Below are 461,373 nucleotides of genomic sequence, written 5' to 3'. Positions count from 1 at the left end.
GATGGGTGAAAACATCTTCGTGGTGGAATCCCTTCTCATGGGGTGATGGCTATTACGAGACAACCTACACAACTAAAACTTATGTAGATGTTAATAAAATAGCTGAAGAGGTCATTAATCCAGCAAAACAAGACTTGCTCGATAATGTTAATAAAGCCCAAGAGTATCTTGATAATGAAGTTCAAAAGCTTAAATCATTTTTTAATGCTGAGATAGACCGTTTGGAGAACCTACTATTATTTAAAGTGAATGAATTCGAAAAATTGTCTGGTGATAGCGCAACTTTATCATCAAAATTAAGAGATGACATTGAAAAAAGTAATTGGCTTCAAGACTTTGTTGTACGTTTAGATCGAATATTAGAAATATAAGAAAGGGTGTGAACTGCAAGATGTTTCAACCACAAAATTTCTTGCTAGAGGCAGTGGGTAAGGCTGATATTGAGCAGGTTAGAGTTGCTCTTAGCACATATCTTTCCAAGAATCCAACTAATGAGAAAAACGAAGTCATTCATGCAGCTGAGTATGCTGAGAGTCGATTGTCGGAACCACTTTGGGTGCAGCATGATGATATGTTTATTGAAAAGGATTCGAATAAGTGGACAACGGAATATCTAGGGCAATTGAAAAGTGACTTGAGATATAATTTTTCTAAAGAAAGATTTATGTTTATTATTGAAGTGGGGAAAAAAGTTAGACCATATAAAGGGAGAATAAGCCCAGCTCAGATTATCGAACAACCATTGCGTAGTTCGGCTCCGCATCCAACTCCTAAACATACTGTATTAATGCATGACCAGTTACCAGAGAAGGTAGTTGATACGGGAAAGTCGAACTCAAAATGGCTAGTGATAGCGGGACTCGGAGGATTAGCGATACTAGCAATAGCGATAATATTGATTACTCAAAGCCAAAAGTAGAAATTACCCAACAGAATAATAAATTGAAAGTAGAACAGGAAATAGAAACTCAAAGAGAAGTAGGGCGGGTTAGCGATATCGGTGATAACTACAACGCTGATAATTCAATACCAAAGGTTGATGCGATCCATAATAATGCGTCATATGTACAAAAGAAAGTTTCCGAGCATTCTAGTAATGTCCAATTTGAGAAGACTGAAGGCATAAAGGATAAATTTCAGAAGTTAATCAACAAGAATCCTTTTAGACGCGATTACAATGGTCAACAGAAAAAATCAAGACGTACTCTAAATTAGAAGGTGAATCAATGAACAATATATCCGATATGGTTGAGATAGACGGAAGAAATTTCAAGGATTTAGATGAAGCTTTCGAAGCATCTATTGATTTCGTGCAAAAAAATTATTTGAATGAGCTTTCTCTTCGTAATGTTGTTCCTATTCCAAAGCATATCAATGAACTTTCAACTAGGAACAACATCCGATTATTTCGTATGAATAAATTAGTTTTTGACAAGAATGAAAACAATCTAGACAAATTAATGAGTATATATAATACTCTTGGGAATGTGAACGGTTCTCTGGTCATGATTATGAATAGTGATGGGAATCGTACTGATTTATATTTGGGTACACGTACTCTTTCAAAAGAGCAGGATGTAAACTCTTCGAAGGAAGCGTTGAGGAAGAGTTTCGAAGGGAACTTCCCAGGGAGCGAAATTGAAAATTTAACTAATACAGAAATTGAAAAGGTGATATCCTCTGTATTCTCATCAGAACTGTCGCAAAATGAAAAGAGTATTTCATCCGTTTCAGGAGTGCCATCACTTAAAGATCAAGATAAAGCTAAATTTGTTCAGGGTTTAGAGAAACTTGTAGAGGCTATGAAGGGGGAGGAGTTCTCCGCTATCTTTTTAGCGGACCCAGTGTCTTATAAAAATATTGAAGAGATAAAGCATGGCTATGAAAATTTATATTCACAATTAGTGCCATTTGCTAAATGTGATTTGAGCTTTAATTCCAGTGATAGTATTGCTATTTCGGAAGGGATTAGCAAGGGAGTAACAGAAACAATTAACGAAAGTTTGACGAAAACTCAAAGTTATACACAAGGTTCTTCTGAAACCGAGAGTCACAGTGAAACTCACTCTAAAACAACGAATTTAGGAACAGCACTTGCTGGAGTAGGTGCAGTTGGAGGCTTTTTAATAGGCGGTCCAATTGGAGCTGTGATAGCAGGGGGGGCTGCTGGTGCAGTTGGATCTTTAATAGGTAGTTCTACAGATGGAACATCACAAAGCCACTCTAAGACAACAAATTCATCAAAAACGGATGGGGAGTCAGAGATGCGAGGTAGATCTGACTCGACTTCATCACAAGAAAGCAATTCGGAAACACAAACGATTGGTAATTCTAGAAACTTGCAGATACAATTCGAAAATAAAACCGTAACCAATCTACTTCAAAAAATTGAAGATCAACTGCTACGATTGAGAAGTTCTGAAGACTTTGGTATGTGGAGTTGTGCGTGTTACTTTATTGCTCCTAGCGTACAAACATCTCGTGTAGCTGCTAGTACGTTTAAAGCAATAATGCGAGGAGAAAATTCCGCAGTTGAAAATTCTTTTATCAATACATGGGACAATAATAACAAGGCTAACTTAGTGGAAGTAGGGAGGTATTTAAAGAAATTAAATCATCCCTTAATCGAAATGAAAGTAAATACAGGACTAAACTTACCACATGTTTCACCGGGGTCGTTAATTAACGGTAAGGAACTTGCAATTCAATTAGGATTTCCTCAAAAATCAATTAGTGGGTTGCCGGTTATTGAAACGGCGGAATTCGGAAGAAATATTGTTGCATATGATGAGGCAGTAGAAAATAGGGCTTCTATTAAACTCGGAAATGTTTTCCACATGGGCAAGTCAGAAAACACTGCTGTAGAAATTGATGTTAAAAGTTTGGCGATGCATACATTTATTACAGGTTCAACTGGCTCAGGCAAGTCTAATACGATTTATCAAATGTTGAACGAGCTTATAAGAAAAAATGTTCATTTTCTAGTCGTAGAACCGGCTAAAGGTGAGTATAAGAATATATTTGGCGGTCGAAAAGATGTACATGTATTTGGAACCAATTCGAATTTTACCGATCTGCTTCGCATAAATCCTTTTCGGTTCCCAATTCAAGTACATGTACTGGAACATATTGATCGAATTATTGAGATTTTTAATGCATGTTGGTCGATGTACGCAGCGATGCCCGCGGTTTTGAAGGAAGCAATAGAGCGAACTTACGTTTCGATTGGCTGGGATATTGAAGAATCCTTTTATATTGGTGAAGAAGTTAGATACCCTACATTTCATGATTTATTAAACATACTTCCGATTGTAATAAAAGAATCTGCCTATTCGGAGGAAGTAAAAAGTAATTATATCGGGGCGCTGGTTACAAGAGTGAAATCTTTGACAAATGGATTGTTTGGTAAAATATTCACAGATGATGAGATTGAAAACGAAATCCTGTTTGATAAAAATTGTATAATTGATTTAAGTCGTATTGGTTCAATTGAAACCAAATCACTAATAATGGGGATTTTATTTACTAGGCTTCAAGAGTATCGAATGTCGGGTGATGATATTTTTAATAGTGATTTAAAGCATGTAACTGTACTCGAAGAGGCACATCATCTATTGCGCAGAGTGTCTTCTGAGCAAAGTCAAGAAGGAACTAATTTACAAGGGAAATCGGTGGAAATGATTGCAAATGCAATTGCTGAGATGAGAACCTACGGAGAAGGTTTCGTTATTGCAGACCAATCTCCTAGTTTACTGGACCGATCAGTTATTAGAAATACAAACACGAAAATAATTTTGAGATTACCCGATGAGTTAGACCGAACAGAAGTAGGAAAGACGGCAAATTTAAATGATAATCAAATAAATGAACTACCTAAACTGCGTACAGGTGTTGCAGCAATTTATCAAAATAATTGGCTACAACCTGTACTCTGTGAAGTCAGTAAATTTACAAACTACGAGCCTTACAATTTTGAAAAAAAATCAAAACCAAAAATGATACCTGAGAATAAAATTATGTTGAGTAAGTTGTTGGAATTATTATTAATGGGGAGAGTTCCAGAGGAGAGCCGGTATAACGTTGGCACAATTGAAACGGATCATTTGAAGAAATGGTTATTGGGTGCCTCTATAAGTCACCACATTAAACAAACTATCGTTCAGGACGTATCTCATTTTGAATTGAATAATAAAATGCAATTGTGGGAACAGAAAAACTTTGTTGAATTATCTAGAATAGTTAATTCCTTGATCCCTCAGAGCGTTGGACTAATTCAGTATGCAAAAAATGCTATGAATTTAGAGGAGTGGAACAAACGATACATTGAAGGACTTCGGAAATATGTTACATTTACAAACCCGAAAGCATACGAGCCTGCCGTTATGCAATGTTTGCTTCAGGAGAAAGCACAAGAGGATATCGGGTTCAGAGACTTCTATTATTTATGGATTGAAGAGACGAAAAAGGGAGCGGTAGAGGTATGTTAGAAACCCTTTCAGCTATTGGTGGAAACATAGACTTAATGAGAGAAGGGTTAAACAAAGTCTCTTCTGACGTTCCTAATTTTGCAAAATATTTGAAGCCAGAATCCATTTCCAATTTTGATGAAGCCAACGAACCTTTATACATCAAAACGAGGAATGAAAGTTTGGCTGGAGAGAATCATCCTGAAACTAGTGTACCTTTCCATGAAAAAATCATTCAAACTAATGAAGGTACCTATACAGGAGTTTTTCCAGAATTTCCTGTAGAATATGAAATGAAACTAGATGAATCTTTATACCATGAATCAGACGCGAAACAATTCAAAGCGGCTACATTATCACTACAGGATGATATTAATCATAATCCTGACTTGAAATCAACATTTACTGAAAGGCAACTCGAACAGATTAATAATGGAAAAGTTCCCGAAGGATATGTTTGGCATCATAGTGAAGAGCCAGGAGTTATGCAATTGGTAGACCGTTCTCTTCATGAAAACACTGCCCATACTGGCGGGAAGTCAATTTGGGGTGGCGGCTCAGAGAATCGATAAACTTAGGAGGCTAGTTTGATGAAGCACGATAATGAAGTGAAATGGATACTTACGAAAAAAGAATTATCATCTGAAGAGATATTAACAGTTGAAAAGAAATTAGATATTTCATTTCCATCAGATTTCGTTGAATGTGCTAAATTAAATAATGGTGGACAACCTGTACCGGATACTTTTGATCTTCAAGGTCGTAGAGGCGCAGTATTTAATGCATTATTATCTTTGAATATTGACGAGAGTCGTAATATACTGAGTGTTTATGAAAATATAAAGACTCGTCTTCCTCGAAATATCTATCCATTTGCAGACGATCCTTTTGGTAACTATCTTTGTTTTGACTATAGAGATAGTACATCTCCAGTAGTAGTATTCTGGGACCATGAACATGCAGACAATGGTCAAGCTGCTGCATTAAGTTATGTATGCAATTCCTTTAGTCAGCTTCTGAACAAGTTATACGAATAATTTTATAATGAATATTTCACTACGAAATGGCTCCGAGCAAAACGCGGGGCTTTTTTAATTTGAAGGATATTCTAAGTGATTAGTTGAAATTAAATAAATTATGACGAATGAAAGACGAGGAATAGCGTAAAGATTTACTTATGAACAGAATTACCCTCATTTTACAATCTATCTCAGTATAATAATGGAGGTTTGAATTTGAAAAAAGAAGAATTAATTCAGCATCTTGAGGCTATTTATATAGATTACTACGATGGTTTAATGAATTCTACTCAGCTCAAGATTACGTTGCTAAGACTTCAGAGAATTTTCAATAGTACGAATGCTTCAGAATGGTCAGAAATGATTTTAGACGCACAATGGAAGCATGCTATTGAAGAGGATTATGAGAAAAAGAGACGTCAAATCGCAGAAGACACATTAGATGATGAAATCGCTGAAATTCTAGAGAATCACGAGGAAGTAATTTGGGTATCCAGACTTAAAGTATGTAAGTCAAATGTGGGATATTATATTGGTCGTATGGCACGGGTCACTTATTCAGAATCAGAAGTCCCCTGGAATCGAAAGTCAGGATATTTTGAAAACGAAATAGAAGCATTTAGCGCTCTAAAAAAAATTAAAGAAGTTAATTGATTTCACTGTAGTTATAGTAAACTGAATACTCCGGGGCAAATTGAGCCATCGTTCCGGTGAGTGAGAGCCACGTCTCCGGCGTTTTTGAGCAACCTTTCCGGTAGGGGAAGCCACTGTAAAGTTAACCATCAGATCAAGTACATTTCTTGGGGCTCTGCCCCAAACACCGTCCTCGCCGGAGGGCAGGTGGTCATTGCTATGACCACCCTAAACAGGATCTAGGGGATAGAGAAGGACTCAAGGGTCAAGATGAACTCGCTACGCTCGCCCTTGATTCCTCCATCATATCCGAATCTATCCCTATGGTGGCTCTCACCACCGGAGAGGTGGCTCATTTTCTCCGGAGGACTGGCTCACTTACCACCGGAATGATCGCTCTATTTCATCGAAATATTCATAAACGTGATATTACGTAGGAATAGAAAATTGAACTCAGAATAAATTGTTGATCTGTTGGGACTTGAAACATACCAAGTTTAATTTTAACTTTAGGCATCAATATTATCGAATGAATAGCAAGGGGCGTGTGCGTGGCAAAGTGTACAAAATGTGATAACAACTTTGAAAACAACGAAGAAATTATTTTAACTGACTATTTTGGGGTATTTAAAGAACCCGTTTTGGTCTGTAAGGGATGCTTTATTAAACAGCTGCTTAGTGGAATAGAAGGGTACGAGCCTGGTCATTGTGACCATTGTAATAGAGAGCTAGTTCCTGACACGGACATTGATCTTGATGAAGGAAGTGTTTGGTTCTATTGTCCTGGACCTGGCGATGAACACAGCTCTATAGGAGAGTATTTGGTCCAGCCTGAGGAGGATTATGACTGATTGGTTTCACAATCCTTAAACCTTAAAATGAATAAATGCAAAATGCCCGTTTCACACCTTTAATGAGATGTACGGGCATTTTTTGTGAGCGAGTATTTTGTACTTTTAAAAGAAGAATGGGAGATTTGATCAATTAAATGGAACTATGATATAATTTGTGACGCTATTAAGTTGAGTCACCGGCGTTAACTGAAAGATAAAAGTCACATGAGTCGTTTCGATGGTCCGTCGCGCAGATGAATAATAACGGGTCACCTCAAAAACTAAAACCTTTTTCTTAGCTCGGTTGAATTGAAATTATAAACCTGTTGACCTCATAAGAATGTTTGGGGAATGATTTTCAGAGTTTTTTGTGTCGAAAATAGTTAAACATTGTATCCATGCCTTGAACTCTCCAATTTTTCTAAGCCCTCCAATATAACGATTGCGTATTAGCTCCGAAAGAGTAGAAGAAGGCAACGATAAAGCACCACAACTAGTAAGTATCCCCAGTAAGTATAGATTGTTTATATCAACTCGAACGCAATTCCATGATTTGCTGGAAATACCATTTGATTTAAGGGTGTCGCAATAAATACGATTAGCGTCTTCAGTTCCTTGTGTGAAAGCTTGTTCAAGCTCGGAAGCAAAAATATACTCAATCGCACGCATCGTTGTGGGAGGATAATCCTCCCATGGGTGAATACCGACGCCCAAACCGGTATCACTTTTAAGTTCTTCGGAAATAAACCTATAAAACAATTTTATTCCTGCCTGATTTATCGAGTCAGGCGTATTATCAATACTATATGCACTAAAAGACTCGTAGAGCGTTTGCAATAAATTTTTGCGTTCATTCGAAACGGCATTTGCGATTTTGTATCCATCCTGAGTTTTTACACGTGCATGATTTTTAGTTTTGAATATGTGGAAATATTCTGGTTTCGATGGATCGCTAGTCATGCTTGGTATTTGCGATAAGACGTTTGTTATAAAATTGAGAAACTTGCTACAAATGACTTCTTCAGTAGACTCAGACTTATCTGTAATGGTGAGTGAATCATTAAGCGAGTCTCGTAACTCTTTTAAAATCAACTCCACTCCCTCGCCTGTAAATGAACGGTTAATGATTTCCTTAAGTCTTTTCCTGAACACTTCTTCCGCGAAATTAATCTTTTTGTCCTTCATTCCCGGAATTCCTATTACTGATTTGGATGGATGGAGAATATTCATCGAATTATCAATAATACTTTTTCTAAGTGGTGCGAATTCCGCTTCAAAGCTTTGCATAGCCTTTTCAGCGTTACGCTGCATATCTTCATACTCTTCATCATCATCACATGGTTTTTTAGTGTTATATAGAAAGCATGCATCTCCGGTAGCTACTAACGGAGCTATACCTTCTACGATTTTTTTGAATCCCGCTCGTGCAGTTTCACCACCGCTGTCGGTTAAAACGAGCATGACAAGATGTGCTTCCGCAATATGTACCAGTTCATAAGAATTTGATACGCCAGGCGTATCGGTGATCACCATGTATGATAAGTTGTTTTCATTCATGATTTCCGCCGCTAATTGGCTTGGTTGTACAAAAATTTCTATATATTCTGTAGGCGCAATCGCTTCACCAGATCTACGTTTTTGCTTTAAGTACGAGTTGATTTCGGTCGCAAAGTTTTCTAGGCTATTTTCATCTAAGCGCGAATATTGCCGTTCATCTTCTTTTTCTGTATTAAACTGGGCATAAGGCTCTAGAACTTTTGACGAAACAATGAGTTTAACAGCACACTCCGTAAAGTCTTCGCCTCCCTTGCTAAACACTCGGCGAAGGATAAAGCCTGCATGCTGTGCCACAAAAACGGAAGTAAAGTAACTTTTACCTGTTTTGGGAAGTCCGGCTACTGCGATAGACTTATGACTGCCAACTTCAATTGGAACTGTATTTCTAATTGGAATACGGTTGTGCTTCATTCCCCAATCTTGAATTTCCAATAAATCAAAAAGAGGTCCGGACTCCAGTCTCTTTATCGGTACGGGGAAATCTGAATATCGATTCTGAAGATTTACTACCGCAGAAGAACCTACTCCGAATAAATCTCCTATTTCTTTTGTGCCAACAATGTTTTCCGAATTTATATTAGCCATAACGACCACCATTCTTTTGAAATATTAGTTCACATAAATTAAAAGAATCTTGTGAATGTTGTTCACAAGATTATTGTATAAATTTACCTTCGAGTTGTCAATGTCTAATTGCAGGCTTATTGAATAAATGAAATTTTGCCCTTAAAATGGGTTGGAACTTTGTCATTAGGAGACATTTGCATTGAATATACGGTGCGCTTCTCGGACACTCAATTTTCTTTAGTGGCGTGGTTGTCAAAATTAACATTTTGTCTCTATTTTAGTATTATGGTGTACCTCAATCATTAAGTTTTGAGCAGTAAAATAATACTGTATGTTTGGAGGGCAACTGATTTATATCTCAATCGTTAATATGCTGAAATTGTCTTCTCAGAAAATTCAACAGTTTAAGGATTTTGAACCGAGTGAAAGGAATTAAAATGGTTCCAGTTTTGATTACAGATTTCTAATTTCCCGGCAGTTGAAAAGAGTTTGGTAATAATATCAAGTTCCAAGGAAGCTTAGTTTAGTTTGACGTATATAATGAATTGCATCTGGGAATAGCTTTTTCTGAGGTGATTCTGTTGGGGAAAAGATATTTTTTGCCAGAGTTTAAAACAAATACTCCGGAAGAAAAAGAATATAACGAAAATGTATTAAATGCTCTTGAAGGTTTGCTGAAAAACATTAATAAGAGAAAAAATTATAATGGAGTGAGAGATACTTGTATACATATTGCAAGTCGTATTCTTAAAAATAAATTCAGCGATCAAGATGCCAAAAAATTAGGTGAAAATATATATCAAACTATCAAAAAAAGAGGTAGTATTTCATATTCCAATATTATTGAGTTGGCAAACGCAGGCATAGAACTTATTGAAGATATTCGACCTGCCAGGTCCTCAGCTAATAAATCACTTAACGAGTTATTTAAAAAGCTATCAGAGAAAGAAGTTCCATCAAACAAGCTGTCTCACCTGCTAGCTTTGCTTTCGAAGGCATTGATGACAAAATTAGATGAATCTGAAGCAGAATATGTAGAGCTGCTCGATCAGTTTGAAAAGCTAATAACTTAATGTAACAAGTGAGATTTTCTCACTATAATTCACATAGCCAAATGGGCTAAAAATCGCGTCTAACCAATGATCGCGATTATTATTCCATTTGGTTTTTTTGTTTGTTTTATGCAAAAGTCCAAAAATGAACTTAAAGATGTCATGATTAATGGGTGCCGACCACGGAAATCGCATTATGAATGGACAATGGAACCGTCCTGGGGTTCACACTCCAAATAATGCATGGTTCTACATCAAGCGCATATGAAAGGTGGTAATCAATTTGAAGAAAAAGAGCACTGATGTCTGTCATTCTGATTTGGAAATAAAAACGAACTTCTCATCGCAGAATGGTATTTCTACGAAATCACTTTCGCTTTATGGTATTAAAAATCCATACAATGCCTATAATGTGATTGGCGCACCAAATCAGCGCAAAAAGGAGGATGTTTTCAACATGATAAATGAAGCTGAATTTGTGCCTTTACACAAATCGATGACGCGGAATGTTCCGTTTGACTTAAATCGTAAACTGGCGGATTTGCTTGTATACCCGCGTTATAAAGGGACGTTTGTAATGGCTTTTTTCGAATCCATTGCGAACATCAACTCTGTAACTTTCAAATCAGTTGCTGAGAAAGTAATGGTAGCAGTCGGGCAGCAGGAAAGTCGGTTGAATCTTAAACGTTTGACGGCATCACAAGTCACTCACGACATGTTCGATTCAGTCCAATCAAAGTCGCTCAAACAATATGTACGCAGGTTCGTGGACTATGCGCAAGATTCAGCGAAAGGAGAATCGTAATGACAGATCAACTTTTAAACCACCCATTGGTCAGCTTCTTTGTAGCTGATAAGCGCAGGAATGGAACAAGCGAGCAAAGTATTAAAAATAATTATGTTCTCAAATTGCGCGCTTTTTTTGGCTGGCTTATAAAGGTTTACCCCTGCTTTGAAGGATCCTTACTCAATAATCTTCTTGTTGCGAGCATTACCAAGGAGCATATTCAGGATTACAAGTCTTTTTTGCTGAGACAAGTTCGTTCTGGGGAAATATCTCCTATCGGTGCAAAACGGAGCCTGCAATTTATAAGAACATTCTTTCGGGTCTTGTATCAAAAAAAGAGGATCCGAAATGATGTTGCAGAGTTTGTCACAAATATCCAAGCAGACAATTATAAATATCGCACAATCCCGGATGATGAATTACTTCAAGAATTTTTTGCTGCAGTAGATCAATACGCAGTTAACCCACACCTTGAGCGTCTTGCTTTTTTATTAATGCTTAATGTTGGATTGCGAGCATCGGAAGTAGCAAAACTAGGGTGGAGAGATATAAACCTCTCGACCAAAACAATTGCCATTAACGACACGAAGGGCGGGAATGCGCTCCTCCCTTTACCGGATGTCATAATAAACCACTTTTTAGCTTTTATTGAGAAGGAAGGGAGGCAAACTGGGTCAATTAGAGTGTTCTCTCAAATGAAGCCCAGCTCGTTAAAAACACATTTGTACCAAATGTTCAAGATTTATTGGCTCGTGATTGGGTTTGATGCCGAAGGCGGTACGCATCTTCTCAGACATGCTTATGTTACGCGACTTGCCAAAGCACGTTGCGCGCCGGGATTATTAATGTTTTTATCGCGACATGAATCATCCCATTCGTTACCTCTGTATCTGCACGCGTCACAGGAAGAGCTAAAGTCGGATATCAACAGAGTTGGTATCTATTAATAGAAATATCACATTAAATGGAGGTGATTATTTTGCCAGAACGCGAGAATTTGAATAATATGCAACTTCAACGCGCTTTACAAGAGTTGCTTGAAAAACACAGCAACGAAGATGTAGTGAAAGCTTTGTCGGGACTGGCAGGCGCATTACTTCCGGAGAAGGTTGAAACACAAATAGTCTGGACGTATGAGGCGGTGATTCATAGCTTCAAAACTAATGAAGAATATATGAATTATGCTGAGACATCGCAGAAGACTTATGGCTTCGAGCTTGCTTCACTGACAAAACATTTGCAGGCAGAAGGAATTGACGACGCTACTGTGCCAATAAGTGATCTTGTTCTAACCGATAAGATTACTCATTTGTCAACCTTTATCTCAAAAGTGAAGTCAGAAAGCAGCAAAAACAAACGAAAATCACTTTTGCGGAAACTATTTCGATTTGGATTACGGCTGTCGGGGTTTAATCCAGTCGAAGTAGAAAGAATACTTAATTCGAAAGTATTCGAAATAAAGAAGGTATCGAATCAAGAGATCCGATACCTTGAGCCACATCAGGTTACAGAACTATTGTCATTAAGCATTTTTAGCGCATATGGCTTCAGAAATTTCGTTATGCTTGCTGTATATTTGACAACAGGTCTTCGCAATTCAGAGTTAACTCACTTGACGGTTGATCAAGTGTATGAAACTGAGCAACTTCTTAAAGTTCACCGCAAGCGTCATAAAGGGCAGTTAAAATCTGCATTTATTAGCGACGAGGGGATGGGGCTATTGCTGCCATTCATCAAGATGCAATACCGTCAATACGGGAGTACACTTAGTGAAATAAAAGACAATCTTGGTGATGGTAATCATTTTGTGTTCTTCACTAAGAGCTCTCAAACACCAATTACGGAAAGAACTGTTCAGCATGTTGTAAAAACACTCGCCCAGCAATGCAAAAGCATTCCTGATGATAGGAAGGGGAAAATAACACCTCATAATCTCCGGCACACTTTCGCTGTGAAATGTGTAAAAAACGGTGTGAATTTCAACAGCTTGATGAGATTTATGGATCACTCGAGCTTGGAAATGGTTAACCGTTACTTGAGGTTGTCCAATAAAGATTATCAAGAGGATTTGAATAAAGGGTCGATTATCGACGATCTACTAGGAGGTGAGGATATTGACAAATAATATCTTGTTGGATTCGCATTACTATAGTTTTTGGTATGCCCATGTAGAGCTTAGGGAGTCCACAAAAAAGTCGCAGACGTCGATTCTTAAGCGATTCGGAGAGTATATTCAAAGTAAGGACGGTGAAAGGGAGCTTGATTTTGAGCATTTCTTTTACGACAGGCAAGGGAATACGGAGCCCATTGATGAGGATTTTTTTGATGAGTATTTTACTCATCTTTTAAATTCTGGAAAAAGTGAACAGTCAATGTATTCAACGATTTCCTGCTTGAAGAACTTTATGCAGTTTCTTTCCGATAATAACATGGTTAGAAAAAATTGCGTGAAATATTACAAAAACCCTTACTATAAATTGCGCCGTCAAGACAAATCATTAATATCTGAAGAATGCAATATTTTGTTGGCGTCAGCATTGAAAGAAGGGTTGATGTACTACACTCTTGTATTGCTAATGCTGCGTTGCGGACTTCGAGCGCAAGAAGTATGTCAGTTGAAATTTATAAACGTACAGCTCGATTCATCACTGATATATGTTGTTGAGGGGCAAAAGACAACATCGGATACGGTGTTCATTCACCCAATGCTAGGTGCCGCATTAAAGAAATACCTTGCAAGCGAGGAATGGCATCGTTGGCATGCACAAGGCGGTAAGTACCTGTTTTATCAGAATGGAACTGCAATGTCTCCACGCGTTCTATCTGATATTTTAGCAGAAATTTCGACCAATGCAGGAATAAGATTGGTAAAACCTCATGATCTCAGACACACCATGCCTAATCTGATGTATGAAGAAGGGGCGTCAATTCAAACAATTCAGAGGCAAATGAGACATTCAAGGTTAGAAACTACTCTGCATTATATGTCTCCAAAATATCACGAGCTCTTTTGTGAAGATCGCCTTTTTGGGTGATCTTTTTCACTGTAGATTCATCACCTTCATTCTTACTGATTCTTATGGACGGAAGATATAGATACTGCGCTTATCAATTAGGTTGTTTCACATTTAATAATCGATGGGTACGCTTACATTAACATTGATAACTCGGTACCGCTATTGTTCTATGGCACATATGTAAGTAATCGGACAATCTCGCCTCCGCATAGGTATTAACGAGGTGATGGCTTATCAAGACTGGCACAAAGAAACGCCTTGTAATGTCGTATTGTCCGAACCAAATGGTTTACAGTGATAAGGAACAAGCGGAAGCAACTGAAAGTCTAAACATATTATTGCGCTACATCATGGATAGCCTCATGGCGGCGGAAAGAGTCGATACCTAAACGGGGTCGGCTCTTCTTTGTTTACGTGTCCTGACTTTTTGTCTATAATGATCTATATTGATATGTACAAAGGTGGTAACTTTAATGGTCATTAAATTAGAACAAGAATATGTAGCATTGTATGTGCGTGTTTCTACTGCACAGCAAGTTGATAATACGAGTTTGGATGAGCAGATTGCTTTGTGCCGAAAGCTAGCCATTGAGAAAGGATACACTGATTCAAATATTCGAATCTACCGAGAGGAAGGTGCTACCGGTGAAGACGTTGATGTACGCCCTGTGATGAAGAAGCTGCGAGAAGATGTAAAAGCAGGTATTATTCGTCAAGTGATCTGCACGCACCCCGATCGTTTCAGCCGAGATTTGAATGACAAGTTACAAGTCGTTAGTGAGCTGGAGAAACATGGGACAGACATCTCCTTTACCGATACAGAGTTTGAAAAATCACCAGAAGGCAAGTTGTTCTTCAATATCCTATCCGCGATTGCAAGCTATGAACTCGGAATAATTCGAAAGCGAACGGTTCGTGGGCGGGAGCGGGCAGTTAGGGAACTAAAAAAAGTGATGCCGATGCGGGTAGCGCCATTTGGGTACGATAAGGACTCTGAAGGACAACTTGTCATAAATGAGCACGAAGCACAGTATGTCAAAATGATTTACGAGTGGTATGTATTTGATAATCTGACAACGAGACAAATTGGTGAAAAACTTGTTTCTGCTGGTGTCATGCCCAAACGTGGCGAATCAAATACATGGAGTGCATCAAGTATTGGACGGATATTAAGTTCTGAAATATATATCGGAAAATATTTTTATAACCGACGAAGAACAAAAAAAATAAAAGGTGCAACAACGAAAACCGGAAATCCTAAACGATCGATTTCGTATCGTGATGAAGAAGAGTGGATTGAAGTAGAGGTTCCGTCGATTGTTGATTCATATATATTTGAACTTGCCCAAAATCAAAAAACTAAAAATATAACGAATAAACATACAGGAAACCAGACCTATCAATATTTATTGAAAACAATCTTAAAATGCGGACATTGCGGACGCACATGGGACGCGACAACTTACTCCGGACGCGAAGATAAAGAAACCGGTAAGCGTATGAAGTACCGATGCTATCGTTGCCCGAATTTAGCGCCAAAGCGATACGGAGAAGGTATTGAAAAATGCCAAAGCGAATCCCTTCGAGCTGAACTACTTGAAGATTACATTTGGGCTGAAGTTATAAAGCTAATTGCCGATCCAAAACGATTTATGGAGCATTTGAATGCCGAGGCGAGTGAGGGTTCTGAAGAGCTTGAGCTTCGTTTACGACTCCTTCAGACGCAAGCCCAGCAATACGAAAAGGATAAGGATAAAATCAAGATTATGTTCCGGCGAGATGTCATTACCGAGCAAGAAATGGTGGAGGACCTCTCGAAAATCAACTCTTCACTTTCAAGCTTGGAGGTTGAGATAAATAAGTACCATACACAGTTGCAAAACCGTCTTCAAAACAGCCTAGCGACCGGTACAATCGAAAAGCTGATTAAGCACGTTCGTACGAAGCTCGAGCATCCCGAAACGTTAACCTTTGATTTTAAGCGCCATGTCATCACGACACTCTTTGACGAGATCATCGTACGCTTTGAATCAGATCCGGACGACGGAGGGAAAACTCGTTTGATTGTAACGTCCATTGGTACATTCGATAAGCTCTTCAAGCACAATACCGAGATTGCAGCATCAATCGAGCTTGGTGATGACATAGGAGTTCGACTACAACCTCAAAAAATTCGACAATACTGGGGAGGATCTCGAGGATTTGATCTCGATCGGGACGATCGGCCTGATTAAAGCGATCGAGAGCTTCCAAACCGGGAAAGGGACGAAGCTCGCTACATTTGCTGCTCGTTGTATCGAGAATGAAATACTTATGCACCTTCGGTCTTTGAAGAAGACTAGGAAAGACGTATCACTTCATGATCCAATTGGAACGGATAAGGAAGGCAATGAAATTACGCTGATCGATATCCTCGGTACTGAAGCGGATGATATCGTCGATAAGGTGCAGTTGAAAATTGAAAAGTCGAAGATATATAAGAATTTGGATATACTCGATGACCGTGAGAAGGAAGTTGTCATCGGGCGCTTCGGGCTGGAGCATGGCGGGGATGAGCGGACGCAGCGGGAGATTGCGAAGGAGCTTGGGATCTCGCGGAGTTATGTGTCGCGGATAGAGAAAAGGGCGTTAATGAAGCTTTATCATGAGTTTTATAAGGCGAAGCGGTAAGACTCAAATAAGCTCATATATAATACCTGATTTATCGTATGCAACGATAAAGTTAGGGTTTGATTGCACGATGTTATATCAATAAATGAAACCAAATGGCTGAGATGCCGTTTGGTTTTTTCTGTCTGTATACACATTCCACACATGTTGAGTGTGTGGCTGTGTTGGTTTGGAACGGAACTGAAGATAAGTAACATTAACAGCCCTTCTAGCGAAGGGCTGTTATATCGTTTATACTGATAAAACCAATTTACTTCTTAGGAGTTGTCTAGCGAATCATGATAAAGAAAGAAGTCGCGCATATACGCAAGCAATTTAAGCTGGATCACGATATGATGAATATTAACGACATTCTCAACGTGTATATTATGAAGGATAGCAACGAAGTCTATCATTGGGAGAGCCAGGCGTTTGCTCTGGTGGATAGAGAGAAGCAGGAGTTGTATATGGGGAATTTCAAAAAACTGCTGACCGGAGAATTGGATCAGAAGTTGTTCGAGTTGAAGTTTCAGGAGGAAGCAGAGGATCCGACGCGAGTGATACTTCACCAAGGTTTGGCGACAGGCAATCCTGAAGAATGGAAGGACCTGATGCTGCTGTTGGTGGATAAAATGTTGGTGGATGCCAAGTATGAACAGGATACAGTAGTCACGTTCGTTCGAGGACAGTATTTCCGGCCGACCAAGGGCAGAAATGAAGAAGCCGAAGAGAGCGGGAAGGACGAACTGTTCGCGCATCCGTTCATTCTATGCAGCGTGAATTCCACGGAGAAGCAAAAGAAGACTCTCTTGTTCGATTATGTGGAGAGGGAATTTAAGTACAATGTCATTGTAGATCCGATTATCAAGTTAAGTTCGCCGGAGCACGGGTTCTTTTACCCTAGCGTGACGGATAACTATTCCGATGTGAACCGCATTCTGTATTGTACGGCAAAATCGAATTATCCAGATCCTCACTTCATCGGACAGGTCTTAAATGCCGAAAGATCCATGACGGCAATGGAAGAGAGGGCTATTTTCGAAGACATCGTGAAGGAAGTGGTGGGCGAACAACTCGACGTAGCCACTCTCGCACAGGTGTACGAGGAGATCCACCAGGTAATCGAAACCAACGAAGATAAGGAAGAACCCCCGAAGTTGGATTATAAAGATGTGGAACGTGTGCTGACAGTAAGTGGCATAGAGAACGTGACGACGGATAAAGTGGAACGCGCGTTTCAAACGATCGTCGACGATAGGAACTATGAAATGAAGGCAAGCAGCGTCATGCCGAAATTCACTTCAAAATCGATTAAGATCGATACAAAGGTAGCCTCGATTTCGGTCAGCCCGCAGGATTTAAAGTATGTGAGACAGGTGAATTATCAAGGGAAACGATGCATCCTGATTGAGATTGACGAAGATGCCGTAATCGAAGGATTTACGCTCAGTACAGAGACGTTATAGACTCAGTTGACAGCGTTGGTTGATGCGGTTGCAGCCTTTGAATAGGTCGGCGCATAATGTGTTCTTGAGTGAAAGAAAATATTTTAAGGGGACGAGCTGGAATGTGTTGACGTTTGGTTTACATCAGGTTGTGTCCACAACGTCAAAAAATTCGACAATACTGAGGAGGATCTCGAGGATTTGATCTCGATCGGGACGATCGGCCTGATTAAAGCGATCGAGAGCTTCCAAACCGGGAAAGGGACGAAGCTCGCTACATTTGCTGCTCGTTGTATCGAGAATGAAATACATATGCACCTTCGGTCTTTGAAGAAGACTAGGAAAGACGTATCACTTCATGATCCAATTGGAACGGATAAGGAAGGCAATGAAATTACGCTGATCGATATCCTCGGTAATGAAGCGGATGACATCGTCGATAAGGTGCAGTTGAAAATTGAAAAGTCGAAGATATATAAGAATTTGGATATACTTGATGACCGCGAGAAGGAAGTTGTTATTGGACGGTTTGGTTTGGAGCATGGCGGGGATGAGCGGACGCAGCGGGAAATTGCGAAGGAGTATAGAGAAGAGAGCGCTCATGAAGCTTTATCATGAGTTTTATAAGGCGAAGCGGTGAGACTCAAATAAGCTCATATATAATACCTGATCTATCGTATGCAACGATAAAGTTAGGGTTTGATTGCACGATGTTATATCAATAAATGAAACCAAATGGCAGAGATTCCATTTGGTTTTTTCTTTATATATACACACTCCACACATGTGGAGTGCTGTGTGTTGTTGGTAAGAATTTAGCAGCTAAGAGCCACATTTTCCTGCAAGTTGAAGCCCGGCAGTATACTGTCTGGGCTTTGTTTGTATCTATGGATATACATGTACTGTATAAACTATTATTATGTGATTTATTGCTTTAATGGTACCTTCTTGAGACAATAACTAGTGTAAAAATTTGAATGTTGTCGAAATAGACCGTTATTGAAGGATAGAATTATAAATTATTGAATATAGTCTTCAAGTACAAATTTCCAAGAGTTAGAGAGTGAATACAGGAGAACGAGATGGTTCAAGTGTTAGAAAGGAAGTGATTCTATGTTTTATATTGTTTTAATCGTCATACTGGCTGCTTTAATCATTCAATCCGTTTACCTTGTTTATTACAAAAACCAAATTAAGGATATCGGCAACCAATTATCTTTTATATCCGACCATCATTCATTCAAAATGATACAAACACAAATTAAGCCAAAAGAAATTCATCGGCTAATCGATTTATGTAATGCATTGCTTCGTGATCAACAAAAGTTGAAGCAAGATTTTATCGAACAAAAGGAAGAAATCCACGCGACCATTATGAGCTTGTCCCACGATATACGAACCCCGCTGACTTCACTTGACGGCTATCTGCAATTGGCGGAACGTTCCGAGTATCTTAAAGAAAAAACAGAGTACATTAGTCTGGCACAGACTAGAATGAAACAGATTATTACACTTGTTGACGAGCTGTTCCTATATACGAAACTGAAAAACCCAGATTACATCTTGGAGCTTGAGCCAGTTGATGTGATGAAAGTGTTAAATAAACGTCTGTTTACCTTTATCGACGATTTTTTGCGAAGTGGCTATGAACCAAACCTCTGCATGGTGGAAGCACCGCTATTTATAGAGGGAAATGAAAGTGCGTTGGAAAGAGTATTTGAGAATGTGATCAAAAATTACTTTATGCATAGTGAAGGTGATCTAAGCATTCGTTATGAGGAGAAACAGGACGAGGTTTTGTTTCATTTTTCCAATGTACTGAAGCGAAATCATCTGCTGAGCCTGGACAACATATTTACTCGCTTTTACAAAGCAGATCCGTCGCGTACGAACCAATCTTCAGGTCTGGGACTTTTTATCGTGAAATCACTGATGGAGAACATGAATGGTTATGTGCAAGCTGACCTGAACGATGACCAGTTTTGCATCAGCTTAGCTTTTAAGAAAATCGTAAAGGAGAGTTGACGTGTACAATGACACGAACCACCCCAAAATTCTAATTGTTGAGGACGATGTGCATATCAACAATATTATTTATGATGTGCTTCGAAAAGAGAAGTTTCAATGCATGCAAGCGTATTCTGGCAGTGAGGGAATCATGAACGTCATTCATCACGAGTATCATCTTATTATTTTGGACCTCATGCTGCCTGGCTTGTCTGGGGAAGATTTTATGCATCGGCTAAGGATAGAATTAAGCTCTGACACACCAGTTATAGTCTTATCGGCCAAGGACAAATTGGATAATAAATTAAACCTTTTTAAGTTGGGAGCCGCTGATTATGTCACGAAACCGTTTGAGGTGGAGGAATTGCTTGCTCGAGTCAATGTACATGTCAAACGAACCTCCCGAACGGATTCTGCTACTCGCTATCGTCATAAAAATCTACTTTTAGATAGCGGAACGATGAACGCTAGCGTCAATCAAGCAGATTTGAAACTTACAAGACAGGAATACAAGATCCTTGAACTGCTGCTGAAGAATCCTACCCGAGTGTTTACAAAGCAGGATCTGTATGAGCTTGCATGGGAAGATATATACATAGGTGAGGACAAAACCATTACCGTTCACATTAGCAATATTCGCAATAAAATCAAAAGGGTTGACGAGGAGGCTTATATTGACACCATTTGGGGCATTGGTTTCAGGCTGGCACCATAGGGATGCCTTAAACCGGCCCTAATCTTCTTTGAACTTTCTTAATCATTTATTGACGATATGTTAGCTTCTTTTTGTTATTTTATTGACAAGGAGGTGTGAATATGGCTGAAGCAATTATTGAAGTAAGTCAATTAACCAAACAATTTAAAGGGAAAACAGCAGTGCGTAAGGCAGAGTTTAAAATAGGTAAAGGTGAAATCTTCGGTTTGATAGGCCAAAATGGAGCGGGAAAATCCACCTTGCTAAAGGTGATTGCTGGATTAATATCCCCCACTTCAGGAGAAATTAAATTATTTGATCGTCCTGTGAAGGGTAATCACCCTTATTTTGAACGTATAGGCGTACTTATTGAAAATCCAGGGTTATATCCCCATTATACTGCCTATGAAAATTTGGAATTAATCGCGATCTCCTATGGATTGACCAATCGGAAAGATCATATTAACAAGCTGCTAAAGCTTGTCGGATTGGAAGGTTCGAATAAGACCAAGGTGAAAAATTATTCAATGGGAATGAAGCAAAGGCTTGGAATTGCAGCTGCATTAGTTGGAAGCCCAGATGTCTTGATTTTGGATGAACCGATCAACGGTTTGGACCCGCAAGGAATTTCTGATATTAGAAACATGATTTTGGAATTGAATAATACGGGAATGACCATCATTATTTCAAGTCACATTTTGGAAGAGTTGTCGAAAGTAGCGACTCAATATGCAATCGTACATCAAGGAGAAATCATCGAACACCATTCAAGGGAGCAACTGCTGCTTCAATGCGAAGATCGTATTGAAATAGAAGTGGATAAAGCAAGCTCGGCTGTTCCCATCTTAGAACAAAAATTGCATATTAATCATTACAAAGTCATTAGTGAGCGTATGGTGTATGTATATGATGCTCATGTTGAGAACCAACATATCATCAATACCTTAGTTGAAAGCGGCATAACTGTTCATTCGATTATCAAGCATAAGCAAAGCCTAGAACAATATTTTTTGGCACGGATAGAAAGTGAGGGTGGGAGCCGTGATTAATATTCTCAAAATGGACTTTCACCGTTTTAAATCAAATAAAATGATTTATATATTACTGTTAATTTTTTTTGCTTTTCAAATATTCGGTATATTTATGTTGGGAAAATACGAGCAGCCCGGTGAAAGTAGGGTTATGCTAATCAGCTCGATGAACGAAAGTCAATTCATCCAAGTCATGATGTCTCAAATCCCATTGTGGCCGCTGATTTATATTGCTGTATTCGTTGTTTATTTCTATATGAGTGAACATAACTCTGGGTTTTATAAAAATTACATTTCAATGAAGCGTGCACGGATGTACACTGTTATTTCAAAAATATTAATTGCAGGCCTATTCACTTTGCTTACATTTATTGTCATGATCGTTGCGGATATGATCGGAAGATCAATTTTCTTTAACCATGCAATGATTGGAGATGGGGGTTATTTTGCGAAATTGTTGATCGGCCAATTTTTACTTCATTGGGCATTTTCAATTGTAATCTTATGCATCTCCATCATTAGTAGAAGCTTGATTGCTAGTATTGTAGTTGGATTTGTTCTATCGTTGAATGTTTTTGGAATGATTGTAACTGTCTTGGAATCAATCATTGATGACGTTCATTTGTCCTCTTTCTTAATAGTTAATACGATCTTAAGCGCAAGAGATTTTGATAATATAAATGATCTTGTTCATGTAGCTAGCGTGTCGATTGTTTTCATAGTTATATTTTCATTTATAGCCATCAGATTTAAGATCAAAGAGGATCTGAAATAAAAAAATGAATACTTGAAGTTAGAATAAGCACGGGGCTTAGATTAGTTGGCGCTTCGATTCCGCCTAGCTCCACCATACTTTTAATTCAGATACGGACAGAGGTGCAGTTTTTGATTGGGTTGTGGTACTCCACACATGTGGAGTGCGTAGTGGGGATATGTCGAGTCGATACCTAGAAGTCTATAGTTTTCAGCATTCGGCGAAGTATTTCTCCTTTACGCAGGATGACGGTGACTATAAGAACAAGGTGTTGAGAGATACGATTAAGGTTTCGGTTGTGTTGGATTTGAAATGGGTGGATATGAGAAGTGAATTTTAATCGACAGGAGGGCTATCTAATAAGCCCTTGTTGAGCATACTGTAGAATAATCAATAGCTTCACCAGAACACTGTTTTTACGGAATTGTAATGTTCTGCTGAAAACGTAAGCCCTTTGAATTGGAAAACTGCTTGCAAGGCCACCTTCAAACTTAAAGAAGGTGGCCTTGTATGTCGTAGATGAACATTTAATTTTGCATAAAGCATTCATTGCCGTCGTATAATTTCATGAATGAAATAGTACTCTAATTTGAGGATTTAGTTGTTCTTCCATCGATGACCAACGTAATAAGCTTAATTGTTTAGTCATCTCAGTCATGTAGTCCGTAATGTATTTTGTATCTTTATTTGTCATCAACCCGATGAATACAAAGGAGAGGTTGTAGTGAAAATCAAATGGGATGATCTTGATGAAGCAGAGAAACGTGACTTAATAGAGCAGGAAGTCCTAGGATACAAAGTCGATTCCTTGGATGATTCCTGTATCTATAAAATTCTTGATAGTTTTAATACTTATCAGGTCACAAAGTTATTTCCATTGAAATATAAAACAATAATAGAAGCCAATAAATATGTTGCCACGGCTGACACGCTGATTGATTCGGTCTGTATGGCAGCTTTAAAACGTATTGGTATCATAGATTAATTTGTAATTTTATTCGAATGTCAGCCGTTTGATTTTTTTCTCCGTAAGCTGAGGAGCATCAATCATATAGACTTGGATTTCATCTTTTCGGTGTTCATTTTTTTTGATAAAAAGTTTTACGAACTCATAATCATGTGTTGCAAATAAAAGCTGCTTGGATAACGTTCCAAGAACATCGCATATTGAAAACTGATTCACATCGTCCATATTTTGAATAGGATCATCAATTGCTACAAAATCAAGAACACTCACTTGCTGAGACTGATTCACTGCTAGAAAAATTGAAATGGCGAGGACATTTAATTGTCCCGAACTGAGTGTGTACTGAACATTAGATAGTGATTTGTTCTCACCAGAAGTTTGAAGCATGATTTTTAGTTCATCATCGTTCCCTTCAAATCGAATAGGAGAGGTGATAGGCATTGGATTCAAATAACGAAAGTACTTTTGAATGGAGGAGGACGATTGATTCAATATGTCCTTAGCTGTCGTACCAAGCCGCTTTGCTGCCTCTTCTAAAAATGTTTGAATCTCCGTTAATTTTTCTGTTGCGACGGAAAACTCCTGAATCATATTATTCCTTATTTTTTCCATTTCTTTAATATCTTTTTGTATTTTTTGATTAGTGGAGAGCGATTGGACAAAAGCTGCTGTAGCAGCATATTCTTCTTTTAATCCCTGTAACTCGGTCTTATATTGACTAATCAGTGGACTCAATGATTTTTCATATTCATCTTTAGCAATAGATTCTTGAAGACTCATTAATACTCCATTTAATGAATTAATTTCAGTGATAGTCTTATCTCTTGATAAATTTTTAAGTAAAATATAATTATTAATGCGGCCTAACGCCCGTTTAAATCGCTGAAGTTTCGATTCGGCCTCTTGTTCAGTATACACTTTTGACAAGCCAGTAGTATTTTTTAAATTATTCAGGTCTAGTCGGACTTGTGTTAGTTTATTGTTAGCCTGTTTAGCAGCCTCAATATTATTGATTTCATTTTGAATTAATTCTCTAGCTTGCTGTACTTTTTGAAAAGGCAGATTAAACAATTCTAACTGGAAATCTTCGAATTGTTTAATCTGTGATATACGATAATGGCTATTTTTATGATTAAGCTCATATTCTTTTTCTTTGTCTTGAGCATCTTTTTGATCTTTTTCCGTTTGCTGAAGGTGAGTTTCATATCGCTTTTTTCGACTCGATAAACTCTCAGACACATTTGTGTACTGTTGTAGATTTTCATTGTGTCTTTGGATTGATTCGTGAATTCTATCTTCAAGTTGATTCCCATTCCCATGGTCAACAGAACATACAGGACAAATGCCATCATGGACATGTTCTTTTTTAAGATGTTCAAATATATTTTGAACATTCGCAACAAGATTTATATAAGACCCACTGGCATGATTTGATATTCGATTATTTACTACACTCAATAATGTAAGTAATCGCTCACGTCGCTTACGAAGCTTATTAACTTTTGTGTACTGTTGTTCCTTAAGTGTGGGGATTATTGCAATTATTCGCTCTAGTTCTTGATACTCTTGAATATATAACAGGGCGGTGTCATGTTTGGTTAATAATCTTCTCTTTTGAGATAGTATCTTTGTTAGTTCTAAAGCGTCAGGTGGATCATTTTTCGAAACCTTTTTTACAATTTCTAAGCATTCCCTTTCTTCAATCTCCAATTTATTTAGTGTGTCGAAATGAGCCTTGTCACCGCTAAGTGAATCAATTACCGTACTCACCTGAGTAAGTAATTTCTGGGCATTCTCTGTTTGTTCATTATGCAGTTCTAATTCTTTTGCCAGATCATTTTTGCGATCTACACAATCTTGAATCATATTATACCCTAACCCATTTAGTATCTCTAATTTATCCACTCTCTGACTAATTAACCCTGTACGGGACAACAACTCCTCTTGTATTTTGGGAACTTGAACCTGCAATTGGTCAAAATCGAGTGGAATAGTTTTATCCTCAGACCATTTTTTTATGTAGGATGAATCGAAAGATACTAAGTCCTCTTTTCGTTTGTCAATTACAGAGGTTTGGCTCTGAATCGTATCTTCAATTTTCAAATTATGTGATTGTAATTTACTTCTAATAGATTTCATGTTGTCCACAAGACTCAAAACATTTTTCAGCCCCATAATATCAGAGAGCGCTTCAAATCTTTGTTTTGCATCATCATGAGAAATGAAATCTGTAATTTGATCCTGTGACAATATATGAGTTTGTTTTACTAAGTCACCAACTAAAGTACGACCCGACTTAAGGTAGGAAGTCTTTCTTAAAAATTGATCAACTAGGGTTTTTCCACGAATAGTTGAACCATCAGGCTTAGTAATAGAAACTGTCATATTACTAGGCGTTCCGTCAACAATTTTAAATCCTCTAACTAATTTATGATTTTCAAATATAACTTCAACCGAACATATAGCTTCCCGTTCATCACATTGAAAGCAAATTACATCTTTGTCGCTAAAATCTTTTTGTCTACTGAATCTATGAATAGTCCCAGATATACACCATTCTAAAGCATCAAAGAAAGTACTTTTGCCATAACCGTTGGGTCCATAAAAAATAGTTATATCTTTACTGAGATTAAACTCATGTAGACCAAAATATTTTCGAAAGTTTTGAATACGTACCATTTGAATCTTCATTGAACGAGACCTCCGTCCATCTTTTCAATTTCAATAATGGCTGTTTCTAATTCCTTTTGGTTCAACTTTCGTCTCTCACCATCATGTTGACGGATGTACTCAATTAATTGCGTAATCGTCTTAGTCATTTGAATCGAAGTAAGTAGTTCAATGGAAGCTTCCTTTTTGGTTAATTCTTCCGAATCCAAAAAAGGAATTCTTTGAAGGTCTAGTGCAGATCGAATGACATACTTACGTAAGGCTTTTGGATCTCTTTCTATTGAATAAGCTATCTCTTCACTAATTGGGTGGTCGCCAGCTTCGCAGATCAGGTAGTAAGCATTCCAAGCGTTCATTCTATTTCGTAATAAACTGTCTCTCAAAATAGAAGCCTCTTCATTTACCCTTTGAATAGTAGTCGTGATTTCCCATCTTTGTAGAATAACAAACTTTGAACCGTTGCTGAAACATTTTATTCCAATTCCAGTATCGCCAACATTGGGCACCACTTCGAAGCCTTCTTCAAATAATCTATCAAGAGTATGATTATATGCTTCCATCGCGAACCTCCTGTAATTGCCCCCAGAATTCTTTTAAATGTGTTTTCAACTCTTCCATGGTGCTGAAAGCGTATATTTGATCATACTGTTCAAGCAATTTCCCTCCAGGGAGAAAGTCGAGTATGATCTTAAGATTAACTAGAGAATCGTCTTCAGGTAGTTCAGTTAATTCAGGCTGTTCTTCAAAGATTGCAACTGTTTTTGATGGACCATTATTACCCGCAAAGCGTCCTTGTAAAAGAACTGTTGAAGGTGGATGTAAAAGTATATCAACTGACAACTCAGGATCAGCAAAAATACTACGTACTTTATCAACTGCAATATCTAGTGTTTCACCTCGATTTAGACTTAGAAATGAAAGAAATTGGACTCCCATTTCTTTTACTAACAAAGATTGATGTTTCGACGATATTCGTAACATTTCTTCATTTATCAATATTAGAAGTAACGCAGAATTAAATAATTCGAGCAGCTTTGTAGTTTGGTCATGTTCAGTTATTTCTCGATATTTGTTAGAATATTCTCTTCCATCCAGATAGCGATTTATTAGGTTTCGAATCGTCCCACCTGTACTAACCCACTCAACCAAATGAGCCTTATATGCGTGAACCTCACGTTCTAAATCGTCATATAATTCTACAGATCGAATTTCATGTAACAATTGGTCAAACACGTGATTAACAACTGCTGCGTTGTCATATCTCCTAACAGACTCACCAACTGTGCTCATTGCTCTATCATGAAGTTGTTGTCTGATTCCTTCTACTTCTGTTTTGTCTATATATAGAACCAAGTTATCTCCAATTGCTTGGCATTTCTCCATTAACAGACCAATTAACCACTGTAGATCTTCTACAGATACTCGTATTCCAGGCTCTAGTTTTTCACTTAGTCGGTATAGAAGTAGACTGACAAAATCATAGCTGTTTAATAAATCTATTTTTTTACAAATATTAAATCTGGAAAGAAGCGAACTAATTTCTTCACCACAAACTGCTGGATAATCAAAATAACGTTGGTTCTTTTTATCGTACATTTGACTGGACAAACGACCTAGCAAATGATCATCAGTAGGAATCCCGCTATTGAAATTATAATTTTTACAATGTGCAGAAACATTTACATCTCGTGAAGGGGTTACAACAAAACTAGTGATTAACTCAAATTGAGTAGTAAAACCTTGATTCTGTGGGAAATAGCGAGCTTTTAAGAGCAATTTGTCAACCCAACTGTCTGGTAATCTATATGAATTTCCATCTTTTTCATAAGAGGATCGACTGTAGATGCCAGTTTCACTAACTTTTAAATCTGGCTCCTTACTCGTCTTGACTTGACTAAAGCGAATTACATTATCCTTTCCAACTATAATATCTTCATGTAGCTCTACGGATACAAAGTCCCATTTGCCTTCCATTACTTCAATTATGTATTCAATTGTCACCAAAAATTGATAAAAGAAACCAGCTAAGGCTGTTCTACCACCAATTTCTTCAGGTTCAACTGCCAACAAAATATCCTTTAGAAGCGCTGTACGATCTGTTTTCACACGAGTAACAACACTATTGATCTCGGCGGTCGCTTCGACAGGCTCTGATAAAGCCTGTATTATCAGTGCTTTATTCATACGAATCAATTCCTTTACATAAGACATTTTGTATAATTATATCGCAATAACCTCGAAAAAAATGTCGAATTATGGCGATCCATTACTTTTGATTCATTTCCTTCTTGGGGTTACTGAACTCACCCTTAATAAAAGTGATATATGTGTTAGATCGCATTGAGTCCAGAAAGGACAAGAATATGACGATTGTGCTTATCCGTTCACTTTTTTTCACCGTCATGGATCTTTATATCAAAACGCATTGTCCTCTCACCATTCTATTCTATCCCTAAATCTCCAACACTTTTAGTCTATTGTCGCCTGTTTTGGGTAGCCAGAACGCCGCGAGATGCCCTCAAAAAATTATTTAGATTATTTTTCCTCAAACTACCCGATTTTGCCCGAAAAATGAAACGGCTTATAGAGAGACAAAAATCTCTCAACGGCTCTTTGAAAATAGAATACAAGTTTGTCCGGTACATTCCCCATGCAGCCTCGAAGGAAAGCCTGTATGCCAGCGCGCCATGACCATATTGTTTCTGCCGTCCGTTCAAGACGCAGGGTAAAATGAGAGCGATTCCGTGGTGCATAACGAAATGGTGGTTCCATTTACGGCGATGACCTGTATGGTAGGATCATGATACTTCCGTCCAGCCACAGCTTATCGTAATGGGGGCGGCCTGCAGCGATCCTGGAGGAAGCGCAAGACTGCGCTTATGGAGACAGTCAACCGCTGTCCGCTGGATAAATTTTTTTATGTCTACCATTCATCCGATCAGATGTGTTTTTGAATAAGTTTCAGGTGGATTATTCTTTTTTGAAAATTTCAGATCGCTTGCTGGTATGAAGCCTGCATGTGCATAGACACATGTTGTTACTCTAAGTTTCTGGTGCAACGCAGAAAGCAAGCAGCTTGATGAAAATGTTTTTAGAGGTAGATGAAAGCACCCTTTGAAGTCGAATATCCAAGAGTTCATCCTTTTTGGGTGCTCTCTTTTTATATAGATTACTTAGAAAGGTCGGTGCTCGGATTCCTCGAAGCAACCGGCCTTTTCAATTGAAAGGAGACAGGAATACATGGCCAAGGTCATCGCTCTTGCCAATCAGAAGGGCGGCGTGGGCAAAACAACGACAGCGGTCAACCTCGGCATCGGGTTGGCGGCGGAAGGCAACCGGGTGCTGCTGCTGGATGCTGACGCGCAAGGGAATTTAACGGATTCACTTGGCTTTCAAGAGCCGGACAACCTCCCGGTTTCGCTGGCGACAATGCTGCAAAAATGCATGGCAGAGGAAGCCTTAGACCCACAGGAGGGTATTTTGCAGCATCACGAAGGAATTGACCTGATGCCGGGCAACATCGAACTGTCTGCCGTTGAAGTGGCGCTCGTCAATACGATGAGCCGGGAAACGATACTACGCGGGTATATTGATTCGGTAAAAGAGAATTATGATTATATCCTGATCGACTGTATGCCAAGCATGGGCATGATGACGATCAATGCTTTGGCAGCGGCAGATAGCGTCATCATTCCTGTTCAGGCACATTATTTACCGGCAAAAGGGATGACACAGTTATTGCAGACGGTTGCCCGCGTTCGCCGCCAAATTAACAAAAAGCTGGTGGTGGAGGGCGTGTTGCTCACAATGGTGGACAGCCGCACTAATTTTGCCAAAGACATCTCGTTCATCCTTCGCCGCGATTATGGGGACAAGTTGCGCGTGTTTCAAACGGAAATTCCTCTTTCCATCCGCGCGGCGGAGACCAGCGCTCGCGGCAAAAGTATTTATGCACACGATCCGAACGGACAAGTCGCCAAGGCATATGCTTTATTAACGAAGGAGGTGCAGGATATTGGTAGCGAAAGAAGATCGGCGCGCCAGCATAAAGCTGACCACAGTCGATGACTTGTTCACAACGGAAGAAACACGGAGTGCGACACAGAAGGAACAGATCAAGGATATTCCGCTGGCAGAGATCAGTGATTTTCTTGATCACCCCTTTAAAGTAAAGGCGGACGATGCAATGCTGGAGATGGCGGAAAGCGTAAAGCAATACGGGGTACTGGTTCCTGTGCTGGTACGTCCCAAAACGGATGGCGGCTTTGAAATGGTGGCCGGGCATCGGCGTAAGAAGGCAAGCGAAATGGCGGGAATGGAGTCTATTCCATGTATTATTCGTGAGTTGAACGACGATCAGGCAACCATTATTATGGTGGACAGTAACTTGCAGCGAGAGCATGTTTCCCCGAGTGAAAAGGCATTTGCATATAGGATGAAGCTGAATGCGATGAAACGTCAGGCAGGCAGACCGAGCAAAGAAAATGCTGCCCAAGTTGGGCAGGATATAAATGGTAAATATTCAGTGGAGATTTTGGCGGATCAAGTTGGCGAAAGTCGCAATCAGATTAAACGCTATATCCGACTGACCGAACTCATTCCTCCTATTCTTGAAATGGTTGATGACAAGGAAATGGCATTTGGCCCCGCAGTTGAAATCTCTTACTTGGCCGAGAAAGAGCAGCAAGCCCTGCTGGAAACGATGCAGGCCGAGGACTGTACGCCCTCACTGGCGCAGGCGCAGCGTATGAAAAAGCTTAATCAAGAGGGCAAGCTGAATGTTGATGTTATCTTTGCTATTTTGACAGAGGAAAAGCCCAATCAAAAAGAGAAGCTGACGATCCGTAAGGAGCGTATTGAAAAGTTCTTTCCGCAAGACTTTACCGAGCAGCAAAAGGAAGACCTGCTCGTGCAATTATTGGAAACCTGGTATCGCAGGAAACAGCGGGAACGGGAACACGAGCGTTAATTCGCCCTTTCTTCTCTCTCAAATGGAGAGTTTTTTTTATGCCAATTATTGCAGAAAGGAGCAGTCCGATGGATTTTACCGAAGGAAGAAGGCGTCAGTATGAGCAACTAATGAAGGAGAAGCCGGGTTTCACGCAGAGCTGTCCGTCCGAGGAGAAGGAACGGCCGATTAGGAAGCAGGAAAAAGGAACGGTAACTAAGCCGAAGCAGACTAATCGCAAAAGGTGTCGGGAGGACTGACGATGGAGCAGGAGAAACGAAAGGCTGGCGACTATGAGGTCTATCAGGCGTTGCCCATTGGCAGGGTCGAGGTTATTATGGGCATCGACACGTCGAATAGCGAGAAGCCCTATTTGGTCTGCTACTCTGATCAGAATAATTTGTTTGGCATTGATCAGTATTATGGCGCAGAAGGATTCGCGGACTATCTGGAGGCGATGCAGGAGTTTGGCAAGCTATTGCAGTGGGAAATTGAAAAGCTTCAAACCGAGCGTTCTACCATTCCAGAATCCATGCCCCAGATCCAATCTACCCATTGCTTGCCCATCAAAAGTGAGGATGATCTCCACGGCAGACTAGTCGTAATTCGACCGGAAAGACTGCGACCGGAATTTCGCACAGCAGATCATCAATTGGTTTGGGTGACGGGGGGCTTCGGCGCATCGGGGAATTCACGCGGAAGGGCCGTTTTCGCGATGAGGCTCTATTCAGGTGACGAATGCCGCTATAATCGGGAAGATCTGCTGGGCTTCTTAAAACTGGAGCATACACCAGCATGGGCACAAGAAAAGCTGGCGCTTCATCAGGCGGAGAAGCAACAAAAGCCTAAGTCGCGGGACGCCCGCTAAACAAAACGGGAATTATATTGAAGGAAGGAGTCGTTCGCGATGTCTTGGAACTATCGCAATCGCAAAGCACTGGTTATCGGTGCCATTGCGGTGAGCCTGATGTTGCTTGTGGCGGCAGCCGTCTTTTTGCTCATACAGCATAACGAGCAAAAGCAAAAACAACAACAAATGCAAGAAAGCTACGAGCGGCAGCTCGCGCAATTGAAGCAAGAGAAGGAATTGAACAGCCGCGAGGTATGGGTAGTAAGCCAGAATGTTGGGGCAGGCAATGAATTGACAGCAGATGATCTACAGGCGATTCTGATGCCAGTAACCCTTGTTCCGGCGGGTATCCTTACGAATCGGGAAGCGATTATCGGTAAGCATGCCAAGGTGGAACTGGAGGTGGGCACGCCGCTGCACGCCTCTTTGTTATACGAAGGACAGCCAGTTCCAAAGGATGTACGGCTCAAGGAGTTTCAGGTGATTCAGCTTCCTTCCAATCTCAAGACCGAGCAGTTTATCGATGTGCGGATCGGTTTCCCGACTGGAGAGGATTTTGTTCTGCTGTCCAAAAAGCAGGTGCGGCAGTTGTCGGGCAATGTGATTTGGCTGGAATTGAACGAGATGGATTTGCTGCAAACATCCAGTGCGATCATCGATGCCTATCTGCAAGGGGCACGGCTTTATGCGCTCCCCTATATCGAGCCTGGCTTGCAGGAGGCAGCCGTTGTAAACTATCCGGCCAATCCGGAGGTGCTGGATTTGATGGAAATCGATCCGAATCTGCTTGAAACGGCAAAAACGGAATTGGTTCGAGGCCTGCGCCAAACGTTGGATGCCAATTTAAAGGCGGTCAGCGATTCGAACAAAATGCGGACTTCCAGCGGCAATGTTACAGTACAGCAGCAATTGCAAAATGAGCGTGCAACTACCCGGCAGGGCAATGCCATGTTTGAAGCGCAGCCGCAGTCGGGCAGTGGGACTTCGCAGACGGAAGAATCCAATAACCGACCTTCAGGAGAGGGGCAATCCACGGGTTCTTCGGTGCCTAGGCTGGAATCACCGACTCCTTCTGCCTCTGCAGAATCAACCGTTCCTCCTTCGATTTCCAACGAAACGGAAGCGGTGACCGAAACTGAAGCACCGTCGGGAGAAGAACGGTGGGAGGACATACTCAATCAGTGAGGGAGACGACCATGAAAAAAATGATATTTCTCGGATCAGCGGACAAGAGCCATGTGCTACTGGCGCTGGGGCGCTTGTTCTCGGCAATGGGGAAGAAGGTGCTGCTAGTGGACTCCACAATGGGGCAAGCTGTTCAGGGCTATTTGCCGCCCGTCTTTACCGGCAGCGCCGTGCAGGAGTTTGAGGACATGGATGTAGCCTACGGTTACATTACAGCCGCACAACTGGATCACGCACTGGAACAGGCGGGAACATTAGGTGCGTACGATGTGCTGCTACTCGACACCGATCATACCCAAATGGTAACGGGACGCAATTTGCCCGACTTTGACAAGCGGGTATGGTGTTGGGACGGCAAGCGGCTGTCATTGCAAAAAAATGAAGAACTGCTGCTGCGCTTGTGCTTGCACGAAGCGGAAGCGCCGCTCTCTTTTTATGACTGGCTGTCTCCGGCATTGCCTGGCACACTGCCTGCATGGCGGGCTGAAACGAGGCTGCGCCATGTGGAGTGGCTGGAGCCTTCCTTTCATTTCCCGCTGGATGAACGCGATGCCATAGCGGATGTGCACAATCAGCATCAGCATCGTATTGACCTTCGCCGCGTCAGTGGAGCATTCCGGCAGGTGCTACTCACGATGCTGCAACAGCTTGGAGATTGCGATGCGAAGACCGCGCGGCGCGCTTGGGCGACTGCCCAAAAGCGATGGTGAGCCCGGTAGAAAGGAGTGGCACGATGGGAATGATGGTAGTGTTTTGGAGTCCCTTCCCCGGCCAGACCGGAACGACGACCAGCCTGCTTGCGGCAGCGACATGTATGGGGCTGGAATATTCGTCGCGAATGCTGCTCCTCGGCCTTTTGCGAGAGGAGGATGAGGCGGTGCAGCGTGCCTTTTACACGACGGAAAAAAATCCATCCCCCTTGCCGGATATCGGCATGGATGCGCTTTTGCGGCTGCTGCAAAACCGTAAGCTGGAGGCGAGTATGCTGCGAGATTATGCGCAGTCGCTGCTCCGGGAACGGCTGGATGTGCTTCCCGGCTCGGCGAAGCCAAGCGCAGTGTTTGCCGGCATGGCAGAACGCTGGCTGGAGCCGCTTTTGGACACCGCCAAGCGCGCCTACGATTTAGTGCTGCTGGACGGCGGTAGCGGAACCGCTCCGGGCTGGAGGGAGGAGCTGCGGAATTGGGCGGATCTCCTCGTCGTTTGCCTGCCGCAGAATCGCTTGCTGTTGGAGCGCTTTTTTCAATCGCCGGAAAGTGCGCAACTCAGCGCTCGGAAAGCCATGTTCGTGTTTGGTCAGTTCGATCCGGCCTCGTCCCTGACCATTAATAACCTCCAACGACGATATCGTTGGCAGCTACCGGCCTTTCCGGTCATGCACAATACGGGCTGGTTGGATGCAGTGCAGCAGGGGGAGGCGATTCCGTACTGGTTTCGCAATCGCAAGACTATGCGCCAGCACGAGAACCATCGCTTTGTCCGTCAGGTACGAGTGCTGACGCATGCGCTGATCGAAGGCGTCGGGATGAATCAGCCTGTGTTCGGCGGCAAGGAGGATAAGCCATGATGACGTTGCTGAACACCTTGATTGTCATTTCCTTGCTGTTCCTGGCCGTTTTCTTTCTCTATTTGCGCATGAGCCGCCGTCTGCCGGAGGGAACCACGGAAGAAACGGCCTATTCGCTGGAGGCGATGACGGCGTTCGTTAAAGACACGTTGCACGAAATGACAACGAGCCATCTCAGCGACTTTGGCTTGTCCGAGGAGGAGTATCGCCGCCGCAAGAACAAGCGGGCAGAGCTAAAGAAGGCGCTTCGCGGCTGCACCTCTGGTGATTTGCGGGACAAGGAATACGTGAAGCAGGTGATCGCCGATTTGCTGATGCAGCAATATGAATTGGACGATGCACACCTAAACCAACTGTTACCGTTTCACAAACCGGATACGCTCACCGCCCAGGATCAGTTCGACATCCTGCTGGATCGCTACAAGCAGCAATTCGGGCTGCGGGCATTGGAGCAGATGCTTCAGGCATATGAGCTGGATCGGCAACGCTTCGATGAAGATGGGCAGCTTGAGGCTTACCGGATTTCGAGGGCAGAGATCAGGAAGATCTACGCTAAGGAATCTCCCTCCTTGCAGACCGAAGACAAGCTTCGCATTGTCGTGCAGCGAATCTATCAGCATTACAAGGGCTTTAGCGTCATCGACGAGCTGCGCGATATGCGGATCGACGGTGTGTCCGGGGGCGTATCCGGGCTGCCGCCACTGATGTGGGAGGGCGAATGGGCGCTGGAAGACGAGGTACAGTGGCAGGCGCTTCCTCGTTCGCACGATAGTGTCTGGTTGTTTTACAAGGGCAAGTCCATTCATTTGAGCTTCCTGTCGTTTGGATCGGAGCAGGAGTTGCGCCGCGTCTGCCAAATCATCTACAAGCATAATTTTCCCGGACAACTATCCGAAGCAAATGGCTATAAGGTCAATGAAATGGGCGATGGCTCCCGCGTCGTTGTCTTGCGCCCCCGGTTTGCAGAATCGTGGGCTTTTTTTGTGCGCAAATTTGATGTGCAGAGCGCCACGCTGGAGCAACTTATTCAGGACGAAAACGCGGAATTGCCGATCGGACTCATTCGTTATCTCGTTGCAGGCGCACGGATTACGGCAATCACTGGCGCCCAGGGTAGCGGTAAGACGACCCTACTGATGGCGATGGTGCGTCATATTCCGGCGGTGTTGCCGATTCGGGTACAGGAAATGAGCTTTGAGCTGCAGCTCCGCAAGATTCATCCGAACCGCAACATTGTCAGCCTGCGTGAGACGGAAACGATTACCGGCCAGCAAGGGCTGGATATTCAGAAGAAGACGGACGGCTCGGTGAACATTTTGGGTGAGGTAGCGACCGACCCGGTTGCAGCCTGGATGGTTCAGATGGCGCAAGTTGCTTCCCTTTTTACACTGTTCACCCATCACGCCAAAACGTTCCGCGATTTGGTGCTGTCGCTGCGTAATTCGCTGCTTAAAACCGGCGTGTTCAGCAGTGAGCGTGTTGCGGAGCAGCAGGTCGTCAGCGTGGTCAATTTCGATATTCACCTGCGCCGTGACTTGGATGGTAGACGTTATATCGAACGAATTACGGAATGTGTGCCGGAGCCACAGGAGGCAGATTATCCGGCTGACTTTACCGGCAAAATGACCAAGGATGTGCGGCTGGCTGCTTTTATGGAAACGGTGTTAGAGTTTTTTCGGCGCTCGACGGATCGCCCGCTGTATACCGCGCGGAATCTGATCGAGTACCGGGACGGACGGTATGTTGCCGTTCATCCGTTGTCCGAGCAAAGCCGACAAGACATGGCGACCTACTTGAGCGGTCCGGATCAAGCTGTTTTTGATGCCTTCCTGGCCAGTCATTGGGGGGAAGTACCATGATTCGAGAATGGCTTTCTCCCCTGCTTGGCGTTTCGATGGTTCTCTTCCTGATGGCGGTTGCAGCGTTCCTGTGGCTATCCCGCCATGATTCAGACATTGCTGCCATTCGGCGTTACGAATCGCTGCGTAAGCCGGGACAAGCATCGCGCAGGCAAGCGATGTACAGCTTCCTGCAACAGTTGTACAGCGTGTGCGAGCAGGTGCCGATCCTGCGCACCTATTTGCATCACCTGCGCAAGCGTCTCCTGATCGTTCGGCTTGGCGACGAGTGGAAGCTGCGGCTGGAGACGATGAAATCAGCATTGAGGGTATGGAGTATTCTGCTCTTAATCGTTATTCCGCTTGCTGTCATGGTACGCGATCTGTTCACCTGGGGCATACTGCTACTCGGTCTATGGGTAGGCCATGGCGTGTTGGCGGACATGGGCGTGCAGCGGCTGGAGCTGCGTCTGCTCCGGCAGCTTCGTACCTTCTTCGGCGATATCCGCCATCACTACCACAGGCATGGCATGGTGGAGGAAGCGATTTACGAAGCGGCGGACGGTGCGCCCTATGAAATGGCGCTGCATGGGCAGGAGCTGTACGAGATGCTGACGGATAGCGATGCGGAGGACAAGCTGGCACAATACGTGGAACTGGCTCCAAATCGTTATTTGCAAGGTCTGGCCGGTTTGACTTACCTCATTAAAGAGCATGGTGACCGGCAAACCGAAAGCGGCTCGGTCTACCTGAAAGGGCTGGAAAAGCTGTCCGGCGAGCTGAATCTGGAGCTGCTGCGGCGAGAAAAGCTCAGCTATTTGCTGCAAGGGCTGACCGTAATCGCACTGGTGCCACTGCTCTTTACTCGTCCGATTGAGGCATGGGCAAGCCACTTCTTTCCGTCGATGGACGCCTTTTATGCTGGTGCACTCGGCTGGCTGGCGAAGCTGACCCTTCTCGTGGTCGTATGGCTGTCCTATGTGTTGCTCCGCGCGCTGGCGGAGCTGGATGGTGGAGCCCGGCATACGAGTCGTAATCGTTGGGAAAAGCGTGTATATGGTTGGCCTTGGATGCGCTGGATCGTGCAGCGGCTGGGGCCGGCTCCCGATTCGCGGGAAGCGCAGCGAGTGACCCGGCTGCTCAAGGATACGGCTTCACCGCTGCGGCTGGAATGGTTTTATGTACAGCGTTTGGTCGCGGGCGCGTTGGCTTTTGCTGCCGTGCTGGGGCTGTTCGTGTCCATGCAAGCAGCGGAGAGGCATCAACTGCTCTATGCGCCGGTTAAGCCAGGAATGCTGTTCGGGCAGTTGTCGGTCGAGGAGGAAGCCAAGGCGCAGGAGGCAGCGGCGCTGGATCGCCTGATTCTGGAACAAGTAAAGGAGGTGAGGCCGCGCAACGAACGCATCGTCATGAACCTGCTCCGTCAGCAGGCAGTTGGCGGGGATCAGGAGGAGCAGATTCGTCTAACCGCACAGCGGGTAATGGAGAAGCTTGAGCAACTGGAGCAGCCATGGCTGCTGTGGTGGGAGGTGTTTCTGGCTCTTGCCTTAGGCTGGGGCGGATATTCGCTGCCCGTTGGCATCCGGATGTTTGAGCGGCGCATGCGTCGGATGGAGATGAAGCATGAGGTCGATCAACTGCAAGCAGTGATCGCCATGCTGGCAGGGATGGAGCGCATGTCGGTGGAACAACTGCTGATCTGGATGGAACAGTTTGCCCGTTTGTTCAAGGAACCGCTACAGGTGTGCTTGCTCCACTTTGAGCAGGGCGAGGAGAAGGCGCTGGCGCAGCTCAAGGAGGATGCGCCGTTTCTGCCGTTCGTACGGACGGTGGAGAAGCTGGAGCTTGCTTCGCAGCATTTGACGATTCGTCAGGCGTTTGATGATCTCGAAGCAGAGCAGGCCTTTGCGCGGGAGCAGCGCAAACAGGAGTACGAGCAGTTGATTGAGCAAAAGGCAGGCTGGGGACGCTTGATTGGCTTTACTCCCTTGATGACGCTAATCTTCGGGTATTTGGTTATCCCGCTTATCGTCGTCAGCCTGCAGCAAATGACCGCTTACTATGAGCAGCTTCAACGTATTCAGTAAGCGGTACGATAATCCTTCCTTTTCTTCACGGGGAAGGTTTTTTGTCGATCCCAATCATAAGGAGCGAATTCAATGTCCAATGCACAAAAAGCACTGGTAATGGCTGCCGGGATTTTCCTCGCCATCGCCCTCATTACCTTGGCTGTAGTCTTGTTTGTTTCAGCCCAGGATTCCACCAAAGCGGCGCAAAGCAATTTCAGCAATATTCAAACCGAGCTGTCGCAAACGGCCTTTACGGTATACGACAATACGACATTGTCGGGCAGTCAGGTTGTCAACGCACTGAGAAAGTTCCGTGATGTCGATCAATTTGGTATTCAGATTTACACCGGTAAAAACCCGGCTGGACAATGGTATGGCAAAACGATCAATACGAGCGTTCCGATGGACAACGTGACCTATGGTACGGTCGTCGGTGTGGCTCCGGGCTTGATCGCGCAAACCGTAGACGAGGCAGACATCAACTACGTGAATCCGAGTGGAAAGTTCCGTGCGAGCCTCGTGCTGGACAGCAGTAATGTCATTCGCGGGATTGTGTTCCAACAGCAATAAGACCGAAGGAAGGCTTGGAAGCGTCCGGGGCAACCCGGGCGCTTTCGTCTGAAGGGAGGAACCTTGGATGGATTACGCTCCGAGAACGATGATGGAGATAAGTGTTGCTTTTTTGGCGTTTTTGCTGGCTGCGGGAACGGGGTTGTTGTTGTTACAAAACGGAGCTTCGCTGAACACGTTGGCTTACATCTCGAGTCAAGCCCAGGATCGAAGCCTGCATCAAACTGTAAGTCCACTACTAGCTGGCGATGGCACAATGCGTGGCGCGGAGGTGCTTCATGTTCTGGCACGGCTGGAGAAAGGCGATGCGGAAATGATTGTGGACGGTGTGCGGTACGCAGCGCCATTAGAACGGGAGCAGCTTCGCGCAACGGGCATTCCTTTGCTGGCGAAATATGTGCCCCATGATGAACGTGACGCGGATGGGCATTTGCTGCGACTGCTGTTAAGGCGTGTGCCATGAATACGCTGATCAAGCTGTTCGCGGTGCTGATTTCGCTCCTGCTACTCTACCTGTATCCCCTCTCCGCCGCCTTTAATCAGCAGGACGATATTTCCGAGTTGGTGGCGCTGCGGGCGACGACCTCGTTTGTGGATGCGGTGCGCGACAAGGGCGGCATTACGCCTGTGATGTACAACGATTTTATGACCGCGCTGGCGGCAACCGGCAACAGCTTTGTCGTTGAGATGGAGCATGGCAGCAAGACCTATGTGCCGGTCTACGATGACCCAACCCGGCCGGAATCGTTCCGCGGTACCTACGAAATTCATTATGATGCTTATTACAATGCGCAGATTTTGCCGGTACTGTTTCCCGACAATACGCAGGCCAAGGATACCCCAGACCGTCGATACCGCATGCGGGAGGGCGACAGCTTCTCGGTTACGGTGCGCAATACGAACCGGACGGCAGGTACGCTGATCTTTGACATGCTGAACAACACGATCAGCCCGAATGAAAAGATCGTCATTCCTTATGGAGGGATGGTGCGCCATGCGATGGATTGAGTGGGCCATAGTAGGCGCATTGTTGTTCCTTCCGTTTGCGACGATCAACCGCATCGAGACGGATGCGTTGCGCCGGACGCTGCTAACCGAGCTACGTTACGATGCAGCGCTGGATGCAGCGGTGGACGATGCGGCGAGCCAGTTGATCGGCAATGCCAGCCAGCAACGGGAAGCGCAGTATGGCTCGGACAAGCGGATTGCACTCAATAAGGAAGACGCTGTAGCGGCGTTCTACCAGACGCTTGATGCGGGCTTTGGTGTTGCAGGTGACCCCGTGGCACAAGGCGCTTTGCACCGCTACATTCCGGCGATTGTGATCGTCGGTTATGACGGCTTCTATGTCTACAGCGAACAGGAATGGACGGGTACCGACGGAAAAACGATCATGAAGCCGGTATGGGGAGTGAAGAAGCCGTATGCCTATGCCGATTCGGCGGGTAATAGCCTGTCGTTTACGCTGGATCAGGAGGTGCTGGCCTACGATGCGGCGAGTGGAAGCTGGCACGAGGGCTTGCGGCAGGACATTCGGCAGCAAACGTCGATTCCGCTTCTGCAGGATGCCGAACAATTTGAGCGGACAAGGCGCAGCACGATTGTCGGGGCGATTCAGGACGAGCTGGCCTATCGGATCAACCAATACAACGAAACCGTTTCCCGATCCGAATTTTCTTACGTGTTCACTTTGCCGTTGATTCCGGAAGAGGACTGGAGCAACAGCATCGACGACGTAGGCGTTCTAGCGTTTTTGCAAGGCATTCCGATGGGCGCTAGGCAGTACAACAGCTACGCGTTGGGCGGGAGCCGGGTGTTAAAGCAGGATGCGATTATCGGCGCACGCAAGGGCGAAATGAAGGTGTACTACCGCAGCTCCTGCGGCTATGGCTACCCGCGTGAAGAAGTGTTTGTCAGTGAGCAGGCAGCTGCACAAAAGGGCTATATACCGTTGTCTTGCCCCGGAAACTGAATAAGCAAGAATGGAGAGGAGCCGCATGATATATCGTTTGTTGCTAATGGTAGCGGCATTGATAGGACTAATGGGATTTTCAAAAATTACGGAGGAACAACCACTGGCAGTAGCCGGTGAATCGAGCCGTATCCATCCGCAACTGAATGCCTATGTCGAGGAGATATTCCCCGGCGACGAACGCGAATATCCGATTGATGTAACCAATCCAACCGATGAAGAGGTAACGGCACTTCTTTACGCTGCAGATGCCATACCCGCGATTGGTGGTGGCAATGATTTCACCTTGCCGACCGACCCGGATTTGGGAGCGGCTGCTTGGTACACGACACCGGATCAGACGATCACGCTTCGGGCCGGAGAGACGCAACGTTTCCTAATGAAAATGCGCATACCGGAGCATGTCCAGCCCGGTCAATATGTGTCGGTAATCGGGGTTTTAATTGATCCCAATAGAGCCTTAAAGAATGAAACTTGGGGTGAGGAGCAATCCCATACAACGATGGTTTACAAAGCAGGCGTGCAAGTGGTGCTGAATTATCGGCTGGCGGAAGCCAGGCCGCCTGAGGCCATCCCCCATGCAGCAATTTATGCGATAGACAACGGAAAGGCTGTTTTTTCCGTTCTATTGATTAATGAAGGAGATAGTTTGTCCATGCCGCATCTGGAAGTTGAAATTACACAACAAGAAGGTAACAAACAGGTGCTGACATGGGAGGGTGCCGTCGGCTTCATTTATGCCGGAACTGCGGCACAGTATCAAATGAAACTGGAGCAACCGTTGCTGCAGGGGGCTTTCCTGGCCGAAGTAAAAACCGCCGTGAATGGACATACAGTGCGCAAGGTTCTGCCATTTGAAGTGAATCAAGCGATCACCCTATCCCAACACCAGACGGCGGATAGTGAGTTTATGGATGAAGAACGACGCTTCCTTTTATCTCGTGTTTATTTCTACGGCGTTATCCTGTTGATCGTTATTTTGTTAGCCGTATACCAGAAGAGAAAGAGCAAGAAATGAAGCCAATGAACCTGGCAAGCTACCAAGAAGGGCTTCCAGTCACGCTTGTTTAATTGGAACGCAAATCTCGCAGTTTTCTTGCATCGTCATATCACCGCTGTATTTCTTCAGTATGGGGCGGTTGTCCATCTGGTACTCACTTAGCTGAATAACACCAAAAATCCGTTGCCAAGCGTGCTGAATAGCTTCGGCTGTATGCTGGACACTGAACACAGCATACAGCCCTCCTGGAAGTAAGCCTTCCTGAACGTGGTTATCGAGCTGAAAGTGAGCAGGGAGCACGATACAGGCATCATATCTGCACTGCTCAGTGTATGTTGTTTCTGGGTTATCTTGGGCGATTCCGTACAGAGTGGCCGATTCAGTGAGCAGATGATGGCGACGACCCCAGTCCTTTAAGGCTTCCATGGTTTCTTTGTTGCGCGGACCATAAGAACCTGTTTGCCGGATATAAGCGATTCGTTCGGGCGAAAAAAGTTCAATGTTCATTATGCAATCATCCTTTTCAGTTGGAATTGATCTCATCTCGGATGCTAACATGATATAAATTTTTTTTGCACAAATACTTTTAAAACTTGCATATCAAAAGGACTTTTACAGGTAGGGTGGACAGCTTCGAAGCCAATCTACTATCATAAAAGAAAAGAAATATCTTCCAACTTGTACCGCCGAGTCTTGCTTTTGAAGGATGATAATAATGAAGGAGTGGATGTGTTGAAGAGGTGGTTGCTTATGTTGACGGTTGTGATGATGCTCGGTAGCATGACAACAACAGTAAGTGCAGCGAGTCTGCCGCCAACGTTTGTCACGGTCGTGATGGACGGCAAGAAGCTGTGGTTTCCCGATGCGCAGGCATTCATTGATGAAAACCAGCGGACGTTGGTTCCGGTGCGGTTTGTAGCGGAGGCGCTCGGCGCAAAGGTAGGCTGGGAAGCGGAGAGCAGGTCAGTTCCGATTCAGAAGGAGACTCAAAGCATCCGCTTGACCATTGGCAGCAATATCGCAACGGTCAATGGCGCAGAAGAGTCATTTGACACTCAGGCGGTGATGCAGGGCGGTCGTACTTTTGTTCCGTTGCGGTTTGTCAGCGAGATTCTTGGCATGGCGGTGGAGTGGGACGATAAAACAAATACGGTGTTTTTGTCCACAGCGGAACAATTGAATGGCAAGACTGATCCGTGGGGCAGGCTGATTCGTACGACCGATCTCCCGAAAAATGCAGCGGAATATCCGTATATTCTAGCCGATGTTCCTAACGCGATGTATGAAATGAAATTCCCCTATGCACATCCTAGAGACAGCAGGGTATCTTCTAAACTCTACTCGACTGTACCGGAATTCACAAAAGTTAATGTTGATGTATGGTTGAAAAGATTGAAAACGTTTGGAGCATTGTGGCTTAATGTGGACTATCGGACAATTGATGATTCTTGGGCAAAAGCGGTATTTGCTACAAAGATGCAAAATTTTGATGCGGAGTTGAAGTATATTCGTCAATACGTCGATTGGGTAAAGACGAATAAAATTCAGGTCACGGGGTATCTGGAACCTGAACCTTCTATGATTTTCAGGGACGGATTTGGCTCCAGTCATGTTCGTGTCAAATTCCGGATGATTTTTAGTTCCTTTCAAAAACCGGAACGACTTATTTATGATGAGTGGTTCCCACAGGATGCCAAGTTTGAAAAAAATGTATGGTATGAAGGCTATTCGGATATTAAAATGGGAACCAACGTTGGCGGTGATTGGGGCAGTACGTTAAAGGTATCTCCGTCGGCCAGTCTATTTCAGAACCACGTCATTTCGAAGGTGGAATAGCCAATGAGACCCTTACAATTGTATAGACGAGTACTGTGCATGCTGCTGGCATGCACTTTTTTTATGCCCTTAATCATGAATTCAAAGGTAGGGGCTGCTCCGCCTATCATGTTTGTTGAAGCTGGAATGATTAAATTCGAGATTACAGGCACGGCGGCAAGTACTTCTATTCGCTATCGCACGGTTGGGTGGGTCGTAAGTAAAGAGCAGATGTGTTCGCAGACCGCATCAGGGAAACAGTGCTCTGATCCACGGAACAAGCCCCACGCCATTTTTTCTTCCGATGATATTATCCAGACAGGACAAAACCCAAACACTCCAATCCCAGGACAACCATTGACGGGGTTTTATGAAGTACCGGAATCAGTCGTTACGCAACGACTTTGGGCGGCAGGCATGGACGGTATTCAGGATAATGACAATCTGTACTTCTATGCGGTCATGGTATCGATCAACGGAGATGGCTCTGTCCGTAAAGGTCCTTTCTACACACTGTCGGGCATCAAGCAGGCAGAGGGCTGGCGGGTTCCTGACGATTTGGACGATTATTTCGGCCTTCACATTCCTTATCGCAGTGCGGAGTTTCCAGTAGATGTCGTGGCCAAAACCGTGGATGGCCGAATCATTCAAAAGCCGGATGTAACGTTCTTGAAGGGCAAATACAAAATCGGGGAAACGGTTGACCATGAGTTTCCGGCGACCTTGACCGATGGCGGAAAAACGTATCGGATCGTGCGATCTTACTTGTCGCCCAAGCAGGATACAACACAGAAGAAGTGGTTGCAGGAAAATCCCGAAACCAACGATAAAGTCCGTATTCGAAGCTTCACGGTCGCACTGGGTGGATCGGATGCGATTGCTGAGTATGAGGAAGCAGCAAGTCCTGTGAAGGCTATCTACCAGAAGGAAGACGGCACAGTGCTGCAGGAGGTGGATAAGGGCGAGTTCGCGGCAGGAGCGGAGGCTAATCACACCTTTGAGGCTACCATCTCTAAAAGCGGGCAAACGTATGAAATTATTCGCTCCTATATTACGAGCAACAGCAACCTATCCGAGAAGCTATTCATTCAGGAAAAGGGCGACAGCAAGCTGCGCGAACGATCCATTCTAGTCGGCCCGAGCGGCTCCAACTTTGTCGGTATCTACAAGGTGCCTTCGCCCGTTACGGTGACCTCCCGCATCGACGCGCCTGGGCAGGCGGCTTCGACGGAAACTACAGTTACGGGAGATTTTACGTTTGAAACGAAGTCGCCAAGCCAGCTTGCATCGTACCGGATTACGAGCATCGAAAACGCCCAACTGGTCAACGCCAGCCAGCAGACCGGCACACTGAGCGGCACATCGGCCAGCAAGTCACTGCCGATTCGCATTCCGCTTGGCAGCAGCGATCAAGTCACCGTCAAAATTACAGTCGTGGTGACAGACAAGGACAACCAGAAGGGAGATTCGACCGCCGATCATGCAGTAATGATCAATCGAGGCGGGGAGCCTCCTCAAAACGGCTCAGAGCAGCAGCTCGAAGACATGGATGCATCAGCATCGGCGGTGATTAAGGCAGATGTGCGAGGAGCAGAACGTTTTGATGTGAGCAAGGGTATCCCGACTTCGGAGAGCCTGTACGTGAACGCTAGAGCCAAAGCTTATTTGTACCGGAACCAGTTTACGGAGATCAAAGGAACGAAAACGTATCCGATTACGGTCAGCCGCACCTATTCGCTGTCCTGGACCGAGTATGTCTCCGGCCCTCCGGACAGTGAGGGCAACCCGACCACTGTGCCGATATCGCGTTCGGATTCGCAAACCGTTACCCAAAGCTACACGGTGGAGCGCAAGTACAGCTACTGGCTCATCGACCGGCTGGAGGTATACGGCCTTCAGCGCGCCGAGGTAGCCAACTATGCCTTGCCGGATGGCAAGGTTACGCTGCAACCAAGCGGCTATGCGCCGCCAACCGTTTCGGCCAGCCATGAGGCATCCGTCTCTGCGCATATGACCGACCCGGTGTATCGCAACGTAACCTTGCCCATTCAATCGCTGAACGGCGGCTCCATCCGCCCGTCAGTGCCAACCGAGAACTGGAAATCGGAGGCGGAGCAAGCGGTCGGGAAGATTAAGGTGCGAAACGATTCGCTTGTTTTTAACGGACAGACCATCATGAGCAACGGCACAGTGGAAGAAACAGCCCCGACTCCGGGCGTTATTCCAGTTGCGCCTATGATCGGGCAGAACGTGTTGTACGGTAGCGGGTTTGTCATTGATTCGGGCAAAAGCAACAAGGCTGCGCAACCAAGCAGCGGGACGCTCTCCTACGCGCTGATCAAGGGTATTGGCGGCGGCAGCAATCAAACCTTCCCGATTCCCGGCATCAATCCGGTGACGGTGCATACGCCGGTTGTGAATCGGGCCACCATCTCCGACGATCAGGCGCATAACCAGAAGACGGTGTCGACCTCCGGGCGTTCGGCGCTCATTTTGAATCGACCCTTTACCGTGACCAACCCGACCAGCGGGCAGCACCGGGGTATAACAGGCTATGGCAACCGGGATTATGCGAAGTACATTCAGGACAAGCAAGTGCGATTCCCCTTCGATGTGTACAAGGCCGACCGAACCACGCTGATCCCGAAGGAAACCTGGACGTCGATTCCGGTCGGCCAGCTACAGACAACGTTTTATTTGCCTGTTTGGGTAGACGAGGGAAATTATGATGTGCTGTTCCGCTCCTTTGCCGAAAACAGCCCGGTTTCGTTTACCTCGCAGCCGAATGCCAATCTGGATGTGAGCCATCATGTCGCCACGCAGGTGGTACCGGTCGAGGTGATTGGCCGATTGTTTGATTTCCGCATCACCGATATAGCGGATTACCAGTGGGAGACCGTGTTCCGCACGGCAAAGGGCAGCGCCACGCCAACCGGCAGCAGCTATTGGGTGGGCTTGAAGGGGATTGACGGCGCAGCGCGGGGCAATGCGGCTCCCTTCATGCTGCCGATCCGTGCAGGCAGTCACCCGGAGATCGGTAAGAAGAACGTTACGATCAAGACGGGCTATCATTTTAAATTTGAGGTCAAGACGCTCGGCAATATGTTCGGTTCGGGAGACGGCATCTTAATTACGCCAACCTTCTATTTCGTGGACAAAAAAGGGCAGAACCGCCAGCCGGTGGACTTGTATTATCACTCGGGCAACAAGCGTTTTATTCGCATCGGCTCTGCGGAGGACACGGAGCAGCGGCTGGTGACGCTGGATACCCGGCTGCGCAATGTCCCGCAGCAAGAACTATCGAATACCGCGGGTTCCCTCTGGAGGCTAAGTGGTGCTACTGGTAATCAGACCACGTATGTGCAGCAGTTTTTAAAGGATGCGGCGCAAAAGAAGATTTACGTTGGCGGTTATGACGGTATGCTGCTGCCGCCACAGCTTCGTACCTTCATCGGCAGCATGCAGGTGCCAAGCGGCATCGATGCGGCCCGAGCGAATGGGGCCGTTCAGCTTTGGCGCGGGGAATATAGTTTGCCTGCTGCACCGTATGCGGTGCCTGCGGGTTTTAATGTGGCCGAATACGGACGTAAGCACAAGTTGGATGACCAGTCTCCAATTTTCCTACGCGATGGCTATCTGATCGTTAATTTCAACATCGAGACCATACGCAACCGAAATACCAGTCAGCCGCATTTGCAATACAAACATGCACCGCTGAACAACCAGTGGCAAATGGAGGGCTTTGGCCGCAGCTTTGTTGATCCGTATGGCGCCAGGTTCTCCTTGTTGGATGGGGACGTAGCGTTTTATCATGCCGATTTGTCCAGCTACGACGATTTTGGCACGGGCGGCACCCACTGATTTCACCAAGCGGAGGGATGAACATGATTAAGAAGCTGCAAAGCGCCGCTCCCGAGGAAGCGGCCTATTTTTATTCAGGTTCGGCTGAGCATGAGATGGGGCGTGCCTGCATCGGCCACCTGCGCGGGGATTTCGGGCGCTCGGGCGAGGAGTTTTGGGTGTCCTGGTTCCCGCGGAACTCCCCCTTTGAAACGCCAGCCTTCAAGGACGAATTGGGCAAGGTGTTTCAGTCGATAGGCGATCAGGACGTGCTGAAAAGCCGTCAGCATATGCTTCACTTTTGCAGCAAGCACCCGGAAGCGCGCATTGCCGGGGCAAGGAGCACGGATGTATACGGTTTTCGCATGGAGACGAAGGAGCATCGTTACTATTTGCGCTGCTTCCCCTTTGCCGGAGATTACAACTTTTACCTGTATTGCTACGCCCGGCCGGAGCGCGTGGCCGAGCAGCATCGGCAAGCGCCTTCCGCTCCTGCATCGCAGAAGAAAAAGACGGAGCCGCTACGATAGGAGGACGTCATGAATGATTTGACACGTTATCGGCTACTGGCGGAGGCCGATCTTTCCCCAGCGGCCAAGTTGTTGTACAGCTATTTACTGGATTTTGCGGGTGGACAAAGCAGCACGGTATGGCTGTCCTCCCGCCGCCTCGCGGCAGAGGTTGGTCTTTCGACCTCTGCCATTCGACGTAACCTGCACCGTCTGGAGCAAAACGGATTGATTCAGCTCACCTCGCGCTATTCCGAGGAAGGCATTCGATTGACCAACAAAATTACGATCCGGTAAGGAGGTGTTTCCATGACTGCCAAACTGCAGCGCATGGTCGAGCTGTCGGCCCGTACCTCGCAGGCGTTGGTGAAAGATACCGGACAATGGGCCGATTTTTTGAGCACCGCCGCATGGAACTACAAATATCCGTTTCAGGATCAATTGCTAATCTACGCGCAGCGTCCCGATGCCACCGCCTGTGCTCCGATTGAAGTGTGGAATAAAAAGCTGGACCGCTGGGTTAGACGTGGTGCGAAGGGCATTGCGCTGATTGAGGACCGCGGCAGCAGCCTGGGACTGCGCCATGTGTTTGACGTGTCGGACACGCAAAGCCGACAGTCTCAAGCCGTGTCGCTCTGGCACATGGATGAGGCGGATACGGAGGCTGTCCTTGAAACGCTGGAGAACGCCTTTGGATACGAACAAGAGCAGGGTATGGATCTGCCCGGCTCCCTGCTCACAGCGGCGCGAAACGCCATGGAGGACCACAGCGCCGATTATGTCCAGATGCTGCTCTCCGAGCGCGACAAAAGTCTGCTTGAAGAACTGGATGATGCGCATGTGGAACTGCTGTTCCGGGAAGCCGCGCAATATGCCGTCACCTATATGACAATGGTTCGCTGCGGGCAGGAGCCGTCCCCTTATATTAGTACCGATGATTTGTCTGGTGTCGGTTATTTTAATACCCTGCCCGTACTATCGCATTTGGGCGCTGCGATCAGCGATGTGGCGGAAACGATTCTGCGGGAAATCGAGTCTACCATCTGGGCGCAGCGCCGTGAAAACATACGAAATCTGGCGTCGGACGTAAGCCGCACCGTTGCAAGGCCAGAAACACTGCTGCACAATGAAGCTAAATCACGCGAAGGAGAGATTGAGCATGGAGCTGACCTACACACAGAACGGAGATTATCTGCTGCCGGATCTGGTACAGCCGGAGTCGATGAGCATCGGGAAATACGGCCTGCTGCGCAAGACGTTTCTGAAAACCGAGCGGAAGGGCACCTACGCCCACCTGATGCTCTCGGAACAGCTACACCAGCATTTGGCGGAGATCGACCGGACGGCGAGGGAGCAGATCGAGCAGACCTCGGCACAACTGTTGATGCAGCACCCGGCACCGGACAAAGCAAGCGATCCGCTGGGCTGGACGGGTCACCTGAACAATCTGAAGCAACAAGCGGAGGAGCTAGTCCTGACCGAGCTGGTGTATCGCTAAAATGGCATGACCGGGGAACGGAGGACAATCGTCTTCCGTTTTTTCATGACGGAAATCAGATTAACGATAAGCTGCGAACTGCGCCGCTCCTTGTGAGCAAGACGGAGGTCGCAGTTTTTTTTGAAAGCAGCGATGATGCGCGTGAACGTGCGCTATTTGTGAGAAGTCTGTTTCCGCAAGGAATAACGGAGCTGGAGCTAGAGCCGGATAACTGGCTTGGTGTGGAGCCTTATCAAAATGTACTGCATATCTGGACGGGCAAGTCGGACAGCCGAACGGCGCAAGGGTTCTACGATTGGGGCGTCATTGCCGGTCATATCCATAGCATGCTGCTACTGAAGGAATGGGATCAGACGCAGCAACCGTCTGCCGCGCAGCAAATGATGTGGCTGGAGGAAGCGGCGGAGGCTCATGCGTCTGCATTTGTCTGGCCGCAGGCGGTCATAGATGCCGTGCTGCAAAACGGAAGCGGCATTGAGAATGGCAAGCTGCGAATTGCCCTTCATTTTCAGCAATCGCTGTCGGCGCAGGACAATGCTGAGTTTTTGAAACGGGAATATGGGACAGGCGGTCGCGTTCCAGCCTTGATCGGTACGAATATTCATGAACATCACGACAGCAAAGGCATTGCGTTGGAGCGCGGGTTTCGAGCGGCTGAGGAGGAGAAGCTGGTACTGCCCTGGATGAAGGTGCAGAAGCGGATCGGTGAGCTGCTGGCGGCTGGCCGATATTTGAACCGCAGAGAAGTAGAGCAACTGCCTGTGTATGACGAGCAACAGGCGGAGCAGCGCAGGCGGCGCGAGGCTGAGATGAGGGAGAGGCGCTCCTTATTGCCGGAGCCGCCACTGGCTCCACCGCCAGATGTCCCACCGCGTGACAGGATGAAGCTGCGCTATGCGTATGTCGAAGGCAATTCTGTCTTCATCGGAGCGGATGAATATGAAATCGCTCAGTTGGAGCCTGAAAAGGTATGGTTACAGGATAAGCAGTTCCCGCTGTTTTCAAAGGAACTGAGCCGGAGCGAGTTAGAGCGTCTGCTGCGCGACAATCCGTTTAACGATCATTTGCTGACAGATGAACAGTTGACAGAGGCGGACGTAGTGTTTTGGGAAAACGAGGGAACGGATGAGCGCTCGGAGGAACCGGAGCAAGCGATGTCAGTGCAGGCTGAACCTGCACAGACTGAATCGAACGAAATCCCCATTTCGCCTGCTTCCGAAGCTCCCTCTCACCCACGCCATCGGCCAAGCAATTACCGCATTGTGGACGTTTCCTTGGGGCATGGCGGTGCCAAAACGAAGTTCCGCCGTAACGTGGAAGCCATCCGGCTGCTTCAGCAGTTGGAGGAGGAAAACCGCCAAGCAAGTGCGGAGGAGCAAGCGGTGCTGGCGCATTATGTCGGCTGGGGCGGTATTCCGCAGGCCTTCGATGACGCCAACAGACAATGGACTGCGGAATATACCGAGCTGCAGGCACTGCTAACCCCGGAAGAGTTTGCGTCCGCCCGTGCCTCAACCTTGAACGCCCACTATACCTCCCCTATCGTTATTCAGGCGATGTATGAATGCCTGGAGCAAATGGGCTTTCGGCGCGGAAATATATTGGAGCCTTCCTGCGGGATTGGTCATTTCTTCGGTCTGGTGCCGGAATCGTTTCAGGATTCGCGGTTATTTGGCGTGGAGCTCGATGGCCTGACCGGTCGCATCGCCAAGCAGTTGTATCCGCAAGCGTCGATTGCGATCAGTGGATATGAGCGGACAAATTTGCCGGACAGCTTCTTTGACCTGGCTGTCGGCAATGTGCCGTTTGGTGGCTACGGTGTAGCGGACAAAAAGTATGACAAACACAAGTTTTTGATTCATGATTACTTTTTTGCGAAGACACTTGATAAGGTGCGGCCAGGCGGCATCATGGCCTTCATTACCTCCAAAGGGACGATGGACAAGCAAAATCCGGCGGTGCGTCGCTACATCGCGGAACGGGCGGCCTTACTTGGTGCGGTGCGTCTGCCGAACAATGCGTTTCTGGCGAATGCCGGAACGGAAGTGACCGCAGACATTCTATTTTTGCAAAAACGGGATCGCATGGTGACGGTCAATGAACAGAACGAGCCGTGGCTGGCATTGGCCGAAACGGCGGATGGCGTGCCGATCAACGCCTACTTTGCCGCCCAGCCGGATATGGTGCTGGGCACGATGGCGTTTGATGACAAAATGTATGGCAATCGCGAGGAAACGACATGCCGACCGTACCCGGATGCGCCCCTCGATGAGCTGCTGCGCGAGGCGCTGGCTAACATTCACGCCGAATGGGTGGAGGGAGAACGCGAGGAGCAGCCGGAGGAAGCGGATGCCTCGGTACCTGCCGATCCAAATGTGCGCAATTTCAGCTTTGCATTGGTGGAAGGAAAGGTCTATTTCCGCCAAAACAGCCTAATGCATCCGGTCGAAGCCTCGGCAACAGCGACGGGGCGCATCAAGGGGCTGATTCAACTGCGCGACACGGTGCGCGACCTGATCGAGTTCCAGACCGAGGATTACAGTGAGGAAGCCATTCGTGAGCAGCAGCGCAAGCTTACGGTGCAGTATGATCGGTTTGCGGCGCAGTATGGGCTGATTAACAGCCGCGCTAACAGTCTCGCCTTTTCGGACGACAGCGCTTATTTCCTGCTCTGCTCGCTGGAAATACTTGATGATGAAGGGCGCTTGCAACGAAAGGCCGACATGTTTACGAAGCGCACCATTCGGCAGAGGTCGCAGGTGGAGCGCGTAGATACGGCATCCGAAGCGTTGGCGGTTTCCATTGGCGTCAAGGCGCGGGTGGATTTGGCCTATATGAGCGAATTGTGCGGTATCCCTACGGATAAGCTGATGCAGGAGCTGCGCGGCGTCATCTTCCCCAATCCCGAGCTGATGGACGAGGACGGAGAGCCGAGCTATGAGACGGCGGACGCCTATTTATCCGGTCATGTACGCGACAAGCTGCGTATCGCCAAGTCCTTCGCAGTCCAAGACGCCGAACGGTATGCTGAAAACGTCAAGGCGCTGGAGGCGGTGCAGCCGCTCGACTTGACCGCTTCCGAAATCGATGTCCGGTTGGGAGCGACCTGGCTGCCTTCCGAGGTGATTCGCGATTTTATGTTCGAGCTGCTGGATACGCCGCCGATGTATCGTCCCTCCATTCATGTGCTCTATTCCGATTATACGGCGGCCTGGAACGTACGGGGCAAAGGCGACGATCGGAGCAACAATATCAAGGCCAACGTCACCTACGGCACCGAACGGATCAACGGCTACAAAATTCTCGAGGATACGCTCAACCTGCGGGATGTGCGCATTTTCGATACAGTGACTGAAAATGGCGTGGAAAAACGGGTGCTAAACCGGAAGGACACGGCTATTGCTCAGCAAAAGCAAGAGCTCATGAAAGAGGCGTTCGGCGAATGGCTGTGGCGAGATCCTCAGCGCCGAGAACGGATGACGCGCCTCTACAATGACCGGTTCAATGCGATCCGGCCGCGGGAGTATGACGGCACCCATATTCGCTTTACCGGTATGAATCCAGAAATAAGGCTTCGGCAGCATCAGGTGAACGCGGTCGCCCGCGCACTCTACGGCGGAAATGCGCTCTTTGCCCATTGTGTCGGTGCGGGCAAAACGTTCGCAATGACCGCCGCAGCGATGGAGAGCAAGCATTTAGGACTGTGTAACAAGAGTATGTTCGTTGTCCCCAATCACTTGATAGAGCAGTGGGCGGCGGAGTTTTTGCAGCTGTACCCTTCGGCCAATGTGTTGGTGACGACAAAAAGGGACTTTGAGACGAAAAACCGCAAAACGTTTTGCGCCCGCATTGCCACTGGCGACTACGATGCGATCATTATCGGGCATTCGCAGTTTGAGAAGATTCCGATTTCAATGGAGCGTCAGAGGCAGCAAGTGGAGGAGCAGATCTACGAGATCACCGGCGGCATTCGGGAATTGAAGGAAGCGAAGGGCGAGCGCTATGCGATCAAGCAAATGGAGAAGACGAAGAAGACGTTGCAAGTCAAGCTGGAAAAGTTGAACGACACCAGCCGTAAGGACGATGTGGTGACGTTTGAGGAATTGGGCGTGGATCGGCTGTTCGTAGACGAGGCGGATTCGTACAAGAACCTGTTCCTGTACACGAAAATGCGCAATGTTGCCGGGCTGTCGCAAACTGAAGCGCAGAAGTCGTCAGATATGTTCATGAAGTGTCGGTATTTGGACGAGCTGACCGGAGAACGTGGCATCATCTTTGCAACGGGCACGCCGATCTCGAACTCCATTACGGAAATGTATACGATGCAGCGTTATTTGCAACATAAGAGCCTGCAAAAGCATGGCTTGCAGCATTTCGATTCCTGGGCATCCACGTTTGGTGAAACCGTCACGGCGATTGAGTTGGCTCCGGCGGGAACAGGCTACCAGGCGAAAACGCGCTTTGCCCGCTTTTATAACCTCCCCGAGCTGATGAGTATGTTCAAGGAAGTCGCAGACATCCAGACCGCGGATATGCTCCAGCTCCCGGTGCCGAAGGCACATTTTCATAATGTGGCTGTCCCGCCAAGTGAGTTTCAGCGCGATATGGTAGCCGATCTTGCCCATCGGGCGGAGCAGGTTCGGGCCAAGGCGGTTGAGCCGCACGAGGATAACATGCTGCTCATCACAAATGACGGACGCAAGCTGGCACTCGATCAGCGGCTGGCAAATCCGCTGCTGCCAGATGATGAGGGCAGCAAGATCAGCGCCTGCGTGAATAACATTTTCCGGCATTGGCAGGAGGGGCAGCAGCATCGGCTCACGCAACTGGTCTTTTGCGACTTGTCCACCCCGAAAGCGGATGGCACGTTCAACGTTTATGATGAGGTCAAGCGCAAATTGTTGGAGAAGGGTGTTCCAGCGATGGAGATTGCCTATATCCACGACGCCAATACGGATGCGCAGAAGAAAGAGCTATTCGGTAAGGTACGAGCAGGACAGGTTCGCGTCCTTCTGGGATCGACGTTCAAAATGGGGGCCGGTACCAACGTTCAGTCGAAGCTGATGGCCATTCATGACCTCGATTGTCCTTGGCGCCCGCGCGATTTGGAGCAAAGATTAGGGCGTGTCATTCGCCAAGGTAACCAGAATAGTGAAGCGCACATTTACCGGTATGTCACAGAGAATACGTTTGATGCCTACCTCTACCAGACACTTGAAAACAAACAGCGCTTTATCTCACAGATCATGACGAGCAAGTCGCCGGTTCGCTCTGCGGAAGACATTGATGAAGCGGCGCTCTCTTATGCCGAAGTGAAGGCGCTGGCGACCGGCAATCCGTTTATAAAAGAGAAGATGGACTTAGATATTCAAGTGTCTAAGCTCAAGCTGCTCAAAGCCAACCATCTGAGCCAGCGTTATGCACTGGAGGATCGGTTGCTCAAGCTGCTGCCGCAGCAGATCAAGTCGACGGAAGAGCGGATCGCTGGGTATGAGCAGGATGTGGCCCTGTATATGCTTCAGGATGCCGAAAGGATAGACGGTGAAGAAGTCGCCTTTGCCGGAATGATGATCAAGGATTTCACGTATAAGGAACGGGCATCGGCAGGCGCTGCGTTGCTGGTAGCCTGCAAGGGCATGACTTCTCCTGATCCGCAGGAGATCGGCCATTACCAGGGCTTCTCCCTATGGCTTTCCTTTGACAGCTTCAACCTGGAGTACAAAGCAACCCTGCGCGGCGCACTGGGGCATCATATTTCGCTTGGAGCCGATGCAAGCGGCAATCTGAATCGGCTGAATAATGCGCTTGTTGCGTTGCCGGAGAAGCTTGCTTATTGCCGCGATCAACTGACCACACTCCATAAGCAGATGGAAACGGCGAAGGCGGAGATTGCAGCTCCCTTCAAGCAGGAGTTGGAATTGCAGGAGAAGTCAGCGAGGCTGACGGAGCTGAATGTGCTGCTGAATATGGATAAGCGGGAGAACGAGATGATAGAAGCTGGAGGGGCGGACGAAGAACCGGAGCTGCTGGAGCGAAGGAGAATGAATCGGCAGGAACGCTGAGCGAACGGATCGTGTGAGCTTACGCTGGGCGTGGGTAAAAACGAGGAGGTTGCCTCGCTTGATCATGACAGGTTCGCGTGCTAAGCCCGAATCAGGTATGTTGGTTAAGGGAGGGAGCGCGCATGGTAAGGGAATGCTGGCACCGGTTAGAGCAAAACTTTGACGTATTGGAGGATGAAATCACCAGGCGTTTACGCAGTGAAGAGGTTTATATGATGTGGGTTCAGCGAAGGATTGCGATTCAAGTGCAGCATCCGTTTATCAAGGACGTGATGGATGGAGATTCCAGTGTTTTTCCAAATGATCAGGACTACCAAGCATGGCTGGAGGTTAAAAAGACGCTGGATGAAACGACCCGTATGGAACGAATGGCTCTTTATTGGCAAGGGCATGTGGATTGCTATGCATACCTGAAAAAAATAGGGGTTCTCAAGCCGTAGAGATCACATGTGATGAGCCTGACAAGTCTGTTGCCGACCGGTAACAGGCTTATTCACGTTTTTCTCATCTGTGTGCAAATTGTGAATAACGTTGGGGATAAGTGAGCAGGATGAAGGGCTGGAAAGGAGCGAGTCGATGGCCTATGTAAGTAAAGAACAAATCGAACATGCCAAGCAGTGGGACCTGCTAACGTATTTGCAGCATGTCGAGCCTTACGAATTGGTAAAATGCTCACGAAATGCTTATGCAACCCGCAGTCATGACAGCTTAAAGATTTCAAACTGCAAGTGGTTTTGGTGGTCACGTGGGTTTGGAGGACGTTCGGCGCTGGATTATCTCATTAAGGTGCGGGGAATCTCCTTGCCGGAGGCGGTGCTGCATCTGAACGAGCAGACTGCCATCTCGTCCTCGCCGGCAGCACAAGCTATCCCGGAGGAGGGGGGTGTACCATTCACACTTCCCGAAGCCTATGAAAATGCAAGCCGAGTGGTTGCTTATTTGCGCAGACGGGGAATTGCCCACGAGGTGCTTGAGGCGTGTCTTGAAACTGGGCGTCTGTATGAAAGTCGGAACTATCACAATGCCGTATTTGTCGGCTTTGATGAGCAGGACGAGCCTCGCTACGCGGCGATTCGCGGAACGACAAGCACTCGCTATATGGGAGAAGTACCGGGCAGCGATAAGCGCTATGCCTTCTCCCTTACGCCAACAGAGAACAACGCTGAATTGCATTTGTTTGAGAGTGCCATTGATCTGCTGTCCTATTGCACATTCATGTTGAAGTGGGGAAAGGACTGGCGGCAAGTCCATCTTCTGTCGCTTGCGGGGATACACCGCTCCACAGAGAATAAGGGGGAGTCGGCGCTTCCGGCTGCTCTTCTCTCCTATCTGAATCGCCACTCGGAAGTAAAGCGACTGGTGATGCATTTGGACAATGATGAGCCGGGACGCTTGGCAGCAGAGATGATCGGGCAGCAACTGGCTCAGAGCTATCAGTTGGAGAATGAACCGCCAGTCCAAAAAGATGTAAATGAGGACTTGATGGCTTACAAAAAACAACGTGAATATCCATCACGATAACGTGTGTTGCACAATGGCATGCCGATTCAACATACGCAATTCCAAGGTGATGAAGTCATCCTGAACTGGATGAGAGCTTCTCGAAGACGCTGTCCGCACGGTGTCTTTTTTGTTTGCCCGCAGCCCCTCTCTTTTTCCCGGCAGGTGCCTCGGGGCAACGTGTAACGTTGCAGCAAGCACTGAATTTGGTCTCCCAAATCCGCTTGTTAGGGGCTTAGCCCCTAATACCCCCGCCTGGCGGTTCGTCATGTTTGCTTGTCAAATGGATGCATCAGGAACAGTCTTTTCTAATGATGTCTTTTTTTCAAGACTACCTTCATTCATTTCAGAAAGGAGCTGACACATGCGAAAAAGAAGCATTCGCATTCAAGTTTGGGTCAATCAGGAAGAAGATCGCAGGCTTCAAAAGCAAGCGAAACAGTCGGGACTGTCTCGGGAAGCATACCTTCGCTCGTTGATTAACGGCTATGTCCCCAAAACGTTGCCACCCCTTGATTACTACACCATGCTGCGCGAGCTTCACGCCATTGGCAATAACCTGAACCAGCTTGCGGTGAAGGCGCATACGACCGGTCATTTGGATCACGCTTCCTTCCAGCGTGAAGCGGATGATTTGCGGCGCGCTGTCCAACGGATTCAAGAGGCGGTGACTGCGCCGGAGTCACGCAGCGCACCTTCTTGAACCACATAAGGAACAAGCAATATGGCTACGACCGCGATATGGGACGTGACTGACCGTCTGAAGCGTGTATTGAACTACGCCGTCAATCCAAATAAAACGGACCAGGGGCGCAAGGTAGTGGATGGCTTGCAGCAGACACTTGCCTACACTAGCTCGAATGCGAAAACAGAGCGGCAGCTTTATGTGAGAGGTATCAATTGCGATCCCATCAGCGCACATGAGCAAATGCTGCGAACCAAGAAGCGGTTTCAGAAAATAGGTGGCATCGTCGCATTTCATGGCTACCAGTCCTTTGCGCCGGAGGAAACGACACCGGAACTGGCGCACGCCATTGGCGTGAAGCTGGCGCAAGCGCTTTGGGGGGAACGCTTTGAAGTAGTAGTTGCCACCCATCTCGACAAAGATCATTTGCACAATCACTTTGTTCTCAATTCCGTCTCCTTCATGGATGGCAAACGATATTACGACAATAAGGCTTCCTATGCGCTGATGCGGCAAACCTCCGACCGGCTATGCCGGGAGCATGCCTTATCCGTCATTGAGCAGCCGGAGCGCGGGAAAGCCAAGCAGTACGGAGAATGGCGAGCCGATCAGGAAAGCAAACCGACATGGCGCGGCGTCATTCGCGAGGACATGGACGCCGCTATTGTTGAGGCCAGGACAATGAGTCAATTTTATGCGCACCTTCAAGCAACGGGCTACGAAATCAAGGCACATTTCAAGCATGTGGCTGTTCGTCCACCAGGTAAAGAAAGATTTGTTCGCTTACGAACCTTGGGCGAAGCCTACGGGGAGGAAGCGATCAAGCAACGTATTTTGGGCAGTGCATTGCCCAAGAAAAAGTCGGCTCTTCCGCTTCCAAATCGTAAACGCGTGGTGCAGGTTCGTGGGAAACGCCCAGACAAGCATCGCAAGCTTTCCGGCCTTCAAGCTTTGTATGTCCGTTATCTATATGTATTGGACATTGTGCCTCGCTACCGTTCGTCTTCGAGACGAGCGTCTTTTTTGTTGAGGGAGGATTTGCGTCACTTGTTGCAGATCATTGAACAAACCAAGCTGCTCTGTCGTCATCGGATATCCAGCCGAGGGCAATTGACCAGCTATATTGAAGCCCGACAAGCTGAGATGAAGGGGCTGAGTCTTGATCGCAAAAGCTGCCGAAGACGCTTGCGTAGTTGCCGACAACCCGAGCAGATTGCGGCGTATCGGGAGCAGGTCGCCGCGTATTCCCGGCAATTGGCGCAGCTTCGAAAGGAGGTGAGGCTTTGCGTGGGCATTTTGTCGCGCTCCAATACAATCAAGGACAAGCTGCAACAGCAAGAAGAGCATGAAAGGAAATCAAGGCGCAAGGAGGTAGAAGCCCATGAGCGGAAACGAGGCGGCCGATCAGGTCGTCAGCATGAGTCTGCGCGGTATTGAAGTGATGGCGAAAATATCTGGCGAAGGCGCAAAGCATCTCGCGGCCTATTTGTTCGCCGTGCTGCAAGGGCAAAAACAGACGAGGGGCCGCACCCGACTTGAGAATCTGCTCCGCAGCGGGAAGGAACTGAAGGTATTCGCCGTGCGGAATGAGGACTTGCCCACCTTTTGCAAGGAAGCGAAGCGCTATGGTGTCCTGTATTGCGCGTTGCGGGACAAAAAGAATGTGGATGGTCTGTGCGATGTGATGGTGCGCGCCGAGGACGCCTCAAAGATTAACCGGATTGTAGAACGCTTCCAATTGGCTACCGTGGATACGGCCAGCATCAAGCAAGAAATTGAACAAGCCCGTCAGGTGAAGCAGCCGAGCAACATGGAAGCGGAACGAGCGATGCCAGCTGTGGAGCCTCAAGAGACGATAGCCGAGGATCCAGCGGCTCCCTCAACGTCGATCAGCGAGGAATTTTTGGACGAGCTGCTGGGAAAGCCGGAACCGCCGGAGGGGGTGGAGCCGGGAAACGAGGTGCCGGAAAGCGAGCAACCGGTAGACGTGAAGGAGCCGCTGGCCGAAGTGGAGGAGCCGGAGTTTCTCCCCCTGCCCCGCCAATCCGAGAGCCAGAACCAACCGGAACCCCTCTCTCCGTCCGCGCATACCTCCGCGCACAGCGAGGCATCCGAAACAATCCATGAACAGCCTAAGCAGAAGGTGTCTGTGCGGCAATTGCTGCGGGAGATCCGGGAAGAGAATCGCGCCGCCGATAAGCAACGTCAGCAACAGCTGCAAGAACGGGAACCGGGCTTGCCAAAGCGAAAAGGGAGGGGCAAGGTGCCTGTTGCTGTGAACGCTCCGGTCGAGACACTAAACCGCAGCAATCGGAAGAGGGGGAAAGCCAAGTGAGCGAATGGGATGACTTGCTCCGTCAGGAAGCGCCACCGATGACGGCAGCTTCACAACCCTTCGACAAGGAGGCGTGGGTGCAGAAGAAACAGGAACTGCGCCAATGGACATATGACACCATTGATGCTACTACGGTTGAGGTCGTGCAAACCGGCGAACAGCTTCAACAGTATTTGGATGTGCAAAGCCGCTTTGGCCGGTACAGTGTTTCCAATGCGCTGCTCATCATCGCTCAGCGGCCAGAGGCAACGCGGATTGCCGATTTTGAAGGCTGGAAGGCAATGGGATGCCACATTCGGCGGAAAGAGACGGGCTTTTATATTTTGGAGCCAGGCGAGACGTATAAAAGGGAGGATGGCCGTACAGCGGTAAGCTATAATCCGAAAAAAATGTTTGATGTTGCCCAGGTAATTGGAGAGAAGCCGGCTTTGCCGTCCCTGCCAGACGAACGCACCTGCATCAAGGCGCTGATGCATCGTTCACCGGTTCCGGTTCAGATGGGCGATGCCTTGCCGGCAGACAAGCATGCCCTCTATCAGCCGGATGCCGGGCAGATAGTCATTCGCCGCGGGCTGTCAGCCGGAGATATTTTCCGTTCGCTTGCGCAGGAACTGGCGCATGCGGAAATGGACCAGGGCAAGGCCGACTACAGCCGCTCGGAGCATCAGACCCAAGCGTACAGCGTGGCCTATATGCTGAGCAAGCAGTTCGGCGTGGAGACAGCGGGCTTTCGCTTTAACCGGTCGGTAGAAGGGTTGAAAGGGCTGGAGCCGCAACAGATACGTGCGGAGCTTGCCGTTATTCGGGACACGGCTCATACGATGAATAGCCGGATGTACCATCTGCTAGGCCAATTGCGGCAGCAGCAGCCGAGTCGCAGTGACACGGCTCGTTAACGCTATGCCTGACAAATGAACATTTCGATGACGCGGGAGGAAGGACGATGAAAGAGGACGAGCGTATTCTGAACCTGGATCATTATGAGCATGGCATTGTCATCAACGCCCTGAATACCCTGCGTAATGGCTTGATTGGAGAGCGGCGGCCGACAGATGCCGTCGATGATCTGCTGCTGAAAACGATTGATGCCCCTTACCGGAAATCGAAGCATCGGAGCCCGCATGCGGCGCGCTAATTCCGCAACGAGTCAGCTTATACTCGTTGCGGTTTTTTTATTGCCGGTCATTTGGCTGGCGCTGCAAGCCGCCCCTGCTCTTTCCAGCGGCTTGCCCGCGCTGCTGCTGCAGCTAAGCACGGCAATGGAGCATCCCTTCCGTATCCGCTGGGTGGCGGATACGCCGCGCAGCCTGATACTCTTTACACTGGCGTATGTCATCTGTATCGGCGTGTATGTATCTTCACAGCGTAATTATCGCAGGCGCGAAGAACACGGAAGCGCTCGCTGGGGAAAGGTGAAGCAGCTCAATGCCACATACCGAAGCAAACTGCCGGGACAAAACAAAATCCTGACGCAGCGCGTTCGAATTGGTTTGGACGGCCGCAAGCATCGACGAAACTTGAATGTGCTGGTGGTCGGCGGCTCGGGAGCAGGGAAAACGCGCTTCTATGCTAAACCGAACGTTATGCAGGCCGCAACATCTCTTGTGGTGCTCGATCCCAAGGGTGAGATTTTACGAGATACCGGCAGCTTGCTACGCGCAGAAGGGTACGACATCAAGGTGCTGGATCTCATCAATCCGCATCTGTCGCACGGCTACAATGCTTTTGCCTACCTGCAGGACGACAAGGACGTACTCAAGCTGGTGACGAACCTCATTCGCAATACGACACCAAAGGGCAGCAATACGAACGATCCGTTTTGGGAGCGTTCCGAAACGGCGCTGCTGGAGGCGCTTGTGCTGTACCTGCTCTACGAAGCGCCGCCGGAGGAGCGAAATTTCCCCATGGTGATGGAGATGATCGCCGCAGCGGAAGTTCGCGAAGAAGATGAAACGTATCAAAGCCCGCTGGATGAATTGTTCGAGCGGCTAGCAATGCGCGAGCCGGAGCATTTGGCGGTTAAGCAATACAACATTTTCAAGCTGGCAGCAGGCAAGACAGCCAAGTCGATCCTGATCGGTCTCGGCGTACGACTGGAGAAGTTCAATCTGCCAACCATTGCAGGCATGAGTGTGGTGGATGAACTGGATTTGTCCGACATGGGCACGAAAAAGACGGCGCTCTTCGCTGTCATTCCCGATAACGACAGCAGCTTCAACTTTATCGTCGGCATGTTGTACACGCAGTTGTTCCAGAGCTTAATGTATGAAGCCGATTATCGGCATGGGGGGCGCTTGCCCGTTCATGTCCATTTTGTGATGGACGAATTTGCGAACGTCGCTTTGCCAACAGAGTTCGACAAGCTGCTCTCGACCATGCGCAGCCGAGAAATTTCGGTATCCATCATCCTGCAAAACCTGGCGCAGCTCAAAGCATTGTACAAGGATGAATGGGAATCGATTGTCGGCAACTGCGACTTGTTCCTGTATCTCGGCGGTAATGAGCAATCTACGCATAAGTATGTGTCGGAACTTCTGGGCAAGGAGACGCTCGACACGAATACGTATGGACTCAGCAAAGGACGCAATGGCAGTTATTCGATCAATTATCAGCAAACAGGTCGGGAACTGCTGACGCCGGACGAGGTTCGGCTGCTGGACAACCGTTATGCGATTTTGTTTATCCGCGGCGAACGGCCGGTGTTGGATGAGAAGTATGATGTGCTTCGGCATCCCAACGTGTCATTGACGCTGGATGGCAAAGGAGAAGCCTATCGGCACGGCGAGGCGGAGCATGCTGTGAACTGGACAACGGTGGTCCTACATGAGCAAGGTGATTATGAATTGCTGTCAGAGAGCGAGCTCGAAGAGTTGATTTTACAAGGAGATGATCGGCATTGAAGCGTAAAACGCAAGGATTGCTGACGTTCGGCATGATGCTTGGACTCGGATCGCTATGGGCTTCGACAGCCTATGCCACAGGCGATCCGATGGAGACAGTCAATAACTTCTCCAATTTCATTTTTGGCTTGATTCGAGCGGTAGGGATGATTATTTTGGGCTTCGGCATCGTTCAGATTGGCCTGTCGCTCAAGTCGCATGACCCGTCCCAACGAGCCAACGGATTTTTAACTTTAGCGGGTGGCGTCATTATTACGTTTACGAAGGAAATTCTAGCTTTAATTGCGGGATAACCGATCACGCCGGAGGGGAGCGCTCGCTTCTCCCCTTCAGGACTAAAGGGTGAGAGCATGTCGAAAAACAGTTGGATCGAAGAAAATCTGGAGAACGCGTTGAACACCTGGAACGACAAGATGAACGAGATTTGGCAGCTTGTTACGCAGTCGCCAGCCGAGTTTAAGGGTGGTGCGATCTGGCAGGTCGTCACGGATATTCACGGAGCGCTGCAGGCGACCGGGCTTGCGCTGCTGGTGCTGTTTTTTGTGGTCGGTGTGATGAAGACGGCGGGCAATTTTGCCGAGATCAAGCGGCCCGAACTGGCCGTCAAGCTGTTTATTCGCTTTATTCTTGCCAAGGCGGTTGTGACTTACGGGCTGGAGCTGATGATGGGGCTGTTCACTATCGTGCAGGGTGTCATTACGACGATCATGGGGAGCTCCGGCTTTGGGGCGATGGAAGGGATCAGTCTGCCAGGCACGATTTCACAAGCGATTGAGGATGTCGGGTTTTGGGAGAGCATTCCGTTGTGGATTGTCTCCTTGCTTGGCAGCCTGTTTATTACCGTGCTGTCGTTCATTATGATTTTGTCCGTTTATGGCCGGTTTTTCCGCATCTATTTGTATACCGCGATAGCGCCGGTTCCGTTATCGGCTTACGCGGGGGAGCCGAGCCAAAGCATCGGGACTTCCTTTCTTAAGGGATATGCGGCGGCATGCCTGGAGGGTGCCATCATCGTGCTGGCTTGCGTCATCTATGCGGCCTTTGCCGAAGCGCCGCCTGCTGTTGAGGATGGAACTGGGGCTGTGTCGATGATTTGGACCTACATTGGTGAGTTGATCTTTAACATGCTCGTACTGGTTGGCGTTGTCAAAATGGCAGATCGAGTCGTGCGAGAGATGATGGGCTTGTAGAGAACGGAATCTTACTCCGTTTCCTCGCCGAGCAAATGGCCGACAGTAATCTCCAACGCTTTGGCAATGATCAGTACTTCGTAGTCTTGTACAAGTCGATCTTGGCCTTCTAGACGTGAAAGACTGGTCGGGCTGAGATCAAGTCCCAAAGTTTGCAGTCGAGCCAGAAACTCCTTTTGCTTCATCTTCCTTGCTTTGCGAATGGCAACCACCCGGGAACCGATAATATTTTTATCGCCAGGCGGGTCTTTTCGATGCTTCATGGTGGACACCTCACAATGGTTTACATTGTACGAAATGGCATGGTTGTTTTAATGCGAATATCGAATTAAAATAAAATAAACCGATAATCGCATTAAAATCCGTCGTCGTTGTCTACTATTTACAAAGGAATGGGTATGTAAACCGAACAGAGGAGTGGATGAATGAGCCGTTTTCAAAAAATATTGGAAAAGGAACGGCAAAAGCTGAACCAACTTGGAGCAGAATCGTTAAGACAATATATTCCGTTGGCAGAAAATCCAAAGGTTCAGAAACAAAGCCGTATTGTAGATGAATTGGTTGCACAATATCAACAAAGAACGGTCAAACGACGTCATTCGGTGAGATAAAGAAAGGAAGGGGACGCATGGGCAATGGAGTTCCTGCCCCAATGTCAGTGTTTTTCAGAATAGCAGTAGCATGATGAACAGCGATTAGGGCTCGTGGTCCGATGAAATGTTAGCTTGGGAGTGATGCAGATGGAGATCAAAATTAACCGGGAGATCCGGGCGTATACGGAAAGCTTATTCTTTGGACTGTCCTTGCGGCAGTTCTTTTTTTCTGTTCTGGCCATAGGCGCGGCCATTGGCCTGTACTTCGGCTTGCGCAATCATGTGGGCATCGAAACGGTGAGCTGGATGTGCATCCTAGGGGCTGCTCCCTGCGCAGCGCTGGGCTTCATTCAGTATCACGGCATGACCGCAGAGCAGTTGTTATGGGCGTATATTAAGTCGGAGTTTCTGATGCCTAAACGACTCGTCTTTCATTCGACAAACCATTACGTTGAAGCGCTCCGGGTGAAGCTGCGGCAGCGCGGTCTGGAGGAGACGCGATGATAAAAACGCTCAAGCGCATCCTGAGTCAAGACAAGGAGCGGTTTTTTATTCCCAAGGGTGTTCAGCAAGCAATCCCGATTCGAGCCATGTGGCCGGACGGGATTTTTTTGGTGGGCAACAAGTTTTCCAAGTCGTTTCGCTTCGAGGATATTAATTATACCGTAGCCTCGCGAGAGGACAAGGAAGCGATGTTCCTCGCTTACGGCGAGCTACTTAATTCATTGGACAGCGGAGCGACGACGAAAATTACGATCAACAATCGTCGACTGAACCGGACGGACTTGGCGGACTCAATTTTGATCCCGCTGCGGGAGGACGGGTTAGACCCGTATCGGGAGGAATATAACCGCATGCTGCTCGACAAAGCGACCGGAGCCAATGAGACTTATCAGGAAAAGTATATCACCGTCTCCATTGTAAAAAAGAACATTGAGGAAGCGCGGCAATATTTTGCGCGGATCGGTGCCGAGTTGTCCGGGCATTTTACACGGCTCGGCTCCAAATGTACGGAGCTGAATGCGATGGATCGCTTGCGCAGACTTCATGATTTTTACCGAATAGGGGAAGAGGGCGGCTTTCGTTTCGATTTGTCGGAGACGATGCGCAAGGGGCATGATTTCAAGGACTACATTTGTCCGGATACGCTGGAGTTTGAGCGGGATCATTTTCGGATGGGGCGTTTCTACGGTCGCGTGATCTTTCTGCGGGAATATGCTAGCTACATCAAGGACAGCATGATTGCCGAGCTGTGCGACCTGAATCGAAACCTGCTCCTGTCGCTCGATGTCATCCCGATTCCGACCGACGAGGCGGTGCGCGAGGTGGAAAACCGGCTGCTCGGCGTGGAAACCAACATTACGAACTGGCAGCGGCGACAAAATAAGAACAACAACTTTTCGGCGGTCATCCCTTATAACATGGAGCAGCAGCGCAAGGAGAGCAAGGAGTTTCTGGACGACTTGACCACGCGGGATCAGCGGATGATGTTCGGACTGCTCACGATGGTGCATATCGCAGAGAGCAAGGAGCAGCTTGATCAGGATTCCGAAGCCTTGCTGACGACAGCCCGCAAGCATCTGTGCCAGCTTGCTCCGCTGACCTTCCAACAGATGGACGGCCTGAATACAGTGTTGCCGTATGGGCTTCGCAAGGTACAAGCGTTGCGGACGCTCACGACCGAAAGCACGGCAGTCTTCATCCCGTTTCGCGCCCAAGAGGTGATGCATCCCGGCGGTGTTTACCAGGGGCAAAACGTCATCAGCAAAAACATGATCTTCGCCAGTCGCAAGCAATTGCTGAACGGAAACAGCTTTATTTTGGGCGTTCCCGGCTCCGGCAAAAGCTTTACTGCAAAACGGGAAATCGTGAATCAGGTGCTGGCAAGCGACGATGATGTGATCCTGATCGACCCGGAAAGGGAATATTCCGCCTTGGTGGAGGCGCTTGGCGGCGAGACGATTCATATCTCGGCCACATCGCCGAACCACATTAATGCCATGGATTTGAATCGGCAGTATGGAGACGGGGCCAATCCAATCATTCTGAAATCTGAGTTTGTATTGTCGCTGTGTGAGCAGTTGCTGGGCGGGTATCCGCTCGGGGCGAAGGAAAAATCGCTGATCGACCGTTGCACTGCCAGTGTCTATCGAGGCTTTTTGCAAAGCCAGTATAAGGGGGAGCCGCCGACGTTGCGAGACTTCCATGCGGAGCTGCTTAGGCAAGCGGAGCCAGAGGCGCAGGACATCGCGCTCGCGATTGAATTGTTCACGTCGGGCAGCCTGAACACCTTTGCCCAACCGACCAACGTGAATGTTCATAATCGGCTGATCAGCTACGACATATTGGATTTGGGCAAGCAGTTGCTGCCGATTGGGATGCTGGTGGTGCTGGACAGCATTCTCAACCGTATCACGCAAAACCGGGTAAAGGGCAAGAACACGTATATCTTCATTGATGAAATCTATTTGTTGTTCCAGCACGAATATAGCGCCAACTTTCTGTACGCCTTGTGGAAACGCGTTCGAAAGTATGGCGCTTTTTGTACGGGCATTACACAGAATGTAGACGATTTGCTGCAAAGCCATACCGCGAGGACGATGCTGGCCAACAGCGAGTTTATCGTAATGCTTAACCAGTCCAGCACAGATCGGAAGGAACTCGCGGAGCTGCTAAACATTTCGGACTTGCAGCTATCTTACATCACCAATGTGGACGCCGGAAACGGACTGATGAAGATCGGAAGCTCGCTTGTGCCCTTCGCCGATCAGTTCCCGCGGGACACGATGCTATATCAATTGATGACGACGAAGCCAGGGGAATAGATAACCTGATTTCGAGGTTTTCTACTTGAGAAAGATAGCTGCCCGCCATGTGAAATGCGCTCGCCAATTGACAGTCTATTTGAAGCATGATGAAACCTCAAAGGGGAGGAACTGTGGCACTTGGCCCAAGTTCCTCCCCTTTTATCGTAGAATCAAGTATTCCAGCGCTATCCAAAGAGAGTTTGACGAGCCGTTTGCTTGATCTTTTTTCGTAAGCGATAGATGCGCGTCGTGACAGCCGTTTTCGACAGATTGTATTTTTGGCTGATCTCGTGTATGGAAAGGCGATCCTTGAAGTAATCAACATAAAATTCCGTTTCCACGCGGCTGAGCTCCTGCAAGACATGACGAACCATTTTGTTCATGTCCAAAGTACCGATTAAAACCTCGTACAATTCACAACTACTGACTTTCAATTGATTGGCTATGCTGTCGCTGATCGCAATTTCGTATTTTCGTCGTCGATAGAGCTCCCGGTAATACGCGTTAACTTGATTCCTCGCGGTCTTGTACAACCATCCCGCAAGATTGGGGTGAGCCTGCAATACCGTAATATTCTCTTGCACCTGTACAAAGGTGTTCTGCGCACATTCCTCGGCCAACTCGCTAGCCTGTCCCCTCATTAGCCTCTTGCAGTAGTTCAAAACTCGGGTGAAATACCTGCGAAACACATCCTCGAAAAACGTTTCATTACTCCTGAGCATCATCATATTCGCGTCCTCCTTCTAATTCAGGTACTAAGACAACGACTAATGGAACGGAGCGGCTGGCACCGTTAACGAATTTAACTTTTGTTCATCTCCCCTTTCATAAACAGCTATTTATACAAACAGCAAGCAGACCCAGAAAGTCTTCCCACCGCTGTTTCTTTGACAATCCCCTCCGCAATTTGAATTGTTCCAAAGGCGTTGTTCAACTCTTGACGGAGTATCTCCTTCGATCGAGTACTCCCGAAAAACGGTGTCGAATACCTGATCCCTTCGTCATGGATTAACATTTTTTTGACGATTTATGTGATTTTACGACTATGAAGCGACATTATGTATAAGGGAATTTTAACCTAATTTAGATACTAAGACCAATAGACCTTTAGGACTAAATCTTTTTAATGAAGTATCAGGCTTGAGGTTTCGATCATCCATCATTTGCATCTTGGTTAGCGCCAGGACAACCCGAGACAAGCAATCACAGCGGTGCTGCCTTGCAGGCAGGAGCTGATAGATATGCGATCTCCTCGAACGCACGATCGATTAATTTCTTTACGAAGTCTTGCTGCCGGTAGTGGGCAGTCTGCTTTCTTGAGTCAATCGGTCATTCGTTGGCCGAAATATGTTGTAGTCGGAACCTCTCAAATTTGGGGTTCTTTTTGTTTGCCAGAACGTCGAAGGAAGCGATGGGCAAGCAGCAAGGGCTGCCGTTCTCCGCCTCCGGTTTGGTTTTTCAAAAAAACCAATCTGGAGGCGATCATAATGAAGCTAAAAGTCAACCTGCGCGAAATCTATCCCTTCTATCAAACGGATGTTTGGGTGGAGGTAGAAGAAGAGATGGCTCGTGAACTGAGACAGTTTGAATTAGATGAAAACGCGTATATTTTAAAGCGATATCGAAATCGTGCCTATTTCTCCCTGAATCGGGAGGATGGCATTGAGCAAGAAGCCTTGTACAATACGGCTTCTCCAGAGGAGCTGCTGTTGTATAAGGCATCCCGTGAAGAATTGTACAACGCCCTGTGTCAATTGCCGGACAAGTGGGTGCAACGCATTTATGCGCATTATATGTTGGGTATGAGCAAAGTAGCGATCGCGCGATCGGAGCAAATTGATGAAAGTACCGTTCGTAAATCGATTGAACGGGGACTTAATCGACTAGCACGGTTGTTAAAATCGGAGTAGATGAGCCGTGAGATCGGTAGAAAGATCATCATTTGAAACATAACATATGGAACGTAGAGTGCCCGATTCGAGCTCCAAAATGAAACGGATAGTAGAAGGACTTTTTTGGCCTTCTTGCTTCTATCGATTATTTTGAGAGGAGAATACACATGAAGCCCACTTTATTCCGAGACTCCGAACACGAAGCCTTCTACTATCGGATGCTGGATGAATGTCGGAACGTAGACGGCTATCATCGCGCATTGTTTTACACGTTGGGTATATCCAAGGATACCCGCGGACACATTCACGACGTATTCGACTTTTCTAACGGGGGGATAAAGCCGGAGGGCTTGTCCGCCCCATGGCAAACGGGTAGTTCTGTCCGTACTTGCCGTTTGGCATTTAATCTTTGGAAGGGCTGGAGCCAGGCTGGAGCGGAACGATATTCCACTCCGCACGAGCTTTTCGATTGTGGTTTTGCTCCTTACTTTGTTGAAGCAATCCGTCTTCGGTATCCCGAATACTGCAAGGTTCAACTCCCTCCCGTTAACTTCAAAGCAGAACGTAGCCGGTAGGTAGGGAGGGCATCAGCGGTGAAAAAGCTAAAAACCAAAAGGATCGTTAAGTCGATCAAGCAGATTAACAAGCAGGCTCGCGTACTCCAGAGAGGGGTACTCCGAAGGAACAACACCGCCCGCTACAAAGAGCAGGAGCGGCCTCGTTCTACTTCGGTGGAGATACAGGACCGCAATGATGCGAATATGCAGCGAGCAATAGGAAGCATCATACATGTATCAATGGTAGCTGCAACCACAATCCGAAAGCGATGGCACCATGCCAATCAGGCATATCATTCTCATCCAGATGCCGACCGAGATTCGCGGGCGAGCATGCCTATCCGATTAATGCGGTGGCCAATTAACAGGATGCAACCACGAAACGCAAGGCAAAAATCGCAGCGCTTAACTGGAAAGGCGGTGGGTCAACACCTGCCTGAGAGGCAACCAGCCGGGAAAAAGAGGGTTGGATATGCAACAGCCAGTATCAAAGCGGCCCACAACGTAAAAGTGAAAGGATATGCGCCGCGGCGGAGGATGGCCGCTGCGGCGGCTTCTCCGTTAGCGGAGAAGATGAAACAGAAAGGACCGATTCGCCAGAGGAGAGCGCTGAAGATGGTGGCTCGCACGATTAAGTCTGCTCATCTCTTCGCATCAGAGGCAGGTCATGCTCGTAAGGAAGAAAAGCATGTTGTTCAGCAGAAGCGAATGCTACAGACTGCAATCCAGGCTCGGCATTCGATTCAAGCGGCACGAGCAGTCGCCCAGATGAATCTTCGTTTGATGAAAATACTCGTTCGAGCCATAGCACTATTGGTTAAGGGAATGGCTGCGCTATTGGGAGTCAGCAGCAGTGTTATTATTCTGCTATGCATCATCATGATCATCGCGGCGCTTCTCTCCTCCCCGTTTGCCATATTCGTGGCAGATGAAAATACAGAACTGGCTACACAGAAGATATCTTTGATTGTGGAAGAGTTGGATGAACAATTTAAAACTCGATTGGTGCAGGAACGGCAGGCGGCTGGAGATGTAGATCGCGTAGAAATGCATTACACCGGCAGCGCGGACAACAGCCGTATCGACAACTGGCCGGAGGTACTGGCCGTTTTTGCGGTCAAAACGTCCATGTCCACGGTGGGCATCGACGTGGCAACGATGGATCGTAGGCGGGTAGAACTGCTTCAAACGGTCTATTGGGATATGAATCAACTCGCTTCGTATGTTGAGACGCTTGAGCATACGGAAATGGTCGCCAATGAGCAGGAGGATGGAAGTATAGAGGAGCATTCGGTGACCGAATATGAACGCGTTTTGCATCTGTCGATTACAGCCCGAACGGCAGAGCAGCAAGCGGCTCTCTATGATTTTAATGCTGAACAGACCGATATCATGAACGAATTGTTGTCTGCCGCCTTTCGCCCCATGATGCTTGCGCTACTTGGCAAGGACGCGCATGTAGGCTTGTCAACGGGGGAGCTCGAGGCGATCCGAACGGACTTGCCAGTCGGTGTGCTTGGAAGCCAGGCCGTTGAGCTGGCTTTGACTCGATTGGGTGATCCTTACAGTCAGCTAAAGGCGGGACAGGGCAACTATACAGATTGCAGCTATCTCGTTCAGTGGGTTTATCAACAATTGGAGGTCGGCTTGCCAAGAACGGCGGCAGAGCAGGCGCGTTTCATTGTAGACAACGGACTTTCGCTCACCGCAGATGAACTGACGGCCGGCGACTTGATTTTCTGGAGCTACGAGCAAAATGGACGATTTATGGATATTACGCATGTCGGCATCTATGCCGGTAACGGCAAGGTCGTTGACGCCTCCTCCAGTCGCTTGCAGGTTGTTTACCGGAATGTATTCGACGCAGAGCTTCAAGTGATGTATGGGAGGCCCTATTTTAATTGATGAAAGTTGGTTTTGTTATTTCAGATTTATTTTAATTTGATCACCTGTAAAACCTATCACAGCCCTACAGACCTTTGGGCATATTACCGAAGAGTTGAGGGAATTTGTTTAACATGAAATACAAAAACTCATAAAATCAAGCACTGACGACGGATCATTTAGGGGATAAGAACCAGTTTTGGAGGATGAAAATATTAAATTTGATTTGGTAGCAAAAACAGTTGCAAATTCCCCGTTCCCACATGGAGGGGGAACAGGATTTCAAGACTAATTTTGCGATTATTTTTCATTTCCATAAAATACATTTTCGTTTCATGCTAAGTCATGCCCATCGATTTGGGAAAGATTCAGACATTTTCAACTTGAGCATACGACCACTTCGAACCAGTACGCCAGCACAAGCTTAATTTTATAGATTTTTTTAATTCAGGTTAAGCTATGATATATTGGTTAAATACCGCTTAGCTTCAGAAGAGGCCACTGAAAAAGTCCGTTTAATCTAAAAGAGGTACAGGCCTTTAAGAAATTGAAGAGGCTGTGCCTCTTTTGACGTATAATGGAGACATTACATAAAGCGGGTGAGAGCGGATGATTCGGCAACAACAAACGTTGGTTTTAAGTCCTTATGTGGCACTGTATGACATCGTCGTGCCAAAGGACAATATGCTTCGTCAAATCAATGAACTGGTGGACTTCACTTTCATATACGAAGAACTTGAAAACAAATATTGCTTGGACAATGGACGTAACGCCATTAACCCCATTTTCATGTTTAAATATTTGCTTCTGAAGGCGATCTTTGAATTATCTGACGTTGACATTGTAGGGTGTTCGAAGTATGACCTGTCGTTCAAATATTTTCTCGGCATGGCACCGGAAGGCTCCGTTATCAAATAAAGATGGGGCCGCTAGCAAGACCTACTCGGTGACGATTACTTCAAATGAACACTCGGGACAAAAGGCGCTCCAAGATACCAAGTATTTCAAAACCAAGTCGAAGGAACGCTACAAAAATGAAGGCAAGAATAGTGAACTCAAACATAGACACGGGTACGATGTGGCCACATCCTCGGGTCTGCTTGGCATGGAAATGCAAGGAGGAATGGCCATATTTGCCGTGAATCTCAAGCGGCTCTTAAGCTAACATTCTGAGAATTCCAGAAAAAAAAGTCTGTAAGAGCTAGAGAAAGAGGCATTCGCATCCTAATAAATGGGAGTGAACGCTTTTTTTGCTTTTACTGAGCTTGGCTGCGAAGAAAAACGTAAGTTCTTCAGTGGCCTCGCTTCAGAAGCGAGTCTATTTTTGCTTTGTTTTTGGCCAACTGCGTAGTTCTATTTGTCTAGACATTCAAGCCTTTCCACATCATAAGCGCCGCTCCTGTTGCAACGGCATCCTCTCTAAGTATACCTTTCGAAAAGAGTGGCATATATTCGGGATAATAATAGGTGTTACCGATCGCTACCTTTATGGCAGTTCGATAAAACGATTCATGCGCATTGATTAACGTTCGGCCAAGGATGATGCATTCCGGATGAAAGATATTAATCAAATTCGTCAGCCCGATACCCAAATGCCTTGCGGACTTGAGGAACAGCTCCAGAGCAACAGGTTTTTCCAGTGTCAATTCACTCAATAACAGGTCATATTTGATGTCCTCCGGCTTAACAGGGGAACGGCTAATAAGGCCGGATCTCCCAAGCTTCGCTTCGGATTGCGCCAGTCGTTCAATGGCTTGTACGGATACATAGGCTTCAAGCGCTCCGTAATTTCCATGGTCATGCAGCCGGGGTCCGTCCGTCTGAATAATCATCTGACCGATGGAGCCTTCTCTGTCAACCGATCCGCGAACGATTTGGCCATAGGACATCATGGACGAACGCAAGCTAACGCCCACATGGACGTAGAGCATTTGCTGCAGTTGGGACTTCCGCATGGCCCAATGCTCGCCGAGCAGTGCTGTGTTGGCGCCATTGTCCAGCTTGGCCGTTATTCCGTTTTGCTCCTGAATGAGCTTGCAGATCAGGACGTTCGTCCAGCCCTTGGCCGGAAAGTAGAGCGGATTAAGAATAATGCCTGCATCTCTGTCCAGAGGTCCGACCGCTCCAATGCCGATTCCTTTAATCCGTTCAATCGTTAATTTGTGGTCGAACAGAAGCGTGCGAATCGTTGTCGCTGTTTGCTTGACGAACTTCTCGGGGGTCATGTCTTCATCCATACGCCATCTCGTAATGGACATGGGATTCCGTACAACCCTAAAGTGGAGTAGAAACGAGAAATTTCAAGCCCGAAGAAATAACCCCAGGACGGGTTGATCTGAAACAGGATCGGTTTTCTTCCCCCGTTTGAAGGGCCGAATCCTGATTCTATAATAAGCTTCTCGGACAAAAGTTCGTCCAATAGACAGTTAATGGTGCTTGTTTTGCTATCAAATAAGGGCATGAGTTCTGCTTTCGAGACCGTCCCTTGCTTCGCAATGCGCTCATAAAGCGCTTTTTTTGTTGTGATTCGGTTTGCATCTATGTCCATTATTCGATCCCTGCTTAAGACGAGTTTTCTGTTACCTCCCTAATCATAACCGATTAAATTCAGGCAAGCTATCTTATCACAAGGGAAGTGTTCTTTTTCCGAAAAACGAAAAACATTCTTATTCCCGAGTATTCCGATTATGTTTGAAGTTATAAATGATTCATTTCAATCCCTTATCGCGTTCATCATCATATCTTATAGCCTTATCAATAGATACTTAATTCCAAAATGAAAAAAAGATGATATACTAATGTCAAACAAGGAAATAGATAGGGGATGTCAGGTGTGAAAACCGAAAAAGTTGTGCTGTGGACGATCTTTCTTACGTTTCTGAAGATAGGACCTGTTACGTTTGGCGGAGGGTACGCCATGATACCCGTTATAGAGCGGGAGGTTGTCGAGAAGCGCAAGTGGCTGGAAACGCGGGATATTGCGGACATATTCGCCGTGGCCGAATCGATACCCGGGGCAATCGGCATTAATTCCGCGACATTTATCGGCTATCGGGTCGCAGGCATTAGAGGGGCACTGGCCGTTGGTTTACAGCATCGCAGATCCTTATCTTCTTAGGCTCACTTGCCGCTTTATTGATCTTCCGCAAGCATCCGGTATATGTTATTATGGCATCAGGACTTATAGGTATAGCCCTCTACGGCTAGCAGTTGTATGAGGGCTTTATATGACGAGATCATAAGGAGGCCTTACAATGGACGACCACAACAAACCAGCATGCTGCTCGACATCCCGAAGTGAAGTGACTTCCTTACAGCATATAGAACGACTAACCGCTCAGAATATAACCGTGCGGAACACGGTTTCTTCGGATACGATGGTGACGATCCCCGCTGGCGTATTTATGATGGGGACGAACTCTCCGGAAGGCTTCCCGGCGGATGGGGAAGGACCAGCTCGAATGGTAACAATAGATTCTTTCCAGATAAACCCTTATGCGGTGACGAATGCTGATTTCGGAAGGTTTGTAGAGGAAACGGGATATGTGACAGAAGCCGAACGGTTCGGGTGGTCTTATGTCTTCCATTTGCTGGCTTCCGCCGAGACCAAAGAGCGGGTTGCGAATGTTCCCCAGGCCGTTCCTTGGTGGCTGGTCGTGCACGGTGCGTTCTGGGCGGCTCCGGAAGGCCCCGACTCGAACGTCTCGGAGCGAATCAACCATCCAGTCGTTCATATATCTTGGAATGACGCTAATGCCTATTGCGAGTGGGCAGGCGTCAGGCTGCCGACCGAAGCAGAATGGGAGTATGCCGCCCGAGGGGGGCTGGAGAGAAAAACGTACCCATGGGGAGACTTGTTGAAGCAGGATGGGGAGCATCAATGCAATATTTGGCAAGGGAAATTCCCGATTAAAAACAATGCGAGCGACGGCTATATTGGTACTGCGCCAGTCGATGCGTACAAACCGAACGGCTTCGGTCTTTACAATATGTCCGGCAATGTATGGGAATGGTGCTCGGACTGGTTCACTCCTGCTTATCATCAAGTGACACCGGACAAAAACCCGCATTACAACAAACTAACGGACAAGCGTTCCATGCGCGGGGGCTCGTACTTATGCCATCGTTCTTACTGCAACCGATACCGGGTCGCGGCGCGAAGCTCCAATACACCGGACAGTTCGACGGGAAATTGTGGATTCCGGGTCGTGCGGTCGCTGGAGAGTAAAATGATGCAAACCTACAAATAAGAGGTGGATTCGCATCTTCAGCAGCCATATGGCGCGGGGCGTGGTAGCGCAGTTACGGCTGGGGCACTGGTCTATGCTCAATATTTCCTGAACTGCGCCTATCTTGCAGGCTACAAGACATCCTATATAACGGGCTCTTCTCTGTTGAGCGACGGCGGGGTTTAGCTCCGGCTGCATAAGATTATTAATACTTTAAGGTGCCTAGCAACTGTGCTTGGGCACCTTATTTCATTACCTGTTTTCAATGAGCTGTATTCAATCCTTTTTTCGCCCCAATCTACGATATTCTCCTGGTGTCATTCCTTCCTTCTTCTTGAATCGATCAATAAAGTAAGAAACGTTAATATATCCGGCGCCCGTAATAATATCTTTCACAGACATATCTGTCTGCAAAAGCTCTTTTTTTACATGCTCGGTGCGCAGGTCAAACACATAATCGGTAAAGGTAGTCCCAGTCATATCTTTGATCGAGCGACTGATAAATGATTGGGATAGTGACAGCTCTTCTGCCATTTGGCCCAGGTTAAATTCATATAACAAATAATTGTCATGAATATAGCTCATGATTCGTTGACCCAGCTCTGTTATTTCCTCGTTCTTGCGCTCCTTAGCATGCTGGCATAGCGTGACCACACATAGACTCATATCCCGTTTGAACTGATCCATGGACTGTTGATTGACGAGTTGCTTGAACGTTTCGGTTTGATGAGGCAAGGCTTGCGCATGAACCAGCTTGAATATGGAGTTGACTAAATCCGATGTCATACATTTTGTCATCAGGAGCGACTTTTGTTCGTTAATCTCCAGAATAATTTGTTCAAGAGATTCCAGCGCCAACTGCTCGTCCCCTTGTTTAATAGATTGGAGTAAAGTGAGCTTAATGTCAGCGGAATACCAGCGAGTTGAATCCTGCTCATTCCAGTTGACGACATCAAGATAGTTAATCATGCTGCCAGAAGGGAATTTTAGCTCATATTCCTTTGCAGCTAATGATTCAATATACGATCTGTGAATACACAGAAAGGTGTCGTAGGTTCTGCCTATACTAATAGTAGGGCGAGTTCCGATTCGTTCGGAGATAACCTTCTGCAACTCTTTGACAATATGGTCAACGCTGCTTGACGGCTCATGAAATTGGTTAGATAGGCCTACGATACAAGCGAAGGTTCCGCGGCGATAAAATTCGATTGGATATATGGCTACATTCTCATTGGAGCAATCAGCCAAGCTGTTCGATAACTCTTTCGTTAATGTGGTATTTGCTTCTTCAGCGCTAAAGCTGAATATGAAGTGTGAAACGCCACGCAGGACTAACTGATGTTCCTTCATGAAGGCGTATATATCGGACTCCGCGATAAAGTATCCGCTAATGAGCTTGACCAAAAATTGATCCTGAATTAATTGCTTCTGATTCTCCATCTGATAGAGAAGAGATTGTTGACTTTGTGACATGCTTTCAAAGGAGTGGGCAATATAATCAAATTCTTTATTCATGTTAGGACGTGCTGCTTCAAGCTCTAGCTGAATTCTGGAGATTAATTGCTGAATAGGCTTGTAAAATCGCTTGGATATCAATATAGCAACAGCTACCCCGATAAATACTAACGATATCAACAGGTACACAATTAAGTTTGTTAGCTTGAGCACTCGTTGATAGAACTGATCAGTAGGAATCAGAGTCATATAAGTCCATCCTGTTGCCTCCGATTTGACCCAAGACACGGACATTGAATCGGATTCAATAATCATAGCGGACTGCTTACTCATCGAAGCTTGATCTTGAAGATTATTGATAAAGTCATCTGTAAGTGTCAGCTCATTCGTCTTGGAAGTAAGAAGGCTTCGATTCTGATCGAATACGAATACAGCACCTCTGAAGTCTCCTAAGATCGGAGCCATTAGCTTGTATAATCGTTGGCTATCGAACAAATAAAGCACGATGCCATGCGGGTTGAGTGATCGAACAGGGAAAGGAATGCCGATTGTCATAATCTCTTTGGAAATATTGTTCGTAAGAATAGGCTCTGATGGTCGAACAAAAGGCAACTTGTGTTCCTCCAGTTCATTGATCCAGTGCTCGGTCACCCCCGTCTTGCTCCTATAATAGTCCTTGATTAGTGAGGATGTGTTATATAAGCCATTAGATGAATAAAAATAACCGCTTTCAAATTGATGATAGAAAATTTCCTCGAAGTAGGAGGAGCTTGCTTTGTACTTCTGGATTTCCTTAATAACCTCTATAGAGGCGTAGGTGTCGTTAAGGAGATGATAGCTGGACATATCAGGGTTCAAGGACATCAGTACGGTCGTTTCTGTTAAATCCAAGAACTGCTGGTCCATCAGGTCTACAGCCTGGTGGAGCCTAGCCAGATTGGTCTCTTCAATTTCTGTTCGGAGAGCGCTTACAGCTCCTGCATATATAAAAACACCTAAAATAGCTACCGGAATACTGAACATAATAATAAATGCGAGCAGGTATTTGGTGTATAAGTTCCATCTCATGAGGGCACTTCCTTTCTGCCTTGTTAGCCGTATCTCTCATTATATATACATATGAAGAGACAATAAAGCGTGAAATTCCCGAATTGCGAAATCGGATATGCCGAATGAAGCGGATATTCAATTGGACATATTCGATTATGAAGGAAAATGGAGATATTTACGGTAATATCCTTGGAATGCTACATTCAAATCAAGTTACGTAACGACAATAAACAAAAGGTGGTCCAATGTTATGAACATCTACTTACAGACTTGGAAGAAACAAATTAAGCGAAACTGGCACCTGTATTTGTTTATCTTACCGACATTGTTGTATTTTATTGTTTTCAATTATCTCCCCATGTACGGGTTACAAATCGCATTCAAAAACTTTTATCCTTCCCAAGGCATATTTGGGAGCGAGTGGATCGGCTTCGAACATTTCGAACGATTTTTTAATTCCCCTTCCTTTTGGACAATTATTAAGAACACTATATCGATCAGCTTGTATGAACTTGCTTTGTTTCCCCTTCCCATCCTGTTCGCATTAGCGGTCAATGAGCTGCGTAACGGAATGTTTAAGAAGAGTGTACAGATTATCACCTATGCGCCTCACTTCATATCTGTAGTTGTAGTTGCGGGGATCATTGTTTCTTTGGTTCATCCAACAACGGGAATATTGAATAAGGGTATTGTTCTTCTGGGGGGAGAGCCTATTAGCTTCATGACCGAGCCTGCATGGTTCAAGTCCATCTATGTATGGTCAGGGACTTGGCAGCAATTAGGCTGGAATTCGATCATTTATATAGCGGCGCTTAGCGCAATTAATCCGGAGCTGCACGAGGCAGCTACTATAGACGGCGCGACTCGTGTGCAACGAATATGGAATATTAACTTGCCGGGAATCATGCCTACAGTCATTATTCTGCTCATTCTAAGTATTGGCAGCTTTATGTCTATCGGCTTCGAGAAGGTCTATCTATTACAGAATCAGCTGAACATGGACTCATCCGAGGTCATTCAAACTTATGTTTACAGGAGCGGCTTACTTCAGGCACAGTACAGCTTCTCGGCAGCGGTAGGACTATTTAATTCAGTCATTAATTTACTGCTGCTAGTCACGATTAATTCAATTGCACGCAAAGTAAGTCAAACAAGCTTGTGGTAACACACGGAAAAAAAGGGAGTGAAGTCAAATGAAATCCTCTTTCGGGGACCGGGTTTTTGAAGGGATCAACCGCGTTGTCTTGATCCTGGTGACGCTGGTTGTTCTGTATCCTCTAGTCTATGTAGTCAGTGCTTCGATCAGCGATCCGACTTACGTAAACACAGGCCAAATGTGGCTGTGGCCGATTGACATCACGTTTGATGGTTACCGCAGAGTGCTGGATAATCCAGATATCTGGACAGGTTATCGTAATACCATTATTTATACTGTGCTTGGAACGAGCCTCAATCTTCTATTAACAATTCCATGTGCATACGCTTTGGCTCGAAAGGATTTATACGGGCGCAATTTCATTACTGGAATATTCCTTGTCACGATGTTCTTCAGCGGGGGGCTAATACCGAGCTACCTCATTATTAAAGGCCTGAATCTCCTGGATACACCATGGGTGCTAATTGTGGTGGGGGGAGCCAGTGTCTGGAACCTCATTGTTGCTCGTACATTCTTTCAGAATACAATTCCTCGAGAGCTGGAGGAAGCCGCTGAGGTTGACGGCTGTTCCCATCTATCGCTGTTCCTGCGTATCATTATTCCAATATCAGGACCTATTATCGCTGTAATGGCGTTGTTCTATGGTGTCGCCCACTGGAATCAATACTTTAATGCACTGATGTATCTGCAAGACCGATCGCTGTTCCCGCTGCAATTATTTCTGAGAGAAATTCTAATCGTTAATGAAATGAGCGCCAACATGATGATGGATGGAGATTCAATGGCTGCTATGGCTGAACAAGCAAAAATTGCAGATATTATCAAATATGCTGTGATAATCATATCTGCGCTGCCATTGCTTATACTGTATCCGTTTGTTCAGCGGTTCTTTATTAAAGGTATTCTAATCGGTTCATTAAAAGGCTAATAGGTGCCTAGCTTTCGGAAATCATACTGGATACATGGAGGGATAATAGATGCAACCCTATAAAAACGCCGCATTACCTGTAGATGTACGAGTAGATGATTTATTGAATAGAATGACGCTGGCAGAGAAGGTGGTGCAGACGCTTTCGATCGGAAAGGTTGGTCAAACTTTTGATGTCGAACTAAATGATGACGGGAGTCTTGCCGAGGGCTGTATAGAAGAAATCTATAGGCATGGCGCCGGCGCCATTCAGCTGCCCTTCAAGACCGATACGATTGAAACAAGAATCAAGAAGCTTAATGCTCTTCAAGACTATTATGTGAACAAAACAAGGTTAGGAATACCTGTAATGGCTCAAGAGGAATGTCTTCACGGACATCTCGCAAAGGATGCGACAAGCTTTCCCATCCCTATTGCTATGGCTAGCACATGGGATACGGAGCTGATTGAACGTGTATACTCTGCAATTGGGAAAGAAGCCAGGGTCAGAGGGGGTCATGAAGCGCATACGCCTGTGCTTGATCTTGCAAGAGATCCTCGATGGGGGAGAACAGAGGAGACCTACGGTGAAGATACGTACCTTGTTTCGAGAATGGGAGTTGCTGCAGTCAGAGGTTTACAAGGCACCGATGAAACCATTGGTCCTGAACATGTCATTTCGGCTCCCAAGCATCTGGCTGGTTATGCGCAATCCGATGGAGGGCGCAACTTTGCTCCAAGCAACATTACAATGCGAGTGCTAAGAGATCAGATTCTGCCTCCATTCAAAGCGGTGGTACAAGAAGCTGGAGCGCTTGGTATGATGCCTTCTCATAATGAGATTGATGGAATTCCTTGTCACGGAAACAGACAGTTGCTTACTGAGATCCTTCGAGATGAATGGGGTTTTAACGGAATTGTTGTATCCGATTACTTCGACGCCTCCAGATTAGATATCTTGTTCCATGTTGTTGACAATCAGAAGGAAGCTGCAGTAAAAGCGTTAAAGGCAGGTTTGGACATGGACTTGCCTGGCGGAGGGTGTTATGCCCAATTGTTGGATGCCATAGCCGAGGAACCTGCGTTGGAGGAAGTGCTGAATGTTACAGTAGCACGCATATTACGAGTCAAGTTTTTGCTGGGCCTATTCGAGAATCCATATGCAGATGCAGAGCATGCCAAGCAAGTCATTAACTGTGAGCAGCATAAGAAGCTTGCCAAGGAAGCGGCAGACAAATCCATCACCATGCTGAAAAATGAGGGAGGGCTGCTACCTCTCAACAGGAATGAATTTCGCAAACTTGCTGTAATTGGTCCGAATGCACATCCGATCTGTACCGGCTCATACAGTACAAAACCGAATAAAGGTATTAGTATTCTGGATGGAATTATTGCCAAAACAAATGGAAAGCTGGAAGTTGCTTATGCAGTAGGTTGTGAAATTATAAAAGGTAAGGATGATAGCGGGGAAACGGAATTGGATCGACGTTTAAATAATCCCCAATTAAGTACATTGGATCAGAATATAGCTCGAATTGAAGAAGCTGTTTCTGTAGCCCAGGAAAGTGATGTAGCCATCGTCTGTGTAGGCGGAAACACCTTAACAAGCAGAGAGGCAATATTCTTCAACGATGATAGAGGAGACAGGTATGACCTGGATCTTCCTGGAGTTCAAAATGAACTGGTCAAAAGAATCGTAGAAACCGGGACGCCTACTGTGGTCATTCTCATCAATGGAGGTCCATTGACGATTAACTACATCGCACAGAATGTGCCCGCTATCTTGGAGGGTTGGTACCTTGGGGAAGAGACAGGTCACGCTGTAGCGGATGTATTGTTCGGCGATGTGAATCCAAGCGGCAAGTTGCCCATTACATTCCCTCGAACAGTAGGGCAATTGCCAGTGTATTACTCACAAAAACCAACGGGCCTATTCAAAAAGTATTTGTTTGCCGAGCATGATGAGCCGCTGTTTTCTTTCGGTACAGGATTAAGTTATACAACATTCCAATATCGTCATTTGCAATTAAGCTCTGATTCGATGACGATGAATGGTTGCGTCACTGTATCTGTTGAGGTCAGCAATACGGGTGAGCGTGCAGGGGATGAGATTGTACAATTGTATATTTCAGACCTGGTGAGCTCCGTCACAAGGCCCATTAAAGAATTAAAAGGCTTCATGCGCGTTACACTTCAGCCAGGTGAAGCACAAACGGTTGCTTTCCGCATTGAGCCTTCCATGCTGAGCTTTACAGGGGAGGATTACGAAACGACAGTGGAGCCTGGCGCATTCAAAATTATGGTGGGTTCAAGCTCAAAGCACTATGAATCTATTGTTCTAAATGTGATAGAAGAGGAGAAAACCTACGATGCAAAGTAAGAGCAGCATTCATCCATATGACTTACGCTGCGAATATAAGGTGAATTACCTTGGGTTGGGCGAGCGAAGCCCTCGATTCAGTTGGAAGCTTCATGCAGATGGCAGAGATGTGCGGCAATCCGCCTACAGGCTGCGTGTATCGACTGGAAATCAGGAGCTGTGGGACACCGGGAAGGTCTACTCTGATCAGTCCGTGCATGTAAAGTATGCGGGTCCTGCTCTGAGCTCAAGAACTCGTTATGAAATCCGAGTTAAGGTCTGGAATCAGCATGGGCAAGAATCGGATTGGAGTGAGGCAGCATACGGTGAGACAGGGCTATTGGAGCATGATGAATGGAAAGCTTCATGGATGACTGCCAAATATGAGCAATCGGAGCCCTGTCAGCTGATGCGCAAGTCATTCACATTAGACGAAAGCATTGTATCGGCCCGATTGTATGCAACAAGTCTTGGTGTATACAGGGTGTATGTCAATGGGGAAGCTGCCGACGACACCTTGTTTGCACCTGGATGGACCAGCTATAGCAAGAGGCTGCAGTATCAAACCTATGATGTAACGATGCTGCTTGCAAGCGGAGAGAATACAGTCGGCGTCATACTGGGCAATGGCTGGTATATGGGCAACTTGGGATGGAATGGATTAAGTCAGCTGTATGGCAATGAACGTGCTGTGTTAGTGCAGCTTCACGTACAGTATAACGATGGCAGAGAAGAAGTGATTGTCTCGGATGACTCCTGGAGAGCCAGCAAGAGCGCTCTGCTTATGTCCGAGCTGTATCACGGTGAATATTACGATGCACGGTTCGAATGGAAAGGGTGGAATAACAAAGGATTCGACGACAGTGAATGGACCCGCGTATCGCTGCTGGACTATGGCTACGATACTTTGATAGCGCAAGAAGGCGAGCCGGTTCGAATGGTGGAGGAGTTGCAGCCTGTCCAAGTGCTTTGTACCCCTAAAGGGGAAACAGTTGTAGATTTCGGTCAGAACATGGTTGGTTGGGTGCAGTTTGCGGTAGAGGCGGAAGAGGGACATACCGTTGTGATCCGTCATGCAGAGGTGCTGGATGAGGACGGTAATTTCTATATGAGTAACCTGCGTACAGCCAAACAAACGATCACATACATCTGCAGAGGAGAACAAATAGAGCGTTATGAGCCTTATTTTTCGTTTCAAGGCTTCCGCTATATTCAGGTTGAAGGTATTCAGCCGGAGCTTATTGCATCAAGTGTTGTTGCTAAAGTCATTCATAGCGATATGGATCAAACAGGAACATTCGAATGCTCTGACGAGATGGTGAATCAGCTGCAGCGAAATATTGTTTGGGGACAAAGAGGGAATTTCCTTGATATCCCAACCGACTGTCCGCAGCGTGATGAAAGGATGGGTTGGACGGGTGATGCGCAGGTGTTCATGCGTACAGCTGCATTCAATATGAATGTAGCGTCTTTCTTCACCAAATGGCTAAAGGATCTTGCAACTGATCAGCTTCCAGATGGTGGCGTACCTTTTGTTATCCCCGATGTGCTCAGAGGACGGCATTCATCAGCAGCCTGGGGAGATGCGGCGGTTATATGCCCTTGGGTACTATATGAACGATACGGGGATAAGCGGGTGCTGGAGCAGCAGTATGAGAGCATGGTGAAATGGGTTGAGTATATTCGCTCGCAAGGCGAACAAGAGCATTTATGGAATACTGGCTTTCACTTTGGTGATTGGCTTGCAATGGATGCCCCGAATGGTAGTCGTGTAGGGTCAACACCTAAGGATTTGATTGCGACAGCCTTCTATGCGTATTCTGCCGCACTACTGGCGAGGACGGCGGCAGTACTTGACAAGCTGGAGGACGCAGCTCGTTATACAGAGCTTAGCGAAAGAGTAACCCAAGCATTCCGGAGGGAGTTTGTAACCCCGAATGGCAGAGTGGCATCACCAACTCAAACGGCCTATGTATTGGCTCTTATGTTTGATTTGCTGGAGGAGAAGGATAGGCCGCAGGCAGCCGCTGTTCTGGCTCTTTATGTGGAGGAGCAGAACATTCATTTGACAACAGGCTTTGTAGGCACCCCATATCTGTGCTTAGCCTTGTCCAAGCACGGATATACGGATCTTGCCTATAAGCTGGTTCTCCAGAGAGAGTATCCGTCATGGCTGTACCCGATTTCCAAAGGAGCAACAACGATATGGGAGCATTGGGACGGTATTAAGCCTGACGGCTCGTTATGCGAGGATCCCATGAACTCTTATAATCATTATGCTTATGGCTCTGTCGGAGAGTGGTTATACAGCATTGCGGCGGGACTAGATACCGATGTGCAGAATCCAGGCTACAAGAAGGCTCGAATAGCACCGCACATTTCGGAAGCGATCAGCTATGCCAGAGCTTCCTATAGCTCTATGTATGGTGTGGTCGCATCGGGCTGGGAGCGGCTAGAGGACGGCAGAATTCAGGTTAAGGTGGTCGTACCGCCGAATACGGGGGCGTCTGTGATGCTGCCTGGCGCAGCAATGGATCAAGTATTGGAATCAAAGGTTTCAGTCGCAAATGCCGCAGGCGTACACTCGGTGCAGCAGACAGATGCCGGTGTGCAGCTTGAGGTAGGCTCGGGAGAATATGAGTTTCTATATGTATTGGAATAAAAGGATTAGATGGAGGAGACTATGACACGTAAAAACATTCTGTTCTTATTCACGGATCAGCAACGATATGACACGATTGAAGCGCATGGCAATCCTATTATTAAGACACCTGCTTTGAATCAGTTGGTTGAGACGGGCGTTACATTCACGCGTGCTTATTCGTCTTGTCCGGTTTGTGTTCCCGCCCGGTATGCCATGATGACAGGGCAGCTGCCGCACCGTACTGATTGTACGGCGAATGAGCGAATGCCGGAAGGACGCCATAGCTTTATGGAGATTTTGTCTCAGAACGGTTATCAGACGCATGGCGTTGGCAAAATGCACTTCACCTTCGCCGAGGAAGGAGCAGAGGCGCTCTGGGGCTTCGAGTCGCGGGACATTAGCGAGGAGGGGGGAGGCGACGACGATTTCAAGCGTTATCTGAACCAGAACGGATACGAGCATGTTCATGATCCGCAGGGGGTCCGGAGCGAGATGTATTACATTCCTCAGCCTTCCCAGCTGCCAGCGCATCTGCATAACACAACATGGGTTGTTGATCGAAGCATTGATTTCCTTGAGAGACGAGATCGTGAACGACCGTTTCTGCTGATGAGCAGCTTTATTAAGCCGCATCCGCCCTTTGAGACACCTACTCCATGGAATAAGCTGTATCGGGCGCTTGAGATGTCGCTGCCGAAGCGGCCTATTAACGGAGAAGAGCTACTAACGTATTGGAATCGATTCCAGAATCGGTACAAATATCGGGATCAAGGTGTAGATGACCATTTGATGCGGGCGATGAAGGCTGCTTATTATTGCACCATTTCCTTCATTGATTACCAAATTGGGCGCTTGCTCGCCTACATGGAAGAACATGATCTGCTTAAGAATACGATGATCGTATTCTCTTCTGACCATGCTGAGCTGCTTGGCGATTACAATAGTGTAGGCAAGCGCAGCTTCCTGGATTCAGCAGCGCGTATACCGCTAATCGTTGTGGATCCCGATCGCACGAAAGGCAATGAGCAATGTCATGCCCCTGTAGGCCTGGTCGATATATTGCCAACCTTTCTGCAAGCGGCGAATATTGAGCCGCAAGAGGATTATAGCGGACGGAGCTTGCTAGATATTGCTGAAGGCAAGCAGCAGAGAGAGTTAACGATTGGTCAATACAACCGGAATGAATTCGGCGTATATATGGCTGTTGCGGAACGATACAAATATATCTATTCAGCTCCGGATAACAAGGAATGGTTGTTCGATTTGCAGATTGATCCGGAAGAAACGCATAACTTCTTTAACAACCCTATGTACAAGGATCAAGCGGAGCGTATGAAACGCCAACTGCTGGAGCAACTGAGAGCGGATCAATGCACGTCGATGATTGACGGAGATGATTGGAGACGTTATGAGCCTCAGCAGCTCCCACCAGATCGGGACGCACTCCTGCTGCTTCAGGATCCACCTGCGAGCATTCCATGTATTCCTGGATATGAACGAAATGTTGAGGTCAATCAAAGCGATTTATTTCGGACCAAATTTTAACCACTATTATTAACTTTGCAGAGTGAAATGAGGAGCGTACAATGGGCAAAACGGTATTAACAATAGAAGGCGAGCAGTTTGTTATTAATGGGAAGAAAACGTACACGGAGATTGAAGGCAGTCCGTCTCATGTTCATGGCTTATTAATGAATGCGAGATTTGTTCAAGGTGTATTCGATGACAAGCAAGACCCCAATCGCTTCCATCGTTTTGGGCGCAGGTTCGATCCGGATCAGAATACAAATGATCTTATAGCAGCATTGCCTGAATGGTATCGGGCAGGACTTCGAGCATTTACCGTTTGTTTTCAGGGAGGTGGTCCCTGCTTTACCATAGAGAATCCAACGATCGATAACAATCCTTTTTCGGTGGACGGCACAAGTATTGATCCTGCTTATGCGGATCGAATGGACCGTCTGATTAGAGCTGCGGATGAGTTGGGAATGGTCGTTATTGTGAGCTACTTCTATACAGGGCAGACAGGACGATTGAACGACGGCAAAGTGGTGTTGAATGCGGTTAGGGCAGCATCTCGTTTCCTGAAGGAAGGTGCTTATACAAATGTTATTATTGAGGTTTGCAATGAGCACAATATAGCGCGTGACCATCCATTGATTGCGTCGAGCGAGGGGATGGTCGCATTAATGGAGATCGCCCGTTCGGAATCCGGTGGGATGCCTGTAGGCTGCAGCGGCCTAGGAAGATATATTAATGAAGAGGTTTGCAAGGAGAGTGACGTTATTCTTATTCATGGCAACTTGCTTACCCGTCAACACTATTATAATCACATTCAGCAAGTGAAGGCATGGGCACCCGGCAAGCCAGTTGTATGCAACGAAGATTCGCCAGACGTCAGTAAGTTGGATGTGGCTTTACGCACCCGTACTTCCTGGGGATATTACAACAATAGTACGAAACAGGAAGTACCTGCAGACTGGACAATTACACCCGGTGAGGATCAGTTTTTTGCTCAGCGTATGGCAGAAGGACTGGGTATTGACTGGCCTGCAATTCCAGAGGATGAACAGTTCTATCTTCAAGGATTTGAACCTGATATGTCCTATGAAGGCAAACGCTGGATCCGGTTAGCTAGCTTGTATCCAGAAAAAATCAATTATGTGGACTTCTACCGAAATGGGGAGCTCCATTTTACTTGCTATGATGGAGTTCATGCTGTAAATCATAAAAAAAACTGGGAAATGGGTGCAGTAGAAATAAGCTCTGACGACGAGGAATGGAAAGCAGTTGTTCATCTGCATGATGGAAGAATGATAGAGAAAATTGGTAAGGTATGATGGGAATACGAATACGCTGCATGAAAGGAGTATTCTGCATCTCTCGTGAGGCATTCAGTCCGCTATTCTGTAATGCATAATTGGAATATTAGCGGGAAAACAGATATTTCGGAGTGATATCCTAAGGGTTATAGTTAAAGCGTTACCCGCGGACCTCATGTGGGAAAAAACTAAAGGGGAGTGTTACGACTTGAAGAAAAAGATGCTGGTACTAGTGGTAGCTGTTTCAATGATGATGAGCATGATCGTTGCCTGTTCATCAAAGAAAGAATCAGATGTGAACAAATCCGAGAATTCTGCAGCCCCTCAAAACTTAAATGCGACCGGGTACCCTGTTGTGAATGAGAAGGTCACTCTTAAGTTAATGGGAGCAAAAGGAGCCAGTCAGGGTCCTTGGGATCAGATGATGTTTTTTGAGGAAATGGAAAGAATAACAAACATTCATTTTGAGTTCGATACTCCAGACAGCAAGGTGTTTCAAGAAAAGAAAAATCTGACTTTTGCCAGCGATAACTTGCCAGATGTATTTTTTGCGGGCTCTCTGACAACCTTTGATCAGATCAATTATGGCAAACAGGGACTGCTCATACCTCTTGAAGACTTAATTGACGAGTATGCGCCGAATTTCAAAGCTTTGATGGACGAGAATCCAGACATCCGTCGAGCGATTACGGCACCAGACGGCCATATCTATGCGTTGCCGCAAGTCTCCGATATCATTCGTGATATGATGTTCTTCCGAACCTATCTGAATGCAGAGTGGATGGAAGCGTTGGGTAATCCGCAGGTTCCCCAAACGACTGACGAACTGTTGGAGCTATTAAAGCGTTTCCGCGACGAAGATCCGAACAAAAATGGCAAGAAGGATGAGCTTCCCCTATCCTTTATTAATGTGAAGAATGACTCTCTGAATATACCAAGAACTTATATAATGCCAGCCTTCGGCGTGTTGGAGGATAGACCTAACCAATCCCGCTTACAGGTGTCCGAAGACAAGGTCAGTGCTGTATTCATGTCAGAGGGTTACAAAGAATTCCTGAAGTACATGAAGACCTTGCATGATGAGAAACTTCTTGACCCAGAGATATTCACTCATACGGATCAGCAACTGAAGGCCAAAGGGCAAGAGGGCTTGATTGGGATGACCACGCACGCTGCACCGTTCTCCGTATTCAAGGTTGAAAAGCCTGAGGATAATGAAAAATATCCATTGGTGATGCCGTTAACGAGTTCTATGAACAGCGAGAAGCTGTTTACCCCGCGTCCTAATATTACGATCGGTACCTTTGCCATTACAAAAAATAATCCACATCCAGAAGCAACGATGAGATGGGTAGACTACTTGTATACGCCAGAAGGCTTTATGCTTGGCAATCAAGGAATTGAAGGCGAAGCCTGGAAGTGGAAGGACGATAGTAAAAACGAATGGGTAAGAATTACACCAGAGGGGATGAACAAGGAGGAGTTCCGTGCCCAGAATACACCTGATATTGGCTCTACAATCCCGCTTCTAAAAAGCATGGAGCTCAACTATAAACAGAATGACTTGGTCAACAACATTCTCAACAAGCAGGCGGATGAATTATCGCAATATGCACAAGATGCCATGCCGCTGCTCTTCCTGGCGGAGGAAGAGGAGAGCCGTGCAAATATTTTGAAAAACGATTTGATGAACTACATCGCGCAAATGGAAGCAAAATTTGTACTTGGCAAAGAGAGCTTTGATAATTGGGATGCTTATCTGTCTACTCTTAAGAAAATGAATGTGGATGAGTATGTAGAGATTTACCAGAACGCGTACGACCGTTGGAAGGATATAAATTAAAGATTGCAGTCTGCTGTTGGCTTGTAAGATAGCAGGAAGCTCCACTTTTGTTGCAGTGAATGTCGGCTGCAATGAAAGTGGAGTTTAAACACTAGTTTTGTAAGCGCTTAACTTACTGGGTTTTTCATTTTCAGGACAAGGGGAGTCATCGCATATGAAAAAGATTTTGATCGGATTGTCTATTGCAATTTTGTTTGGTACGTTGTTGTCCGCATGCTATACCGACAGCACTCAAGAACAGAGTGACAACAGCACAGCGATACAAAATTTCAATTCGTCTGCTTATCCAATTGTAAACGAGAAGGTAACCTTGAAGCTCATGGGATCAAAGTCGCCCTTGCAAGGGCCATGGGGTCAGATGATGTTTTTTGAAGAAATGGAACGAATGACGAATATTCATTTTGAGTTTGAAACACCTGATGATAGTTCTTATCAGGAAAAGAAAAATTTAGCTTTTGCAAGCGGGAATTTGCCTGATGTTTTTTTTGGAGGGAAATTATCCTCCTTTGACCAGTTCAACTATGGCAAACAGGGTTTGCTTATTCCTCTTGAAGATTTGATTGATAAGTATGCACCTCATCTAAAAGCTCTACTCGACAAGGAACCTTCTATACGTAAAGCAATTACAGCGCCAGACGGTCATATCTACGCATTGCCTCAAGTTTCGAATATTACCCGGGATATTATGTTTCTTCGAACGTATCTAAACGCCGAGTGGATGGAGGCGTTGGGAAATCCAAAGGTTCCAGAAACTACTGTTGAGCTATTGGAGCTGCTGAAACGTTTTCGAGATGAAGATCCCAACAGGAATGGGAAGCAGGATGAGCTTCCTTTGAGTTTTATTAATGTCAAAGGCGATTCTTTACATGATGCCAGAGCCTACCTGATGCCGGCATTTGGTCTATTGGAGGATCGTTATAACCAATCGCGTTTGCAGGTTGAGGGAGATAAGGTCAGCGCGGTATTTTTGTCGGATTCCTACAGACAATTCCTTACATACATGAATAAATTACATGCCGAAAATCTTCTTGATGCTGAAATATTCACACATACCGATCAGCAGCTGAAGGCAAAAGGACAGGAAGACCGAATCGGAATGACGTTTCAAGCTGCGCCTTTTTTGATTTACAAGGTCGATGTTGAAAATGTGAAAGGAAATTCTAAATATCCCTTGGTGCTGCCGTTAACGAGTCCAATAAATGATAAAAAGCTGTTTAGCCCGAATCCTGATATTGTAACAGGAACCTTTGCTATTACTAAAAATAACAAATATCCAGAGGCGACAATACGTTGGGTGGATTATTTGTACACTCCCGAAGGTTTCATGCTTGGCAATCAAGGAATTGAAGGCGAAGCTTGGAAATGGAGAGATGAGAGTAAGACTGTATGGGATCGTCTTGTTCCAGATGGTATGAAAGCAAATGAATTTCGCGCAAAAAATACACCGGATGTAGGTACGCCAATTCCACTACTAAAAAGCAAAGAGTTGAACGATAAGCAATCAGATGTGCTTGCTGCGATTCTAAATGAACAGGCGGAAAAACTTACAGCGTTCGCTAAATCTCCTATGCCATTGCTTTTTCTTACAGAAGAAGAGGAGAACAGGGTGAATATTCTGAAAAATGATCTGCTGATTTATATCTCTCAGATGGAAGCAAAGTTTGTTTTGGGTAAAGAGAAGTTAGAAAATTGGGATACGTATATAGCGACTTTGAAAAAATTGAACGTAGACGAGTATGTCGAGATTTATCAGAAGGCGTACGATCGCTGGAAAAAAGCCGAATAATCAATTTTTAAAAATATAATTTCTACGAATTCTACGAATGGAGTGAAGTGAAATGAATCAAAAACCATTAAACATCCTGTGGATATCGTTAGAGGATACGAGTCCAAGGTTTGGCTGTTACGGAGATGCTGTTGCTCGAACGCCTCATATTGATCAGCTCTCAAGGGAGGGCTGCCGCTATCCTAATACGTTTGCTACTGCTGGCGTTTGTGCGCCGAGCCGTTGTTCGGTTATTACGGGGATGTATTCCACCTATGTAGGAGGGCAGCATATGCGAACCACTCATACGAACCAGGACACCCCTGAATTACCTACGCCTTATGAAATTGTTCCGCCTTCTTATGTCAAAGTATTCTCGGAATACTTACGGGCACAGGGTTATTATTGCTCCAACAATCTAAAAACCGATTATCAGTTTAAACCGCCTTTAACAGCATGGGATGAATGCGGACCAGACGGACATTGGAGAAATCGAGAGGCCAATCAGCCTTTCTTTGCAGTGTTTAACACGACCGTCACGCATGAGAGCAAGATGTGGCCCAAGGAAGCTGAGGAGATGAAGACGAATCCGGATGAAGTGGTGCTTCCGCCGTATTTGCCGGATACCCCGCTTGTACGTAAAGCCATAGCTCGTCATTATGACAATCTTTCTTTAGCAGACGACTATGTAGGCACTCTCTTGCAGCAGCTTGAAGAGGATGGCTTATCCGAGAATACGGTTGTCATGCTATGGAGTGATCATGGTGAAGGACTTCCCAGAGCTAAGCGGTGGACTTATGATGCCGGCATTCGAGTCCCGCTTATTGTTCGCTGGCCAGGTTACATTCAACCGGGGACTGTAAATGAACGACTTGTGAGCTTGGTCGATCTGGCACCAACTGTATTAGAGCTCGCTAAGCTTCAGATACCTGCTCATCTTCAAGGCAGCAGCTTTCTTCGTGAGGAGGAGGAAAGAGAATTCATCTATGCTACACGCGATCGTTATGATGAATCCTATGATATGGTGAGAGCGGTTCGGGATCAGCAATACAAATATATTCGTAACTATCTCCCCAATCAGTCTTATCAGCTGTGGATTCCATATCTGAATCAACATCCGATTCAGAGGGAGCTGTGGCGATTGCATGAGGAGGGAAAGCTGGAAGGTTTGGCCGCACAATTTTTTGGAAATGGCAGACCTGTTGAAGAGCTGTATGACTGTGAAGCGGATCCTTATGAGCAATATAATCTGGCTGCTATCCCGGAGTATACAAAGGAGCTACATCGAATGAGAGAGGCTCTGGATCAATGGAGAATAAAATATGATCGCCTGGGTGAGGTGCCTGAGACGGAGATGGTCGCACAGATGTGGCCTTCCGGCCGTCAACCGCAAACCGCAAAACCAAGATTTGTGTTAATTAATGGAGGGATTTGCTCTACAGAGCTTCTTGAGACAGGGAAGGTAGGACGACCAGCATTTGTTCAATTGCATTGTAGCACGCAAGGAGCTTCTATTGCATATAGACTCGATGATCATGCTGATGCACCCTGGAGCTTGTATACAGGAGAGATTCGAATAACCGAAGGCGCTACAAAGCTCCGTGCAAGAGCTATTCGCATCGGTTATCTGGAGAGTGCTGAGACAAAACTGGAGTTCGGGTAATTATTCAAATAAAGGGATGGTGATTAATTTGAAGAGAGTCGGAAAAGCGTTTTCATTAATGTTGGTCGTAGTAATTCTGTTAACAGGGGGAACTTTACAGCCAATAGGCGCAGCTTCTGAGCAAGAAATATCAGTTTCCACGGGGGTTAAGAAGGATTTAGGCACACTAACTCCTTTTTGGAGATATCATCCGGCGTTAGGTGAACACTTGGGCGCCCCTCTCAGAACGTTTACGACATTTGCAAGTGATGAAGACATTACATTCCAATACAAAAATCGTCCGTACGAGAAAGAAGCAATCTTCGGAGATCATGTAAATATCGTACGCTTCTTGGGAGGCTGGAGTCCGACTGGCAGAAATTATTATGGCACCAATCTGGGTGTAGAAGGTGTAGCGCAATATGATCTGGCATACCGTGATGAGGAAGGCAACATTCAGTACAGATTTGGAGAAGGAGTGCCTGATGATCAGAATTATGTAAAAATCAGGCTGGATCCCTACATTCAAAATGGTTATGAAAGACCTCGCATTGTAATTGACAATATACCATACGCGTTCCCTGAGGTTCCGGGTGTTAGTGTCTACGGACAGAATGCGCCCCCAAGAGATTTGCAGGAGTGGCAGGACTTCATTGAAGCGTTATGTCGTGAAATGGTACGTTTATACAGCTACGACTTAGTAAATACGTGGTCGTTCAGAGTTGCAACAGAAGGCAATGATCATAAGAGATTTACGGGAAGTATGGATCAATTTCTAGCTTATTATGAAGCCACGGAACAAGGAATTTCTAAAGTGCTTCCAGGTGCAGGTGTAGGCGCATACAACGGCTTTGGAGAGTTTGGAGAACACCTCTCCACGGTTGCTTCGTATGCAAAAGAAAATAATCTCAAATTCGATTGGATTGCAGCTTCCACATATTCGGGCGGCGTTAATAAAGATCCTGATTTAGAAGCGGAAAAATTAAAAAATACGGTTCAAATGGTCAGACAGCATGCTGCCAATGGGGAGGAATTACCTTTCGAAATCCATGAATATGGCTGGTTCTGGAGCAATGAGTTTGGCCTTCCGACCAGGGAGCAAGGAGCAAGAGGCGCAGCGGGGAATTTCCATTTCCTGATGAATCTATTGGATTTGGGACTACAGCAGGTTTATCATTGGAATACGACCGAGGATGTCATTATTGACGATAACAATTATACGTTCCTGTCATCGCTCTTTTGGTTGTTTAGTATTTTTAATTACGCAGAGGGTGCGCATACTTACGAGCTCCACACTCGCATCCCCGAAAATACCGACATAGTCAACCAGAAATATAAGGCAGTTGGTTTCTTCGGAGCCAACAGTGGTATGGATATGCTTATGGTCTCTTCCTTTAATATGAATAGAACGAATAAGGTATCGGGAGATGTAACTGTCCACATTCCTAAATCTATCGTTCCGAAATTGAACGATCAGTCCAATATAACATATACGCTTCTATCGGATGAAACAGATGTGTATGCTCAACTTAAGACGGATTTTGAAGAAGCTGGGACTCTTCAGTTGAAAGCACAGAAGCATGGTGTAATTTCTGATCCTGGCAGGATGGGAGGAAGCACTCCGGAAGCGAATGCTGTAATTGCCAACAATTATGAAGCGTATGTCGAAATGATGAAGGATTCCCTGACTCTTAAGGATTATTCGGGAGCACTTATTGACAAAGGGGATTATTTTGAAATTACAGTGAATACAACATCCGATTCGGTCCTTGTACTTTCATTTGAAGCAGTTGACAAAACAGCGCCTGAGATTCAGTTCTCTGTTTCGCCAAACGAAATTGTTCGAAACTCTGCTTTCTTACAAATAGATATATCAGACGCAGACAGTGGTGTTGCCTCTGCTTCTATGAACTTAGATGAAACAGAAATTCCTTATAATGAAGACATTTCGTTATGGGAATTGCCTCTAGGTGAACACGTACTGAAAGTAACAGCAATCGATGAAGCGGGCAATCAGTCCTCTCATAGCATAACCTTTCAAGTGACAACAGATATTCATACCTTGCTTCATCATGTTGAACGTGCGGTCAATCAAGGTCATATCGCAGTCCAAATGAAGAACAGTTTATTGAACAAGCTTAATTTTGCTCACATTGCATACACACAGGGACAGACTCAGGCGGCTTCACACATTCTACATTCTTTTGCTAATCAAGTTTCTGCTCAATCCGGAAAGAAGATTGAAACAGATATAGCACAACGTTTAACTAGAGATGCAGAGTATATCCGAGTGAATCTGAAGGAGTAGTCAATGTGTCGCACTTGGCCCGCTTCATTTATTGAATGCGGGCTTTTTTTGAATTGTGTACGCCACCAGGGTACCGGCTCCATTCATGAAATTCCCATCTAACCTTGTTAAGGAGAATGCCCTGTGAAAAAAAAAATTATCCAGAGTGTGACACTAACTTGGTTTCTTTCCTATGTCATCGTACTCTTACTGCCGATGGTCATCAGTCTTTTTGTGTATCAAGAATATTCGAGGTCACTAAAGAATGAAACGCGAATGGCTTATTCGTCATTACTCATGCAGCTGCAAGAGGCAGTTGACAATGATTTAGAAAGTATGAAGCGATTAAGTCAACAGATCGCCTGGGATATTACCAATCAGAATATATTAAGATACACGAATGATGATGTTTCACGAAAGGACTTCAGCTATGATTTGTTTGTGCTTGCTCAAAGTCTAGCACAGTACAAGTCATCCTATTTAGAGATTGATCATTTCTATATTTATCTTGCATCTCCCTATCAGACGGTTGTTTTTCCAGGGGTCGTGAATGAACCGTTTATGGCTTATCAATTTGTTCATATGAACGAGTCGTATTCCTATGAAGCATGGATGGACCAAATGCAAAGCAAAACGAATCAAGGCTTAATTTCGTTACCGAGATTAGGTGATAAACCCGCAATTGCTTATTTGCAAAGCTTTGAGAGTGCCCATACTAGAGAGCCTGCCGGCATGAGTGTCGTGATGATCGACCAATCTCGAATCCTGTCAGTCATTAACAAGGTTCAGCTATTTAACGAAGGCAAAGTGTTTATTGTTAATCAAAATAATGAAATTTTGGTATCGAATGATGAGGATGCGTCAGAGGAGCTGCTCGAGGCGCTGAAGCTAGAGCAGCTTTTATCTCATTCAGGCTATGTCAGTTTCGAGACCGAAGGGGACAGGTTTGAGGCGATTTATCTTCAGTCGGCAACGACACAAACCAAATACATTTCCATAGTGCCAAGCCAAGTATTGTGGGAGAAAGCAGAAAAGGTTCGAAGCTTAACTTTTGTAAGCTTTGTGGTAAGTATTTTGGTTGGAATTATATTGTCTCTGCTGCTCTTACGAAAAAATTATGGTCCGATCCGTCGTTTGCTTCACAAGGTGACGGAGAAAGCGGGAAGCTCAATGCTTCAACGCGAAGGGAATGAGTTTGCCTATATTGAGCAGACCCTAAATCAAACGTATCTGAAGATGGAAGAAATGCTGATCGATAGGAAGCAGAATCATTACGTGCTTCGCTCCTACTTCATATCAAGATTGCTTAAGGGCAAGCTGGACTCAAGACTGCAGGTAGAGGATACCGCAGCGGCTTATGATATTAGCTTCATAAGTGAAGAGTTTGCGGTCATGCTCCTGCTAGTGGAAGAAACCGAGGACTTCTACCAAAGAGTAGAATGGTTGGAGCCAACTGAACAGCAGCAGATGCTTCAATTTATTATATCCAATGTCGTGGAGGAACTGGCTAAACAAAAGCATAAGGGATTCGTAGTCGAAATAGACGATGTATTCGCATGCTTGATCAATCTTTCTTCGTCCGAAGTCGAGCAGAATATGGACGATCTGATGCTATTAGCACAGGAGGCGCAAAGCTTCTTGCACCAGTCGTATCAGATTAACTTGACTATATCTATGGGCTCGATTCAGAGCTCTTGGACCGGTATTCATCAAGCGTACCTGCATGCATTAGATGCAATGGAGTACAAGCTTGTGATGGGGAGAAGAGAGATCATTAGGTATGAAAAGATTCAATATGAGCCGCAGGTGGAACAGCATAGGATCTATTATTATCCGCTTGCCGTTGAGCAGAAGCTAATAAACGCAGTAAAAACAGGCAATAAGGAGTTAGCTCTTGGAACGTTAGAAGAAGTTATAGAGCAGAACTTTACCATACGCACTCAATCTCTTCCGTTAGTGAAATGTCTAATGTTTGACCTTGCCAGCACCTTAATGAAGACAATGAATGAGACTGGATTTGTAGAAGAGCTGGAATGGGATACAGCTGGCATCATTGAACAATTCATGCATAGTCAAACCGTTCAGGATATGCAGAAACAGCTTATGATATGGGTTAGCAAGGCTTGTGAATATACATTAGCGAAGCGTGAAAGCCATATTACCGAGAGTCGTCAGCGTGCAGTGCAGGATCTTGTTACCGAAGTCATTGCTTACATTGAAGCTAATGTGAGCGATGTCAATCTGAATGTATCCATGATTGGAGAGCACGTACAGATGAGTCCTACTTATGCGTCAAAGCTGTTCAAGCAGCATACAGGGTACGGAATTCTTGAATACTTGAACAAATATCGTGTGCAGCAAGCCAAAAAGCTGATCGCAGAACAACAGATGGGGATCAAAGAAGTTGCGGAGAAGGTTGGCTATACAGAAGCGACTACCTTTATTCGCATTTTTAAGAAATACCAAGGGATTACTCCTGGAAAGTACAGGGATTCATTAGAGAGGTAAAGCAATCATGTGGATTTCTCTTCCTTGATTGCTCTGTTGGAAAATTGCAAGCAACATTTGAGGAATTGTCGATATACACGCGGGCTCATTATTTGTAGGATAGGGCACAAGAAGGGAGGGAAAATAGCTGTTGAAAGCATTTGGAAGGATAAAACAAGTGAGAGGATGATTGATGCAGTGGTAAAAAAGAGCATCTACAGTGGTATTGTTCTCAGCTTAATCATCAGTACGTTGTATTGGATCAGCAGCTCCGAGGTCATGGCATCTAATTCTAAGCACTATTCCATTTCTAAGCACTACCCCATTGAAGATACCTATATTCGAAATGGCGCAGATTCAAATGAAAATTACAGTCTTGCGAATGAAATTGGAGTCAAAGACAACAGCTCTTCATCAGGCAGAATTGGTTATTTAAAATACAATTTGTCATCGTATAAGAGCGATGTAGCTAACAAAGCGACTCTAAGGCTATTTGTGCGGTCTAAAACTACTGGAAGCATCATAAACAATATATTCGGTATTGCGAATGAAGTCTGGGATGCCAGCTCCATGACGTGGAGCAACGGGTCGCCGTATCATGATGTGGCTTCCAATCTGTATCCCAGTATACAGGATATTACGACCAATATTGAGGGCGGATACCTGTTGGATCGCCAAATTATTACTGCGGCAGGCACGTACTATGAATACGATGTTACGGATTATGTCAATTCAGAGCTTTCCAGTGCAACTGATAAGATTATAGCATTCCTGCTTACGTCGGAAAATGATCTCAATGTAAACTATGACTCTATGGAATCGGGAAGCAATACACCAGAGCTGATCCTAGAGTATCCCGCGACTGCTCATACAAAAGTTAAAAAGCTATCAGACACAACGGTTGCACAAGATGGATTAACCTTTGCTGATGTCAAGTTTGGTTTCTTCCCCAATGTATCAGGAGGCTCAATTGTTACGTATAACGGTTATCAATACACGGTCTATTACAATAGCGATAGGCATGTATGTGTAGCTCGAAGAGCAAGCGGCAGCGAAGCCTGGGAGATCGCTGAATTAACGGATTATTTGTTTATGTCCATTGATACGCATAATTATGCAACTCTCGGCATTTCCTCAGATGGCGTTATTCATCTGACCTTTGATCACCATGCCAATGATTTGCACTATCGCTCTTCCCAGCAAGGTATTGCAAATAACCCGGCTCAGGTTCAGTGGAGCTCCTCTCTCTTCGGCCCGGTTACCAATCAATTATCTGGGAACACGATAACCGATCTGTCCTATCCCACATTCGTTCAAGCACCCAATGGCAACCTGCTCTTTATGTATCGCACAAGAGGCTCCGGCAATGGGTGGAGATTTCTGGGGACTTATGATTCAGCATCGCACGGGTGGACACTTAACGGGAAGATGATTCATAGCTCAGGGACTTATGTAGGCTCTTACACGGGTACAAGCACACAGCGCGGCAATTATCCATTGGGGTTTGTTTTTGACCAGAATGGGCGCTTGCATATGCCTTTTATATGGAGAGAGACGCCAGATGCGATGTCCAATCATGATATTAATTATATGTATAGCGATAATCATGGTCTTACCTGGAAGAACATTAGTGGAACCGTCGTCTCGCAGACAGGCTCAACCTTTGCAACCGTTGACACGCCGGGCATCATAGTATCGCCAATTCCCCAGAGGCGAGGACTTGTCAATTCTAATTTTAATACGGCAGATGCTGATTCCGCTGGAAGAATTCACTTTATGTCACAGCATATGCCGGACGATACCCCCGATGCAACCGCATCCAATGAAGTTGTAAGGAGATACTTCCATTATTGGATAGATGAAAGCGGCAATGTGAATAAGACTAATTTACATGCTCAGGGCTCAAATTCGCCAGTGTTGTTAGCGGATAATGGCGATGCGTATTTTGTATATATTTCGAAAAGCTATACGTATACCAAAATTGGAGGTCGAAAATTCGGGCAAGGCAAACTACGAATAGCAAGAGCGACTGCTGCAAGCAATTACACCGATTGGAATATCATCTACACCGATAACAGTCTGCCGGGATTGGCCGAAGGCTTGCGAATCGATGCCGACAGATTTAAGAAGGATGGTATTATCTCTGTATTCGTGCAAGAAAACCCGAAGACAACGCTCGGGGAAGCCACAAAGGTGCGCGTCATTGAATATGGAATTAAACAACCGTTTGGCCAACAGAACAAGTTGAAAACAAAATGATAATGTAACGGTTCTTCCTTTATTCAGTGCTCATGCTGTGTGTCAGCAGGATCGTTTGCTGCTCGCAGCATGAGCCTTTTTTTTGAAATTGTGAATGAAGCTGCAAAAATGAATAGCTGCATATTGCGTTTTGTAGATGAAATTGCGTAAATGATCGATATACGATGTGGGAAATGGACTCTTATAATCGGGGTGAGGAGTTGTAAAGCTCTCGACAAAAAATGGGAGGTTGATGGTTACGGTGAAAAAGACAAAAGCAAGCTTGTTGGCTGTAGTACTCTCAGTATTTATGATTCTAGTCAGTGTAACAACAGCATGCTCCAGCAATACGGAGGAGAAAGATCAGAGCTCGAATAATCCGACACAAAGCGCAGCTCCACAAGACAATTCGAATGAGGCGACGACCTATCCCATTCAAACAGACAAGAAGCTTACGTATTGGGCGGGCATTAACTCCAATCTTGCAGGAATTAAATCCTCGCTGGATGAGGTTCCATTCTTTCAGGAATGGCAAAAAAAGACGGGAGTTCCGCTGACCTTCATTTCACCAACGGCAGGTCAACAGAAAGAGGCGCTCAATGTGATGCTCGCATCGGGTGAAATGCCCGATGTTATTGAATATTCCTGGATTAATTTCCCTGGAGGACCGGAGAAAGCGATAAAGGATGGCTACATTCTAAAGCTGAATGACTTAATTGATCAACATGCGCCTAACTTGAAAAAATATTTGGAGGAGCATCCAGAGGTTGATCGTCTGGTGAAGACAGATACAGGCAGTTATTATGGATTCCCGTTTATTCGCGGAGATGAATCACTCCTGGTCTTCCAAGGCCCGATTATTCGCCAGGATTGGCTGGATGAGCTTGGGCTTGCGGTTCCAACTACGATCGATGAATGGTATACCGTATTGAAGGCGTTCAAGGAGAAGAAGGGAGCTTCTGCACCATTATCGTTCTTAAGCGATGGAAGGCTGGCAGCCCTAGGCAACGGAGCGATCATTGGAGCATTCGGTATCAATCAAGGCTTCTATCTGAATAACGGTCAAATTAAGTATGGTCCTGCAGAACCTCAGTACAAGGAATTTCTAGCTACAATGAGCAAGTGGTATGCTGAAGGGCTGTTAGATAAGAACATTGCAACAACAGATCAAAAGACATTAGATGCCAATATAATCAGCGGAGCGACAGGCGTATCCCTCGGTAATGCGGGATCGCAGCTAGGGAAGTGGACACCGCTCCTTAGTGAGCAGGACCCGAAAGCGGTATTGGCCCCGGCGCCTTACCCCGTCCTGAATAAAGGGGATGTTCCACGATTCGGGCAGTTGGATAATGCTTTTGCTGTTAATGGCACGGCTGCAATTACCTCGAAAACCAAAGATCCGGAGCTGGCTGTGAAAATGCTTGATTATGCTTACAGCGAGGAGGGGCATATGCTCTTTAACTTCGGGATCGAAGGTGTCAGCTATACAATGGAAAACGATTATCCCACCTATACGGATCTGATGATGAAAAATCCGGATAAGTTAGCGCCTGCTCAGGCCTTGTCCCTGTACATTCGAGGCAATTATTTCGGTCCTTTCGTGCAAGACAAACGCTACAGTGAACAATATAACGTGCTGCAATCGCAGAAGGATTCTATTGAGGTCTGGAAGACGGATGCTAAATCAACTAAGCTGCCTCCGATTACAGCAACGCCTGAGGAAAGTACAGAATTAGCAAAAATCATGACAGATGTGGATACTCTTGTGAATGAAATGACGCTCAAAATTATCCTGGGAAGCGAGCCATTATCCAGCTATGAATCCTATATGAAGAAGCTGGAAACGCTTAGCTTTGACAGAGCGATTGAAATTCAAAAGGCGGCGTTGGAGCGCTTCAATAAGCGTTAATAGGTACAAAGGAGGCTTAGAGCTCCCTAAGTCTGAGCCACCACCGCTTAACTTAAAGGCAATCAAGTAAATAAGGGGCGAGAGTATGAGACCTTCAGCATCCCCTGGCCATGCTGGGAAACCTGTTAAGAGCAAAGAAATTGTTGTTAGTCGCCTGGTAAAAGATTTGGCGCTGAACAAGTACTTATATATGATGATGATACCTGTTCTTGCGTATTATATCCTTTTTCAATACGGTCCGATGTATGGAGCTATCATTGCTTTCAAAGAGTATTCGCCGATTAAAGGGATTGTAGGAAGTGACTGGGTGGGTTTGGCACACTTTCAATCCTTTTTCGAAAGTTATTATTTCTGGCGAATTCTGAAGAATACGTTATTGTTAAGCCTCTACTCCCTTTGCTTTGAGTTTCCAGCTCCCATCATACTTGCTCTGTTAATTAATGAAGTCAGAAATAAACGGTTTAAATCCATTGTACAATCCGTAACCTATATGCCCCATTTTATTTCCCTAATCGTTATTTGTGGAATTATCAAGGATTTTACGAATAGCGGTGGCTTGATCAATACCTTTATTACCTATCTGGGCGGAGACGGGCAGGCCATGCTTCAGAAGCCAGAGCTCTTTCGAAGCATCTATATCATATCTGACATATGGCAAGGCATGGGATGGACATCCATTATTTATTTAGCGGCGCTCATGAATGTGGACCAAGAGCAATTCGAAGCGGCACGAATCGACGGAGCGGGCAGGCTGAGGCAAATATGGAATGTATCCCTTCCAGGCATACTGCCAACTATTATCATCATGCTCATTCTCCGTATTGGCAATTTGCTTAGTGTAGGATTCGAGAAGATCATCCTGTTATACAATCCTGCCATTTATGATACAGCCGATGTGATCTCCTCCTTTGTTTATCGTAAGGGCTTACTCGAATTCGGCTGGAGCTACAGTGCGGCTGTGGGCTTGTTCAATTCCGTAATCAATTTGATATTGTTGGTGCTTGCCAATCGACTGAGCAAAAAATTTAGCGAGAATAGCTTATGGTAAGGGAGGTGAGCAGCGTGAAGACCAAAAAATCCGGACTTGAGCGGACGTTTGATATTTGCTTATACGCAGTCTTGTCGGTTTTAGTTGTCGTTACCTTGTACCCTCTCATCTATGTGGCATTTGCATCCATTAGCGATGCAGCTTATATCGTGGCTCACAAAGGGATTTTATGGAAGCCGGTAGGGGTCAATTTTGAGGCTTATAAAAGCGTTTTTGCGAATGATGCAATTTGGAGTGGATACAAGAATACATTATTTATCATTGTATTCGGGGTTATGCTGAATTTGTTCATGACGTCGCTGGGAGCTTATGTGCTGTCACGCAAAAATGTCATGTTGAATAAGCCGTTTATGATTTTTATCATCATTACGATGTTCTTTCATGGCGGTCTGATCCCTTTCTATTTGGTTGTGAAGGGCGTAGGGCTGCTCGATACGCTTTGGGCGCCTATTATTCCATTTGCTATTAACACGTTTAATTTGATTATATTAAGAACCTCGTTTCAATCCATTCCTGATAGTCTGGAAGAAGCAGCTAAGATGGACGGTGCCAATCACCTTGTGATTCTGTTCCGTATTATTCTTCCTTTATCCCTGCCCATCATGGCGGTCATGACGCTTTATTATGCCGTGGACAAATGGAATGGATGGTTCTATTCCTCCATTTTTATTAGTGACAGAGATTTATTTCCTCTGCAATTGGTAATCAGGGAGATTCTGATAGCGAACTCGACAGAGGGGATGTCATCGGGAGGCTCGGGCAACGACTTGTTCCAAATTGGCGAGACGATTAAGTATGCGACCATAATGGTGTCTACTTTACCTATTCTGATGGTCTATCCATATTTGCAGCGCTATTTTGTTAAGGGAGTTATGGTTGGATCTCTGAAAGGGTAGTCTGAGTTGCTAGGATGAGGAGGAAATTCAATTGAATCATATGAACTGGATCGATCAGGCTTGGTGTCAGGCCGTGGAGAAGGTGAACAGGACGAGCAAGCGGATAGGCGTATCCTATCCGCATCTCTCTATTAACGGAACCTATGATAATAATAAGAGCTTCTGGACCAAGGGCTTCTGGCCCGGTATGTTATGGCAGATATATAAAGAGACGAAGGATGAGCGACTGAAGGGGATTGCAATTGCAATAGAAGATGAGCTTGATGAAGTGTTGAACGGATTCTATGTTCTGCATCATGATGTAGGCTTTGTATGGAGCTTGACTTCAGTGGCGCAGTATAAACTGCTGAATCATGAGCCCTCCAGGCGAAGAGCGCTTACGGCAGCAAGTCATCTGGCAGGACGGTTTAATATAAAGGGTAACTTCATTCGTGCATGGAATGATCAACAAGGCGGAGGCAAGGATAACCGAGGATGGGTCATTATTGATTGTATGATGAATCTTCCTATCCTCTATTGGGCGTCCGAAGAAACAGGTGATCCGAGGTTCAAGCATATTGCGATCGCTCATGCGGATACCGTGCTGAAGGAGCATATGCGAGACGACGGCTCTGTTCATCATATTGTCTGCTTTGATCCAGATACCGGGGAACGAGTAGGAGCGATGGCCGGTCAAGGCTATTCACCCTATTCTGCGTGGTCGAGAGGAGCGTCATGGGCGATACATGGCTTCGCTCTGTCTTATCGTTACACTGGCGAGCCAAGATATCTGCAGGCAGCGAAGAAAGCCGCGCACTATTTCATCGCCAGTCTGCCTGAGGACCATGTCCCTTACTGGGATTTGCGAGCACCGCTTGAAGCGAATATGCCGAGAGATACAACAGCAGCGGCCTGTGCGGCGAGCGGGTTGATCGAGATCGGCAGATCTGTGCCTGAACAGGAACAACGATTTTATCTGGAGTGGGCAGAGTGTATCGTGAAGTCGCTCTATGAGAATTATGGAGCATGGGATACGGAAGAGGAAGCGCTTCTGGTTAAGGGGACATCCCATTACCCTGCAGGAATCGGGATCAATACGCCGATTATATACGGGGATTACTTCTTTATGGAGGCATTGTCAAAGCTGAGGGGAAACACAGAATTGTTTTGGTAAATAAGCATCACTAAGCTCACATCTGTTTCATAAGGGTGTAGGCTTAGCTGTGTTATCAGGTTACCATTTTAAACCGGCCTCTTACGTTGTCTCCGCTGACTTGCCCTTCAATACTTGAAGTGTCGTCTCATCCCTATGCAACACGTCTTGCTTCAGCAAGTAGGCTTTCATGGCAGCGTAGAGTGACGTGAGCCATTTCTCTGCTTCATAGATCATCCAGTTTGCTATCGTCTGTCTGGAGAGAGTGTATACAAGCTGTACGAATTGCTGTTCCTGGCGATACAACGGTAAGGCTTCTACATATTTTTGACACATGACATGCGCCAAAATCGAAGGGGAAAGCAAGGCTCCCAGGGTAGACAGGCTTTGGCATGGGTGCTCTCGAGAATCGCCGCTAAGGGGGCTAGAGACGTCCTGTTTCACTGGAAGACGTGGGGTGGAAATAAAAAGGGCGAAACCATTCTAGGCCTCCGCCACAGCGTCTATTGGATTGACGGAAGGGATCGTCGCGGCTCGCGTGGAGCTGAGCACACTTCTCGCACCGTTCGACACAAGCGAGGGTGATCGCGCCTGCGGGTGCTGCTGTTCCGGGCGATCATGCCGATGGTAGCGAAGAACGCAGAGTTTCAGGCGCAACATCGCTATTTCATGACGCGAAGTCAGAACGCACTAAAGAAGAAACAGTCGCTCATAGAGTTGTATGGAAAACTCTTTCGAGTACTGTATACGCTGGGACAAAGCAAACCGTGTATAACGCCATTGATGTTATTGGCCCTGTACGGTAAGCCCAATTGCTTCAATTAGTTACTTGTTATCAAGGAAGCAATAATCTGTAATCTCAATGATTCACGAGTAGACAACGGAAGCATCGGAGAAGCCGACGAACTACACGCTGTAACAACGACCCTGTAAAGAAGCGAGAATCGGCATTTACCCCTTGAGAAGTAAAACAAGGAATGTAAGGGCATAAACCCAGCGTGACATGTGGGAGGGAAACCCCAGAGTGAGTGTGGAGATCCAATGTGCGATCATACTCATTATCCACAGTTTTGGAATTCAAACGATCCTGAGCTCTGTTCCCGCCTAGACTTCATTCAACACCAGCACCTCTGATACTGTCAAAGTTGAGATTTTGAGAGTGAACGAAAAAACATTACTTTATTGTGGGAGGGAATCAAATGTTTAATGTGAGGAGACCAAGAAGAAAGGGTTTAAGTTTATTGGCAGGATTTATGGTTATGATTATCGCTATTTTACCACTGGTAGCGTCTTCGGGCTTAGTAGAAGCTGCAGCACATACTAAAGAAAAACCAGATAATGCAATACAACTTACTAGGAGTGAACTTTTAGTGGAAAATACAGTATTGTATGCACCGCTTGATAAGGTGCTTAAAGGTTTTGGACATACATCAACTCTAGATGAAACCTCCGAAAAGATTCGTATTACAGCTGGTCGAAAAAGTATTGAAATGAAGCTCGGAGAATCATTTGGATATTTAAATAGCCTGGAAATATCACTCCAGAAACCAGCAACAACAGTTGATGGTGTTGTATATGTACCAATTACATTTTTCTCGGACATTTTGGATCTTGAGGTCAATGTAAAAGATGCAATAATTCAGATTTCTGAAGAAAAAGAAGAAAACATAAGCAGGACAGATAAGCTTATATACTATAACGAAGACTTAATGAATAAATCAAAAGAAAATTTACTTAGTGGTGTAGAATCTTATGTTGCCGCATTTAATAAAGTTCAAACAGATGCTGAAAAGTTTATGAATGCACTTCTCAACCCAGTAACGAATAAAAGCCTACTGCCACCAAGCAAAGACAAGCATGATTATATAAGTACTGCGCCATACTTCTGGCCAGATCCAACTAAGCCTGATGGACTTCCATGGATATCCAAAGATGGTCAGGTAAATCCTGCTTCAAGAGGAGATGATACAGATTATACTCGTACAAGCGAAATGTTTCATGGTATTGGAAATTTAAGCCTTAGTTATTATTTTACGGAGGATCCTAAATACCTTGAAAAAGCTTATGAAATCATTAAGGTGTGGTTTATTGATGAAGAAACAAAAATGAATCCACACATAAAATATGGTCAGAGTGTCCCAGGAGGTGTAGATGGAAGACCTCTGGGTGTTATCGAATGGACCTCAATTGTTAATGTTATTACTGCATTGCAGATGCTTGAAAAACAGGACATGATATCTCAGGATGATATTAATTCAATGGTAGACTGGTTTACAGCGTATGCATCATGGCTTACAAGAAGTGATATGGGGATAAAAGAAAAGCAACAGCATAATAATCATGGCTCTAATTATGATTATCAGTTAGCAGGTATTTTGTTGTATATAAACAACTATAAAGGGGCTGTGCAACTATTCGAAGAGGCTAAGGTCGAAAGAATTGAGGATTATATTGAGCCAGACGGAAGCTTGCCATATGAACTTAGGAGAACCAAGTCAGTAAATTATCATAATACTTGTTTGTGGCCATTAATACAGGTTGCTGAGATCGCAGAAAGATTTACAGATGTAGATCTTTGGAATTATACATCAGCAAAAGGAGTATCCTTAAGTAAGGCTTTCGAAAATCTCGCTCCATATGCAAAGAATGAAAAAGAATGGGAATGGGAGCAAATTCAGGATTCAGCAGAAATTAAAATGGCTACAATGATAAGACCTCTTTTCCTTAAAACAAGTAATATATTTGGGTATGCTATTGATGGCATATCAGAGCAGGCTATTATGGTGTCAGCGGATGATAGCTTGAAATACAACATTCAGGGAAATGACAAAGGTATTCTCTCAGCTACATATATTGTTCAACCTACAGCAGAGGAGTCGACAATAAGACTTAACTGGATGGTTCAGAAAACGGGAGCTGCAAAATATGTACTTTACAGAAAAGATTCTAAAGATGGTACGTATTCAGAATTGACAAAACTAGATTCTTCCAAGGCAATACAATTTGTAGATAAAAAGGATCTTGAATATGGAAGAACATATTATTATAAGATTCAGGCATTAGATGCAAATGGTGAAATTATTGATGAACTTGAGTCAAAAGAAAGTGAGTTTTCAAGTAAATGGATTGATTTAAAAGAAAAGTTGGCTGATGCATCTGATGGAGAAAAATTTACAATAGATCTTTCCAAATGCGAAAAAATACCACCATTTATCTTTAATACAATTAAAGGAAGAGATATTGAATTTTTGATTAATACGGATAGTAAGATTTCAGGAGTTGGCGTTTCATGGGTTGTAAATGGTACTTCAATAGAAAAAGCTATTACTACTGATATTATTTTTGATGTAACTAATAAATTCTCAATTACTTCTAATGATAGCATGACACAACTTCCAGAAGGTGCAAAAACATATATGAAGCTTGGTAGGGTTCATATTTCACCATTGGGTTTTCAAGCGAAACTCAATATAAATCTTGGTAAGGAGTATGCGAATGATGTGGCTAAATTATATTCTTTTGGCCAGGGATTAGTTGAAGTGAATTCTGGTGTAAAGATCAATCAAGATGGCAGCGTAGTATTTGATATCATAGATACACCAGATTATGCTATTGCAATTTATGGTAATGATTCTACCGCGCCGGCAACGACGGATAATGCACCAGCGGGCTGGACCAACTCTGATGTGACGGTAGAGCTGCACGCAACGGATGCGGAAAGCGGTGTTGCAGCAACGTATTATTCTATTAATGGAGGCGAACCGTCAATAGGCTCGACGGTATCGATAGAAAGCGAAGGGTTTTATACGTTGCAATATTGGAGCGTCGATCATGTAGGCAATCAGGAAGAGGTGAAAACCAAGCTCATTCAAATCGATAAGACAGCCCCAACGGTCGAGCTTAATCTATCCGAGAAGGTGCTGTGGCCGCCGAACCATCGTATGGTTCCTATCACGCCTGAAATTTTTGTGAAGGATTTACTCTCGAACGTTAACGTCGTCCTCCAATCCATTACCAGTAATGAGCCAGACGATGGCTTGGGCGACGGGGATACGGCGAACGATATTCAAGAAGCAGAGTGGAATACGTATGATCTTGAGTTCCTGCTTCGCGCGGAACGATCTGGTTTAGGGGCAGGTAGAACGTACACGGTTACTTATCTTGCCACCGATGAGGCAGGAAACCAAGCGTCCACTTCGGTAGATGTGTGGGTACCTCATTCCAGCGAGAAGTAATCAATAAGTAATGTAATAAGGGGATGTCCCGAAGTCCAATGCGACTGAAGGACACCCCTTTCGTTTTGGATTTGGCGCTGATGAACGTTTAGAATTAGAATTACACCATCCATCCATGTATTCTTCGCCGTACCACCATATGCTTCTATCTGCCATTTCCATTCGATACTCTTGGGGCCTTCTGTAGTAAGTCGAAATGGTTTCCGTATTCAAAGAGACATCCGTGCATAAAAAAGCACGTAGTGCTTTCGGCTCTCCAAACGCTTGCTCTGGCCAGCAAAGGAGAACAACGGCGTTTTTGATATCATTTAAGGCGCCTTCATATCGGTATGTCCAGTATGAAGTTTCGTTCACGGTCACAAGGCGAACGTCTTCTTTGCGGATATGAGCGGCAAAATCCTGTATCGAAATGCGAATGCCTTGCGGGTAGATGATCCGGTTGGTTTTAAGACCGCCAATTAGGTGGTATCCCGCAGCAGCATAACTATCGATCACACGGGTGCAAGTAAACCAAGAATCGACCAGCGCATAGCCGCCATAGGGCGGAAGCGGAAGCGCAGCGGCCATGTCACACACGTGATCGATCTTCGTGTAGACCGTGCCATCAGGATTCGTTTTCGTTTTGTCGTACAAGTCAATGGAATGGATCAATGAGGTGTTGCTGCTTTGGACGACCGTCGCTTGAACCTGATGTCCCCAAACGACTTTACCTTCCAGGTGCGAATGATGAAAGCCGGTTTGCTCCATCAGAGACTTAGCCTGTGACGAAGGCTTTGTTTTCTTGGAAATCGTATCATCATGAATGACAAACAGCGGTTCCGCCGTCTGGTTGGCTATCTGAACCACCTGCTGAAGCGATTCATTCTTAACTTTGTTTTGCAGTACAGCTTCATCCCATTTGCCTTCGGCGAGAAAATGTCCGAGTCGTGCGATGGCAAGCGCTGTATTCGGCCAGATCTACAATCTTGCCGCGAAACCCTTTTGCCGTAGAGGCCGCCATGTACGTCTCGATATGCGCTATGACCGGCTTGGAAAAATAAAGCGGCAATCGATGCTGTAATAAGTAGTTGCGAAGCGTAATGTGATCGGGTACGATGGCGGTATGAGACATAATGATTTCTCCTTGTTGTGAAGATGGTTGTGGTGACTACTTTTTACCACAAGGAGATCGCTTTGTCTCTATTCTTTTTGGTTTTACAGTTTACTGGAAGCGAATTTGCTCATTTATAGTTCTATGAAAACTAATTCTGAATTTCATGCAAACCCATGGGGGTTTCCTGAAAAGCTTCAGCTATCAAATTATGTGAATGCATGGGAAAATGGCATTCAAAATTATTTGTTGAATAGTGTGTGGATTACGATTATTACCGTTATTGCAACGCTTTTAGATCCTTCATTAATTGCATTTATTCTAGCACGCAGACCATTTAAGGGCAGTAAGTTTTTTCTCTCTTTATTTTTACTTGGCATGATGATTCCCGTTCATAGTACTTTGATTTCCCTGTTTGTGATGCTAAACAAAATGCATTTGTTGAATACTTACGGGGCATTATTTTTCCCTTATGTGTCATTCTCGCTTCCAGTCGCAGTGTTTTTATTGTATGGATTTTATTTGCAACTGCCCAAAGAATTAGATGAAGCCGCTTATATGGACGGCTGCAACATATACTCCGTGTTTTTCAAAATATATACACCCTTATCCAAGCCCATATTAGCAACGGTTGCGATATTTACTGCTTTACACGTGTGGAATGAATTTGTATATGCATTGGTATTCATATCTGACGATGCGATGAAAACACTTCCCATTGGACTATTATCTTTTAATGAGGAATACAGCATTGATTACGCAAGCCTCACTGCTGCATTAGTCATAGCTACATTGCCTACCATAATTCTCTACATTTTTATGCAAGAACATGTTACAAAAGGTGTCGCTGCAGGTGCGGTGAAAGGCTAGATGGATTCAGGTACAATGTTTGATATCGCATTCCTATAGCTTAGCGATTCAAACATGTCATGCCGCGAAGAACTCACCGAGTGCAGCTCCGATATGCCGATGGAGAGAGACCGGTGAGATGCTTGAACTGCTTGGAGAAATGGGCAAGATCCATGCCCAGATACTCCGCAATACTTGAGATGCTGCTGTCGGTATGCGACAGCAGCTTCTTTGCTTCTTCCAGCCGCTTCTGTTTCACGTAGTGCATCGGGGTTACCCCGAGGTGCTTCTTGAAATAGGGGATGAAGTAGTTCGGATGCAGATGGGCCAGTTCCGCCAGTACCTCCACTTCCATAGACTCCGCTAAATGCTCATCGATATAAGCAAGAACTTTATCGAGTTTCCCATCTTCAGTCACTCTCAAATGTTCGAGAAATCCGGCATGCTCTCCCTCCTCCAAACCGTAGGCCAACAGCTGCAGAAGGGCGGCTTGCGTATGAAGCGTCGATACCGCGCCTGCAAACTGAAAATGATGGATCATGGCTTCAAAAAGCTCTATGACTTTCTCTTTACTTTTTATGACCGTGATGAAAGGCTGGGGAAAAGATTGAAATAAAGGACGCGTTCCGGTGTTGGCACGAAAATGGCAAATATAGCGGGTAAACGGTTGCTGTCTTGTTGTATGTCTCTCCTGCATGGTACCTGCGGGAACAAGAATAAGCTGATCAGCATGAGGGTAGTAGAGCTTCCCGTTTACCTTGATCCAGCCTTCTCCCTTACGAATAAAGTACAACCGGTTAAAAGTAGGGGTATGTTCCTTGCAAATCCAGCCTTTATATTGGTTCGCCCAACGGGCGTGGGTCACATGGACGGACAATGATTCCCATATGCGTTCGGTAAGTGGTAGAGCTGTTGACATGTATCGGATCTGCTCCTTTGCAAGAGGATGGCTATGGGTTTATGATATCATAAATTTATCGAAAATTGATTACTTATTTACAAATCGATCTTAGTTCCATACATTCTCATATCCTTTTACTCGTACTATACTTTAATGGAAGGACACTCCAATAGTAAAGGAGACTCGAGATGGAGAAGGTGCGTTTTGGTATTATCGGAATCGGCAACATGGGGAGCTCTCATGCCAAGTGGCTCCTGAAGGATATCCAAGGAGCAGAACTGACAGCGATATGCGACACCAGCGTGGATCGTCTGAACTGGGCCAAGACTAATCTGTCTGATGATGTAAGGATCTTTCAGGATACGAACACTTTCTTTGCTTCAAGGGTTATGGACGCGGTGCTCATCGCTACACCCCATTATGATCATCCACCGTTGGCCATAAGAGCATTCCAGGAAGGCTATCATGTGCTGGTGGAGAAGCCAGCAGGCGTACATACCAAGGGTGTACGTGAGATGAATGCCGCTGCAGAACGGTCCGGCAAGATGTTCGGCATCATGTATAATCAACGAACCAACCCGCTGTATCAGAAGCTGCGCGAGCTAGTACAGTCCGGAGAGCTAGGGGAGATCCGCCGAACCAACTGGATTATTACGAACTGGTACCGACCCCAGAGCTACTATGATTCCGGTGGCTGGCGCGCCACCTGGGTTGGGGAGGGCGGCGGTGTCCTGCTCAACCAGGATCCGCATCAGCTAGATCTGTGGCAATGGACGATCGGTATGATGCCGAAGCGGGTGCGTGCCTTTTGTCACTTTGGCAAGTATCGCAACATCGAGGTCGAGGATGATGTCACGGCCTATGTGGAGTATGAGAATGGCGCTTCCGGTCTGTTCGTGACCACGGTAGGCGAGGCGCCGGGAACCAACCGGTTCGAGATCACTGGTGATAACGGCAAGGTGCTCATCGAGGATGACGCCTTGACCTTCTGGAAACTACGGGTGCCCGAGCCGCAATTCAACAAGGAGTGGACGCGCGGCTTCGGTTCTCCGGAATGCTGGAAGATCGATATCCCGACCAAAGGCAAGACGACGGCGCATCCGGGCATACTGCAGAACTTTACCAACGCACTGTTGAAGAATGAGGCGCTGCTTGCCCCGGGTGAAGAAGGGATTCACGGACTGACGCTTTCCAATGCGATGCATCTATCTTCGTGGCTGGATGACTGGGTAGAGCTTCCATTGGATGAGGAGCTCTACTATAACATACTGCAGAAGAAGATCAAGAACTCGAACTCTCAAAAAGTAGCAGGTGGCAAGGTGCTGGATGTATCCGAAACCCACTAAGATTATCTATAAGAAATGGAGCGTGTAAGACATGAAAGTTGCAGCACAGCTGTTTACCTTAAGAAAGCATTTACAAACACCTGAGGACATTGCGGCATCACTAAAAAAAGTAAGCGACATCGGGTATCGAGCGATCCAGGTATCTGCGATCGGCGAGATCGGGGATCAAGCACTGAGGGAAATCGCCGACCGCAACGGTCTGACGATCTGCGCCACTCATGTGCCTTTGGACCAGTTAACCGATAATCTGGATGCGGTCATCGCCAAGCATAAGGCTTGGGATTGCAAATACGTGGGACTCGGCAGCATGCCTCCCCAGTATCGCAATAGCGCGGATGGCTACATCGCCTTTGCCAAGGAAGCCTCGGAGATCGGCATGAAGCTGGCCGATGCAGGGCTGAAGTTCATCTACCACAACCATAACTTCGAGTATGTGAAGTTTGGCGGCCGCTCGGGCATGGACATCCTGATGGAGGAATCGGACACGAAGTCGCTGGATTTCGAACTGGATGTGTATTGGGTGCAAGCCGGCGGGGCCGATCCAGTCGAGTGGATCCGCAAGGTGGATGGACGGATGAAGGTAGTTCACTTTAAGGATATGGTCATTTCGCCGGAGAGAGAGCAACGTTTTGCGGAGGTGGGCGAGGGCAACATGAACTTCGCAGCGATCATCGAGGCCTGCCGCGGCATCGGCGTCGAGTGGGCTGTGGTGGAACAGGACAACTGCTATGACCAGGATCCCTTCGAATGCCTGGCCACCAGCTTGAACAACCTTAAAGCCATGGGATTGGAGTAAACAGTATAGCCCGTTGACAGTCAGAAGATTGAAACACATCCTGAACGCCATTTTTGCGGTTTAGGATGTGCTTTTGTGCGCTTGTCAGCGCATCGACTAAGGAGTGAAAGTCTCCAGTACACCGCGAGGTGGCGGAAGTGCAGAGCTGACACATAGTGCGTAGTCCGTGAGGATGCGTGCGGAGGATGTGAAGGTAAACCCCGGAACAGGCGGCACAACCAGGTTTGCCGGCCGGTAAGACCGGATGACCCAGTTAAATCAGGAGATGTCCAATACCACCCTTGGGTCTTGCAAGTTAGGAGGACTGTGGAAGTGCATGCACACTCTTTCTCTTGTACGCTTCATCATACAAGGGTTTCTTCATACCGACACAGTCCTCCGCTTCTGCTTCATTTCATCAGTGTAATCTGTGTCTACCATTTAGTCTTGCATCAGAAAGCTACATCGAGAAATGCGAAGACGGGGATGGGGAAACAAGGAAATGCCGGGACTGCGCAAGACAGCGTGGAGAAGTTCGCAATATACCTATGCCCAATACAATGCCAAATACGTGGTTTGGAGAAATCGGTCTGTGTAGTCTCCTCGCGATATACAAAAAACTTCATCCCAAGAGGGGATAATCATGGAGGAGCCGTATGCGACGACCCGCGCGTATGGATCTGAGAGAGGTCTATGCGCATGCGCATAGGCTAACTCGATTTGTATGTGAGCCTGCAGGTTACGCCTAGCAGTTCTGCCTGACGTTTGATGTTAATGAAAGTGCAATACAAATAAATGTAATAGGTGCCCCTCATCATCCGACAGATGGGGGCTTTTCCTGCATGAATGGACGGTTATTGGAACAGAATGCATCATTCGAATATAGCTGAAAAATCGGATATTTACCCTATGGCGAAGCTGTCGGTATAGTGATGGAATAACGCCAAGTCTGCTGCAGCACAACAATAAGAAGGTGTTAATACGAATTGGTTGACCAATAAACTCTTGTTAAATTGGAGTGGAGTGTAATTGAATGATTTGACTGCCGACAACCGTAAAATATTTGTTCTCGATGATGATCCCACAGGTACACAAACTGTCAGCGGAGTCGAGATTATATTGCAGCCCGCCTTCCAGAAGTATCATGAATTTTGTAGCAGTACTGCATCGGTTGTGTATGTGCTTACGAATACTCGTGCATTGCCTAAGGAAGATGCCATACAACTACTCACACAAATTAGAGCGGAAGCAACAAGGGCTGCTAGAGAAGCAGGCAAGGAAGCGGTATTCTTGCTTCGGGGTGATTCAACCTTAAGGGGACATGTTTTTGCTGAGATTGATACATTCTCACAGGCTGATTCTGTTTCCTTATTTGTCCCTGCCTTTCCAGAAGGGGGAAGAGTTACTGTAGATGGTATTCACTATCTCACAGTAGAAGTGAAACGAATTCCAGTTCATCAAACAGAGTTTGCCAAGGATACGACCTTCGGATACCAGAGTGAGAAGCTGGTAGACTATGTTGCGGAAGCAGGAGATGGCAGGAAGGCTGTCATTGTACCGTTAGAACAATTAAGAAGCACGATGGGACAAGGGTTGAGGGATGCGTTGTTGCAAGCTGCTCCAGGGACATGTGTCATTCCAGAGGCAGAATTCCTATCGGACCTGGAGCTCATTGCAGCAGGGCTGATGGGAGCATTAGGGAAGGGCCGGCATGTGGTTGTACGTTCTGCTTCTTCGTTCATAGCTGTGCTCACGAATCTTCGAAGCCAAACGATCGAGCGAGTAGAAAATCTTGACAGAGTGTTGGTTGTATGCGGTTCTCATACAGAGGCCAGTACGCGTCAGCTGCAAGAGCTTATCCGATACACAAGACCTCCGATTGTTATCCCAACTGATCGTATTCTGCAGGGAGGACTGGATCTGCTGATCGAAGAGGTAAGCAGTCGATTAATTGAGAATTTGCGCCATTACGGGTTCGCGGTGCTGACATCAGAGCGGATTCGAAGGCTCGAGCATGGAGATCTGGCAACAGGAGCAAGGGTGATGAATGTCATTATTGAAATCGTCCGTAAGGTGTCTGCCCATTGCGATGGTGTCATCTCCAAAGGGGGGATTACATCGGCTCAAGTTGCTGCCGACGGCTTATTATCTCAAACAGCCTATGTGAAAGGTCAGCTTGAGGCGGGAGTATCACTCTGGGAGGTTGAGCTTGAAGATGGACGAAGGCTTCCCTATGCGGTGATACCCGGGAATGTGGGGAATCATCAGACCATTAAGAATATAGCTGGAAAATTTGGAGTGAAGCTTGCTTATGAGTAGACCGGCTAAGGACATAAGGAGGAACCGAACATGAAGTTTGCCCGGGGTAGAGTCGGAAATGATGAGAATTGGAAGTCAGGGATTGTTGAAGGGGATAAGCTTCGGTTAATTGAAGGCGATATGCTTGGAACGTGGGCAGCCACGGATACGGTTTATTCACTTGATCTTGTTCAGCTGGGCTCTCCCATCCTACCTAATCAGATAATCGGTATTGGTCTTAATTATATCGCGAATGGAGAGACGAGGCCGGAATCGTCACAGCAGATGCCCCCATTCTTCTTCAAGCCAGTTTCTACAGTTGTGGGCTCTGATGTGGACATTATTGTTCCAAAGGATCTTATAGAAATAAAGTTTGAAGCAGAAATTGCGGTTGTCATTGGCAAGCCAGCCTACCGGATTCCTGCGGATAAGGCACTTGAATATGTTTTTGGATATACCGTTGCTAACGATGTGACAGCTACATCGTATTTTCATCCCAATGGAAACTGGACATTATCCAAGGTGTTCCCAACCTTCACTCCGCTAGGCCCATACATTGAAACGGAGCTGGATCTGACACAAGCAACGATTCGCTCGGAACTTAATGGAGCAGTCAAGCAAAGCGGCGGTACAGATCTTATGATTCAATCGATTCCGGACATCATTGCGTATCTGACGAAGCTGATGCCACTGCACGCGGGGGATGTCATTCTAACAGGGGCTCCTGCGGGAGCAGATCTGTTCAGACGGGGTGATGTGATCGAGTGCAGTGTGGAAGGCATCGGTATACTGAGGAATAGAGCAGCTGCAGATTAATGCGAGTACCTTCCTGATTGAGAGGAGACACATGTAATTATGACCATTTACAACCATATTCAGGGAGCTATTGATACTCATGTGCATTTGGGGGTTTCACGTTTCTCGGGCGTAGCTACTACTCCCGATGCCATCATTCAAGCTATGGATCGCTTCGGCATTCAATCGAGCCTGGTCATGCCTCAGCCAACCCTGGAATCCATACCCGAGGTGCACAAAGCTATTTATGCTATGAGCCAAAACTACCCTGGACGGATTTATGGAATGGCTAGTATTGATCCATGGCTGAGCGAGGAAGAATATCGGTCGGAAGCGGCTGTATGTATAGAGGATTATGGTTTTGTCGCACTAAAGCTCCATCCACTCGGGCACAATATTTCACCATTATCAGCAGGCTGTGAAAAAATCTATGAGGAAGCCTCTACGTATCGGATACCTGTACTGGTCCATACAGGCATTGGCAATCCGTTTTCCTTGCCTTCACTCATGATCGATGCGGCCAAGAGATTCCCTGCCGTCACCTTTGTACTGGCCCATGCCGGATTTGCTGTATATACGGATGAAGCGGTTATAGCAGCAAAATATTGTGAGAACATCATACTGGAGCCCTCTTGGTGTCCTACCTACACGGTGGTTAAGATGATTAACACGATAGGCGTTGAGCGGATCATCATGGGCTCCGACCATCTGAGCAATCTGCCAGTAGAATTGATGAAGTTTCAATCTATTGGGCTATCCGATGCAGACCTGGAGCAAATTCTAATCCATAATCCAAAAAAGATATTCAATTTATAGGAGGCCAAGCTTAATGAAACATTACCATATTGCCGTATTGCCTGGAGACGGGATTGGGCCGGAGGTTACGGCAGAAGCCGTCAAGGTATTGGATGCCGCTCAGAAAAAATATGGCTTCACTTTAAACTATGAATCACTTGATGCTGGTGCCGAGCGATTCCAGCGGACAGGTGTGACCATGCCTGACTCCCAATATGAGATTTGCAAGCAGGCTGATGCCATTCTGATGGGGGCAATTGGGCTTCCGGAAGCAAGACATCCGGACGGTCGAGAAGTGAACGGAGATGTTATCTTCCGCCTCCGATTTGGATTAGATCTCTACGCAGGGGTACGGCCTGTCACTTTGTATGAAGGAGTCACCAGTCCTTTGCGAGATGTATCCAAGGGAATCGATTATGTTATTGTTCGGGAAAATGTTGAGGGGCTCTATGCCTCGCGAACCGGAGGCTGTAATGTCCGCGGAGAGGTTGCTACAGATACCATTATTATGACTCGAACGGGTGTATCCAAGATTACAAGGTTCGCCTTCGAGCTCGCCAAGAAGCGATCAGGCCGGCCTACCGACGGGAAGTCAATCGTTACCTGTGTTGACAAAGCGAATGTTCTTAGCTCTTATGCTTTCTTCCGAAGTGTATATGATGAAATTGCTGAACAATATCCTGGTGTCGCCAAGGATTATGCGTACGTTGATGCCATGACACTGTACCAGGTGCTGAGTCCTCACCATTATGATGTAGTTGTAGCGGAGAACATGTTTGCGGATATCATCTCTGACCTCTCATCCGCGACAATTGGAGGACTCGGCATGGCTCCCTCGGGCGATATAGGTGATGAGCACGCACTGTTCCAACCCTCACATGGTTCGGCCCCGACAATTGCAGGGAGAAATCTGGCCAATCCAATCGCAACGATTCTATCTGGCTCCATGATGCTCGAGTGGCTGTCAGATCGACATCAGGATGATAGATTGAAGGAGGCGGCCCAAGGCATCGATCAAGCGGTTAGGGCTGTATTGCGTCAGCAACACATTCGCACAGCAGATATTGGCGGTACATCCTCGACCTCTCAGGTAGGCGACGCAGTAGCAGCAGCCTTGCAGAGTGAGGTGTAGTGGCATGACGAAGACAGGCCTAATAATTGGAGCAGGGCATTACGCTGATATTCAACTTGAGGCTTGGCAGAAGGTACAGGGTGCACGAATTGCCGCTGTGCTGAGTCTTACGATGGAGAATGCCAAGAAGCTTGCTGATAAATACGGGCTGCGAGCTTACGATGATTGGGAGACGGCCATTCAAGAGATCGAGCCTGACTTTATTGATATTTGTACACCGCCGGATTCTCATTTCTATTACACCCGATTAACAGCAGATTTAGGGCTTCCTGTTCTCTGTCAGAAGCCGCTTGCCCCTACCCTGCAGGAAGCTGAGGAGCTTGTCGCCTATTGTGAACAACGAGGCGTGCCGCTGATGATTAACGAAAATTGGCGTTGGCAGGCTTGGTACAGAGAGATAAAGTCGATGATGGATGCAGGTTTGCTGGGCAAGGTCTATTCTGCCTATATGGCCATGCGTCCGGGAGATGGTTGGGGCGATAACCCTTATCCGGTACAACCCTATTTCAAGGAGATGGAGAAATTCCTCATCTTCGAAACTGGCGTTCATTATATAGATACTTATCGCTACCTGTTAGGGGAGATTGACAGCTTATATTGTCAGGTGCGAACACTTAACCCTGTTATAAAGGGCGAAGACATGGCTGTCATCCATTTCAATTTCTCCGATGGTGCAGTGGGACTGTATGATGCGAATCGGGTCACTTACATGGAGGAGGTTCGTTGTCCGACCTACGGTTATATGACGTTAGAAGGCACAGAAGGCAAGCTTAGATTGACTGAAGACGGAACAATCTATTATACGCCACGCGGCGGTGAGGAAAGAAGGCATGCGTATACTATTCCTTCCGAAGGCTGGAAGGGAGGCTGTACAATCGCAACACAGCAGCATTTTGTTCATATTCTGCGAGAGGGCGGCTCCTTCGAAACGGAAGGAAGGAATTACCTTACGACGGTTAAGGCGGTATATGCTTGCTATGAATCGGCCTCTTCGAATAAGGTGGTTCAGCTCGGGTAAACAGGAAACAAACAAGCTGCCCCTTCAGGGGCAGCTTGGAATTATGGAGGTAGATTTGAAAGACATATCTCCTCCGACATAGCTTATAATTAGAAGTCCGTTCCCACCAAGCTGGTCATGTCCGCGATATAAACCCGGCGGGTGCCATCTACAAAGCCATTGAATACAAGATGCTTATAATCTGGGGTCCAAGCAGGGTGAGGATCTACGCGAAGCGCATTGGTAACCTCTGTTCCCGGATTGGAGACATTAATTCGAACGATAGTTGCTTCACTTCCCGACTGCAGATCAATGAAACGAAGAGGTACCGTTCCATCGCCGAAGGCTACTTTCTCTTGCTCATAGGAATCCGTTACGATATGCAGTCCATTCGGATGGACTGTCGGGTGGCCGGAGCCGGGAATCGAATCAATTATCTTCTTCATATTGGATCCATCCGCATCCACTTGGACCAAAGCTAGCTGCTTGTCGCCATCGAGACACAGATTCATGGAGAGTCTCTGCCCATCAGGGAACCAATTAATATGGTGACCTCCCTTTCTCCATTGCTCAGGACCTACGGCAACAAGAATATCGCTGCCATCCGTATTCATGGTGACTACCCAGAAGCTCAAGCCATCTGCTATCCGATTCCACGGCTGCTCAAGATCGGTATGGAACCATCTCATAGTGAATAGAATGCGGTCGCCCTGTGGGTTGAATTTGCAATGGAAGCCATAACATTCGCCATGCTTGTATAATTCCTTATCGATTGCAGGTTCAGCACGGTCAAATACATCCTTAATTGAAACCAACAGCGTCCTCTCTCCCGTTTCTGCATGTAAGGAATATAGACCATCATCTTCTTGGAATCCGAAGTTTCTTGGTATGTGCTCATCTGGAACAACGATACCGTAACCGTACTGTGTGCGTCGCATCCTCTTGAGACATGCGGATATAATCGTCTTGCCATCCGGAGAAATTCTATAGATACTCCCCTTCATTATTTTCTTATCCCCGGTATGCGGGTTCAGACGTACGCATAGCTCTTGCCAGGTCTCTGTGTCTACATCGTTATAATAGATGAAATTGTCGTCAGGACCCCAGTTAATGTTAGCTCCGAGCTGTGTCTCCCAGCCACATGTTTCGGCGACAATTCGTTCCTCCGCCGTATGTAGGTCAACAAGCACAATATGAGCCGCTTCTCCAGGCTCAGGCAGACGATGCTCTTGCGGCAGCTGTAGTAAAGCAACATAACGCCCTGAAGGACTGACTGGCGAGGTATCAAAAAATCGATGGAAGCAGCCATTTGTTTTTGGTGTGATACACCTCACTGGAACAAGCGGATCAAAATCAGTGTAAGACGGGAAGTTTTTGCTAATGTTCATTAATGCTCACTCCTATCAACAATATACAATCTTATTACGGATACAACCTGTTTATAGTTTATCTGCATGAAGGGGGGGAAGTCTTTGTTTGGAGCATAGCTGCATTTATCTGTATGAAGGAATTTTGTTTGTGGAATGGAGGCTCATGCATTGCACAAGTTCGAGGTAGAGATGATTTGGGCATCGAGGTACGACTACGACAAGGGCAAGCGGCTGGCCATGCACGCACATGAATATTACCAGATTATTTATTTGATAGATGGAGATATTGCTTTTTCTTACGGAAATGAGCAACATCCGTTGACACGAGGGGATTGTGTGTTCATTTCTCCCGCAGTGGCTCATGGCTTTATTTCGCATAATCAATCCGCTACCAAGACGTTGGATGTCAAGTTCCGATTGCGCAGCACCAGGTTAACCGCAATGATGGACTCGATCAAAGTCCTGCATACGAAGGTGCCCAAGGAAATTGTCATTTTGCTGGAACAGATCAAATATGAGGGAACGCATCAACAGCCTTTTTTTCGCGAAATGGCCTGCTTGAGTCTATTGAAGATATTGTATCTGCTTCATAGACAATCTAACGGAGCGAAGTCATTCGTAAAGAGTCATGTACTTGGTACCGATGTATTGCCCTTGCAGGGAGAGAGAATGACAGTGGCTGAACGGACAAGTGATTATATCAAGCGTCATTATTCGAGTGAGCTGCGAGTGGCGGATATGGCGAACCGCATTGGGTTCAACAAAAATTACATGGGGCAAATGTTCAAGCGAGTATACGGCCACTCGATCTCTGAACATATCAAAGAGATTCGAATCGGGAAAGCGAAGGAATTAATGGCCTACACGGAAATAACGCTTAAAGAAATAGCGTCTGAGGTCGGGTTTAAAAATATTCATCATTTTAATCGTGTATTTAAGCAGGTTGAAGGAATCAGCCCTGGGCAATGGAAGCAGAAAGAAATACTGGGTATACGCAAGCATATTAGGTTTTGATTCGAGCACTTATGGATGATGCCAAAGGAGCGGTATGATGGATAAAGTATGGTCAGCAAGCTGGATAATGGATAAGGCTTTTGAAGGGTTGTCCGTTCCTGTCAATCTGTTTCATAAAGAGCGAAGCAAGCCCGCTGCTATGGAGCACAGGGAGGATCTCACCAATCGTCACTTGTTAGTAAGAAAGACGTTCGAGCTGAACAAGAGTATGAAGCGAGCTGTGCTGGATATAACAGCTGATGATTATTATAAGGTGTATATGAATGGTCAACTGGTAGGCCAAGGACCAGCCCAGTCTACATCGGATCATTACTATTATAATAGCTATGATGTGACGGAGCTGCTTCGGTCCGGTGAAAATGTAATCGCTGTTCATGTCTATTATCATGGATTAATATGCAGAGCTTACAACAGTGCTGATTATCGGCAGGGGATGATTGCGGAGCTGCAGATCGATGATAAGGTGATCGTGCATACGGATTCAACTTGGAAGTGCTGGAATACAGAAGAATATGGTCGCGGTGAAGTTTTGGGGTATGATACCCAATTCGGGGAGCCTCTTGATCTGCGCCTCAAGCAACCGAAATGGAAAACCAGTGAATTTGACGACTCTGGGTGGGAACAGGCTACTGTCCATCCCTCCACCGATCATGTGCTGTATCTGCAGCCTACCCCGCCTGTATCCGTATATGAGAAGTTTCCTGAACGAATAACAGAGGTAGTAGCGGGTCATTATCGAATTGACTTTGGTGAAGAAGTGACGGGGCAAGTGAAGTTTACTGCAAAAGGACAGGCTGGAGATCGGATAGAGGTGCGATGCGGGGAGGAGCTTCAGTACGATGGTGCTGTACGTTATGAGATGCGATGTAATTGTACGTATCAAGAGGTATGCACCTTATCGGGTGAAGTTGACGAGTTTGAGTTTTTCGATTACAAGGCTTTCCGCTACGTAGAGCTGATGGTTCATGAACCGGGCATACACCTTGATCTGTCCAGCCTTACAGCAATCGTTAGGCACTATCCCATGAAGGAGGAGGCTTGTGTATTCGAATCCTCCAACCCGTTGCTGAACAGCATTTGGTCAATCTGTCGCAATGGGGTTAAATACGGTTCACAAGAGGGGTACGTGGACTGTCCTTCGCGTGAGAAAGGTCAATACTTGGGAGACAATACGATTATAGCTCCATCCCAAGCCTACTTGAGCGGCGATCTTAGGTTATACCGAAAGGCGCTGCTAGACTATGTGCTTCTCTCCTCTAAGGTTTGCCCTGGTCTAATGGCTGTTGCGCCCGGACATTACATGCAGGAAATTGCTGATTTCTCCTTGCAATGGCCGATGCAGCTGTTAAGGTACTACAAGATGAGCGGCGATATCCAGTTCCTTCGCGAGATGCATCCGCATGTCATGGCTTTATTACATCATTTCGCATCCTATCAAAGGAGTGACGGACTCCTGGAGCTGGTTACGGACAAATGGAATTTGGTGGATTGGCCAGAGAGGCTGCGGGATGGGTATGATTTTGATCTAAGAAAGCCGGTTGGTGACGGCTGTCATAATGTGTTGAACGCCTTTTACTATGGAGCACGAGTGGCGGAGGCGGAAATTAGCGGCATTCTCGGTGAATGTGCAGATAAACAGAAGCTGGCACGCTTGCGTCAAGCCTATATCGAAGTCTTCTATAATCGGAAAACCGGTTTATTCGTGGATGCAGAAGGTTCGAGGCACTCCTCTTTACATTCGAATGCGTTGGCGTTGCTATTCGGACTCGTACCTGAACAAGGGCAGCAACCCATTATTGAGCTTATACGGGAGAAGCGCCTAGCTTGCGGCGTATACATGGCATATTTTGTCTTGAAAGCTCTCGCGGCCGCAGGCGAACACGATCTTGCTTACGATTTGATCACTTCCTCGGATGAGAATTCCTGGGCAACTATGATCAAGGAAGGCGCCACCACCTGCTTCGAGAGCTGGTCTAAGGAGCATAAGTGGAATACGAGCTTGTGTCATCCGTGGGCCAGTGCTCCGATATTGATTCTTATTGAAGATATCATCGGGCTGTCTCCGGCAGAGCCGGGCTGGACGAAGGTGGAATTCGACCCGAAAGTTCCGCATTCGCTTGATGCAATTAAGTTGGAATTTGAAACTGCAGCAGGCCGAATTTCGCTGAATTACAATCATAGAAGATGGCAAGTTAATGTACCTGTCGGGATACAAGTAGTGGAACGATGAGTGGTGAAATGGCGAAAACTAATAAATTTATAGAAAGTCATTAACATATTCGTATATCTACAATGACGGGAGGGGTTACAATGGTACAATCCAGCGAATAAGGGGTGAAGGGTTATGATGAAAGGGACAAAAGGCAATACGACCTATTATCGACTTTATATAGACGGACAATGGACAGATTCGGCCTCCGGGCGACTAACCGAGGTGCTGAATCCCGCAAATGAAGAGGTGATCGCGTTTGTAAGCGACGCCGATCCTGAGGATGTGAAGAGGGCGCTGGTTTCTTCGGAGAAAGCGCAGCTGACCTGGAAGCTGCTTCCTGCGGTGGAGCGGGCTCGATATATGATAAAGCTAGTGGAGAAAATCAAGGAAGAGCGAGAGCTTTTCGCCCGACTGCTTGTGCTTGAGCAAGGCAAGACGTACCGCGAGGCGCTTGGTGAAGTTGATGATACGATGGCCTATTTGCAGTATGCGGCGGAATCTGCGACTCGATTGAAGGGCGATGTGCTGCCTTCGAACCGGCAAGGCGAGATGCTGATGATTCAGAAGGTACCGTATGGCGTCACCATAGGCTTGTGCGCCTGGAATTATCCGCTTGCGCTTATCGGACGCAAGCTTGGACCGGCGCTTGTGACCGGGAACACCATGATTATTAAGCCGCATGAGCTTACACCGGTTGCCTCTGCCGAGCTGTTCCGTCTTATTGACGAGGTCGGCTTCCCGCCCGGGGTAGCCAATTTGGTAACGGGAACAGGTGTTGAGGTTGGTCAGCAGTTGGTGAGCAGTTCCATTACGAAGCTGGTGACGGTGACCGGCAGTGTCAGAGCAGGGCAGGCGATCTATAAGGCAGCGGCGGACAACATAACGGCCTTATCTCTGGAGCTAGGCGGCAAGGCGCCGTTCATTGTGCTGGAGGACGCGGATATTGATCAAGCGGTGGAAGCAGCGGTAGGTGCGCGGTTCGCAAATTGCGGACAGGTGTGCATCTGCAATGAGATGGTGCTTGTGCACGAGAGTATTGCGAATGAATTTACCGAGAAGCTGCTGGAACGCGTCAAGTCGGTTAAGATCGGCGATCCGTTCGACGAGTCAGTGACGATGGGGCCCAAGGCGAACGGTCGAGATTTGGATAAGATTGACGCGATTGTGCAGGAGACGGTTCGCCAAGGCGCTACAATCGCAGCGGGAGGGAAGCGCCCGACGGGCAGCGGGTTTGAGAAGGGCTATTGGTACGAGCCAACGGTATTAACGAATGTCACGCCTAGTATGGCTGCAGCGAAAGAAGAGATTTTTGGTCCGGTATTGCCGATTGTGCGAATCGCAAGCTTCGAGGAAGCGGTTGCCATCATTCATGCAAGCGAGCTTGGTTTGTCTGCATACCTCTATACAAGTGATTACCGCAAGATGATGCATGCGATAAATGTGCTGGAGGTCGGCACAGTATTCTTGAATCAAGGCATGTCGGGCTGCATGCAGGGCTACCACAGCGGTCATAAGCTAAGCGGCATCGGCGGTGAAGATGGAGAATACGGCATTGAGGGTTATCTGCAGAAGCGGACTGTATATATGAATTATGCGTAAAGAAGGACTATTGGGGAGCAGTGGGGCTTGCAGGCAAAGCTCTGCTGCTCCTTGTTTCGTCATAATCGAAATCTTAAGATTTTTATAGTTTTACCCATCATTTGCTTAAGATATTTATGCGATATGATGATCATTCTCAGATAGAATAGAGGGGCGAATGAATCGGAATGCAATCATTTCCTGCATGTGTTGCAACCGCTGTCAAAGTACGATCGTCTCGACAGATCAGGGAGGGGATTATACGATTGCGCAAGGTGAATGGTTCCGAACATTCTGCTACTCAGTACAGGAGGGGAAACAGATTATGAAACGTTACAGTATGTTCATTCTGACAATCGCGGTATTGCTGGGAGCGTTCTCGTCGCAGGCGTATGGCATGACTTCGAAGCATTGGGCGGAACAAACGATCCAGGCCTGGGTGGAAGCTGGTTATGTAGGGGCGGCTTCAGAAGGGGTGAAAAATCCGAATCGCCATCTGTCTCGCGAGGATATGGCGAATCTGATTGAAGCCTCGGTCGGCTGGAATGCCATCGATGTTTCACAGCTAACGAATGCTGAATTAGTGTCATGGGCAAAGCAAGGGGTGGGTGTACAGCCTGAAGGTGTAGTGATCTCTGATCAGCCGAATAAGCAGGTTTCTCGGGAGGAAGCGATCCTTCTGACAGCTGCGCTGCTGGCTGAAGAGCCGACGGGAACCCAAGAGCTGGACCGGAAATTTACAGATTTGGCCGGTATGACAGTTGAAGGCAGGCAGGCTCTTGAGAAAGTATATGGGGCCGGTATATTCGTAGGCAACGGCAGCAAGCTGCGCCCGCAAGGGAAAATGACGTTCGCAGAGCTTATAACTGCACTTGAACGTGTGATGTCGAATCGATCGGGGTTGCCTGCGCTTGATTTTGAGAATGGCTCAATTCCGGGCTTCGTGACGAGTGGTGATTCAACGATAGAGGTCGTACATAACGAAGTGACTGACTCCAAGGCGCTTAAGGTCGTCTACGGAGCAGCGGACTTCCCAACCGTCAAGTTCACAGCGGCAACGGCCTGGAATTTCGGCATGAACAAGGCGCTGGCCTTCGAGGTGACGAATCCGACGGACAAGGATATTACCTTCTATCTGCGAATCGATGATGACAAGAGTGCGGATGGCGTTGCTCATTCCACTGTAAGCGCTGCCGTTGCGAAGGCGAACAGCACACAAAAGTATTTTCTCAGTATGGGCTCAGAAGCACTGGATCTAGGGATGAGGTTCCTGCCGCCTAACTCTGCTGGCAGTCAGCTCGGCTATGGCTGGGGAGAGAAGAGCCTGGATACGAGTCATATTGTTGAATTCCAGATGTGGCAAATGTATAACAAGACGGAGTCGACGCTGCTGTTCGATAATATCCGTGTGATTGGCGATCCTAATACGGATCTGAGCTACATGAATGATCTGGTGGATGGTTACGGACAATATACCGGAATGGACTGGAAGGATAAGGTGCATGCCGATCAAGATCTGATTGCGGATAAGCAGGAGGAGGCGGTTAAGCTTGCCGCTGGCCAGCCGGTGTCAACAAGCAAATACGGCGGTTGGTTAGATGGACCGAAGCTTGAGGCTACGGGACACTTCCGCGTGACGAAGCATGAGGGCAAGTGGACACTCGTTGACCCGGATGGCTATCTATTCTTCTCTAACGGGCTCGATATTGTTCGTCTGGATGATATGAATACCTGGATTTCCGGAAGAGAAAATATGTTCACCGAGTTGCCCTCCAAGGACGGAGAGCTAGGCGACCATTACACGTATACGACGATTGTAGGCACAGCTCCACTGGGACAAACGGAAGGCTGGCTGTTCAATCATTATCAAGCTAATCTGGAGCGCAAATACGGACAAGACTACGTCAATGCGTGGAAGGATATCTCTGTAGATCGCTTCAAGAGCTGGGGCTTCAGCTCGCTCGGCAACTGGTCCGATCCAGCTCTATTCTTCGGCAAAGGCGAAGAGAACCAAATGGCTTATGTAGCCAATGGCTGGTCGCATTGGGGCGAGCACGCCACGATTCCAAGCGGCGGCGGCTGGGCGCCTGTAGCCGATCCATACGATCCGGCATTCATGAACAGCGTGGACGAAATGATTGATGAGCAAATTCTGGCTTATGGTGTCAAGGATGACAAGTGGATGATCGGCGTCTACATTGACAACGAGATCGCTTGGGGCAATCCGTCTAATACGCAAAGTAAATATGCGCTCATTACGAACATTATGGCGATGGACAGCGCTTCTGCGGACAGCTACGCAAAGCGGGCGATGCTGGATTACCTGAAGGAAGAGTATAAGAACAGCATTAAGGATCTGAATGACAAGTGGGGTACGGCGCTTGCTTCGTTCGAAACGCTGGGCAAGCCGTTCCAGCCGGAGCAAATTACGGAGGGGATGCTTCCTGATTATTCGGCGATGCTAAGGCTGCTGGCGGACGAATACTTCCGTATTGTAGACAGCAAGCTGGAGAAGGCGCTTCCTAATGCTCTGTACCTCGGCTCCCGATTCGCAGAATGGGGAACAAGCATAGAGGTGCAGGAAGCGGCAGCCCAATATGTAGATGTTATCAGCTTCAATGTGTACAAGGAGGATGTGGAGGGCGAAGGCTGGATGCATCTGGAGAAGCTTGATCTCCCAACTATTATTGGCGAGTTCGCCTTCGCCTCCGATGATAGAGGGATGTTCGGTACAGGGCCTAATGCGGATACATCGGCAGCCAGTCAGCAGAACCGCGCGGAGAAGTACGTCCACTATATGGAGACTGTGCTTGAAAACCCTTATTTCGTAGGCGCCCACTGGTTCCAATATGTAGACCAGCCGCTGCTGGGACGCGCATGGGACGGCGAGAACTACAATTTAGGCTTTGTAGACGTGGCAGATGTCCCTTATGAAGCAATGGTAAAAGGGGCTAAGGAGGTTCATGCCCATGCATATGACATTAAGTTTCTTGGCAGAGGCGGATCCGGTAGCGCAGGAGATGACGCCAGCACGTGGAAGCTCTCCTTCGAAGCTTCCGAGAATCTGTCGCTGGTCTCAGCATACAAGGATGCCATGCTTCAATATGGCGCTGCAGGTGCGACTGATGGCGAGCGCGCAATGAAGGTAGCGGTAGGTAAACTGGATTCGGATTATTCCGGAGTCGAGCTTAAGCCGGCCTTGGTTTGGAATCTGGGGGGGACGCCGGCCATTACAGCCGATGTGACAAACCCGAATGCGCTTCCGATTCAGATTAGAGTGAATGTCATGGATGCTAAGGGAACCCTACGAACCTTCTACTATGCAGTAGAACCGAAGGAGTCGAAGACAATTTCGATTCAATCCTTCCAGGCTTCCGATCCGTCTTGGGGAGACAAGGAAGGGTTCTGGGGAGCAGAGGCAGCCGGTCTCGATGCCTCAAAGATCGCTTCAGTCAGCTTCTATCTATGGGAGGAGGCGCCGGAAAGCGGAGACTCTTTCATCATAGACAATCTGCAGATTTCGGAGAAGAAATAGAAGCAAGAATGTCAAACGAATCCATGAGCACTTTGTTTCCTATGGAAGCAAGTGCTCTTTTCCTCTTCTGATTTGTAGCCTGCATCTTGCCATATATTCGTAACTTCATGTAAGATCGCATCAGCAGGATGAACAGGTCTAATGGACAGGAAGGAAGGTGAGGCAGGAATGCGGTCGTTCATGAAAAGAATTTCGATTTATCGTTATATCGGGAAGTCCTTATATCGCAAGGTGCTGTTTTCCTTCTCGCTCATTATTGCTTTCATTATTTTTATCCTCGTATTTGATTTCTACACCCGGACGGCTGCTGATCTAAGATCGCAGGCTGTCGATTCTCAAGTGCGAATGACGCAGCAGTCAGCCTCGACGCTCAACGCTTATCTCGCTAATGTGAAGAGCTTCGCATGGAACTACTTCGGCGATACGGACTTTCATCAGTTTGTGCGTGGAATGGGCACGGATCCAGAAGGGCAGAGCTCCTATAGGGGGAAAATCTCTAATTTCGTTTACAATCATCCGATTGTGTCCAATGTTGTGATATCGCAGATGGACGGCTTCTCGATGAGAGTTGGCGGCATGGTCTCCACTTCTATCACGCAAGACGAGATGAAACGCTTGACTGATATTGCAGTGGAGGCGAATGGCAAAGGCACCTGGCTCTCCACCCATATGTACAGCTTCAGTCCAGATCAGCTGGATTATACCCTATCGTATGTTCAGGCTATTCGCAATATTTCATTGATCTCGCCGGGGCCGGTTATTGGAATTATGGCATACACGCTCTCCTCGGAGTCCTTGAAGCAGTGGCTGATGGAAATCGAGGGAGAGGGCACGAATCGTGCTTATATTATCGACCGGCAAGACGGCACGATCGTCTACTCCGCCATGATGAATGAGCGAGGACGTCAAATCTTGTCCGCGGAAGAGCTGAATATTACCCGTTCGGTGAGTAAAGGTCGTTATTACCGGACAAGCTCCACAGAGGATCAATTGATTGTCTTCGAGAGTCTGGGCCATACAAGCTGGCTGCTTGTCTCCGAGGTGCCGGCCCGCTTATTGACGCAATCGGTTAATGACTTGACCAAGCGGACGATGTGGATCGGCGGGTTCACATTATTGGTCTCTATGCTGCTGGCCGGTTGGATATCGTCGCGTACGATAACGCCGCTCAAAGAACTGAGCAAAGGGATGAAAGCGATTGAGAAAGGCAATTATTCCGTTACGCTGCCCATACGGACAGAGGACGAGATCGGATATTTAAGCACTTCATTTAATCGAATGACAAGGGAAATCAAACGGCTGATCAGTAAGGTGTATGAATCGGAAATTGTGAAGAAGAATGCGGAAATCAAGTCATTGCAATCTCAAATTAATCCGCACTTCCTCTATAATACGTTAGGCATAATCGACAGTATCGCCTCTGTGCATGGTGATAATCGGGTGTCGATGATCAGCAGGTCGCTGGCCAAGATGTTCAGATACAATATCAGTGGCGAAGATATATCGAATCTGGAGGCGGAATTTCAGCAGATCAGGCTGTATTTATCTATCCAGAAGATACGCTTCGACAGCCGACTGGACTATTCCATCTACTTGGAGCCAGGGCTAGAGAAGGTACCCATTCCGAAATTGCTGTTCCAGCCGCTTGTTGAGAATAGCATGAATCACGGGATCAGCCGCAGCCTGGAGGGAGGAACGGTTCGAATCGAAGCCATGCGTCTTGATGAACAAAGCCTTCAGGTGAAAATATGGAATAATGGGGCTGTTATTGATGAGGAACGCCAGAAGTGGCTTATTAGCTTATTGCATTCCGAATCTGTAGACGATGAGGGAAAAAGCAATCAGTCTTCAATCGGCTTACGGAATGTTCAGGCACGTATACGCATGTTATACGGGGCGCAGTATGGTATTTCATTCAGCAGCGAGGAGGAATATGGCACATCCTTTTGTATGACGATCAAGACCAGCTTGTCAGAGCAGGAGGGAGAGCGAGATGAATATTATCGTTCTTGATGATGAACCGATTATTCGACAAGGCATTATTCACAAGATACGTCAAACCCGATTGCCAGTAACGGTTGTCGCTGAGGGCGGTGACGGGTTCAAAGGGCTTGAGCTGATGAAGCAATGGCTCCCGGATCTGATTATTACCGATATTCAGATGCCGGGCATGGATGGTTTGACCTTTATTCGTCAAGCGACAGAGGTTGATCCGAAGGCGAAGTTCATCATTATAACCGGATTCGACCAGTTTGATTATGCGCAACAAGCAATTCGTTATGGAGTTAGCAACTACTTGGTCAAGCCGGTTGAAGATGATGAGCTGTACACGACCCTATCCACGCTGCTCGATCGGAAGGAAGCGGAGAAGCAGACCGACCAGATGATTAAAGAGCTGAAGTCGGTAGCCGAGACAAGTCAGGAAGCAGCGAAGCAGCAGGCGTTAACACAGTTTCTCCAGGAAGCGGATTTTTCAGTTGCGGTTGAGGAACTGGATAACTTGGCGGCTCATGCGAATAGCTTCACGGCCGTTGTCATTCAGCTGGAGCCATTCAAGGTTCCCCATCAATCCTTCGGCATAGAGGAGGAGGAGCTGTTATGGTTCGCCATCAAAAATATCGTGACGGAGCGGTTCCTCGCGAGCCGAATTCATGGGATACTTGTTCACCATTCGTTGCGGCGCTATGAGCTGGTATACGTGCTGGGTCTAGGACAAGGGCAGGATGCGGCGGCTGTAGCGTCTACCTTGGAGTCTATATCCTTCGGCATTCGCAAATACCTGAAGCTGAGTGTTACAATCGGCGTTGGCCTCTATCAAGTGCAAATTGCCAAGTTGCAGGAGAGCTACAGGGAAGCGAAGCAAATTGCTCGAAATGCCATCCTGCACGGCAGCAACCGTATCTATCAGTCTAATCAGGCTATGCATTACCCTCAGGAGGCTCAGCGCAAATCGTTTATCGGGAATGAAGATGGGAAGCTTCTCGGCGATTGGATTCACAAGCTCGAGACGGACAAGATTCATCGATGGATCGAACGTCGGTTAGGCGCAATTGTGCAGGATCCAGGCTCTACGTATTTGCTGGTCGAGTGGTTCTGCGTGGATTTGTACCTGTATCTCAACAAATATTTGCTTGCCAACGCTACCGATTCCAAGTGGGCGATCGGAGAATTAGCGGATTTGCAGCGAGAGCTTCAGCAATCGATGGCATGGGATGACATCGTCGAAAGAATGAAGCATCTCGTCACGAATATGATTGGATTATTATCCAAGCACAGCAGTCTAGAGGGCAAAGAAATTATGGAAGCGGTTCGCTTGTATCTGGAACGGCATTATGCCGAGCCGATTCATCTACAGCAGATTGCGGAACGATTCTTCATTCATCCGAATTACTTCTCCAAGCGCTTCAAAGAGAAGTACGGCGAATCCTTTGTTGATTATTTGAACGGGGTTCGCATGAAGGAAGCCGCAGCATTGCTGCTGGAGACAGATTTGAAAGTACGTGAAGTCAGTGAACGTGTCGGCTTCGAAGATGCGGCTTACTTCGGCAGTGTGTTCCGTAAGCGATACGGTGAAACGCCGAAGCAGTACAGAGACAGGCATCTCGTTGAATAAGCACAGCCCGGAAGGAGGTATGGACCATGAGGATGAATAATCTTGGGAGGGCGACTGTTGCGATGGTCATCATCTCTTTATCATTACTAACGGCATGCTCAAGGCAAGATGACTTGCTGCTTAATGGAGATTCGCCCCAGCACGTGGTGGAGATTATTGTTTGGGACAAGCCATATGTCGGCTCGGCAGACAAGCCTTATTATGAGCGCATGTTCAAGGAATTTGAGGAGTTGTATCCTAACATACGCGTCATACATCTGGAGGCCGCTTATCAGAAGGAGCGGGAGCAATTCATGACGGCAGTTGCCGGGGGCGAGCAGCCAGATCTGTACAATACGGCTTTTCCCGATATGGAATCCTATATGGATCAGGGCATACCGGCAGATATTACCGAGATGTGGGAGGCATACGCGGACCGTGTGAGTTTTTCGCCGATCGCTATGAATGTTGCATCGAAGGACGGGCGAATCTATGGCATTCCGAATTTTATGTATGTAACAAGCTTGCTTTATAATAAGCGATTATTCGAAGAGAGTGGCCTGAAGCCGGATGAAGCCTTTGAGAGCTGGAAATCATTCGGATTAGCGGCTCAGCAGATGACTGACAGAGCGAACAATCGTTATGGACACGCCATTCTCGGGACGGAGTGGGCGGATTGGTTCTATGAATATTATGTGTGGCAGGCAGGCGGAGACTTAACGAGCAAAAATGAGGATGGCACGGTCAAGCTGACCTTCACTTCGGAACCAGCCGTTAAGGCGCTTCAATATTTCAAGGAGCTGAGGTTTCAGTATAAGGCTACTCAACTGAATGTCCTGCAAAGTCTGGACGACAACAAAAAGGATTTTTATGCGGGCAAAGCGGCCACCATGATTACCACATCGAATTGGTTCGGCGAAATGATTGCAGCAGGCATTAATATGAAGGATATCGGCACAACGATGCTGCCTCCAGGTCCTGCTGGAGTATCACTGGCCCAAATAGGCGGAGGGATATGGATGTTGAATCCGAATGCCTCCGAGGAGAAGAGGCGGGCGGCGTTCACCTATGCAACCTTCTTCACATCCAAATATGCTGTGGAGGAGCTGCTGAAATTCCAAAAGGAGAATGGCATTATGCCGAATTTACTGTCGGTCCGTATGGATGTCGACCCCTCCTCCTATGTGGAAGGTATGCCAGCAGCACTGATTCACAATATTCAGAAAGCAGTAGATGAAAGCCGTCTCGAATATTTCCTGAAATCGAGGCTGAGCCCCTATGTTTCGAAAGCCGTACAGGAGGTGCTATTAGACGAAGAAACCGATCCCTTCGAGGTGTTGGACAAAGCCCAAGAGCTGGCACAGCGCGAGGTTGTGGACCCCTATAACAGCGAGATTACGATGAAGACGAGCGGAGCGCCCCAGTAAGGGCTCTGCTCGTTTTTTTGTTGTCTGAAGATGAACTTGGCTTTTCAACCGATTCTCTATATGTAAAAAGTACAGTTATTTTTTTGATAGATCCTTTATGATCGTCGCTACATGCAGAACGTACATCTAAATTTATGGTTTTTGGGGAAATGAGCGGTTTGACTAAAATTTAAATGTAGGTTTTACAGGCAAACTCTCTGAAAGGGGGCAGAATATTCTAAAATAACTGTAGGATGTGGAGGCCTCGTAACGACCTGCTATGCAACGACACATTCTCCGATCCATCGATCTGGAATCTGGATTCTTGAATGATCCGTTCGCCCGGCTATTGGTCGAAACTTAAGATTTTCGTATGAACAGCTTAATATATTCTTACGGTACATGAGCGCTGTCCCCTTACAATAAAAAGTGTTAAACAAAGCACATCAATCGAATGGGGGACCTCGCAATGAAAAAGAAATCAAAATGGGCATCGATCCTTACGATGACGCTCGCCGTATCACTGGTTATGTCGGCGTGCTCGGGCAACAATGGCGTCAATAACGGAAGCGGTTCTAACAACCCGATCGGCGGCGATTCGCCTTCAACACCGCCTTCAACAGATGAAGTGGTTGAGATCGTTGCATGGGACATGCCGCAGGACGGAGACCCGGCTAAGCCTTACTGGGAGCAGGTATTCAAGGATTTCGCTGACAAATATCCGAAAATTAAAGTCGAGCATGTAATGCAAACGCTGACCAAAGAAAGAGAGCAGTTCATGACAGCTGTTGTCGGCGGCGAGCAGCCGGATCTGTATGCCAATGCGTTCCCTGATATGGAGTCCTATATCGATCAAGGCATTACAGCTGATATTACAGAGCTGTGGAACAATTACGCTGAGAAGGATCAGTTCTTGCCTTCTGCAACGCAAGCAGCGACAAGAGACGGCATCATTTACGGTATTCCGAACTTCATGTACGTAACGGGTCTTGCTTACAACAAACAAATGTTTGCCGATGCTGGACTGGATGCAGCAGAAGCGCTGAAGAACTGGGAATCATTCGGCGAAGCGGCACAGAAGCTGTCGGATGCCTCAAAAAATCAATATGGCTATGCCTTGCTGGGTATGGACTGGGCTGACTGGTTCTTCGAATATTATGTATGGCAAGCAGGCGGGGATCTGACAGAGCAGCAGGAAGATGGAACGGCTAAGCTGACGTTCACGTCGGAGCCGGCTGTGCAGGCGCTTAAATACTATCAAGATCTCAAATTCAAATACAAAGCAACGCAAAAGAATGTCGTACAAAGCCTGGATGAAAACTCGAATGACTTCCATCAAGGCCGTGCAGCTTCTATGATTTCCGCTTCCAACTGGTTTGGCGCCATGGTCTCCGCGGGGATGGATATCGAGAATATTGGCTTCGCGGCATTGCCTCCTGGACCTGGCGGATCGTCTCCTGCGCAAGTAGGCGGATCAGTGTTGATCTTTAATCCGAAGGCATCGCCTGAGAAACAGCAAGCAGCGTTCACGTATGCGACTTACCTCGTGTCGAAGGAAGTACAGGATGGCTTGCTGCAGTATCAGATGGACAACGGCATCTTCCCGAATCTGCTGAACGTAAGAACCGATGTGGATGCTTCGCAATTCGTGGAGGGTATGCCTCAAGATCTGGTCGAGAATGTGCAGGCTGCAGCTGGCGAGGGTCGTCTGGAATACTTCCTGAAGGCACGTCTCAGCCCGTATGTGGTAAAAGCGGTTCAAGAAGTGCTTCTGGATGAGAAAGCTGATCCACTGGCGGTTATGCAGAAAGCTCAAGATTTGGCACAGCGTGAAGTCGTAGACAAATACAACGAAGAAATCAAAAAATAATAGCCATTGGGATTCCTCCTTCTGGGGGAATCCCGATAGCTGTTCTTGGGGTGAGGGAGACATATGTTACGTAAATTAAACATTCGCTGGGTGCCTGTGCTGTTTCTGTTGCCGTCCGTGATTTGTTATGTGCTGTTTAAGTACTATCCATTACTGAATATGGCTTATATTAGTTTTTTTGATTACAGCATTGTTAATCCGCCTGGCAAATTCATCGGCTTCGCCAATTATACGGAATTTCTGAAATCAACAACATTCTGGCAAGCGATTTCGAATACATTTATATTTTTTGCTCTATATTTAGGCCTGACATTCTGGATTCCAATTGTTCAGGCGTTGTTCCTGATCGATATTCGGAAGGGCAATGCTTTCTTCCGCTTTATGTATCAATTGCCGACCATCATGCCGCTTGTAGGCGGAGTTCTCGTCTGGAAATGGATGTATAACCCGGATTTTGGTTTGTTGAACTACTGGCTTGAATTCTTAGGACTAGGTCCTTACTTATGGTTGAATGATGCCAATATGACCAAGCTTGCAATCGTCCTGCCTGCGGTATTCGCCGGCAATGGGATTTCCCTGCTGCTCTATTATTCCGCACTCAAGTCGATTCCAACTGAAATATTGGAGGCGGCCAAGATGGATGGGGCAGGTCCGTGGAAAAGAATGTGGACGATGCTTCTGCCGAACATCAAATTTATTATCGTTATTCAATTTGTAGCCTTCATGTCAAGCGTGTTACTTGCTTATGACCATATATATATTATGACGCAAGGCGGACCAGCAGGCAGTACTACCGTGGTATCTATGCTTGTGGTTAACTCGGCCTTCCAGCAATCCCGATTCGGCATCTCCGGAGCCGTATCCGTATTCATGTTTATTGTGATTGCGTTGCTGACTATTATTCAGAATAAAATCTCCGCAGAAAAGGATTGATCATATGGAACGTACACGCATAAGGGAAAAAGGGGGAAGATCGCTGAAGATTACGGCCTATATTGTGACGATATCGTTCGTAATCTTTGCGTTGATCCCTATACTGTGGATGTTCGCTTCGTCGCTTAAGACAGAAAAGGATATTAACTCCTATCCGCCCAAGTGGCTGCCGACGATTCCGCAATCGATTCAAGTTACGATCGACTATACAGGTATTGCGGAGACTGATCGGGAGTTTTACGAGAAAGACGCGATGAGAGCGATCTGGTACCCTTGGATGAAAAATATTCGGGAGAGCATCGGTGATGTGACGATTACAGGGGTGAAGGACGGGCGTAAGCTCTATACGGCGGAGACTGTCTCCTCAATGTTCTTCGTAGGACAGCCAAAGGTTGTGCCAACAACGATCTTCAACGACAAGATGATGGATAAGAAGCTCTCTATCATTCGAGAGAACAAGCTGTCTAAGTTCGAGTGGGAGGGAGAGAAGGGGAAGAGCGTCCAGGTGTCTTCGGCTATTGCTGAGTCTGATCTGGCAGGCCGCTTCTCTGCCTTCTATCAATCCAATGAGTTAGTCAAGGGTCAAGTTGTTACCATTAGCGAGGAATCCAATTGGATTCGTATCTTCAGCAGCTATACGGCATTAAATAAGGTGGCACAAGATACGGCCGGAGCATTAGGCTTCGCCCAATATTTCTTGAACAGTGCGATTATTACCGTAGCCAGCGTTCTCGTACAGATGGTGCTGGGCGGGCTTGCGGGTTATACCCTTGCGCATCTGATCGAGAGCAAGAAGTGGAAGTTCTTCTGGATCATGTTCTTCCTGGCTACGATCATGATTCCCGATATCTCCTTGCTGCTGCCGTTATATCTCTTAATGAAGGATCTAGGTCTGGTTAACTCGCTGCTGGCAGTCATCTTGCCTCATACCGCCTGGGGGATTGTCATCTTCCTGTTCAAAGGCTTTTTCGATCAAGTATCGAGGGAGCTTCTGCAGGCTGCGAGAGTGGATGGCGCATCGGAGCTCAGAACGTTTCTGCAGATCGTCACGCCGCTGTCGATTCCGATATTCACAACGGTTGGCGTCATGACTTTCATTCCAGTCTGGAACGAGTTTCTGTGGCCGCTTATCGTGAACAGCTCCCCTAAGTACTGGACGTTCACTGTTGCGCTTAACGACTTGCAGAATCAGCCGAGCGTGCTACAGAATATGTTGATGGCCAGCGCATTCGTATCCATGATCCCTCTTCTGCTAATCTTCTTGTTCGCTCAGAAGTATATCGAGAAAGGCGTAGCGTTCTCAGGCGTCAAGGGCTAATAGCTGACCTCAGGCTGACGCGGTTAAGGGCTATAAGGACAGGGGGCTTGTTCGGTTATGACAGGGAAAGGGAAGGTAGCAATCGTCACAGGAGCGGCGGGCGGAATCGGCAAAGGAGTGGTCGAGATTCTGCTCAGGGAGGGTTGCCGCGTTGCGATGCTGGACTGTAATGAAGAAGCGGGCCATGCTGCGCTGCAGGAGCTCACGGCATCTGGCGCTGAAGTAATATTCATTCGAACGGATGTATCCAAGGAGTCTGAAATTCATGAGGCTGTGCAGCAGACGATCTCCAGGCTGGGGAATGTCGACATTCTGGTCAATAATGTCGGCACACATTACTACAAGCCGGTGGAGCAGATACCATCGGAGGAATTCGACCGTGTATTAAGAACGGACTTGAAGGGACAGTTCTTGCTTATTCAACAAGTGCTGCCGCATATGAAACGGAACCAGTCCGGGTCCATTATTAATATCGCCTCCGTTCATGCTCAAGTTACGCTGCCTGGCTTCAGCTCCTATGCTGCAATCAAGGGGGGAATTGCGGCCATGTCGAGGAGCCTGGCGTTGGAGCTGGCGCCGTTCGGCATCCGGATCAATTGTGTGTTGCCCGGATTGACGCGGAATGTCGGGATGGATCGTTATCTGCGGGCCATTCCTCCGGATGAGCGAAAGACGAAGGAAGCCGAGATGACCCGCAACATACCTTTGGGGAGAATGGCGGAGCCTGCCGAGATTGGAGAGTTGGTAGCCTTTCTTGCAAGCGAGAAATCGTCGTATATGACCGGCTCTTCTATTGTCATTGACGGCGGAGTATCGGTTCGGCTGCACAATGACTACTAATACAGCCAATAAGACGATTCAGCTCTTTAGCTGAAGCGTCTTATTTTTCTGATATTAATTTAAATATAAAATTTAATTTGACATAGAAAATGGATGAAATATAATTGAAGTAATCGAACACAAAGGGGAATGCAGAATGCGGATAACAAACGTTCATGTGCATGTCATGAAGTCGGAGTTGGAGGAACCTTTCTATTTCTCGCAAGGATGGGTGAAGCAGCGCTCATCCGTGTTGGTTGAGGTAGAGACGGATGAAGGTATTACGGGTTGGGGAGAGTGCCTGTGTCACGGACTGCAGCCGCCTGAGATCGCCGCGGCATTCATCCATCATGCATTTGCTCCATTATTAATTGGAAGAGATCCACATGATACGGATGTGCTGTGGGAGCAAATGTACAACATCTCCCGCCCTTACGGTCAAGGGGGCGCGGCGGTGAATGCCATTAGCGGCCTGGATATTGCCTTATGGGATATTAAGGGCAAGGGCTGCGGTCTTCCCGTCAGTAAGCTGCTCGGAGGCACATTCCGCGAGCAGGTCATGCCTTACGCAACGGGTTTCTACCGGACCGGGAAGGGAAGCTACCCGGCAGATGGCGTGACAGAGGCCTTGCAGCATAAGGCGAACGGACTTCGTGCCATGAAGCTTAAGATCGGATTCGGCATTGAGGAGGATCTGGCGCTGATCCGTGCTGTCAGAGAAGTAATTGGTCCGGATACTCGTCTGATGGCGGATGCCAACGGCGCGTATAACACGGGTTTGGCGCGAAGACTGTTATTGGAATCGGAAGCGTCCAGGTTGTATTTTATGGAGGAATTGCTTGCACCGGAAGACATAGAAGGCTACAAAGCTATCCGGCATTTGACGGGTACCCTGATTGCTTCTGGGGAAAACCTGTTCGGCAAGATCGGGTACCGGAACTGGATCGCGCAAGGTGCGCTGGATATCGTGCAGCCTGATCTGTGTTCCTCCGGAGGATTCACCGAATGTAAGAAGATCGCCACACTCGCGCAAGCCTGGAATACGATGATGATTCCGCATGTATGGGGATCGGGAGTCGGACTTGCCGCATCGCTTCAATTTATTGCTTCGCTGGCGCCTGCTCCGCTAGGCCTCTTCCCGGAAGAGCCGATGCTGGAGTACGATCAATCCTCCCATCCGTTTCGGGCGGATTTAATCGGTCATGCGATTACGATGAGGGACGGAATGGTAGCGATACCGGACGGACCTGGCATCGGTGTGGAAATCAATCGCGAGATTGTTGAGAAATATGCGGTGAAGGCTTGAAGCAAGCAGCGAATCTATGCGGCTGGAAAAGGGTGGGATGAGGAATGAAAGTAATTGTTATTGATTGTGGAACAACCAATTGCCGAATGAGGATGCTGGATGGGGATAAGCTGCTCGCCAGCGTTACGAAGCATACAGGGGCGAGCGACGCAGTGCAATCCGGAAGCAACGCCGGATTGATGCGTGCATTGAAGGAAAGCTACGAAGAGCTCGTTGCCGCCGAGCCGGAGGCGATTAGAGAGGTTCAAGATATTGTCGCTTCTGGGATGATAACCTCGAGGGCGGGATTGATTGAGATCGAACATCTCTCGGGCCCGGTAAGGCTGGAGGATTTATCCAGATCGATCAGGCGTTTCGCGTTCCCTGAGTTGTTCCCTCACCCTGTCCTGTTCATACCTGGTGTAAAATTCAAGGGAGAGGAAGGTGTGGATCGGGATATGATTCGAGGCGAGGAGACCGAGCTGTGCGGTTATTTGGAACAAGTAGCGGCAGAGGAGAATGGCGTTAAGGGGCGACTGTTCATGCATTACGGCTCACACCACAAGTGGATCAAAACCTGGGAGCATTCCATCGTAAGCAGCAGCACGTCCATTTCCGGTGAACTGATGATGGCTGTTATGAAGCATACAATTCTTAAGGACAATACGATACCGCTTGATGAAGTGGCACCGGACTTGGATTGGGTTCGGAAAGGATTAGAAGCGGCTAGGCAATTCGGCGCGGGACGAGCTTTCTTTCAAGTGCGAACGCTGAATGTTCTGAACAAACAGGACAAACAGTTGTCGACAAGCTTCCTGATTGGAGTCATCGTTTATCAGGACTTGGCCATGCTGACGGAGGAGTTGCTGCGCGGTGTCGAGGAAATCGTCATATATGGAAGGAGCTTGTTCCCTTCCATCATTGTTCCAATTCTTAGTGAATATTACCCGAATATTGCCGTTCGAGTTGTGCCAGAGGAAGAGTCGGGCATATTAAACGTTCATGGTGCGGCGAATTTATACCGGAAGTATAAAGAGGAGATGAATGGATGTTAACCGTTAAGCAACAAATAGAAATGAGTAAAGTGGTTGCTATTCTTCGCAATGTGCCGCTCGATAGATTGCCGAGAGTCATGGAAGCGCTCTATGACGGCGGTATTCGCGTAGCCGAAATTACGCTTAATTCGGAATACGCCCTTGATGGCATACGTGTGATGAGGAAAACATATGAGGGAAGGATGGCGATCGGGGCGGGGACCGTCGTATCGAAGGAGAACGTGAATCAAGCGATTGACGCAGGCGCTGAATTTCTGATATCGCCCCATGTGGATGAGAGAATCATTGATGCGGCACTATCCCGCTCCAGTACTCCGATCCCCGGAGCGCTTACGCCGACCGAGATACTCCGCGCCACTGCTGCTGGAGCGCCGCTCGTGAAGTTGTTTCCATGCACCACATTTGGTCCTGGCTATATGAAGGAGCTGCTGGCACCCTTGAATAATGTCAAATTTATTGCGGTTGGCGGGGTAACAGCTCCTCTTGCAGCTTCTTATATTCAAGCCGGAGCTATTGCGGTTGGAGCCGGAAGCGGACTGGTCTCACATGCTGATGTAATGACGCATAACTATACTGCGATAACGTCCAATGCGCGTGAACTCGTTCGTCATATTGAATCCTCGGATTAAACAATGGTAGGATATATACATGATCATGATGGAGGAATCGTTGCGGCGATTCCTCTTTTGGTTGGAATGTGACAAGGAGGCGTTGCTGATCATGCAGCATACCGTCAAATTCCGAACGGATCGGGTGCCTGCCGTGGACAATGCAGGTTTGTTCAGGACGAATGCGTTATGGGCTCATATGGACCGCGTGCTGCCTCATGACGTTTTGATTTTTGTCAGGGAAGGGCTTGTCCATATTATTGAAGATGAAATCGAGCATGCCATATCTCCTGGAGAAGTTTTCCTGATGAAGCATGGTATCCGTCATTACGGCTTGCCGCTAACACTGCCGGATTCCGAATGGTATTGGATCACGTTCGGCGCTCCGGAGATGGAGAATAATGAGACGAAGAAGGTAGAGACTGAGACTGCAGCAGCTCGGGGGACGAGCCTGATGACAGGTCAACTGCCGCAAGCCATCGAGCTGAAACGACTCAAGGTCAGCGACTTTCAGGGTATGTGTGTGCGACTGAATAAGCTTCTTCATCACTTTGCGATGGGAACCTCCTACGACAGGCTGAAGCTCAATATTGGTACTCTTGATTTGCTGCTCGAGCTGTACAGGGATGTATCTGATATGAATAAGAAACGGCATAAACTATATGATGATGTCAAAGCCTTCGTACAGCAGCATCTTCATCAGGATATTCGTTCTGAGCAGCTTGCTGAGTCCTTGCAGTTAAACTATTCCTATATGAGCAGAGTGTTTTCCAGAGAAGCGGGTATGTCGATTCGCCGTTTCATTATGGAAGCGAAGGTAAAGGAGGCCATCCGTCTGTTCAGTGAAAGCCGGCTCAATATATCGCAAATCAGCGAGAAGCTAGGCTACAACAATCCGTATTATTTCACCCGAATATTCAAGCAGGTGACGGGGTACAGCCCCTCGGATTATCTCAAGAGGGGATATTATGACAAGGGGACCTTCCAATAAAACTAGCCTCGAACGAGGAAATCGTCCAAGGCTAGTAAACGGATATCTATTATTAGATAAGAGGAAGCCAGACGGACATATCGGACTGCCCGCGGTTATTCCATGCATAATAAGGGACAAGCGTCACTTCGATCTCCTCCATATCAAGCGATTCAAAAGGCTTGTAGAGGGTATCGGAATGATCCTCCTGTGCAATTTTCAAGGCAGTGCCCTGTAATTTAGTAACACCACCGAGTAGCTCATGGTCATAGCGCGCCTCGAATTGCGTGCGAAGCGGTATGCGAATTTGATCAATTGCAATATCTTCAGGCAGATCAATGCTCTCCAGGCAGTAGACAAACGGACCATACATGAAGGCAACCTGTCCGCGAGCTTCCTCGACCATCGGATTGGCGACTATACGTTTCACTTGCATAGGGAGAATAAGCTCAATCTGATCGTTTGCTTGCCACTTGCGCTTCAGCTCGAAGTAGGAGCCGGCTGCTGTTTGGGCTTGCTGAACACCATTCACCTTAACTGTTGCGCCGTCAGCCCACTGAGGAATGCGGAGATAGATGGCGGATTCAATAGTTAACGAGCTGTTAATCGTAATTGACACGATCTCATCCGCAGGGAAGTCGGATTTCATGGTCAGGCTAAGCGTTTCACCGGAGGTCAGAGTCGTGTTCAACTCATTGCCGCTGTACAGATGAATATACAAACCGTCACTGGATTGTCCGTAAGCCCATTGATTCAGTCTCGCCAACGTACGAAGCACCTGCGGCGGGCAGCAGTAGCAGGTATGCGTGAACCATCTTGCGGTTCTGAAATGCTGAGTTTGCGCTGAGTGATGGTTGAAGAGCTTGCCGTTTCTTGTCTCCAGCGGATTCGTATAGCAGAAATGATGGCCGTCCAGCGTCATGGAGCCCAGCAGGCTGTTATAGACAACCTTCTCGAACACATCCATATACTTCGGATCCTGCGTCAGATTGAACATGCGCATCGACCACATGGCATTGCCGATATTGGCGCATGTCTCCGTGTAAGCGGAGCGGTTAGGCAGATGGTAGTCGGTGCCGAACGCTTCCCAGATCTTGTCGCCGTTCGGAGACAGGCCGTTGTAGATGGAGCCGATACCGCCCGTAAGATACATCTTCTTGGTGTACATATTGTCCCAAATTTTCTCAAGCGCATGCATGACAGCCTCTTCGCCCGTATGGGAATAGACGTCGGCAGCGCCAGCGTACAAGTAAACGGCGGTTACGGCATGTCCGGTCGCTTCGGACTCTTCCCGCAGCGGCGTGCGATCCTGGTTCTGATCCTCTCCTCCGTAGCCGGCGCCTCTCATTGTCATAAATATATCGGCTAGCTTTAGGTAGGTCTCATTGCCGGTAATGCGATGAAGATCAACAAGTCCCATAATATTGGAAGGATTCCAGCCGTAATGGATGAGATGCTTCGGACATGGGTTGAAGGTTTCGTTCAGGTAATCAGCCGCTTTTATGGCGATCTCCAGGAAGTTCGTTTTGCCGGTTGCTGTATGATGAACGCATGCGGTAGTAAGCAGATGACCGAAGTTATAGTCTTCATGGTAAATGCGTTGTCCCCAGCGCTTCTTGTGGCTCAGCTGAATGTTGGTGCTGATGTAGCCGTCGGGATCTTGAGCCTTGGCAATAAAGCCAATGTACTTATCCATCTTCTGGTCAAGCGCAGCATCCTTTGTAATGGAATAGACATGTGCGCAAGCCTCCAGGAATTTATAGCAATCTCCGTCAGACCAATCTTCGCCGTAATGCCGGTCTGACTTGAGTCCTGCAGCTACCTCAAAATTTGGCATATAAGTGCCGTTTTCCTTCACATGAATAGCCTTCTCCATGGATTCGATCATCTCTTCATGGCAGAGGTGGAAGCGATCCGCCCAGAAGCCCGTCGTCCATTTGGCATCGGTCATATTTAATGGTTTTACTCTTCTCATATCCTGTTCCACGGTAAACCCTCCAGTTAAGTATCGATTGCCCTGCTGCCTATATTTTAACGAGATTGGGGTATGGACAGCCATGCACTATACCATACAAAAGTAGTACCTTTTTTACCACCTTAGAATTTCTAAATTTACAAAAACAGTTGAAAACGAAATTCTAGTTGGCGGATAAATCCTACTTATAATTTTTTGTCACGGCTCAATTTGCTCTCCCTCAGATTTCTCGGAGTTCTCGGAACTCACAGACACTCATTTCCTGCAAAACCTACAGTTATTTATGCGATTGGCGTCTTGTAGAAAGCTGTTAACTGCAGAAGGTACGGTTACTTTCATCAGTTTGGGGTAATGAGGCGGATTGACGGCGATTTAAGTTTACGTTGAGCAGCTAATCTCTCTGGAATGAAGCGGATGCTCCGAAATAACTGTAGGTTTTGCAGGTAATGATGCACCAGCGTAGACCAGTGTAGACCGACCTGCATTGCTCCCCATTGTGACCTGCAATGACCTGCTTTGCATTACAATGGATACAAATGAATCAGGACTAACCCGAGGGGCTAGTCCTGATTCACTTTGTTAATAGTTAGTTAATAGTTAACCTGGGTCACGCTTACTGCTGCACATTGGCCGGCTGCTGCCTCTTGCACTGGGTAAGCCCCTTCTGTCCTTGAATGGCATGGGCGACCTTCGTCCAATTATTGGTTTGGTCCAAAATAAACTTATACACCGTGTTCATATTCGCCTGCTCCAGTCCCCGATAATCCGCGAGCGGCCCCAGGCCTTCCTTCCAGCTCCGCAGCTTGCTTAGCAGACCTTCCTTGATCTCAAGGTATGCGGGATCGTCGAACAGATTGTTCTGCTCATAGGGGTCCCGCTGCAGATCATACAATTCCCCTTCAACCAGCGGCTGGTCGAAGAAGGCGGAATACTTCAAATAATGATCGCCGTACAGCTTGTCGTGAATATTCTCCTGCTCGGGGTAATGCGTCAGCTTCCACCTCGCATCGCGGATCATAAGGGCAGGCTCGGTATGAATTGAGCCGCAATAATAGAGGCTGTGCGCTTCCGTGCGATGAACCGCCTTCTCGCCCCGGCATACCGGCAGCAGGCTCATGCCTTGCACACCTTCAGGAATAGGGATGTGTGCCGCATCCAGCACCGTCGGCATTATATCGATAATTTCGGCGAAGCTCTGATGGCGCATGCCGCCGTTGTGGCCCCCAGGCAGTTTCACCAGAAGCGGAATCCGGACAACCGGCTCATACATATGTCCCCATTTCTCAATAAAGCCATGCTCTCCCATCATGGCGCCATGATCCGAGGTAAAGATAATAAGCGAGTTGTCGTAGAGGTCCAGCTCCTTCAGCTTGGCAATCACCTTGCCGATCCGATCGTCGACATGAGTGACGAGGCCATAATAGCTGGACAGGCTTTTGCGATAATCCTCCGCATCCAGCTTGTCGAAGCCGCGAACCTTGTGGAAGTAGCGCTGAGTAATCGGCTTATCGGCAAGAGTGCGGCCGGCATTGTCTGGCAGCGTCAGCTCCGCAGGATCGTACATATCCGCGTAAGGCTGAGTTGGCATATATGGCGTATGGGGATCCAGAAGAGATAAATAATGAAAGATAGAGCGATCCGAATGAGGCACTTCCTGAATACGATCGATGTAAGCCTCCGTTAGCCGTGAACAGGAGGTTTGGTCGGGATGAGTAGGGCTTTTCCCATGAATAACCAGAGGGATGTCGCCTTCATTTTTTTTGAAGGTGGACTTGCGGCGCATCTCGGGATCCTTGATTCCCAGGAAGCTGGTATTGGGATCGGGGGAGCCGTTCATAAATTCATCGAAGCCGCATTGCTCCGGTGTTCGGTGCACATGCAGCTTGCCATACATCGTTGTTGTATAGCCGTGCTCGCGAAGCAGCTCGGGCAGCGGCTGCTCGTCTTCAACCATACGCATGGCATTGTCCAGGATGCCATGGCTAAGCGGATTGCGTCCGGTCATGAGACTGGCTCTGGCAGGCACACACATCGGGCAGTTTGTATAGGCTTGCTCGAAGATGACGGAATCCTGCGCAAGCTTATCCAGGTGAGGGGTTCTCACGATTGAATTGCCCATAAATCCCAGGCTGTCAGCTCTAAGCTCGTCGCACATCAGAAAAAATACATGGGGACGATTGGCAGATGCCATTTGATATCACTCCTTGTCAGGTATTACTTGAAATATACTATATAATTTATATTTAATCAATTTGGATAAATATAAAACGAGCTCGTAAATCCGACAATCAAATAACGTTCAAAAAACACATTGACATCTCTAGGCGGCGTCGATATCATTTAAATATATATTATTATTTTATAAATGAAATGGAGCTGGAGATGACATGTACAAACATTATATAGACGGCAGCTTGGTTCAAGGTCTCGGGCTGACATTAGCTGTACACAATCCGGCAACTGAGCAAGAAGCGGGCACGCTGCTGAAAGCAACGGAGGAGCAGGCGCAAACGGCGCTGGAAGCGGCGCAGAAGGCTTTCCCTATATGGTCCGGCTATTCGCTGAAGCAGCGTGGAGAATGGATGGAGCGTCTGGCCCAAGCTATTGAAGCGCGGCGTGAGCAGATTCTGGAGGTGCTCATGAGCGAGACAGGCAAGCCGCTTCCTCAAGCTACTGAGGATATGGAAATGCTGCCCAGATGCTTGAGATATTATTATGAGGAAGCCAAGCGGCTGCATGGCCGTATAATCGAGGATGAGGACCAAGGCATCATGAGCCTGATGAAGAGGCAGCCTGTTGGCGTTGTGGTCGGCTATCTGGCCTGGAATTTCCCGCTGCTGAATCTGGGCTATAAGCTTGGACCGGTGCTGGCCTCGGGCTGTACCTGCGTCATCAAGCCGTCGCCATTGACGCCGCTGACCACGCTGCTGATCGGCGAGATCGCGGAGGAAATCGGATTCCCGGCGGGCGTCATTAACCTGATTACAGGCGATACGATCGAGCTGGCGACGGTTATGAACACGAGCACCATTCCGCGTATGCTGACCTTGATCGGATCCACTTCCGCAGGCAAAGCGATAGTAGGCCAATCTGCGACCTCGATCAAACGCTTCTCCCTGGAGCTTGGCGGCAATGCCCCTGCCATTGTGCTGCCTGACGCCGATGTGGAGGCGGCTTGCGAGCAATTGGTGAATCTGAAGTTCGGCAATGCAGGCCAGATCTGTGTATCACCGAACCGCGTGTTCGTACACGAATCGTTATATGAGACCTTTGTAGCCAAGGCTGTCGAGAAGGCGAACCGGGTTACACTGGGCTGGGGCCGCGAGCCCCAGGCGGGAATGGGCCCCATGATCTCGGCGGGGCATCGCTCCAGAGTGCAGGAGCTCATCGCGAGCGCAGTTGCAGAAGGCGCGACAGTTGCGGCAGGCGGAGGCATTCCGAGCGGCATCGACAAGGGCTACTACCTGGAGCCGACCATTATAACGAATGTGACGCCGTCCATGCGGATTTGCAAGGAAGAAATATTTGGGCCAGTTATGCCTATTATGCCCTATTCGGACAGGGAGCAGGTTATTCAAGAGGCGAATAATACTGAATTTGGTCTTGCCTCTTATGTGTTCGGCACCGATATTAACGATATACTTCATATTGCCGAATCGCTTGAGGTGGGCACCGTATGTGTCAATGGTCCCCATTATTCCGTGGAGCTTCCGCATGGCGGCGTGAAGGAAAGCGGCATTGGCAAGGACTGCTCCGTCTACAGTCTGGAAGAATATTATACGGTGAAGCGGATCACGATACGGAAGGGGAAGTCGTAAAATGGCCCATAAGAGCAAGCCGAACATTTTGTTTCTGATGACGGATCAGCAGAGGAACGATACGTTCTCCTGCATCAATCCGGAGGTGCTGACGCCATACCTGGATGAGCTGATTGGAGACAGCGTCATCTTCAGCAATGCCCGCTGCGCCAATCCATCCTGCGTGCCGTCCCGGGCTGCGATTATGACGGGCAAATTCCCGTCGGAGTGCGAATGCCCAACCTTTATTACGCAGCTTCCCGCTCATGAGACTACCTTTATGACTCGTCTGCAGGAAGCGGGCTACCATACGGCTGTTATTGGCAAGCAGCACTTTGCCGGCTCCTCCATCAAGCGGGGCTATGACGAAGAGATGATTATTGACGGCCATAGCGCCTTCTATCCGGACGATACGATTCAGCCCTACCTGGATTATCTGGCGGAGCATGGCGTCGATAGAAAAGCGGTTATGAGCAAGACGCTAATCAGCGGCGGCACATGGAATGTAGAGTCCCAATATCATCTGGATGATTATTTGGGCGAGCTTGGCAAAGCATGGATGGATAAGAAGGGACGTGCCGCCCAAGCGGACGATAAGCCGTGGTTCCTCACCCTGTCATTCTCCGGACCGCATCATCCCTATGATTGCGAAGGAACGGAATATGCGGAGCTGTATGATCACGAGAAGCTGTCCGCTCCGGAGTCCACTTACTCCGATCTGGACGAGAAGCCTCCACATTTCAAGAAGATGGGCTCCTACGCCGATATTTATCTCAAGCATTTCTCGGAAGAAACGTTCAAGAAGACGAAACGCTCTTATTATGCCAATGTCAGCCTCATTGATCGGAAGATCGGCGAGCTGATCCGAATCATGAAGGAGCACAATCTGTATGATAACACGCTAATCATCTACACCTCCGATCATGGCGACTTTATGGGCGACTTCGGCATGGTGGAGAAGATGCAATGTCTATCGGACAGCCTGATGCGCGTGCCTCTCTTTGTTAAGCCGCCCATTCAAGGCTTCCAAGGCTTCGAGGTGAAGGATGACGTGCTCAATATCGACATAGCGGCAACCTGTCTGGAGGCGGCCGGAGGGGAGGTCCCGAGCTCCCTGTCGAGTTATTCCTACACGGGATATTGGGATGAGACGAGAGAGAAGAAGGTACGCGAAGCCGTCTATATGGAGGCTGGCGCGATCAAAGGCTGTATTCATCAGGGAATGAAGACGGTACATTACATGGACCGAAGCTACGGAGAGCTGTACGATCTGAACAATGACCCGCTGGAGCGGCGCAACCTGTGGAATGATCCCCGTTATATGGCGCAGAAGCTGGAAGGCTATCGTTTCATCGTCGATCATATGTACAGGGCGATTCCGAAGTCCGATGTGCCATGGAATGTGGGAACGCCGGACATTTAAAACCATGAACTTCATGAGAGTATTTACCGTATCCAGTGTGAGGATTCCCCGCACTGGATATCCTTATTTCTGAGGCCTGCTGTACGGAAGCGATTTGTTTGTGTTAAGTTATTAGGACCGCGCTTTTTTTCCATGATTCCATTCTCGAAGTAAAGGAGCAGCATGAGCATGAGAATGAAGCTGGGCAAGATGTCCTTGTTCTACAAATACCTGATTTCCTACGCGCTCTTGCTTATACTTCCGGTGCTTGTTACCGGCTTTTTTGTTTATCAATATTTTGTAGGGATGCTTCAGACGCAAGTGCTTCAGTCCAATCACGGGATGCTGGAGCAGGTTAGAGATACGATGGACACTCAGCTGTCCGAGATGAGGAATATCGCGATTCAGCTGTCGGCCAAACGGGAATTCGATCCGGAGCAGCTTGGCGAAACTTATGCCGTCTACGAGGCGAAGGAGAAGATCAGTCTCTACGCGGAAGCCAATACGTTTTTCTCGGAGGTTGTATACAAAGCCCATGGGGTGCCGCTGCTGATCTCGTCGAAGAGCACGTATCTGCCCTCCGTGTTTCATCAGATGTATCTCAAGGAACAGATGGATTATGAGCAATTTGAAAAGCTGCTGGCGTTAGACGAGGTTCATGTCCAGGCAGCCGCCTCCCTGAAGAGTGAGCAGGACAGCTCCTGGGACCCTTATATCTCCTATTCCGTTCCCGTGCCGGAAATTGGCTCCTCCATTGATACGAAGGGAATGCTAATCTATCTCATCAAGGAAAATGAAATGAAACGCATGCTTCAGTCCTTTCTTCCTTATGAGCAAAGCAATGTCTATATCGTGGATCAGCAGGGAGAGCTGATTACTTCCTTGTCCACTAATCTGGAGCTGCCGAAGGAGCTGCTGCATTCAGAGTCAGAGCTTAGCGGAATCAGACAGCTTGGCGGTGAGCCCTATTATGTATCTAGAATTACCTCTTCATCCAGCGGTTGGACCTACATTACCGTCGTGTCAGAGACACAGCTGATGAAGCCGGTTGATGAGCTGAAATATAAAGCAACCATTGTGCTGGCCCTGATTCTCATTATTGGCTCCAGTATCATCTACATTAATATGCATGTGCATTATAATCCGTTGCGGAGGCTTATTCGCATTGTGGATGAGAAGCTGCAGCAGTCAGACGGCGGCTCACGGCAAGGACTGGACAAGCTTCGATCGGCATTCGATTATATGAGCACTCGGAGCATGACGCTGGAGAACCAGGTCGAGCTCAGCCGTCCGGCGCGCAGACAGCAATTGCTTGCCCAGCTGCTGCAAGGCGGGATGGGTGATGAGGAAGCATTCCGCCAAGCCTGCGAGGAGCTGGGCATCAGGCTTCGCGGCTCCTACAGGGTCGTATGTATGCAAGCGCATCCAAATGACTCCGCGCCGGCCGCTTCATGTCCATGGAGGCTGATGGTTCCCGATGAGATTGACATGTATCAGGTGGAGACGATACAGCCGCATCGCTGGATTTGGATACAGGAGTGGCAGGAAGGGGAAGCGTGGTCCGATTGGCATAAGGAGCTGGATGCTGCTACTGGCATGCCATGGACGATCGGCGTGGGCGACAAATGCCATGAGCTGAGCGAGCTGCCCAAGTCCTATATCGGCGCGTTGACCGCGCTCCAATTCCATCTGATAGCGGGAAGCGATCGCGTCATTCTGCCGGATCAGCTCACTTCCGGGGACGACAAATTTTTGGCTTATCCGGCACGAGAGCTGGACATGCTCAGCTTCCATCTGAAGGAAGGCGATCTGGCGCAGACGAGACGATATATGGAAAATACGTTGGAGCAGATACGGGCGAGGAGCCAGTCCCTGCTGACGGCCAAATACATTTATTTCGACATTGTCCATACGATTCTCAAAGCGGTGTCCAATGAAGCGATGCATCGCGGCATTGCGATCTCTTATCCCGATATTATTGAGCTTACGCAGTGCACCTCCTATTCCCAGATGGATGCCATCGTGTGGAAGACGCTGGACGAAATTGCGCCGCTGCTGGAAAAGCAAGAGCAGCCAGGGGAGGACATGCTGCTTCAGCAAATTATAGAGCTGCTGCACGCCAAATATGCGGATTCGCAATTCAGCATTCAAGGCATGGCGAGTCATTTCTCCCAATCGGCCTCCTATCTCTCCCGATATTTTAAGGAGCAGACGGGTCGAACGGTGTCGGATTATTTGAATGGCATTCGTATTGATGAAGCAAAGCGCCTGCTCATCGAGACGGATCTAACGGTTACGGACATTGTTCAGCGAATTGGCTACAGCGATCCGTCGAGCTTTATTCGGAAGTTCAAATCCGAGCTTCAGCTCACTCCCGGCGAGTATAGAAAACGTATGCAGAAACCGCACGAAAGACCACCGCAATAGGTGAAAAATGCTCAAAACCCTTGATGTATCAACGGTTTTGGGCGTTTTTTATTTTTCGCATATAGATGAAAATCTCGCTGATTGTACTCTTCTGCCCTGCTTGATACGATGAATGGGAACCTTGGTGAAAGCGCTTTACAACATCGGCATTTTTCGAAATTGGAGGGAATCATGTGTTGAACCGCTGGAAACGACATTACGAGTTATACTTGTTATTGCTTCCAACACTGCTTTATTTCGCCGTATTCGAATACGGGCCAATCTACGGCTTGCAAATCGCCTTCAAGAACTTTGCTCCCTTCAAAGGAATTAGTGGAAGCCCATGGGTCGGATTCGACAACTTCCTTCGTTTCTTTGACAGCTATAAGTTCTGGGACGTGCTTGTGAATACGCTGACGATCAGCGTGTACGAGCTGCTGCTGTTCCCGATACCAGTCATACTGGCACTGCTTATTAATCAACTGACAAGCAAGCGCTTCAAAAAGCTGGTTCAGACGGTAACGTATGCGCCTCATTTCATCTCAACCGTCGTTATCGTAGGTATGCTGAACCTGTTCCTGTCTCCGAGAAACGGAATCATTAACCAGCTTTTGGAGACGCTAGGGCTGGAGACGATCTTCTTCATGGCCAAGCCGGACTGGTTCGCTTCGATCTTCGTATGGTCGGGTGTGTGGCAGAATGCGGGCTGGGGAACGATTATTTATTTGGCCGCGCTTACCTCCATCAATCCGGAGCTGCATGAATCGGCTGTTGTGGATGGAGCGAATAAATTAAAGCGCATTCTGTATATCGATCTGCCGAGTATTATGCCTACAGTTATTGTGCTGCTCATTCTAAGTGTCGGCAACTTCATGTCTGTTGGTTTCGAGAAGGTATACCTAATGCAGAATCCGCTTAACGTATCTTCAGCAGAGGTCATTCAGACCTATGTGTACAAGACCGGCCTCATTGGTGCGCAATACAGCTATTCCGCTGCAATCGGCATGTTTAACTCCATTATTAATTGTCTGTTGCTGCTAACGGTTAATTTCATAGCAAGGCGCTTTGGTCAGAACAGCTTATGGTAGAGAGGAGACATCACAATGGAAACATGGAGTCGAAGCAGAACGGATAAATGGTTTGATTGGACGAATATTGTGTTCTTCCTTGTTATTCTCGGAATCGTCATTTACCCGCTGTATTTCATTATTATCGCTTCGTTCAGCGATCCGGATCTGGTGAACGCAGGCAAGGTGCTGCTTATTCCCCAAGACATTTCATGGATCGGGTATGAAAGGATTTTTGGAGACGCAGAAATTTGGAATGGCTATACGAATTCCATTATGTACACGGTGCTCGGCACCATCTTTCGAGTGTCCCTTATTATTACAGGGGGATATGCCTTGTCCAGAAAGGATCTTCCCATGGCAGGCACGCTGATGCTGCTGATCCTGTTCACGATGTTTTTCCATGGCGGTCTCATTCCAACCTACCTCCTGGTGAAGGAGCTTGGAATGGTGGATACCATGTGGGCCATGATTGTACCGGGTGCGGTCAGCGTTTATCAGCTCATTATCGTAAGAAGCTTCTTCCAGTCCAACATTCCCCAGGAAATGCTGGAGGCGGCTATGATGGACGGCTGCGGAAACTTCAAGTTTTTCCTGCGTATGGTGCTGCCGCTGTCACTGCCGATTATCGCGGTTATGGTGTTGTTTAATGCGGTAGCGATGTGGAATTCGTACTTCCAGGCACTCATCTATCTGAATGACGCCAGCCTCCATCCGCTCCAAATCGTGCTTCGCAAAATATTGATCATTAGCGAGGCGCAGCTGGATCTTATCGATGCATCAGGAGATGCAGCCGAGGAGCAGAAGGTATCCGAGCTTATCAAATATGGTATGGTCGTTGTCTCCAGTCTACCCGTTCTTGTGCTGTATCCATTCCTGCAGCGCTACTTCGTCAAAGGTGTCATGATCGGCTCGGTGAAAGGCTAACTGAGCTTCATGAATAGATGCTTTACTACAAAACAGGAGGTCGAAAAAATGAGAAAAAAATGGTTCGTAACAGGTACGGCAATGCTCGTCACGATGACTATGCTTGCTGCAGGGTGCTCCAATGGCGGCAGCAACGTAAATAATGGCGGCAATGAAGGGGCAAAGCCTCAGGAGAGCACTGCGCCAGTAGAGGAGAGCATCAAGTTCCCTCTTGAGAAACCGATTGAGCTGAGCATCTTCGCAGCAACCGATCCGCAGGTGAAGAAGGATTACAACGAAATGCAGATGTTCAAGCAGCTGCAGGAGCAGACGAATGTTAACGTGAAGTGGACCATGGTCAGCACAGAGCAACTTGTGGAGAAAAAGAATATTACAATTGCGAGCGGCCAGCTTCCGGATGCATTCTTCGGCAGAGGTGTGCTGAGGGATGAAGAGGTGATCAAGCTGAGCAGCCAAGGCGCGTTAATTCCGCTGGAGGAGCTGATCGAGGAGCATGCGCCTAATCTGAAGAAGGTGTTCGAGCAGCGTCCGGAATTCAAGAAGCAGATTACTGCGCCGGATGGTCACATCTACTCCTTGCCTACAACGGTAGAGCGTGATTTCAATGGCATTCCTTCCGCCTTGTTCATTAATAAGAAATGGCTGGATGATCTGGGATTGGCAATGCCAACAACAGTTGACGAGTTCTACAATGCGCTCAAAGCGTTCAAGGAAAAGGACCCGAATGGCAACAAGAAGGCCGATGAAATTCCATTCTCCTTCGTATTCGGCAATAACTCGCAGAATGGTCCTAACGCAATGGCAGGCGCCTTCGGCATCCCGAATGACGACAATCGCGATCATCTGTACATCGACAACGGTACGGTGAAATATGCACCAGAGCAGCCGGAATACGAGAACTACGTGCAATTCATGAGCAAGCTGTACAAGGAAGGCTTGATGGATCAAGAGGTGTTCACGCACAACCTGAACGCTTACCAGACGAAGATTCGCAGTGAAGTGCCGCAGGTTGGCGCATTCTTCACCTATTCCCTTGGCTCCGTATTTGGTAATGTTCAAAATGATTATGTAGCGGTACCGCCTCTCAAAGGCGCTAATGGCGAGCAAGGGTGGCTGCGTATGCCTGTAGGCTTCAGCATTGGCTCCTTCGCGATTACAAACAGCAACAAAAACCCTGAAATTACAATGAAATGGATCGACAGCATCTATGAAGAGAAGCAAAGCTTCCAGTTCGAATCCGGTCCGTTCGGTCTGACCTCCAAGGAAAATGCTGACGGCACAATCGAGAAGCTGACACCTCCAGAGGGCGTTGCATTCGGAGCGTTCAAGCATTCCGAAGCACCTGGCAACGGCGCTGTGACGATTGTTCTTCAAGATATGGTAGATCGTTATATCGATGCTCAAGCGGATGAGAAGCGCACTTATTACAATATGTACGATCCTTTTGCTCCAAAAGAAATTTTGCCATCCATGCTGATGACAACTGAGGACATCGAGACGCTGGCTCCGATCCAGCTTGACCTGGGTGGACCAAACGGCTTCTATTCTTCAAACTTCGCACAATTTGTAATGAACGGCTTCACGCATGCGGATTGGGAAAACTACGTGGCGCAGCTGAAGAAGATGAACATTGATACGTATGTGTCCATTTACCAAAAGTATTACGACGCTTACAAAGCGAAGTAAATAACGGTCAGTCAGCCATATGAACCTGGAGCTTGCTCTCCAGGTTCCCTTTATATCCTAAGTAAGCAAGTTTCATTTGAGGTGAAAAAAGCGATGCTGCACTTAACAAAATATTGGGACGATCTCCATGTCCTCCATGTCAATCGAGAGGAGCCGCGCGCGCACTATATCCCCTATGCGGATGAACGGTCGGCGCAGTCAGCCAAGCGAGGCCAGTCGCCACTGTACCAAACGTTAAACGGGCAGTGGAAGTTCCGGTACTATAACAGCGTGCATGAAGTGAAGGATGCCTTCTATGAGGACGGCGTCGATGTCAGCGGCTGGGATGATCTGCTTGTGCCTTCCTGCTGGCAGTCTAACGGCTATGATCAGATGCACTATTCCAACGTCAATTATCCCTTCCCTTGTGATCCTCCATTCGTTCCCGATCGCAATCCGGCGGGCTTGTATATTCGGGACTTCCAGGTTCGGGAGGAATGGCTCGGCAAGCAGAAGCACGTTGTGTTCGAGGGCGTCAATTCCTGCTTCTATCTGTGGGTGAATGGCTCCTTCGTCGGGTATAGCCAAGGAAGCCGCATGCCGGCAGAGTTCGACCTGACGCCTTATCTTCGGGACGGCAGCAACCGAATGGCCGTTATGGTGCTGAAGTGGTCGGATGGCTCGTACCTGGAGGATCAGGATGCCTGGCGGTATTCCGGCATATTCCGGGATGTCTACTTGCTGGCTCGCAGCGAAAGCAGAGCGCGTGATGTCTTCTACCGGGCGGACCTGTCGGATGGGCTGGATCAGTCTGTTGTGCAATGCACAATCGACACGGTTGGCTCCGTAGACGTAACCATACAGCTCGTAGACGCCTCCGGGGTGAAGCAGGGGGAAGCATCGGGAACCATCGATGGCTCCGCCACGTTCAGCCTGACTGTGGAGCAGCCGGAGCTATGGCATGCGGAACGGCCCTATCTCTACAGCCTGTTCGTCACCGGCGGCGGCGAGGTGCTTCATTTCAAAGTGGGGATGAGGAAGGTTGAGGTTCGGGATGGCGTGTTCCTGATTAACGGGCAAGCGGTGAAGCTGAAGGGCGTTAACCGGCATGATTCGCATCCGGAGCTTGGCCAGACGATTCCACTTAAGCATATGATCCAGGATCTGCATCTCATGAAGCGACACAATGTGAACACAGTCAGAACCTCTCATTATCCCAATGACTCTCGCTTCCTGGATTTATGCGATGAGCTGGGCTTCTATGTAATCGACGAGGCGGATCTGGAGTGCCACGGCGTATTGCACGCGGGTGATTATCATATGCTGACGAAGGACCCGGCATGGGAGGCTGCTTTCATAGAGCGCGCCATTCGGATGGTGGAGCGTGACAAAAACCATGCATGTATCGTCATGTGGTCCATGGGCAATGAGTCCGGTTATGGCGTCAATCATATTGCCATGGCGAGATGGACGAAGGAGCGGGACTCGTCCAGAGTCATTCATTACGAAGGGGCTGCGCTTAAATATAACGGCCATCCCGATACCGATTGCCTGGATGTTAACAGCCGTATGTATGCGACGGTCCAGGAGCTGCTGGATTACGCGACGAATGAGAGCCTGAACAAGCCGCTGCTGCAGTGTGAATACAGCCATGCCATGGGCAATAGCTGCGGCGACCTGCAGGATTACTGGGATGTCATCTACAAGTATCCCAAGCTAATGGGCGGCTGCGTGTGGGAATGGTGCGATCACGGCATTAAGGCTGTATCGCCGGAGGGCGAAGTCTACTTCGCTTATGGGGGCGATTTCGGTGAGATGCCTAATGACGGAAACTTCTGTATCGATGGCCTGGTCAGCCCGGACCGGATTCCGCATACCAATCTGCTGGAGCTGAAGAAGGTGATTGCCCCAGTGCTGCTGGAGGCGGAGGATCTGTCGAAGGGTCTGGTCCGTGTCACCAATCGCTACGATTTTATCGATTTATCGGATTGCGTAATGGCTTGGAAGATAGAACGGGATGGCGAGACGATGGAGCAAGGCTTATTGCCTGTTCTCCATACCGCGCCGAAGCAGTCCGAGGTTATCGAGGTGCCATATACAATACCGGCTGAAGGTGGGCGCTGGTTCCTGCAAATAACGGTCATGCAGAGCCGCGATACGCGCTGGGCGGCTGCGGGGCATGAGCTGACCAGTGAGCAGTTCGAGCTGCCAGCCCCTCAATCCTCTATGGATCAAGAAACGACGATTACCTGGAAGCCATCCTTGAAGGTGCGGACAGAAGGAACGGAAGTAACGATCGAGGGCTTTGATTTCCTGCATGTATTCGATCTGCAGGCCGGCTCCTTCACAAGGGTGACCAAGCATGGAGTCCCGCTGCTGCAGGGTATGCCGAAATTCCACATCTGGCGGGCACCGGCAGATAATGACCGCAAGATTAAGGTGTTCTGGAGGCAGGAGGGCTACGATCGAATCGAAACGAAGGTGTACCGCTCCGAGATGACGCTGGCTGCCGCTGACAAAGTCAGGTTCGAGGTCGAATTCTCGCTGGGCGGCTACATTAAGCTGCCGATCCTGAGGGGCACATCGATATGGGAGATTGATGACGAAGGCGTCATTACCGTTACGGCGGAAATGAAGGTTCGTGAGGAGCTGCCGTATTTGCCGCGAATCGGTCTGCAGTGGATGATGCCGGCGGGCAATGAAGAGGTGGAGTACTTCGGATACGGCCCTCATGAAAGCTATGTCGACAAGAGGAGAAGCGTACGGAAAGGAAAATATGCGCTGACCGTCGATGAGATGTATCAATCCTATGTCGTGCCGCAGGAGAACGGCTCTCGTTATGGAACAGAGTGGGCCACGGTAAGCAATGCGCTTGGCATGGGTTTGAAGTTCACAAGCCCGGGAAGTTCATATTCCTTCCAGGCACTGCATTATACACCGGAGGATCTGACCGAGGCGATGCATACGTATGAGCTGAAGCGTCGGAAGGAGACCATTGTTCACCTCGATCATCGGATGAACGGTATTGGCTCCAGCTCCTGTGGAACGGATCTGCTGGAGGCTTATCAGCTGAGCGACAAGCAATTTGCCTTCAAGCTGGGGATTGCCCCTGTTATGAAGGAAGACGAATAAGAGATCGAAGCGATGGCAGCCTGAGAGCGCGCAAGCATCAATATCGGCTGCCCATCGATTCAAGGAGGTCCATCATGAAGAAGACGATTGCTTTATGGTTATGTATCGTGATGATCAGCGCATTGGCAGTACCGCCTCTTGCCGCTGCATCGCCGCAGCTATCTACTGCACTGGAGCTGGCGGATTATTTGAAAACAAAGAGCGGAGACCCAACAAAAATAGTATTAGCAGATTCGAACACAACGGTTCAGGTCAACACTCCCGTCACGCTGGATGAGTCCTTTGCCATTCCGAGCGGCATCAAGCTGCAAGGCTTTGTGCAGATGATTATTCAAAGCGATATTCAGGTTTATGGCAAGCTTCAGGACAGTCGCGGGCTTGATTTCCGCAAAAACGGTATTGTGGGGACGGGTACAGGCTCCTTCGTCATGCATGCGGGAAGCAGTTATTTCCAGCAAGGCGTAGAGGTGATTGGCGCGAATGGACATTTTATGCTGGGTGCAAACGCCAGTGTGACGTTATCCGCCAGCAATCATTTTGAGATTACCTCCGGGACCGTTACGGTTGCAGCAGGCAAGACGGTAACAGCCAATATGGCCAAGACCATTGTCGTCGCGGATGGCGCGACCCTGGTAGTCAACGGTACTATAGAGGATGGGATTTTGCAAACAACGCCACCGCCGGGCCAGACTGACACAACGGCATTAATTCAAGCTATTAATGAAGCCAATACGAACCGGGCATCCGTATCCATCAGCTTGGATGGAACCGATGTAACAGCGCCCGGCATATGGGTAAGCTCCACTGTAATGAGTCAATATGAAAGCGCTATTTTAGCTGCCGCCGCAGTAAGGGATGGAGCCGGCGCGACCCAGCTGGAGGTAGATAACGCCGTCGCCCAGCTGGCAGCAGCTACAAGCAGCTTTAATGCCGCCAAGGCGCAGGGAACAGGCAATGGGGTTATTCGTATTGCTACGGCATCTGAACTAGTGGCATTCCTGCAAACGCTAACAATTGACGATACCAAAGTAAAGCTGAATGGCAATACGGCAGAGCTCTATGAAGCAGTTGTGCTGGATAAGGCGATGTCCATTGCAAGCGGGGTGAAGCTTCAGCTTTTCACACAGCCAACGGTCAACACCAGCCTGGACATCTATGGCATCGTGCAGGACAGCCGAGCTCCGGAATTGCGTACAGGCGGTTTAATTGGAGCCGGCACAGGCAAAGTTAATTTCCACACAGGAAGCAGCTATTATCAGCAAGGAACAGAGGTAATTGGCGCGGGCGGCATCTTCCGCTTGGGAGCCGACACGAGAGTGGCCGTTCGAGCGGATCATCATCTGGATCTTGCAGCAGGCATGGTCACCCTGGCCAAGCCGGTGACAAGCCAGGTATTTAGCAAAATTACGGTATCGGACGAAGCAACCTTCAACTTCTCCATTGCCAATATTGGAGAGGGAGTCGTATATTTCCCGGCGGGGCTTAACAAGGTGCAGCTGACAGAGGCGCTGGCCATCGCAGAGGCCCATCGCGACTTCTCGAGCTCCAGCGTGGACGGGCAGGATGTGGGGTCCGACACCCAGTGGGTAAAACCAGCTGTTAAGGACAGCTTTGCGGCTGCGATTCAGAGTGCAGCTGCCGTTCGTATGGATCCGGATGCTACGGAATCGGATTACGGCCAAGCTCGGGCGGAGCTGGAGGCTGCGACTACATCATTTGTTGCGGCTAAGCAGCCAGGAGAGCTTCCAGTTGCAGAGATTACAACGGCGGGGCAGCTGCTTTCGGCTATTCAAGCCTTCCAGTCCGGTGGGGAAGAGGTTGTCAGAGCGCTTAATGACGAGGTTGTGAACGGCGTCACCCACCAGGTTATCGAAATCTACAAGCCGGTTACCGTTGCGAGGAATTTGACAGTTCCGGCGAATGTTCGCTTAAAGTACACAGCCAAGATGACGGTGCACGGTGTCATAACGGTGAAGGGACAGCTGCAGGATTTCCGTGATGAAGGCTTCATTATTGGCAATGGCGCGGTAGGCGCCGGGGGCATTGGAGCCGTTCAATTCATGCCGGGCAGCGCGTTGTACATTAAAGGAAAAGGCGAAACGGTTGGTCCGACAGGGCTGCTGTCGCTGGATGCCGGATCGGTGCTGTCGCTGTATGCGAAGAACAGAATGGAGCTGTCGAAGGGCTCGGCCAAGGTGCTGAAGCCGCTTATTGTCGCCTTGACCAATGATGCAGTCATTGCCGAGGGAACGACGCTTACCGTTATTGCTTCCATTCCAAAGGAAATAAACGTCGTATCCTATGGCCAATTAATTGACGCCAGCATTCAGAATACGGAAGCCAAGCTGGGAATGACAGCTGCAGAAGCAGCTTCCTCTAATGAAGCTGTCGTGACAGTGGAATTGAAAGATGGACGTGTCTATCTGACGCCAGGAGCCGCAGGCTCAGGACAGGCAAGAGTGACGCTTACCTCAGAGGATGACAAAACGGCACATATTGATGTGATCGTTGCAAGCAGCGTCATTGTCGATAAGGCGGTTATGAAATATGGAGCATTATCCGCAAGCGAGCTTAAGGCCCTTATTCGAGTGAAAACAAACGAGCTTGAAGAGCTGATTACGCTGGCAGAATCCAGAAGCCTGGATGCGGAGAGGGAGAAGGGAGCGCTATGGTTCGCAGGGGAATTTGATAAATATGCGGACTGGGATGAGCAGAACATCGCTGTGAACAAAAAAATGTTCGCCGTGATCCCGACGTACAGCCCTGGAGGACGTTCTCCGGAGGAATTAGCTGTGGAGCTGCCTGAATTCGAAAGAACTGAAATTATTGCCATGCTGGACACTGCTATTGCGGAGTTAAGCGCCGTATCGGACGGCACGGTAACCAGAAGACCGGTCCGTCTTGTAGACTGGGATGGCATAACGCTGAAGGACAGCAACTTCTACAGCAACGGCAAGCCTGTGTTCTTGCATGATTATTTCTCCAAGCCGCTGGATGTTCCGAAGGATAATGCGACGCTCTACAACCATTATCTCGGCAGCATTGATCTGCCGCGGTCTATTAATCCGAGCTTTGTGACCGATCAGACAGGTACGCCGGCTCCGGATAAGTATGGAGATCTGCAAAATCGTCCAACAAGCAACATGGGCTACACCATTCTATGGCATGATCCAGCTCCGGCATGGGCGGTCAGCCAGAATGGGGATACGATGCGTGATGGCATAACAACCTTCACCAAATATGATATTAATCATCCCGCTATTCGTTCGATATGGGAGGATGTGCTGAGCCACACCGGACCTATTACATCCGGCAAGCCCTATACGGAGCTTGGCTATCTCTTGGCGAATGAGCCGCATTGGTTCCTGGAGAAGGGCCACTGGGCTGTCGCGAAGAAGGCGAACGGACAGGAGGGCATATCAGATATTGCGCTTCAGCAGTTCGCCGAGTGGCTGCAGGATCGCCATGGATCGGTTGACGCGATGAACGCGCTGTGGAGCACCAGCTTTGCGAGCTTCGACGCAGCAGCCAGAGGCGTTATTCCCATGGACAAATCGCACAAGGGAACGGCGGCAGGCTATGATGTATCCCTCTTCAATATGGAGAGAGGCACGGAGTGGCTGACCTTCCTGCATGATCAGGTGAAAGCGAATGACCCTGATGCCAATACGCATATGAAGCTGATGCCTGACCTGTTTGCCGAAGGCAATCGCACGCATGGCATTAACTTCGAGGAATTGACGGAGATGGCGGAGATCATCGGCGACGATGCGAAGACGCGCAAGGTGAACTTCAAGGCAACGGGCTCCTCAGAGGATTGGACAGAGCATTATGCGTACTACTGGAAGGAGCTGGGGATGTCCTATGACTTTATGCACTCCGTCAGCCCAGAGAAGGCGCATGTCAATTCCGAGGTGCATTTCCTCTCCACAGTAGCGTACAGAGACCTATACATGAAGCCGGAATATGTCCGCTCCACCTACTGGCTCGCAACGGTACTGGGCATGGATGCAGGCTTCACCTGGTTCTGGGGCAGAAATCCGGACGGCTCCATCGAGAATCGATTGATGAATACAACGGTGCAGGGCTTGCTGGAATCTTATCCGGGTACGGTGGCCCAGCAGCCGCGTGTAGCGAATGAGCTGAGCAAAACGATGATGGATCTCAATGCGTTCTCCGAGGAGATTGTACAATTCCAGACGCAAGAGAAGCCAATTCGTATTTTCTACTCCGAGACTTCCGCCATCAACGACGAGCATTATGTGGATGATCAATTCGAGCTGTATGAGGCATTGAACTTTGACGGCGTTCCGATCGGCTTTGCCACGGAGGGCATTATCGAGAAGCAGCCTCATTCCACTTGGGACGTCATTGTGGTACGTGAAACCCCGAATGTGACAGATGCGGAGTTCGACGCGCTGCAGGACTATCTGAATGCGGGCGGCACGGTCATTATCGATGAAGCAAGCTTGGGCTTTAATGAGTATAAGCAGCCGCGAACTGCCTCGCTCATGTCCGGCAATGGCACATTAATTGCCATGCATGGCGATGTGACGGCTATGGCCGAAGAGGCACTTGACCTTCTTGATGAGGCCAACAAGCTCTCTCCAGTAGAGCTCAAGGAATCCAATAGCCTTGCTCAGAAGGGCGCATTATGGCGCGTTGTCCAGGCAGCCGACGATCGGTATGTCATGACTATTATTAATGTAGGGAAAAATACCGCCAATCTGGAAATTGCGATGGCGGATCAGTCTTCCGTGACCATTACCGATATGATGACTGGGAAGGAGATGGCCACCGCCTTCACTCTTCCATCGGAAGGCGTTCTGTTGTTGGAGATTCAAGGGCATGAGAAGGAGCAGCCAGCTCCGCCTGTTCTTCCTGTAACTACAGCTCCACCCCTCTCGACACAAGACCCAAGGGCTGAAATCATAAGCAATCCTCGCGCAGATCATGGCGTGATCAAATGGAATGTGCCGGCGAACAAAAACAAGGTGCTTCTGCCAGCTCAATCATCCGGCGTACAAGGCCAGAACAAGCTGCAATTGCTCTCCGAGCAGCTTGCGATTGACATTCCTGCTTCCGTATTGAAGGACCTGACCTCAAGCCTGGGGCAAGCTTCGCTGGAAGGAGCTGTTGTATCGGTGGCCTTCGAAGAGATGACCGAGTCTCAGACTCAGTCCTTGATGGCTGCAGCGATGAAGGCAGGCAATGCTAAGCTCAAGGCTGCTACGTCTATGATCTACTTCACGCTGAGCATTGTGGATAAGAGCGGCAAGGAGATCAAGCTCTCCAGCTTCAAGGAGCCTATCACGATATCCTTGAGACTGAACGTAGGGGCGGAGCTCTCCCAGCTTGGCATGTACTTCATCAAGGAGGACGGCACACTGGAGTATGTAGGAGGAGAAGTTCGCGATGGGATGCTGGTTGCTGAGGTTCAGCATTTCAGCACCTATGCCGGTCTGCAATATAAGAAAACCTTCAAGGATGTGCCTGTGTCTTATTGGGCGGCGCCTGCGATCGAGCTGCTGGCTGCAAGAGGGATTGTCACGGGTGTGACAGCTGATGAATTTAAGCCGAAGCAAAGCGTAACGCGCGCCGAGTTTGCCGCATTGCTTGTGCGAGCTCTGGGTCTAAGCGCCAGCGCCTCCGCTCCATTCTCAGACGTAGCGGAATCGGATTGGTATGCAGAGGCTGTTGCGGCCGCTTATGAGGCTGGCCTTGTTCAAGGTGTAGCTGCCAATCGATTCTCGCCGCATGCCTCGATTACACGGCAAGAGATGGCGGTTATGCTCTATCGCACCAAGGCATATATCGACCGGATTCCGGCTGATGGTCAGCTAGTGAAAGCAGCGGATCTTGATCAAGCAGCAGCATGGGCGCAAGAAGCAATTGCCGATATGCTGAAGTTTGGCTGGATGCAAGGACGCGGCGAGGACGTATTCGCACCGCTAGGGATTACGAGACGGGAAGAGGCAGCTCAGGTCATTGCCAGACTTTTAGAAGGAAGGGGGCAGTAGACAGCAAATTCCGACTACAACATGAGATTGATCCGACCTCACATCGGATCATGAACAGGAGGTGTTCCTATTCGATAAAGGGAGTGAATGTAAATTGACAAAAAAAGCGATTTCGTTATGGCTGATCATCTGTATGGTGTGCGGCTCTTTCTCAGGAAGTATTGCGGCGGAGAGCGCGAGCAAGCTGCTGTGGGACTACGAGGATGAGTTTCCGGCAGGCCAGGAAGTTAATCATGGAGGAATAATCAGATTCGTAGATCCCGCCAAAGATACTTTGTACGTGCGGTTTGACAAACTTACTGAGGAACCCGGCGCAGATCAGCCAAATCCTCGGGCGACAAGCGTGAAGCTATTCACGGAAGAGGGAAAGATTGTCCGCAACTTCAAGTTGTCCATGTCCGAGAGAGAAACGGGCAGAACGTTGAACGCGGTTGTCTATGATCAATACGGCAATCCGATCAGCGGAAGCTCGATTAACTATGTTATTCTCAAGACGGATGTAGGTCAAGGGTACGCAGCGTCCAAGACAAACACGGATAACGAAGTCACGATCTTCCCCAAGCGCCCAGGAACTGTTGATATCGAAGCGAGAGTTAATGGGGGTATCAAGGCAGCTGTATCCATCGAGGTCACGAATGATGAAGTGCTTGACAATCCGGAGGAGCCTTCTTCGATCTATACAGCGCTGGTCGACGACAAGGTGTTTGCTGCCGCAGCCGAAGACGCTAACGAAGCGACATTTGCTATCCGGAAGTCCGAACTGCAAGAAGGCAGTGTTATTCAGATCAGGAACGAGCTGGAGGTTGCGGTCTATCAGGTGTCGGTATCCTTCGAGGAGCCGGGTTCGGCGCAGAGGGCTTCTTCTGTGAAGATGCTGGATGCTTCGGGCGAGGAAATAACTCAGCTTCAAATCTCTATGTCGGAAGCTAGCGAAGGCAGAACCATAACCGCTGTTGTTTACGACCAAAGCAACGTTCCGATGGCAGGGGCTGCTGTTAACTGGGTCATTCTTGATACGGATGATGCTCCCGGCTACGCGGCTGAGAAACAAAGTGTCGGGGCAACCAGCACGATCTTGCCGAAACGAATCGGCACAGTTCTGCTGGAGGCAAGGTACAATCAGACGATTAAGGCATCGGTGCCCATTACCATTGTTTCTGAACTGACGGAGCCGGCATCACCGTTGAAAGCTGAAGCGCAAGCCAAGCTGGCCGCTCTTGGAGAGCTGATGAACATTGCAGAGGAGCTGGGCATCGACATCACGCGAGAGGAAGCGGTTATATGGATGTCCGAGCAGTTCATCTTGTTTGCGGACTGGGATGAAGCGAATATTGAATTGAATGCGAAGCTGTATGAACAGATGGCATTGTTCAAAGGACAAGGAAATACGCTCGCGAACGAGCTGCCAGACTTCGAACGCCAGGAAGTCATTGAGATGCTGGATAGCGCAATCGGCCAACTGCAGGATGTTCTGGACGGCAAGCTCACCCGCAAGCCTGTACCGCCGATGGATTGGGTGCAAGTGGAATTGAACGGGAACTTCTTCGAATCGAATGGAAAACCCGTATTTATATACGATTATTTCTCCAAGCCGCTTAATCAATCCACCATGGACCCGGGACTCTACAATGATTATCTGGGCAATGTAGACCATCCCAAGGCGCTCAGTATCAATTTCCAAAATGCCGATGGAACAATAGACATGGAACGGATGAAGGATCTGACAGAGCGACCGAATACGAACATCGGATACTTGAATTTGTGGCATAGTGGCATCCCTTATAATGCCAATGATCCAAGCAGCGGCTGGTGGGGGTATGATGATCAATGGGAATCGGTATGGGGAGAAGGCATTGGGCCGGAGATGAGAATAGGCCGGAATTATCAATATGCCAATTATGATATTGACAATCCGGCTCTGCGCAAAATCTGGGACAGCATATTCAACAATGTTGTGCCGCAGACTGCCGGTAAACCCTACACGACGCTAGGCTATATGTTATTCAACGAGCCGCACTGGTATACGTCTAGCGACAGCTGGGCCAAGATTCCGCAGGGCATCTCCTCGTATACGGTTGGCAAATTCAGAGCATGGCTGACGACAAAGCATGGTTCGATCGAAACCTTAAACACGTTATGGGGAACCGACTTCGCCAGCTTCGATGAGGTCCATATCCAAATTCCGTTGGATGCGTCCGAGCATGGCACGCCGAAGTGGTATGACTGGTCGCGCTTTAATATGGATCGAGTAACGGAGTGGTTAACGTTCCTGAATGACGGCATTATGCGGAACGATCCCGATGCGAAAACGCATATGAAAATTATGCCGAATGTGTTCACAGAGGGGAACAGAGATCACGGCATTGATTTGGAAGCGTTGACGGAAATGGCAGGAATGATCGGAGACGACTCCAAATTCCGCAAAAGGGATTTGAGAGCAGGCAACGAGCCGGAGACATGGGAGGCGGATTATTCCTTCTTCTGGCAAGAGATGTTTATGGCATACGACTTTATGGAATCAGTGTCGCCGGAGAAAGCCCATATCAACACGGAGCTTCATAGTTTATCGACAACGCAATTCCGAATCATCGACATGAAGCCCGAATACGTCAGATCGACCTTCTGGCTGTCGACCTTGCTCGGGATGGATGCCAGCTTGACGTGGTTCTGGGGAAGGAATGCGGACGGTTCCATTGAACAACGTCTGATTGACGCGGCCGATCAGCCTGGCGGGCTTGGCAAATCTTATCCTGCCAGCGTAGCGCAGCAGCCGCGTGTAGCCAATGAGCTGACACAAACCATGATGGATATGAACGCTTTCTCCGAAGAGCTGGTCGGCTTCCAGAATCAAAGAAAACCGATTCGAGTCTTTTATTCCGAATCATCGGCGATCAACAACTCTCATTATATGGACGAATTGTTCGAGTTGTATGAGCCGATGGTATTCGAAGGCGTGCCAATCGGATTCGCTACAGGGAACATGATTGAGAAACGGGATCATCAGGAGTGGGATGTAATTGCCGTTTACAAAACCGAAGAAGTCACCGATAAGGAGTTTGCAGCCCTGCAGAGCTACCTGGATCAAGGCGGAACCGTTATTATCGATAACGTGAGTCTGAAGTTTGACGAATATCGGAAACTGCGCACAGAAACGCTTCACCAAAGTAACGGCAAATTAATGACGATGGAGGATGGCATGGCGGCTTCTATGCTTGCGAAAGCCTTGCAGTCGCTTCCCACGAGCGAGATGCCTGCCATCGAATTGCTGGAGGATAACGGCGGATTGAAGAAAGGCAGCTTCTGGAGGGTGCAGCCAAACGGGCAGGATCGTTATATCATGACTATTGTCAATATGGGGAAGAACTCGTCCAACCTTCGATTGAAAGCAGCAGACGGCAAAAAAATAACGATTAAAGATATGATGACCGGAGGCGCGTTAAGCTCGTCAATTGTGTTGCAGCCTGAGGGAGTATTGCTGTTGGAGGTTCAAGCCGAAGCGGCGCCGCCTGTGGAGCAAGGAAACACCGGAAGCGGAGGAGCCGCACCGGTTCAGAAGGATACTGCTGAGTTCGAAATCATGGAAGAGCTAATGGATAATGCGGGTAATCAATCCAGGAATGGAATCGCAAGTATTGCAGTTCATATCCCAGCTGATGTGAAGGAAGTGATTGTAAGCCTTCCCGCAGAGGGAATAAAAAAATGGGCGGAGAAGAATATCCGGCGCATTGAAGTGGATATGGGGCTCGCAACGGCATCGTTCCCAATAAGCATGCTCATGCGGTCCATAGGGTCTTCCCCGGATCATGTCGAAATGTCAGTCCAGCTAGTTGATCCTGATAAGCTTGACGTTGATGTAGCGAAAGCGTTACAAGGGAATCCGGTATATGATTTTACACTTGCTATTAATGGACAGAGTGTTAATGAATTTGGTTCCGATCAATTCGTCGAGCTGCAATGGCATTATGCAAGTGATCCTCTGGAGCAACCTCATCTGATAGTAGGTTATTACTTAAACGAGGATGGACAGCTGGAAGTCGTACCGATCAGCAGGTATGACGAACAGAGCGGAAAAGTAGTGATTCGCGTCCATCATTTCAGCCCATATTCGGCGGCTGGAGCCTCTTCTGTCTTCGAGGATCTTGCATCTGCTCCATGGGCCAAAGAAGAGATTGAAGCGTTGGCCGTCAGAGGGATCGTGAACGGAGTCGATCATCGTTCGTTCAAACCTGAATCATCGGTTACGAGAGCAGAGTTTATCAAGCTGCTGATGGAAGCGTGGGAGTTGAAGGATGTTAGCCGGTCATCCACATTCACCGATGCGAAGGCGGGGCAATGGTATTCGGACTCTCTCTCAACCGCGCAAAATTTAGGGATCGTATTCGGCAGGGCAGATGGAAGCTTTGGTATCAATGAGCCTATTACGCGACAAGAAATAGCGACAGTAATTGGAAGGCTTGCTCTCATCAACAACGTAGTGCTGCCAAGCAAAGAGAACTTCGGTGCCTATAAGGATCAAGCTGAAATCTCTGATTATGCACAAGACAGCGTAGAATTGTTGCAGCAGTCGGGAATCATGATTGGTTTCAAAGACGGTCGCTTCGGGCCAGGTCAGATGGCTACAAGAGCCGAAGCAGCTGTGCTTATCTATCGATTGTATGAGCTTTATACGACAACAATATAAAGAATGGCAAAGGCCGATGATGCATCGGCCTCTCCATATTAATCGCTTATTTAATAATCCATGATTTGCTCGGCTGTCAAAGGTTTGTTTGTTTTCGTTCTGCCGTCTTCTCTATAAAGTACGCCGCCATCTGTAGCTAAAGAATGGGTGAATCCAATGGACTGAATGTTCGCAGCGCCCAAATCCATGGTGAAATTTCCGCGTTCTATACTAAATATTGTATCTGTGCGGTATTCCTGTGATAGCATAAGCACGGGCACGATGGGAGTCGTAAGACGTTTGGTTCCTTCAATGGATGGAGCATAATCCGAATAATTTCCGGCTCCGTCTCGCTTGCTGTAGTCAATATAGAGAAGATCGCTAATCGCGAACCATGCAAACTTATTTGTTCCTTGCTGTGTCAGGGTGATATCTCCCTTTAACTGGACGTTTTCAAATCGTCCTCGCTGTCTGTGAATATGATAGGTGTCTCCTCCATAAGAAACCGTGACACTGTCATCCGCCTTAAACTCAGCTACATCTGCATGAATGGCGAATGCGCTGTTGACTGATGTAATATCCGCTAGGGTAATATTGTGGTTAAGTTTTGCATGCGGCTTCAAATAGACCGATGCAAAACCGTTATTGTTGCTGATATTTACTAGAGCGATATGGTGTAAAGCTCCAAGATTCGGTCCAGACATGCTTATATAATCAGAATCCTTTCCGCTGCCTGGCTCTAAACGGACAGTTACTCCATGATCTCCGTCAATGTTACGCATAAGAACGTTGTTTCCGCCAAACATTTGTACTGTGGCATATCCGCCGTGAATTTTGGTTGCTCCTACATTTTGTATCACGCCGTAGGTAGGGACAAGTCCGAAAATAGGATTGTAGGTTTGTTGGCTATTTACCAATATGGTTCCTGGGCTGCCGTCTTGATAGGGGGCTAAAACGATAAAAGGCTGTCCCTCGTAATTTCCTGAGATATTGATTCCGGAAACAGCGAAGTTTTTCACATTTGATATTCGAACAGGGCGTTTATCGCCGCCAACATTGCCATTAGTACGAATGGTAAAGCGGCCCGGTCCTATTGAGGCTATCTCGACATTCTCGATCCTTGGCGATGTAACAGTTGCCGGACGGATATCAAACAAGATGTTGCTGTTCATGTTGAAGACGGCATTGCGGTCGACTTCAACTCGAGTGTTGGATTGATGGATTTTTATGACGCCTAAATTGTACGTGCCGGCCGTGAATTGAATGACGCCTCCGGCGTCAAGTTTGGTTTGAATAGAGCTAAGCGAATCGCTTGGAGTTACGAGCACCTTCGTCGTTGTCGTTACTTTATTTTCAAAGTAGGTTTTTCCCGCATATACGGCCTTTCCTAATCCTTGGAAAGTTGCGGCATCAGCGGCTTTGGCGGATTGTGGGACCTGAAAGGCCATAATGGATAAAGAAGCAATAACGGTCAAGCATACATGTTTGAACCACATTTTTTTGTGCATCTTCAATTCCCTCCTGAAAAAATTTAAATACCGGCCGAAAGAAGAATTCGTATTGTGACATGTAAAGGCGGTTGTTTCAGCTCTCCTTTCCTTCTAATTGGAAGCGGTTACATCTAACCTTCTGATTGAACGGCTCAGTAGTAAATAATAACTTATGTTTTAAATATGGTCAATGATTTTAAATGCATATTTATTGAGGTGGCAGGGATATACGATAGCATAAGTTTTTTGTTCATGGAGCTTCATTCTCGATAGCACTCAGAAGGTTGGGTCTCGTCTATATACAATATAAATGTCTATATATAAAAATGCTCTTGACTCCTGTAAGTGCTTTCAATATTATTTAAATATAAATACAGAATTTAAGTATAATATCTGGAATTGTTTATAACGAAGTGCGACCATTGCATGACAACGAGGAGTGGATGAATCTGAAGTGGAATACAAGCATCAGAAGAGATCTGGTAGGTTATTCCTTTATATTGCCTGCCATTATAGGGTTCCTAATGTTTATGGCTTATCCCTTGTTCAATTCATTGTACTTAAGCTTTATGGATTGGAACATGTTCAAAGGAGCGGCAGGTTCAACGTTTATTGGACTAGACAACTATAAAGAGGTATTTCAGAATGAATATTTTCAATCAGGGCTACTGCATAATCTGCTGCTAATGGTTATGGGGGTCCCGCTCTTAATCGTGTCAGCTCTTGTTATAGCCAATCTGCTAAACGCCAAAATTTTCGGACGCGGACTGCTCAGGGCAATGTATTTTGTTCCGTATATAACGACGATTACAGCTTCAGCCTTAGTCTTCTCGGCACTCTTCCATCCAGAGTTTGGTCCTATCAATTCTTTCTTGCAATCGTTAGGAATTGAATCTACACCGGGTTGGGCGACAAGCGTGAAGTGGGCATTGCCTACAATCGCATTATTCTGGGTGTGGAAAAACGTTGGCTATTGCACCGTTATTTACCTAGCAAGCTTGCAAGGAATATCCAAAAGTTATTATGAAGCGGCTTCAATAGATGGGGCCAACAAGCTGCAACAGTTTTTTTATATTACAGTACCAATCAGCTCGCCTACGACTTTCTTTCTCATCATTACGTCGGTTATCTCTTCCTTTCAAGTATTCGCTGAAGTACAGGTGATGACGCAAGGCGGGCCAGGTACGGCGTCCATGACAATTGTCTACCATATTTATGATATGGCTTTCAAGCAATACCAAATGGGGTACGCTTCAGCCGTATCGTGGGTATTTTTTGTATTGGTCGTGCTCGTTACGGTCATTCAATGGATCGGTCAAAAGAAATGGGTCAAATATGTATAGGGGGCAGCTAGTTGATGAATAGGAGTACGATTGGCGGCAGAACGCTGCTTACCGGAATATTAGCTATGGTTGGTATGGTTATGGTGTTTCCGATTGCGTGGATGTTGTCGGCATCATTTAAATATGAGAGTGATGTATTCAAGATGCCGATTGAATGGATTCCGAAAAACTTCAATCCGAGCAATTATGCTACGGCTGTTAATGATTTCCCGTTTGTGAATTGGTATGCGAATACGGCATTGGTGACGATTTACATCGTTATTTTAGTTCTGACTGTAAGCACGATCTCTGGCTACGCCTTTGCGAAGCTAGAGTTTAAAGGAAGAGATGTCATTTTTCTAATCTTCATTGCCACGATGATGATTCCAGTAGAAGTGCGCATCATTCCCCAGTTTATGATTTTCAAGTCGATGGGATTAATCGACAATGTGCTTAGCGTTGCGCTTCCTTGGATGTTCAATGCGTTCTCGATTTTTCTCATGAGACAATTTTTCACTTCGATCCCGAATGATCTCATAGAGGCAGCAAGAATTGATGGATGCAATGAATATATGACATTCTGCCGTATTGTTCTGCCACTTGCCAAATCGCAAATTTCAGCCTTGTTTATTCTTGCATTCACCTGGGGCTGGAATGAGTACTTCAGTGCTTTGATTTACATTAACGATACATACAAGCAGGTACTAAGCGTAGGGATCGCCAGCTTCAAAGGTGAATATTCAGGCAACTTTGCCGTCCAAATGGCTGGAGCAACACTAGCTCTAATTCCGATTATTGTCGTGTATCTGTTTGCTCAGAAACGATTCATTGAAGGTGTCGCCATGTCCGGAGTCAAAGGGTAGGCAATCACAGGGCAAAATCATGCAGCTTTATGCTGCTTGATCAATAAATAATAAAGGGGAAGTCAAGATGAAAAGAACCGTTCTTTTACTCATTGCAGCGATTCTGACATTAACATTCGTAATGCTTAGTGCTTGCAGCGGCTCTTCGGAGAACAAAAAGCCGGCAGGATTGAATCCAGATGTTAAAATGATTATTCATCTTAACGGTATTGACGAGGATATTAAGATGAAAAAAGCGATGGAAGAAATTCAGACCATGGACAAGTACAGCCACGTTGACTTTGAATTTCACGGAAGAGAAGCTGACTTTCTGACAACAGTACCTATTTCAATCGCAGGCGGCAAACAAGTGGATATTATTATTGTTACTAATCCGATCATTCAACAGCAGTGGGCCGACGCAGGTACGATTGTACCTCTTGATGATCTCATTAGAGAGTCAGGCGTTGATTTCAATCAAGAGTTTGGTCCTTATGTGGAGAATGCGAGCAACAATGGCCAAGTCTTCATGGTTCCGCACAACATCACAAGATGGGCGCTTTACTATAATAAATCCATCTTCGATCAAGCAGGTGTGCCATATCCTGATGACGAAATTCCGATGACTTGGGATCAGTATCGCGAAGTAGCTAAGCAGTTGACAAGCGGAACTGGCGCTGACAGGATTTATGGCGCGTTCTATCTGCCATGGGGCACGTTCTGGTATGGAGACGCCATTATGGAATTAGGCGGCGGAGAACATTTCTACAACGACAAAGGTTTATCCAATATCGAAAACCAAGCATTCGCTCGTTCCATGGAACGCTTATTCAACATGATGCATGTAGATGAAAGCACGCCGACGCATGCGAATACGATAACATCAAAAACTGGCGCAACCTCTTTTATGAACGGCCAGTTTGGCATGGATATTCAAGGCGGCTGGGTATTGCCTTGGGCTGCTGATAAAGAAAATTTCCCTAGAGACTGGAAGATCGGTGTTGCGCCAATGCCGGTTGATAGCGGGACTAGGATGAAAACATGGGGGATCGTGAATGGCCTTGGCATATCGCCGACTTCGGCAGACCCCAAGCTTGCACTAGAAATTGGGCTTGATCTTAGCAGACTTTCTGCCAAATATGCCGATTCCTCTGAATCGGCTAACCGAACCGTGGCGCAGGATGAGTTGTTCCAAGTGTTCGGCGATTCTCTAGCGGGTGACAACATTAAGGTGGAACAGCTTGAATATGTTTTTACCAATCCGGATGCGATATTTGTTGGAGAGAAAATCATGGGTGCCCATAACGTCAATTATGAAAAGGTTATTACCGAGGAAGTTGAGAAGTATTTGGTTAAACAGAATGATCTTAACACAACCATCGCCAACATCAAGGCGCGAGGAGACAAGATCATCCAGGCGAAGTAACGCTCTGTTATATGAACATAATAAAAAGCTCCTCCTATCCAAGCATATAATGCCGGGATAGGGGGAGCTTTCCCTGTTTGCCGCTACGGCTTCCTGTAGCCTAGCTGCTCGGAGATGGCTTGGGATTGCTGCAGGGCGAGCTGAATATACCGGTCCATCGTCTTCTTGGACATGCGGAAGATGGGACCGGACACCCCAATGGCTCCTTCGAGCTGTCCGGCCGCATTCATAATCGGCACACCGATGCAGCGAAGTCCCTCACAAGACTCCTCCATGTCGAGAGCGTAGCCTTGTGTGCGGATTTGCTCGATCTCATCTCTAAGCTTCAACGGATCGGCAATAGAACCCGGTGTTGCAGGCTCGAGCTCATGATGGGCCAGATACAACTCCAACTGATCCGGACTGAAGGCCAGCATAGCCTTGCCCATGGCGGAGGTATGGGAGGGATACTCCAGACCGACAGTCGAGAGGAACTTGATCGGCTCCAGGCTCTCCAACTGGTCGACAACCAGCGTTCTGCCAAGCGAGCCGGGCCTTGTGAGCAAGGTTGTCTCTCTTGTGCCGTCTCTGAGGGCGCGCATGGAGGGCTCCGCTACCTCCTTCAGCGTAATCCGGTTGGCGATGGAGCTGCCAAGGTAATACAGCTTGCCGGTCAGCTGATAGGTGCTGTCACTCTCCCTTTTCTGAATATACTTCTTCTCCTCAAGCTCCTTCAAAATCCGAAAAACAGAGTTTGTTGTTATGGATAATGTATTGCTGATCTCCGTAACCGAAAAAGGCTTGTTCTCTCTGGCCATTAGCTCCAGAATATCTAACACCTTCTCGGCTGCGGGAGCTTTATACTTCTTGTTCGTCATGATCGCGGATTGCCTCCATTATTAACCGATTCATAACTCCATAGTATGTCACTTCATTTGAAGGTTCAAGGGAAAGTTACTGAAGCGGCTTGTTAGTCAAAGCGAACAAACAGCAAACACAGCATCCAATCGGAAAGGCGCTCACGCGTAATCCCTCTAAGAAATAAAGTATATAAGGAATGAAGGGTTTATGCATGTTCCTACATCAGGTCGTCGATTACTCTTATGACAAGGGTAAAACCTTCCAAGGAGGATGAGTCGATGACCAGAATTACACAGGATTTAAGTGGGCATTTATGGCAAATGGAGAAGATGAGGGTTGGAGAAGGTGAGAGGGAAGGCTTTCACAAGCTGCCGCCAGAGCTTCAAGGGGCAACTTATAGCTGGAATTATGCAACTGTTCCTGGGGATGTGTATACCGATTTGCAACGGGCTGGGGAAATAGAGGATCCCTATTATGGCCGGAATATGCACAAGGCGAAGTGGGCGCAGGAGTACGAATGGTGGTATATGACAAAATTTAATGTTTCAGAGACTATGATGGGAAAAAAATCGAGCTTAACTTCGAAGGTGTTGATTATAGCTGCAAGGTTAGACCGGGACTGCAGCAGACAGAAGTAAGCTTAACGATTCCCGATCCAGAGCTCTGGTGGCCGTGGGATATGGGAAAGCCGAACCTTTATGACGTTCAGATCAGGTTAATGACGGCTCATCAGGAGTTAGACCAGGTGAAAGGCAGAATCGGGATCCGAGAAGTGCGAATGGAAAGAAATCCCGGCTTCAACGAAGACGAAGTGGAATTTCCATGGACCTTTATAATTAATGGGAAAAGACATTTTCTCCGCTCCGCTTGTTGGGGAGGCCAGCCTTCCTTCCTATACGGTCGAAATGATGACGCCAAGTACGAGCATCTTTTGCGGCTGGCTAAAGAATGTCATATTAATAATTTAAGAATTTTCGGCTGGCATCCTCCGGAAATTCCAAAGTTTTATGAACTCTGTGACGAGCTTGGTATCTCTGTCTGGACCAATTTCCCGCTTGCCACACAGGTCTATCCAGACGATCCTCCATTTGTCGAAGCTACGTGCAGAGAATGCGTTGAAATTGTTAAGCAACGACGGAACCACCCGTCCAATATTTATTGGATGGGTGGGGAAGAGGTGTTTTTCACAGACGGTCACTTCAAGAGTAAAAACAAAGAGCTCATGCAAGCTGTCGGAGAAGCGATACAGGCGCATACTTCAGTGCCATATGGACTTGCGACACCGCTCAGTAACGATATTGCGGTACGAATGGGCTTCAAACGAAAAGAGTCGAAGCATGCGAACGGACATTATTATTCCGGAGGCAAGGTGTTTATGGAAGATTACTTCCCAAACATTGATGCTGCTATTATACCGGAGCTGACAGCAGCATCTTCGCCCTCTGTGGAAAGTCTTAAGAAGTTTATTCCGCCGGACGAGCTATGGCCAATGGGGCCTAGCTGGGGGTATCATTGGGCGGATATTGACTTCTTGAAGGGACTTAATTTGGAAGTATTCGGGGATATGAGAATGGACTCCTTGGAGGAGTTTGTGACTGCCACCCAGATCGCGCAAGGAACGGCTTTTCAATTTGCACTGGAATTGTTCCGAAGAAGGAAGCCGCGTGTAAGCGGCGTATCCTTATGCCATTTTATAACACAATGGCCTGATATGAAGTGGGGTATTGTGGATTATTACGGCAAGGAGAAAATTAGCTATGATTTTGTTAAACGGTCCTATGAGCCGTTGCTGGCCAGTCTTGCTTTTGCCAAGAGACGTTGGAAGCATGGGGAACAATTTGTGGCGGAGCTGTGGCTTGTCAACGATTATCAGCAGCCATTTAAAGATCTTGAATATGAATGGACGATATTGAATAGGAACGGACTGGCATGCCATGGGGGCATTATGAAAGTTGAAGCCGAATCTGACAGCTCTTGTATGGTAGGTGAGCTGGATTGGACTATTGATTTGCAAGCTGAAAAGCAATTCACAGTGCAGCTGCAGCTGCGAGAGGAGAGCGGCCAGCTTATTTCAATGAATGAATATGTTCTTCTGATTGGTGATCAGGCTGAAGCAAAAGCAGTTTGTGAGGCATATGCCCGTGAGAGCGCCCTGCGCAGAGAGAAATGGGGACGCAGCTATTATCGTTACGAGCTGGAGAGCTGGAAGCTGGAGTAGAACCGAAGAAAGCATTCAACTTGGCTGCAATGCCAGAATGAATGCTTTTTTTTTTTTGCGCTAAGCCTCCTTCCTCACTATTTGTTAAGAATAGATAGATAATATCGTTCTATGCTTTAGACAATTCTGTTCATTAAATGCTTTTACGGTTAATGGTAACCTTGTTTCAAGGCAGTACACCCATAAGTTGAAGGTTATATGAACATCACCGAAAGGAGCAGAAGAATGAATGATATTTCAGACAGGCAGTCCCGCAGCTTGATAAAGAAACCGAATGATAAACGCTGGAAGATTTTGTGGAACGATATATGGAGTATGCGTCTGTTGTATCTGATGATGCTGCCAGGGCTTGTCTATTATTTTGTATTTAAGTACGTCCCTATGTATGGGGTCATTATTGCGTTCAAGGACTATGATATTGTTGGCGGTCTTGGAGCCAGCTCTTGGGCAGATCCTTGGTATTCTCACTTTCGTTTCTTTTTTGAATCGCCTTATTTCGAGCAATTAATAACGAATACCTTCTTGATCAGTCTGTACAAGCTGGTGTGGGGCATGCTGCCGTCGATCCTTGTGGCAATCTTGCTTCATGAAGGTCGTATTCTATGGCTGAATCGAATGGTTCAGACACTTAGCTATATGCCTCATTTCTTGTCCTGGGTCATCATCTATGGAATCGCGATTGCTTTCTTATCCGAATCGAGCGGGTTGTTGAACAGATGGTTGACCGAAGGCGGCTTGGACACCATTCCTTTCATGACGTCTACCGAGCTATTCCGAGGTGTATTGGTTAGCACGGATATGTGGAAGGATTTAGGGTGGGGAGCGATTATTTATTTGGCTGCCATGAGTGCCATTGATCCTACTCTATATGAGGCTGCGAGAATGGATGGTGCGGGCAGATTAAGACGGATATGGCATATTACATTGCCGGGAATCCGGAATGTTATCGTGCTTCTGCTGATCCTCCGTATGGGACATATGCTAGACGCAGGCTTTGAACAGATTTATATCATGTACAATGTACAAGTGTATCCGGTCGCCGACATTATTGATACATGGGTTTATCGTGTTGGCTTGGAGCAATTGAATTTCAGCTTGGCTACCGCTGTTGGATTGTTCAAGTCGGCTATTGGCTTGGTGCTTGTTGTGATGGCGAATCAGTTAGCCAGAAGATGGGGGAACAGTTTATGGTGAGCAAGGGCACGGAAAGATGGTTTGATGTCTTCACCTATGCATTGTTGATCCTCATTGCAATCGTATCTGTATTCCCGCTGATGTATGTGTTATCGGTGTCGTTGACCCCGTATAGCGAGGTGTTAAAAAATGGCGGTTTCGTTGTGATTCCGAAATCCATCACATTAGAAGCGTACAAGTATCTATTCAGTATGGATAGCATTCATCGATCGTTTGGCGTTACTTTATTTGTAACCGTTATTGGTACCATTCTTAATCTTGTTATCACCGTGCTGCTTGCTTATCCATTGAGTAAAAAGAAGCTTCGCGGCCGCGGCTTGTTTATCTTCCTGATCGTATTTACGATGATGTTCAATGGGGGACTCATACCGACATATTTGGTTGTCAAGGACGCAGGTCTTCTTAATACCATTTGGGCGATGATCATCCCAAGTATTGTTGCTACATTTAATGTGCTAATTATTAAAACATTTTTTGAAGGACTGCCAGAGGAAATTTATGAGTCGGCTCGTATGGACGGTGCGGGCGAGGTGACGGTATTAACCCGCATTGCGCTTCCGATGTCAGTGCCTGCGTTAATGACAGTTGGATTGTTCTACATGGTCTCCAACTGGAATGTCTTGTTTCCAGCGGTATTCTATATAACGGATATGAAGCTCTATCCGCTCCAGTTAGTCGTTAGAGATATTATTATGGCTGCGGATGCGGCTGATCTCCAGGTAGAGGTCACTCTGCCGACCGATACGATCCGAATGGCAGCTGTCATCGTGGCGAGTGCTCCGATTATTGCCGTATACCCATTTCTACAGAAATATCTGATCAAGGGAATGGTGCTGGGAGCGCTTAAGGGTTAACCTTCTGGCGGTTCACAAGTCAGGAGTTCCATATTAGCAATGTCAACAAATTAAAGTAAAGGGCGGGTTCTAAATGACAAAAGGATGGAAAGCTTCACTAATCGTTCTGGCGATGATCGCAAGTACAAGTCTGGCCGGCTGCAGCGGCTCCAACAAGACAACTGGAGAGGACCAACAGTCAAGCAAGCCAATTCCAATTGAAGCCATGGAGGTCGGATACGGTACTCCAATGCCTGAAGGTGAAGGCGATTTCGTGAAAAATGGTTTAGACGAGGCATTGAACATCGATTTGACGCTTACGCTAACTGGCAGTGGAGATGAGCTTTCTGAGAAGCTCAATGTGCGTGCAGCAAGCAATGATCTTCCTGATATTATTCAATTTTCCAGTAAGGTTCAGTACCAAGAGTATGCGCGCAAAGGATTGCTTCTTGATCTGACTCCGCATATCAATAAGCTGGATAAGCTACAGGAAGGTATAGGCGACGCGACATTTGAACGTGCAAAGGTGGATGGCAAAGTCTACGGCTGGACCAAAAACCCGTCCAGCTCGGTTAATGTGATTTGGGTTCGCAAGGATTGGCTGGATGCTCTCCAGATGCCTGTGCCAACCACTTTAGACGAGGTTGTCGAAACAGCCAAGGCCTTCATTGAGAAGGATCCGGATGGCAATGGCAAGAAGGACACCATTGGGATAACGGGTGATGTAGGCTTCTTCAGTCTCATCCATGCTCTCCACGGGGTTTCGGGCGGTATATCCCAAGGATCACCTGCTGATTTTTACATGAAGGAAGATTCGATTGTAAGCGGCTTGAATGAGCCGGAGACACGTGAAGCCATCGCTTACATTCAACAGATGACCTCTGCAGGCGTGCTGGATCCCGAGCTTGCGAGCAATAAGCTGAATACAGCCTTGGATAAAGCCTTCCAGGGTAAGGCGGGAATTATATACACCGATTGGACTCGTATAATGAAAGATGAAGAGATGGCGAAGTGGAAGGATGCCAATCCAAATGCGGAGTGGACTTATGTCAAGGGCTTGACCGGACCTGGCGGCTTGGATACAGCAGGAGCCAAGGACGCCGCCTCGAATGCCGGTATATTCGGTATAAACAAAGCGATTGGCCAAGATCAAGCGAAGCTTGACAAAGTGTTTGAGCTGCTTAATTACATTGCAGTTGGCGAAGGCTCTCTGCTTGTTCAATTCGGTGAAGAGAATATTCACTTCAAACAAGAGAACGGCAAGGTTGTACTTACGGACAAGGCTGGCGAAGCAGCTTTCTCGTGGGTGTATCAGCTTGCGGGAAGACCGGAGCGCGAATACTTAAGCACGAAATTCCCTAAGCAAGTTGAACATATAGAGAATGCTTTTGAGGTGCCGGTCCTAATCACTTATAATGATTATATTGAGCTTCCGCAAGGCTTTAACTCGGCAGATGCAATCCGCTATCGCAATGAAGAGCTGTTAAAGTTCTACTATGGCAAGGAGGATCTCGGTCAATTCGACACGTTCTTGAACAAGCTGGATACCACATTTAACTTGAAGCTATATAAAGATGAAGCGATGAAGCAATTTAAGGAATTAGCCATTACGATGGAATAGGACACAACGAGAGGCGGTGAAGCCAGATGAAACGATATTTCCGTATTGTGGGCAGAGTATGGCCGCAAAAGTTGAAGTATCGTTTGTTCACCGCCTTTTTGCTGTTCATATTCATCCCCTTCTTCTTGCTTCAATTGTATAATTATCAACAAATTGAACGGTCGATCAGCAATGAATTTGCCAGCAAGGCCTACGAGCAGCTGGAGCTTCTCCAGCAATCTATGACCGATGTTCTAGCCAAAATGTTTCGCAACTATATTACGCTGGAGCAGCTGCCCGTGGCGAAGCAATGGCTTCAAGGAGGCAGCGAGCTGTCGGAGCAGGAGAGAGAGGCGATCTTCCGAGAGCTGATTAAATCCTTGCCCAATACATTTCCGGAGCATGTTGTATACAAAGTAGCCGATCTACATGGAAATCTGTATGCCAGTGCTCCCCAATCGATGGATGAAAGCTACAATGAATTTGCTTCCAATTCCCGCTTTGAGCAGCTCCGATCAACAGGAGCCTTCTATGTGTGGGATGCTGATACACAGTTCTCGCTCTATAGCCTGCTTGTTGATGAACAAGCAGGCACTATTGGCTACTTGCTCATTCAATTTAATTACTCTCAATGGTTGGGGACTATGTCAAGAAGCATGCTGCTTCAACAGGTTTATTATTTGATTGACGATCAGGGTGAAGTGAAAGCTGCGACGGATGCCAGATACCCGATAGAGGCTGCTTTATTGGGTGAGTTGATCGTGAAAGAGGAAGCAGAGCCGATTATAACGACACAGGATTATACGTCGATTGTCCGTTGGACGTCCATTCATGAGTTCGAATGGCGAATGATTAGTCGGTTGCCGCTCAATCACTACATCAGCAACTTCAATGATATTCGTCGTCAATTCATTTCTACCTTTCTCCTGCTGGGCGTCGTCTTTGTTCTCATAACCTTCGTCATGACAACGACGATGACAAGGCAGCTGCTGCTGCTTAAGAAACGAATGTCAGAGATTGCTGCCAAGGAATTGAAGACGAGTATGCCGGAAGGGAATTATCGCGGCGAGGTGCATGATCTGGCGGTCGCCTTCAATCAGATGCTGCGCGACATGAAGGAGCTTCTTCAACGATTAAAGCTGGAAGAGCGTGAACGCGAGTCTGTCAGATACCAGATGCTGATGGCGCAGATGAATCCGCATTTTCTGTTAAATACATTGAACACCATTAAGTGGAGTGCTTTGGACAAGGATGACGAAGAGACGGCAGAAATTTGTATGGCTTTAGGACATCTGCTTGAGGCGACCTTAAATTCTGATTTGGAGCTGGTCTTTCTTAAGGATGAGCTCGACTTGCTGCGAAGCTACATTTACATTCAGAATGTAAGATATGAAGGTCAGATCACCTATCAGGAGCATGTGGAAGAGGGATTGGATTATGCCCTTGTTCCTAAGCTCAGCATGCAGCCTTTGGCGGAAAATGCGATCAAGCATGGCTTTGCTTATTCTCCCCATGATGCTCGAATGAACCTGCATGTGCGTCGAAGTGGCAAGAGCCTGGAGATGGTTTTTGAGGATAATGGCAAAGGAGTTGAGCAGGCTGACAGCCCGCAGCAACCCGGCAAACGTTCTGGAATTGGCCTGGCTAATCTAAGAGAAAGGCTAAGGCTGCTGTTTCGAGAAGAAGGCGAGCTGCAGCTTCTCCGTTCATCAGGAGGGACGACCGTCCGCGCTTCTTTTCCTTTATTGATCTCCAATCCCTATCGCAAAAAGGAGTCGACATATGTGGAAAGTGATCATAGCTGAAGATGAGCCGTTCGTCCGACGAATGTTGATTAAGAAGGTAAAGTGGGAAGCACTGGGGTTTCGAATAATTGGCGAGGCAGCTAATGGGAGAGAAGCACTTGAGCTTATGAGGGTGGAGCGTCCCGACCTTGTCATATCTGATATTATGATGCCGATTATGGACGGCCTGGAATTATTAAAGCAATCACGTGAAGATGGCATGGCGAGCCGCTTCGTGATGCTAACCTGTATGAATGAGTTCGAATATGCGAGGCAAGCACTGGAGCTTGGAGCAATCGGGTATATCTTGAAGGCTTCCATGAGCATACCTAGCCTTACCGAGTCGTTAATTAAGATAAGCAAGGATCTGCAGGAGGAAAAAACAAAGCAACAGGAATGGAATGCATTGAAATTCCAGGCTTATTATGAGCAGCTGTGGACATATGCAACGTTAAGCAAAGAAGCAGCACCGCCTATTCACCCTTTCCTGTTCGAAAAAGAGTACACAAAGGTCAGGATCAAGCTGGTTCTTCATGGCGAAGCACAGCTGCCGGAATATGAATGCTTGGATAAGCGGCATGAGTCCGTCATTCATTATTATGGTAAGGAAGGCTTGATGATCATCTTCGAATGGTTGTCCGAGGGTCGAACTCTACCTGCAGGCCATGACGATGCCGGCTTCGGAAACGCTGGACACTTGGTGCACCGATCTGAATGGGTCCTTGCAGCGGAATTGCCCAATCTTATGATGGAGCAATTAAATGTACTGACAAATGAGTGGTACGGGAATGCTCCATTGCTGCTATCAAAACCATATGATCGAACGTATAGCCTTGCTTGGAGTATGGAAAAAAATATACTTGCTGCGATGGAGCAAGTAAAGCGCGAAGAGCTGTATCGTCTTATTCACTTAATCTGGGAGGAGCTTCAGAGCCGCAAGGTGCTCTTCAGCATCGTGCGCGAGGCGGCAGGCAGGCTTGATGAAAGCTTGGGCCGAATATCAGGAGTGAAGCATGTGTGGCACGGGAGATTGAAGGCGCTAACGCATGAAGCCCTTCGTGAGGAATGGGGCAATAGGATGGAGACTCACTTGGAAAAGCTGTTCCTGAGCAAAGGGGAATGGAGCGAGCATCCTGAGATTAATAAAGTGATGAGACATGTTCAAGAGCATTATGCCGGCAATCTCACGTTGAAATCGGTTGCCAAGCTAGTATCTATTGAAGAGCATTATCTTAGTCGATTATTCACACAGAAGACGGGCAGCAACCTGATTTCTTATATTCAGAGAGTCCGGCTGGAGAAAGCGAAGAGGCTGCTTGAAGAGACGCAATTGCCGATTGGCGAGATCGGTGCAAGTGTGGGTTTACAGAATGACAATTACTTCGTCAAGCTGTTTAAGAAATGGTATGGAGAAACGCCGGGTTCATACCGAAGAAGGCAGCAAGAAGCAAAGACTTACAAGCGATGAGCTCTTCGGTACTCCGAGGGGCTCATCGCCATATGCAGGGAGAACACCCGGCTGAAATAGAAGCCATTCTCATATCCGCACTCCTGCGCAATTTGATCCACGGTAAGCGTGCTCTCCATCAAGAGGCGTTTCCCTTGGTCAAGGCGAAGCTGCCGCACGAACTCGGAGGGAGAGCAGTCGAATGCAGCCTTGAAGCGGCGAGTGAATTGGACAGGACTTAATTCCATTTCGTCGGCAAGCACTCTCATGGACAGGCTTTGTTGGAAGGCCTGTGCTTGAAGCTTGCGGCGGGCGCTCAGCATGAGTGAATCCCCGTGAACTCGATGACCTGATTCGGGCAGAAGCTGCTGCAGAACATAACCGTCCCATAATTCTTGAATGAAACGATTGCGCCACAACATGGCCTGCTCGGGAGGAAGAGCGTAAAGCTGCTGCAAGTAACGATAAGCGGAAGCGAGACGTTCTTGATCCGCGAATATCAGCTTGCCGAGAGGAAGGCTGGATGGAGGCGATGACCATTCAAAGCCCCAATAAAAAAAGCTGAGCGGATGCACAACTTCACGCCGAAACGGCGTCCTCGGCGGGCAAATGATCCAATCGCCGTTAACGGCTTCACCTTCTTCGCCCATGCCTAATTTGTAGCGGAAGCGGCCCTGCTGAACGGCGAAAACAACCCAGTGGGTGTAGATGTCTTCTTCGAACTGAAAGGCTTGTTTCTTATGCCAATAATAATAGTGGAGGAGCTTGATCTTGCCGGTCTGAGGTTCATGCATTACTTCTGTCCTCCCATGAAATAAAGTATATACATATTGTTATTTTACTGCATGTTTTAAGGAATGTGAATACGTTATGATGAATGAAAAGTATATAAGAGGTGAGAGCAGTGAGGTTGGAAACGATAAAAACAGATATTGCGGTTATCGGCGGCGGATTAGCCGGCGTATGTGCCGCCGTAGCAGCTGCAAGACTTGGCCATGCGGTTGCTCTGGTTAACAATCGCCCGGTGCTTGGCGGGAATTCCAGCAGTGAGGTTAGAGTGTGGGTATGCGGTGCGACTGGTCACGGAACTCATCGCTTCGCCAGGGAGACCGGCATCATGGGGGAAATGTTTGTCGAGAATCAATATATGAATCCGGAGGGCAACCCTTATTATTGGGACCTGGTTGTTCATGAAACGGTGAAGAAGGAAAAAAATATTCAGTTGTTTCTGAACACGGATGTTCATGAGGTAGAGGCAGAAGGAGATGCTGATGACCGTGTTATTCGTTCTGTTACCGGCTGGATGATGGGCTCAGAGCGGCGAATCCGGTTTGAGAGCAAGACCTATGTGGATTGTACGGGCGACGGTCTGGTCGGTTTTCTGGCCGGGGCCAAATATCGGCTGGGACGAGAAGCAAGAGCCGAATTCAATGAAGATTGGGCGCCGGAGGTTCCAGATGACATCACGCTCGGAAGCACGCTGCTCTTCTACACGAAGGATGCGGGCAAGCCTGTCAAATACGTGAAGCCGAGCTTCGCGATCGACATCACGGAGACCTCCATCCCACTTCGCCGAGTTATTCGCAGCGGAGATAACGGATGCGCCTATTGGTGGATTGAGTGGGGCGGCGAGATGGATACCGTACATGACAATGAGCGTATTCGCGATGAGCTATGGGCTGTTATCTATGGCATATGGGACTATATCAAAAACTCGGGCAGCTTCGATTCCGAGCAGATGACGCTGGAGTGGGTCGGCACGGTTCCGGGCAAACGGGAATATCGGCGATTTGTCGGCGATTATATTCTGAATCAGAATGACATTATTGCGCAAGAGCCGTTCGAGGATCGGGTGGCCTATGGCGGCTGGTCGATCGACCTGCATCCGCCGCAAGGGGTTTACTCGCAAGAGAGCGGCTCCAAGCATCTGCATGCGGACGGCAATTATCATATTCCGTTCCGTTCTCTCTATTCCATCAATGTAAGGAACATGCTGATGGCGGGCCGGGACATTAGCGCGACGCATGTTGCGTTCGGAACAACAAGAGTGATGGCCACCTGCGCGGTAATCGGCGAAGCCGCTGGCACTGGGGCGGCGCTCACCGTCTTGCACGGGATATCTCCGAGAGAGGTGTATCAGAATCATCTGGAGGAGCTGCAGCAAACGTTGCTTCGTCAAGACGCCTCCGTGCTCGGCATTCGCAATGAAGATAAGAGCGATCTTGCGAGAGGCGCCCGAGTGTCGGCTTCCAGTTCAACTCAGTTCCTGAGCATTGAGCATCCCATGAAGACGGAAGCAGCGGATGAGGATCTGGGGATTCTGTTCCCTGTCGAACCTTCTCTGGATGGGATAGAGCTGTTGCTCGATATCGAGAGCCCTGCGTCGGTTACGGTAGAGCTGTATGCAACCGGCGAGCCGCAAAACTATGTGCCACATGAGCTTGTCAGCTCTTGTACGGTAGAGACTGCCCCAGGGAAAGACCAATGGGTCCGCTTTGATCTGGAATGGCATCCTGATCATGTGCAAAATGCATTTCTTGTCATAAAGGCAGCTGACGGCGTATTCTTGCATCGATCCAGTCTGCCGTTCACCGGCGTGCTTGGATTCCGTAAGGGCAATCAGCCGATTGTTGATCCAAGACTTGAGGATCAGCCGGATCAGCCCGTGCTGCAATGGCGGACTGAGAAGCTGGATCGCCATCCATTCTGCTTCCGCATCAACACGCCAACCACAGCATACTCGGAAATGAAGGTGCTGAATGGGCTGGTGAGGCCTTACGGCGGACCCAATCTCTGGCGGTCTGAGCCGCTTGAGGGAGAGGAAGCATGGATGGAGCTGTGCTGGGAGAGAGACGTGAGTGTGGGCGAAGTTCACCTGACCTGGAATGATGATGTTAACGAGGATTTAATCAACCTGCATCATCATCGCACACTGTTCGACGTGATCCCGGAGTTGGTGAAGGACTACCGTATTGAGCTGATGGGGGCTGACGGAGCTTGGGTGATTGTGCATAGGGAAAGGGATAATCGCAAGCGCAAGAGAGTGCATCGTTTGGAGACCGGTAATGACACGAAACGTATGCGAATTGTCATGGAGTCGACGAATGGCTCGCCTTGTGCGGAATTAATCGAAATTCGCGTGTATGAATAAGGATTAAGTATACAGACAAGGAGTGTTATCGATGAGACAAGAAAGCTTGGCTATGCGCAGAGCAAGAGAACGCGAGTACGGGAAGGATAGTACATGGTACTGCCAGTTCAAGTACACCCCCGTAACAGGTCTGGGATATGAGGAAGGCATTCACCGCCGGGATCCCAGCAGTGTAATCAAGGTTGGTGACATCTATTATGTGTGGTATACCAAATCCTCGGGTCCAAGCGTCGGCTACGATACCGGCGACTTGGATGCAAAGGTGTGGCCATGGGATTGGTCCGAGGTCTGGTATGCGACCTCCAAGGATGGGGTGAACTGGAATGAACGCGGCCTCGCTGTTGGCCGTGGGGAGCGGGGCGCCTATGATGATCGGAGCGTATTCACACCGGAGGTGCTGGCCCATAACGGCAAGTACTACCTTGTTTATCAGGTTGTGCAGCATCCCTACTTGAGACGCTCCAAGGAATATATCGGAATGGCTCAGTCGAGCTCTCCTGACGGTCCATGGGTGAAGGCTAGTGAGCCGATTCTATCGCCTGCGAACAATGGGGAGTGGTATGGAGAGACAGACAACCGCCACCTTGTCAAACATAGGGGCGACTTCGATAGCCATAAGACCAATGATCCATGCCTCTTCTTCTATAACAATCAATTCTGGCTCTATTATAAAGGTTATCCTATGGGTGAGCAGCTAACCTGCGCGGGCAGAGAGACCAAATGGGGAGTCGCTGTGGCGGATCAGCCGGAGGGGCCTTATACCAAATCGATCTATAATCCCGTGACGAACAGCGGTCACGAAACGTTGTTATGGCCTTACAGGGGAGGCATGGCGGCGTTGTTGACGACGGATGGACCGGAACGCAATACGATTCAATATGCCCAGGATGGGCTGCAATTCGACATTCAAGCTTTTATCGAGCATCCGCCGGAAGCGGCAGGCCCATTCCGCACGGATAACCCGGATATTCATCCGCTGGAAGGCTTGCGCTGGGGACTCAGTCACGAGATCAACAGCAAATGGCATTATATCCAGAGGTTCGAGGTGGATGAAACGACAAAGCATCTGTGCAATAACAATATGAATCATTAGAATTATAAAGTCGAAGACAAACTTAGAAAGAACGATAGGTACTAGATTCGAATCAGAAGAAGCATGCCGTTGATCTTGTGCACCAGTCAAGATTGGGCATGCTTTTTTTGAATTGTAGAGGAGAGGCGCGATGCCCATGAGTGAGCAATGGACATGGAGAGACGTGTCTTATCCGTGAACTTTGAGTTCTAACGGACATTTTATTACCGCAAACGGGTTGAATGGCATAATTGAATCTCTAACGGACATATTGTCTTCTTACTAGACAACATGGTGGGGGTTTAGGCTCACTTGAGCGCTCTAGCGGTGGATAATGTCCGTAAGCAATTCAAACATCTTAATATAGAGTTCTAACGTTACATCATGTCCATTAAAGATGGGAGCTGTAACAAGCCGCTCCATGCGGTGCCTGGGGCAACGTTACATCCACAATCTACAGCAACCTGCAGAACTTGCGATATTCACCTGGAGGCATGCCCTCCCACTTGTGAAATATCCGGACAAAGTAATGCACATCGGCATAACCGATCGCATGGCCGATCCATTCGATGGTGTCGTTCGTATCTCGGAGCAGTCGTTTCGCCCGGGTGTGACGGATCCCCTGGACAAATTTGTTGGGACTGATGCCCATACATTTTTTGAACAGGCGTCCCATATAATCCACGTTAATATTCAGCATGTCCGCCATTCTCTCATTAGACCACAACTCCCCCGCATTCTGCTCTATAGCAGAGGCTAATTCAGCTATGGCCTGCTGCATGCCTGCGCTTGCGACTGCCCGTTGACGCTGGTGAATGGCTCTCGACAGATGAGAGAACAGCTGCAGCAGGAGGCCCTGGCAGCACATCATATAGCCTGCCGGCCGGTATGTAAACTCGTGGATGACGGCTTCAAGCAGGCTGTACACCTCGGAGGTCGCGTGCAGGCTGCCGGCGTTCATCCATTCCAGGAATTCCGCTGACTGGGGCATGCTGCAGTAATGATAATCGTCCTCGTGATGTTCGAGAGAGACAATAATGTCTTCGTCCTTCGCGATATGGAGCTCATTGTAAAAGTCAAAGTGAACGCCCAGGAAGAGCGCATCCGGCTCAGACAGCACTTCAACCCGGTGCTGGAGCTCCGCGGGCAACAGGAAAAACTGACCAGGCTGAACTCGGAATGGTGCTTCCGATTCAATCTGGACCTCGACTTCGCCATGCTCCAACAAGAGGATTTCGAAATCTCTGATACGCCGATTGATGATGCGTTCCCTCGATTGCCTATGCTGCTGCGCCCAGTGAACAACCGGATTTAATCGTCTGATCTCAGCTGTTGCTTGCATCTTGAATCCCCCTGTTTCACAAGTCGGTCAAGTCGGTAAAGTGCAACTATTGACCTCAATCGTTCAAATACAAACAAGTAAACCCATGATAACATAAGGGATATCAAGAGTCGAACAACAATATGAGGAGTGATTGATAATGTCGGATTTGAATAAGCTGCCAGAACTAACAAGTGATTATGAGCTGACTACAGAGCAAATTCAACTGTTCCAGGAAAAGGGACATATCAAGCTGAATCAAGTGGCATCGAGCGAGGAGATCGACGTATACCGTCCCATCATTGGCGAGAAAGTGAAAGAGCTGAACTATCACAACAAGCCAATCGAGGAGCGTGACACTTACGGCAAAGCCTTCATTCAAGTGTCTAATATATGGGAGCAATCCGCTGAAATCCAGCGCTTCGTCTATGCACGCCGATTCGCCAAGATTGCTGCTGAGCTGCTGGGTGTAGACGGCGTTCGGATTTATCACGATCAAGCGCTGTTCAAGGAGCCAGGAGGCGGTATCACGCCATGGCATCAGGACCAAATCTATTGGCCTGTAGATACCGATAACTTCGTTACGATGTGGATGCCGCTCGTTCCTGTATCCGAGGAAGTCGGCTCAATGAACTTCGCTAACGGCTCCCATAAGTTTGGTTATATTAGCAAGCTGGCGATTTCCGATGAATCCCAAAAAACGCTTAGTCAATATATCGAGGCTAAGGGACTTGAGGTTGAAAATTACGGCGCGCTGGAAGCAGGCGACGCAACCTGGCATTACGGCTGGACACTGCACAGCGCACCAGGTAATCCTACCAACACGATGCGTGAGGTTATGACGGTTATTTATTACGCGGATGATGCGAAGGTCATCGAGCCGGACACGAACGCTCGCAAGACTGACTTGCAGAAGTGGCTGCCAGGACTTGCACCTGGCGATGTTGCAGCAAGCAAGCTGAACCCGATTATTTATAAGAAGAGCGAATAAGCTTCCATGACCGCACTCACTCGCATTTTGTCGCTATCGGCAGAATGCGGGTGTTTTTTTGGAAGATAGGAATGCAAGATGCAAGAATATGATGTCACCTCACATTCCCTATACTTCTCATTATGAGCTTAGCTTGTCTACTCGCTCTTTAAATGCACTAAGTACAGTTATTTTTTCGATGGGCCTAAAATAGAAGTTACTAAATGCATAACATACAGTTAATTTCGTGGTTTCTGGGGAAATGAGCGGTTTGAGCTAATTTTAACTGTATGTTTTGCAGGTAAATGTTTTGAAATGGTCATGGTATTACAAATTACCTGCATGTTTTGCAGTTAATTGTCGGATCGGCCTACTTTGTCTTTGCAGCTCTTCAAACATGCAGATTGGGATGCAGGAGAAAGTAGCCCAAAACAAGGTGCAATTCGAGAGAGTCAGTATGTCTGATGGACAATTCGTTCGGTAACCAATATCTCCGCCGAGATGACGGCTAAGGTGAAGTCCGAGTTGAAGGGTTGTAGGATTTTTTTTCTTGTTGGCATGGTAATAATGTAAAGGTTATCGAAACCGTTACCTGATACCTGATACCTGATACCCTTTAACCTTTACCGCATGAGAGTTTGGATAAAATTTTGGAACAAATATAATGTAAGCTTGCTTGAATAAGGAAATACGAGCTAAGCTATCTCGTTGTATTTTTTCCCTTGAATTTTCAAATGGATGATTGACCAGAGTAGAAGAGAGAGTTATAATTTAATTGTTAGCATAAAATGAAATCAATTCCGAAAATAGTGGATATTCTTTGAAAAATGGTTTAAGGTTTTACAACATTCACGAGGGAGAAGGTTGCAAGATGAAAAAAGAAAGCGCTGCGACGATTCGAGGCAAACAATATACTAAAAATGCCGACTGGTTCTGTGAGTTTACGTATGAGCCGGTTGAAGGTCTTGGTTATGAAGAGGGCGTTCACCGCCGTGACCCGAGCAGTGTGATCAAGGTAGGGGATCTGTTCTATGTATGGTATACCAAGTCGGTAGGAGAAGCCGTTGGTTTCAATACAGGCGATCCGGAAGCCAAGGTGTTCCCTTGGGATCAATCCGAGGTATGGTATGCAAGCTCTCCAGATAGCAAGACCTGGACGGAACAAGGGCTTGCAGTCGGCCGAGGCCCCAAGGGCTCATACGATGACCGAAGTGTTTTCACGCCTGAGATTCTGCATCATGACGGCAAGTTTTATCTTGTATATCAAGTTATTGAAGGCCAATATCTGCTCAGGAAATACGAAAATATTGCCATGGCAGTTGCTGAGTCGCCAGAGGGACCTTGGCGCAAGGTTGATACCCCGATTCTTCGTCCAGCAATGAACGGCGAATGGTTCGGTGACGACGATAATCGCTTAACCGTGAAGCATAAAGGTGACTTCGACAGCCTGAAGGTGCATGATCCTATTCTCTTCCATTATAATAACCAGTTCTGGCTCTATTATAAGGGAGAGCAGATGGGCGAAGAGATGAACTTCGGCGGGCGGACGACGAAGTGGGGCGTTGCGATCTCCGATCATCCGGAGGGGCCATACGTGAAGTCGGAATACAATCCGGTAACGAATAGCGGACACGAAACATTGCTCTGGCACTACCGGGGCGGCATGGCGGGACTTCTATCGACAGACGGACCGGAGAAAAATACGATTCAATACGCACATGACGGCATTAATTTCGAAATCGAGGCCGTTATCAAGAATCCACCCGAGGCTGCTGGTCCATTCCGTACAGAGGATACAGAGCGTAGTCCGCTGGAAGGCATCCGCTGGGGATTATGCCATAACGTCCATTCCAAGTGGAACCATATTCTGAAATTCAGAACAGTGGAGGAATACAAGCATCATTATGCGAACAAGGTGAATCCAGAGGTGCTCTGGTTAGGTAAAAAAGCGAAACAGAAGAAGGAATAAGTGAGGTAAGCCGAGCTGTCTGCAATGGACACTCGGCTTCTTGTATGCCGGAAAAAAAGGACGCTGCCTGAGAGGCAACGTCCATTCCTGATGTCAGGAGAGGTAGACCGAACGCATAGAGGGAACAAAGCCTAGCCGCTTGGAGATTAGTGAGGACTTCTCCTTGACGTGTGCTTCCAGTTCATCCTGCTTGTCGAATATTCGGGCAGTTGGTCCCGCTACGCTGATAGCCGCAATCACCTTGCCGGTGTAATTAAAAACGGGACCGGCAATGGAGCTCAAGCCATCATCATATTCCTCGCGGTTGATGGCAATGCCCGACTGTCTGATCTTGCTAAGCTCTTGCAGGAACTGCTGATGGTCTGTAATGGTAGTTGTTGTGTATCGCTGCAGTCCTTTCTCACTGACAATCTTATCTACTGCTTCCAGAGAAAAGTAAGCCATAATGGCTTTCCCGAGACCCGTGCAGTGAACGGGATTCCTTGAGCCGAGAATCGCATTCATAATGACAGAGGCACTTCCATCGACCTTATAGATATAGATAACTTCGCCTTCATTATAAACAGCGAGAAACGCGGTTTGGCCCGTCTGCGCAGCGAGATCTTGCAGGTGGGGGATCGCGGCTTCCACGAGATCGATATTATGAAGACCCGCCATACCGATCTCGATAGCCTTGAGGCCTACAAAATATTTCTCCGTTGACGGCTCCTGCATCACAAAGCCTGCCTTCATTAGTGTCTCCAATATACGGTGTGTTGTGCTTTTGGGAAGCTGAGTCGCTTCCGACAATTCGCCAATTCCGGATCCCCCTTTGTTTAAAGCGAGCTGCTCAAGCAGGAATAGCGCGCGTTCTAACGTGGAGCTCGTTTTATTCGTTTCCATGCTCAAAGAAAGCACCTTCTTTCATTTCATCTCTATTCCGTTATTTTAAATAATGTTTTGATATCAGTCAATCTCATTTATAAATTGATATATTGTTCCGATTTTATATTGACTTAACTATTAGACTGTAATAACATTTAATTAATTGGAACGAATAGATTCCGATCATTGATAATAGAGGGTGAACAATATGGCAAATGCAAAACGGATCACGGATATTCAAACGGACTATTTCCTCGTGCCTCTGGCTGAGCAGTTGGGAGATGCGCGGCATGGGATTCATTCGCACTTCGAATTAATAACCGTCACGATTGTATTGGAGAATGGCAGTGAGGGTGTTGGTTATACCTATACCGGAGGCGTCGGAGGAAGAGCGGTATGCCAGATGATCGAGCATGATCTGAAGCCCTTCCTGCTGGGGAAGGACGCCAGCTGCATCGAGAAGCATTGGGAAGAGATGAATTGGAAGATTCATTATGTAGGACGAGGGGGAATCGCCTCATTCGCAATCTCTGCCATCGATATCGCCTTATGGGATCTTCGCGGCAAGAGCTGCAATGAGCCTCTATGGAAGCTGCTTGGCGGCAATGCCTCATCTACGAAGGCTTACGCAGGGGCGATTGATCTCAATTTCACCAAGGAGAAGCTGCTGTCCAATATTCAAGGATATATGGATAAAGGTTTCCAGGCGGTGAAGATTAAGCTTGGTCAAGAGCGTCTTGCGGAGGATATTGAACGGGTAGCTGCAGTCAGAGAGCTGATTGGGCCAGATCGGACCTTCATGGTGGACGCTAATATGAAGTGGTCGGTTGAGACGTCTATCAAAGCGGCTAAGCTGTTAGCGCCGCATGATATCTTCTGGCTGGAGGAGCCGACGATTCCGGATGATTATGATGGGTACCGTCGTATCGGTGCGGAGGGCGGCTTGCCTATTGCGGCTGGAGAGAACTTCCATACCGTCTATGAATTCGTGAATATGATTACTCGCGGCAAGATTGATTTCCCGCAGCCTGATGCCTCCAATATTGGCGGAGTAACCGGCTGGCTGAAGATTGCGAATCTTGCTTACGCTTACAATTTGCCCGTGTGCACACACGGCATGCAGGAGCTGCACGTCAGCTTAATGTCTGCGATGCCGAACGCTTCGTACCTGGAGGTTCATAGCTTCCCGATTGATCAATATACGAAGCGGCCGCTTGTTATTGAGGACGGAAGAGCCGTAGCGCCGGATGTACCCGGCACGGGTGTGGAATTCCGCTGGGAGCTGCTTCAGCCATATAAACAACTATTCTAATCATCTAACAGGGAGTGAAGACGATGCAAGCTGCATTCTATGAGGGAAACAAAAAAATAGTAGTAGGCACAGGCTCACGGAGAGAACCGGGACCTGCCGAGGTTGAGATCAAAGTGGCCTATGCAGGCATATGTGGAACGGATCTGCATATTTATCACGGTCATATGGATCATCGTGTTACGATGCCGCAAGTCATGGGACACGAAATGTCAGGCGTCATCGAGCGAATTGGCGGAGAAGTAACGGCTTATAAGCCAGGCGACAAAGTAACGGTGAAGCCGCTCGGACCATGCGGCGAATGTCCGGCTTGTCAAGACGGCTGCAGCCATATCTGTCATCGTCTTCAGTTCATGGGAATCGAGACAGACGGCGCGTTCCAATCGTATTGGACCGTTCCCGCAAGCACGCTGCATAGGCTGCCAGATGAGCTCAGCCTGCAGCATGGCGCGATGATTGAGCCTCTGGCCGTGGCTTGTCATGATGTTCGATTGGGCAAGGTGGCGCCGGGTGAATATGCCGTTGTGATCGGCGGAGGGCCCATCGGCACGTTGATAGCGCTTGTTGCCCGTGCTGCTGGCGCACGAGTTGTTGTGGCCGAGATTAATCCATACCGGCTGCAGCTGCTGGCTGACCTGGGCTTCGAAACCTGCAACTCCAAGGAACGGGATCTGGCGGAATATGTGCAGGAGGCAACAGGCGGCAAGGGCGCCGATGTGGTGTTCGAGGTGACCTCCTCGCTGGCGGGCGCTGAGGTGATGACCAAGCTGCCTAAGGTAAGAGGGCGAATTGTTATTGTAGGCATCTTCAGCAAGCCTGTTCCGGTAGATTTGCATCGCTTCTTCTGGAGAGAGCTGCAGTTGTTCGGTGCACGCGTGTATGAGCATGAGGACTTCGAGCAAGCGATTCAGCTTGCGGCGAGCGGCAAGCTTAAGCTTGACCGTCTGATTAGCGAGGTTTATCCGATCGAGCAAATTCAAGCGGGCTTCGAGCAGATGGAATCCGGCAGCGGCGTGATGAAGGTTCTTATTCAGTGCAATTAAGCGGGAGGTAGCGGGATGGATATAATGGATATTTTTTCACTGCGGGGCAAAAAAGCATTAGTGACGGGCTGTAAGCGAGGCATCGGCAAATCCATGGCGATTGCGCTAGCGCAGGCTGGCGCGGATATCGTCGGCGTGAGCGCAACTCTGGAGCCAGGGAGTGAGGTGGAGCAGGAGGTTCGCCAGACGGGCCGAAGCTTCGCCGGTTATGCCTGCGACTTCAGCGACCGTAACGCGCTGTATGCATTCATCGCCAAGCTGAAGGAAGAGCATGCTGATATCGATATTATGGTCAACAATGCCGGCACGATCATGCGCAAGCCGGCGGCGGAGCATCCAGATGATTATTGGGATCATGTAATCGAAGTGAACCTGAACTCCCAATTTATATTGGCGCGGGAGGTTGGACAGGGCATGCTGATGCGTGGAGCGGGCAAAATCATATTCACTGCATCTCTGCTTACGTATCAAGGCGGCATCAACGTACCGGGGTATGCAGCCAGCAAGGGCGGCATTGGACAGCTGACGAAGGCGCTGGCGAATGAATGGTCCTCGCGGGGTGTGCAGGTGAATGCGATTGCACCCGGCTATATTGAGACGGATAATACCGAGCAGCTGCGTCAGGACCCTGCCCGCTATGAGGCGATCCTTGGCCGGATTCCAGCAGCTCGCTGGGGAAGACCGGAGGATCTGAACGGAGCGGTCATCTATCTGGCTTCCTCTGCTTCGGATTATGTAACGGGCACCATCATCACGGTGGATGGCGGCTGGATGGGCAGATAATATCCTCATTAGAAAGAGGGGACATTTGGTGAGGGAGACAAGAACAGTTGTCATTACGGGAGCGACGAGCGGAATTGGTCGCAACATGGCGCTTTATTTTGCAGATAGAGGGTATCGGGTAATCGGCACGGGCAGAGATGCGGAACGCATCCATACCCTTCAGGAGGAGCTAGCTGTGTTCCCTGTTCCCGGGCAGGTCTTCCAGGTGGATGTTCGAAGATACCAGGAGATCAGAGAGCTTGTCAGTCATGTGGAGTCAGAGCATGGTGCCGTTCATGTCTGGATTAATAACGCAGGTGTCAATCGTGCGATCGGTCCAACGTGGGAGATTGATCCAGACGCATGGGCCGACGACCTAGCTATTAATCTCGGAGGGACTTTTCACGGCATTCGTGCTATTGTCCCCGTGATGCTCAGACAGGGCTTCGGCCGCATCATTAACTTGATTGGCGGCGGAACAACTCATGCGATGAAGTTTAGCAACGCCTATGGAACGGCGAAGACGGCGGTAGCAAGGCTTACGGAGAATCTTGCAGAGGAGCTTGACGAGCTTGGAGCGCAGATCAAGGTGTTTGCTCTTAATCCCGGACTTAACGATTCGGAGATGACCAGGGCGCTTCGATCCACTCCGGAAGGGCAGAGATACTTTCCCGATATGGAGGAGTGGCTGCGAAACGGTGCGGCGGATCCCCAGGATGCCCCCGCTTGCGCCTACAAGCTGGCGGAGGGTTTAGCCGACAAGTACCATGGTCGTATCCTAACCATCTACGATCCGATTACCGAGGAGGGTTCCCTTGAACCCGATTTGTATAAGCTGCGTTTGAATGGCTGAGAAAAGGAGATATCCATGAAACTACAATTATACAAAGCGCTTTGGGGAATGGAAGGCACGTATCGTGAACAATTCAAGCGGGCGGCAGATGCGGGCTATTATGGCATTGAAGCGCCTATGCCTCTGCCCGAGCAGGAGGAAGCCTTCCGTGAAGCGCTTCAGATGTATTCGCTTGCTTATATTGCCCAGATCTTCACCGGCGGCGAAGACCATATCCAATCCTTCAAGGAGCAAGTGGAGAGAGCTTCCGGCTTCCGGCCTGCGCTCATTGTGTCACATAGTGCTCGTGACCGTATGAGCGACAGTGAGCAAGACCGGTTCTTCGAGGCTGCGCTGCGTGTAGAGTCGGACATCGGCATTGTTGTTGCACATGAGACCCATAGGCATCGGGCGATGTTCTCACCTTGGACAACGGCGAGATTGCTGAGCAAGTTCCCGGAATTACGAATTACGGCGGACTTCAGCCATTGGACGAATGTATGTGAGTCACTCCTTCATGATATGGAGGAGGAAATTGCGCTGGCTATCGCTCACACTCATCATATCCACGGCAGAATCGGCTTCTCCCAAGGCCCTCAGGTTCCGCATCCGGGAGCCCCGGAGTGGACAGCGGAACGGGAGCGCTTCGAAGGCTGGTGGAAGCGTATGTTCAACTGCCGACTGACGCAAGGCGAATCGGTCAGTACGATGACGCCGGAATTTGGACCTGTTCCATATATGCCGACACTGGCTTATACGAAGCAGCCGGTAGCGGATCTTTGGGATGTTAATGAATGGATTGCGGACAGGGTGAGATCGAATTCTCAGGCATGGATATCCTGAACGGGCAAGGGACAGCATGCCAGCATGAATAACATGATAGAGCACTCGGATCCTTAGGAAACGAGTGCTCTTCGTATCAGCTATACATTTCACAATAACTAGAAGTGGGAGTGATAACGTTGCTAGAGATTGACAAATATTGGGAAGACCCCCGTAAGTTGCACATCAACAGAGAGAAGCCCAGGGCGTACTACATTCCGTATGCGGATGCGGAAGAAGCTGCATCGCGGAAGCGGGGACGCTCTCCCTACTATCAGACATTAAACGGTTCATGGAAATTTCAATATCATGGAAGTTTTGAGGAAGTACGCGAAAGCTTCTACGAGGCAGACTATGATGCGGGAAGCTGGTCCTCCTTATTGGTGCCCTCTTGCTGGCAGAACAACGGATATGATCAAATGCACTATTCGAACCTCAATTATACAATCCCATGCGATCCTCCGTTTGTTCCGGATGATAATCCGGCAGGGCTGTACATTCGGGAGTTCAACCTCTCACCGGATTGGACGGACAAGGAGAAGTATGTGGTGTTCGAGGGTGTGAATGCGTGTTTCTATCTATGGGTGAACGGAAGCTTCGTCGGCTATAGCCAAGGAAGCCGGGTGCCTGCCGAGTTCAATATCAGCAAGCACCTTGTCTCTGGCGTTAACCGGATGGCGGTTATGGTGCTGAAATTTTGTGATGGCACTTACCTCGAGGATCAGGATTTGTGGAGATACACGGGCATATTCCGTGATGTGTATATGCTGGCGAGGGACAAGGCGCATATTCGCGACGTGTTCGTGCGTACAACGCTGCTGAACGGCGACCGGGAGGCTCAGCTGAATATCGAGCTGGAGATGGCCGGCGGCGCTGTTGTACAAGCTGTTCTGCGAGATCCAAGCGGTATTGAAATAGCCGCGGCGCAAGGTGAAATAGGGCAAGCGGGACTGCTTCCTATGCAGGTGCTGGACCCGCAGCTCTGGAGTGCGGAGCAGCCGGTGCTATATGAGCTCCTTTTGTCCTCGGGTGAAGAGGTGCTGCGCTTCAGCGTTGGCTTCCGCCGAGTGGAGATTCAAGAGGGCGTGTTCCAGATCAATGGCGTACCCGTTAAGCTGAAGGGCGTCAATCGTCACGATTCCCATCCAAGCCTTGGCCAGACCATTCCTCTGCAGCATATGATTCAGGATCTTCAGGTGATGAAGCGCCACAATATCAATACCATTCGGGCATCTCATTATCCCAATGATCCCAGATTTCTGGAGCTCTGCAATGAATACGGCTTCTATGTGGTGGACGAAGCGGACCTGGAATGTCATGGGTTAGCCATCGCCGACAATTGGGACAACATGGCGAAGGGGCTAGGGATGCAGTCTTACACGGACTTCCATCAGCTGTCGAACAACCCGGATTGGGAGGAAGCCTTCGTCGATCGGGCGGTTCGTATGGTGGAGCGCGACAAAAACAACCCTTGCGTGGTGATCTGGTCGATGGGCAACGAGTCCGGATATGGGCCCAATCATATTGCAATGGCGAAGTGGACGAGGGAGAGGGACAGCGCAAGGCCGGTCCATTATGAGGGAGCAGCTTCCTTATACCTTGGTCATCCGGATACAAGCGCACTCGACATGGAGAGCCGGATGTATGCGTCTGTACCTGAGATTGAGGCTTATGCGAAGGATGAGTCGAAGGGTAAGCCGCTGTTCTTGTGCGAGTACAGCCATGCCATGGGTAATGGCCCTGGCGATCTGCTCGACTATTGGAATGTTATTTATGCCGAGCCGAAGCTAATGGGCGGCTGTGTGTGGGAGTGGTGCGACCACGGCATTGAGAGGAAGACGGAACATGGCGACACGTATTATGCCTACGGCGGAGACTTCGGCGAGAAGCCGCATGACGGCAATTTCTGCATTGATGGACTCGTAGCTCCAGATCGTACGCCGCATACGGGGCTGCTTGAGCTGAAGCAGGTAATTGCGCCTGTTCGAATCGAAGCCATCGAGCTGGAGAAGGGGCGCCTGCTTGTCCGCAATCTGTATGACTTTATCGATCTATCCCACCTGGTCTTCTACTGGAAGCTGGAGCGTGATGGGGTGTTAATCGAGCAAGGCGAGCTGCGCGGTCTGCGTACCGCTCCTCATTCCGGCGAAGAGGTTCAACTGGTGTTCCAATCGGATATTCTGGCACGAGGAACGCTCTGCTTGACGCTGTCTTGCTGCGAGGCGAGACAGAGTCTGTGGGCGGAGCGCGGCCATGAGATTATGTTCCAGCAATTTGAAGTGAAGACGAATCAGGAAAGTCAAGGACAACAGCCGTACGAATGCAAGGCCACTCATACCTCTATTCGAGTGCGAGAGCAAGACCGCAAGCTGCTTGTAGAGGGCTTCGACTTCAGCCATTCCTTCGATCTGAGGAGGGGGATGCCGGATCAACTGACGAGACATGGCGTAGAGCTGCTGGAGCAGCCTCTATCCTTCAATATGTGGCGGGCTCCGCTGGATAACGACAGGCCGCTGGTCTCGAGATGGACGTATGAAGGCTTGGAGCATGCGAGCATGAAGGTCTATCGCTGCGATTGGGAGCAGATAAGTGATAACGAGGTAGTTGTCACAACAGAGTTTTCCTTAGGCATCTATACCCGTAAGCCGATTGTACGCGGTGTTGCGAAGTGGCATATGGATGCAGAGGGCGCGCTGACGGTGAAGACAAGCGTTCAGGTGAAGGAGGAGATTGACTTCCTGCCTCGCTTCGGCCTGCAGCTTAGAATGCCTGCATCGATGAACACCGTGGATTATGTTGGCTACGGTCCGCATGAGAGCTATGCAGACAAGCGGCAGAGTGTTCGCAAGGGCCGGTACCTGCAGCATGTAGACGAGATGGGCGAACGTTATATTATGCCGCAGGAGAACGGCTCCAGATGGGGCACGGAATGGGCCGTCGTATCCAATGAGCTCGGCATGGGGCTGCTGATGGACAGCGCTGAAGCCTTCTCGTTTAATGTCTCGAACTATTTGCCTCAGGATCTGACAGCAGCCAAGCATACGTATGAGCTGCGGAAGAGGCAGGAAACAATCGTTCAGCTTGATTACAAGATGAGCGGCGTGGGCTCGCACTCCTGTGGTCCTAAGCTGTTGGACAAGTATCAGCTGAATGAGAAGCAGTTTGACTTCCAATTCACCTTAAGACCCGTGTTCAAGGAAGATGAATAAAAATGGTATTGACGCCCGCAGCCTCCAACTGTATAATCAACTCAAATCGGAACAATGTTCCGAAAATAATTATATAAAATATATTTTCGAGTCATTGTTCTGTAATTAAAAGCAGTTATCGTACTGGAGGGTTATGGGATGTCGAGAGTAATAAAGGATTTAAGCGGCAAGCTCTGGCAGATGGAGAAGATGAGAGTGGGCGAGGGTGAACGGGAAGGATTCCATATTCTTCCTGCCGAGCGTCAAGGCGTGATCTTCAGCTGGAATTACGCATCTGTACCAGGAGATGTGTACACGGATCTTCAGCGTGCCGGTGAATTGGAGGATCCTTATTACGGACGTAATATGCACAAGGCCAAGTGGGTACAGGAATACGAATGGTGGTACATTCGCAGGTTCAACGTCTCAAAGGAGATGAAGGGCAAGAAGGTGCAGCTGGAATTCGAAGGCGTCGACTACAGCTGTACCGTCTGGCTGAATGGACAGCTGCTGGGCAGTCATGAGGGGATGTTCTCTCCGTTCTCCTTCGAGGTTAGTGACTACCTGAACTTTGATGAATGGGCCGGCGGCTCCAATCAGCTGGCCGTCAAGCTGGATCCGCCACCGAAGAACTTCCGCAATGTCGGCGGCAAGAAAGTGAACTTCTCCGGCGATTATTTCACCGGATTAGTGCCATTCGGTATATGGCGTCCGGTTCGCCTGGTTGCAACGGAGGATGTGCGCATTGTTAATCATCGTACGGAGTCTGAACTGCATCAGGACGGAGCAACCGTACAATTGCAGGTAGAGCTTCATAACATGGCTGCAGAGACGCAGACCGTTCAGCTTCAGATTGCGATGAAGGGTCATAACTTCGACTCGGAGACGCTTACTCGCACAGTGGAGGCTGCTGTTGAATCCGGCACGAGTCTCACTGAGGTCCGTCTTGAGGTTGCCGACGCGAAGCTGTGGTGGCCGTGGGATATGGGGACGCCTAATCTGTATGATATTGAAATTACAGTGCTGAAGAATGGGTCGGAGCTCGATCGTGTAGAGGACAGATTCGGTATCCGGACGATTCAGATGGAGAAAAATCCAGGCTTCACAGAAGAAGAATCGGAATACCCTTGGACATTCGTTATTAATGGCAAACGTCAATTCCTGCGCTCCGCATGCTGGGGCGGACAACCATCCTTCCTATATGGAAGGAACAGCACGAAGAAATACGAGCATCTGCTAACGCTGGTGAAGGATTGTAACATTAATAATCTGCGAATCTTCGGCTGGCATCCGCCGGAAATTCCAACCTTCTATAAGCTGTGCGATGAGCTTGGCATTACGGTGTGGACGAATTTCACGTTCTCTACGCAAGCCTTCTCCAATGATCCCGCATTTGTGGAATCGGTAGCGAAGGAATGTATCGAAATCGTGAAGCTTCGCCGCAATCATCCATCCAATATATATTGGATGGGCGGGGAAGAAGTATTCTTCACAGACGCGCATATAGAGAGCGGCAACAAGGAGCTCATGGAAGCGATCGGTGTTGCGATTGGAGAATATACAGCTGTTCCTTACGGGCTGGCATCGCCGCTTAGCAATGAGTTCGGTCAGAGCATGGGCTTCAAGCCCAAGGAATCCCAGCACGCCAATGAGCATTATTACGGCGGCGGCCGCAACTTCATGGAGGAATATTATCCGGCTCTGGATTGCTCCATCATTCCTGAATTAACGGCGGCGTCGGCACCATCTATCGAAAGTCTGAGGAAGTTTATTCCGGAGAACGAGCTGTGGCCGATCGGACCAAGCTGGGGCTACCACTGGGCGGATATTCACATTCTTCAAGGGCTGAACATTGAAGTGTTCGGCGATAAGAGAATGGATTCCCTGGAGCAATTCGTAGAATCGACTCAGATTGCGCATGGAACAATCCTGCAGTTTGCACTTGAATTGTACCGCAGACGGAAGCCGCGGTTGAGCGGTGTGTCGCTCTGTCACTTCATTACCCATTGGCCGGACATCAAGTGGGGACTCGTCGATTATTACGGTCTCAAGAAAATGAGCTTCGACTACGTCAAGACAAGCTATCAGCCGCTTCTGCCAAGCTTGGCATTCGCGAAGAGAAGATGGAATCCCGGTGAGACGTTCCAAGGCGAGCTGTGGATTGTCAACGACTATCATGAGGCCTACGCGGATACCGAGCTGGAATGGACGCTGAACAATCATAAGGGCGAGGTTGTACAGAGTGGAACGGTAGAGGTGCAAATCGCCTCCAACAGCTCCGCCAAATTCAGCGACATCGCATGGAAGGTGGATGCTGATGCAGCAGGCGAGTTCTCGGTTGCGCTTGCGTTGAAGCAAGGCGGCAGCATTCTGGCCAGCAATGCATACAAGCTGCTTATTGGCGATCAAGCTGAGGCGAAGCGTATATGCATCGAGCATCTGGACGAGAGCAACAAGCTGCGCGATGAATATGGCCACAGCTATTACCGGTACAACCCGGAGCTTTGGGAGCTGGAATAATATCGGCAAGCGGGTGAAGGATTAATCGTTCTAAAGGGAGGAAGGGATGAACATGCGACTGCGTTTGTTCCATCCCTTCCCCTGTTTCTTGGAAGGTTGTTATGGCTGAGGAGGGATCGCTTGCTTCCGTTAGAGGGTTTGCTCGTTGTGGAATACAGCACGAAGCTTGCCGGTCCCTTCGCTGGGTTAAGGCTGGCTGATCTTGGGGCGCGTGTTGTCAGAATTGAGTGGGCGGAGGATGAGCCGCTGCCGCTTGACAGCTTGTACCGCAACAAGGAGAGATTCCTGTTGAGCTCCAGCTCCGCCGATGAAGGAGAGCATGAGAAGTTATATAAGCTGATTGCCGAAGCGGATGTTCTCATCGAAGGGCCCCCTGCAAGCGGGTTACAGACGACGCTGCTTCCCTATGAGAGATCGCAAGCGCTGAATGCCAAGCTGATCCATGCCAGCATAACGGGTTATGGACGAGAAGGGGCTTGGCAAGCGAAGCCTTATGATGACTTGTTCGTCCAGGCACTCACGGGCATGCCTTGGCTGAGCGGCAATGCGAATGATCCCCCTATCCCATTCCCGCTATCCACGGTGGAGATGTTCGCATGTGCTAATCTCGTGCAAGGCATTCTGGCCGCTCTAGTACACCGTTCCAAGTCGGGAGAGGGAATGCTCGTTGAGGTTAGCCTGCTGGAGTCAGCGATTGATTACCAATTCGAGGTGCTTACTACTCATCTTAATGATGGAGGGCTGCTGCCGCAGCGAAGCTCGCTTAATAATGCACATGCTTATCTGGCGGCTCCGTATGGAATTTATGAGACGGCTGATGGGTATTTGGCTCTGGCCATGGGCTCTGTGCTGGAGCTTGGAGAGCTGCTGCAATGCGACGCGTTGGCCCGCTATCAGGACGCTGCCAGCTGGTTCTTGAGGCGGGATGAAATTAAGGGGCTGCTCGCCGATCATCTCAGAAGCAGAGCGGCTGCGGCCTGGGCGGAAGAACTGGAAGCAGGCGGTTACTGGTGCGCCGTGGTCCAGACCGTTGACGAGCTGCTTCAGCATGAAGGCTTCCTTTCCTTGCACAATATACAGCAGGTACAAGTGGAGGGGCGAGGCTTATTCCTAACTCCTTACTGTCCCATTCGCTTCGAAAACAAGCATATGCGAAGTCGCCGTGGGATTGGGAGGGCGGGCATGGACAACGCCAGGCTTGAGGCGGAGTTTCAGCTGCTATAGGCGAAGCAGCTGCACATTAAGTTGAAGCGAGAGTGATACATCATGATGCCGAGACCTCTGGAGGGCTTGCTTGTGCTTGACTTCAGTCAATTCCTGTCTGGTCCGTATGCCGGCTTGCGATTAGCCGATTTGGGAGCGAGAGTCATTAAGATTGAACGGCTGGACGGCGGGGATTTGTGCAGAAGGCTGTATATCTCTAATTTGGAGCTGGATGGGGACAGCACGCTGTTTCACTCTATCAATCGGAACAAGGAAAGCTATGCCGTCGATTTGAAGTCAGAGGCTGATCGATGCAAGGTGCGGAAGCTGCTGAGCCATGCGGATATGATGATTCAGAACTTTCGGCCGGGTGTCATGGAGAAGCTTGGATTCGGCTATGAAGAGGTGAAGGCCATTAATCCAAGACTCATCTACGGCTCTATTAGCGGATATGGAGGGAATAGTCCTCTCCGCGACAGACCCGGACAGGATCTGCTTCTCCAGGCGCTCACGGGGCTGCCCTGGCTGCACCGAGACAAGTCGAGACGCGGGCCTATTCCATTTGGTCTTGCCATCGCAGATATGATAACCGGCGCTCACCTTGTTCAAGGCATGCTGGCGGCTCTTGTACGGCGATCCCTCCAAGGCAACGGCGCACTTGTAGAGGTTAATATGCTGGAATCCACCTTGGATGCCATGCAAGAGATTTGGGAGGAGAAATGGATGCCGGATAGGAGCTCAGGCTTAGCAGCCGAACGACCGGAAGGAGCGGAATCGATCCGCTGGCTGAAGGGGCTGTATCCAACAGCTGCTGGATATATTGCGCTCGGCGATATGCCTCTGCACACAATGGCCCAGGCGCTTGCCCCTCACTTCACCACGAATAGGCTTGGCGAAGTAACTGCTGCCCGTATGGAGGAGCTGCTGGCAACACGTCCTGCGGAATATTGGAGCGTTCACCTGCAGAAGGCCGGCATCCCTTGCGAGGAGCTGCTGGATTGGAAGCAGCTTCTGCGGGAGGAAGCGTTCCGCGAGCTGCGAATGACGCAGGATATCTATCGAAGCAATGGAGCCCGCATGACGGCTATTTCCTGCCCAATCCGACTGAACGGCCATAGGCTGCAGTCCTCTAGAGGAGCACCGCGCATCGGAGAGCATAATGCCGTTGTTGAATCGGAATGGCTTCTCTTAACCTAGCTGAACATGGATCATTATACGTTGAAGAGATGGTGATGAAGTTGAAATTAAAAGGAATGACATGGTCTCATGAGCGAGGCTTGAACCCATTGATGGCCGCATCAGAGGCGTTCCGCAAGCTGGAGCCTAATGTCGAGATGGAGTGGGACGCACGTTCTCTGGCAGATTTCGAGCTGTACCCGCTAGAGCTGCTTGCAGATACCTACGATCTCATTATGATTGATCACCCCCATATAGGAACAGCAGTTGCGAAGGGACTGTTGCTGCCCTTGAATGATCTTGTAGAGGAGGACTTCCTGGAAGATCAGGCGCTTCATTCGACGGGTAAGAGCTACGCCAGTTATACGTATGAAGGGAAGCAATGGGCTCTGCCGGTCGACGCGGCAGCTCAAGTTAGTGCGTACAGACAGGATTTGCTGGAGCAGGTAGGATTGCAGCCTGCTAGGAGCTGGAACGATGTAATCTCCATTGCCAAGAAGCTGCCGAAGGGGCAATCCATAGGCCTCCCATTGGTGCCGGTTCATGCCTATTCGACCTTCTTCACCTTATGTGCGCAGCTGTCGAACCGGGCTTACTGGAGTGAAGGACTGGATCTGCCTATGGAGACAGGCGAGCAGGCGCTTGCAATAATGGAGGGCCTGATGCCTTATCTTCATTCGGAATCGGTGCATCAGGATCCCATTCAGATGCTGAATCTAATGGGTACTAGTAATGAAATTACGTATGTTCCGCTCATTTATGGCTATTCCAATTATGCCAGAGTCGGATTCAGACCATCTGTCTCGAGCTTCGGCAATATTCCGTCTGACAGCGGTGTGCCTAGCGGCAGTATGATCGGCGGCGTCGGGCTTGCCATATCGTCGAAGTGCAAGCATCCGAATCTTGCGGCCAAATTCGCCGTTATGGTGGCCTCTCCACAGTTCCAGCGCACATCATTTTTCCTGAATGACGGTCAACCGGGTCATCGGGAGGCATGGCTGGACCCTGAGGTGAATCGTCTGTCTGGAGGCTTCTTCAAGAATACGCTGGAGACATTGACGCACGGCTCCATGAGACCGCGATTCCATGGCTACATCAGCTTCCAGGAGCAAGCTGGCAATCTGATTCGCTATTACCTGATGAATCAGGCGCCGGCAAGGCAAACCGTTATTCAAACCTTAAACGAGTTGCATATGCAAATAAGACGAGAGCATCAAGAAGCGGGGGTGTGAGCAGGATGAAGCTGCTGGAGGATATCATTGTATTAGACTTCAGCCAATATCTGGCAGGTCCTGTGTCTGCGCTTCGGTTAGCCGATTTGGGGGCGCGAGTCATCAAGATTGAAAGGCCGAACGCAGGTGATGGAAGCCGCCAGCTGACTCTGTCGAATCTACGGGTGGACGGAGAGAGTACCGTATTCCAGTCTATGAATCGAAACAAAGAAAGCTACGCCGCCAATCTGAAGGACTCCTCTGATCTCGCAAGAGTGAAGCGGTTGATCCAGCAGGCGGATGTTGTCATTGAGAATTTCCGTCCAGGAGCGATGAAGAAGCTTGGCCTTGACTATGAATCGGTTAAGGCGCTAAATCCTGGCATCATATACGGCAGTATTACCGGCTATGGCGGGGAAGGGCCTTGGAAGAACAAGCCGGGGCAGGACTTGCTCGTGCAGTCGATGTCGGGACTCGCGTGGCTGAACGGTGATGGCGATCAGCCGCCAGTCCCATTAGGGCTGGCAACGATAGACCTGCATACCAGCTCCATGTTTGTTCAGGCATTGCTTGGCTTGCTGTATAAGCGGGAAAAAACAGGCGTAGGCGGACTAGTGGAGATCAGCTTGATGGAGGCGGCGCTGGACTTCCAGTTTGAAGTACTCAGCGCATATATGAACAAGGAGCCAAGAGAGCTTCCTAAGCGGAGCGGATTCCGGAATGCGCATGCATACCTTGGCGCACCGTATGGCATCTATGAAACAAAGGACGGGTATATCGCTCTTGCTATGGGCTCCATTCTTATATTAGGCCAGCTGCTGCAGTGCGACGAGCTGCTCGGTTATACGGAGCAGACATCCTGGTTCAATGAGCGGGATACGATTAAGGGGCTATTGAATCGTCATCTGAAGACAAGGTCGACCAAGGAGTGGCTCGATATTCTGGAGCCGGCCGATTACTGGTGCGCCGAGGTGTTCAATTGGGAGCAAGCGCTCCAGCATGAAGGTATCGAAGTGCTGGATATGTTCCAGGAGGTCGTGCGACCAAGCGGTGCCTTGTTCAAGACGACACGGTATCCGGCTAGGGTGAACGGCCAGCTGCTCAAGCATGTGAAGGGAGCCCCGCCTGTGGGCGAGCATACGGCACGAATTAATAGGGACTTCGGCCTCGATAGCGCTGCTGAGAACGCTGAAGGGGGACAAACCGATGGAGAATAACGATATTCGCTATGAAGTTGACAACTATATAGGGACAATTACCCTTGCCAGACCTAGCAAGCTGAATACCGTCACGCGAGCGATGGGCGAGCGGCTCAGCGGGCTATGTCAGGAGATTAACAAGGACAAGAGCGTTCGAGTTGTTGTTCTCACCGGCGAAGGCGAGAAGAGCTTCTCGGCAGGCAGCGATATCGAGGTGCTGGATGACTACGGAAGCCCATGGGATCTGCGTAATCGAGATGATTATTGTATGGCGATTCGCAGCATCCGCAAGCCTGTCATCGCTATGGTCAATGGGTACGCTATTGGCGGCGGACTGGAGCTTGCCTTGCATGCTGATATTCGTATGGCATCTTCCAACGCGAAGTTTGGCGCAGGTGAAATTAAGCTGGGCTGGATCGGGGGCAGTGGCAGCACGCAGCTGCTGCCAAGAATTGTAGGAGCAGGAAAGGCTGCCGAGATGGTGTTGACGGGCAGAATGCTGACGGCAGATGAGGCCTTGCGTTGCGGATTAGTAGAGCAGGTCGTGGAGCCGGGCGAGCTGAAGAGACTGGTCTATGAGACGGCGGCCACAATTGCCGACTACAGTCCGATCGCTGTCGAGAATGCGAAGCTTGCGCTTCGTGCGGCTATGAATATGCCGCTTGATGCAGGCTTGCAATATGAGAACAGCTTGTTCTCCTTCTGCTTCACAACCGAGGATGCGCAAGAGGGCAAGGCAGCCTTCAAGGAGAAGAGAAGCCCGAATTTCAAAGGGAAGTAACGGCAGCTACGGGATGCTAAAGGTTAGAAACGGATATACGTCATTAACCTACCAAAGGAGATGGATATAGATGATAAAGGGCAATCGTAATGGACAGGAGTATTATCGGTTATATATAGATGGGGAATGGGTGGAAGCTTCATCGAATCGACTGATTGAGGTGCAAAACCCGTCGAACGAAGAGGTAATCGGACTTGTAAGCGATGCTTCTGCGGAGGATGTGCAGAAGGCGTTGGAATCATCCGAGCGGGCGCAGCAGAGCTGGCAAGCGCTGCCTCCCATTAAGCGTGCAGCATACCTGGTGAAGCTGGTCGAGAAGGTGAAGGAGAAGCGGGAGCTTCTCGCCAAGCTGCTCGTCATGGAGCAGGGCAAAACTTACCGCGAAGCACTTGGCGAAGTGGATGATACGATGGCTTATATGATGTATGCCGTAGAATCCGCTAATAAAATTAAAGGCGATATCCTTCCTTCGAATAAGGAAGGGGAAATGCTGCAGATTCGCAAGGTTCCTTATGGTGTCACCATTGGCTTATGCGCATGGAATTATCCGCTTGCCTTGATCGGCAGGAAGCTTGGCCCCGCGCTGGTAACGGGGAATACGATGATTATTAAGCCGCATGAGCTGACGCCAATCGCCTCGGCTGAATTTTTCAATCTGATTCATGAGGTTGGCTTCCCTCCTGGCGTAGCGAATTTCGTAACAGGCACAGGTGTGGAGGCAGGTCAGCTTCTAGTCAGCAGTCCAATCACGAAGATGGTTACGGTTACCGGCAGCGTGCGAGCAGGTCAACAAATCTACAAGGCTGCATCTGCTAATATTACAGCCTTGTCTCTGGAGCTGGGCGGCAAGGCCCCGTTCATCGTATTGGAGGATGCGGATATTGACCAAGCGGCGGCAGCGGCAGTCACCGCAAGATTCGCGAACTGCGGCCAGGTATGTGTGTGCAATGAGCTGGTGCTGGTTCACGAGAAGGTGGCGGAAGCCTTCACGGCGAAGCTGCTTGAGCATATGAAGTCGATTAAGGTAGGCGATCCATTCGACAGCAGTGTAACCATGGGACCTAAGGCGAATGGCAATGACTTGAAAAAAATAGACGATATCGTTCAAGAAACGGTTGCCCAAGGCGCCAAAATAGCGGCAGGGGGCAAACGCCCAACAGGCGGTATCTTCGATAAGGGCTTCTGGTACGAGCCGACTGTTCTTGTCGATGTGAAGCCGGATATGGCCGCAGCGCAGAAGGAAATTTTCGGTCCGGTGCTGCCGATTGTGACGATCGGAAGCTTCGAGGAAGCCATTAACATCGTCAATTCCAGTGAGCTGGGCTTGTCCGCCTACCTGTTCACAAGCGATATGAAGAAGATGATGCACGGTACGGATGTGCTCCAGGTCGGCACGGTATTCGTCAACCAAGGCATGTCGGGCTGCATGCAAGGCTACCATAGCGGACATAAGCTGAGCGGTCTAGGCGGCGAGGATGGCGAATACGGACTGGAAGGCTACATGCAGAAACGTGTTGTCTACTTGAATTATAAGTAAGAATACAGGCCTGCGGTCAACCGACCGCAGGCTGATTCCTTATTAAGATTGGCTCGCGGCGAACGATTTCTATATGTGTCGAGTACGGCTTTTATAGCTGAGAAATAAGAGAGAATGGACGTAAGGGAGAGGTAAAGAGATGAGAGGTATTCCGTTTATTAAAGATTGGAAGTTTATGCTGGGTGAGCCTGAGGCTCCGCATCTGCTTGCTACGGACGACTCTTCGTGGAGAACATTACATCTGCCCCATGACTGGAGTGTCGAATTTCCGTTCGATCAAGAGAACGGAGAAGCCTGTACCGGTTATTTGCCTGGGGGTATCGGTTGGTATAGAAAATGCTTCACGACAACGTCCGAGATGGTCGGGAGCAAGGTGATCATCCACTTTGACGGCATCTATAATCGTGCAAGCATATATTGCAACGGAGTACTCGTACGTTTCCACCCGTACGGCTATTCGCCATGTCTGGTTGATATAACGGATTACTTGAATGATATCGACCAAGACAATGTTATTGCAGTGAAGGTAGATCATACCAGATACGCGGACAGCAGGTGGTATACGGGCTCCGGTATTTATCGGAAGGCAGCCATGCATATTGTTCCGAAGCTTCATATTCCTGTTTGGGGCACCTATTATACGACTCCTATGGTTAGTCATTCTTCTGCGGTCGTGCAAGGCAGGATCACGTTGCGGAATGAGGAAGCTGATCCTCAGCATGTTGAAATCATCGGAAGCATCTTCGGTCCGGATGATCAGCTAGTAGCCCAGGAGATCAAAGGGTGCTATCTCGATGCAGACAAATCGGAGGAAATCCAATTGGAATGGACGATTCCCAATCCGCAAAGATGGGAGATTCATGCAGCCAAGCTGTACCGGACGAAGGTTGAGGTTGTGACAGGAGGACAGGTCATTCAGACCGTGGAAGACACAATCGGCATACGAGAGTTCAGATTTGATCCGGACAAGGGCTTCTTCTTTAATGGAAAGAACACCTTGATAAAGGGCGTCAATCTCCATCATGATGGCGGTCTCGTCGGCGCCGCAGTTCCTCTGGATGTATGGAGGCGCAGGTTGGAGAAGCTGAAGGCATGCGGCTGCAATGCGATTCGAACGGCTCACAACCCTGCGTCGGAGGATTTCTTGAATTTGTGCGACGAGATGGGCTTCCTAGTACAGGAGGAATTCTTCGATGAATGGGATAATCCGAAGGATAAGCGAAGCAACGGCGGCGAACAGAAGGTCGATTATATTACGCGCGGACATGCCGAATTTTTCCGCGAATACGCCAAGCAGGATCTGCAGGATACCGTGCTTCGGGATCGCAACCATCCATGTATATTCCAATGGAGCATTGGCAATGAGATTGAATGGACGTATCCGAAATATAATGAAGCAACGGGATACTTCGGGATGAATGCATCAGGCAATTATTTCTGGACGCTGCCGCCGAATGGGAAGGATAGAATTCGCGAAATCATTCAACAGCTGCCAAGAGATGCCTATGACATCGATACGACAGCCCGTCAATTGACTCGCTGGACCAAAGAGCTGGATCCAACCAGACCTGTTACGGCGAATTGCATCCTGCCAAGCGCCAGCTATGAATCGGGGTATATCGACGAGCTCGATATTGCAGGGTACAGCTATCGAAGAGTCATCTATGACTATGGTCACTATCATTATCCGAACAAACCGATTCTGGGAACGGAGAATGTGGCGCAATGGCATGAATGGAAGGCGGTTCTGGAGAGAGAGCATATACCCGGCATCTTCCTCTGGACGGGCATTGATCATATGGGAGAAGCCATTCAGAAGCCTTGGCCTCGGAAAGGCTCGAACCTCGGCTTGCTTGACTTCGCCGGCTTCGAGAAGCCTTCTTATCACATGTTCAGAAGCCTGTGGAGTGAAGAGACTCATCTTCATCTGGCAACGCAGGTTCTGGAGGAATCCTTGTATCGGCTGGATGAATCCGGGGAGCTGGCGGAGAAGGAGCCAGGCGGTTGGCAGCAACGGGTATGGTTCTGGCATGATGTGAATTCACATTGGAACTATAAGGAGGGGGAGATTGTAGTTGTCGAGGTATATTCCAACTGTGAAGAGGTATCCCTGTATCTGAATAATTCGCTGCTTGCGACGAAGCGTCTGGAGCAGTTCGAGGATCATATTTATAAGTGGGCGGTACCTTACGGCGCTGGAGAACTGACAGCCATCGGCACATGCGGCGGACAGGCAGTCGAATCGAAGTTGCATACGGTTGGGCCCGTTCATTCTATCCAACTGCTTGCAGATAAGGAAACGATAACAGTCGATGCGGACAGCGTCGCTCATATTACGGTTCAGCTAAGGGATGTGAATGGGCATGCGATTACCAACCAGAATGTTGAGCTTGAATTCGAGGTGGAGGGCGAATGCAGAATTCTCGGGGTGGACAATGGCAGCTCTGATAATGTACAGCCTTATCAGAGCACTCGTCTCATAACGGAGTTAGGCAGAGGGCTCCTCATTGTGCAGGGCTGCACGCCAGGTCATCTTGCAATACGGGCCACATGCTCTCGAATGAATGTCGTTTCGAATACTAGTATCATCAACGTATCAGCTGTTGCGCATTCATGAAGGGATTTGTAGTAATTGTTATATTAATTAGGAATTTTGAGGGAGGTTTGTACGATGAAGATTACAGCTGTGGAATTATTCCAGATTGAACCTAGATGGCTGTTCGTGAAGATGAGCACGGATATGGGCTTTGAAGGCTGGGGAGAGCCGATTCTTGAGGGTAGAGCTTCAACAACCAGAGCTGCAGTCGAGGAATTGAAGGAGTACCTCATCGGCAAGGACCCGCTCAAGATCGAGGACCACTTTCAGGTGATGTACCGCGGAGGCTTCTATCGGGGAGGTCCTATTCTCATGAGCGCGATTTCCGGTCTTGAACAGGCATTGTGGGATATTAAAGGCAAATATTACGGTGCTCCAATTTATGATCTGCTTGGCGGCTCGGTACGCGATAAAATCAAGGTGTATGCCTGGATCGGGGGCGAGCGTCCAAGCGATGTATCCGCCCATGCTCTGACGCAGGTGGCCCTTGGCTTCAAGGCACTGAAGATGAATGCAACGGAGGAGCTTCATTATATAGATGATTACAAAAAAATTGACCAGGCCGTAGAGCGGATGCAGGCGGTGCGGGATGCGGTCGGTCCGGATGTGGGGATCGCGGTTGACTTCCACGGCCGGGTGCACAAGACGATGGCCAAGATTCTAGTGAAAGAGCTGGAGCCGTGCAGGCCTATGTTTATCGAGGAGCCTGTGCTTCCAGAGCACAATGAAGCACTTCGTGAGATTGCGAGAATGACCAATACGCCTATCGCAACTGGCGAGCGTATGTACACGCGCTGGGGCTTCAAGCAGCTGCTGCAGGATGGGTATGTGGATATTATACAACCCGATCTCTCCCATGCCGGCGGTATTCTGGAAACGAAAAAAATCGCAGCTATGGCGGAAGCATACGATGTCAGTCTGGCGCCGCATTGTCCGCTTGGACCGATTGCGCTGGCTTCCTGCTTCCAGGTTGACAATTGCACGCCGAATTTTGTCATCCAGGAACAAGGACTGGGCATTCATTATAATCAGGGCAGCGATGTTGTCGGTTACTTAATGGATCCGGACGTATTCCAGTACGAAGCGGGATATGTCCGCATGTCCGACAAGCCTGGTCTCGGTATCGAAATCAATGAAGCTGCGGTCAGGGAAGCTGCCAAGAAGGGGCATAATTGGCATTCGCCTATCTGGCGCAACGAAGACGGATCGTACGCGGAATGGTAATGGAGTGGATCGGCGAGAACGGCACGGGACTAGAGGCTTGGACCGTGCATGAGCCGCTGGAGAATGGCAAGGCCTGCTTCGACAAGCTGCTGAGCAGTCCGGGCTCTGTAGCGAAAATATTGTTAGTGCTGAGTTAAAACGGATGGGGGATTAATGGATGAAGCCGAATTTTGTCATATTTGTTGTGGATCAGATGCAAGCACGCACGATGTCTCTGCATGGTCATCCAGATATTCAGACACCTAATTTGGATAAGCTGGGACTTGAAGGGGTGTCGTTCTCGAGAGCCTATTGCAACAACCCTGTATGTATGCCGTCGCGTGCAACCCTGCTGACAGGTCTCACTCCCAGGCAGCACGGCTGCTTGACCAATGGCAACGCTGTCCCTGAGCATTTGCCTACACTTCCGGGGGTGCTCGCCCAGGCTGGATATCGGACTCATGCCATTGGCAAGCTGCACCATCAGCCGGCAGGCTCCGTTAGCAATGGCGAGGACGCGGCTTTCTCGTGGGAAAGCAAAGAGAGCTGGGAATCCGGTGAAATCACTGCATTGCCAAGCGGTTATTACGGCTATCAGACGACGGAGCATGTTGGCGGCCATGTGGACTGCTACGGCGATTATTCGGCCTGGCTGGATCAGGAGCTGCCTGGAGGCAGGCAGAGGCTGCTGCGGGCGGGTGCCTACGAGAAAAACAGTCTCTACGATCAGAATTGGAAGATTGATCTGCCCGAGCCGCTGCACTACAACCGGTGGATTGCGCGCCGCTCTGCTTCATTCCTGGAGAGCCTCCAGCCGGAGGAGTCCTTCTATCTCTGGTGCTCCTTCCCGGATCCGCATCATCCCTTCGCTGCATGCCGTCCTTATAGTGAAATGTATGATCCGCAGTCGCTGACATTGCCGGAGGGCTGGGATAATGAAGCGGATTCCATAGATTGGCTGAAAGGTTTGAGGGAAGTTCATCTTGGCCACTCGCAATTCGATGAAGCCACGCTGCGGCAGATATTGGCGCAAACCTACGGAATGATCACGCATGTGGACAGCTGTATTGGAGAGGTGCTGGACAAGCTGAAGGAGCGGGGACTCTCCGACAACACCGTCATCGTCTTTATGGCCGATCACGGGGAATATTTGGGCTCCCATCGGCTGCTGACCAAAGCGGAGTGGCCGTGGGAGGAACTGCTGAATGTTCCGTTTATGTGGAGGGCTCCCAATGGTGCGGCGCAGGGCGTCTATCGAGACCGCGTAGTTAGCCTGCTGGATTTCGTGCCAACAATTCTGGACTTTGCGGGAATCAATCAGACTGTCATGGATACTCGCGGCATCTACAGTGCGCCTCCATTAGGCTTGCCCGGCCGCAGTCTGCGAGCTGCCATTGAAGATGGCACGGAGCTGCCTGCCCGTCCGGCATTGGTGGAATACGATGAGGATTGGTACGCGCCGGAGACGACGCGTATGCGTACGCTTGTTGCCGAGCAATACAAATTAACGGTGTTTATCAATTCCGACGAGGGGCTGCTGTTCGATCTTACGGCAGATCCTCGCGAGCATGATAACCTATGGCATGATCCTGCATACACACACGTACGATACTCGATGACGGAGCAGCTACTGCGAGAGCTGGTTCGTACGGACCGATTCGATACGCTGCGAATAACGGGAGCATAACGGCAGGCGTGAGGCTGTCTGGAGGAGTGGATGTCCAACTCTTCTGGACAGTCTTTTTTTATTTTCCGACTTTCTTTACCCCCGATGAAGACGACGGAATGCGGTTGGTGACATGCCGTAATTTTTCGTAAACTTCAACGTGAAATAGTGAATGGACTCGTAGCCGAGCTGCTCTGCGATGGAGGTAACGGATAGATTGCTTTCCAGCAGCATAGAGACGGCTTTCCTCATTCTGACGCGAAGAGAGTACCCCTGTGGAGTAATTCCAGTATGCTGGCGAAACAATTTGTGCAAATGCGACTTCTCCAATCCGCTGATCTCGGATAATAGTCCATTGTCATAGCGGCGCTCTGGATAACGCTCCATCTCGGCGATCACCCTCCGAATGCGCGGGTCGTCGGTCGGCAAGCTTTGCAGTGCATAATTCCATTGAAGCAACCATACGAGCATCATGCTGTCGAGGAGAATACGTTTGTACGCCGGTTCTATCGGTTGGTCACAGGTGCGGTAGATGTCGATGAACAGTTCCGACAGATGCGGATATCGATTCAAGGAGTGAACCGTTGGAAGCTCATCCAATTGAGAACATGACTCTATTGTCGTGAACATGCGTTCCTCCATCATTGCCGGCGAGAAGGTAAACAGGGGCATAGCGGGAAGATCCATTGCATCGGGCGCTTCCGGCCACAGATCGCAATAAATGTTGTATGACGAGGATTGTTGCTCCGAGCCGAAATGAAAGCTGTGCATTTGACCTGGCCGGATGAACACGAGCATGCCCGGCTTAACCGGATACAAACGATCCTCTACCTGAATGGAGCCATGCTCTTGCAAGAATAGATGAAAGCTATAGAGGTTGCATTGCCTTCTGGCATCCGTAGGCGCTCCATGGTAGTTGTAATAGTCCGCGTATCGTATATGCGGTTGGATCTGTAGCAGCTTCTTCGACAAGTGTCTCACCTCTAACACACCTAATTTTGCGGAGTATATTATAAACTATCGGATCAGGATAGAAAGACAATACATTACGAGAATCATATAATACAACTAATATCATTGCAAGTATTAAGGGGGATAGGGGAGATGGAAAGGGAAATTTACGGCGGAATTTTGACTAAATAATTAGTGGTCTGTCATCATTACTCATCAGCATGTTGATAAATTTATGAATGGGATGGGATATCTATGGAATCCATTAAAGCCTTCAGTTTGGATGTCAATTGGAAATGCAGATCTCACTTTAACAGTCAAGAAGGGAATCAATTTGCACCTCCAGGAGCTTGGGCATCCCTTGACCCCACAGAACTAGTTAAATGGCATAAGGAGCTTGGAGTCAATGTGATTCAGTCCTTTGCGGTATCTTGTAATGGATATGCATGGTACAAAGGAGGCGCCGTTCCGGAACAACCCGGTTTGAAAACGGACTTCCTCACAGATATGGTCCGTTTAGGCAGGCAAGAAAAGATGAAAGTTTTCGGCTATTTCTGTTTTAGTTCCAACACTCGTTGGGCAGAAGAGTATCCCGAATTAAGCTATGGAGCGCCGTCTGCGCCCCACATTCCATATACAAAAAAATATATTGATTTCCTTTGTGCGTCAATTAAAGAAGCCATAGAAATTACGCAAATGGATGGATTTATGATCGATTGGTTTTGGAATCCAACAACAGGATTGGGGGAAGGTGGAGATGGAGGAAAGGAGCAGTTGTGGTTGCTCTGCGAACAAGAAATGTATGAGGAGCTAATGGGTGAGGCATTCCCTGGAAAAGAAAACATTAGCCATCCTGTTCAGCTGGAATTTAATCGTCGTGCCATAGACAGGTGCTGGCAAGCTGTTCGAGAAACGACGAAAACAGTTAAACCTGAGTGTATTATTTGGCTATCATGTTCGATATTGGACCATCCAGAAATGGAAAATCAACCGCTGCTTAGAGAGGTGGACTGGCTTCAGAATGAAGCGGGTGACAAAGAGACTATTGATAAAATCCGCTCTCAGATAGGGGAACATACACGATTGCTTACAACCTTTAGCGATACGTTCTTTAAACGAAATAAGCTGCAAGGTGAAGATGTTGCAGCTTATGCGCAAAAAGAAAATATTGGACTTTATTGTTATGCTGCTCCAGAAACCTATGATCATGGATTCCCCGCAGTTTCGGAATATGTTAAAAAATCCTTAGATTCGTATGAATTTTTGGATGATCGAAATATTGCCTTGCTTGCAAGGGTATTTAATAATCTGCCGTTGAAATAAGCACCACTTGATGAATTGGCAAACTTGATCCGTGGAGGGCTGTTCAGAAGAGCGATTTAACTTTTCTGAACAGCTTTTTTGTTCCATTTTATAGAGGGTATTGACGGGAACTATTGGGAGATTTATAATAAAAACGAAACGAGCTTCAATTAATATTATATTAATAAATATAATGATTGATTGTTTTGAAAACTCGAAAATTTTTATCCCCTTATTGTAACCGTTTGCGAAGAAGGAAGAGGTGAGCTTGCGCATTAAAGGCATAATACAGAAGGAGTGCATGTTGTGGAAAAAGTGAATGAAGTTCAGCAGCTGTCCGTTCCGGCATTCAGACGGGGGACACCGTTAAAACAGAAGACAGCCAGGCTGATGAAGAGCTACCAGCTTTACTTGTTTGTCCTTCCTGCCGTATTGTATTACATTCTGTTTCATTACGTTCCGCTATATGGTATTCAGATTGCGTTTAAAAACTTTCTCGCCTTTAAAGGCATATCAGATAGTCCCTGGGTTGGACTTGAGCATTTCGAACGGTTCTTCCGTTCCTTCGAGTTCAGGAAGATCATACTGAACACCATTAAGCTTAGTGTGATGCAGCTCGTATTGGGTTTTCCAGCGCCGATCCTATTAGCGCTAATGCTAAACCAGCTGATGCATAAGAAATTAAAGAAATTTGTGCAGACCGTTATCTATGCGCCTCACTTCATCTCGACGGTTGTTATTGCGGGCATGCTGTTCTTATTCCTATCGCCAGATACGGGCATGGTCAACAAGCTTATTGGAGTGTTTGGCGGGGAGCCGGTATTTTTTATGGGCGACCCGGATTGGTTCAGACCTGTGTATGTACTGTCGGAGATCTGGCAGAACACGGGCTGGGGCACAATTATTTATTTGGCAGCGCTTACGACAATCAGTCCTGAGCTTCATGAGTCGGCGGTTGTGGACGGCGCCAATAAGTTTCAACGAATCCTGCATATCGATATTCCAGGCATTATGCCGACCGCAGTCATCTTGTTAATTCTGAGCACGGGCAATATTATGAGTCTTGGCTTCGAGAAGGTATATCTTCTGCAGACGCCTCTCAATCTTCCTTCATCGGAGATCATCTCAACCTATGTGTATAAGACAGGGTTGGTCGGAGCTCAGTATAGCTTCTCGACAGCTGTTGGCTTGTTCAACTCCGTGATCAACTTCGTCATTCTTCTGACAGTAAATCAAATCGCCAAAAAAATGACCAACACATCGCTGTGGTAATAATCAGGAGGTGCTTATTATGTTCAAGCGCAGCCAAGTGGATATATGGTTTGACAGGTTTAATATGTTTTTTATCCTTACGGGCCTTGTCATCATTATGTATCCCTTGTATTTCGTACTGCTCGCATCGATCACAGATCCCAGTGCGGTTCAGATGACACTGCTATGGCCGGAGAAGCTAAGCTTCGAAGGCTATAAGAAGATTCTCGACAGTGCCAACCTGTGGATCGGCTACAAAAATTCTTTTGTATACGCTATCTTAGGTACATTTATCAATTTATGCCTTACTCTTCCCGCAGCGTACGCCCTGTCGCGGAAGGATATGAGTGGCCGCAATACGATCATGCTTGTCATCACCTTCACGATGTTCTTTAGCGGAGGTCTCATTCCCACTTACCTGACGGTTAAGGAGCTCGGCATGCTGGATTCGGTATGGGCCATGGTCATTCCGAACGCGGTGGGTGCATGGAATCTTATCATTGCTCGTACGTTCTTCCAATCCACAATACCTGATGAGCTTCTGGAAGCGGCGAAGATTGACGGCTGCTCAGACGCCAAGTTTTTCTGGAAGATGGTATTGCCATTATCTCAAGCGCTTATTGCAATTATGGTATTGTTCTATGGCGTTGCTCATTGGAATTCCTATTTCAACGCGTTGATCTATCTGCGCGAGCAGGATTTGTTCCCGCTGCAGCTCGTGCTTCGTTCCATTCTGATCGAGAATCAGATTCATAACGACATGATGACGGACCTCTCTTCTATGGGCGATCAGCTTCGAGCGGCCGAGCTCATCAAGTACGGCATGATCATTATTGCCGCGTTGCCACTGCTTATTCTGTATCCCTTCCTGCAGAACTACTTCGTCAAAGGCGTCATGATCGGCAGTATCAAAGGCTGATCCGGCAGGGAGATTATCATATTTGAAGGGAGGTGAGTGGCCAGCTATATCGGGAGTACGGGCCTGTTGTAAGCGCATACGTAAACAATATTAGGAGGTCGTCGATTTGAAAAATCGGAGAAAAAAGATGCTTGTATCCTTTCTTTCAGTAATTATGAGCCTATCCGTCTTATCCGCCTGTGCAGGAGAAACCAATAATGACAATGTGACTCCGTCGAAGGAGCCGAATCAATCGGAAGCTTCTCAATCTCCTGAAGCGACGGATGGAGGAGCAGAGAAAGGCGTATTCCCGTTAGATGAGAAGCTCTCTCTCGAGATGGTAACCTGTAAGCATCCCAATAACGGACCATTCGAGGAAATGGATTTCTTCAAGCAATATGAAGAGAAAACAAATGTGCAAATCGAATGGACGGACATCGAATTTGCGCAATGCGAGGAGCAGCGTAATCTGATTCTGGCCAGCGGAGATTTGCCTGATGCCTTCTACGGTACGCTTGCGCTGACGGGCAATGACGTCATCAACTATGGCGGCCAGGGTATGCTGGTCCCTCTGGAGCAATATATTACGAAGGAAACGATGCCGAATCTGACGGCCTTGATCGAGCAGAATCCGAAGTACAAAGCGATGTTGACAGCACCGGATGGTCATATCTACTCGTTGCCTAGTATCCGCGAGCTGATGCTGTGGCTGTCTCCCGATATGATGTATCTGAACAAGGAATGGCTGGACAAGCTGGGACTTGCCGTTCCTACCACATTGGCAGAGCTGGAGGTCGTTCTGGAAGCGTTCAAGACGAAGGATCCGAACGGCAACGGTAAAAAAGATGAAATTCCATTTAGCTTTATGTGGGATTTCGCAAACTACAACGTATCTGGCATTGGTTCATTATTCGGCACCTTCGGCAGAGCAGATTCCGCTAACCATATCTTCGTAGAGGATGGCAAGGTTGTATTCTCAGCGAAGGAACCAGAGTATAAGGAAGCAATAGCGCATTTCCATACCTTCTTCGAAAAAGGATTGTTCGACAAAGAAAGTCTCGCGCAAGACCGCAATCAGCTGCTTGGCAAAGGCAGCGGCACAGAGCAGCGTCTCGGAGGCTTCTTCGCCTGGAATGCCTTCTCGATTGTCGGCGTTGACAACGATCCGAAATATGTGGTTGTTCCGGCTCTGATAGGACCAAACGGCGATCAAGTGTGGAGAAAATCACTGGGCAACAATCAAGGTGTCAATCCTTTTGCCTTCTCAATGACAGCTGTTAACAAGCATCCAGAGCTGACCATGCAATGGATCGACTTGTCGTACGCAACGGACACTTCCATCGAAGCTGGATGGGGCCCGATCGGAACGACATTGGAAGACAAGGGCGGCACCTTGACATTGAAGGAAGCGCCAGCTGGATTAACGACAGACCAATATGTATTCAAGACAGCACCGGTAGAAGCACCATATGCCATTCTGGAGAATACGTACGGTACTCGACTGGCGATGGCGGACAAAGACAAAGTTAAAATTGACGGCATCAAAGAAAATTATTTGCCTTACATGACTTCGGAGACGTTCCCTGGCGTGATGTTTACAACTGAGGAATCCCAGAAGATCAAAACGCTGGATACCGACATTAACAGCTACGTTAACCAAACAAGCGCCAAGTGGCTGCTTCAAGGCGGGGTAGAAGGCGAATGGGACAAATACCTGGCCGATCTGAATAAGATGAAGGTTGACGAGCTTGTCAGCATTTATCAGACGGCGTACGACCGCTTCAAGAGCGCCCAGTAACAATCGCTTCCACAGAATAGGTCCCCCTGGCGATGTAACCAGGGGGAGTTCTTTATGCGGAACATAATTACAATTATAGATAGGATGGTGTATAACCGTTGAGAGCGTATTCGAAGATCAAACCCATGTTGGCCGTGTTATTATGTGCGGCTTTGCTGACCGTATCTTGTCTTGCCAGTGCCGAGGCTGTCAGTTATGCCGCAGAGGTCAACGACGAGCTTCCTGAGAATATTAGAACCGACAAGGCAGATTTCGATACCATTCCTGCCGTTGCCGAGCATTACAAGGGACAATTCGGCGATAATGCGGTAGCTTATTTCAACAGTATTAACGGAGAAAGCCGGATTCAGCGCATTAACTTCCTGCAATTCCCGGATGGGCAATATTTGCAGATTAATGGCGAGGTAACGTTTGATATTCCTGCCATGGATGCGCGAGTGTGGCGTCTGTTCGGTGATGTGCGCTTCGAGGGATCCGTCGCGCAAACGATGGAGCTATATGTCATTGACCCGAATGGGGTCGAGACACATTGGACAGTATTCCAGAATGGCGGCTGGAAGGACGGCATCACCGGATTATATACCAACTATACGAAGATGGGCTTCCAGGAAGACAACCCGACGGAGGGTATTACCCATCCTTGGCTGATTAAGGGTACGAACGGCGACATTATTTATGAAGGCTACAAAATGAAAATCGTCGGCAACGGAACGCTTCGCAGCGTCTACCACTGGGAAGAGGAAGGCGTGCCGCTGGAGTTCGACACCTCCGCATGGACCGTTCTTGGTGGAGACAAGGACATTCTGAATGTGTCCGTCAATGTGGATGCGCTTACAAACTTAAGTATGGACGGTGTCGATAAGCTGCCCGAGGAAGTGTTCAAGCGTTACCATGTGAACAGTGGTCCGATCGGCTTAGAGCAAGCCGGCGGCGAATTTACGGTGTTGGACGAGGCGTACCACAGAACGACTCATGATTACGGCTTTACTCCCGGCCGAGGTGCGTTTCATTATAATCTACTGACGAGCTGGGCGGGTCTTAAGGAAGATCCTGCGCGCCCTGGATATGCTGACTTTACAGCGACGAATGAGGTTTATGCGAAGAGTCAGCCTGCCATCGACAAATTCGAAAGTCTGTATCCATCCATCGGCAAGGATTATGTCCTGACGCTAGACGGCTGGCCGAGGTGGATGTGGGAATCCCCTAATTCCGGACAATCGGAGCATTTCGGCACACCGTCCCGCGCCAACTTCGATGCAGCGGCGGACGCCTCGGCCAAGCTGATCAAAAGCATCGATACTAGATTTGACGGACTGGGTCCCAAGTACGTGGAGGTTAAGAACGAATCGACCATCCCGCAGGAGTGGTGGTTCTTCCAGTCGGAGCCAGAGCAAGCGTGGAGCTATTTGTCCGAGTTCCACAACAAGGTAGCCGCGGAAGTGAAGGCGGAGAATCCGGACGTATTAGTGGGCGGACCATCAAGCGCATTCATGTATTTGGAGAAAAATGATTTCGACGAAGCGCGCGCCCAGCTGAAATTTATGGATGACACGAAAGATTCCTTGGATTGGTATTCGCATCACTTCTATGAAAATGCCAACCTGTTCATTCATGACAGAGAGAACAACTCGGATGGCTTCTTGAGCGGGCGAATGGAAGCGGTGCTTGACCTGCTTAACGCTCACATGGCGAATACGGATAACGTGAAGCCGATCTATATTACAGAAGAAGGCACCTACAATACGGCTGGAAGCGATGCGGATTACTTCCAGAAGCTAGTGGCCTTCAACGGCTACATGCTGCGTTTCATTAATTATTCCGATACAATCGGCATGCTGGTTCCTTATCTGTATCCCATCATTAACTGGCGCCCCAACTCCACGGGTACGTTCTACAAATATAATGAAACACAGAATGGATTATTGGAAGAAATGACGCCAATGGAAGCGTATCTGGACATGTGGAAGGATTATCGCGGTGCATTCCTGCCTTCTGAAGCGGATCAAGAGCGCGTCTTCACGAATGCGGTCCGCTACAATGACAAGGTGTATGTAGCCGTGCACAATCTGAACTCGCAGCGGGTGAACCTTGATCTGAATGTGTTCACGGGAGGCGCTAATATTGCAGGCGTAACTCGGAAGCATTTCTTCCTGGAGAAGGGCGACCTGACCTATGAACAAAAGAATGTAGCAGATCTGAACAATGTGTATATGCGTGTGCAGGAGATGAGCGTATTCGAGATTACACTTGATTCCAATCCTCCATTCACCAAAACATGGGAGAGAGAATTTGCATACGCTCCTCAGGAACTTGTGCCGACGAGCGTAAATGCACCCGCCTCATTTACGGTTCAAGCGCGGCCTGCTGATCTCGCCAAAGCGACTCTTCGTATTGGCTTCGGCAAGACGGGCAGTGGGTTTGCAGAGGATATGCAAGTGGTTGTAAATTCGGGTGATACGGCCAACATGCAAAGCTTCAGCAAGGATCTGGCCTATACGGATAAGCCTGGAAATCTGCTGACCTTTGCGGAATTTGAGTTGGACACCAGCAAGCTGCTGACGAGCAATACGATTGAAATTACGCTTCCAGACGATGACGGCTATATTACAAGCGTACAGATTATCGAGTACCACGAGCAGCCGGCTCCAACAGGCATTGCGACCAGCGCACTTGCTGCGCCTGTTGCGGACGCCAAGTCGAAGCTTGCGTCTACTATCATATCGTCTACAGGCAATGAGGTTGAGCCAGGCCAGAAGTGGGTGAAAAAACATATCCGCGATACGCTCAACATTGAGGTGGCAAAAGCGGAGGTTGTTGCGCAGGATGCTCTAGCAACAAACGATGAAATAACGAAGGCGCTGGAGGATCTAACCAAAGCGGCTGGTATTTTTGATCAATATACCAAAACAAAATCATCTCCAACCGGCAATCGGGGAGCCAAATTCTCCTTCGAGGACGGAGAAGAGTCAGCGTATACACACAATGTGGACACGGTGACGACAACAACAGGCTCGCAAGGCGCAACGGACGGCAGTAAGGCACTTCAAGCGGAATTTACGTCCTTTACTGCCTTTGCGTGGGATACAACAGGTACGTACTCGGGCAGCCTTGATTTTACTGCCCCGGAGGAAGGCTGGAGCCTGGGTACTACACCCATTACGTTCGACGTTACGAATCTGAGAAGCTACGCGACACAGCTGCGGGTAGAGGTGACAGACACATCGGACGTTAAAGGCACTTATTATTTCACGCTGGGAGCAGATGCTTCGCGAAGCATCAGCATTGCTGATTTCGGCATTGCGGGAGGCACTTGGCTTGCGGACGGCAATTTCCCGAGAAACGCAGCTATCGATACCGAGAATCTGAAGTCGATTCGACTGTTTGTGTTTTCTCCAACGGCCGCTCCTGTTACGAACGCAGCGCTTGCCATTGATCATATCATAATTGGCAGTGCATCGGATCCAGGGCCAGGACCTGGCAATCCGAACGGTGTGTTCCTATCCTTCGAGGATCAGGAAGAGGTTGTCTATACGACTAATGGCCAAGACATTACCGTTACCAGATCAGAACAGGGCGCGACACATGGCAGCAAAGCGCTGCATGCGGAGTTCGATTCCTTCACCGCATACGACTGGGATACGAGCGGCAAGTATTCCGGCAATATTGATTTTACAGCGCCGGAGGGGGGCTGGAGCCTGGGCAGCAAGCCGCTTCAGCTGGATGTCACGAATCTCGTGAACACAGGAGCCCAGCTTCGCGTCGAGGTTACCGACGTTGAGAATCATAGAGGTATTTATTACTTTGCAATTGCTCCTAATCAAGCTCGAACGCTTACGATATCGGATTTCGGCATCTCTGCGGCAAGCTGGCTGGCAGACGGCTATTTCGCAAAGGCAGCGGCAATTGACACCACCAAGCTGAAATCCATTCGATTGTATGTATTTGAGCCTACCGCTATCACCGTGGGTCATGCCGCACTCGCCTTCGACAGTCTGATCATTGGCAACGAGCCGATCCAGCCTACTGAGGAGCAGCTGGCAGCCGAAGCGGCGAATGCGCTGACGGCAGCCTCCTTAACCTTTGCAGCGGGGGACATGGCGCAAGCGGTAACGAACCATATCTCATTGCCATCTGCAGGGCTTCATGGAGCAAGCCTTACATGGGCATCCAGCCATCCGTCGACGGTGGCGACTGACGGGACGGTTACGAGACCGCAGCATGGAAGCGGGAATCAGGTTGTCACGCTGACTGCTACCGTCATGATTGGAGCAGCAAGCTCAACCAAGGCTATTGAAGTCACTGTGCTTCAACAAGCTTCGACTTCCAATCCACCTGGTGGCAATGAAAATCCGTCTCATCCAGAGCCAAGCAGTCCTCCGGAAGTTCATGTCGATATTCTGGTGGATGGCAAGAAGCAGGATAAGATTGCTAGCTCCGTTACAACAACGGAGGCAGGACGTACGGTTACAACGATTACTGTCGATCAACAGTTATTGAAGAACAGTCTGAGCAATATGGCTAATAACGGTATCATTACGATTCCTGTTTCTAGCGGATCTGATGTTGTGAATGGCAAGCTTAATGGTCAGATCGTGAAGGATCTTCAGCAGAAGAATGCGTTCTTCGAGCTAAGAACCGGCACCTTTTCCTATAAGCTTCCTATAAAGCAGATCAATATAAATGAAATAGCCAAAGGACTTGGATCGGATGTAAAGCTTGAGGATATAACCCTTGATCTGACAATCAGTCAAGTAGATGCGGGAACCCAGCAGGTATTGGAGAACTCGGCAAAGCAAGGCGGATTCACGGTTGTTGCCCCTCCTGTTGACTTCCACATCACTTACACTTACCAGGGGGCTACGGTAGAATTCCGAACATTCAACACGTTCGTCGAGAGAGCTGTCATTATTCCGGATGGTGTGGATCCGACTCAGATTACTACAGGGGTAGTGATGGAAGCGGATGGCACAGTGAGACAGATTCCGACTCGACTCGTCAGAGTGAATGGCAGCTACCATGCTGTTATGAATAGTATGACCAACAGCACTTACGCAATCATTTGGAACCCTGCAGCTTTCCAGGATGTGTCCGGTCACTGGGTAGAGGAAGCTGTGAATGACTTGGGCTCCAGATTGGTAATCTCGGGCGTTGACGGCAATCGCTTCGAACCTGATCGATCGATTACCCGTGCCGAGTTTACCGCTATTCTGGTCAGAGCTCTTGGATTGAGGGCAGAGTCTGGCGAGCCGGCATACAGCGATGTTGCAAAAGGCGTCTGGTATGAAGGTTACCTGAATACGGCGACGAAGTACGACTTGATTAACGGCTATGCCAATGGTCAATTCGGTGCGAATGATCTGATCACACGTGAACAGGTTATGAGTATCATGGAACGAGCTATGGCGCTCACTGGACTTGATTCTGCGGCAGAGATGGCAGAAGCGGATGAGCTGTTGTCCAGCTTCAAGGATGGCTCCGAGGCGGCAGCCTACGCGAAGAGCGGTATTGCAGCCAGCATCAAGGCAGGTCTCGTACTGGGCAGAAGCGAGCAAGTGCTTGCTCCGAAAGCAGCTATTACAAGAGCGGAAGTCGCGGAGGTTGTTCGAAGATTGCTAGAGAAGTCTGATCTGATCTAGAATGGATATGGAATAGACGTGAGGGGCCTCTCTATTGAGGCCTCTTGCGCATTCTCCCGATGCGGAGAGAACGAGTAGAAGAGAGGAAGCGGTACGATGAAACGCTATGAGGTTAAAATGTTGTCCCAGGATGGTTATTCTATTGTTGAGCTTCGAGATTCGGAGAGAGAGGAGTATGCGCAGCTCGTACCGGAGCTAGGCGGGAATCTGATCCGATTCCATTCGAACGGACGAGAGATATTGTCTGGACCTGGTTCTATTCCGCAATTAAGAGCAGGGGAAACGATGTACGGCACGCCAATTCTATTCCCCCCCAATCGCGTGCAAGACGGAAGCTTCACTTACAACGGCCGTCCTTATCAATTACCGATTAATGAGCAGCCGGATCGCCATCTGCATGGGGAGCTGGCGCGCAGAAGCTGGGAGGTAGTGGAATGGGGAGGGACGGATACGCAGGGAGCGTATGTTGTCCTCCGCTTCCGGTATGCGGATCATAAGGATATGATGGCATACTTCCCGCATCCTCTCGTATTCAGCATGACGATATCGCTGCTGGATGGCCGTCTCCGGCAGGATGGGATTCTCGTTAATGAGGGCGAGGATGAGGCGCCCTTCGCTCTTGGACTTCATCCCTATTTCCATACTCCGCTGCTGGGTAGTGGACAAGTGTTGCTGCAAGCTCCGGCAGCCAGGGAATGGCCGATCTCCAACTTCGCCTTCATCACGGGAGCCCCAGCTGATACACAACGAGCAGCCGAGCTTCGTACAGGGCTTCCGCTGAATGCAATCGCCCCGCTTGGCGCGGCTATGCTTGAGCTACAGGAAGATGAAGATCGAATCTGCCGCCTTCAGCTGAAGGAAGCAGGCTATACGATCGCTTATCAATTCGGAGAAGTGTTCCCGTTCCTGCTGATCTTCCGTCCCAATTGGTCGGAGTCCATTTGCCTGGAGCCCTATTCCTGTCTGACAGACGCCTTCAAGCTGCCCTACCCCCCGGAGATGACAGGTGTACGAGGCATAGGAGCGGGAGAGAGTATTGCGTTTGATACCTGTATGTGGGTGGAGAAGTCCTCTTAAGCTCTTGGCTTGAAGCTCTCGCGTTCCACTAGCCAATGCTGCAGGATGATGTCTTCTTGAAAGACGAATTCAGGATTTGCGATCAGCTGGTGGATATATTCCACCGATTTCCTGCCAAGCTCGTCAACAGGCTGCTGCATGGATGTAATGGCAGGCCGCACAATCTCTGCAACCGCACTCCCGTCGAAGCCGATAATGGAGATGTCGTCGGGAACGCGCAGTCCATGGTCAAGAGCACAATTAAGCTTACCAACCGCCATATCATCAGTAGCTGCGAAGATCACAGTTGGCAGTTCTTCCTGACGCAGGAGCTCTTCCAATAGCCTGCGGCCGGAAGAGATATCCTGCAAGTCCCCACTGAAATAAGCGATAATTAGTATGACCCATCGATTAAGATGCTCCGTTGCGTTATAAACGCCCTGTAATCATCGATTTGCACGGACAGATGTGCATTAGATGCTGCGTTGACGATCGAGAACAGGATGGGCAAGATAGCGTTATTGATGTAATGATTTCATCATCAGTATACATTTATATAGTCACAACAGAGTGTGCTTAACACTTATTTTGTAAGTAGAGGTTCGTAGCTGTACAAGATGGATACCGTTTAAGCAGCATACCCACATACGCCTCACAGATCCAGGACTATTATAAGGTAACGGTCAAAAATAAAAAGTGGAATGAGTTCTATCAAGGGTTATAAAATTCCCAAAGTAAGCAGCTTTTCCTTCAGGTTGATGTGGTGAAATATCCGCCCATCCTAAGGCAAGGCTGCTTTTGTTTTCCAAGAAATAATGGTCGCTGCTCCATGGGGAAATGACGTTTTAGAGTGGGTAGTAAACGATTGCAGGTGACTCGTTGATGTCGGATACCCGCACTTACATGACTCGGGAGGAGAGCGCAGTTCTAATTGAGCGGCTTCTTTCTAAGTAGTTGTTTGTGATGATGAACCTCTGAGCCTCATTATAGTGAGAAAGTAGATATTTGGGTATCGGAAGTCGAGATCGTTTCTTCTCACTTTACCATTCAAGAGCTATGCTGAGTACAGTATTAGGGAGCAAGCAGGCGGCGTGGTTTGGTAGAGTCGCGCTTGTTATAAGTAATGGTGTTATTGCAACAAAGATTAGAATCAGGGGGTGGATTTTTTGTTACTCGGAATTCCCAATATATTGCCGCCGGATTTATTGAAAGTAATGTTTGAGATGGGCCATGGCGATGAGCTTGTGCTGGCGGATGCTAACTTCCCGGCGGCAAGCCATGCGCAGCGAATTGTGCGATGCGATGGCCATGGCATTGTTGAACTGCTAGAAGCGATCGTCAAGGTGCTTCCGCTGGACGATTACGTGGAGAAACCTGCAAGTGTTATGGCTGTCGTATCGGGTGATCCGATCTTGCCGTCGATTTGGGAGTCCTATGAAGCAATTCTGAAAAAAAAGACGAACTTATCCGCCTCTTTGGAATCGCTAGAGAGATTCAGCTTCTATGAACGGAGCCGATCGGCTTATGCCATAGTCGCAACTGGAGAACGAACACAATACGGCAACCTGATTCTGAAGAAGGGGGTCATTCGCGAACATGAATAGACATGAAGACCAGCAAGAAGGCGCAGTCGACAAGCCCAATATTGTATTCCTGTTCGCAGACGACCAACGATTCGATACGCTGCGGGCCTTAGGCAATCACGACATACGAACTCCAAATCTGGATCAGCTGATCGAACGCGGTACCGCCTTCCGGCAAGCCCATATTCCAGGCGGAACAGTAGGCGCGGTATGTATGCCAAGCCGTGCGATGCTGCATACAGGTAGAACGCTCTTTCATATCCATGACGATGGAAGAAGCATACCTGAAGAGCATTTTTTGCTTGGAGAGACGTTCAGAAAAGCTGGATATGCTACCTGCGGCATCGGCAAATGGCATAACGGCTACGCCTCCTTTAACCGAAGCTTCAGTGACGGTGACGACATTTTTTTCGGAGGTATGGAGGATCATTGGAATGTACCTGCCTACCACTATCACGCGGACGGAAACTACTCGGCGACGCTTCCGATGATTAGAGATCGCATGTTGTCGAACGAAGTGGAATATCGCCATGGAGACCAAGTTCAGGCTGGTATTCATTCAACTGACTTGTTCTCGGATGCTGCTGTGAACTGGGTGAATCGATACAAGGAGGACCGGCCTTTCTTCCTGTATGTGTCCTATATGGCTCCCCATGATCCCCGAAGTATGCCGAATAAGTATATGAAGCTTTATGATCCAGCATTATTGACCCTGCCTGTCAATGTTGCGAGCGAGCATGCATTCGATTATGGCGTTCGAGACATAAGAGACGAGCGACTGGCAGTTTATCCGCGCACCGAAGAAGAGATTCGCAGACATCTGGCTGAGTATTATGCGATGATTACTCATCTCGACGATCGGATTGGCGATATCATGTTTGCACTGAAGGAATCGGGCCGCTACGACAATACGATCATCGTGTTCGCTGGAGACAATGGTCTGGCGGTGGGTCAGCACGGGTTAATGGGCAAGCAAAGCTGTTACGAGCATAGCGTCAGGGTTCCGCTGTTGTTCTCGGGACCTGGTGTTTCGAAAGGTCAGCAACGACAAGAATTTGTGCATTTATCCGACATCTTCCCAACCTTGTGTGAATTAACGGATGTTCCGATTCCATCGACGGTCGAAGGAACAAGCTTGGCGCCACTGTTGTCAGGCGCCGGAGCAATGCCGGAGCGGGATAAGCTGTATTTCGCCTACGCGGATCTCGTTCGAGCCGTGAAATGCAGGGAGTACAAGCTGATTGTATACCGCCACGAGTCCCAGTTGTTTCGCTTGAGCGAAGACCCTTCGGAGCGGAATAATCTGATTGGACAATCGGAGACATCGGGAATTGAACAAACATTAAAGAATGAGCTGATTGAGCACAGCTATGATTCAGGAGACCGCGAGCATCCGGCAGGACGTCAGTTTTGGCAACATATAGACAGACAACAGCAAGGAGCAGATGAACGACTATGATGAAAATAGAGAAAGTAAATAAAGTCATTCGAAGCGGGCCATTCCAGGACAACTGGCAATCGTTAAGCAGCTACTCGGTGCCGCAATGGTACAAGAACGCGAAGTTCGGCATCTTCATCCATTGGGGGGTGTATTCGGTCCCGGCTTACGGGAATGAGTGGTATCCTCGCGAGATGTACTTGAAGGACAGTGCCAGACGTGACAGGCAGGATGTCAGCATGTTTGATCACCACATCCAGACCTACGGTCCGCAGCATGAATTCGGGTATAAGGATTTTATTCCTATGTTCAAGGCAGAGAAGTTTGATCCGGTTTCCTGGGCGAACCTGTTCCTGAGAGCGGGTGCGAGGTATGTGATGCCCGTCGCTGAGCATCATGATGGCTTCCAAATGTACGACAGCCAATTGTCACAGTGGAATGCAGCGAAGATGGGACCGCAGCGCGATATCATCGGAGCGCTGAAGGAAGCTGTGCAGGAGAAGGGAATGAAGTTCGCCGTGTCTTCACATCGGGCGGAGAACTGGTGGTTCTACGACGGAGGAATGACCTTTCATTCCGATGTGAGGGATGACCGTTTCCGCGGCTTGTACGGCCCGGCGCAGCCGAGAGACCCGCAATGGACGATTCATGGAGAAGGGCCAGATGAGGCGTTCCTGACCGATTGGCTGCTGAGAACATGCGAGCTTGTTGATCTGCACCAGCCCTCCATTGTCTGGTTCGACTGGTGGATCATGAATGTCCGCTTCAAGCCGTATCTCAAGAAGTTCGCGGCCTATTATTATAATCGGGCAACGGAATGGGGAACGGAAGTCGCGATTAATTACAAGCTGGACGCCTTTATGCATGGCACGGCGGTATTCGATATTGAACGCGGCCAGTTGAACGGCATTCGTCCCGAGCTGTGGCAGACCGACACCTCTGTCGCCCGCAACTCCTGGTCACACAGTGTCAATAACCATTACAAGGACGCCTCGGACATCGTATGCGATCTGATCGATATTGTGAGCAAGAACGGTTGTTTGCTGTTGAACGTGGGACCGAAGGCAGACGGGACAATTCCGCAAGAAGACGAGTCGATCCTGCTCGCGATTGGTGATTGGCTTAACTTAAACGGAGAAGGCATTTACGATACGACCCACTGGAAAGTTTACGGTGAAGGCCCAACCCAATCGGGTGAGGAGATGCATACGGAAGGCAAGCGGAGCCCTTACACTGAAGAAGACATTCGGTTTACCTTCAAGGATGGAACATTGTATGCTTTTGTCTTGAAGTTGCCGCAGAGCGGAGTCGTTACGATCCGATCGTTGTCCGCGCTATCCAGGCTCTACCGCAGCGTCATTACAAGTGTGTATGCACTAGGCGAAGCCACAGCGCTTGGTTGGAATGTTTCAGATGAAGGGCTGCATATCGACGTTTCTTCGCTATCGTCAACTCCGTATCCAGTAGGATTCAGAATCGGGATGGATTAACCGCTGTATATCAAACGCGAATGCTAAGTATGCATTCGCGTTTTGCGACCATAAAATGATAACGCTTTCTTTTGTCCGAATGGTGTATAAATCAAGGGGGGAGAACATGTTCAATCGTCGCGGAAGACCGGTATTCAAATTTCTTGTGCCCTATCTGAGTATGTTGCTGCTTGCCGGCCTGGTGTCTGTCATTATGTATCATCAGACAATTCGGGTGGTGAAGGAAGAAGTGTCCAACCGGAACCAGGCCGTCCTGCAGTTGGCCAAGCAACAATTGGATCGGCAGATCGTCGAGACCAGTCAGCTTGCAATCAGCTTGAGTAAGGATCCGAAAGTGCTGGCCATGCAGCAAATCGTGAATCCATATGACAGAAGCAGCATTACTCGTCTGTTGGAATTGCAGAAGCAGCTGAGAAACTATTCGGTTATCACATCTTCCATTGAAAGTTACTACATCCATTATGCAAAAAGCCGTTTTATTATTTCTTCCGACAGGCATAGCTTATTATCGCAAGCTTCCAGCGCAGAAGCGAATCCGGAATCCGTGCAGACCTTTATCGATGGGCTGGAGGAGCGATACTATTATCAGGAGATGATGCCGGAGACGAAACTCCGAAGCGCCAATGGGGACCGTATGCTTATTCCGTACATTCATACCATCGGTTATCCAAGCTACTATTTGTCTCACATTGTTATGTTTATCGACAGCACATCTATTCAGGCTGCACTACGTTCCATTGACCTCTCCGAAGGCGGCTATGCTTATTTGGCCAATCAGGAGGGCGACATTATTGCCGGTTTCGCCGGCAATGGAGAATTTCTTCCTCGCACCAGCCATATCGGGAATGAGCGGCAGCTTCCCGGTCAATTCGTAACCTCCATTGAGCTCGACAACGGCAATTGGAGGCTCGTTGCCGTACAGCCTGAGCAAGTCGTGCTGCGAAAGGTGTATTACGTCAAAAACATTTCTGCGGTCATTATCTTAGGCATGCTGGCCATTGGCGGCGTCGCTTCCGTTCTGTTCGCCTATCGTAACAGCAGACCGTTAAAAGCGCTCATTCAGACGGTATTCCAATTAGAGTCGCAGAATGAGCGACTGCATCGAAATATCGATGAGCAGAAACCGATGCTGCAGGCGGCATTCCTGCAACGGCTGCTGGATGGCGCTTATTCCGGTCAGAGAGAAATGGAGTCCGTTATGCAATATATGGACATCCCGTTGAATGGCGAGCGTTATTCCGTCATCATTGTTCAATTGCAATACATTCTGGAATCCATCGACGAAGGAGCTTTGGAAAAGCTGGATTTGGAAAAGGCAGGATTACGGGAATGTATCGCAGAGCTGGAGGGGGATCACTCTTGTCTCCTGGATATTGGCGAGAACAAGCTTGCCTTAATTTATACAAGCGATGCTGCAAACGTCAACTTGTGGAAGCAAGAGCTGACCGCGAAGCTGGAAGCCATCCGGGAGCTGTTTCTTGAGCGGTTCCGGCATGCCGTGCAATTCGGAATAGGCAGACCCTATTCTTCGTTAATGGATGTGTCTGCCTCCTTCGAAGAGGCTTCCACTGCCTTGTCCTTTGGAATGCCATCCTCCAGTTCCATGTCATTCTATGATGATTTGCCCAGACATCCGCAATCGTATTATTATCCGTTCGATCTGGAACAGAAGCTGCTCAACTACTTGCGCAGCGGGAATAGCGAGGAGCTGGACAACACCTTTGACAGCCTGTTTGTCGAGAACTTTGTTGAGCGCTCGTTAATCGTCCCCGTACTGCGGCTTTTGTTGTCCGAGCTGGTCAGTACGGCGCTCAAGTTTCTGGATCAAGCCGGATGGCAGATGTTCGAAGATGAAAGTTCTGATATCATGACGCTTCTGCAATTGCCTCATGCGCCATCGGAGGCGGAAGCCTGCTTCAATCGTCTGAGAAAGCTGTACCATCACATCACCGAAAGGGTCAACGATCAGAAGCGTATACGAAATGAAGAGCTGATGCGTGAAATTGTCAGTTATCTGGACCGTCATTATCCAGACCAATCCTTATGCCTGCCTATGCTGTCGGATCAATTTCAAATTTCGGAGACGTATCTATCCTTGCTGGTGAAAGAACATACGGGCTGCTCCTTCTCGGATTATGTGAATCGGAAGCGGATGGATGCCGCCAAGGAGTTGTTATCGGAATCCATGCTCAACATTGAACAAATTGCTGATCATGTCGGTTATTCGTCGCTGAATTCATTCAGCAGAGCATTCAAGCGGATGCATGGCGTAACACCTACCCGCTATCGAGCGTTGTCGGAACAATGATAGGCATTGCCAACTATGAAAATGCACATTGAAAAATCAAATGAATAGCAGCGTTTTCGGCCCATTGCATAATGAAAAGGGAATTGCAGATAGCAGAAATCCCGTCTTTCTGACTATGATCAAACTGTCGACGAGGATATACGAAAGAAGAGGGGGACAACACCAAGATGAGAACGGTTTCGCCCATGCAATCCAAACCAAACGTCAGGCCCCGCCTGGTGGTTACGCATCTGAGAAATATGAAGAGAAGCTGGCAGCTGCTTGCATTGTTTTCGCTGCCGCTTGCGTACTTGATTATTTTTCAATATTGGCCGATGTATGGCGCACAGATCGCATTTAAGGACTTTATTCCTGTGAAAGGCATTATGGAGAGCGAATGGGTCGGCATGAAACACATGACAAGGTTTTTTGGCTCCTATGATTTCTGGAGAGTATTAAAAAATACGATAGGACTGGCTTTCTATCATTTGATCGTCGGATTTCCGGTGCCCATTATTCTCGCCCTTTGTTTGAACTATGTCAAGCAGGCCAGATTCAAAAAGTCGGTGCAAATGATTACGTATGCGCCGCATTTTATATCAACGGTTGTTATGGTGGGGATGTTGCTTCAGTTTCTCGATCCGCGTACAGGCATCGTGAACCAATTTCTATCTCTATTCGGTATGGAGCCTATTCATTTTATGGCGAAACCCGAGCTGTTCCAAACGATTTATGTGCTTTCGGATATTTGGCAGAATGCAGGTTGGGGCTGCATCATTTATTTGGCTGCGCTGGCAGGCGTAAGTCCGACACTGCATGAGGCAGCTGTCGTCGACGGCGCCAGCAAGTGGCGCCGCATCTGGCATATTGACCTTCCAGGCATTATGCCGGTTATGACCATCCTGTTGATCTTGTCGATGGGCAATTTGATGCAAACGGGCTTTGAGAAAATCTATCTCATGCAGAATCCGGTCAATATTACAACCTCTGAAGTTATTGATACTTATGTCTACAAGGTAGGACTGATATCGGATGGATTAAATTTCTCCTATGCTTCGGCAATTGGGTTGTTCAAATCCATTGTAAATTTGATTTTACTGATTACTGTCAATCAGATTGCGCGTGTAGTCAGCAAAGAGAGTCTTTGGTGAGGAGGGTCACAAATGCGTCACATCGAAAGTACACAACGTCGAATTAAAGAATCGAGAGGGGATGCGGCGTTTACCTGGATCAATTATTTCATTCTGTCCACAACAGTCCTCATTACGTTGTATCCGCTAATCTTCATTGTAAGCGCATCCTTCAGCGACAGTCAGGCCGTCGTCTCCGGGAAGGTATGGTTATGGCCGGTTCAACCAACGCTGGAAGGCTACGAAGCGATTTTCAAACACAAGCTGATCATATCATCGGTCATGAATTCCTTCTACTACATGATTGTAGGCACGTTGTTTAATGTTGTGCTTACGCTGATGGCGGCTTATCCGCTTTCTCGAAGGGACTTTTATGGGGCCAGGCTGTTTATGATTCTGCTTGTATTCACGATGATGTTCGACGGAGGACTGATTCCGCGTTATTTGCTTGTCAAAGATCTGGGTATGCTGGATACGCGGTGGGCGCTTATTATTCCTGCAGCGCTTAGCGTATGGAACGTCATTATTACCCGAACCTATTTCCGCGTGACTATTTCCAGTGAACTGCTGGAGGCGGCCCAGATGGACGGCTGCAACGATTTCCGATTCCTATGGAAGATCGTACTTCCGCTGTCTGCCCCGATTATTGCAGTCATTAGTTTGTTTTATGCCGTCGGGCATTGGAATCAATATTTTAACGCGCTTATTTATTTGAAAGATCAGTCGCTGTACCCCTTGCAGATTGTATTGAAGGATATTCTGGTGCAGAACAAGGTGGATATGAGCATGGTGGCGGATGCCGTTGAAATGGCAGAGAAGGACGCCCTGCGTCAGCTTCTCAAATATTCCTTGATTGTGGTTGCCGCAGGACCCGTGCTGGTCTTGTATCCCTTCGTGCAGAAGCATTTCGTAAAAGGGGTTATGATCGGATCATTAAAGGAGTAGCGTTCGTTCATTAGAGATATTCGAGGGTTGTTTATGGAAAGGAGTGATGCTTATTTCATAATTTTCCTGGCACCAGGTGTCAGAGGCGTTTCATAACAGGCATCATGTGATAACGGGCTCATAAAAAAAGGGAGGAAAACAGGGTGAATAAAAAATGGATTGTTGCGATTGTTATACTGTGTCTGATCATGGCCGCTTGCTCCAATGGAGAAAGCTCCAATGGAGGCGCCTCCAGCGCGAAGCCGGACAATAAAGGGGCAGACGCAGCGGATCGTAGCGGCGTTACTGCGCCGGGCACCTTTCCGATCGTAGAAGAGAAAGTAACGTTAAAGGTACTTGCTGCAGTTCGGCCGGATGTAGAAGATTATCGGACCAATGAATTCACGAAATGGCTGGAAGAGCGGACAAATGTGCATTTGGAGTGGGAGACGGTACCAGAATCTAACATGAAAGAGAAGTTGAATCTGACGCTGGCGAGCGGCGATTATCCCGACATCTTCATGAATATGGGCATTACAGATGCGCAACTTGAGATTTATGGAAACCAAGGGGTGTTCCTGCCTCTCGAAGATTTGATTGAGGAGTATGCAGTGAATACGCAAAACATATTCGCTGAACAGGAGCATATTAAGCCGGCTATCACTTCAAACGACGGGCATATCTATACGATGCCGGACATTAATGAATGTTACCATTGCTATTACTCCGGGAAGCTGTGGATATACAAGCCTTGGCTGGATAAGCTGGAACTGGATATACCAACAACAACAGATGAATTCTATGAAGTATTGAAGGCATTCAAGACACAGGATCCCAACGGCAACGGCGTTGCCGATGAGATTCCGCTGTCGGGTTCGCCTAAGGGGTGGAACAGCTCTGTCGAAGGATTTCTCATGAATGCCTTTGGGTATTACGATTTCATTAACGGGGATACGACAAGAAGATTGTATATGAATAACGGCGCCGTGGATGCGGCTTTTATGACAGAAAACTATCGTGAAGGCTTGCGTTATATGAAGAAGCTGTTCGACGAAGGATTAATAAATGCAGAAGCTTTCGTGCAGGACGGCGATCAACTGAAGCAGCTTGGAGCCAATGGGGACGCAGTCATTCTGGGCGCTGCTCCGAACGGAAGTCCGATCCCGATATCCGACAATACCAGGTGGAAGGATTATGTCGTTGTTCCGCCGCTCAAAGGGCCGTCCGGCACGCAATATGCGAACGCGCAGAACCGAAGAGGAAATGTCAACGGTCGTTTCGTTGTCAGTGCGACAAGCAAACATCCCGAAATCGCCGTTCGCCTGGCTGACGCTTTCTTTGATCCGGAGATTCAGATGTTCTCTTTGTTCGGCGTGGAAGGTGAAGACTGGAGAAAAGCCGAAGAAGGCGAGCAGGGGCTGGAAGGCAATCCAGCGACGTTCGTACGCCTGAAGAAAACAAACGAAATTGCGAATCACAACTGGAATCAGGCGAATCCGACAAATCGTACGGTGGCATTCCGTATTGGTGAAGCGATCAATGATCCGGAGAACAACGTAGAGTACATTTTGCACGCTTCGACCAAGAGCTATGAGCCGTTCCGCGACGAATCGGTCATGGTTCCGCCGCTTATCTTCAACGAAGCGCAGTCGTCGGAGCTGTTGGGCATGCAGAAGACGATTAACGATTATGTCGACAACATGCTCGTCCAGTTCATGATGGGCGATGCTAATCTGGAAGCCGGTTGGGACGGCTACCTGAACGAGCTGAACAAGATGAACATTAAACGATACCTGGAAATTATGCAGGAGGCGTACGATATAAGGTACAAGAAATAAGGAATGATTATCAACCCCGAATAACCATCAAGCGTTCTGCAGCCAAGAACTGGGATGAGTGAGTCGGGGTTGTCTGTTCCTTGCAAAGGGATCGATTAACATTTGAGAGGGGAATGAATGATGAAGTTCATGCGATATCTGTTCATGCTGATGATTTGCAGTTTGTTGGTCATGCCGCAATCAGGCGGTGCTGCGATGGCTTACGAGCTGCCGCCGGATGTGCAGTTGCAGAAGGATAACTATGACTCCATTGCGGGACTGGCGGACATATATCCGATTGAATATATTACACAAGTGAATAACGGCGAGAAACGGGTCAAGCTCATTACGATCGCCAGTCAGATCGGTACGATTAATGGTGAAACCGTCATCGAGCTTCCTCCAGAAATTATGCGAGTGGTGGGTTTCTTTCGAGAGCTGAATATAAACGGGGACCAGATCAAAAATCTCGAAGTATACTGGGAAGGTCCGACAGGCAAGGAGAAGCTAAGCGAATATTTCCGCTCGGAGACGATCATTATGGGACGTCCCTTTCATATTAAGGTTCAGCCTGGACAATATGAGGGCTATCAGCTCAGATTGACAGGGACGGGTACATTGACAAGTCTTGTCCTGCATGAGCCGAATGGGCTTTCGTCCTCTTATGATGTCCGAGCGTGGGGGATATTGGGGGAGGATAAACCGATATTGCCTGTACAGGTTAATGTGGACGCAACAACAAGACGCAGCATCGATGGAATAACCCGTATGGAAGAGGATAAGTTTCGCAGAGTATATGCCAATCCGTTGGGAGAACCGGTCACCTATGAGATAGCGCCTTATTTGGCAGAGAGAGGCTTCCTTCCGGGCAGGCAAATGTTCAAGTTTCGGGACGCGCTGGAGATCGGTCATAAGCCTGGCGACCCCTTGCCGACGGAGGACCCGCTCCGGGACGGATATGCCGACGAATCGTTTTTCGATCAATACGCTGAGAGGGATTCACAATTAATCGACCAATATGATGAGCTGTATGCATCGGACATGAATTATGTAATCGCTTACGACAACTGGCCGACATGGACTTGGCCCGGCGACATTCCCAATAACCCAAGGGGGACGCCGGCAATCGATAAATTCGAAGCTGCGGCAGAGCTCGCCTCTCTCTATACGGAAGCCTACAATCGCAAGCTGGATGGCAGAGGCCCTGCCTATATAGAAGTGAAGAACGAATCTACCATTCGCTCGGAATGGATCTATCATAATGATCCCGCTTATGATTCCTGGGGTCTGCTCGCTGACTTTCATAATATAACGGCTGACAAAATCAAGGAACGCAGTCCCGAGGTTCTGGTAGGGGGACCAACTAGCGCGAATATGACGCTGGATACTAGCGCATTTGCGAGCGCCAGGGAGCAAATGAGATTTATGGATTTGACGAAGGGACATCTTGACTTTTATTCTCATCACTTCTACGAAGGAAAGGACTTGATCCTGCATGAAACAGATGCGAACTATGGCGGGTATTTGACAGGGCGCCTTGAGGCGGTTCTCGATTTGCTCCGAAATCATATGACGATAACAGACAACATCAAGCCCATGGTGATCTCGGAAACAGGGACTCTGCATTCGGGTGCGACGGATATTGATTATTGGATCCAGCTCAAAAACTTTAATGCCTATATGGTTCGATACATAAATCGGGCGAATGAGCTCGATATGGTCGTGCCGTTTCTGCTGCCGATCAAATGGTGGGACATGGGATCACCGGATATGCTCTTCCGGTATGAGGAAGACGGCAGTCTGGGGGTTCCGACTCCGCTGAAATATTATTTGGATTTCTGGCAGGATTACAAGGGTGACTTGCTCCCGGTCGAGGCGAATCATGACAAGGTCTATGTGCATGCCACACAAGCCGGGAACGTCATCTACGTCGCTGTCAACAATATGAACCCGCAGCGGCTGAGTCTTGATCTGAATATCGATCTCGGCGGCGCCAAGATTTATGATATTGAGCAGAGAAGGCTCTATCTGGAGCAAGGCAAGCTTCATTACGAAACTAAGAAACAGGCGGACCTGAAGAGCTTGCCTATGGCAGTAGAGGAAACGTCCATCATCAAAATTACTTTGGATAAATCACCTGTTGTACAAGATACATTGTTGGAAAAAACGTATTACGCCGACGAGATGCTGAAGGTCACGGGACAACCGGCAGCATTCGAGGTAGCTGCACCTGTCGAGCAATTACAATCCTCGGTCTTGCGGGTAGCATTCGGCCGAGAAAATGGCTTTAACGTTCCGCTGAGCGTCACCGTGAACGGCAAGCACTATGAGCGTGATGTCAGTTATACGAATAAACCGGGCCGATTCTTTGGATATGTCGATTTCGACATTCCTGCAGCGGACATCAAGGCCATGAATCAGGTCGTCGTTTCGCTTCCTCAACAAGGGGGGACAGTCAGCACGGTGTCGCTGATTAACCAATATGCTCTGGCAGGATCGTCAGATTCGAGTCCTCCGGAAACCGTAGCGAATATTCAAGGAACTCAGCAGAATGAATGGTACCAATCGGACGTGACGGTACAATTGGAAGCTTCCGACCTTTCAGGTGTTGAGGCCACGTATTACCGGATGAATGACGGGGAATGGAGCAGGTATGAACGCGAAATCGAGATTCAGATGGAAGGTACTCATACTTTAGCCTATTACAGTAAGGATAAGGCCGGAGATGCCGAATCTGTGCAAAGCCGAACGATATCGGTGGATAAAACGGCTCCTGCTGTGACCATCCAGCCAAGCCATATCGATCTGGGAGCGCCGAATAAGAAGCTGGTGGATATAACGGTCGAGCTCGATGCCCAGGACGAAATATCCGGATTAAAAGATATTCAATTAACCTCGATTACGAGCAGCGAACCGGACAGCGGATTATCCGGCGGTGACAGACCCGAGGATATTCAGGGCGCGGAGCTCGGCACCCACGATCTGCAATTTAAGCTGCGGGCCGAGCTTTCTCCGAAAGCAAAGCAGCGGGTTTACACGGTTGTTTATACGGCAACGGATCAAGCGGGCAATCAATCGAAGGCAGAAGCGGAGATTACGGTTTCTAAAGGAGAGTAAGTACGTCCCGTACACCGCACACTGATTATCGCCATGCGCTTGTCCGAGGACCGTGCATGGCGATTTATTTGGCTCCAAGAAGAAACCGTTCCCTGTATCCTCCAGGCGTAACGCCTTCCTTGCTGCGGAAGGTGCGGATAAAGTAGCTGCTGTGCTCGTAGCCCAGCTCATAAGCGATTTCTTGAATGCTTGTCATCGTATGGGCCAGCATTTGTTTGGCCCGTTCTATTCGGATATGCTGCAGATACTGCAGCGGGGTCATACCTGTATGTTTCTTCAGGCATCTGCTCAAATAGTCGATGTGGAAGTGGAGCTCGACTTCCAGCCTCTTCGAACTGAAGGGCTCCCGCATATTGGATTCCAGGTATCGTGCGATTCGGGTGCACAGCTCCAGTGACCGGGACATTGGCCTCGTCTGATGGATGACCTGCTGCAGCTCAACCAATAACTGAGCAGTCAGACAGTGCAGTTCCAGCGCATTGCGGATAAAGATATGATCGCGAATTTCCACCATACGATCCAGAATCGGAAGCAAACTCGGCAAGACGACTTCTGCATGCTTGGGTAAGTACATCGTTTGTGTCTGGGGATTGGCGTCGTCATCCGTTGGCTGCTGAAGCGTCTCCGACCATTCGAAGCCGCCGCTGTTCAACACGCGGGGAGGAACCGGATGGCTGAAGTGCATATAATAGGTTTCGGTATTCTGCTCGCAAGGAAGATGGCCAAAGTGGGTGCGTTCCGGCTCCAGCAGCAGCATGCTGCCAGCTGTTATCGTATAAGGCTGGTCGTCTTCCGTCATATACAGCGCGCCATTTGTTACGATTATGAGATCGTAAATGCCCCAGCTGCGCTGGAAATGCACTTGTCCTTGCTTCCACCAGGAATGACCGACAGTAATAAATTGGGGCAAAGGCGGGATGGTAAATTCCAGCATCTTCATAGAAGATCCTCCTGCAATAGCGTTCTATCCAATAACGATAGGTTACGATTCACCATTCTGTCAATCGGCATCTCTTTATTGCGTTAGTCGGAATTGTTCCATCAGAGGTCGAGTATGACGCTTACAGAGATAATGGCAAGACAGTATCATAGTAGGAAACACGGATTTCAGGTCAGGCCGAAGCTGGAATGTATGCGTTTGCTTCGGTCTAATTGCAGAAACGGGGGATAAGAGTGCGAACGGTATGGAGCTTGAATGCGGATTGGAAGTTTTATTACGGAGACATTGCTGAAACGAATTACGATGCTGTGCACAAGGAGAGATATTCGAATCCACATTGGATCAAATCCGGCAATCATGGCGTTGCCAAATGGGGGTATGACGATGCGGACTGGCTCGACGTTCGGATTCCGCATGACTTTGTGCTGGAGCGAGGGGAATATGACCGGCAGGTGCCCGCTTCACATGGGTCGCTGGTGAAAGGAATAGGCTGGTATCGCAGGTCGTTTATACTGCCTGAGGATGCAGTGTCCAAACGTCTGAGCATTGAATTCGACGGCGTCTTCCGGAACAGCTCCGTGTGGGTGAACGGCCATTATGTCGGAGGGCAGTTAAGCGGTTATACGAGCTTTGCCTATGATATTACAGAAGTGGTGCAGGCCGGAGAACCGAATGTGATCGCCGTGCGGGTTGATGCCAGCGAATATGAAGGCTGGTGGTATGAAGGCGGCGGTATCTATCGCGACGTCAGGCTGGTGCTGACGGATTCTCTCCGAATTCCGCATTGGGGAACGTTCGTGAAGGCCGAGCCTGAGCCGGATGGTTCGCAAGCCGTGGTCCTCATTGAGACCGAGGTCGCAAGCTCTTACGAGAAATCGGTAACCTTTGAGCTTCAATCTGTCCTTATAGGGCCTGACGGAGAGCGGGCTGGCGAAGCCAATACCTCTTCGGAAATCAATGCGGACGATATGCTGGCGCTGAAGCAGTCCGTTACACTTCACGCTCCTTATCTGTGGTCCATTGATTCACCGCAGCTTTATACGCTTAAGAGTACGCTTGTCATCGAAGGCGAAGCCGTAGATACGTATGAAACTGTCTTCGGCGTGCGCACGATTGTCTTCGATGCGGAGCGAGGTTTCTTGCTGAATGGCAATCCGTTGAAGCTTAAGGGCGTATGCTGTCACGAGGATCATGCCGGCGTCGGGATGGCGGTTCCCGCAGCCGTCAATGCGTTCCGGATTCAACGATTAAAGGAGATGGGCTGCAATGCGTACCGAACGTCGCATAATCCGCCGTCTCCGTCAATCCTGGAAGCTTGCGACCGGCTTGGCATGCTTGTGATCGACGAAGTGCGGCAGACTGAGGCTTCCGAGGACGCCATGAATCAATTCAAAAGTCTGATACGAAGAGACAGGAATCATCCGTCGGTTATCCTATGGTCGCTGGGCAATGAGGAGATGAATATACAAGGGAAGGCATCGGGTGTTCGCATCCTCCATGCGATGCAGAAGCTTGCGCATAAGCTTGATCCAACAAGGAAGTGCACGTACGGAATGAATGCCGATTGGCTGCCGATCACCGGGTATCATGAGGAGAACGGCTTCCATATCGACGTTCATGGCTTCAATTATATGATGAGAAGGAACTGGGAAGCCTACGAGCAGTTTCACGAAGCCTATCCGGACAAGCCGTTTATCGGTACCGAGAATGCTTCGACGCTCTCGACACGAGGTGTCTACAAGCAGTCATCGACCGCTCCCGCATTAAATTTGTCCGAACATGGCAATGCAACCGTCATCTGGTCCAATCCGAGGCGCTCTGGCCTTGTCAGTGCTTATGGCGAAACTTACCCGGTATGGGGTGCGCAGCCGGAGGAAGCCTGGAAAGCAGCGGCGGAACATGACTTTGTTGCTGGATTGTTCGTTTGGACGGGGTTCGACTACCGCGGAGAAACATTCCCTTATGAATGGCCAAGTGTTATCTCTCGTTACGGCATTATGGACTTGTGCGGCTTCCCGAAGGACATCTACTATTATTATCAAGCAAGATGGACAGATAACCCTGTACTTCACCTATTCCCGCATTGGAATTGGCAGGGAAGCGAAGGAGAGACGCTTGATGTTTGGGCATTCTCGAATATGGACGAAATCGAGCTGTATCTGAACGGCAAGAGCGTTGGCAGACGTGATGTGCCTGCGCACGGACATGCTGAATGGCAGGTTGCCTATGAAGCGGGTGAGTTAATGGCTTACGGATACCGCAACGGGGAGCATAGGTTGACGGAGATCATCACGACAACGGGCGAGCCCGCTTGTATTCATCTTACATCCGATAGGATCAGGCTGTCAGCTGATGGTGAGGATGTGTGTATCGTGCAGGCCGCTGTTGTTGATGCCTCCGGAAGAATAGTGCCAGATGCGAATACACTCATCACGTTCACATTAGAAGGGCCTGGCAAGCTGATCGGCACTGGCAACGGCAATCCGGAATGTCATGAACAGGACAAGCAACCTTGCCGAAGCGCCTATCAAGGTTTGTGTCAGGTGCTTGTGCGGGCGAACGAAGCGAATGGAGACATACGATTGATTGCGACGGCTGACGGACTGGAGTCGGGGGAGCTGTACATTCGAGCCGACTCAGCGGACAAGGCGCCGCTTGCTGGGGCACTGAAGACCGCAATGTCGGAGCGGACCCGCTCAGAACGGAGAGATGCGGCTGACGGCGGTGTCTGATAGGCAACGACCTGTTGCTGCGACCAATAGCGGCAACGAGCTGGCATCGTATCACACGTATTGGAGGAGAAGCGATATGATTCAGTTACACGATCGACCAAATCTATTATTTATAATGTCAGACGACCATGCCGCCAATGCCATTAGCGCATACGGCTCCAGGCTGGCCGATGTATGCGCGACTCCGCACATTGACAGATTGGCCAAAGAAGGGGCATTGTTCCGGAATTTCTTCTGTACGAATGCGATTTGCACGCCGAGTCGAGCAACCATTCTGACCGGCTTGTACTCGCACCATAATGGTGTGAAGACGTTAAGCGACAGACTGAGCACTGAACTGGAGACATATCCGCGAAGGATGCAGGAAACGGGCTACGAGACGGCTGTTATCGGCAAGTGGCATCTGCACAGCGAGCCGCAGGGCTTTGACCATTACGATGTGCTGTCCGGGCAGGGCACGTATTGGAATCCAAGCTTTATAAAGTCAGGCTTCGACTGGACATCCATAGCCAATATTCATGATGTACGGATCGGTAAGAAACACGAGGGCTATGTAACCGATCTGATTACGGACAAGTGTCTGGAATGGCTGGAAGCTCGAGATCCATCCAAGCCATTTATGCTGCATTGTCACCATAAGGCGCCGCATGACGATTTCGAATATCATCCCCGTTATGAGCACCTGTTCGACGGAATCGACATCCCGGAGCCGGATAGCCTGTGGGAGGATCGGCAGCATCGCTCGGCAGGCTCACGAGACTTCGGCACTTCCGTGTCCGAACGTAATCCGAAGAGGAATGCCGTCATGCGGCAGAGCGATCCGTCGTACCCGACAGGTCCCCTAGAGCTAGCGGGCCTGGATGCGGAAGGGAGAACGAAAGCCGCGTATCAGAAATATTTGAAGGATTATCTTCGAGTAGTCAAGGGGATAGATGACAATGTAGGTCGATTGCTCGATTATTTGGAGCAAAGCGGTCAATTGGAGAATACGATTGTCATCTACACATCCGATCAAGGGATGTTTCTCGGCGAGCATGATTATATCGACAAACGCTGGATTTATGAAGAAGCGTTACGGATGCCATTTCTCATTCGGTATCCGAAGGAGATCGAGCCAGGCACCGTGATTGAGTCACTCGTCAGTAACATTGATATCGGGCCGACCTTGCTGGATTACGCCAATACAGCGTATGAGCGTCATGTAGACGGAGGGAGCTTCAGAGGACTGCTTAACGGAGGAATGTTGGAATGGGATGACGAGGTCTATTATCGGTATTGGATGCATCTAGCGCATCATGACAACCCGGCTCATTTCGGCTTGAGGACGAGAGACTATAAGCTTATCTTCTTCTATGGCTTGCCGCTGGATGCCTCGGGCGCGCTGGATAAGGAAACGCCGGCGTCGTGGGAATTTTACGATTTGCGTAAAGATCCTTGTGAAATGAACAATGTGTATGATCATCCTGATTACAAGGGACGCATTGAAGAAGCACGCCAAAAACTGCTTGCGATGAAGTTCAGGGTGGGCGATAACGATTCGGCCTATCCGAAGCTGCTGGATCGAATGCGGAAATCATTTTAACGTGTTGTGTAAAGACGCAGGCGAATAGAGCAGCCCTGCGTCTTTGCTGTGTTTATTGATAATCTTTGATTAACTACAGGATATAGTTAAAATTTTCATATTTGCTTTAAATACCAGTCAATTACAATGAAAGTGCACTCCAATCATTACGAAAATATGGGAAAGGAGGACAGCTCAAAGATAGGCAGCTTACACACATCATTTATTTGGGAGGTAATAAAATTTGAAGCGATTATTCGCAAGCTTGATGATCTTGGCTATAATTGCAGGGCTGACTGGACAGCCCGGCGCTGCAGCTGCAGCCACGCCGTTCCCTACTCTAAACTTCGACAATGGTGTAATTCCCTCCTATGTAACCGGCTCGAACGCGACTCTCCAGGTTATTACGAACACGACGGGCTCCAAGGCACTCAAGGTCAATTATGCGGTAGCAGACTTCCCATCCGTGAAGTTTGCGCCGACTACACCTTGGAGTGTAGGCTCCGGCAATGCGATCGCCTTTGAGTTGACTAATTCAACAAACAAGGATATTACGTTCTATCTGCGTGTGGATGACAGCGCCCAAGCCGACGGCGTGAAGGACTCGATCGTCAGTCAGGCGGTAGCCAAAGCCGGGACGACCAGCCAGTACTTTCTAAGTCTCAGCTCCGCGGTGCTGGACTTAGGTATGCGGTTCCTGCCGCCCAATCCTGCCGGTTTGCAAATGGGTTATGCCTGGGGGGATAAGACGGTAGATCCTGCGAATGTGGTTTCGCTGCAATTTTTTCAGATGTATCCCAGCACAGCTACAACCTTGGTCATCGACAATTTGAGAGTCATCCAGGACCCCAATTCGAATCTAAGCTACTTGAACGGCATCGTCGATAAATACGGTCAGTACACGGTGGCAAACTGGAACGGAAAAGTGAACACGGATCAGGATCTTCTGAACGACAAGACGGAGGAGGCGCTTGCGCTTAATGGCTCTCAGCCCGTCGCAACCAGTCAATACGGCGGCTTTAAGAACGGTCCTAAGCTTCAAGCAACGGGACGCTTCAGAGTCGCGCAATATGGAGGCAAGTGGACCTTGGTTGATCCTGAGGGGTACTTATTCTTCTCGACCGGTGTGGACGTTGTCCGACTGGATGATGTGCATACCTGGATCTCGGGCCGGGACGCGATGTTCAAGGATCTTCCGGCCAAGAACAGCTCACTCGGCGAGCACTTCCGATATACAACGACAGTAGGCAGTCCGCCGCTGGGGCAAACCGAGGGCTGGCTGTTCAATCATTACTCCGCTAACCTGGAACGCAAATATGGAACTGATTATATCAATAAATGGAAGGATGTATCCGTAGCCCGCTTCAAGAACTGGGGCTTCAACTCGCTAGGCAATTGGTCGGAGCCGACGCTCTTCTTCGGCAAGGGCTCCCAGCACAAGATGGCGTATGTAGCCAATGGCTGGACCAGCTGGGGAACTCACGCTACGATACCAAGCGGCGAGTGGGGAGGGGTTGCAGATCCGTACGATCCGCAGTTCACGGTCAGCGTGAGCGATATGGTGCAGAATCAAATACTAGCATATGGTGTTGCCCAGGATCCGTGGCTCATTGGTATTTATGTAGATAATGAAATTCCTTGGGGTAGCCCCGCCACAACGCAGAGCAAATATTTGTTGATCAGCAATATTCTCGCTATGCAAGCAGCCGATAGCAACAGCCATGCCAAACGCGCGATGCTTGCTCATCTGAAAACCAAGTACAGCAATAACATCACATTGCTCAACGCTCAGTGGGGCACTTCATTCGCCTCCTTCAGCGCGATGGATGCCCCGTTCAAGCCGGCTCAAATATCGAATGGCATGCTTCCGGACTATTCCGCCATGCTGAAGCTTCTAGCCCGGAAGTACTTCAGCATTGTAGATGCGGCCTTAACGCAAGCACTCCCGAACACTTTGTATCTGGGCTCCCGATTTGCGGAATGGGGCATTAGCAGAGAAGTGCAGGAGGCCGCCGCCGAATATGTGGATGTGGTGAGCTACAACGTCTACAAAGAATCAGTGAACGGCCATAGCTGGATGGATATCGCCGCTCTTAACAAGCCTGCCATTGTAGGCGAGTTTGCCTTCGGTTCGAATGACAGAGGCATGTTCGGCACGGGGCCGAATTCGGAATCCGCCGCGTCAAGCCAGCAGGATCGAGCAGCCAAATTTACGAACTATATGAATGCCGCCTTACAAAATCCGTATTTCGTAGGCGCGCACTGGTTCCAATATGTGGATGAGCCGCTGCTAGGACGCCATTGGGACGGCGAAAACTACAATCTGGGATTTGTAGATGTGGCCGACGTGCCTTACACGCCTCTTGTCAATGCCGCCAAAACGGTTCACGCTCAAGCCTACGCCACGAGATTCGGCAGCACGGGGAATACGAAGATATCCTTCGAAGCCTCGGAGAATCTATCCCTGATCACCGCCTATAACCAAGCGACTATCCAGTATGTGTCACAAGGGGCAACCGACGGCGTTCGTGCTATGAAGGTCAATGTCGGCGCTCTTGATACGGTATATGCCGGAGTAGAGGTCAAGCCCGCTTCGCCGTGGAATTTAGGAGCTGCGCCCTCCATCACGGCAGATGTGACCAACCCTACCGCATTGCCGATACAGATCCGCTGCAACGTGCTGGATAACAATGGACAGCTGAGAACGTTCTATTTTACCGTAAATGCCAATGCTTCTCGCACCATTACGATGAGCAGCTTCGGCGCTTCGCCTGCTCAAATGGCTGGGGCTGACGGCTATTGGGGAGCAACGAATGGATTGTCGACTGCCCAAATCAAGTCCATCAGCTTCTACTTGTGGGAGGACGCGCCGCAAAGCGGCAATTCGTTTATAATGGATCGTCTGCTAATCTCAAAGTAACAGGGTAGCCGCTTGCTAGATCCGATAGGGGCTATGGCGTTTCCTCATTCCTGCCTAGCAGTCATTCTTGGTAAATCATAAGTATGCTATAATAGATGTCAATTATTTAGGTGACGAAGGTGATTCCAATGGGGGAACTAGTTTTTGTCTATAATGCGAACGGGGGTATAGTCAACGGGATTATGGACTCTATGCATAAGCTGTTATCTCCCCGCACCTATATGTGCAGCCGCTGTGCTATTACTTATGGACTGGTCAGCATGAAGCGAGAATGGAAGGAATATTAAGAAGATCTGCAATCATCATATACTGTAAAGTTCCCGCATCTGGATGAACTGCTGCCCGACCTACCTGTTACCATGTACCCTTGCTTGTTTCTGAGAACAAATACAACGGTCGCGGAACTAGTAACGGCGGAGCAGTGCTACAACTGCTCGACAGTAGGCGAGCTCAAGATAATTGTTAGGAGAGCCTTCAACATCTTTGAAAAAACTAAATAAAGCCCGAAAGAAGGCGCCCCGTCCCCAGTGACCGGATGCCTTCTACTATTATACTTCGTTGATCGTATCGGCCAATACGATTTCACCCCGGAGCATATCCCTCAAAGGTCATCGCCAAGTATCCGCCTGCCATCCCGGTGAAGCTGAGCACGGGAGACGTCTTGTTCTTCCATTCGCATCTGATCCACCGCTCGTACCTGAACCGGACGACGGACAGATACCGCCGTTCGTACGTACGTATGCCATCACTATAACGCGCGGTCCTGGGTACTGTGGGATCATGACGGGTTCGAGGGCGACTCGGGAAACTACCGCCAAATCTTGGCGAGAGGAAGCACGTCGCAGCCGCATGCTGTAATGAATAGACGTTCATAGTTGCGATACCTGTTTCCTTCTTACTTAACAACGATAGCCAGACCGGACACTGACGCAACCCTAAACAAATTCTTGCATGGCATATAGCCTACGGCTATCCATGATAGCCAAATCCAGCTTTCAATGTTCGTGGCTCAGCGAATATCATGGGAATATCATGGTGCCTGGGAGCAATTCAGTTAATGCAGTATCTGTGGGGATCAAAATTATAATGTAATTAGGTGAAGCTGATCAAGGCTAATGAACACTTTCGCATCCTTGACCTGCTCATATTTGGCACGACTCCCTCCACCGGAGGACCGACACACTCACAACCGGAATGGCAGCTCTATTTCATCGAAACATACACTTTGGAGTTCAATTACCCGATTTGAACATCAAAATGAAATGGTTAGTAGAAGCTGAGGTATAGCTGAAATTTACGATGCTCAGGAAACTACTGGCATTATATTCGATCATTGAACATGACTTCAATTAAAAAACGCAGCTTGACTGATGTATCTATTCGAATTTCACTTCCGTGTAATCCATTCATTTCATATGAAGTCCAGAGATTTATTGGTATTACGTATGTCTGCTTATGCCGATCACGGCAAGGTTATTGACGCTAGGAGACCGTATTTTAAGAGTTGAGAAATCTGGTTTTTTTGCGAAATTTTGTGTAGTGACCTGCAAGTAACATATTAATGCCCTACGGATCTTCGGTCATATTGCCGAAGTACTGTGGGGTTGTTTGTTTAACAAACATAATATTGGTGCTCAGGTACCCGATCTGACCCTCAAAATGAAAGGGTAAGTAGAAGGCCTCGTTTCTACTGGCCATATCGCTACCAAATTCGGTTTGAGGGGATGATCGCTTGAAAACGGATTTATTGAGGTACAGTATGCAAATTGCATTGCTCAGGCAATTGCTGTCACTATCCTTGATAAATGAACAAGAATTCGATTTGCTCAAAAAACGAACTATGCGTGATTATGGCATATATTCGGATCTTACTTCTGGATAAGCCAGCACATCCGTTCTTTTTAACTGATTATTCAAAATCTCAAAATTGCACCTTTGTTGAATTCGCCTGAATTTATTACGCTAATAGCGTAGAGATCAACTCAGGGGAGGAAGCGAAATGTCATTTTCAGTAGAGGTTATAAAAGCGAATCGCAAGCTGTCAGATCGTACCGGTGGGCAACAAGAATTTCTGAGAGTAGCTCCATATGCGCGGGTAAGCACAGATACAGAGGAGCAGTTAAACAGCTATAAGTCTCAGGTATCCTATTATAAAGAGTTAGTTGGTCAGCGCAGCGATTGGATACTGGCTGATATTTATGCAGATGAAGCCATCACGGGTACTCAGGTGAAAAAGCGAGATGATTTTCAGAGACTGATTAATGATTGCCTTATCGGGAAGATCGATATGGTCATCACCAAATCTATTTCAAGATTTGCTCGAAACACAGTAGATACCCTTAAATATGTTCGCATGCTCAAGGAGAAAAATGTTGCCGTGTTTTTTGAGAAAGAGAACATTAACACCTTAACGATGGACGGTGAGTTATTATTAACCATTTTAAGCTCGGTAGCACAGCAAGAGGTTGAGAATATATCATCGATTGTAAAAATGGGATTGAAGATGAAAATGCAACGCGGCGAGCTTGTTGGTTTCCAAAGCTGTCTCGGTTATGACTATGATCTAATATCCAAGCAGATTTCAGTAAATGAAGATGAAGCCGAGGTTGTCCGATACATTTTTGATCGTTACATTGCTGGCGTTGGAGCCTCAGTGATTGCCAAAGAGTTAACGAAGCTTCCTTATAAAACGAAGCGTGGGAATTTAGAATGGGGCGATACTGCGGTGCTCGGTATCATTAAAAATGAGAAGTACAAAGGTGATCTTCTTCAAGGCAAAACCTTTACGCTAGATCCTATATCCAAGCGCAGATTGGATAATCATGGCGAAGAGGATCAATATTACATCAAGAATCATCACGAGCCAATCGTAAGTGAAGAGATTTTTGAGAAAGCCCAAGATATTTTGTACAGACGAGGAATGCCCCGTGGGAAACTTGAAAAAGGCGGTAATCGCGAAAAGTTCAGTCGGAAGTTTACGTTCAGTTGCAAGCTTGAATGCGGTTTTTGTGGGAAAAACTACTCTCGAAGAAGCTGGAATAGCAGAACAACCTACGCAAAAGTCATTTGGCAATGTGTCTCTTTCTCGAAAAAAGGAAAGAAATATTGTCCGCATAGCAAAGGGATTGAGGAAACAATAATTGAGGGAGCTTTTGTTGAAACGTACAATCGGGTCTGCGGCAATCATAAGGATGTGTTGGATGAGCTTCTGTTAAGGATGGAGTCTGTGCTTGGTGATCACCAGCATCACAAGCAGTTAAGCAAAGTAAAACACGAAATCAAGGCTCTTGAACAAAAGCGTTCTAATCTGATTGATATTCATCTGGACGAGAAAATTGATCGCTCCACTTATGAACGTAAATATGATGAGTTGGAGTCCACGTTAACAGAATTAATTGAAGTGAGAGAACAACTGGAGGCATCTGCTCAAGAAGAAGTTGACGTTGAAAAAAGATTACAGCAATTTCGTAACGTGCTTCAAAGCAATACCATCCTTTCTGAATTTGATCGCAATGTATTCGAAAGTGTCGTTGAAAAGGTTATAATGGGAGAAGAAAAGGATGACGGCAGCGTAGAGCCGTATCAATTAACCTTTGTATTCAAAACCGGTTTAAAGGGCAGTATTCAAGGCAAGAACGGAATGAAAAGCCAAAAAAAGTTGGCAGTAGCAGAGAGGAATGATGCATGTCCCCATATCCCAGACAACACATGTGGAGTGCGGAAACATGAACAATATTTTATGGGGACGAACTGGGATGTGTTGATGTAAATACGCAAGGACGTTTCGCTGTACGGATAAGGAAGGCAAAGAGATCACGTTGATCGATATCCTAGGTACTGAAGCGGACGATATTGTGGATCGGGTACAGCTGAAGATTGAGAAGAGCAAAATATATATTTGTTGAGGCTTAATGTAATGATGACATAATAAAATTGATCTCGTAAGGAATAATTTCAACATTTTGGCGGCTGAACCAAAAGAGCTGTACATCATTCCATAAGCAGGATGATCTATAGTGGGTTTTTCAGGGTTAGATGCTGATAAAGGATCCCCATCTTATCAATTTATTGATGATATGCATATAAATTACGCTTGAACCTCAGCGATCACTATCGGGTCAATGAGAAACAAGTTATTTTCGTGCCTGAGCTGAAACGGGAGACAAAAAGCTGTTAGGGGCATGTCCTCTGACAGCTTTTTACTCGAACTTTGACGGTGCAACGTTATAGTATTTTTTAAAAGATTTCGAAAACGTAAACGGATCAGGATAACCCAGAAGGTTAGCAATTTGTTGAATCGTATATTTCTTTTCGTTCAAATATTCTCTCGCCCTGTTCATTTTAATCTGGTAAATATATTGTCCCGGAGTAATGCCCAAGGCTTTCTTGAAATAAGTGATAAAGTATTTTTCTGATATGCCTACAACTGCTGCAAGCTCATTTATTTTAATAGATTTGTGCAGATTGTTATTAACGTATTTGAACACTGGCTGCAACACGTCCAAATTGCTCTGTACTTTTCTTGACGTTCTCCCATTCAGAAATGTGCCGGTATATTGGCCTAGTCCGTAGAGTTCAATAATTTTGGCAATAACGGCCGTCAGACAAGCCTTCAAATATAAACGGTTTCCAGGTATGCTTCGTAATAGATTCGATTGCGTAAAGGCTTTGCCGAACAAAATGGCTTCTTCCCGGATCAGCTCTTGCGGTATGACCCCCGAGAGCTGAAAATCGTTTAGAATTCGTTGCTGTTTGCCGATTTCAAAATCGAAATGAATGTAAATAAACCGGCACCCCTTATCACTAGCTGCTGCCATATAGGGAACCCCTGGGTAAAAAAAGACCACATCTCCCGGGTTTGCTGTATGTTCAAAACCATCGATAGTAATGGTAACGATTCCCGATTGAACGAACCAAAGATCATAGTCGGTGTGTGCCTTGTGTTCAATCCATTTCGTGTCGTGGGTAAGCTCAAAGAAGGATTTCATTCGAAGCGAGATCAATTCCGACAATTCATTGAGAATCCCCATATCCGTCATATTCTTATCCATTGGCATCCCTCTATATTCCTCAACCAGAAGACATTGCTCATATTATTTAGTATATCACTGGATGTGTTAATCACAAATATTCGTACTATTTGACATGAAGGTGAAACTATCTCATATTCTACTTTTAAACCATTCTCCTATAATTAGGTTATAACCAGTTAGGAGGACTTGATCATGATGGATTCGAATGTTTCACAACCGAAGGTAGTTATCATTGGGGCTGGGAGTCTTTTCTTTGGGCGGCAGTCAATCTGGCAAATGGTTCACTCTAAACATTTGAATAACGGAACACTTTCTTTAGTAGATACTGACGAAGAAAAACTATCCAAGATGGTAAGGCTCGCCGAAATGGTTGCAAAGGAAAACAATGTATCTCTTAAAGTGGAAGGCTCGACGAATAGGAGACAGGTATTGAAGGGAGCGGATTTCGTCGTTCTCAGCTTTGCTGAGGATACCGTCAAATACCGTGGCATCGATTGCCAGGTATCTTTAAAATATGGAATTCGGATGTGCTCTGGGGATACCATCGGTCCAGGCGGAATCTTCAGGGCAATGAGAGAGCTGCCAGTTATTATGGAATGCGCTAAAGACATTGAGGAACTTTGTCCCGATGCGTGGGTAATCAATTACATCAATCCATCTACCGTCCATGGGATCGCGTTAAGCCGATATGCGCCGAATCTTAAATCCTTTGCGCTTTGCGACTCCCATCACATGCCGCACAAGAAAGCTTACTACGCGATTCGAGCGGGTATCATTCAGGAACAAAGCGAATTCAATGAGGAGATCGACCAGAGATTTGATTTCCGCGTTGCCGGTGTCAATCATTTCACCTGGCTGCTTAAGGCGGAGTATGACGGAAAGAATGTTATGGCTCCGATTGCCGAGGCATTAAGGAGGTCGGCAGGAACGGAAAACAACGGTGGAGATAGTGGAGCAAAGGCGCTTTATAACGATGCAATCACGTATGAACTTTATAACATTTTCGGGTATATTCCAACATGTACGGCCCATACCAAAGAATATGTCCGGTATTGGCAGGGGCTTGGCAAGAGGAAAGACGTCATCCCGCCTTTATCGATTTGGGAAACGGAAGACCGGTATAAACGACATGAGGAAATGTGGCGGCAAGTGGATGACTTCATCTCAGGGAAATATCCTATCGCTGATTATATGAAATCTTTCGGACCCGATCACGCTACGGATATTATCGAAAACATGGTGGGGAATTTGAACAAGCGGTTCTTTATTAATACGCTCAATAACGGTGCTGTGACCAACATGAATAACGACTCGTTCCTTGAGTTGTTAAGCGAAGTAAGCATGGATGGAATCAAACCGCTTCATATGGGTGAAATGCCGAGGGGAATCCGGGGCATGCAGGAGCTGGTGCTGGATACGCACGAACTGACTGCGGAGGCTGTTGTTGAACGGAGCTACACGAAATTGAGAAGAGCGATGATGACCGATCCGCTTGTGAATTCCATACATGATGCGGATTTAATTATTAAAGAGTTGTTGGAAAAGGAAAGGGAGATCATCCCCGAATATTGGTACGAGTAAACTAGTACGGCAAACATAATACCTAAACAATATTTTTAAAACAATAGACTTGAAATAGCTCATGCTGAAATTGCATGAGCTATTTTTGTTAGGTTTAACTCAGTTGGGAGAACACCATTACCAGTTTAACACCCATAAAAGTTAACAACTAAATATGGGGCTATAGTTTAGGGGGGAAATAGGTCGCTGGCAGCGATCAGTCGGCGGTTCGATTCCGTCTAGCTCCACCATACCTTATCATCAGAACGGCAGAGATGCCGTTTTTTTTATTTTATTTTGTGCTTGGATATTTCAAATCCCTAACTGAGAACATTTGAACAGTTTAGGTATGTATGCTGAAATTCAGTAATTATTTTACATAATTACTAAAATGAAATCAAATGCTTGGTTCTTTGTAACGTCACACATGCTGAGTGGACGTGGTACTAGAGGTGTAGCTAACATGCTGACCAGTAACTCAGCCGCAGTTTATCGCTAATACTGAGGCTCTTAGGGAGCTTGGGGTTGGCGAAGGTGAAGAGGATCCATTAGAAGCATACACGGAAATTCAAAGCGCGATCGACAATGACCTAAAAATACATGGGCATACGCTCGTCTGGGAAAGCCAATCGATTCCGTGTCTGAACAACGCTAAGATCTCTGCTGAATTATGTTCATTTATGAGATATATCCTTTTATTTGAATTTAGCTGGTGGTTCATAAGTTCGGATCTAATATCTTCTTTAATTTTTATAGTAGAATCTCTACTTCGTTAGGTGCCGCCCTATTAAAACGCTCATTATAATTGAAGATACGGGAAGGAGAAGTCATTCAACATCAAGATTGAAAGCGCTTTAGGCAACATCAAAATCCATTATAGGGGGAAGGACATCAAATGAGTAGACGCTTCAAACAGCTATTGCTGTCACTGTTAGCCGCTGCACTGTTAGTGCCGCAATTTTGGTATGCTCCAAATGCAAATGCAGCGAGCGCAACGATACCTGTCATCCTGTACCATGTAATCACCGATAATCCATCCGGAGATTATCAATACAGCACAGCCAACTTCAAAAAACAAATGAAGTATCTGAACGATAACGGCTATACCACCGTATCCGCGGAACAGTACGTCGACATTATCGTGAACGGGGCAACCGCTCCTTCGAAACCGATCCTGCTGACGTTCGACGACGCAACACCGGATTTTATTACAAACGCGCTTCCAGTATTGACGCAGTACAATATGAAAGCGGTATCTTTCGTCATCCAGGACAATATCGGTTCTTGGGGAATGACGCTGAGCCAATTGAACACGCTGAAAAACAACCCGAACATCAGTCTTCAAAACCATACAAAGACGCATGATCAAGCCGTATGGACGACTAGCATCACCAAAGCGACCGCGGCAGCGGAAATCCAATCCGCTAATACGTTCTTGAAAGGAATTACTGGCAAAGATCCGATCCTTCTTGCCTATCCTTACGGCAACTATAACGCGGACGTAAAAGCAGCCGCAACGGAGAACGGAATTAATGTCGGTTTCAAAGCCTGGAGCGGCGATGACGACGCCTTGGCGATGGGACGTATTCTCATTAAGAAAGACGATACTTTAAATACCTTCGCAGCCGCGATCGGCGGACCTACGCCTCCCACACCGGAAGCGATCGGGAACATCGTCGTTTCGAACGACTTCGAGAACGGCACGCAAGGATGGTTTAAGCGCGGTACCGAGACGGTAACGGCTTCGACCAATGCCGCTCAGAGCGGAACTGGCAGTCTCTTAGTGCAAGGAAGAACAGACAACTGGAACGGCCCGGGTTTTAACCTCGCCGCCACCGGCAAACTGAACAAGGAATCAGTTTACGAGTTTTCCGCATGGGTTAAACTCAAAGAGGGAACGACCGGCTCCGAGACAATCCAATTCGGCGCTCAACAGACTGGGGCAGCCAACGAGTACCTGAATCCAGGCTCCGCGGCAACGGTAACAGCCGATGCTTGGGTACAAGTCAAAGGCGAGTATACATATGACATGAACGCCAATGCCCTGCAAGTCTACTTACAGAGCAGCAGCAGTAAAACCGCTAGCTTCTACGTCGACGATTTCCAAGTGAAAGTCGTCAAACCGGCCGTTCTTGTCGAGAATTTCGAAAACGGCATAAATGGGTGGACCGGCAACGGCGCTACGGCGACCGTAACGAATGCCGTCTCCCACTCCGGATCGAACGCGCTTCTCGTGACGGGACGCGCCCAAAATTACCACGGGCCTAGCCTAGCGTTGACGAATACGCTTGAAAAAGGTGCAGAATACGAAATTTCCGCCTACGCTAAGCTGGATACCGGAGCGGCTTCTACGCAGCTAAAGGCATCGATTGAGCAATCTGGATTAACCGGCAACGACCAGTTTAAGGAAGTAATTGGGTTGACGACGGTCACCGACGGCGCTTGGGTGAAACTGAGCGGTACTTATACGTATAACACCGCCGCTACGGGAATTAAACTCTACTTCGAATCCGAAGACGCCGGTAAAAATACAAGCTTCGTGATCGACGACATCGTCATTACCCAGACAAGCGCAGCTCCTCCTCCAGGATTCTTCGTCCTGTCCCAAAGCTTTGAGGATGGTCAGCTCGGCGGTTGGACGGATCTGGGATGGAACGGCACCGGTACTGCGGTAGTATCGTCTGACTACGCATCCGAGGGAACGAAATCCCTTCTGTATAAGGACCGTTCGGACAGAAAGAGCGCCGTATCGCTTAATTTGACCAGCAAGTTGGTATCCGGTCATAAATACGATATCTCATTCAAACTCCGGTCCGCTCAAGGAACCGATAACTACCACTTAGGCGCGAAAGTCAAATCCGGCGGTACGGATAGCTTTCCATGGATTATCCAAAACCAGGTCGTTACGGACACCGTCTGGAAGTCATTCGAGGTGAAAGGCTACGAAGTACCAGCCAACACGACCGAATTCCTAGTGTGGATCGAAGCGAACATCTACGGCTCAGACGAAACCGCCACGGCGAAAGCCGACTTCTATATGGACGAATTCGTAATCAAAGACGTTACGCCTGGCGCCGAGCCTGCTAGAACACCTGCAGTGCCATTCAATACCGTAACGTTCGAGGATCAATCGAATGGCGGCTTTATCGGCCGCGCGGGAACGGAAACGTTGACCGTTACGAATGAAGCCAACCATACCGACAACGGTTCTTATGCGATGAAAGTAGCAGACCGTGCGGACTCTTGGCACGGTCCGACGATCCGCGTCGAGAAGAACGTAGACAAAGGCAGCGAGTACAAAGTAACGGCATGGGTCAAGCTGATCTCGCCGACCAGCTCGCAGCTTCAGTTGTCCACGCAAGTCGGCAACGGCAGCACCGCCAGCTACAATACCATACAAGCAAAAACAGTTAGTGCTGCCGACGGATGGGTGAAGCTTGAAGGCACCTATCGTTACTCAAGCGTAGGCGACGAATTTTTGACCATTTACGTCGAGAGCTCCAGCAACAAGACTGCTTCTTTCTACATCGACGATATCAGCTTTGTGAACACGGGCTCGATCCCTATCTCCGTACAAAAAGACTTGACGCCAATCAAGACAAAGTACCAAGACGATTTCTTGATCGGCAACGCAGTATCCGCGGCGGATTTCGATGGCACTCGCCTGGAGCTTCTCAAATTGCATCATAATGTCGTAACGGCGGAAAACGCCATGAAACCGGATGCGACGCAAGCGGTGAAAGGTACTTTCACTTATGCGGATTCGCTTATCGATAAAGCGATCGCCGCAGGGATGAAAGTACACGGCCATGTGCTCGTATGGCATCAGCAGACGCCTGCATGGATGACTACTTCGAACGGTTCGCCTTTGAGTCGCGACGAGGCACTCGTCAATATGAGAACGCACATCCAAACGGTTATGACGCACTACGCTGAAAAATATGGAAACAATTTGATTTCTTGGGACGTCGTCAACGAAGCGATGAACGACAATCCTTCTAATCCGACGGATTGGGTTGCTGCCCTGCGCACCTCTCCTTGGAAAACGGCAATTGGTAACGATTACGTAGAACAAGCGTTCTTGGCAGCAAGAGAAGTGCTTGACGCAAACCCGTCTTGGGATATCAAGCTCTATTACAACGATTACAACGATGATAACCAGAACAAAGCTACGGCCATTTACAATATGGTCAAAGAGCTCAACGACAAGTACGCACTTACGCATCCGGGCAAAAAGCTGATCGACGGCGTCGGCATGCAGGCGCATTACAACGTCAACACGAAGCCGGACAACGTTAAAGCGTCGTTGGAGCGGTTTATCTCCTTGGGCGTTGAAATCAGCATTACCGAGCTGGACATAACGGCCGGCAACGGCGGCACGATCACCGAAAAGGAAGCAATCGCGCAAGGCTACTTGTACGCGCAGCTATTCCAAATTTACAAAGAGCACGCCGCGAATATCGCCAGAGTCACCTTCTGGGGTCTGAACGACGCGACGAGCTGGAGAAAAGAACAACCGCCGTTGCTCTTCGATAACAACCTGCAAGCGAAGCAAGCCTATTACGGCGTTATCGATCCGAGCAAGTTCATAGCGGAGCACCCGCCGGCTTCGGCAACCGCTAGTCAAACTTCCGCTAAATTCGGTACGCCGGTCATAGACGGAACCATTGACGCGATCTGGAGCGATGCGCCTGAAGTCTCGATCAACAAGTTCCAGATGGCATGGCAAGGTGCACGCGGTGTAGCCAGAGCGCTCTGGGATGATCACAACCTGTATTTGCAAATCCAAGTTACTGATAATGCGGAACTGGACAGTACTAGCCCGAACGCGCATGAACAAGATTCCGTCGAAGTGTTCGTAGACGAGAATAATGGTAAGACAGCTTCCTATCAATCGGATGATGGACAATACAGAGTAAACTATATGAACCAGGCAACTTTCAATCCGTCAAGCAAAGCAGCCGGTTTCGAGTCAGCCACCTCTCTTTCCGGAACGAACTACACGGTAGAAATGAAAATACCGTTAACATCGATCACGCCGGAAAACAACATGAAGCTAGGCTTTGACGTGCAAATCAACGACGGTAAAAACGGTGCTCGTCAGAGCGTTGCCGCATGGAACGATTTGACCGGCCAAGGTTATCAAGACACGTCCGTTTTTGGAGTGCTTACGCTTTTCGGTAAGAATCCTCCTGCAACGACACCGGCGGCGCCTGCGAACGTAACGGCTTCTGCCGTGAACGCTAGCTCGATCAAGTTGAATTGGAACACCACTTCAGACACGAGCGTAACGTTCTCTGTCTATCGCGGAACGTTCGAATCCGGTCCTTTCACGTCAATCGCTTCCGGCGTACCGGTTTCCGAATTCACGGATACGGGTCTGGTGGCTTCAACGAAGTACTACTACTACGTGAAGGCAGTTAAAGGGGATCTGGTGTCGGATGCATCCACAGTCGTAAATGCAACGACGATTCCTCTGGTTGTAACGCCGCCTGAGGAGGTTTTGGAGGCACCTACGGGATTGAAGGTTGATGCTCAAAGCCAATCCTCAATCAAGCTGAATTGGAACACCACTTCAGACACGAGCGTAATATTCTCGGTATATCGCGGAACGTCCGAATCCGGTTCTTTCACGGTAATCGCTTCCGGCGTACCGGTTTCCGAATTCACAAATACGGGTCTGGAGGCTTCAACGAAGTACTACTACTACGTGAAGGCAGTTAAAGGGGAATTGGTGTCGGATGCATCATCAGTTGTGACTGCAACAACGAGAGCCGCTTCGCCTCAGACCGGTACAGACACGCCTCCTCCGGTGACTGAACAACCGGTTGAAAACGGCCAGATCACACCAAAAGTTACAGTGAATAACGGTAAGGCATCGTCCAACATCTCTGCTGGCAATCTGCAGAAAGCGTTCGATCAAGCTGTAACTAACGCTGCAGGCAAGAAAAAAGTTACGATCGACATTCCTGCAACAGCAGGCGCAAATTCATACGACGTGCAATTGCCGCTTCAAAGCCTGAAAGATTCCGGATCGACAGTACTTGTGATCAAGACGGTGAACGGCACGGTCGAGCTTCCTGGCAACATGCTGGCAGGCACGAGAGTCGGCAGCTCCGAGTCCGTATCGGTTCGCTTGGGCAAGGTCTCGACAGAAGGACTTAGCAATGACGTCCGCCAGCAAATCGGTAACCATCCGGTCATTAGTCTCGAAGTTTTGGCAGGCGACTCCGTTGTCGCTTGGAACAACCCGAACGCGCCTGTAACGGTATCCGTACCTTACACGCCGACGGCTGAAGAGCTAAGCAACCCGGATCACATCATCATCTGGTACATCGACGGCAGCGGCAAAGCGACACCTGTGCCGAATGCCCGCTACGATGCAGCAAGCGGTACTGTCAAATTCTCGACGACTCACTTCAGTATCTATGCAGTTGTGTTCGTCGTGAAATCGTTCGGAGATCTTCAGTCCGTACCATGGGCGAAGAAAGCAATCGAAGCGATGGCATCTCGCGGCATCATTAACGGCACGAGTGAGAACGCGTACGATCCGAATGCTTCCATCAAGAGAGCGGACTTCCTGTCGCTGCTCGTTCGCGCATTGGAGCTTAAAGGTAACAATGCTTCCGTAACGATGTTCTCCGACGTGGATTCCTCCGCATACTACTACGATGCGGTCAAGATCGCTGCGCAGCTCGGCATCATTCAAGGCACGGGTAGCAATCTGTTCGATCCAAACAGCAAGATCTCGCGTCAAGACATGATGGTCATCGCGGCGCGCGCGGCGAAAGCCGCAGGCAAAGCGTTGCCGACAGGTGGCATTTTGGATGCGTTCAGCGACGAGGCATCGGTAGCTTATTACGCGAAAGACAGCGTTGCAGCACTGGTCAATGCCGGTATCGTGCAAGGATCGAGCGGCAAACTGGCGCCGAACAGCTCTCTCACTCGCGCCGAAGCGGCAGTTATCCTGCAGCGAATTTGGAGTAAATAAGAGTTTCAGATAGCCTAAAGAGGCTACTCTGCAGATTGAATCTTGATATGCTCCCCATACGGTAGACAGGTGAAATAATATATAACCTGTTTGCTGTGAGGGGAGCATTTTTCATGCCCGAAAATAAACTTAGTGCCTCAGAGAAATTAGCCATCGTGCAAGAGATTGAGAGCGGTCGAATTGGATTGAAGTCCGCTGTTAGTAAATTTAAACTGAGTAAAAACACGCTCGTAAAATGGCGACATCTTTATCGGTTATATGGTATTGACGGATAGATATCCGCCCAATCAATCGTTGCTACTCCGCAGATCTTTAGCTGCAGGCTGTCAATGATTATTTGTCTGGAGAACTGTCTCAGTTTCAGGTTTCTTACCGGCAGGTGTATGGGTGGGTGAAGAAGTACGAAGCAGACGGCCAGGATGCGTTAAAAGACGGGCGCGGGCGGACAAAACAACCAGAGGAACTGACCGAAGTAGATCAGCAGAGGCTTGCCACAAAGAAGCTTGAGTACGAAATGGAACGGCTTCGAGCGGAGAATGCTTTCTTAAAAAAGTTATACCCATTTCAAAGGAGGCGTCGCTGAGCCAACATCATCAGGAGAACGATTATCTCGCGATACAAGCCGTTCAGCAAACGGAATCGCTGAACATACAGCTTCTTTGCAAGGTTACGGGGGCTCCAAGATCAAGTTATTACAAATGGCTAAACCACAAGCCTAGCCAGCGACAATTAGAGATTCAAATTTTAACAGAAGTCATGTTGGCTTTGTACAGGAAAGTCGAGGGTATCTTCGCTTACCGTCAACTCACACTGCATATGAGTAAAGAAATGAAAAGGAAAATTAACCACAAACACGCAAAGCGTCAAATGAGGATACAAGGGATTCCAACAATAATCCGCAGAAAGAAGAAGAAATATACACGTTCTACAATTGTGTGAAATGGGATGTGCTCCAAATCTGAAAACCTGCATCACAGTAGGATTTCGGTCCCATTGGTACCTTTAAGGACACCATGCATACCAAGCTGGCAGCAAAGAAGTCAGCAAGTTTACTCAGAATATCGTTATCCCGTTTGAGTCCGCCATAATCAGAAAATAAGAGGACTCCGGATTTCATCATTCATCCGGGGTCAACTTTTAATGACGGTTTTCTTATCGTTTATGGACTTTTATTTTTACCAATTAGAGCTTCATATTTGAATGCAACCTTAGAAACATCCGCAAACAAGAATACGGATTTGTTGCGGTGGACATCTACTGTACATCTAATAGAGTTACAAGGACTCACTTTCAAAGGAACAGGAGAACCATTTGACCAATCAAACACTTGTGCAGTGACCTTCGGGGTATGTTTACCAAGATTTACACAGTCTACAAGAGCGAATTTGGTAGTCTCTCGGTACATGTGGAGTGCTTTGTGTTGGATGAAAAAGTAGAGTTTAAGGCTGAGTAATGATCGGAAAAATTAACTAAAACCCATTAATGAAAATTAATAATAGGTCTACTCCAAATAGACAAGTTAGGGGGCCTTTAGAAACGAAGTTTATAAATCCAACATGTGAACTTATCGTTGGATTTTTTTGCTTTTCATAATTGTAAAGATTGTCGGTAGAAAGATTATCATCCAGGTATCTAATCCTGTATTTCACTTGGCTCTTTCTTTATTTAATCAGACAGCCCCTTAATTTAGAAGTTTAAGAAAAACTTTATCTTTAACCACATTTCTTTTTTAATAGTATTCCTTATCCTAAAGCTAATGAAGGATTAGGAGGAACCTATGATTGGTCGCTATTATTGTGACCGTGTAATTGTGGTTAGGGCTTAAGAGTCTCAATAAGGAGAGGATGGGTATGAAACCAGTCATGGACTAATTAAACTGGTTGGGAATTGTAGCAGCTACGTCAAGTATTATCCAAGCAGGAGGCATTTCCGTCTGATACAATAAAAGCAATATTAAGGTGATAAAGGGGTAGAACGAATGAAGTCGATCACAATTCTGATAGCTGATGATGAGGCAGAGATTGCCGATCTAATTGAGTTGCATTTAGTAAAAGAGGGTTACCGCTGCATTAAAGTATTGGATGGGCAGGAAGCTGTTTCTGTTATTCAGACGCATTACATTGATTTGGCAATTTTAGATATTATGATGCCTAAACTGGATGGTTATGAAGTAACAAGACAAATTCGAGAGAAGCATCACTTACCTATCATTTTTTTAAGCGCCAAAACGACCGACCTCGATAAGATTACAGGACTAATAAGAGGTGCAGATGATTATGTGACCAAACCCTTCAACCCAATGGAATTGGTTGCCCGTGTGAATGCTCAGTTGAGGCGGTCCATGCAGTTTAATCAATCAGCGCAAGCGAACAAACTTGCTTTGGAGGCAGGCGGACTGATCATCTATCCCGAAGAGCGCACCGTATTCCTTTACGGCAAGCCTATTGAACTAACTCAAAAAGAGTTTGATATTTTGTATCTACTAGTCAGTTATCCAAAGAAAGTCTATAGTGCGGAAAACATCTTTAAACAGGTGTGGGGAGATGAATACTATGAAGGCAGCAATACGGTCATGGTACATATTAGTATTTTGCGGAAGAAGCTTGGAGAAGACATTCATAAAAACAAACTGATTAAAACAGTTTGGGGGGTGGGATATTCATTCAATGGCTAAAATGATCCGAAGCTTTCGATTTAAAATGATTCAATTCTTTGGATTAAGCATGTTATTTTCCGCTGCCATTACCTATATGCTCTATAAAGCTCTCCAAATCTATTATTATACGACCAAATTCGAAAGTCCATCGACAAAAATCCGTTATTTTATAAGAGATATTGGGGATGTTAACTTCTTTTTGCTTATTTTCATTCCTCTCTCTTTTTTGTTCTTCTTTCTTCTCACCAAACGATATGCGGCTTATTTTAATGAAATATTTAGCGGAATTAATCAGCTTGCGAATGGTGAGTTCAACAATCGTATACATATTCCATCCAATGATGAATTTGGGGATGTTGCAAGAGATATTAATCTGGCAAGTGAAAAATTACAGCAAGCTTTGGAGAGAGGAGATTTTGCAGAAAACAGCAAGGAACAATTGGTCTTGAATTTGGCTCATGATTTGCGTACGCCGTTAACTTCAGTTCTAGGTTATTTGGATTTCATTCTTCAGGACGATCAACTGACTGCAGAGCAAAACAAGCACTATACAAGCATTGCTTATACAAAAGCTCAACGTTTAGAAAAACTTATTGACGAACTATTCGAAATTACTCGAATGAACTATGGCAAGCTTACCATTGAAAAAAAACCGATCGATCTCAGTGAGCTTCTCATTCAATTAAATGAGGAGCTATACCCTGTTTTTGAGAAAAACAACCTAGAAACCCGATTGAATGTGACTCCGCATATGACTATTAGGGGGGACGGCGAGCTATTGGCACGCGTATTTGAAAATCTTCTGACTAATGCGATTCGCTATGGAAATGATGGCCAGTATATAGACATAAATTGCAACTTTGATGCAGAAAATGTGTTAATTCAAGTGGTCAATTATGGAGATCATATTCCCCCGGAAGAACTGCCGTATATCTTCGATATGTTTTTTACGGGCGATCAAGCGCGAACTCATCATGAGGGGAGCACCGGCCTTGGCTTGTCTATTGCAAAAAATATTGTGGAGCAGCATCAAGGCACAATTTCGGCTCAAAGCAGTTTAATTCGTACGCTTTTTGAAGTCCGTTTCCCGCATAAAAACGGCTCTGAAACACTCAGTTAATGTTTAAGTCGAGTATTTAAGGGAAATTTTATATTTACCCCACTTCTTTATTTAACAGTCTGCCCTATTCTAAATGTATGAATGGGAGGAGAGAGCTGTGAATGAAGAAGTGGGGTTTTTGGCATGTCAACATTATGAAGAAAAAAATAAAAGAATCGATTCGCAAGGATGCTTCAGCGGCTTTGATGTTTCTGGCACCGAGCGTTATAGGGTTTGCACTGTTCTACCTTATTCCGTTTGCGATTGGGGTGTTCTATTCGTTTATGGATAGTACGGTAGACAGCCAATTTGTGGGATTGGCTAATTACCGCGAGTTACTTGCAAGCCATTCCTTCCGGAAGGCGTCATCCAATACGTTTTATTTTAGCGTGATTAGTGTTCCTCTTATACTTTTGCTGTCGTTAGGTTTGGCAATGCTGTTGAATAAAAATATCTATCTTCGCAAATGGCTGCGGACTGCATATGTGATGCCGCTTGTCGTTCCAGTTGCTTCAATTATCCTGATCTGGACTATTCTATTTGACTGGAATGGCTCCTTGAATACATGGCTGAGTGGCTTTGGAATCGAACGTGTGGATTGGATGAAGACCGATGCGGCCAGAAATGTAATCATTGTCGTTTATTTATGGAAGAACATCGGCTATAACGTGATTTTATTCTTGGCGGGACTTCAGCAAATCCCGAAGGATTATTACGAAACCGCCCAAATTGAAGGGGCCGGGCGTTTACGGCAGTTTGGCAGTATTACAATTGTCTATCTAACATCCACCATGTTCTTAGTAGTTATTATGTCGATCATTAATTCGTTTAAAGTATTTCGGGAAACGTATTTGATCGCAGGCGACTATCCACATGACAGTATTTACATGATGCAGCACTATATGAACAATATGTTCACGTCGTTGGATATACAGAAGATGACTGCTGCTGCGACCTTAATGGTCGGCTGTATTCTTCTGATCGTCATGGGACTGTTTGCACTTGAACGCCGGCATCGGAAGTACATGGAATAGGGGGAGGAAGGTCGTGCTAGTTGCTAAAGTATTGCAAAAAAGTGCATTAACGGTCGTCATGGTCATTATAGCAGTTCTATTACTATTCCCGATTGTGATCACTTTCACAAATTCACTTATGACAGAACAAGAAATTGGCATTAATTATGGACCCATAGGGCAGATGAACAAAGCCGCTGCAGGGAGAGAAGACCCTTTTGCGAATCTAAAACTGCTGCCGGATCAAGTGACTTTGGAGCAGTATGGCAAGGTGTTGGTGGGCAGCTCGAGATATCTAATGATGTTCTGGAATTCGGTATTTATGGTAGTGCCGATCATCGCAGGACAAACTCTCGTAGCAGCGCTGGCTGCTTACGCATTCTCCAAGCTGCGATTTCGCGGCCGGGAACACTTGTTTCTGGTCTATGTCTTGACGATGCTCATGCCATTCCAAGTGACGCTAGTGCCGAATTATATTATGGCGGATAAGCTTGGTCTGCTCAATAGTTCGAATGCCATTATATTACCTGGCATTTTCGCAGCTTTCGGTGTGTTTATGCTAAGGCAGTTTATGCTGGATATTCCATATGCCTACATCGAAGCAGCCAAGATGGATGGAGCTGGACATTTGCGAATTTTTTACAAGATTATTATCCCAATGATCAAACCGGGTCTGTCAGCGCTTATTATCCTCTTGTTCGTCGATTACTGGAACATGGTAGAGCAGCCGCTTATTTTTCTAGACGATCCTCTCAAGCAGCCGCTATCGGTTTATTTATCCAGTATTAAAGGTGAACTGGGAATTGCTTTCGCTGCATCTATGCTCTACATGGCTCCAATGGTGCTGCTGTTTCTGTATGCGGAAACGTATTTTATTGAAGGTATACAATTGTCTGGCATCAAGGGCTAGTTTTTGCGAGGTTAAAGCTTGAAAGGCAAGCTTAGCATAAGTAAAACACAAACAATGCTTACAAATTAAACTTTCCTACGGAATGTTCTTAGGAGGAAGATGGGATATGGAGTTGGAAAAAGAACCGGCTGATCGTAGGCGCAAACGAAGCATTCAAGTCGTGTTCATTGTTTTTATGGGATTGTTGCTATTTTTTACGTTGTTCAGCAACACACTGCAGTCGCTCACTTTGCCGAAAGTGAGAACGGAAAAGGCGGCCAATGGAAGTCTTTTTTTTAGAATCGAAGGTAGCGGTATGCTGCAGCCGTTCGCCGAAGCAAGATTATTGAACCCTGCTGGCTGGAAGGTACAGAAGATTCTCGTAAAAGAAGGGGATCATGTGAAGAAGGGGCAAAAGCTAATCATTTATGACAGCAAAACTGCCGAACGAGAATTGGAAGATGAAATAACCAACAGGGACAAGCAGAAAATCGAGTTGCGGAATATTCAGGATCAGTACATAGAGTCAGTCAAGGAAGAGGACGAGCTCAGAATTCGAAAAGTAAAACGAGATATTGAAACGCGAAATCTTGATCTAGGCATGCAGGAACGTAAAATCAACGAGTTGAGAGACCGTCTAGCAAGCCAACAGGAAATAACCGCTCCGTTCGATGGTGTTATTACAAAATTGAATGCCCTTGAAGGTTTAACATCAACGGGAGAACCGGATGTTCTTATTTCAAACAGCAGCCTAGGTTATCGAATGGATATTTCTGCCGATTCAACTTTGCTTTCTAGCTTGGAGATTTCGATCGGAGATAAGATAGAGGTCATGGTAGATTCAGTCCAAGATCAACAAACCCGTATGATCGACGGCACGATTCATGAAGTGGTGAATGCACAACCTCGTACCGTAAGCTCATCTGGTGAACAAGTGGGGCTGACCCTATCGATCCCGCAGAAGGCTCTTCAAATAAAGGTATTTGATACTGAGCTGAAGGGGGGTGAGCAGGCAAAGATCAAACTTGAAAAACGCTCACAACAAGAGGGGATGGTCATTCCCAATGAGGCAATTCATCAGGACCGTGACGGCATGTTTGTTTATAAAATTGACGAGCAGAGAGGTGCATTAGGTAATGTCTTTGTTGCCACTAAAGTCCGAATTCATTCCAGTGAAACGAATGACAAAGAAACGATGATTCAATCGGATAGCCTCTATGAAGAGGATCTGATTATTCTGGAAAGCAGTGAGCCTTTACAAGATGGAAACCGCGTTCGTCTGCAATAGTTAAATAGGTATGCGATAAAATTATAGGAGGAATTCATTCGATGAATAAGTGGCTGTGTATGATATGTATTGGCATTTTAATGACATCAATGACCGCGTGCAGCTCTGGAGGCAGCGGGGAATTGGCAAGTACGGAGAAACCGGTAAGCAAAGAGGGTCAAACAGTCGTTACTTTGTCTATGCAACAATCGAGCGCATTTTATCAGGCGGCAGAGAAAAAGTTTGAAGAAAAGTATCCGGATATCGATCTGCAAATTCAGATCACAGATGATTATCAGAAATACCAAAAAACGACGAATACAGCGCTACTATCAGGGAAAGGCCCGGATATCTTCGAAATAAGCAGCTTGCCTATCGACGATTATGTGAGCAATAAGCTTCTCCTGAACATGGATGAGCTTATGAAGCAAGATAAAACAATGAGTATAAGTGATTTGCAAATGAATATTTTGGATGAATTGAAGTTGAATGGCGGTATGTATGCCATGCCTTTCGGGTTCAGTCTGCGAGCATTCGTAGGCGATGGGGACATTCTTGAGAACAAGAACATTGACGATAAGAACTGGACCTGGAAGGAGTTTGAAAAGACTTCGAAGGAACTGGGGGAGAGTGGCACAGAACGCCGCTATGCTATAGCGAATGACCCGCCGGAGATGCTCCTTCAAGAAATGGTTGTGGATAAATACACAGAGTTCGTTGATCATACAACGAAAAAGGCAAAGTTCGATTCTCCCCTATTTGTGGAAGCAATGCAACAAATTAAAAAAATGTACGATAATAAAGTCATGACTTCGGAACCGGCGGATATAGGCAAGCAAATGTTCTATTCTACCGTTTTGCAATCGCCGGGAGACTTTATCAATGGTCTACATATATTCTTCTCAAATCCAAAGCTGCTGCAAAAGCCAGAACAAACAGGTGGAACGAGGATTATTACCGATTCCCGGTTCGCCATTCAAGCCAAATCTCCTGTTAAAGAGGAAGCTTGGAAGTTTATTGCCTTCTTGTTATCCGAAGAAGGGCAATCCCTGCAAGAGAGACAAGGGTTTTCACTGCTTAAATCTGTGAATGAAAAGCAGATGAACGACATTCAGGAACAAGTTAAGAGCGGAACCTACAAGCTTTCAGACGGGAAAATTCCGAAGGTGTCGGACGAAGACTTTACTCAGTTCAAACAACTCATTAGTACAGCGGATAACCATTCTGATGCGGACGGTAGTGTGATGTCTATTATAGGAGATGAGTCCAGATCATTCTTTGGCGAGCAAAAGTCTGCAGAGGAAGTAGCCAAGCTGATTCAGAACAAGGTGACAACCTTATTAAACGAGTAGAAAAAATTGAAACTGATGCAGCGCATACCATATGCGCTGCTTTTTTTAAAGCTATCAACGTAGAAAATAGTATTTGCTATATTTTCTTTACATAGTATTCTCTCTTTTTTGAAAGCAATAGAATTTGCAGAGCGAAATGTTCTTAGTGTCCCCGGCAAATGCCCAAACAACACTGATCTCGATTGGGACAATCTAAGGGAAAAGGTATATCTCGGGTTGGTATTTGAATTTGACAGATACTGCATATATGCAGTAAATTAAGTTAAGTGCTTAACTACTTTTTGGTGGTGACTTTATGAAAGATTTGCAAGAATACGTACATGATTTACCTCTACATTCGCTCGCTTTTTTTTCCTTAGTTGAAGTAACAGCAAATTTAGTCGATGTATCGGAAAGATATTGGCAATCCAAAGGTTTGAATGGAGCTAGAATTCGAATTTTGGTTGAAATTATGAAGGAAGGAGGTACGATACTACCCTCGATGCTCGCTAAGAAAATTGGTGTTACCAAACCCAATATTAGTCTTTTGCTTATCCCATTAGAAAATGACGGATTAATTCATCGAGCAAGCCATCCTATGGATGGTAGAAAAACGGTGATTTCAATAACAAGTGAAGGCCAGAGCCTCCTGTTGAAAAACTTACCTGAAAATCGTCAAAGGATTGCCGAAAAAATGAAAGTGCTGGAAGAGCATGAATTGAGGCAACTTCTTATTTTGTTAAGTAAACTACAAAGAACTTGACATTTTTTTTGGATATTTGGTTAAGGGCTTAACTAAATTTGTAGTAGGGAGGATGAAATTTGATGACTATCGTCATTACAGGTGCCAATGGTAAATTAGGAAGTTTAATTATCAAGCAACTCCTTCAGAAAGTTTCGGCAGATCAAATTGTTGCCTGTGTTCGAAACCTTAAGAACGCTAAAGAATTTCTTGAGCAAGGAATTGAAGTGCGTCTGTGTGACTACGATAAACGTGAAACTCTTGATCAAGCATTTACCGGAGCTTCTAAGCTATTATTAATTTCAAGCTCTAATAAGGATGATACCATTAGGTTGCGTCAACATGCGCATGTCATAGAAGCTGCGAAAAAATCGCAAGTGGAACAACTCCTATTTACAAGCTTTGCTTTTCTAGGAAATGGCTCAATTCCACCCTCTAATTTGTACTTGGCTACTGAGCATGCTATTCTCACATCAGGAATTCCACATACTTTTCTCAGAAATTCCTTATATACTGATTTTGTTGGAGTACTTGGTCTGGATGCTGCCATAGCTACTGGTGAGCTAAGCATTTACCCCGGAGATTGGAATTTTAATACTGTGACACGTAATGATCTTGCTTTAGGAATAGCAGCAGTTCTTTCCGAACCAGGTCATCAGAATAAGACATATGAGCTTACTGCACCTCGTCCATGGACGTTCACTGATCTTGCGATGGTTCTGTCTGAACTTTCAGGCAAGCCCGTTTCAATCCGTCAAGATCCTCAGATCCAAAACTGGATATTTGGTTTTTTAGGCAAGATTAATACTTCCTCAACCTCAGCAGATTTGGAAAGATTAATTGGCGGTCCAGTCACTACTTTGAAAGAAAGTATTAAGCCATTTATTACAATTTGAAAATATCCCAATATAAGCTAACTGGCAATTTCAGATGAGGGCTCATTCCGAAGGTATGTATTTGGAGCGGGAGTCTTTTCTTTGGGTGGCAGTCAATCTGGCAGATTGTTGACTCAGAATATTTGAATAACGTAAGATTTTCTTAAGTAGATACTGACGAAGAAAAACTATCTAAGATGTTAAAGCTCACTGAAATGGTTTTAAAGGAAAACAATGAATCTCTTAAAGTGAAAGGCTCGACGAATTGGAGAGAGGTATTGATTCAAATACTGCGGTATTGATTGCAAGGTTTCTTTAAAATATGGAACTTGGATGTGCTCTGGGAAAGCCATCCCATCTTTAACTATTTGGGAAAAGGAAGACCGGTATAAATGGCATGAGGAAATGTGGATTAATAGGAGCTATCTTTCGCGGATAGAGAAAAGGGCTTTGATGAAGCTTTATCATGAGTTTATAAGGCGAATCGGTGATAATGAACTGAGCTCTTATATTACATCTGAATTTATCCAATATAGTGATAAAGTCATTGTTGATTGCACGATGTTATATTAGTAAATGAAACCAAATGGGAGAGATTCCATTTGGTTTTTTCTGTATAAACACTCCACACATGTGAAGTGCTTAATATTGAAGGTGCTAACGATGGTTGAGATGTAACAGTATCGCTCGTGCACGTTATGACATGCTGGATTGGCACTTGGCTAATTTAGTCTTGGATGTTTTGATTTCACGCGGAGGAAAGTGTGTGTAGTTTATGGAGCGGTGACCTCCCTTATTATTAACTTTTATATTGGCTTAAGAAATTCGTAAGGTATGAGTAAGAGAAAAGAGAGACTTGATTCATACAATATAAATCAGAGAGAGAACAGCAAATGTGGTTTGTCATAGGGAGAGTGCTGAATGACTATTTTGAATATTGTTAGTACAGCTTCAAGAACAGGAATGCAGTCGGCATGGATGGCATGGGAAGGTTTATTTGATCAAATCACAAAGATACGTAGCGTATCTGTGACACAGTATGGCATATGTAAGCTAGTTGTTAGAAAGCATCAGGGGAAGAGCATAGCTTGTCATGATGGATACTATATAAATGCAGGAGATTATGTGGGAGAACTGCATCTGGATAATCAGAAGGTGTTGGAGCTGTCGCGTACAAAAGGTGCGGATCGTACAGCATTAATGACAGCACGGATGCTGCGTAAATCGCTTGAACAAATCAGTTATGCGATGGAACATAATCTTGAATTTAGGAAAGTGAAAGCTTTAACTGGCATCACGCTCCTTCACAGAGGGATCATTCACGGATTAGGTTTTAACCAACATCCGATTCAATCAAAGTGTCTTAGAATATGGCTAACAATATACCTGAGATTTCTACTACGAGTGCTACATCCCGTAGGTAAGCAACGTGTGAAGCAGAGCTCTTCAAAGCTGGTTCCAATGATGTTGATGATGTCTAGACAAACGTTGTTACATCGTTATCAAAAAGAAGTGCAATCATGACTCAATGGCTACCTGTCCTGTTTTTAATCGTTTCCTTTGTGTACATGATGATTCCCGTAATATTGTCACGAGTCTTTGGTCTAGGTGTATATAAGAAAGGTATACAAGCACAACAGGCTGAGGTCGCCTTTACTTTCGATGACGGCCCTGATCCACGCTATACACCTGAACTACTAGATTTGCTGAAGGAATATGATGTGTTGGCAACGTTCTTTGTACTTGGTAGTAAAGCTGAACAGTATCCACATTTGATACGAAGAATTCATGATGAGGGGCATCAAGTTGGAATTCACAACTACATTCATAAATGTAACTTACTTATATTTCCATGGAAAATAAAGCGTCAGCATATCAATCGTACGGCAGATATTATTGAGGGAATTATCGGGGAGCGACCTTCTAGTTATCGCCCGCCGTGGGGCGTATTGAGTATGGGCGAATTATTTTGGCTTCGCAAATCATACGACATTGTGCTTTGGTCCGTGATGGGTTGGGATTGGAAGCGTCAAGAGAATTCCGAGAAATTAATTGACCGACTATTAAGTAAGATACAACCCGGATCTATCGTACTACTACATGATAGTGGCGATACGGCAGGTGCTGATGAAGACGCGCCAAAGCAGATGTTGGAGGGGTTACGAATAGTTCTGCAAGAGCTTAAGCACAAGCAGTATGCTTATGTACGGACAGATAAACTATTAAAGAAAAGAGTGGTTAAAGGATATAAAATCGATCAGAATATTCATGCTACACAACACAGCAATAGGCCGGACAGCTTGACGGGGAGTATCAGGTTTCGCGTCGTCGCGGATAGCGACAATGGATAGTTTTCTTCTTTATAACCGGGCCCGCAGATACCTGCGGGCTGTTTTGCTATGGTACTGAGCTCAGGTGAACAACTGGGCCGCGTCCTGCTGGTTCCCGTAGGTCATGAAGTCTGTAGGTGACATCGAGGTGTATTTTTTGAATACCCGGAAAAAGTAAGAGGTGTCATAGTAGCCTAAATAGTTTGAGATATTGGAGATGGACATGTTGGAGTTCAACAACAGGTTACATGCTTCTATCACGCGCAATTGATGGATGTATTTGATCGGCGATTGTCCGATAACCTCTCGGAATACGGCGATCGTATAGTTCGGTGAACGCTGAATTAATCGTGCGAGATCCTTGATCTCAATCTGTTCGCGGTAGTGGTCTAGCAAATAGTGTTTTATCATATCGGCATATTTCGTTTTGATCGGTGTAACCTCGGGCTTCTCTAGTTCTCTTGCGATGATGCCAATCAGCTCTTGCAGGATGCCGTGGCAAATGAAGGTTCTAAAGTTCTCCCCCTGCCGCGTTTCCTCATATAAACGTTCAAATCTTCTATGCAAGTACTGTAGCCTCCACAGCTTGAAATGTACAAATTTCTTATCGTGAAGAAAAGGAATGAATGGCATAGCATCAACTTCATAGTTGAAGATGATCGTAAACTTTTGATGTGGGCCGGAAGGGTGATTTTCACCGGCGCGACGCGAGCCATGTGGAATAAACATAAAGTCTCCCCGTTCACCGGTATAATCTTCGTTTTCAATCCTGTAAGTAACTTTGCCCTCCATGACAAGAACAAGGACATTGTAATTGATAATCTCGGAATGCGTACGCCAATTCGGGATGAAATCGTCAAAATGTACAGCTCTAATTGTCAGCATAAGCATCACCCGTTTAATGAAAATGGTTGCCTTTATTATAGCATTGATAATTATCACAATGTAACCGAAAACGTGTTGAAATCTTCAAGTTAGTGTTGAAATGTACATCTTCCGGAGATTATGTACATCGACAAAGAAAAGGGCTGACTCTTATACTGAAGATAATGCTTAAAGAAGGCGTTATCATTCTAGGGAAAGGGATAACGACATGAAAGCAAGGTAGTCACCGGGCGAACGAGAGCACGGCAAGCGGTGCCGTTGCGGGAGATTCGGGCGAATTCTCAAAGCAGGTGATGCTTCGTAAGAGCGACAGCATCAAGACTGTCCGCGAACAATTTCTCAAGAAATTATGGAGAAATACCCGAATATAAAAATCGAATACGCAGCTCAATTCTCAAGGACGAGGTGTTTGCGTTATTCGAAGGGATGAAGGATGACGGTAGCTTCCATCCGAACACGATGGGAATCTTGGAGCAGTCAAGGGCTAATTACTAGCAAGGAGCTGCAGCAGTTGCAGGGACGAACGACTAATAATCGAAGTAAAGGAGATTGAACGATGCGAGTATTGCTGCTTGATCTTGATTCCACCAGACCTGACCATCTTGGCTGTTACGGGTACCATAGGAATACCTCCCCCCATATTGACCGGATCGCCGCCGAAGGAGTCCGTTTCGATAATTATTACACGTCCGATGCGCCGTGCTTCCCCTCTAGAACGGCGCTTATGACAGGGAGATTCGGCATTCATAACGGGGTTGTCGGTCACGGAGGGACAGCTGCAGATGTGCGCCATGAAGGCGAATCCCGCGATTTCCGCAGCAGGCTGGCCAGTGAAAGCTTCCCTTCGCTGTTCCGCAGCGCGGGGATGAAAACCTCACTTGTCAGCCCGTTCGGAGAAAGGCACACCGCCTGGACGTTCTATGCCGGCTTCAATGAAATTTACAATACGGGCAAGGGCGGCATGGAGTCGGCTGAGGAGGTGACGCCGGTCGTGCTCGAGTGGCTTGAGCGCAATGCCGAGCAGGATGATTGGATGCTTTACGTAAATTATTGGGACCCGCATACGCCATATCGTGCGCCGGAGGAATTTGGGAACCCGTTCAAGGACGAACCGCTCCCGGAATGGATTACCGATGATATATTTGCAGCGCACCGGGAAAAGGTGGGACCGCACAGCGCGCTCGAGATCAACATGTATAACAACCGTGTCTCGCCCCAATATCCCCGTCATCCCGGGGAACTTGTGGATCGCAATGATCTCCGCCGTATGATTGACGGGTACGATTGCGGTGTGCGCCATATGGACGATAACATCGGTATGATTCTGAACGCGATGGAGAAGAAAGGCATTCTGGACGATACCGTAATTATTATAACGGCTGATCACGGAGAGAATATGGGCGAGCTTGGCATCTACGGCGAACATGGTACGGCAGACCAAGCGACATGCCGGATCCCGATGATCATCCGCTGGCCGGGCTGCATAGCCGGTCATGTGGATAAAGGCCTTCACTATCATCTGGATTTGCCGCCGACGATGGCGGAGCTGTTGGGACTTCAGCAGGCGCCGAGCTGGGACGGATGCAGTTATGCCGACTCGATACTGACGGGCGAAGATACGGGACGCGACAGCCTCATTATTTCGCAATGTGCACATGTGTGCCAGCGCAGCGTAAGGTTCGACGAATGGCTCTACATCCGCACCTACCACGATGGCTATCATTTGTTCGACAAAGAGATGTTGTTTCATATCAAGGATGACATTCATGAGCTGCACAACTTGGCTCCCGCCCGCCCTGACATATGCAGAGAGGCTGCATACCGCCTGCTCGACTGGCATGATCAGATGATGATGTCGATGGAGCACGATGTTGACCCGCTCTGGACCGTCATACGAGAAGGCGGGCCCTATCATGCCAAGGGCAACCTCAGCGAATATGCCGAAAGACTGATCGAGTCGGGCAGAGGACGTTACGTGGAGGAATTGAGAAAGAGGCATCCACAAGAGAATTAGCAGTGAAAATGTTGAAATAATTAATGTTTGAAGAAACGCCAGCAGTCCTTTTAAATCAATTTTCATGAGAGAGTTGTTCAATTCAGTGAAAAAATGATTTAAAGGGCTTCTGGTGGCTTACATGTATGTGGAGGGAGGCGAAGGAGTGGAACAAATGAAATCCTGCTGTGCTGCAAGCAGGCTGCATGCGAACATTGAGCCCAGTGTTATAGCGGTCCCAGCACCGTCACAAACTGCCGTTCCGGAGCTGGATCACATCGACTTGGATTGGGCTATCATACCGGGCGGTTCCTTCGAAATGGGAACAATGACTAGCGAAGGGTTTCCAAGCGATGGGGAAGGTCCGGTTCGGAGGGTGGAACTCGAAGCCTTCAAAATCTCGGCTTGCGCCGTGACGAACGCGCAGTTTCGGGCATTCGTGGATGCAACCGGATATCGAACTGAAGCAGAAAGCTATGGATGGTCATATGTCTTCCATTTGCTGGTATCAGACGAAACGAACATCAGGGTTAAAAATGTACCTAGGCAAGTCCCTTGGTGGCTTGTCATTGATGGAGCAAATTGGAACAACCCGGAAGGGCCGGATTCGAGCATTGAGGGTCGAATGGATCATCCGGTCGTTCATGTCTCTTGGAATGATGCAGTGGCGTTCTGCTCCTGGTTTGGGACAAGACTGCCGACGGAAGCGGAATGGGAATATGCGGCACGAGGCGGTTTACAGGGCAGGACCTATCCTTGGGGGGACCTGCTCAAGCCGGACGGTAGGCATATGTGCAATATATGGCAGGGAAAATTCCCAATTAAAAATAATGCAAGCGATGGTTATATCGGTACTGCTCCTGCTCAGTCGTTTGATCCGAACGGTTACGGACTGTATAATATGGCAGGAAATGTATGGGAATGGTGTGCGGATTGGTTCAGTCCTGCTTATCACCGTCAAACGTCTTCAGTGAATCCACGATACACACATGATACAGGCAAAAGGTCGATGAGAGGCGGCTCGTATTTGTGCCACCGCTCCTACTGCAACCGCTACAGGGTTGCGGCGAGAAGCGGCAATACACAAGACAGCTCAACGGGCAACATCGGCTTCCGCGTGGCCGCGGACCTAGTCCCTAAAGTAACTTAACGGCTATCGAAACGGAATAAATGGAGTATCTTAATACTTTCACAGTAACGGTGAATATTACGCCATGTGATCATGGCGTTCAAAATCATGGTTAACCGGAGGATTTTTTGTCGTTGCTCTTGTGCTGAAGCGTTCGGCGCGCTGGCGGACCTGCTGCGAATTTTCTCCAATAAATGAAATGATCAACTGGAAAATATCATACCTGATTACCAGAGGTTGGCGCTGGAGAATGAGAAGGATATCGATCTAATTCAGGGTTATTTTTTCAACTGTTGGAGCAATGGTCAAGGCATCATAATCGAGATGAAAGAAAGAGCCGCTTGCTACTGAAAAAAGTTAATAGATATATACAGCAAAACCTTTGAACCCTATCACAACAGTGGTAGGTGAGCCTATAACGTTGATCTGATGCATAGCGATTTGATTATTTGCAGTTTTCAATATTAGAGGGAAGTAAAGAGTGTCTGCTGTTGTTCTTAGCTAGTTATTTGCATTAGGTTTATTCCATTTAAATTGCAGAAATTCGCTTATTTAAGCGTTTTATTTCTTTATGAAATAAATGGAATTACCCTGTATTAGTTAAGAACATGGGACATCGACTACTTCTAGTTGGCTGCGGAACCGTGCTCTCAAACACGGTTTTTTTACATTATGCTCTAATTGTCAAGACTCTTTTGTTTTGACAATTGTTTGAATGGAGAAATCATGTTATCCGTTAGTCAATTCCCTATGGAGGCAGAAGATGAACGATATGTTCATTTCTGTCCTTTTTTGTTTTTAAAAAAATGAGAAAGTGAGGAGTTAGAAAAAATGTAATCGACGAAGTTTAGGCACCTATTATAAATAGATTGGTAGGTAGATTAATTAATTTGAAACTTCCTCCTATGTATTTTTTAATTTTAGCTCTGGCAAGCGGTGTCGTTCATTGATATACAGGAATAGCAAATGTTATCCATTACTAAACTCCAATTTATATCTTGCGCTGATATAAGTGATGAGTTGAACTTATCCACATTCACTTCAAATACATAATGCTGCAATCCCTAAAGCCTTTAAACACAGCATATCGGGTGTTTAAAGGCTTTTGTATGGAAAGTAGGTTTACAATCTTAGTTCGAGGTCGCATTTGCTCTTCTTGTATGATGTGGTTGAGTCAGGGGTTGTATAGGGTGGACGCGCCACTATAGGAATGTAATAATTGACTTTAGGCGAATAGATATTTAGAATTTTAAAGGGAAAAATGTTTACATTTAGTGAAGTTAAAGAAACGAGAATAGGAAATGAGGTTTAAAATGAAGAAAGAGAATAAACAGACAGCAGTATTGGTCGCGGTGCTGCGAGGACTCATCGTTGTCATCGGTGCTTTTATTACGGCCTATGGCCTTGAGGCAGTATTAATTCCGAACAACGTATCGGACGGCGGCGTGACGGGTCTTAGCATCGTAGGGTCGAATCTATTCGGGTTGCCTTTGGGACTTCTCATTGCGATTCTGAATATACCGTTCGTATATTTAGGGTATAAACAGATTGGAAAAAGCTTCGCGATATATTCCGTGATCGGTATTGCTTCACTGGCCGTGGGTACCGTCGTTATGCACCATATTACTCCGATTGTAGAAGGCGATACGCTCCTCGTCACCGTTGTCGGAGGCATCATTATCGGTTTGGGAATGGGTCTTGCTCTTCGGAACGGCGGCGCGCTGGATGGCATTGATATGCTGGCGGTATTGCTTTCCCGGAAGCTTCCTTTCGGTACAAGCGATCTTATCTTATTCCTGAACGTATTCGTATTTATCGTCGTCTCGACCGTATTTGGCTTGCAGGGTGCTATACTATCGGGAATTGCTTATTTTATAGCTTCCAAGGTGATACATATCGTCGAAGAAGGCCTCAGCGGAGCTAAAACGTTTAAGATCATTACCAAGCATCCTGAAAGCATGATTGACACTATTCGCGATCGCTTGGGTCGCGGCGCTACGTATAGTGTGGTGCAAGGCGGCTATTCAAATGAGCATTTTAAAGAAATCACATGCGTCATTAACCGTCTGGAAGAGCGGAAAATGAAAGAAATTATTCGTGAGATTGACGAAAATGCTTTCATCATGGTGTATGAGGTTGCTGAAGTAAAAGGTGGCAGCTTTAAGAAAAAGGACATCCACTAAAATATTTCAATTTCTAATCCCCTTTTGAAGTGACCCTTAAAAGTTAGACGGGTTATTTGATTAGGCGACATTCTGGGAATGAGTTCGGTACTATACCGGGCTCATTCCTTTTCATTTTGCCTTCACTAGCTCATCTCGAGTGCGGTGATAACCTTAGCGCCCTTTTTTAATCTATCGGCCATAAAAAAATTTTTTAGTGTGAAAAATAATAGGCTCTTCGATTGTATTACTAATGTAAGGGCGAGATCAGAAACAACGAATAAAATATTTGAATTTCAACTAAAAACTCTACGAGGTGAAAGAAATGAAAACAAAATTCAAAATGATTACGATGTCCACGATTACCGCATTATCATTAACCTTTGTAGGTCATAGCTATGCAGCTGCTAACCCTTTTTCGGATATAACGAATATCGCGGTAAAGGATAAAATTGTTGCCTTACAAGAGCAAGGCTTAGTCCATGGTATTTCGGACGACTTATTTGCCCCTAATGATACCATCACAGCGGCACAAGGCATTCAGCTTATTGTTAATGCTGCGAATCTGAATCTAGATCTAGTAAGATTTCTTGTAGAACCTAAAGCTACGGATTATTTCAAAAACGCAGACAACAATGCTTGGTATGCGAATGCTTTAATTACGGCAAGCGTTAATGGAGTCGTACTGCCAGCCGATCTGAATCTGAACAAGAAATGGACGCGTGAAGAGTTCACTCACCAGCTTATTAGCACGATTGAAACGCATAGCAATCTTCCAAAGATTAAGCTTGTTCCTGCCCAGATTAACGATAGCACAGATATAACCGTTGATTATGATGGATCCATCCAGCGCGCGCTAGCTTATAACGTAGTGAAACTAGATGAACAAGGGAACTTCCATCCTAAAGCTGAAATCTCTCGCGCTGAGGCAGCGGAACAAATCTACAATGTACTCGAATACATTAAGGCACATCCTGCACCATCGCCACAAACAGATCAAGAATCAGAAACAAACTCAAAAAGATCACCTTCGTCAACAAGTCCACAAATACCAGGAACAAAATAAGATCTACAAAATCGGTTTTCTCAAAATAATATGCGATCTCCCTAATCATGGGGGGATCGCTTATTTTTGACTATAATGAGTATTAACTTTATTTTAAGTGAGTGTTCCTCTTTGGAGCTCGCTTCATGGAACGATTCTCCTTCGATAACGATTTTAGGCAGACTCTGACCATTTCTTGTATGAGCAGTTATATGGATTCCGACCCAAGAGATTGGTTTGCAGGAGGGGACAAAGCGGGGGCGAATTTCGTCCCCAAACGTCGGATATTTATAAGGCGAAGAGATAATTGATGAAAAAGGCTGATGAAAATCATCGTTCTCTTATTATCTAAATGACGGAGTGCAGGGAAATGTCATTAATTGTTGAATTTGGGATAAAGAATATACGACTAACATAATGCCCAATACAGTAAGGTATGAAGTATTGTTAAATCTGATTTTGGTACAGTGAACGAATTAGCACTACAATTTCTTGAAGCAGATAGGCTTGAGTTGTATAACAAAATAAGTGAAAAGATGACTGGCCTTGAGGGATGAAACCTTCAAGGTTTTCTTTTTATCCAGACTAGTTTCGAGTAAAGCAGGTGGGGAACGACCCAATGGCTTGTGCTTGTCGGACTCACGCTGATGGCTTTCGCCCAATTAAGGTTTGCATTCAATGAATACAATATAAAACTTAAAATAATAAACATTCCAGACGTAGCAGCTTGGTTGCTGCTACCTGGAATGTTTATTTATCAAAATTATAAGGTTGAAATTGCTCGTGAAAGTACTTTGTATTTCTCATAGCGATCCTGATAGATGGACGTATTAGATTCACTTGGGTAAAATATCCGCAGCGGTTTGACAAGTATGTTTACGGCTTCCTCATAAGTTTGGTAAACCCCGGAAGCTTTTCCAGCGAGAATGATGTTACCCATCGTTCCAGCTTCACTAACGTTTAATCTCTCTACAGGACAATTCATAATGTCAGCTTTAATCTGTAGCCACAGGTCGGATTTAGCCCCACCGCCTACCGCGCGCAGCGACTCAATAGGAATGCCCGCTTCCGCAAGGCATTCGAGGTTGTAGCGCATTTCATACGTAACACCTTCCATTAAGGCTCGGTACAGATGGGTCGAATCTGTATCAAATGATAATCCATAAATCGTACCCTTGGCTTCGGGATTCATGTATGGCGTACCTGATCCGGCAAAATGAGGAATCACGAGCAAATCGGTAGGTGATGCTGCAGATGTTGAATTCAAATAGTCGTAAACGTTAATGCCTAATTTGCGGGCTTCTGCTTCGGCGATTTGACCGAACTTGTCTCGGTACCACCGAATAAGGGAACCGCCAGTAAAATTGAAGGCATATGTCAAATATAAACCTTCAATGACATGCGGTGCGCAATTGAATTGATACTGGAGCATCTTCGTATTCAGAATTGGTGAAGAATAGGCAGGCGTAATACATTCCACGGTTCCGATACCGTCCACCGCATGATTGTTATGTAAAATACCTGCACCGAGAGCTGCACAGGCTTGATCATGGCCGCCGGCTACAACTAACGTTTCTGAACGGAAGCCTAGCGATTGTCTTATTTCATTGCGAATGGGGCCAATGATTTGACCAGACTGAATGAGGTCAGGAAATTTGTGTACTTCAATTCCGGCGGCATTAAACATATCAGAGTCCCATTCTTTTTTGGACACATTAAAGGCCATTGTGCGAGAGGCCAAGGTGTAGTCTGTAACCGAAATGCCCGTGAGTACAAAAGCGATGAAATCGCCAAACGGCATGAACTTCCATACTTTTTGGTAAATCTCAGGCTGGTATTGTTTGATCCACATGACCTTCGGAAGGGAGAACATCGGATGCAGAGGGACTCCGGTAAGCTCCATCGTCCGTTCCTTACCGATTTTTTGTTCAATGATTGCAGCTTGCTCTATACCTCTTGAATCCGTATACAAAATGGCATTGCTTAATACATTTCCATCATGGTCGACGGGAACAACCGTCTCACCCAAGGAAGAAATGCTGAGGGCGTGAACATTGACGCCGGGAACAGCTAAGAGCACATCCGCGATAACCCGTCTGACGGATTCCCAGACTCGTTCTGGATTTAGCTCAAAAGCTCCTGGTTTAGGCTGTTCCAAAGGGTATTCCATATACGCGGCTGATAGAAGAGTTCCGCCCTCATCAAAGAGCGAAGCCTTACATCCAGTCGTTCCGATGTCGAGTCCCATTAGTGACAATTTATAATCCCTCCAATAATAAGTATATGTTCATTATAAACAATTTTTGTTTGTTTGTATAATATAAATTTCGAAAATAATCTTTTAAACAAAATAGCTGAAAACTTTGATATATAGCGATATTAATGGGGTTTTGCTATTCGAAATGCTATATTCGAAAAAAACGGTTTTTAATATTTAAATTTTGTGGTTGCTTATTACATAGGGATTAACTATAATATGTTTGAAACGAACATTAAGGAATATAGACTGATAGAAAGGTGGAAGGTAATTTGTCTAAAGTCTCCATGGGTGAAATGCTGCGGGATGCTTCTCGTAGGGGCTATGCGGTCCCATGCTTTAACGCAATAAATTTAGATATGGTTCGCGGAATCATTGAGGCCGCTGAGGATGAACAGTCGCCAGTCATCCTATGCCATGCTGAAATTCATTTTAAGTATACACCGCTCGAGCAGATTGCACCCATTATGGTAGAAGCGATGAACCGTGCCAAGGTACCGGTCAGCATCCTTCTCGATCACGGAAAGAGCTTCTCCGCGGTAACGAATGCGATGCATTTAGGCTTTAACGCAATCATGTTTGATGGTTCGGAGTATGAGTATGAAGAAAATGTTCGCAGAACCGCAGAGGTCGTGAAGATTGCTAAAACGCTTGGCGTTTCGGTGGAAGGAGAGCTTGGCTACGTAACTCGGCCAAAAAGCGGCGGCGCGGAAGGTGAAGATGATGATTCCATCATCGACGATACTTCGCTTTATACCGATCCCGAGCAAGCAAGGGAGTTTGTAGAGCGAACCGGTATTGATGCGCTTGCCGCTGCATTCGGTACTGTGCACGGCGTTTATTTGAAAAAACCAGTTTTGGATTTAATGCGCTTGGAGCGAATTCGGAATACGGCCGGTGTTCCGATTGTGATGCACGGTGGGTCTGGATTGTCGGAGGAAGACTTCCATAAGTCGATCGATCACGGTGCGTCTAAAATTAATTATTACACAGGGATGGCGCTTAAGGTTGTTGATCGGGCTAAAGAACGTTTTATCCAGTCCGAAGAGAAGACTTTCTATCACGAATTCATGATGAATGTCATTCAGGACTTTAAAGAAGATGCGCAGCATATTATGCGCACGTTTCGCAGCAGCAACAAAGCGTAATCACCAATAAAACAAGTATATGGGGTGTGTCAAATATGTCCGTTACCGCTCGTTTAAATCGTTTATTTAGTGAACAAGGCAAGTGCTTTGATGTCGCGATCGATCATGGCTTTTTCAATGAATATTCATTCTTGGCTGGCATTGAGAATATGAAAGCAGCAATCGAGACCATTGTACGTGCCAATCCCGATGCGATACAGCTTAGCGTTGGTCAAGCAGAGCATCTTCAAGCTATTCCAGGCAAAGAAAAGCCTTCACTCGTGCTGCGTACAGATGTTGCTAACGTATACGGCACGAAGCTTCCTTCACACTTATTCAGTGAACTCATTCATAATCCGGTTGAACAAGCAGTTCGCCTGGACGCAGCATGTGTCGTTGTAAATCTGCTGCTTCTGCCGGGACAACCAGAGCTTCATCGTCAATGCGTGCAAAATATATCAAAGCTGAAAACGGAATGTGAGCGTTATGGCATGCCACTTATGGTTGAACCGCTCGTTATGCTTCCGAATGAGCAAAAAGGCGGCTATATGGTCGACGGTGACATTACGAAGATCGTTCCGCTTGTTCGTCAAGGTACGGAGCTTGGCGCGGATATTATCAAAGCCGATCCATGCGATAACGTAGAGGATTATCATAAGGTTGTGGAAGCGGCATCAGGCAAGCCGGTATTGCCGCGTGGCGGCGGACGGGCTTCTGACGAAGAAATATTGTCGAGAACTTACGCACTTATGCAGCAGGGAGCTTCTGGAATTGTATATGGACGCAATGTCATCCAACATAATAATCCAGAGGCGATGACTCGCGCATTTATGGCTGTAGTTCACCAAGGCGCGACGCCTGAGCAAGCATTAGCTATTTTGAAAGGAGCGTAATCGGCATGGCGAAAAAAGTCATTCGCTTCGGCGTTATCGGCTGTGGATTAATGGGAAAAGAATTTGCAAGCGCCTCAGCGCGTTGGTGCCACTTGAGCAATGTGGATTATATTCCTGAGATTACACATGTATGCGATGCGCATCTGCCTGCGACAGAATGGTTCGAGAATAACGTGCCTAGCGTGAAGAAAACCACTTCCGATTACCGCGAGCTCATTGCGGATCCGGAAGTGGATGCTGTCTACTGCGCAGTGCCGCATAACCTGCATGAGCAATTATATATAGATATCATTAAAGCTGGAAAACATTTGCTTGGTGAGAAGCCATTTGGCATCGATGCAGAAGCCAATCAGTCAATTATGAAAGCAATCGCGGAGAATCCGGACGTGATCGTTCGCTGCTCCTCTGAATTTCCATTCTTCCCGGGAGCCCAACGGATTGTCGAATGGGTTAATCAAGAAAAATTCGGACAAATTATCGAGGTTGAAGCCGGCTTCTGGCATAGCAGTGACCTCGATCCGAACAAAACGATCAATTGGAAGCGTCGTATCGGAACTAATGGTGAATACGGCTGCATGGGTGATTTGGGCATGCACGTCGCACATCTGCCGTTCCGCTTCGGTTGGAAGCCAGCTAACGTAAGGTCACTGCTTAGTAAAATCGTGCAGGAACGTCCGGATGGTAAAGGCGGCATGGCCTCTTGTGAAACATGGGATAATGCGATATTGGCATGTGAGGTCAAAACAGATAAGTATAATTTCCCGATGGTGCTTTCCATGAAACGGATTGCTCCAGGTCATGCCAATACTTGGTTTATCCGCATTAACGGCACAAAAGGCTCTGCAGAGTTCACGACCAAGAACCCGAAGCAAGTCGCATTCCTTCCATACGAGCCAGGGGGCGAGCAGGCATGGCATATTTCAGATGTTCCATATAAATCAACCTATGGAACGATTACTGGAGGTATTTTCGAATTCGGCTTCTCGGACTCGATTTTACAGATGTGGGCAGCTTTCTGCGATGAGATCGCAAATGGAAAAGACAACCAATCCTCCTTCCAATGTGCGAAACCGGAAGAAGCGGCCATGAGCCATCGACTATTCACAGCGGCTTTGGAGTCAGAGAAAACAGATAATACGGTTTTGCTGAACTGGGAATAGGACTGCTTAAGGGGGAGGAAAACGTGGAGCTTTACGGAAGGAAATGGAAACGTCGCGAGCTGGAAGCGAGAGTTGGCCGCATTGAGCAAATTGGCGGTGTTGAACGTTATACAAGAAGTGAAGGGCCTGAAGCGGGAGTAGACACGTTCCGAGTGCGAACCGGAGGGGGGTTATGTTACTGGGTAACGCCAAGCAAGGGAATGGACATCTCACTTGCTGAAATGCATGGCATACCAGTTAGTTGGTCCTCGAGCAATGGAGAGCCCCACCCTTCTTATTACGATCAGCGAGAAGCGGAATGGCTGCGAACAGCATCCGGTGGATTGCTTATGACCTGCGGATTATCACAGGTTGGATCGCCGGGTAAAGACAGCGACGGTGCTTACGGTCTTCATGGCCGAATTCATCATACGCCAGCACGTCAAATTTCATCTTGGTCAGAATGGGCGGGCGATGATTATGTGCTGCGAGTCCGTGGAGTCATAGAGGAGACCTCGATTTTTGGAGAGCATCTACGCCTGACTAGAACAATAACTAGCCATTTAGGTGAAAATCGCATAACGATCCTAGATTCCGTTCAGAACGTTGGATTCCGTCCTGCGCCTCATATGATGCTATATCATTTCAACTTCGGATTCCCGCTGCTTGCCGAGGACACGACAGTGGAACTTCCGAAAGGAAGAACGTCAACTCGCGACAGCGATATGGATATGAGAAGGATGGGATTATGGCAATCGCCTGATCCTACCTTTAGAGAACAAGTGTATTATCATAAACCTGATCAAAGCAAGGATGCGGTCTTTGCACGTATTCATAGTCCCTCATTCCCGATTCGTCCTGCAAACAATAATTCACATGGTTTATCGGTAGAATTGGAATGGGATCCTGTCACGCTTCCGAAATTCGTTCAGTGGAGAATGCCAGGGTCAGGTGAGCATGTACTCGGACTGGAGCCTTCTAATTGCTGGACGAGAGGAAGGACGGACGAAAGGGAGAGAGGATCGCTCCGTATATTAGAGCCGAGTGAAACCATCGATTATCGATTGGAATTGCGATTTATTTAAACACATTCTAAGGAGGATAAAGGTATGCTGCAGACTAAGCCTTATGTATTTTGGTTCGTAACTGGAAGTCAGGGACTGTATGGTGAAGATGTTTTGTCAAAAGTGGAGGATAACGCGAAGGAAATGGTCGCTGGGCTGGATCAAGACGATGCTCTTTCTTATAAAATCATATTTAAAGCAGTCGTAACAACGCCGGAAGCTATCCGTCGTGTCTGTCTGGAAGCGAATTCAGACGATCATTGTGCGGGAATCATTACTTGGATGCATACGTTCTCGCCAGCAAAAATGTGGATCTCAGGCCTTACCCAACTGCGTAAGCCGTTGCTTCACTTTCATACGCAGTTTAATGTAGATATTCCATGGGACAGCATTGACATGGATTTCATGAATTTGAATCAAGCGGCACATGGCGACCGAGAATTCGGATTTATTGGAGCCCGTCTTGGCATAGCCCGTAAAATCATTGCAGGTCACTGGAAAGACGTGCAAGTACGCAGCAGAATCGGTTCTTGGATGAGAACGGCTGCCGGCTTTACGGAAAGCCAAACGATGAAGATCGCTCGTTTCGGTGATAACATGCGTTATGTCGCCGTCACGGAAGGCGATAAAGTAGAAGGACAAATAAGGTTCGGTTGGTCGGTGAACGGTTATCCTGCAGGTGATCTGGCCGAACGTGTGCAGGATGTCACGGATGGACAAGTCAAGGAATTGATGGATGAGTACTCAGAGCTTTATGACTTCACAGAGAACGGCCAACGTGAAGGCACCGAGCGTGATGCGATTCGGGAACAAGCACGCATCGAGATAGCATTAAAAGCGTTTCTTCAAGAAAGCGGTTACAGTGCATTTGTAACAAGCTTTCAGGATTTACACGGATTGAAACAGCTGCCCGGGCTAGCTGCGCAGCGGCTTATGGCTGCCGGATACGGCTTCGGAGCAGAGGGTGATTGGAAAACGGCCGCTCTTGTTCGCATTATGAAAATAATGGCTGAAAACAAAGGCACGTCCTTTATGGAAGATTATACATATCACATGCAGGAAGGCAATCAGCTTGTGCTCGGCGCTCATATGCTAGAGATATGTCCGACAGTTTCCGTCAGCAAGCCAAAGATTGAGGTTCATCCGCTGTTCGTCGGTGGTAAAGCCGATCCGGCTCGTCTCACTTTTAATGGGAATAGTGGTAAAGCAATCAATGCTACCGTAGTTGATCTTGGAGACAGATTTCGTCTGATAGTGAACGAAGTAACTGCTGTGAAGAATGAGAAGGAAATGCCGAACCTGCCGGTAGCGCGTGTTCTGTGGAAACCTGAGCCGTCGTTATCTGATGCTGCGGAAGCGTGGATTTTGGCTGGCGGCGCGCACCACTTTGGTTTCTCTTTTCATGTTACAAGCGAGCAGATGGCTGACTGGGCTAAGATGGCCGGTATCGAATGCATCATTATCAATCAGACCTCTACGATGACGAGCTTGGAGAACGAGATTCGTTGGAATGATCTATATTACCGTTTGAACCATAAATACTAGATGTTTTTATGACGAGAAACCAACGCTCCTGTCTGTTGTGCGCTATTAAGAGCCGTTTGTGTTTCTCGTCCATTTTCATTCCGGGGGGACTTGCGATGTTGAGTATTGAAGTTAAAAGTGAGTTAAAAATGATTGTAGGCGATTCCTATTTTAAAGACGATCCCCAGTCGCTGATTACCCATTCCTATGATGGTACGCCGATGCAGCAAGCACTGCCTGATGGCGTCATTTATCCGGAAACGACCGATCAGATTTCAGCAATTATGAAGGTTCTCCATCGTCATCGTATTCCCTTGATCACCCGCGGCTCGGGAACCAACTTATGCGGAGGAACTGTTCCTGTTACTGGTGGCGTTGTAATGGTTATGCACAGAATGAATCGGATATTGGAGATTGATCTTGAAAATTTGACGGCGGTTGTACAACCCGGCGTGAACACGAAGCAGTTTATCACTGAGGTTGAAAATCTAGGGCTTTTTTACCCGCCTGATCCGAGCAGTATGTCCATTTCCACAATCGGTGGAAATATTGCAGAATGCTCTGGCGGTCTCCGTGGTCTCAAATACGGAACGACCAAAGATTATGTTATCGGACTCGAAGCAGTTTTAGCCAATGGTGATATATTACGAACGGGCGGAAAGCTGATGAAGGATGTGGCTGGTTACGATCTTACGAAGCTTCTTGTCGGCTCAGAGGGAACGCTTGCCGTTATTACGGAGGCTACACTTAAGCTTATTCCACCTCCAAAAACAAAAAAAACGATGCTGGCGATGTACAGAGATATCAATGGAGCTGCGAGAACGGTATCCAAAATCATTGAAAACCGGATAATTCCTGCGACGCTTGAGTTTATGGACAGTCCAACCATTCAGGTAGTCGATGATTATGCGAAGCTCGGATTGCCAAGGGATATGGAAGCGATTTTGCTTATCGAGCAGGATGGCGAAGCTGAGACAGTTGAGCGAGACATAGCTATGATTGAAGAAATATGCCGAAGTGAGCAGGCTGATCGTATTGATGTTGCAGAAACCGCAGAGGAAGCACTGAAATTAATGACAGCGCGCCGCAGTGCGTTCACGGCGTTAGCGAGACTGAGGCCTACGACGATACTTGAGGATGCAACTGTCCCACGTTCAAAGATTGCTGACATGGTTTTGGAAATAAACCGTATTGCCAAGAAACATAATGTTCAGATTTGCACCTTCGGGCACGCAGGCGATGGTAATCTACATCCTACGGCAACTACGGATGCTCGAGATCATGAAGAGGTGCATCGCGTGGAGGCCGCGTTCGAGGAAATCTTCGAAGCAGCTATCCGTTTGGGAGGTACTATTACGGGGGAGCATGGAGTTGGTATCGTGAAGGCTCCATTCTTAGAATGGAAAGTAGGTACGGCAGGTATTGAAGTGATGAAAGCGATCAAGTCGGCGTTTGATCCACTGAACATTCTTAATCCAGGAAAAATGTTCGCGAAGGAAACAAGGAAAAGGGTGGTAATCGGACATGCATGAGAAAAGCATAGACAAGCCGAGAAGTCCGATGGCTTCTAAGCTCGCAGCCAAACTGGATTATGAGCAGCTAACTAATTGCATGCGCTGCGGATTTTGTCTCCCTGCTTGTCCGACCTTCAGGGAAACCGGTATTGAGGCAGAGTCACCAAGAGGACGAATCGCCTTAATGAAAGCGGTTGTTGACGGCATAATGGAGCCTGACCAGCAATTTGAGGAGCAAATGGATCATTGTCTTGGCTGCCGAGCGTGCGAACCTGCTTGTCCCGCCGACGTGAAATACGGGCAGCTTATCGAACAAACGCGGGATGCAATTGAAGAACATACCGATCGGCATCGTTGGTGGGTAAAAGGGATCCGCCGCACCGTATTAAAAGAGATGTTCCCTCATCAAAAACGGATGCGACTGCTGGGTGGCGCTCTTAAGGCCTACCAGAAAACAGGACTTCGCAAAGTCGCTCACGCCAGCGGGATGATGAAGCTGTTTCCATCGCATTTGCGGGAGATGGAGAACATATTACCTGACACATCATATAAAGGAGTGGCCGAGAAAATCGGGGTCAGGCACTTGGCTAAAGGGGAAAGAATCGCTACCGTTGCATTATTTCGAGGCTGCCTCATGGATATGATGTTTACGCAAACCAACATCCATACCGTTAAATTGTTAACGGAATCGGGATTTGACGTGCTCATACCCGTGACTCAAAATTGCTGCGGCGCCTTGCACGCCCACAGTGGGGAGTCCGAAGAAGCCAAATCTCTGGCGCGGGTGAATATCAGAGCCTTTAAGGATGCGAACGTCGATTTTATCGTAACCAATGCGGGAGGCTGCGGAGCAATACTGGTCGAATACGATCATTTACTCCATGATGATCCGAATTGGAAAGCAGATGCCAAATGGTTTGCCGAGCGGGTTATTGACATTTCCGATCTTCTGGTTCGGATAGGCCGCAAGCTGCAGTTCTCAGAACGAGGTAAAAGTAAAGCGGAGAAAGCACTCCGTATAACATATCAAGATTCTTGTCATCTCCGTAATGTCATGCGTGCATCGGATGCACCAAGAAAGCTTATGGGAGAGATTGATGGCGTAAATTATGTTGAAATGAAAGAAGCGGATCGCTGCTGCGGCTCTGCAGGTATTTATAATGTGACTCAACCGGAAATGGCGGGACAAATACTGGAGCATAAGATGGTGCACGCAAATAATACACAGGCGGAATACATTGTGACCAGCAATCCTGGCTGCTTGCTGCAAATGAAGCATGGGATTGAGAAGCACGGCTCTCCTGAACGAGTGAAAGCTGTCCATATCGTGGATTTTCTATTTGATCGATTGAACATCGATTAGTAATGAAGTAGTTTCAAATAGTAAAATGTTTAAAATAGACGAAAACATTATGAAATGAAACATATTTTGTTGATTTCCAAGAATTCATTCCATACAATAAAGGTACAACCTTTCGGAAATGTAATCGTTTATTGCTTTTGCTTAAAAACCATCTGCTGGAGATATGAGGGAGTGCCATGAAGGACGACTTGAATGACAGACAAAAACAAATAATTCAACAGTTACAGACCAAAGGTGAGGTCAAAATATCGGAATTGAAGGAACATTTCGACGTAACGGATATGACTGTGCGAAGAGATTTGGAGAAAATGGAACGCAGCGGCCTGCTTAAAAGAACGTTCGGTGGCGCCATTCTTGCATCAAAAGATGTTGCCCTGGGAGAGCGTTCTATTGTACGAGGAGTAGAGAAAGAACGAATCGGGCGTCTTGCAGCCAGCTTAGTGCAGCCTGGTGAATCGATATTTATTGATGGAGGTTCTACGACGCTTCAGATTGCACGGCATCTTCCGGAAGATGCCAATATTACCGTTGTTACGAATGCTATTAACGTAGCTGCCGAGTTGTCAGAAAAAAGGATTCCGACCATAGTTCTTGGTGGCATATTAATGGATACGACCAAGTCAATGGTTGGGCCTGTCACACTGGAGACGATTTCTCGTATGGCATTTGACAAGGTGTTCTTAGGAGCAACGGGACTTCATCCTCAGCACGGATTCAGCAACTCCAATATGCATGAAGCAGAAATCAAGCGTGTTGCCATTCAAAAAGCAAAAGAGTCGTATATTGTAATTGATCACTCTAAGTTCGGTACGAGCATGCTGGTTTCTTTCGCGGATTTGAAAGTTGTCACAGCAATAATTACAGACGAAAGACCGAATCAAGAAATGGTTTCCATTTGTCAAACCGCCGAGACAACCATCTTCTTAGCATAGATATCATTAATTGAATTTGTCTCTACGCTTATGTTTTATGTATCACTTAATTGTTATTGAAATGAAATCGATAAGGATGAATGAACCAATCGTTGTGACATCACAATGGTTGGTTCATTTTTATTGCCGAATATTATGCAGAATCTACGTTGTCTACCAACCATACTAGTTATGCTTGATCAGATTCATCAAATATTGAAGCCAAAATACCACCAAAACACATAGCAGTTTCAAAGATAAGTACATGTTAATAGAGATGGACGAAGTGATAGGATAATGATGTTAAGAAGGGATCCTATCACGGGGGGTATTTAATTGAAAACAATGATTTGGAATCGAGTTTTCCTAGTTGTGATGATTGTGATGTTGTTGACGATGAGTTGGCCGACGGGAGCGAATATTTCATATGCTCAAGCAGGCGAAAGCTCGATTTTCTTTGACAATTTTGAAGATGAAGAAGCTGCAGCCTGGACCCACGAAAGTGGAACCTGGGCTACCGTTAATAGTACGGGAGTAACTTTATTTTCTGATGAATTCGAGAATGGAAGTTCTGCAGGGTGGACTAATAATGGGGGCGAGTGGTCTAGCGTACAAGGCGAAACGTCCAAAGTCTATCAACAGAGTTCCAGCAACGGGGGATCAGAGCTAATTGCAGGGAGCAATGCTTGGACAGATTACTCCTTTGAAGCGGATGTGAAGTTGATCAGCGGCGCTGGAGCGATGCTGGATTTTCGGCATCAGGATAACCAGAATTTTTACTATTTGTATATGAGTGAATCGTACATCAGGCTGATGAAACAAAACGGCAGCGCTCAAGATTGGTTAAAGGCATATGATGGTCCTTCACTTGATGTCTCGAGGTTTGTGCATCTGAAAATCGATGTGATAGGGAATCAAATCCAAGTATATAAAGACGGTGATTTGGTCATAGAGACTACGGACGATAACGGTTATATTCCATCCGGTAAGGTAGCGCTTGCCACATGGGCCTCATCGGCGCAATTCGATCATGTTGCCGTAACAGATCTGTCTGCTAATCAAGTTTATTCGCAAACGGAGAGTAGCGGCGGTATTTCCTATACAGGCAATAGCGCTTGGGCTGATTATTCCGTACAAGCTCAAGTTATGCCGACAGCCATAAGCGAGGATGGAACGGTAGGCTTAAGCCTGAGATATCAGGATAGTCTTAACAGATATGATTTGCAGTATACCGAAGATGGGAAAATCCAGATTGTCAAAGTTTTGGACGGAGAAGTGACAACGCTTTCAGAAGCGGCTTTCAGCATGGAAAAGGGCAAGTCCTATACATTCAAAGGTGTAGCAGGGGGGAAATATATCGATTTTTATATTAACGGCGTTAAACTACTGTCTACAGTAGACACATCTTTTGCAACCGGAAAGATTGCTTTGACGATGTCGAGGGCAACAGCGGACTTTGATAATATCGAGGTGCAAAAGGTATTAGCACCTGTTAATTCGGATGGTCATACAGCTTATTATGTTAGTTCCAGTACTGGCGATGATGCGAACGATGGTTTAAGCGCTGAACGCGCATGGAAAACTCTGAATAAAATTAATATTTCGACTTTCAGTGCAGGGGATTCCATCCTCTTGAAATCGGGCGACGCATGGAATGAACCGCTTGTTTTGAAGGGGTCCGGCTCGAAGGAATATCCGATTACTGTTTCTTCTTATGGTTTAGGCGTTAAGCCTGTCATTTCGTGGAATGCTCCATACGGTGGAAGTGTAGTCACTGGACATAATTTAAGCCACTGGACGATTAAGGGATTAGCCGTCAACATCCTAACCTCTTCAACGTTATCATGGAGCAATATTACAGCAGGAATTAACGTTATATATGATAATGCCGAGCGGTACGAAAATCTTCGAATTGAAGAGAATGATGTGTACAGCGCTAATTACAACAGTAATAGCAATGGAATTATGATTACGGCGTTGATTCCGGGAACAGACATCAAAGAGGTTGCGACGGATGTGTCGATAATTAACAATGAGGTCCATAATGTGGGGTGGTATGGAATAACCACTGCTGGATGGGATACCGCGAAAAACGAGGATTTGCGCTCCCAGATGCTTTTTGGAAGATTTAAAATCAGCGGAAACTACGTGCATCATACTGCCAGCCAAGGAATCGTTCTGCAAGATGCTCATCATTCCGTTATAGAAAGAAATGTTGTTCATGACGGAGGGCTCGGCGTGGACACTTGGGGACCAGGCGGCTTGTGGATCATCGCCTCCCGGGATTCTGTCATTAAATTCAACGAGGTTTATAACATGAAGGACGCCGGATCGGGTTATGATGGATCAGGGGTTAACGTGGATTGGTACTGTGACAATATTACCGTTCAGTATAATTACGCGCACGATAACAAAGGCAACGGCATAACGACAATGAGTAACTACGGAACAAAAATATGGAATAACAAAGTCAGAGGCAATCAAGGGCAGCAGTCGAACGGAAAGGGTCAAATCGCGCTCGGGAATTTCACGGGCAGGCCCGATCTCTCATCAGGAGAGCATGATCTGGATGTCGCCAATAATATGATCATCGTAGACTTAGAGAATTCAGCCGCGATCAATAGCGCTTCTAATCCCCATGGAACGTGGACGGGAAATAAGATTCATGATAATCACATTGCGGTTGCCAGAGGAATAACGAACTTTACTATTTTCGATATCGCTTCAAACACGAACTTCGATGTTATTGATCATAATAATGTTGCTAACGAAGCGCTAGCCTTTAGCTCGATTTATCATGGAGCTACCTATACGAGTCTTGGATCATGGCAACAGGGTACAGGGTTTGACGGCAAGACAAGAGTGCTGCCGCTTGATGAATCGATTCCTTCGACGATAAATCAAGTTACCGCAACGCTTAACGATTATCCTGAGTTATCCTGGTCGGAGGCAGAAGATCAAGGGAACGGGATCCTGCACTATAACATCTATCGAAGCGAAGACGCGGCTTTTTCGCCAGCTTATTCCAATATGGTGGGAGAATCCGCTACGACAAATTTTATTGATAGGGAAGAAGCACAGCCAAACACGACGTATTATTACAAGGTAGAAGCGGAAGATCGGAGCGGAAATGTAGGGGCTGCTTCAGAGGCTGTCCATCTAACAACCGGACCGACTGTCCCGGAAACCGAGCAACCGAAGATTGTTGATTTCGCAACTTTTCGCGATGGTTATCAATTAAATGTGGCCGATTTACAGACTATGCCTTATATCGCGGGAATACAACCCATTCAAAAGGTTGAGCTGTACGTGGATGATAGATTGATTCAGGAAATGACGGTATCGCCTTATGCATATACCGTAAAGGGCTTAAGCAATGGAGAGCATACTCTGCAATACAAGGCTTACGATATGACCGGGAGTGTTACCGAGTCGAGACGGATTAAAGTAAACAAACAAGTTACCGCCCTGCGCAGCTTATTCACACAATCTAGGCCGACAATTGACGGCTCAATCCAAGAATGGGGGACGCCCGAGTTTGTCATGGATCAGAGAGCCCAGGTGAAAAGTATTGAAAGCACTTTCTCTGATCAATGGACTCCGCAAAGGTTAAATGCACTAGGGCATACCCGGTGGGATAATGACAATTTGTATATCGCAATTAAGGTTATGGAAGACGTACATCGTTTGCCTATCTCGAATGCGGCCGATTTGTGGAAAGGCTCCAGCATTCAGATCGCCATAGATCCCGATAGAGGAACTATTCCGGGAAGCAAAGGATACACTGAATTCGCATTTGGGTTAACAGATGAAGGCCAGGCTGTCGGGTATCGTTACAATGCTATTGCCGGCAAAGCTGCAGGCGAGTTTACCGCAGGCGAAATGGAGATCATCAGAGACGAAGCGACGAAGTCTACTAGTTACGAATTGAGTATTCCTTGGGGCGAAATCATCCCGGGAGGAATTTCAGTTAAAGACGGTTCCGCCTTAGGGATCTCTGTACTTGCCAATTATAGCGACGGAAGCTTCGTCAACCCGGGTAATGGAGATTCCCGAAATGGATGGATTGAATACAACAGTGGGATCGGTGCTGGAAAAGCCCCAATTCAATATGGATATTTGATTCTTAACAAACAGATATTTGAAACTCCAACGATTAACGCGAAAGCCGGAAATGGAGAGGCGCAATTAAGTTGGAGTGCGGTAGCCGGAGCAACAGGTTATAACATTAAGTACGGTACAGCCAGCGGAGTGCATTCTAGCAAGATTGATGCGGGAAGCATCACCCATCTTACTGTATCTGGGCTGACAAAGGATACGACCTATTATTTTGTAGCGGAGGCCTATGATGCATATGGCGAAAGCGGTCTTTCTAACGAAGTATCAATCGTCACTTTAGGCGAGAGTGGTATCGGAAGTTCTGGAAGCCAAGTCGGCAACGTTCACTCTAAGGTAGAGATTAAGGACGGGGCGGCGCAAGTGAAGTTGGATGAAGGTCAATCGAAAGCTGTCGTCCTCTTATCGGAAGTCGGGAATTATCCGCTTCAAGTGCATCTTGGCAAAGTAGCGATTACCATCAGTCAAGAGACGCTGGATGATCTCAGAAAACAATCAGGCAATATCACCGGTACTTTGATTGAAGTGACCATGAGCCCTATTAACGATTCTGCTATATTAAACGTGCCGATCAGCGGCAGCAAAGCGACGATGAAAATCGCAGGTGAAGTATATGATTTCGAAGTCAAGCTCAAGACTGCCGATAATCGTGAAATCCCAACCGATATAGTCTCAGGCGGCATTACTCTATCTCTGCCTTATGATCCCGGTCAAGTCGATGAGAAGCTTCTCGGTATTTACTATTACGATAAGGCGAAGATGCAATGGGAATATGTCGGCGGTGAAATCGATGAGGTCATGAATCAAGTTAAGGTAACGCTGCAGCATCTTAGCATGTATTCGGTTATGGAGTATAACAAGACTTTCAGCGACGTGAAGGAAGGTCACTGGGTGAAGCGGGTGCTTCAAATATTGGCAGCAAAGCATATTGTCAATGGTGTGGATGAGTGGAGATTTAACCCTGAAGGAAAAACGACCAGAGCAGAATTCGTAACTTTACTGGCGAATGCTTTAAACCTGGAGGCCGATGGTGTGAGCAATTCGTTCATCGACGTCAAAGAGGAAGCATGGTATGCGGATAGTGTAGCGGCAGCAATTAAAGCTGGAATCACTTCAGGCATAAGCGCAAATCAGTTTGCCCCAGACCAATTCATCAGCCGAGCGGAAATGGTCACGATGATCGTGCGTTCGGCCGGCATTCAACCAAAGCCTGTGGCGACAGTCGTCTATACCGATGCGCATGATATTCCGAGATGGGCTCTACCCTACATTGCCGCTGCCGAAGAAGCTAACTTGGTGCGTGGAAGAGGAAGCAACTTGTTTGCGCCTCAGAGCAATGCGACACGGGCGGAAGCTGCCCAACTCGTTTACAATCTATTGAATAAATAAAGGGAGCGATGGCACATGTTGCTACAGGAAGGACAGAAAATTATATTTATTGGCGACAGCATTACGGATTGCGGCAGAAAGGATGACCCTGAAAATATAGGAGGCGGATATGTACGCATCGTTCGGGATTACTTATCGATCGTACGACCGGAGATCTCTTTGCAGGTAGAGAACCGTGGGATAAGCGGTGAGACGATATTGGATCTAAAGGCACGTTGGAATGAAGATGTAATTGAGTTAAAGCCGGACTGGCTTACCGTATCAATTGGCATAAATGATGAATGGAAAAATGTCAGCTGCGATGATTTCAGAGAAACCTACCGGGAATTATTGGCTGAAACGAAAAGCAAAACGGGGTCATCGTTGATAGTAATGGAAACGACAATCCTATCCGAAGATTCGAACGACGGGAAGAATGAACGACTTCTTCCCTATAATCAGATAATTAGAGAAGTCGCGGCGGAATTCGAAGCCATTCTCGTGCCTCAGTTTCAGTCATTTACAGCATATTTAAGGGAGCAGCGCGGCAAAACACTAACCGTGGATCAAGTTCATATGAATTCTGCCGGGAATTTGCTAATGGCCATCAATTGGTTGAAGGCTTGCGGGTTCGCACAATAAAAAACACATAAAAGCAAACCCGAACTCAAAATAAAACACATAGACAAACCGATTATATTGTGACATTATTGAGTCGTTAACCCTTGTCCGAACTGCTGAGAAATTGTTGCCATCATCATATGTCTCGGAGGATCTCATGTTTAAAGAACTGGTGTCCTATACAACAAAGTATAGATTAAGCTTTCGGATGATCCTCACAAATATTTGTATTGCCGTTTTGCCCATTCTCCTTCTAGGGACAGTGGGCTATTTTTCTTATATTAATATTCTAAAAAAGAACGCACTCGATAATATTAATATTTTCGTGACGCAAACTAACAATCGTTTCGACGAATATTTTTACCGAATGGATCAGCTTTCAAAGTCGATTTTCTTTAACCGGAACGTTCAGTCCATCATGCTCGAGAATAAATCATGGCAGGAATCCGATATTTTGCTGAAAAATTTAAACTCGTATTTGTCACTGGAACCTGCCTTAAAATCCATCGGCATGATTAGTTCAGAAGATTTTCGCTTAGTATCCACAGGAGAACTGCTTATGCATCCTATGGTGGCGTATTTGAAAGAGATGGAAAATAAGAACAGACTAAGCAATAAGCTGCAGATTTCTCCTCCATTTTCAAAAGACCAGGGCATACTGGCTTTCAGGAAGGTTAAATCCGTTCTCCCAAACCGATACCTGCAGGAAATTTACATAGGCGTTTTGTTATTGGATACGGAGTGGATACAGCAAATATTACGCTCAGCGGATTTGGCGGATAAAGCAGAGCTTTATATTATGAACGAGAGTGGCGATCTCATTGGCTCTTCGACTAATAATCCCGATTTTGAACAAATATATGCCCAGACTAGAATGAACCAGGATCACAAAGTCATCGATTTTCAAATGAACGGCATCAATTACTTGTACCAGTCACTCCCGATCAAAAGCTTAGGTTGGAAGTTCGTTGCATTAATTAATGAGGATAAGCTGGTGGGAAAAGCATCAATCATTCAGTATATCGTGATTTCGGCTATAGCGATCATGGTTCTAATCGTCATCTGGGTTGCGATCTCCTTTAATATTCGTTTAACCCATCCTATTACTAAGATGGCCGATATATTCGATAGCGCAGCGAGTGGTGACCTGGATGCCCGGTTGAGATTCGGCTATAAGAATGAAATCACAATTATTCAGGACCACTATAACAATATGATGAATGAAATCAAGAAGCTTACGGACAATCTGCTGCAATCACAGCAGCAGCTCTATGAAACAGAAATGGAGAAACGAATGTTTCAGTTAAATGGGCTCCAAAGCCAGATTAATTCTCATTTTTTGTATAACGTGCTTCACTCTATAAGAGGCATGGCCTTGTCCAACGCAAAGAGGGAGGTAGCTGTCGCAATTGACAATCTCGTCTCTTATTTCCGCTACATTACACGTACGGATGAATTTGTTCTTCTGCACAAAGAGCTTGAGCACCTGGAGCGATATATAGATATTCAAAAAATAAGGTTTGGAGAACGGCTGCAGTTTAAAGTAATCATAAATCAGGGTCTCGGAGCCCGTTCGATCGTGAAGCTCATTCTTCAGCCGCTTGTGGAGAACGCCTTATTTCATGGTCTCGAAGGAAAAACTGGGCGATGGATCATTCACATCCATGCGACTATCAATGAGGAGAATCAATTGCTGATCAAGGTGATGGATAACGGAGTCGGAATGAGCGAGGAACGCTTGATGCGCATGCGTCAAGAGTTTGAAAGCATGAATAAGAACTCATCCGAAACCGCAGGGCTGGGACAAGGAATCGGGCTCGTCAATATTCATAAAAGAATTCAAATCTATTATGGCAAGCCCTATGGACTATCCATCAAGAGTTGGAAAAATAGGGGTACGGTTGTGACGGTCAGCGTACCGCTTAAAGCGAAAGGGTGAGTAAACGATGTACAAGTTGATCCTCGTTGATGATGAGCCGTGGATATTGAAGGATATGGAACAAATTGTGGATTGGGAAGCACTCGGCTTTCAAATTGTAGCGAAATTAAACGACGTACATATGGCTGAAAGCCTATTGAAGCGGCAATCGATCGATATCGTGATCAGTGATATTCGTATGCCAGGGAAAAGCGGCTTGGATTTATTGTCTTTCGTGAACCGTGTTTCTCCCCATACGCTGGTGGTGTTCATGAGCGCATACAGTGAATTCAGCTACGCGAAACAAGCGCTGGAGCTGGGCTGCTTTGCCTATCTGCTTAAACCTGTCAACGAACAGGAATTGCGGGATACGTTAAATAATTGCAGCAATCGGTTAGCTAAACGTGATCGGGATCAGCGCGTACTTCAAACCTACCACAACTCCATGTTGTTTTTGGAAATGATCGAGAAGGGATTAACCGTACAACAAGTATCAAAGCTGTTAAAAGGTTTGGGAGTTGAAATGGGAACCGGAGCAGGATCAGGATATGCCTTTGCTATCGTTAAAAGCAAAACAGCCATATCGGAGCAATCCTTGCTGAGATCGGATCGATTGCTGCAAGAGCATGGTGTTGCTTTATTCCGTGCCATGGCGAGTCCACTCAAATGGACGTATTTATTAAGTCGTTCCGACATGGATTCGAATACGTTTAAGTCATTATATAAAAACATACTAACCATGGCCGCAGAGTTTCAATGGGATGTAGGAATAAGTCTGTCGAACGACTCCGACAGTCAAATCGCAAAATATTACAACCAAGCGAATATGATGGCTGAAACCTCGAGCTTGAACCGCAGGATAGGCGTTTACCGCTATAGGCCGAGAGTAAACGCGGCATTGCCGTCTATCATGGAGCGGATAGGCAAAGCAACAAAGCTTGAGCATCTGGAAGCGGCGTTATTCGATTTACATAGAGGAATCGCCAAAGATCAAATTCATTTAAGTGGGCTAGTTGAAATCTATAATTTTTTTGTCGTGGTGATCAAGAACTTCTCTTCGTCGACCCAATCATTAGCTGAGGACTCCATTACCGTTCAAGATCTGGTCCTCCACTACGGCAATCCCCATGATTTGCTTGTACAAATGAGAATGTTAATTGACGAGCATAAGAAGAAACCGTCGGAGTTAACAACATTTCCAATCGTTGAGGAGATTATCAAGGACATCGAACGACGATATGCGCACAAACTATCTCTCAAAGAGTTTGCCCAGCAGTACTTTATTAGCCCAAACTATTTGAGTCATCTGTTTAAACAGGAGAAGGGCCAAAGCTTTATCCATTTCCTCATTCAGAAAAGGCTTGATGCGGCTATTACGCTATTGAAAGAGGATATATCACTATATGATGTCGGAAAGTTAGTTGGATATGAAGATTATGCCCATTTCAGCAAGCTATTCAAGAAACATCTTGGTCAGTCGCCGCTAGAGTACAAACAGCGCATTGACAATAAAAACATCGTACACAAGAAACCACATCCAAATCTCTTTGATTAATACATAGAAATGCCTTCGAGCCCGTGTCACAATGAGAACCATCAATCAAGAATAGAGGGTGAATGAAAAGTGACAAGGGCCTATGGTATGGAGATGGATACGATGGAAGTGCTGAGTTGGATTAGAATTTATGAAAATGGAATTTATTTGGAGATACAGATTGCCGAATGCGGAGATGTCCGTCTGGTTCATTTGTCTCCCTTCCCAGCGAATGAAGATGTACGAGGAACAGAGGAGGTACGAGGAACGCGCCGAATCGTCGAACTGCAAGTGACGGGTGAAGATCGGAACGATCATCATGCGTCTAAATACACAGGGACAATGCCGGGAGGTAGGCTGAAGTACGATTGCCACAGAGATTTCTATAACGAAATTGGAAGAAAACTTGAAGTGGTTATGGAAGATAGGGGTATGTGGGTGACGGTTCACTATCAATTTTATAACGATATCCCTGTCATCCGAGCTTGGACGGAGGTCGTCAATCAGAGTTTGAATTCCATTCCGATGGAATATGTCTCCTCGTTTACAGTGACTGGTATCTCGGGCGGAAGCCGCGGGTCATGGGAAACCAAAAGTCGACTTCATATTGCACATAATGCTTGGCACGGAGAGCTGCAGTGGAGAAGTTATAGGCTATCCGAGCTAGGTTTAACGAAAGTAAATGATTTTTCGATCAAAAGACTTTCGTACAGCAATTCGGGAACCTGGTCTACCGCCGATCTTCATCCGATGGGTGGATATGAAAATATTGAGGCGGGAATGGCCATGTGCTGGCAAATCGAGCATAACGGTTCTTGGCATTGGGAGATTAGCGATAAGGCGAATGATCAACTCTATTTGCAATTAAGCGGCCCTACAGAGAATGAAAGCCATTGGTGGAAAAATGTCGCGCCAGGTGAAGCATTTATGTCCGTTCCTGCGGCAATTGCGATTGTCAAAGGAGGGTTCGAACAGGGAATTGTGGAATTGACGCGTTATCGGCGAGAAATCCGTCGTTGGAATGAAGACAATGAGCGGCTTCCCGTTATTTTCAATGATTACATGAATTGTTTATTCGCTGATCCAACGACCGAGAAGATTTTACCCTTAGTCGATGCGGCTGCTTCGGCGGGTTGCGAATATTATTGCATCGATGCTGGATGGTATGCGGATGGCGAATGGTGGAGCGATGTAGGGCTTTGGCAACCGTCACAAAGACGTTTCCCAGGCGGATTGCAGGAGGTGCTCGACTACATCCGGGCGAAAGGTTTAATCCCGGGACTTTGGCTGGAACTTGAAGTCATGGGCATTCATTGCCCCTTAGCGCAGCAAGTGTCGGATGAATGGTTTTTCATGCGACATGGCAAACGGGTCATTGATCACGGCAGGTATCAATTGGATTATCGACATCCCGAGGTCATTCAATATGCAGATGAAGTAATCGATCGTCTAGTGACGAAGTACAAGGTCGGTTACATCAAAATGGACTATAACATTAATGCAGGCATTGGTACTGAGGTTAACGCCGATAGCTTCGGCGATGGCTTGCTTCAGCATAATCGTGCCTACCTGCGCTGGCTTGATAGCTTATTTGCTCGTTATCCGGATTTGGTCATCGAGAATTGTGGAAGCGGCGGTTTGCGTATGGATTATGCTTTGCTCGCCAGGCACAGCGTGCAGTCCATTAGCGATCAGATGGATTACCGCAAGTTTGCGGCGATATCTGCTGCTGCTCCTACGGCGCTCACACCAGAGCAATCCGCTGCTTGGTCATATCCGCTTAAAGAAGGAGATCGGGAAGAGGTCATCTTTAACATGGTGAACGGCATGTTAATGCGAGTTCATCAGAGCGGGCACTTGTCAGACATTGCATCGGATCGCTTTGAACTGATTCGCGAAGGAATTTCCTATTATAAGAGTATACGAGCATTAATTCCGAAGGCTCTTCCATTTTGGCCGATTGGCTTGCCTAAACACGGCGATCATTGGCTTAGCCTTGGACTTAGAAGCGGTGAGAAGGCTTATGTGGCTGTATGGAGATTGGAAGGCGGAGCGAAAGAGGCGAGATTTCCTATTCCGGATTGTGACGGCAAGAAAGTAACGGTTCGATGTGGGTTTCCTCAGTATGAGAACCGTGGTTGGAGCTGGAGTCAGCTTGAGAATGCGTTAGTTGTTACACTTCCAACGGAATTTACGGCACGCCTGTATGAGTTGCACATTGAGGAGGAGTAGCCAATGGCCAAAAAGTGTGTCTTTGTTGCATTGATATTCGTTATAGCAATGATTGTCTTCGTTCATAATGACAGGGCTTACGCAGCGGGTACGACCTATTATGTAAGCAGTTCGACGGGCAATGATAATAATAACGGGACTAGCGCAGGCACTCCTTGGCAAACTTTGGCTAAAATTTCTAACCTTACGTTTAATCCTGGCGATAAACTATTATTAAAATCAGGTGACACTTGGAATGAAAGCGTTACCTTAAACGGTTCGGGAACGGCTCTGCTTCCGATCCAAATTACCGCCTATGGCAGCGGGAGCAAACCTATCATTCGATCTTCGGCCCCGGCTGTGGTGAGCATGACGAATGAGAGCGGTTGGATCATTTCGGGATTGGACATAGAGTGTACGACGACGAATGGGCTAACCAGCTCGACTACAACGAACAGAGCGATCGATATTACTTATAATGCTGAAGGGGCCTGGTCCAATATCACGATAGATGGAAACCTTGTTCGCGGTCCTGGAATAAACAGCAATTCGGAAGGCATTCTGATTTCGGCGGTTTATCCGACAAACAAGCATAGCGAAGTCGCACGAAATATCGTTATTAGCCATAATGAAATCTATAACTTGGGTTGGAGAGCAATTGGAGTTGCCGGTTGGGATAACACATTATCGAACAATCATAAAAGCTCTGCGTTATTCCGCAATGTTAAGGTTCACAATAATGTGGTATTTCAGCTTGGAAATCAAGGGATCGTCATCGGGAACTCGAATTATAGCACGATAAAATGGAACCTTGTACATGATGCCGGTCAATATGCCGGAACAGGGGTCACCTGGGGACCGGGAGGAATTTGGTCAGTCGCTAGCTCATATGTTGATGTCATGTTTAACGAGGTCTACAATATGTCCGACAGCAACACGGGGCATGATGCATCCGGATTAAACATTGATTGGTCTAATGAATATGTCAACGTACAATATAATTACGCTCATGATAATAAAGGCAACGGCGTGACGACGATGGCGAACATTAATTCGAGAATCACTGACAATAAAGTGAAGGGCAACCGCGGAGAAACCTCTATCGGATCGGGCCAAATCGCATTAAGCGACTTTACAGCGGATACGGGGAGATATTCAGGCTTGAAAAATCTCGTTGTCGCAAATAATTTAATCGTAGTGGATCAAGCGAATACGAGTGCGTTAAGCAGTAAAGATGCGTCACCCGGGGACCCTTGGTCGGGAAATTCGTTTCAGAATAATCGGATCATTATGGCGAACGGAATTTCGGGAACTTCAGCTTATAAAATTGGGTTAAGTGCACCGGTTGATCTTATCAATGACAATCGATTCTATCAGGTAAGCGGGACGGCATTTCAAGCTGAAAGGTTTGGGGTCAGCTACAACACGATGGCGGCATGGAGAAGCGCATCCGGATTCGATCTAGGCAGTACCATCTCCGCATTGGATAGTGTGGCGCCAGGTAATCCGTCCGGGGGATTGGCAGCTTGGAATAGCGGAAGCTTAAGCATATCGTTATCTTGGACGGCAGCTTCCGATACGGGTTCAGGACTTAATCACTACAATATTTACCGTTCAACGACCCCAAACTTTACGCCTGCCTACAGTAATATGGTTGGAGAATCAACGACAGCAAGCTTTACCGATCGGCAAGAGCTTCAAAGCGGCACGGCCTATTATTATTTGATTGAAGCCGAAGATAACAATGGAAATATTAGTTCAGGCACAACGTCGGCAGGTGCGACCAGCGGAACCATTCCGGCATCCACAAGAAAGTATGAAGCTGATAAGGACGTCGGGGCGATCTCGCAGGGACCGGTTTGGTACTATCACAAATGGAATGGCACGACTTATACGCCATTGGCAAATTACTACGCACCATGGAGAATGTGGCGGGATGGCTCGACTTTCTTAAGCGTAGGGGAAAATCTGCAATCTCCAGATGGCAGCGATTCTGTAAGAACATGGTTAGCGCCGGAGGACGGCGAAATTACGCTCTCGTCAAACGAAGCCATTCACCTGTTGAACACGGGGGCGGGAGCGGATGGCGTAAACGTTAAGATTTTGAAAAACAACGCGCAAATTTGGCCGGCGAGCGGCTGGCAACAGGTCATCTACGGAACGACAGTATCGTCTCCCGCAATAACGCTCGATGTGATCAAAGGCGATGCGATACGTTTTGTTGTGAATCAGAATTCGAACAATTTGTACGATACTGTTTATTGGAATCCTATACTAACCTATAATTCCATTTATTTATTATCCGAAAACTTCGAGAGCTCCGCAGGAAGATGGACCGTGCAATCGGGCAGTTGGTCGGTCGTGACGGATAGCGGCAGTAAGAAATACAGGCAGACGGACTATTCAGGGAGCCTTGCAACGGCAGGGATCGACTCGTGGAGCAACTACACGTTAGCTAGCGATATTCAAATAAGCAATACCGCGGGAAGTGGCGGTTTCGCGAATCTGGTCTTTCGTCTAACGGATGCAAATCATAAATATTTTGTTTATATCAGCAATATGCATGGGATGGCGATCAAGAAAACGATAGCGGGAACCCAGACGGTGCTGGCGTCGAAAGCTTATACGATCAACGTCGGGACGACTTATCGCGTGTCAGTTGAAGTTATTGGAAATCAAATAAACTTGTATGTGGATGGCATTCTTCAACTAAGTGCAACAGATCCTGCTTTTACGTTCAGCAAGGGGAGGATTGGGTTAGAAACGTATAATGCGACTGTGCTATACGATAACGTTATACTCACTGAGCTATAGGGACGCAGGACGCCTCGATCACCGATCGGGGCATTTTTTTTGAATAAGGATCCATACAACATCGTAACAAACTACATCCAATGTTCTATTCTCAGCACATATTAAGGGATGGCCGTCTATGGCACAATTAATATAGCAAGAGAGTTAACAGGCGTGGTTAGAGAGAGGAGGCAGGTGAGTGGAGCGCGTAAAGAATGATGATACAGCCGTGAGCATGTCTGAAATCTCAATTAGTGCTCCGGAATGGAGTGGATATAAGAGAGTTAGCGTCGCTGATTTCGGTGCTAGATCCGAGGAAGGGTATTGTAACGGGAGTGCCTTTCAGAATGCTATTGATTATTGCAAACGGGAACGTTCGTCCGAGCTTGTCGTCCCTTCGGGAATATATCGATTTTATAATGGCAATCATCCTATATTCGAAGGGATGCACGATTTTCAGTTCGATGGTGGCGGCTCTGAATTCATCTTTTCTACGGTGGAAGTCTTCTTTACCATAAGGAATTGCGTACGGACGATATTCAAAAACTTCACTGTCGATTGGGACTGGGAAAGCGGGCAATTGGCAAGCATCGGACTAGTAAGGGAAGTGGCCTCAGACAGCGCATATTTCGATCTTCACTTTCCGGAGTATTCGCAAGCGCCGAGCGATCTGAACATACGGACATTAAACGCGATGAACCCGCTGACGTTATCTGCAGGCTGCGAGTTAGGTCGTGAATTCCACAAAACCCATTTCCGGAATATTAGTCGCCAGGATCTCAATACGTTCCGAATTGCACTGTCCAACCCCGAAGATTTTCACTTTCTGAATCCAGGGCAAGCTTACATCGTACGTCATTACATTTATGACGCGAACGCTTTCGAACTTAAAAGCAATCAGCATTTGCAAATCGAGCATGTAACGATCTATTCTGCGCCAGGACATGCTTTCGTGGCGTCGGGAGATCAACACCATTGGGCGCTGCGACAATGCAGAATTGTGAAACGGCCAGGAACGACGCGTTGCATTTCCGTCACGGCAGATGGCTGCCATATCAGTAATTCTCTAGGTTACTTTATGATTGAAAACTGCGATTTCAGCTACAACGGCGACGATTGCCTGAACATTCACGATAATTCAGTTCAGGGTTTCAAGCGAATCGATGATCGGACCTTAAGTATAATTCGTGTGCTAGCATGGCGTAATCCCTTTGCAGTAGGGGACGAAGTCGAGTTTCGAAATGAAGATCTGTCGCCTGCCGAGATCACGGAGCGTATCGCAGGCGTGGAATGGAACAAGGAATATAACACCTGCACGCTTACCTTTGAAAAACCGATCCCAGCCGAGGTTTCAGAACGCGCGATACTTTTTAATCGAAGATATGATTCCAGCAACTATATCGTTCGCAATAATTTCTTTCACCATAATCGCGCAAGAGGGATATTGCTACATTCAAGCAATGGCTTGGTGGAGAACAATCATTTCTTTATGAATCAAGGGTCAGCGATTCAAATTGAGTGCGGTTCCGAGTCTCGCTGGTCGGAAGGATTTGGAGTAAGCAATCTGCGTATCCGCAATAATTTGATTGACAGCTGCGATGTGAATCACTGGAACATGGCCGTTATCTACATGGGTGTATATCTTGCCATGGGTAGAACGCAATATGCGGTCTTTGACCGAGTGTGGATCGAGAATAATACAATTATCAATTGTCCGCAGCAAGCGGTTTATGCTTCATCCTGCAGAAGGGTATATATCCGCAATAATGCCATTCTGAATTCCAATGCTATGAGGCTCAAATCGCATGCCTATGGAGATGAGAATGGCTTTCTCCACCCGGAATATTATCAGGGAAGTTTAATGGCAAGCCATTGTAAAGAGGTTTGGATCGAGAACAACAGAAGATTGTCCACGGTTGAAACAACAGAGGATCATATTTATATTGATAACGCGACTAGTATGAATGTGAATTTGCTTAATAACATCGGATTCAATAGAGACGACAGCCGGTTCAGGCTGCAGAAGAAGACAGGTGAGCTATAATATGGCGACAATTGGGGCGAAAGCCGTAGCGGGTAAGGATGTACGCAGAAGAATAGTCAAATATAAAATGCTGTATCTCATGCTGCTTCCTGCCGTTGCGTTTTTAATTATATTTAGTTACATCCCCATGTATGGTGCATCGATCGCATTTAAAGAATTTTGGATTACGAAAGGAATTTTAGGCAGTCCATGGGTAGGATTTAAGCACTTCGAACAAATTTTCGCGACCGATAAGTTTTGGCAGGTTTTTACCAACACGATTGAAATCAATTTAATGCGTCTCCTATTTGGATTTCCTGCTCCGATTATTCTGGCTATTCTTTTAAATGAAGTAAGGCACAGAATCTTCAAGCGATCGATTCAAACGATTATTTATTTGCCCCACTTCATCTCGTGGGTAACGATCTCGGGTATATTGTTCGCACTGCTGTCTAACGAGGGTTTGGTCAATAGCATTATTGTTCTGTTCGGCGGAGATCCTGTTAATTTCTTGACAAGCAACAGCATGTTCCGGCCACTATTGGTCATTTCAGGAATTTGGAAGGAAGTCGGATGGGGAACGATTATTTTTCTGGCGGCATTGTCCGGTGTCAATCCGGATCTGTATGAGGCATCCGTGATCGATGGCGCTAACCGCTGGAAACAGATTGTTCACATTACATTGCCAAGCTTGCTGCCGATCATATCGATTTTGTTAATATTGAATTTTGGCAGCATGATGAGCGGTGGTTTCGACCAAGTGTTTAATATGTACAACCCGATGGTCTATGAAAGCGGCGATGTTATCGATACCTACGTTTACCGAATCGGGCTGACGCAAGGACAGTATAGCATGGCAACCGCAATCGGGTTATTCTTAAACGTAATCAATTTTGTTCTTCTTATCGCGGTAAACAGCGCGGCTAAAAAAATGAACGGACATGGCATTTACTGAGGTGATTGAATAATGGTGCGATCTACGAGTGTTTCTGGGAAAATATTTGACATACTGAACATCATTTTTTTAGTTTTCATGGCTTGTATTATGCTTTACCCGTTCTGGCATGTACTTGTTGGATCCGTACTGCCGTATGAAGAAGCAGTCAAAACGAGATTTAATATCATTCCGCGAAGTATTTCCTTTGAAGCCTATGAATACGTTTTCTCGAAAAATACGATTCTTATGTCGGTTGTGGTTTCCGTATTCGTTACGGTTATTGGTACGCTATACCAGCTTTTGATTACATCTATTGCGGCATATCCGTTGACGAAACAAGATCTTCCGGGTAGAACCGCTATCTTTCTCTTTATCATATTCACGATGTTTTTTGGCGGGGGGCTCATTCCTTATTACTTGCTAATCAAGAGCCTTGGGATGGTAAATAGTTTGGCCGTTATGATCATTCCGGCAGCGTTAAGCACTTATAACTTGATTGTGCTCAAAACATTTTTTCAAAATATCCCAATTGATCTGGAGGAATCAGCAAAAATCGATGGGGCTGGTTATATGAGAGTGTTCTTCCAGATCATCATCCCCTTATCGTTTCCTGCTCTGGCAACTATCGCATTATTTATCGCGGTTGGTCAATGGAACAACTGGTACGTTCCGATGTTGTTTCTTAACGATAAGGAACTATGGCCGTTAGCGATGGTGTTAAGGGATGTTCTGATTAATAACAATATGGAATTGACCCGCAGCGGCAGCTTCGTAAGCAAGGATTTCATGCTGGGTGACACCATTAAGAATGCGATTGTAATGGTTTCTGTCATTCCCATCATCATTGTATATCCTTTCATTCAGAAGCACTTTGTTAAAGGGGTGATGATTGGATCAATCAAGAGTTGAAAGTCAGTCAGATTACTAGAATGAATTAATTATTCATTAAAGGGGAGTAGTGAACAACATGTTGAATAGAAAGAAAGGTCTCATTTTATTGCTTGCAGTTGTGTTGTTATTTGTTGGGATTATTGCAGGATGTGGAAGCAATAATGAGAAAAACGAAGCGGGTGAGTCTTCTTCAACTGCAAGCCCAAGTTCTAAACCAGTCGTTGAAAATACAAAGCCTGTTGAATTATCCGTATTTAGTTGGATGTTCGAGGGAGCTGACTCGCAGGATTCTCAAATCTATAAGTACTTGCAGGAAAAGCTCAACATCCGCTTGAAGCCGATTACAGCTTCGTGGAATGACTGGGAAGAGAAGCTGAACGTGATGATTGCCTCTGGGGAAATGCCCGATGTATTTGTTTCCTACGGCGTTGACCGTCCGGTTCAATATCGTCAGTGGATTAAAGAGAGCATGCTTCTTCCACTTTCAGATTACTCTGAGCAGTATCCGAATATTAAAGCGTCGCTGGCCAACTTTGAACATTTAGCTAAAACGACCGACAACAAACATTATGCGCTCCCTATATTCAATGAATCCGGAAGCGGCAAGATGGCGGTGAGCGGTCACAATATTCTAATTCGTAAGGATTGGCTGGATAAGCTAAATCTAGAAGTACCAAAGACGATCGATGAGTTCTATGCGGTTGCTAAGGCATTTGCCGAGGGTGATCCAGACGGCAATAACAAGAAGGATACGTACGGTTATTCCTCCAGCGCTGGAGGGATTTGGTGGCAATATCCACTGTTCAACGCTTTCGACACGAGCACTGATAGGTGGGAGAAGAAAGATGGGGAATGGGCGCCGGAGGTGCTTTCCGATGAAACGAAAGACGGGCTTTCTTTTCTAAACCAGCTTTACAAGGAAAAAATTCTTGATCCTGAGTTTATGTTGAATACAGATGATCAGAAAATCGAGAAATTCATAACGGGCAAAGTCGGAATCATGATTCATAACGCAAATGCGACCTTCTATAATGATTTTTATGATAAGTTCAAGCAGGCATATCCCGATGCCGATCCCAAGTCGATTTTCACATGGGTAGGTACCTTGGTAGGGAAAACAGGCGCTCAGCGAATGGATGGCTTCAATAACTTCTGGGCGGAAACGTCTATTAATGCCAACATCTCGGATGAGAAAAAGAAAAAAGCGTTGGAGCTGCTAGACTACCTCCTCTCAAGTGAAGGGCAGCAGCTAATGATGAACGGTATTGAAGGGGTCCACTACAGCAAAGACGGAGATAAAATCACACCCCTCATGACGGATGAAGAAAAGGGCAAAGATAAAGCCTTTTCATTAAAAGCATTGGTTTCTTGGAATTCGGACTTCCTAGCCGACAGTACGCCTAATAAAGAGGACATTGTAGCAATGGCAAAATCGACAGGCGACTTCGCCGTTCCGAATCCGTTAGCTTATTTAAACATTAATCCTGAGGAACTCGATCCGAGTATTCCAAGCCAGCTGAATGATTTGGTAAATGAAAAATTCGTAAAAATAATTGTGGAATCCAAGGACGTTCCTGCGGATTTCGCTTCCTTCAAGGAAGAGTGGTTGTCTAAAGGCGGTACGAAAGTGATTGAAGCAACGAATAAGCAAGCGCAAGCGGAAGGTCGCTAAATCCGCGAGAAAGCTCGTTTAGTGTATGAAGAGACCTTGCTGGAGCCGAATTTATCAGCAAGGTCTCTTTAATTGGGCGTAAATTACATATTTGCAACGCTAAGAGTGGAGGTTGTTGGAATGATAAAGTATGAGGATTTTCAGCCGGGCGAATTGTGGCTGGATACGAATGGAAAGCCGATTCAGGCACATGGCGGCAGTATATTATTCGATAACGGTAAGTATTACTGGTATGGAGAGAATAAAGACGGCCCGAACAGTTTAGGTCGGATCGGTATTCAGCGCGTAGACATCATTGGCATATCCTGCTACTCTTCAAGTGATTTATACAACTGGTCATTCGAAGGCATCGTGTTGCCTGCGGTTTCCGATGATCCGAATCACGACCTTCATCCGTCTAAAGTAGCGGAGCGTCCGAAGGTTCTGAAGAACGATCGGACTGGTCAATACGTCATGTGGCTTCATATTGATAGTGAGGACTATACGCTGGCTAAAACCGGCGTGGCCGTAAGTGAAAATCCAGCGGGACCATTTGAATATGTGGGAAGCAAGCGTCCTAACGACGTGGATAGCCGTGATATGACATTATTTAAAGACGACGATGGAACGGCGTATTTAATTCATTCGTCTGACTGGAACAAAACCCTGATCATTTCGAGGTTAACGGATGATTATACAGATTTGAATGGCGAGTTTACGAAAGCGTTCATCGACCAGTCCCGGGAAGCGCCGGCGGTGTTTAAACATGAGGGGAAGTATTACTTGTTATCCTCGGGTTGTACGGGGTGGTATCCCAATGCGGCTCTCGTTGCCGAGTCGGATCGAATGATGGGACGGTGGGAGCTAAGGGATAATCCGTTAAGTGGACCAAATGCCCGGAAGACGTTTTATGCGCAGAGCACGTATGTGTTTCCTGTTCAGGGATTGGAGAACAGCTTTATTTTTATGGCTGACCGATGGCGGCCGGAAGAGCTAGCGGATTCAAGATATGTATGGCTTCCTATCACTTTTATGGAAGATGGGATAGAAATCAAGTGGGCGGATCGCTGGGATTTGAATACGTTTCGAAAATGAATATAAGGCCGTTCCTCAGGAGGAGCGGCCTTATGTTATTGAGCTGAATTAATCGTTCACAGTCTCTCCACCATTCAAGTGCCTCTGCTTTTTATTCTAATGATCCATGATAAGCATACTTAAATAGGCTTTATTTAAGAGGGATGGGCCTGTCAATTTCCTGAAGGCTCTCGTAAGCATGTCGTTCCCTCCTGTTGGAATAATGAATTAGGCACTTATGAGTATTTTGCGCGGCATGGTACCGTACTTATTTTGATAATGTGCAGGAAGCGAATATTCGTCTGGTCTTCGAAGGTATTCTCCATCATGCGGATGTGTACGTGGATGGTCAGCATATAGGGTACCATTTTGGCGGATTTACACAATTCTCACTCCTTCTGCCGCAGCTTGCTCAAGGAAAGCATGATCTCGTTATTCGAGTGGATAATACGATGGACTGGCAAACGCTGCCAACGGACATTGCGGATTGGCATTCTTACGGGGGGATTATCCGCTCTGTTGAGCTGCAGGAGCTGCCTGATGTATATATAGACTCGATGCAAATTGATTATCAATTGAAGGATGTCTCAGCAGATATTCAACTGCAAATTGAGCTCCATTCACTTAGCAAGGGAGATTGTCAGGTTGAGGTGAGTGCCTTCACGGAGGAGCTTTCACTTTCTGCTTCTCATGTGCAGGTTGCTGCCGGTCAGGCTGTGAGTTTGACGCTTCAAGGGAGCCTTAAGAAGATTCGTAGATGGGATGTAGGTGAGCCTGCGCTTTATACATTTACCGTTCAAGCGGGGGAAGATGACCTCATAGACCGTACAGGGTTCCGCACGGTTGAGGTGCTGGGCAGCGACATTCTGTTGAATGGCAAAAAGCTATACCTACAAGGTGTGAACCGGCATGAGGAGCATCCCGAGTGGGGATTTGCCTTCCCGCCGAAGCTGATGCTGAAGGATCTTGATATATTGACCGACATGGGCTGAAATATCGTGCGCGGATCGCACTATCCACAGAGCTAGTTCTGGATCGACTTGCTCGATGAGCACGGGATGCTGTTCTGGAGCGAGATTCCGATGTGGGGCTGTTTTATGAGTAGAGAAACATTGGCAAGCCCTATCTTCATAGAGCGTGGCGTCAAGATGCTGGATGAAATGATCTCCCGAGATTATCATCATCCGTCCATTATTTTCTGGGGAGCCCACAACGAAGTTGATACGCGGACAGAAGAAGCGCTCGAGCTAACGAAAACTTTCGTAGGCAAAATTCGCAGAATGGATAGCAGCAGACTCGTTACCTACGCGACTATGCATCCGGAGCAGGATATTGTGCTGCCCTATTTTGATGTTATCGGTATTAATAAATACTACGGCTGGTATGAAGGCAGCGTCGATGGATTCAGCAGTATGCCGGAGAACTACTACATTCATGCCGAGAAGCAGGGCGCAGGCGGCAAGCCTGTCATTATGAGCGAGTTCGGCGCTGAGGGATGGGTGCCGCGCTTGTTTAGCGAAGACTATCAGGCGGATGTAGTGACGCGTGCCTTGAAGATATTCCGCGACGACCCTCGCATCGCCGGCACGCTGATCTGGCATTTCGCCGATATCCGCGTCGATGTGCGAAGCGACCGGCCTTACTTCCGCGATCGCGCGCGGAGCTTTAATAACAAGGGATTGATAAACGAGTATCGCAAGCCGAAATTGGCTTATCGCTTAGTGAAGGAGATTTATCGGTCTGATAGGTAAGAGGGAGGAAGTGAAAGAGTAAGGGAGTAGGGACTCATCCTTGTGGGATGGGTTTCTTTTTGTGTGCTTCGCTGCTAATGTGAGCCGATCACGCATCAGAAGGTTAATAGAAACGAGGTGATCGGAATGGCTGGATTAAAAACTGTTCGTCAACCTGACTTAGTATTGATCACTTTGACAAGAAATCCTCTTGTTCCCGGCTTTGCACGCCGAATTGTATCTGTGCCTGCAATCGGCAGAGCTGATCCCTACAAAGCTACGTTGATACCAAATGGATTGCTTGTCACAGCATTGAACTGCCTTTTAGACGATCTCAAAATCGTTTACAAGAAACATCAAATGTGAATGGGTATTTGTGATGTCTGTTGTCCAGAGTCGCATTTACCTATTTTAAAGCTCAGGTACAGTGTAACTTGAGCTTATTGTTCTGGGAACCTACAGCGAGCGTAAGATAGAATCTCATGCTAGTTTTGAGCTAGCTAGTAGGAGGCTTCTACATTAAGAGGTGCATGCTCAGTCAATTAACTTGAATTAACAAAGGTTGTGCAAATTACATGCTAAGGCATTTAAAAGTAATATTGATAGTCTATAAAATACCTACAAGCAGATATTATTAATGTGAAGGATTACTCTTTAAATTTCTGACACTTCAAGGAAGGAATATCCAATAGCTATAGAGAATAATTACGGATATATAAACTCGAAATTTGTCGTGATTGCTCTAAAATTGTGGGGCGTTGGTTTAAAATACTAAAAAAAGTGAAAACTATTTGGTTATCATTGTTAATACGTTTTGAATTTATTAGGAATTTTTATTGCTATAAAATGTTGTGCCAAGCTGAAGGAGTGACAAATCAGAGTGAATACCTTAGTTGAGAAACTTAATAGTTATGAAAATGATTACTGGGATTTTACTGAATATAGAGACAAGAAGGCGCTAGTTAAATATCCTGCCATGATGGTAGCACCCATGCAAGAGCAACTTCTGAAGGATATTATAGAATTTGATTCACGGATAAAGAATATCCTTGATCCATTTGTTGGATCGGGTACAGTATTAGCTGCGGGAGCAACTCTGAATTTAAATACCTATGGTATTGATATTAACCCACTTGCAGTGCTGATCTCACGTGTAAAGTTAGAAGGAGTGTCATTTGAGAATATTCGTGAGAGTATTGCTGAACTCAGAACTAATATCACACTTTTTTTGGGGAACACTGAGCCGTTCGAGTTTACGAATATAAATAAATGGTTTAGAAAAGATGTAATAATTGATTTGAGTACTATACGAAAAGCTATAGTGCGGGAAGGTAATATACAAATACGACGCTTTTTTTGGGTCTGTTTTGCAGATTCTGTTAGAAAGTTTAGTAATACACGCTCAACTACTTTTAAGTTACATGTAAAAGAAGAAGAGAAGATTATATCAATGGATAATAATTGCATTCAATATTTTATTAATAAGATTTCGTCTTCATATATAGATTATGTAAAAAAGAGCGTTTGTTCTAATATCAATTTATATTCAGGTAATTCAATTGATATATTGAAAAGTTTTTCTGAAGAAAGTATTGATCTAATATGCACCTCACCACCTTACGGCGATAATCATACTACTGTTACATATGGACAATACTCAATACTTCCTTTACTTTGGATAGACTTGGGTGATTTGGATCAGTTTGATGTAAGTATACTAGATAAATTTACCGCTATCGATAGAATGAGTTTGGGCGGACATTATAACATGGAGGAGTTTGATGTGGATATAGAATACGAAGACTTAATAGGAAAGATAAGTCGAGAAAAAGCGAAAAAGGTTAAGTATTTTATTAATGATTATTACAAAGTTTTCACTGAGTTAACTCGAGTATTAAAAAAGGGGAAAAGATTAGTTTTGACATTAGGAAATCGTAGGGTAGATAACCAAGAGTTCCCTTTTGATGTTCTTAATGATAGGCTTGCTATTAAATATGGTATGGAAGAAGAAGCGGTTTTAACAAGAAATATCCAAGGTAAGAGGATGCCTGTAAAGTTATCAAACATTCCCAATTTAGGTTCAGTTAGATCAATGAGCAAAGAGTATATAAAAATATATAGAAAATATTAAATGGGGGAACTTTATTATGAAGGAAAATTTACGATTGGATTCTTCAACTATCGCAAGTATTTTGGGGACAGTTGGAAGCCCGTTAATTGTTGTATCGGAATTGATAAAGAACGCAATTGATGCGTCCGCAGACAAAATAGATCTCGTCTACGACAGAGAGACCCAATCGATTACAGTTATTGATGATGGTTTGGGATTCACTTTGGAAGATATTAGACAGCTTTCGCAACCAGGATTCTCTGGGAAAAAAAGAAGTGGAAATGTAACTAATGCCAAAGGAGCTTTTTATACAGGGAGCAAAGGACTGGGGCTGTTATCAGTTTTTTCATTGTGCAATCATTTGACCATTCAAACCAAAAGTGATGATGGAGAATATTTTATTAATTGGTCAAAAGATACTGGCAGTTATAATTATGATGAAATTGTAGAATCACAAATGCAAAAGGGATCAATAATAACTTTAAACAATATTCCTTCTGAAATAATGACTTTATTGACCTCTGATTCGGAGATAAAGAAGTTGCGTCACTTATCCACATATTTATATAAACATACTAGTTTAACATTCCCAGAAATAACTCTATCAATTGATGATAGCATGCCTAATTCTTTGCTGTTTAAAATGGATCTTAGTGGAATGCTTTTTGATGTAGTTTTTAATTACGATAATAAAACAGAAACATTAATGTTTCAGTGTTTATCAGATAATCCTCAGATAAACAACTCGGAAATTTTAATTAATTCGTTTGAAACTTCAGAAATACAGCATTTACTGGAGAAATATTTTAATATTAAGCAATCTATAAAAACACGTACCAATGACAATGTTAGATTTAAAGAACTAGAGGGAATTCAAGGAGTTCCAGCTTTTGAAGGACGTTTTCTGGTTTATGAAAAAAATACAGCCGGAAGTATGCTCAAAGAGTTTGGGGCAGGCGTGAATATATATACTAATGATTTAGCTATATACAACTATTTATCAGAAGAGCTTGATTGGTTGGGGTTTGCTGACTTTTCACAAAGGAAGAAGGCTACACGCCTTAAGCCACACAATGTCTTTGGTTTTGTCAATATGCCTCATTTTGACGAAACGATAGAAAAACTTAAAATCTCTAATGAAAGAGCCGATTTTATTCAAGACTGGGTATTTGTGAAATTGATGTATCTTCTTAAAGGCGTCATTGCTTATATGATCATAAATATTGATGTTTCATACACAAAAGGAAAAAGCAGCATTGCAAAAAATAAACACAATGTCAATAACAGCAATAATAATGAAACAGGTTCTGGTAACAAAACAGAGGAACAAGATGCAAAAACAGATTCGAATGAAAAAAACGATATTTCATCTAAGGATGCCTCTACCAATGATACTGAAGCTTATAAAAAAGACGAATCTTTAGAAGAAAACTATCAAAAAAATTCTCAAGGAACAACAAATAATAGTAAGAGTGATAACTTCGATACTTCAGGAGACTCGGATAATCGGAATAATGACAAGGCTGATGACGTTGAAATTGAGGATGAAGATCAGGAAACTTATGAGCCAGAGACGGTTTTTAAGCCGCAACATAAAAAGAGGAACCATTTAACATTCACATCAGCTGAGGGAAAATTGTTTGATACTCTGAAAAATTCAAATGATTTGGGGAATAAAATATATCAAGCGATCTATGAATTAAGCAAATTGAATGTATTAGTTTATCCATATGCAACAGTGTGTCTCTATAGAACGTTGATCGAATCTGCAACACAGTATGCTTCTAAAAAAATTGGATCCGATTATCAGGAGACAGCGTTGCCAGCTTCAATTAAAAACGTTCTAAACACTTGGAGTAATTCATCAAAAACTACGAAGGAATTTAAATCAAATGTTGGTTTATGGAGAGATTTAGTTAACAAGAGAGATCTTCTAGATAAATTAAACTTGTATATTCATAATGTAACACCAGTGGATGTTGATTTAATTCTAGATACATGGCAATCCATGAAAGGCTATATTAGAGAATGTATTAAGTGTTAAACCCCTTAAGTGAATGTGGGATAGACTATCGTTGGTGTTTGTTGAGCTTGTCTATACTATTCGATAGAAATTGAATAATATAAAAAATAACAGATTAATTTGGTTAAATCTGGACGGACGCTTTTTCGAATAGCGATATTAAAATGGGGTCGATTCCCCGAAGCTGTATACATAATAAACCGCTTAATGCTTGAATTTCCAAGTTTGAGCGGATTTTTGTATTTATTATATAAATTATTAAATGTAGGGAATAGATGTAATAATAACTGATAGACAGATATTTCGTTTTTATCATAATAAGTTGGAAAAGAGTTTTTTGATTTATTTTTATAATATAGATTCATGATCTCTCTTCATTTTTAGTAATCATACGTTATAATGCTATAGTCATATAGGTAATTATACTCATGAAATATTTGAGGCATTTATATACTGGGTAGGAGGAATATGGTAAAGTAAGTATGACCTTATTAAGCTAAAGTCTAGAGTGTAGTCATAAAAGTCACTATGATGAACCATGAGTTAATTTAGTTTATAGGATTTAGACAATATTGAGAAACTGGGGTGATGTTCATGGACGAGTTCGATAATAACGACCTTGTACAATTAATGAACACGGATCCGTTTGAAGAAGAGCATGGGGTAAGTGTGGCTGCTCGTATTATATATCAATTGGGTGAACAACTAATATCAGATGAATTTGTTGCATTGGCGGAGTTAATAAAAAACTCATATGATGCTGATTGTACTGTAGTTAAGATTACTATAGATACCACTGCTCTGACTCCACATGGTCAAGGACGTATAGTAATCGAAGATAATGGTAATGGGATGACAAAGGATTTAATGACTCAAAATTTTTTGAGAATATCAACTTCGTTTAAGAAAGTGTTTAAGTATTCTCCATATTTTAAAAGGCGAACATTAGGAGAGAAGGGACTTGGTAGACTATCAATTCAAAGATTGGGAAATCATTTGAGTTTGGTAACTACACCACGTATTGATAGAATAAAAGAGATAGTATCTGAAAAGGACATTGAATTTGCAAAAAAATATAATCAATATAAATTAGATATTAATTGGAATCAATTTAAAGAATCTGAAGGAGATTTATCAACTATAAAAGCCAAGTGCTCGTTCTTAAACAATGATAGTCCTCGTTATGGAACGAGAATAGTAATAGAGGGTATTAGAAATCTTGATTTTTGGTATATTAATAGAAAATTGGAAACAAGGATCAAAACTGAGATATTCGGCATGGTTAATCCATTCGTTCAGAATAACAAACAAAGGTTTCAAATAAATATTGAGGTAGATGGTACTTCATTTAGCAATAGTAAAATTGATGAAAATGTTTTAGATAAAATGAGTGACATTATGGTTGAGTTTTATTTGGAAGATCGGATTCTTAATATAGAAATTCAGTTTAGAAAACGATATATTGATCGCCTATTAAATGACTTTCTAGTAAGAATGGGAAAACGAGGTTTTAAGAAATATACAATATTTCAAGAGTATCTTGCTCAGGATGAAAAAATTGAAATTAACATTGAGACTGATAAATTAGCAATTGATTTCCCTTATCTAAAAGAAATTAAATTACAAAAACATTATGATGGTGAGAAGGGGATTGAAGAACTTGCATATCCTGGTGATTTTAATGGGAAATTATTTATTAGTGACCAATCAGGTGAAGCATACAATGAATCTCTTATACTATTACAAAAAAATAATTTAGCATTTAAAACAATTAAAGAGTTAAAGGCAATATGGCAAGCGGCTGTTGGGGTTTATTTATTTAGAAATGATTTCCGTATATTCCCGTATGGTCCTGAACATGATTGGTTAGGTGTAACTGCAAGGGCGCAGCGATTAAAAGCTAATGCGTTAAAAGAGCATACTATTTCTGGATATGTTCAGCTTGATAGCATTAGTAGCGAAAAAATAACTGAACAAACTAATCGTTATGGACTTATTGAGGATGAGTATGGAAAGAATTTCTTCACTTTGGTTCGTTCAATTATTGCAGAGATTGTAACAAGATTAGATATGAAACTAAGAGCTAATTTCAATATTGGAGAAATAACAGAGGCTTCAAATAAAATTGAATCTAATGATAAAAATATAATATTTGAAAGAATAATAGATAGGGATGAACAGAAGAAAAGCATTATATCGCAAGTGAAGCAAGTTACAAGTGATCTGACGGAGAATGGAGTTTCTAAAAGTAATACCTTAAATATTAAATTGAAAGAAATTGAAAATAAACTAAATCAACTTGAAAAGCTAAATACTGAGGATCAAGAAGAGCGGAAACAAGAAAGCTTCACTACTCAGCAGAGAATTATTGATTTAAGGGCGCTTGTTGGATTAGCAGGCCAAGGGATGATTGTAGAGTCTCTAACACATGAACTTCACCGTATTGAATCAAATATTCGTTATTATGCAAAGAGTTCTAAAGATATTATAAGTTTAACAAGTAATGAAGACAGAAAAAATGAACTGTTAGATTATCAGGATAGCATAATACAAGAAGTATTCTATTTACAACAGCAGTTAGAGCATTTAGAACCAACCTACAAGAAAAACAGTCTCATACTAGAACCAATAGATTTGAACAAACTGCTAAAATCTCTATATATTGGAAATAATCCGATGGCAAAAAAGGCGTCAATAAGCAATGTAGCCGTATACGTAATTGGCGAAGAATTTGTAATAGAGTCAAATAAAGGATTGTTAATTACTATATTTGACAATTTATTTTTGAATTCTTTGTATTGGGTCTCGATGGGGGTTACTGAAAGAAAAATTGTATTTGAACTTGATGCTTTTAATAAATCAGTTATAGTTTATGATTCTGGCCCAGGTGTGCATAAAGATATACATAACATATTGTTCCAACCGTATGAGAGTATGAAGCAAGACGGAAGAGGACTCGGGTTATATATAGTAAAAGAACTAATGAATTCGATCAATGCGAATATATACTTAGATACAACTGAGAAGAATAGATATGAAAATTATTATAAGTTTATGTTATCTTTTTAAAATGAAATAGGAGTGAATATCCGATATGGCAGCGGAATCAATACTAACGGAAGAAATTAAAGATAGCGGTTTGGTTATGTCAGAGTTGGATGTGTTATTAAAGAGTTTGGATATTAAATATATATTTTCTTATGATGACGAGTGGGATATTGAGAAGTTAAAGGCTGAAGAAGAGGACAAGAAGAAAGAACTATTGGCATTAACATATCAAGAATTTGCAAAAAAATTCGTAATAAAGGTATTTGACAAAGAAGAAACGTATTTATTAAATGAAGATCTATCAACAGTGGAAGATATAATCAATTCTGACGATAAGGACATACAACGACTAAAACTAATGTATATTAAAGCAATTAATAAAGAAAGAGCAAGCAACCCTCTAATTATGCTTAAAGAAGTTTTAGATAAAGTAGAGTCAAGTAACCAAGTTTCAGTAAAAACATTCGCCAATAGATTTGACATTAGTAATGTTGAGGGTGTCGAAGGAAGAATATTGTTTTTGCTAGATATGAATATGGGTGAAAGCGCTGAAGAAAATGATGTAGTTATTAAAACAATTCTTGATATAAATACATCTCGTCCTAATAATCATGATATTGCTGTGGTTTATTCCCATGAGAAACTTGAAATGTACAAACGACATAATGATAAAGTGAATTATGTTGAATCTTATTTGGAGCAAAACAAAAAAACTCTAAATATTGTTGATGAAACTAATAAATATCTAATTCCCTTTCAACTATGGGCGATAAGTAAAGGGGATGCAAATGGAGAACTACTTGAAATTATTATATCTACACTTGAAAAAGCAGCTTTTGGTTATTCCTTACATGATTATTTAGATAAAAAAAACAAAATAACCCAAAAATCCACATTGAATTTAATAAAACTACCTGAAGAAACATTTGAAATTTTATATAATGATTCTTTTATTGAAGGTGAAATCTTCCTTGATGTACTAGAGAGAACTCATAAAAGTATTATGAGTAAAGTTGAACATGAGACTATTTGCGAAAATCCTGAAATATATGAAAATTTATTAACAGTATCAAAAACGAAAAATAAAAAAATATCAAAGGATATAAAATTAAGAGGGATTAACAATTACCGCGTTGATAATGCGAAAAAGAAAACTGACCCTGAGATTTTCAAGGGAGTTGCTGAGTATGGTTTACTTAACTATACTGTAAATCCAAGCTACAATGATATAATGACTGGCGATGTATTTGTATTTAATACATATGATTCAGAGAATAAAAAATACGGAATATTAGTTACTACTGATTGTGATCTTCCAGTAAGACCACAAGGAAATGAAATAAAGGAATGTAGTAGAAATGCAAAATTTGTGACATTGTTGTTATGCGATTGCATCGAATTTTCTACAACAGATATAAAAGTCAAGAAGAAAATTGAAGATGGAGAAGGATTATGGCCAATAATTGATGAGGATAAGTATTGTGTATTAATACCTGATACAAAAAATACATTGTTAACTATTGATTCTATGATATTGGATCTTTGTTCATTGGATAATAAAGGTTGGGCTAATCTGTTTTCAAACATTGAAACTAGTACAACTTACAAAACACATTATTTTAATGAATATTACAAGAATAATTTGATGAATTGGCTCGAAAGTGTAGATAAAATTACGACCTATATTCCAGGGGATTTAACATTACATGAAGCTGCTGTAGCAGTATCTGGTGAAATATTAGATGATTACACCAAAAAATTAATTGGTATAATGGCTGGTTTAAAGTATACGATTAAACTAAATTTAGATGATAAAAAATTCGAAATGAAGAGAATTGGCAGGCTAGAAACTAGAAGAACGTTACAACTAATTCAAACAAAAGTTAATCAAATGAGTAGAATAGGGCTGACATCAATTCCTGGAGCATAAATTTCTTTTAGAATACCTTTTTTTTTGATAAGATATTGTTAGAAAGGCCGCACACTAACAATTAGTGTGCGGCTTAATCCTGGAGCATTATCCCAGGCAAGGAGATGGTATGCTTTGCAACGAAATAGTTCTATTGTGGCTAATAATTCTGATATTTGGGACCTAGATCTTAATTATTCAGGAGAAAATAATTTTACTTCTTTTTTTTCATCCAAAGGTAATATACACTCATATCCGGCCAAAGCTGTTCCAGATATGGTGAATTCTCTGCTAATAAATCTTAAGAAACATTACAATGTTACTACTGTTCTTGACCCATTTGTAGGAAGTGGAACAGTTGGTTTAGAATCTAAAGTATTAGGATTAGATTTTTATGGTTCAGATCTTAATCCTCTTGCAGTAATGTTATCCAAGGTTAAGGTACTTTTAATTAAAAATACTTCGTATATAGAACAACAGATAAAAATATTCTTGGATAACTTATCTAGTGATGAAGTGTATAAAAATAAACTATTTACTATTGAAAAATTTGATAATATTGAATTTTGGTTTAAACAGGAGAACATTAAAGAGTTATCATTTATTAAAAACGAAATAAACCAATTCTTAAAAAAAAGAACTAAGAAGTATAAGGAGACATTTTCACTTATTCTTTTAATTGCATTTAGTTCAACTATTAGATCTGTTTCTTTAACTAGGAACGGAGAATTTAAACTATATAGAATATCTCCTTCAGATATTCAAAGTTTTAAAATGAATGCAATTAAAGTGTTTAGCGAAAAAGTGAAGAATTTGCTTGAATTATTAGAGAAAGCTAATAAACAATATAAAGACCAAACAATTTCGGAGATACATCTTGCAAATGCGAAAGACTTGTCATATCTAAAAATGAGAAAAGTTGACTTGATACTAACATCTCCTCCATATGGTGATTCTAAAAGTACAGTAGCATATGGACAATATTCAAAGTTATCTTTACAGTGGATGAAAGATTTAATGCAAATTCATTTAGCTATTGATGTTTATGCCGATAACTGTGACGAACATCTTTTAGGTGGTAAGAATTCTGACTTCTTATATAATAATGAAAAAATATATTGCTCACAAACTCTTAAACTACTTATTAAACAGATGGAGAGTTTAATAGAATCCAGAAAAGAAAATATGTATAAGACAGTTAACGATTTAAAGAAAATTACGGCTAGTAATTGCGATTTTTCTTTACTTAAAGATGTATTTAATAATCTTGAATTAAAAAATTTAATCACAGAAAGAGTTAGACTCGACAATTACAGGAAAATAAAGAATGTTGCAAAACATCTTACTGATAAAAAGATTAAACAAATTGCAAAAAATGAGACGACAAAATTTATGATAGAATTACAATGCGATAAAGAAAAGGTACGTTATAGAAGAATTCAACAACTTAATGAAAAACTTCCGTTTGTTAAAGAGACTATAAATAGAAAAATCAAATCTCAACCTAAAAGAGCAGTTGAAGTAATTAATTTTTTTAAAGATTTATATAAAGTTGTAATTGAGACTGACAAATTCTTAATTGCTGGTGGACTTCAAGCTTGGATAGTAGGCCATAGAACTGTAATGGGAGAAATTAATGTTAATATGGCAGACATTCTGAAGGATTGGTTTGAGGATTTAAACTATAATCAGATTACTTCTTTGCAGAGACGATATTCTTTTAAAAGAATGCCCCACCATATTAATTCAACTGCAACAAGAAACAGTGAGATTAAAACAATGATGCAAGAACATATATTAGTAGTTCAAAAACAATAAATAATTAATGTATGCAGTACATTTTAGTAGTCATATTGGGCTGCTTTTTTCTTTTGTGAAAGTCGGAGAGCACTTGAATTCAGAAACACAGAAACACACAACACAAAAAAGTCGTGTGGAACAAGACTTTTTTCATTACTATTCAATTCAAAATACTCCATCACTCCAAAAGGAGCCATGAGGCCGGATATTTGAGCAAATATGTTTTGCCAATAAATTAACATGCAGACTGTTTAGAAAAAATGCAAGGTAGACACCTCATGATGTTTACTACCAACGCTTTGAAACTAATCAATGATCATATAACCTCTCCACAACTCAAGATAAGTGGTGTATTCTCAAAAATAGACATGGAAAGCTAATGAAACGTTAGAAGAAGTACTCATTTATATAATATCACAGTCCGTTATCACCAGATGGAGATCAACCTAGTGGTTTGCTAGAATATTATTACTGGTCATAGACAAGCATTACTCGTAATGGATACAGGGACAGGTTAGACGAGAATAGCGTCACTTTTGACTGATGTATGTGAATAATTTCTTGTTTTTGGAGGACAGTATATAAAAGTCTAACTGATAGTTTGGAGCGAAATCATATGACACTGCCACAAGAGCTTGCTTCGATATTTCGGAGCCGACAAAAATCCTACAAAATGGTCTTAATGCTATCTATTCTTGATGAATATAAAGAATCTTTTAATCGAAGGTTACCGCTCAACCAAGTGGCTGAGCGGTTTTTATCGTATTACCGGGATAATAGCATGAATGAAGCACAAATAGATTATCCGCCACAGGGATCTGCGTTTAAGTGGAGTGACTTTACACTGGGTCAAACCAAGTCGTTACTTAAAACACCCATTGATGCTTTATCCTCCATTCTGGAAGTAACACCTGATACCATTTCCTTCGAATCACATATATGGGATAAATTGAATGGCGATGTCGTAGCCGAACTAAGTGAATATGCTCGCATTGAATTGTCGAACTACAACAACCAATTGAGCTCGACTCCGAGAATATCCTTACAGGAGTCTCTTTCACTAATTCTAAATACGTACATTGAAGCTAAAACCCAACAGTTTGCTAATCATCAGCTAGGCAAGCTCTTTAGGCAATCGTTACCCGAGTATCTGAAAACATTATCCTTTATGGATGGAGACTATAAGGTACAAGGCTCGATAGGCCAAGGCAATTGGGCCAACATCCCTTGGCTGGCTATTCTAGATAAACGTCTAACGACAACCACTCAGCAAGGTGAATATATCGTTTATTTGTTTGCCGAAGATATGAGTGCTGTCTATTTAACCCTACTTCAAGGAGTTACTGTGCCCCTAAGAGAACGAGGAAAAAGAGATGGTTACCAGTATTTTGAGCAAAAGGTGAGCGAGATGAGGGAGCTCTTGCCGCTTAGAAATCTACACAAGGACGCTGATATTCATCTAACTGCTAGTGGCTTAGGACGAGATTATCAAGTATCGACTGTTGCATATGCTCGCTATGATCGAAACAACATCCCTGATGATGACGTTCTTATTGCTGATCTAGAAAACATGATGTATAACTATAAGCTTTACGCTGATCAAGTAACCGAACAACAGCAACCAACAGCTCCTCCAACTTTTAAATACACAATGGCACATCTCTATTTGGGTCAAGGAATTATCTCTTACTTAGGTAACAACAATTATTCTCCTATTCCCATCAACGAACTAGTCTCCAATCAAGCAACCGTGCTTATTTCCGGGGACGATGTTAAGAACCCCAAAGAACGGATTCAACATGTGGGGAGAGCCTTACAGGAGCTAGGTCAAATTTCGATAGAAGACGGGTGCTACTCATTAACTCCGCAAGGGACAGAATATTATTTAGCTTTTGATGAAAATAAGTGGAGATTGAGCCCAGAGCAGGTTCAATTAATTAGACGTTATCTGGGAGAATCAAATGGTGACCATGCTACTAATCTCGCTAAAGTAATGAATTTAGCCATTTCATTAGTGAAGGAGCTTGGTACATTTTCGCTAGACGAATTCAATACCGCTTTTATTTCGGCAATGGGGCTTGAAGAAGAATGGGGAACGGTTACGCAAGAGAACAGATCTCGCTTTATGCTGAATTGGTTAGAGGAGCTTCAATTTGTGAAGAAAATGGGAGATCAATATATGTTCCAATTAGATGAGGAGATCGAGCCTTTGGATACAATGACGGTTTCGGAACGCCTAAGTTATATTAAATCCTTCATCCGTAACAAAGGCTTTCACTTTCCGAATGAATTAATTGAGAACCTATACCTATCTCTCAAAACAAAACCCTTTGTCATTCTAGCTGGTGTCTCTGGGACGGGAAAGACGAAGCTAGTGAAATTATTCTCGGAAGCGCTAGGCGCTCTTAGTCATAACTATCAATTCACTCTTATTCCTGTGCGTCCAGACTGGAGTGATCCGTCGGACCTTATAGGCTATAAGGATTTATCGGGTGCGTTTCGTCCAGGACGGTTGGCGGAGGTGCTTGTCGAGGCTTCAAAACCAAGCAATCGACACAAGCCGTATTTCATTTGTTTGGATGAGATGAACCTAGCTAGAGTAGAGCACTATTTCAGCGATCTACTTAGTATTATTGAAACGCAGGAGTGGCAGGGTGAGGCAATCGTGACGATGCCTCTTATTAACAAGGACACTCTTGCAGCAGAAGACCAACCAGTTTACGGAAACCTATCGCTCCCGGATAATGTTTATTTAATTGGGACTGTCAATATGGATGAGACGACGCATCCTTTTAGCAAAAAGGTACTGGACCGCGCCAATACGATTGAATTTAATTACATTAATCTTGAGCAATTTCCAGATCAAGTTATTCAATTGAATGAAGCAACAACTGTTAAGGCCTATAATGTTTTTCTTCGCAGTGAGTATTTGCAGCTAATTGATGCTTACGGGGAGTATCAAGAGCTGGTGAAGCAAGTGACAGCGAAGCTGGTCAAAGTGAATAACATATTGGAGCAAGTTCATTCGCATGTTGGATTCCGTATAAGAGATGCGGTTTGCTTCTATATGATCTATAACGAACGGTTCAGTCTTATGGGTGAGGATGAAGCATTCGATTTACAGCTTTTGCAGAAAATATTGCCACGCGTGCAAGGCAGTAGCTCATCGGTCAAGCGCGTGCTTCTTCTCCTTATGCAGGAAGCGTTAGGCAAAGCTTTGTCAGTGAATAGCTTGATGGATGACGCCTCCGATCTTTATATGAAGTGGAGTGCGCATGAACCGGAAGAAAGAGCTAAATATCCGATGAGTACTCGGAAAATAGCCTTTATGTTACGGAGGTTAGAGGAAGATGGATTCACCTCCTATTGGCTCTCTTAATCAGAGTGTTGAGCTGCTCCGGGTCGAAACGAGCCTGTTTAATTTGTATATACAGGGTAAACCGTTCCATCCAACGGTAGATACGCTGCAATTGCATAGAAATGATGACAATCAGCTCATTGAAGCACAACTGCAAATTTCAGCGCCCTCGACTGCTCTTTCAATAGAAAAAGTTTCAATGTTTCATCCTGAGACAAAGGAACTATCGGATTGGGAGACGGGCATACCGAGCTATCCGCTCTTTTATGAAACGCAGGCTTACGAGATCGTCATCGAAAAAAAACAAGACATTCCGCTTGCCTTTTTCCATGAAAATGTTTATTTAAGGCAGGCGGTCAAGCCGCTGGGCACTATGATCCTATCAGGCGTTTTAAACTTTCAGAATGAGGCCGGACTGACTGATCTGGAGCTGCGTTTGAATGGACAGGCTATTTTACAGCTTCAGCTTGAAGTTTTTCCAGTCAAAATGGATTATAAAAATGATTATCAAATGATATTAAATGACGTCAATCAACAAATCTATAACTTATCTTTCGATTTCTTGCGTAAAACGTACAATCTAACGGGTCTCAAGGAAACACGCCATCAAAGCTTAACCGAGTTCTTCACGATCCTTCAGCATGTATTCGCTCAGCTTGTGCAAGCGGTCGAGCGGATTAATAGCTCCCCTCACTCCAAGCATCAAGTGGAGAACCGAGTAGTAGAAGCAGGCCGTTTGAAGAAGACGGGGAAGGAGAGCATTTCCTATCTGACCAAGCGTCCGCAGCTGCTCGTACAGGACGAAAAGCTTGGTTTTATTCCAATGAACGGACAACGCTATTACCCGAGCCATGCGATTGAGACGAAGCGGCATGTGGATTACGATACGAACGAGAATCGTTTTATTCGTTGGGTTCTGCTCCGTATTGCCAGCAAGCTTAAAGACCTGAAGGCTCGCCTAACTGAGAAGGGACGCCTTAAGGATCCAATGCTGGTGCGGAAGTTGAATGATATGCAATCGCAGCTACAAAGGCTGCTCAAGCTAGATTTTTTGAACGTTAAGGAGATGAGGCAGCTCTCCGTATCGCTTGTGCTTCAGATGGCGCCGGGATACCGCGAGGTGTATCGTAACTATTTGATGTTGATGAAGGGACTCTCTATCCAGAGTGATCTGTTCCGATTATCGATGAAGGATCTGGCGCAGCTATATGAATACTGGTGTTTTCTCAAGATTCATGACTTGCTGAGTCGTAAGTATGAGCTGTTGAAGCAAGATATTATTAAGGTAAACCGGACGGGCGTGTTTGTTACTCTAGACAAATCGCAAAAGGCAAAGATGGTTTACCGTAATCCGAAGAATAGCGAGATTTTTACGCTGTACTACAACACTTTGCCAAGTGGTGAGCAAACGCCGACGATTTCTCAAAGGCCCGACAATGTGTTGACATTGAAGAAGAACGATTCCGATGCGGAATATAAGTATATTTTTGATGCGAAGTATCGGCTCAATCCAGCGTATGAGGGGACTCCCTACCGAAGGGATTACAAGCTTCCGGGACCGGAGGAGTCCGATATTAATACGATGCATCGATACCGTGACGCTATTGTGTACGCAGAGGGAGGCGGGAAAGAACTGGAACGCAGCATGTTCGGGGCTTATGTACTATTTCCCTATCATAATGAGGAGCAGTATGAAGAGCATAAATTTTATAAAAGCATTGAGCTGATCAATGTTGGAGCTCTACCGTTCTTGCCGGGATCCACCAAGCTGATGGAAGCCTTCCTGGATGAAATCATTATGGATAGTCCAGAGAAGGCATACGAACGCTCCGCAAGGCCGCGTGGAACGAAAAATTATTACGAGAACAAGCTAGTTGGCAAAAATGTACTGGTAGGATCACTCCGGGAGGTACAGCAGCTTGATGATGCGTTACAACTTAAGTTTTATCATGTACCGCTTGAGAATATCTCCGATCACAAGCTGCTTACTCAGTTCGAATACGTGGCACTCTATCAATCGATCAAGAAGTTTGAGCCACGCGGGGAAACGGGTATTCACTGGTACGGTAAAATCTCGGACTGGAAGGTCGTGCGGCGCAAGGAGATTACCGAGCGACCAGCAAGATCGGGCACGGAAGAAAAACTGTATGTGAAGTTTACGGTAGGAGAGTGGGTAAAGCGGGATAAGCCGATCTTTCCGGGAGGACGAGGGATCTATACGCTCTTGTACACCTCAAAGTATGTGTTCGACCGAGCTTTAGAGATTGCAGAGCTGAAGCTGGAGACGGAAGAAGATCTACGAGAGTGGCGTGAGCAACGGCGTATAGGACCTGTTACAGTCGAGTTGGATCACGAGCAAGTGGATTTGGCTAGTAGGGTGCTAGGGGTTGGACGGTTATCTTCAACGTAGAAATGAATGAAGCACCCTCCTGAACGAGCTCTAGCAACAGCGGAAGCAGAAAAAAACCTCCTTAAAAGCACATGTGCTAAACGAAACGAGCTTGATAAGAGAAAGACCGTCAAGGATGCAATCTATTCACGATAATCGGTTTTTTAGCATTTATGACATGTGACGTTATGTGGAAATTATGTCATCACAGTCAACTTCTGCAGAAGGTATCGAAATAAAGAGTGTTTGCCCAGGACCCAACGGAAGTTCGGGGATGCCAATATACACGATTCCGATTCGCAATCTTTTCTTTTCCGCTCCAAGCAAGGGGGTTACGCGACTTTATGAAGCTGCATTCGGAGTGAATAGGGGGAAAACGGGTGTCTTCATCAACAAGGGAAAAATTACATTGTAAAATTCATACAGGAAAGTCGAAATGTACAGGAAAAAGTAGATTCAATATACAAGCTGGAGTTTCTCGAAAAATCTTGAAACTCCCAACAATCTGCGCCCAAAACAATTTGAGTTCCAGTGGTCTTTATTTCTAGAGGTAGGGTATCGGAAATTGGTTTAGTTTTATAAAAAATCAAGGAATATACTGGTGTTAGCTCGAATGAATATCACAATAAAGCTAAAAATACTCCATTAATGAAGAAGAGGTGCTTAAGATGACAGTAAATTCTATTATTAAGCCAAGCCCGAAACAGCTCGAGTATCAATCATGGGAGTTCGGATTATTTGTGCATTTTGGTCTACGTACGTTTTATGAAGGGTACGTAGATTTTGATCCAAGAGGCATGTCCCCCGAGTTGTTTAACCCGCAGCAATTGGATTGCGAGCAATGGATCCGTACAGCGAAGGAAGCCGGAATGAATTATGCTGTACTTACGGCTAAGCATCATGATGGGTTTTCTAATTGGCCGTCGCAGTACAGCTCGTTCTCTACGAAACAATCGCCATGGAAGGATGGTCAGGGCGATGTTGTTCGGGAGTTTATAGAGGCTTGTCGAAAATATGATGTAAAGCCTGGTTTATATTATTCTCCTTTTGACGGATCTGCGGATTTCTATAACCAGGATGCAAGCGCTTACGATGATTATTTTGTAAATCAAATTACTGAGCTGCTAGGTCAATATGGAGAGATTGATATTTTGTGGTTTGACGGTTGCGGCTCGGAGGATCATGAATATGATTGGAAACGAATCATAGGAGAAATTCGCCGCCTTCAACCGAATATTTTAATTTTTAATATGGGAGATCCTGATTTCCGGTGGGTCGGGAACGAGGATGGCATTGCGCCGATTCCATGCTGGAATGTCGTGGATTCGCTTGAGTTTTCGATCATGACCGAGGAAAAGGAAGCTTTGACGGATAAGCTATGGCTGCCTGCGGAATGTGATGTACAGATGCGAGCGAATTGGTTTTATAGCGATAGCGACGAGCATACGATCAAAAGTCTGGATCAGCTCATGGGCTTATACTATTATTCGGTAGGGCGCGGTGCGAATTTGCTGCTGAATATCGGCCCGGATAGACAAGGCTTGCTGCCTTCGAAAGACGTAAGCCGACTGGCTGCAATGGGTGCAGAAATACGAAGAAGATTTGACAGCCCTATCGCGACCTTGGAGCAATGTACTCACAACCAGCATGAATGGGTTTATGAGCCTGCTCATCCACATCTGATTGATCATATTGTTATTCAAGAGGATTTATCTTCTGGAGAGCATATTCTCAATTTTCAAATCAATATTATGACAGAGAAATCGCATCGAACCATAACGGTATATGAGGGACAAAACATTGGTCATAAAACGATTGTACGAATTCCGCCAGTTAAAGTTCGAGGCGTCTCTCTAACCGTGACCAAGTCGCAAGGCGAGCCTACTATTAAGGAGATATCATTTTATTATGTTGGGGAAATTGGGAATGGATAAAGCATTAAAATTTCGTACTGACGGTACATTCAAAATAGTCCAGTTTTCTGATACCGAGTATATGGATGATGCCGCTGACCTAAATGAGCGAACCGCTGACATGATGCGAACCGTCATGGAGACGGAGCAGCCTGATCTTGTTGTATTTGCAGGTGATATCATCGGTAGTTTGCGCTGCAGCAATCCAGAGCAGTCATTTCGAGATGTAGTATCGACTATAGAAGCGATGAAAGTTCCGTGGGTTGCTATTTTCGGCAATCATGACTCGGAAGCGGGAATCACAAGGGAACAGCTAATGGATATTCAACTGAGCCATAGCTATTGCGCCGCTGAACGGACGGCTGAGCATGTCAGCGGTGTAGGCAATTATGTGTTGAGAATACAGGGTAGTGATGAACGTTTCGCGGCAGCTTTATATTTTTTGGATAGCGGCAGTTATTCTGTCCTTCCTCACATTCATGGATACGATTGGATTCGCAGAGATCAAATTGACTGGTATGCAGCACAATCGCAGGCATTCACGGATCAGAACGGAGGACAACCTATACCTTCACTAGCTTTTTTCCATATTCCGCTGCCGGAGTATCAAGAGGTATGGAATAAGGCCGAGTGCCATGGCGAAAAGAGAGAAGAGGTTTCTTGCCCTCGTATCAACAGCGGTTTATTTTCCGCAATGGTAGAGATGGGCGATGTAATGGGGACCTTTGCAGGGCATGATCACGGAAATGATTATTCGGGCGAGCATCATGGCATTCGCCTTTGTTATGGACGCTCTTCAAGCTATATTATATGGGATACGGATATTCCAATTGGTGCAAGAGTGATTGAATTGCAACAGGGATCCAGAACGTTTGATACTTGGCTCAGATTAAGTGATGGATCGGCTCAGCAGCGCTCGATAGGGTAATATTTAGAAACCGTCAATAAACTTTTGAATTTGTTATAATGGATAGCAAGCGTTATGTTGACCTCCCCTCACAACGGTGGAGGTTTTTTCATGCAACGAATCCCTCAATAAATATTTATAATATAAAACATAGAAATGAGGAGGAAATATGTCCTGGAGCAAATTGAAGCAACAGCTTGAGAGTTTTCTATCTCCTGCTTTACATGGCAGGTTCGAATATCGTGCAACCAGTTATCGTTATTTACCTGACAAAGCAGGTCAATGTTATATTGCGGTAGATAAAAAGAACGTACTCAGTATGAATGATAGCACTACCTTAATTAGATGGTATCAATCGGAGCTGGAAATTAAGAATGATTCAGCTATCGAAATTCCTATCAACCATGAAGAAATTGAAACGGTGAGAAAAGATACCAATGGGAAAGTTCCTGAGGATCGTCTAAAAGTAATGGCAAGAAGCAGAAAACTATCCGAATATGCTAAGGAAATTTTCTCAGCACAATCATCATTAAGTAAATCAAATTTTGTCGTTGCAGCTAATAAGTTTTTATCCACTTCTATAGAGGAAAGTCTAGAGAGCAATGATATCATATTGAATATTTTAGCTTTGGTGGACAGACGAGTTGGGAAAAAGCGGCTTTTAAACATGGCCGAGAAGATGAAGCTAAAGCATCCCATTGTGCAGTATATTTATGAATTACGGCTTAATACGTTATGAGAATAAGTAACTAATTCACCTTTAATCACCGGCGAGTTCTCTATACTGCTTCGGGGTTTTCTCTGTTTCCCGCTTAAATAGGCTGCAAAACTGCGCATCCGTCGAAAAGCCGCATTCCATAGCGATAACCGATATTTGCAAGGGGGTATGCCTAAGCATTGTTTTGGCATGCTCGATCCTACGCTGCAAAATATATTGGCTGGGAGATAACTTGATCTTCTCTTTGAACAAATGACGAAACCGATCATAGCTATAACCAGATTGGTCGGCAAGAGCTTGAAAGTCAATTTTCTGCGTATAGTACTCATCGATGAAAGCCTGGGCGAATCGGATAATGTCATGGCGGCTATCTGGTTCTTGGGAAGGTTGAGCCCGCAGTACCTCCAAATATAAGCGCGAAATCAAATTATCGAGCAATTGCTTATAGAAGGGGGGCTTATCACGAAGCTCTTTGGCCATCATCTGCATGAGGCCAAGAATAGGCCTTGACGGGGAATCTTGGTAGATTCCTTCTTTCAAGGGAGGATAGACGGTGCTGGTGAACCCCGTAAACATAACCTTCGATGGTTTGCCGTGCCATTCATCGTGAGGCGTGCAAGGTGCTATTATCGCATAATCACCTGCCTTGAAAACATGTTCGGCATCCCCGATTCGAGTTGTCCCCTGACCGCAGTCGTAATAAACCAGCTCATAACACTGATGGTGGTGCATTGCAATATGCTCATGCTTCGCTCTCGTTTCTTGATAAAAGAAGTCCAATGAGGCTGCCATTCATAGCTCTCCTGTCATCGTAGCCAATTCGTGATATAGAACGACCGTATGATGCTACTACATTATTTAAATTATTTATAAAATGAATTCATTATAGCATGGCTGAAAAGCCAATTCATTATATAAATGGAGGTAGATGATATGGGTCTAGATTTCGAGGCATTGCCCGTAGATGAGCTGGTTCGCAAGTTGGAGGCTCCGGGTAGTAGAGTTAAAATGGTGCTCGATACGGATACCTTTAACGAGATCGACGACCAATTTGCGGTTATTTATGCGCTATTGTCACCAGAAAAAATAGAGCTTCAGGCTCTATATGCAGCACCGTTCCATAATGAGCTCTCTACGGGGCCTGATGACGGGATGGAAAAAAGCTATAAGGAAATTATTCGCATTCTTAAGCTAATGAATCGAGAGGATGTCCCAGTCTATCGCGGCTCCGAAGCTTATTTGCGTGCTGTTAACTCCCCGATTCGCAGCGAGGCAGCGCTGAATTTGGTAGAACGTGCAATGGCAAGTGATAAGAATGATCCATTATATGTAGTCGGTATCGGTGCCATTACGAATATTGCGAGTGCCATTCTAATAGAGCCGCGAATCATTGAGCGCATCGTTGTAGTCTGGCTGGGAGGCCATGCACTGGATTGGCCTGACACTCGTGAGTTTAATCTCGAACAGGATATTCATGCATCGAGAACCGTAATGAACTGCGGAGTGCCTTTGGTCCTTATCCCATGCATGGGAGTCGCTTCAAACCTTCGTACGACACTATCGGAGGTTAGAGATTATGTGAAGCCATCCGGCGCAATTGGAGAGTACCTCTATGAGACGTACAAAAACTGCAAGGATGATCATTTCGCCTATTCCAGAGTGATATGGGATATCTCGGTTATTGCATGGCTGAATCAGCCCAAGTGGGTTCCTTCGCGGCTTATTCCAAGCCCAATCATTTCGGAGGACTTTCGCTGGAGCACGGACAGCACAAGACATTTGATACGCTGTGCAAGCTATATTGACCGTGACGCGGTATTTCAAGATCTGTTTTCTAAGCTTGCTCTAAGCAAAATGGAGTAACAAGATGACCAAGCCGAGAATAACCGTCGAAGGCTAGCTCAATATGGGTCTTGTAGTGTCCGTATCTCACATTTGCTTACTAGGTTATAGCGAAGGGCCCCTGTTATTCCGAGCGGAATGATAGGGGCTCTTTTGATAGATCTTACTTTAAAAAGGGAATGTCGACGATATTTGAGGGTCGGGTGCAGACCTTGGATCCTTGAGCGTTTCAAAATATTAGTTAATATGTGGGGGCAAATCTATAATTTGTTAAGTTGTAATGTATGCGCTTACTTTCTATAATTTAGTTATTCAAGACATGAATTGTCTTGAATTAAAAGAAAAATTCCTTAGATAGGAGGGACAGATTTCACGTTATTTGAAACAGGACAAGTTACGCACTGTACTGCAAGGAAAAACAACCGACAAAACAATGAAAGGAGAGAGATTTATAAAAGGTAATATTCAAGTAGTGTGTAGGCAAGTTGTGGAAAAACCAAATTTTAGGAGGTAATAATATATGTTTAAGTTTAAAAAGAAAGTGTTTACGTTAGTTATTGCAGCTTCAATGAGTATTTCCAGCTTGTTTGCAGTATCCGCAAGTGCGGCGACAGACTACTGGCAAAATTGGACCGATGGTGGCGGCACAGTAAATGCTACTAATGGATCTGGTGGGAATTACAGTGTCAGCTGGTCAAACACCGGAAATTTTGTGGTTGGTAAAGGCTGGAATACTGGATCGCCATCTAGAACAATAAACTATAATGCCGGTGTCTGGGCGCCGTCTGGCAATGGGTATTTGACTCTCTATGGATGGACAAGAAACTCACTCATAGAATATTACGTCGTTGATAGCTGGGGCACTTATAGACCTACAGGAACATTTAAAGGCACAGTGTCCAGTGATGGAGGAACATACGATATTTATACGACGCAACGAGTCAATGCACCTTCCATTGACGGAACAAAAACATTCACCCAGTTCTGGAGTGTCCGCCAGTCTAAGAGAGCGACAGGCAGCAACGTCGCTATCACTTTTGGCAACCACGTAAGTGCATGGCAGAGTAAAGGAATGAACCTCGGAAGCAGCTGGTCCTACCAGGTGTTAGCGACAGAAGGATATCAAAGCAGTGGCAGCTCTAACGTCACGGTTTGGTAACAGGTCATCTTCAATTAGGGCAATGGATCGGCGCCTGATGAATTTAGTGTGTTGAGAATGTGTTTAATCTTTTGATAATGTTAAGGTCGTCCGGTCTCACAGCCTGCGGCCTTATCTATTTCAAAAAATGATAGAACCTACATGCTACTTGACTATTATCTTTTAGAATCCATCCAGTTGGATCCTTCAGTTTGGACGCATTGAGGATCGTTTCCCATAAGATAAACGCTCCTCGATGCTGCCAGAGGTGAATTGTAGTCTGTTACGGACTATAATTTTTCCTAAAAGTTTAAAGGAGATATAACAATGAGAAAAATAATCGTTTTTCTTATCATAGCAATAATGGTTGTTGTCAGCGCTTGTTCGCAAGAAAAGCCTGATAAAACTTCGAATAAAATGCCTGATGACTTTGTCTTAGTCAAGGGCGGACCGTTTAAGAACAAGAAGTCCAACTACTATGGTGAAAAAGTAGCATTATCGAACTTTTATATCGGCAAATATGAGGTAACTCAAAAAGAGTGGATTGAGATTATGGGGAGCAATCCCTCGGAATTTAAAGGCGACAATTTGCCGGTAGAAATGGTGAGTTGGTATGACGTTGTGGAGTATTGTAATAAGAGGAGTATCAAAGAGGGATTAACACCGTATTACTCAATAGACAAGAATAATAAAGATCCGAAAAATACAAGTGAAAACGATAATCTAAAATGGACAGTAACGATCAATGCAGGAGCGAACGGTTACCGATTGCCGACAGAAGCAGAGTGGCAATATGCTGCAGGTGGTGGTCAGAAGAGCAAAAGCTACACCTACAGCGGAAGCAATAATGCAGATGATGTAGCATGGTATTGGAAAAATGCTGGAGATAAAATTTTATCAGGAGAATGGAACTGGCCTATAGTTGAAAGCAACCATAACAAAACAAAATCCATCGGTGTCAAGAAGCCCAACGAGTTAGGGCTTTACGACATGTCGGGTAATGTAAGGGAATGGTGCTGGAACGGGTTTGGAGATTCGGAAAGCAATAGCAACTCTACCCGAGTTGTGAAGGGCGGGGGCTGGCTTGGTGATGTTGGCGAGTTATCTTATCTGAGCAATTTTGAGGCAAATGGCATGGGACCCGATCAAGGTTTTCGTGTGAGCCGCGATGAATAAAGGATAAAAGCCCAAGAAGAAGGGTCAAAAAGCGATGATTGACAATGTTGTGCAACGATGATAACTTAAAAAATATAAAACATATTAAACTTATCGGAATTACAAGCTGGCTGGACAACCGGAAGCATGGATTATTAAATCCATGCTTTTTTTTATGTTCACAAAGGGTAGGTTTGAGATGAACCTATTAGAGATGGAGTCTGGCTTAGAGAGGAGAGTGTAAATCTTGAAATTTGCTTTGTTTAGCCTAATGATGAACATACCGAATGCTGTAAGCGGGGAGACATTGACCACCCATCAGAAATTTGAGAACGTACTTAAACAGGCTGTCCTTGCTGAAGAACTCGGCTTTGATGCTTATGGAATTGGAGAGCGGCATGGAGCACCATTTATCTCATCTTCGCCACCAGTCGTTCTGACCGCGATTGCTGCCAGAACCGTAAAGATTCGTTTGCTAACAACGGTCACTGTTCTAAGCGTTCTAGACCCAGTGCGTGTTGCTGAGGACTATGCCACACTTGATCATCTTTCGGGAGGTCGACTCGAGATGATTATTGGCAAAGGAAACGACCCTCGCCACTATCCGCTTTTTGGAATTACCGAAGACGAACAATGGGAATCCCTTGCAGAGCGGTATGCACTCCTGAAGCGCTTGTGGCATGAAGAGAACGTAACCTGGCAGGGGCGCTACCGTTCACCGCTTGAAAATGTGACTACACAGCCAAGACCCTTTCAACATTCAATTCCAATCTGGCATGGAAGCGCATCTAGTACACTGTCCACCGAATTGGCTGCGAAATATGGTGAACCGATTTTTTCCTCCAATACGTTTCACCCCCAGGCTAAATATAAAGCATTAATCGATCATTATCGCGAGAGATTGGTTCATTACGGCCATGATCCTCAAAAAGCAATTGTTGGCTCGGGATTTGGAAGCTTATATCTGGCGAACACCACAGAAGAAGCAGTCAAACGATATAGGCCCTATTACGATGCTTTCCATGCAACGGCTGCATCGCAGCACAACAACTCGCCTTTCAAAGACCTCGAGGACAATGTACAAAATGGGCCTGCCTTGATCGGCAGCGCTGATAAAGTGATCGAGAAGATTTTAAACTATCATGAAGCTTACGGGCACCAAGTGGTCAGCATCAGTGTAGATGGCTTGTCAGAAATGGAGCAACGCGAGCAAATTGAACGATTTGCTACTGAAGTGGTACCTGTGCTGCGTCGAGAGGTTCCTAGTACAGTATGGAATAAAGGAGTTGGGAACGAATTGAGGACGTAATTTATTTTTACGTCCTTCATTTCGTTATGGAGTGTCCCAGTCGTGGAGGAATAAGCGTTGTATGAACATTCTGGTTGATTAGGTGTTTTCACTTATGTATGAGTGAAAATTAGAACAATTACCTGTTGTCTTTGATCTCGAGCATATGAATGATGATCGTTGTCCCTTTGCCCACTTCACTGTTCATTTGAAAACGGGCTCCTTTAATAAGCGAAAGCTTTCTAAATGGATTTGTAAAGCCCAGCCGCTCATTTCGACCACACATTAGCTCTTGCTGCTTTTCTATAGGAATCCCGACACCGTTATCCTCTATTATGATTTTGATATGCTGCTGTTCCCGCGCGATAGTAAGACGCAGCGTTCCACCTTTATTACTTTTGATTATTCCGTGAGTAACAGCATTTTCCACTAGCGGCTGCAGTGTCATTGCTGGGATATAGGTTTGAATCGTTTCGTCGATATTATAATCGATATGCAGCCTTTCTTCGAAGCGCAATTTTTCTATCGCTAAGTAAGCCATCACTAATTCTATTTCTTCCTCCAAAGGGACGAGTGAGCGCTGCTTCTGGTAATCCAGCTTTCCTCGGAAATAGGTAGAAAGATGTTCTAATGCAGTTTGGGTTTTTTTCTGGTCAGACCAACTTAGTGCAATAATCGCATTGAGTGTGTTGTATAAAAAATGCGGTGTAATCTGAGCGTAAAAGCTGCTGAGTTCATGCTCCACAGCATCCTGCGCTGACTTTTTCATTAATAATAAGGACTCGATTCGCATCTCTAATTCTTTTAAATTAACAGGCTTCTGCAAGTAATCATTGGCTCCTAATTGGAAGGATACAACTAAGTCAGACAATTGTCCTGCTGCTGTTAATATGATGACAGGCAAATCTACTAAGTCTTGCTTCTGTCTGATCGTTTTGCAAACCTCATATCCCGACATATGGGGCATCATTAAATCTAAAATTAATAGATCCACCTTTTCCGTTTCAATTATGTCGAGTGCTTCCTGCCCGCTGCCTACTGCAATTACGCTATAATGAAGTGAATGAAGCATATTTATAAGTACCTTCAAGTTGGCAGGCTCGTCATCTACTACTAATATCGTATACGGTTTTGGTCCTTTCACTCGTGTAGGCAGGATAACCTGCGACTGCTGCATCTCCCGATTTTTCATTTGGGTAGACGTAACAGGTTCGTTCATTTCGTGATTGTTTATTTCATTATGCTCTAATAGCTGCTGATTAGTAGCCAGCGGGATTGTAAAGGTGAAGCATGAGCCTTTACCTATTTCAGAAGTTACCCAAATACGTCCGCCTGCACTCTCCACAATTTTCTTGGTAATGCTTAATCCCAAACCAAGTCCTTCTGATTTCCTAGACCGGCTGCTTTCAACTTGATAAAAGGTAGTAAATATGAGGTCTTGGTAATCTGAAGCAATACCTGAACCCGTATCCTCAACCGATATGTGCATTTGTTCCTCTACGATTTGAGCTGAGATTGTGATCGTTCCCTGATTGGTGAATTTAATCGCATTGTAGATCAGATTGAACAAAACTTGCTTTAGCTTTTGTTCATCGGTATATACAAGCGGCAAATTTTCTGGGATCATATTGATCAATTGAACAGGCAGAGTGGGCGGTATAACATAGGCAATCTCAGCGAGCACTTCCTCAATAATTCGGATTTCGATCGGTCTGGATGTAAAAGGCACCTCACCTTGCTTTATTCTAGAAATAAATAATAGATCCTTAACCAAACCTGCCAATCTTCTACTAACCGAGTGTATCAAAATAACACTCTCTTGCTGTTTTCTTTTTAAAGGCCCTTCTACACCCTCCAGCAGCGATTGAGAAAGATTCATAATGCCGTGGAGCGGAGTGCCGAGCTCGTGTGATGTTTTGACTAGAAAATCATCCTTCATTCGGTCGAATTCAAGCAATTCATCAGACAGTTCCTCAACTTTATTATATGCCTGCTGTGAACGGTGACTCATTAGTAGCGCCAAGCTCATCACCATAATTAAAAACAAAAGAAGTGACGGAACTTCGATATCCACATCAAATAGCAAGACAATTGCAAGTAAAATACCATAAACAGCAAAAGCAAAAACAACGATCAGCACATAGTCGGACTCATCCGTTTTTTGCTTATAGGCTTTTAGCAGCATAATAAAAATATACACATAACTAATAGCGGTAGTCCCTGAAACAATGAGTTGAATGAGCGGAAATGGAAAATTCACCATTAGATCAATGGTTATATTTAATATACACACTGCCAAGGCTTGAAATCCTAAGATAGCACTTAATGCAGTGACGAACCTTTTACTGGCAGACATGTTGAAGAAATGATAAACAAATAGGAGGAAAAACAAGACGAAAAGCGTAAGTGAAATGGCTTGAATTCCTAGTTGTGAGGCTGGGCTGAACTCCGGAAATAGTAAGTAGATCCATCTTTCATTTATCGTTGATATATGTACAGCTTGCGCTAAACTGAATAGACTGAAATAGAGCTCATACTGGAATTTCCGTTTGTGTTGTAAATAGGTCGTAAAGTATATAAATGAAAACAGAAAGTAGCCGGAAATGAGAAAGGCTTCAATGAATTTTCCACGGCCTTGCTTTGCTAATATTTGATCGGCTAGACCGAATTGGAGGGAACTGACAATCCCACCAACAGCATAGTCATAATTGGCAACTAGTATAACAAGTTCTATTTGTTTGTCTCTACTATTTCCCAAAACGACATATTTTTTGTAATCAAACCGATATTCTTCAGTGCTTTTGGAAGGAACACCTGCTGAGCCAAGCTCTTCCCCGTTTAAATACACTTTATTGGCATTTCGAATCGTATTCAGCTTTACACCGTAAAGGTCATCCTCCGGAACATGTATAAGCAAGCGATATGTGCCTGTCCCATAAGGAGTAGCGCTTTCAGCTCTATAGCGATCCCACGCTGTAGGAACCGGAATGGAATGGCGTTTGTTCTTATAACGTTCAAAGACATCATCAACCGGGCTTGGCACAATTAATTCATCTGGATAGAAGTCCCATTCTCCATCAAGCGCAATCGTTTTTTCATCTTGCCAATCCCAATGCTGCAATGAAAGAACACCATTTTTCGCCACGAATGTATTGGAGTCAAAAACACGAAATGAGTGAAGGACAAAGTAGGTTGTTAAGAGAGTGACAGCGATCATAATTAGAGTGAGCGTCTTTCTATTTTTCAAATAGCCAATTCCTTTCACTATGAGAGCTTCACCCATTATGGTACTTTCTTGTGACCATTCAAACGGGCGGCAGCGCATCTTGTTCTAGTAGCCTTATCGCGTTCAGTCCTTGCTATAGAGGTGATGATGAGGAGAAACTATGGTTTGTCGAATATTTAAATAGTTTACCATAAATGTAATAGAAGTGTTATGGTAGGCATGCCACCGCGTGGTCCATCCAGTGAATATCAGTTGGGGATTGCAGCGTTCAACATTCAAACGTAAGGCTATCGTTTTCCAAGTGGAGGATTGTTTATATGGTCAATATTCTTATTGTGGACGATGATCCTAACATTCGCGCCTTGATGCGCCTTTATTTGAAGAATGAAGGATTCAATCTGACCGAGGCGGACAACGGCATCGATGCGCATGCTATCGTCAAAGGTTCGGGAATCGATCTGGTCATCCTCGACATTATGATGCCGCAAATGGACGGATGGGATTTGTGCAGAGAAATTCGGAAAAGCGATCCCGACATTCCGCTTCTGATGGTAACGGCCAAGGGTGAATCGGGTCAAAAGATAAAAGGCTTCCAGCTCGGGACCGACGATTATATGACGAAGCCGTTTGATCCGATTGAGCTTGTGATGCGGGTTAAAGCGTTACTGAAGCGATCCCGTATTGCCTCGTCCCAGGTCATACCGTTGGGCGAAATCGTACTGAATCGGAAAACGTATAAGGTCATGCGGGGAGAAGAGGAATTAGCGTTGCCGCTAAAAGAATTTGAGCTGCTGTTCATGCTTGCCGGCCACCCAGGGCAGATATTTACGAGAGAGCAGCTGATCACTCAGATTTGGGGCATGGATTACGAAGGCGACGACCGAACCGTTGATGTACATATCAAGCGGCTTAGGGAACGCTTTGCCGGGGACGTCCGCCATTTTCGCATTGAAACGGCACGCAGCGTCGGCTATCGTCTGGTGGTGAATCCGGGATGAAATCGTTATACGTTCGCGTCGTGCTGACTTTTCTGGCCGCCATTGTCATCAGCTTGGTCTCATCCCTTCTTCTCGCCCTTGCTCTATTCCAGAATGATCTGAACGCTACGGGTAAAAACGATATGATCGCGGCCGGCGATCGTATAATACGCGTGTACGAGCAAACGAATCCTCCGGATTTGGATGTGTTCATGAATGACATGGCTGAATTGGTTTCCTATACCTTGCAGCTATACGACGGCAATGGCGGGATGTACTCCTATGTGCCGAGCAAGGGCAAGAAGGTCGGAGCGATTAACTCGGAATCGGTTCGCATGGTACTGCGCGGAGAACCGTACCGTTCGCATGGAAAAGATAACGGTACGTTCGTCGGCCTTCCGTTTTCTTCCGATGGAAAACATTATGCTTTATTTTTTCAGAGCTCTTCCAAGAACGAAATTACGATCTTCCGATTATTATTCACTATTCTGTTCCTCATGCTTGCGATCGGAAGCTTGTGCATTCTCATTGCTGGCAGATACCTGGTGAAGCCTCTTCAAGCGATGACGGATGCGACTAAGCGGTTGGCCAAAGGGGACTTCGAGGTTGAGTTGAAAATCATTCGCGGAGACGAGCTCGGAACTCTCTCGCGGAGCATCAACGACATGGCTAGGGAAATCAAGCAATTGGAGCGGATGCGACAGGATTTCGTATCAAACGTGTCCCATGAAATCCAATCGCCGTTAACTTCCATCTCCGGATTCGCGAAGGCGTTGAAGGATGGCAATCTGGTTATTGCGGAGGATGATCGTGTTCAATACTTGGATATAATCGTTACCGAGAGCGATAGATTATCCAGACTCAGCGATAATCTGCTGAAACTCGCGTCCCTCGAATCGGATCATCATCCGTTTGTGATGGAGTCGTATAAACTAGATGAGCAAATTCGACGAGTAATCGTCGCGTGCGAGCCGCAGTGGTCGGCCAAAAGCATTCGCGTCGACATAGAGTCCCCTTCGGGAGCCGGCGCCGATATAACGGCCGACCGGGATCAACTCAATCAAGTTTGGATGAATTTGCTTGGGAATGCCATCAAGTTCACGCCCCGCGCCGGTCAAGTTCTCATTGGGATCAGCCGGCCTCATCCTCATGAGATTGCTGTTGTTATAAGCGATTCCGGGATCGGTATTGCGCCGGACGATTTAAGCTCTATTTTCGAGCGCTTCTACAAAGCGGACAAGTCACGGGCCCAAGACCGAAGCGGCAATGGTCTCGGTCTTGCCATCTCCCACAAAATCGTTGCTCTCCATCGCGGAAGCATTGAGGTGAAGAGTACCGTCGGACTGGGCACGACATTCACCGTGATGCTTCCCGCTGCCTTGCATAACGATTCGGCCATTTGCAAATAAGTTCACGCTCCGTTCATATTTCTCCAATACACTCAGTTCGATTCACATATAACTGATCGGAGGAATAGAAACGATGAGCTTTATTCAAGATGTTATCGATTCATTGAAATGGTTGACTGTCTGGGAAATGATCTTATGTGTATTAAACTTGTTCGTTTTGCTGAGGTATGCTTGGCCCCTTCTCAAAAATAACCGCTGGTTGGATTTTATACCGAGCGCAGGTGTAATCATTGCGATTATTAGCCTTATGAATGGCGACGCCTCTATACTGGCTCTGCTGATTTACTCCTCTACGGCCATCCTATTCTTAAGTACTGCGAGAAGAGTCTTTAAACCGGCCATTAAGCCGATGTCTTCGAAATTTCGCTTTGTCATGGTTATCGTTTGCGTCCTTGGTACCCTTCCTACGCTATTGGCATTAACCGTTGCGGGAGAAGTTCGATACAATCCGGTGAGCGATTTAAGCCATATGAGCTATTCCAAAGCTTTTATCGCGATGAACGAAAGGTTGTCCGCCGAATACCCTTTCGGAGATTGGAAAAAAATCGATTGGGAAGCAAAGAAAAAGAAATACGAGCCTCTATTCCTCCAAGCGGAAATCAACCATGATCCGAACCTCTACTATAAAACTTTAAGGGATTACCTCTTTTCTTTCCGCGATGGCCATATCGAAATTGCGAATGAACATCTGTACGACGATAATAACACGTTTAAAAATGAAGTCGGCGGCGGAGTCGGAATTAGCGCCGTTCAATTGGATAACGGCAAAGTATTGGTTAGCTTACTGTTAGCTGGCAGCCCGGCTGACAAAAGCGGAATCAAGCTCGGAGCCGAAATCATGTCGTGGGACGGGAAAGACGTTCGGGAAGCATTGGACCAAACGTCATGGAGCGAGAATCCGTCGGCAACCGAAGGAGATCGGATTCAAAATCAAGGGCGTTTCTTGGCAAGAGCTCCAATCGGCAAAGAAATCGAAGTCGAATTTCGGAATTGGGATGATGAAGCGAGCAAGACTGCGACGCTTACAGCTTACGACGATCAATACGAGACCTTGAAGAAAACGAAAATTAAGCTAAAAAAAGAAGATCCTCCCGTAGAAGGCGAGATCCTTCGAGAGGAATACGGGTACGTGAAAATCAGATATTTTCTTCCCGGAACGACACAATCCGATCCCGCGCAAGTGCTGGAAGACCAATTAAAAGAGTTTCAAGAGAAACGCGTAAAGGGAATCATCATCGATCTACGGGATAATCCGGGCGGAGACGACGAACTCGTTGCCCAAATGGCAGGACATTTTGTGAACGAGAAGAAGTTCTATGAATACGTCAGTTACTACAATCGAAATACGGGACGTTTCGAAATCAACCGCGCCGAAACCAGAACCGTTCATCCTTCGCGGAGTTGCTTTCCAGGGGAAATCGCGGTCCTCATTAATTCGAACACCGCGAGCTCAGGGGAAGGATTGCCGTTGTTCTTAAAAGGAATGCAAAATGTCAAGATTATCGGCTTTGCGTCCACGAACGGTTCGTTCGGAGTCGTGTCCGCTCCTATAGAAATGAAAATGCCGGGAGGATATATCTTGCGGTTCCCGGATGGCCGATCACTTAATCAAGACAAAACGATTCAAGGCGATAGCGATGAACGCGGATTTGGCGGAGCGACTCCCGATATCACAGTTCCGATGAACGAGCAAACATTTAAGATGAAATATATCGATGGGCAGGACGTGGAATTGAATTATGCATTAGCATCTTTGAAGGAGAAAAACAAATGACCATAATCGACAAATTAGCATCGTCACTTAACCGCAAAGACGAAGGTCCTAACCAGGAGCTGGCGAAAAACATTGCCGATCGAGATGATAAAGGAGCTGTAATAGAACTAGTTGATAACTTGCATAACAATGACAAGAACATCCAAAGCGATTGCATTAAAGTTCTCTATGAGATTGGAGATCTGAGGCCATCTTTAATTGCTGAATACAGCAAAGAGCTTGTAACATTGCTTGATTATGGAAACAATCGACGAACAGCTTAAGAAATGTCCGACCAATCAGCTTCCAATGTATGCGGAGAATGCAATAGCCATCGTTAACGATAATAACAAAGCCCTTTTCATAAAGACGCTTTCCTCACGACTGGGCGATATTGATAAGGAGACAAAACGAAAGCGAGTGGAGAAAGTGATTAAGAAATTGAGTTGAAGCTTAAGTGAAAAGTTATTATTCAAGGGGAGTAGCCTAACAGGCTGCTCCTTTTTTGTGAGCAAGTGGAGTTAACAATCATAGCTGAGGGGCTATCATCAAATTTTGTTGGCGATAGCGTGACAATAGATCGATCAATCTCCTTCTGGAGACCGAGCGCAAAATACATCGACTGAGGGAAGGTCATTTCTTTTGGATGGTATATGATGGAAAAATAGTGCAGCAATGGGGCGTTGCCTCCATAAGTTAACCGGTGAAACAACAAACCATGTTCTAAAAAATAGAATACGAGGAGATGAAGGTAGTGAAAAAGTTAATCGATTTCAAAAATGTAACCAAAGAATACAACATAGGTGAAGTGACGATTAAGGCGCTAGCAGGTGTTGATTTTTCCATATTAGAGGGGGAATTCGTTGTCATTTTAGGTGCAAGCGGTGCCGGCAAAAGTACGATTTTGAATATACTTGGCGGAATGGATACAGCTTCTTCTGGTCAAGTGTTTGTTGGTGGCCATGAAATCACAAGATTAGGCGAAAAAAAATTAACAGAATATCGTGGTGAGAAGGTAGGTTTTGTATTTCAATTTTATAATTTGATTCCGAATTTAAACACGCTAGAGAATGTTGAATTTGCAACGGAAGTATGTAAAAACCATTTGGATGCTAAAGATATTTTACATAAAGTGGGATTAAAAGAACGGATCAAAAACTTTCCTTCCCAGTTATCTGGAGGGGAACAGCAAAGGGTTGCTATCGCGAGAGCGGTTGCCAAAAATCCTTTACTGCTGCTTTGTGATGAGCCCACCGGAGCTTTGGATTATGTAACGGGCAAGTCTGTCTTAAAGCTTCTTCAAGATTTGAACAAAGATACGAAAAAATGCGTTGTTGTGGTCACACATAACTCTGCAATTGCTCCTATGGCTGATAAAGTCATAAAGGTTAAAAGCGGAAGGATTGAGAGCATCACTATAAATGAGGAAAAACAAAGTGTTGAAGGGATTGAGTGGTAATTATGAAATTATTTTTGAAATCAATAAGGGATATCAAACAATCGATAGGACAATTTATAGCTTTTGTTTTGGTTATCGCAGTAGGAGCTTTCTTCTATACGGGGCTTGTAACTTTAAGTGACAATCTTGGCGCGTATACGAAGGTTTATTTTAAAGAACATCATTTAAGCGACTTAAATGTATACTACAGCCAAATTTCAAGCGATGATGTGGCTCGTCTAAGCGAGATCGCAGGTATTCATAAAATAGAAGGACGGTATAGCTTTGATGCCACGCAAGCTTTTAAAGATTATAAAGCGATTTTGAAAATCCATTCGATTCCTGAAAAAAATGAAATAAATACGCCTACGATCATTACGGGCAATATCCCGTCAAAACAGGATGAAATCGTATTAGATTCCGCTTATGCCAAAGAACATCATTTTCAACTAGGTGATTCACTCAGTATTAGCAGCAATGGCAGAAGCTTTAATTTTACAATTAGCGGCTTGATTGAGAATGTTGAACATACTAAAAAGAACGAAACGCAGGACCATAAAATCAGCGGAATCGCTTATATTGCCGAAGCGGCAATTCCTGCAATCGCTGACGGCTTTTACTATAATGAAGTTATGATTGAGGCTCAAGAGGGTTACGATATAGATAAAATAGGTCAAACCATTGAGGTTCAATCCAAACAACTCCCTTATTTAACTCAAGAAACTAAAGAACGGTCTTTCAATTACTCGCAATTAAACCAAACAATACATAATAACAAATTGATGAGTAAGGTTATACCTCTTGTTCTCTTTTTAATTGAAGCAATTATTCTGTTCCTTACGATGTCGAGAATTATAGATTCACAAAGAAACCAAGTAGGCATTATGAAAGCATTAGGTGTAAAAAACAGAAATATTATGCTTCATTATATGGGCTATCCTGTGCTGGCAAGCATCATAGGATCTATCCTTGGTTTTGTCATATCCGCTATTGTATTTATTCCATTAATTACGGCGTCGAATGCAAGGGCTTACTCTATGCCTGGCATTTCATTTACACTTTCATTATTTTCTATTATTCCTCCTATTATTTTCTCCAGCGCTTTTGGAATCCTGTCATGTTATTTTAGTGGCAGAACGATATTAAATGAACGTGCTGCCCAGGCGATGCGCCCTAAACCGCCAAAGAAGATGAAGAAGCTGCTCATTGAAAAAATTCCGGGTATTTGGAGCCGAATTTCATACAGCCATAAGCTCATTTTGAGAAATATATTTTTAAATAAACAAAAAGCTTTAGCGAGCTCCGTTGGTGTTGTTGTAAGCACTGTTTTATTGATCACTGCATTTGGCACACAAATGTCTTTGGTGAAGGTGGCTGATCAAATTGAGGATGTGTATACCTATGATTTGAGAGTCGATTATGCGGTAGGAACATCTTCTGATTCGATTAATCTCTCTTCCAATATTGCAAAAAGCCATGGATTATCTACCTTTCCTGTTGCCTTTATAAAAGAGGATGTCAAAGAAAACGCCACATTAGTGGTTACGGAAAAAGAAAACGACCTTATTCATTTCTTTGATGAAAATGATAAAAGAATTCGTTTAGAAAACAATGGTGTACTAATACCGAAATCTTACGCAGACAAGTATCAAATTGCAGAAGGCGATACGATCCAAATGGAATTTACAGCACCAGAGCTTAACCAAAAATCGGTGAACATGAAGGTTCTAAAAATATCTAATCAGTATTCGAATCCTTCGTTTTATAGCACACCCGAATATATGAATAGTTTAGGTATAGACTATCGCCCAACCTCGGTTTTAGTTAAAGCGAACAGCTCGGCGGATCTGATAAGCGTTCGTAATTTCTTTGAGCAGGATCAACGTGTAGACACCATTGCAGATAAGGATGATCTAAAGAAATCCGCGCAATATATTTTGAGGCAAAATAGTTTTGTATTCATTATGTTTATCATTTGTGCGGTCATACTCTCCTTTGGGGCTATCTATACGATATCTTCCATTAACATTTATGAAAGGATTCGTGAGCTTGCAACACTGAAGGTATTAGGCTATCAAAAAAATAAAATAAACCGGCTTATCTTCTCTGAAAATATCATTTTAACCGCCTTTGCGGTAATTGTAGCGTTACCGATCAGCGGCTATATCTACACCATTATTGTTCAGGCATTGTCGAGTCCCCATCAGCAAATCCCAGATAAATTAAACATAACGATCTTGTTAGTTTCTATTCTGCTTGCGTTCTTACTTACTACGCTTTCTAATTTACTGCTTCGGCGAAAAGTTTCTCAAATTAATATGATTGAATCATTGAAAAGTATTGAATAAAACGTATTAAGCGTTTCACTAGGTAAGGTTTTCGAAAGCTTCACAGGGCATTTATGTTAAACACGCTATAGTTTAGCGTGTTTTTTTGTGCTGTGATACCTTTTGCTAATAACGAACTCAGAGGGGACAAATGGCTATAGAAGGATAATATTAAACGATTCCGTTTTCTATGAAGTTGAAATTAAAACCCATTTACAAAGAATAAGAGATATTTATCCCTTAATAACATAATCAACCTTCTTTTTGGTTATGGAGACAACTCGTACAATAAAGGGAGAAACATATCAGATACTCGCTTTACACCGCAATTTCCCCCCCGATTTTCTTTGTGCAATCTTCTTTTCTCTTGTTCAAACGACTTAGCAGAACTATGATGTGACGGTTTTCCTTTGTTTTTATCCTTACTTTAGGAGGTGACTGGGCAGAGTCTATTTGATATTCACTTATTGAAAGCGATTTCAAAACTGAAGGAAGAGGTGTATTTAAGAAATGGTACTAGGCGGAGCATCGGTACGAAAAAGTAGTGTTATCCTGTTGGTTGCTTTTCTCATCCTCTCATTGTTTTACTCCCTAGCATTTGGTGGACAGAAGGTAGAAGCAGCTTCAAATTCAAAGATAATCGGGTATTATCCCTCTTGGGGTGCCTATGGCAGAAATTACAATGTCATGGATATGGATGTTAGCAAGGTAACTCATATTAACTATGCGTTTGCAGATATTTGTTGGAATGGCATTCACGGAAATTCAGATCCGACAGGGCCTAATCCCGTGACATGGGCTTGTCAGGACGAAGTTGGTACGATTAACGTGCCAAATGGGACAATCGTATTAGGCGATCCTTGGATCGACACAGGAAAAGCGTTCCCTGGGGATACGTGGGATAAGCCGATAAAGGGCAATCTTGGGCAGCTGATTAAGCAGAAGCAAGCTAATCCTCATTTAAAAACTATTATCTCCGTAGGCGGATGGAGTTGGTCGAACCGATTCTCTGATGTTGCGGCCAGTGCGGCCACAAGGGAGACATTCGCTAATTCAGCAGTAGACTTCCTACGAAAATATCAATTCGATGGCGTTGATCTCGACTGGGAATACCCGGTAAGCGGAGGGTTAGCTGGCAATAGCGTAAGGGCTGCTGATAAGCAAAACTATACGCTGCTGCTTCAGAAGATTCGGGAGAAGCTTAATGCTGCGGGTACGGCGGATGGTAAAACTTATCTGCTGACGATTGCCTCAGGTGCAAGTCCGACGTATGCACAAAATACCGAGCTAGGTAATATTGCTGCGATTGTCGATTGGATCAACATTATGACATATGATTTCAACGGCGGCTGGCAAACCGTAAGCGCCCACAATGCTCCACTGAACTATGATCCAGCAGCAGCAGCGGCGGGCGTTCCAAACGCGGCGACGTATAACAGTGCGTCTGGCGTGCAAGGGCACTTGGATGCCGGAGTTCCAGCTAGTAAAATTGTGTTGGGAGTCCCTTTCTATGGTCGAGGCTGGGCCAATTGTGCAGCGACCGGTAATGGGCAGTATCAAAGCTGCTCTGGCGTGCCTGCGGGTACATGGGAAGCGGGGTTATTTGATTATACAGATCTCGAAAACAACTACATTAATAAAAACGGCTACACACGTTATTGGAATGATACAGCGAAGGTACCTTACTTATATAACGCTGCTAAACGTACTTTTATCTCCTACGATGATACAGAATCACTGGGCCACAAGACAGCCTTCATTCAAAGCAAAGGGCTGGGCGGTGCCATGTTCTGGGAGTTTAGCGGTGACCGAAACAAAGTTCTATTAAACAAGCTGGCGAGCGATTTGGCAGGATCTGGTAGTGCAGACATCATTGCGCCATCGGTACCGGGCAACCTTCAATCCACTGCAAAAACATCAAATAGTGTAACATTAGCTTGGGGTGCGTCCACTGACAACGTTGGCGTGACGGGTTATACCGTGACTTATGGTTCTACAAGCGTAAACGTCACAGGAACGAGCACGACAATTAGTGGACTTGCTGCTAATACAGCCTATACGTTTACTGTGAAAGCGAAGGATGCGGCTGGCAATATTTCGGGAGCGAGCAATGCACTTCCAGTAACAACGAATCCAGCTGCGGGAGATACAACCTCGCCAACAGCGCCAACGAATCTTCAAGTCACAGCCAAAACATCCTCCAGCGTCAATCTTTCATGGACGGCATCTACCGACAACGTCGGCGTAACCGGTTATACCGTGACTTATGGTTCTACCAACGTGAACGTTACGGGAACGAGCACGACAATTAGCGGTCTTGCCGCAAGTACGGCTTATACATTTACTGTAGTGGCGAAAGATGCCGCGGGCAATGTTTCGAGCGGCACATCGATTGCTGCTACGACTGATGCAAACGGTGGAACGGTAAATGCTTGGGCACCTAATGTAAGCTACAAAGCAAACGATCTCGTTACTTACGGAGGCAAAACCTATTATTGTATTCAGCCTCATACATCATTAGCTGGCTGGGAACCATCGAATGTGCCAGCATTATGGGGTTTGAAATAAGCAAGAGCAGCCGCCCTGCCTAAGGGCGGCTTTTTTTATTTTTTAAACGCTTAATAAAAGGAATAATAAGTTAATTATTTATTCATTTCAAATAGAATTAGGGAAGGTAAACTAGCATGCGTGTCGAAAATAGCGTAGAGAGTTTTCAAAGAGGTGATTTGCAATTTACACATTAATGGATAAGTGGTTTGTTTCACTAGGATTGGCGATAGTGCTGACCTGTTCTTTTAAAATATTGGAGTTCATCATTTCAAGGGCTTTAACGAAGACGAAAATTAATCATTTTAAAAGAAATACCGTATATGTATGGGGATTTTTCGCCATCGCAGCAGCTTGTTTTTATGAGGAGAATTATGTTTTTAATCTGCCTATTAATTTTACAATGGTATTATCGTTGACTGCTGTTGTATTCATTGCGAATGTAATCGTCTCACGACACTCTGGATATCGTCTGGAAAGTAAATTTAATAGGATTAATTTTATAATTGCGTATCCGATTATCGAAGAAATCATATTTAGAGGTCTAATGCTTCCGATCCTGAACCAAGCATTCGTAGCGGCATCATCCTATGAACTATTTTATCTTCCGGTCACACTCCCAATCCTCATTTCCTCCTTATTATTTGCAGTCTCGCATTTGCAATACTATACATTAAACAAATTAAGTGTAAGGTTTATGTTCTTTGCTTTCATAGGTGGAATCATATTTGGAACCATTGCAGACATCACACAATCCATATTCATTCCTGTATTACTGCATATTCAGTATAATTTGCTATCTGTCTATTACTCTAGAAAAGTGAAAATATAGCAACTAATTTAATGTTGTTTAGGCGCATCGCTAGTCACGCTGAGGGTTTCTATCACTATGTTTAACGGGACGCTCGGCGAATACATCATTCCACTAGTTAATGAATGGTTTTTCCCATCACAGAGTCCTCATGCAAAAATAAGAGGAAACATTTTTATATAAGGAGAAGCCATGATGAAAAATTGGAACGACTACTTGCTGAAGAGTAAAATGTTCATCGTCTTCTCCGCGGTATCGCTGTTCATCGTCATGCTGACCTGTATTATTTTCTACTATAAAAATGTAAACGATATCAAAAATCAAACGTTAGCGCTTTCCGACACGATTTCTCGGCAGTTCAGCCGAACCTTCGAGCTGTATATTCAGGATATGGAGAAGCTCTCCGTGTCTATTATTGGCGATCCTATTATTCAAGAAAGCTTAATTGATCATTATGGAATTCCGGAACCCGTTACGCAGAACCAAATTGAACTGACGATCAACAATAGATTGTTCACTCATCTTCAGCCGCGCCCTCAGCTCCAGAGCATCTATATTTTCACCACGGACGACATCGCTTATTTTGTATCAAAGGCGGGGGGACCTAAGATAAGCTTCAATCTTCAAAGCGAGAGCTGGTATCAGAATCGACTGGATATGCCTGGAGTCAAATTTCTGCTGCTGCCCGTCACAGCGGAGAATACGGGCGGTGATCGTGAAGCTCAGGTGATATCCTTCGTACGGAATATCAGCCGCATTCCATACCTTGATGTTTTGGGATATATGAAAATTAATATTAACGTAAATGTCATCAAGGACATGCTCGTCAATTCCGACAGCAACGACGTTGAACGGAATATGAGAGCGTTCATCATTACCGATGAAGGCAGCGTCGTCTATGACGACAGGAATGAGCTGACGGGCAGCAATGACACTGGAATTGATCTTTCCATCTTCCAAGACAATTATGAATCAAATGAGGTGGTATGGAACGGCGTGAGCTATATCTTTACAACGTCGAAATCCTCCTATACAAAATGGAATACGTTGATTCTAATTCCGAACGAATTCCTGCTGTCCAAGCAGAAACACTCTACTTATATTCTTTTTCTCGTTGGCCTGCTCGCGATGGGTCTAATTGCTTTCGTGTCCTATGTGCTGTCTTATCAGATGACGCTTCCGCTCCGTAATTTGATGAAGAAGATGGCGCGTGTCGAGCAAGGGGATTTGAGCCAGAGAATGGAGGTGACCGGCAACAATGAGATCGGCCGTCTGAGCCGTATCTACAACAACATGCTGGATAGTATCACACGCTTAATTAGTGAAGTGTACACATCCAAACTGGCGGAGAAGAATGCGCAGCTATCGGCACTGCAGGCGCAGATCAACCCTCATTTTTTGTATAACACGCTTAACATTATGAAGTCTATCAGCAGGGTTCGAGGCATCGAAGAGGTTGCGGAAATGGCAGAATCGCTGGCTGAGCTGTTCAAATACAGTATGACAAATCTTCATCATCCTATCCCGCTGCATGACGAGATGGAGCATATAAGCAATTACATGAATATTCAACAGCATCGATTCGGCAATCGATTTGAGTTCAATATGGAAGTGCCGGAAGCGCTGCTGCAAGCATCGGTGCTGAAGCTTACCGTTCAGCCGCTAATTGAGAACGCAATCGTTCACGGACTGAGCAAGGTCAAGTCAGGCGGTCGAATCGACATCGCTGTTAAGAGGCTTGGCAGTGAGCTGATTATCGAAGTGTCCGACAACGGCTGTGGTATTGAAGAGGAACGCATCCACATGCTGCGCCGAAGGTTGGAGAGAGTACAGGCGGTGGACGCTTACGACGAGGAGGGGCAGGGGATAGGCCTGTCCAATATCGCGCAGCGAATCAAGCTGTTTCATGGTGTCAAATATGGAGTAGAGCTGATAAGTTCACCTGACCGTGGAACGACGGTTAGGTTGACGTTCCCGTATGAACGATTCGTCAAGGTGAAGGGAGAGGCCGACTGATGAATATATTTTTGGTAGAAGACGAGCGGTGGGCGCTTGCGGAGCTCGAGGCCCTCTTTAAGCGATACGAGCCGCAGCATCGTGTGCTTGCGTTCGAGAACGGGGAAGATGCGCTGGAAGCAGCGAAATCCGTAGTCCCGCATCTCGTGTTGACCGACATTACAATGCCGGGCATTGACGGTGTGGATCTGCTGGCCGAGCTTGGCCGCAGCCATCCGGACACCAAAGGTATTATTCTCAGTGTCCATGACGATTTTGCTTATGCACAGCGGGGAATGCAAACTGGCGTGACGGACTACTTGCTGAAGCCTGTTAAGAAAGAGACCCTTTACAAGGCGGTTGACCGCTTGCTTGCGCGTATTGAAGACGAGTCGCGCAGCCGGATCGACCGTGTTGCGTGGTCACTTCTTCAGCGGCTGCTGGCGGCGGATGCGATGGAGCATGTTAAGCCAGCCGAAGCAGAGCAGCAGCGTATGTTCATGGTGCTGCTGCTTCTGGAGAACTGGGCATCGCCGCTTACTTGGAAGGATGCTGGGCTTGAGGCATCGGATATTCTCTCGCATTTCGGTAGCGTCTTGAACAAGGAGCGGGATAGTCATTGCATTACGATCGACGGCCGCCGCAGAGTTCTGCTGCTGCCCGCTGGGAATGAAGCCTTTACGCAGTCGCTAAAGACAAAGCTTCAATCGCTCTTCCAATATGTGAACACCCATGGCATTCTTCTCCATGTGAGCTTCACAATAAAGAAAGAGCACGAGAGCCTGAATCGCAGCTTCATCCGCCTTGGCAAGCAGCTTGAAGAGCATTTGCGAATCGGCGAGCCGACCTTGGCATTACCGGATATGAAGCTGGCTGTGCCTGATATTTCCGAAATATGGGTAAAGGTGCGTGCACTGCAAGCACAGGTTAAAGCGGGCGATATGGCAAGAGGACGAGATACGATATCGCGTATCGTTAATGGACTTCAGTACAAAGAGGTCACCCAAAAGCAGCTGGTACAGTTTGCTAGTGATTTGTTTTATTCGTTGAAGTTTAATTTGCAAGCAGAATCATCGATTCTACTGCAAGAGGATATGAGCCTGCTGCACGAAGTGACCGACTATGAGCCAATCAAGGAATGGCTTACGGCAACAGTATTCGGGATTGCAGGGACACATACATCAAAGGAACAGAAGCCAAAAGGGCTCATTCCGGTGTTGATGAACTGGATTCATGCCAACTATCAAGGCGACCTTTCCCTTCAGCAGTTTGCTTCTGATCATCATGTCAGTCTTGGACATTTATCCAGATTGTTCAAAAGCCAAACTGGCTATACCTTCTCCGATTACGTGAGCGGTTACCGAATCAGCAAAGCAAAGGAGCTGCTAGCCGACGGCACGTCGCGTCCGTCTGAAGTCGGCGAGCTGGTAGGTTACGACGATGCCAAACATTTCTCTCATTTGTTTAAGAGAACAACAGGCGAAACACCGACCGCCTTCGCAAAACGCAAAATGAGCGAATGATCCAAGTGCAAGCAAGCAGTTAGATGATATGCGGGCGATGCACTCTCGCAAGCTGGATGTCTCTTCGCCCGTACCACTTCCTGTTGTTAAAAGGAAAAATTCCCCCCTTAAAATAGCAAATGAGCAGGTATTCATCAAAAACGTAAACCCTTAGACTGAAAATACGAGGGAACCCGGGCCCTTGGAACGGAAGCTCGCTCTTTATGGAAGCGTATTCATCACATTGTAACTTACAGCATCAGTGATGCAAAAAAGAGGCAACGATGGACGGCTGCCGAAAGGAGCAAGGGTCCATACCTACAAAGGGAGGCTGCAGAACGATGAAACGAACGACTGGCCAAACACTCGCATTTGTGACAAGCGTGATGATGATTTTGCTGCTGCTCGCTGGATGCGGCAGCAGCAACAACACCCCCTCTGCGACGAAGAACAACACCGGCGCTGCGAACGGGAAAACGGACACGACAAGCGAACCTGCAGCGAAAACGACCTTAACGCTGATGGTAGGCAATTCAGGCACAACGCTCGAAGCGCTCAAGGCTGTTGCCACTGAAGCGGAGAAAAAGCTGAATATCACCATTGAGTATGACATCAAACCGGATGGCACGGAAGGCGACAACCTGGTCAAGACGCGCCTAGCAACAGGAGATATGTCCGACCTTCTTGTTTATAATACGGGCTCGCTGCTGAAGGCAGTTAATCCGGTGGATAACTTTCTCGACCTGACGAATGAATCGTTTATGGCGGACGTGCTTGATTCCTTCAAAACGGTAGTTACGGTCGATGGCAAGGTGTACGGTGCGCCCGTCGGATCAAGCTCCGCAGGTGCGATACTTTACAACAAGAAGGTGTACGGTGAGCTCGGATTAACCGTCCCGCAAACATGGACCGAATTCATGGCGAACAATGAGAAGATCAAAGCTGCGGGCAAGACCGCTGTTATCGCGTCCTACAAGGATACTTGGACGTCCCAGCTGTTTGTTCTCGGTGATTACTACAACCTGCAGGCGCAGGTTCCGAATTTCGCAGACGATTACACGAACAACAAGGCGAAGTACGCAACGACACCAGCTGCACTGCGCAGCTTCGAAAAGACGGAGGAACCGTTTAAAGCAGGCTACATGAATAAGGACTTCCTAGCCACAACGTATGACGTTGCTTTGAAAATGCTTGCCGATGGCACAGGTGTACACTATCCAATGCTAACTAGCGCACTTGATTCCATCTTGCAAAATAGCCCGGACAAGATCAATGACATCGGCGTTTTCCCAATACCGAGCGACAGCGCAGACGTCAACGGACTGACGGTATGGATGCCGAGCGGTCTGTACATCAACAAGAACAGCAAGAAAGTAGAAGCCGCCAAGAAGTTCGCTGAATATTTCGTATCTAAAGAAGGCCAAGACATATTTGCCTCCAAAGTCAAAGCGGCAGGCCCCAATGTAATTAAAGGAATTGAGCTCCCTGACGATGCTTACGAGGGTGTCAAAGAAATGCAGAAATACTTCGATGAAGGCAAGACGGCACCTGCGCTGGAGTTCGTATCCCCAGTCAAAGGCCCGAACCTTGAGAACCTCACTGTCGCTGTTGGCAGCGGAATCACCTCCGCGCAGAAGGGCGCCGAGGATTATGACAAAGACGTACTGAAACAAGCGCAGCAGTTAAATCTACCGGGCTGGTAGAACGCCCGCCGCATGCGGGAATTCTAGTTGAAGACAGGACTCCGTACAAGAAGCTGCGGGGTCCGTTTTCTCCGGAAAGAAGGGGAGAGCCATGACCAAGCTGACGATTCGGACTTACTCTTATTTATTTCTTATTCCCGCATTTCTGATCTACTTCGTCTTTTATTTGCTGCCAACGGTATTATCGCTCTTCTTCAGTATGACGCGTTGGACGCTCACCGATTGGAATTACATCGGCTTCGACAACTATGTCACTTTTTTCTCAGAGACGGCGCTCAGCATCGGCTTCAGAAACACGTTAATTTATGCGGTTGTAACCTGCGGCCTCAAGGTCATCCTTGGCCTATTGCTTGGTGCGTTTCTCACTTCTAGCGTTTTATTTAAAAACTATTTACGTTCTGTTATTTTCTTCCCAACACTGCTTAGCACGATCGCGGTCGGAATCGCCTTCTCCATTATGATGCATCCTTCGCAAGGGCTGATTAATACAAGTCTGGCTGTATTTGGTATTGACGGACCCGATTGGCTTGGCAATACAAAGATTGCGCTGTTGTCTGTTGCCTTAGTAGACGTATGGAAAGGTATAGGCGTTGCTACCGTTATTTATATCGCAGGCATTTCAGCCATTCCAGGCGAATATTACGAAGCGCTCAAAATCGATGGCGGGAGCAGCATGAACGCATTCCGGTATATTACCGTTCCCTTAAGCAGACCGGCGATGAATTCGGTCATTATACTCTCATTCATCGGAGGGCTCCGTTCCTTCGACCTGATCTGGGCCATGACGAAGGGGGGGCCGGGTTTCACGACCGACCTGATCGCCTCGATCATATACAAGCAGTATCAAGCGGGTTTTTATGGCCTAGCAACTGCGGGCAACGTCATCTTGTTTGTCGGTGTGTCACTGCTGGCGTTTCCTTTGTATAAGTACCTGACGAAAAGTGAGGTGCACTTATGAGCAGCGAAATGAGCCGAGTGATGAATAAAGGCGTGGGCAAACCGCTGAACCGCGGCGAAAACAGGGGGATAAGCAGCGCAGCTAAGAGGATTATCGTTGCCGCGTTCTCGCTGATGCTCAGCACCGCCATTTTTTGGATTCCTTTTTATTTTGTCATTATCAACTCTTTTAAAAATCAAGCCGAATCTGCACTTATGAATATGTCGTGGCCGAAATCATTTCATATTTTGGAAAATTACAGGGATGTGTTGACTGCTGCCGATCATATGCTTGTCCGCGCTTTTTATAACAGCATGCTGCTTACGGTATTATCGATCACTGTACTGATCATCGTCAGCGCGATGGCCGGATTTGTACTGCATCGCAGAGAAGGGGGGCGCTTTTCTTCCTTCTTAAACTTTCTAGTTTTGGCAGGTTTGATGATTCCGCCGGCGATCGTGCCTACGATCTGGGTACTCGACTCGATCGGCCTGTTCAAGACGCTGGCAGGCATCACTTTCGTGGAGGTTGCGCTGCACTTTCCGTTTGCAGCTATTTTGTACAAAGCGTTTGTGGCAACGCTGCCGCGTGAAATTGATGAGAGCGCCTTGATTGACGGCGCGGGCGGCGGGCGGCTGTTCTTTAGTATTATTTTTCCTCTGCTAAAGCCCGTTACTTCAACCATCATTGTGCTTGAATCGATAAACGTATTTAATGACTTTGTTAATCCGCTTTACTTCTTCCCAGGTTCCTCCAACGCGACGGTGCAATTGACGCTGTACAACTTCATGAGCCGGTTCACGACATCGTGGAATTTGTTATTTGCCGATATTGTTCTGATCTCTATTCCGATGCTCATTCTGTTCATTTTCTTCAACAAAAAAATTGTAGCCGGCATGACAGCGGGGGCTATTAAGGGATAATCAAGCATGGACTGCACTGCTTGTGCACGAACGAAATCATTGTAAGGTAATTGATTTTGTCCTCATTCAGAGAGCCGCAGTCATTAGGATTGCGGTTTTTTTAGGATGCTTGGGGTGAATCGGTCGCTGCAAATCCCACTTCGTGAGAACGTTGATCGACCTAAGCTTACCAGCTGTTTGGTGTAGATCCTAAACCAAGCCTCTCCTTTTTTAAAAGCAGTCTCGATCGGAAAGGTTTTTGTCCCGAACCGCCATGATTTGGACAGAAGGAGACAGTATGATGAACTTATAAAGCGTTTACAACTATGACGGCTTGGCGATTAGGCTATCGATATGATCTAGGAATTTCATTATCCAATTCAGAGGACGAAAGGAAGTTGAATATGGCGGTCAAAATCGGAATTGTAGGCATGAACGGGATCGGCAACAACCATGCGAACTGTTACACGGAGGATGAACTGGCTGATGTCGTAGCGGTATGCGATGTCATTAAGGAGCGCGCCGACGCAGCTGCGGAGAAACACGGTGTAAAGGCGTACTATACGCTTAAGGACATGATCGAGAACGAGCCTGATATTCAGGTGATCGATGTGACGACAGGCGGCATTGACAACGGCAGCTGGCATTTTGAACCGGCGATGGAAGCGATGTCTTACGGAAAGCACGTGCTCGTGGAGAAGCCTCTGTGCAACGATGTGCGTGAAGGGCGCGAGATGGTGGCATTTGCTGAGAAGCAGAAGGTGTATCTAGGCTGCAATTTGAACCATTACTTTACGCCGCCGGCGGAGAAGGCGAAGCAATATATGGAGAGCGGAGAGGTGGGCGAATTAATTTATTGTCTGGCAAAAATGGGCTTCAACGGCGGCGAGCTCAACTATGCGCTTGCCAGCTCGGATAAAGTGAAAGGCCACCCTTACTTCCATATGCGGGCGTTCCTGACCCACCCATTCAGTGTTATGCGCCATTTCTGCGGTGATATTACGCACATCCAGACGTTCTCCGACCGTCCAGGCTTCCGCCGGAGCGCAGGCGATGTTATGGTGTCCATCAACAGTATCCATATGAAGTTCGCAAACGGTGCAGTTGGCTATTTATTGAGTCAGCGCGGCGATGCGGTCTACGGACTAGGCGGCTGGTGGAGTCTTGAGGTTGGGGGCTCGAAGGGGACATTCACCATTGAGAACTGCGTCGAGAAAGTGTCGTTCTGGAAAGCGGAAAAGGGCATTCCAGCGATCAGCGTTCCGATTGAGCCTGAAGTGACGGATTTCGGAACAAATGATTTCAACCGGACTTTCAACCATCGTCTGCATGCATTTCTGGAGGATGTTGACAACAAGGTATCTCCGGATGCGCTGCGCGCCAGCGGACGCGATGCGCTTGCTGTGCTGGAGTATGTGCATGCTGTACAGGAATCGTATGAACGCGGAGGAGAAGTCGTTCGTCCTCAGCCGCTCCCGCCGCTGCACGGTGATCCGTTTTATTTGAAATAATCTCAGTAAGATAGCGCGGTGCTATTTTGTTGCTTGCGATTTCTATGCAGGTATTGCAGGAACATGAACTAATACATGTTTTACTAATCCATTATTCAGGAGGGCTCATACATGATTAAACTAGGTGTCAATTCCGTACTGTTCAAAGAGTTCGACTTCGCTGAAGCGGCGAAGCATATTGCGGCCTGCGGCTACGACGGTGTAGAGATTGCCGCTATTCAAGGCATGTGCGAGCATCTGGATCTCAGCCGCTGGAAGCAGCAGAAGAGTGAGCTGCAGGCGATTGTGCAGGAAAACGGCCTAACGTTTCTGTCGACTGAGGTTGCATCGCTCAATGAGGAGCGGCTGCTCCCAGCGTTCGAAGCTGCCGCTGAAATTGGTATTCCAATCGTAAACGTTGGTCCTGGCGGAAAGCTGGGTGTCGAAGAAGACCTTCAGGCATCTATCGAGATGCTTGCGCGGATGGCAGAGAGAGCGGCTTCGTTTGGCATCACGCTCTGCGTTAAAGCTCATGTCGGCAATGCCATTCACAATACGCCGACCACGCTGCGAGCGATGGACTCGATCATCTCCCCCGCGTTCGGCATCGACATGGACCCGAGCCATATCCACCGTGCCGGCGAAAATGCGGAGAAAGCGCTCCCCGCTGTGCTTAGTCGCGTAAAGCATGTTCATATCCGTGACTGCAAAGGACGGGAGCAGGGACCTGGACCGATCATGCTTCAAGCGTGCGGACGGGGCGACATCGATCTATATGGCTACTGCAAAGCGATGGTGGATGGAGGTTACGACGGACCGGTCGTCGTTGAGGTCATTGGTGCTTCACCTGAGCATACGCTTGCGCAGGTATCCATCGTAGCCGCTGAGTCGTACGGCTATCTAAATGGGGTTCTTAAACAGCTGAACGCGCGATAAAAGCATTATTTCATCCAAAGGAGGATTTCAAAATGACTAATAAGAAACCCAATATTCTACTGTTCGGCATAGATAGCCTTCGTCGGGATCATATGAGTGCGTATGGTTATTCGAGGCTGACTACTCCGCATCTGGATAAAATTGCTGCCGAGGGCGTTCTATATGAGAAACATTTCAGCCCGGGCATTCCGACAACGCCTGCTTATGCATCGATGCTGACGGGTATGGATGTGTTCGGAACCGACGTTGTGGCGCTGCGCCACGAAGGACCGCTTGGCAGTCACGTGAAGACGCTGCCTGAGCTGCTTGCGGAGAATGGCTATAACACATCATGTGTCGGCTTCTCGGGCAATCCATCATCGCGCGGTTTCCATACGTATCTCGATTATGAATCTTGGGTGCCTGACGAGTCGGGACGTACGCCTAAGGCGCAAAATCTAAACGATGTCGCTATTCCAGAGCTGGAGCGGCTGGCGGCAGAGGATAAGCCGTTTCTGCTGTTCATGCGGCATATGGATCCGCATTCGCCTTATTTGCCGCCTGCGCCGTTCGAGCGGATGTTCTACGGCAAGGACGAGAAGGACCCAGCCAACGACTCCATGGAGCCGGTTTATAATTTCAAGCCGTTCGCCGACTTCTTGAAGTCATGGATTCCGGAAGGCGTCACGGATGAAGCCTATGTTGGCGCGCAATATGATGGTGCAATCGCTTATATGGATGCTTGTATCCAAGGTATCTTCGAGAAGCTGAACGCGCTGGGCTTAGAGGAAGAGACACTTGTCGTTATCACATCGGATCACGGCGAGACGCTGTATGAGCACGACTGTTATTTTGATCATCACGGCCTGTATGATTGTACGCTTGTTGTGCCGCTTATTATTAAGTTTCCGGGGCGTTTGCCTGCGGGAAAACGGGCTCAGGATGTGTCGGTCATCTCGGATATTATGCCGACGCTGCTGCAGTTGATTGGCATTGACAGCGGCATTTCCTTCGACGGCCGCAGCCTGCTTGAGCCGGTTGCGAGCGAAGATTCAGAGCGGATAAGCGAGCTGTATCTGACGGAATGTACGTGGATGCGCAAGCACGGCTGGCGCACACCGGAATGGAAGCTGATCCGCTCGCTTGAGCCGGACTTCCACTTTAAGCCGGAGGTAGAGCTGTACAATCTGATCCAAGATCCAGAAGAAAACAACAATGTGGCGGAGCAGCAGCCGGAAGTTGTTGCACTGCTTACGAAGCGGATGGAGGATCATATTGCAAAACGTGAAGAGCAGACGGGTCGTACGAATCCGATCTATACGAATCTGAATTGGCATGGCAAAGGCCAGACGTTCACCTCGTCTGAGCAGGCATACGAGTCACTGCATATCGGCAATATTATTGGCGCGCGCTCCCTTCAATCCAAGGAGGAGGCGGCATCCAAATGATTCGGGTTGCTGTCGTTGGTGTCAATCATATTGGGAAAATCCATTGCCGTGCTTATCGGCAGCATCCAGATACGGAGCTTGCGGCTGTCTGTGATCTGATGCCAGAACGCGCGGAGGCAGCTGGTCTTGAACATGGCGTTCCTGCGTATACCGACCTGAGAGAGCTGCTGGCTAAAGAACAGATCGATCTAGTCGTCGTAGCGACAGCGGGGGTTGAGAAGGGCAGTCATCATTTTGAACCCGCGATGATTGCGATCGATGCTGGCAAGGACGTCCATGTAGAAAAGCCGATTTCTAATCGGATCGAGGAAGCGAGGACGCTGGTTGCTGCCGCCCGGGAACGGGGCGTCCGGCTCGCTTGTAATTTGAATCATCGATTTACGCCGGCTGCTTACAAAGCGAAAGAGCTGGTGGAAGCTGGCAAGCTAGGCTCTCTTCTCTTTGTCAATATGAGGCTAACGATTCAGAACCCGCAGGAGGATACGGAATGGCTGCACATGCGTGCTCTGCATCCTCACTCCATCGATGTCATGCGGTATTTTGCCGGTGATATTAAGCGGGTTCAAGCGTTCATGACCAAGGCGCCGGGTCGGCAGAGCTGGTCGACCGCATCCGTCAATGTGACGTTTACATCCGGCGCGGTTGGCCACTTGACCGGCAGCTACGACATGTCGATGCGGCATCCCATTGAATATTGCGAAGTCGCAGGTAATGAAGGCCGGTTTGTTATCGATAACGTGTATGAAAGCATGACATATTATCCGCATCACTCCGATGAGCTGCTCGTTGTACGCAACTCGCTGTTTGGCGGGATGCAGGGCTTCAATGATACGTTTACCCATCGGATCAATCGATTCATCGAGCAGGTCAAAGCAGGCGATGCGCCGGAGAAGATCGAGGCGTCTGGAGCGGATGCGCTTGCCGCACAGGAAGTTATTGAAGCCGCAATTCGTTCGCATCAGTCCGGCGGTATGCCCATTGATGTACCTGCAATCGGATAAGCGACCGAACTTGGCGAGAGGAGAGGACAACATGGATAAACAGCATGGCTCGGTTATATGGTTCATGGGCTTGTCGGGAGCAGGCAAGACGACGACGGCCAGGCATATAGCGGCAGAGCTGCTGCGGGAAGGGCGGCACGTAGAGCTGCTCGATGGCGATGAACTTAGAGAAACGATTTGTAAAGGACTTGGATTCTCACGGGAGGATCGATTGGAAAATATTAAACGGATCGTCTACGTCGCTAAGCTTCTCTCTCGCAATAGTGTAGATGTGCTCGTCTCTGCCATCACACCTTATGAGGAAATGCGGGACTATGCCCGTTCGCAGCTGCCCGGATTTGTGGAAGTTTATGTGCAGTGCCCGCTCGGGGAGTGCGAGCGCCGTGATGTGAAGGGCTTGTATGCTAAAGCGAGAAACGGGGAATTGCACCATTTTACAGGCGTTTCCGATCCATTCGAGGTACCGCACTCGCCCGACATCATAATCGACACCGCTTCTGCTTCATTGCAGAATAACGGCGAAGCCGTAATGGGCTGGCTGCATGCCAATATGAGGTTCAAGCATGCGGCGCAACGAGCATAACCCGAGAGGTGAATAAGGACCGGAATACCGGACTACCCGAAGGAGACATACAATGAAGATCATACTGATATCGCTGGATACGCTTCGTGCATCAAGGCTGAGCGGGTACGGCTATTCAAAGCCGACAAGCCCATATTTGGACCAGATTGCCGAGCAAGGTGTGCTGTTCGAGCGAGCTTATGCCGCAGACATTCCAACCGAAGTGGCGCATACCGGCATTTTTACAGGCAAAGTAGGGCTTACGACAGGGATTGTCTCCCATGGCTCAGAGCTGACGCATCTGCCGAAATCGACCCCATGGCTGCCAAACCTGCTGCGCAGCGCGGGCTTCACAACATCGGCGGTGGACAATTTGTACCAGCTTAAGGAATGGTTTGCCCGCGGCTATCGCTACTATACGAACAGCGTTGGCGGCAATCGCTGGATTGACGGCCGAACGGTCAACGATCTGGCTATGCCATGGCTGGCAGAGCATAAGGATGAATCGTTCTTTTTGTTCCTTCATTACTGGGATGCTCATACGCCTTATTTGCCGCCGGAATCCTATATTCCAGACTTTTATGAAGCAGGGCGAGATCCGTATGATCCGAACAACCGAAGCATGGAACCGGCCTATAATCATCCCGCCTACCCTTTCTTTAAGCACCACCATTACGATCTCGTTGGCCCAGTGACCGACAGCGCTTACTACGACGCGCTATATGATGCAGAAATCCGCTATCTTGATGATCGTTTGAAGGAACTCGACGCTCATCTGGAGAAGTTAGGTATCAAAGAGGATACGATGCTCATTCTATTCGGCGATCATGGTGAAAGTCTAACGGAGCACGACATCTACTGGGATCATTGCGGCTTATACGAGCCGACTGTCCATGTGCCGATTATTATGCGATGGCCAGGTCGTATCCCAGAGGGACGCAGGGTGCAAGGTCTCGTGCAGCAGGTTGACCTCATGCCGACAATATTGGAAGCGATACGCAGCGAGAAGCCAGAAGGTATCGAGCTTATGAAGGTTGCAGACCCGCCAGGCATGGACGGCCGGAGCTTATGGCCTTCTATTCTTAACTTGGCTGACGGAACGCACGATGCTGTGTACCTTAGTGAATGTGCATGGCAAGCGGCGCGCGGCATACGGACGGAGCGCTACAAGTTTATTCGCACGTACGACGCGGGGCCTTTTACTAGACCGCCTAGAGAGTTATATGATCTGGATGCCGATCCAGAAGAGACGGTAAATCTTGCGGAGCGGGAGCCAGAGCTCGCCGATCAGCTGGAACGGCAGCTGGATAATTGGGTGGAGGCGAAGCTGGGGGGACGCGAAGATCCGAAGGATCGGCAGCTACGCAAGGCGGGACTTCCGTTCCGCAGACGCATTGAGCAGATTTTGGCGGAGTCAGGGATGACGTGGGACGAATGGTTTCAGGATCCGCGTCGTGAACGATTCGATCAAGCGACAGACGGTCGGCATGAACAGACCATCGGATCTTGATCCGATTACGAACCGAGGGGATGAAGGATGGGGCATATACTGGGAAGCAATAGTTACATGAAGGATGAATTCCCGTTCTGGATCAATCGGATGGTGCAAGCTTCTGTCTCTGAACATGGTCACGAGTTCATTGAGCTCGTCTATGTGGTGCATGGACAGGGCGTCCATATCTTCCAAGGCAACCATTACAATATTCATGCGGGCGATGTGTTTATTATTAATCCCGGCGAGACGCATGCTTATTCCGTAGAGAGTGGCGGGAGTATGGAAATCATCAACTGTTTGTTTATGCCGTCCTTTATTCCCGATGCGCTGCTTCAGGAGCTGGAAATTACGGCATCAATGGACTACTTTTACGTGCATCCCTTCCTGAAGCAGGATGTCCGCTTCAACCATTACCTGAATCTGAACGGGCAGGAGGCGTCGTCCGTGCTGGCGCTGCTGGAGAACATGATCCGTGAGCTCAACAGCCGCGGCCCCGGCCACACGACGTTGATTCGCCTGCAGATGGTGGAGCTGCTCGTTCTGCTGTCTCGCTATTACGCTTATATGCAAAGCCATCGTATTCATAAATCCCCGCGCCAATCGGAACGAGTGATGATGGCTAGACGGATTTCCGGCTATCTCGAACGCCATTTTGACAAAAAAATTACGCTTCAAGCGCTGTCCGGCCTGTTTAATGTCAGCACAAGGCAGCTGAATCGGTTGGTGCGCGAGGAATTCGGGAAGAGCGTATTCGACCTGCTGCACGAAATTCGTATTGAACGGGCGAAGCGGATGCTGCTGGAATCCGACCAGAAGGTCATCTACATCGCGACTATGGTCGGCTACGACGATCCATCGTTCTTTAGCCGTCTGTTCGTTCGTTATGCCGGTTGCTCACCGCGCGAATATCGGACCGGTACACAGGGGCTACGGGAAGGAAAGGAGCTGAGCGCGCATGCCACACTCGATGAAAGAGCGGAGGCCTAACGTACTGCTGATTACAGCAGACCAACTGCGAGAGGATTGCGTGGGCTTCAGCGGTAAATATCCCGTTCGTACACCGCACATTGACCGTTTGTCTGAACAAGGAGTCTCCTTCTCCCACGCTTATTCCGTACTGCCGGTGTGCGCACCGGCGAGGCAGTCGCTCCTGCGCGGCAGGAGGCCGGAAACATTTGGCGCTTTATGGAATTACAGTGGGGCGCTGCCTGTGGCTGCACTGCCGCCGGAAGCCTATACATGGACGAGAGCACTTGCGGAGAGCGGTTATGCAACCGCATATTTGGGCAAATGGGGAGTCAATCCGGTGCACGGGCCTGCGGCTTATGGTTTCGATTCATACGTCAGCGAAGCTGACTATCATGACTTTATCTCGCAAAAGCATCCGGACATCCGATACGAGAATGGGTTCTTCGGAGAAGAGAGTCCGCTCCCGTTAGAGGACGCAGAGACGCATTGGTTCGCCGCGCGTGCAAGTGAGACACTGGAGCGGCTGCAAGGCGATGGTCGACCTTGGCATATGGCGCTGCACTTCAGCGATCCCCACTTGCCCTGCCGACCTTCGCTTCCTTTTGCAGGGATGTATGCTGCTGCGGACATCCCCGAGTGGGCAGGCTTCCACGATACTTTTGCCGGAAAGCCGTACATTCAGTGCCAGCAGCTGGAGAGCTGGGGCGTTGCCGATTATGATTGGCAGGACTGGGCGCCGATCGTTGCTCGTTATTACGCCATCATTAGTCAGCTCGACGATGCAATTGGACGAGTGTTGGGGACGCTGGAGCGGTTAGGTATGGCGGATAATACCATTGTGATCTTTACTGCAGATCACGGTGACATGTGCGGTTCCCACGGTATGATGGATAAGCACTACATCATGTACGACGATGTTGTTCGCGTGCCGCTCATTGTTAGAATGCCGAGCGTCGGGGACGTAGAAGTGGGCGGACGATGTGACCGATTTGTCTATAATTTTCTAGATTTGCCGCCGACGCTTTTGGAGCTTCTCAATCTGCAAACGCATGATCCTGGCGATTTGCAGGGGCGTTCACTAAGGCCTCTACTGGCTGGGGAGGAGCCTGCCGATTGGCGGGACGCCGTTGTATCGACTTATAACGGCCAACAATTCGGACTTTACACGCAGCGGATGATTCGCACGACAGAATGGAAGTACGTTTGGAATTTAACAGACGTCGACGAGCTGTATGACATGGCTAATGATCCTGGCGAACTGGCAAATGTAAGCGGGAAGTTAGAGCACGCAGAGCTGCTTGTCGTGCTTAGGAGACGACTGTATGAGCAGCTGTCCGAGGACGGCGATGCGATCGTCGCCAACGAATGGACGAGACGTCAGCTTCTGCAAGGCGCGAAGCTGGGTGGGATATGAAAAGGATTGCTGAATCCTTGTTCATCACGTTTTGGAAACTATATGATGTTACTTATAAGACGCGAAGGACATAAAATCTTGCGGTGGGTGACCACTGTACAGGTTCGATTCCCTTCCTCGGCATACCGAAAAAGAAATTGATGGTAATTTGGTTAATACGTGGACAGGTGAGATCGTTAGAAGTCTGAAGGAAGTTGTTGTTGTTGTTGATATATTTGCGTGAGGAAATCCTTTTCAAGATTAAAATGACTCATCTGCGTAGTAGCGCTATTATCATAGTGCATCAATGGTACGATCTGATCATCTCAAACTAAATATTCTATAGGAGACAACATACAAAGGATATTAGCTTATTTGAAGAAAATAATTGTATTATTGCAAAACTAAATAGAAGATTTTTTGGTTTTAAATTTTAGATATATACTCTAAAGAATTAGAGTCATCTTGTTGTTTAAATTTGGCTTTGCAGGATAGTGCGAAGTTTCCTATACTTAGCTCCTGAATTAATATAGATATTGACTTAGAATTGATGCATCATTATCTGCCAAGATCATATAAATTCATTAGATTTTAACACTTTATGAAGTGACCCACTCTCCGAGAAATCGGAGAGTTTTTATTTTGACTATGCATCACAAGATCGTGTAACTTCTGGAATTTGGAAGTCTAATTTTGGCATTCATATGGTATAATCTTACTATAAATTAGAAGATAACTCCTACTAATGATCTATTCTTTAACATACTAAACGTTCAAGGGGAATCACAAATGTCGATATTTAATAAACTATTTGGTCAAAAACGGACTATTCAAAGTCCCACATTCATTAAGGATTTCTCAAAGGATAATCAGCATCTTACTGTCCTCAATGAATTACTAATTAAAGTTGATGATGGCGAAAAGAAAGACAATATCGAAAGGGACATTAAATTCCTTAAATATGGTCTTGATGGTGAAAACAATGTCTACTTTGAATTGAAAAATTCGTTCTTACCTATACTTTGTCTTCATGATGTTAGATTGGAATATGGCGATTATGTAGCTCAGCTTGATTTCGTTGTCATTTCAAATAAGTTTACATGTATTTTAGAAACAAAGAAATTAAGCGGTAATATCTCGATTGATTCAGATGGTAACTTTGTAAGAATCATGAAAAATAGGTATGGGAAAGATTTCAAAGAAGGCATTTACAGCCCTGTTACGCAAAATACAAGACATATTGATATTTTAAAACATGTTCTTTCTAAAGAGTTGAAAATCAACAATATGCCAATTATATCATTGGTTGTAATGGCTAATCCAAAAACAATAATTAAGAAATACAAATGCCCAGTAGAGATTGAAAGAACGCTTATTAAATACGATCAGATTAAATCAACACTAGAGAAGTATCAAAATGATAAAGCAAATCAATACGATCTTGCTGAGAAAGATATGTATGATATTGCTGACTTACTTGTAAGGCTAAATACCCCAATTGAAATGGATATTGTCGGTAGGTATCAGCTTGCGAATGAGAATATTCAAAGAAAAGATGAAGCACAACTTCGTGAACTGCTGATAGCATATAGGCTAAAAACATCTAGAGAAGAAAATGTAAAGGCATATTTCATTTTTAACAACAATGAGATGGACGAAATTATAGCTAAATATCCAACGTCAGAAGAAGAACTACTAATGGTAAAGGGATTTGGTAAGGTTAAGGTTGAGAAGTATGGTAAGCAAATTTTGAGTATTTTTAATTAATAAGAGTTCAAAGAATTCATGTGGTAACAGCGGATTTTTGATAGGAATTGTTTTTTACATTGTTAAGAGTGTTGTGAAAGGGTGAAAAAACAAATTGAATAAATATGAATTAACTGGTGATGAAAACGTAAAAGAACGAATTTTTAAACAATACACTTCAAAGGAAGAACTGATTGGTAGTGAAATTGACAAGTACATCTTCGAACATTTGGGAAATATTAAGATAAATCTTCCTGTGACTGATTGTATTGGATATAAAATTGGGAATAGTGAGAAGTTTGCTAGTTTGACTATTAAAAATAAGCATAGTCTGATATTACACATAGGAGAGAAACAAGAAATGCTTGGTACTAAATTACAAGAAGAAATTGATGAGATATTAGGTGGAAAATTCCCAAGAACACAAACAGATAATAACAAGTACTCACACCAAGCATTTATCAAATTGGAGTGGGTTAATGATATTGAACAAATCAAGCATTTTATATCAAAGGCATATGATCATAGAAAACAGAAATAAGCTAAATCAGATTATTTAGAAGTATAAAATTGAGTTAGGGGTTTGTTCTTTGTTCGGATACTTAGTCTTTGCATTCATTTTCCTCGTATGTGTTGGGATTTTCATTGGATATATAATCAAGAACAAAACGGCTTATAAGAGTGCTAGTCAACCATTGGAAGAGAATTATGATTTAAAAGCAATTGATATTTCAGACATTGATTTAATGGAAGATGGTACTGGATTTGAACATGGAGTGAAGCCAATAGTCCTGTTCTTCATGAGGTTAAGAAGGACTATAAAGCGGAAAAATATGCAAAGTCAGTAATGGGGAAATGAGTAAATCAACGCTCTAAAGATATTTCTATTGGAGGATGATAATTTGATTTTCTTGGGACTTAGCGATGCTGATAAAGAAAAACTTCAGTACGAAGTCATTTCTGATACTGCTCGTTTAAAACTAACTCGACTAATTCGAGGTATATCTTCATCTGATAATTCTGAGGTCGAGATATTTCGACAAAATAGATTTGTTAATATCACTCGTAATGTGATGAATGTGCCGATTTATGTTTTAGAGTCAGATTATTGGGGAGAGTACAACGTAGCTGAGTATGCATGGCATATTGGTGAAATTGAACTCATAATGCGACGACCCAACACAATTCAACTTGTTGAGATATTAGCCGATTTTGTTCAGAATGGTATGATTGATGAAGGAGTAATCAATGAGGTTTTAATTGCTGATGGTTGTTCATTGCTCATCGAGCGAAACGGATTCAACGGTAATGTAAATGTCCTAATATCATCGATTGATGATACTGATGACAACCATTCGAAGGATGAACATCCCAATATCAGGGTACTCGTTCATCGAATGGAAAGATCATTAGCCGATAAGGATTACTCTGCTGTAATTCACGCGAGTGCTTCGATTTTTGAAACATTGGCAAAAGACATTGTTAATTTACAATCAGTACAAAATCAAAGTCTTGGTAATTTTTTCAAAAGGTATAGGATGGATTCAAGACTGCCGAACCCAATACTTGATTTCATAGAGGATATATTCAAAAGAAGAAATACGGAACCACTTGCAGGGCATGGTAACCTCCAACAGCCTACAGTAAACAAGGAAGAGGCTGTTGTATTGTCAGAAATGACGAAAACCTTTGTAAGAATTGAAAGACAGCTTGCCATGCCACAGTTGAATTTAGAAAGGCAAGTAGGTGAGAGAGTTAAAAAAACGAATAATACAAAGAAATAAACTGAATAACTACAGCTACCCAAGAATGGAGGATAATCCTACAAGTTCTAATGTTATTATGTGAGCTAAGACATTAAAAATATATTATATGATTTCAGAACTACTGAGCAATCAAGAGAAAAACGATAAGAACGGAAAACAATAGTATAGATTATTGAAATGCTGATGTGTGGAGCATAGATATGATATGAGATTGACGGGATATGTAAAATAAGGTATTGTTGAACCATTACACAGGGCTGAGGGCTATAAGACCTCAAAATTTATTAAAATGATATAACTGGTTCTGTGTAGCTAGAGAAGGCAAGTGTTGAAAAATCCAGTATTATCAAGGCTTTGGCGGAACTGGAAGACGCACAGGACTTAAAATCCTGCGGTGAGAGCGAGGAGCGCTTGAAACGGCGAATTTCACTTTGGAATTTCGATTGAAATTGCTCCGGGCAAAGCCAATATCAAAAGAGCAAACGTCAATTTTAGAAAAAAGATTAAAAATTATTCTTATATCATAGCTCCGCATGGCTGACCGTCGAAGGAACGGAAGTTGTGGGGGCTTTTTTAGTTATTAAAAATCCGGAGTATTTTCGAATCCTACGACATGTTTTCCTAGTGTTGAAAACCATTGGACTTCGAAGCGCCTGAAAGAATAAACAATATCTGGAGGGGGAATACGTACGACCAGAGTTTCTATATGAAGTAGGCTTTTTCATTAATTTGAGCGATGTTCTCTGCAGCTACATTAGAAGTGCGCGGTGTTTCATTAACAACAACTGTCGGATTTGCCTTTATTATCGACTCAATATTTAATTCCATATCTAATTGCATTAAGGTTCGCAGATCAATAATTTTTACGGTAATCCCCCTTTGTTTTCTACACTTCCTCTGCTCAAATCGAAGGCAGAACCGCTACCACTAAAAGACAAATCGAATCTTAACACTCTAGTATTTAAAACAAAGCAAGGAACCGAATTACAGCAACATAGATTCAGATAGTCAAATAGTCAAAATCTTACTTGCCCTAAGTCAGTATCTCTCCTTTGATTTGCCCTTGTTTGCTCTATAGTGGAATGATTAATATTATATATTTCAGTATTACACGCGTTTTAAGTTACACGCGTTTTGAGTTCCTTAGATTTTAAATTACTAGAAATTTAAGTTACCAGCACTGCGTTCTAAACGGACAAATTTGGAGTGAGAAAATATGGGGATTAATAATAATAGATTAGTAGAGAAACGGCCTGCTAATGTTTGGACTGAGGCTTTTCCAATCGGCAATGGACGCTTGGGCGGCATGGTATTCGGTGGGATTCAATCCGAGAGAATTCAATTAAATGAAGACTCCATCTGGTATGGAGGGCCGATAGGCAATGATAATCCAGCATCCAATGGAAAGCTGCAGGAAATTAGAAGCTTATTGCTGAAAGGAGAACCGCAGGAAGCAGAAAGATTAGCGTTGCTGCATATGACCAATGCGCCGCATTATTTTGGCCCGTATCAGCCGCTTGGTGATTTAAACATTAAGATGGAAGGTCATCACAACGCTTCGGACTATCAGCGAGAGTTGAATCTTCAGTCAGGTATCAACTTTATTGAATATCATTCTGAGTCTATTCAGTATCGGCGGGAGGTCTTCTCGAGTGCAGCAGACCAAGTATTCATTATCCGTCTGACTGCTTCGCAGCAGGCTGCTCTTACTTTAACTGCCCGTTTGAGTCGAAGGCCATTTGAGGGGGAAGTTGGCTGTGAGGCAGATGGTACTTTGACAATGAAAGGACAATGTGGGTCAGGTGGCGTTCATTACGCAGCTGTATTACGAGCAGTCGTAGACGAGGGCGAGATACAGACAGTAGGGAACTATTTGAATATCCGTCATGCGAGTTCAGTTACTTTAATATTAGCGGCACAGACCTCGTTTAGGTGCATTGATCCGTGCATGGAGGCGCTCAAACAGGTGGAGCAGGCAGCTTCTTTGCCATATGCAGAGCTTAGGAATAGACATGTTCAAAACCATAGTCATTTATTCGATAGAGTTTCACTAACATTAGGCTCTGCTGATGAGAATAATCTTGAGCTTGAACAAAAACCTACCTCTGAGCGGCTGCTGCATTATCAGCAGGGTCATACAGATGTAGGTCTTGAAGCGTTGTTTTATCATTATGGACGTTATTTGCTAATGGCAAGCTCAAGACCCGGCAGCCTGCCGGCTAATCTACAGGGAATATGGAATGAAAGCTTCACACCTCCTTGGGAATCAGACTTCCACCTTAATATCAATTTGCAAATGAATTACTGGATAGCGGAAGCGGGCAATTTGGCTGAATGTCATGAGCCGCTGTTCGACCTCATCGATCGGCTGGTGGTTAACGGACGAGAAACAGCACGCAAATTATACGGTGCAAGAGGTTTTGTAGCACATTCCGTTACCAATCTGTGGGCGGAAACAGGGATATTTTGCGCGTGGACGCCAGCAATTTTTTGGCCATCCGGAGGTGCTTGGCTTGCCCTTCATTTATGGGAGCATTACAGATACAACGACAACGTATCGTTTCTACGTGAACGAGCCTATCCGGTGCTGAAGGAGGCTTCGCTTTTTTTCCTCGATTATCTAATCGAAGATGACAAAGGCAGGCTTATAACCGCGCCGTCCCTTTCTCCAGAGAACAGTTATGTATCAGAAAGCGGCGCAATCGGGTCGTTATGCGTTGGTCCATCGATGGATTCTCAGATACTTTATGCATTATTTAGCGCCTGTATAGAGTCAGCAAAAATTGTTGATCTTGATCCACTGCTTCAAGTGGAATGGATGGAAGCTCGGAGCAGACTTCCTAAGCCGGAGATCGGCCAGTACGGTCAGATTATGGAATGGGCTGTCGACTATGAGGAAGCTGAGCCTGGACATCGCCACATTTCACATCTATTTGCTCTTCATCCGGGTGAGCAAATTTTGGCTCATCGAATGCCGGAATTAGGAGAAGGCGCACGGCGTACGCTCGAGCGGAGATTGGCGCATGGAGGCGGACATACGGGATGGAGTCAGGCCTGGATTGCGAATTTTTGGGCGAGGTTAGGTGATCGCGACAAATCCCATAACAGCTTGCAAGATTTGTTGCGTAAAGCCGTTCATCCTAATTTATTCGGAGATCATCCGCCATTTCAGATTGACGCTAATTTTGGAGGGGCAGCGGCAATTCAAGAAATGCTGCTGCAATCGCACGGAGGCGAGCTGCTTTTGCTGACAGCACTTCCTCCCGCATGGTCATCCGGCCGTATTACAGGCTTGCGGGCAAGGGGCGGGTTCACGGTTGATATCGAATGGTTGGATGGAAAGCTAAAGGAAGCCAAGATTCGTACTGAGATCGGCGGGAAGCTTGCTATTTATAGCAAGGTACAACTTGAAACTCGTGATCTGGCAGATAAACGTATAATGTCTGAATGGACGGATTGCACCTATCAATTTGTAATGCCACCCGAAACCATGTATGTTGTTAAGCCGGCAACAGAGTGACACTTATAATTGGTAGACGGAGTCACCATACATGTGAGACTAACATCAATAAAGAGGTTTCCAACGTCTTAAACGAGGCGTGGGAAACCTCTTTTTGTATTTTAATCATGGATCAAACGAAGTTCTTGAAAAAAGTCAAAATAATGCACGTTCCTGCAAAAATTCATTCTCATTAGACGATCATTCTTTCGTTATGATTGAGCGTAACTAATAAATGGTTGAATGAAGGGGGCCTTGCATCGTGTGGAAAACGGCTATTGATGATGCTATTGCAAAGACGCTAAAAAATATAGAAAGATTTGAGGGGAAATTCCCTCATGTCAGCAGCAATGGAACCTATGAATTGAATGAAAATAATGATTGGACCAATGGCTTTTGGAGCGGGATGCTGTGGTTATGCTACGAATATACACAAGACGAACGGTTTCGGAATGCGGCGGATCAGACGGTTACAAGTTTTCGTCAACGTTTGAAGGATCACGTTGTGCTCGATCATCATGATATCGGTTTTTTATACTCTCTGTCCTCCAAAGCACAATGGATCGTGGAGAAGGATGAAGCAGCCCGACAATTAACGCTGCAAGCAGCGGATCTGCTTATGAACCGATGGTGTGAACCTGGCGGCTATATTCAAGCTTGGGGACAAAAGGGAGATGCTAAAGAGAGCGGCCGGATTATCATCGATTGTCTGTTAAACCTTCCACTGTTGTATTGGGCGAGCGAACAGACAGGAAATCCATCCTATATGGAAGCAGCTCGTATACAAGCAGAAAAATCAAGGCGTTACCTAGTAAGAGGGGATGACAGCTCCTATCATACGTTCTTCTTTCAGCCAGAAACGGGTGAACCGATCGGAGGGGCGACGCATCAAGGGTATACGAATGGTTCAACTTGGACAAGGGGACAAGCGTGGGGGGTATATGGATTCGCACTCTCCTATCGCTACACGAAGGATAAAAAGTTCCTCGAAGTTTCAAAGCGACTTGCCCGTTATTTCCTTGAGTATTTGCCAGACGACCATGTAGCCTACTGGGACTTCAATGCTCCCATTGAGAGAGATACCTACAGAGACAGCTCGGCCTCTGCGATTGTAGCTGCGGGATTATTAGAGCTCCTATCCCTCATGGAGCAGCAAGACCCTGAACGTCTTTATTTCCAAGAACATCTTGAGAAATCAATGACCTCACTCGTTCAGAAATACGCGACGATTGGGGAAGAAGACGCAGAGGGACTGCTTAAGCATGGATCCTATTATGTGCACGGAGGATTGTCGCCAGATGACTATATGATCTGGGGAGATTATTACTATCTGGAAGCGCTGATGAGGCTTGAGAAGGGTATCGGAGGTTATTGGTATGAAGGCAAATAACCAAGCTCAATATGAAGAGCGCCTATTTAACCTATTAAACCTAGATTATGAAGGGTTAGAAGTGGTAAAGAAGGCCATCCTTCAAAATCAGCTTAATGATGCATTTGCGACGCTAAAGCAATATTTTATTGAGCGAACTTCTCCTAGAATGTATTTGCAAAAGAAAGAAATACAACAGGTTTGCGACTATGTTCATGTACATTGTTCAGAAGAAATGCAGGAAGTGCTGCAAACAGCTGATGAGGTCGTATCGCAAACCTTCCTATTCCGCTTTCAGTGGGATATGGAGCGTACCCGTGTTCCTGTAAGCTTTGATCAGCTAATCGATTGGAATCACATTCAAGGTAATGATGTGGAATGGGCCTATATGCTTAATCGACACCGGTACTGGATTGCACTTGGACAAGCCTATCAGCTTACTGGAGATGAGAAATACGCGAGCACCTTCTGTCTACAATTAGAGGATTGGATTGATCGAAATCCCGTTCCTTCGGCACAGACTAGGAATACGTTAACTTGGCGCTCTATTGAGACGGGACTACGCTGCAGCAACTGGATCAAGGCACTGCCTTATTTAATCGAAAGCCAAGTTATGACGCCGCGTCTATTTGCAAAGATGTTAGTCTCCCTCCATGAGCATGCGGAATATTTAGCTTCATCATTCACAGGCTGGAGTAATATTAGCAACTGGGGAGTTATTGAAACGAGTGGATTATTTCAATTGTCCGTATTCGTTCCAGAATTTAAGCGAACACTTCACTGGCAGCAGCTAACGGATGAGAGGCTGAGAGAAACGTCACGACTGCAAGTGATGAAGGACGGCATTCATTGGGAGCAGTCCCCCACCTATCATCATGAGGTACTGAACTGCTTCCTAGACATGATGACTCTGGCTCAAAAAAATAAAATGACCATGGAAGCTAGTTTTACTCGTTCGGTAAAGAGCATGGCTGCTGCCTCTCTCTACTGGGCAAGACCGGATCATAGACAGGTGATGCTTGGTGATAGCGATAATAATGATATTCGGTCGGTTATGACGGCTGCTGCGATTATTTTCAAAGACCCCGTGTTTCGGTTTGCTGGATGGGAGAAGGTCGATTTTGATCAAGCTTGGAACTTCGGGCCTGAAGGTATTGGCTATTATGAAGATTGCCCCGTTCAAATACCGCCGCAGCAATCTTATGCGTTTGAACACTCAGGGCATTATGTGATGCGCTCTGGCTGGGAAGAACAAGCGTTGTATCTCTATTTCCGCTGTGGTCCTCTTGGAGGAGGACATGGGCACGCGGATATGCTTCATATCGATATTCATGCGTACGGCAAGGATCTGCTTACGGATCTAGGGAGATACAACTACTCTGATCATACGCCACTGCGCAAGCAGCTTAAACATTGCAGCTCCCATAATACAACGGTAGTTGATGATATTGAATTTACGGAAGTTATCGATACATGGCAATTTGGGCGAATAGCTTCAAGAACAGGCACGGAGTGGATTTCCGAGCCGAATTTTGATTACGTTAGCGGGAGCCACGATGGATACATTCATTTGAATGATTCTGTCTACCCAAGCAGGAGCATCATCTTTGTAAAACCGTATTTTTGGCTTGTGGTGGATTGCTTTAAAAGCCAGAATGAACATACATTTAAGCAGTTTTTTCATTTTGCTCCTGGACAACTGAGCTTATCGCAGGAGACGGGTATTTGTCGCACGACAAATGAGAATGATGCAAATCTTTGCATTATTCCGATCCAGACTGCTGGACTTAAGGCTGAGCAGAGCGAGGGTGTTATTTCTTATGAATATAACCTAGTGGAGCCTAACCAATATTTGACCTACGAGAGAACTGGTTCAGGTACCACATCGATGATGCAGGTGCTTTACCCTTTACGCGCGGGAGAAACAAGCATTCCTATCGTTGAAAAAGTTCCAGTCTACCTATATACTGGTGAGTTGGCAGAGGACAACAGCGTAGAAGCATGCCGGATTGTGATTCCGCATTCAACAGAGCAATATATCATTGTTGTATGCCATAGGGCTCCATCCTCTCATATTGATTCATACATGGTTGACGGCACACAGATTTTTGGCGAAGTGGTGCTGATATCCTTGAAAGATAAGGTCAAAGAGATTACCGTTATAAAATAAAGCCTGAAACGCGAAAAAAAGCGATAAGCTACCCTGCTGCAATAGTCATGAAAGCAACTTGAAAGAGGCGCGGTAAATATGTCTAGGTTAAGCTATTATCAAAAAATTCAGCTGTCATTTCTCCTATTTATTATTGTTCCTATCATTACCGTATCTGTCATCTCATTTGTGCTCATTAAAGAGACGATGGTTGAAAAGCTTCAACTGAGCAATGACAACTTCTTGAATGTCATGATCGAAGAGATTGGAACAACGATTGATGATGTTATATTCGCATCGCATTTCATAGTTAATGATACGAATGTCCGGTCAGATTTGAAAAAATTCGCGGATACAGAACGGTTGAATACGTATGCGGATTACACAAATTTTACGAACATAAGGGGAGTATTTTCTCTCATTACATCGAAACCCTTAAATAATAACATTCGAATGTATTTGGTCAATAGAAAAGGCTTTATTATTTCTTCGAATGAGGATGATTTGAATTTAGTTAATAGAAACCTAGACGATTTATATGAAAAAATTGATCTCAAAAGGCCGGAAACCCTGCAACGGCTCGGTATGGTTAAAGAAGAGTCCGATAAGGAAGGGACCTATTATATGGCAAGAGTGATTCATGATAATGATGACAAACGCTATCTATCGGTTCTGATTATTGGTATTTCAGAGTCATACTTTGAGAAAGTGCTAAAGCCCATTGAGTTTGGTAAAGTAGCGCTTTTTGATGCAGAGGGAACGCTTATTGCTGGAAGCACGGGGCTTCTGTCGCACGATGCAGCAGCAAGCAGAGATATTCTCCGTTCTGAAGTCACGTTAGACAAAACGGACTGGACGCTTGTTTATGAAGCGAATAAGGAAACCTTTACGGGGGAAATTTCAAGAACCTTCTATTTGGGTATTGGAGGCGTTATTTTCCTCTTTATTATTTTTTCCATATCTTCTATGTTTATTGCAAGGAGATTGCACAGGCCAATTCAAAAATTGCAGCGTGCGGTCAGGCAATTTGGGATGGGAAACCTTGATGTGAAGCTTGAAGTGAAAGGCAAAGACGATATCGCTGAGCTTGGTCATTCGTTGAACACGATGATGGAGCAGCTCAAGGGGCTTATCCATGATATTGAGCATGAACAGGAGCTGAAGAGAGTCATGGAGCTCGAGGCTTTGTTCATGCAAATTCGGCCGCATTTTCTAATTAATACATTGAACTCAATCAAATGCAGTCTCATCCTGCACAAGGATCTTCTGCATAGCAAAAGCATCGATTCATTAATGAGCTTGCTAAGAGCCTATCTGAAGGTAAATGAACCGACTTCATTGAAGGATGAGTGCGTGCTGCTCGGGCATTACATCGATATTATGAAGATCAGAAATGAAATGGTTCTTGAGCTTACGGTTGAGCTTGAACCAGGGCTGGAACAATTATTAATTCCGAAGCTGATGCTGCAGCCTTTAATTGAAAATGCGATTGTACATGGTTTGGTAGACAATCCTGCTGCCAAAATTTCGATCCAAGCAAGAAGAGTAGAGAACGGAATAATCATTATAATAGAGGATAACGGAAGTGGAATAGAGGAAGAACATTTAGCTGCACTGAACCATCATCTGCATTCAGTCGGCTCAGAGCAGTCCTCTTCTTATCAAAGGGTCGGCTTGATTAATGTGATTCAAAGGTCAAGATTAACATTTGGTCCAACGGCGGCGTTAGCTCTATATGAAAATGTACAGGGCGGGGTAACAGCCTTCCTTCATCTTCCTGTTATTGAACGGCATGTTTATTCTTCGGAGGGGTGAAACGGTGATGTATAAAGTAATGTTAATTGATGATGACGTCCCTATGATTCGGGTTTTGCAGCAAATGATCGATTGGGAGTCACTCCAGCTGCATGTAGTGGGGGCTACCTATTCAAGTGCAAAGGCATTGCATATGTTTGAAGAAACGTCGCCTGATATCGTCATCACTGACATTGGACTGCCGCAAAAAAGCGGTATCGAGCTAGCAGCTATTTTCCGCCGGATGAAACCGGATATTAGAGTCATATTTTTGACTTGCCACGAGGATTTTCATTACGCACAGCAGGCAGTAAAGCTGAATGCCGATGATTATCTTCTTAAAGATCAATTAACGGCGGAGCAGCTTGAGCAAAGCTTAGGAAAATCCATACAATTGCTCAAAATGAAAGTCCCAAAGATCGACAATGAAGTATCGAACTATAACAGTGAGCTGTTCAAGCAAGGTTTGTTTCAAAGAGTCATTGATGGTGTTAATCCCACATCAACTGTGGGGTATGCAGCTCAGCTAGGCATCTCATGGGGATACCCCTTCTTTATGATGGGTGTAGTCCATATCAATTTCTCAACTTACGAATCGCTTTACGTTCAGAACAATATTTCGTTAATTTTTTATGCGATTCACAATATTGCGGTGGAGCTGTCAGGTTCGTATGATGGAATAACGCCATTTTTGGAAAAAGACAATTTAGTTATTTTGTATAATTACCGAAATAATTTGGCGAACAATGCTTATCCTTATTTTCAAAAGTATATGCAGGAGCTGCAGGCTCTTTGTCTACAGTTTCTGAAATTGCAGCTTAATATAGTCACCGTGACAGATAAGATGGAGCTGCAATCCATTGGAGCCGTCTATCAGCAGGTGATTCAATATAAAAATGAGTTTTACAAAAGCAGTGAGTTTACGGTTACGAATATGAATGTCTTCTTACAGAGCATGTTTTTATCCTATCCGCTTGGTTTTCTAGATTGTTATAAATCAGATATTGAGCGTGCGATTATGAAAGGCGACTTTGACAGTATCCATAATATCGTCGCAAATATTGGAAAAAATGCAGAAGAGAATAGAGTCGAGCCAAGTGAGCTGGTTCAAGATTTATCAACACTCATTCGCAGCATTGATATAATGTTCTCAAGATGGAAGTCGGATGAGGGGATTTATATCTACCTGTCTTCTGCAAGGACTTTGCTCGATGTAACAGGATTGATTGAGAGAAAGCTTATTCACATTGCAAAAAACCGGCAGAAGGGATTAGAACCTGTGATCCAGGAGCCGAAGCTGCAGGTGATTCAACAATATCTAGATAAAAATTTATCCGAAAACATTACCTCAATTGACATGGCGCGTCATTTGTATTTGAATTCAAGCTACTTCTCCCGCTATTTCAAACGACTGACGGGTGTGAATTTCACGGATTTTGTTCACCAGTATAAAATGAAAATTGCTGCAAAAATGCTGAAAACGTCCAACCAAAGCATCGAATCTTTAGCTATGGGACTTGGATATTCGGATAGAACTTATTTTTCAAAAGTGTTCAAAAAGTATATAGGCATGACTCCAAGTGAATATAAAGCAAATTATACGATTAACACTTATGTAAGATGAATAGACTGCAGCCACAATCGAAACCTGTTCTCCGATAATGCCGGGGTACAGGTTTTTTTGTCGTTCCCATTGTTCAGAACTCTTATGGTGTTTTCTCTCATTACAAGCGATTTGGAAAGTCAAAATATTGCTCCTACGAAGTCATAATCCATCGTTCTTGTCCTGCGGATTTCTATTATCATTAGTATCAACTTAATAAATGTTGAGGTGATACGAAATGGAAGCTGCTAAACCAATCACAAACCCTGAAATTCTACAGAAGCCAAGAAAATTTTGGACTCCGAGGCGGAAAGAAGCATTAATCGGCTGGCTGTTTCTTGCCCCAGAAATCATAGGTATGTTATTGCTGAATGTATTTGCACTTGGGTTTTCTCTTTATTTGAGCTTTACTTCGTGGGACTTGTTATCAGGCATAGGGGGCATTAAGTTTAACGGTATCGACAATTATATTAAAATGTTTCATGATCCAACCATCATTAAAGCGTTGAAAAACAATCTGCTTTATACCGTGCTAACGGTGCCGGTTCCAATTGCGATATCGCTGGTACTCGCTGTTCTCATTCACAATAAGGTGTTTTGGAAAGATTACTTTAAGGTTGTGTTTTTCATTCCCTATATTTCATCCATTATTGCTGTAGCGGCAGTGTGGAGCGCATTGTTCCATCCTTCACTAGGACCGATTAATCAGTTTTTGATGGATCTAGGCATTTCCAACCCGCCTAAGTGGCTGGTGGACCCAAAAACTTCACTTATCGCCATTGCGATCATCACTTCTTGGGCAGGGCTTGGTTATACAATTATTATTTATTTGGCCGGTCTTACAAGTATTTCGAATGAACTATATGAAGCGGCGGATATCGACGGTGCGACTTCAATGACCAAGTTTCTCAAAATTACGGTTCCATTGCTTCGTCCGACAACGTTCTTCTTGTTTATTACGATGTTGATTGGTTCTTTTAAAGTATTTGATATTATCTCTTATTTGACAGCCGGGGGACCAGACAATTCTTCTACAGTCATTGTGTTCCGGATTTATGAGGAAGGATTCGTGAATTATAACATGGGGTACGCGGCTTCAATCTCATGGCTGCTATTTGCGATTATTGCTGTCATTACTGCGGTTACCTGGAAATTCAGAAATGAAGAATCATTATAAGGGGGAGGGGTCAGCTTGCTTATCATAAGAAAAAATATATCAAAAATAATTGTTACCATTATTATGGGTGCCATATCTATTTTCTTCTTAGTTCCTTTCATATGGATGATTTCATCAGCGTTTAAATTTGAAAAGGATGTTATGCGTTTTCCCATTGAGTGGATTCCTAAAAATATTAATGTGTTGTACAATTTTAAAGCAGTTTGGATGGGAAATGTAAACTTTCTTCATATTTATTTCAATTCTATTAAAATAGCTTTAATTGTCACATGTCTCACATTACTCTTTTCCACTATGGCAGCTTTTGCATTTACCAAACTCCGGTTTAGAGGGAGAGGCCTTGTATTTATGGCTCTGATTTCGTTCATGATTATACCGGATCAGGCCACTCTAATTCCTCGGTTTATGCTGGTTCGCTGGCTGGGTATTTATGATAGTCACTTTGCGCTTATTTTTATGGGGATGTTTTCTATTTATTTCACATTCCTGCTTCGTCAGTTCATGGCGGGCATCAGCGATGAGTATATGGAAGCTGCGAGAATTGATGGAGCAGGCCATTTAAGGATTTTCCGCTCGATTATCATTCCGCTTTGCCAACCGGTGCTTGCTACCGTCGCTATTATAAAGTTCATATGGTCATGGAATGATTATCAGAATCCGCTTATTTTTCTGCAATCCAAAGATTTGTATACGATCCCGCTGGGTATGAGCCTGTTCAGGGATGATTATACAACTAATGATGCCATTATGATGATGGCCGCGCTGTCAGCTATTATCCCTTTATTAATTATATTTATTATATTGCAGAAGCAAGTAATTAATGGAATTGCCCTTGGCGGAGTCAAAGGGTGATATTTGAAAAAAAGTCAAAAAAGTAATCATTTTACCTCAAAATTATACTCTTCTATGAATCGTCCAATCTTTATACTGATGATGAAAGAAGATGAGTCAGCTATTAAATAGGGGGGCAAAAAAATGAATCATAAGGGTAAACGCAAGTTTTTAGTTTCGATCTGTCTTTTGTTAGCGGCTTTTGCAGTGCTAAGCGCATGTGGAGGTAATTCTAATTCGCCTAAAAGCTCAAACGCTGCCGGGTCTGAGGGTACGGCGGACAAGCAAGTGACCATTAAGTATTACAATTTTGACAGTGCAGCTCAAGAGGTTGGTACAAAAGCTATGCTGCAAGAATTTGAGAAAGAAAATCCGGATATTAAAGTTGAGCATGTCATTCTTGTTCCGGGTAATTCCTTGGAAATGTTGAAAAAGCTTGATTTTCTAATCTCTTCGGGTGAAGCGGTCGACGTCGTAAACGTTCCGAGCGCGTCAGCGGTTATCGAAAGAGCAACTAGAGGCGCGCTAGCTCCGCTGGATGAATATTATGCTGCCAATAATCTTGTTGCTGCGGATGAATATTTTGTTAATCCAAAAGTGGGCGACAAAACTTACGGCATGCAGATGTCTACAGGTTACCAGTTCATTCTATTGAATAAGGATGCCCTAGATGCAGCAGGCTTGCCAGTGCCGACATACGGTTGGACATGGGATGACTTCCGCGATTATTCCAAGAAGCTGACCAAAGGCGAAGGCGTGGATAAACAGTACGGTTCGTACTTCCATACATGGGAATTGTATATGAATGCTCCAGCCCAAACGGTGATGAAAGATCCTTTCCGTTATGATGATGGAACGACGATCTTGGCTGATCCAACTTATAAATACTTCTTCCAGCTGCGCAAAGACATGGAAACGGTAGATAAATCGGCTAAGCCTTATGCGGATGTTCTTGCATCGAAGCTTAACTATCGTACTGAATTTTTCAGTGAAAGTGCTGCGATGATTCTTTCCGGAAGCTTTATGATTCCTGACCCAGGAAATACGGAGCAATATCCGCATGATTTCAAAACGGCATTTGCTCCAGTTCCGCTTCCTCCTGCGAATGCGCAGCCAAAAGATTATGAAGGCGGTAAGTACTTTGTAGGTGGAGGGCATCTAGTAATGGGTGCAACTTCCAAGCATAAAGAAGCTTCGTTCAAATTAATGCGCTTTATGACAACGACTGATTCGGAATCCAGAAACGAATTCTCTGGCTGGAAAAAATCAGACCAAAACGTCGTACTTGATCGTTTGATCGGTGCTAACGCTGATAAATATGATGTTGAATCGCTTAAAAACACATTGTTTGGCCCTGAAATTAAATATTTGGATGCTTCACAAGTGGTAACGACAAGTACTGCTGATTTGACGAAAGTTATCGGAGATGGCTTTAGCAAGTTCATGCTTAGCAAAGATTCCATTGACGATGTACAAGCATGGATGGTAAAAGAAGCGACGAGAATCATTGATGAGAAAGAAACAAAATAAAGTTAAGTGAATTGAAACCGAAATTGAGGAGCTTTGAGCAGTCTAGACATGGCTGCTGCAAAGCTCCTTTTTCTTATGTCGGATCAATGGCAACTTAGAAGTGCAAGGAGAAGGAGATGCAGCATGGCTAACTTATCATCATCATTATCAGTGCCAACCGAGCAGCAGCGTCGTTGGCAGGATCTTGAACTCGGAATGTTTTGTCACTTTGGAATGAATACGTTTTGTGATCAGGAATGGGGCGATGGAAATGACTCGCCTTCTTTATTTAATCCGGCCCAGCTTGATGCCCGCCAGTGGGTGCGTACGGCAAAGGCTGCAGGCTTCCGATACTTCGTCCTTACGGCAAAACATCATGACGGCTTCTGTCTTTGGCCGACCGCAACGACAGACTATTCGGTTGCCTCTAGTCCTTGGAGAGAGGGCAAAGGCGATATCGTAAGGGATTGTGCAGATGCCTGCCTTGAAGAAGGAATTGGCTTTGGTCTTTATTTATCACCTTGGGATAGACATGAACCATGTTATTCCGATCCAGAAGCGTATGATCTCTTCTACGCTAGTCAGCTGGAGGAATTGCTAACGGGTTATGGTCCACTCGTTGAGATCTGGTTCGACGGAGCGGGCTCAGAAGGAAGAGAGTATGACTGGAAACGAATCATGAGCTTAATTAAGCAGCATCAGCCCGATGCCATGGTGTTTAATATGGGGGCACCGACGATCCGATGGGTAGGGAATGAGGATGGTCTTGCCCCTTATCCTTGCTGGAATACAGCTGAATCTGCTCGGGTAAGCATGTTTAGTGAAGGAGATCTGAAATGGCTGCCAGAAACACCTCGCTGGGTACCGGCAGAATGCGATGTCCCTATTCGGAAGGACCGATGGTTCTGGCATCCTGAGGAGGAGCATCTGCTGCTTTCTTTGGAGCAATTAATGGATATCTATTATCGGTCGGTTGGCCATGGTGCAACACTGCTTTTGAATGTAACGCCAGATAACCGGGGGCTTATGCCGGAGGCAGATGTGAACCGGGTTATTTCGTTTGGAAACGAGGTTCGTCGCAGGTTTGATCATCCACTTGCCGAGCTGTTTGGCGAGGGAGAGGTTATCGAGCTTGTGTTGCCTCGGAAACTTATCATCGACCATATCATCACAATGGAAGATATTGCTTATGGAGAACGGGTACGGGACTATAAAATAGAGGTTCAAGCCGGCAATGAATGGATAGAAATGATCCGTGGGAGCGCAATTGGGCACAAAAAAATTGATCGCTTCCAACCAATTTCCACGGACAGAATACGTTTAACTGTACTTGAGTCGGTAGAGCGGCCAATGATAAGACGTTTTGCCGTGTTTAATAGTAATTAGATTCATTGTTGACAATGGAAACTATAAAGGATGGGTGAGGAAACCATGAGTCAATTGGAGATTAGAGATGGGCAGTATTATTTGCAGGGGGAGCCTTACCGTATCGTTTCGGGTGCCATACACTATTTCCGTGTCGTGCCAGAGTATTGGATGGATCGTTTGCAGAAATTGCAGGCATGTGGATTTAATACAGTAGAAACTTATGTTGCTTGGAATGTGCATGAGCCGCAGGAGGGTCAATTCCAGTTTGAAGGAATGGCTGACATTGTCCAGTTTATTGAGCTTGCGGGACAAATGGGTTTGCACGTGATTGTTCGTCCCAGCCCATTTATTTGTGCGGAGTGGGAATTTGGAGGATTGCCGGCATGGCTATTGAAAGAGAGCGATATGCAGCTTCGCTGCTCGGATAGTGCCTATTTGGCGAAGGTAGATCGATATTACGATGTATTAATTCCTAAGCTTGTTCCACTGCTCTCTACGCAGGGTGGGCCGATTCTTGCGGTGCAGGTGGAAAATGAATATGGCAGCTACGGCAATGATACCTCCTATTTAACCTATATTCGGGATGGGCTTGTACAAAGAGGGATAGACGTGCTGCTCTTCACTTCTGACGGACCTACTGACGAGATGCTGCTCGGCGGTACGATAGATGATGTTCATGCAACAGTGAATTTTGGATCGCGAGTTGCGGAATCGTTCGGAAAGTATCGGGAGTATAGAGAAACAGAACCGCTGATGGTTATGGAGTTTTGGAATGGATGGTTCGATCATTGGATGGAGCCTCACCATGTTCGTGATGCAGCTGAAGTGGCTGACGAATTGGATAAAATATTGGAGAGTAGTTCATCGGTTAATCTTTATATGTTCCATGGCGGAACGAATTTCGGATTTTACAATGGCGCCAATCATATTAAAACGTATGAGCCTACGGTAACTAGTTATGATTATGATGCACCGCTGAGTGAGTGGGGAGATGTGACGAGCAAGTATGAGGCGGTTCGCAGCGTGTTTGCTAAGCACGGCATAGAGCCAGGTTGTGAGATGCCGCAGCCGATTCCTAAATATCCATATGGTAAAGTGACACTGTCAGAGAGCGCGACACTGCTTGATAATTTGGACCAATTATCAGAGCCAGTAAAATCGACATTCATACAGCCTATGGAGAAATTTGATCAGGCGTACGGTTTTATTTTGTATTCGACATGGGTAAAAGGACCTCGATCTGGGCAGAAGCTGCATATTCAAGAGGTTCGTGACCGAGCGCAAGTATTTCTAGATGGCAAGTTATTAGGTGTTGTGGAGCGCTGGGACCCTAAGCCCTTAGATATTAGCATTCCAGAAAATGGGGCAAGACTCGATATTCTTGTCGAGAACATGGGGCGAATCAATTACGGTCCTCGACTTCGTGATCCGAAGGGGATTACGGAAGGAGTGCTCCTTGATAATCAATTTTTATACAATTGGACGATTCGGACGCTTCCCCTTTGTCCTGATTCTCTAACGTCAGTCCGCTACGAGACAACGAAGGATCATGATTTACGTGTAGAAACTCCGGCATTTTACAAAGGTTGTTTTGAAGTAGAAGAGATCGGGGACACTTTTTTAAGATTTGATGGTTGGAATAAAGGCGTAGCATGGATTAATGGCTTTAATCTGGGACGGTACTGGGAGATTGGACCTCAGCGTGCGCTTTATATCCCAGGGCCTTTGCTGCGGAAGGGACGCAACGAGATTGTTCTTTTTGAGCTGCATGGCTTCTTGACTGAGCCTGTAATCACGCTTAGTGACCAGCCTGATCTAGGGGAATCCGCAGCGGTGGATGACCGGGTGTTAAATTTTGTGCAAGATGAGCAGACAACCTAAATCGGGCTGTATCCCTAGTAATCAACCACGTCCTAAGGACGTGGTTTTTTTATACTTAAATTATTGCGTTTTTGAAAGCATTAATTTACATGTGGTTTGGCGGACATATCAAAATCAACAGCTTCTATAAATTCGATGATTTCCCCATTTGGACTATGAATAACAGCGTTTCTTACAAGAAGAGGCGGTTCGCCAAGAGAAAGGCAATCCGGTGCTACAAAAGGTTTTGCCCCATGAGCGAGTGCCTTTTGATACATTTCATCTACGTTATCTACATAAAAGGCGAAATGCAATAATGCTCCATGAGCGATATCATTTTCAGTTAATGCTTTTTTCCCTTGAGCGGGAATGACTGCATCGTTATCAAAAATCTCAATACAGGTCCTTTGGTCAGGTGAAACCAGCATGGAAGCTTCCTTAATTTGAAATAAGGGTAAACTCCAATGATGGCCTAACTTGAACCCTAAAACCTCAATATAGAATGCAATCGTTGCTTTATAATCTCTAGCTTGGATAGCTACATGTGAAATGCCTTTTACGCTCATCTCTAATCTCTCCTTAAATAATATATGTAAATTATAGAGGCATTAAAGGATGAGAGACATGCAAAAGATAAGCACTTTATAGTAATATGGTTATAAAATATAAGGTATTTTAGATGAAAAGGTTTATTTCATGTTAATGATCAGGAGGCTCTTACTATGGAACATCCTATGGATGACATTGATAAAAAAATTATGGCATTACTTCAGTACAATGCACGGTTGTCCATTTCTCAAATTAGCAAAGAGGTATCGATGTCACAACCATCCGTTAAAGAAAGAATAATCAAGTTGGAAGAAAAAAACATTATCTCTGGATACAATACCGTTTTTAATTTACGTGAAATGAATCGAGGCACGACCACGTTTATTTTAATAAAAACAGAACATTGCAAAGAGATTACTGACTTTTGTGAACATGCTATGGAAGTAACCGATTTATTTCGGATTAGTGGAGAATATAATTATCTTATTAAGGTGCAAACCGCATCCATTGAGGAACTGGCTGAATTTCAAGATTCTCTAATCAAGTTCGGACCCTCAAAGTCTCATATCAGTTTGAAAAATATGTTGGAAAACAGGGTTTTAATCTAGTAGAGAGAAAGTGTAAATATGACGATATGAATGGTGCTAATCATCGGATGGATGGTTTAACTACCTACCCCTTCAATATTTTTGGGGGAGGTTGGGAAAAGGTCACTCCAACGATAGAGCAGCTGCCTTTCAAAGGCGATACTTTAATTGGCAATGATGTATGGCTAGGACAACATGTCACGATTATGCCGGTGGTAAAAATAGGTGACGGTGCGATTGTTGCTTCGAATTCAACTGTTGTAAAAAATGTTGAACCTTATACAATTGTTGGCGGAAATCCTACAAACGTTATTAAGAAGCGTTTCGGTGATGAGATGATCAATCTGTTGTTGGAACTTCAATGGTGGGACTGGGATGAGAAAAAGATATTTGAGAATCTTGAGCAATTAGTATCGGTTAACGATATTGCCACACTAAAGAAGCTATTGAATAAGGAGTAGGATTTGAAACGAAACAGCAGAAATGCTGTTTTTTTGTTTTTTATTGTATGCATATTCCTCACAGTAGAACATTGATCACTTTGTAAATGACTCCTTAAATCGGTCGATCCACCAACGTCTACGAATTTCTTTTCCCCATTTATGACCATGAGCTCTTAATGTAGTTACTCGCCAGTACATCGGCGGGTGATCCATTATTTGGAATTCCATGAACCTTAAGAACCAAGGTGACCTTGCAAGAGTGGACTTTATTTCTTTCAGATCATTTTTCTTCATACTATACTCTGCAGTTTTTTTCATCGCTTCATCTTGGGATGCAGCAAGAGTCGCTAAGCTATTAGCCATTTGCATCGTTCCTCCATCAAGAAATGAAGCGCCTAGATGATCTGCCCTTACTTCCATCAATTGAGAACAAAATGATTGAAATACTGGAAATAGAATTATGAGTAACCAAACTGAAAAAAATAAAGGAATAGCTAAAGCTTCAATATCAGAAACTTGTTTGAAGATAATTAAAAGTGCAACAACCATAATTAACATTAATAGAATTCTATACAGTTGCCCATACAGGATATCTCTCTTCTTCACATGAACTGCTTCGTGGGCTAATATACCTTCAATAGCATCTATGGGCAATTTTAATGTAGCGGTTGTTAAAGTCACCATTGACCGTCCAATATTCATACCTGTTGCTAGCCCGTTGTATTGTGCGGAGTCAGTTTCATAAACTTTCACGTTTGGAATACCAGCTTTAGCAAATACCTTTTCAGCTGCTGATATCACTTTAGGATCGGTTGCAACCTTAGCATCCATGGCAACCTTTAGTACACGATCAGATATATATATATTAAATAACCAATAAATAATCGCTATACTAACCATCAACCACGCAGGAGTTCTAAAGGTATATAAGAGTAATATCATTCCAGTATAAGCGGATACCCCCTTTACTGTTACCGCAAAATAGAACTTGCCTAGGAGCCGTTTGATATTCCGTTTATGATAGAATGGGAGAACGGAAACCTCATTTTCAATAGTACTTTCAAATTTCATTTCTGAACCCAATTCGGTTCTCCACTTTTCTGTTTCTTTAATTGTCAGGTATACAGTTTCTCCTGGTAATTGAAGTCGCAGCACTTTGTTAAAGCTAGTTGTGAAGTCGGTATTTGATGTGAATAGGGTGAGATAGGGATGAAGCTTTAACAGGTCTACCGTTGATTCAATGGTTATCTCCTGTATATCTTTGATTGAAAATTTTCTTGAGTTCAAGCGGGACATGATATATAAGTTGCCTTGTTGTTTAGAAAAATAGAGGCTAGTTGTAAAATATATCACAAGACGTTTAATCATTTCGGTAATTGCAATGAGCATCCCATATACAATAAAATATTTTAATAGGCTATATTCCGGTCCGTATATCAAAAATAAGGTGGCACCAGCAAATACAAGGATTGAAATTCCTAATTCCCCAAGTATCCGTTGATTATTTCGAATAATCCCTATTTCCTCGACTTCTAGTTGGATGACTTCTTCCATTAACTCGCTATACTTTCCCTGACCAGTCATTAAAAGAGACATTGATAAGTACCCAGCCGAAACAAACGCAAAATGAATGAAACCTTCTGGAAAGCCCTGTTGATAAAAGATAAATCCAATTGCTAAAATAGCTCCGGTAATTTCACTTGCATAACCCAATTTACTACTCCATCTTCCAGTTAAGACACCAACAATATTAATAATACAACCTAATAATAGATATAACATAGTTTCAAAGATACTTGGGAACATATAATGACCTACCCTTCTAACTAACTAAGCAGCACTTTTGTTTGATGTGGATGTTAACGTTTCTTTTTCAGAAGTGCACCAAACAACGAATAGAGAATGATGACAAGGCTGACTGTAGCGGTAATATAAGCAGCGCCATCATGAAGAATGAGATGTGGTTCAGCAGGTAGTATACGATCGGACACAAGAAAGAATCCAACATATACGAGCGAAATGATCGTTCCTAGTCCGTACATCATCCAGAAAGATATACGCTTAGAGGAGAAAGAACCAGCACGAAGAATAGTGAATAAAACATAGGACAAAGCTAGTGAGAGTGCTAAATACACGATATTCTCATATAGCGGAATGGTTAGATGTCCACTGAAACCGTTTAGAAAACGCCAAATAAGAAGCAAAGGAACTAGGGGTGCTATTGTTTTTATTTGTTCCCATTTCGATGATTTAGGGAGTTCCTTGATGATCTCATTACAATAGGACTTAGGATCTTGGCCAAAGATTTGTTCGAACGATTTCCCCTCACGCTGAGCCATTAATAAATGATCTTCGAGTTCATTTAGGATCTCACTAGCTTTGGTATCCGGTATGGCAAAACTACTCTGAATGTAGAATCTCATTTCGTTTAAGAGGGTTTTATTTTTTTTGTTCAACATAAGTCATCATCCCTTTTCAATAATACTATTTACCGCATTACTTAGTTCGTACCAATTTCCACGGAATAATTGAAGCTGCTGTTCTCCTTTAAGAGTTAGGCGATAGTATTTGCGGTTAGGTCCCGAAGCAGAGGGGCGTAGTGTACTTGCCACAATATTTTCTTTCTCTAGACGAAGTAAGAGTGGGTAGATGCTCCCTTCCTTCGCGAACACGAAGCCACTAAGAGCGAGTTTCTCCATAATTTCATATCCGTACGTTTCCTCTTCATCAATGACTGCAAGAAGGCATCCCTCAAGCACCCCTCTAACCATTTGAGTGAACACGAGCATTCCTCCAATCGTAGCCTCTATCTATATTGCGCAACAAGGTACCGAATTAAGAAATAGCTAACTTGCAATACAAGCTAGCTATTTCATACTATCCAATTGTTAATTGTAATGCAAGTTAAGATATTATCATTTGAGGGGAATTCTCTTTTACATATTGCATGAAAAGATTTTTGGATGATGAATTATACTCCGTGTTACGTAATTGCAGCAAACCGACTGGAATGGCTGAATCCTTCAGTTCAACGTGAATTTTCACAACATTCGTGGGTAACGCTGTTGAATCTAGAACGGCTCCAACGGAAGGTATTCTCTGAACGAATGAAGGAATAGCCGAAATTTGATTCACCGTATATAAAAAAGGGGTTTCGGTGTAATGGGAATATTGCTTAGCTAACCGCAGATAATACAAGCAGGTATTTCCTCCAACGATCATTTGATAGTTAAGTAGTTCTTCAAAGGATATTATTCCGTTTCTTTCAGCCAAGGGATGGTTGTTCGCTACAATGAAGGAAATACTCTCATTATATAGTGGCTCAAAGCTAAATGAAGAAAAATCGGTAGGCTCTCCGCATATGGCAAAGTCCAGTTGGTTCTGGAGTACCGCTCGTGACAAGGAGTCGGTGTTCCCACTGACAAAGTGACATGCTACTTTTGGTTTAAGTTCCTGGAATTGCTGCAGAGAGCTGGGCAGCACATGCTCGAATATCGATGCTAGCCCTCCGATGCGCAGGGAGCCAATCTCCTCTCTTTGCAAAGCTTTCGCTTGCTCAGTTACTTGGTTCCAGTGTTGAATGAGCTTGTCAATTTCGACGGCAAAAATTTGTCCAGAAGCGGTTAACTCTGCATCCCATCCTCGCTTAAATAGCTGGATGCCCATTTCCTTCTCCAGCCGCTGGACTTGATTAGTAATCGTAGACTGCGCGTAATTCAATTTTGCGGCCGCTTTGGTGAAGTTTCCTTCTTGAATAATGGTTCGAAACGTAATTAATTCCTTTAAGTCCATAGCACATATCTCCATCGGTATAATTGAATTAAAATATCATTTTATTCAATTATACAAATAAATTTGCGGGGAGTAAAATTAAGTTATCCCATTGAAGGAGTGATATAAAATTGCCATTCATCAGAGTAAGTTACATGGAAAACCAATATGGGAAAGAGCAATTGCCCATCATAAGCCAGGCGATTATGAATGCACTAATTCAGCATTTTAACGTGCCGGAAGATGATTACTTTCAAGTTTTCCATTCACACAAAGAAAGCGAGTTTTATTTTAGCCGGAATTACTTAAATATAGAGCGAAGTAACGGGCTGCTCTATATTCAAATTACGCTCAAATCCGGAAGAAGCACCGAGCAGAAAAAAAACTTTTACGCAAAGTTAGCCGAACGATTATCAAATACGCTTAACATGAGGAAAGAAGACGTTTTCGTCGTACTGGTCGATACGGAATTCGAGGACTGGACATTCGGTAACGGCGTAGCACAAATGATCGAACGTCCAGACAACTAGGGGGAGGCATAATAATGAAGCATCGAAAAATCAAATCAACTGCCCGAGAATCATTTGGGGATATTGCACCTGCTTTCGTGCGCTATTCGGAAGAAGTACTGTTCGGGGACGTGTGGAGAAGAGAACAATTATCGCTTCGGGAACGCAGTCTCCTTACGATATCAGCGCTAGTCGCCGGAGGACTTACAGAACAGCTTTCATATCATCTCCGCCTTGCAAATGAGAACGGTCTGACCGAAGTAGAGTTGATCGAAGCGTTGACGCATCTCGCGTTTTACGCTGGATGGCCGCGAGCCGCGTCGGCGATTCAAGTTGCGAAGGAAGTATTCGAGGAGAAGACATAAAGATGGAACACGCCAATTCGGGCGTGTTTTTTTGTGAAGATGGCTGTCCATGGAATCACTAGAATCATGATATACTAAAGCTTGTGGAATAGTTAAGTTAAAGCCTAAGAGGAGGACACAAGCATGTCAACTGTGACCTTTTACCGCGAGGATTCGCTGCCTTTTTTGGAAGCAAAGCGATGTATGAGGAGCGATCTTGCCTATCAAAAGCATTTTCATGAGGAATATTCGATTGGACTTATAGATGAGGGTGAAACGAGCGCATGGTGCGATGGAACGCTTCTTCAGGTTGAAGCGGGAAGAGTCATTAGTTTTCCGCCAAAAATGATGCATGCTTGTCATCCTCTTGATGATATGGAGTGGCAGTACAAGATGCTTTTCATCAAGCCCGAATGGTTTAAAGGCCTTAATCATACAGAGCTTGGCCAGCTTGATATCCCGTACTTGCTGGAAGAGGGTAAAAATAATGCTTGTCGATTGCAAATAAACCGGACGATGGAGGCACTTATTAGCAAAGGTACTCCGCTTGAGATCGAAACGGCTTTAATCGAGCTGGTACAAGCACTCGTTAGTCAGAATACGGAAGATCTTGAACATGAATCACAGCGTAAACAGGATCAAAAGTACGTCAAACTCATTAAAGAGTATCTGCATGCACATTTTGACGAAAATGTTACGTTGGAGCAGCTGGAGAATGAAGCGGGTATCAGCAGATTTCATCTTGTACGTCTATTTAAGAAATGGAGTCATCTGCCTCCGCACGCTTATCAGATTTTGCTGAGAATCAATCATGCAAAGCTGGAATTGACCAAGCAGCGACCAATATCCGAAATTGCAGCAGAAGTGGGCTTTTATGACCAGAGTCACTTTTCGAAAGCATTTGTCAAAATCGTTGGGGCAACGCCGCAAAAATATGCTTTGTCTATTTGAAATTGAGCAATTTTATACAATACCTCTTCCTGTCTAGCTTGTAAACTTAGATTTATTTGAATGAAGGAGTGGTAGGACCATTATGCATCACAGATCAGGCTTAGAAAAACAATTTACAGCTGCGCTCAAATCTATCGCTCGTCGTCCTGACCTAAAGTCATATGTGGAGCAAACGCCACAGCTTAACCAAATGCTGCGACGTGCAGCTGCGCGGTATGTAACCGGTGAAGCAAGGCAAGATGGAGTTGAAGCAGCAAGCGAGCTTTCCGCCAAAGGATACGCGGTATCACTCGAGTATATCGGCGAGAATACAGCTGATGTCGCTGAATGTGAGGCAGCAGTTACAGAAATGATGACGCTCATCCATGAAAGGCAAAATGAGCTCTCCGCACGAGTATCATTTGATCTATCACATATCGGGCTCTCGCTGGATACGGATCTTGCTTATTCGAATCTTATGAATTTAGCTGGGCAGGCGCAGAAAGCTGGCGTTGAACTATTCATTAGTATGGAAGAGTCCTCGAAGACGGATAGAATACTGTCTATATTTGAGCGAGCTGCTTCTATTTATCCGAATGTCGGCATTACGTTGCAGGCACATTTGAAAAGAACTCCGCAGGATTTGGCAGCTATATCCTCACCTAGCCGTATCCGCATCGTCAAAGGCGCGTATCAAGAATCCAGTGAATACTCGTTACCTCGTTCTCCAGCGCTAAATAATCGTTATGTTGAACTTGTTGAGAGCGCGCTCCGCCAAGGACATCGTGTATCGATCGCTACCCATGATGAGTCCATTATTGAACAACTTCTTAATCAAGGAGTGGGATCAAGCTCTAATGCTGAGTTTGAAATGCTGTATGGCATTCGTCCAGATTTGAGCAGCAAGCTGAAAGCAGCAGGACATCCGATCAGGATTTATCTTACTTATGGACATGAATGGTATTTGTACTTGTGCCATCGCATTGCGGAGTACCCGCCCAATCTTTTTCAAGCTGTTATAGATACGGTAAGTCATGAGGGACTCCAGCCTGTGCAGTCGTATGAGTGAAGGAACTGATTGGAGTGATGCTTTCGTTTTCGCGTGAGAGCAAATATGCTGAAGTACACTATAAAATAATCGTAAAACGCTTGAATTTTCGAGCGTTTTTTTTTTGCTTATTTATAAAAAAATGAGCACCTAAGGAAATTTATTTTAATGTTTGGGAGGTTTTGGGTACATTGGTCTAGAATTGTAGATATAAGTAGTTCCAAAGACTATGTTTTAACCGTAAACTAATTAAACTTTCGCTTGATAAACGAACTGGAGAAGCCATAATGATAATTAATAATAACCCATCTGCTATTAACGCTCATAATAGTTTAAAGAAAAATAATATCCAAACGTCTAAAGCATCGGAAAAGCTGTCTTCGGGTCTACGCATTAATCGTGCAGCTGATGATGCAGCAGGACTAGCCATTTCAGAGAAGATGAGAGCTCAAATCAGAGGGTTAGATCAAGCACATAAAAACGTTCAAAATGGTATATCACTTATTCAGACTGCTGAAAGCGGATATCAGGAAATAACGGATATTATTCAACGACAAAGAGAATTGATTATTCAAGGTATGAATGATACGAATACGTTTGAAGACAAACAGAAAATTGACCAAGAAATTCAACAGCTTAAAGAAGAAATAAATAGAATTGCTACCCAAACGGAATTCAATACCATTAATCTTTTGGGACGAGATGACTATCAAATATTAGCCGACCGTTCAAGTCATACGATTAAAGTAAATACATCGGGACCGTTTCCTCCAACGACTATAATTAATGAACGGACAACATCCTTTTTTCCTATTGGTATGACTGAGGTTCCCGTAACCGCTCAATCTTCGAATACGAATACAACGATCGGTAACGTTAACAATTTTAGCGCTTCAGTCACACCTATTACTTCACCTGATGGACGTGAGGGGTATAACAATTATGAAAAAAATGAACATATCCATACAGAGACAACAACTACAGGTACCTATTATTATGGAAGAGAACTAGTCAGCGATCCTAGATATAAAGAGCTTGATATTAAGCATCTTTCCATTAATAATGTGTTTTTTCAGACTGAGCTTATACCAAGTGGAACGACAGCTGGACAGTACCCTGATTTTGGTGGATTTGAAGATCGGTTCATAACTGTTGAAATAAACGGTATCTCTCATACCCTTGATAACTTTACTTTAACGAGTTCGACTATAACTTCGAGCTCGATTACAGCTGTTTATGAAAAAGATGGTATTGAAATCGAAAAAATTATGTCGACGGATGGGTCGGCTTTTAAAGCAGAGTTTAAAATTAGAAATCATTCCGGTGTAGATGATAAACAAATTAAATTTAGTGCTGGTTTTAAGCCGGAATACGACGGATCATATAATATTTCATCCTCCAGCGGAGTTCCCACAGGCGTTACTGCTAATCAAACGGAAATACCGAGTTCAGGGACTGTGTTTGAACTATCAAACGATCTTGTGAATTACGATTTTTCATTCCTGAATGGCGGAAGCTACGTTAAGCCAAATTCATTAACAACGGGAAGCGATATTTTGCAATCGTCAAACTCTGGCCCCAATGTTATTACTCCATCATGGGAAACGACGGATCTTGATGATGGCGCTGTTTTGGAATTTGGCATTGTGCTAAATCATTTTAATTTTAAGAAAGATGTTTACCTCGTAACGAATAAAACGACAAGCCAAATTGATTCTATTATTGAAACAGTTACTACGGACATAAAGGATGTAGACTATATTCCGCCTCGACTTGATATTCAAATCGGGGCAAATGAAAATCAAACGATGATTATTCCCCTTTTCAGTGTGAAGCTAGAAGGATTGGGTATTGCCAATATGTCTATTTTACCGCCGGCCATACCTAGTGAATCGCTAGCTCAAGCAGATCATGCCATAGCAAGAGTTACAAACTATAGAACGATTTATGGAGCATTGCAAAATCGATTTGAACACACAGCGAACAACTTAGGAAATTATGCCGAAAATTTAACCGCAGCAGAATCACGAATACGTGATGCTGATATGGCAAAAGAGATGATGGATTTAACCAAATCGCGTATTCTGAATCAAACGGCACAAGCTATGCTTGCTCAGGCTAATCAGAATCCACAGGCTATTTTACATTTGTTCCAGTAACATGAAACCTACCTTTATGGTAGGTTTTTCATGTTGTTAGGGCATCTGCATTTTCGCTATTGGTTGTAGATTGGTTAAATGGCTGCCGCATGGCAGGAGGATTGCTTTTAAGAGGATAAGGCATGGAAGAGCAGCAGTGAAAATAGTTTTCGCATGGATCGAGCGCCAATTTTGTTCATTAGATTTGATAGATGATTTTTGACCGTCTTTTCACTGATCACGCATTTTTCGGAGATCTCGCGATTAGTAAATCCATACACAACGGAAAGGATGAGAATTTCTGATTCACGCTGTGTCAGCCGATAACGAGTTGCAAAACTTTGCATTACAGAATTCAATCTTCGAATTAGAAAATCGTTAACATCTTCATTTTCTATATCGTAATTATTATTAAATATCGCTTCATATGACGGTTTCTTCACTTCATAGGAGAGTTTCACTGTGTATGCTTACCTTCTAGTATTAAGCGGATTGAGAAAAACACACTTAAAATGAGAAGCAAACAACCGATTGCGTTCCATACGATCAAAAGCATTTCTACAAGTCTCCCTTGAACTTTTTTACTCTCACCTGCAGAAAAAAACATTGCCACTCTTAATTGTTTATCCAACTTTTCTCATTATAGATAATACGAAAGGCTTATTCTAGATGAAGAAGATCATTAGAAAATCGCTTTTTCGTCATTTTTCGACTGCTTTTACCTCGAACATATGACTTAAGTCATGTTTATGATAAAATAAATGGTAAATCTATCATCCCACTCGGGGGCATTACTATGGATGTACAATTAAATAACAAAATGACTCACATCTTGTTCATCATTGTAATAGGAGCGACGGTTTGCTTATTGTTTCATACGAGCAAGCTATCTGCTTTACTTTTATTGCTGGTATGTACGTATATAGCAATCGTCCTCATTCGAAATTACATCATGAAAATCAATCTCGAGGGATGGACAGGCATCTTATGTTTATCTATACAATTAGCCTTGGCTTCTGTCATATCGATAGGGTCGGAAAGCTTTTTTGCACAAATTTATATTTTAATTCTCGTTGGAGAATTTAGCTTTTATCGCAGCAGAAACCTTTCGATTATCTTTACTACGGTGAGCTATCTCAGTTTTGTACTAGGACTTTTGGTTTATCACCAATTCCCGCCCTTTAAAGAAATAGCTTATATGTTGCCTCGTATCATCGACTACTTTGCAATTTTTGGGATAAGCCTCCTTGCAAAAATTGCTTTTCAGCAAAAGAATCAGCTGGCTAAAGACAATGAGCAGCTGCGAATCGCATCCATTGAGTTAGCAAAGAAAACACAATTACAAGAACGGACTAGAATATCCCGTGACATTCATGATTCCGTTGGACACACGTTGACATCAGCGTTAGCCGGCCTGCAAACAGCAGCACATGCGATTGAGAAAAACAATTATGCGATTGCAAAAGATATGATCAATAGAACGAAAGAATATATTCACAATGGTTTGGATGATGTGCGAAGCTCGGTGCAGCTGCTGCATGAAAATGTTCTAGATCAACCTTTTATACCTGAGCTTATTAAGCTGATCGATGAAACGATGAGACAAACTCAGGTGGAAATTAAATTCGAGATTGATGCAGCATTGCCTAAACTGCAGCCAATAGTCGAGATAACGATTTATCGGGCATTGCAAGAAGGCCTTACTAATGGTATTCGGCATGGTTGCTGTACCCATTTTGAGTTTTCGCTAACTCATCGTGATGGGCAGATCCGGTTTATTTTATCCAATAATGGAAAAGTTCCATCGCAATTTGTTCATGGATTTGGTTTGAAAGCGATGAATGAGAGAGTAAAGGAAATTGGCGGAGAATTAACGATTTTGAACGAGCGTGCTGCCGATGGTGTAGCACTAGACATAAGCATACCTATTCAAAGGAAAACGATAGAGCGGAGGGAGCAAATTGTCTAAAAGAACGATTGTGATAGCAGACGATCAGCCCTTAATTCGCGATGGTTTGGCAGCTATTTTAAGTATGGAGGAAGAATATTTAGTTGTAGCTACAACGTGTGATGGGTTGGCAACGATAGCGCAAGTGCGATTGCACCGCCCTGAGCTGGTTTTAATGGACATCCATATGCCGAAGTTAGATGGTTTGGAAGCAACAAAACGAATCAAAACTGAGTTTCCGGATACCAAAGTGCTCGTTCTGACAACGTTCGAGGATGAGGAATACATATGGGAAGCGATACGGTATGGAGCTAACGGCTTTTTAGTTAAAGGGGTTGAGACTAAGAAGCTTCTCTCTACGATTCAGGATTGTTTAGAGGGGAGAATCAATTATCCCAGTCGCATTCAGAAACGTCTTGTACAGGCTCTTAACTTTCCAGAACAGCATGAACAAGGATCACCCAATGAAATTTCCGAGCCTTATTCAATCGAGCAGACTGATGACATGCTGAATGGTTTGTCCGCACAGGAACGAAATATTGTAATGCAGTTGAAACAAGGGAAGTCGAATCAAGCTATCGCTTCTGAATTGTTTTTAACGACGGGTACAGTAAAAAATTATTTGAGTGCGATTTACAAAAAACTGAAGGTCTCCAGCCGAACGGAAGCAATCGCATATCTTCATCATTCTTCGGGAACATCATCACCCCCGAGTTCTACGTAGTCGATTGCCGAAAAAGCTGATTTGGGGATAACCCGAAGTCAGCTTTTTTGCGTAGTCGTACGAAGTATTTTATGATGCGGTGCCATGCTTATTTGTTTAGTTTTTTTCGAAACCATAATCCCGTTCGACCTTGCAAACTCTTGTTTTGTAGCTGCTATACCATTCCGCTATTCCTTGTTGTTGTGCGACCAAATGCCGTTCATTTTGTTTCCATTTTTGAATCGCTTCAAGGGATTCCCAATAAGACACGGTAATGCCTAGCCCTTCTCTCGCACTTTCTACACCAAGATAACCCGGTTGAACGGAAGCAAGCTTCACCATTTCATCCGCCATTTCTTTGTATTGGTTCTCAATTGCTGTTCGTTCTGATGTAAATATGACAGCATAATAAGGCGGTTGTGGCGTTTTAGCAATTTCACTCATGATTTGCCTCCTTGAATTTGTTCATATAAAGTTTAAAGAAAATAATTATACAGTTGTTCTTATCGAAAATAAACAACAGGATGAGCAGAAACCAATATGTGTATTTTGAAAAACATAACGTTTGTGCTATCATAGTTTGTTCCGAATATTAGATTGATGGTAGCAAAAGATTACATATTCCTACACAAATGAGTATTCGAGCAATCACATCAATAGATGAAATTACATTGTTATTAATTCCTTGCCTTGGGAAGTATAACTATGAATGGATTCTAAGAACGACATCGAGAGGGAAACAAATGGAGCAAATGATTCAAGATTTAATTGGTATTGTGAATGATTTTTTATGGTCAAAGCTGTTGATTGTTATGCTTATTGCAATAGGCCTTTACTTCACCCTGCGGTCAAATGTACTGCAATTGCGTATGTTAAAGGAAATGTTCCGTCTGCTGTTTGAGTCCACAAGCGGTCCGCGCGGCAGCATTTCACCATTTCAGGCGTTTTGCATTAGTATGGCAGCTCGTGTAGGAACAGGGAATATTACCGGAATCGCTATCGCGATCGCGTTAGGTGGACCAGGGGCTGTGTTCTGGATGTGGATCATCGCCATTATTGGTTCAGCCTCAAGCTTCGTAGAAAGTACGCTTGCTCAGGTTTACAAGATTAAGGACGGAGAGAGCTTCCGCGGAGGCCCAGCTTATTATATGCAAGCGGGTTTAAAGAAGCGGTGGATGGGCGCCTTATTTGCGATCTTAATTACGCTGTCCTTCGGGCTCGTATTTAATGCTGTACAGTCGAACACGATTACGATTGCTTTTGAGAACTCTTTTGGCACCAATCGAATGGCAGTGGGATTGATTATGACAGCGATATTTGCTGTTATCATTATTGGCGGTGTTAAGCGGATCGCCAAGCTATCCGAATATATTGTGGTTGTGCTGGCGGTTTTGTATATTGGGGTTGCTCTTACGATTGTTGTGATAAATATTACAGATATGCCGGCAGTGCTTGCTTTAATTGTAAAAAATGCGTTCGGAATAGAACAAGTAGCCGGAGGATCACTTGGCGCAGCGCTTATGCATGGAGTAAAACGCGGTTTATTTTCTAACGAAGCAGGGATGGGCAGTGCACCCAATGCTGCAGCTACTGCAACGACCAGTCATCCAGCGAAGCAAGGCTTGATCCAAGCGCTTGGTGTTCTGTTTGACACCTTAGTCATTTGTACGAGTACAGCATTTATTATTTTGCTGTCAGGCGTGTATGAACAGCAGGGACTAGGTGGAATTGAACTCACGCAAGCAGCTCTGAGCGTACACATGGGTTCATGGGCATCGGGCTTCCTAGCGATCATGGTTTTTCTGTTCGCGTTCAGCACATTGATGGGCAATTATTATTATGGGGAAACGAATATTGAGTTTCTCAACACCAGTAAGGTCTGGTTATGGCTATACCGCATTTGTGTGCTGGCGATGGTCATTTTCGGGTCGGTTGCCAAAGTGCAGCTTGTCTGGGATTTAGCAGATTTGTTCATGGGACTGATGGTGGTGGTCAATCTCATCGCCATTACTCTTTTATCACGAATCGCCTTTGATGTACTGCGGAATTATATGCAGCAGAAGAAGGCAGGGCGTGATCCGCAATTTGTGAAGAGCAGCGTCAAAGGTTTGGAAGACGTGGAATGCTGGGATGACAAAGACGTCAAATAGAAAGATTCATTTTTAAAAATAATAATTGGATAGCCAAAAGCAGTTTACTTCTATATTCTTCAGGAGTAAGCTGTTTTTATTTATGGAAAACGAAGCTTATCCTAAGCGGCTCAGTTTTATTTGAATGGGTTGATAATCGATGAAATATCCGAACGGAATGAGGCGAAATATGATGGACATAACAAAATTTTGTGAAGGTATCAGGCTTGATGAATCGGCTCAGCAGCATATGTTTGCCTACCGTATGATGGAAGAGGAATACAAGGCATACAAACAGCATTTTCAATTAGATCGAGACTCTTTTTTTGAGACTGTAAAGCAAACAGGGAGCTATCGAAAATTATTATTATATTTATTTATAAGATTTGCAGTAGATGCCTATGAGGAGTATCGAATTCGAGGGATTGAGGATGTCGTTTATTACGATACCTTCTCTGATATCCAGATTTGGAGCCAAAACTGTTTGCGTGATTACGGTGAATACGGAATTGAAGAATACAACTGGATGAAGGAGCATGTTCAGTTGCGCTTATTCCGATTGGGAAGATTACAGTTTCAGCCACTCGCTCTGAATTCTGATGTAGTAATTAACGGGCAAAAGGTAGTTAAAGATCAAATTGTGCTCAATGTACATATTCCATCCGGAGAGCCTCTTGACCCTCAAAGTGTAGAAAAGTCATTTGTTTTGGCAAGAGCTTTTTTTAGAGGAATATCACCGGTGTATGTTTGTCATTCATGGCTGCTTTATCCGGAGTTAAGTGAAGTATTAAGCGTTGATTCCAATATCATACAGTTTCAAAAGCACTTTTACATTTATGATGTTGATGCAGCCTCAAGGGAAGCAGAACAAAGGATATTCAACCAATTGAAAGACAATCCATTCGAATATGAAGAGCAAACTAGTTTACAGCGCAGCGCCAAAGCTTATTTGGTTGCAGGTCACAAGCTGGGGAGCGGTTATGGGATCAAAATAAATGGGGAGAGTTAGTATTTTTTTCTGTAAGTATTGGTCATTGTCTGGTTTTTAGCTTATAGAAGTGGTTGAGGAAGATTAAACTTGAGCAATATGAGAAGATAGACTCGGTACATCATATAAATCGGAAAGGAGACCTGCCTATGCGCTACCTTTATGAGTTTATCGAGCATCAAGATGACCTCCCGATTCGTCTGTTCGTCAACAGTGTTGCACATGTTCATTTTCATTGGCATAAGGAAATTGAAATTATATATGTGCTGCAGGGCTCTGTCACCATCTATTTGGACCAACATCAGTATTTATTGCAGCAGGACGATATCATCGTTGTCAGCAGCATGTCTGTACACAAAATCGAACGAACGAGTCAGGACAATGTGCTGCTGACATTGCAGTTTAACCCGGAATTGATGGATGAGGGCTCGTTTATCGGATGCAATTCCTTGCAACAGACGGATGAAAACCGTGAAAATTATGATAAAATTCGCCGCTGCTTGGCGCAGATGGCATGGGAAGCAAGCAAGAAAGCTCCTGGCTGCCGCAACTATTCATTGGGTTTTCTCCATATGTTGATTGGTCATTTGCTGCGTTATTTTTCAACAGGCCTAATCGAAGCAACACTCTCGGAGGGAAAGGCTTTTGACTATAAACGGCTTAATCGCGTGCTCCAGTTCGTGGACCGCCATTACAGTCAGAAGATATCATTGCAAACGATTGCCGATCAAGAGCATTTAAGCCTGCATTATTTCTCTCATTTCTTCAGTGATAAAATCGGCATCCCATTCCAGAAGTATTTAACATTGGTCCGTTTGGAGAAAGCAGTCATTGAATTGACGGAGTCCAGCAAAAGCATGACGCAAATCGCGCATGACTGCGGATTCGCTAATGTGAAGCTGTTCAATAAATATTTCAAAGAGAAGTACGAATGTACTCCAAGCGCGTTTCGGGAAGCAGTGTCTTCAGCTATGCCTGCCTCGCCTGCGAGGAAGCCGATTACTTACGAGGAATCGTCAAGCAGTGATTATTATGAAACCGACACTATTCTTGCGATGGAATCATTGTACCGTTATTTGGAGCGGGATGAAGAAGGAACGAACGCACTGGTAGCGAAGAGTGTTGTTTATAACAAGGTTGACATTAAAGTACGCGTGGATGAATCAGGCCAACCATTCGTGCCCCATTGGAATCGGATAACTACTGCCGGCAGAGCTATAGAAGGGCTGCGAGCGGATTGGCAGGAGCAATTTCTGGAATTGCAGCGAAACCTAGCATTCACTCATATACGCTTCCATGGCGTATTTAATGACGAGATGATGATATACAACGAGACGGATGACGGCGAACCAATCTATAATTGGGCCTATGTTGATAAGCTATATGACTTTTTACTTCAATCGGGCATACGTCCTTTTGTAGAATTGGGCTTCATGCCAACGCTGCTGCGCCGTTCAAGCGAAACTATTTTTTTGTGGAAGGGCAATATCGCTCCTCCAGCTATCCAGAACAAGTGGGATTCGCTTGTCCGTCAGTTTGTTCGCCATTGTTTGAATCGTTACGGAATTGATGAAGTAAAGAAGTGGTATTTTGAGGTGTGGAACGAGCCTGATCTGGCTGGCGTTTGCTGGGCGGGAACGAAGGAGCAGTATTTTGAATTTTACAAATCAACTGCCTTTTCGATCAAATCGATAAATCTTGAACTGAAGGTAGGCGGCCCTGCGCTTGGATATGGATCACTTTGGAATGAAAGTTGGGCGACTGATTTTATGTCTTATTGCCGTGCTGGGAATGTACCCATTGATTTTTTCTCATTCCATGTTTATTCCGAATATCCGAATCTGAAGGACGAGGCTGACACGTTGACGACGATTATGCCGCCATCCTTCTATCTCGACAGCGTGAATAAGTTAAGATCGCAAATTGGCGCATATGAAGCCCCGCATATGGAGCTTCATATGACGGAGTGGAACTTCTCCCTCTATGACCGAAATTTGGTGCATGATACGATGTTTATGGCATCGTTTGTCATCCATCAAGCTCTTCAGACGTTAGGCACAATGAATTCGATTGCCTTCTGGTCATTCACTGACGTTTTTGAAGAAAGCCATGTCCCACCGTCCATTTTCTATGGAGGTTTCGGTTTAATTAATAGAAACGGCCTCAAGAAGCCTAGCTATTATGCATTTGAACTGCTTGCCAAGCTGGGAGAGAAGATTGTGACTCGAGGGGATGGTTATATCGTAACGAGTCATAATGATGGGAGCCTGCAAATTTTAATGTACCATTATGTGCATGTGGATCAACTATTCGCAAGCGGCGATTGGTCAGGTCTGACGGAAAAAAGCCGATACTCCATCTTTGAAGAAAAGGGTGACAAAGCATTTCTAATAAAGCTGCAAGGCTTGAAAAGCAGCTATAAAATGACGAGCTATCAGCTTGACCGAGAGCATGGCTCTGCTTTTGATGAATGGATTCGAATGGGAACGCCTGTATACCCATCGAAGGAGGAACTCAATTATTTGCAAGGCAAAACCGGTCCCGAAATGAAGACGGAGCTTATAACCGATGCGGAAAGCTATGAACATACATTCGTAGTTCCGCCTCACGGGGTTAGGTTAATTACGTTGTTAAAGCAATATTGAGCATGTCACAAGCTCTAAAAGCCAGCGCCCCAGCTATCGAGGGGTGTTTTTTGCTGTGCAATTCAAACACTTAGATGCAACTTTATGGCTTTCGAGAGCGATTCGACAAAAAACAGACCATCATGCGGCAAATAAGAACAAGAAAGCGCTAACAAATGATTTTATACTAAGTAAGCAATCACAAACAGAGCAGAATATAACATGTAGGGGGAATGAAAATGGATCGATTGATGAAGTGGATGACCGAGAAATTCGCGCCTCGACTCGAAGCATTTACCAAAAATGTATGGGTGGATTCAATTCAAGAAGCGATTATGGTCACACTGCCGATGATTTTCATCGGTTCACTGATTACGCTTGTTTCTATTTTGAAGGATTATATTCCGGGAATGCCTGATTTGACGCCAATAACAACGTTTAGCTTCGGGCTTCTCGGCATTTTTATCGCTTTTCTCACACCTTACATGGTCATGCAGAAGAAGGAACGCCATAAAATTAAGCTGATTGCAGGTGCGACTGGTTTGTCGCTGTTCCTCATGCTGCTTAAGCCTACGTTCGGAGATGACGGAACAGTCAAGTTTGTGCTTGAGCGATTTGGACCGTCTGGGATGATCACAGCACTCTTAGTGGGAATTTCAGTAGCAGCTGTCATGAATGCGTTTAACCGCTTCTCTTGGTTCAAGAAAGATACAAATCTGCCAGAATTTATTGTGGACTGGTTTGACTTTCTCGTCCCTATCGCTTTGATTCTGACTGGTGGCTGGCTTCTTATTTATCAGCTGCACTTCGATATTTTCGCTCTAATCGTGAGCTTGTTTGAGCCGCTTAACACAATTAGCCAAAGCTTGGCAGGCTTCGTCTTGTTTAATTTCGTTGGTGTTGTACTCTATTCCTTTGGCGTGAGCCCGTGGGTAATCACTCCGATATTATATTCCATATGGATTCCTGCCATCGAGGAAAATGCTGCTTTGGTTGCACAAGGGATGGAGCCCGTGAACATCAATACGTTTGAAACTTTTTTCTCCGGCTGGGTAGGGGTCGGCGGTCTCGGCGCAACATTGCCGCTTGTTATTTGGTTCCTATTTGCAAAGTCGAAAAAATTGAGTTCAATCGGCAAGGCGACTATCGTCCCTTCACTGTTCAATATTAATGAGCCTGTCATTTATGGCGCGCCGATTGCTTTTAATCCGTTATTGATGGTGCCGATGTGGATTAACGGCATTATAACGCCAATTATAGTATACATCGTGCTGGATCTCGGCCTTGTGGACATCCCAAGTAAAGTGTTTCAACTGTGGTATACGCCAATCGGCTTGTCCACGTATTTATTGTCTGGCTTAAACGGACTTTTATTGCTTGCCCTAGTTTTGTTTGTTATTTTCGTCGTTTGGTTTCCGTTTTTTAAAGTTTACGACATGCAGGAGCTAAAGAAGGAACAGCAAGAAGCCGAAGGGCAAGAAGGATAGGCAAGATAGGAAAGAGGAGGATTACAAGATGAAGCAAGCAACAGAAACGATATTGAGAGCAATGACGCTGGAAGAAAAAGCTGATCTATGCGCCGGTCTAAACATGTGGATGACGAAGGAGATCGATCGTCTGGGGATCCCGTCTATCCATATGTACGATGGAACGAATGGCATACGTAAAACAAATAGTGACGAAGAAATAGGCATTACAGGCGAAAATTTACCAGCCACTTGTTATCCAACAGGCTCGGCTATCGGATCTTCGTGGAATGTGGAGCTACTGCATGAGGTTGGAGTCGCTCTTGGAAAGGAAGGGAGACAGATGGGCGTTCAGTTGCTTCTTGGACCTGGGATAAACATGAAGCGAACCCCTCTGGGTGGACGAAACTTCGAATATTATTCAGAGGATCCATGCCTGTCAGGGGAGCTTGGAGCCTCCTTCGTAAACGGCTTGCAAAGCCAAGGCGTCGGTGCGTCGGTTAAACATTTTGCTTGTAATAATCAAGAGTATGAAAAGATGGTAACAAGTTCGGAGGTTGATGAGCGGACACTGCGCGAAATTTATTTGAGCGCTTTCGAGCGGATAGTTAAAAAATCAAATCCGTGGACAATTATGTGTTCCTATAATCTGGTTAACGGTTCCTATGCAAGCGAAAACGAACATTTGCTGAACGATATTTTACGTGAAGAATGGGGATATGAAGGGGTCGTTTTGTCCGACTGGACAGCTGTCAATGATCGCATTCGCGGTCTTAAGGCAGGCCTAGATTTAGAAATGCCTGGGCCTGCCCATTACAATAGGAAAGCTATTGTTGAAGCTGTTCAGGCAGGCAAGCTTGAAGAAGCTCTACTTGATAAGGTTGTCGGCCGAATCATCGAGTTGGTGCAAAAAACGACCGAAACAGGTATAAATAGAAACGAACAAGCAGCTATCGATTATCATGAATTGGCAAGGAAAGCGGCGTCAGAGAGCATTGTGCTGCTTAAAAACGATAATGATATTCTTCCGATTAACACGGCGAAGACAGCATCAGTTGCTATCATAGGAAAGTTCGCGAAGCAGCCGAGAATCCAAGGAGCTGGCAGTGCTAAAGTAACACCTTCCCGAGTTGATATTCCTTGGGAGGAAATGTGTAGAATTGCAGGCGATTCAATTGTACTGTCCTATGCAGAGGGTTATCCTACGGACGAAAGCGTGGATGAACGCCTCATCGAAGAAAGCGTCGAACTTGCGGCGAAGGCGGATATAGCGATTCTGTTTGTGGGACAACCTGAATATGCAGAATCCGAAATGCATGATTTAGAAGGTATTCATCTACCTATGCATCAAATTAAGCTAATTGAAGCCGTTTCCACAGTACAACCGAAATGCGTAGTCGTCACAAGCAGCGGATCAGCGCTTGCGATGCGTCCGTGGGTGCAGCATGTACCTGGCGTCCTTCATTCATGGCTTGCCGGACAAGGCAGCGGCAAAGCGATAGCCGACATTTTATTCGGGAACGTGAATCCTTCTGGTAAATTATCTGAGACTTTCCCTGTTAAGCTGTCCGATAATCCATCGTATATGCGTGTGCGGGGTGAAAATGGGAAGCTGTTTTACCGAGAGGGCTTGTTCGTTGGATATCGTTATTACGACAAAAAGGAGATTGTTCCGCAATTTTCTTTCGGGCACGGCTTATCGTATACGTCCTTCGTTTACTCAAATTTGAAGGCGATACAGCAAGAGGGTAAAATAACTGTCACTTGCAGTGTCGAAAATACAGGAGATGTGTTTGGCAAGGAAGTGGTGCAGTTGTATGTTCATGACGAGGAATGCGATTGGGTTCGTCCTGAAAAAGAGCTTAAGGCATTCACTAAGCTCGCCCTTGAGCCTGGCGAGAAGCAGGAAGTTTGTTTCTTACTCGAAGAGAGAGATCTTGCTTATTATAATACGAAATATAACAAATGGGTCGCAGAGACAGGTTATTATGAATTCGTAATCGGCAGTTCATCACGGGATATCCGCATTCGGGAGAGAGTGCTGTGTGATTTCGGCAGTGAAGAAATCGCTCTTCATAAGTTCAGTTTATTAAATGACTGGCTCAATCATCAAAGAGCGAAGCTGATTCTGACCGACTGCATTAACGAGATGAATCGCCATGTGTCCGACAAGGTATACTTAAATGAGGAGTTTGTCGGATTCTGGGGAGACTTTCCAGCCATTAAAATCATTCAAATGTTTGGTCAAAAATGGTTGACCGACAGATCGCCTGATCAAGTTATGGAGCAATTAATTCAAACGTTTGAGCTTGAACGGCATGATCGATAACAATGGATGTCAAAGGTTTAGAAAAAGCAAAAAACAAGCGGCCTATAGAAGGACCGCTTGTTTGGTTTATGTCACCACATCAACAGCTGAAAATAAGTAGTTATTATTTCTGATCTTAGGCTGTTCTGGCCATGGTAATCTTCAAATCAATTAGAAGTAGAAAAGGAGTGTCCGTAAAGTTAGTATTATTGACTTGTAGGACACTCTTTTTTTGAAATTAAATTTAGTTATTGCTTAATTCAGGTTTCTTCTCTTTGCAATATGATGAAGCTCGCAGATGATAAATGCTTATGTTTTTGTTCGATAATACGCTCAACTTTGTAGTTGCTATAGGCTTTCAAATGATTTAAAATATCCCGATCTCGAATCGTCGGCACGAAGTTTGGCTCGTCGGCGCTAGTAATTCGCGTATATAAAATGACATGCTCCGCCTCGCATGAGAAAATGTCGTTCAATGTTTTGTTGAAATCATGGTCATCCGTAATATGGTAAAGAACGTCTAAACAAACGACGAGCTCGCATGTTAGATAACCATGGTTAACGAAGTGTCGAGGGTTGTAGGCGAGAAAGCTTTTGGAGCGATCACCGGCAAATCTTTGCGCGCAAATATCGATGGAGGAATTGGCTACGTCCAAACCTAAATACTGTTCATAGCTCATTAACGATATTTGGTTTCCATCCCCGCATCCGAATTCGATTACCTTTTGAATCCCGTGTTCGCTTATAAAAGAATTAATTACCTCCGCTTTAAAGTCCGCCAGCACACCGTAAGAACCGCTGCCTGATGTGCCGCCTTGGGAGTAATTGTTGTCCCAATACGTCTTATAGTCAAATGGCGTCTTTTGTTCTTCGGTCATGTTGATCATTAGCCTCCTTTTATTTCATCCATTTCCTTGGCATCCACCATTATATGTATAACAGCTTTTAAGTGAACCGAAGCAAAGTCCTTATAATAGAAAACAACAAAATACTCAAAAAATAATAAATAAAAAACTAAAAATGTGTTTTTAGTTGTTATTAGTTGTTTTTATGTTGACTTTGTAAAGGTAGGTGAGTATGATAAACATGGAAATCATGAGTCGGATTGGGGCAGCACTTAATTCATATAGAAGAGGAGAAATGATGAATGGAGAAAATAGCACGGGTGTTCATTATAGGTTGGGATGGAGCAGGGAATTTCGTGAAAGATGCGCATACACCTAATTTGGATCGATTAATTCGTACAGGTACGTTCACATTTGACGCTCAAACGGTCTCACCAACGATTAGTGCGCAATGCTGGGGATCGCTTCTTCACGGAGTAGGCCCTGAAAAACATGGTCTTACGAATGATATCGCCAGTGAACATACGTTTCCCGAGCAATCGCAATATCCTTCGATTTTTCGAATCGTTCGGGATAACATGCCGGATGCCAAAATGGCGGCGTACAGCGTCTGGAATCCAATTAACGATGGCATTATCGAATCGACGATCGATGTGCATAAAGTATCGATGAATGACCGTGAGCTTTCGCTTGCGGCTGCTGAATATATTAAGGGGAATCCCGATGTGTTGCTGATGTTTATCGGCTTAGACTTGCCCGATGGAGCGGGGCACCAGCATGGATTCAATACACCTGAGCAGCTGCTTGCCATAGAAGAGACGGACGAAAGTACAGGAATCATATTACAAGCTATTGAAGAAACGGGGCTTCTGAAAGACAGCTTGATTATTGTCGTTTCCGATCATGGGGGCGGCGGAGAGCAGGCTTATCAGCATGGCAGCGATCACTCACTGGACAAAACGATCTTCTGGGGCTGCACTGGTCCTGGAATTAAACATAATGCCACGCTTCAAGGTGAGCTTATGATTACAGATACGGCGGCAGTTGTTCTCCACGCACTAGGGCTGAATGCAAGAAGCTGGGAAGCCAAGCTGCCTGAAGGCCTTTTTAATCCTTGATCTTATTTATTCAAAAGCTGAGCTTACCCAATAAACAGCGCGCCCTTAACTAAGGAACGCGCTGTTTTTTTGGGGATATAGACAAATCATTACTAAATACGTAATAAAAGAAGAGCTATTTTCGCTAAAATAGGTGGCCTTGCGAGTGAATCTGACAACATAAACAGGGGCATACAATCTTCACTTTAGAACTGCAAAAATTGCAAAAATAAGTCATTTAAAATAATAATTAACTGCTGTTGACTTCCTTCTAACGAGGAGGTAATATAATTTTTACAACATTGTATACGCTTACATTTTAAATAAATTTGTGAATACATATAGTAAGGAGGAGGTGTGTATATAATTATCAGAAAATTCAAACAACATTTTGGAGTATCTAATTTTTTTACGATGGGGAGTGAGCCGAATGCAAAAAAAAGAATGTGTAGCGATGCTGCTTGCAGGCGGTGAAGGAAAAAGATTAAGCCATCTCACGTCTAAGCTAGCAAAGCCAGCTGTGCCTTTCGGCGGCAAATATCGGATCATCGATTTCACGTTAAGCAATTGCAGCAACTCAGGTATTCATACGGTTGGGGTACTGACTCAGTATCAACCGATGGTACTGAACTCTTACATAGGAATAGGCAGCTCATGGGATTTGGATCGGAAAAATGGCGGAGTTACCGTGCTTCCTCCATTTATGGAGCAACGAGGCGGCAGCTGGTATAAAGGGACGGCGCATGCGATCTATCAAAATATTCATTATCTCGAACAATATGATCCTGAATATGTTTTAGTTATTTCCGGTGATCACGTATACAAAATGGATTACTCCCTCATGCTCGAGCAGCACAAGGCAAGGAAAGCGGATGCTACGATCGCCGTAATTGAAGTCCCATTACATGAAGCAAGCCGATTCGGTATTATGGATGTGGATCATGAAGACCGAATTATTGAATTTGAGGAAAAACCGAAGCTGCCCAAAAATAATCTCGCCTCTATGGGCATATATATTTTTACTTGGGATGTATTAAAAAAGAAATTAATTGCAGATGCGCAGGACCCTGGATCAAGCAATGACTTTGGCAAAGACATTATTCCATCGATGCTCTACAGCAGCCACTCTATTTTTGCCTATCGTTTTAGCGGCTATTGGAAGGATGTTGGAACCGTTGAAAGCCTGTGGGAAGCACATATGGACCTTCTTCTTGAAAATCCGCCGTTTACGCTTCATGACGCGAAGTGGCGAATTTATGCTAAAAACCCTAACAAGCCTCCTCATCATATCGCATCTACCGGCAAAGTGACAGGCTCCTTAGTGAACGAAGGATGTATGGTTTTTGGGGAAGTGGATCATTCCGTGCTCTTTTACGGTGTTCATGTTGGTGAAGGCAGCCTTATCAAAGACTCGGTTATTATGCCGGACGCAAAGATCGGGAACAATGTCACGATTCATAAAGCAATCATCGGCTCAGGCACTGTCATTCAAGATGGCGCGATTGTAGGCAGCGCGGGTGATGCGGCTGAAATTACTCTAATCGGTGAAAACATGGTCATTTCTTCTCAATTGATATAGGAGTGAATGCGATGAATAATGTTCTAGGCGTCATCAATCTCAGCATTAACCAGCCGCTCCTGCATGAACTGACCTACTCCAGAGCGACTGCGACGGTACCTTTCGGCGGCAGATATCGATTGATTGATTTTGTATTATCGAATATGGTGAATTCCGGAATTAACAATGTGGCAGTACTCGCTCATAACAATTACCGTTCCATCATTGACCATTTGGGTTCAGGGAAAGAGTGGGATTTGGATCGGAAATACCGAGGATTGTTTATTTTGCCCCCTAACAATAGCAATGTTCCCGGCTTTAACGGCGATTTGCAAAATTTTTACGGTTCTCTCGAATATTTTGCCCGCAGCACGGAGGAGTACGTCATCGTTTCAAGCAGTCATATGATTTGCAATATCAACTATACGGAAGCTGTAGAGAATCATAAGCGCACAAATGCAGATATTACTGTCATCTACAAGGAAATGGACGTTGATCGTGACGATTTCTCTAACCTCATTACGCTGGACTTGGCTCGGGATGGGCGAGTCGTACGTATGACAGAAAATCGCCAGAACAAGGAAAGCAACAAAGCCTATATGCGGATGATCATCATTAAGAAAGAGCTGCTTATTAATCTGGTCAAAAAAAGCGTAAATCAAAACTACTATGACCTTGTCCGGCATGTCATTATTCGGAATCTGAACGAGTTAAAAGTGTATGGCTACGAATATAAAGGATACTTGGCCGTCATTAATTCCGTTCAAAATTATTTTAAGCACAGTAAAGAGCTGTTGAATCCTGAGGTATGGAAATCTCTATTTTACGAGCCGGGTGTTATTTACACCAAAATCAAGGATGAACCGCCTGCAAGATACGCGAGTAGTGCCATCGTTAAAAATTCACAGGTGGCTAACGGTTGTATTATTGAGGGAACTGTGGAAAACAGTATCTTATTTCGAGGCGTTCGGATCGGTAAAGGGGCCGTTGTTCGAAACAGTATCGTGATGCAGAAATGTGTGATTGATGAGGATTCTAGCCTTGATCACGTTATTCTCGATAAAGAGGTACATGTCACGCGGGGAAATAAGCTGGCAGGAGAGGAAATGTCACCTACCGTTTTCTCAAAGAAAAGCATAATATAAAACATACAGCGACCGCTTCTCGTTTTTTTACGGGAGAGCGGTCGTTTTGTATTTTAATTTACTGCATGCCTTCCATCGCAACTCTGGATTCGCTGCGCATGCGCAGCTTGTATTCTCGTGGTGAGCACTGATTTTGCCGTTTAAAGAGCTTATAGAACTGGGCCATGTTCGTAATGCCGACCTCGTAGCTGACATCCATGATGCTTAGCTCACTTGTCAGCAGCAGCAGCTCGGATCGTTTAATTCGTTTATAGTTGACGTATTCAACGAAAGAGACGCCCATCGTTTTTTTGAAATATTTAATGAAATAGTGGTAGCTCAAATTAAGCAAAGAACTAGCATCCTCTACGGACAGCTTACTGCTTAAATGGGTGTCCACATAATCGAGAACGGGTCGTAAACGATTTAGTTCAATTTCCTCTGTATCGTTCAGCAGGTTTCGGCTGTCGCTTCTAAGCAGCAGAAGCAGCAATCGTTTTATAATCGAGGTGATAGCAATCTCGTAGCCTCTCATCCTCGTTTGCGACTCTTTGAATATTTCCAAAATGAATGCATGGGTTTCTTGCTTGGCTATTTCGTTCATGTCAAAAATATAATTAAGCTTATCGAGCGGCTCTGTCAGCTCGGAGAAGCAATTCAAATAAGGCATCGTACTCTGGTCAAAATGTTTGCCCAAATCTATCTGAAATACAACATAGTGCTGTACTTCCGAAAGTGGCTTGTGGGAGCGATGCGGCTGAGAGGCGCCTAGCACCATAACATCGCCTGGTCCGAGGACGGCATAGCCGTGCTTGCTTTGCACACCTAAGTGGCCTTCAATAATAGCGAGGAATTCTACTTCTTTATGATAGTGCCATGGATGTTTCTCAAGCGTGCTGAAATAGTCAGCTTCGGAGTAAATCTCCCAAATTTTAAGAAACAATAGCGGATTTTGATAAATGACTTCTTCGTTGATCGCTTCGGAATGCGTATCAATGGCGGTTTTTATTATAGGCATATGCATGACCTCCATTTTGAAGTATACCACTTTTGGAAATGTTGAATCAATAAACGCGTCATTATTAGCTGTATTTTCAGCTCATTTGAAAAAGGAAGACACTTTTGAATATAAAATCAGCATGTTTAAGTATTACCTTAATGGGGCAAATTTTTTATACTAAGATTAACTGAATGAATAAGGAGTGTTCATATAATGGCAAAGGTAACGGTATGGAATGAAAATCGTCATGAGCAATTAAATCCGGTTGTTGCTGGAATTTATCCTCAAGGTATTCACGGTGCAATTGCAGCTTTTCTAACTGAAGCTGGCTACGATGCGGGAACGGCTACACTAGATGAGCCAGAGCATGGATTAACGGATGAGGTATTAAACAATACAGATGTACTCATATGGTGGGGACATCTTGCGCATGGAGACGTAAAGGACGAAATCGTTCAAAAAGTACAACAGCGCGTGCTGGACGGAATGGGCTTGATTGTTCTTCACTCCGGTCATTTCTCCAAAATCTTTAAAGCATTGATGGGTACAAGCTGTGACTTGAAATGGCGTGAAGCGGATGAGAAGGAACGCCTTTGGGTTGTAGCGCCAAGCCATCCGATTGCTGCAGGCCTTGGGGAGTATATCGAGCTGGAAAAAGAAGAAATGTACGGCGAGCATTTTGATATTCCTGCTCCAGACGAGCTTATTTTTACAAGCTGGTTTGAAGGTGGAGAAGTGTTCCGCAGCGGCTGTACGTTTACACGTGGAAACGGCAAAGTATTTTACTTTAGACCGGGACATGAAACCTATCCGACGTACCATAACAAAGACATTCAACGCGTCATTACGAATGCCGTGAAATGGGCACAGCCGGTAGACCGCAATCGCCCGGTTTATGGAAATGCACAGCCACTTGAAAAAATTTCAGTAAAATAAAGTTATAAAAAAAGTAATGTAACGCTTGGGAGTTTAATCCCAAGCGTTATTTTGTTTTGAGCACTATTTTGAACCTGTCGGATGACAAGAATATGAGCCGATTAATTACCGCGTAAATCGCGGTTTTTTTGTTTTATCGGTACATATTCTTGGCAATGTACAATGTCAAGAATATGTACCGAATGCCGAATAAGTCCAAGAATGTATACCGATTGCCGATAAGGACCTTTGTTCTGCTAGGCATTCTTCTAAAGGGTAAGTGTGACAAGTTCTGTATAAGCGCTTTACAGCGCGGAAAAAACTACTCGAATTAACCGAATCTAGAACTTTATTTTTCAGTCTAATACTTTATTTTCTTTGGACACCGTTTGTTTAATGCAATCCGGTACTCCGTGCAATCTTGAAATCCTGCGAATAAGCCAGTTTTTGTGCGGAGCGTAAAGCCAGTAAGCAATTTGTTTCATAGGAAGATTTCGATTCGGTTCGTAAGCTTCACCCCTGCGAGCTATGGCAACCAGAATGCGAGCCAGCTTGCCACAAAGCTTCATCACTGAGCGCATTGGCTTCATGCTTTTCGTCTTTATATTCACTTCGTGCTGCCGTTTAATCGTTTCATCGTTCATAATGAGGGCTATAGTTGCAATGAACAGGGCATGTCGAAGTCTTGGTCGGCCACGTTTGCTGATGGACATTTGGCCCTTTCACTTGCAATTCGCGTACGTGAAGTCAAAATGAATGGCCGGACCATTACTCTATCCATTGGTTATTCAGATGACGTGGGAGGAGGGGGATTTAGTAAATCCCACACAGTTGTAACACCAACAAATTTTACTAAAAAGATATTTGTAGTATGTAAGGAACTATTTTATTAGAACGATATTAAACGACCTGTTCGAAACATTCATGTAGGGCTACTAATTTATCGCCTGATGATGTAGCACAGCTCGATCTGTTTGAAGACGACACGAAAGAGCGACAACTAACATCAGCGATAGATGAGATCCGTAGGAAGTATGGTACCGCATCAGTTGTATGGGCTCGCAGTCTGACAGATGGAGGAACAACAATTAACCGAAGTGGGAAAATAGGCACTATTTCTTATCCCTCAACATAAAAAGAAATGCCCAATTATATAATGCTGAAGACGATGTTCAAATGCCGGAATTAGATGAACAAATGCTTGATTCATTACAAGAAACCATCTCGATAGCAATTGAATATCATTATTTTATTACTATAACATTTCATCGCAACAATCGTAATAATTTAGTGTCAGGTCGAATCCGATAAGTTGATCTACATACTCAAATCCTCAAGATTGAAACACTAGCAGGAAACGAATTTGTTAATCTTCCGCTTCAATCTAGTACTAATATCCTGATTCGAGGATGACTTTGGTTCTACTATAAGATAGATATTAATAGATTATGTTAAATGGGGTTTGTAAGGCTCGACAACGCCTCAATTTGATGAGAGGCCTACTATAATGTAGGCCTCCTTTTCGCTATGGCCTGTAATACAAATCTTACATGATGGCAGTCCGGCCTTACACTACATTTTACGAGGTCATAAAGAAATCATTCAAACATTTTTAGAATGAATCGGCCTTTAACGGCTAGATAAAGAAGAATACCAATCCCATTTTGGGATTACAGGCGCTCTTATAGAGAAATTAAGAGATTTGCAGTCGGATTCTCAATATGAGACAGACCAGCTGAACGGATTAAAATAAATGAAAAAAGGAAATTTTCAAAAAAAGATACATATTATGTAATTATATGGTATTCTTAAATTACAAATAAGTAATCTATTTATATCAACAAGCGCTCCAATTATTTCTAAAAAAGAGTTAATGAGGAAAATTTTTAAAGGTTTTTGGAGGAGAAAAATGAGAAGATACAAGGTTGTATTGTTAAGATGTATATGTTTTCCTTTAATCATAGCATTTATGTGGTCTTGTTCGCATAGTCCAAATATTGATACTTATACCGAGACCATGCCTAAAGATTACACCATAAACTTTCTACATAACTCGCAAAATAAAGATGGTGGATATCCTGCACTGACTCAGGAATTGAGTACGCCTTACGATGTATATTATTTATATTATTTAATGTTGATGAAAGAGGAACTCAAAAAAACTCTAACAACAGAGGATTCCAAATCTATCTTTAAGTATATTACAGATGATTCTAAGAGAATTCTGTTTCGTGAGGGTCAAGCGGATGAGTTAAGTCCACTATACTATTTCACTTCGATGTTTTATAAGGAAGTACTTTTGACTCCTGAAATTAAAGATGAAATCATCGGAAGTATTGAAAAACCTAAAATTGAAGATAGTGGATATTATTCTCTATCAAAGATCGATAAGTCAGGAAATCCAGCTAATGATGATAAGATATTAACTTATTCGTCGTATATGGCCACTTATATTCTTTCACTACTAGGTGAAAATCTTGATGATCCAGCTTCCGAGGAGTGGTTAGTTGCTAGTCTCAGTAATATTAGAGTTTTCGATTTAAGTACTGCTAGTGATTTGATGCTAATTATTAAAATGTGTAATTTGCGAAATATTGACATCTCACAGTATCAAAATGAAATTGAAGAAAAAATAACATTTATTGTTCAAGAGTTAGTGGATCAAAATGATTTTAATATGCTGTTTTTAGACCCTGTGATTGAGCTGATAGAACTTTACCCAGGTTCCGGCCTCTCTCTTTATCCTTTGAAAGTAAAAGTAGATGCTTTGCAATCAAAGGATACTGGGTGGTTTAGTATTGATCCAAATAGTGCGGAAAATATCCTACCTACATATATCGCAATCAAATTTTACAATTATGAAAATATTGAAATAAAGAACAGTGAACTGATAGAAAAAAATATCAACAATTATAAGCTAGGTCATTTGTATTTGTTTTATAATAAAAAGCCTTCCTTGCTGTTTACGACCTATTATACTGACAAAATAATAAGTTTAACCTCAAATCAGCGACAAAACTACTCCACCTTTCTGCAAGAGATTGATTTTAGCAAACTGAGTGCTATCGAAAAATATTATTATCTAGCTCTGGGTGGCCAAATAATTACAGGAATAGATAGTATGCTGGATTCACTGTATATTGATCTAGACAAGTTTGTCTTAATGAGTGATTACTCTGGAATTGTATTTATTCTCAAGGCATTTGATTTGTTGAATCATAGACTACCGAATGAAAAAATAGATATGATAATCACATCTCTCAATACAAACAATAACCTTGAGATAAGTAGTAAAGACACTAGAGAAACCATTGTTATGAAGCATTATTATACATTGCTGCTAAATGAACATGTCAATCTTGATACTAGCGTTAAGGAATCGATTGAGTATTTAAAGACAACGGTTGAATCCTCGGAAGAGGTATTTAATAAGTCGTATAACATCGAAATTCTTTTTATGATTGCTGAGCTGCTGGAAGAAAATAAGATCTTTTTTGATTATGAAGCTATTCGCGAAAAAGTTAAGAAAGCAACATTATATAACACATTCATAAAGGCTGGATCTGACCCCAATAGTCAGGTAAGTTATCTAGCAACTTATATAGCTATGAAGTATGGAATTAACTATATTTAGTAACAACACTTTTACATATAAGAGGAGAGGTTCAAATGAAAAAAAGGTTAACTGTATTGTTGTTATCGATTTTACTGATTTCTGTATTTTCAAGTCAAGTATACGCAGATAATGGTGTGAAATCGGTAACAGTTAAAGGCAAGCTAGCGGATTACCAGGTCGTTGAAACTGTGAATAATGGTTTAAAAGGGTACTACGTCGAGGGGGAGAAAGTAACAAGGAAGATGCGATGGAAGCCTTGACAACATTTATTGAAAGTGAAAAGGCTGTCATTAATCCTAATAATGCACAACTTCGAGCAGCCACATATTGTGCAGGTGAAAAGACTGTTACGGGTTATGGTAGTAATAATAATGCTATTAGTACTACTAAAGCAGATTCATGTGTGTGGTCGACAGTAGGTTTTCCATTTTCAGTAGAACATAGATCTGTTGAAGCTGGTTCACAGACCGGAAAGTGGTTAGGGTGTACCCCACAGTGTACACCGAATAAAATGATCTTTCATCAAACTACAACATTTGATGGGGTTTTAGTCACTGTAGGATGGCCCCCATTTTTTGTCCACACAGGGACAACAGGAACCTGGACTTCAGCTGAAGTCACTAATTCGTATAATTTTATTGTAGATCGGCCGTATATCGAAGCCAAAACAAGTTGGTTGACAGCGGGGGCAATTTTTTCTGTAGAAGTAAAAGATCAAGTTGATGTTTATGTTAATGGTGCTATTTATAAACCTCAATCAATTATCAATTTTTAAGAAAAATTATTAAGTGTAAAGTGTTGTTACATTCTCTTGACTGTTCGTATGTTATAAAAATGATATACGGACAGTATTATCTCTTTTATATATTCATATAATTTCCGCATTTTGATGCGATACATGCAAATAAATTGAAATAATAAACAATGGAGGGATCTGTATGGAAATTCTAACAGTGGTCGTTACAATTGGATTCATTTGCACAGTTGGTTATCTTAGAGCTATTTATATTTTACTTAATAGTAAGGATAAAATGAACTAATAGTTTTAGAATGACGTCAGCAAAACAGGGAATTGGTTCCTGATGAATCGCTGACACCAAAGTCGGATGACAAGAATATGAGCCGATTAATTACCGCATAAATCGCGGTTTTTTTGTCTTATCGGTACATATTCTTGGCAATGTGCGTTGTCAAGAACATGTACCGATTGCCGAATAAGGCCAAGAATGTATTCCTCGATAAAACACATTAATAATGAATACGAAGTAGAATGGGAAAGAAAAAGTAATTGTGAGAACGGAACAGATTATATAAATAACAAAGATGGAACTATGGGAAACTGTTTAGTCTCTATCTGCTAAACGTATTATAGTCGATTGAACTCCTTCGAGATGATTCGACTGAGATGTCACTGATTTATGCAAGAAAAAGTCAAAAAGAGTTTAAAACGAAAAGAGATTGATCTTCATTGTTGAAGATCAATCTCTTTGTAATATTTATTATAAGAGAGGACAACAGTTGTTCAATAACATTTATCGGTACATATTCTTGTCATTTATCGGTAGAGATTCTTGTCATCCGACAGAACCGCAACATTTAGTCAAAATAGAGCATTGGCAAATGGGGTATAATCCACCATACTAAATGGAGTAATCGGTCGGACTTGCCTGCCCGATTGCATAGATGAAATCCTTGTCGCACGAACAATACAATAAGCGTGCACTATATCTAAAGCCGGCTGCGTGCTTTGGGATATGGTGCTTTTTAATCCTATGACCGATTGTAAAGAAAGCAGCGTTAATGGTGTTGGCAAGCGGCAGTTTTGGCGAAAATAATGCAGGAAGTTGAAAACGGTTTATTGATCTTACCAGCGCAACCGCCTAAGATAAATAAAACCAAACTCGCACGGCTTGCACATGAGAAGAGGGCATTGCTCCTGAAGAGGCTGCCATGCCTCGATACGGAAACGGTATCGGGGTTTCTTTGGTTTACATCACCCGGGAAATAATTACAGTGTGCTTTTGCAGAGAAAGTTAATGTGTTCGTTACATGGCTTTGAAACTAGGTAAAGGGCGGCTGTTCATAAACAAGAAAACGGCGCTAATCATAAGAGAAAAGGGTGAGGGCTAATGATGAGCAAATCGTGGTTTAATCGGCTGCTTCTTTCCTATATGCCGATATTTATTATCGTAGTTACCTTCACTTTTTTTGTGTTTTTTCAATTAATTAGTGAGCAGGGTCGGAAAGAAGCTATTAATGCTAACAGTATGTTGTCTTTGCAAGCGATGAGGTTAATCGACACGTCCTTGCGAGCGATAGATAACATGGTGATGAAGGAATCGATTAACAACAAGTCACTTATCGATTTTTTCAACAGCAACGAGAATGGTGACCCTTATATTAACATTAGCGCCGTCATGAAAATGAACGATATGATTTCTTATTATCCACTCATTGATTCTGTCTATCTGGTTCGCTATGAAGATCAGGTTGTGCTAAGTAATGCGACGGGCGGACATATCGACACCTATCCAGACAAAGCTTTTATTGAGCAATATCGCAATACGATCTCTCAGAAATGGACGGATAAGCGGTCATTTAAGCAATTTACGTTATTGGAGAGCAAAGATGTTGTCAGCCTCGTGAGAGGTGCTCCATTCATGACGGGTGAAAAAGGTATGATCGTTGTGAATGTCGCAACGGATTCTTTGGAGCGTTTAGTTCATGAACTTTACAATTCGGAAGTCAGCCTCATTCGCATCAAAGACGGAGCGGGCAATGAATTGCTTAATGAGGCAGAACCTGTAGATTCTATGCGCGTTTATGCAAATTATAAATCGAGTTATTCGAATTGGTCTTATATAAGCGGTTTTGTGCAAGGTACGTTTATTCAAACGGTATCGTTGCTCTATAATGTATGGTTTGTGATCGGGCTCCTGATGATCTTTGCAGGTCTCGTATGGATGATTTATATATCAAGGCGAAATGCGAAGCCGGTAGAGCAGATTGTGTCACGCTTTAGTGGATATAAATTAGCACTGGCGGAAAGTGGTAAAAACACCGGATCTGGCAGGATTAACGAGTTTGTCTTTATCGAATCCGCTCTTGATAATTTAACGGAGCAGGCAAAGCAATATCAGCAGCAATATAAGGAAGATCTTCATTTACGGACACGTAATCTATTCCATCAGCTTATTGAAGCTGGAGCGGAGCTGACGCCTCTGGAATGGCAGCGCGAAGCGCAGCGGCTGCAGCTTCCCGCGCCTGCGGATCGCCATACGCTTATTGTCATGGAACTGGATAAGTACGGAGAGTTTTGCAGCAGTTATTCGCGAAACGATCAAAATTTGTTGAAATTCGCTCTGCGAAGCATTACTTATGAGCAATCGTCACGCTTCGGATACGCGTGCTGGGCAGAATGGACAGCCTCTTCTCGTCTCAGTGTTATTTTATTTGAGAGCGGGAATGCTCCTGCTGCAATGTTAGTTCAGCTTTGTGACAGCATTCGGGCTTGGATTGAACAAAATATGAAGTTCACGATTAGTATAGGAATCGGTGATCCAGCCTTGCAGCATTCTGAAATCGCAAAGTCGTTTCAACAGGCTTTGGAAGCACTTAATTACAAAATGGTGCTTGGCGAAAATCGCCTTATTACACGCGAGGATATGATGAGTCAAGGCCAAGTTGAAGTATACGCTTATCTTGGAATGATTAGATCTGCTGTTTATGCCTTCCGCAAATCAGAAGCGAGTTGGAGAGCAGAATTAGACGATTTGTTCAGCCAGATGAAGCAAGGCTTGCTCACTAAGGACGAGATTATGAATGTTATTAATTACTTGCTCTATAGTTTGGGACGCGAGCTGTCAGGTCTCGGCAAGGAATTTAATCTTGTATGGGAAAGCGAAGCACTGCCGGTTCTAACGGGGAAATTGGATAACTGCCATTCTCTGGAAAATATGCACGAGGCGATCATCGGTAAAATGACCGAGCTTGAGCATACGTTTGCAGATATGCGTTACAGCGGTCAGCATGCCGGCATTATTCAGGAAATGCGGAGAGTTATTGAAGAGGAATATGTAAATCCGAATATGTCGCTTGAATATTTAAGCGAGAAATATGATATGAATGCCAAATATGTGAGCAAGCTGTTCAAAGAAACAACAGGCCAGAAGTTCATTGATTTCTTAATTGATATTCGGCTGAATGAAGCGAAGCGGCTATTGAAAGAGACACGGAGGACGGTTCAGGATATTGCAGAAGAGGTTGGTTACACAAGTGCGATTTCGTTTACGAGAGTGTTCAAGAAAGTGGTTGGATGCTCGCCAGGCGAATACCGTTCAGAGACGCTGAAGCAGCAAAATGGCTGAATATACATGGAGTTGAAAATCGTTAAGCGCAAGAATTATGTTAGTTCTTTTATCGAAAAATGGATGCTATAGGGACGGCAGCACCGATAGTATAAGGTGCTGCCGTTTCTTATGGAGCAGCGATGCGAAAAAGGTTAAGCGAGCAATTAATGTATCTTGTTGCATGGTGAGGGAAGCTTATAAAATGATCACATGAAAGCGCAACCAAAAATGAGAATGTTAAAGGAGGCTAGCCCTTGTCCAAACTTAATCATGAATGGCATTCCGTTCCGCAGGCCTTTGCACACCCAGCAAGAAGGTATGGGCCTCTACGCAAAATGGCTCGCCACTGGCAATTGTATTTCGTCATTTTATTGCCGATTGCTTATCTCATCATATTCAAATATGTCCCCATGGCGGGCATCGTGATCGCGTTCAAAGATTACAACGTCATTAAGGGCATCTTTGGAAGCGAGTGGATCGGGCTAAAATATTTCAAGCAGTTTTTCGAATCTCCAAATTTTTGGCTCTATATGAAAAATACGCTTGGCATTAGCTTCTATGGCTTGTTAGTCGGCTTTCCAGCCCCAATCATCCTTGCGCTTGCGCTTAATGAAGTGCGCAATGGACTATTCAAGAAAAGTGTACAGCTGGTTTCTTATGCACCTTACTTTATATCAACGGTCATTATGGTATCGATCTTAATTGTCAACTTGACCCCAAACGTGGGGATCGTCAGCAAATTGTTCCAAATGCTTGGCGTGGAAAACACAAACTTTATGGGTATTCCTTCATTATTCAAATCCATCTATGTCTGGTCGGATGTGTGGCAGCATACCGGTTACGGGGCCATTATCTATATTGCGGCATTAGCTGGCGTCAATCCTGAGCTGTATGAAGCGGCAAGGGTTGATGGGGCATCGAGAATACAAAAAATTATTAATGTCGATATCCCTAGTTTGATTCCGGTATCTGTCATTCTTCTTATTCTTAATTTAGGCAATCTGATGAAGCTAGGTTTTGAGAAAATTTATTTGATGCAAAATCCGCTTAACCTAGCGACCTCAGAAGTCATTTCTACTTATGTGTATAAAGTGGGCTTGCTGGGTTCGAGCTTCAGCTTCTCAGCAGCGATCGGAGTTTTCAACTCCGTTATTAATTTAACATTGCTGATTGTCGTCAACTATATCGCTAGAAAAATTTCAAATAATAGTCTGTGGTAATTGAGGCAGAAGGGAGACTTTATGAAAAAAAACGTTACCATTCGAGAATCAAACGGAGATCGTTTATTCATGGCATTCATTTATGCTTTTCTGACTGTGGTTCTATTAGTGGTGCTTCTGCCGCTTCTCTATATTTTAAGCTCTTCTTTTAGTTCGCCGCAGGCTGTCGTCTCCGGCAAGGTATGGCTGTTCCCGGTCCATTTCACGCTCGATGGCTACAAGGCGGTATTCAACAATCCGCAGATCGGCACTGGATTTATGAATTCATTGTTCTATACGGTAGTCGGAACGATCATTAATGTTATTCTGACGGTCATGCTTGCTTATCCGTTAGCGAGGAAAACGTTTTATGGAAGAAATTTTTACATGGTTCTTCTTGTTATCACGATGATGTTTGAGGGCGGGTTGATTCCGTATTATTTGGTTGTCAAACAATTGCATCTGCTGGATACAAGATGGGCTATGATTTTGCCGGGAGCTCTTGCCGTATTCCAAGTCATCATAGCACGAACCTTCTTCCAGACCAGTATTCCTGAGGAGCTGTCCGAGGCGGCGGACCTCGATGGCTGCAGCGACATTCGGTTTATTTTCAGCATCGTACTGCCGCTCTCGAAGCCTATCTTGGCCGTTATGATGCTGATGTATGCAGTAGGACATTGGAATGCATATTTCGATGCACTCATTTTTCTGCGATCCCAGGAATTGTTTCCCTTGCAAATCGTATTGCGTAATATTCTAATTCTAAATACGGTGGACGCGTCGATGATTTCCAATGCGAATCAGATGCTTGCTCAGCAGGGACTAAAGGATTTATTGAAATATTCATTGATTGTTGTTGCTAGCGGACCTGTACTCATCATCTATCCTTTTGTTCAGAAATATTTTGTGAAAGGCGTCATGATTGGTTCCTTGAAGGGATGAGTAAGAGGAATTCTTTTGGAGGGGGGATGGGTTGCCTTTGGGGCCGAGGCAATCATTCAGTTACGAACGTTACAGCATGCTGCTAGGAGTGACTAGGATATCACAAGGAGGAGTCGGTTTTATGAGAAAAGGATGGAAAAAATCCAGTGCAATCTTAATGTGTGTCGTACTTAGCTGTGTTGTTATTCTAGCTGCTTGCAGCAAGGATACGGGGAAATCCGGCAATGGAAAAACAGAGGAAACAGGGCAAAAAGAAACAAATGCTGTGCAAGAGGATCTTTTTACAGCTGTAGGTACGTATCCCATTGTGAATAAGCAGATGACGCTTAAGATGTTTGCTCCTCAGCTTCCTACGATCGAGAACATGGAGACGAATACGTACACGAAGTTTTTGGAAGAAAAAACGAACATTAAGATTGCATGGGATCTCGTCCCAAGTAATGCGCTTGAGGACCGCAAACAGCTGATGCTCGCGAGCGGTGATTATCCGGAAGTCATTTTGCAAGCTAATCTGACAAGAGAAGAGCAAATGAAGTATGGGAAGCAAGGCGTATTCCTTCCTTTAAATGAATTAATCGATAAGTACGCTCCTAATATAAAAAAAGCTCTAGCAGATATTCCATATATGAAGTCGTCTATTACAGCTCCAGATGGAAACATCTATGCGCTGCCGCAAATTAATGAATGCTACCACTGCGACAATGCTTTGAAGCTTTGGATCAATAAGGCATGGCTTGACAAGCTTGGACTCCAGCTGCCTACAACAACGGAGGAATTCTATCAGGTCATGAAGGCATTTAAGGAACAAGATCCGAACGGAAACGGAAAGAATGATGAGCTTCCGCTTACAGGGTCCGATGAAATGTGGGCTGGCAACGTGTCCGCTTTCTTGATGAATGCGTTTATAGTAGATGATTATACCGAGAAAAATGCCGGTACCTTCTTATCAGTTAAAGATAGCAAAGTCGACTTTGTTGCTAACAAGGATGAATGGAAGCAAGGGCTTGAATATTTGAACAAGCTGTACAAGGAAGGGTTGATTGACCCGGCAGCCTTCACGCAAAATGCGGATGCGATTCAACAGCTGGCGAACCGCGAGCCGGATAACATTATGGGAGCTGTAACAACCGCGCTTATAAGCTATGGCTATAATATGTCGGAAACACAGCCTAGGCACAAGGATTATGTGACGCTGCCTCCGCTGAAAGGACCAAGTGGCGTACAGCAGACACTTAACTTCGCGGGCATTAGCAAATCGCAATTTGCAATTACGAATAAGGCGACCGCAGATCAACAGATCGCTGCGATCAGACTAGCCGATTATTTGTACACGGAGGAAGCGATTGTGCTGCAAGAGAATGGCCCTGAAGGTCAAGGCTGGCGCAAGGCAGAGGACGGCGAATTAGATATTGATGGCAAGCAGGCTAAGTATGCTTATATTCAACGGGAGAGCAAGCAAACGCATAACGATGGCTGGGAGCAAATTGGGCCTTCACTTCGTACCTATGCATACCGTTCCTCTTGGATGGCTATTCAGGACCCGCTAGCAGATGGTGGATATGGGACACGTTTGAATACGGAATCGAAAAAATATGAGTCATTCCATTCCAAAGAAATGTATCCAAACGGCGTATTCATTGCGCAAGATGATGCGGAAATCGCTGCTCAGCTCAAAACAACGATTATTGATTATACAAAATCCAATATGGCACAGTTTATTACGGGCTCCAAAGACATTAGCAAGGAATGGGATGCTTATGTGAAAGGTTTTGACGGCTTGCAGCTTGGCAAATACATTGAAATTTATCAAAAAGCATTAGGCAATTCTTAATAACCGATTGGAGGAGGCATTGCAGCGATGAGCGAGCTAACCAGCGATAACGTGCTAGAAGAAACAGAAGAGCAAGAGCTGCATGAAGGTGTGCATAATTTTAGCAGCGAGCGTGATTGGATACGACCTGATAATCCAGTTACGCTTGAGCGACTGGAATGGTTTAAGGATCAGAAGCTCGCACTTATGATGCACTGGGGACCTTATTCCCAGCTAGGAGTTGTAGAGTCTTGGGCGCTAAGCGACGAGGATCAGGATTGGTCGCGCGAAGGCATTGACTGGGAGAAGGATGGCGAAGCATTCAAACAGCAATATTTTGATTTAAATAAGACGTTTAATCCGATTCGCTTTCAGCCAGACGTATGGGCAGATCTAGCGGAGGAGGGAGGTTTCAAATACCTCATTTTTACGACGAAGCATCATGACGGATATTGCATGTGGGACACAAAAACGACGAATTATCGCATCACTGATGAACAGACACCGTTTCATACGCATAAATATGCCGATATTTGCCGCCATGTATTTGATGCGTTCCGCGCGAAAGGATTGTCTATCGCGGCTTATTTCTCGAAAGCAGATTGGCATACGTCTTATTACTGGGCTCCGGATATGGAACGCAGCCTTACCAATACGCGGCGTGGACCTACTTACGACCCGCAGGAGCATTCAGAGCTGTGGAACAAGTTTGTCGCGTTTACCCACGAGCAGATTACGGAGTTATTGACGCAGTATGGCCGAATAGATGTGCTATGGCTTGATGCCGGCTGGGTAAAGCCGCTGCGGAGCGGCCAGGACATTCGCCTTAGCGAGATTGTGGAGAAAGCAAGGGAGCAGCAGCCATGGCTGCTCTCGGCAGATCGCACAGTAGGCGGACCGTATGAAAACTATGTTACCCCTGAGCAGACCATTCCCACCGAGGCGATGAACATCCCTTGGGAGAGCTGCATTACGATGGGGACGTCCTTCTCTTTCCGATATGAAGATAAATATAAACCGACGCGCCAAATCGTGAAGATTTTGCTTGAGGTTGTAGCTAAGGGCGGCAATCTCGCGTTAAATGTGGCTCCGCAGCCTGATGGCAGGCTTCCCGAAGGAGCTATCCAGCGCATGAAGGAGCTTGGCGCTTGGCTGAAGGTGAACGGCGAAGCGATTTATGGTACTCGCATTTGCGCGCCTTACTATACAGGCAGTCAAGCGTTCACGCAAAAAGGAGATTATGTTTATTGTGCCAACCACTATCCATCAGCTGATACAGTAGTTTCAGAGACGGTCTTTATTCCTTATGAAGGCTTGCTGGAGTCGATTGAGCTGCTCGGAATGGAAGGAAAGCTGAACTGGACACAGGATAATGAAGGGATTTCCGTGCAGCTGCCTGAAGCTGCCGTTAAGGGACCTGCACCAATAGCACATGTGTTTCGGATGTTGAGGAAAATAACTTGAGGTTGTCTGCTATAGCATAGGAATAGGTTGTTCAAGATATTAAGCTTAAGCATGTTGCACTCAGCAACATGCTTTTCTCTTGAGGAAAAGGTTAAAAGAAATATATTTATCGTATATGAAAACAACAAATGAATCCTTTCAACCAAAAAAAGAAGGTGAATCGGGAAGAAATACCAGTTATACTTAAAAAGTGTAATTCGATGACGATAACGGAATCTGCTTTTGAGACGTTTGAAAGTTAAAGTTCAAATATGTTCGGCGGCCGCTTCTCGGTATATTTTCCGGGAGGAGGACGCCTACACTTTTTTACGATATGGCAAGGAGAAGCAGCTATGAACCTATCATTATCAGAGCCACAGAAGCGAGCCGTAAGTATGAAAAAGCTTTGGTCTTTTTTTCTCCCGTTAGGCATTTCGGCAAGCTTAGTTACGATTTCACATGTCATTATCAACAGTACCTTAAGCCGAGCGGCTAACCCTGAGAGCATCATTGCCAGCTATGCCATTGCGATGAGCTTGCTTGCTATTACAGAGAGGCCAGCCGTGCTGCTGCGGCAAACCTGCTCCACGCTCGTTCGCGACAAACGCTCGTTTAAATCGACGCTTACCGTGGCACAGCTTGTGTTTGCCTGCATTATGCTATTAGGTTTTATAATCAGCTATACCCCGGTTGGAACGCTTATTTTCAAGGGAGTGTTCGGGGTAAGTGAAGACAATGTCCATGATGTTATTCGTGTGTATAAGGTACTGATGTTCGTAAGCTTGTTCTCTGGCATTCGCTGTCTCTACCATGGTGTCATTATTTATAATCTGCGTACGAAATGGTTAACCATTGGCATGGCGATTAGATTGGCAGGAATGTATGCGCTTTCGCTTTATTTTATACATACAGGCGTTACCAGTGGGGTTGTTGGAGCGATTATTTTCTTATTCGGCATGATGATCGAAGCAGCTGTCAGCTATTCAGAAGGACGTTTACTGGTGCGAAAAATGCCCGAAAAGCTGGACAATCACCCTGTTGAAAACAAGCATCATGTATTTTCTTTTTACCGGCCCTTACTGTTATCCTCGTTTATATCCGTATGGATCGGACCGGCGATTAATGCGATGCTGGGGAAAACATGGGATGCGCAGCTAGCCATTTCATCGTTTGCTATTGCGGCTAGTCTAGTTATGCTTCTCAGCAGCTTTTTCAGTTATTTTCATCAAATTGTGATTAACTTTTATCGTGTCGATCCTTTAGCTGTCCGAAAGTTTATTTTAATGCTAGGTTTTATTCCTGCTATATTAATGGGATTGATAGCATATACACCCGCAGGTGTATTTTTACTAGAGCATGTGATCGGCGTTCATGGACGGCTGCAGGCTGAGAGCATACGAGTGCTGCAAGCCTTTGTGTTGTTCGCGCTCGTTATGCCTTGGCTCGATGTCATGAATGGACTCGTGTTTGTGAGAGGGCAAACGAAGCTGATCTTTGGTTCTCAAATTGCGAATCTCAGCTTTACCTTCATCACACTTCTAATCGGCATTGGGCTCGCTCCAGAATGGAACGGGACAATAGGGGCATGGGCACAATCGATCGGCATGACGGCAGAGCTCCTCTTCGTAGCGCTGGCGCTGAAATTTGTTAAACAGCATGATCCTGTGCCAATGGGTAAACGTGGATAGATTCACCCTGCAATATTCGAAATCGACTCATTAATCGACGAGGAGAATGATCATGGGAAATCGCATATATGAAAATCTATTGCCGGCACCGAAGAACGGTGGATTTAAAATGGATGGCTATTATATTTGGTGCGGCTCTGTTGTGCAAGGCGAGGATGGAAAATATCATATGTTTGCTTCAAGGTGGCCTAAGGAATATGGCTTTGCTGCACAGTGGCTGTTCAACTGCGAGATTGTTAGAGCAGTTAGCGATACGCCTGAGGGGCCTTATACGTTTGCCGAAGTTATATTTGAGCGAAGAGAGCGCAGTTACTTTGACGCTTTGAATCAACATAATCCATCGGTGAAATATTGGAACGGAACGTACTATCTTTACTATTTTGGAACGACTTATGGAGGGCCTATCCCAGCTGTGGGAGAGAAAATAAGTCAAGAAAGAGATGTCGAGGTTTGGAATCGAAAAAGAATTGGTTTAGCCACTTCGAAATCTATATTTGGACCGTGGGAGCGTCCAGATGCCCCATTGTTAGAGCCAAGAGCGCCAGGGCATTGGGATTGTACGATTACAACCAATCCATCAGCAGCTATACTGCCGGATGGGACGACGTATATGATTTATAAGTCGAGAGAATATGCGGGCTCTACCTTGCAATTAGGCGTTGCCCGTGCTCCTCGCCCTGAAGGTCCGTATACCCGTTTGCAGGAGGAACCGATTTTTCAGTTTGACAATCCAGACTTCCACGTCGAAGACCCGTTTCTGTGGTGGGAGGATGGGAAATTTCATATTTTAATTAAAGATGATTTTAAAAATGATTCGGGCGGTGTCACTGGCGATTGGGGAGCGGGCATCTACGCAACAAGCACCGATTGCTTGCACTGGGATATTTCAAATGATTCTAAGGCGTATACAAGAGATGTCCTGTGGGATGATGGCACAAGGACGGTTCAAGCGAACATCGAGCGTCCTAATTTGTTGTTCCATGATGGCAAGCCAACCCATTTATTTCTGGCAACCGGAAACGGGACTCAGCCTTGGGATTTCGAAGGGAACACTTGGAGTATGGTTATTCCTTTAAAGAAAACAGTGTCCGAGCATAGCTGAGAACAAGCTTTGATTTTTGCCTAAAGACTCTAATCATTCATTCACATAAAAAAGGCAAACGATCACTTTTGTTAAAGTGACTGTTTGCCTTTATTCATTATTTCTCTAATTTGCTCATTTAGTTTCGATCTGCTTACAGGTCTGTTTCTTTGCTCGTACGCTTGAAATCCTCGTCCCATTTGTAACGTTCATTATAGATTTCCATTACTTCTTGATATAAAGGGCTGGCGCCTGCGTGCGGACTGCTGTGAAGCATTTGATAAAGCCGCAAGAAACGGTCTTTAGGAAGCTTTCGTGCATAGCGCATCAGCAAATAGGGATAGAGTGTGATGTATCGTTTCATCCTAACTGCCGCACCGGCAACACCAACGAGAATGCTCTCGCCATGCTCCATTTTCAAAATCTGCGCCTCGTGAAGCAAAACATAACGGAATGTATTTTCTTTCAGCAAATCTCTTCTGATTTTGGCAAGCTCGCCAATATATTCAACGAGATCGGGATTAAAATGATCCATTAACAAGGGGTCCAGCATCAGATCCATATCCTTGCGCAAAACAAAGGATTGCAGCAGCAAAATTTGCTCCAGTCGAAGCTGGTCAGTATGGACAAGCGCGCCAATTTCACGCAGCATTTCATACGCAAGCGGTTTATCGCCGCTATGGAACACTTGAATAGCTGTTTCTCGGTCATTTACTAGACCTGCAGAGAGAGTATATGCCTCTTTTTGAAATATTTTTTGCAGCTGCAGGAGCAAAAGTGCAGGGGTCGACCGCTTCTGCAACGTCCATAATAGAGCGACTAGCAGCATTCCTCCGGCAACAATCAAAGTGGAATGCATTGCTGATTCGCTCATTGCAAATCCGACAATAATAATAAACAATGCAAAAAACCGCTCTTTCCACATCTTAAGCTTAAGCTTATAGGCTGCCTGAGCTTCAACATTTTTTAGGGCAAATTTGCCGCACACGGGGCACTGCGCATCACCTAGTACTGTAAAGTGGTTGCATCTCCGGCAAATTTTAAGTTTATTATAAGGATAGCGTGTTTTAATATAAGGGTTAAGTAGTACCGGCAGCTTCTTCATCATTCGCGATCACGCTGCCCGCTGCTTTTTAGTATGGAAAGGACAAGCTTGCTCAGCTGTTCTGGAGAAGGCGCCCGTCTCCGCTGTGCGCGATAGCTCATTGCTTTGATGATGACAAAAAGAAACAATAGTCCAAGACAAACGTAGGTAACCATATCCTATTCCTTTCTTACAATAAAAGTGATTTAACAAAATCTATCAGGTATACTTATTTTGTAGTATATCATCATACTAGTAGCAGTGACTAACAGTGACTATTGGACTAGCGAAGAAGAACCGTTTGTCCCATTACAAAGGAGTACAGCAAAATGAATAGATTAAAACGTTTATCATGTCAGCTAATTATGGTTTCTGCTATTTTGCTGCTGCCGTTCAGCAGCTTACAAACCGTGCATGCAGCGCAAGGCGACTCGCAAATCGATGCAGTACTTGTGCTGGATGTCAGCAATTCAATGAGCACAAGCGATCCAGGGAAAATTGGAAATGAAGCAATGAAGATGTTCATTGATATGCTGCCGACACAAGGCGACCGTGTTGGCATTGTGGCTTATACCGATGAAATTCAACGTGAGAAGGCGCTGCTGGAAATTCAGTCTACTGCAGATAAAGATAAGCTGAAGGGCTTCATCGATCAGTTAAACCGCGGAGCCTATACCGATGTTTCTGTCGGAGTAAAGGAAGCGGTACAGATTTTGGAGGATGGTGCCGACCAAGATCACGAGCCGATGATTATTTTGCTAGCTGACGGCAATAACGATTTTAATAAGGCATCCGGCAGAACGCAGGCGCAGTCCGACGCGGACATGGACAAGGCGCTTAAAGAAGCGAATGATAAAGGCGTTCCGATTTATACGATTGGCCTAAATGCAAATGGAAAACTAAATGAATCTGCGCTTGCTAAGCTATCGGAAATAACCGGCGGGAAATCATTCGCGACCGATTCGGCTGACGATTTGCCGCGAATTTTGAGCGAAATTTTTGCCAGCCATCTTGAGCTGAACGTCGTACCGGTTGATTCTTTGACGGCAAACGGCAGCTATCAGGATGTGAAAATTTCAGTTCCCAACTCGAATGTACTAGAAGCAAATATTTCGATTATGTCGAGCAAGCCGGTTGAGGCGAAGCTCGTAGATCCATCTGGCAACGCTATTCCTATTCCTTCGAATGGCGTCTTGCTATCGAGCTCGAAGAGCTATTCCTTGCTGAAGCTGTTAAAGCCGTCGGAAGGCGATTGGAAGCTTCAAATCAAAGGCGTGAATCGCGATAAAATCGACATTAATCTTATTTTCAACTATGACTTAAGTCTTGCTATGGATCCACTAGCCAAAGCGACCTATTCCAAGGGCGACAAGGTGACGATCAATTCTTATCTCGTAAGCGGCGGAAAAAAACTGGAAGACACCTCCCAGTACAGCAACATGAGCGCGGTTTTACTCGTTAAAGACTTAGACACGGGCAAAACCGAGGAAATACCGATGGAGAATGCGGGCGACCATTTTGCAGGCTCCTACAAAATACCTGAGAAGCATGACTATGAGATTATAGTGAAGGCCAAAGAGAAAAGCTTTTTCCGAGAGACCGATGCGGTTAAGATTTCGGCAAAGGCGGGAACAACGGGGCAGACGCCAAAGCCGGAGGCAGATAAAGAAGAGAAGCCGTTCCCGGTTGTACCTGTTGTAATTGGCGTTATAGGTCTAGCGGCATTGCTTGCAGCAGCTTACTTTATATTAAGAGTGCTGAAACAAGCGAACCGTGGGTTTGTTGGGCAACTCGTCATTGAAATTCGAGATGAGAATACAGGTGACAAAACGTCGCCGCAGTACAAGAAGCTGACAGCCTTCAAAGGCAAGTTGCAGCTTCACCAGCTGTTGCAGCTAGCGCCTGAGCTGAAGGAAACCGACAAGGTCATTTTCAAGCCGGGAAGCAATGATCGTATCGTTCTGCAAAATGGTTCCTCCTGCACAATTGAGAAATCGGGACGAGCAGTGGATGCGACGCGTGCATTGGAAATGAAAAGCGGAGACCGTATTACGGTTTCATTGAAACAAATAGACAAAACGATATTCATTGAATATCTCGTATAAATAGAGCCCTGGAGGTAATGAAAAATGAAACCGATCGTAAGAGAACACATACAGCAGCTTGACGTTTCGCTTGGCGGAGGTATTGTCAGCGAGAAAATTCGGGTAGACACCATAGATAATCCCATTCTGATCATTGGACTTGGCGGTACCGGTATTGATGCGCTTCTGCGCCTGAAATACCAGATCAATCGCCGCTTTAAGCTTCCTGAGGATCCCGTTTCCAAAAGAAAACGCGAGAAGCCTGATAATGTGGAATTTCTTGCTTTTGAAACGAATGAACAGGACCGCAATAAAAAGTATAAAGGGATCGGTCTTGATCCTATTAATGAATTTGTGCTGCTATCTAATGCAGAGGTTGGAGGACTGCTGCAAAATCGCAGCATTTTGGAGCCGTACATCACGGACTGGCTGTCGCCAGAGCTAAGTATAACTGATGGCATGAATGGTGCAGCTGGCGTTCGACAAGCAGGTCGGCTTCTGCTGTTTACGAAGATCAATCAAGTGGTGCAGAGCATCGACAAAAAAATTAAGACGTTATCCGTCGGGACGAACAAAAAGCTGATGGTGTTTCTGCTAACCGGCTTGTCTGGCGGAACAGGAAGCGGCTGCTTCCTCGATATCTCTTATATCGTTCGAGGAATTATAGAGCGTGATCACGGATCAGCCGGCATTGACCGCGTTAATACGCTTGGTTATTTGTTTACGCCGGATATTAACCTTGCAAGCAAAAGCTTGAGCGACCATACACGTGAGTACATTAAGAAAAATGGCTATGCTGCACTGAAGGAACTGGACTATTGGATGAATGTGGACAGCCGCGGCGAGAGGTTTACGCAGCAATATGGCAATATTTTAAACGTTAATTCGCCGCTCCCACCATTTAATTTATGCCATCTCATCTCGGCTACAAATGCTGAGGGCAAGCTGCTTGAAAATGCTTATGATTATTGCATGAATGTAACGGCAGAGAATATTACGAACTTTATTTCCAGCGAGGAAAAACAATCCGGCGAGGAATTCGCTATTCATGATTATATTAGCAACATTCGGACCAATATTGCTCAAATGAACAAAATGTACCCGGCTAACTACGATTACAACATTATCGGAGCTTCTTCGGCGGTACTGCCGATCGAGGAAATGACGACTTATTTGGCTTACCGGCTTTTCAACAAAATGGACAAAATGTTTGAGAAGGCGCCGAGTCAGGACGATGTAGAGAAATTTGCCCGCAAGCTTGGCATTGATCTCGAAACGATGATGAAAACCTTTGACTCACGCGTACCTGAACCGCTGCCAGGCTTCGAGAACAGTGAGCGACTCAGCTACAATAACGTGGTGAAAATGCAAGCCGTAAACATGGATACGGAGCTGGAGCAAAACTTTTTGGCTCGTGCACGCGAGGAATATATTAAGGCCAAAAAACAGCTGCCAGGCGAAATTGTTGGGCAATTTACCGATCAAATTCGTCGTACATTTCTCCATCCAGAGCAAGGGCCATTTTATGTATCCCGTCTCCTGCATACTGAGAAAGGCTTCTGCTTGCTGAAGATGCTGCTCTCTTATATTGAGACGCTACGTGAAGGGCTGTCACGACTCCCTAAAGAGATCGAAGCAGCTAGAGAGCAAGCCAATGAGCGTATGGGCGATGCGAAGAGTGCGTTCGTATCCAAGGATAAGAAGAAAAACAACTATATCGAAGCAAAAATAAATGAGTACTGGCTGCTTGCTGACGTTGAGCGAATGGAGCAATTGATCGAATTTTATGAGGATCTCCACCAGCTGCTTAACAACGAGAATAACCGCATTTATAACGTATTTACTGAAATTTTGAATGTGCTTAATTCGATCTTTGCCAAAAATGGTGAAATTCTAACAAGCGGCGAGGAACAAGCGGATCATAAAGGAAACAAAACATACTATTGGAATATCGTAGGCGTACCAGACATCTCCGACGTTATCAGCCGTTTAATGGATAAGAAGGACGGCGATGATCTGATCCGCGACTTTACGCAGGAGCTTCTAGACCATTCGAATCTTTGGGTAAAAGAGCAGGAAATTGATATCGTCAGCTCGATTTCAGAGTTTTTGACGAATAAATTCGGCGATCTGATTACGAAATCGATGGAAGAATTCCTAGTTATGAAATACGGGAACGATGAATCGATTGAGAAGTTTGTTGAGCGTCATATCGCTAGCAAGCTAGATGAGGAAGCTGTGCCTGTATTCCATCTCAGCAACAGCTCAGGCAATTTACATGTCCCTTCATGGGGATTTGTGTCCGTGCCTGTGCAGGCGCCGAGCATATTGAGAGGGATTCGGAACTATCAAAATAACTCGATAGGCAAATCCCACTTTACGATAAAGGAAAGTGAAGTGAAAAACCGAATTTTCTGGCTGAATACGAGAAATGGTGTGCCTTTGTTTGTTTATACGCCGCTGAAGGTATATGAAGAAAGCTATGAACGCACGATTCTTGATAAGGAAGGCATCGGCCGTCATTTGGTGCAGACTGACCGTGTCAATTGGACCTATTTGCCTTCGCCGATTCCAGAGAAATCATGGGGCGACACGTACGTCAACCCACGTGTGAGAAGCTATAATGCGAGGGTTCGCGCTGAGTTTGTCATAGCCGAGAGCTTCCGTATTATTGAAGAGAAGGGCATAGACAATAACACGAGCAGCCGTTACTCCGTTCGCTTCACGAAGCCGTTCCAATTATCGGATGCGTTAAAACCGTTCAATATGCAGCTTGATGGCGCGAAGCCGAATTTAGGTGAAGTAAAGCGAGCAGTAAATGAGCTGAAGCGCCTTTTATCCGAGGGGCTGGAGCTTGAATCGACAAAGGATATTTTCGGCAGCTTTACAGAGGAGCTTGCACAAGAAAATCTCATTCGTTCGCCGGAGCAGCTAAGACGGGTTCGTGAGGAATTGGCGAAGTATGAATCCATTTCTGTAAAATTAGTCGAGCTTGAGCAGCTGCTTATGCAGCATCAAGATGATGAGAAGTTGCTGGATCAGTTTATTGAGGCGCTATACACAGAGACCATTTGCAAGAAAGGTGCCCTGTATGTTTATGATCGCGAGCCAGAGGAAGATGCATGGCCGCCTTTCGCTAATTTAATGAAAAGCAGCAGCTATGTTGAGTTTGAGGTGTTTGAGAGCTTCCGACAGCTGGATGAGAAAAACCGCAGCGTTCTTAGACGCAAAGCAGAGCGCAGAGTAACGGAGCTGACTGCAACGGAGGATACTTCAAAGCTGTTAGCTAAGCTTGAGGAGCTGTTCGGTACATTTCTTGATGCACGCGAGCGTCTCGAATACGAGAAGGTTGAGCTGGCAAATGGAGAGGAAATGCACCGGTTCTACCGGGAAATGTCTACTAAACTTAACGAAATTCGTAGAAAGTTGAAATAATGATGAGAGAATTGTTGGATCTATATGCAAGCGACTATTCGGCTGCTGAGCAGAAGCTAAGCGGCCTTGAGGATGATCAAAGCAGCATTCACTATCCAACCGTATTTCTATACATCGGAGATGAGGCAGGACATGCGATTGAACCTATGATTCAATCCAATGAACTGAAATGGGACAACAATGCCGGCGTTATTTATTTCCATGTCTCGTCGAGTGAAGCAAATGCTGCCTCTGGAAGTGCAGGTTATAAATTATCGTCATACCATGGGGCAAATCTTAATCGATCTGTCCCGAAGGTGACGAGGGTAGCGCTTACGGATGTTGTAGATGGCAAAACGGATAATCGCACCAAACGCAAAGATATAGGCACCGCATTCCATAAGGAAGGGCGTCATCTAGCGGATCTCAACCGGGCGCTGCGTCAGGTTAGCGATACAATTGCTGATTACGGCCGATTGTACGCATCTTTCGATCGCCTTCATCTTGCTGTCATTACAAGGGTTGATGATCCATTAAACGTGCTTGTTCCAGAAATATCGCTGCTTGCTCAATCGATTTTTTTGCAGCTGTTCAAATCCGTTCAAATGGATTTGTACGCTTTAATTAATGAACGTGAGCAATCAGAGACGTTTGGTTTGGCAAGCGCAGCGGGTATCAGCTTCCTGCGCGAGCTGGATGGAATGCAGCGGCCAGATTATTCTTTTTCGGCGAGGCTTCAGGTGACGGGTGATGGATTATCTATTCCGGTCACCCACAAGGCATCGCCATTATTTGATCTTGTTTATGTATTATCTGATCGCAATGAGCGGGGAATTACAACGCTTAACGGGATGCAGGATAACTATGAAATCATTTGCAATATTTTGCTGTTGAAAAACAGGAGGAGAAAGGAAACACAGGTACAATCGAGTGACGTAAGCTACAACAACTCTTCTTTCAAAAACAGTCTTATGACGGAATCCGGAAGACAGGGGTTCGTATCAGCGGGGTTGTCCAAGGTGAAACGACCGAATCATTCGATTGCGTTAACCGTCCTTTATCATTTCTTTAAACAAATAAAAGAGCGGCTGGAAATTGCTGACCTGCAGGGCAGCAAGGAAAAGCTGTCCTTCTTTGGGCTGGATTCAGCTGCGATGGACACTAGAATGCTCGATCTGATGCCAAGCGAGGACAGTCTCATCGATATGTCTGGTCTTCTGACGAACAACATTCGTTATGATCAACTGCGGCGCATGTCGCTGCGCGAGGCAGAGGAAGCCTTGTTCGGGGATGGCTGCACCATCTTCTTCCGTAAGCATTTCACTAGTTCAGCTGAGGTGAACTTAGGTTATGTGAAGGCTTCAGATGAGCTGCGAGCCACTGTAAACCGTAATATGAAAGATCAGCCATTGTTTAGCTTTTTCCAGGTTACCAAGTGGACAGACGAGAAAAACGAGACAGACAGCGTCATGACAGCTGTTCGCGCTCGAATGCGCGATTTGGTCAGAGAGATTGATATCGCTCAGGATGAGCTTGGTCGAATCCGCGAACAACGTGTGGATGATTTGAAATTTCAGCGTCTTCCATTTATGGACAAGCAAAATGTTCGATCCTTTATACGCGCTTTTTTTGATGCGGTGTACCGGCTGGAATGGCAGCTTTTACGACTTGAGACTGAGCTTGCTTTGTACCGTAAATTTGCTGCTGAGCTGGAGCGTCTTCATGAGAAATACCGAATTCGCGTAGAACAGATGGCGCTGCTAGAGGAAACGTTGAATGCGGCGGCTCAGCACAGTATCCGTTCTGCGGATGATTATATCGGGCAGAACATCTTCGAGTATTATGAGCGAGTCACTGCAGCTGTCATGAAGGATATTGAAGAGAAACGCGGCGCATCCATATTTTTTGAGGAACGATTTCTCGGCAATATGACCGAGCTTCTGCAGCAGGGAGATTCCGCGTTTCTGGAGCGATTAATGGAGATTTGCCGAAAGTACATTTTGACAGCAGAGCCTTTTGCACAGACTTTCGAGGAGGAGCTGCTGCTGCGTGCCAATGTATCCGTTGCATACAGCAATCGTAAAGCTTTATCGAGGGACGAGCTGTTTCACCGATTATACCGGACACTGGAAGAGCATGCGGTCGTTCATATTCGTCTTCTCGACTATACACATGAGCATCGTTATGAGGAAAAGTATCTGTTCGGAGATCGCGAGAGTGAATTTATCCGATATGCACTTGGCGTTGACGAATCTTCACGCATTTACAAGCTGGGGTGTGTACATGAGAAGCGCAGCAGCGGTGTAGAAAAGTTGAATATTATGGGCGGCTTTCATTTAGAAGATTTGATGTATTATCGAAACGGCAAAGTGTATTATGAGACCTATTTGCAAAATGGGTACGAATTTCACACGCTTGATCCTGCTCTGCTGCCTGATCTTCGCTGACCGATAAACATCAACAATGCTGCGGTCCACTAGCAAGTAGAAAGGGTGCTGTTATTATGCAACGAAAAATAAATGGGCTTCTCTTACTGTTCAGCTTGATAGGAGGCGCAGTAGGATTCGTCATCGGGGAAATCATACTGGGGGCGCTGTCAGAAATCTGGCCGCGCTTTGCCGTCGTTGGGCTATACTTTGGCGTTCTTGCTTTATGCATTGGACTGGCCTGCCTGATTGCTGAAATGATTTCTCCTCGTTTGAACGGAACTTCGTGGCGTCAGCGTTATACCGGATTATCGTGGCAGCTGCTCGTACCAGCAACGTTAGTTCTGCTGTTTGCAGTCGGCGGATTGCTGCAATTTATTTACGGCGCACATTTTGGCGGTGCGAAGCAGGTAAAGGATATTGTGCTTGTTATCGATAATTCAGGAAGCATGCTGGAGACCGATCCTGATAACGAGCGTTATTCGGCTGCGAAGCAATTGATTCAAAACATGGAAAGCGATAAGCGTGTGGCGGTGGTTGCATTTCACAATACCGCACAATTGATTCAGCCGTTTGTTAAAGTAAGCACACAGGAAGAGAAAGATAAAGTAAATGCCGCAATCGACTCACTTGAGCCGACGGATGGCGGTACAAACTTTAGTCTAGCGCTTGGCGAAGCAATGAAGACGATTAAGGATAAGGAAAAGGCTGGGCGCGGGACAATGGTTATTCTGTTGTCGGACGGTTTCAGCGAATCCGATATCAATAAGCAAATTGCACAGTTCCAAGAGCAGCAAATTGTCATTAATACGGTAGGCCTTAGCGTTGCAGATTCCAAAGGCTCTGCCTTGCTGCAGCAAATAGCTGATTCCACCAATGGAAGCTATTACGATGTGTCGGAAGCGAACGGGCTGGCGCTCGTATTCCAAAATATTTACAATACAATCGATAATCGGACGCTTCTAACTGAAAGAACGGGATCGCTTGCGGACAGCACGCTGTATACACTGCTTCGTATTTTATCCTTAGCCATTATCGGTGCAGCTTTAGGAATGTCGCTAGGATTGTTTTTCGACAATCGGTTTTTGGCATTAAGCTTTGGGGCGGGCGGTATTGTAGGCGGTTTGCTGGCTGGCTTCATTTTGGACTCCGGTTTGTCCGGGGATATGCTCTCTGACGGTTTATCACGTCTATTCGCTGTTCTTGTACTGGCAGCCATTATTAGCATTTTCACACTTGTTGTTCCGATAAGGGATAATAACAGTACAAACCGTTATGATGGCGGCAGAAAAAACAGCAATAGAGATCAGTCCACAAAGGCGTTAGGCGAACGGACGAAGGACAGCCGCAGTCATGGATTTTAAACGATGCGGGAGGCGGATATAAAATGCGGTTTATCGATGCAGAGGATGGTTCTCCGATTATCAGCGGTTTAACTCGCGTGTTGGAGGAGGACCGCTGCACGCTGCGCTGGATTTGGCCGGGCGGTATAGAAGCGGTTTACATTGGGAAAACACCGGCTGAGCAGGCGGCGGAAAGCCCTGTGGATATAGGAACTGTCAAGTTATACACGAAGGCAGAATATAAAGCGAATAATGGCTATCATAGCCGATTAGAGGGCATCGGACGTTTGGTCTTTACGGTATATGCCGCACTGGAAGGGAGTGGCGGTCCGCAGCTCATCCTTCAGCCCAATCATGAGAACAGCATAGAAATAAGTGCTGGCCGAGCTAAGATTCATTATTCGATTACAAATAAGAGCGGTTTGTTCAGAAAGTTCAAAACGATTCAAATTCAAGTTTCAACAGAGGTACCGATTGGGAAAGACGTACTTTGTTATGTGAAAAAGCAGGGCAGCTATCCCGCGAATAAAGAAGACGGCATGCTGTATCCGTTCGTTGCGCCTTTCGCAGCTGGAAAAACCGTTTTGCCTGCCATTGAGGTTGGCAAACAGGATTTTATACGATTGTTTTTCACTGATGGCCGAACGTCTGGACAGATGTACGAATTGATTTCAGTATAAAGGAGGAAGATCGCATGGGTATTTTCGATCTTTTCAAGAAAAAGCCGGAAGCAAAGCAAAGGCCTTTGTTTTATGATATTGTTTGCCCCTATTGTTTTAGTAAATTTACACCGGATGAGGTTGTATTCCGCGCTTCACATTCCCGTGAGGATGATGAGGATTATGCGCTTGGAGAAGATGATGAGCTGAATAAGTATCGTGAGCGTTTTGGCCTTGATTCTGTACATGATATGGAAGCGGTTCTCTATCCAAACGACGTGCCTGAAGAGCATCGGATTTACTCAGACCATGTATTAATTGGAATTAATGACCGCTATGGCGAGCTGACACGCAGAAGACTTTGTCCAAAATGCCACAACGAAATTCCAGTAACGGCAGGCAAGGTGCCGAGCAATATTATTTCTATCATTGGCGCTTCACAAGTAGGCAAGTCGGTGTATATGACCGCGTTGATACATACGCTGCAGAACACGACAGCGGATCATTTTAATGCAGCCTGCATGCCGCTTAACGCTGAAATTAGCCGGAAATTCCGAACCTATTACGAGGAGCCGCTGTTTGAGCGCGGCGATCTGCTTGCGTCTACCCAAAAGGAAAAGATGCAGGAGCCTTTTATTTTTCAATTTGTTTTTAAAGATGAATCGAAGCCACCGCTCACTCTCGTATTTTTTGATGTCGCTGGCGAGGGCATGGTAGAGCAGGATTATCTTGGTTTGCATGGTCAGCATATCAAAAATTCAGCAGGCATTTTGCTGATGGTAGATCCGCTGCAAATTCGCTCCATTCGCGAGAAAATTAGAATGAATCTGGGCGATAAGCCAGGTGTTTGGGTTTCCCAATACGACGAGCCGCGCGACGTTGTTCTGACGATGTTTGGCGACTTTATTGCTTATCAGGAAAACAACAAAACGGATATTCCGACCGCTGTCGTTTTAACGAAGAGCGATATGCTTCATTCCCTAAAGGATGAAGATGGTGAATATATTAAATCGAACAGCAATATTTTCAACAACATGGTGCATCGCAATTATTTTAACCTGACTGAGTTTGAGAATATTGATGGAGAAATCCGCCGTTTCATCGAGAAGGTTGATCGTCCCTTTAAAGGTACGATGGATGTTTATTTTAAGGATACGGCTTATTATGCGGTTTCCGCACTCGGCAGCAATCCCGTCGATCAGAAGCTGCAAACCGTCGTCAGTCCCATTCGGGTAGACGAGCCCTTCATTTGGCTGCTTTATAAGCTGAACTTCATTGAGGGGAGAAGAGAATAGTGCGCGATTCTACGCCCAGCAGGATGATTCAGCAGCAGATGTATGCACGGGAAAGACGCGGCATTTTCAGATCCACGGAAGGTTATGACACGATCGCCAAATCAAGCGGTTTGGAAGCATCATTTGTCAAAAAAGTGCTTCATCCGTTTTGTGTTTATGATGCCCCGACTGAGCTGGCTACCCGCGGTGAGAAGGACGGTTCCGCGTATCCAGAGACGATGCACCTACTTCATTTGGATAATGGCGATGTGCTGCTTGGCAGAAGCGTTTATCAGGCAGCCGACTTCACAGGTCTGCGCAGCGCGTTTTTTACGCATAACTTTATTATTCCAAGCGGTCATAGCAGCAAGCCTGCAAGTGATTATATGAACTGGCTGCAAGCCGCTTTCGCAGATCAATATAATATTGACAGCGGTACGGAAATAGCAGAGCTGCTAGAGCTTCCGATTCAGAGTGCAGCAGCGATTAAGCCGTCTGCTCGTTCGATCCTTTCTTTGCTGAACATTTCAGAAAAATCGTTTAAACAGCTGCTCTTTGCGGTAATGGCAGCAGTCGGAGGTAAGAAAAAGATCTATGTTTCGCTTGATGTACCAATCAAACAGCTGCCGGACAAGGCAAAACAGCTGCTTGGTGTGCTATATGCGAGTTTACCCTACGCCTTCCGCAAGCAGCTTGGTTTCATCACCTATGCGAAAGAACCGGTAAGCCGCAAATCGGTTCATCTTACGTTCGTAGAGCAAGGAAGCCTCCGCCATGGGGATCGCAGCATCGAGAAGGATTTTACGTTTGATTTCGGCAACGACCGAATGATGAATGTTGATCTGGACGGTATAGATCAGCCATTTTTGGATTTTGCATGGGATAACTTGGATCGTCCTGACCGTACGGATAGCTTCTTTCAATTCGCTGAGCTGATGCTGGCAGACATGGGGGAGGAGCGCGAACTCGCAGCAGCCAGTTATCATGAGCTATGCGTCGTTTACCAAATCGAGGAAGGCAACGAAAAGTTATATGAATCGCATAAAAGCGCGGTAATGCGGAGCTTGATGGATTATTTGCAGCCATCCGGCGCATTGGATGCCAAGATGCGCTTGAATGATTTATTTCTTTCTCGATTTGATTATGAGTTTGACCGCGCTAGGCAAGGAGTAGTGCCGGAAACCTTCATTGTAGATGTGTTTACACAATACTATCAAATTGAAGGTAAACATATCGAAAATAAGCTGGTTTCCTTTTTCATTTTGGCATTGCTAAATGCAAGAAAACAGAGTGAGCAAGACGCGGCGGCTTCCTTCTATGCGGCAGTTGAAAGCAATCCTGCTTTTAGCATAGCTTTTTTCACAAGAGTCTTAGTAGATGCGAAGCTAAGTGCAAACTTATTTATTCCATTCCTAGAGCAAAAGCTTAAAGCAGCTGCAGGCTCCAAAAGTGTTCTGCAGCTCATTGAGCAGTGGGGCAATGCTCATCCTAAGCTGTACGGTGATGAAGACTTTTTTGTGCTGGTCCGCCAGCAGCTCATCGAGAAGCTGAAACGGGAGCGCCACTCGCTGCCAGCGACGAGCAAAGCGCTTGAGCAATTGCGCAGCTTAGCAAGTGAAGGCAAGTTTGGCGTGCGAAAACAGCTGCCATCTCATGATGCGGTAGAGTTTTATACGGAGCTCGAGCTTGCAGCTTATCGAGCAATGTTAATTGAACTTGATATGGAAAGATTGACGAAGGATCAGCTCATGCTGGGCGAGTTTCTCAAATCGAAGGAGCAGCTGAAAAAATGGAATGGACAGCTGAACGATCCGAGGCAGAAATCAGCAGCGCTTGAGCTGCAGGCGCTTTACGAATGCTTCGCATTCCCGGAGCCAACGGTAGATTTATTCGATAATCTATCCCCAGCAGAGATCGACCGGGTGCAGCTCGTTGGTCGCCGATTGCTTGCCAATCAGCTGGAGTTAGCCGAATTTCCGCGTCTCGTGCTATTGTTTCTTCGCAGTTCGGATATGGAATCAGTGGATTATGCCACGCTCCTCAACTATTTGCAGCAAAACGCGTCTCAAAAAGATACGGTATATCTATTTTTCCGATGGGCAGAAAAACATCCTAGTTTCATGCGCTCAAGAGGTTTTGTTCCTGCCTATGTAACTGCAGTAGTCAGCTATTTCACAAAACATGACCGGGATGCATTTAAGAAACGAGCCAATTGGAAGCAGCATTTTGACAAAGCGGGTCCTATTCTTAAAGGTGTATATAAACAGGCGGAGCGCGAGCTATCCTCACCGCTGACTAAATTTTTTCGCAGGAATCGTAAATCGACGTTTATAACATCGTTATCGGCTATAGGTATTGTACTAATCGTAGCCGGCATTATGTTTGCCTTCGGCGGCAAGGATGATGTGAAGCCTGGTGGTGCTGTTTTGCCTGAAACGACTCCTGAACCGAGCATCAGCCAGCCGGATACAATCGTATACGTGGAGCAAAATGCTGCATCAGAGGGGAAGAAGGCTGCGACCACCCTCGTCTTCGCATTTAAGGAAGCAGCAGCTTGCGGACTGTTTAAGCCTAGCTCATTGACGGTAGAAACGCCGGATGCAGAAGCTGTTGCGTACACCACACTTGAAGTTGAATCTGATTGCAAAGCGGATACAGGGAATAGCAGCACGGAAGGGAATCAAGTTGAAAGCTCATCACAGCCGACGGAAACAACGGATTCGACTGCCAAAGAATCCGATAAGCCGACGCCAACGCCGGCTGAAACTGATTCACTGCCGACAGCTACCGATTCTCAGACGGAGCAACCGAGCAATACTGCAATAAATGTAGCAGACTATACGAACCGGGTTGTAGTTAACCTCGGTAAGCAGGTTGATATACCTGAGAAAAGCATTATCACGGTCGGTGAATCGAAGTATGAGATTTCCGTGCTGCGTGTTGCTGCGCCATAACCAAAGCAACGTATTTATAAGAATAGGAAGGGTTGTTCCGTTAGTAGTTTTACTACTGTTGGAACGACCCTTTTTTTCTTTTTAGCTAATCGGCTATTAAAATGATGAAAATGATTAATGTCATAAAAGTGGATAAGAAAGTTGAATTTATGATAGAGACATAGGGTCTGCAATATTTTACAATATCGGTACTACAACACGAACAAGGAGCTGTTTTTCGATGAAAGGTATTAATAATCCGATAGTCCCAGGCTGGTATGCTGATCCTGAAGCGAGAACGTATGAAGGCAAGCATTGGATTTATGCGACCAGGTCCATTACGGAATATACGAAGCAATTGAATTTGGATGCGTTCAGCTCAAGCGATCTGATCCATTGGGAGAAGCATGAGAGCATTATTGAAATGTCAGACTTTCCATGGATGTGGAGAGCGGTTTGGGCACCTACGATTACCCAGAAACGAGGAAAATATTATTTGGTTTTTGCAACAAACGATATTCAAAGCAACGATGAAATCGGCGGTTTAGAGATAGCCGTATCAGACCGTCCTGAAGGACCATTCAGAGGATATTTGGGAAAACCGCTCATTGATCGATTCATTCATTCCGCTCAGCCGATTGATGCTCATTTGTTCAAGGATGATGATGGAACGATCTATTTGTATTATGGCGGCTGGCGTCATTGCAATGTAGCGAAAATGAATGATGACATTACGGGGTTCATTCCACTTGAAAATGGTGAAACCTTTCTCTCCATTACGCCTGATGGTTATGTTGAAGGACCTTGTATGATAAAGAAGGATGGACTTTATTACCTCATGTGGTCGCAAGGAGACTGGGTTAACGGTTCTTATTGTGTTGCGTATGGCGTGAGTGAGAATCCATTGGGTCCATTCGAGAATAAGGGTATCGTGCTTGAGCGACAAGAGCCTATTGCGGAAGGGCCAGGACATCATGGGTTCCTTCATTTGCCTGAGAGTGATGAATGGCTCATTGTTTATCATCGCCGTATTATTGGTGACCCTGAAGCGGGTAATCGTATGCTCTGTATAGATAAAATGATTATTGCTGACGGGGAGATAAAACCGATAGTTATGACAAATGCTTGGTAGTTGTTATCCCTTGAAATGTTTCTTTAGAAAAGCTATTATCGAAGTTAAAAGGCTTGTATTTGCTTGCAACTAGAGATGTCAGGCAAAATAAAATGTGGAAAGGAAGAGCGTGATGTGCCGAAATATTAAAACGTTATTTAACTTCGATCCACCGGCAACAGAAGAGGAAGTAGCTGCCGCTTCACTCCAGTTTGTTCGGAAGCTATCGGGATATCAGTCACCATCGAAAGCCAATGAAGAAGCATTCAATGTTGCGATACAAGAGGTGGCTGCGGCAGCCCAGAAATTGCTCGACACGCTAGTTACCCAAGCTGAGCCGCGTGATCGAGATGTCGAAATCGAGCGTGCCCGCGCAAGAAACGCCAAAAGATTCGGTACGGCGGAAGCTTAGCGGTTGGAGTTCTTATACCTCTTATAGTCAAATGAACCTCAGACTTCTCTGAGGTTTATTTGATTAGGACATCTATAAGGAGATAGTAAAGCCTTTTTTGTTATGATGATGAGGCTTTTGCTATTTTCCATTGTTCATGAGCAAGCTGTATTCTTTTCCATAGTTCATCCCTCTCTTGACGGCTGTAGTTGACGAGTTTCTCTTCAAAAACCTCACCCAACACCTCGAGCCACTGGGATTGACTCACTAATTCCGTCTGCCTCACACCGTCAGTTCCTCGTTCATTCCAAATGCAGCCTCGGATTTCATTACTTCCGCCAGCATGTCTGTTTCTAATTAAAAACATATTGATCCATGGAGATTCTGCGGAGCGGCTGTAATGCTCATGCTTGGGCTCAAACTCTGTCATATCCGCCAAAACGGCAGCATCATAATCCACGCCAACAAATGACGCAGATGGATCATGCTCTAAGCGCCATCCCTTTGGAACAACAAGAGATTCTGTTACTTTATAAATAAAAGGGTTTTGGTTATACGTTCCAACAAGAAGTGGCAGCGGCTCAAAAGGCATATCGCCTAATCCAACATCAATAATCCATTGTTCTTCTTCGTTGTTTTC

At 45.9% G+C, this 461,373-nt stretch carries 324 protein-coding genes, 1 tRNA gene and 9 pseudogenes (2 of these 334 only partly in view); 290 read left to right on the top strand and 44 right to left on the bottom strand.

Annotated features, from left to right (window positions below):
• From ACIFSR_RS31585 to ACIFSR_RS31550, 8 genes are all read left to right on the top strand, one after another.
• On the top strand, positions 1–371 hold the 3' portion of the coding sequence (locus tag ACIFSR_RS31585) for a dynamin family protein (protein ID WP_430062970.1). 1,879 nt of this gene lie to the left of the window's left edge; only the last 371 of its 2,250 coding nucleotides appear in the window; the start codon falls outside the window, past its left edge; it ends in the stop codon at positions 369–371.
• A gap of 20 nt (positions 372–391) precedes the next feature.
• Positions 392–919 (top strand): hypothetical protein, encoded by a 528-nt coding sequence (locus ACIFSR_RS31580; RefSeq protein WP_430062967.1) that lies wholly within the window; start codon positions 392–394, stop codon positions 917–919.
• Between the two features lie 23 nt (positions 920–942).
• Positions 943–1,215, top strand: a complete 273-nt coding sequence (locus ACIFSR_RS31575; RefSeq protein WP_430062964.1) for a hypothetical protein — start codon at positions 943–945, stop codon at positions 1,213–1,215.
• A gap of 11 nt (positions 1,216–1,226) precedes the next feature.
• Positions 1,227–4,487: a helicase HerA domain-containing protein gene (locus ACIFSR_RS31570; protein WP_430062961.1), complete on the top strand. Its 3,261-nt coding sequence runs from the start codon at positions 1,227–1,229 to the stop codon at positions 4,485–4,487.
• Positions 4,481–5,038 carry an HNH endonuclease gene (locus tag ACIFSR_RS31565; protein WP_430062958.1) on the top strand — a complete coding sequence of 186 codons (558 nt, stop codon included), beginning with the start codon at positions 4,481–4,483 and terminating at the stop codon, positions 5,036–5,038. The genes ACIFSR_RS31570 and ACIFSR_RS31565 overlap by 7 nt, the downstream gene beginning before the upstream one ends.
• Positions 5,039–5,056: 18 nt before the next feature.
• Positions 5,057–5,503 carry an SMI1/KNR4 family protein gene (locus tag ACIFSR_RS31560; RefSeq protein WP_430062955.1) on the top strand — a complete coding sequence of 149 codons (447 nt, stop codon included), beginning with the start codon at positions 5,057–5,059 and terminating at the stop codon, positions 5,501–5,503.
• A 198-nt stretch (positions 5,504–5,701) separates the two neighbouring features.
• A complete protein-coding gene (locus ACIFSR_RS31555) occupies positions 5,702–6,139 on the top strand; it encodes a hypothetical protein (RefSeq protein ID WP_430062952.1) in 438 nt (145 codons plus the stop codon).
• Positions 6,140–6,669: 530 nt separating this feature from the next.
• Positions 6,670–6,969 (top strand): hypothetical protein, encoded by a 300-nt coding sequence (locus ACIFSR_RS31550; RefSeq protein WP_430062949.1) that lies wholly within the window; start codon positions 6,670–6,672, stop codon positions 6,967–6,969.
• Positions 6,970–7,266: 297 nt separating this feature from the next.
• On the opposite strand, the gene ACIFSR_RS31545 is transcribed toward ACIFSR_RS31550, so the two are convergent.
• Positions 7,267–9,093 (bottom strand): hypothetical protein, encoded by a 1,827-nt coding sequence (locus ACIFSR_RS31545; protein ID WP_430062946.1) that lies wholly within the window; start codon positions 9,091–9,093, stop codon positions 7,267–7,269.
• Positions 9,094–9,656: 563 nt separating this feature from the next.
• On the opposite strand from ACIFSR_RS31545, the gene ACIFSR_RS31540 reads away from it, so the two are divergent.
• The 15 genes and pseudogenes from ACIFSR_RS31540 (at position 9,657) to ACIFSR_RS31470 (ending at position 23,496) form a co-directional block, all read left to right on the top strand.
• On the top strand, positions 9,657–10,148 hold the full coding sequence (locus ACIFSR_RS31540; RefSeq protein WP_430062943.1) for a hypothetical protein: 492 nt from the start codon (positions 9,657–9,659) through the stop codon (positions 10,146–10,148).
• A 262-nt stretch (positions 10,149–10,410) separates the two neighbouring features.
• Positions 10,411–10,932, top strand: coding sequence for a hypothetical protein (locus ACIFSR_RS31535; protein ID WP_430062940.1), 522 nt, complete (start codon positions 10,411–10,413; stop codon positions 10,930–10,932).
• Positions 10,932–11,861: a tyrosine-type recombinase/integrase gene (locus tag ACIFSR_RS31530; protein ID WP_430062937.1), complete on the top strand. Its 930-nt coding sequence runs from the start codon at positions 10,932–10,934 to the stop codon at positions 11,859–11,861. Before ACIFSR_RS31535 ends, ACIFSR_RS31530 begins: the two co-directional genes overlap by 1 nt.
• A gap of 32 nt (positions 11,862–11,893) precedes the next feature.
• Positions 11,894–13,039, top strand: a complete 1,146-nt coding sequence (locus tag ACIFSR_RS31525; protein ID WP_430062934.1) for a tyrosine-type recombinase/integrase — start codon at positions 11,894–11,896, stop codon at positions 13,037–13,039.
• Positions 13,029–13,949: a tyrosine-type recombinase/integrase gene (locus ACIFSR_RS31520; protein ID WP_430062931.1), complete on the top strand. Its 921-nt coding sequence runs from the start codon at positions 13,029–13,031 to the stop codon at positions 13,947–13,949. The genes ACIFSR_RS31525 and ACIFSR_RS31520 overlap by 11 nt, the downstream gene beginning before the upstream one ends.
• Positions 13,950–14,404: 455 nt before the next feature.
• Positions 14,405–16,165, top strand: a complete 1,761-nt coding sequence (locus tag ACIFSR_RS31515) for a recombinase family protein (RefSeq protein WP_430062928.1) — start codon at positions 14,405–14,407, stop codon at positions 16,163–16,165.
• Positions 16,095–16,601 (top strand): annotated as a pseudogene (sigK, locus tag ACIFSR_RS31510) (RNA polymerase sporulation sigma factor SigK); the annotation flags it as partial. The gene ACIFSR_RS31515 and the pseudogene sigK, both read left to right, overlap by 71 nt.
• Positions 16,602–16,879: 278 nt before the next feature.
• Positions 16,880–18,046 carry a DUF4317 domain-containing protein gene (locus tag ACIFSR_RS31505; protein WP_339208058.1) on the top strand — a complete coding sequence of 389 codons (1,167 nt, stop codon included), beginning with the start codon at positions 16,880–16,882 and terminating at the stop codon, positions 18,044–18,046.
• Between the two features lie 96 nt (positions 18,047–18,142).
• Positions 18,143–18,665 (top strand): annotated as a pseudogene (locus tag ACIFSR_RS31500) (sigma-70 family RNA polymerase sigma factor).
• 473 nt (positions 18,666–19,138) lie between these two features.
• Complete coding sequence (locus tag ACIFSR_RS31495; RefSeq protein ID WP_430062925.1) at positions 19,139–20,050, top strand: sensor histidine kinase; 912 nt, start codon at positions 19,139–19,141, stop codon at positions 20,048–20,050.
• Position 20,051: 1 nt separating this feature from the next.
• On the top strand, positions 20,052–20,747 hold the full coding sequence (locus ACIFSR_RS31490; protein WP_430062923.1) for a response regulator transcription factor: 696 nt from the start codon (positions 20,052–20,054) through the stop codon (positions 20,745–20,747).
• A 101-nt stretch (positions 20,748–20,848) separates the two neighbouring features.
• Positions 20,849–21,775 (top strand): ABC transporter ATP-binding protein, encoded by a 927-nt coding sequence (locus ACIFSR_RS31485; RefSeq protein WP_430062921.1) that lies wholly within the window; start codon positions 20,849–20,851, stop codon positions 21,773–21,775.
• Between the two features lie 10 nt (positions 21,776–21,785).
• Entirely contained in the window at positions 21,786–22,532 is a 747-nt protein-coding gene (locus ACIFSR_RS31480; RefSeq protein ID WP_430063197.1) for an ABC transporter permease, read from the top strand.
• A 157-nt stretch (positions 22,533–22,689) separates the two neighbouring features.
• A complete protein-coding gene (locus tag ACIFSR_RS31475; protein ID WP_430062919.1) occupies positions 22,690–22,851 on the top strand; it encodes a hypothetical protein in 162 nt (53 codons plus the stop codon).
• 384 nt (positions 22,852–23,235) lie between these two features.
• Positions 23,236–23,496 carry a hypothetical protein gene (locus ACIFSR_RS31470; protein WP_087572495.1) on the top strand — a complete coding sequence of 87 codons (261 nt, stop codon included), beginning with the start codon at positions 23,236–23,238 and terminating at the stop codon, positions 23,494–23,496.
• A gap of 9 nt (positions 23,497–23,505) precedes the next feature.
• On the opposite strand, the gene ACIFSR_RS31465 is transcribed toward ACIFSR_RS31470, so the two are convergent.
• Genes ACIFSR_RS31465 through ACIFSR_RS31455 form a run of 3 tightly spaced genes read right to left on the bottom strand, consistent with a single transcriptional unit; the run spans position 23,506 to position 28,332 of the window.
• A complete protein-coding gene (locus ACIFSR_RS31465) occupies positions 23,506–26,169 on the bottom strand; it encodes an AAA family ATPase (RefSeq protein ID WP_430062916.1) in 2,664 nt (887 codons plus the stop codon).
• A complete protein-coding gene (locus ACIFSR_RS31460; RefSeq protein WP_430062914.1) occupies positions 26,166–26,708 on the bottom strand; it encodes an ABC-three component system middle component 1 in 543 nt (180 codons plus the stop codon). The genes ACIFSR_RS31465 and ACIFSR_RS31460 overlap by 4 nt, the downstream gene beginning before the upstream one ends.
• Positions 26,695–28,332 (bottom strand): dsDNA nuclease domain-containing protein, encoded by a 1,638-nt coding sequence (locus ACIFSR_RS31455; protein WP_430062911.1) that lies wholly within the window; start codon positions 28,330–28,332, stop codon positions 26,695–26,697. Before ACIFSR_RS31455 ends, ACIFSR_RS31460 begins: the two co-directional genes overlap by 14 nt.
• A gap of 1,056 nt (positions 28,333–29,388) precedes the next feature.
• Here ACIFSR_RS31455 and ACIFSR_RS31450 point away from each other — a divergent pair.
• The 14 genes from ACIFSR_RS31450 to ACIFSR_RS31385 all read left to right on the top strand — a co-directional run bounded on the left by ACIFSR_RS31450 (position 29,389) and on the right by ACIFSR_RS31385 (position 42,165).
• Positions 29,389–30,216, top strand: coding sequence for a ParA family protein (locus ACIFSR_RS31450; RefSeq protein ID WP_430062908.1), 828 nt, complete (start codon positions 29,389–29,391; stop codon positions 30,214–30,216).
• A complete protein-coding gene (locus ACIFSR_RS31445) occupies positions 30,164–31,117 on the top strand; it encodes a ParB/RepB/Spo0J family partition protein (protein ID WP_430062905.1) in 954 nt (317 codons plus the stop codon). The genes ACIFSR_RS31450 and ACIFSR_RS31445 overlap by 53 nt, the downstream gene beginning before the upstream one ends.
• A gap of 38 nt (positions 31,118–31,155) precedes the next feature.
• Positions 31,156–31,356, top strand: coding sequence for a hypothetical protein (locus ACIFSR_RS31440; RefSeq protein WP_430062902.1), 201 nt, complete (start codon positions 31,156–31,158; stop codon positions 31,354–31,356).
• Entirely contained in the window at positions 31,341–31,964 is a 624-nt protein-coding gene (locus tag ACIFSR_RS31435; protein ID WP_430062899.1) for a hypothetical protein, read from the top strand. Before ACIFSR_RS31440 ends, ACIFSR_RS31435 begins: the two co-directional genes overlap by 16 nt.
• A 39-nt stretch (positions 31,965–32,003) precedes the next feature.
• Positions 32,004–33,131, top strand: coding sequence for an SAF domain-containing protein (locus ACIFSR_RS31430; RefSeq protein ID WP_430062896.1), 1,128 nt, complete (start codon positions 32,004–32,006; stop codon positions 33,129–33,131).
• A gap of 269 nt (positions 33,132–33,400) precedes the next feature.
• Positions 33,401–33,841 (top strand): hypothetical protein, encoded by a 441-nt coding sequence (locus ACIFSR_RS31425; protein ID WP_430062893.1) that lies wholly within the window; start codon positions 33,401–33,403, stop codon positions 33,839–33,841.
• Positions 33,842–33,864: 23 nt separating this feature from the next.
• On the top strand, positions 33,865–34,698 hold the full coding sequence (locus ACIFSR_RS31420; RefSeq protein WP_430062890.1) for a hypothetical protein: 834 nt from the start codon (positions 33,865–33,867) through the stop codon (positions 34,696–34,698).
• The gene (locus ACIFSR_RS31415; protein ID WP_430062888.1) at positions 34,695–36,557 is read left to right on the top strand and encodes an ATPase, T2SS/T4P/T4SS family; all 1,863 of its coding nucleotides are present in this window, start codon (positions 34,695–34,697) and stop codon (positions 36,555–36,557) included. The genes ACIFSR_RS31420 and ACIFSR_RS31415 overlap by 4 nt, the downstream gene beginning before the upstream one ends.
• A complete protein-coding gene (locus ACIFSR_RS31410) occupies positions 36,554–38,623 on the top strand; it encodes a hypothetical protein (RefSeq protein ID WP_430062885.1) in 2,070 nt (689 codons plus the stop codon). The genes ACIFSR_RS31415 and ACIFSR_RS31410 overlap by 4 nt, the downstream gene beginning before the upstream one ends.
• Before the next feature lie 72 nt (positions 38,624–38,695).
• Positions 38,696–39,175, top strand: a complete 480-nt coding sequence (locus ACIFSR_RS31405; protein WP_209071926.1) for an ABC transporter permease — start codon at positions 38,696–38,698, stop codon at positions 39,173–39,175.
• 67 nt (positions 39,176–39,242) lie between these two features.
• Entirely contained in the window at positions 39,243–39,638 is a 396-nt protein-coding gene (locus ACIFSR_RS31400; RefSeq protein WP_430062882.1) for a hypothetical protein, read from the top strand.
• Positions 39,635–40,183, top strand: a complete 549-nt coding sequence (locus ACIFSR_RS31395) for a hypothetical protein (protein WP_430062879.1) — start codon at positions 39,635–39,637, stop codon at positions 40,181–40,183. The genes ACIFSR_RS31400 and ACIFSR_RS31395 overlap by 4 nt, the downstream gene beginning before the upstream one ends.
• Positions 40,170–41,147 (top strand): hypothetical protein, encoded by a 978-nt coding sequence (locus ACIFSR_RS31390; protein WP_430062876.1) that lies wholly within the window; start codon positions 40,170–40,172, stop codon positions 41,145–41,147. Before ACIFSR_RS31395 ends, ACIFSR_RS31390 begins: the two co-directional genes overlap by 14 nt.
• Positions 41,148–41,172: 25 nt before the next feature.
• Positions 41,173–42,165 carry a hypothetical protein gene (locus ACIFSR_RS31385; RefSeq protein ID WP_430062874.1) on the top strand — a complete coding sequence of 331 codons (993 nt, stop codon included), beginning with the start codon at positions 41,173–41,175 and terminating at the stop codon, positions 42,163–42,165.
• Between the two features lie 39 nt (positions 42,166–42,204).
• On the opposite strand, the gene ACIFSR_RS31380 is transcribed toward ACIFSR_RS31385, so the two are convergent.
• A complete protein-coding gene (locus tag ACIFSR_RS31380; protein ID WP_430062871.1) occupies positions 42,205–42,654 on the bottom strand; it encodes an AraC family transcriptional regulator in 450 nt (149 codons plus the stop codon).
• Between the two features lie 225 nt (positions 42,655–42,879).
• On the opposite strand from ACIFSR_RS31380, the gene ACIFSR_RS31375 reads away from it, so the two are divergent.
• The 15 genes from ACIFSR_RS31375 (at position 42,880) to ACIFSR_RS31305 (ending at position 64,481) form a co-directional block, all read left to right on the top strand.
• Positions 42,880–43,983 carry a copper amine oxidase N-terminal domain-containing protein gene (locus ACIFSR_RS31375; protein WP_430062868.1) on the top strand — a complete coding sequence of 368 codons (1,104 nt, stop codon included), beginning with the start codon at positions 42,880–42,882 and terminating at the stop codon, positions 43,981–43,983.
• 108 nt (positions 43,984–44,091) lie between these two features.
• The gene (locus tag ACIFSR_RS31370; protein WP_430062864.1) at positions 44,092–47,823 is read left to right on the top strand and encodes a DUF5704 domain-containing protein; all 3,732 of its coding nucleotides are present in this window, start codon (positions 44,092–44,094) and stop codon (positions 47,821–47,823) included.
• 23 nt (positions 47,824–47,846) lie between these two features.
• Positions 47,847–48,332, top strand: a complete 486-nt coding sequence (locus tag ACIFSR_RS31365; protein ID WP_430062861.1) for a hypothetical protein — start codon at positions 47,847–47,849, stop codon at positions 48,330–48,332.
• 9 nt (positions 48,333–48,341) lie between these two features.
• On the top strand, positions 48,342–48,608 hold the full coding sequence (locus ACIFSR_RS31360; RefSeq protein ID WP_430062858.1) for a helix-turn-helix domain-containing protein: 267 nt from the start codon (positions 48,342–48,344) through the stop codon (positions 48,606–48,608).
• Between the two features lie 12 nt (positions 48,609–48,620).
• Positions 48,621–55,871 carry a helicase-related protein gene (locus ACIFSR_RS31355; RefSeq protein ID WP_430062856.1) on the top strand — a complete coding sequence of 2,417 codons (7,251 nt, stop codon included), beginning with the start codon at positions 48,621–48,623 and terminating at the stop codon, positions 55,869–55,871.
• A 122-nt stretch (positions 55,872–55,993) separates the two neighbouring features.
• The gene (locus ACIFSR_RS31350) at positions 55,994–56,311 is read left to right on the top strand and encodes a DUF6664 family protein (protein WP_430062853.1); all 318 of its coding nucleotides are present in this window, start codon (positions 55,994–55,996) and stop codon (positions 56,309–56,311) included.
• A gap of 136 nt (positions 56,312–56,447) precedes the next feature.
• Positions 56,448–57,392: a DUF3991 domain-containing protein gene (locus ACIFSR_RS31345; RefSeq protein WP_430062850.1), complete on the top strand. Its 945-nt coding sequence runs from the start codon at positions 56,448–56,450 to the stop codon at positions 57,390–57,392.
• 343 nt (positions 57,393–57,735) lie between these two features.
• On the top strand, positions 57,736–58,074 hold the full coding sequence (locus tag ACIFSR_RS31340; RefSeq protein WP_430062847.1) for a plasmid mobilization protein: 339 nt from the start codon (positions 57,736–57,738) through the stop codon (positions 58,072–58,074).
• Positions 58,075–58,095: 21 nt separating this feature from the next.
• Positions 58,096–59,493: a relaxase/mobilization nuclease domain-containing protein gene (locus ACIFSR_RS31335; protein ID WP_430062844.1), complete on the top strand. Its 1,398-nt coding sequence runs from the start codon at positions 58,096–58,098 to the stop codon at positions 59,491–59,493.
• The gene (locus ACIFSR_RS31330) at positions 59,438–60,391 is read left to right on the top strand and encodes a PcfB family protein (protein ID WP_430062841.1); all 954 of its coding nucleotides are present in this window, start codon (positions 59,438–59,440) and stop codon (positions 60,389–60,391) included. The genes ACIFSR_RS31335 and ACIFSR_RS31330 overlap by 56 nt, the downstream gene beginning before the upstream one ends.
• Entirely contained in the window at positions 60,388–61,287 is a 900-nt protein-coding gene (locus ACIFSR_RS31325) for a hypothetical protein (RefSeq protein WP_430062838.1), read from the top strand. Before ACIFSR_RS31330 ends, ACIFSR_RS31325 begins: the two co-directional genes overlap by 4 nt.
• Positions 61,288–61,334: 47 nt before the next feature.
• Positions 61,335–61,526 (top strand): hypothetical protein, encoded by a 192-nt coding sequence (locus tag ACIFSR_RS31320; RefSeq protein WP_430062835.1) that lies wholly within the window; start codon positions 61,335–61,337, stop codon positions 61,524–61,526.
• Entirely contained in the window at positions 61,513–63,291 is a 1,779-nt protein-coding gene (locus ACIFSR_RS31315; RefSeq protein ID WP_430062833.1) for a VirD4-like conjugal transfer protein, CD1115 family, read from the top strand. The genes ACIFSR_RS31320 and ACIFSR_RS31315 overlap by 14 nt, the downstream gene beginning before the upstream one ends.
• Positions 63,288–63,584, top strand: coding sequence for a glutamyl-tRNA amidotransferase (locus ACIFSR_RS31310; RefSeq protein WP_430062830.1), 297 nt, complete (start codon positions 63,288–63,290; stop codon positions 63,582–63,584). Before ACIFSR_RS31315 ends, ACIFSR_RS31310 begins: the two co-directional genes overlap by 4 nt.
• 57 nt (positions 63,585–63,641) lie before the next feature.
• Positions 63,642–64,481, top strand: a complete 840-nt coding sequence (locus ACIFSR_RS31305; protein WP_430062827.1) for a hypothetical protein — start codon at positions 63,642–63,644, stop codon at positions 64,479–64,481.
• An 11-nt stretch (positions 64,482–64,492) separates the two neighbouring features.
• Here the strand turns inward: ACIFSR_RS31305 and ACIFSR_RS31300 are convergent, their stop codons facing one another.
• Positions 64,493–64,744 (bottom strand): helix-turn-helix domain-containing protein, encoded by a 252-nt coding sequence (locus tag ACIFSR_RS31300; RefSeq protein WP_277747940.1) that lies wholly within the window; start codon positions 64,742–64,744, stop codon positions 64,493–64,495.
• A gap of 162 nt (positions 64,745–64,906) precedes the next feature.
• Here ACIFSR_RS31300 and ACIFSR_RS31295 point away from each other — a divergent pair, with 162 nt between their 5' ends.
• From ACIFSR_RS31295 to ACIFSR_RS31285, 3 genes are all read left to right on the top strand, one after another.
• Positions 64,907–65,092: an aspartyl-phosphate phosphatase Spo0E family protein gene (locus ACIFSR_RS31295; protein WP_430062824.1), complete on the top strand. Its 186-nt coding sequence runs from the start codon at positions 64,907–64,909 to the stop codon at positions 65,090–65,092.
• A gap of 129 nt (positions 65,093–65,221) precedes the next feature.
• Positions 65,222–65,578, top strand: coding sequence for a PrgI family protein (locus ACIFSR_RS31290; RefSeq protein WP_430062821.1), 357 nt, complete (start codon positions 65,222–65,224; stop codon positions 65,576–65,578).
• Positions 65,575–67,899 carry a VirB4-like conjugal transfer ATPase, CD1110 family gene (locus ACIFSR_RS31285; RefSeq protein ID WP_430062818.1) on the top strand — a complete coding sequence of 775 codons (2,325 nt, stop codon included), beginning with the start codon at positions 65,575–65,577 and terminating at the stop codon, positions 67,897–67,899. The genes ACIFSR_RS31290 and ACIFSR_RS31285 overlap by 4 nt, the downstream gene beginning before the upstream one ends.
• A gap of 167 nt (positions 67,900–68,066) precedes the next feature.
• Here the strand turns inward: ACIFSR_RS31285 and ACIFSR_RS31280 are convergent, their stop codons facing one another.
• Positions 68,067–68,609, bottom strand: coding sequence for an RNA polymerase sigma factor (locus tag ACIFSR_RS31280; protein ID WP_430062815.1), 543 nt, complete (start codon positions 68,607–68,609; stop codon positions 68,067–68,069).
• A gap of 513 nt (positions 68,610–69,122) precedes the next feature.
• Between ACIFSR_RS31280 and ACIFSR_RS31275 the strand changes: the two genes are divergently transcribed.
• The 5 genes and pseudogenes from ACIFSR_RS31275 (at position 69,123) to ACIFSR_RS31255 (ending at position 73,379) form a co-directional block, all read left to right on the top strand.
• Positions 69,123–69,791, top strand: coding sequence for an RNA polymerase sigma factor (locus ACIFSR_RS31275; protein ID WP_430062812.1), 669 nt, complete (start codon positions 69,123–69,125; stop codon positions 69,789–69,791).
• Positions 69,792–69,940: 149 nt separating this feature from the next.
• Positions 69,941–70,348 carry a DUF6075 family protein gene (locus ACIFSR_RS31270; RefSeq protein ID WP_430062809.1) on the top strand — a complete coding sequence of 136 codons (408 nt, stop codon included), beginning with the start codon at positions 69,941–69,943 and terminating at the stop codon, positions 70,346–70,348.
• A gap of 18 nt (positions 70,349–70,366) precedes the next feature.
• A complete protein-coding gene (locus ACIFSR_RS31265) occupies positions 70,367–72,235 on the top strand; it encodes a C40 family peptidase (RefSeq protein ID WP_430062807.1) in 1,869 nt (622 codons plus the stop codon).
• A gap of 588 nt (positions 72,236–72,823) precedes the next feature.
• Positions 72,824–73,126, top strand: a pseudogene (locus tag ACIFSR_RS31260) (transposase); the annotation flags it as partial.
• On the top strand, positions 73,074–73,379 hold the full coding sequence (locus ACIFSR_RS31255) for a transposase (protein WP_430062804.1): 306 nt from the start codon (positions 73,074–73,076) through the stop codon (positions 73,377–73,379). The pseudogene ACIFSR_RS31260 and the gene ACIFSR_RS31255, both read left to right, overlap by 53 nt.
• A 196-nt stretch (positions 73,380–73,575) precedes the next feature.
• Here ACIFSR_RS31255 and ACIFSR_RS31250 read toward each other — a convergent pair whose 3' ends face one another.
• Together ACIFSR_RS31250 and ACIFSR_RS31245 are read right to left on the bottom strand one after the other, a co-directional pair.
• Positions 73,576–74,472 carry an ROK family protein gene (locus ACIFSR_RS31250; protein ID WP_430062800.1) on the bottom strand — a complete coding sequence of 299 codons (897 nt, stop codon included), beginning with the start codon at positions 74,470–74,472 and terminating at the stop codon, positions 73,576–73,578.
• Positions 74,436–74,762, bottom strand: coding sequence for a hypothetical protein (locus tag ACIFSR_RS31245; RefSeq protein ID WP_430062797.1), 327 nt, complete (start codon positions 74,760–74,762; stop codon positions 74,436–74,438). The genes ACIFSR_RS31250 and ACIFSR_RS31245 overlap by 37 nt, the downstream gene beginning before the upstream one ends.
• Before the next feature lie 285 nt (positions 74,763–75,047).
• Here ACIFSR_RS31245 and ACIFSR_RS31240 point away from each other — a divergent pair, with 285 nt between their 5' ends.
• On the top strand, positions 75,048–75,332 hold the full coding sequence (locus ACIFSR_RS31240) for a chromate transporter (RefSeq protein WP_430062795.1): 285 nt from the start codon (positions 75,048–75,050) through the stop codon (positions 75,330–75,332).
• 136 nt (positions 75,333–75,468) lie between these two features.
• Positions 75,469–76,464, top strand: a complete 996-nt coding sequence (locus ACIFSR_RS31235) for a formylglycine-generating enzyme family protein (RefSeq protein WP_430062792.1) — start codon at positions 75,469–75,471, stop codon at positions 76,462–76,464.
• Between the two features lie 255 nt (positions 76,465–76,719).
• Here the strand turns inward: ACIFSR_RS31235 and ACIFSR_RS31230 are convergent, their stop codons facing one another.
• Positions 76,720–78,966, bottom strand: coding sequence for a helix-turn-helix domain-containing protein (locus tag ACIFSR_RS31230; RefSeq protein ID WP_430062789.1), 2,247 nt, complete (start codon positions 78,964–78,966; stop codon positions 76,720–76,722).
• 232 nt (positions 78,967–79,198) lie between these two features.
• Between ACIFSR_RS31230 and ACIFSR_RS31225 the strand changes: the two genes are divergently transcribed.
• The 16 genes from ACIFSR_RS31225 to ACIFSR_RS31150 all read left to right on the top strand — a co-directional run bounded on the left by ACIFSR_RS31225 (position 79,199) and on the right by ACIFSR_RS31150 (position 106,104).
• Entirely contained in the window at positions 79,199–80,113 is a 915-nt protein-coding gene (locus ACIFSR_RS31225) for an ABC transporter permease (RefSeq protein WP_430062786.1), read from the top strand.
• 28 nt (positions 80,114–80,141) lie between these two features.
• Complete coding sequence (locus tag ACIFSR_RS31220) at positions 80,142–81,032, top strand: carbohydrate ABC transporter permease (RefSeq protein WP_430062783.1); 891 nt, start codon at positions 80,142–80,144, stop codon at positions 81,030–81,032.
• A 49-nt stretch (positions 81,033–81,081) separates the two neighbouring features.
• Positions 81,082–83,391 carry a glycoside hydrolase family 3 N-terminal domain-containing protein gene (locus ACIFSR_RS31215; protein ID WP_430062780.1) on the top strand — a complete coding sequence of 770 codons (2,310 nt, stop codon included), beginning with the start codon at positions 81,082–81,084 and terminating at the stop codon, positions 83,389–83,391.
• Positions 83,381–86,032 (top strand): family 78 glycoside hydrolase catalytic domain, encoded by a 2,652-nt coding sequence (locus ACIFSR_RS31210; RefSeq protein WP_430062777.1) that lies wholly within the window; start codon positions 83,381–83,383, stop codon positions 86,030–86,032. The genes ACIFSR_RS31215 and ACIFSR_RS31210 overlap by 11 nt, the downstream gene beginning before the upstream one ends.
• Positions 86,033–86,053: 21 nt before the next feature.
• Entirely contained in the window at positions 86,054–87,559 is a 1,506-nt protein-coding gene (locus ACIFSR_RS31205; RefSeq protein WP_430062774.1) for a sulfatase family protein, read from the top strand.
• A gap of 41 nt (positions 87,560–87,600) precedes the next feature.
• Positions 87,601–88,854 (top strand): hypothetical protein, encoded by a 1,254-nt coding sequence (locus ACIFSR_RS31200; protein ID WP_430062771.1) that lies wholly within the window; start codon positions 87,601–87,603, stop codon positions 88,852–88,854.
• Between the two features lie 190 nt (positions 88,855–89,044).
• Positions 89,045–90,679 (top strand): extracellular solute-binding protein, encoded by a 1,635-nt coding sequence (locus tag ACIFSR_RS31195; RefSeq protein ID WP_430062768.1) that lies wholly within the window; start codon positions 89,045–89,047, stop codon positions 90,677–90,679.
• 154 nt (positions 90,680–90,833) lie between these two features.
• Positions 90,834–92,465 (top strand): extracellular solute-binding protein, encoded by a 1,632-nt coding sequence (locus ACIFSR_RS31190; protein WP_430062766.1) that lies wholly within the window; start codon positions 90,834–90,836, stop codon positions 92,463–92,465.
• Positions 92,466–92,517: 52 nt separating this feature from the next.
• Positions 92,518–94,107: a sulfatase family protein gene (locus tag ACIFSR_RS31185; protein WP_430062763.1), complete on the top strand. Its 1,590-nt coding sequence runs from the start codon at positions 92,518–92,520 to the stop codon at positions 94,105–94,107.
• 58 nt (positions 94,108–94,165) lie between these two features.
• Positions 94,166–96,394: a GH39 family glycosyl hydrolase gene (locus tag ACIFSR_RS31180; protein WP_430062760.1), complete on the top strand. Its 2,229-nt coding sequence runs from the start codon at positions 94,166–94,168 to the stop codon at positions 96,392–96,394.
• Positions 96,395–96,517: 123 nt separating this feature from the next.
• The gene (locus tag ACIFSR_RS31175; protein WP_430062757.1) at positions 96,518–98,881 is read left to right on the top strand and encodes a helix-turn-helix domain-containing protein; all 2,364 of its coding nucleotides are present in this window, start codon (positions 96,518–96,520) and stop codon (positions 98,879–98,881) included.
• Positions 98,882–99,058: 177 nt separating this feature from the next.
• Positions 99,059–101,119, top strand: coding sequence for a BNR-4 repeat-containing protein (locus ACIFSR_RS31170; RefSeq protein WP_430062754.1), 2,061 nt, complete (start codon positions 99,059–99,061; stop codon positions 101,117–101,119).
• A 232-nt stretch (positions 101,120–101,351) separates the two neighbouring features.
• Positions 101,352–103,007 (top strand): extracellular solute-binding protein, encoded by a 1,656-nt coding sequence (locus ACIFSR_RS31165; RefSeq protein ID WP_430062751.1) that lies wholly within the window; start codon positions 101,352–101,354, stop codon positions 103,005–103,007.
• An 85-nt stretch (positions 103,008–103,092) separates the two neighbouring features.
• The gene (locus ACIFSR_RS31160; RefSeq protein ID WP_430062748.1) at positions 103,093–104,055 is read left to right on the top strand and encodes an ABC transporter permease; all 963 of its coding nucleotides are present in this window, start codon (positions 103,093–103,095) and stop codon (positions 104,053–104,055) included.
• Positions 104,049–104,951: a carbohydrate ABC transporter permease gene (locus ACIFSR_RS31155; protein WP_430062745.1), complete on the top strand. Its 903-nt coding sequence runs from the start codon at positions 104,049–104,051 to the stop codon at positions 104,949–104,951. The genes ACIFSR_RS31160 and ACIFSR_RS31155 overlap by 7 nt, the downstream gene beginning before the upstream one ends.
• 40 nt (positions 104,952–104,991) lie before the next feature.
• Positions 104,992–106,104, top strand: a complete 1,113-nt coding sequence (locus ACIFSR_RS31150) for a glycoside hydrolase family 88 protein (protein WP_430063195.1) — start codon at positions 104,992–104,994, stop codon at positions 106,102–106,104.
• An 84-nt stretch (positions 106,105–106,188) separates the two neighbouring features.
• On the opposite strand, the pseudogene ACIFSR_RS31145 reads toward ACIFSR_RS31150, so the two are convergent.
• A pseudogene (locus ACIFSR_RS31145) lies at positions 106,189–106,483 on the bottom strand (transposase); the annotation flags it as partial.
• Between the two features lie 185 nt (positions 106,484–106,668).
• Here ACIFSR_RS31145 and ACIFSR_RS31140 point away from each other — a divergent pair.
• Positions 106,669–106,889: pseudogene (locus ACIFSR_RS31140) on the top strand (IS110 family transposase); the annotation flags it as partial.
• A gap of 393 nt (positions 106,890–107,282) precedes the next feature.
• A complete protein-coding gene (locus ACIFSR_RS31135; protein WP_430062742.1) occupies positions 107,283–110,318 on the top strand; it encodes an alginate lyase family protein in 3,036 nt (1,011 codons plus the stop codon).
• Between the two features lie 177 nt (positions 110,319–110,495).
• Here the strand turns inward: ACIFSR_RS31135 and ACIFSR_RS31130 are convergent.
• Positions 110,496–111,429: pseudogene (locus ACIFSR_RS31130) on the bottom strand (IS701 family transposase); the annotation flags it as partial.
• 192 nt (positions 111,430–111,621) lie between these two features.
• On the opposite strand from ACIFSR_RS31130, the gene ACIFSR_RS31125 reads away from it, so the two are divergent.
• Positions 111,622–112,278 carry a carbohydrate ABC transporter permease gene (locus ACIFSR_RS31125; protein ID WP_430062739.1) on the top strand — a complete coding sequence of 219 codons (657 nt, stop codon included), beginning with the start codon at positions 111,622–111,624 and terminating at the stop codon, positions 112,276–112,278.
• 73 nt (positions 112,279–112,351) lie between these two features.
• Here the strand turns inward: ACIFSR_RS31125 and ACIFSR_RS31120 are convergent, their stop codons facing one another.
• A complete protein-coding gene (locus ACIFSR_RS31120; protein ID WP_430062736.1) occupies positions 112,352–113,176 on the bottom strand; it encodes a helix-turn-helix domain-containing protein in 825 nt (274 codons plus the stop codon).
• Between the two features lie 170 nt (positions 113,177–113,346).
• Between ACIFSR_RS31120 and ACIFSR_RS31115 the strand changes: the two genes are divergently transcribed.
• The 7 genes from ACIFSR_RS31115 (at position 113,347) to ACIFSR_RS31085 (ending at position 121,317) form a co-directional block, all read left to right on the top strand.
• Positions 113,347–114,504 (top strand): Gfo/Idh/MocA family protein, encoded by a 1,158-nt coding sequence (locus ACIFSR_RS31115; protein ID WP_430062733.1) that lies wholly within the window; start codon positions 113,347–113,349, stop codon positions 114,502–114,504.
• A 31-nt stretch (positions 114,505–114,535) separates the two neighbouring features.
• Positions 114,536–115,300 (top strand): sugar phosphate isomerase/epimerase family protein, encoded by a 765-nt coding sequence (locus tag ACIFSR_RS31110; RefSeq protein WP_430062730.1) that lies wholly within the window; start codon positions 114,536–114,538, stop codon positions 115,298–115,300.
• A 1,008-nt stretch (positions 115,301–116,308) separates the two neighbouring features.
• Entirely contained in the window at positions 116,309–117,598 is a 1,290-nt protein-coding gene (locus ACIFSR_RS31105) for a four-carbon acid sugar kinase family protein (RefSeq protein ID WP_430062727.1), read from the top strand.
• Between the two features lie 30 nt (positions 117,599–117,628).
• On the top strand, positions 117,629–118,393 hold the full coding sequence (locus ACIFSR_RS31100) for a fumarylacetoacetate hydrolase family protein (protein ID WP_430062724.1): 765 nt from the start codon (positions 117,629–117,631) through the stop codon (positions 118,391–118,393).
• A gap of 39 nt (positions 118,394–118,432) precedes the next feature.
• Positions 118,433–119,188 carry an amidohydrolase family protein gene (locus ACIFSR_RS31095; RefSeq protein ID WP_430062721.1) on the top strand — a complete coding sequence of 252 codons (756 nt, stop codon included), beginning with the start codon at positions 118,433–118,435 and terminating at the stop codon, positions 119,186–119,188.
• Positions 119,189–119,201: 13 nt separating this feature from the next.
• Complete coding sequence (locus ACIFSR_RS31090) at positions 119,202–120,299, top strand: isocitrate/isopropylmalate dehydrogenase family protein (RefSeq protein ID WP_430062718.1); 1,098 nt, start codon at positions 119,202–119,204, stop codon at positions 120,297–120,299.
• A gap of 4 nt (positions 120,300–120,303) precedes the next feature.
• A complete protein-coding gene (locus ACIFSR_RS31085; RefSeq protein WP_430062715.1) occupies positions 120,304–121,317 on the top strand; it encodes a Gfo/Idh/MocA family protein in 1,014 nt (337 codons plus the stop codon).
• A gap of 89 nt (positions 121,318–121,406) precedes the next feature.
• On the opposite strand, the gene ACIFSR_RS31080 is transcribed toward ACIFSR_RS31085, so the two are convergent.
• Positions 121,407–122,684 carry a TolB family protein gene (locus ACIFSR_RS31080; RefSeq protein ID WP_430062712.1) on the bottom strand — a complete coding sequence of 426 codons (1,278 nt, stop codon included), beginning with the start codon at positions 122,682–122,684 and terminating at the stop codon, positions 121,407–121,409.
• 150 nt (positions 122,685–122,834) lie between these two features.
• Between ACIFSR_RS31080 and ACIFSR_RS31075 the strand changes: the two genes are divergently transcribed.
• From ACIFSR_RS31075 to ACIFSR_RS31005, 15 genes are all read left to right on the top strand, one after another.
• On the top strand, positions 122,835–123,680 hold the full coding sequence (locus ACIFSR_RS31075) for an AraC family transcriptional regulator (RefSeq protein WP_430062709.1): 846 nt from the start codon (positions 122,835–122,837) through the stop codon (positions 123,678–123,680).
• 37 nt (positions 123,681–123,717) lie between these two features.
• Positions 123,718–125,910 carry a family 78 glycoside hydrolase catalytic domain gene (locus ACIFSR_RS31070; protein ID WP_430062706.1) on the top strand — a complete coding sequence of 731 codons (2,193 nt, stop codon included), beginning with the start codon at positions 123,718–123,720 and terminating at the stop codon, positions 125,908–125,910.
• A gap of 114 nt (positions 125,911–126,024) precedes the next feature.
• Entirely contained in the window at positions 126,025–127,491 is a 1,467-nt protein-coding gene (aldA, locus tag ACIFSR_RS31065) for an aldehyde dehydrogenase (RefSeq protein ID WP_430062703.1), read from the top strand.
• A 304-nt stretch (positions 127,492–127,795) separates the two neighbouring features.
• Positions 127,796–131,005: an S-layer homology domain-containing protein gene (locus ACIFSR_RS31060; RefSeq protein ID WP_430062701.1), complete on the top strand. Its 3,210-nt coding sequence runs from the start codon at positions 127,796–127,798 to the stop codon at positions 131,003–131,005.
• Between the two features lie 141 nt (positions 131,006–131,146).
• Positions 131,147–133,018: a sensor histidine kinase gene (locus ACIFSR_RS31055; protein ID WP_430062698.1), complete on the top strand. Its 1,872-nt coding sequence runs from the start codon at positions 131,147–131,149 to the stop codon at positions 133,016–133,018.
• Complete coding sequence (locus ACIFSR_RS31050) at positions 132,999–134,618, top strand: helix-turn-helix domain-containing protein (RefSeq protein WP_430062695.1); 1,620 nt, start codon at positions 132,999–133,001, stop codon at positions 134,616–134,618. The genes ACIFSR_RS31055 and ACIFSR_RS31050 overlap by 20 nt, the downstream gene beginning before the upstream one ends.
• Before the next feature lie 26 nt (positions 134,619–134,644).
• Complete coding sequence (locus ACIFSR_RS31045) at positions 134,645–136,024, top strand: extracellular solute-binding protein (RefSeq protein WP_430062692.1); 1,380 nt, start codon at positions 134,645–134,647, stop codon at positions 136,022–136,024.
• Between the two features lie 448 nt (positions 136,025–136,472).
• Positions 136,473–137,873 (top strand): extracellular solute-binding protein, encoded by a 1,401-nt coding sequence (locus ACIFSR_RS31040; protein ID WP_430062690.1) that lies wholly within the window; start codon positions 136,473–136,475, stop codon positions 137,871–137,873.
• Between the two features lie 63 nt (positions 137,874–137,936).
• Entirely contained in the window at positions 137,937–138,806 is an 870-nt protein-coding gene (locus ACIFSR_RS31035) for a carbohydrate ABC transporter permease (RefSeq protein WP_430062687.1), read from the top strand.
• A gap of 4 nt (positions 138,807–138,810) precedes the next feature.
• Positions 138,811–140,124 (top strand): carbohydrate ABC transporter permease, encoded by a 1,314-nt coding sequence (locus tag ACIFSR_RS31030; protein ID WP_430062684.1) that lies wholly within the window; start codon positions 138,811–138,813, stop codon positions 140,122–140,124.
• A gap of 57 nt (positions 140,125–140,181) precedes the next feature.
• Complete coding sequence (locus ACIFSR_RS31025) at positions 140,182–140,964, top strand: SDR family NAD(P)-dependent oxidoreductase (RefSeq protein WP_430062681.1); 783 nt, start codon at positions 140,182–140,184, stop codon at positions 140,962–140,964.
• A 136-nt stretch (positions 140,965–141,100) separates the two neighbouring features.
• Positions 141,101–142,249, top strand: coding sequence for a mandelate racemase/muconate lactonizing enzyme family protein (locus ACIFSR_RS31020; RefSeq protein ID WP_430062678.1), 1,149 nt, complete (start codon positions 141,101–141,103; stop codon positions 142,247–142,249).
• A 44-nt stretch (positions 142,250–142,293) separates the two neighbouring features.
• Positions 142,294–143,283: a 2-dehydro-3-deoxygalactonokinase gene (locus ACIFSR_RS31015; RefSeq protein ID WP_430062675.1), complete on the top strand. Its 990-nt coding sequence runs from the start codon at positions 142,294–142,296 to the stop codon at positions 143,281–143,283.
• Positions 143,277–143,912 (top strand): bifunctional 4-hydroxy-2-oxoglutarate aldolase/2-dehydro-3-deoxy-phosphogluconate aldolase, encoded by a 636-nt coding sequence (locus tag ACIFSR_RS31010; protein ID WP_430062672.1) that lies wholly within the window; start codon positions 143,277–143,279, stop codon positions 143,910–143,912. The genes ACIFSR_RS31015 and ACIFSR_RS31010 overlap by 7 nt, the downstream gene beginning before the upstream one ends.
• Before the next feature lie 91 nt (positions 143,913–144,003).
• Positions 144,004–144,882: a helix-turn-helix domain-containing protein gene (locus ACIFSR_RS31005; RefSeq protein WP_430062669.1), complete on the top strand. Its 879-nt coding sequence runs from the start codon at positions 144,004–144,006 to the stop codon at positions 144,880–144,882.
• Positions 144,883–144,934: 52 nt separating this feature from the next.
• Here ACIFSR_RS31005 and ACIFSR_RS31000 read toward each other — a convergent pair whose 3' ends face one another.
• Together ACIFSR_RS31000 and ACIFSR_RS30995 are read right to left on the bottom strand one after the other, a co-directional pair.
• Positions 144,935–146,848: a glycoside hydrolase family 127 protein gene (locus ACIFSR_RS31000; protein WP_430062666.1), complete on the bottom strand. Its 1,914-nt coding sequence runs from the start codon at positions 146,846–146,848 to the stop codon at positions 144,935–144,937.
• A gap of 601 nt (positions 146,849–147,449) precedes the next feature.
• Positions 147,450–149,027 (bottom strand): sulfatase family protein, encoded by a 1,578-nt coding sequence (locus tag ACIFSR_RS30995; protein ID WP_430062663.1) that lies wholly within the window; start codon positions 149,025–149,027, stop codon positions 147,450–147,452.
• Between the two features lie 196 nt (positions 149,028–149,223).
• On the opposite strand from ACIFSR_RS30995, the gene ACIFSR_RS30990 reads away from it, so the two are divergent.
• The 9 genes from ACIFSR_RS30990 to ACIFSR_RS30950 all read left to right on the top strand — a co-directional run bounded on the left by ACIFSR_RS30990 (position 149,224) and on the right by ACIFSR_RS30950 (position 171,933).
• Entirely contained in the window at positions 149,224–150,654 is a 1,431-nt protein-coding gene (locus tag ACIFSR_RS30990) for an aldehyde dehydrogenase family protein (protein ID WP_430062660.1), read from the top strand.
• Between the two features lies 1 nt (position 150,655).
• On the top strand, positions 150,656–152,056 hold the full coding sequence (locus ACIFSR_RS30985) for a sulfatase family protein (protein WP_430062657.1): 1,401 nt from the start codon (positions 150,656–150,658) through the stop codon (positions 152,054–152,056).
• Between the two features lie 168 nt (positions 152,057–152,224).
• Positions 152,225–154,462, top strand: a complete 2,238-nt coding sequence (locus ACIFSR_RS30980; protein WP_430062654.1) for a helix-turn-helix domain-containing protein — start codon at positions 152,225–152,227, stop codon at positions 154,460–154,462.
• Between the two features lie 173 nt (positions 154,463–154,635).
• On the top strand, positions 154,636–155,529 hold the full coding sequence (locus tag ACIFSR_RS30975) for an ABC transporter permease (protein ID WP_430062651.1): 894 nt from the start codon (positions 154,636–154,638) through the stop codon (positions 155,527–155,529).
• Positions 155,530–155,544: 15 nt separating this feature from the next.
• Complete coding sequence (locus ACIFSR_RS30970; protein ID WP_430062649.1) at positions 155,545–156,435, top strand: carbohydrate ABC transporter permease; 891 nt, start codon at positions 155,545–155,547, stop codon at positions 156,433–156,435.
• 48 nt (positions 156,436–156,483) lie between these two features.
• Complete coding sequence (locus ACIFSR_RS30965) at positions 156,484–158,121, top strand: extracellular solute-binding protein (protein WP_430062646.1); 1,638 nt, start codon at positions 156,484–156,486, stop codon at positions 158,119–158,121.
• Between the two features lie 93 nt (positions 158,122–158,214).
• A complete protein-coding gene (locus tag ACIFSR_RS30960) occupies positions 158,215–161,232 on the top strand; it encodes a glycoside hydrolase family 2 TIM barrel-domain containing protein (RefSeq protein ID WP_430062643.1) in 3,018 nt (1,005 codons plus the stop codon).
• Positions 161,233–161,306: 74 nt separating this feature from the next.
• On the top strand, positions 161,307–167,252 hold the full coding sequence (locus tag ACIFSR_RS30955) for an S-layer homology domain-containing protein (protein ID WP_430062640.1): 5,946 nt from the start codon (positions 161,307–161,309) through the stop codon (positions 167,250–167,252).
• Positions 167,253–167,346: 94 nt separating this feature from the next.
• Positions 167,347–171,933: an S-layer homology domain-containing protein gene (locus ACIFSR_RS30950; RefSeq protein WP_430062638.1), complete on the top strand. Its 4,587-nt coding sequence runs from the start codon at positions 167,347–167,349 to the stop codon at positions 171,931–171,933.
• A 50-nt stretch (positions 171,934–171,983) separates the two neighbouring features.
• On the opposite strand, the gene ACIFSR_RS30945 is transcribed toward ACIFSR_RS30950, so the two are convergent.
• Positions 171,984–173,420 (bottom strand): hypothetical protein, encoded by a 1,437-nt coding sequence (locus ACIFSR_RS30945; RefSeq protein ID WP_430062635.1) that lies wholly within the window; start codon positions 173,418–173,420, stop codon positions 171,984–171,986.
• Positions 173,421–173,845: 425 nt separating this feature from the next.
• Here ACIFSR_RS30945 and ACIFSR_RS30940 point away from each other — a divergent pair, with 425 nt between their 5' ends.
• From ACIFSR_RS30940 to ACIFSR_RS30930, 3 genes are all read left to right on the top strand, one after another.
• On the top strand, positions 173,846–174,745 hold the full coding sequence (locus ACIFSR_RS30940; RefSeq protein WP_430062632.1) for a carbohydrate ABC transporter permease: 900 nt from the start codon (positions 173,846–173,848) through the stop codon (positions 174,743–174,745).
• A gap of 14 nt (positions 174,746–174,759) precedes the next feature.
• Positions 174,760–175,587, top strand: a complete 828-nt coding sequence (locus ACIFSR_RS30935; RefSeq protein WP_430063193.1) for a carbohydrate ABC transporter permease — start codon at positions 174,760–174,762, stop codon at positions 175,585–175,587.
• Between the two features lie 67 nt (positions 175,588–175,654).
• Positions 175,655–176,992: an ABC transporter substrate-binding protein gene (locus ACIFSR_RS30930; RefSeq protein WP_430062629.1), complete on the top strand. Its 1,338-nt coding sequence runs from the start codon at positions 175,655–175,657 to the stop codon at positions 176,990–176,992.
• An 83-nt stretch (positions 176,993–177,075) separates the two neighbouring features.
• On the opposite strand, the gene ACIFSR_RS30925 is transcribed toward ACIFSR_RS30930, so the two are convergent.
• Positions 177,076–177,849, bottom strand: coding sequence for an IclR family transcriptional regulator (locus ACIFSR_RS30925; RefSeq protein WP_430062626.1), 774 nt, complete (start codon positions 177,847–177,849; stop codon positions 177,076–177,078).
• Between the two features lie 261 nt (positions 177,850–178,110).
• On the opposite strand from ACIFSR_RS30925, the gene ACIFSR_RS30920 reads away from it, so the two are divergent.
• The 7 genes from ACIFSR_RS30920 (at position 178,111) to ACIFSR_RS30890 (ending at position 186,929) form a co-directional block, all read left to right on the top strand.
• Complete coding sequence (locus tag ACIFSR_RS30920) at positions 178,111–178,470, top strand: glycosyl hydrolase 2 galactose-binding domain-containing protein (protein ID WP_430062623.1); 360 nt, start codon at positions 178,111–178,113, stop codon at positions 178,468–178,470.
• Between the two features lie 41 nt (positions 178,471–178,511).
• Positions 178,512–180,050 (top strand): glycoside hydrolase family 2 TIM barrel-domain containing protein, encoded by a 1,539-nt coding sequence (locus ACIFSR_RS30915; RefSeq protein WP_430062620.1) that lies wholly within the window; start codon positions 178,512–178,514, stop codon positions 180,048–180,050.
• 315 nt (positions 180,051–180,365) lie between these two features.
• Complete coding sequence (locus ACIFSR_RS30910) at positions 180,366–181,244, top strand: ABC transporter permease (RefSeq protein WP_430063191.1); 879 nt, start codon at positions 180,366–180,368, stop codon at positions 181,242–181,244.
• A complete protein-coding gene (locus ACIFSR_RS30905) occupies positions 181,238–182,098 on the top strand; it encodes a carbohydrate ABC transporter permease (protein WP_430062617.1) in 861 nt (286 codons plus the stop codon). The genes ACIFSR_RS30910 and ACIFSR_RS30905 overlap by 7 nt, the downstream gene beginning before the upstream one ends.
• A gap of 73 nt (positions 182,099–182,171) precedes the next feature.
• The gene (locus tag ACIFSR_RS30900) at positions 182,172–183,698 is read left to right on the top strand and encodes an extracellular solute-binding protein (RefSeq protein WP_430062614.1); all 1,527 of its coding nucleotides are present in this window, start codon (positions 182,172–182,174) and stop codon (positions 183,696–183,698) included.
• Positions 183,699–183,724: 26 nt separating this feature from the next.
• Positions 183,725–185,482, top strand: coding sequence for a sensor histidine kinase (locus ACIFSR_RS30895; RefSeq protein WP_430062611.1), 1,758 nt, complete (start codon positions 183,725–183,727; stop codon positions 185,480–185,482).
• Positions 185,460–186,929 (top strand): helix-turn-helix domain-containing protein, encoded by a 1,470-nt coding sequence (locus ACIFSR_RS30890; RefSeq protein WP_430062609.1) that lies wholly within the window; start codon positions 185,460–185,462, stop codon positions 186,927–186,929. Before ACIFSR_RS30895 ends, ACIFSR_RS30890 begins: the two co-directional genes overlap by 23 nt.
• Here ACIFSR_RS30890 and ACIFSR_RS30885 read toward each other — a convergent pair.
• Positions 186,917–187,702, bottom strand: coding sequence for a helix-turn-helix domain-containing protein (locus tag ACIFSR_RS30885; protein WP_430062606.1), 786 nt, complete (start codon positions 187,700–187,702; stop codon positions 186,917–186,919). The genes ACIFSR_RS30890 and ACIFSR_RS30885 overlap by 13 nt on opposite strands.
• Positions 187,703–187,812: 110 nt before the next feature.
• Between ACIFSR_RS30885 and ACIFSR_RS30880 the strand changes: the two genes are divergently transcribed.
• Together ACIFSR_RS30880 and ACIFSR_RS30875 are read left to right on the top strand one after the other, a co-directional pair.
• Positions 187,813–190,059 (top strand): FAD-dependent oxidoreductase, encoded by a 2,247-nt coding sequence (locus tag ACIFSR_RS30880; protein WP_430062604.1) that lies wholly within the window; start codon positions 187,813–187,815, stop codon positions 190,057–190,059.
• 31 nt (positions 190,060–190,090) lie between these two features.
• Positions 190,091–191,152 (top strand): glycoside hydrolase family 117 protein, encoded by a 1,062-nt coding sequence (locus ACIFSR_RS30875; RefSeq protein WP_430062601.1) that lies wholly within the window; start codon positions 190,091–190,093, stop codon positions 191,150–191,152.
• A gap of 433 nt (positions 191,153–191,585) precedes the next feature.
• Here the strand turns inward: ACIFSR_RS30875 and ACIFSR_RS30870 are convergent, their stop codons facing one another.
• Complete coding sequence (locus ACIFSR_RS30870; RefSeq protein ID WP_430062598.1) at positions 191,586–192,473, bottom strand: AraC family transcriptional regulator; 888 nt, start codon at positions 192,471–192,473, stop codon at positions 191,586–191,588.
• A gap of 139 nt (positions 192,474–192,612) precedes the next feature.
• Here ACIFSR_RS30870 and ACIFSR_RS30865 point away from each other — a divergent pair, with 139 nt between their 5' ends.
• Both ACIFSR_RS30865 and ACIFSR_RS30860 read left to right on the top strand, forming a co-directional pair.
• Positions 192,613–193,443, top strand: coding sequence for a phytanoyl-CoA dioxygenase family protein (locus ACIFSR_RS30865; RefSeq protein WP_430062595.1), 831 nt, complete (start codon positions 192,613–192,615; stop codon positions 193,441–193,443).
• Positions 193,444–194,293: 850 nt separating this feature from the next.
• Positions 194,294–195,391 carry a glycoside hydrolase family 117 protein gene (locus tag ACIFSR_RS30860; RefSeq protein WP_430062592.1) on the top strand — a complete coding sequence of 366 codons (1,098 nt, stop codon included), beginning with the start codon at positions 194,294–194,296 and terminating at the stop codon, positions 195,389–195,391.
• A 93-nt stretch (positions 195,392–195,484) separates the two neighbouring features.
• Here the strand turns inward: ACIFSR_RS30860 and ACIFSR_RS30855 are convergent, their stop codons facing one another.
• A complete protein-coding gene (locus ACIFSR_RS30855; protein WP_430062589.1) occupies positions 195,485–196,273 on the bottom strand; it encodes an IclR family transcriptional regulator in 789 nt (262 codons plus the stop codon).
• Positions 196,274–196,463: 190 nt separating this feature from the next.
• On the opposite strand from ACIFSR_RS30855, the gene ACIFSR_RS30850 reads away from it, so the two are divergent.
• The 17 genes from ACIFSR_RS30850 to ACIFSR_RS30770 all read left to right on the top strand — a co-directional run bounded on the left by ACIFSR_RS30850 (position 196,464) and on the right by ACIFSR_RS30770 (position 219,324).
• Positions 196,464–197,567 (top strand): mandelate racemase/muconate lactonizing enzyme family protein, encoded by a 1,104-nt coding sequence (locus ACIFSR_RS30850; protein WP_430062586.1) that lies wholly within the window; start codon positions 196,464–196,466, stop codon positions 197,565–197,567.
• Between the two features lie 23 nt (positions 197,568–197,590).
• Positions 197,591–198,607, top strand: coding sequence for a zinc-dependent alcohol dehydrogenase (locus ACIFSR_RS30845; RefSeq protein ID WP_430062584.1), 1,017 nt, complete (start codon positions 197,591–197,593; stop codon positions 198,605–198,607).
• A 15-nt stretch (positions 198,608–198,622) separates the two neighbouring features.
• Positions 198,623–199,390, top strand: coding sequence for an SDR family oxidoreductase (locus ACIFSR_RS30840; RefSeq protein ID WP_430062581.1), 768 nt, complete (start codon positions 198,623–198,625; stop codon positions 199,388–199,390).
• Positions 199,391–199,418: 28 nt separating this feature from the next.
• On the top strand, positions 199,419–200,222 hold the full coding sequence (locus ACIFSR_RS30835; protein WP_430062578.1) for an SDR family oxidoreductase: 804 nt from the start codon (positions 199,419–199,421) through the stop codon (positions 200,220–200,222).
• A 15-nt stretch (positions 200,223–200,237) separates the two neighbouring features.
• Positions 200,238–201,044, top strand: coding sequence for a sugar phosphate isomerase/epimerase family protein (locus tag ACIFSR_RS30830; protein ID WP_430062575.1), 807 nt, complete (start codon positions 200,238–200,240; stop codon positions 201,042–201,044).
• A gap of 158 nt (positions 201,045–201,202) precedes the next feature.
• On the top strand, positions 201,203–204,232 hold the full coding sequence (locus ACIFSR_RS30825; protein ID WP_430062572.1) for a glycoside hydrolase family 2 TIM barrel-domain containing protein: 3,030 nt from the start codon (positions 201,203–201,205) through the stop codon (positions 204,230–204,232).
• 138 nt (positions 204,233–204,370) lie between these two features.
• Positions 204,371–206,731: a glycoside hydrolase family 2 protein gene (locus tag ACIFSR_RS30820; RefSeq protein ID WP_430062569.1), complete on the top strand. Its 2,361-nt coding sequence runs from the start codon at positions 204,371–204,373 to the stop codon at positions 206,729–206,731.
• Between the two features lie 120 nt (positions 206,732–206,851).
• A complete protein-coding gene (locus tag ACIFSR_RS30815) occupies positions 206,852–207,955 on the top strand; it encodes a CoA transferase (RefSeq protein WP_430062566.1) in 1,104 nt (367 codons plus the stop codon).
• Positions 207,956–207,997: 42 nt separating this feature from the next.
• The gene (locus ACIFSR_RS30810; RefSeq protein ID WP_430062563.1) at positions 207,998–209,131 is read left to right on the top strand and encodes a CaiB/BaiF CoA transferase family protein; all 1,134 of its coding nucleotides are present in this window, start codon (positions 207,998–208,000) and stop codon (positions 209,129–209,131) included.
• Between the two features lie 35 nt (positions 209,132–209,166).
• On the top strand, positions 209,167–210,342 hold the full coding sequence (locus ACIFSR_RS30805; protein ID WP_430062560.1) for an ABC transporter substrate-binding protein: 1,176 nt from the start codon (positions 209,167–209,169) through the stop codon (positions 210,340–210,342).
• A gap of 5 nt (positions 210,343–210,347) precedes the next feature.
• Complete coding sequence (locus ACIFSR_RS30800; protein WP_430062557.1) at positions 210,348–211,538, top strand: CaiB/BaiF CoA transferase family protein; 1,191 nt, start codon at positions 210,348–210,350, stop codon at positions 211,536–211,538.
• Complete coding sequence (locus ACIFSR_RS30795) at positions 211,528–212,301, top strand: enoyl-CoA hydratase/isomerase family protein (protein WP_430062554.1); 774 nt, start codon at positions 211,528–211,530, stop codon at positions 212,299–212,301. The genes ACIFSR_RS30800 and ACIFSR_RS30795 overlap by 11 nt, the downstream gene beginning before the upstream one ends.
• Before the next feature lie 70 nt (positions 212,302–212,371).
• The gene (gene aldA, locus ACIFSR_RS30790; RefSeq protein WP_430062551.1) at positions 212,372–213,838 is read left to right on the top strand and encodes an aldehyde dehydrogenase; all 1,467 of its coding nucleotides are present in this window, start codon (positions 212,372–212,374) and stop codon (positions 213,836–213,838) included.
• Between the two features lie 139 nt (positions 213,839–213,977).
• On the top strand, positions 213,978–216,455 hold the full coding sequence (locus ACIFSR_RS30785) for a glycoside hydrolase family 2 TIM barrel-domain containing protein (RefSeq protein ID WP_430062548.1): 2,478 nt from the start codon (positions 213,978–213,980) through the stop codon (positions 216,453–216,455).
• A gap of 54 nt (positions 216,456–216,509) precedes the next feature.
• Positions 216,510–217,658: a galactonate dehydratase gene (dgoD, locus tag ACIFSR_RS30780; protein WP_430062545.1), complete on the top strand. Its 1,149-nt coding sequence runs from the start codon at positions 216,510–216,512 to the stop codon at positions 217,656–217,658.
• The gene (locus tag ACIFSR_RS30775) at positions 217,652–217,795 is read left to right on the top strand and encodes a hypothetical protein (protein WP_430062542.1); all 144 of its coding nucleotides are present in this window, start codon (positions 217,652–217,654) and stop codon (positions 217,793–217,795) included. The genes dgoD and ACIFSR_RS30775 overlap by 7 nt, the downstream gene beginning before the upstream one ends.
• 20 nt (positions 217,796–217,815) lie before the next feature.
• Positions 217,816–219,324: a sulfatase family protein gene (locus ACIFSR_RS30770; protein ID WP_430062539.1), complete on the top strand. Its 1,509-nt coding sequence runs from the start codon at positions 217,816–217,818 to the stop codon at positions 219,322–219,324.
• 75 nt (positions 219,325–219,399) lie between these two features.
• On the opposite strand, the gene ACIFSR_RS30765 is transcribed toward ACIFSR_RS30770, so the two are convergent.
• Positions 219,400–220,275 (bottom strand): AraC family transcriptional regulator, encoded by an 876-nt coding sequence (locus ACIFSR_RS30765; protein ID WP_430062535.1) that lies wholly within the window; start codon positions 220,273–220,275, stop codon positions 219,400–219,402.
• Positions 220,276–220,509: 234 nt separating this feature from the next.
• On the opposite strand from ACIFSR_RS30765, the gene ACIFSR_RS30760 reads away from it, so the two are divergent.
• The 6 genes from ACIFSR_RS30760 to ACIFSR_RS30735 all read left to right on the top strand — a co-directional run bounded on the left by ACIFSR_RS30760 (position 220,510) and on the right by ACIFSR_RS30735 (position 232,216).
• On the top strand, positions 220,510–221,577 hold the full coding sequence (locus ACIFSR_RS30760) for a hypothetical protein (protein ID WP_430062532.1): 1,068 nt from the start codon (positions 220,510–220,512) through the stop codon (positions 221,575–221,577).
• Between the two features lie 276 nt (positions 221,578–221,853).
• Positions 221,854–222,828, top strand: coding sequence for an ABC transporter permease (locus ACIFSR_RS30755; protein WP_430062529.1), 975 nt, complete (start codon positions 221,854–221,856; stop codon positions 222,826–222,828).
• Positions 222,829–222,847: 19 nt separating this feature from the next.
• Positions 222,848–223,726, top strand: coding sequence for a carbohydrate ABC transporter permease (locus ACIFSR_RS30750; protein WP_430062526.1), 879 nt, complete (start codon positions 222,848–222,850; stop codon positions 223,724–223,726).
• Between the two features lie 106 nt (positions 223,727–223,832).
• A complete protein-coding gene (locus ACIFSR_RS30745) occupies positions 223,833–225,503 on the top strand; it encodes an extracellular solute-binding protein (protein ID WP_430062523.1) in 1,671 nt (556 codons plus the stop codon).
• Between the two features lie 125 nt (positions 225,504–225,628).
• Positions 225,629–231,139: an S-layer homology domain-containing protein gene (locus tag ACIFSR_RS30740; RefSeq protein ID WP_430062520.1), complete on the top strand. Its 5,511-nt coding sequence runs from the start codon at positions 225,629–225,631 to the stop codon at positions 231,137–231,139.
• Positions 231,140–231,235: 96 nt separating this feature from the next.
• The gene (locus ACIFSR_RS30735) at positions 231,236–232,216 is read left to right on the top strand and encodes an aldose 1-epimerase (RefSeq protein WP_430062517.1); all 981 of its coding nucleotides are present in this window, start codon (positions 231,236–231,238) and stop codon (positions 232,214–232,216) included.
• Here the strand turns inward: ACIFSR_RS30735 and ACIFSR_RS30730 are convergent.
• Complete coding sequence (locus ACIFSR_RS30730) at positions 232,213–232,566, bottom strand: substrate-binding domain-containing protein (protein ID WP_430062514.1); 354 nt, start codon at positions 232,564–232,566, stop codon at positions 232,213–232,215. The genes ACIFSR_RS30735 and ACIFSR_RS30730 overlap by 4 nt on opposite strands.
• A 795-nt stretch (positions 232,567–233,361) precedes the next feature.
• Here ACIFSR_RS30730 and ACIFSR_RS30725 point away from each other — a divergent pair.
• The 8 genes from ACIFSR_RS30725 to ACIFSR_RS30690 all read left to right on the top strand — a co-directional run bounded on the left by ACIFSR_RS30725 (position 233,362) and on the right by ACIFSR_RS30690 (position 245,981).
• Positions 233,362–233,799 carry an RbsD/FucU family protein gene (locus ACIFSR_RS30725; RefSeq protein WP_430062511.1) on the top strand — a complete coding sequence of 146 codons (438 nt, stop codon included), beginning with the start codon at positions 233,362–233,364 and terminating at the stop codon, positions 233,797–233,799.
• Positions 233,792–235,237, top strand: coding sequence for a sulfatase-like hydrolase/transferase (locus ACIFSR_RS30720; protein ID WP_430062508.1), 1,446 nt, complete (start codon positions 233,792–233,794; stop codon positions 235,235–235,237). Before ACIFSR_RS30725 ends, ACIFSR_RS30720 begins: the two co-directional genes overlap by 8 nt.
• On the top strand, positions 235,234–236,706 hold the full coding sequence (locus ACIFSR_RS30715; RefSeq protein WP_430062505.1) for an alpha-L-fucosidase: 1,473 nt from the start codon (positions 235,234–235,236) through the stop codon (positions 236,704–236,706). The genes ACIFSR_RS30720 and ACIFSR_RS30715 overlap by 4 nt, the downstream gene beginning before the upstream one ends.
• Positions 236,707–236,812: 106 nt before the next feature.
• Complete coding sequence (locus ACIFSR_RS30710; RefSeq protein WP_430062503.1) at positions 236,813–239,014, top strand: helix-turn-helix domain-containing protein; 2,202 nt, start codon at positions 236,813–236,815, stop codon at positions 239,012–239,014.
• Positions 239,015–239,181: 167 nt separating this feature from the next.
• Positions 239,182–240,144 carry an ABC transporter permease gene (locus tag ACIFSR_RS30705; RefSeq protein ID WP_430062501.1) on the top strand — a complete coding sequence of 321 codons (963 nt, stop codon included), beginning with the start codon at positions 239,182–239,184 and terminating at the stop codon, positions 240,142–240,144.
• A gap of 12 nt (positions 240,145–240,156) precedes the next feature.
• Entirely contained in the window at positions 240,157–241,068 is a 912-nt protein-coding gene (locus ACIFSR_RS30700; RefSeq protein WP_430062498.1) for a carbohydrate ABC transporter permease, read from the top strand.
• A gap of 143 nt (positions 241,069–241,211) precedes the next feature.
• Positions 241,212–242,885, top strand: coding sequence for an ABC transporter substrate-binding protein (locus ACIFSR_RS30695; RefSeq protein ID WP_430062495.1), 1,674 nt, complete (start codon positions 241,212–241,214; stop codon positions 242,883–242,885).
• A 117-nt stretch (positions 242,886–243,002) separates the two neighbouring features.
• A complete protein-coding gene (locus tag ACIFSR_RS30690; RefSeq protein WP_430062492.1) occupies positions 243,003–245,981 on the top strand; it encodes an OmpL47-type beta-barrel domain-containing protein in 2,979 nt (992 codons plus the stop codon).
• Positions 245,982–246,045: 64 nt separating this feature from the next.
• On the opposite strand, the gene ACIFSR_RS30685 is transcribed toward ACIFSR_RS30690, so the two are convergent.
• On the bottom strand, positions 246,046–246,921 hold the full coding sequence (locus ACIFSR_RS30685; protein ID WP_430062490.1) for an AraC family transcriptional regulator: 876 nt from the start codon (positions 246,919–246,921) through the stop codon (positions 246,046–246,048).
• Positions 246,922–247,154: 233 nt separating this feature from the next.
• Here ACIFSR_RS30685 and galA point away from each other — a divergent pair, with 233 nt between their 5' ends.
• The 5 genes from galA to ACIFSR_RS30660 all read left to right on the top strand — a co-directional run bounded on the left by galA (position 247,155) and on the right by ACIFSR_RS30660 (position 257,903).
• The gene (galA, locus tag ACIFSR_RS30680) at positions 247,155–249,653 is read left to right on the top strand and encodes a beta-galactosidase GalA (RefSeq protein ID WP_430062488.1); all 2,499 of its coding nucleotides are present in this window, start codon (positions 247,155–247,157) and stop codon (positions 249,651–249,653) included.
• Between the two features lie 76 nt (positions 249,654–249,729).
• Positions 249,730–251,235 carry a sulfatase family protein gene (locus ACIFSR_RS30675; protein ID WP_430062486.1) on the top strand — a complete coding sequence of 502 codons (1,506 nt, stop codon included), beginning with the start codon at positions 249,730–249,732 and terminating at the stop codon, positions 251,233–251,235.
• Positions 251,236–251,458: 223 nt separating this feature from the next.
• Positions 251,459–254,134: a hypothetical protein gene (locus tag ACIFSR_RS30670; protein WP_430062483.1), complete on the top strand. Its 2,676-nt coding sequence runs from the start codon at positions 251,459–251,461 to the stop codon at positions 254,132–254,134.
• Positions 254,135–254,771: 637 nt separating this feature from the next.
• Positions 254,772–254,888 carry a phytanoyl-CoA dioxygenase family protein gene (locus ACIFSR_RS30665; RefSeq protein ID WP_430062481.1) on the top strand — a complete coding sequence of 39 codons (117 nt, stop codon included), beginning with the start codon at positions 254,772–254,774 and terminating at the stop codon, positions 254,886–254,888.
• Positions 254,889–256,133: 1,245 nt separating this feature from the next.
• Complete coding sequence (locus ACIFSR_RS30660; protein WP_430062477.1) at positions 256,134–257,903, top strand: recombinase family protein; 1,770 nt, start codon at positions 256,134–256,136, stop codon at positions 257,901–257,903.
• 430 nt (positions 257,904–258,333) lie between these two features.
• On the opposite strand, the gene ACIFSR_RS30655 is transcribed toward ACIFSR_RS30660, so the two are convergent.
• On the bottom strand, positions 258,334–259,185 hold the full coding sequence (locus tag ACIFSR_RS30655) for an AraC family transcriptional regulator (RefSeq protein WP_430062474.1): 852 nt from the start codon (positions 259,183–259,185) through the stop codon (positions 258,334–258,336).
• Between the two features lie 174 nt (positions 259,186–259,359).
• Between ACIFSR_RS30655 and ACIFSR_RS30650 the strand changes: the two genes are divergently transcribed.
• The 16 genes and pseudogenes from ACIFSR_RS30650 (at position 259,360) to ACIFSR_RS30575 (ending at position 279,941) form a co-directional block, all read left to right on the top strand.
• Positions 259,360–260,748 (top strand): glycoside hydrolase family 4, encoded by a 1,389-nt coding sequence (locus ACIFSR_RS30650; protein ID WP_430062471.1) that lies wholly within the window; start codon positions 259,360–259,362, stop codon positions 260,746–260,748.
• 156 nt (positions 260,749–260,904) lie between these two features.
• Positions 260,905–260,978 (top strand) — tRNA-Ala (locus tag ACIFSR_RS30645).
• A gap of 644 nt (positions 260,979–261,622) precedes the next feature.
• A complete protein-coding gene (locus ACIFSR_RS30640) occupies positions 261,623–267,718 on the top strand; it encodes an endo-1,4-beta-xylanase (protein ID WP_430062468.1) in 6,096 nt (2,031 codons plus the stop codon).
• Positions 267,719–267,831: 113 nt separating this feature from the next.
• Positions 267,832–267,993 (top strand): helix-turn-helix domain-containing protein, encoded by a 162-nt coding sequence (locus ACIFSR_RS30635; protein ID WP_339208075.1) that lies wholly within the window; start codon positions 267,832–267,834, stop codon positions 267,991–267,993.
• 62 nt (positions 267,994–268,055) lie between these two features.
• A complete protein-coding gene (locus ACIFSR_RS30630) occupies positions 268,056–268,301 on the top strand; it encodes a helix-turn-helix domain-containing protein (protein WP_339208076.1) in 246 nt (81 codons plus the stop codon).
• Positions 268,302–269,696: 1,395 nt separating this feature from the next.
• On the top strand, positions 269,697–270,392 hold the full coding sequence (locus ACIFSR_RS30625; protein WP_339208077.1) for a response regulator transcription factor: 696 nt from the start codon (positions 269,697–269,699) through the stop codon (positions 270,390–270,392).
• Positions 270,385–271,494, top strand: coding sequence for a sensor histidine kinase (locus ACIFSR_RS30620; protein WP_339208079.1), 1,110 nt, complete (start codon positions 270,385–270,387; stop codon positions 271,492–271,494). The genes ACIFSR_RS30625 and ACIFSR_RS30620 overlap by 8 nt, the downstream gene beginning before the upstream one ends.
• A 134-nt stretch (positions 271,495–271,628) precedes the next feature.
• Complete coding sequence (locus ACIFSR_RS30615; RefSeq protein WP_430063189.1) at positions 271,629–272,507, top strand: carbohydrate ABC transporter permease; 879 nt, start codon at positions 271,629–271,631, stop codon at positions 272,505–272,507.
• A gap of 58 nt (positions 272,508–272,565) precedes the next feature.
• The gene (locus tag ACIFSR_RS30610) at positions 272,566–273,396 is read left to right on the top strand and encodes a carbohydrate ABC transporter permease (protein WP_430063187.1); all 831 of its coding nucleotides are present in this window, start codon (positions 272,566–272,568) and stop codon (positions 273,394–273,396) included.
• Positions 273,397–273,502: 106 nt separating this feature from the next.
• Positions 273,503–274,663, top strand: a complete 1,161-nt coding sequence (locus ACIFSR_RS30605) for an efflux RND transporter periplasmic adaptor subunit (protein ID WP_430062463.1) — start codon at positions 273,503–273,505, stop codon at positions 274,661–274,663.
• Between the two features lie 41 nt (positions 274,664–274,704).
• Positions 274,705–275,994: an ABC transporter substrate-binding protein gene (locus ACIFSR_RS30600; protein ID WP_430062461.1), complete on the top strand. Its 1,290-nt coding sequence runs from the start codon at positions 274,705–274,707 to the stop codon at positions 275,992–275,994.
• Positions 275,995–276,289: 295 nt separating this feature from the next.
• Positions 276,290–276,736 carry a MarR family winged helix-turn-helix transcriptional regulator gene (locus ACIFSR_RS30595; protein ID WP_339208087.1) on the top strand — a complete coding sequence of 149 codons (447 nt, stop codon included), beginning with the start codon at positions 276,290–276,292 and terminating at the stop codon, positions 276,734–276,736.
• Between the two features lie 62 nt (positions 276,737–276,798).
• Complete coding sequence (locus tag ACIFSR_RS30590) at positions 276,799–277,611, top strand: NAD(P)H-binding protein (RefSeq protein ID WP_339208089.1); 813 nt, start codon at positions 276,799–276,801, stop codon at positions 277,609–277,611.
• 381 nt (positions 277,612–277,992) lie between these two features.
• Positions 277,993–278,079, top strand: a pseudogene (locus tag ACIFSR_RS30585) (RNA polymerase subunit sigma-70); the annotation flags it as partial.
• A 432-nt stretch (positions 278,080–278,511) separates the two neighbouring features.
• Positions 278,512–279,114 carry a YkoP family protein gene (locus ACIFSR_RS30580; RefSeq protein ID WP_430062458.1) on the top strand — a complete coding sequence of 201 codons (603 nt, stop codon included), beginning with the start codon at positions 278,512–278,514 and terminating at the stop codon, positions 279,112–279,114.
• Positions 279,111–279,941, top strand: a complete 831-nt coding sequence (locus tag ACIFSR_RS30575; RefSeq protein WP_430062455.1) for a polysaccharide deacetylase family protein — start codon at positions 279,111–279,113, stop codon at positions 279,939–279,941. Before ACIFSR_RS30580 ends, ACIFSR_RS30575 begins: the two co-directional genes overlap by 4 nt.
• Positions 279,942–280,001: 60 nt before the next feature.
• Here the strand turns inward: ACIFSR_RS30575 and ACIFSR_RS30570 are convergent, their stop codons facing one another.
• Together ACIFSR_RS30570 and ACIFSR_RS30565 are read right to left on the bottom strand one after the other, a co-directional pair.
• Positions 280,002–280,805: a helix-turn-helix domain-containing protein gene (locus tag ACIFSR_RS30570; protein WP_339208093.1), complete on the bottom strand. Its 804-nt coding sequence runs from the start codon at positions 280,803–280,805 to the stop codon at positions 280,002–280,004.
• A 484-nt stretch (positions 280,806–281,289) separates the two neighbouring features.
• Entirely contained in the window at positions 281,290–281,427 is a 138-nt protein-coding gene (locus ACIFSR_RS30565) for a hypothetical protein (protein WP_430063201.1), read from the bottom strand.
• On the opposite strand from ACIFSR_RS30565, the gene ACIFSR_RS30560 reads away from it, so the two are divergent.
• The 4 genes from ACIFSR_RS30560 (at position 281,362) to ACIFSR_RS30545 (ending at position 287,155) form a co-directional block, all read left to right on the top strand.
• Entirely contained in the window at positions 281,362–282,819 is a 1,458-nt protein-coding gene (locus ACIFSR_RS30560) for a sulfatase family protein (RefSeq protein WP_430062452.1), read from the top strand. The two genes, ACIFSR_RS30565 and ACIFSR_RS30560, sit on opposite strands and share 66 nt — an antisense overlap.
• A gap of 145 nt (positions 282,820–282,964) precedes the next feature.
• Entirely contained in the window at positions 282,965–283,948 is a 984-nt protein-coding gene (locus ACIFSR_RS30555; protein WP_430062449.1) for a formylglycine-generating enzyme family protein, read from the top strand.
• Positions 283,949–285,240: 1,292 nt separating this feature from the next.
• Entirely contained in the window at positions 285,241–286,110 is an 870-nt protein-coding gene (locus tag ACIFSR_RS30550; RefSeq protein ID WP_339208096.1) for a YitT family protein, read from the top strand.
• A gap of 304 nt (positions 286,111–286,414) precedes the next feature.
• The gene (locus ACIFSR_RS30545; RefSeq protein ID WP_339208097.1) at positions 286,415–287,155 is read left to right on the top strand and encodes an S-layer homology domain-containing protein; all 741 of its coding nucleotides are present in this window, start codon (positions 286,415–286,417) and stop codon (positions 287,153–287,155) included.
• A 742-nt stretch (positions 287,156–287,897) separates the two neighbouring features.
• On the opposite strand, the gene ACIFSR_RS30540 is transcribed toward ACIFSR_RS30545, so the two are convergent.
• A complete protein-coding gene (locus tag ACIFSR_RS30540; protein WP_339209551.1) occupies positions 287,898–289,382 on the bottom strand; it encodes an FGGY-family carbohydrate kinase in 1,485 nt (494 codons plus the stop codon).
• 281 nt (positions 289,383–289,663) lie between these two features.
• Between ACIFSR_RS30540 and ACIFSR_RS30535 the strand changes: the two genes are divergently transcribed.
• The 31 genes and pseudogenes from ACIFSR_RS30535 (at position 289,664) to ACIFSR_RS30385 (ending at position 341,989) form a co-directional block, all read left to right on the top strand.
• Positions 289,664–290,539 carry a class II fructose-bisphosphate aldolase gene (locus ACIFSR_RS30535; RefSeq protein WP_339208099.1) on the top strand — a complete coding sequence of 292 codons (876 nt, stop codon included), beginning with the start codon at positions 289,664–289,666 and terminating at the stop codon, positions 290,537–290,539.
• Positions 290,540–290,574: 35 nt separating this feature from the next.
• Positions 290,575–291,411, top strand: a complete 837-nt coding sequence (locus ACIFSR_RS30530; protein ID WP_339208100.1) for a class I fructose-bisphosphate aldolase — start codon at positions 290,575–290,577, stop codon at positions 291,409–291,411.
• A gap of 5 nt (positions 291,412–291,416) precedes the next feature.
• Complete coding sequence (locus ACIFSR_RS30525; RefSeq protein WP_430062445.1) at positions 291,417–292,571, top strand: Gfo/Idh/MocA family protein; 1,155 nt, start codon at positions 291,417–291,419, stop codon at positions 292,569–292,571.
• Positions 292,572–292,594: 23 nt separating this feature from the next.
• Entirely contained in the window at positions 292,595–293,635 is a 1,041-nt protein-coding gene (locus ACIFSR_RS30520; RefSeq protein WP_430062442.1) for an aldose 1-epimerase family protein, read from the top strand.
• A gap of 24 nt (positions 293,636–293,659) precedes the next feature.
• Positions 293,660–295,159, top strand: a complete 1,500-nt coding sequence (gene araA / locus ACIFSR_RS30515) for an L-arabinose isomerase (protein ID WP_339208103.1) — start codon at positions 293,660–293,662, stop codon at positions 295,157–295,159.
• A 95-nt stretch (positions 295,160–295,254) separates the two neighbouring features.
• Complete coding sequence (gene glcD, locus ACIFSR_RS30510; RefSeq protein ID WP_339208105.1) at positions 295,255–296,670, top strand: glycolate oxidase subunit GlcD; 1,416 nt, start codon at positions 295,255–295,257, stop codon at positions 296,668–296,670.
• Positions 296,663–298,015: a (Fe-S)-binding protein gene (locus ACIFSR_RS30505; protein WP_339208107.1), complete on the top strand. Its 1,353-nt coding sequence runs from the start codon at positions 296,663–296,665 to the stop codon at positions 298,013–298,015. The genes glcD and ACIFSR_RS30505 overlap by 8 nt, the downstream gene beginning before the upstream one ends.
• Before the next feature lie 176 nt (positions 298,016–298,191).
• Complete coding sequence (locus tag ACIFSR_RS30500; RefSeq protein ID WP_339208108.1) at positions 298,192–298,947, top strand: DeoR/GlpR family DNA-binding transcription regulator; 756 nt, start codon at positions 298,192–298,194, stop codon at positions 298,945–298,947.
• A gap of 324 nt (positions 298,948–299,271) precedes the next feature.
• Entirely contained in the window at positions 299,272–304,431 is a 5,160-nt protein-coding gene (locus tag ACIFSR_RS30495) for an S-layer homology domain-containing protein (RefSeq protein WP_430063185.1), read from the top strand.
• A 15-nt stretch (positions 304,432–304,446) separates the two neighbouring features.
• Complete coding sequence (locus tag ACIFSR_RS30490; RefSeq protein WP_339208109.1) at positions 304,447–305,052, top strand: SGNH/GDSL hydrolase family protein; 606 nt, start codon at positions 304,447–304,449, stop codon at positions 305,050–305,052.
• A gap of 136 nt (positions 305,053–305,188) precedes the next feature.
• Complete coding sequence (locus ACIFSR_RS30485) at positions 305,189–306,970, top strand: sensor histidine kinase (RefSeq protein WP_430062437.1); 1,782 nt, start codon at positions 305,189–305,191, stop codon at positions 306,968–306,970.
• A gap of 7 nt (positions 306,971–306,977) precedes the next feature.
• Positions 306,978–308,504 carry a response regulator gene (locus ACIFSR_RS30480; RefSeq protein WP_430062435.1) on the top strand — a complete coding sequence of 509 codons (1,527 nt, stop codon included), beginning with the start codon at positions 306,978–306,980 and terminating at the stop codon, positions 308,502–308,504.
• A 69-nt stretch (positions 308,505–308,573) separates the two neighbouring features.
• Positions 308,574–310,715 (top strand): glycoside hydrolase family 36 protein, encoded by a 2,142-nt coding sequence (locus tag ACIFSR_RS30475; RefSeq protein ID WP_430062433.1) that lies wholly within the window; start codon positions 308,574–308,576, stop codon positions 310,713–310,715.
• Positions 310,716–310,718: 3 nt separating this feature from the next.
• Positions 310,719–313,508, top strand: a complete 2,790-nt coding sequence (locus ACIFSR_RS30470; RefSeq protein ID WP_430062431.1) for a hypothetical protein — start codon at positions 310,719–310,721, stop codon at positions 313,506–313,508.
• 178 nt (positions 313,509–313,686) lie between these two features.
• Positions 313,687–315,531: a right-handed parallel beta-helix repeat-containing protein gene (locus ACIFSR_RS30465; protein WP_430062428.1), complete on the top strand. Its 1,845-nt coding sequence runs from the start codon at positions 313,687–313,689 to the stop codon at positions 315,529–315,531.
• 1 nt (position 315,532) lies between these two features.
• Positions 315,533–316,465, top strand: a complete 933-nt coding sequence (locus tag ACIFSR_RS30460; protein ID WP_339208115.1) for an ABC transporter permease — start codon at positions 315,533–315,535, stop codon at positions 316,463–316,465.
• A 12-nt stretch (positions 316,466–316,477) separates the two neighbouring features.
• Positions 316,478–317,356, top strand: coding sequence for a carbohydrate ABC transporter permease (locus tag ACIFSR_RS30455; RefSeq protein ID WP_430062424.1), 879 nt, complete (start codon positions 316,478–316,480; stop codon positions 317,354–317,356).
• Between the two features lie 58 nt (positions 317,357–317,414).
• Complete coding sequence (locus ACIFSR_RS30450) at positions 317,415–319,010, top strand: extracellular solute-binding protein (protein ID WP_430062421.1); 1,596 nt, start codon at positions 317,415–317,417, stop codon at positions 319,008–319,010.
• A 120-nt stretch (positions 319,011–319,130) separates the two neighbouring features.
• The gene (locus ACIFSR_RS30445) at positions 319,131–320,084 is read left to right on the top strand and encodes a glycoside hydrolase family 43 protein (protein WP_430062418.1); all 954 of its coding nucleotides are present in this window, start codon (positions 319,131–319,133) and stop codon (positions 320,082–320,084) included.
• A gap of 260 nt (positions 320,085–320,344) precedes the next feature.
• A pseudogene (locus ACIFSR_RS30440) lies at positions 320,345–321,814 on the top strand (glycoside hydrolase family 2 protein).
• A gap of 126 nt (positions 321,815–321,940) precedes the next feature.
• On the top strand, positions 321,941–322,159 hold the full coding sequence (locus ACIFSR_RS30435; RefSeq protein WP_430062415.1) for a hypothetical protein: 219 nt from the start codon (positions 321,941–321,943) through the stop codon (positions 322,157–322,159).
• Positions 322,160–322,673: 514 nt separating this feature from the next.
• Positions 322,674–323,924 carry a DNA methyltransferase gene (locus ACIFSR_RS30430; RefSeq protein ID WP_430062413.1) on the top strand — a complete coding sequence of 417 codons (1,251 nt, stop codon included), beginning with the start codon at positions 322,674–322,676 and terminating at the stop codon, positions 323,922–323,924.
• Between the two features lie 16 nt (positions 323,925–323,940).
• Positions 323,941–325,947 carry an ATP-binding protein gene (locus ACIFSR_RS30425; protein ID WP_430062410.1) on the top strand — a complete coding sequence of 669 codons (2,007 nt, stop codon included), beginning with the start codon at positions 323,941–323,943 and terminating at the stop codon, positions 325,945–325,947.
• 573 nt (positions 325,948–326,520) lie between these two features.
• The gene (locus tag ACIFSR_RS30420; RefSeq protein WP_430062408.1) at positions 326,521–328,995 is read left to right on the top strand and encodes a sensor histidine kinase; all 2,475 of its coding nucleotides are present in this window, start codon (positions 326,521–326,523) and stop codon (positions 328,993–328,995) included.
• Between the two features lie 25 nt (positions 328,996–329,020).
• Positions 329,021–330,904 (top strand): hypothetical protein, encoded by a 1,884-nt coding sequence (locus tag ACIFSR_RS30415; RefSeq protein ID WP_430062405.1) that lies wholly within the window; start codon positions 329,021–329,023, stop codon positions 330,902–330,904.
• Positions 330,905–331,018: 114 nt separating this feature from the next.
• Entirely contained in the window at positions 331,019–332,701 is a 1,683-nt protein-coding gene (locus tag ACIFSR_RS30410) for a DNA adenine methylase (RefSeq protein WP_430062402.1), read from the top strand.
• Between the two features lie 598 nt (positions 332,702–333,299).
• Entirely contained in the window at positions 333,300–336,062 is a 2,763-nt protein-coding gene (locus ACIFSR_RS30405) for an MrcB family domain-containing protein (protein ID WP_430062399.1), read from the top strand.
• Positions 336,034–338,451, top strand: coding sequence for a DUF2357 domain-containing protein (locus tag ACIFSR_RS30400; RefSeq protein ID WP_430062396.1), 2,418 nt, complete (start codon positions 336,034–336,036; stop codon positions 338,449–338,451). The genes ACIFSR_RS30405 and ACIFSR_RS30400 overlap by 29 nt, the downstream gene beginning before the upstream one ends.
• A gap of 647 nt (positions 338,452–339,098) precedes the next feature.
• Positions 339,099–340,364, top strand: coding sequence for an alpha-L-fucosidase (locus ACIFSR_RS30395; protein WP_430062393.1), 1,266 nt, complete (start codon positions 339,099–339,101; stop codon positions 340,362–340,364).
• On the top strand, positions 340,357–341,271 hold the full coding sequence (locus tag ACIFSR_RS30390; protein WP_430062391.1) for a metallophosphoesterase family protein: 915 nt from the start codon (positions 340,357–340,359) through the stop codon (positions 341,269–341,271). Before ACIFSR_RS30395 ends, ACIFSR_RS30390 begins: the two co-directional genes overlap by 8 nt.
• Positions 341,272–341,419: 148 nt before the next feature.
• On the top strand, positions 341,420–341,989 hold the full coding sequence (locus tag ACIFSR_RS30385) for an SF0329 family protein (protein ID WP_430062388.1): 570 nt from the start codon (positions 341,420–341,422) through the stop codon (positions 341,987–341,989).
• Between the two features lie 21 nt (positions 341,990–342,010).
• On the opposite strand, the gene ACIFSR_RS30380 is transcribed toward ACIFSR_RS30385, so the two are convergent.
• A complete protein-coding gene (locus ACIFSR_RS30380; RefSeq protein ID WP_430062385.1) occupies positions 342,011–342,760 on the bottom strand; it encodes an AraC family transcriptional regulator in 750 nt (249 codons plus the stop codon).
• A gap of 141 nt (positions 342,761–342,901) precedes the next feature.
• Between ACIFSR_RS30380 and ACIFSR_RS30375 the strand changes: the two genes are divergently transcribed.
• The 4 genes from ACIFSR_RS30375 (at position 342,902) to ACIFSR_RS30360 (ending at position 347,412) form a co-directional block, all read left to right on the top strand.
• Positions 342,902–343,831, top strand: coding sequence for a nucleoside hydrolase (locus ACIFSR_RS30375; protein WP_430062382.1), 930 nt, complete (start codon positions 342,902–342,904; stop codon positions 343,829–343,831).
• A gap of 499 nt (positions 343,832–344,330) precedes the next feature.
• Entirely contained in the window at positions 344,331–344,969 is a 639-nt protein-coding gene (locus tag ACIFSR_RS30370; protein ID WP_076269489.1) for a glycoside hydrolase family 11 protein, read from the top strand.
• Between the two features lie 306 nt (positions 344,970–345,275).
• Complete coding sequence (locus ACIFSR_RS30365) at positions 345,276–346,124, top strand: formylglycine-generating enzyme family protein (protein WP_339208128.1); 849 nt, start codon at positions 345,276–345,278, stop codon at positions 346,122–346,124.
• 226 nt (positions 346,125–346,350) lie between these two features.
• The gene (locus ACIFSR_RS30360; RefSeq protein WP_339208129.1) at positions 346,351–347,412 is read left to right on the top strand and encodes an LLM class flavin-dependent oxidoreductase; all 1,062 of its coding nucleotides are present in this window, start codon (positions 346,351–346,353) and stop codon (positions 347,410–347,412) included.
• Positions 347,413–347,530: 118 nt separating this feature from the next.
• Here ACIFSR_RS30360 and ACIFSR_RS30355 read toward each other — a convergent pair whose 3' ends face one another.
• A complete protein-coding gene (locus ACIFSR_RS30355; protein WP_430062377.1) occupies positions 347,531–350,656 on the bottom strand; it encodes a hybrid sensor histidine kinase/response regulator in 3,126 nt (1,041 codons plus the stop codon).
• A 278-nt stretch (positions 350,657–350,934) separates the two neighbouring features.
• Here ACIFSR_RS30355 and ACIFSR_RS30350 point away from each other — a divergent pair, with 278 nt between their 5' ends.
• From ACIFSR_RS30350 to ACIFSR_RS30235, 24 genes are all read left to right on the top strand, one after another.
• Positions 350,935–351,615 (top strand): response regulator transcription factor, encoded by a 681-nt coding sequence (locus ACIFSR_RS30350; RefSeq protein ID WP_430062374.1) that lies wholly within the window; start codon positions 350,935–350,937, stop codon positions 351,613–351,615.
• Positions 351,612–353,003 (top strand): sensor histidine kinase, encoded by a 1,392-nt coding sequence (locus tag ACIFSR_RS30345; protein ID WP_339208133.1) that lies wholly within the window; start codon positions 351,612–351,614, stop codon positions 353,001–353,003. The genes ACIFSR_RS30350 and ACIFSR_RS30345 overlap by 4 nt, the downstream gene beginning before the upstream one ends.
• 73 nt (positions 353,004–353,076) lie before the next feature.
• The gene (locus ACIFSR_RS30340) at positions 353,077–354,777 is read left to right on the top strand and encodes a S41 family peptidase (RefSeq protein ID WP_430062370.1); all 1,701 of its coding nucleotides are present in this window, start codon (positions 353,077–353,079) and stop codon (positions 354,775–354,777) included.
• The gene (locus ACIFSR_RS30335) at positions 354,774–355,040 is read left to right on the top strand and encodes a hypothetical protein (protein ID WP_339208136.1); all 267 of its coding nucleotides are present in this window, start codon (positions 354,774–354,776) and stop codon (positions 355,038–355,040) included. The genes ACIFSR_RS30340 and ACIFSR_RS30335 overlap by 4 nt, the downstream gene beginning before the upstream one ends.
• 470 nt (positions 355,041–355,510) lie before the next feature.
• Complete coding sequence (locus ACIFSR_RS30330; protein WP_339208137.1) at positions 355,511–356,215, top strand: ABC transporter ATP-binding protein; 705 nt, start codon at positions 355,511–355,513, stop codon at positions 356,213–356,215.
• Between the two features lie 2 nt (positions 356,216–356,217).
• Entirely contained in the window at positions 356,218–358,542 is a 2,325-nt protein-coding gene (locus tag ACIFSR_RS30325) for an ABC transporter permease (RefSeq protein ID WP_339208138.1), read from the top strand.
• 489 nt (positions 358,543–359,031) lie between these two features.
• A complete protein-coding gene (locus ACIFSR_RS30320; protein WP_339208139.1) occupies positions 359,032–361,089 on the top strand; it encodes a glycosyl hydrolase family 18 protein in 2,058 nt (685 codons plus the stop codon).
• A gap of 175 nt (positions 361,090–361,264) precedes the next feature.
• Positions 361,265–361,900: a CPBP family intramembrane glutamic endopeptidase gene (locus ACIFSR_RS30315; RefSeq protein WP_339208140.1), complete on the top strand. Its 636-nt coding sequence runs from the start codon at positions 361,265–361,267 to the stop codon at positions 361,898–361,900.
• Positions 361,901–362,071: 171 nt separating this feature from the next.
• Positions 362,072–363,895, top strand: coding sequence for a sensor histidine kinase (locus ACIFSR_RS30310; RefSeq protein ID WP_430062364.1), 1,824 nt, complete (start codon positions 362,072–362,074; stop codon positions 363,893–363,895).
• On the top strand, positions 363,895–365,397 hold the full coding sequence (locus ACIFSR_RS30305; protein WP_430062361.1) for a response regulator transcription factor: 1,503 nt from the start codon (positions 363,895–363,897) through the stop codon (positions 365,395–365,397). The genes ACIFSR_RS30310 and ACIFSR_RS30305 overlap by 1 nt, the downstream gene beginning before the upstream one ends.
• Before the next feature lie 320 nt (positions 365,398–365,717).
• On the top strand, positions 365,718–367,079 hold the full coding sequence (locus ACIFSR_RS30300; RefSeq protein ID WP_430062358.1) for an ABC transporter substrate-binding protein: 1,362 nt from the start codon (positions 365,718–365,720) through the stop codon (positions 367,077–367,079).
• A 91-nt stretch (positions 367,080–367,170) separates the two neighbouring features.
• Positions 367,171–368,037: a carbohydrate ABC transporter permease gene (locus ACIFSR_RS30295; protein WP_430062355.1), complete on the top strand. Its 867-nt coding sequence runs from the start codon at positions 367,171–367,173 to the stop codon at positions 368,035–368,037.
• The gene (locus ACIFSR_RS30290) at positions 368,034–368,939 is read left to right on the top strand and encodes a carbohydrate ABC transporter permease (protein ID WP_339208145.1); all 906 of its coding nucleotides are present in this window, start codon (positions 368,034–368,036) and stop codon (positions 368,937–368,939) included. The genes ACIFSR_RS30295 and ACIFSR_RS30290 overlap by 4 nt, the downstream gene beginning before the upstream one ends.
• Positions 368,940–369,322: 383 nt before the next feature.
• Complete coding sequence (locus ACIFSR_RS30285) at positions 369,323–370,429, top strand: Gfo/Idh/MocA family protein (RefSeq protein ID WP_430062352.1); 1,107 nt, start codon at positions 369,323–369,325, stop codon at positions 370,427–370,429.
• 111 nt (positions 370,430–370,540) lie between these two features.
• Positions 370,541–371,344: a sugar phosphate isomerase/epimerase family protein gene (locus ACIFSR_RS30280; RefSeq protein WP_430062349.1), complete on the top strand. Its 804-nt coding sequence runs from the start codon at positions 370,541–370,543 to the stop codon at positions 371,342–371,344.
• A 32-nt stretch (positions 371,345–371,376) separates the two neighbouring features.
• A complete protein-coding gene (locus ACIFSR_RS30275; RefSeq protein ID WP_430062347.1) occupies positions 371,377–372,771 on the top strand; it encodes a sulfatase family protein in 1,395 nt (464 codons plus the stop codon).
• Positions 372,768–373,772 (top strand): Gfo/Idh/MocA family protein, encoded by a 1,005-nt coding sequence (locus ACIFSR_RS30270; RefSeq protein ID WP_430062344.1) that lies wholly within the window; start codon positions 372,768–372,770, stop codon positions 373,770–373,772. Before ACIFSR_RS30275 ends, ACIFSR_RS30270 begins: the two co-directional genes overlap by 4 nt.
• 31 nt (positions 373,773–373,803) lie before the next feature.
• Positions 373,804–374,355 (top strand): adenylyl-sulfate kinase, encoded by a 552-nt coding sequence (gene cysC, locus ACIFSR_RS30265; protein ID WP_339208152.1) that lies wholly within the window; start codon positions 373,804–373,806, stop codon positions 374,353–374,355.
• 52 nt (positions 374,356–374,407) lie between these two features.
• Positions 374,408–375,844: a sulfatase gene (locus tag ACIFSR_RS30260; protein WP_339208154.1), complete on the top strand. Its 1,437-nt coding sequence runs from the start codon at positions 374,408–374,410 to the stop codon at positions 375,842–375,844.
• A 57-nt stretch (positions 375,845–375,901) separates the two neighbouring features.
• Positions 375,902–376,816, top strand: a complete 915-nt coding sequence (locus ACIFSR_RS30255; RefSeq protein ID WP_430062342.1) for a helix-turn-helix domain-containing protein — start codon at positions 375,902–375,904, stop codon at positions 376,814–376,816.
• Positions 376,785–378,212, top strand: a complete 1,428-nt coding sequence (locus ACIFSR_RS30250) for a sulfatase-like hydrolase/transferase (protein ID WP_430062339.1) — start codon at positions 376,785–376,787, stop codon at positions 378,210–378,212. The genes ACIFSR_RS30255 and ACIFSR_RS30250 overlap by 32 nt, the downstream gene beginning before the upstream one ends.
• 768 nt (positions 378,213–378,980) lie before the next feature.
• Complete coding sequence (locus ACIFSR_RS30245; RefSeq protein ID WP_430062336.1) at positions 378,981–379,958, top strand: NERD domain-containing protein; 978 nt, start codon at positions 378,981–378,983, stop codon at positions 379,956–379,958.
• 94 nt (positions 379,959–380,052) lie between these two features.
• Positions 380,053–380,478 (top strand): hypothetical protein, encoded by a 426-nt coding sequence (locus ACIFSR_RS30240; RefSeq protein WP_430062333.1) that lies wholly within the window; start codon positions 380,053–380,055, stop codon positions 380,476–380,478.
• Between the two features lie 361 nt (positions 380,479–380,839).
• Positions 380,840–381,721 carry a hypothetical protein gene (locus ACIFSR_RS30235; RefSeq protein ID WP_430062330.1) on the top strand — a complete coding sequence of 294 codons (882 nt, stop codon included), beginning with the start codon at positions 380,840–380,842 and terminating at the stop codon, positions 381,719–381,721.
• 684 nt (positions 381,722–382,405) lie between these two features.
• On the opposite strand, the gene ACIFSR_RS30230 is transcribed toward ACIFSR_RS30235, so the two are convergent.
• Positions 382,406–382,576, bottom strand: a complete 171-nt coding sequence (locus ACIFSR_RS30230) for a transketolase C-terminal domain-containing protein (RefSeq protein ID WP_430063183.1) — start codon at positions 382,574–382,576, stop codon at positions 382,406–382,408.
• Between the two features lie 343 nt (positions 382,577–382,919).
• On the opposite strand from ACIFSR_RS30230, the gene ACIFSR_RS30225 reads away from it, so the two are divergent.
• The 10 genes from ACIFSR_RS30225 to ACIFSR_RS30180 all read left to right on the top strand — a co-directional run bounded on the left by ACIFSR_RS30225 (position 382,920) and on the right by ACIFSR_RS30180 (position 398,883).
• The gene (locus tag ACIFSR_RS30225; RefSeq protein ID WP_430062327.1) at positions 382,920–385,223 is read left to right on the top strand and encodes a glycoside hydrolase family 95 protein; all 2,304 of its coding nucleotides are present in this window, start codon (positions 382,920–382,922) and stop codon (positions 385,221–385,223) included.
• Positions 385,224–385,464: 241 nt separating this feature from the next.
• A complete protein-coding gene (locus tag ACIFSR_RS30220) occupies positions 385,465–386,592 on the top strand; it encodes a glycoside hydrolase family 88 protein (RefSeq protein ID WP_430062324.1) in 1,128 nt (375 codons plus the stop codon).
• Positions 386,579–388,741, top strand: coding sequence for an alginate lyase family protein (locus ACIFSR_RS30215; RefSeq protein WP_430062321.1), 2,163 nt, complete (start codon positions 386,579–386,581; stop codon positions 388,739–388,741). Before ACIFSR_RS30220 ends, ACIFSR_RS30215 begins: the two co-directional genes overlap by 14 nt.
• A gap of 78 nt (positions 388,742–388,819) precedes the next feature.
• A complete protein-coding gene (locus ACIFSR_RS30210) occupies positions 388,820–390,535 on the top strand; it encodes a sensor histidine kinase (RefSeq protein ID WP_430062318.1) in 1,716 nt (571 codons plus the stop codon).
• Positions 390,536–390,542: 7 nt separating this feature from the next.
• Positions 390,543–392,138, top strand: a complete 1,596-nt coding sequence (locus tag ACIFSR_RS30205) for a response regulator transcription factor (RefSeq protein ID WP_430063181.1) — start codon at positions 390,543–390,545, stop codon at positions 392,136–392,138.
• 217 nt (positions 392,139–392,355) lie between these two features.
• The gene (locus ACIFSR_RS30200; RefSeq protein ID WP_339208168.1) at positions 392,356–393,294 is read left to right on the top strand and encodes a carbohydrate ABC transporter permease; all 939 of its coding nucleotides are present in this window, start codon (positions 392,356–392,358) and stop codon (positions 393,292–393,294) included.
• A 63-nt stretch (positions 393,295–393,357) separates the two neighbouring features.
• Positions 393,358–394,146, top strand: a complete 789-nt coding sequence (locus ACIFSR_RS30195) for a carbohydrate ABC transporter permease (protein WP_076269617.1) — start codon at positions 393,358–393,360, stop codon at positions 394,144–394,146.
• A gap of 123 nt (positions 394,147–394,269) precedes the next feature.
• Positions 394,270–395,655, top strand: a complete 1,386-nt coding sequence (locus ACIFSR_RS30190) for an ABC transporter substrate-binding protein (protein WP_339208169.1) — start codon at positions 394,270–394,272, stop codon at positions 395,653–395,655.
• A gap of 123 nt (positions 395,656–395,778) precedes the next feature.
• On the top strand, positions 395,779–397,020 hold the full coding sequence (locus ACIFSR_RS30185; RefSeq protein ID WP_430062316.1) for an alpha-L-fucosidase: 1,242 nt from the start codon (positions 395,779–395,781) through the stop codon (positions 397,018–397,020).
• 45 nt (positions 397,021–397,065) lie between these two features.
• Positions 397,066–398,883: a glycoside hydrolase family 35 protein gene (locus tag ACIFSR_RS30180; protein ID WP_430062312.1), complete on the top strand. Its 1,818-nt coding sequence runs from the start codon at positions 397,066–397,068 to the stop codon at positions 398,881–398,883.
• 80 nt (positions 398,884–398,963) lie between these two features.
• On the opposite strand, the gene ACIFSR_RS30175 is transcribed toward ACIFSR_RS30180, so the two are convergent.
• On the bottom strand, positions 398,964–399,428 hold the full coding sequence (locus tag ACIFSR_RS30175) for a VOC family protein (protein WP_430062309.1): 465 nt from the start codon (positions 399,426–399,428) through the stop codon (positions 398,964–398,966).
• A gap of 156 nt (positions 399,429–399,584) precedes the next feature.
• On the opposite strand from ACIFSR_RS30175, the gene ACIFSR_RS30170 reads away from it, so the two are divergent.
• Positions 399,585–400,019, top strand: coding sequence for an Lrp/AsnC family transcriptional regulator (locus ACIFSR_RS30170; RefSeq protein WP_430062306.1), 435 nt, complete (start codon positions 399,585–399,587; stop codon positions 400,017–400,019).
• A 26-nt stretch (positions 400,020–400,045) separates the two neighbouring features.
• A pseudogene (locus ACIFSR_RS30165) lies at positions 400,046–400,459 on the top strand (CatB-related O-acetyltransferase); the annotation flags it as partial.
• Between the two features lie 75 nt (positions 400,460–400,534).
• On the opposite strand, the gene ACIFSR_RS30160 reads toward ACIFSR_RS30165, so the two are convergent.
• The 4 genes from ACIFSR_RS30160 to ACIFSR_RS30145 form a co-directional block, all read right to left on the bottom strand.
• Positions 400,535–402,247 carry a M56 family metallopeptidase gene (locus tag ACIFSR_RS30160; RefSeq protein ID WP_430062303.1) on the bottom strand — a complete coding sequence of 571 codons (1,713 nt, stop codon included), beginning with the start codon at positions 402,245–402,247 and terminating at the stop codon, positions 400,535–400,537.
• Positions 402,248–402,300: 53 nt separating this feature from the next.
• Positions 402,301–402,900, bottom strand: coding sequence for a DUF1129 family protein (locus ACIFSR_RS30155; RefSeq protein ID WP_339208179.1), 600 nt, complete (start codon positions 402,898–402,900; stop codon positions 402,301–402,303).
• A 6-nt stretch (positions 402,901–402,906) separates the two neighbouring features.
• Positions 402,907–403,230, bottom strand: a complete 324-nt coding sequence (locus ACIFSR_RS30150; protein ID WP_430062300.1) for a PadR family transcriptional regulator — start codon at positions 403,228–403,230, stop codon at positions 402,907–402,909.
• Positions 403,231–403,345: 115 nt separating this feature from the next.
• Positions 403,346–404,233 (bottom strand): LysR family transcriptional regulator, encoded by an 888-nt coding sequence (locus ACIFSR_RS30145; protein ID WP_430062297.1) that lies wholly within the window; start codon positions 404,231–404,233, stop codon positions 403,346–403,348.
• A gap of 110 nt (positions 404,234–404,343) precedes the next feature.
• Between ACIFSR_RS30145 and ACIFSR_RS30140 the strand changes: the two genes are divergently transcribed.
• From ACIFSR_RS30140 to ACIFSR_RS30120, 5 genes are all read left to right on the top strand, one after another.
• Positions 404,344–404,742, top strand: coding sequence for a tautomerase family protein (locus ACIFSR_RS30140; RefSeq protein WP_430062293.1), 399 nt, complete (start codon positions 404,344–404,346; stop codon positions 404,740–404,742).
• A gap of 14 nt (positions 404,743–404,756) precedes the next feature.
• Positions 404,757–405,086 carry a carboxymuconolactone decarboxylase family protein gene (locus tag ACIFSR_RS30135; RefSeq protein ID WP_339208184.1) on the top strand — a complete coding sequence of 110 codons (330 nt, stop codon included), beginning with the start codon at positions 404,757–404,759 and terminating at the stop codon, positions 405,084–405,086.
• Positions 405,087–405,209: 123 nt separating this feature from the next.
• Positions 405,210–406,016 carry a helix-turn-helix transcriptional regulator gene (locus ACIFSR_RS30130; protein WP_339208185.1) on the top strand — a complete coding sequence of 269 codons (807 nt, stop codon included), beginning with the start codon at positions 405,210–405,212 and terminating at the stop codon, positions 406,014–406,016.
• A gap of 82 nt (positions 406,017–406,098) precedes the next feature.
• The gene (locus ACIFSR_RS30125) at positions 406,099–407,064 is read left to right on the top strand and encodes a proline dehydrogenase family protein (protein WP_430062290.1); all 966 of its coding nucleotides are present in this window, start codon (positions 406,099–406,101) and stop codon (positions 407,062–407,064) included.
• Positions 407,065–407,330: 266 nt separating this feature from the next.
• Positions 407,331–409,202 (top strand): flagellin, encoded by a 1,872-nt coding sequence (locus tag ACIFSR_RS30120; protein ID WP_430062287.1) that lies wholly within the window; start codon positions 407,331–407,333, stop codon positions 409,200–409,202.
• A 107-nt stretch (positions 409,203–409,309) separates the two neighbouring features.
• Here ACIFSR_RS30120 and ACIFSR_RS30115 read toward each other — a convergent pair whose 3' ends face one another.
• Positions 409,310–409,642 (bottom strand): response regulator transcription factor, encoded by a 333-nt coding sequence (locus tag ACIFSR_RS30115; RefSeq protein ID WP_430062284.1) that lies wholly within the window; start codon positions 409,640–409,642, stop codon positions 409,310–409,312.
• 335 nt (positions 409,643–409,977) lie between these two features.
• On the opposite strand from ACIFSR_RS30115, the gene ACIFSR_RS30110 reads away from it, so the two are divergent.
• Together ACIFSR_RS30110 and ACIFSR_RS30105 are read left to right on the top strand one after the other, a co-directional pair.
• A complete protein-coding gene (locus tag ACIFSR_RS30110) occupies positions 409,978–411,150 on the top strand; it encodes a sensor histidine kinase (protein WP_430062281.1) in 1,173 nt (390 codons plus the stop codon).
• Positions 411,143–411,853, top strand: coding sequence for a response regulator transcription factor (locus tag ACIFSR_RS30105; protein ID WP_430062279.1), 711 nt, complete (start codon positions 411,143–411,145; stop codon positions 411,851–411,853). Before ACIFSR_RS30110 ends, ACIFSR_RS30105 begins: the two co-directional genes overlap by 8 nt.
• A gap of 96 nt (positions 411,854–411,949) precedes the next feature.
• On the opposite strand, the gene ACIFSR_RS30100 is transcribed toward ACIFSR_RS30105, so the two are convergent.
• Complete coding sequence (locus ACIFSR_RS30100) at positions 411,950–412,276, bottom strand: antibiotic biosynthesis monooxygenase family protein (protein ID WP_339208191.1); 327 nt, start codon at positions 412,274–412,276, stop codon at positions 411,950–411,952.
• A 299-nt stretch (positions 412,277–412,575) separates the two neighbouring features.
• Here ACIFSR_RS30100 and ACIFSR_RS30095 point away from each other — a divergent pair, with 299 nt between their 5' ends.
• The 5 genes from ACIFSR_RS30095 (at position 412,576) to ACIFSR_RS30075 (ending at position 421,368) form a co-directional block, all read left to right on the top strand.
• The gene (locus ACIFSR_RS30095) at positions 412,576–413,982 is read left to right on the top strand and encodes an alanine/glycine:cation symporter family protein (RefSeq protein WP_339208192.1); all 1,407 of its coding nucleotides are present in this window, start codon (positions 412,576–412,578) and stop codon (positions 413,980–413,982) included.
• Between the two features lie 169 nt (positions 413,983–414,151).
• Positions 414,152–414,970: an acyltransferase domain-containing protein gene (locus ACIFSR_RS30090; protein ID WP_339208193.1), complete on the top strand. Its 819-nt coding sequence runs from the start codon at positions 414,152–414,154 to the stop codon at positions 414,968–414,970.
• A gap of 128 nt (positions 414,971–415,098) precedes the next feature.
• A complete protein-coding gene (locus tag ACIFSR_RS30085; RefSeq protein WP_430062275.1) occupies positions 415,099–417,594 on the top strand; it encodes a GH39 family glycosyl hydrolase in 2,496 nt (831 codons plus the stop codon).
• 218 nt (positions 417,595–417,812) lie between these two features.
• The gene (locus ACIFSR_RS30080; RefSeq protein ID WP_339208196.1) at positions 417,813–419,060 is read left to right on the top strand and encodes a PTS sugar transporter subunit IIC; all 1,248 of its coding nucleotides are present in this window, start codon (positions 417,813–417,815) and stop codon (positions 419,058–419,060) included.
• Positions 419,061–419,088: 28 nt separating this feature from the next.
• Entirely contained in the window at positions 419,089–421,368 is a 2,280-nt protein-coding gene (locus ACIFSR_RS30075) for a beta-glucosidase family protein (RefSeq protein WP_339208197.1), read from the top strand.
• Between the two features lie 239 nt (positions 421,369–421,607).
• Here the strand turns inward: ACIFSR_RS30075 and ACIFSR_RS30070 are convergent, their stop codons facing one another.
• The gene (locus ACIFSR_RS30070; RefSeq protein ID WP_430062272.1) at positions 421,608–422,225 is read right to left on the bottom strand and encodes a methyltransferase domain-containing protein; all 618 of its coding nucleotides are present in this window, start codon (positions 422,223–422,225) and stop codon (positions 421,608–421,610) included.
• Positions 422,226–422,494: 269 nt separating this feature from the next.
• On the opposite strand from ACIFSR_RS30070, the gene ACIFSR_RS30065 reads away from it, so the two are divergent.
• The 3 genes from ACIFSR_RS30065 (at position 422,495) to glgD (ending at position 425,992) form a co-directional block, all read left to right on the top strand.
• Positions 422,495–423,310, top strand: coding sequence for an alkaline phosphatase family protein (locus tag ACIFSR_RS30065; RefSeq protein WP_430062269.1), 816 nt, complete (start codon positions 422,495–422,497; stop codon positions 423,308–423,310).
• Positions 423,311–423,719: 409 nt separating this feature from the next.
• Positions 423,720–424,868, top strand: a complete 1,149-nt coding sequence (locus tag ACIFSR_RS30060; protein ID WP_430062266.1) for a glucose-1-phosphate adenylyltransferase — start codon at positions 423,720–423,722, stop codon at positions 424,866–424,868.
• Positions 424,869–424,879: 11 nt separating this feature from the next.
• Complete coding sequence (gene glgD, locus ACIFSR_RS30055) at positions 424,880–425,992, top strand: glucose-1-phosphate adenylyltransferase subunit GlgD (RefSeq protein ID WP_339208201.1); 1,113 nt, start codon at positions 424,880–424,882, stop codon at positions 425,990–425,992.
• Between the two features lie 58 nt (positions 425,993–426,050).
• Here the strand turns inward: glgD and ACIFSR_RS30050 are convergent, their stop codons facing one another.
• Positions 426,051–426,989 (bottom strand): AraC family transcriptional regulator, encoded by a 939-nt coding sequence (locus ACIFSR_RS30050; protein ID WP_339208202.1) that lies wholly within the window; start codon positions 426,987–426,989, stop codon positions 426,051–426,053.
• A gap of 195 nt (positions 426,990–427,184) precedes the next feature.
• On the opposite strand from ACIFSR_RS30050, the gene ACIFSR_RS30045 reads away from it, so the two are divergent.
• On the top strand, positions 427,185–427,907 hold the full coding sequence (locus ACIFSR_RS30045; protein ID WP_076269536.1) for a ThuA domain-containing protein: 723 nt from the start codon (positions 427,185–427,187) through the stop codon (positions 427,905–427,907).
• Positions 427,908–428,242: 335 nt separating this feature from the next.
• On the opposite strand, the gene ACIFSR_RS30040 is transcribed toward ACIFSR_RS30045, so the two are convergent.
• Entirely contained in the window at positions 428,243–428,599 is a 357-nt protein-coding gene (locus ACIFSR_RS30040; RefSeq protein ID WP_430063199.1) for a hypothetical protein, read from the bottom strand.
• Here ACIFSR_RS30040 and ACIFSR_RS30035 point away from each other — a divergent pair.
• The 12 genes from ACIFSR_RS30035 to ACIFSR_RS29980 all read left to right on the top strand — a co-directional run bounded on the left by ACIFSR_RS30035 (position 428,561) and on the right by ACIFSR_RS29980 (position 444,035).
• Positions 428,561–428,779: a hypothetical protein gene (locus ACIFSR_RS30035; protein ID WP_430062262.1), complete on the top strand. Its 219-nt coding sequence runs from the start codon at positions 428,561–428,563 to the stop codon at positions 428,777–428,779. The two genes, ACIFSR_RS30040 and ACIFSR_RS30035, sit on opposite strands and share 39 nt — an antisense overlap.
• A gap of 238 nt (positions 428,780–429,017) precedes the next feature.
• Positions 429,018–429,197 carry a YolD-like family protein gene (locus ACIFSR_RS30030; RefSeq protein WP_430063179.1) on the top strand — a complete coding sequence of 60 codons (180 nt, stop codon included), beginning with the start codon at positions 429,018–429,020 and terminating at the stop codon, positions 429,195–429,197.
• A gap of 598 nt (positions 429,198–429,795) precedes the next feature.
• Positions 429,796–431,520 (top strand): hypothetical protein, encoded by a 1,725-nt coding sequence (locus tag ACIFSR_RS30025; RefSeq protein ID WP_430062259.1) that lies wholly within the window; start codon positions 429,796–429,798, stop codon positions 431,518–431,520.
• Positions 431,521–431,555: 35 nt separating this feature from the next.
• Positions 431,556–431,762, top strand: a complete 207-nt coding sequence (locus tag ACIFSR_RS30020) for a hypothetical protein (protein ID WP_430062256.1) — start codon at positions 431,556–431,558, stop codon at positions 431,760–431,762.
• Positions 431,750–432,277 (top strand): hypothetical protein, encoded by a 528-nt coding sequence (locus ACIFSR_RS30015; RefSeq protein WP_430062253.1) that lies wholly within the window; start codon positions 431,750–431,752, stop codon positions 432,275–432,277. The genes ACIFSR_RS30020 and ACIFSR_RS30015 overlap by 13 nt, the downstream gene beginning before the upstream one ends.
• 1,354 nt (positions 432,278–433,631) lie before the next feature.
• Positions 433,632–435,869: a helix-turn-helix domain-containing protein gene (locus ACIFSR_RS30010; protein WP_430062251.1), complete on the top strand. Its 2,238-nt coding sequence runs from the start codon at positions 433,632–433,634 to the stop codon at positions 435,867–435,869.
• A 317-nt stretch (positions 435,870–436,186) separates the two neighbouring features.
• The gene (locus ACIFSR_RS30005; protein WP_076269619.1) at positions 436,187–437,071 is read left to right on the top strand and encodes an ABC transporter permease; all 885 of its coding nucleotides are present in this window, start codon (positions 436,187–436,189) and stop codon (positions 437,069–437,071) included.
• Positions 437,072–437,092: 21 nt separating this feature from the next.
• On the top strand, positions 437,093–437,992 hold the full coding sequence (locus ACIFSR_RS30000; RefSeq protein ID WP_339208205.1) for a carbohydrate ABC transporter permease: 900 nt from the start codon (positions 437,093–437,095) through the stop codon (positions 437,990–437,992).
• Between the two features lie 121 nt (positions 437,993–438,113).
• A complete protein-coding gene (locus ACIFSR_RS29995; protein WP_339208206.1) occupies positions 438,114–439,823 on the top strand; it encodes an ABC transporter substrate-binding protein in 1,710 nt (569 codons plus the stop codon).
• Positions 439,824–439,850: 27 nt separating this feature from the next.
• Positions 439,851–441,266 carry an alpha-L-fucosidase gene (locus ACIFSR_RS29990; protein WP_430062248.1) on the top strand — a complete coding sequence of 472 codons (1,416 nt, stop codon included), beginning with the start codon at positions 439,851–439,853 and terminating at the stop codon, positions 441,264–441,266.
• A gap of 332 nt (positions 441,267–441,598) precedes the next feature.
• The gene (locus ACIFSR_RS29985; protein ID WP_339208220.1) at positions 441,599–442,933 is read left to right on the top strand and encodes a multi antimicrobial extrusion protein MatE; all 1,335 of its coding nucleotides are present in this window, start codon (positions 441,599–441,601) and stop codon (positions 442,931–442,933) included.
• A gap of 52 nt (positions 442,934–442,985) precedes the next feature.
• Positions 442,986–444,035 carry a glycoside hydrolase family protein gene (locus ACIFSR_RS29980; RefSeq protein WP_339208222.1) on the top strand — a complete coding sequence of 350 codons (1,050 nt, stop codon included), beginning with the start codon at positions 442,986–442,988 and terminating at the stop codon, positions 444,033–444,035.
• A 133-nt stretch (positions 444,036–444,168) separates the two neighbouring features.
• Here the strand turns inward: ACIFSR_RS29980 and ACIFSR_RS29975 are convergent, their stop codons facing one another.
• Together ACIFSR_RS29975 and ACIFSR_RS29970 are read right to left on the bottom strand one after the other, a co-directional pair.
• A complete protein-coding gene (locus ACIFSR_RS29975) occupies positions 444,169–445,122 on the bottom strand; it encodes a hypothetical protein (RefSeq protein WP_339208225.1) in 954 nt (317 codons plus the stop codon).
• Positions 445,119–445,274 carry a hypothetical protein gene (locus tag ACIFSR_RS29970; protein ID WP_179089849.1) on the bottom strand — a complete coding sequence of 52 codons (156 nt, stop codon included), beginning with the start codon at positions 445,272–445,274 and terminating at the stop codon, positions 445,119–445,121. The genes ACIFSR_RS29975 and ACIFSR_RS29970 overlap by 4 nt, the downstream gene beginning before the upstream one ends.
• A gap of 153 nt (positions 445,275–445,427) precedes the next feature.
• On the opposite strand from ACIFSR_RS29970, the gene ACIFSR_RS29965 reads away from it, so the two are divergent.
• From ACIFSR_RS29965 to ACIFSR_RS29925, 9 genes are all read left to right on the top strand, one after another.
• Entirely contained in the window at positions 445,428–447,203 is a 1,776-nt protein-coding gene (locus ACIFSR_RS29965; RefSeq protein WP_430062244.1) for a vWA domain-containing protein, read from the top strand.
• A 24-nt stretch (positions 447,204–447,227) separates the two neighbouring features.
• Entirely contained in the window at positions 447,228–450,617 is a 3,390-nt protein-coding gene (locus ACIFSR_RS29960; protein WP_430062241.1) for a tubulin-like doman-containing protein, read from the top strand.
• Between the two features lie 2 nt (positions 450,618–450,619).
• Complete coding sequence (locus ACIFSR_RS29955; protein WP_430063176.1) at positions 450,620–453,043, top strand: transcription initiation factor TFIID; 2,424 nt, start codon at positions 450,620–450,622, stop codon at positions 453,041–453,043.
• Between the two features lie 56 nt (positions 453,044–453,099).
• Positions 453,100–454,386: a VWA domain-containing protein gene (locus ACIFSR_RS29950; protein WP_339208231.1), complete on the top strand. Its 1,287-nt coding sequence runs from the start codon at positions 453,100–453,102 to the stop codon at positions 454,384–454,386.
• Positions 454,387–454,409: 23 nt separating this feature from the next.
• The gene (locus ACIFSR_RS29945; protein ID WP_339208233.1) at positions 454,410–455,045 is read left to right on the top strand and encodes a beta-mannanase; all 636 of its coding nucleotides are present in this window, start codon (positions 454,410–454,412) and stop codon (positions 455,043–455,045) included.
• Between the two features lie 14 nt (positions 455,046–455,059).
• On the top strand, positions 455,060–456,319 hold the full coding sequence (locus ACIFSR_RS29940; RefSeq protein ID WP_076269553.1) for a TRAFAC clade GTPase domain-containing protein: 1,260 nt from the start codon (positions 455,060–455,062) through the stop codon (positions 456,317–456,319).
• Positions 456,319–459,252, top strand: coding sequence for a glycosyltransferase (locus ACIFSR_RS29935; protein WP_430062237.1), 2,934 nt, complete (start codon positions 456,319–456,321; stop codon positions 459,250–459,252). Before ACIFSR_RS29940 ends, ACIFSR_RS29935 begins: the two co-directional genes overlap by 1 nt.
• Positions 459,253–459,472: 220 nt before the next feature.
• Positions 459,473–460,363 (top strand): glycoside hydrolase family 43 protein, encoded by an 891-nt coding sequence (locus tag ACIFSR_RS29930; RefSeq protein ID WP_430062234.1) that lies wholly within the window; start codon positions 459,473–459,475, stop codon positions 460,361–460,363.
• Between the two features lie 112 nt (positions 460,364–460,475).
• Positions 460,476–460,754, top strand: coding sequence for a DUF2277 domain-containing protein (locus ACIFSR_RS29925; protein ID WP_339208240.1), 279 nt, complete (start codon positions 460,476–460,478; stop codon positions 460,752–460,754).
• A gap of 100 nt (positions 460,755–460,854) precedes the next feature.
• Here ACIFSR_RS29925 and ACIFSR_RS29920 read toward each other — a convergent pair whose 3' ends face one another.
• A protein-coding gene (locus ACIFSR_RS29920; protein WP_430062231.1) for an arylamine N-acetyltransferase family protein crosses the window boundary here: on the bottom strand, positions 460,855–461,373 show its 3' portion. 357 nt of this gene lie beyond the right edge of the window; 519 of the gene's 876 nt are visible here — the last part of the coding sequence; the start codon falls outside the window, past its right edge; its stop codon occupies positions 460,855–460,857.

It is taken from the genome of Paenibacillus sp. NRS-1760 (genome assembly GCF_050467785.1).
Lineage (GTDB): Bacteria > Bacillota > Bacilli > Paenibacillales > Paenibacillaceae > Pristimantibacillus.
Note: the sequence above shows the minus strand (reverse complement) of the source record. Positions and strands in the feature narration are given on the sequence as shown.

Bases quoted from the DNA above. Each gene is read 5' to 3' on its own strand.
- ACIFSR_RS30865 (WP_430062595.1), top strand. From the start codon at position 192,613: ATGTCGGATTTGAATAAGCTGCCAGAACTAACAAGTGATTATGAGCTG.
- ACIFSR_RS30145 (WP_430062297.1), bottom strand. From the start codon at position 404,233: ATGGACTTAAAGGAATTAATTACGTTTCGAACCATTATTCAAGAAGGA.
- ACIFSR_RS31430 (WP_430062896.1), top strand. From the start codon at position 32,004: ATGTCTTGGAACTATCGCAATCGCAAAGCACTGGTTATCGGTGCCATT.
- ACIFSR_RS30655 (WP_430062474.1), bottom strand. From the start codon at position 259,185: ATGGATAAGAATATGACGGATATGGGGATTCTCAATGAATTGTCGGAA.
- ACIFSR_RS30735 (WP_430062517.1), top strand. From the start codon at position 231,236: ATGAAACGCTATGAGGTTAAAATGTTGTCCCAGGATGGTTATTCTATT.
- ACIFSR_RS30050 (WP_339208202.1), bottom strand. From the start codon at position 426,989: ATGCCTATAATAAAAACCGCCATTGATACGCATTCCGAAGCGATCAAC.
- ACIFSR_RS31365 (WP_430062861.1), top strand. From the start codon at position 47,847: ATGATTAAGAAGCTGCAAAGCGCCGCTCCCGAGGAAGCGGCCTATTTT.
- ACIFSR_RS31005 (WP_430062669.1), top strand. From the start codon at position 144,004: ATGCAGCATACCGTCAAATTCCGAACGGATCGGGTGCCTGCCGTGGAC.
- ACIFSR_RS30190 (WP_339208169.1), top strand. From the start codon at position 394,270: ATGAATCATAAGGGTAAACGCAAGTTTTTAGTTTCGATCTGTCTTTTG.
- ACIFSR_RS31480 (WP_430063197.1), top strand. From the start codon at position 21,786: ATGGACTTTCACCGTTTTAAATCAAATAAAATGATTTATATATTACTG.
- ACIFSR_RS30850 (WP_430062586.1), top strand. From the start codon at position 196,464: ATGGCAAATGCAAAACGGATCACGGATATTCAAACGGACTATTTCCTC.
- ACIFSR_RS30740 (WP_430062520.1), top strand. From the start codon at position 225,629: ATGTTGGCCGTGTTATTATGTGCGGCTTTGCTGACCGTATCTTGTCTT.
- ACIFSR_RS29960 (WP_430062241.1), top strand. From the start codon at position 447,228: ATGAAACCGATCGTAAGAGAACACATACAGCAGCTTGACGTTTCGCTT.
- ACIFSR_RS31370 (WP_430062864.1), top strand. From the start codon at position 44,092: ATGTTTGTTGAAGCTGGAATGATTAAATTCGAGATTACAGGCACGGCG.
- ACIFSR_RS31040 (WP_430062690.1), top strand. From the start codon at position 136,473: ATGAAAAAGAAATCAAAATGGGCATCGATCCTTACGATGACGCTCGCC.
- ACIFSR_RS30160 (WP_430062303.1), bottom strand. From the start codon at position 402,247: ATGTTCCCAAGTATCTTTGAAACTATGTTATATCTATTATTAGGTTGT.
- ACIFSR_RS31200 (WP_430062771.1), top strand. From the start codon at position 87,601: ATGGGCAAAACGGTATTAACAATAGAAGGCGAGCAGTTTGTTATTAAT.
- ACIFSR_RS30100 (WP_339208191.1), bottom strand. From the start codon at position 412,276: ATGAGTGAAATTGCTAAAACGCCACAACCGCCTTATTATGCTGTCATA.
- ACIFSR_RS29955 (WP_430063176.1), top strand. From the start codon at position 450,620: ATGAGAGAATTGTTGGATCTATATGCAAGCGACTATTCGGCTGCTGAG.
- ACIFSR_RS31215 (WP_430062780.1), top strand. From the start codon at position 81,082: ATGCAACCCTATAAAAACGCCGCATTACCTGTAGATGTACGAGTAGAT.
- ACIFSR_RS30480 (WP_430062435.1), top strand. From the start codon at position 306,978: ATGTACAAGTTGATCCTCGTTGATGATGAGCCGTGGATATTGAAGGAT.
- ACIFSR_RS29940 (WP_076269553.1), top strand. From the start codon at position 455,060: ATGGGTATTTTCGATCTTTTCAAGAAAAAGCCGGAAGCAAAGCAAAGG.
- ACIFSR_RS31210 (WP_430062777.1), top strand. From the start codon at position 83,381: ATGCAAAGTAAGAGCAGCATTCATCCATATGACTTACGCTGCGAATAT.
- ACIFSR_RS30570 (WP_339208093.1), bottom strand. From the start codon at position 280,805: ATGCTGACAATTAGAGCTGTACATTTTGACGATTTCATCCCGAATTGG.
- ACIFSR_RS30605 (WP_430062463.1), top strand. From the start codon at position 273,503: ATGGAGTTGGAAAAAGAACCGGCTGATCGTAGGCGCAAACGAAGCATT.
- ACIFSR_RS30400 (WP_430062396.1), top strand. From the start codon at position 336,034: ATGGATTCACCTCCTATTGGCTCTCTTAATCAGAGTGTTGAGCTGCTC.
- ACIFSR_RS30195 (WP_076269617.1), top strand. From the start codon at position 393,358: ATGGGTGCCATATCTATTTTCTTCTTAGTTCCTTTCATATGGATGATT.
- ACIFSR_RS31350 (WP_430062853.1), top strand. From the start codon at position 55,994: ATGGTAAGGGAATGCTGGCACCGGTTAGAGCAAAACTTTGACGTATTG.
- ACIFSR_RS30000 (WP_339208205.1), top strand. From the start codon at position 437,093: ATGAAAAAAAACGTTACCATTCGAGAATCAAACGGAGATCGTTTATTC.
- ACIFSR_RS31395 (WP_430062879.1), top strand. From the start codon at position 39,635: ATGAATACGCTGATCAAGCTGTTCGCGGTGCTGATTTCGCTCCTGCTA.
- ACIFSR_RS31100 (WP_430062724.1), top strand. From the start codon at position 117,629: ATGAAGTTTGCCCGGGGTAGAGTCGGAAATGATGAGAATTGGAAGTCA.
- ACIFSR_RS31180 (WP_430062760.1), top strand. From the start codon at position 94,166: ATGTTGGTCGTAGTAATTCTGTTAACAGGGGGAACTTTACAGCCAATA.
- ACIFSR_RS30290 (WP_339208145.1), top strand. From the start codon at position 368,034: ATGAGCAGCGAAATGAGCCGAGTGATGAATAAAGGCGTGGGCAAACCG.
- ACIFSR_RS31295 (WP_430062824.1), top strand. From the start codon at position 64,907: ATGAGCCGTTTTCAAAAAATATTGGAAAAGGAACGGCAAAAGCTGAAC.
- ACIFSR_RS31410 (WP_430062885.1), top strand. From the start codon at position 36,554: ATGATTCGAGAATGGCTTTCTCCCCTGCTTGGCGTTTCGATGGTTCTC.
- ACIFSR_RS30470 (WP_430062431.1), top strand. From the start codon at position 310,719: ATGGCCAAAAAGTGTGTCTTTGTTGCATTGATATTCGTTATAGCAATG.
- ACIFSR_RS29950 (WP_339208231.1), top strand. From the start codon at position 453,100: ATGCAACGAAAAATAAATGGGCTTCTCTTACTGTTCAGCTTGATAGGA.
- ACIFSR_RS29930 (WP_430062234.1), top strand. From the start codon at position 459,473: ATGAAAGGTATTAATAATCCGATAGTCCCAGGCTGGTATGCTGATCCT.
- ACIFSR_RS30335 (WP_339208136.1), top strand. From the start codon at position 354,774: ATGACCATAATCGACAAATTAGCATCGTCACTTAACCGCAAAGACGAA.
- ACIFSR_RS30905 (WP_430062617.1), top strand. From the start codon at position 181,238: ATGGTGAGCAAGGGCACGGAAAGATGGTTTGATGTCTTCACCTATGCA.
- ACIFSR_RS31570 (WP_430062961.1), top strand. From the start codon at position 1,227: ATGAACAATATATCCGATATGGTTGAGATAGACGGAAGAAATTTCAAG.
- ACIFSR_RS31475 (WP_430062919.1), top strand. From the start codon at position 22,690: ATGTCGAGTCGATACCTAGAAGTCTATAGTTTTCAGCATTCGGCGAAG.
- ACIFSR_RS30255 (WP_430062342.1), top strand. From the start codon at position 375,902: ATGAAGGATGAATTCCCGTTCTGGATCAATCGGATGGTGCAAGCTTCT.
- ACIFSR_RS30890 (WP_430062609.1), top strand. From the start codon at position 185,460: ATGTGGAAAGTGATCATAGCTGAAGATGAGCCGTTCGTCCGACGAATG.
- ACIFSR_RS31115 (WP_430062733.1), top strand. From the start codon at position 113,347: ATGGAGAAGGTGCGTTTTGGTATTATCGGAATCGGCAACATGGGGAGC.
- ACIFSR_RS30625 (WP_339208077.1), top strand. From the start codon at position 269,697: ATGAAGTCGATCACAATTCTGATAGCTGATGATGAGGCAGAGATTGCC.
- ACIFSR_RS31060 (WP_430062701.1), top strand. From the start codon at position 127,796: ATGAAACGTTACAGTATGTTCATTCTGACAATCGCGGTATTGCTGGGA.
- ACIFSR_RS30130 (WP_339208185.1), top strand. From the start codon at position 405,210: ATGTCAACTGTGACCTTTTACCGCGAGGATTCGCTGCCTTTTTTGGAA.
- ACIFSR_RS30015 (WP_430062253.1), top strand. From the start codon at position 431,750: ATGGAAGCCTTGACAACATTTATTGAAAGTGAAAAGGCTGTCATTAAT.
- ACIFSR_RS31110 (WP_430062730.1), top strand. From the start codon at position 114,536: ATGAAAGTTGCAGCACAGCTGTTTACCTTAAGAAAGCATTTACAAACA.
- ACIFSR_RS30450 (WP_430062421.1), top strand. From the start codon at position 317,415: ATGTTGAATAGAAAGAAAGGTCTCATTTTATTGCTTGCAGTTGTGTTG.
- ACIFSR_RS30700 (WP_430062498.1), top strand. From the start codon at position 240,157: ATGCGTCACATCGAAAGTACACAACGTCGAATTAAAGAATCGAGAGGG.
- ACIFSR_RS30390 (WP_430062391.1), top strand. From the start codon at position 340,357: ATGGATAAAGCATTAAAATTTCGTACTGACGGTACATTCAAAATAGTC.
- ACIFSR_RS30275 (WP_430062347.1), top strand. From the start codon at position 371,377: ATGACTAATAAGAAACCCAATATTCTACTGTTCGGCATAGATAGCCTT.
- ACIFSR_RS30005 (WP_076269619.1), top strand. From the start codon at position 436,187: ATGGCTCGCCACTGGCAATTGTATTTCGTCATTTTATTGCCGATTGCT.
- ACIFSR_RS30260 (WP_339208154.1), top strand. From the start codon at position 374,408: ATGAAGATCATACTGATATCGCTGGATACGCTTCGTGCATCAAGGCTG.
- ACIFSR_RS30715 (WP_430062505.1), top strand. From the start codon at position 235,234: ATGATGAAAATAGAGAAAGTAAATAAAGTCATTCGAAGCGGGCCATTC.
- ACIFSR_RS30690 (WP_430062492.1), top strand. From the start codon at position 243,003: ATGATGAAGTTCATGCGATATCTGTTCATGCTGATGATTTGCAGTTTG.
- ACIFSR_RS30580 (WP_430062458.1), top strand. From the start codon at position 278,512: ATGACTATTTTGAATATTGTTAGTACAGCTTCAAGAACAGGAATGCAG.
- ACIFSR_RS30120 (WP_430062287.1), top strand. From the start codon at position 407,331: ATGATAATTAATAATAACCCATCTGCTATTAACGCTCATAATAGTTTA.
- ACIFSR_RS30935 (WP_430063193.1), top strand. From the start codon at position 174,760: ATGAATAGGAGTACGATTGGCGGCAGAACGCTGCTTACCGGAATATTA.
- ACIFSR_RS30635 (WP_339208075.1), top strand. From the start codon at position 267,832: ATGCCCGAAAATAAACTTAGTGCCTCAGAGAAATTAGCCATCGTGCAA.
- ACIFSR_RS30045 (WP_076269536.1), top strand. From the start codon at position 427,185: ATGGCAAAGGTAACGGTATGGAATGAAAATCGTCATGAGCAATTAAAT.
- ACIFSR_RS31290 (WP_430062821.1), top strand. From the start codon at position 65,222: ATGGAGATCAAAATTAACCGGGAGATCCGGGCGTATACGGAAAGCTTA.
- ACIFSR_RS30070 (WP_430062272.1), bottom strand. From the start codon at position 422,225: ATGACCGAAGAACAAAAGACGCCATTTGACTATAAGACGTATTGGGAC.
- ACIFSR_RS31150 (WP_430063195.1), top strand. From the start codon at position 104,992: ATGAACTGGATCGATCAGGCTTGGTGTCAGGCCGTGGAGAAGGTGAAC.
- ACIFSR_RS31280 (WP_430062815.1), bottom strand. From the start codon at position 68,609: ATGATGATGCTCAGGAGTAATGAAACGTTTTTCGAGGATGTGTTTCGC.
- ACIFSR_RS30395 (WP_430062393.1), top strand. From the start codon at position 339,099: ATGACAGTAAATTCTATTATTAAGCCAAGCCCGAAACAGCTCGAGTAT.
- ACIFSR_RS30965 (WP_430062646.1), top strand. From the start codon at position 156,484: ATGAGAAAAAAATGGTTCGTAACAGGTACGGCAATGCTCGTCACGATG.
- ACIFSR_RS30640 (WP_430062468.1), top strand. From the start codon at position 261,623: ATGAGTAGACGCTTCAAACAGCTATTGCTGTCACTGTTAGCCGCTGCA.
- ACIFSR_RS30350 (WP_430062374.1), top strand. From the start codon at position 350,935: ATGGTCAATATTCTTATTGTGGACGATGATCCTAACATTCGCGCCTTG.
- ACIFSR_RS30155 (WP_339208179.1), bottom strand. From the start codon at position 402,900: ATGTTGAACAAAAAAAATAAAACCCTCTTAAACGAAATGAGATTCTAC.
- ACIFSR_RS30955 (WP_430062640.1), top strand. From the start codon at position 161,307: ATGAAGAAGACGATTGCTTTATGGTTATGTATCGTGATGATCAGCGCA.
- ACIFSR_RS30565 (WP_430063201.1), bottom strand. From the start codon at position 281,427: ATGGTACCCGTAACAGCCAAGATGGTCAGGTCTGGTGGAATCAAGATC.
- ACIFSR_RS31390 (WP_430062876.1), top strand. From the start codon at position 40,170: ATGCGATGGATTGAGTGGGCCATAGTAGGCGCATTGTTGTTCCTTCCG.
- ACIFSR_RS31330 (WP_430062841.1), top strand. From the start codon at position 59,438: ATGAGCGGAAACGAGGCGGCCGATCAGGTCGTCAGCATGAGTCTGCGC.
- ACIFSR_RS30840 (WP_430062581.1), top strand. From the start codon at position 198,623: ATGGATATAATGGATATTTTTTCACTGCGGGGCAAAAAAGCATTAGTG.
- ACIFSR_RS30910 (WP_430063191.1), top strand. From the start codon at position 180,366: ATGCGTCTGTTGTATCTGATGATGCTGCCAGGGCTTGTCTATTATTTT.
- ACIFSR_RS29970 (WP_179089849.1), bottom strand. From the start codon at position 445,274: ATGGTTACCTACGTTTGTCTTGGACTATTGTTTCTTTTTGTCATCATC.
- ACIFSR_RS30915 (WP_430062620.1), top strand. From the start codon at position 178,512: ATGGGAAAGCCGAACCTTTATGACGTTCAGATCAGGTTAATGACGGCT.
- ACIFSR_RS29925 (WP_339208240.1), top strand. From the start codon at position 460,476: ATGTGCCGAAATATTAAAACGTTATTTAACTTCGATCCACCGGCAACA.
- ACIFSR_RS31485 (WP_430062921.1), top strand. From the start codon at position 20,849: ATGGCTGAAGCAATTATTGAAGTAAGTCAATTAACCAAACAATTTAAA.
- ACIFSR_RS30405 (WP_430062399.1), top strand. From the start codon at position 333,300: ATGACACTGCCACAAGAGCTTGCTTCGATATTTCGGAGCCGACAAAAA.
- ACIFSR_RS30610 (WP_430063187.1), top strand. From the start codon at position 272,566: ATGGTCATTATAGCAGTTCTATTACTATTCCCGATTGTGATCACTTTC.
- ACIFSR_RS31315 (WP_430062833.1), top strand. From the start codon at position 61,513: ATGCGGCGCGCTAATTCCGCAACGAGTCAGCTTATACTCGTTGCGGTT.
- ACIFSR_RS31015 (WP_430062675.1), top strand. From the start codon at position 142,294: ATGAAAGTAATTGTTATTGATTGTGGAACAACCAATTGCCGAATGAGG.
- ACIFSR_RS30980 (WP_430062654.1), top strand. From the start codon at position 152,225: ATGAGAATGAAGCTGGGCAAGATGTCCTTGTTCTACAAATACCTGATT.
- ACIFSR_RS30095 (WP_339208192.1), top strand. From the start codon at position 412,576: ATGGAGCAAATGATTCAAGATTTAATTGGTATTGTGAATGATTTTTTA.
- ACIFSR_RS30720 (WP_430062508.1), top strand. From the start codon at position 233,792: ATGAATAGACATGAAGACCAGCAAGAAGGCGCAGTCGACAAGCCCAAT.
- ACIFSR_RS31460 (WP_430062914.1), bottom strand. From the start codon at position 26,708: ATGGAAGCATATAATCATACTCTTGATAGATTATTTGAAGAAGGCTTC.
- ACIFSR_RS30615 (WP_430063189.1), top strand. From the start codon at position 271,629: ATGAAGAAAAAAATAAAAGAATCGATTCGCAAGGATGCTTCAGCGGCT.
- ACIFSR_RS30930 (WP_430062629.1), top strand. From the start codon at position 175,655: ATGAAAAGAACCGTTCTTTTACTCATTGCAGCGATTCTGACATTAACA.
- ACIFSR_RS30245 (WP_430062336.1), top strand. From the start codon at position 378,981: ATGTCGATATTTAATAAACTATTTGGTCAAAAACGGACTATTCAAAGT.
- ACIFSR_RS30295 (WP_430062355.1), top strand. From the start codon at position 367,171: ATGACCAAGCTGACGATTCGGACTTACTCTTATTTATTTCTTATTCCC.
- ACIFSR_RS30300 (WP_430062358.1), top strand. From the start codon at position 365,718: ATGAAACGAACGACTGGCCAAACACTCGCATTTGTGACAAGCGTGATG.
- ACIFSR_RS30150 (WP_430062300.1), bottom strand. From the start codon at position 403,230: ATGCTCGTGTTCACTCAAATGGTTAGAGGGGTGCTTGAGGGATGCCTT.
- ACIFSR_RS31345 (WP_430062850.1), top strand. From the start codon at position 56,448: ATGGCCTATGTAAGTAAAGAACAAATCGAACATGCCAAGCAGTGGGAC.
- ACIFSR_RS30800 (WP_430062557.1), top strand. From the start codon at position 210,348: ATGAAGCTGCTGGAGGATATCATTGTATTAGACTTCAGCCAATATCTG.
- ACIFSR_RS30345 (WP_339208133.1), top strand. From the start codon at position 351,612: ATGAAATCGTTATACGTTCGCGTCGTGCTGACTTTTCTGGCCGCCATT.
- ACIFSR_RS29985 (WP_339208220.1), top strand. From the start codon at position 441,599: ATGAACCTATCATTATCAGAGCCACAGAAGCGAGCCGTAAGTATGAAA.
- ACIFSR_RS30180 (WP_430062312.1), top strand. From the start codon at position 397,066: ATGAGTCAATTGGAGATTAGAGATGGGCAGTATTATTTGCAGGGGGAG.
- ACIFSR_RS30885 (WP_430062606.1), bottom strand. From the start codon at position 187,702: ATGCATGAACCTCAGACCGGCAAGATCAAGCTCCTCCACTATTATTAT.
- ACIFSR_RS31190 (WP_430062766.1), top strand. From the start codon at position 90,834: ATGAAAAAGATTTTGATCGGATTGTCTATTGCAATTTTGTTTGGTACG.
- ACIFSR_RS31495 (WP_430062925.1), top strand. From the start codon at position 19,139: ATGTTTTATATTGTTTTAATCGTCATACTGGCTGCTTTAATCATTCAA.
- ACIFSR_RS30225 (WP_430062327.1), top strand. From the start codon at position 382,920: ATGGGGATTAATAATAATAGATTAGTAGAGAAACGGCCTGCTAATGTT.
- ACIFSR_RS30505 (WP_339208107.1), top strand. From the start codon at position 296,663: ATGCATGAGAAAAGCATAGACAAGCCGAGAAGTCCGATGGCTTCTAAG.
- ACIFSR_RS31030 (WP_430062684.1), top strand. From the start codon at position 138,811: ATGGAACGTACACGCATAAGGGAAAAAGGGGGAAGATCGCTGAAGATT.
- ACIFSR_RS31155 (WP_430062745.1), top strand. From the start codon at position 104,049: ATGGTAAGGGAGGTGAGCAGCGTGAAGACCAAAAAATCCGGACTTGAG.
- ACIFSR_RS31160 (WP_430062748.1), top strand. From the start codon at position 103,093: ATGAGACCTTCAGCATCCCCTGGCCATGCTGGGAAACCTGTTAAGAGC.
- ACIFSR_RS30090 (WP_339208193.1), top strand. From the start codon at position 414,152: ATGATGGACATAACAAAATTTTGTGAAGGTATCAGGCTTGATGAATCG.
- ACIFSR_RS30600 (WP_430062461.1), top strand. From the start codon at position 274,705: ATGAATAAGTGGCTGTGTATGATATGTATTGGCATTTTAATGACATCA.
- ACIFSR_RS30135 (WP_339208184.1), top strand. From the start codon at position 404,757: ATGAAGCATCGAAAAATCAAATCAACTGCCCGAGAATCATTTGGGGAT.
- ACIFSR_RS31205 (WP_430062774.1), top strand. From the start codon at position 86,054: ATGACACGTAAAAACATTCTGTTCTTATTCACGGATCAGCAACGATAT.
- ACIFSR_RS30215 (WP_430062321.1), top strand. From the start codon at position 386,579: ATGAAGGCAAATAACCAAGCTCAATATGAAGAGCGCCTATTTAACCTA.
- ACIFSR_RS30830 (WP_430062575.1), top strand. From the start codon at position 200,238: ATGAAACTACAATTATACAAAGCGCTTTGGGGAATGGAAGGCACGTAT.
- ACIFSR_RS31385 (WP_430062874.1), top strand. From the start codon at position 41,173: ATGATATATCGTTTGTTGCTAATGGTAGCGGCATTGATAGGACTAATG.
- ACIFSR_RS31450 (WP_430062908.1), top strand. From the start codon at position 29,389: ATGGCCAAGGTCATCGCTCTTGCCAATCAGAAGGGCGGCGTGGGCAAA.
- ACIFSR_RS31320 (WP_430062835.1), top strand. From the start codon at position 61,335: ATGAAAGAGGACGAGCGTATTCTGAACCTGGATCATTATGAGCATGGC.
- ACIFSR_RS30305 (WP_430062361.1), top strand. From the start codon at position 363,895: ATGAATATATTTTTGGTAGAAGACGAGCGGTGGGCGCTTGCGGAGCTC.
- ACIFSR_RS30425 (WP_430062410.1), top strand. From the start codon at position 323,941: ATGAAGGAAAATTTACGATTGGATTCTTCAACTATCGCAAGTATTTTG.
- ACIFSR_RS30845 (WP_430062584.1), top strand. From the start codon at position 197,591: ATGCAAGCTGCATTCTATGAGGGAAACAAAAAAATAGTAGTAGGCACA.
- ACIFSR_RS30170 (WP_430062306.1), top strand. From the start codon at position 399,585: ATGGAACATCCTATGGATGACATTGATAAAAAAATTATGGCATTACTT.
- ACIFSR_RS31455 (WP_430062911.1), bottom strand. From the start codon at position 28,332: ATGAATAAAGCACTGATAATACAGGCTTTATCAGAGCCTGTCGAAGCG.
- ACIFSR_RS30770 (WP_430062539.1), top strand. From the start codon at position 217,816: ATGAAGCCGAATTTTGTCATATTTGTTGTGGATCAGATGCAAGCACGC.
- ACIFSR_RS31305 (WP_430062827.1), top strand. From the start codon at position 63,642: ATGTCGAAAAACAGTTGGATCGAAGAAAATCTGGAGAACGCGTTGAAC.
- ACIFSR_RS29945 (WP_339208233.1), top strand. From the start codon at position 454,410: ATGCGGTTTATCGATGCAGAGGATGGTTCTCCGATTATCAGCGGTTTA.
- ACIFSR_RS30310 (WP_430062364.1), top strand. From the start codon at position 362,072: ATGATGAAAAATTGGAACGACTACTTGCTGAAGAGTAAAATGTTCATC.
- ACIFSR_RS31255 (WP_430062804.1), top strand. From the start codon at position 73,074: ATGACCTGTCGTTCAAATATTTTCTCGGCATGGCACCGGAAGGCTCCG.
- ACIFSR_RS30870 (WP_430062598.1), bottom strand. From the start codon at position 192,473: ATGCAAGCAACAGCTGAGATCAGACGATTAAATCCGGTTGTTCACTGG.
- ACIFSR_RS29980 (WP_339208222.1), top strand. From the start codon at position 442,986: ATGGGAAATCGCATATATGAAAATCTATTGCCGGCACCGAAGAACGGT.
- ACIFSR_RS30970 (WP_430062649.1), top strand. From the start codon at position 155,545: ATGGAAACATGGAGTCGAAGCAGAACGGATAAATGGTTTGATTGGACG.
- ACIFSR_RS30960 (WP_430062643.1), top strand. From the start codon at position 158,215: ATGCTGCACTTAACAAAATATTGGGACGATCTCCATGTCCTCCATGTC.
- ACIFSR_RS30575 (WP_430062455.1), top strand. From the start codon at position 279,111: ATGACTCAATGGCTACCTGTCCTGTTTTTAATCGTTTCCTTTGTGTAC.
- ACIFSR_RS30485 (WP_430062437.1), top strand. From the start codon at position 305,189: ATGTTTAAAGAACTGGTGTCCTATACAACAAAGTATAGATTAAGCTTT.
- ACIFSR_RS30990 (WP_430062660.1), top strand. From the start codon at position 149,224: ATGTACAAACATTATATAGACGGCAGCTTGGTTCAAGGTCTCGGGCTG.
- ACIFSR_RS30940 (WP_430062632.1), top strand. From the start codon at position 173,846: ATGAATCTGAAGTGGAATACAAGCATCAGAAGAGATCTGGTAGGTTAT.
- ACIFSR_RS30550 (WP_339208096.1), top strand. From the start codon at position 285,241: ATGAAGAAAGAGAATAAACAGACAGCAGTATTGGTCGCGGTGCTGCGA.
- ACIFSR_RS30995 (WP_430062663.1), bottom strand. From the start codon at position 149,027: ATGGCATCTGCCAATCGTCCCCATGTATTTTTTCTGATGTGCGACGAG.
- ACIFSR_RS31095 (WP_430062721.1), top strand. From the start codon at position 118,433: ATGACCATTTACAACCATATTCAGGGAGCTATTGATACTCATGTGCAT.
- ACIFSR_RS31025 (WP_430062681.1), top strand. From the start codon at position 140,182: ATGACAGGGAAAGGGAAGGTAGCAATCGTCACAGGAGCGGCGGGCGGA.
- ACIFSR_RS30175 (WP_430062309.1), bottom strand. From the start codon at position 399,428: ATGAGCGTAAAAGGCATTTCACATGTAGCTATCCAAGCTAGAGATTAT.
- ACIFSR_RS30205 (WP_430063181.1), top strand. From the start codon at position 390,543: ATGTATAAAGTAATGTTAATTGATGATGACGTCCCTATGATTCGGGTT.
- ACIFSR_RS30595 (WP_339208087.1), top strand. From the start codon at position 276,290: ATGAAAGATTTGCAAGAATACGTACATGATTTACCTCTACATTCGCTC.
- ACIFSR_RS30540 (WP_339209551.1), bottom strand. From the start codon at position 289,382: ATGGGACTCGACATCGGAACGACTGGATGTAAGGCTTCGCTCTTTGAT.
- ACIFSR_RS30385 (WP_430062388.1), top strand. From the start codon at position 341,420: ATGTCCTGGAGCAAATTGAAGCAACAGCTTGAGAGTTTTCTATCTCCT.
- ACIFSR_RS30035 (WP_430062262.1), top strand. From the start codon at position 428,561: ATGTCGAAGTCTTGGTCGGCCACGTTTGCTGATGGACATTTGGCCCTT.
- ACIFSR_RS30455 (WP_430062424.1), top strand. From the start codon at position 316,478: ATGGTGCGATCTACGAGTGTTTCTGGGAAAATATTTGACATACTGAAC.
- ACIFSR_RS31085 (WP_430062715.1), top strand. From the start codon at position 120,304: ATGACGAAGACAGGCCTAATAATTGGAGCAGGGCATTACGCTGATATT.
- ACIFSR_RS31285 (WP_430062818.1), top strand. From the start codon at position 65,575: ATGATAAAAACGCTCAAGCGCATCCTGAGTCAAGACAAGGAGCGGTTT.
- ACIFSR_RS30185 (WP_430062316.1), top strand. From the start codon at position 395,779: ATGGCTAACTTATCATCATCATTATCAGTGCCAACCGAGCAGCAGCGT.
- ACIFSR_RS30985 (WP_430062657.1), top strand. From the start codon at position 150,656: ATGGCCCATAAGAGCAAGCCGAACATTTTGTTTCTGATGACGGATCAG.
- ACIFSR_RS30500 (WP_339208108.1), top strand. From the start codon at position 298,192: ATGAAGGACGACTTGAATGACAGACAAAAACAAATAATTCAACAGTTA.
- ACIFSR_RS30925 (WP_430062626.1), bottom strand. From the start codon at position 177,849: ATGACGAACAAGAAGTATAAAGCTCCCGCAGCCGAGAAGGTGTTAGAT.
- ACIFSR_RS31275 (WP_430062812.1), top strand. From the start codon at position 69,123: ATGCGATCTCCTCGAACGCACGATCGATTAATTTCTTTACGAAGTCTT.
- ACIFSR_RS31505 (WP_339208058.1), top strand. From the start codon at position 16,880: ATGATAAAGAAAGAAGTCGCGCATATACGCAAGCAATTTAAGCTGGAT.
- ACIFSR_RS31010 (WP_430062672.1), top strand. From the start codon at position 143,277: ATGTTAACCGTTAAGCAACAAATAGAAATGAGTAAAGTGGTTGCTATT.
- ACIFSR_RS31185 (WP_430062763.1), top strand. From the start codon at position 92,518: ATGAATCAAAAACCATTAAACATCCTGTGGATATCGTTAGAGGATACG.
- ACIFSR_RS30110 (WP_430062281.1), top strand. From the start codon at position 409,978: ATGGATGTACAATTAAATAACAAAATGACTCACATCTTGTTCATCATT.
- ACIFSR_RS30250 (WP_430062339.1), top strand. From the start codon at position 376,785: ATGCCACACTCGATGAAAGAGCGGAGGCCTAACGTACTGCTGATTACA.
- ACIFSR_RS31300 (WP_277747940.1), bottom strand. From the start codon at position 64,744: ATGAAGCATCGAAAAGACCCGCCTGGCGATAAAAATATTATCGGTTCC.
- ACIFSR_RS30860 (WP_430062592.1), top strand. From the start codon at position 194,294: ATGAAAAAAGAAAGCGCTGCGACGATTCGAGGCAAACAATATACTAAA.
- ACIFSR_RS30525 (WP_430062445.1), top strand. From the start codon at position 291,417: ATGGCGAAAAAAGTCATTCGCTTCGGCGTTATCGGCTGTGGATTAATG.
- ACIFSR_RS30065 (WP_430062269.1), top strand. From the start codon at position 422,495: ATGGAGAAAATAGCACGGGTGTTCATTATAGGTTGGGATGGAGCAGGG.
- ACIFSR_RS30280 (WP_430062349.1), top strand. From the start codon at position 370,541: ATGATTAAACTAGGTGTCAATTCCGTACTGTTCAAAGAGTTCGACTTC.
- ACIFSR_RS30795 (WP_430062554.1), top strand. From the start codon at position 211,528: ATGGAGAATAACGATATTCGCTATGAAGTTGACAACTATATAGGGACA.
- ACIFSR_RS30210 (WP_430062318.1), top strand. From the start codon at position 388,820: ATGTCTAGGTTAAGCTATTATCAAAAAATTCAGCTGTCATTTCTCCTA.
- ACIFSR_RS31035 (WP_430062687.1), top strand. From the start codon at position 137,937: ATGTTACGTAAATTAAACATTCGCTGGGTGCCTGTGCTGTTTCTGTTG.
- ACIFSR_RS30760 (WP_430062532.1), top strand. From the start codon at position 220,510: ATGGAATCCATTAAAGCCTTCAGTTTGGATGTCAATTGGAAATGCAGA.
- ACIFSR_RS31565 (WP_430062958.1), top strand. From the start codon at position 4,481: ATGTTAGAAACCCTTTCAGCTATTGGTGGAAACATAGACTTAATGAGA.
- ACIFSR_RS31335 (WP_430062844.1), top strand. From the start codon at position 58,096: ATGGCTACGACCGCGATATGGGACGTGACTGACCGTCTGAAGCGTGTA.
- ACIFSR_RS30895 (WP_430062611.1), top strand. From the start codon at position 183,725: ATGAAACGATATTTCCGTATTGTGGGCAGAGTATGGCCGCAAAAGTTG.
- ACIFSR_RS30020 (WP_430062256.1), top strand. From the start codon at position 431,556: ATGAAAAAAAGGTTAACTGTATTGTTGTTATCGATTTTACTGATTTCT.
- ACIFSR_RS30285 (WP_430062352.1), top strand. From the start codon at position 369,323: ATGGCGGTCAAAATCGGAATTGTAGGCATGAACGGGATCGGCAACAAC.
- ACIFSR_RS31580 (WP_430062967.1), top strand. From the start codon at position 392: ATGTTTCAACCACAAAATTTCTTGCTAGAGGCAGTGGGTAAGGCTGAT.
- ACIFSR_RS30660 (WP_430062477.1), top strand. From the start codon at position 256,134: ATGTCATTTTCAGTAGAGGTTATAAAAGCGAATCGCAAGCTGTCAGAT.
- ACIFSR_RS31020 (WP_430062678.1), top strand. From the start codon at position 141,101: ATGCGGATAACAAACGTTCATGTGCATGTCATGAAGTCGGAGTTGGAG.
- ACIFSR_RS31530 (WP_430062937.1), top strand. From the start codon at position 10,932: ATGACAGATCAACTTTTAAACCACCCATTGGTCAGCTTCTTTGTAGCT.
- ACIFSR_RS30855 (WP_430062589.1), bottom strand. From the start codon at position 196,273: ATGGAAACGAATAAAACGAGCTCCACGTTAGAACGCGCGCTATTCCTG.
- ACIFSR_RS31515 (WP_430062928.1), top strand. From the start codon at position 14,405: ATGGTCATTAAATTAGAACAAGAATATGTAGCATTGTATGTGCGTGTT.
- ACIFSR_RS30820 (WP_430062569.1), top strand. From the start codon at position 204,371: ATGTCGAGAGTAATAAAGGATTTAAGCGGCAAGCTCTGGCAGATGGAG.
- aldA (WP_430062551.1), top strand. From the start codon at position 212,372: ATGATAAAGGGCAATCGTAATGGACAGGAGTATTATCGGTTATATATA.
- glgD (WP_339208201.1), top strand. From the start codon at position 424,880: ATGAATAATGTTCTAGGCGTCATCAATCTCAGCATTAACCAGCCGCTC.
- ACIFSR_RS30650 (WP_430062471.1), top strand. From the start codon at position 259,360: ATGATGGATTCGAATGTTTCACAACCGAAGGTAGTTATCATTGGGGCT.
- ACIFSR_RS30420 (WP_430062408.1), top strand. From the start codon at position 326,521: ATGGACGAGTTCGATAATAACGACCTTGTACAATTAATGAACACGGAT.
- ACIFSR_RS31405 (WP_209071926.1), top strand. From the start codon at position 38,696: ATGTCCAATGCACAAAAAGCACTGGTAATGGCTGCCGGGATTTTCCTC.
- ACIFSR_RS31250 (WP_430062800.1), bottom strand. From the start codon at position 74,472: ATGTCCATTACGAGATGGCGTATGGATGAAGACATGACCCCCGAGAAG.
- ACIFSR_RS31235 (WP_430062792.1), top strand. From the start codon at position 75,469: ATGGACGACCACAACAAACCAGCATGCTGCTCGACATCCCGAAGTGAA.
- ACIFSR_RS29990 (WP_430062248.1), top strand. From the start codon at position 439,851: ATGAGCGAGCTAACCAGCGATAACGTGCTAGAAGAAACAGAAGAGCAA.
- ACIFSR_RS30590 (WP_339208089.1), top strand. From the start codon at position 276,799: ATGACTATCGTCATTACAGGTGCCAATGGTAAATTAGGAAGTTTAATT.
- ACIFSR_RS31045 (WP_430062692.1), top strand. From the start codon at position 134,645: ATGAGGATGAATAATCTTGGGAGGGCGACTGTTGCGATGGTCATCATC.
- ACIFSR_RS30200 (WP_339208168.1), top strand. From the start codon at position 392,356: ATGGAAGCTGCTAAACCAATCACAAACCCTGAAATTCTACAGAAGCCA.
- ACIFSR_RS30060 (WP_430062266.1), top strand. From the start codon at position 423,720: ATGCAAAAAAAAGAATGTGTAGCGATGCTGCTTGCAGGCGGTGAAGGA.
- ACIFSR_RS30080 (WP_339208196.1), top strand. From the start codon at position 417,813: ATGGATCGATTGATGAAGTGGATGACCGAGAAATTCGCGCCTCGACTC.
- ACIFSR_RS31420 (WP_430062890.1), top strand. From the start codon at position 33,865: ATGGGAATGATGGTAGTGTTTTGGAGTCCCTTCCCCGGCCAGACCGGA.
- ACIFSR_RS31355 (WP_430062856.1), top strand. From the start codon at position 48,621: ATGACTGCCAAACTGCAGCGCATGGTCGAGCTGTCGGCCCGTACCTCG.
- ACIFSR_RS30875 (WP_430062601.1), top strand. From the start codon at position 190,091: ATGAGACAAGAAAGCTTGGCTATGCGCAGAGCAAGAGAACGCGAGTAC.
- ACIFSR_RS30620 (WP_339208079.1), top strand. From the start codon at position 270,385: ATGGCTAAAATGATCCGAAGCTTTCGATTTAAAATGATTCAATTCTTT.
- ACIFSR_RS30325 (WP_339208138.1), top strand. From the start codon at position 356,218: ATGAAATTATTTTTGAAATCAATAAGGGATATCAAACAATCGATAGGA.
- ACIFSR_RS31380 (WP_430062871.1), bottom strand. From the start codon at position 42,654: ATGAACATTGAACTTTTTTCGCCCGAACGAATCGCTTATATCCGGCAA.
- ACIFSR_RS31560 (WP_430062955.1), top strand. From the start codon at position 5,057: ATGAAGCACGATAATGAAGTGAAATGGATACTTACGAAAAAAGAATTA.
- ACIFSR_RS31230 (WP_430062789.1), bottom strand. From the start codon at position 78,966: ATGAGATGGAACTTATACACCAAATACCTGCTCGCATTTATTATTATG.
- cysC (WP_339208152.1), top strand. From the start codon at position 373,804: ATGGATAAACAGCATGGCTCGGTTATATGGTTCATGGGCTTGTCGGGA.
- ACIFSR_RS31340 (WP_430062847.1), top strand. From the start codon at position 57,736: ATGCGAAAAAGAAGCATTCGCATTCAAGTTTGGGTCAATCAGGAAGAA.
- ACIFSR_RS29995 (WP_339208206.1), top strand. From the start codon at position 438,114: ATGAGAAAAGGATGGAAAAAATCCAGTGCAATCTTAATGTGTGTCGTA.
- ACIFSR_RS30435 (WP_430062415.1), top strand. From the start codon at position 321,941: ATGGCTGGATTAAAAACTGTTCGTCAACCTGACTTAGTATTGATCACT.
- ACIFSR_RS31270 (WP_430062809.1), top strand. From the start codon at position 69,941: ATGAAGCCCACTTTATTCCGAGACTCCGAACACGAAGCCTTCTACTAT.
- ACIFSR_RS30365 (WP_339208128.1), top strand. From the start codon at position 345,276: ATGAGAAAAATAATCGTTTTTCTTATCATAGCAATAATGGTTGTTGTC.
- ACIFSR_RS30270 (WP_430062344.1), top strand. From the start codon at position 372,768: ATGATTCGGGTTGCTGTCGTTGGTGTCAATCATATTGGGAAAATCCAT.
- ACIFSR_RS31070 (WP_430062706.1), top strand. From the start codon at position 123,718: ATGGATAAAGTATGGTCAGCAAGCTGGATAATGGATAAGGCTTTTGAA.
- ACIFSR_RS30545 (WP_339208097.1), top strand. From the start codon at position 286,415: ATGAAAACAAAATTCAAAATGATTACGATGTCCACGATTACCGCATTA.
- ACIFSR_RS30775 (WP_430062542.1), top strand. From the start codon at position 217,652: ATGGTAATGGAGTGGATCGGCGAGAACGGCACGGGACTAGAGGCTTGG.
- ACIFSR_RS30705 (WP_430062501.1), top strand. From the start codon at position 239,182: ATGAGAACGGTTTCGCCCATGCAATCCAAACCAAACGTCAGGCCCCGC.
- ACIFSR_RS30460 (WP_339208115.1), top strand. From the start codon at position 315,533: ATGGCGACAATTGGGGCGAAAGCCGTAGCGGGTAAGGATGTACGCAGA.
- ACIFSR_RS30085 (WP_430062275.1), top strand. From the start codon at position 415,099: ATGCGCTACCTTTATGAGTTTATCGAGCATCAAGATGACCTCCCGATT.
- ACIFSR_RS30125 (WP_430062290.1), top strand. From the start codon at position 406,099: ATGCATCACAGATCAGGCTTAGAAAAACAATTTACAGCTGCGCTCAAA.
- ACIFSR_RS31245 (WP_430062797.1), bottom strand. From the start codon at position 74,762: ATGGACATAGATGCAAACCGAATCACAACAAAAAAAGCGCTTTATGAG.
- dgoD (WP_430062545.1), top strand. From the start codon at position 216,510: ATGAAGATTACAGCTGTGGAATTATTCCAGATTGAACCTAGATGGCTG.
- ACIFSR_RS30560 (WP_430062452.1), top strand. From the start codon at position 281,362: ATGCGAGTATTGCTGCTTGATCTTGATTCCACCAGACCTGACCATCTT.
- ACIFSR_RS30075 (WP_339208197.1), top strand. From the start codon at position 419,089: ATGAAGCAAGCAACAGAAACGATATTGAGAGCAATGACGCTGGAAGAA.
- ACIFSR_RS30810 (WP_430062563.1), top strand. From the start codon at position 207,998: ATGATGCCGAGACCTCTGGAGGGCTTGCTTGTGCTTGACTTCAGTCAA.
- ACIFSR_RS30900 (WP_430062614.1), top strand. From the start codon at position 182,172: ATGACAAAAGGATGGAAAGCTTCACTAATCGTTCTGGCGATGATCGCA.
- glcD (WP_339208105.1), top strand. From the start codon at position 295,255: ATGTTGAGTATTGAAGTTAAAAGTGAGTTAAAAATGATTGTAGGCGAT.
- ACIFSR_RS30025 (WP_430062259.1), top strand. From the start codon at position 429,796: ATGAGAAGATACAAGGTTGTATTGTTAAGATGTATATGTTTTCCTTTA.
- ACIFSR_RS30675 (WP_430062486.1), top strand. From the start codon at position 249,730: ATGATTCAGTTACACGATCGACCAAATCTATTATTTATAATGTCAGAC.
- ACIFSR_RS30040 (WP_430063199.1), bottom strand. From the start codon at position 428,599: ATGTCCATCAGCAAACGTGGCCGACCAAGACTTCGACATGCCCTGTTC.
- ACIFSR_RS30010 (WP_430062251.1), top strand. From the start codon at position 433,632: ATGATGAGCAAATCGTGGTTTAATCGGCTGCTTCTTTCCTATATGCCG.
- ACIFSR_RS31135 (WP_430062742.1), top strand. From the start codon at position 107,283: ATGTTTAATGTGAGGAGACCAAGAAGAAAGGGTTTAAGTTTATTGGCA.
- ACIFSR_RS29965 (WP_430062244.1), top strand. From the start codon at position 445,428: ATGAATAGATTAAAACGTTTATCATGTCAGCTAATTATGGTTTCTGCT.
- ACIFSR_RS31080 (WP_430062712.1), bottom strand. From the start codon at position 122,684: ATGAACATTAGCAAAAACTTCCCGTCTTACACTGATTTTGATCCGCTT.
- ACIFSR_RS30750 (WP_430062526.1), top strand. From the start codon at position 222,848: ATGTTCAAGCGCAGCCAAGTGGATATATGGTTTGACAGGTTTAATATG.
- ACIFSR_RS31400 (WP_430062882.1), top strand. From the start codon at position 39,243: ATGGATTACGCTCCGAGAACGATGATGGAGATAAGTGTTGCTTTTTTG.
- ACIFSR_RS30375 (WP_430062382.1), top strand. From the start codon at position 342,902: ATGGGTCTAGATTTCGAGGCATTGCCCGTAGATGAGCTGGTTCGCAAG.
- ACIFSR_RS30315 (WP_339208140.1), top strand. From the start codon at position 361,265: ATGGATAAGTGGTTTGTTTCACTAGGATTGGCGATAGTGCTGACCTGT.
- ACIFSR_RS31165 (WP_430062751.1), top strand. From the start codon at position 101,352: ATGGTTACGGTGAAAAAGACAAAAGCAAGCTTGTTGGCTGTAGTACTC.
- ACIFSR_RS31415 (WP_430062888.1), top strand. From the start codon at position 34,695: ATGATGACGTTGCTGAACACCTTGATTGTCATTTCCTTGCTGTTCCTG.
- ACIFSR_RS31225 (WP_430062786.1), top strand. From the start codon at position 79,199: ATGAACATCTACTTACAGACTTGGAAGAAACAAATTAAGCGAAACTGG.
- ACIFSR_RS31055 (WP_430062698.1), top strand. From the start codon at position 131,147: ATGGACAGGAAGGAAGGTGAGGCAGGAATGCGGTCGTTCATGAAAAGA.
- ACIFSR_RS30530 (WP_339208100.1), top strand. From the start codon at position 290,575: ATGTCCGTTACCGCTCGTTTAAATCGTTTATTTAGTGAACAAGGCAAG.
- ACIFSR_RS30495 (WP_430063185.1), top strand. From the start codon at position 299,272: ATGATTTGGAATCGAGTTTTCCTAGTTGTGATGATTGTGATGTTGTTG.
- ACIFSR_RS30920 (WP_430062623.1), top strand. From the start codon at position 178,111: ATGACCAGAATTACACAGGATTTAAGTGGGCATTTATGGCAAATGGAG.
- ACIFSR_RS30490 (WP_339208109.1), top strand. From the start codon at position 304,447: ATGTTGCTACAGGAAGGACAGAAAATTATATTTATTGGCGACAGCATT.
- ACIFSR_RS30685 (WP_430062490.1), bottom strand. From the start codon at position 246,921: ATGAAGATGCTGGAATTTACCATCCCGCCTTTGCCCCAATTTATTACT.
- ACIFSR_RS30445 (WP_430062418.1), top strand. From the start codon at position 319,131: ATGATAAAGTATGAGGATTTTCAGCCGGGCGAATTGTGGCTGGATACG.
- araA (WP_339208103.1), top strand. From the start codon at position 293,660: ATGCTGCAGACTAAGCCTTATGTATTTTGGTTCGTAACTGGAAGTCAG.
- ACIFSR_RS30785 (WP_430062548.1), top strand. From the start codon at position 213,978: ATGAGAGGTATTCCGTTTATTAAAGATTGGAAGTTTATGCTGGGTGAG.
- aldA (WP_430062703.1), top strand. From the start codon at position 126,025: ATGATGAAAGGGACAAAAGGCAATACGACCTATTATCGACTTTATATA.
- ACIFSR_RS30415 (WP_430062405.1), top strand. From the start codon at position 329,021: ATGGCAGCGGAATCAATACTAACGGAAGAAATTAAAGATAGCGGTTTG.
- ACIFSR_RS30340 (WP_430062370.1), top strand. From the start codon at position 353,077: ATGAGCTTTATTCAAGATGTTATCGATTCATTGAAATGGTTGACTGTC.
- ACIFSR_RS30380 (WP_430062385.1), bottom strand. From the start codon at position 342,760: ATGGCAGCCTCATTGGACTTCTTTTATCAAGAAACGAGAGCGAAGCAT.
- ACIFSR_RS31465 (WP_430062916.1), bottom strand. From the start codon at position 26,169: ATGAAGATTCAAATGGTACGTATTCAAAACTTTCGAAAATATTTTGGT.
- ACIFSR_RS31090 (WP_430062718.1), top strand. From the start codon at position 119,202: ATGAAACATTACCATATTGCCGTATTGCCTGGAGACGGGATTGGGCCG.
- ACIFSR_RS31120 (WP_430062736.1), bottom strand. From the start codon at position 113,176: ATGTCAACAGCTCTACCACTTACCGAACGCATATGGGAATCATTGTCC.
- ACIFSR_RS30320 (WP_339208139.1), top strand. From the start codon at position 359,032: ATGGTACTAGGCGGAGCATCGGTACGAAAAAGTAGTGTTATCCTGTTG.
- ACIFSR_RS30370 (WP_076269489.1), top strand. From the start codon at position 344,331: ATGTTTAAGTTTAAAAAGAAAGTGTTTACGTTAGTTATTGCAGCTTCA.
- ACIFSR_RS31360 (WP_430062858.1), top strand. From the start codon at position 48,342: ATGAATGATTTGACACGTTATCGGCTACTGGCGGAGGCCGATCTTTCC.
- ACIFSR_RS31220 (WP_430062783.1), top strand. From the start codon at position 80,142: ATGAAATCCTCTTTCGGGGACCGGGTTTTTGAAGGGATCAACCGCGTT.
- ACIFSR_RS31440 (WP_430062902.1), top strand. From the start codon at position 31,156: ATGCCAATTATTGCAGAAAGGAGCAGTCCGATGGATTTTACCGAAGGA.
- ACIFSR_RS30805 (WP_430062560.1), top strand. From the start codon at position 209,167: ATGAAGTTGAAATTAAAAGGAATGACATGGTCTCATGAGCGAGGCTTG.
- ACIFSR_RS30945 (WP_430062635.1), bottom strand. From the start codon at position 173,420: ATGCACAAAAAAATGTGGTTCAAACATGTATGCTTGACCGTTATTGCT.
- ACIFSR_RS31050 (WP_430062695.1), top strand. From the start codon at position 132,999: ATGAATATTATCGTTCTTGATGATGAACCGATTATTCGACAAGGCATT.
- ACIFSR_RS29975 (WP_339208225.1), bottom strand. From the start codon at position 445,122: ATGATGAAGAAGCTGCCGGTACTACTTAACCCTTATATTAAAACACGC.
- ACIFSR_RS30710 (WP_430062503.1), top strand. From the start codon at position 236,813: ATGTTCAATCGTCGCGGAAGACCGGTATTCAAATTTCTTGTGCCCTAT.
- ACIFSR_RS31545 (WP_430062946.1), bottom strand. From the start codon at position 9,093: ATGGCTAATATAAATTCGGAAAACATTGTTGGCACAAAAGAAATAGGA.